Raw genomic sequence first — 452860 nt, 5'->3', positions numbered from 1 at the left:
GCGCCGACGGTGACGGTGACCCCGAACGCTCCGCTCGACCCCCGCGTCGAGAACGTGCTGACGGTGACGGGCACGAACTTCACCGGCCCCGGTGCCGCCGACGGCGCATACGTGCTCTTCGGCGAGACCTCGGTGTGGTCGGGCGGCTCGGCCCTGCCGAGCGACGGCTGGATCGCACAGGGCTGGGTGCAGCCGAGGAACATCAGCGGCGGCTCGTTCACGACGACGCTGACGATCCCGGCCGGGGTGCTCGATCCGGCGAAGACCTACCAGGTCGTCACGTCGGCCGCGCACGGGCTGTCGGCGACCGACCGCTCGCTGGACACCTTCACGCCGGTGCCGGTGGCGAACGTCGTCACGCCGACGCCGACGCCGACGGTGACCCCGACGCCGACGGTCACCCCCACCCCGACGGTGACCCCGACCCCGACGGTGACGCCCACCCCGACGCCGCAGCCCCAGGGCCCGCGGGTCACGGTCACCCCGAACAGCGGGCTCGACCCCGCGATCGAGAACGTCCTGACGATCCGCGGCACGGGCTTCTCCGGTCCCAGCGCTCAGCACGGCGTGTACGTGCTGTTCGGTGAGACCTCCGTGTGGTCGGGCGGCTCCGCGCTGCCGAACGACGGCTGGATCGCCATGGGCTGGGTGCAGCCGAGCCAGCTCTCGAACGGGGCGTTCACCACGACGCTGACGATCCCCGCCGGCACGCTCGACATGGCGAAGTCGTACCATGTCGCGACCTCCGCCGCGCACGGGCTGTCGGCCACGGACCGGTCGCTCGACACCTTCACGCCCGTGCGGGTCGGCGCCGACGCGCCCGAGACGCCGGACGACGGCGGGCCGTCGATCGCGCTGAGCACGGTGACCGTCGCGCAGGGCGGAACGCTCACGGTGCGCGGCACGGGCTTCCCGGCCGGCCTGGAGGCCATCGTCACGGTCAACTCGGAGCCGTTCGTGCTGGGCAAGGCCGCGGTCGACGCCGCGGGCGCGTTCAGCGTGACGGGCACGATCCCGGCCGGGTTCGCGGTCGGCGCGCACACCGTCGTCGCCGTGGCCGGTGACGCCTCGGTCTCGCGGCCCATCACGGTGACGGCCGCCGCGACGGTCACGCCGACCCCGCCGGGCAGCCAGGGCGGCACGGGCGGTGCCGGAGGCACCGGAAGCACCGGCCAGGGCGGCTCCAGCGGCTCGGGCAGCGCCGGCGAGAAGCAGTGCGTCGCCGGCGGCGTCGCGGGTGCGACTCTCGAGTGGGGCGTGAAGCAGAGCTTCCGCAGCTACGTCGAGGGTCCGATCGCGAAGGGCTCGTACTCGATCGGCTGGGGCGCCGGCTCGGGCTCCTACAAGTCCGACGTCCAGCGCGGCTCGGTCGCCTTCGGCGGCTCGGCATCGTTCACCGGTCACAGCGGCCAGCTCGACCTGACGATCTCGAACCCCCGCATCGAGATCTACGGCGCGGGCTCGGCGGCGCTGTTCGCCGACGTCTCGTCCAAGGGATACGGCGGCAGCGCCGGCCTGAACGCGAGCGGCGTGCTGCTGGCCGACCTGTCGCTGCCGGCGGCGTCCACCTCGGGCGGCGTCGTCAGCTGGTCGGGCGCCTCGGCGACGCTCTCCGACGCGGGAGCCGCCGCGTTCGCGGGCTTCTACAGCGCGGGCACCGACCTCGACGCGGTGTCGTTCACGCTGCCGATCGGCGCAGACGTGCCGTGCACCGCGATCACGTCGGGCGGCCTCGCGTCGACCGGCGGTGAGAGCCCGTACAGCACGCTCTGGATCGGACTCGCCCTGCTCGCGATCGGCGGCGCCCTCGTCGTCGCCCGTCGTCGCGCTCAGCGCGTCTGACATCCGTCCGGAGGGCTCCCGGCACCGCGATCGCGGCGCCGGGAGCCCTCCGGCGTGCCGTCACGGCGGCCGCCATCACGGCCGCCGTGAGCGGGATGAGAGAATGGATGCCATGTCCGACACGCCCCCGCAGCACACCATCGAGACGGCGCGCGTGCGCCGGGCACCCCGGTTCTCGGTGTTCTTCCTGCTCGGCGCGGCCCTCGGCGTCCTCACGGCGCTCATCCTCACGTTCGCCTTCGACGGCTCGGACGAGCGCAGCCCGTTCACGACCGTCGCGTACAGCACGGGTCAGGTCTTCGGCTTCCTGCTGCTGTTCTGCGTGCCGATCGGCCTGATCCTCGGCGGGGTCGTCGCGGTCGTGCTCGACCGCACCGTCGGACGCCGCACCCGCGAGGTCACCATCTCCCGCGACCGCATCATCGAGCCCGACTGACCCTCACACCCCCTCTCCCGGGGGTGCCAGTTGTTCTCGCGAGGGTGCTAGTTGTTCTCGCGGGGGTGCTAGTTGTTCTCGCGGGGGTGCTAGTTGTTCTCGCGGGGGTGCCAGTTGTTCTCGCGAGGGTGCTCCGGGATCCGTCCTGAAAGCACCCTCGTGGCCGGAACCGGCACCCTCGCGGAAACAACCGGCACCCTCGCGGGGCAAGACGCGGGCGGGGCGCGACGGAGACAGGGGCGGGGGCCGCGGGCGCGGCTACGCCAGCTCGGCGATGACCGGGGCGATCGCGGCGTCGAACTCGACGACGTCGCTGCGCAGGCGATCGGTCACCGCGACGGTCTGCGTGCCGATCCACCACACGCCGCGCTGCGCGAGCGGCAGCACGTGCACGTTGAGCGTGAACGAGTGGGCCGGCCGGCCGGTCTGCCGCTCGTGCTGGGCGATCGCGCTCGCGTAGGCGCGGTACGACGGGCCCGAGCCGAGCGTCGCCCGGTACCGGTCGTGCGCGCCCTGCGCGAACGCGAGGGCCGCCGGGCCGTGCGGCGCGAACGCGCGGCGCAGCTCCTGGAACCCCTCGACGGGCAGCACGGCGAGCGTGCCGAACCCGTCGACGAGGTCGAGCGGCACGGGCGAGGGATGGGCCTGCGGCTCCACGGTGAGGTCCCAGAAGCGGTTCCATTGCGCCTCGAGCCCCGGATCGTCGCACGGCGGGCCCGCCTCGACGCCGCGCACGTGCGGCAGCGCGGCGGGAAGGCGGATGCCGAGCACCTGGCGCAGGTACAGCGCGGCGAGCACCGGAAGGCCGGCGTCCTCTCGCACGACCCACTCGGGTCGATCGGCTGCGCTCATGCCGCCCATCCTACGGATCCGCCGCGCGACCGCGGGCGCCGATGCCGGATGCCGGAGTGCGCGCCGGTCGCCCCGCAACGGGCATGTCGGCGGCGCGGGTAGGCTAGTCGGGTGGTATCCAGCCCCAGCGACGACGCGTCCGCCCGAACGGACGCGTCAGCATCGAACCCCTATGCCGCCGCCGGCGTCGACACCGCGGCGGGCGATCTGGCCGTCGACCTCATGAAGGCGGCGGTGCGGCGCACCCACGGCGCCGAGGTGCTCGGCGGCGTGGGCGGCTTCGCCGGCCTCTTCGACGCGAGCGCGCTGAAGGCCTACGACGCCCCGCTGCTCGCGACCAGCACCGACGGCGTCGGCACGAAGGTGGCGATCGCGCAGGCGATCGACAAGCACGACACGATCGGCCTCGACCTCGTCGGCATGGTCGTCGACGACATCGTCGTGGTGGGTGCCAAGCCCCTGTTCATGACCGACTACATCGCGTGCGGCAAGGTCGTGCCCGAGCGCATCGCCGACATCGTGCGCGGCATCGCGCTCGGCTGCGAGCAGACCGGCACGGCGCTCGTCGGCGGCGAGACCGCCGAGCACCCCGGCCTGCTCGGACCCGACGACTACGACGTCGCGGGCGCCGCGACGGGCGTCGTCGAGGCGAGCCGCGTGCGCGGCGCCGAGCACGTGCGGGACGACGACGTCGTGCTCGCGCTCGCGAGCAGCGGCCTGCACTCCAACGGCTTCTCGCTCGTGCGGCACATCCTCGCCGAGCGCGGCATCGGCTACGCCGACCGCTCCGCCGACCTCGGCACGACGTGGGGCGAGGCCCTGCTCGAGCCGACGCGGCTCTACACGACGCCGCTGCTCGACCTGCTGGATGCCGAGGGAGACGGCATCCGCTCGCTCAGCCACGTCACGGGCGGCGGCATCGCCGCGAACCTCGCGCGCGTGCTGCCGCAGGGCACGTGGGTCGAGCTCGACCGCTCCACGTGGTCGCCCGCGCCCGTGTTCCGCGTGCTCGCCGACCTCGGCGGGCTCGGCTTGGAGAGCACGGAGGGCACCTGGAACCTCGGCATCGGCTTCCTCGCCGTCGTCGCCCCCGCCTCCGCCGACGCCGCGATCGCGCGCCTCGCGGCCCGCGGCATCGACACGTGGCAGGCCGGGGTCGTGCGCACGGGCGCCCGCCCCGAGGGCCACTTCGAGGAAGGCGCCAAGGGCGTCGACGGCGGCGCGGTGCGCCTCATCGGAACATACGGAGCGAAATAACACCCCATGTGCGGCATCGTCGGCATCGTCGGTCAGGGTCCCGTCAACCAGGAGATCTACGACTCGCTGCTCCTTCTGCAGCACCGCGGACAGGACTCCACCGGCATCGCGACGAGCGAGCCCAACGGCGTCTTCCACCTCGTCAAGGCCAAGGGCCAGGTCGCGCAGGCCTTCCGCACGCGCGACATGCGCTCGCTGCTGGGCAACGTCGGCCTCGGGCACGTGCGCTACGCGACGAAGGGCACGGCCTCGTCGGAGGAGGAGGCGCAGCCGTTCTACGTCAACGCCCCCTACGGCATCGTGCTCGTGCACAACGGCAACCTCACCAACACGCGCGAGCTCACCGAGGAGCTCTTCCGCACCGACCGCCGGCACCTCAACACGAGCTCCGACACCGAGCTGCTCGTGAACGTGCTCGCCAACGAGCTGCAGGCCGTCATCTCGGGCCTCGAGCTCGACCCCGCGCAGATCTTCGAGGCCGTCGCGCGGGTGCACCGCCGCGTCGAGGGCTCGTACGCCGCGATCGCCCTCATCGCCGGCTACGGTCTGCTCGCCTTCCGCGACCCGTTCGGCATCCGTCCGCTCATCCTCGGCACGCGCCGCGCCGAGAACCAGGGCCCGGGCGCGGAAGGCGCGCCGCGCTACGAGTGGACCGTGGCATCCGAGTCGCTCGTCCTCGAGAACGGCGGCTTCGAGGTCGTGCGCGACGTCGAGCCGGGCGAGGCGGTGTTCATCGACAACGAGGGACGCCTGCACACGCGGCAGTGCGCCGAGTCGCCGCAGCTCGCGCCGTGCGCGTTCGAGTACGTGTACCTCGCGCGCCCCGACAGCATCATGAACGGCATCTCGGTGTACGAGGCGCGCCTGCGCATGGGCGAGCGGCTCGCCGACACGATCGCCAAGTACACCCCTCCGGGGACGATCGACGTCGTCATGCCGATCCCCGACTCGGCCCGGCCCGCGGCGATGCAGGTCGCCCGGCGGCTCGGCATCGAATACCGCGAGGGCTTCTACAAGAACCGCTACGTCGGCCGCACGTTCATCATGCCCGGCCAGGCGGTGCGCAAGAAGAGCGTGCGCCAGAAGCTCAACGCGATGTCCAGCGAGTTCAAGGGCAAGAACGTGCTGCTCATCGACGACTCGATCGTGCGCGGCACGACGTCGAAGGAGATCATCCAGATGGCCCGGGATGCCGGGGCCTCCTCCGTCACGTTCGCCTCGGCCGCGCCGCCCGTGCGCTTTCCGCACGTGTACGGCATCAACATGCCGTCGCGGCACGAGCTCGTCGCGCACGGCCGCACGATCCCCGAGATCGCCGCGGAGCTCGGCGCCGACTACCTCGTGTACCAGGAGGTCGCCGACCTGAAGGCCGCGATCCTCGACGGCACCCCCGACGTCGACGACCTCGACCTCAGCTGCTTCGACGGCCGGTACATCACCGGCACCGTCTCCGACGAATACCTCGGCTGGGTCGAGGAGACCCAGTCGAGCTGACCACCCCGGACGGCACCCCGCTGGTCGAGTGCTCGCGGCGGAGCCGCGAGTGTATCGAGACCCTCCTAACGGACCGTTAGATGGGCTTCGATACGCCGCCTGCGGCGACTACTCAACCAGCGGGGGTGTGTGCGGGTGTGGGTTGCGGGTGCGTCTGGTCCCGCTGGTCGAGTGCTCGCGGCGAAGCCGCGAGTGTATCGAGACCCTCCTCGCGGACCGTTAGACGGGTTTCGATACGCCGCCTGCGGCGGCTACTCAACCAGCGGGGGTGTGTGGTGCGGGTGCGGGTTGCGGTGGCGGGTTGCGGGGGCGTCCCGTCCCGCTGGTCGAGTGCTCGCGGCGGAGCCGCGAGTGTATCGAGACCCTCCTAACGGACCGTTAGACGGGTTTCGATACGCCGCCTCCGGCGGCTACTCAACCAGCGGGGGTGTGTGCGCGGGCGCAGGTGCGGGTTGCGGGTGCGTCTGGTCCCGTTGGTCGAGTGCTCGCGGCGGAGCCGCGAGTGTATCGAGACCCTTCCCACGGACCGTTACATGGGTTTCGATACGCCGCCTGCGGCGGCTACTCAACCAGCGGGGGTCAACGCGGGGGTGGGCGGTCTCGGTCCGCGGGGCGGGTGCGCGATCGGGCCTAGGCTGTACCGGTGAGAACCGTCGCGTCCCGTCCGGTGTGGCGGGGGCGCGTGCTGGCCCTCGTCGGCATCGTGCTCGTGGCGTTCTCGCTGCGCTCCGCGGTCGCCGCGCTCTCGCCCGTCGTGGCGTACGTGCAGCAGGACTTCGCCGTGCCGGCGTGGATGATGGGGCTCATCGGCACCGTCCCACCCGTGTGCTTCGCGGTCGTCGGCATCCTGACCCCCGCGCTGGTGCGCCGGTTCGGGCTCGAGCAGCTCGCGACCGTCGTCATGCTCGTGATCGCGGGCGCCATCGCGCTGCGGGCGTTCGCGCCGAACGGCGCCGTGCTGCTGATCGGCACCGTGCTCATCTTCGTCGCCGCGGGCGCCGGCAACGTCGTGACCCCGCCGCTCGTGAAGGCCTACTTCCCCGACCGCATCGGCGCGATGACGAGCGTGTACTCGGCGATGCTCGCCGTGGCCGCGTTCGTGCCCCCGCTCGTGGCGGTGCCGGTCGCGGACGCCGCGGGCTGGCGCGTCTCGCTCGGGATGTGGTGCGTGTTCGCGCTCATGGCGGCCGTGCCGTGGCTCGCGCTCGCAAGGCGCCGGCACAGCGAGGTCGTCGAGGCCGGCTCCCCGCCGCCGGCCGTGCTCCGCCGGCTCCTGCGCCTGCCGCTCGCCTGGGCGCTCACGGTGATCTTCGCCGCCTCGGCCGCGACGGCGTATGCGGCGTTCGCGTGGCTGCCGCAGATCCTCGTCGACACGGCGGGCATCCCGGCCGCCGAGGCCGGGGCGCTGCTCGCGCTGTTCGGCGCGATCGCCTTTCCGCTCGCCCTGATGGTGCCCGTCGTGGTCGTCCGCTGGCGACGCCCCGCGATCGTGTACGTCGTGTCGGCGCTGACCGGGTTCGCAGGCGTCGCGGGGCTCGTCTTCGCCCCTGCGGCGGCGCCGTGGCTGTGGGTGACGCTCTTCGCGATCCCGCAGGCGCTGTTCTCGCTCGTGCTCGTGCTGATGCAGCTGCGCGCGCGGACGCCCGAGGGCATCGTGGGCCTCAGCGGCTTCGCGCAGAGCGTCGGCTACGGCATCGCGGCGTTCGTCCCGCTGCTTTTCGGCCTGCTGCACGAGGCGACGGGCGACTGGGCGCCCCCGCTCTTCCTCTACGCCGCCCTGCTCGCGTGCGCCGTGCCGGCCGGCATCCTCGTGTCGCGTCGGGACACGGTCGAGGACGCGTGGGAGCGCCGCCACGGCGCGTGGTAGCGCGGCGGGCAGCACAAACGAAGAAGCCGTCGCCTCGGCGACGGCTTCTGGGGAACGAGGTCAGGCCCGGGCGGGCTCGTCCTCGTCCTCGTCTTCGTCGGCATACAGATCGGCCCACTTGTCGACGTACTCGTCGTCGTCGTGGTGACCGAGCTCCTTCTCGAGCGCCGCGTAGTTCACGTTGTACGTGTCGTACTTCAGCTCTCGGGCGATCTTGGTGTGTTTCGCCTTCTGACGGCCACGCCCCATGCGAGACCCCCTCATTTCTGAGTCGCGGGCGTTGCGCTGTGCCCGCCGCAATGACGATCCGGTCGAAACCGGGAAGAATGGCCATCAGGATATCACGGTGCCCTCGGCGGGGTGCCGGACGCCGCCCAGGAGGAGGTTCGCGATGACCGATCAGGGTGTTCCCGACGTGAGCGTGCTGCCGCGGCGCGCCGTGATCGTGGGCGTCGTCGTGGGGCAGCCGCCGCGCGTGCTGAAGGTGGCCGGGCGCTTCGCCGCGATGATCGGCTGCGAGCTCATCGCCGCGAGCGTCGATCCCATGCACGGTCTCGCGTTCGACGACCCCGAGGGCTACGTGCACACGGCCCCGATCCAGCTCGAGGAGGAGGCGAGCCAGGCGGCGCTCCTGGCCGTGCAGGTCGCGGCGGCCGAGGTGCTCGACCCCGCGGGCGTCGCGTGGACGGCGGTGCGGCTCGTCGGAGATCCCGCGCACGCGCTCATCCAGCTCGCCGACGCCACCGACGCGCGCATGTTCGTGGTCGGCACGCGGCGCCGGGGCATCGGGGAGACGATCCGCGAGGCCATCACGGGCTCGGTCGCCGCGCGCCTCGCGCACCGTCAGACGCGTCCCGTGCTCGTCGTGCCCGTGCAGCAGCCGATCGCCGAGGACGACCCGTTCTGGGTCGGGTGACGCGCCCCAGGGTCGGGTGACGCGCCCCTGGGGCGGGTGACGTGTTCTCGGTCAGGTGACCCGCCCGGGGCGTCGCGCAGGGCCGACCCCTCCCGACCCGGTGCCTTTCGCGCCGAGCTGGTGCCTTCTTCGCCGACATGGTGCCTTTCTCGCCGAGCACGTGGGGGCATGCTCGGCGAGAAACCCACATTCTCGGTGAGGAAGGGGCGTGCTCGGCGAACTCGGCGAACAAGGCACCGGCGCGGGCGGAGCGACGCGTCAGCCGCGCAGGGCGCGTGTGACCTCGCTCGCGGCGGCGTCGAGGGCCGTCGCGAGATCGTCGACGACGGAGGATGCCAGGGTGCCGCCGCGCGCCACGTGCGTGCGCAGGTCGGCCCGCACCGTGGCGCGGAACTGCGCGACGACCGTCTCGGCGCGCTGCAGCTGCTCCCGCGCGAGCACGCGCGGGTCGTCGCCCGCGGCCGTCCGCGTCGTGGCATCCGCCGGCGCTCCGAAGCTCCGCGCCGTCGCGCGATCGGACTGGGCCGCCGCCGCGAGGTCGGCGCGCAGGCTGCGCATCGCCTCGCGCACGCTGCCGCGCACCTCGTCGGCGATGAGGCGCACGCTGTCGGCGAGGCCGGCCTCGATGCCCACGAGCTCGTGCGCCCGTGCCGCGACCTCGGCGCGGCCGGCATCCGTGATCTCGTAGATCGTCTTGCGTCCCTCGACCGTCTTGGACACGAGGCCCTCCTCCTCGAGCTTCGCGAGGCGCGGATAGATCGTGCCGGCGCTCGGCGTGTAGGTGCCGCCCGTGCGATCGGTGAGGGCCTGGATGAGGTCGTAGCCGTGGCGCGGCGCCTCGTCGAGCAGGTTCAGCAGGTAGAGGCGCAGGTCGCCGTGCGAGAAGACGGGGCTCATGACCACTCCTCCGCGGCGCGGCGCAGCACCGTGATGTCGCCCGACACCGAGTTCGCGCGCACGTCGACGAACGAGCCGCTGAGCTCTCCGACCGATCCCGTGAAGCTGCTGCCGATGCCGCCCGATCCCTGCTGGACCGACCCGTCGACGAGCAGCTTGCCGCTCACGGTGCGCAGGACGTAGTTGGCGGGCAGCCCCTCGTCGAGGCGCACCGTGGTGGTGCCGCCGACCGTGTTGAGCGCGATCGACTGCACGGCGCCGGACGAGTCGACGAGGATGTCGCCCGACACGGTGTCGGCGAACGCCTTGCGGATCGTGCCGACGGCGGCGACGTCGCCCGACACCGAGTTGGCGTTGAGCGTGCCCTCCAGTCCGCGGATCTGCACGTCGCCCGAGACCGCGTTGACGGAGATGTCGCCGGTGAGGCCGTCGACGATGATGTCGCCCGACACGGTGTTGAGCTTGGCGTCGTTGCTGAGGCCCGACACGAGCGCGCTCGCGCTCACGACGCCGAGCGTGAGGGCCAGGTCGCGCGGCACCGCGACGCTGATCTCGGCCTTGGGGCCGCCGCTGCCGAAGTTGCGGAACACCTCCAGGAAGTTGTCCCAGCGCAGTTGCGCGTGGTCGATCTCGACCGTGCTGCCGTCGGCCTCGATGCGCAGGTCCTTGGTCGCGACCGCGTGCACCTCGATGCGCACGCCCGGCTCGTCGTGCGCGACGATGTCGATCTGTCCGCCGACGAGGCCGGCCTTGATCTTGCGGATGCCTTCGAGGTCGATCACACGGGTCTCGCCCGGGTGCACGATCCACTTCTCGAGCGTCATGGTGTTCTCCTGGGGTAGGGGATGCCGGTGTTCCCGGCATCCGTTCTGTCTGACGCGATATATCGCGTTGAGACGAGAGTATCACGATATATCGCGAGTGAGCCTGAGCGTGTGCTGAGTCCGGCCGGCCGCGCCGCCGGCGCGCCTGTGCCTCGGCATCCACGTGTCCACCCCTCCCTCCGCCGCCTCCTTGCGTTCACAACTCAGGAAGATCGGTCAGCTGAGGGCCGGATCGCACGCTGGGCGCGCGATCTTCCTGAGTTGTGCGCAGCACCCGCGCCGATCCGGCCGGGCCGCCCGGCCCGGCGACGCGGGCGGCCGCTTGACCTTGACGCTGCGTCAAGCTCTACCGTCGAAGGCATGACAGGTGAATGGTCCATCCAGCAGATCGCGAAGATCGCGGGCACGACGAGCCGCACGCTGCGCCACTACGGCGCGGTCGGCCTGCTCGAGCCCTCGAGCGTCGGTGCGAACGGCTACCGGTACTACGACGAGAGCGCGCTCGTGCGGCTGCAGCGCATCCTGCTGCTCCGCGAGCTGGGGCTCGGGCTGCCGCAGATCGGCGAGGTCCTCGCGCGCGACGTCTCCGAGCGAGACGCGCTCGCGGCGCATCTCGCGTGGCTGCGCGACGAGCAACGACGGCTGGCGCGGCAGATCGCGTCGGTCGAGGCGACCATCGCCGCACGAGAGAGAGGAGAACCGCTCATGGCGGAGGACATGTTCGACGGCTTCGACCACACCCGGTACCGGGACGAGGTCGAGCAGCGCTGGGGCAAGGACGCGTACGCGAAGAGCGACGCGTGGTGGAACGGGATGGATGCCGCGGAGAAGGCCGCCTGGCACGAGCGCGTGGAGCGTCTCGGCCGGGACTGGATCGCCGCCGCGGAATCGGGCATCGCGCCCGACAGCGACGAGGCGCAGGCGATCGCGCAGCGGCACGTCGACTGGCTCACCGGCATCCCCGGCACGCCCGCGGCGGCGCCCGGCGGCGACGTGAAGGGCTACGTCGTCGGCCTCGGCGAGATGTACGTCGCCGACCCGCGCTTCGCGGCGAACTACGGCGGCCAGACCGGCGCGGAGTTCGTGCGCGACGCCCTCCGGCACTGGGCGCGAGCCCGCTGACCCGGGCGCGGGGGAGTAGCGTGGGCGCGTGGTGACGTCGCGCTGGTTCTCGCCCGTCGTGCTGCTGCTGGTGATGGCGGGCGGTGCGATCGGCGTCGCCGCGCGCGCCGCGCTCACGCTGCCGTTCGCGCCAGCCCTCGCGCCCGCGATCACGATGGGCATCAACATCGCCGGATCGCTGCTGCTCGGCGTCATCGTCGGATGGCTGGACGACCGGCATCCGCGCCTGCGCATGTTCCTCGGCACGGGGATCATGGGCGGGTTCACGACCTACAGCGCGTTCGCGGTGTACTCCGCCTCGGGCGGCGACGTCGTCTCCGCGCTCGCGCTCACCCTCGTCTCGGTGCTCGGCGGCGTGCTCGCCGCGCTCGTCGGGCTCATGATCGGGCGCCGCATCGCCGACGTGCCCGGCGAGATCGAGCGCGCGGAGGATGCCGAATGAGCGGCCTCGAGCTCGCGCTGCTCGTCGTCGCGGGCGGTCTCGGGGCGGGGCTGCGCTACGTGCTCGACGGCCTGATCATGCGCGGGCGGAAGGGGGCCTTCCCCCTCGGCATCCTCGTCGTCAACGTGTCGGGGTCGTTCGTGCTGGGGGTGCTCACGGGCCTCGGCGCCCTCGTCGCGCCCGCGTGGGCGACGATCCTCGGCGTAGGCCTGCTCGGCGGGTACACGACCTTCAGCACGGTCTCGGTCGAGACGGTGCTGCTCGCGCAGCGCGGCCGTCGCGACTGGGCGCTGCTCAACGTCGTCGGCACGCTCGTCGTCGCGGTCGCGGCGGCCGCGCTCGGCGTGCTCCTGGGCGGACTCGTCGCGGGCTGACCCGCCGAGGCGTTCCGCCGGGGCCCGCGCAGACTCTGCCCGGACTCCCGCGTCGCCTCCTGATGCGCGCGGTCTTCGACCCGCCCCCCTGCACCCCCGCGTGACGTCGTCGTGACATCCGTGTGACGTCGGGCGCGGGCTCAGCAAACGCGTGGAATACTGTGCGAAGCTGGCATCCTGAATGGTGCAGGTCTGCAAGAATATGACTCGCGCCGCGTCTGTTCACACCGCTTCGCCCGCACCCGCTCACCTGCACCCACAAAGGCATCCCGTGTCGAAACTCGCCGTTCTGAGCCTGCGCAACCGCGCGCTCATCGCGCTCATCACGATCGTCGCCGCCATCTTCGGCGGCCTCGCCCTCACCAACCTCAAGCAAGAGCTGATCCCCTCGATCCAGCTGCCCGCGCTGTCGGTCATCACGACCTACCCGGGCGCCTCGCCCGACGTCGTGAACAACGACGTGTCGACGCCCATCGAGACCGCCATCCAGAGCGTGCCGGGGCTCGAGTCGACGAGCGCGACGAGCACGACCAACGCGTCGATCATCCAGGCGTCGTTCACGTACGGCACCGACCTGGCGACCGCCGAGCAGAAGATCCTGCAGGCGATCAACCGCATCAAGAGCCAGCTGCCCGAGAGCGTCGAGCCGAACGTCGTGTCGTTCTCGATCGACGACCTGCCCGTCATGGCCCTCGCGGTCACCGGCTACGCCGACGCCGAGACCGTCGAGGCGCAGCTCACGGCATCCGTGATCCCCGACATCGAGGACATCGACGGCGTCTCGGCGGCGCAGATCCTCGGCGCGCAGGGCCAGCGCGTCACGATCACGCCCGACGCCGGCCGCCTCGCCGAGCGCGGCTTCGCGCAGACCGCGATCACCGACGCCCTCTCGCAGAACGGCATGCTGTTCCCCGGCGGCACCGTCGCGGAGGGCGACCAGACGCTCACGGTGCAGACCGGTGCCAAGGTCACCTCGGTCGACCAGATCGGCGCGCTGCCGCTCGTGACGACGAACCCCGAGCAGCTCGCGCAGGGCATCACCCGCATCTCCGACGTCGCCTCGGTCGAGCTCACGCGCGACCCCGTGACATCCATCTCGCGCGTCAACGGGGAGCCCGCGCTCACCATCTCGGTCACGAAGCTGCCGTCGGCCAACACGGTCGACGTGTCGCGCGCGCTCACCGCCGCGCTGCCCGACCTGCAGGACGCGCTCGGCGACGGAGCCGAGTTCACGGTCGTGTTCGACCAGGCCCCCTACATCCAGCAGTCGATCGAGGCGCTCGCGCAGGAGGGCCTGCTCGGCCTCGTCTTCGCCGTGCTCGTGATCCTCGTGTTCCTGCTGTCGGTGCGCTCGACGCTCGTGACCGCGATCTCGATCCCGACGAGCGTGCTGGTGACCTTCGTCGGCATCCAGGCGTTCGGCTACTCGCTCAACATCCTCACCCTCGGCGCGCTCACGATCGCGATCGGGCGCGTCGTCGACGACTCGATCGTCGTGATCGAGAACATCAAGCGGCACTTCGTCGGCGACGCCGACCGGCTCGGCTCGATCGTGCTCGCCGTGCGCGAGGTCGCCGCCGCGATCACGGCCTCGACCATCACGACCGTCGCGGTGTTCCTGCCGATCGCGTTCGTCGGCGACATGACGGGGGAGCTGTTCCGTCCGTTCGCGCTGACCGTGACGCTCGCGATGAGCGCCTCGCTGCTCGTCTCGCTCACGATCGTGCCCGTGCTCGCCTACTGGTTCCTGCGGCCCGGCAAGCCCGTGCTCGACGAGCAGGGCCGCCACATCGACCCCGAGGACCCGGCCGCCCCGCCGTCGCGCCTGCAGAAGGCGTACCTGCCGGTGCTGCGGTGGACGCTGCGGCACTCGTGGGCCACGCTCGGTCTCGCCGTGCTCGTGCTCGTCGGGACCGGCGCCCTCGCCCCGTTGATGAAGACCAACTTCCTGGGCGACTCGGGCCAGAACACGTTCACCGTGACGCAGAGCCTGGGCCAGGCTCCGAGCCTCACCGCGCAGGACGAGGCCGCCGCGCGCGTCGAGGAGGCGATCCTCGGCGTCGACGGCATCGAGACCGTGCAGACCTCTATCGGCTCGAGCGGCTCCGCGATGCGCGACGCGTTCATGGGCAGCGGCGCGGGCATCACCTACTCGATCACGACCGACGACCACGCCGACCAGGCGCAGGTGCAGGCCGACGTGAAGGATGCCGTGGACGCGCTCGACGGCGTCGGCACCGTGACGGTGTCGGCCGCCCAGGGCGGCTTCGGCAGCAGCGACATCGAGATCGACGTGACGGCGCCCGACGCGACGGCGCTGGGCGAGGCGACGGATGCCGTGGTTGCGGCGCTCGACGGCACCGATGGCATCGGCCAGGTGACCTCCAACCTCGCGGCGTCGCTGCCGTACGTCGCCGTGACGGTCGATCGCGAGAAGGCCGCGTCGATGGGGCTGTCGGAGACCGCGGTCGGCGCGATCGTCGCGGGCGCGATGCAGCCGCGGCAGGTCGGCTCGGTCGAGGTCGACGGACGCTCCCTGCGCGTGTACCTGCAGGCGGCGTCGATCCCGCAGACGATCGGCGAGCTGCAGGGCCTGCAGATCGGGCCCGTGCCGCTCTCGGAGATCGCGACCGTCGCCGAGAGCGAGGGCCCCGTGTCGATCACGTCGCAGCGCGGCCAGCGCACCGCGACGGTGACGGTGACGCCCGCCACCGACGACCTCACGGCGGCGTCGGCGACCGTCACGCAGGCGCTCGACGAGGTCGACCTGCCCACGGGCGCGAACGCCTCCATCGGCGGCGTGCTCTCGCAGCAGCAGGACGCGTTCGGCCAGCTGGGCCTCGCGATGCTCGCGGCGATCCTCATCGTGTACATCGTCATGGTCGCGACGTTCAAGTCGCTGCGCCAGCCGCTGCTGCTGCTCGTCTCGGTGCCGTTCGCGGCGACGGGCGCGATCCTGCTGCAGATCGTGACGGGCGTGCCGCTGGGCGTGGCATCCCTCATCGGCGTGCTCATGCTGATCGGCATCGTGGTGACGAACGCGATCGTGCTCGTCGACCTCGTGAACCAGTACCGCGAGAAGGGGCTGTCGGCGCACGACGCGACGGTTGCCGGCAGCGCCCGCCGTCTGCGCCCGATCCTCATGACGGCGCTCGCGACGATCTTCGCCCTCACGCCGATGGCGATGGGCATCACCGGCCACGGCGGGTTCATCTCGCAGCCGCTCGCGATCGTCGTGATCGGCGGCCTCGTGTCGTCGACCGTGCTGACGCTGCTCGTGCTGCCGACCCTGTACAACCTCGTCGAGGGCGCGCGCGAGCGCCGCGCCGCCCGCCGCGCGGGGGCGGGGGATGCGGAGGGCCCCGGGGCGGTCGCCGCGGAGGGCTCAGGGGTGGTCGCCGCGGAGGGCTCAGGGGTCGTCACCGCGGAGGGCCCTGACGCTGTCGCCCCGGCCGACGCGGAGGCCCCCGTCTCCCGCCGCGCGCTGCGCGACCAGCACTGACGACCTCTCTCCTCTCTCCTCGGTTCAACCGCGGCATTGTGCGGATGCCGCGTGCGTGCACCCGCACAATGCCGCGGTCGAACCCCGGGGGTGCCGGGGGAGGAGTCAAGGGGGAGAGGTCAGGGGGTGTGGTAGGCGACGCCCCAGCGGAGGGTCCACTCCTCGCCGGGGGCGAGCCAGCGCAGGTCGCGGCCCGAGTTGAGGGCGTCGGTCGGCGCGGTCATGGGCTCGATCGCGAGGGCGAGCTCGTGCCCCGGGTAGCGATCGGTCGAGAAGGCGAGCAGGTAGCCGAAACCCTCGTCCGCCCAGACGTGCACCGCGCGCCCGTCGGGCGCGGCGAGCCGCGCACCGATGCGGCCCTCGTCGTCGCGGGAGATGCCGCTGTAGGCGGTGTCGAGGTCGACGTCGGCGAGCCGGCGCGGCGTGCGCAGATCGGTATCGGCATCCACGGGGACCTCGTCGATCGGCAGCATCCGGTCGTCGACGACGAACCGCGTCGCCGCGTCGATCTGCAGCGTGAGCTCGCGCGTGGGCACGTCGCCGATGCAGAAGTACGGGTGCGTGCCGAGCGCGACGGGGGCGTCGGCAGCCCCGACGTTGCGCAGGGTGTGCGTCACGGTCAGCGCCGGGCCGTCGAGCGCGTACGTGACCGTCGTCGCGAGGTGGAACGGATACCCGGTCTGCGGAAAGACGTCGGCGGCGAGCGTCACGGCATCCGCCTCCTGCGTCACGAGGCGGTACGGCGTGACCCGCAGCAGCCCGTGCGACGCGTTGCCCCGCGCGGGCTCGGTGAGCGCGAGCTGGTGCTCCTGGCCCCGCTGGGTCCAGCGCCCGTCGCGCACGCGGTTGGGCCAGGGAACGAGCACGACGCCGGATGCCGCGGGCGTCGGCTGGTCGTCGCCGTACCGCGGCACGAGGTCGACGCCGCCGACCTCGAACGCCCGCAGCGCGGCGCCCACCTCGGTGATCTCGACGACCGCGTCGCCCGACGCGATCGTGAATCGACGGCCGGTGGGGTCGTGCGGCAGCGCAGCGTTCATGGGCCCATCGTAGGACGCGCCTCCCCCTCGCGAGGGTGCTGGTTGTTCTCGCGAGGGTGCTTTCGCCGACGGGGTGATGGCGTGCTCGAGGCGACAACCAGCACCCTCGGCGAGATAAGTGGCACCCTCGACGAGACAACTGGCACCCTCGCGGCGGTGCGGGCGGTCAGGCGGTGGCGGCGTGCAGTCGCTCGCGGAGCTGCCGGGCGGCGGGCTCGGGGCCGAGCCCGAGGAACACCTCGGAGCTCTCGGGGCCGCCGGCCTGCGCGAGCACGCTGACGCCCGTGTCGGGCTGCAGCTTCGCGAGCGACGACGTCTCGTAGTCGCGCACGCGCACGTCGCGCAGTCGCGCGGTCGTCACGTCGTGCGGGGTCACCGCGCGACTCGTGTCGTGCGCGACCCACACGAGCCACTCGGGTCCGAGAAGCACCCACTGCGACACGGTCTGCGCCTTCTTCAGCAGCCCGCCCTTCTTCGCCGAGACGGTGTGCCACACGCCCGTGACCGCGTCCAGCACGCCCGTGACCCCCGCGACCTCGTCGAGGTGCCGGTCGATCGCCGCGCGCGTCTCCGTCGGGAGCTGCGCGACGGACTGCTCGGTGGTGCTGCGCGTCCACGCGCCGGAGGAAGCCGCCATGCCGTCACCCTACCGGCCCCGCTCCTGCCCCATCCGGATGTCGTGGGCAGTCGTGGTCGCCTCGGCCCATGGCATCCGCCGACTACTGCCCGTGATTCAGGTGAGGCCGGATGTCGTGGGCGGTTGTGGTCGCGTCGGCCGCTGGCATCCGGCGACTATTGCCCACGGCTTCGGTGCGCAGGGAAGTGGGCGGTTGTGGTCGTCTGAGGCCGTGGCATCCGGCAACAGCGGTCCAGGATTCGGGTGAGGCCGGATGTCGTGGGCGGTTGTGGTCGCGTCGGCTGTTGGCATGCGGCGACTACTGTCCATGATTTCGGTGCGCAGAGAAGTGGGCGGTTGTGGGCGTCTGAGGTCGTGGCATCCGGCAACAACGGTCCAGGATCGGGCGGGCAGTCGACGGGCGGCGGGTCAGCCGGCGAGCGCGGGGGTGACGTTCTCGTTCCAGACGTCGACGCCGATCTTGGCGACGAGCAGCAGCACGACGACGAGGAACACGACGCGGATGAACGCGGTGCCGCGCGCGATCGCCATGCGCGACCCGAGATAGCTGCCGCCCATGTTCGCGATCGCGAGCAGGCCGCCGAGCAGCCACAGCACGGCGCCGTGCGGGATGAACAGCAGCAGCGCGCCGAGGTTGGTCGCGAAGTTCACGATCTTGGCCTTGGCGCTGGCCTGCAGGAAGTCGTAGCCGAGCACCGTCACGAGGCTGAGCACCAGGAACGTGCCGGTGCCCGGGCCGATGAGGCCGTCGTAGAACCCGATCGCCGTGCCCGTCGCCCCGGCCGCGAGGAGGTGATGGCGTCCGCGGTAGCGCAGCTGCTCGCGCTGCCCGAGCTGGGGGCGCAGCGCCGTGAACACCGCGACCGCCAGCAGCGCGACGAGGATGATCGGCTTGAGCAGGGCGGCGGGCAGCACCGTCGCGACCGCGGCACCGCCGAAGGATGCCGCGAGCGCGACGAACGCCATCGGCAGCGCCGTGCGCAGATCGGGCCGCGCCCGCCGGTAGAACGTCACCGACGACGTCGCGGTGCCGAAGATCGACCCGAGCTTGTTCGTCGCGAGCGCCTGCAGCGGCGTGATGCCGGGGATGAGCAGCAGCGCCGGCAGCTGGATCGCGCCGCCGCCGCCCACGACGGCATCCACCCACCCGGCCGCGAACGCGGCGAACAGGATGAGCACGAGCGTGACCCACGTGAGCTGCTCGAGCCCGAGCAGGGCGCCGATCTCCATCGCGTCAGATCACGGAGAGGTCGGGGAGCACCCTGACAGCCTAGACCCGCGGCCGGCGGGATCCCGGGCCGTGACGTCCGGCGATGCGCATCGTTCCCAGCGTGATTCGCGCGCGAGGGGATGCCGCGTTCCCGAGGGACGACACGCCGGCATCCCCTCCTCGGGAACGACCAGCCCCTCGGGGACGATCGGCCGCTCCAGAGCGGCCGGTCCCGCGTGAGCGACCGGCTTCCGCGTCACCCGCGCCCGCTAGTCTGTGCCTCACATCACCGAGGAGACCCGATGACCGTGCTGCGCCCCGACGTCACCGTGCTCGCGCGGGTGCGCGCCGCGATGCCGGCGCTGGGGCCGAGCGAGACGCGCGTCGCGGGCATCGTGCTGTCGCGGCCCGACGACGTCGTGGAGTGGTCGACGGCCGAGCTCGCGCAGGCGGCGGCGACGTCGACGGCGACGGTCATCCGGGCGTGCCAGAACCTCGGATTCCGCGGATTCCAGCACCTGCGGCTCGAGCTCGCGCGGTCGGCCCCGCTCGTGCCGCGCGGCGAGGAGGGCCCGGCGGCGGGCGACGCGTTCGACGAGGCGGTCGACGCGCTGCGGCTCGCGCAGGAGAGCGTGCGGCCCGAGCTGCTGGCCCGCGCGGCGGAGCTGCTGCGCGCGGCGCGGCGCATCGTGCTCGTCGGCAACGGCTTCTCGGGTCCGCCGCTGCAGGACCTCGCGATGCGGCTGAGCACCCGCGGCCGCGCGGTCGAGGCGCCCGTCGACCCGCTCGCGCAGCAGTTCGCGGTCAACACCCTCGGCCCCGACGACCTGTGCCTGGCCCTCAGCTACTCGGGCGCGAACGTGCAGTCGCTGCGGGCGTGCACGGCCGCATCCGAGCGCGGCACGCCCGTCGTGCTCGTCACGAGCTACGCCCGTTCGCCGATGGGCCGCATCGCCGACCTCGTGATCGCGACGGGACCCGTCTCGTCGGCGCACGACATCGACCCGTTCCTCGCGCGCCTCGCGCACACCGTCGTGCTGCACGCACTGCACGCCGCGCTCGCCGCCGAGAGCGCTCCGACCGACGTCGCGAGCATGCGGCACGTCGTCGCCGATGCGCTGAGCGAGGACTGACGCGACCGGGCCCTCCGGCTCCGGCCCGGGGCCCGCGGGCCGCGCCCGCCTCGGCGTCGCGCCGAGAACCCACCGCACATCCGTCGTTCGTCGTGATGCCCGGCGCCGTTCACCCTGCCGTCACCTTCGGGGACGACAGTCCCTGTGTAACAACGTTCCGGAGCCTGTGTAACGGATGTAACGAACGTGACGGATGCCGGCATCGCCGGCCGACGAGAGGGATGCATGCGCACGATCGGCATCGACGGGCTCTTCAACGCCCGCGCGACGGAGGGCGCCGCGCCCTGGCTCGTGCGCACGGGAGCGCCCGGCGACGTGGGGCCCGACGGCGCCGCGGCGCTGCGCGCGCTCGGCGTCACGGTCGTCGTCGATCTGCGCGAGCCCTCCGAGTCGGGGGCCGCGTCCGGAACCGCGTCGGGGACCGCCGATCACGGCATCCCCGTGCGCTCCGTGCACCTCTACGGCACGGAGCCGCCCCGCATCGGCCGCCTCGAGGACATCTACGAGGGCCTGCTGCGCGAGCGCTGCGCGGCGCTCGCCGAGGCCGTCGTCGCCGTGGCGGATGCCGAGGGCGCGGCGCTCGTGCACTGCACGGCGGGCAAGGACCGCACGGGTCTCGTCGTCGCGCTCGCCCGGCTCGCCGCGGGCGCGGCGCGCGAGGAGGTCGTCGCCGACTACGAGCGCTCGGGCGACGACGTGCGCCCGGTGCGCGCGCCGCACGCGCTCGCCGCGTCGGCGGGCCTCGACGGCGCGGAGCGCGCCGAGACGCTGCGCCTGCATCTGGAGAGCCCGCGCGAGGCGATCGTGCACGCGCTCGCGGTCGTCGACGAGCTGGGCGGCGTCGTCGCGTATCTGCGCCGCCACGGCCTCGACGACGCGCGGCTCGCCCGGCTGCGGCAGAAGGAGCGGCGTGCGCTGGACGAGCAGCGGGCGCAGAAGAGGCAGCGGGCGCAGAGCGGGTCGCGGTCATGAGCCGTGCCACGGGACGCCTCACGATCCTGCACGTGAGCGACGTGCACGCCACCGACGGCGAGCTGCTGTACGGCGCCGTCGACGGCTTCGCGCGACTGCGCGCCGTGTCGGAGTACGTCGCGCACGCCGGCATCACGCCCGAGGCGATCGTCGTCACGGGAGACCTCGCCCAGCGCGGCCACCCCGGCGTCTACCCGCGGCTCGCGGCCGCGCTCGCGGCCCTCGAGCGCGAGACCGGCGTGCCCGTGCTGACCGTCATCGGCAACCACGACGACCCCGCCGCGGCGTGCACGCTGCCGGGTCATGCGCCCGACGCCCCCGCGCCGCCCGCGGACACGCACGCCGCCCCCGCGCGAGCCGGGCACGCCCCCGCGCCGCCCGTCCCGTCCCCCGGCATCCCCGTCGACCGGATGCCGGGCAACCCGCACGCGCGCATCGTGCGCGTCGACGGCCTGCGCATCGCGCTGCTCGACTCGTCGTCGGGCGAGCTCGGCGGGGCACAGCGCGCGTGGCTCGCCGACCGGCTGCGCGAGCCGCACGGCGACGGCACGATCGTCGCCCTGCACCATCCGCCGCTCGGATCGCCGCTGCCCACGCTCGCCAAGGCGGGGCTGCGCGACGCCGACGCCCTGCTCGACATCGCGCGGAACGCCGACGTGCGCGCGATCCTCGCGGGGCACTTCCACCACCCGCTGTCGGCCGTGCTGCACGGCGTGCCGGTCTTCGTCGGCCCCTCGCTCGCCTATCACCAGGTGATGGATGCCGGACCCGACCGCGTCAGCGGCCACGACCACGCCATGTTCTCGCTCGTGCACCTCGTGCCGCACGGCGTGACCGCCACGAGCGTGGGGCTCGAGCATCCCGCCCCGCTGTTCACCTCGCCCGCCCCCTCCCTCTCCGCAACATCCCCTTCCGCAACACCCGAGCACACGCACAGTTAGGAACCCCCATGTCCCCCCTGCGCCTGCGGGCCGGAGCCGTCGCTCTCGGCCTCACCGCCCTCGTCCTCGCCGGCTGCTCCTCCTCGGCCGCCCCCGACGACACCGCCGCCCCCGAGACCCCCGAGGAGACCACCGCGGCATCCGAGGGCGCGGCCCTCGAGCCCGCGACCATCACCCTCTACACCTCCGAGCCGCAAGAGAAGGCCGACGAGCTCGTCGCCGCCTTCAACGAGGAGCACCCCGAGATCACCGTCGAGGTGTTCCGAGCGGGCACCGGCGACCTCACGACGCGCGTCGCTGCCGAGCAGGAGGCGGGCGGCATCCAGGCCGACGTCTTCCTCGCCGCCGACGCGGGCACGTTCGAGAACTACGCCGCCGACGGCCTGCTGCTCGAGTACACGCCCGCCGACGTCGACGCCGTCAACCCCGACGTCGTCGATCCCGAGGGCTTCTACGTGGGCACGCGCATCATCCCCACCGTCATCGCCTACAACACGGGCATCGTCACCGACCCGCCCGCGTCGTGGGCCGACCTGACCGACCCGGCGTACGCCGAGCAGATCGTCATGCCGAACCCGGACGTCTCGGGCGCCGCCGCCTACAACGCCGCCGTGTGGCTCGCCGAGCCCGCGCTCGGCGAGGCGTGGCTGACGGGCCTCGCGGCCAACAAGCCGGTCATCGCCGACAGCAACGGTCCCGTGTCGCAGGCCGTCGCCACGGGCGCGCAGCCGATCGGCATCGTCGTCGACTACCTCGTGCGCGAGCTGGCCGCGCAGGGCTCGCCGATCGCCGTGTCGTACCCGAGCGAGGGCGTGCCCTACGTGTCGCAGCCCGCGGGCATCTTCGCCGACTCCGACCAGCCCGAGGCCGCGAAGGCGTTCGTCGACTTCCTCGTGAGCGAGGCGGGTCAGAGGCTCGCCGTCCATCAGTCGTACCTGCCCGTGCGCAGCGACGTCGGCACCCCCGAGGGCGCTCCGTCGATGGACGAGATCGCGATCCTCTCGCCCGACCTGGAGAAGATCCGCGCGTCGCAGAAGGCCGCGGTCGAGACGTTCCGCACGCTGTTCCAGTAGTGAGCGCGTCCTCCCTCCCCGTCGTGGGCCCGGTCCGGCACCGGGCCCGCGACGGGGTGCGCGCACGTGGGGCCGGCGGCGTCGGCATCCTGACCGTCGTGCTCTGGATCGTCGTCGCCGCGCTCGTGATCGCGCCGCTCGGCGCCATCCTGTTCCTCGCGGGGAGCAGTCCGCAGCTCGACGTGCTGGTGCGGCCCGAGGTGCGCGAGGCGGCCGTGAACAGCCTCGTCTCGGCGGGGGCGTCCGCCGTGCTCGCCGTCGCGATCGGCGCCGGGTTCGCGCTGCTGCTCGACCGCACCGACCTGCCCGGCCGGCGCGCGCTGCGGCTGCTCGCCCTCACGCCACTGCTCGTGCCGCCGTTCGTCGGCGCCATCGCGTGGCTGGGCGTGCTCGGGCCGACGAGCCCCGTGAACCTGTGGTGGCGGGGCCTGTTCGGCGCACCGCTGTGGTCGATCTACGGGGCCGACGGCGTCATCGCGCTGCTCACGATCCACAGCTACCCGCTCGCGATGCTCATCGTGTCGGCCGCGCTGCGCCGCATCCCCGCCGACCTCGAGCAGGCGGCGCGCATGTCGGGCGCCGGTCCCGCCCGGGCGATCGGCGCCGTCACGCTGCCGCTGCTGCGGCCCGCGCTGCTGTCGTCGTTCCTGCTCATCGCGGTCGGCAACCTCGCCGACTTCGGCATCCCGTCGATCATCGGCCTGCCCGAACGGTTCGTGACCCTCGCGACGCTCGTCTACCGCTATCTGCAGTCGGGCACGGTCGACGAGCCGCTCGCGGTCGTCGCGACGATCGGTGCCCTGCTGCTCGTGCTCGCCATGGTCGCGCTGCTGATCGACGCGCTCGTCACGCGGCGGGGGAGCGAGGTCGACGCATCGGCGTCGCGCCCCGAGCCCCTGCCCCTCGGCCGCGCGCGCATCCCCGTCGCCGCCCTGGCCTGGACCCTCGTGCTCGCGATCACCGTGCTGCCGCTGCTCGCGCTGCTGCAGCAGGCGCTGCTGCGCGCGCCCGGGCTGCCGCTCACGCCCGAGAACCTCACCCTCGACAACCTCGCCAAGGCGCTCACGTCGGCCACCGCGCTCGACGGTGCGCGCAACTCCGTCATGCTCGCGGTGATGGCGGCGCTCGTGTGCGGCGTGCTCGGGCTCGGCATCGGCGTGCTCGCGACCCGCACGCGCGTGCCCGGTGCGCGGGCGCTGCAGGGTGCGACGATGCTGCCGCAGGCGATCCCGGGCATCGTGATCGCTGTCGCGTGGCTCATCCTCGCACCGCGCGTCGGCCTGTTCAACACGCCCTGGCTCATCCTCGTGGCCTATGTCACGTCGTTCACGGCGCTCGTCGTGCAGGCCGTCGCGGCGCCGCTGTCGAGCACGCCGTCGAGCGCCGAGGAGGCCGCGCGCGTCTCGGGCGCCGGCCGGCTGCGCGCCCTGTTCGACGTGTCGTGCCGCATGGCGCTGCCCGCCGCGCTGTCGGGCGCCGTGATCGTCGCCGTCACGGCCGTGCGCGAGCTGACGCTCTCGGTGCTGCTGCTGTCGCCCGGATCTCAGACGCTCGGCGTCGCGATCTTCAGCTTCCAGCAGGCGGGCGCGTTCAGCACGGCCGCGGCGTGGTCGCTCATCGTCGCGGTGCTCGGCATCGCGGTGATCGGGCTCGCGACGCGCACGCCCGCCGAGTCCCGAAACCTCTGACCCTGTGAAAGGAGGATGCCGTGGCATCCGTCATCCTCGACGCCGTCACGCTCCGCTACCCGTCCGGCGCCGTGGGGCTGCACGACATCGACCTGCGCGTCGGCGACGGCGAGTTCGTCGCCCTCGTCGGGCCCTCGGGCTCGGGCAAGACCACGCTGCTGCGCACGGTCGCGGGCTTCCTCACCCCCACCGAGGGGTCGGTCGCGATCGGCGACCGCATCGTGGCCGGCGGCGGCGCGATCGTGCCGCCGGAGCGGCGGGAGCTGGGCATGGTGTTCCAGCAGCACGCCGTGTGGCCGCACTGGAACGTCGGCCGCAACGTGGAGTACCCGCTGCGCCGTGCGGGCATGCCGCGCGCCGAGCGCCGCGCGCGCGTCGAGCAGGTGCTCGCGCTCGTCGGCCTGGAGGGATGCGCGCGGCGCGACCCCGCCACGCTCTCGGGCGGGCAGCGGCAGCGTGTGGCCCTCGCCCGTGCCCTCGCGGCCCGGCCGCGCGTGCTGCTGCTCGACGAGGCGCTCTCGGCGCTCGACGAGCCGCTGCGCGACCGGCTGCGGCTCGAGCTGCACACCCTCACGCGCGAGATGGGGCTCACGGTCGTGCACGTGACGCACGACCGCGCGGAGGCGCTCGCGCTGGCCGACCGCGTCGTGGTGCTCGACGGCGGCGGCATCCGGCAGGTCGGCACGCCCGACGAGCTCGTGCGCCGTCCCGCGAGCGCGTTCGTCGCACGGTTCCTCTCCGACGCGACGCTCATCGACGGCGCGGTCGGCCCCGACGGGTTCGCCGCATCGCGGCATCCGCTGCGGCTGGCCGCCTTCGAGGGCGGCCGCGACCCGGGCTCCGCGTGCGCCGCGATCCTGCCCGCCGACGCCGAGGTCGTGCCGGATGCCGCCGGCGACGCGGTCGTGCGCTCGTCGCTGTTCACCCTCGACGGCGGCGACGTCGTGCTCGACTGGGCGGGCGTGCCGCTGCGCGTGCGCACCCGCGGCGTGCGTCCCCGTGTCGGCGAGCGCATGCGCGTGGACGTGCGGCGTGCGGTCGTGTACGCGGGGCAGGGCGACGCGGCCGTGCTCCCGGCGGGGGTCGTGCTGGGGGCGGGGGCCGGCTCGGGAGCGGGGGTCGGGTCGGGTGCGGATGCCGGGGCGGGAGCGGATGCCGGGGCGGCCGCACCGCGGCATCCGGCGTCGCCCGGGCGCGTGCCGACCTCGGCGGTCGGCGCGTGACGCTCGCGCTGGTGCGCCATGGTCGCACCGCGTGGAACGCCGAGCGCCGCATGCAGGGCCGCACCGACGTGCCGCTCGACGCGTGCGGTCGCGAGCAGGCGGCGGCCGCGGGCCGGCTGCTCGCGCAGGCCCGGTGGGCGCGCGTCGTGTCGTCGCCGCTCGCGCGTGCCCGCGAGACCGCCGAGATCATCGCCGCCGCCCTCGTGCCCGACGCCGAGCGCGAGCCCGGGATCGCGCTCGACGCCGACCTGGTCGAGCGGCACTACGGGCGCGCCGAGGGACTGCTCGTCGCCGAGGCGCGCGAACGCTGGCCCGAGGGCGACTTCGAGGCGTCCGAACCCCTCGCCGAGGTCGCCGCCCGCGCGCGCCGCGCGCTCGGGACGCTCGCCGCGCAGCCGGGCGGCAGCGTCGTCGTCGCCCACGGCACGCTGCTGCGCGTCGGCATCGAGGAGCTCACGGGCAGCCCGTGCCCGCGCGTGCTCAACGGCCAGGTCGTGCTGCTCGACCCGTCGCCCGCCGGCTTCGTCGCCCGCTTCCTCGGCGGCTGACGCCCCGGTCGGCCCGCCCGTCCGTCGCCCGCCCGCCCCGCTCGGTCCGCCCGCCCCGCCTCGCGTCGCTTCGCCCGGTCCGCCTGCCGTGGTCGCCGGCCCCGGTCCCGCAGGTCCTGGGCGCCAGCCGCCGCCTCCGCACGCCCGAGCCGGCAACGACCGCCCCCCATCCCGAGCCCGCCGGCGCTCGTGGGCAGTCGTCGTCGGCATCCCCCACGAGAGGCGGCGACGACCGCCCACCGGTCGCGGCTGCTCCGTGACGACCGCTACTCCGTGACGACCTCGATGCCCGTCGCGGATGCCGCGCGCTCGAGCGAGCCCAGGTCGGTGACGTCGGTGAAGCCGGCCCGCTCCAGCAGTGCGACGGCCTGGCTCGACCGGTTGCCCGACCGGCAGTAGACGAGGTACTCGGCCTCAGGGTCGAGGCTCGGGACCGCGGCGGCGAGGTCGCCGCCGGTGAGGTCGAGCAGCTGCGCGCCGTCGAGGTGCCCCGCGGCGTACTCCTCGGGGGTGCGCACGTCGACGACGATCGTGTCGGCGCCGACCTCGACCGAGGCCGCGGTGCCGGCCGGTGCGCAGGCCGCGAGGCCGAGGGCGATCGCGATCGCGGCGACCGGGGCGAGAAGGGAGCGGCGCACGGGACGGTGCGCTCGGCTCGGCGGGCCGGCGAGACGCGGCATCACGACGCGCTCCGCGCCTCGTGTGCGGCGAGCTGTCGCCGCACCTCGTCCATGTCGAGATCGCGGGCGCTCTGCACGAGCAGCTCGAGCTGCGGCCCCGAGACGGCCCCCGGCTGCGCGTAGAGGCGGATGCCGTCGCGGAACACCATGAGCGTCGGGATCGACGTGATGCGGAAGGCCGCGGCGAGCTGCTGCTCGGCCTCGGTGTCGACCTTGGCGAACACGATGTCGGGGTGCGTCTCCGCGGCGCGCTCGAACGTCGGCGCGAACGCGCGGCACGGCCCGCACCACGCCGCCCAGAAGTCGACGAACACGATGCCGTCGCCGCTCGCGACCTCGGCGAAGTCGTCGTGGGTCAGGTCTCTCGTCGGCATGGGGTCACGGTCCTCTCGATCGATGCCATAATACCCCAGGGGGTATATTTCCTCGGGTGACAACTATACCCGCCTGGGTATCCTGGTGGTCCCCCCACGAGAAAGAGCGAACCATGAACGTCGAGGAGTCCACCGACACCGCCGGAACGCTGCACGATCCCGAGGCCAAGCGCAAGGTCGTGAACCGACTGCGTCGCGCGCACGGCCAGCTCGCCGCGGTGATCGCGGCGGTCGAGCAGGACGCGCACTGCCGCGACGTCGTGCAGCAGCTCGCCGCCGTCTCCAAGGCGCTCGATCGCGCGGGCTTCCTCGTGATCTCCAGCGCCCTGAAGGAATGCCTGAGCGACCCGGACGCCGAGGGCGCCGCGAACCCCGACGAGCTGGAGAAGCTCTTCCTCAGCCTCGCCTGACGCCGCGGCCACGCGCCGATGGTGGCCGGCGACCGGTCACGGACCTCGGAGGATGTCACCGACCTCGGATGATCGCCGGGGAACCATCCGAGGCTCGCGCGATTCTCCGAGGTCGATGAGCCCGCGGGCTGCGAGACGCCGCGTGGGCGGAGTAACCTCCAGAGCGTGGGGATCGTGCCGGACGACGGGAGCACGACGTCGCGTGCGGGACACCGGTGGCGCAGCGCCCTCGCGACGGCGCTGCTGATCGTGAGCGTGCTGCTCGCGCCGGTCGCGGTGCTGGGCGCGTGGGCGCGGATCCAGCTGGTCGACACCGACCGGTTCGTGGAGACCCTCGCCCCGCTCGCGGCGGACCCCGCCGTGCAGGGCTTCGTCGCCGATCAGGCCGCCGAGGCCATCGAGCAGAGCGTCGACATCGACGGGCTCGTCGGCGACCTGTTCGCGGGGATCGCGTCGCTCGGCCTGCCCCCGCGGTCGGCGGCGGCGCTCGCGCTGCTGGAGGGGCCGGCGGCGCAGGGCGTGCGATCGCTCATCGCGACGGGCGCCGACCGCCTCGTGACGTCCCCGCAGTTCGAGGCGTTGTGGGAGCGCGCTCTTCGCGAGGCGCACGGGCGCACGATCTCCGTGCTCCAGGACGACCCCGACGGCCTGGTGCGGCTCGACGACGACGGCGTGCTGTCGCTGCAGCTCGGGACCGTGATCGGCGGTGTGACGGCACGCCTGTCGGACCAGGGGATCCGGCTCGCCGAGCGGGTCCCCGACATCGAGTGGAGCGTCCCCCTCGTCGCCTCGGACGCCCTGCCGGCGGTGCGCACCGCCTATCAGGCGACGGTCGCCGTCGGACTCTGGCTGCCGTGGGCCGTGCTCGCGCTGGCGACGGCGGGCGTGCTCTGCGCGCGCAACAGGCTGCGCGCGCTCGCCTGGACCGGCGCGGGCCTCTCGGCGGCGTTCCTCGCCCTCGTGGCGGCACTCGGCCTGGGGCGGCGCCTGTTCCTGGATGCCGTGAGTCCCGCGACCCTGCCGGAGGAGACGGCATCCGCCTTCTTCGACCAGGCCACGGAGCTGCTCTCGTCGGCCCTGCTCGTCGCGATCGTGCTGAGCCTCGTCGTCGCGATCGGCGCGGGACTCGCGGGCCGATCGCGCGCGGTCAGGCGCGCGTGACGCCGCGGGGCCCGTACACGCGCGACCACCACACGACGGCGGACGACACCGCCAGGAACGCCACGGCGATGCCGACGACGGCCGCCGAGACCGCGGCGTACCCGCGTGCGGGGTCCAGGAAGGGGTAAGGGACCCATCCGTCGGTCATGCCGCGCACCAGCACGACGACGATCCAGACCGCCGGATACGCGAGCTGCAGGAGGGCCGCCCGCCACGGGAGCGCCGAGCGGTCGCGCACCAGCACCCAGTCGGCGAGCACCAGCAGCGGCCCGGCGACGTGCATCACGGCGTTGGCCCACGGCAGCGGCACGCCGCCCGCCGCGCCGAGCGGTGCGAGCAGGAGGGCGTAGACGAGGCCGACGATCACCATGCAGGTCGTGGCGAGGGCGCGCAGCATGACGATCCACCTCGGCTGCACGCCGGATGCCGCGAGGCCCGCCAGCCCGGCGATCACGGCGACGACACACGTCAGCGTGTTCGACTGGACGGTGAAGTATCCGAAGAAGTTCAGCGGGTTGACCGGTCCGCGGCTCGCCGTGTCGACGAGCGTCGCGACGATCGCGACGAGGGTCGCACAACCCCACGTGAGACGCAGAATCGCGATGCCGGTCCGCGACCGGGGCGAAGAATCCATGCTCCCATTCTGCGGCGGCTGTTCGACGGTTTGTGACGCCGTATGGCGGGCTGTTACGTCGCTGTTTAGCGTCGGCGCGGCGAATCCCCATAGTTCTATGCGTCCGGATGTACCGGGCCCTGCAATCGAACTCTGGGGGTGTCCCGCCATGACGACGACGCCCACGACGACGATCGCCGGCATCGAGGTGCCGCGCGTCGGCTTCGCCGGACTGCATCTGGCCGGTCCCGGCGGCTGGGGCCCCGCGCCGGACCGCGACGCGGCCCGTGCGCTGCTGCGCGCCGCGGTGGAGCGCGGCGTCCGCTACATCGACACCGCCGACACGCTGGGCCCCGGCGTCTCGGAGGAGGTCATCGCCGAGGAGCTCGCGCCGTACCGGGGCGACCTCGTCATCGCGACGAAGGCGGGCATGACGAGGGCGGGCGCCCGCGAGTGGGGGGTGCTCGGCCGGCCGGACTACCTGAAGCAGCAGGCGTACACGAGCCTGCACCGGCTGAGGCTCGACGCCATCCCGCTGTTCTTCCTGCACCGCATCGACCCCGCGTACCCGCTCGCCGACCAGGTCGGCGCCCTCGCCGAGCTGCGCGAGGCCGGGGCGATCCGCCACATCGGCGTCAGCGCGGTCGACCCGGCGCAGCTGGAGGCCGCCCGTGCCGTCACGCCGATCGACGCGGTGCAGAGCCACTTCAACGTCGTCAGCCGCGCACACGAGCCGGTCGTGCGCCGCACCGCCGAGCTCGGCATCCCGTTCATCGCCTACTGGAGCCTCGGCCACGGCCGCGAGCTGATCGCGTCGCCGGCGGTGCAGGCGATCGCCGACCGGCTCGGCGTCACGGGCGCCCAGGTCGTGCTGGCCTGGCTCTTCCAGCACAGCCCGCGCACGCTCGCCATCCCCGGCACGTCGAGCCCGGAACGGCTCGCGAGCAACCTCGCGGCCCTCGACCTCGAGCTCGACGAGCAGGCGCTCGCCGCGCTGGAGGCGCTGGCCGCCACCAGCCGGCCGATGCCCGACATCCCGCCGTCGCCGGTCACGCCGTAGCCGCACGGCGACCCGCTCCCCGCACCGCACCCGACCCACCGCACCCGACCCTTCGCACCCGGGCTCACCACCCGACAGCCCATCACCCGAGAGAGAGCACAGCACATGACCACGTTCACCCGGCGAGGACTCGCCCTCGCCGCCGCGGCGGCGTCCGTCGCACTGCTGGCCGGCTGCGCCGGCGGCACCGCCGAGACGGGCGACGACGACGCCCCCTTCGTCTTCCTGAGCGACCTCGAGCCGGTCTGCTTCGACACCGGCGGCTACAAGAACCTCGCCAACTACAACGTCGCCCGGCAGATCCTCGAGCCGCTCGTGCGGCAGAACCAGGACGGCTCCTACTCGCCGGCGCTCGCCGAGAGCTGGGAGGTCTCCGACGACGGGCTGACCTGGACCCTGCACCTGAAGGAGGGCGTGACCTTCCACGACGGCACGACCTTCGACGCACACGACGTGCAGGCCAGCGCCGACCGCTTCTTCGCCGAGGGCAACACGCTCTCCAGCCCGAACTGGCTCGTCGAGGGCGAGTACGAGGTCATCGACGACTACACCTGGTCGACGACCCTGGAGAGCCCGCAGGCGAACTTCCTGCAGTCGGCCTCCACGCCCGACTTCCCCGTGCTGTCGAGCGAGTCGATCGAAGAGCACAGCGACGGCGACCGCTGCGCCGACCCGACCACGATCGTCGGCGCCGGCCCGTTCGTGCCGGACGCCTACGTCAAGGGCGAGTCGCTGACCCTGACCCGCTTCGACGCCTACTCGACGGGCAGGAACGAGGGCCCGGCGAAGCTGAAGAACGTCGAGATCCGCTTCGTGCCCGAGGCGCAGGCCCGCATCGGCGCGCTGCAGTCGGGCCAGGCGGATGCCGCGAGCGCGGTGCCGCCGCTCAACGCCGACGCGCTCGAGTCGGCGGGCTTCACGCTCGTCGACGGCCCGGCGACCGGTGTGCCGTTCGTCGCGACGCTGAACACCTCCGGCGGACCGACCGCGGACGTCAAGGTGCGCGACGCGCTGTTCCGCGGCGCCGACCTCGATGCCATCATCGGCGACGTCTACGCCGGCCGCTACGACCGCGCCTGGACGGTCATCGCCCCGACGACGCCGCCCGCCGGCGCCTACAACGACGACGTCGAGGGCAGCTGGACCTACGACCAGGCGGCCGCGGCCGCGCTGCTCGCCGAGGCGGGCTACACCGGGAAGAACGCCGACGGCATCCTGACCGACGCCGCCGGCGAGCCGCTCGTGCTGCGCTGGATCTTCGACTCGGGCGACATCCGCGACCAGCGCGACGTGCTCGCCGAGGCGATCCAGGCCGACGTCCGCAAGATCGGCATCGACATCCAGATCGAGAAGCTCGACACGTCGGCGTACCTCGCCCGCATCGAGGAGGGCTCCTTCGAGATCGCGGCCGAGTCGTGGGGCCAGTCCGACGCCTTCGTCGTGCTGACGGTGGCCGGCCCCATCGTCAACTACCCGAAGTACGACGACGCCGAGGTGACCGGCTGGCTGTTCGAGGCCTGGGCGACGCTCGACGACGATGCGCACCGCGCGGAGCTGTACCGCAGCATCCAGCAGCGGCTCAGCGACAACCGCGTCGTCCTGCCGCTCTACGTGCAGAACTTCATCGTGGCCGTCGACGCCGAGTACACCGGGATCGAGTTCGACCCGGTCGGCTACCCGACCTGGTTCACGAACGTCGAGCGCGTCGCGGGCTGATGACGACGACAACGCTGCAGGACGGGACGGACCTCGCGGTCCGTCCCGTCCCTGCGGCGCGCCGTCGCCTGGGCGCGGTCGCGGGGACGGTGCTGCGACGCCTCGTCGACGTCGTGATCGTCGTCATCGTGTCGACGACCGCCGTGTGGCTCATGCTGCAGGCGATGCCGGGCAAGCCGGAGGACGTGCTGCTGAAGGGCATCTTCGAGATCACGCCCGCTGTGCGCGAGGAGGTCGTCAAGGACTACGGCCTCGACCGTCCGCTCATCGAGCAGTACGGGCGATACCTGTTCGGCGTGCTCACCGGCGACCTCGGCCAGAGCTACCAGATCCGCCAGCCGGTGACCGAGATCATCGCCGCCAACCTCGGCGCCACCGGCGCGCTCGCCGCCGCCGGTCTGGGCCTCGCCGTCGTGCTCGCGGTCGTCGTCGCGACGCTGTCGGCCGGCCGCGGCCAGCTCGCCTCGCTCATCACCCAGGCCCTCGAGCTGCTCGCCATCTCGGTGCCGTCGTTCTGGATCGGACTGCTGCTGCTCACCGCCTTCTCGTTCACCATCCCGATCTTCCCGTCGAGCGGCGCGCGCGGCATCGAGTCGCTCGTGCTGCCGGCGGTCACCCTCGCGATCCCCATCAGCGGGCTGCTCGCCCAGATCCTGCGCGAGCGGATGGAGGAGGCGCTGGAGCAGCCGTTCGTCGTCACCGCCCGCACCCGCGGGGCCGGCGACCTCCGCGTGCGGTTCGGCCACGTGCTGCGGCACGCGGTGCTGCCGGCGCTGACCTTCTCCGGCGCGATCTTCGGCTCGCTGCTCATCGGCACCGCCGTCATCGAGACGCTGTTCGCCCGCCCCGGCCTCGGCCGCGTGCTGCTGAACGCGGTCATCTCCAACGACATGCCGCTGATCATGGGCATCATCGTCTTCGGCTCGGTGCTGTTCGTGGTCATCAACTCCCTCGTCGACATCGTCGCCACCGCGGTCGACCCGCGGCTCAAGATCGAGGCGGGGGTGCGCTGATGGTGCTGTCGAGCGCCGCCCTCGGCACGGGGATCGCCCGCCGTCCGGCGCCCGCCGGAGGCAGTGTCGTCGCGGGCATCGCCGGTGCCGTGCTGCTGGTCATCGTCGTGCTCGCCCTGTTCCCCTCGCTGATCGTGCAGGTCGACCCGCTCGCGGCGAACCCCGCGAACTCGCTGCAGCCGCCGAGCGCGGCGCATCCCTTCGGCACCGACCAGCTCGGCCGCGACCTGTTCGCCCGCCTCGTCCACGGCGCCCGCACCAGCCTCATCCTCGGCGTCGGCGCCGTGCTCGTCAGCCTGCTCGGCGGGATCGTGATCGGCGTGCTGGCGGGCCTCTCCCGCGGCGTCGCCGACCGGTTCCTGTCGCGCACCCTCGACATCCTCTTCGCCTTCCCCGACCTGCTCATCGCCATCGTGCTCGTCGCCCTGCTGGGGGTGAGCCTGCCGACGCTGCTGATCGCGATCGGCATCGGCGCGATCCCCGGCTACGCCCGCATCCTGCGCAGTCAGGTGCAGCTCGTCCGCAACGCGGGCTACGTCGAGGCGGCCAAGGGCCTCGGGGTGCCCGGGTTCGTCGTCGCCGTGCGGCACGTGCTGCCGAACTCGATCGGGCCGCTGCTGGTGCTCGCCACGATCGGCGTCGGCACCGCGATCATCTCCGGCTCGGCCCTCAGCTTCGTGGGGCTCGGGGCCCAGCCGCCGACACCGGAGTGGGGCCTCATGCTCTCGGAGAGCCGCAACTACCTGGCCTTCGCGCCGTGGCTCGGGATCTGGCCCGGGGCCTTCCTGGCCGTCACCGTCATCGCGATCAACATCGTCGGCCGTCGGCTGCAGCGCCGGTTCGTGTCGGGGGTGGGCCGATGAGCGCGCCGCACCCCGGCATCCTGCCGTCGAGCGCCCCGCCGCCGTCGGCGTCGCGCGCCGAGGCGATCCGTGCCGACGCGATCCTCACGGTGCGCGGCCTGAGCGTCAGCTTCGACGGCGGCCGCAGCACGGTCGTCCGCGGCCTCGACGTCGAGATCGGGGCCGGCGAGTGCGTCGCCCTGGTCGGCGAGTCGGGCTCCGGCAAGTCGGTCTCGGCCCGCGCGCTGCTCGGCGTCGCCGGCCGGGGCGCCCTCGTGACCGCCGACCGGCTCGCCTACCGGGATCGCGATCTGACCCGGCTCACCGAGGCCGGGTTCCGGCAGGTGCGGGGCGTCGGCATCGGCCTCGTGCTGCAGGACGCCCTCGGATCGCTCGACCCGCTGCGGCGCGTCGGCGCCGAGGTCGGCGAGGCCCTCGCCGTGCACCGGATCGGCAGCCGACAGCAGCGGCCCGGCCATGTGCGGCGCCTGCTCGCCGACGTCGGCGTGCCCGAGCCCGGCGTGCGGGCCGCGCAGTACCCGCACGAGCTGAGCGGCGGGCTCCGCCAGCGCGCGCTCATCGCCTCGGCGCTCGCCGGCGCCCCCGAGATCATCATCGCCGACGAGCCCACGACGGCCCTCGACGTCACCGTGCAGGCGCGCATCCTCGACCTGCTCGGCGAGCTGAAGGCGCAGGGCACGGGGCTGCTGCTCATCTCCCACGACCTCGCGGTCGTCGGCCGCCTCGCCGACCGGGTCGTCGTGCTGCGGCGCGGAGAGGTCGTCGAGAGCGGCCCGGCGCTCGACGTGCTCACCGCGCCGACGCAGCCGTACGTGCGCGAGCTGATCCGCTCGGTGCCGAGCGCGGAGTCCAAGGGGCGCTCGCTCGTGACCGGCGAGCCGTTGCCGGAGCCCGCCCCGATCGACGAGGACCGCCCGCCGGTCGTCGCCGTGACCGGCGTGACGAAACGGTACCGGGCCGGGCGCCGCGGCGAGATCACCGCGGTCGCGGACGTGTCCTTCCGGCTGGCCGCCGGCGAGGTGCTCGGCATCGTGGGCGAGTCGGGATCGGGCAAGTCGACGCTCGGCCGCATCGTGCTCGGCCACGTCGTGCCGGATGCCGGCCGCGTGCTCGTGCACGGCACGACCTGGCGCGAGGCGAGAGGGAGCGCACTGCGCTCGCTGCGCCGCCGGATCCAGACGGTGTCCCAGGATCCGCTCGGCTCCTTCGACCCCCGCTACTCGGTCGCGCGCATCGTCGGCGAGGCGCTGCCGGGCCTGTCCCGGCCGCAGCGCCGTGCCCGGGTGCAGGAGCTGCTGGAGTCGGTGGGCCTCGGCGCCGAGCACCTCGATCGCAAGCCCGTGACGCTCTCGGGCGGCCAGCGTCAGCGCGTCGCGATCGCGCGGGCCCTGGCGACGCGCCCCGACGTGCTCGTGTGCGACGAGGCGGTCTCGGCGCTCGACGTCACCGTGCAGGCGCAGGTCCTCGACCTGCTCGAGCACCTGCGCGCCACCACGGGCGTCGCCATCGTCTTCATCTCGCACGACCTCGGCGTCGTCCATCACATCGCCGACCGCGTGCTCGTCATGAAAGACGGGCACGTCGTCGAGTCCGGCGACGTGCGCGAGGTCTTCGCCCACCCCCGACACGACTACACGACGTCGCTGCTGGCAGCCATCCCGACGCTGCCGGCACCCATCGAAAGGACCTGAGGATGCCACGCATCGACCTCTTCTACTACGGCGACACCTCGCCGGGGCAGAGCCCGCACGAGCTCTACCGCGACATCGAGGAGCAGGTCGTCCTCGGCGACCGGCTCGGCTACAACGGCGTGTGGGTGACCGAGCACCACCTGCAGTGGCGCGGCGAGATCCCCGACCCGCTGCTCTTCCTCGCCCGGATCAGCGGCCGCACCGAGCGGATCCGGCTCGGCACGTCGATCGTCTGCGCCCCCTACTACAACCCGATCCGGCTGGCCGAGTCGGCGCTGCTGCTCGACTCCGTCTCCGGCGGCCGCCTCGACCTCGGCGTGGGCAGCGGCATCGGCGACGCCGCGCTCAGCTTCGCGATGGGCGTCGACGACGATCCGTCGACGCTGTCGCCGCGCGCGAGGGAGATCTTCGAGATCCTGCACCAGGCCTTCGACACCGGGATCGTGGACTTCCAGGGGGAGTACTACCGCTACGAGGACGTCCGGCTGTCGCCCACGACGACCCGTGCGGCGAACGACCTCATCTGGGTCGCGGCCGGCCGCAACTCCACCGAGCTCGCCGCGAGGCACGGCTACCGGCTGATGATCCCCCGGCCGCTGCCGCTGGAGGAGCGTCTCCGTTTCAACCGCGAGTACCGCGAGGTCACCGGCGGCGACGGCGAGGTCATCCACCTGCGCAGCGGTCTCGTCGGCCGCACGCGCGACGAGGCGCGGCGCGACGCCGTCGAGTTCCTCCGCGAGTACGCCAGGATCTACCTCCGGCTCGACTGGGACGGCGGCCCCGACAGTGCGCAGTTCGACGAGATCGCGGAGCGGCTCAGCTTCGCCGTCGGCACCGCCGCCGACGTCGCCGACCAGATCTGGGCGTGGACGGAGCAGTTCGACGGCACCGAGCAGACCGCCATCCAGTTCCAGGGCCCGGGCGTGAGCAACGAGACCGTGCTGCGCGCCATCGAGCTCTTCAGCGCGGAGCTGCCCGCGCTGCAGGCCGACGTCAAGAAGGAGGTCGCCGCGTGAGCGCCACCCCGAACCCCGTCCCCCGCACGACCGCGCCGCTCGCCGCCTCGGGCGCCGGGCAGGAGCTGCGCGTGGGATTCATCACCCACCTCGACCAGCACGACGACCTGCACCGGATCTACGGCGAGAACATCCGGCTCATCCAGGCGCTGGAGGAGATCGGCTTCGACAGTGCCTGGATCGCGACCCGGCACTTCTACTCCGGCTTCGCGGCGCTGCCGAGCCCGTTCGCGTTCTACGGCGCCGCCGCGCAGGCCACGAGCCGCATCCACCTCGGCACCGCCGTGCTGCCCCTCGTCCCCGACGACCCGGTGAGGGATGCCGAGGAGGCGGCCGCGCTCGACTACCTCAGCGGCGGCCGGCTGCAGCTGGGTCTCGGCAAGGGCGTGCCGTCGGACGCGTACAGCGTCTTCGCCAAGTGGGGCGGCGACCGCGAGCTCGAGTACGACGACAAGACCGACCGGCTCAAGTGGGCGGTGGCCGGCGGAGAGGTCGAGGGCACGAAGACGAGGATCTGGCCGCCGAACGAGGACCTCCTCGGCCGGATCTACCACGGCACCTCGAACTGGGAGACGATCCGCCGCGCCGCTCGGCACGGCGACGGGCTCATCCTGGAGCGCTTCGGCACGGGCGACGAGCGCCACCCCGATCGACGCGAGGGCTTCCTGCGCCGCCAGGCGGACTCCATCGTCGAGTACCGTCGCACCTTCCGCGACGCCTGGGGCGGCGCGCGCACGCCCTACGTCGTGCTGTCCCGCTCGGCGTGGCCCGGATCGCTCGACGACCTCGCCCGCACGACCGCGAAGTGGAACGACTTCGCCCGTGAGCTCGGGCGGGTGCCCCTCGATCTCGACGCGGCGGGCGAGGCGCTCGCCGACAACGTCGTCTGGGGCGATCCGGAGGAGCTGGCCGGCCGGCTGCTCGACGACCCGAGCGTCCTGCTCTCCGACGAGCTCGTGCTCGGCATCCATCCGTCCCATCAGACGATCGACGAGACCATCGAGCGCGCCCGCGTGCTGTACGAGCGCACCGTCCCGATCGTCCGCGCCGCGTGGGCGGCGCACCGGCCGACGCTCGACGCGACGCTCGACACGTGGCAGATCCAGCAGGAATGGGCGCGCGCATGAGCGGGGCGACGCAGGCGACGGCGCCCGAGGAGGCGCGCGCCGCGTGGGAGACGTGGCGCGCCGCCCGGCTGCGGAACGCGACGCTGCCGCACGGCCTCGCGGCGCTCGACCGCACGGAGTGGCCCGGCGACGAGCCGGCCGAGCTCGCCGGACTGCCGGGGCTGTGGCGTCTCGCGGACGGCGTCATCGTCGGCACCGGGCTGCCGGGCGGCGAGGTGCGCCTCGCGCCGGGCGAGTCGGCCGAGGTGGGCGACCTGCTGCTGAGGAACTTCGACCGCCGCGGCAACGCGCTGCGCGTCTTCGACCCCGCCTCGCCGAACCGCACCACCATCGTCGGGATCGACGCCTACGCCTATGACCCCGCCTGGCGGGTGGCCGGCACGTTCGTGCGGGACGAGTCGGGCGAGAGCGTCGACGTCGTCGCCGTCGACGGCGTGGTCACGCCGGCGAGGCTCGCGGGGGAGATCCGGCTGGACACGCCGGCCGGCCCGGCGGTGCTCACGGTGACGTCCACGGCGGCCGGTGGCTTCTCCGCCGTGCTCGGCGACGCGACGAACAACGTCGAGACCTACCGCTTCCGCTTCGTCGAGCTGGGGACGCCGGAGGGCGACGTGTTCGTCGTCGACTTCAACCGGCTCACGGTGCCGCCGTGCGGCTTCTCGCCCGAGTACGTCTGCCCCACGCCGCTGCCCGGCAACCGGTGGGAGCTCCCCGTGCGCGCCGGCGAGAAGCTGGTGCTGCGGGGGTAGGGGGTGGTCGCCCCGGAGCCGGGAGGCTCCGGGGCGTGGAACCCGGGCACGGCGTGGCGCGCGTCAGCGCGGGCGGTTCTCGTACTCGCGGATGGTCTCGAGCCGGGCGGGGTCGACCCGCGGCTCGCCGATCGAGAGCATGAGCCGGTTCGCCCAGTTGAAGAACGCCGCCGAGCCGATCAGGTCGACGAGCGCCTGATCCTCCAGGCCCGCCGCACGGAGCCGGTGCACGTGGGCGGCGTCGAAGGCGATCGGGGTGCGGCTCAGGTCGGCGGCCGCGTCGATGATCGCGTCCCAGCGCTCGTCGATCCGCGCGTCCACGCCGTCGTCGAGCAGCCGCTGCACGTCGTCGCGCCGACCCGAGAACCGCGACGCGCTGCGCGCGTGCACGGACGCGCAGAACAGGCATCCGTTCAGGCGGGACACGGCGGCGGCCGCGAGCTCGCGCTCGGCCCGCGGCAGACCGCCGTCCTCGTTCGTGAAGATGTCGAGGTCGGCGAGGGTCCGGGCGCGCAGCACCTTCGGATCCCGGGCGAGCAGCCGGAAGTACGGCAGCGCCGCCCGCGCCCGCTCGACCAGGCCGTCGTAGTGCGCGGCGGTGAGCGCGTCCTTCTCGATGGGCGGCAGCCAGGGCTCCCACCACAGCTGCTCCTGCGTGAACGCGGGCGGCACGCCGTCGTCCCTCGTCGGCTGCGCCGCGGCATCCGGTCGCGGGTCGATCATGGCGAACCCGTCGCCGGGCGTCGCGCCCGCATGCCCGGCGACGACGCGGAGCCCGTGGATGACGCGCAGCTGATACGTGAGGAACGAGACGAGCTGCGACAGCGAGACGATGCCGTCGACGCTCCAGCCCGCGTCCTGCAGGGTCGCGAGCGCCGCGGGCGCGGCCTCGCGGGGCCGGAGCGTCAGCAGGTGGGCGTGGGTCAGGGCGGCGGCCACGCGCGGGGAGATCCCGCTCACGGCGTCGGCCGTCCAGCGCAGGCCGTCGGTGTCCTCGGCCGACACGCCGCTCGGCGGGTAGTGGCCGAAGGGGCCGCGCGCCCGCGCCGAGAGGGCCGCGTCGGCGACCGCGCCGGCGAGGCCGGTGTCGAGGGCCGCCAGCTCCCGCGGATACGTCTCGATCGCCGACCCGGTGAGCGAGGTGACGAACGCGGCGACGGCGAAGCGCTCCGTCAGAGAGAACGCGGACAGGGCGGCCGGTGCGATGCCCGGCTCCGTGAACAGCGCCTCGAACGCCGCCTGCGAGTGCTCGCGCGCGTTCGGCCGCGCGCGGCGGGCCGCGTCGATGCCGCTCCCGGCGGCGACGCCGGCCTCCAGGTCGATGATGTCGGTCACGGTGCTCCTTCTCGGGGTCTGGTGCGGGGCGGTCGGGTGAGGTGGCGGGTGCGGGATGCGGGTTCGCGGTGCTTCCGGGGGCGGGTGGGGAGCCGTGCTGGCCGGGAGGACGGTTCAGGCGAGCGGGAGCCCGAGCGCCGGCGCCACGCGCGCGGCGAACAGCTCCAGCGAGGCGCGCACGTCGTCGGACGGCGGGTCGATCGAATGCACCTGGATGGCGAGCTCCGTCGATGCCGCGATCGAGGCATCCTTCGCCAGCGATGCGGCGACGTCGTCCGGCGTGCCGACGTGCGCGTCGGTCGTGCGGATGAGCGACGCCGCGTCGTCGCCGTCGAAGACCTGCCCGAGCCGCTCGAACGACCCCTTCACGCGGGCGATGCCCGTCGCGGCCTGCGCGAGGGCGCGTTCGCGGTCGTCGGCGACGTAGACCGTGCGCGAGGCCATGATCCGCGGGGCGACGCCGGCCGGCAGGGCGTCGAGATAGGCCTCGATGATCGGCAGCTGCACGTCGGCCAGCGGCAGCGACGGCCTTCCCTCCGGCCGCGGCTGGGTGCGCGACAGCAGCAGCCCGTCGCCCGCGAGCCCGGCGCGACGCCCGCCCTGCACCGAGAACGTCGCCTGCCAGATCCGGCCGCTCAGCCCGGGCGCCGGCGGCCACAGCCGTCCGCCGCCGAGCTCCGCCCCGTCGAGCGCCGCCCGGAACGCCGCGACCTTGTCCTCGTACAGCCGCGTGCGGTCGGCGCCCTCCAGGCCCAGGGCCGTCAGCAGCGCGGCCGAGCCGCCCGAGCCGAGGCCGATGTCGAGGCGGCCGCCCGAGAGCACGTCGAGCACCGCGGCGTCCTCCGCCGCGCGGATCGGCTCCTCCAGCCCCACCGTGATCACGCCGGTCGCGAGCCGGATGCGGGACGTCCTCGCCGCCGCGTGCGCGAGGAACACGAGCGGTGACGGCAGTCCGCCCTCGTCGCCGGACAGATGGTGCTGCGCCACCCACGCGCGATGGAAGCCCAGCCGCTCGGCGACGCCGATCTCGGCGAGGGCGTCGTCGTAGCGCTGCGGCGCGGGCGTGCCGCCGAGCAGACGGGAGAAGAAGCTGACCGCGGAGACCGTCACCGCGCCATCCTGGCAGCGCCCTCCGCCCCCGGCCATCCGCCGCGTCTCATTGCGACTCATACGGGGCGGGCGTGCCGCTCGGCGCGCCCGCCCCGTTCACAATCGAGGAGATCTCGCGTTCCCGAGGAGGGATGCGTGGCGCGTCGCCCCTCGGGAACGATCAGCCCCTCGGCGGTGAACGGTCGGGACCAGCTCGCTCGCCCGTGTCACCGCCCACGCTCCCGCCGACCGGCTCGCGCCGCGAAGCGATCCACGGCCGCGAGCACCTCGTCGGTGCTTCGGGCCGAGCCACATAGCCAGCCTGAAGACATAGCCAGCCCGAAGACGAGATCACGCTATGTAGAAGCACCGCAAGGGTTTCTGCGGCTCCCATCGGAATCTGTCCAGCAATCTTTCGGTCTTCGGTCATGTTCGGCAGAGTGACGCATATTCGCCGGTGGCTGGTTCGCGGAATTTGTGCTGTTTTTGTGATCGGTCTTCGGGATTTTCAGCTCAGGCCTTGATCCGCGGCCGGAGTGGCTTCGAAGATTTCGTCCCTGATGCCGCGGCTCTGCCACTCGCCAAAGTTAATCCCGGAGACGGGGTCGACCCACGAAGTACGACCGTTCGCAGAACGGCCTGCGACGACCGCGGCAGCTGCCGAGGACGACGAAAAGACGACGTCCTGCGTGAATCTTGCGAGCCCACGATCTTCTGTTCGAAGAGTTCCATCAGCTATGAGCGTCGTGTGCTGTTGCTGATAACCACGGTGGCGACTAGTGCTGATCCAGTTGGCACGCGCGATGGAACCTTCAAGGACGGTGAACTCTCCGTCGATCTCTTGTGCTGTGGCCGAGATTCCGTATCGTGGCACTTCGAAGTGAAACGTCGGCGAAGTGCGCCCTGCCGCGGAGTTCGCCGACCCGAGAGACGCCTCAGCGGTGCTCGCTGCACGAGTCGGTCGGAACTCTGTGATACCCAGAACCGGGAGCACGATGTGTACCTGGCTGAGATAATATTCCATGTCCGAGATGTCTGCCTCGGGCAGGTGTATTGGAACGGGCGCTGTGCCGTTCACGACTGTGGCGCGTCTGGCTGCAGTCGCCGCACCGATGAGGCGTGCCTCGAGGTAACGTGCATGAGCCTTCGTGACATTCGCATCCTTCGAGGTCAGGATCACCACACGATCCCAGAAGTCCTTTCCGCCTGCCTTTTCCGGGCGAGCATGCTGGCGTAGACGTACAGCGATGTCGTCCCCTTCTCCGACGTAGACCGCCTTGCCGGAAGGGGATAGCGATTCGGCATCGTCGCCGAGTAGCACATATACGCCCGTACGGCGGACTTCGTCACGGGCAAGGAGATCAGCGATGTCGGATCGCGGCGCGGCGACCACATGGCCCGTCCAGTTCATGATCTCTGCCGTGAGAAGGCCACCCGGCGTGCCATCGACGAGATAGACCCTGATCTGCTTGCCGTTCACCACGTCGCCTCCGTCGCGCCACATATATGAAGACCGTAGCTCTCATCTTCCACCATGGAGAGGTCCTTAGCGCAGCCGCGTGCCTACCGAGCTGGATGGCTCCCGCCCCAGGTCAGTCGTTGGCTCCGTGGTCTCGGCTGTGTACCGTCCGCGCATCGGCGGTCAGGCGGGTGCTGCTCGCACGGGGCCACATGGCGTGGTTCTCGCGATCCAGAAGCTGAGTTGCTCATAAGAAGTCGGCCCGTCTTTATGAGTAGCGAGAGTGTTCGTAGATTTGGGCCGGTGACCTGTGGGGCCGCTGCGGGATTCAGTCTGCACCGACTTCACCGTCACCAAGGGATTGCGCACGATGATGTCGACGAGCTGAGGGAGGCTCGACCGTTCCTTGATCGCTTCCGAGTGGTAGCTCTCACGGATGGAGATGAGCCGTCGAGAGCGCGCCACACTCGCCGGGCGATTTCTCTTCACCGCGTCGGCCTGGAAGACATCGGAGAGCGATACCTGCGTGCCCTCGATGCGGTAACTGGCGAGTGCCTCGTGCCGCAGGTAGGGGCCGATGAGGAGGCTGGGGTCGGTGACGAGCATGCCCAGTCCCTGCAAATGGCCGAGTGCGGCGTCCGCCTCTCACGGTGACGCCACGACCGTGCTGGGCAGCTCGAGCTGGCGGGGGAGCGGCTTCGAGAGGTGGTAGACGAACGCGTCCTTCTTGCCCGGCTCACGTGTTGCGCTGCCGGACGCGGATTCTACGAAACGAGCGGCATCCGCGACCTCAAGCCACAACAGATATCGGCTTTGAGTCGGGGCGTGGGAGGGGGAGGAGCGGCAGTTGGAGCGTGGGGCGCCGTCAGGCGATCAGAGGGTGCGGACGTAGCCTCCGTCGGCACGGATGTCCTCCCCGGTGAGGTAGCAGGAGACGGGTGAGAGGAGGAACGCCACGACGCGCGCGATCTCCTCCGGCGTTCCGATGCGACCCAGCGGCACGCCACGCACGACGGCCATCTCATGCGCGATCGCCTCCTCACGATCCCGGCCGTGCCGAGTCGCGAGCACGTCGCCCACGCCGCCGGGCGCATCCCAGGCGTCGGTGCGCACGGCGCCGGGACTGACCGAGTTCACACGCACCCCGGCATGGGCGAACTCGTCCGCGGTCATGCGTGCGAGCGATCGAACGGCCGCCTTGGTCACCGAGTAGTCGGGTTGGCGGAAGTCGGGCATGACGGCGCGCACCGATGACATCAGGACGACCGCTCCGCCGCCTGCGGCGATCATCGGCGGAACGGTGGCGCGCAGTGCGCGGACGGTGCCCAGTACGTTCACCTCCCACGTGGCGCGCCAGTCGTGGTCAGCAGCGTCGAGAACGCCGCCGTCCGTCATCCGCATGACTCCCGCGACGGCGGCGAGTCCGTCGCATCGACCGCCCCAGGCGGCGTCGACTGCCGCGCCGAGGCGGCGGTCGGCATCAGTCGCCGAGAGATCTATGTCGACGATGGTCTCGCCGGGCATGGGGTCGATGACGGCGGCCCGGCCGACGGAGAGCACGGAAGCGCCCTCGGCGACCAGCAGCTTGGCGGTGGCGCGGCCGATACCGGATGTGCCCCCGGTGACCACGATCCGTTTTCCGCTGAGCGATAGCTCCATCTGGTCCTCCTTGGCTGAGCCGACACGGACATGTTATTCATTGGTTCCACACAATGGATCAGCTTTCCACTGAATGGAACAATACAAATGGTTACCGAGATCCAGAACGTCCGTGCGGCCGTGATCGGTTTGGGGACGATGGGCCGGGGCATCGCGCGTGCCCTCTTGGCGGCCGGTGGCACGGTGTCCGCCTATGACCCCACACCGCTCACTGCCGCGTACATGCGTGATCACGGGCTGGCCGAGCTCCAGATGCACCCGAGCGCGGAGGAGAGCGTGTCGGATGCCCACATCGTGTTCGAGGCCGTGTTCGAGGATCTGGAGGTGAAGGAGCGTGTGCTCCGAGTGGTGTCGGAAGCCTCCGCGGACGCCGTGATCGCCTCGAACACATCCACGTTCCGACCGAGTGTGCTCGCCCCTTTCGTGCGGCGGCCCGAACGGCTGCTGATCGCGCACTTCTTCAACCCGCCGGACGTCGTGCCTCTCGTGGAGGTCGTGCCCCATGCGGGTACCGATCCGGCTGCTGTGGACATCGTCGTCGGCCTGATGCGACGCCTGGGCAAGCGGCCGGTGCTCCTGAGGACGGAGACCACCGGATTCGTGGCGAATCGACTGCAGGCCGCGATGCTTCGCGAGTCCCTTGCCCTCATCGAGGCGGGAGTGGCGGATGCCGAGGCCGTCGACGAGGTCGTGATGAGCGCGCTGGCACCACGCTGGGCCATCGCCGGGCCGATAGGCGTCGCAGATCTCGGTGGGCTCGATGTCTTCGCAGCTCTGTGCGCCGAGATCTTCCCCACCCTTGACAACTCCGAAGTGCCTTCCGACGTGCTGCTCGATCTCGTCGCCGCGGGGCGGCTCGGCGCGAAGAGCGGGCGCGGGTTCTACGCGCACTCCTCGCGCAGCGTCCGTGTCGCGGCGCAGCGGATGGCGTGGGTGTTCGCGATGGAGAAAAACGGAAAAGACTTGCCCATTGATTCCGCTGGGATTTGAATAGCCATCGTTCTGATCATCGGAAGCATATTCCACTCAACGGAGAGTCATTCATGGAGAAGACGGCTGCAGAGGTCCTCGCACAGGTGGAGAAGGACCGGGGCATCGTCCCCGGCGCCTTTCGGCAGGCAGCGGAGCTCGACCCGGGCGCGCTCGCGGCGTTCCACGGGGCGTACATGCATGCGATGGGCGAGAGCTCGGCGCTGACAGAGCGGGAGAAGCAGCTGATCCTGATCGCTGTCGATGCCGCGGTGTACTTCCACTACGGCTGCAAGTTCCACATGGAGGAGGCGATGCGCGCCGGCGCCAGCGTCGACGAGATCACGTCGGCCCTGCGGCTCGCCGGTCTCGTCGTCGGCTACCACGCGCCGCTGTCGGCCTACCCGTTGCTCCGCGACGTGCTCGACGCGGAGGACTGAGTCCGATGCCCTCCTCGCCTACACGTGTCGCCGTCGATGTCGGCGGCACGTTCACGGACGTCGTGCTACGCCTCGGGGGCGAGCTGATCGCGGCGAAGGTGCCGTCCACCTCCCCCGACCCCAGCGCGGGAGTGATCGACGGCATCCGCCACGCGCTCGCTCGCGCCGGCGCTGCGGCGACCGAGCTCAACGAGGTCGTGCACGCCACGACGGCCGCGACCAACGCGCTGCTGGAGCGTACCGGTGCCCGCGTCGCCCTCCTGGTGACCGAGGGATTCGGCGATCTGCTGACGATCGCACGTCTGCGCCGCATCGATCCGTTCTCGCTGGTCGACGAGCGGCTCGCGCCGCTCGTCGACCGCGCAGACGTGTTGGAGGTGGATGAGCGCCTGACCGCCCGCGGCGATGTGCGTATCGCCCTCGACCCGCTCGAGGCCGCGGCGTTGGCCGATCGCATCCGCGAGCTCGCTCCGGACGCCGTCGCGATCTGCCTCCTGCATGCCCATGTCAACCCGGTGCACGAGCGGCGACTCGCGGCGGCGTTGAGGAACGCGGGAGTGAGCTGCCCGGTGTTCTCCTCACACGAAGTGCTTCCGCAGCCGCGTGAGTTTGAGAGGGCGAGCACGACGGCGATCGCGGCCTACCTCGGCCCGCTCGTGTCGAGATATCTTGCGAACCTGTCGAGACGCCTGCGCGAGATCGGCTACGACGACAGCTATGTCGTCATGAAGTCCAGCGGAGGCCTGATTCCTGCCGAGCAAGCGGCCGATCATCCCGAAGAGCTCGTGGAGTCCGGGCCTGCCGCGGGCGTCATCGGAGCGAAGGCGTTCGGCGCGCTCGTCGGCGAGCACGACGTCATCGCGTTCGACATGGGAGGGACGACTGCGAAGGCGGCGCTCATCCACGGCGGTGAGTACGCGATCAACTTCGACTACGAGGTGGGCGGTGCCGCCCACGGCGGAAGCATGCTGAGCAAAGGCACTGGCTATCCCCTGCGCACACCGGTCATCGACATCGCCGAGGTGGGCACGGGAGGCGGGAGCATCGCGTGGGTCGACGAGGCCGGTGCGTTGCGGGTGGGCCCGCGCAGCGCCGGCGCTGATCCCGGACCGGCGTGCTATCTGCGGGGCGGCGTACAGCCCACCGTGACGGATGCGTACGTGCAACTGGGGCTGTTGCGCCCCAGTCGCGGCAGCTATCTCGCGGGCGTCGGCCGAGCGCAGGCGTCCGATGCGCTCGCCCAGCTGGGTCGCATGCTCGGCACGACGGCCGATGGTGCAGCCGTCGCGATTCTGCGCATCGCCACGGCGCAGATGTCGGACGCCGTTCGCATGGTGACCGTCTCACGCGGGCTCGACCCCCGCGACTTCGCTCTGCTCGCCTCAGGTGGTGCGGGGCCGCTGCATGCGTGGGCGATCGCCGAGGACCTCGGCATCACCCGTGTCCTCGTCCCGCCGCTCGCGGGCGTGCACTCCGCGCGGGGGCTTCTCGATGCGGTCGTGCAGATAGACGAGAGCGCGGGCCTGATGGTGCGCACCGACGATCCTGCCGCCGGACAGGCCACGAGCCAGGCGATCTGCGAGCTGGTCGCCCGCATCGACGCCCAGTCGGCCGGCACGGTCGGCGAGCTCGGGTTCAGCGCCGACCTCCGCTATCCCGGTCAGTCGTACGAGTTGAACGTCCCGGTCGTGGTCACGGAGGGCTCGCTCGATCTGAACGGCGCGAAGGCCGCGTTCGACAGACGACATGCCCGCATCTACGGCCACATGCGAGAAGACTCGCCGTGCGAACTGGTCACCCTGCGTGCGACCAAGAGACAGCACATCGATCCGGTTCCCGTCTCCAAGACCGGGGAGGCGTTCGCCGTAGACCACGACCGACGTGACATCGATTTCGGCGACGGCGCTGTGCCCGTCACCGTCGTGGCGCGCAGCGCGGTTGCGGACACCGCCCGCGGTCCGATCGTGATCGAGGATGCCGCCACCTCGGCGATCGTGCCCGCTGGATGGACCGTTGAGCCGATCGGCGGCGGAGGGCTCCGTATGCTTCGCATCTCTGATGCCGCGGGAGGGGATGCGTGATGTGCATCGAGGACGTCGACCTGTTCAGTGCGCAGATCCTGGGCAACAACATGCGCACCATCTCAAACGAGATCGAACTGACGCTCATCCGAGCGGCCTACTCGTCGGTGATCAAGGAATCGTTCGACTGCTCGGCCGCGGTGCTGGGCGCCGATTTCCGATTCTGGGGACAAGCGGACGCGATTCCGTTGCAGATGGGCGTGCTCTCGCAGGCTGCACAATCGATGGTTCGCGAGTACCGCGAATCGCTCGGCGAGGGTGACGTGCTGCTGACCAACGACCCCGCCATGGGGGCGCCGCACTTGAACGACTTCCTCTGCGTCGCACCCGTGCGCATCGATGGCGCGACCCTGGCCTACGTCGCGACCATCGCCCACTTCACCGACGTGGGTGGAAAGGTGCCCGGCAGCATGCCAGCCGATTCCACCGATCTGTTCCAGGAGGGCTTCCGCCTGCCGCCCACCCTCATCGTGCGCGGCGGCCAGGTCGATGAACGGATACTCGCCATCCTTTGCGCCAACACCCGCACCCCGGTCAATCTGGAAGCCGACCTGCGTGCCGAGCTCGCCGCGTGCGCGCTCGGGGTGACCCGGTTGCGGGAGACGATCGAGCGCCACGGTGCCGGGCGCACCCTGTCGGCCATGGAGAGGTACCTCGCTCACTCCGAACGTCTCGGCGCCGGACGGCTGCGTGCCCTCGTTCCCGGCGTGTACCGCGCGTCGCGACGCATCGACAATCAGCGACCCGACGATGACAGCCCGCCCGCCGTCGTAGCCGCTGCGGTGACGGTCACCGACCAGCAGGTGATCGTGGACTTCTCGGACTCATCACCCCAAGTGGAACGACCGATCAACGTGGTTCCCTCGAACGGCTACTCCGCTGCGCTGTGCGCGTTGCGGGGCATCCTCGGCTCCGATGTGCCCTTCAACGGTGGGATCCAGCGGCTCCTCACCACCACCTGCGTGGAAGGGTCGCTCATGAACCCCGTGACTCCGGCCCCCGTCGCTGCGCGGGCTCTTGTTGCGGCACTGGCCTTCGAGTGCGTGCTGGATGCTCTGAGTCAGGCCGCCGGCGACGAGGGCGCGGCATCCTCGTCGGGAGGCACGACCATGCCCTACGTGTGGGCTCCTGATCCGTTGCCGGGCGAGGCCGCCAGCATCATGGTCGACAACTCCCTCACCGGCGGATCGGGCGCGAGAGCCGGCCGGTGCGGAGTCGACGCGGTCGAGAACGCTGTCACCAACGCGGTCAATGTGCCCGCCGAGATGCTAGAGGCGGAGTTCCCCATGCTCGTCGAACGTTACGAGATCCGACACGGCTCCGGCGGTCCAGGGCGATGGGCAGGCGGGTCGGGCATGCGTCGCGTGGTGCGATTCCTGCGTCCCGGCACTCTGTCGATCCGCGGGCACGGCATGCAGAACCCGCCCGTCGGCAAGGCCGGCGGGGGCGACGGCGCCGCCAGTCGCTTCACGATCATCCGCGAGGGGGAGGAGTTGAACCTGCCCGGTCTTCTCTCCGGTTTCAGAGTGCAGGCGGGGGATCTGTTCATCGCGGAGACTCCCGGGGGCGGCGGCTACGGCGCCCCGCAGAACGAGAAGAGAAGAGAGGACTAGGAATGTCGGCTATCCCCGTATCGTCCGACGCGGACTCGCCCCGCGGGACCGTTGCCCGTGCCTCGCGCATACTCAAGCTGATCGCGGAGTCGGGCGAACCCGTGCGCATCACCGACCTCGCATCCGATCTCGGCCTGGCCGTGAGCACGGTGCACAGGTTGTTGCAACTGCTGCGCGCCGAAGGCCTGGTGTCGTTCCACCCCGACACTCAACGCTATGACGCCGGGCCCGGCCTGCATCGCCTCGCGTCCTTGCTGGCCGCCCGATACGGCCTGGCCGACTTCGCCCAGCCGATCCTGGACAAGCTCGCTGCAGCCACAGGAGAGACCGCCCAACTGGGCGTGTATCTTCCGTCGTTGCGAAAGATGAGCATCGAGGCGGTCACGCCGAGCATCCACCCTCTGCGCTTCGTTCTTCCGGTGCGCACGCCTCAGTCGCTGCTGTGGGGATGCTCAGGCCGATCGATCCTGGCGTTCCTGCCCGACGAGACGGTGCGCGCGATCTACGACGAAGAGGGCGACTCGCCGGCGAAGAACGCGGCCAAGCCGCCGTTCGAGGTCGTGCTGGCGAGGCTGGAGAGAATCAAGGAACACGGATGGGATCGTTCCAACGGAGAGAAGCTCGCCGAGTCGGTCGGGTTCGCCGCACCCGTGTTCGATGCGTCCGGTGTCGTCGGATGCATCGCGATGCCCGTGCCGGTATCGCGTTTCGACGAGAGGCACGCCCTGTCCTACATCCGCGCCGTGGTCGACGCCGCCGGGACGTTGTCGAAGGCGGTGGGACGATGAGCGACCAGCGTGATGAGGAAGCGTTCGCTCCCAGCACGAACCTCGTGCCCCTGCCCGGCGAAGAGCGAACCGAGGTCGTGTCGCTGCTCACGGACACCGCCGCCGACGCGGAGGCGATTCCTGAGCCGGCACCGCAGCTGCGGCGGGCGGTGGCAGCGTTCGAGACCCTGACGATCCTCGCGATCCTGGGGATCTTCCTCATCCAGATGGTTCAGGTGGGAGGACGGGCCATCAGCGTGCATGTCCCGCCGTGGTCGTACGAGCTCACCCGATTGCTGCTCGTGTGGATGGTGTGCGTCGGCGCGTTCGTGAGCTACTACCAGGGCACGAGCCTGTCGGTGCCCGGGCGCTGGCGTCCGCGCACCGTCTCCTACGAGGCTGCGGCGCTGCTGACTTCGGGGGCGTTGCTGTGGGCGGCACTGAGGTTCCTCGGCGTGCAGGGATGGGCGGTCGCCGCGTCGTCGCTGCTGGGCCTTCCCGCGGCCGTCGGCTACCTGTCCGTCGTCGTCTTCGCCGGGGGCGTCGCGGTCGTCGCCGTCGTGCGCATCGCCGGAATCATCCTGCGAAAGGTGCGCCGGTGATCATTCTTCTCGTCAGCGTCGCGTTGATGATCGTCCTCATCGTCATCGGGTTCGATGTCGCCCTGTCGATGATCGGCAGCACTCTGGTCTACTTCGCCCTGAAGATGCTTCTGCAAGGCGCCGATCAGTTCACCGTCGTTCCGCAGCTGATGGCCGATCAGTTGCGCTCCGATGCTCTCGTGTCCGTGCCGCTGTTCATCCTCATGGGCGCGCTCATGACCGTGAGCGGCATCACCACCACCCTCGTGCGGCTGCTCCTGTACCCGTTCGCCCGCCTCCGCGGACCGCTGGGCTACGTCAATGTCGCCGCAAACCTAGGGATGTCGGGAATGTCGGGCTCGTCGGTCGCCGACGCGGCCGCGACGAGCATGGTGCTGATCCGTCCCATGGTCAAGACCGGATGGCGTCCCGCTGAAGCGGGGGCGCTGACGGCCGCTGCGGCGACCATCGGCCCCATCACCCCGCCGAGCATCCCGCTCGTGCTCATCGGTGGTCTCGCATCCTTGTCGATCGGTCAGCTGTTCCTCGCGGGAATCGTGCCCGGCATCGCGGTGGCCGTCGGTCTGATGATCTGGGTCTACATCAGATCGCGGAGTCGGCCGAGGGTCGACGCGCACAAGGTGTTCGCGACCGCGCGCGTCGGTGCCGGCCGTGCGCTGCTGCAGGCCCTCGTGGCCGTGGCGACACCGCTCGTCGTCGTCGGCGGCCTCGTCAGCGGCGCGACGACCACGACCGAGGCGGCTGCTCTCGGGTGCGCCGTGTCCTTCCTGGCGCTGTTCACGGTCTTTCGGCCGCCGACGGGTCGTGCTCTGTGGGAGTCGTTCCGCGAAGCGGCGCTGAGCACATCGGCGATCCTCATCACCCTCGCCGGGAGCGCCGGTATCAGCTGGATGCTGGCACTGGAGGGCGTCGGCGACCACCTCGCCGTCGGGCTCGAGGCGCTCTCGTTCTCGCCGGTGCTGCTCTGGCTGACGATCATCGCCGGGCTGCTCGTGCTCGGCCTGGTGTTGGAGGCCGTCCCGCTCATATTCATCCTCGTGCCCGTCGTCTATCCGCTGCTGCCGGCCCTCGGGATCGACCCGATCCACTTCAGCATCGTGATGACCGTGGCGCTCATGATCGGCGCGATATCACCGCCGGTGGGCCTGAACCTGTTCGCTGTCTCGCGCACCGGAGACGTGCCGCTGGACGACCTGCTGCGCGCATCCTGGCCCTACGTCGGAGTGCTGGGCATCGTCACCGTGATCCTGGCCCTCGTGCCGCAGATATCGCTGTGGCTGCCCGGCGTCTTCTTCCCCCCTTCCTGACCCGCCTCATACCGATTCCGAAGCCGCGCTCGCTCCTCTCCGGCGCGAGCCTGTCCGAAAGGAAAACAATGCGCACAACAATGAAGTTGGCAGCCGCCGTGGGAACCGCTGCGGCCCTGACCGCAGCCCTGACAGGCTGCACGGATGAAGGCTCCACCACCGCCTCCGCCGATGGCGACGCCGTCGCCGACTGCATGCCGATCGCTCTCGAGGTGGCTGACACACTCACGGGCTCAGCCTGGGAGCAGGCGCTGAAGAGCTACATCGAGCGCGTGCAGGAGGGCACCGACGGACGTGTCATGATCCGGCTCCTTCCCGGAGGCCAGCTCGGCGGCGAGATCGAGATGGTCGCCCAGGTCAAGCAGGGCAATCTCGGTCTGGTCCAGGCCGGCTCGACGGGTCTCAAGGAGTTCTCGCCCATCTTCGTGCCCTATCTGTTCGACGACGCGAAAGCGATGGACTTCGCCACGAGCGAGATCATGCAGGGCTGGAAGGACGCGATCCGCGAGCGCGAAGGCATCCGGGTGCTCGCGGTCGAGTACTTCCCGCCCCGATGGATCACGTCCAACACCCCGATCCACAAGCCCGCCGATCTCAACGGCCTGAAGATCCGGGTGCCGGAGATCCCTGCTCTTGTCGAGGCGTTCGAGGCGTTCGGTGCGACGCCTGTGGCGTTGCCGTTTCCGGACACCTACTACGCCCTCCAGACGGGCGCGGTCGACGGACAGGAGAATCCGCCCAGCGTGATCGAGAGTGGAAAGCTGCAGGAGGTCCAGGACTACGTCGCGATCACCAACCATGCCCAGGGATTCAGATACCTGCTCATCAACGAGGACAGGTTCCAGAGCATCTGCGAAAGCGACCGCGCCGTGATGGAGGCCGAGGTCTCGCAGCTGGTCTCCGACCAGGAGGAGCAGCTGCGCGCGGAGAGCGACGCGCTGCTGGACGGATGGGTGTCCTCGGGTGCGGTGCAGATCACGGATCTCGACATCGCGGAGTTCGCCGGGGCCGTCGGCGATGCCGGATCGACGGAGGCCGAAGAGGCATGGGGCCCTGGAGTGCTCGAGCAGATCCGCGAGCTGTACGGCCCCAACAGCTGACGGGACCGGTGGCCGGCGACACCGGCCGTCGGCTCTTGCCCATCTCCGCCCAGAAAGGTCACTCGCAGTGAGAACAAGAGACTGGATCTCCACACAACAGCCGCGACGAGCCATCGGCGCGTTCGACGCGCTCAGCGCTCGAACCGTCGAGGCGGCAGGCGCCGACTGCGTCTACCTCGGTAGCTACGCGCTGACGGCCTCCTCGCTCGCGGCGCCCGACGTTGGGCTGCTCAGCTTCGGCGAGGTGCTCGCCATCGCGGCCCGCGCGAGCTCGGCGGTCACGGTCCCCGTGATTGTTGACATCGACGCGGGCTACGGGGGCCCCGCGAACGTCGCCCGCGCCGTGCGCGAGTTCGCGCGAGCCGGGGTGGCGGCCGTGCAGATCGAAGACCAGGTCAATCCGAAGAGGTGCGGTCATTTCGCGGGCAAGGAGGTGGTCCCGCGCTCGGACGCGGTGGCGCGGATCGCCGCTGCGGTCGACGCCGCCGGCGACGACATCGCCGTCATCGCCCGCACCGATTCGCTTGCGACGCATGGCCTCGACGAGGCGATCTGGCGGGTGCACGCGTTCGAGGCCGTCGGAGCGTCTGCGACATTCGTGGACGCCGTCACCGACCTCAGCCAGGTGCGCCGACATCGCGACGCAGTGAGAGGGCCCATCGTCTTCAACGCTGCGGATACCGGAGTGAGTCCCGCCATCTCGCTGCGCGACGCGCGGGAGCTCGGCGTGGGGTTGGTGCTGTACCCGGTGCAGGTGCTCTTCGCGGTCTGGCGCGCCGCCGAAGGCGAGGCCCGCCGCCTGCTCACCGACGCCGACGATGCGGTCGAGGTCGGCAATCGCGGTCGTGACTTCAGTGCCCTCAACACGGCGCTGGGCCTTCCGGCGTTGCAGAGCTGGGAGATGCGTCTGACCGCTGACGCGGAGGACGTGGCATGAGTCGTCCGGTTGCGGTCGTCACGGGCGCATCGTCGGGGATCGGACGCGCGACCGCGCTGACCCTCGCGGCACGCGGGTACGATCTCGCTCTCGTCGCGCGCAGCGGCGGGTCCCTTGCCGCCGTGGCGGCTGCGGCGGCATCGAATGGTGCCGGCTGCGCGGTGATCGTGGCCGACCTGTCCGTGCGAGGAGCGAGCGAGGCGCTCTTGAGACAGCTGGGGAACGTGGCACCGCGGGCCTTGGTGCTGGCGGCCGGTGCGAGTGTGGCGGCTCCGCTGGGCACGGACCGAGAGAGCTGGGACGCAGCTCTGGAACTGATGTTCCATTCCCCGCGTGAGCTGGTCGAGGGCATTCTGCCCTCGATGCCCGAGGGCGGCCGCATCGTCTACATCGGAGGGGTCGTCGAGCCCGGCCCGCAGCCGAATGCGTCGGCCGCGGCGAAGACGGCGTTCACCGTGTGGCTGAAGGGCGTGGCCAACGCCGTCGGCGAGCGCGGCATCACCGCCAACACGATAAACCCCGGCCGTGTCAGCACCGCCCAGATCCTGGAACGTCTGCATCCCGATCCCGTCGCGCGCGAGGAATGGGCGCGCGAGCGCATCCCCTTGCAGCGATTCGGGGAGGCGGAGGAGGTCGCCGCGCTCGTGGCGTTCCTCCTCTCGCCAGAGGCGTCCTACCTGACCGGCGCGATGATCCCGTTCGACGGAGGCATGAGACGATGGCCGTTCTGACCGGAACCGATGCTCGAACGATGCTCGACAAGATCTGGGACGACCATCTCGTCGCCGCGGGTGCGACGCCCGCCGAGCCCGATCTCGTATACGTCGACATGCACTATCTGCACGAGATCACGAGCCCGCAGGCGTTCGGCGGCCTGGCCGCCGCAGGGCGGGCGGTGCGTCGCCCGGACCTCACTTTCGCCACGGAGGACCATAATGTGCCCACGGACGGCCTGGGCCTGCGCAACGCATCCGTCGCTGCACGCGAACAGATCATCGCGTTGCGTCGGAACGCGGGGAGGAGCGGGGTTCATCTGGCGCAGTTGGGCGCGCCCGACCAGGGCATCGTGCACGTCATCGGTCCCGAACAGGGCCTGTCGCAGCCGGGGTCGATCATCGTGTGCGGTGACAGCCATACGTCGACCCACGGCGCGCTCGGTGCGCTCGCGTTCGGCATCGGCACGAGCGATGTCGAGCACGTGCTGGCGACCCAGACGATACGGTTGCGGCGGCCCCGGAGCATGCTGGTCGAACTGTGCGGACGGCCACGGGCGCGATTGACGTCGAAGGATCTGGCGCTCAACCTGCTGGCGACGCTGGGAACCTCGGCGGGCCAGGGCTTCGCGATCGAATACCGCGGCGAGGTCGTGACCACGCTGTCGACCGAGGCGCGGATGACGCTCTGCAACATGACCATAGAACTGGGGGCGAGGGCAGGGATGATCGCTCCGGACACCGTCACCCTGGACTATCTGCGGGCCAGGCCGTTCACCGCCCAAGTGGACTGGGACGAGGCGGCCGCCCTCTGGCTGTCGTACTGCTCGGATGAGGGCGCAGCGTACGACCGGCACGTCCAGGTCGACGTCTCCGGCTTCGCGCCGTTCGTCACCTGGGGCACGAATCCCGCGCAGGGCGTGCCGATATCGGGCTTCGTGCCGGACCCGGCCTCGATGGAGGACGGGCCTTCGCGCGCTGCGGCCGAACGGGCACTGGACTACATGGGCCTGGCTCCCGGCACGGCCATGCGCGATATCCGCATCGACTCCGTCTTCCTGGGATCGTGCACCAACAGTCGCATCGAAGACCTCCTCGAAGCCGCCGAGGTGCTCGTCGGCCGCCGGGTCGCGGAAGGGGTGCGGATGCTGGTCGTTCCCGGTTCCGAGGCGGTGAAGCGCCGGGCGGAGGAGCTGGGCCTGGATGCGGTGTTCCGTGCGTCCGGGGCGCAATGGCGTTCATCGGGGTGCTCGCTCTGCGTGGGTCTGAACAACGACGTCGCCGCACGCGGGGAGCGCATCGCCTCCACGTCGAACCGCAACTTCGAGGGCCGGCAGGGTGCCGGCGCACGCACGCATCTGGTGGCTCCCCGCGTGGCGGCCGCCACCGCGGTGGCGGGACGTCTGGCTTCGCCAGAGGATCTGGAGCGACTCTGATGCGCCCGTTCACCCAGCACTCCGGCATCGCCGCACCGCTGCGGCGGAGCAATGTGGACACCGACCAGATCCTCCCGGCCCGCCATCTCCAGCGCGTCCAGCGCGATGGGTTCGGTGAGTTCCTCTTCGCGCGTTGGAGAGAGGATCCGGATTTCGTGCTCAATCAGGAGCGGTTCCGCACGGCGTCCATCCTCGTCGCCGAGCCCGACTTCGGGACGGGCTCCTCGCGCGAGCACGCGGTGTGGGCGATCCAGCAGGCGGGATTCCGGGTCGTGGTGTCAGAACGCTTCGGCGACATCTTCCGCGCCAACTCGGCGAACGCGGGTCTTCTGACCGCCGCGCCGGCGGAGAGCGATGTCGAGCGGCTCCTGACGTGGCTGGAGGGCGGCGGCGGCGTCGAGGTGCATGTCGATCTACGCGCCTGCGTCATCGATTGGGGTGCGGGAGCGGTTCCGTTCGACATACCCCGCGATCACCGTCGACAGCTCCTGGAGGGACGCGATGCCATCGAGCAGTCGCTCGCGCATCTGGACGAGATCGAGGCATACGAGGCCAGGCGTAGCCCGGTGCGCCCGTTCGTCTCTCGCGTTCGGTCGGTCGTTCCCGACCGGACCGACGACGCACGCACACCTCGTCGGTCCTCGAGCGACGGTTCTCCGGACGGCCCGGTGGAGGGATGACGTCCACCGCCTCGCTCATCCGGGGAACGGCCTGTCGACGGCCCCCGGCCCGGACGAGCCGCTGATCGGGGGGATCTGCTCGAGCTTCCACAGCAGGAGGCCGAGATGGTTCTCCGTTCGGGCGGAGCCGGTGGCCCATCCGTCGCCCAGAAACCGCTCGATGCGCGACAGGCGGTAGTAGAGGGTGCTCCGGTGGATGTGCAACCGGGCGGCCAGGTCTGCGGCGGACGCCGTCGTCTCCATATATGCGAGGGCGGAGTCGACGAGCTCGGGCGCGGCCGACCCGAGGTCTGCGATCGCCGGCGCGACCGAGTGCCGCATCTCGGAGAGAAGCCGCGCCATCTGCCAGATGCCGCCGGGCTGCCCGACGACGTTCCTCGGTGCGGGGGAGGCCACCGCCATCCGGGAGGCGAAGTCGGCGTGCCCGAGCAGCGCAGCGCCGTCGGTGCCCAGCATCCCGGCAGGGCTGACGCCGGCGACGCGGGGTGATGTGAGCGCACGCTCCAGATGCTCCTCGCGCACGAACGCGACGTGCGCCCTCGGGACCCGGTGCCATGCGATGCGGTGCTCGTTCAGCCAGCGCTCGAACGAGTCGTCGTCGGAAGCCTGTTCCCGGCCAGGGCGTGGGCGGAAGACCACCACGTTGCCTCGCTGCCGCGCGGCGGGCGCGTCGTCCGGCCCGCTCGATCCGAGGAGGATCGCGTGGACGAGCGGCTCCATGGTGGGCTTGGGCCGCCGACCCAGCAGGCTCATGAGCTCGGCGTCGCGCTGCATCCGTTCGCCGATGCGGTGGAGCACATCCGATCGGTCGGCATCGGTCGGGATCGGCTGAAGCGCCCATACATATCCCAGGGCGCGGCCGTTGCCGCGAATGGGCACGCACCATCGCCGGTGCTGCATGCCGAACGCCGCACGCGGAAGGAGGATGAACGGCTTCTCACGGTGCGCGAAGCGCAGATCGTCCGCGAGCATCTTGCCCCCCGGCTGCACGCGACGCTCCATCACGGTCACGCGGCGATTGGCGTCCACGCCGCCGGAGTGGGCGCTCGCGGCGAGGAAGACCATGTCGGCATCGGTGAGGACGGTGGGCATCCCGGAGGCGTCGTACGCCAGATCCGCGGTGCGCTGCAGCACTTCCCTGTCCACGGGCTCCTCCCCTCGTCGCGAGTCGCGTGGCCGATCAATGGTGAGCGAGGACGGGCCGGCACCCCCGCCAGATCAGCTTCTCCCCCTGGTGCGACCATGGCAAGCCTTCTCGGACAGATGTCTGATCGCGGCGAGGGAGATCGCACGCCTGTTCGATGCGCCCGGCACGCCCGTCGTCCTACGGTCGTCTCCGTCACCCGACCGACGACCCAGGAGAAGATTCCATGCATCGACGCCCGAAGGCCCTCACCCGCGTCATCGACGAGGGGCGGCACCCCGTCGGCACGTGGGTCCAGATGGACAGTCCCGAGACGTGCGAGCTTGCCGCGGCCGCCGGCTTCGACTTCGTGCTGATCGACATGGAGCACGGCACCTTCGACGTGACATCGATGGCGGGCATGATCCGCGCGGTGCAGGCGGGCGGGTCGACGCCCGCCGTGCGCGTCCCCGTGAACGAGACCTCGATCATCAAGCGGACGCTCGACGCCGGGGCGGCGATCGTCGTGGTGCCGGGCATCACCTCGGTCGACGACGCCCGCCGCGCGATCGCCGCAACCCGCTACGAGCCGCTCGGCACCCGCGGCTCGTGCCCTGTGTCGCGGTCCACCGACCACGGCCTGCGGCCCTGGGACGAGGTCGTCCGTGAAGCCCACGAGGAGGTCGCCGTCTGGCTGCTCGTCGAGCATCCGGGCGCCGTCGATGCCATCGACGAGATCCTCGCGCTCGCCCCCGACGGCATCATGCTGGGGCCGTTCGACCTGTCCATGTCGATGGGTCTGCGGGGGGAGTCGGCGCACCCCGACGTGCGCGCTGCGCTCGGTGCCGTGGTGCGCGCGGCGTCGGCTGCGGGCGTCGACTCCGTCGCCGTGACGGTCGACGACAACCCGCTCGGCGGCGCCGCAGCGGCCGGGTCGTGGTACGAGGAGGGGTGCACGATGTCCACCGTCCTCATCGATCGGCTCACCCTCGCCGCCGCGTACCGCGCCGCGCTCACGGCGATCCGGAACACCCACTGAGAAATCCGCAGAAAGAGACCACGGTTCAATGACGAATCACACCGACGTCGGCATCCCGGCGCCTACCCTCGCACGCACTCCCATCCGCCACGTCGTCGCCGCAAGCCTCACGGGCACCGCTCTCGAGACGTATGACCTCTACCTGTACGGCACCGCTTCCGCGCTGATCTTCGCCCCGCTGTTCTTTCCCGCCGCCGACCCCACGGCGAGCCTGCTGCTGTCGCTGTCGAGCTTCGCGGTGTCGTTCGTCGCGCGACCGGTCGGGGCGATCGTGTTCGGGCACTACGGCGACCGGATCGGGCGGCGGACCATCCTCATGATCTCCCTGGTCATCATGGGGCTCGCCACGTTCGCGATCGGGCTGCTTCCCACCTACAGTGCGATCGGGGCGCTCGCCCCCGCCCTGCTCGTGCTGTTGCGCTTTCTGCAGGGCTTCGGGTTCGGCGGAGAGTACAGTGCCGCGGTGCTGATCATCGCCGAGCACGCTCCCCCCGCCAAACGCGGCTTCTACGCGGGTATCAACAACATCGGTCCATCCATCGGGTTCGTGCTGTCGACGTCGGTGTTCCTGCTGTGTCTCCTGGTCTTCTCGCCGGAGGACTTCCTCGCCTGGGGATGGCGGATCCCGTTCCTGCTGAGCATTGTGCTCGTCGGCGTGGGCCTCTACCTGCGGCTCCGCATCGAGGAGTCTCCCGTGTTCGCCGACACGGTCCGCGCCGGCGAGCGCCGCCGTGTGCCGTTCTTCGCCCTGTTCCGCCACTACCCGAGGCAGGTGCTCCTCGGCACCGGCGCCCTGATCTCGATGAGCGCGCTGTTCTACTTCTTCTCGGTGTACTCGTTGTCATACGGGACGACCGTCATCGGCCACGACCGCGGCACGATGCTCATCATCCTGATGGCGGTGATCGCCGTCAGTGGTGCGCTCATCCCGGTCTTCGCCCGCCTGTCCGACCGATTCGGACGTCGTGTGCTGAGCATCGGCGGCGTCGGGCTCGCCACCCTGTGGATGTATCCGATGATGTGGCTCATCGATACCGGCTCGCTCGGGGGACTGACGGTCGCGCTGCTCGTGCTCATGATCTTCTTCTCCATGTTCTACGGTCCGATGGCGGCGTTCCTCGGCGAGCTGTTCGGAACGAGCGTGCGTTCGACCGGCGTCGGCATCGTGTTCAACTTCAGCGCGATCCTCGGCGCAGCGATCACACCCCTCGTGCTCACCGCCCTCGTCGCCGCCGCCGGCGCATCGTGGCCGGTGCCCCTCTACCTCACGGCCATCGGGGTGCTGTCGCTCTGCTGCATCCTCGCGCTGCGCGAGACGAAGGACGTCGATCTGAGGATGGACCACACGGCGCCGCCGCAGCTCTCGTGACCGTCGGCGGAGGCGGCATCCGCTGACCCCGCGGCGCGCACTCGTCATCCCGCCCGAAGGGCTCCTGTGGTGACGAGTGCGCGCCGCTGTATGTCGTCACCGCGGCGCACGGCGCTGGAGATGCGCGGCCGAATCAGCATCTCACCAGGAAAAAAAGACGAAACCCCCGCGATGTAGAAGCTACGCGAGGGTTCCTGGGGTGAGTGTAATGACCACCCGTGTGGCTCCGACCGGCATCGATCCGGTGACCTTTCGATTTTCAGTATAAGATCGAGGGTAGGGATTGCGCGTAAAAACCCATGTGAACAGGATAAACTGGGGCGCACAAGGTCGTGCAAGGTCGTGACTATGGGTGTACTTCGGGTGTACTTCTGGGGACATCGAAGGAAGAAGGGCGTGATGGCGGAGAAGCAGCAGCGAGGCAAGGGCGAGGGTGCGATCTTTCAGAGGTCGAGCGGACTTTGGGTGGCGCGTATCGAGCTGCCTGCTGGGCCTGGAGGCAGGCGCCGCAAGGAGATCACGGCGACGACAAAGGACCGCCTCATGGAGAAGCTGAAGGAGCCGCGCAAGCAGTTCTACATCCATGGCGACCTGCCGTCCGCCTCCAAGCCCGTCGCCGCGTGGATGTCGTACTGGCTTGACAACATCGCGGCGAAGCGGGTGCGGCCGAACACTCTCGCCGGATACCGCTCCGTGACGAAGCAGATCACCGCCGCGATCGGCAACATCAGGCTTGACAAGTTGCAGCCCGCGCACATTCGCCGCGTCCACGACCACATCACTTCCGCCGGCGCGACGTCCACCTACGCTCTCAATGCGCACCGAGTGCTCGCACGTGCCCTGAAGGACGCAGAAGCAGAAGGGCTGATCGCGAAGAATCCCGCTAACGTCGTTGACGCGCCCAAGAAGTCGCGTACCAACCTCAGCGCCCTCACCCTCGACCAGGCCATCACTGTGATCCAGCGCGCCGTCCCCGAGCTCGACGGAACCACCGAAGAGTATGACCAGGAACACACCCTCTGGGCGTCCTATCTCCTCACTGCTGTGCGCCGAGGAGAGCTGCTCGGCCTTGAGTGGGACCGCGTCGGCGACGTCCTTGATCTGTCGTGGCAGCTGCAACGCATCACCGACATCTCGACCGCAGCACCAGACTATGAGTACCGAGAGCTCCGCGGCACTCTTTACTGGACCAGGCCGAAGACCTCCGCAGGGTGGCGGATCATCCCGCTCGTTGAACCGTTGAGGTCCATCCTTGCCGCCCACCGCGCTCGCACTGCTCCCAACGCGCACGGTCTCGTGTTCACCATTGGCGGTCAGCCGATCGACCCTGATACGGCGACCGGGATGTGGACGGCCTACGCGGCGAGCGTCACCACGCGCAAGGTCCGTCTGCATGACCTGCGCCACACCACCGTTGACCTCCTCCTCGAGGCCGGCGTGCCCGAAGACGTCGTCATGGAGATCGTCGGGCACTCGCAGGTTGCGGTGACGAGGCAGTACAAGTCGCGTGAGAAGTTGGTGCGCCGAACGGCAGCGATGAACCAGCTGTCCGCACTTCTCGGCTACGAACAGCCCGCCCTCGAAAGCTAGCTGCCCCCGCCGGAGGCGAAGAATGCGAACCACACCACGCTCGAGAAAGCGATGATCGCGAGTGTGAGGTATCCGAGCACGAGGCCCGTGATCGCCTGCGCCTTGCCGGTGTTGTTCAGACGCTTCGAGCCGGCAAGGCCGATGTGGCCGAAGGTGATCGCGAGAAGCGTTGGGATGAACGCAACGGTCCCCGCCACCAGTCCGAAGAAGGGTATGGGTGCCCAGATCCCGATGGCGAGCGCGACGATTCCGAGGATCATGCCTGCGATCGCGGAACCGTTGACCGGCGGCTTCTGGATTTGCACGTAGGTCACGGGCGGCTGGTAGCTCATGGCGAGATCGTATCCGTTTCTACTCATCACATCACTTGTTCCTTGTGGTCCCACATGCCCTACTCGATCTTCGCCCACGTGCCGCAGCTCGCCGTGTGGAAGTCCTGTCCATCGCTGATCGTGACGGTGAGGATGCCCACAGACCCGAGGTCGTTCTGCACGATGTCGTCGTAGTTCGTGCCGGCGACGGTGATCTTCCAGTAGCAGCGCGAGCTCGTTGACTCGGTTCGGTACGTTCCCGGTTCCATGCTGACGCCGACGGTGTAGACGCCGTCCTTGAGGCTCGTCTGAGCGATCTGCGTCTCGACTGCGGTGACTGCATCTTCGCGCGCTTTCACGGCGTTCTCACGTTCCGTGAGCCCCTCCTCGCGTTTGTTCACCGCTTCCTTCTGCTCTTGAATGCGGGCGCGCTCGTCGTTGAGCATGTCGAGCGCGGCGTCGCGCTGCTCTTCAAGTTCGGTGATGCGATGGGTCGCGGTCGCCGCCTCGGCGCGGGCCTCGTTGATCTGTCCCTGTGTGCTCGCTGCGCCCACAACGAATGCGATGATGAGCGCGCCGAGGCCGGCGACGGCGAAGACGGGCCAGAAGCGTCGCACGGTGGATCTGGGCGGGGCGGCTGGCGCTGTGTCGGTCATGGTGTCTCCTGTGTTCATGCGACGAGCAGAAGCTTGCCGCGGGTACTGGTCGGGCTATACGGCTATCTCGTGGCGGTGGAGCCACCGGCCTACGCCCATCTTGGCCTTGGCGTAGGTGACGCCGCGGAGTCGGGTGAGACACGACTTCATCCAGAGGTTCAGGACGTCGACCGTGACACCCAGCTCCTCGGCGATGTCGTACTGGTGGAGGCCCTGCTGTTCAAGGGCCGCGTACCGGCGGGGGTCGATGAGAAGCTCCGCCGCGAACAGGTCCGCGCGTTCCTCGACCGCTTGCTCCCCTTCGCACCGGTCGCCGTGGTGAGCGTGGCCGAGCTCGTGCCCGATGGTGAAGACGATCTCGTCGGGCGACAGCGACATGTCGAAGTAGATCTCGCGTTCTTCCTCGTACCATTCGCCGAGCACCCCGGGCTCGAGGTGTGCGCCGTGCACGCTGATGCCGTGGCCAGCGGCGTAGCGAAGCACCTTCCTCAACATGACCACTCCTACTCGGCGTATGGGGCCTCGTCGGCCTTCCGCGTACCCTTCCGCGCAGCGGTCCGCATCTTGCTCGGCGGCTGCTTGATCCCGGGCTCATCATCCACCGAATCACCGACACCACGGAAGTGAGCGTGCGTCACGTTGCTAGTTGGACTCTCGGGGTCGGGAGCGGGATGGCGTCGGATCTCGTCGGCGAGCAGGACTGCCGCGTGCGTCACAGCTGACGCACGATGGTTCTCCTCGATTCGGACGATGAGCGATCCCAGAAGGCGCAGATGCCGTTGAGTGTCGGCAGAGTACAGGTCGCCGTCGATGTCCACACCCATCGCGATGAAGATCTTGATGAGCTTGTCGGCCTGGCCTGCAACTGCGCCCGTCTCGATATTCCGGATCGTGCGCGAACTCACGCCAGACCGGGATGCCACTTCATCCTGGGTCAGTCGGGATTCCTCGCGAATCTCCTTGACGAGCACCCCGTAGAGCAAGCGCGTTTGCTGCGACGCCTGGTTGATCGCGTCCCGCGTCAGAACCAAGTTCTTCCGGTCGGCATCAGTGTTCATGCGGACAGAGTACCCATATCTTGCCGGTCAGCGCAAGTCATCAGGAAACTATGGCCATGAAAGTTCCGGCTCCTGCTTGCGCTAACCGGAAAGAGCACGTATTGTCTTGCCTATGACCACAGGGCAAGCAGTAAGGACACTGCGAGAAGTTGCCGGTCTGACCGCACGGGATGTCGCCAGGGCCGCTGGTGTCTCCGAGTCGTACCTGTCCCGCGTGGAGACGGGTGCAGCAGACGCATCGCCGGAGTGGATCGGAACCGTGACGGCGGCCATCGCAGAGAGCATCCGCCGCCGATCTCTCCGCATCGACCGAGTAGAAGAGATGCCCGCCGCGTAGGCGCGCAGCGGGCATCGAGTACACGAAAGGAACTAGCTTTCATGACCAGCAACACGATACCTGACCGGTTCGATACTGAGGTCGCGATCGAGGCGGCGGAGGATATGACCCGCGCCAAGCCGGACGCCCTCGGCCTGTTTGACCAGATGGAGCATGTGCGCCGGATGGTCACCCTCAACGTCCTCAAAGGAGAGACCGCACGGGCGAGAGCGCGGGCGATCACGTTCGCGTTGATCCGAGACGCACTCCCCACGAGTGCTGAGCGGAAGGCGGTGGCAGCATGACCGCCATCGACAGGAGCGCGCAGCTCGACGACCTCAAGATCGTCACCCTCACCGATGGGGAGGTGTGGTCCGCCCGTGACCTCATGACCTTCGCCGGCTACACGAACTGGCGGAAGTGGTCCGGTGCTATCGACCGGGCGATCGAGTCGGTCAACGCGTCCGGTTTGAACGCCGCCGACCATTTTGCCGGAGGGGTCAAGATGGTCGAACTGGGCTCCGGAGCGCGCCGCGAGGTCGAGGACGTCAACCTCACCCGCTACGCGTGCTACATCCTGTTCCAGAACGCGGACTCGCGGAAGCCGGAGATCGCGGCGTTGCAGCAGTACTTCGCCGTGCAGACACGGAAGCAGGAACTCGCGCCCACTACGGCACCGACTGGTGCCGAGTTGATCGCTCTCGCCGTGGTCGAGGCGCAGCGGATGCTCGCGGAGAAGGATAGGCAGATCGCTGAGCTCGAGCCGCGTGCGGCGCACGCTGACACGTTCCGTCAGGCCGATGGGCTCCGCACTATCGGGGATGTCGCGAACGACCTCAAGGTGCATGCCCTGTCGAACTACCCGGGCGTGAAGGTGCTGCAGAAGGACGTGTACGACCTCGCCGGGCAGATCGGGCTCATCATCCGGGGCGACACGATCCGCCACAACCAGCCGACCGCGCGTGCGATCGAGGCCGGATGGGTGAAGCCGAAGGAGAGCGTCATCGACACGAACCACGGTGACGAGTTGAAGATCACTGCCCGGTTGACGCCGAAGGGTCAGGGGAGGCTCTGGGATGCCGCGGTCACGAACCTCGCGCAGAACGGTGTCGTCTACGTCCGTAAGGAGACCGCAGCATGAGCACCTACCTGTACCGGGCCGTGAACACTGAGGACGTCTTTGTGGTCACCGACTGGGAGGACGGAGAAGAGCACGGTTACACGGCCGAGCCGGGCGAGCACATCTTTGGTCGCATGTCGGGGTACCTGTCTCGGTCTGGTGCGCGTGACGCGGGTCTCCGCTCCGGACACCCGTTCGAGGTGATCCGGTCGGAACCGGTTGTGTTCCTCACCGCCGAGGGCCGGAAGGCGAAGCGCATCGCGCAGCTCGAAGCGGAACTCGCGGAACTGCGAGGCGCGTCATGAACGCCCCGAAGATCTCCTACTCCATCCCGGAGGCCGCCGAAGCGACCGGGTACGGGGAGACGACGATCAAGGAAGCCGTGCGGTGCGGTGATCTCACGCCGCGGTACGCGAACCGCAAGCCCGTCATCCTCGCCGACGACTTGCAGCAGTGGGTCGCTTCACTCCCGATCGTCAGCCCGACCGAACGGAAGCGAGGCGAGCGTTCATGGACGGTCTGACGTTGCTTGGTTGGATCGCCGGCCTGACCGCCGTGTACACCGCCTGGTTGTGGGCGGTCAGGGACACGGAACGACACCGGTAACCACCGGGTCACCGGCCTATTGAGGGGTCAAACCCTCTATAGGCACTATTCGTCGCGCCTTGCGTGGCGAGCGAACATTGACAATTCCATATGAGAGACACGCTGATATGTCGTCTCGATGTTCATGGCCCGGTATGTCCCGGCACCGAACATCGGCACACCAATGGGGACGACAGGAAACGCACGCTACGGGCCACTAGGTGGTGGAGATGCCGGGGTGCTGGAACGGGCGAGTGGCTGCTATCGGATGCGGCCCGGGAATCGAAGGGATTCCAAACAGTTTTTTCGTGTTGAGGGACGTGCTGAACGAATCGCCGGATGAAGAACCGCGGATACGCGGGATGGATCATTGGACGAGCGATCGGGCACGTGAAAACACCTTGTGTTCATGGACTGCTGTACGAGCCGGAGTCGTCGGCCGGGCAGAGAAGACACTGGTCGCGCACGAGTTGGTCGACAACCCTGTGGGTTGTTTCGTGGTTCGAGTCCACGGGTGCGTACGAGGGGCGGGCAGAAGGACGTCAAGGGGTTGATTTCTGTTACCTAGCCCGCCCCCTTTTTCATCAATGCAGGAACGGAGAGTGGTGTGGACATCAGATGGGAAGACCCCGCCCCACGTGGAGGCAGAACAGACTGGAAGGGCATCGTTGAGGTGCTGCGTTCCCGGCCAGGTGTCTGGGCGTTGATCAGCGAGAACCTTCCAGCGCACGCGGCAACAACCCTCCGCCGCTACCCGGGCGTCAAGGTCACGACGCGCGACATCACCCCGCAGGGCACGGTGAAGATCTACGCCCGATGGGAGGGCACGGATGCAAGCACGAGTCCGTGAGCTCGTCGCCTACGCCGAAGCCTGCGGATTCACGCTGACCGGGAAAGACGGGGGAGGCCACTACACCCTCACCCACCCGAACGGGGCGACCATGCGCATCCCCTCCACGCCCGGTGACTTCCGAGGCGACAAGAATGCACGCGCCAAAATGCGACGCCTGTCCGGAGTGACACCGAAACGCCCGAACTCGGGGAGACATCGGAAAGGCATCCGTCTTCCCGGTTTCGATCCCGCTACGGAACGGGTTGAGTCGATATCCGCGAGATGGGAGCGGCTCGCGAAACAACACCGTGAACTATGCGAACGAATCACATGGCTTCAAGAAGTCGATGATCAAGACGGTTGCCGTGAAGCGATCAGTGACCTCCTTGCCGTTGAGGAGAACATCGAGAGCATGGGAAAACGGATACCGCTCCGAACGTTCCGGACCTGGCCATGAGGAGCGATATCCCACCCAGTGAACGGTGCGAGGAATGCGACGGGTGGGGGTGGGTGATGATCTCATTCGACCCCGACCGCGATATCAACTGTCCCTGTTGCCAGGGAACAGGAAAGCGAGACAACTATGAACACTCCTGAAATGCTCACGGAGCTCGGCCCGGGCGAACGATTCGTATTCGGATCGAACGCCGAGGGAATCCATGCAGGCGGAGCTGCCCGCACCGCATACGAACGGTGGGGTGCCGAATGGGGCGTCGGAGAAGGCCTCACGGGCCTCTGCTACGCACTACCCACCATGACGGGAATCGCCGATCTGCATGCCGCGGTCGCTCGATTCCTCACCACGGCGCGGGCTCACCCGCACTTGCGCTTCCTCGTCACCCCTATCGGGTGCGGGATCGCAGGCCACGCGCCCGCCGAGGTAGCACCCGCGTTCGCGGGACACCCATCCAACGTCATCATCCCGGCCTCGTTCCAGGCCATCATCGGAGGAGAACAGCAATGACCGAAGAAACCCTGGAAGTGTTCAAGGGATTCGACAAAGACCTCAAGTGCCGCGGGTTCCAGTACGAGGTCGGGAAGACGTACACCCACAATGGGCCGGTGTCGCTCTGCAGCTCGGGGTTCCATGCCGTCGAACTTCCCCTCGACGCGATGTCCTACTATCCGCCCATCGGATCTGTCTACCATCGGGCGGCCCTGGGGGGTGTCACCGACGAGCGCGAGAAGGACTCGAAGCGCGTTGGCGCGCAGATCACGGTTGGCGCGCAGATCAACGTCTTCGGGCTCATCGAGGCGCACGTCGAAGCGATCTGGGATCGTGCGGCGAAGAAGCCTTCGGAGAAGAAGAACGCGACCACCGGGGACTCCGCGCACGCCGCGACCACCGGGTACTCCGCGCACGCCGCGACCACCGGGTACTCCGCGCACGCCGCGACCACCGGGGACTACGCGAACGCCGCGACCACCGGGCGCTACGCGCACGCCGCGACCACCGGGGACTCCGCGCACGCCGCGACCACCGGGTACTCCGCGCACGCCGCGACCACCGGGTACTCCGCGCACGCCGCGACCACCGGGGACTCCGCGCACGCCGCGACCACCGGGTACTCCGCGCACGCCGCGACCACCGGGTACTCCGCGCACGCCGCGACCACCGGGTACTCCGCGCACGCCGCGACCACCGGGGACTCCGCGCACGCCGCGACCACCGGGCGCTACGCGCACGCCGCGACCACCGGGTACTCCGCGCACGCCGCGACCACCGGGTACTCCGCGCACGCCGCGACCACCGGGTACTCCGCGCACGCCGCGACCACCGGGGACTACGCGAACGCCGCGACCACCGGGCGCTACGCGAACGCCGCGACCACCGGGTACTCCGCGACGAATGAGGCGTCGACTGCCGATGAGGGGTCGATCGCCGCCGTTCTCGGCCGAGGGAAGGCGAAGGGCGCGCTCGGGTGCTGGCTTGTGCTCACCGAGCGCGACAACAAACGGAACATTCTCGGCGTGCAGGCCGTGCAGGTCGACGGCGAGACGGTCCACCCGAACGTGTTCTACACGTTGCTGGACGGGAAGGTCACGGAAGCGTGATCGACCGAGACGAACCAATCGAATGGGCCGGGGAATCCCCGGCCCTTCCTGTCGCGGCCAGCGCTATCGGGGCAGTGTGCCTCCTCGTCGCTGTAGTGACCGTGGGTGTCTACGTAGGGATGGGGATGCCATGACCGGGATCGTGCTGGGCATGCCAGAAGACACGTACCATGCGCATTCGGCGTTGTCTTCGACTCAGGCGAAACTGCTGCTGGATTCGCCGGCCATGTACGACTGGGTTGTAACTCAGGGGCATCGGACGGAGAAAGCGGCGTTCGATCTGGGTTCCGCGATTCATGCTGAAGTTCTCGGCAGTGGGTACGACGTTGTCGAGTTGGATTTTGATGACTTTCGTTCCGCGGCGGCGCGAACCGCACGGGACGAGGTACGTGCTGCGGGGAAGATTCCGATGCTGCGGAAAGACATGACGGAAGTGCATGCGACCGCGCAGGCTGTGCTCGCGCACCCGAGGGGACGTGCGTTGCTGGAACGGGAAGGTGACGCGGAAGCATCCGTGTTCGCTACCGACCCCGCTACGGGTGTGCAGATGCGGTGCCGGTTCGATTTCTTGCCTGCGGATCGTCGCGTGGCTGTTGACCTGAAGACCGCCCGTAAGGGGCATGCGAAGGTCCACAAGTTCGCATCATCGATCGTCGAGTACGGGTATGACGTGTCGTGGGCTTGGTACACGCGCACCGCGGAGCTCGCTCGTGAAGCGGTCACAGACTTGGTCTTCCTTGTCGTGGAGACCGAGCCCCCGTATCACCTGGCCGTGTATCGGCTCAATGACGAGTTCAAAGAGATCGGTGAGGCGAAAGCGCTCAGGGCGCGTGAGATCTTCGCGCGTTGCACCGAAACGGGGGAGTGGCCAGGACTTCCCACGGACATTCAAGTGATCCGTCCCCCTCAGTACGCGATCTATCAGCACATCGATGACATGGAGACATCATCATGACCGACATCACCCTCCCCGAAAGTTCTGAGCGTTCCCGTTTGCACCGTGAGGCGAAGCCCGAGCGCGTGGTCGACGACCTCGTGACAGCTGATGACCGCATCAAGGTCTTCTGGCGCCGCTACCCGGAGGGGCGTCTCGACACTCACGTCATCCTCATCAATGGGCAGGACGTCGAAACACTTGACACCTTCACCGGCAACCTCCATCTGGCGGGCGGGGAAGTGCGATACACGGTGCGGGCGTCGGTGTACCGGTCTGCCTACGACGTGCGACCGATCGCGACCGCGGAAGCCACCCGAGGAACCAAAGACGCCGACGAGGTCACCGCAGCGTTCCCGCAGGAGACCGCACGCACCGCGGCACTGTCGGCCGCGCTCCGCTTCGCAGGCATCAACCCGCCCCGACGGAAGGCGAAGCCGTGAGGCCATTCGTGTTCAAGACCGCCGGCATGTGGTTCATCACCATCGCCGGACAGCATGTTGGTTCCCTCGCCGGGTATCACCGGTTGCCGTCAGCGATCGCCGCAGCTGAGTTCTACGCCGCCCACGGGTTGGAACCGTCGTCATGACGACCAAGACCGGCTTCGACGCGACAACATCGGCCCTCATCCTCGAACGGGATGGGGGCCGCTGTTTCTGGTGCAGGAATTGGGTCGCATCCGGCCTTCGCGGGGTTGACTACAGCCTTCACCATCGGTGCCCACGCGGTTCCGGCGGGGTCGGGAAGCGGGACACGTGGACGAACAAGGCTTCGAATGGCCTCACCCTCTGCGGCAGTGGCGTGACGGGCTGTCACGGGTGGGTCGAGTCCAAGCGTGGCCTTGCGCTCGATCTCGGGCTGCTGGTGTCGCGCGTCGCCGCAACGGTCAATCCGGCTCGCCGACCCGCACTTATCCCCGTCACCGACCGTGACGGGGCCCGATGGTGGCTCACCGACGACGGACGTAAAGAGCCGGTCGGTCCTGATGTGCAGTTCTAGGAGGAACAGTTGGGATACGAACATGGGTTCGACGCGGAAGATGCAGAGGAACTGATGTACCTCGTGCACGATGGCGACAGCAACCGCATCGCCGGCTGGATGGAACAGCACATCCGCAGCTACCGCGACATGCACGCGCTGTTCAAACTCCTCACCCGGATGATCGCCAAGTCTTTCCCACTCGCTCTCACCAAGGGAGTCAACTTTCGGGAAGGCGACTTGTGGGTCATGGAGGACCGTGGTGCGACCCCAGCCGCACGCGACGCGGCACGCATGATGACCGTCGCGATGAACGGCGACGACGACACGCTCACCGCGCTCATCCTCGCTGCACTCACCCAACCCGAGGAACACCACGCGGCCATCGCAGCGTATCTCCTCGCGGCGTGGGGCGACGGTCTTCGCGCGATCACCGAAATGGCAGGTCACACACGGTGACCCTCACGGCGCGTTTCGAGGGCGGCATGTGCCCCGCCGGGTGCGGATCTCGTATCCATATCGGAGACGCGATCAGGAAAGACGAAGACCTCGACGCGTTCGTCCATGACGAGTGCGCACCGAAACCCGATCCGTACACGCTCGGGCCCAACGAGATCGTCTGCGGGTCGTGCTGGCTCGTGAAGCCATGTCGGTGCGACGAATGAGTCTATAGGAGGCAGGAAAGCCGTGCTTGATACGGAACGCCGCATGGCGGGGGTCGGTGCGGATGGCGCGTGAGCGAGCGACCATCAACGTTGACATTTGGTCAGACGACGACTTCCGAGACCTCACGGGGGGAGCTCAATCGCTCTACTTCAAGCTCACGTCGCATCCGAAGTTGGACTACTGCGGGTGTGTCGAGTTTCACCCAGGCCGGCTAGCGGCGATGTCGCGTGAGATGTCCCCGGGGGACGTGATGGTCGCAGCACAGGAGCTTTCCGACAAGTACTTCATCGTCGTCGATCAAATGACCGATGAGGCGCTCGTGCGGTCGTTCCTCCGTCACGACGGTCTGATGAAGCAGCCGCGCCTCGCGGTGTCGGCGGCGAAAGCGTTCGGATCGATCGCGTCATCGAAGATCCGAGCTGTCGTCGTCCATGAACTACAGCGACTCCGAAAGTCGGAGCCCGACCTTGCGGCGTGGGACAAGCCACAAGTGTTGACGGTGTTGAAGCAGAACGCGGTGCCGGTGCGCGAGACGAAGACGGATCTCGACTGGGACTTCCCGGAGTTCCTTCCGTTCCCGACGGGCAACGCTACGCCCGACGTTTAGCCCAAACGTCGCCCAGAGCTACGGGCGCGCCTACTACATCTACATCTACATCTACTACTACAGCTACGAATCTTTCAGATTCTCGCGCCCTGCGCGGCACAGTTATCCACAGGGTCACTGTCCCTCGGTCTACCGAGGCAGTGACCCTTTCCCGTGGCTGTGGAACTCGTGAGAAAGAAGGTCTTCAGAATGAATGGTTGGGAACTCCTCGGATGGTTCGCCGCCGTCGCGGCATGCATCATCGTGGCCGCGTTGACGTTCTTCGTCGTCTACGCGGTCGTCTCAGCGGTCCGTGGTGTGCGTGGTCGACGTGCTGTCCGGTCGGAAACCTTGTACCGGGGGCGTTCCGATGAGCGGTGAGCCCACGCCTGCGGCGCTCACGGCCCCGCTGGCGGACGAAACCCCACCGGCTGGTGTGCTGGGTAGGGATGCGTCCTGTTCGCCCCTCACAGAGGCGCACAGCGGTGACAAGTTGGACACGTTCATCCAGTACTGCGTCACCCGATGGGAACGTGAGAAGCCGTTCCGGAAGCGGCTCCTCAGCGAGATCACCATGCGGATCGGGGAAACCCTCCACGAGCACAGGAAGGCCACCGGCCGTGCCTCGTGAAGGCGCCCGCCGGGACACGCGGTGTGAGAACCCGAACCACAAGCACGGCATCTACTGCTACAAGAAGTGCTGCTGCTCATGTGACGTTTGCGGGGCCGCGAACAGTGCTCACGCGGCGAGACAACGCCGAAACGCAGCGTACGGTCGCCACCCGGTACGCCACCCTGTCGAGCCCGTGATCGAACGACTGGTGCTTCTCCGCAAGGACGGGTGGACGATGCGTGAGATCGCAGACGCGACCGGGATGAACAAGTCCAGCCTGCAGCGGATGCTCCGCCAACCCGGTAGGTGGGTCACGGCGGAGACAACGCAACGCATCCTCGGTGTCCACTCGCTCCAGAAACGGACGACCGCGTTCGTTGACGCGACCGGCACACGCCGGCGCATCCAAGGACTCGCCGCACAAGGCTGGACCCTCACCGCCCTCGGACAACGGATCGGGAAAGACGCCCAGCAGATGTGGTCATGGACGCACGCGAACCTCGTGACCGTCGCCATCCACGAACTCATCAAAGAGCTGTACGACGAGCTCGAAGTCGCGCCTCCACCGGAGGGGCCGTACGCGGTCCGTGCACGCCGCATGGCCGTCAAACACGGGTGGGTACCCGGGCTCTGCTGGGACGACATCGACGATCCCAGAGAACGCCCCAAGGGACTCCCGAAAGCCGCCTGAAACATTCCGTGGCCCACCCATGGTGGTGGGCCACACGCATACCCGGAGCACACCATGAAGCCCTACTACGAAGACGACCTCGTGACCCTCTACCACGGTCGCTACGAAGACGCGGAAATCCCGGCCGCGGATGCGATCGTCACGGATCCGCCCTATGGCGAGACGTCGCTCGAGTGGGACACATGGCCGACAGGTTGGCCCGATGCTATGGCGACCGTCGCACCATCGTTGTGGGTCTACGGATCAATGCGGATGCACCTCGCACATTCACGAGAGTTCATCGCGGCAGGGTGGCAGTTCTCGCAGGACTTCATCTGGGAGAAGCACAACGGATCCGGCCTCGCGGCCGACCGATTCCGGCGCGTGCATGAGATCGCCAACCTTTGGTATCGAGGGGAATGGCGGGATCTCTACCATGTGACACCGACGACCCCGGATGCAACGCCCCGAGCACTGCGTCGGCGGGCCACGAAGGGGGAGCATCAGGGGTCACGGGGAGCGTCGGACTACGTTTCGGAGGACGGCGGTCCGCGTCTCATGCGGTCAGTCCAGTACGTCCGTTCCACGCACGGCCACGCTGTCCATCCGACTCAGAAGCCGGTGGGCGCTGTCGCACCCCTCATCGAGTACAGCACCCCACCGGGTGGTCTTGTGATCGACCCATTCGCCGGGTCCGGGACAACGGCCATCGCCGCTCGACATCTCGGCCGGCGATGTGTCGCCTATGAGGCGCGCGAGGACTACGCCGAAGCTGCGGCCCACCGCCTAGCTCAGCAAGCGTTCGACTTCTCTTCCCTCGGGGACGGTGATGCAGCGTGACACCCATCACGCTCCGCGCCGGCAGCCTCTTCTCTGGATACGGCGGACTCGATCTCGGTGTCGTGGCGGCGCTTGCCCGGTTCGGTTTCAGGGTGGAGCCTGCGTGGTTCTGTGAGTTCGATGAGGCGCCGTCGCGGATCCTCGCGCATCACTGGCCGGATGTTCCGAATCTCGGCGACGTCACGAAGGTCGACTTCACGAAGGCCCCGCGAGTCGATGTGATGTCGGGCGGGTTCCCATGCCAGGACGTGTCGGTAGCGGGCCGTCAGCAGGGACTCAAGGACGGCACGCGTTCCGGATTGTGGGCGGAGTTCCGTCGGGCTATCTCGGAGCAGCGGCCCCGGCTGGTCGTGATCGAGAACGTTCGCGGTCTGCTGTCAGCCGATGGTGAGCCGTGGCATGACGAGATGACCGCCGCCGATGCGGAAGTGCGGCGGTGGGATCGGGTGGCCGCGTTGATTGAGCACAGGATCAGGAGGTGGGCGGGTGACCGCGACTACGTCAGACGGAAACGTGCCGAACTCGTTCGCGTTGCTCGACACCGCAAGCGGGCGTTGGCTCGACGCGAACGGGAGCATCGACTTGTTCAGCGAGCTATCGCCACAGTTCTGCGGGATCTGGCCGACCTCGGGTTCGATGCGGAATGGACGGGTCTGGAAGCGTCCACAGTCGGTGCCCCCCACGCCCGGTTCCGTGTCTTCATCATCGCCTGGCCCCGAGAAGGGGGGGCGGTTGCTCCCGACCCCGAACGCTGCGGTGAGTAACGACGGTGAAGGGGTCGACACTTTCATGGCACGCCGCGCGAAGGTGAATGCCGCGTCGGGGGCGAGTAACGGGATCCCGTTGACGATCGCCGTGCAGATGCTCAACGGGGGAGGATGATGTCTCTTCGGATCGTGCCGGTTGACCTCGCGTCCGCTCGTGAGTTCGTCGCCCTGCACCACAGGCACAACGACCCGCCGATCGGTCACAAGTTCAGCATCGGCGTCGCAGACGGACACGAGCTCGTCGGTGTTGCCATCGTTGGGCGCCCCGTGTCCCGAGTCATCCAGTCCGAAGGCGCGACGCTCGAAGTGATCCGCACGGCGACGGACGGCACGAGGAACGCGAACAGCATGCTCTACGGCGCGTGCCGGCGCGCCGCGTTCGCGCTCGGCTACGACCGGCTTATCACGTACACGCAGGCGGATGAGTCGGGCGCGAGCCTCCGTGCAGCTGGGTTCCGTGTGGTCGCGCAGCGTCCGCCGCGCCCGGGTTGGGATACGCCGTCGCGGCGGCGGACGAACAAGGCCGACAATGTGTCCCGAACCCTCTGGGACACATTGACCAGCGTGGAGGTTCGAGATGCGTCTACTGCCGACTCCGACGACGAGTGAGATGAACGGGCCGGGGAGGCATGGTGAGGGTGGGCAGGATCTCAGGACGGTTGTTGCCGACGCCGGACGCGTACAGCGCGGACCGGGGCGGCAGTCAGCATCCGGACAAACGCCGCAGGGGGGGGGCACTCGGTCACGATCCAAGACGTGGTCGAGCACCTGCTACCCACGCCGACGACGCAACCGGAAACGGGCAACGGTCATGCACGGGACCTTGGCCGTGAGGCGCGGCAGATGCCCACTCCTCGCGCGACCAGGGGCGGCTCATCCACTGAGCTCGCATACGGCCTTGGGGGTGCCCGCTCGGACGACGACCGGCCACAAGGGACGGTAGTGCCGCGCGACGACTGGGGGATCTACGCCGAGGCTGTGGCCCGGTGGGAGCGGATCACTCGCCCCGCCCCGTCGCCTGTGCGGCACGACGGGAAGGGCGGGAAACCGCGCCTGAACTCGGAGCTCCCGGAATGGATGATGGGTCTCCCCGAGGGGCATATCACGGGCGTCGGGTTGACCCGGGCCGAGGAGCTGAAAGCCGCTGGCAACGGCGTCGTCCCACAGCAGGCCGAGGCCGCGACGGTCGGCCTTCTCCAGCGTGCGCCTGAAGCGCTCGCCTCACTTCTGGAAGGTCGAATATGAGCAGAGTTATCGAGATCGAAAGCGGTGCCCAGGTTGTCCCGAACGTGCGGGATGCCCGGGCTGTCTATCCGGAATGGGTGGCGCATCTCGCATGCGATGCCGACCTGCGAAAGAAGTCGGCCCACTATTCGATGGTCGCATCGGAGTTGGTGATCGAGTCGTGAGCGTGTGGACGATCGTCCTCCCGTACCCCCGTCCACCCGACGGGTTATCTGCGAACAGTCGCACGCATTGGCGTGTGAAAGCAAGGGCGACAGCCGAGGTCAGGAACCTGGTTGTCGCCCTTACTCGTTCCCACCGGGTACCGAAAATGCAACGTTGCGAGGTGCAGATCGTATGGGTTGTCACGGACAGGCGGAAACGGGACACGGACGGCCCTGACCCGTTCTGTAAAGCGATCTACGACGCGATCGGTTCAGACCGTGGCATCTCAGCACACATCGTGCCTGACGATTCCCCGGAATGGATGTCGAAACCACGCCTCCGTATCGAGTACAGGCCGGGGGAGAAGGCCAGGTTCGAGGTCACGATCCGTGACATCAGCCACCGACCAGACGACATAGACGCGATAGCGAGAACCATCCAATGAACAAGAGAGCACAGGATCAACTCGACCGTGAGATGCAGCGCATGAAGGACATGGGTATCACGATCAGCGTGACGCCCGCCGCCGCCGGTGCCCGTGAAGGGTTCGAGGAGCGACCCGCCGGGCTCATCGCCGACGCCGCGAAACGCCACGGCATCTACCACGGAGAGGACACCTGATGACGAGCATCACCATTCGCGGGAACATGGTCGCGCCCGTCGAACTGAGGTTCACGAAGAACGGCCTTCCCGTGGGGAACGTGACCGTGGCCGTGAACCGGGGTCGAGATGACAAGAAGGAAACCGACTTCCACCGCATCACACTGTGGGGTTCCCTCGCAGAGAACGCAGCGCACCTCGAGAAGGGCACGTCGGTGATCGTCGTCGGACGTCTCGAATCCCGCACCTACGAGGACCGCGACAACGTGAAACGTACAGCGTGGGAGATCAACGCCGACGCGTTCGGACCCGACCTGCGATTCGCAACCGCACAGGTCACCCGCGCTGTGCAGGGTTCGGGAAACTTCCCGCAAAACTATCCCGCCCAGCAGGAGCCCTGGACGCCCCCGGCCTCGGGCGCGGATGGCTGGGTAAACCCCAACTACGGCGAGAACGCCCCGTTCTGACCGATGAGTACCGGAAAGCAACCACCAGAAGGGTCAGGTATGCATAAGAATCGTGCGTCACGCCGCACCATCCTGAAGGGTGCCGCGTGGGCGATGCCCGTGATTGCAGCAGCGGTCACGGCACCCGTCGCCGCTGCGACGAGCGTCCCCGCCACGGAGCCCGCGGTGTGCGGCGGCACGGGCGGCAACAACGGCCGCTACTACGTCGAGGACGACCGGATCACGGTCGCTTTCGACGCTGCACCCGACATCTACGAGATCAACGTCCGTTACGTGGACGGCTCGGCGCAGAGCTTCGGGACGAACTACGGGAGCGCGCCCGCACGCGGCGAGACCGCCTGGGCGGTGCCGCTCCGCGCCCGCCCCGCGTGGATTCAGGTCCACGGCTTCAATGACCACTACGGGATCGAGTGCTGATATGAGCGACCGCAAGAGCAACGCGAAGAAGAAGAGCATCATCACGACAGTCGCCCTCGCGGGCGCTCTGGCGCTGGCGGGCTGTACGAGCGACGCCGACACTGCGTCGTACAACCTGTCGCGGGAGGCCGAGCAGTTCAACATCGAACGCCGCATCACCTTCATCAACGGGATCACGAACGAGATCATGCTCACCGTGGAGGGATACTGCTCCGTTGAGACGGCGGACTCCGGGCTCGCGGGGGCGCTGGAGGTGACCTGCAAACAGGGGCCGGACCAGTACACGAAGGACTTCCTCGGCCTCAGCGACAACGTGACGTACATCACCGAGCAGCTGGAGTCGAAAGACGTCAGCCTGTACCACCGAAAGATCATCATTAAGCCGGAGAGCATCTTCCCCGAGTTTGACCTGGAGGCGGGGGAGCAGTGACCGACCAGGAGATCCGGGTCGGTCAGGTCTGGAGAAGGAAGCGGAACGGCCGGTTGATCCGCATCACCCGGCAGAACACGCACGCCGGGAAGCCGGTGGACGACTGGCGGTGGAACGGCGTCGACTACACGGGCGACGGCTGGTGCTGGGGCTCAAACATCCGGCGGGACTGCGAACTGGTGGAGGACGTGAAGTGAGCGACCGTATCGACCATGCGCAGGAGGCGCGGGGATTCCTGGACCTGGCGAGGCAGATCCCGTCCAACGAAGACGAGACGAACCCCGCCGCCGCACTCGCAATCCAGGAAGCGCAGGCGCACGCGCTACTCGCACTCGTGGAACAGCAGCGCATCGCGAATCTCATCGCGCTGACTCGCGTAGGGCAGAGTGACTTCATCGACAGCGAGGAAGCTGGGTATCTGCTTGTCGGCGATGCCCTTTACGGGGCTCTCGTGACCACCGTCCAGACGAGCCCCGATGACGAGCACTATGAAATCCGCCCTGAGATCCGGGAAGCGCTGGGGCTGTCATGAGCGACACGATCACGAACCTCATCCACATCCCCGGCGTGCAAGCCCGCGTCGTCGTGGATGCGGAGTACGACTGGGCGACGCTCGGAGCTCTGCTCGCGGAAGGGCTCGACAGCGAGCAGGCGGAGCTACTGGATGCCCTCGCGCAGGGGCTCTGGACGGGGGATGCAAACGGCCTTATGCAGCTCCAGTACATCGCTGACCACATCACCGTCGATCCCGGCGCGTACGACAAGGGGGCGGTCATCTGGTTCCTGCGGGAGCTGCTGGTGCGCCTGGAAGGGGAGAGTTGATGGCAGAGCACTACGCGGCGGATCACTTCTCCTGTAAGCCCGAGGCACCGGATCACGACTGCTCATGCCACATCGCGCCGCCGTGCAGTGCGTGCGTGGAGTGCCCTGCGTGGGATGAGGAAGGAGAGGACTGATGGACGAGAACGCATGGAAGCGCCCGAAGGGCTTCGAGGACGCCGCGACCGACAGGGCTGCGGAGATCGCGGCGGAGGGCGAGATCGAGGACGTGGAAGAGGCGTTTCTCTCCGGCGCGCTCTGGGCCGCGCTGGTGGCGGAGGGGCGGATTGATGCCTGAGTTTGAGGGTAAGCGCGTCGAAGAGACCATCATGCAGTACACCGAGTACGTCTACTGGGATGGCGATGAGGTGGTGGCGACCGAGCGCATGGAGGACGACAGCGCTTACGACGTGCGGAGTACGCGCGAGCCGACCTCTGACGAGATCACGGACTACTACGGAGAACAGGTAGGAGAGGGCTGATGCCTGACCTCAAGCCCTACCACTACCCCGACGTGTACAGGGTGCTGCTGGCAGAGACGGAAGAGCACGAAATGCAGATCCTCCATGAGGACGGTCTCTACCGGCACCTGCGGTTCCAGAAGCCCGGCACGGGCATCTACCACTGGGACATCATCACGTGGCCAGGATCGCTCGCGATCCGCGGCGACATCGGCGAGGGGTTCATCTTCACCCGTGAGCGGGACATGCTCACGTGGTTCGACCAAAACCAGGCGCCGGGATGGATCAAGCCCGACTACTGGGCGGAGAAGCTGGACCGCGGCGCGCGGAACGTGAGGGTGTTCTCGCGGGAGAAGTGGGCGGCCTGGCTTCGCGGAGACCCCCAGCGATATCTGCCGCAGTCGGCCGAGTCGGAGGTCGACAGCGTGGAAGAGGCCGTCACGGTTCTGGACGACTTCAACATCCAATGGGACTACGAGGACGTGGAGTCGTGGAAGGACTTCGACTTTCACTTCCTGCTCGCGTGCCACGCGATCCTGTGGGGCGCGAAACGCTACCACGCGGCGAAGAAGGGAGCGGGCAATGCCGACTGAGCGGGAACTGGCCGAAGACCTCGCGGGAGCACTCGCTCTGCTGCTTTATGACGCGCACCCGACATACGGGAGCACCGCGGGCTGGCGGGGCGGCTACGGCGGGCAGGTCATGACACGGGGCTGTTCCATCATCGACCCGCCGCCGGGTGCCGAGTGGACGCAGTACGACCTGCTGTCCCGCCCGCTGCGCGCCTACATGGACGCGCGACCGCTGTTCGATCTGGACGCCGCTCGGAAGCGGGTCCGCGAGAGCGCGCAGGGCGCGGCCGATGACCTGAGGAGGAGCCGATGAGTGCCCGTGCCAAGGCCAGCGAGTTCGCGGAGCGCCGGGTGAGGACAGCGGCGCAGAAGGTCGCTTCAGACCTCCGCCGCGCGGCCGACGAGATCGACCAGGCTGCGAAGACAGTCGGTGTCGATGACATCCCCGCCGCGGTCGTCAAGCTGGTCGTGGGCGCGCTATGGCGCCTTGACCTGCCGTCGGTGGGGCTGCGGGATCTCGTAGAACTGCGACGCGACTACGAGGCCGGGTACGAAGAGGGGTTTCATCACGGGCGCTCTACCCCGCAGGCACTCCACCCCACAGGCGCCATCTGCGACCACGGGTGCACGGCGGTGTCCGGCGTATGCCTCCTGGACCACAAGCAGATCAAGGGAGGCGATCGATGACGCGCGCGATGGGGTCGCACCAATCGGCGCGCGCGAAGTCCGTGACCTGGCTGACACCACGCCACATCATCGACGCACTGGGGCCGTTCGACCTGGACCCCTGTGCCGCGCCGTCGCCGCGTCCGTGGGATACGGCGAAGCGACACATTGAGCTGCCGGAGGATGGGCTCACGGCGGAATGGTCGGGAAGCGTCTGGCTGAATCCGCCATATTCGTTCGCCGCGTGGAAGTGGCTGGGCAAGCTTGCGAATCATGGCGACGGTATCGCGCTGATCTTCGCGCGCACCGAGACGCGCGGGTTCGTGGAGACGGTGTGGCGGCGAGCGACAGCGGTGCTTTTCCTGCATGGTCGCTTGCACTTCCACTACCCGGACGGGCGTCGGGCTGCCGCGAATGCAGGTGCCCCATCTTCGAGTGGACTGCGGAAGGGATCTGGAACACCGACATCACCGGCTCCTGGGAGGAGCTGGACGTCGCGCTCATACTCCCTGACGATCTGGTGCGTCTCGACATCGTGGAAGACGAGCCCGCGGACGTCGCGGAGGCCAAGGTGCCGGTCATTGACGACGCGATGGTCGAGCGAGCTTCCCGTCGCGACTACGAGTACTATCCGGGCCACGCCGCGGGCGAGTGGGACCGCATTCTCGCGGAGGACGTCGTGACAGCGCGCCGATGCCGCGCGAGGGTCCGTGCTGTTCTCGAAGCAGCCCTCGGAGGTGAGAGCAATGTGTGAGCGTGGAGAACCCGACGTGTCCGATGTGCGCGAGTGGTACATCATCGGCCGGCGGATGTATCAGCCGTTCTTCTCCGAGAAGGAGTTGGCGGCACCGTTCGACAAGTGGCTCGCCGAGCGCGACGCCCAGCTGACAGCTGCGCCGGACGAAGGAACGATCGTCCGCGCAGTGAGCCCGGAGACCCCGACGACGGAGGATGTGCGGAGCGATTACGCCTGGGGTTCGGTCTACCTTGCTTCACCGGCGGAAGCCGAACAGCGTGAGGCCGAGTTCGACCGATGGCTCGCCCAGCACGACCGCGACCTACTACGCGCTTTCGCCGAAAGACACAAGGCCGAGGGATACGAGCACCTCGCAGGTGTCCTATCGACGCCGACCAGCCGATGGCTCCGAGCAAGGGCCGAAGATGGCTGAGTACCCGCCCCGCATGCTCGTCCCCGGCGGGCACGTCTTCGAGACCGACAAGAACGGTCACGTCGACACCTGGGCATGGGAGGAGGGCTACCACAACGGCCCGTTCTGTGTGAACTGCGGCGAAGGCATCTGCGAGCACTGCAACCGGGATGTCTACACCGAGCAGTGCGACATCGTACACGGCGACGTGATCACCGTGTACGAGAGCACGGGCGGTTCCGCTGATCCGTTCCGGGGTGCGTCGTGTCCGCGCTGCGGTCGCGAGATGTCCCTCACCGACGAGGCTTGTGATGAGCACCCGACCCCCGGAGGTTCGGTTCGTGACCGCCCGGCGCTCGGGGCGTCGACCACCCCGGACCCACCTGATGAACGGAGGCCCCACCAGTGAGCGAACTTCTTGACGCCGTCGATACCTCCACGGATCCTCCCGTGGACAGATAAGGGGCCAGCCATGACGGATCATTCACACGAAGGCATCGGCTACTACACGGTCGAGCAGTTCGATCGTCTCCGCAACGCGGTGAACAACGCCCGTGCCCTCGTCCCGTGGCTCCGCGTCGCCGGCTACATCCGTTCCGGCGAGGTGGACGTGAAAGTCACCTCCTCCCAGGATGGGCACATCGGTCTCCCGCCGACGTGGCTCGCCGCGGAGGAGATCACCCGCCTCCTCCAAGAACTGAACCAGTGGCCCGAGCTCGAAGACGCCGTGAACGACGAGTACGGAGCTTGGGTCGCGTGGGAATTCACGAGAGAAACGGAGATAGCGCGAGCGAAGTGGCCCCACGCCGACCGACCGCACCGTGTGCGCCACATGCGTTGCCAAGCGTGCAACGCGCTCACCCTCCGCTACCACCCGCCGCGTTTCGACGGCGATCGCGTTATCGTCCGCTGTTCCGACAAAGCCTGCAGAGCGATCATGGACGAGGACATGTTCACCTTCGCCGCGCACCTCATCGAAAGCGAGAACCGTGACCGAGAAACCAACAAGAAGCGATTGGGTGCAACTCAACGAAGCGATATCGGCGGTCGGCCGGTCGAGGGAGACAATCTACCGATGGGTGCGTGACGGTCGCGTGCGGACGATCCGCCCGTACCGTATCCGGTATTTCCACCTGGGCGACTTGATCGAGACCGAGAAGACACACGGCGGTCAAGGACTCCGATGAAGTGAAACATGTGGCATACTGCTTGTAGAGCATCGAGAATCTATGCCCGAGCATTCCGAACCTCCGCAACTCGCGGGGGTTCTTCTCATTCTCCCCGGTAGTCGCCTGACAAGCGGCATATCCGGGTCGTAGAAGGCCCACCGATCGGGCCGCACATCAACGGCAATGGGTTGTTACTGCCGTACAAACACCTCGCACGTTCTCCTGCGGGGTCATACATCGCCGTGTCCAGCGTGCATGGACACCGCCCAGCCCACGTCACGGGCCCTTTGGTGTGTAGCTCAGTGGCAGAGCGGCGGACTGTTGATCCGATGCGCGAGGGTTCGAATCCTTCCACGCCAGCAAGAATCCCTTCGAGAGCCCGGGGTGCCTATGCGTGTCGCAATCGGCCTCACGATCGGCCTGAGCGTCGCCGTGCTCTGGCACTGGTACGGGCGCAACATCCTCGTCTGGGTGTTCGCCCGCGGTGACACCCCACGGGAGAGGCGCTGATGGCTGCTGAGAACGCGAATCCGCTGCAGGCGCTTGACGACGCAATCCACGACTACCTCCGTGCAACCAGTGATGTGAAGGACGGCACGTGGATCACCGGGTGGGTTCTCGGGATCTCAACCTCACGTATCGACTCCACCGACGACACCATGCGTCCCCGGGTGACCGGGGCGCAGTACGCGTTGGGTCCGCAAACGTCAACGACCGATGCAACTGGTCTCGCCGCGTTCCTCAACGTCGTCATGGAACGCGCAACATGGGCGATGCTCAACAACGACGAGGACGACGACGATGACGACTGAGATTGTCCAGATCGGTACCGTGCACGTGCAATGCCCGGCGTGCGACACGGTCGTCCCGGTCAACGTGACAGGCCGTCTCCTCCCCGAGAGCCACACGAAGTCGGGTCGGTGTGAACTGGCCTGCGATCCCGACATGACCGACCTGTACGCGCACGTCTGGACCCACCAGGATGCCTGACGTTCGCGACGACGGCCTGTACGAATGCGAAACTTGCGGGCGCACCTACGACTCCGAGCTCGCGCTCCTGTTCTGCTGCGACCGCCGCTACGAGGGCCGGGACTGCGACTGATGGCATGGTCAACATCGCGACGAAAGTCGCAACTCCCACCCGACTGGGACACCGTGATCCGCCCCGCGATCCTGAAACGCGACCGCCACCGATGCCAACACATCCGATACGACACGGGCCAGAAGTGCGGGGCGTACGCGAACCAGGTCGACCATGTTAACCAGCAACGCAACCACGACCATTCCCCGTCAAACCTGCAATCGTTGTGCGAGTACCACCACCGGGTGAAGTCCTCAGCGGAGGGCGGCAGGGCCGCTCAGAAACGCCGCCGGACTGCAACTAAACGCCGGCACCCGGGCCTACTCCCGTAGGGCCTTCCACGTCCCGTCAGGCCGCATCATGACGACCTTCGGGCGCTTCTCCCGCCCCACTCCCAACGCTGCAACTTCCCGTGCACGCTCCACACGCGACCGGGTATCGTCGGCATCCCGCCAGTTCCCGACCGCCCAACGAGGGCATGCAACTCTCCGCCCGCCCGCGAGAGCCCTGACTCTCACGGTGCATCCTCGGGGTGCTGCAACTTCCTCGGTCCCCACCGGCCCTGGCCCGGGCGTGACGCCGCCCACTCGTCGATCGTTTCCGGCAACCATCCCTTGATGAAACCAATCGTCGCGTCAGGTTCAGGCATGCGCCCTCGCGCCGCGTAGGTCCGCACCGTTTCCGGCTCGACGCCGATGCGTTCTGCAACTTCCTTCGGGCTCAGGTAGTGCTGGGTCATGGGTGCAATTTTCGCACCCGGTACAGTGGTCATGTGGTGTTCCCTTCAGGTCGCCGCAACGCCCCGGCTCGTGTCTTACCCGCTCTGCGGTTCGAGCCGGGGCATCTCTCTTCCAGCACCGCGGCAGCTGCAACATCGATGAGTCGCTGCGCCGCCCGCGCGTACACGCCGGCGAGAACGTGCAACTCACGGACCTCACACTCCCGCGCCCGCGCCGTGTACTCATCGAACCGGGGGAGCATCCCCGTTTCCTGCAACTCGAGGTGCACCGCACCCATCGCGCTCATGCTTCCCCCTCCCCGATGGCGGCGAGCAGGGCGCGGGCGGCGGTGTCCATGCGCTGCGCGGCGACATGGCGCTGTTCGGGAGTGGTGGGGGTGCTTGCGATCGCCTCCCACTCCGCGGCGGCCTTTCGCAGGTCGAACGCCGCTCCCTGGACGTGCAGCGCGTGGTTCGCGGCTATGGTCTGCGGCCCCATGATGTCGCGGCGGGCCTCGGCCCAGTCGGACATCGGGAGCTTGGCAGCTCCGAGCGTGGCAACGTCAGGCGCTGCGCCGGAGCGGGTGCTCTGCTCAGCGAGTGCGAATCGGCGGGCGGTTTCGGGGTAGGTCACAGCGCACGCTCCGCAACCGCGGCGACGGCCTCAGCACGCGAGCCGCAACCTCGAGCCCAAGCGCGTTCGACACGGTCGGACTCGTGCCCGTACGTGGATGCGACGAGGCTTAGCGCCGCCCACCCGTCGCGGGTGAGCTCGACGTACCCGATCGTCGTGTCGCCGTTGCAGACGGCCGCGTACCCGCGCCGAATCGAGACGGTCGAGATGTCGGGCCGGATGGTGTGCGCGACGGTGCTGAGACCACGGTCTGCGAGGTGCTGCAACGCGGCGAGCCGCGTCGGGTAGATGCCGGGAAGCTTGCGGCCGCCAGCGGTGTGGATGCGGTAGTACATGAGGTTCCCTTCGGTGGGCCCGGGTGTCTTACCTCCCGGGCGGGTTGTGGTGGGCGGCGAGCCCCGTGCGACTTGCTTCGGGGCCCGCCGTTGCAACTGCGAGCGGACGTCAGCGCCAGACTTCGATGCACGCACCCCAATACCGGGTGCCGTACCAGCTGGACTCGTCGTCAGACCAGACGATCTCGGTTGCCGGGTCGTCGGACAGCGGGCACTCCATACCCGCGAATGCCTCGAGGTCGTTCGTCCCGTAGACGACCGTCCCGTCGTCGTAGGTGTCGACCACCCAGTACGCGGGCGCCGGCTCGGACTCGACCGGCGCCGACTCGACGACCGGTGCGGGCTCGACCCACTCGACGGCGGGCGCTTCCTCGTCCACCGGCGCAACCGGCTCCGGCTCCGGCTCCGGCTCCGGTGCGGGTGTCGGCGTCGGCTCAACGACCGGCGTCGGCTCCGGCGTCGGGACGGGCTCGGCCCAGTAGGTCACGCCTCCCAGCCGCACCCAGCTGCGCCCGTCAGTGGTGCCGCGCTCGGGAGCTTCCCCGGCCGCCGCGGGCGGTGCCTTGAAGGCCGGGGCGGTGACGACGACCGGTGCGGGCTCGACGGGGCCAGTGTCGGCTGTCGGCGGTGCCTTGACGGTCGCCCCGAGGATGACCGCGACGGCGACGATGAGCATGACGCCCACGGCTGCAACGGCGCCCGCGACGAGCCCGACGATGTTCGATGCACGCATGATGTGTTCCCTTCGGTTGACCCGGCCGCCTTACTGGCCGGGGTTGTCCCCGTGTCCGGTCATGAGCCGGCGGCGCCTACGCGCACACGGGGGCCGATCTCACGCCCGCATAGCGGCGATCCGCTCGGCGTACGGCTCGAGCTCGGCGAGCGCGTCACGGAGCTCGACGAGCGCGTGGGCTTCGGTCGAGGCGGTGCCGCACCGCATGCGGACGACCTCCGTGTGGCCGGGGCGCGGCTCGGCCACGAATGCGACATGCCACGCGACGCGGCCCGTGACGCCGTGCCCGGCGCGTGTCTCGGCGTAGGTCTCGGCGATCATCCCGAGCGCCGCGGCGCGAGCGTGGATGTCGGCGGGGATACGCCCGATGACGGGCGCCAGCCGGGCGGTGATGACATTGGGCATGGGGTGCTCCTCTCGACGGGCCCCGGGCGGGGCTGTGGTTTCAGGTCTGCGGGTGTCTTACTTCCCGACACCCATGACATTACCCATGACCGTGGGCATTGTCAAGCCCGTGCCCTCATCCATTTCCCCAGCACCCCGCCCAGCCCTTACGCCCCACACATGTCACGTCACATGACACACACCCGCCGGCCACACACCCCGCCCCAGCGAGCTCGACCCCACCCGGGGCAGGACCCCCACCCCCGGCCTCCCTCCCGCCCGCACACGTTCTGCGTTCCGCTGTGCGCGCGGGTTCCAGGGGGTACCTAGCCCCGAATCGTTCACCTCCGCGAGCCGTTCTGGTCGCGGCATCCGTTCTGGATGGAGATGAGGCACCATGCAGTACCAGTTCGCTGATCCGCGGCTCCCCCATGCCTTCTGGTCGAAGGTTGAGCAGGCGGAATCCGGTTGTTGGGAGTGGCGCGCGTACCGGGACCGAGACGGCTACGGGCGATACGCGCTGCGTCAGCCCGACGGAACCTACCCACGACGCGAGTACACGCACAGGATCTCTGTTCGCGTGTTGCAGGGGTCGATCCCTGGCGGCATGCAGGTGGATCACCTTTGCCGGAACCGCTCGTGCTGTAACCCGGCGCACCTTGAGGTGGTCACGGCCCGAGAGAACACCGACCGGAGCGAGAACTACATCGCCAAGAACCGCCGAAAGACCGCTTGCGTTCGTGGCCACGATCTCACTGGATCGAATCTGATCATCAAGGCCGTACGGGGGAAGGCCCCGTACAGGCAGTGTCGAGAGTGCCGGAACTCTGAAGCGCTCGCCCGCTACCACGCGAGGAAGGCCGTCTAGTGTCTCCCGGTCCTCCCCCGAAGGAGAAGCGCAGCCGCGCTCGTGACACGCCCGTGCGTGAGTCGATCCGCTCCGACGGCAAGATCGGTGGCTTCCCGCTTCCCGACGATGTGTTGCCGTTCCTGCCGAAGTCGCAGTGGGAGGACGAGGACACGCCTGTGCGTGAGCAGTGGCACAAGCAGACCGTGCGCTGGTGGGAGAACTGGCGTCGGTCGCCGCAGGGCACTCGGATGGTCACGGACGTCGACTGGGACTACATGCTCGATACGGCGCTGATGCATCACCAGATGTGGATGAGCGGTGGCCGCAACTCGGAGCGTGCCGCGGAGATCCGTGTGCGGGTGGCCGCGTTCGGCGCGACGTACGCGGACCGGCTGCGGCTACGGCTTGAGATCGAGGTGCCCGAGGAGTACCCGGTTGGGAACGCGGATGGTGGTTCGGACAACATCACGTCGCTGAACGATCGGCGTAGTCGGCTCGCGGGGGCGTAGGTCGTGGCTCATCGCCTGATCCGGCTGCCCCGGCATGACCGGGCCAGGTCGCTCGGTTGGATTGGCGTCTGGTGGATCGAGACGTTCGTTGTTCACGGGCGTGGTGGTGCGCAGGGCAAGCCCATCCGGTACGGCGACGAGTACACCGGGTTCGTTGTTGACTGCTACGGGCTGGAGAAGGACGGCAGCCGCCTCTACAACTCTGCGTTCCTTTCCCGCCCGAAAGGCACCGACAAGTCCGGCATCGCTGCGGCACTGGTGCTCTTCGAAGCCTTCGGGCCCTGCCGATTCGCAGGGTACGCGAAGGGCGGAGAGACCTACACGTTCCTCGGGCAGACGTACACCTACTCACCCGGCGAGCCCATGGGAAAGCCGGTTCACAACCCCTACATCCGCATCATGGCGACGGAGGAAGGGCAGACCGGCAACGTCTACGACTCGGTCTACTACAACCTCACCGACGAGGACGCCCCGCTGTTCGCCTTGAAGGCGGCGTACGGCGTCGATGTCGGCAAGACGCGAGTGATCATCGGCAACGGCGGCATGATCATCCCCGCAACCGCTGGGTCCGCGTCGAAGGACGGCGGACTCGAAACGTTCGCCGTGTTCGATGAGACGCACCTGTACACCACCGACACGTTGCGCAGCATGTACAGCACCGTCACCCGCAACCTCGTCAAGCGGCGCAGCGAAGGCACCTGGTACATCGAGACAACAACGATGTACGCGCCTGGTGAAGACTCAATCGCCGAGGACACGTACTTCCTCGCCGACATGATCCAAGAGGGCAAAGCCCGACGCCCTCGCTTGCTGTTCGATCACAGGTGGGCGGATGTCGAGTCGGTCGAGAAGATCAAAGTCAAGGACCCTGAGGCGAAGGGTGGCGAGCGGCTCGAAACCGAGGAAGAGTACCTCGACCGGCTACGGAGCGGGTTCATCGAAGCGTTCGGCGACGCGATCGCATGGAACGACCCCGAAGACCTTCTTGACTCCCTGTTCGATACGCGCCAGTCGGAAGCCGACACGCGCCGGTACTTCTTCAACAGTCTCGTCGCCGCGTCGAATGCGTGGTTGAAGCTCCACGAATGGGTGAAGATCGGACTCCGAGCTCGGCGAGCTGCTGCGAGGACCGGTGGGCGGCGTCTCGGGATTCTGCCGCCGCGTCGAGGTGATGAGATCGCGCTCGGGTTCGACGGCTCGCTGAACAGGGACGCGACTGTCCTCATCGGGTGCCGCATTTCGGACGGGTACGTGTTCCCCATTGGGATCTGGGAAGCGCCGGACTCGAAAGAAGCCGCCCACTGGTCTGTTGATCACCAAGCCGTTGATGCGGTCGTCAAGGAGACGTTCAAGAAGTACAAGGTGGTCGCGTTTCTCGCGGACCCGCCGCATTGGCGTGACTACGTCGACCGGTGGGAGAACCTGTACGGCGCTGGTCTCGTCGTGCACGTCACCGAGAAGAAACAGATCACGTTCGAAACGAGCCGTCACGCGGAAATGGCGAAGGTCGTGGAGCGTGCGGAAACCGCGATCAAGACCGGCGACATCATCCACGGCGACCACCTCGTCCTCACACGGCATGTGATGAACGCCCGCCGTTGGAAACGACCTGCAGGTGACGTGATCGGCAAGGACGTCCGCGGGTCGGGGAAAAAGATGGACGCCGCCGTCGGCATGGCGCTCGCGATCGAAGGTCGGGCCAGGTTCCGCAAGGAGTTCAAGGACACCACAACCGGTGTGCCGCGACGCGTCAGATAGGGGGCAACGTGCTCGAACAAGCGGGTATCCCCGGATCGGACGACTGGTGGCTCATGCGACTGGGGGAGAAGCTCGGCGCCGGACTCCCCAGGATGCGGAAACTCACCGCCTACCGTGACGGTGACGCGCTCCTGCCCGACAACGCGTGGGACACCGGCACACGTGAGTCGTACATGCGGTTCATGCGCCGGTCACGCCTCCACACGGTGGAGACAATTCGTGACGCTCGCACCGACCGGCAGCGTGTCCTCGGGTTCCGCACCGCGGCGCCCGCCGACGAGACCGGTGACCTCGAGGCGTTCAAGCACTGGCGCGGCAACCGGATGGGTGTCCAGTCACGGCAGTTCTTCAACGACACCGGTGACTACGGGCGTGCGTACATCCTCACCATCCCAGGACCAGACGGGCCGATCTGGAACGTCCGGAACGAGTGGAACACGATCACCGAGCAGAACGCTCTGCGTCCGTGGCTCACCGAAGCCGGCATCACCTACGGGTACGACCAGATCAACAAAGCCGAATCGTTGACGTTGTGGCGGCCCGGGTACTACCGGCGCGCGTACCGGCTCACCGAGTTCCCCACCCTGCCGCAGGACGGCACCCCCTGGTACACGGGGCCCGGGTGGACGTGGCGAGAAGACCGGCAGATCACCCCATGGACCCTGGACGCGCTGCTGCAGCAGAACCGCACCGTCGATGGGTTCGGGGTGTACGAGAAGCACCTCGACACCGTCGACCGGATCAACGAGATCACCCTCAACGCGCTGACCCTCATCGTCATGCAGTCGTTCCGGCAGCGGGGCGTCAAGGGCAACCTGCCCACTCACTTCCCCGAAGGGCATCCGCAGGCCGGTCACGAGATCGACTACGACGAGATGTTCAAAGCGGGCCCCGCGGCGCTGTGGATGCTCCCGCTCGGTGCGGAGATCTGGGAATCCGCGTCCACCGACGTGACCCCCGTGTACAGCGCACGGAAAGAAGAACTCAAGACGCTCATGTCGAACACCCGCACCCCGCAGGACTTGTTCGACGGGGAGTCGAACAACCAGTCCGCGAAGGGTGCCGACATCTCTCGCGAACCTCTCATCCATGCCGTGCAGGGCATGAATGAGCAGGCGGAAGTCGCCCTCACGCAGGCGATGTCGCAGTCGTTCCTCATGACCGGCGACACCACTCGGGCGAGTATCACCGACCTTGAAGTGATCTGGGGGAAGATCCAGCCGTCGTCGCTCGCGGAGAAGGCCGAAGCGGCAGCGAAGTTCAAGACCGGTGGGGCGACGCAGGCTTTCATCGACGAGGAAGTGTTCGAGATGACGCCGGCGCAGATGCGTCAGGCCGCGCAGGACCGTCTCGCGGAAGCGTTCGTGACGTCCCTCGGACAGGCAGGACAGGCCGGTGGCGGCGACTGACCAGCAGGTGCGGCGCGTCGTCGAGACCTACGCGGAACAGCACGCATCGCTCGTCACCAGCCTGATTCGCATCCTCGTTGGCTTGTGGGTGCCGTTCCGATGGTTCGGGCGACCCGACATGATCAACGCACGTGCCGCGCAGTCCGCCGTGTACGTGGACGTCGCGACCGAGCAAGCTCGCCTCCTCGCCCGCGCGTACATGGTCCAGATGCTCAACGCGATCGATGTCGAACCCTCGCCTTCCGCGTTCGAGAACATGTACGCGAGGTCCGGGACACCCATCGTCGAGGTGTACAAGCGGCCCGCACGGCAGGTTGAGCATGAACTCCGAAAAGCGCTCGAAAGCACCGACGCAACGAAGACGATCACCGAACGTATCGAGCAGATCGTTGAAGCGGACCTCGCCGCCGCGGCACGCGACGAACAACAGCGAGTGATCGACGCGACACCGGCGGAGAAAGTCATCGGATACCGGCGGGTCATTCATCCCGAGCTGTCGAAGACCGGCACATGCGGGCTCTGCATCGTCGCGTCCAGCCGGTTCTACACCCGTGATGACCTGTTGGACCTTCACGATCGTTGCAAGTGCACGGTCGCGCCGCTGACCGCATCGAACGATCCGGGTCTCCGGCTCAATAGGGAAGACCTCGACAAGCTCTACGAAGCCGCCGGGTCGAACTACGCGGAAGACCTCAAGCGCATCAGCATCCGCACCGTCGAACACGGCGAGCTCGGCCCGATCCTTGTGCAGAAGGGCCACCACTACAAGGACGTCGCCGAGGTGAACCGGCAGTCCTCCCGCCGGGTGTTCACGGGATACAGCAAGCCCACGAAGGCCAGCAACGCCATCAACTGGGCGCAGATGCGTGACACGTCCGAACGGTCCATCGAGATTCTCGAGGACGCCCGGCGACGCGGAACGAACCTCATCGACCTCACCGGCAGCGGCCGTGAAACCCCGGTGCGTGACATCGACGAGGCCATCCAGTTCCACCGGAACCTCATCGCCCGCGCCTCACGCTACTGAACTTCCCGCGACATGCGGGTTGCCTCCACCCGATCAGGGGGAGGGCACGCATTCCGATATGGAGGCAACAACGCATGCGCAAGCGCATCCCCCCGTTCATCGTGCTCAACGGAACGGGAACCGAAGGCGGCGGAATCGTCGCCAACCCCGACGAGTACCTGCCCGGAGACGCGGACCTCAACGACACCGACTTCAAAGCCAAGCGTGGGTTCCCCCGCGGAACGAAGAAGGACGACATGGAACCCGCCGAACGCGAAGCGTACTGGCGGTACGAGGCGAAGAAGCAGCAGCACCGTGCCGACACCGTCGCCCGTGAGAACGGGGAGTGGGCGAAGCTCGGCTCCCGTGACGACGTCGCGGCGACCCTCGCGCAGCAGGAGCAGGCACGTCGCAGCAACCTCGACGACGCGCAGAAGGCGATCGAGGACGCACGCACCGAAGGCAAGCAGGCCGGTCAGGCCGAAGCCCGCACCAAGTATCTGACCCCCGCGATCGAGGGCCAGATCGTCGGACTCACCCGAGCATCCGGCGAAACCCCCAACGACGCGGTCGAACGTGTCCGTGGGGCACTCAAGTTCGTCGACGTGACCAAGTTCCTCGACGACAAGGGCGATCTGGACGCCGAAGCCATCCAGACGTTCGCGCAGTCCATCGCTCCGGTGGGCGGGAACGACAGCGACCAGGGCGGCGATCCGCTGTACCAGTCGCTCGGGCGTGAGCAGATGCCTGCACCAGGGTCGGCCGGTTCGGTCGGCCAGTACCGCAAGCAGGCCTACGAACGCCGAACCGCCAACAAGTAACCACTCGCAGAAAGGCGAACCCATGACTGACCTCAAGGTCAAGACGAGCGTCGTCGGTGAGAAGGTCGACACCCGGTGGCGTGCTGGAAAGCACGGACAGGATGCCGCCCGACCCGGCCAGCTCGACTCCTCGGCATTCACCGCCGGAACCCACTACAACATCGGCGGCGCCACCGACAACATCATCCCCTCGGGTGTCGCTGTCGCGATCCTCGCGAACGGCATGTACGGCCCGTACGACGCCGCTGCAGGCACGACCGGCGACCCCCGCCGGAAGCTCGCCGGCTTCATCAACGATGACGCCGGCGTGCCCCTCGGAGACGCACCGGCGACCGCCGACCCGTTCTTCGCCCTCCTCGTCCACGGCATCGTCAAGCCGTCCCTCCTGCCCATCGCAGGGCAGCGGACCACGCTCGGCAACGCTGAGGCCGTCACGGGCTCGTTCATCTACGTGGAGGACTGACCCATGCCGTTCACGAAGAACTTCCGCACCCCGGTGCAGCTCACCGGAGTCGCCCGCGGCGCGTTCGACGCGACCCTGGAGGGGTTCCGCACCAACACGCTCCTTCCGACGAAGGAGAACTTCACCCTCGACTACGACTTCCAGGCCGGATCGGCGCCCCTGCCGCCCGCCGCGAAGTTCCGGTCGTTCAACACCGAGTCGATGGTCAACACCCTCGGCGTCGGCTCCCGCAAGTCCGGCAAGCTCCCGCCGATGTCGATCCGACTGCACGTGGACGAGTACACGCAGCTCAAGCTCTACGGGCAGAACGACGCGATCGGCGCGAAGTTCGACGACTACGCCGAGGCGAACGCGGTCTCGGTCGCGCAGCGCCTCGTCCTCGCCCAGGCGGAAGCGATCGTCACCGGCAAGGTGAACATCAATGAGCGGAAGCTCGCCGTCGAGATCGACTTCGGACGCAAGCCTGGCCTCACCGCCAACGCCGCGACCGTCTGGTCGAACACGGCGACGTCCACCCCGCTCACCGACCTCGAGGCGCTCCGTCTCGTGCTCGGCAAGAGCGTGTCGTCGACGATCCTGTCGCGCGTCACGCTCGGCTACCTGCAGCGCAACGCCGACCTGATGAAGATGATCATCGGACGCGGCAGCGACCTGCCTTCGCGGGTCTCCGCTGAGGATGTGATGTCGTTCCTGACCTCGGAGGGCTTCGGCCGCATCGAGGTCAACGAGGAGACGGTCGTCAACACGGCTGGCGTTGAGGTGCCACTGTTCCCCGCGGACAAGGTCATCCTCGTCTCCGGTCCGTCCGTCGGCACCACCGAAGTTGGGGTCACCGCGGAGGCGATCGCTTCGGAGAACGGCATCTCCGCATCCGAAGCGCCCGGCCTGTTCGCTGGCGCGATCCCGTCGGACGACCCCACCGGGTACGACGTGCTCGTCTCCGGCATCCTCCTGCCCGTCGCGTCCGCTCCGGACAACACGGCCGTCCTCGACGCGTACTGACACGCACGCCCCGGGCACCCACAACAGGGTGCCCGGGGCCCCGAACCGGAAGGTCACCACCATGAGCAAGCGCATCCTGAAGAAGTACGTGCACGTCCTCCGCGACGTCGAGCTCGTCACCTTCGCCCCCGGCGACGAACTCCCCGACTGGGCCGCGGACATCGTCACCAACCCCGACGTGTTCGCCACCATCCTCCCCACGGCACCAGCCGAGCCCACCCCAGCGCCTCCCGCGCCGGCCGAGACTCCCGCGGATGACCTCGACGCGCTGAAGGCCGACGAACTCAAGGCCATCGCCGTGGACCTCGGTATCGCACCGAAGGGCAACAAGGACACCCTCAAGGCCGCGATCCGCGCCGCCCGCACCACCGTTGAGGAACCGGACGCCGACCACAGCCACCTCATCGAGAAGGCCAAGGAACTCGGATACGAGGACGCCGAAACCCTCACCGAGGAAGAACTCGAAGCGATCGTCGAGGAGTAACCATGCTGCCCGACGTGCCCGTCGAGATGATCCCCCACTACTACTACGGCGACCTCGAGGACTTCACCAACGAGTACCTCGAAGGGAAGCTCGGTGAAGTCGTCGACAAGATCACCACACGGTTCGGGTCGCTCGTCAAGGCACGTCTGGACAACGGTTCCCTCCCCGATCGGCTCTACGAAGCGACCGTTGTGCGCATCGCCGCGCGCGTGTTCGCGAACCCCGAGGGGTACCGGAAGGAGAACGAGGGCGGGTACGGGTACGAACTGAACCCCGCGGTCGCGTCGGGAACCATCTGGTTCACCGATGAAGACATCCACGACCTCACCGGCATCGACCCGAAAGGCGGGGGAGGGATCGTCGGGACCGCCACCATCGGACGCCACAGGCCCGGGTGGCGCCCATGAGCCTCCTCACCCGCAAAGCACCCCACACCGCATACGTCCAACAGCGGACGATGACCCGCAACCCCGAGGGCATCCGCGTGCCCGTCAACATCGGCGACCCCATCCCCGTCCGCGGGATGGCAGAACCCGTGCGGGACTGGGCGCAAGCCGAAGAACACACCACCTACGGGCTGCAGATCATCGAACTCGTCATCTGGCGCTCCAAGGAATGGCCCGGCGACGTGCACTCCCTCGTCCGCATCGAAGACAACTGGTACGAGCCGAACGGGCCCGTGCAGCACCACTTCGTGTCCCGCCGCACCTCCCACTACCGCATCACCCTCAAGTGGTTGAAAGGGGCGTGACATGGCCGACGTGCACGTCAACCAGAACGCGTACCTGATCGCCGCGCGCATCGCCGGCCGTAGCGCCGACATGGACCGCGGCGCTACCCGGGTCATGATGAACGCGAAACAGGTCGCTGCCCGCTACATCGACACCAGCGCGTACGTCAACAACTTCGACGTCGTCACCGTTCCCGGCCAGTTCGGCACCGGCCGCAGCGTCGACGACCGTCTCGTCGTGAACAACGACCCCGGCGCCGCGGCGCAGGAGTTCGGCTACATCCGCCGGTTCAAGAACTCCCGGCGCGTGCAGTACGTCCCCGGTCGGCACATCCTCCGCACCGCGATCTGGATGTCGAGCACCTGATGCTGAACCACACCCGCCTGTTCCAAACGCTCCTCACCGCGGTCGGGAACACGCACGGCGCAGGGGGCGTCGCCGCGGACCTCGACGTCGACACGATCGACCACATCCCGTTCATCACCCACTCGTCACAAGCCGCGCAGAACCGCAACGGTCCCGGCCTATACACCGTGTCCCTCGACGTGAACATCTTCCTCGACCACCGTGAAACGCCCTTCTCGTTCGTGCAGGACATCTACGACAGCATCCACGCATGGGTGGAGCACCCGTTCGACACGGGCACAGCTCCCGGCGTCGGCGCGGTCACGTCGATCGACAACGAAAACTCCGCCTTCACCCGTGTCACCGCGGGCGTCCACATGACCAACAAGCTCGTCACCCAGTGGCGGGCGTCGTGGGAACTCACCGCCCGCGAACTCTGATCCTTCTGCACCCCAGCCCCGGGGTGGGTCTGCGAAACCCAACCAGGAGGAACCGTGTCTGTTGACTCGACCAAGCTCATCATTCCGGGGAACGGGACCGTGTTCTTCGCCCCCGTCAACACGCCCCCGCCGGCGAACCCCCTCGGCCCCGCAGGTTTCAACCTCATGGCCGATGGCCCCGGCGCGTGGCGCAACCTCGGCCACACGTCCAAGCAGAACACCATCGCGTTCACCAAGGAAGGTGGCGAGCGGGAATCGCTCGACACGTTCATCGCCGACGCGGTCCGCACCGTCGCATCGTCCGTCGCCTGGGGCGTCACGATCGCCGCCCTGCAGTTCGACCTCGACAACCTGCGGCTCGCGTTCAACGGCCAGGTCGACCCCACCACCGGCGGCTACACGGTCGCATCCCCGGCACCCGTGCAGACCGCACTGTTCCTGTACTTCCAGGACGCCACAGGGAAGCTCGGCTTCTGGCTCCCCAACAACGACGTCGGCCTCGGCGACGCACCCTCGGTCGACACGGCGAACTTCTTCGAACTCCCGCTGTCGGGCAGCATCCTCGCCGCCCCTCCCGGTGTGATCCCCCCGGTCAACGGGCGACCCGGCCTGTTCCAGATCTTCAAGAGCGGCCTCGTGTCCACCAGCCACACACTCACCCTCCTCGGCACCCCGACGGGCGGCAACTACCGCCTCCTCGTCAACGGTGTCTCCACCGCAGACATCGCCCACAACGCGAACAACACCGCTATCCAGTCGGCCATCAACGCGGTGCCCAGCGTCCCGACCGCGACCGTCACGGCCGCTGGCGGCGGATTCACGGTCACGTTCGCTTCGCCCGGTGCCGCACTCGCGCCCGGTACCACCGCCCTCACCGGCGGCACGAACCCCACCGTGACCGTCACCTCCAGCTAACCCGACCGGTGCCCCTGGGTGCAGAACCGCAGACCCGCCCAGGGGCACCACAACACCCACAGGTCTGCACGGAAGAGGTCTGCCATGCCCAAGCCCACCGAAGACATCGACGCGCGTCTCGAAGCCGAAGAAGTCGCCGCGACACTTCTCGCCGACCTCCCGGCGTTGCGGCCCGCGCACAAGTTCCGCATCGGTCAGCGCGTCGCGTTCGAGAACCTCATGCTCAACGCCGTCAAGGACGGCATCATCTCCGATGACGACGACGGGCCGATGGAGTTCGACATCGCGAACCCGGCCGACATCGAACGCCTGCAGAAGCTGCGCGACTTCGTCGTCACCATCGACGAATGGGCCGAAGGGATCGCCGTCGACAAGGACGCCTATGCGGAATGGGCTGAGGGGAAGACCGAGGAGCACTTCATGGCCCTGTTCCAGAAGTACCAGGCCGAACTGGGGGAATCGGGCAGCTCCGTGAGCTGATCGACGAACTCGACGCTCACGGGGCGCTGCGCTCCGACCTCGCCCAGTTCTACGGGCTCAACCTCGACGACGTGTGGGCGGGAACACTATCTGCCCGCCACGTCATCTACCTCACCGGGAATCTTCAAACGAACCCGCATTCCCAGGTGTTCGCGATTCGTGGGGGAACACCCGAACTCCAAGGGTGGGACACACAAGCGGGACTCATCGCGCGACTCATCAACACTCTCCTCGCAGTAGTGGGGGTGAAAGACCCGTCTGCGTTCGTGCACTACCCGACCGCTCAGGCCGAAGAAATGCCGTTCAAGACCATCGCTGAATTCAGCGAAGCGTCGTTCTCGAAATTCATGGGGGTGTGATGGCATTCAGCCCTGGACACAACGTCGGACGCGTATCGATCCGAGTCGTCCCCAACACGAAGAACTTCAGCAGGGAGCTTCGCCGCGACCTGGAGCGTATTGCCCGCACGACAAGCATGAAAGTGCGTGTCGATGGGGTGAACGTCGACCAGCGGGCCGTGAAAGCGAGTATTGAACGGCAACTCGCGGCGCTCCGCGACGTGACCCTTGACGCGAACATCAAGGTCACCGTCGACAAGGCGAAGCTGAAGAAGACCGCGTTGCGGAAGTCCATTCAGGCTGAGTTCGACAAGTTCGAGAACATCGCCGTGAACATCGAAGCGGCGATCAAGAACAAGGAGCACTTCCAGCATGAAGTGAAGCGGATGGTTGACCAGGCGTCCCGCAACAAGGTCAACATCGCCGCCGGGGTCACCACAGCTATCGCGTCCGCGCGGCTGCGGAACCTCACCCGCCCCCGGTGGGTGGAGATCTTCGTCCGCATCAACCAGGCATCCCTCACGAAGGCCGCGGCGACCCTCGCGGCGCTGTCGGGTGCACGGCTGGCGTGGAAGTGGATCGACAACCTCGCCGACCTTGCCCGCGACCTTGACAAGAACCTCCCGTCGATCCTCGGGTGGACGACCGGGCTGACGACCCTGTTCGCGGCGCTGTCCGCATCCGTGTCGGGGATCGTGGGTATCGGCAACGGGCTGTTCCAGATCCTGCCCGCCGCGCTCGTCCTCCCCGGCCTGCTCCTCAACGCGGTCGGGTCCGCGATCGCGTTGTTCGTCGCGCTCCGCAAGGCGAACGAACAGCTCGAACCTCTCGGCGATCACATGCGCGAACTTGGCGACATCATCAACGCCGAGTTCTGGGGGCGGGCCCGGCAGCCCATCCTCGACCTCGTCAACGGGCTCATGCCGCAACTGCGGAACTCGTTCCGCGACCTCGCCGCCGGAGTGGGGGACTTCACCGGCGCGCTGTCCGACTCGTTCCTCCGGGAACTGTCGAACGGGCGCCTCGAGTCCATCTTCAAGGGCATCGCGGACGGGTGGCGTGTCCTCGCGACCGGTGCGGACGCGTTCGCTGGCGCGATCGTGTCGCTGTCGCAGATCGCCGCGACCTACACGCCCCGCCTCGCGGCATGGTTCGTCCGACAGGCCGACACGTTCGACAACTGGTTGAAAGCGATCGCCACCGACGGGCGCCTGTCAAGGTGGATGGAAGACGCGATCGACTCCATGTACGACCTGTGGGACGCGACGAAGGGCGTCGCCGGGGTCTTCGAAGGCCTGTGGAGGGCCGCGGATGCTGCCGGGTCTGGTGGGTTGCGGGGCTTCGCCGACCTCATGCTCACATGGGAGAAGACCGTCAAGTCCGCGTCGTTCCAGCGTGCACTCGTTGCGATCTTCAAGGGCTCCGGGGACGCGATGAAAGCCCTCGGTGACGGTGTGCAGGCCGTTGGGCAGCTCATCGCAGACCAGTATGCCGCCGTCGAACGGTTCATCGCCTCGTCCGGCCGGTTCCTCGGCGGGCTGCTTGAAGCATCCGCGAACGCCCTGAACTCGCCCGTCGTCGCCCAAGGTCTCAACGACTTCTCCCGTGGGCTGACCAACGCGCTCGAACGGATCAAGCCGTCTCTACAGCCCATCGCGGACACGTTCGGGAACTTCCTGAGCCTGCTGGGTCGGCTCGTGGAGACCGCCCTGCCCGCCGCCGCCGAGGTACTCGCGGACCTCATGCCCGCCATCGACATCGTCATTGACGGGGTCGAGGACATCCTCGGGGACATGTCAGACGCGCTCTCAGAAGTGTCAGACATCCTCGCTCCAGCGATCGAAGATTTCGCGCGCGCAGTGACGCCCGCCTTGCGGGACGCATTTCAGAATCTCGCAGACGCGCTCGTCGCCGTCACGCCGTTCCTCGGCGACCTCATCAGCGCGGTGGGTGCGCTCGTCAACTTCACCGCCGGGTCCGGGAACATATCGCAGGATTTCATGACCGGGAAGATTCCTCTCTACTACGAAGGCATGCGCGACTACTTCGAGGAACTATCCGAGAAAGGAAACCTGGCTGCAACGATGCTCGTTGACATTGGAGAGCAAGCCAGATTGTCCGGCGAGGTTGTGCAGATCTTCTTCGGAGAAACATTTAAGAACATCCGCAAGTTCTTTGAGGAGCTACCGGACAACATCCGTGGGTTCTTCGTCGATGCCGCGACATGGCTTGTTAACGAAGGCCCGAAGATCATGGAAGGTTTGGGGAATGGCATCACAACGGCGTTCCTGACAATCCAAGACTGGTTCCTCGAGCGTCCTGGTGTGATTGCGAACTACTTCGCGGACGCAGCCATCTGGCTCATCGACGGCGGTCAAAGGGTCATCGATGGCATGAAGAACGGCATCATCACGAAGTTCATCGAGATCACGACGTGGTTCATCAACCTACCCAACGAGATCCGCAACTACTTCGTCACGGCCGTCTCATGGCTTGTCAACGAGGGCCCGAAGATCATCGAGGGGCTGAAGACCGGCATCGTCACGAAGTTCGTGGAAGTCACGACTTGGTTCACGAACCTTCCGGGCCAGATTCAGGGATTCTTCTCGGGCGCCGGAGATTGGCTCGTCAGTTCCGGCAAGGCGATTATTCGCGGGTTCATCGACGGCATCGACAGCATGATCGGTGAGGTCGGCGCGGCCGTAGTCCGCGTGGTCCAGCGCGCTCTGGGCGCATTCCCGAACTCTCCCGCGAAGTGGGGCCCCCTGTCGGGGTCTGGGTGGCGGCGTCTCCGCATGTCGGGTCAGGCCGTCGGCGACCAGTGGTCCGCTGGTATCGAGGATTCCCGGCGTGCCGTGCAAGCGGCGATGACGAAGCTCGTGTCACTGTCTCCGGCAGAACGGTCCCGTCTCGCGACCGTTCTCCCCACGAGCACCAGCGATAGCGGTTGGTCGCCAGCCGACAAGGAGGAGTTCGCCCGCATCATCGGCGAGTACGTCGCGAAGGGCGTCATCCCTGGTGTTGTTCTCGGTTCCCGGTCCGCGGTCGCTCGTTCCTCTGCTCCAAGCGTCTACGGGGGTGCTGCACGATGACCGCAGGCGCTTGGGGAACCAGTTCCGCACCGCTCCCGGCTGGGTGGACGGTCGGGCAGCTCGCGGCCCTCGTTGAGGTCGTGCCCGCGTTCGTTCTCCAACTGCCTCCTGTGCCGGACGGGTGGAAGCCGTACGCGGCGATGCCGATCACGCAGGTCGCCGGTATGGGGTGGACGTGGTTGCGCGTGTCGACACGCACGCTCACCGCCGGAGACACCGCACCCGCCGCACCTACGGGGGCGGACGGATGGTGGGGGCGTGTGCTCGTCGATACCGGTGGGGCGCCGTCCATTCGTGTGACCACGGGTAGCGCCCGTGTGACCGTCAGAGACGGTGCGTCGGGCGTCGTCGTCGGCGTGACCACGCAGAACGTGAACCCCGCAGGCAGTGCCGTGTCGTGGCTCTCCGGGCGTGCAACGGTCACCCCGACCGCATGGTGGGGGCCGAGCATGTGGGTCACCGTCGGAGAAGCGACGTCCAGCACCGCGGGTTCCGCGACCGTCCCTGGACTTGGGATCGAGTTCCTTCCGCCGGTGGGTCCGCGCCCGCCGGTGCTGACCGCGCCCGGTGCGGGGGAGGAGATCAACGCGTCCGCGCCGAACGACTTCTCGTGGATGCACCAGTCGTCCCGCGCCGGTGGGAAACAGGGCGGTTGGTCGTGGCGTATCTCCTCTTCGTCCGGATGGTTGTACTGGTCGCAAGCGGCCGGTGCCCTCACGTCCTCGGAGACGCAGAACGCGGGCGCCGCAGGCACGTTCCCGCTTCCCGGTGGGAGTCTCGACAACCTCGGTGTGGGGCGGGTGTGGCAGGTCCGCACGCAGGAGTCCATCGACGGGCTGTGGTCGCCGTGGTCTGTGGAACGAGCGGTCACCCCTGTGACGCCGCCGATCCTGTCGCTCACCGTCGCGTCCCCGCACGGTGACCTGTCGCCCACGATCACCGGAACCCCCACGATCTCCCGGCCCGCGTCGGTCGTCGTCGCATCTCACTGGCAGATTCGCGACACGTCGGGCGCGATCATCTGGGACTCCGGTGTTCTCGCCGGCCAGGGCGTCGTGCATGACGTGCCCGCGTCAACACCGTGGGTCAACGGTGCGAGCGTCACCGCGTGGGGTCGTGTGCAGCAGACCGGTGGTGCGTGGTCGGCGTGGTCGTCGTCGGCGCCATTCGTGGTGTCGTGGACGCCCCCGCCGACTCCCGCTGTGTCTGCGGGCACGAGGTACACGTCCTGGGTGGAGGAGGCGCGGAATTTCGCGGTGAATCCGAGCTTTGGGACGGCTGGCGCCCCGGTGGGGGTGGTGACGAATCTGTGGTCCGATCCACTTCCGAACGGCGTCGGTCTGGCGAATGGTCAGGCGAGATGGTCGCAGAACACTGCGGGTGTGCCGGTGAGCATCGATTCGGGGTGGGCTCGTGCGCAGGCCGACACGTCCGGGATCTCGGATGCGATAATCTTCCGTGCATCGAACTGGGCCGTGAACGGCCTGCCGATCGCCACGAACACGTTGTATCGTTTGTCGTTCGAGTTGGAGCGGGCGTCGGGTCTGCCGGACGCGGTCGCGTCACGGTGGGAGTATGACGCGGGCGGCGGGATCGTCGTCAACGACGCGACCATGACCTTGCAGACGGATCCGGGCTCGGGGCGCAGGTTCGTGGAGTTCACGTCGCACGCGTCGGCCGCGACAGTCGCCTTCGTGCTGAGAAGGGCGGCGACACCGTGGCAGGCGGGGGACTGGTATCGCATCCGTCGCACGATGCTGGCCGTGCCGATCCTCTCCCCGGGCACATTCGTCGGTGGTGGGGTGTCGACCGACCCTGACCTGACGGGTGTCTGGGCGGGGACCGCGCATCAGTCGTCGACGCTTGTGCAGGGTGTGAGCGTGCCGGGGGTGATCTCGGGCGGGAACGCGGTCGCTGTCCGGTCCACGAGGTGGGCGAAGAACGGCACGCATTCGGTGCGGATCATCCCCAACAACCCATCCGACGGCGACAGCTATATCGAGGCGTCCGTGCCTGCTGTGGGCACGCTGCGGTCTGCTGCGCGGGCGGTCGGCGCCCTGCATCTGGAGGGCGCGCAGGGTGCGCCCGGTCAGCATGCCAGGGCGCGGCGGATTCTCGCGGGCTGGCCGGAGGTCCGTGGCACGCAAGCGGCGAACACGGCGGGCGACACGGACCACGATTTCACCTGGTCTGGTGCCGGCGGGCACAACATCGTCCGCTTCTACAACGGTGCCGCGCGCGGTCAGGGCGAGGTCTGGTGGGACGCGCTCGGGATATTCGACCCCGCCTACACCGGCGGATGGTTCGACGGGTCGAACCTCCCCGCGGGCCTGGACCCCGCCTTGTGGCGGGTGCGGTGGCTCGGCACCCCGCACAACTCCATGTCGGTGCTGGAGTCGCGTGAGGTCGCGCCCCCGGTGTCGAACGTCGGCACTGACGTTATGATCGACAACCTCACCCCGGGCAACGCGGTCGTCGTGTGGTCCTCCACCGATGACGGTCTGACGTGGAACCTCGTCGAGTCGTTCACCGCCACCACCGGTTCCGCTCTCCTCACCGACCCGTTGGTCGCGTCGGGGAAACCGATGCGATGGTCCGCGATCCAGTATCAGATCATCGACGGGATGCGGCTGCCGTCCGAGCGAGGCGTTTCCGACGCGTACGTCCCAACGACGTACTCAGGGATCGTCACCTCCGCGTACTCCCCGGCAACCCGGTGGATCGAAGCGGTCATCCGCAACGCTGACCCGAACGTGTGGCCCCGGCTCACCGCAGCCCACCACCTCCTGAACAACAAGTACGCGTTGGTGCTCCGCGGGCAGGAGAAGGCACGGCAGGGACGGTTCATCCTGGTTGCCCGTGACGACGCCGAACGCGAAGCGCTGCACGAGCTCTTGCAGGGAACCGACCCGTTGATCCTGCAGATGCCGCCCGAGTTCACATGGTCGTACACGGCCTTGAAGCCGGGGGAGCGGGTCACGGTGCGTGTCGTGTCGGAGCACTCCGAGCCGCGGATCAAGCAGGAGGCGTGGGAACCGCGGGAGATCCCGGTCGAGTGGGTCGAGGCCCGCACACCCGCCGTGGGCGAAGCGCCTCCAGGCACGCCGATCACGCACCCGATCATCCACCTGTAGGAGGAACCATGCTGAACACCGATCATCCCCGCGTTGCGGGACATGTGGCGTGGGTGCTGACCCGCGCCGACGGCACCACCGAGTTCGGCGAGGCCGACAACCTCGTCACCCTCATCGGCCTGAGAAGGTACGCGGAGGCCGGCGCCGACATCGGCGGCGTGCCGCCGGCCGCGACGGGCATGAAGCTCGGCACCGGCAGCACGGCGCCCGCGACGACCGGCGCCGGGGCAGCGCTCGCCACGTACCTGTCCAACTCGCATCAGGCGCTCGCCGGGACGCCCAGCGCCTCGACGGTGAGCGGGAAGCGGCGCATCACCTACGTCGCGACGTGGGGGGCGGGGAAGGCGACCACGGGCTCGGCGATCACCGAGGTCGTCATCGTGAACAACAGCCTGTCGGATGCGACGAGCCCGGAGGCGTCCACGCTCGCCCGGGTGCTGCTGTCGCCCAGCGTGCCGTCCAAGGGCGCGCTGGACACGCTGCAGGTCACCTGGACGCACGATCTCGGCTGACCCGGTGATCTCCTGCCCGCAGCCCCCGCGTCGGGGGTTCGTCGCCTCTGGGGGTGAGTGATGCCGACATGGAACGGGGGAGCTCCCGGGGCGACAGGCCGGTGGGACAACACGACCTGGTCGTCCACGTTCTCGTTCGGTGGCCTGTCGACGCGGTCGGCGGGCGCCCGGTGGGCGTCGGTCACGATCCCGCAGGGCGCGGTGATCGACGCGGCCACGCTGGCGTTCACCCTCTCGGGTGAGGCGAACAGCGGCCGCGCGGTCGGCGTGCACCAGGTCGACAACGCGCCGGCGCTGGGCAACGGTCAGCGCGGCACGGACAACACCCCGACCGTGGAGTGGGCGTCCGGCGGCGGCGCGAAGACCGTCAGCGTGGTCGCCGCGATCCAGGCCCTCGTCGACCGGCCCGGCTGGGCGTCCGGGAACGCCCTCACCGTCCGGTGGGATGGTCTCTCGTTCGAGTTATCCGACCGCACCCTCAGCGCCGTCAGCTTGAGCGTCGACTGGCACGACCCGTTCACCAACTACGAGCGCACCGCCGAAGACGCCGTCGGGGTGGTCGACGCTGCGGGAGCGGGCGCCGGGTGGGCGCGCGACGGTGCCGACACGGTCGGGATCGCGGATGCCGCCGAGCACCTCATGCCGACCGTCCGCGACGGCTTCGACACGGCGGCGGTGTCGGACGCGGCGGTCGCGACCCTCATCCCCGGCATCAGCCGCGGCGCCGCGGACAGCGTGCCGGTGCTCGATCAGGTCGCGGCGTCGATCGTGCGGTTCGACCCGCCCCCGCCGCCCTGGCAGGACGTCATCAGCGACCCCGAGTACATCGAGGCGATCACCGCCCTGCATCGCGACGTCGACTGGCGGGCAGAGATCATCAACCCGAGCGGTGTCGTGCTCAGCGACCCTCTCCCGTTCATCGACGGGCAACTCGTCGTCGACGCGGAACGTGACCACCGCTGGTCGGTGTCGTTCATCGTCCCCGACCAAGCGTGGTACCCGTGGCTGGAAACGGACCCCCTCCATCCGCACTCCCGGCACCGAATCCAATTGTGGTTCCAGCTGTTCCTCCCACGCTCACAGCGGTGGGTGGAGATCCCGTGCGGACGATTCCACCCCCGTGTCGGAGACGCCGCGGACGACGCCGACGCACCGCCGCTGGAGTTCGATGTCACCGGAGTCAGTGCGCTCGGCACCATCCGCCACTACCTCGTACCCATCGACGTGTCGGGCATGCGCGCGCACACTGCGATCGACACGATCCTCGCCGCTGTCGCCCCCACGCTCCCACGTGACCTGACGCCGTCGATGCACTCACTCCCGGCGGAGTACATCGTCGGTGAACCACACGACGGAGACCCCGTCGCCGACATGCACGAGATCGCCGCCGCCGCCGGAATGGTGCTCTACGAAGACCGGGTCGGCGTGATCCGGCTCGACCCGATCCCCGACGCGACGCCCATGTACGACTGGACACAGAACGTGGTGCAGCGAATCAGCGTCCGCGGGGCCGACATCACGCAAACCGTCAACACCGTCATGGTGTCGTCAACTTCCTCCGAGGTCGACCCGCCCGTCCACGCGATCGCGCAGATCATCGATCCGGAAGACCCGATCAGCGTTACCCACGGCGTCTACTACCCGCTCCCGGTCCCGTCCGACAAGGTCCGCACGGAAGCGCAAGCAGGAGAGTACGCCGTCAACCAGCTGATCCTCCGCCGAGAAGGATCACAGCAACTCGACCTTGTGACGTCCGTCCAAGCACACGTCGACGCGTTGGAGGTCGCGGTGCTCGACCATCCCCGCGCCGTCGGGCCCCGCAGGGTCACCGGGTGGTCCGTGAACCTCAACCCGGAATCGATGATGGCCGTCACGATGCGAGGTGCTGTCGATGGGTGATCTGAACACCGCGCTACGAGAAGCGCTCGTGCAAGGTCAGGAGATGCGTGACGCCCGCGTCCGTGCCATGCAGGAACGGCTCGCGAACACGAGCAGTGCGCCCACTCGGCCCGCCCGAGTTGTTGAGATCGGTGACGGAAACCGGGTGCGTGTCGAGATCAACGGCACCGTCGTTCCCGCCACGATCGACCGTTCCCTCGGCGCCGTGCACACGTCCGACACAGTCGAGACGGTTCACATGGGCGGCACCTACCGTGTCGTCCGGATCGTGACGTGGCGGGAACCCGAGCCCGTCTCCACAGAAGCTGAGCTGCCGTTGAAGCCCGACAACCCGATCAGCACGATCGCGACGACGTCGTACAGCCCGGTCGGGCTGAACGGCGCTGGCGTCGGACCTGGCAACAGCACGCAGCAGATCTACGACTACCTCTGGGACTGGCTCATCCCCGCCGTCAACTCACATGCGAGCGCGATCGGCGCACTGCAGGCGTTCGCGTCCACCTCGGCGGGACGGCTCAACAGTGTCCGCACGAGCCTCATCGAAGCCGACGCCGCGAATGTCGCAGGCAACAACTACACCGAGAACACGGGAAGCGCCGCCGCGGGAGCAGCATCGTCCACAGCCGACGCGGCAGTTGAATCAGGGACGGCACGCCGAGTGCAGGGCTTCGGCATGTCCGAAGCGCCGGAGAACATCGACCGGACCGGGTACGAGCAGTGGGACCAGACCACCCAACGGCAAGCGACGCGCATGCTCGCATGGCGCACCAGCACCCTCTACCAGATCCGTGAAGCCGTCAACCGTGGCCTCGCATACCGGAAACTCACCCAGGTTCCTGCGTTCCCCACAGTCCCGTCGGTCACGTTGGACGACCTGTCGTGGACGAGTGCAGCGAGCCAGATCGGTCTTGTCGACGACTGGTGTACGAACCGCATCGGCACGCTCATGACAGCGATCAACACCCTCCGCGCCGACCAAACGTTCGGCGCGTACGCGTACAGCGGCGGGACCACGTCATGGGTTGGTGGAACGTACCAGGCGGCACGACCGCAACTGATCGTCTCCTTCCGCAACTACCGCATCCGATGCTCCGAGCTCGGGTCCGCGTTGAAGGATCCGATCAACCGCATCAACGGCCGCTGACCCACAAGCTCCCGGGGTGCGCGTCAACGCGACCCATTGCGCGCGAAGGGCGCCCACCCGATCGCATGCCGGGTTACTCCTGGCCTCTGCGGGGCCCTGCGCGCACCCCGGGCTCTATCGAGAGGAGCCGCTGATGACGGCGACGTATCCGGGCGCCGCGTTCTTCGTGCAGTCGCCGAACTGTGCGCCGCGGCGGGCCGGGGCGCGGATCACGCATGTGATCTTGCACCTGACGGGCAACCTCGCCGACCATACGGCGTACTTCTCGCGTCGCAACGAGCGCAGCGTCGCCCCGCACCTGTACCCGCGGCCGGACGGGATGCTGACGCAGTTCGTTCGGTTCGGGTGGCGTGCGTGGACGACCGCGGTGCCGCTGGATGAGAGCGCGGTCACGTTCGAGATCGAAGCGGTCGGTGACGCGACACCCGAACAGTACGAGGCGGTCGCACGGTTCATCGCGTGGCTCGCCGACCAGACCGAGGTCGACGGCATCCCGGTCGATTTCGAGATATCCCGTGCCCGGGTGATCGGGCATCGGGAAGCGCCCGGGGTGACGAGCGGCACCGTGTGCCCGGTCGATCTGAACATCGACCGGATCGTCGCCCGCGCCCGCGACCTGAGAGGGGCACGCATGCTCTGGCCCAACGGCACCACCACCGAACCCAAGCGGTCCGACGGGTACGGGCCGCGCACGTCGATCCTGACCAGCGCCGGGTGGACGCGCCCGTTCCATGTCGGCACGGACCATCACAGCATCGGCACGATCCGGGCGATCGCCGCAGGCACGGTCATCGAGTCCGGCTGGATCGACTGGGCCGGCAATCAGGTGCTCGTCTACCTGGGCGAGCTCGACGGCATCCGCACATGGGTGCGGTACTGCCACCTCGCGTGGCCGTCGCTGCTGTCCCGCGGCGACCAGGTGGCCGCCGGCGCGGTGATCGGCACCGAGGGCGCGACCGGGCAGGCCGCCGGCGTGCACCTGCACTGGGAGATCTACCGCGGCCGCGTGGACCGCGGCACCGGCAGCAACCCGGGCGCGACCACTGACCCGCGCGCTTTCATCCTCGCCCACATGAACCAGACCGCCGGCAGCCCGGCAGGAGGAGAGGACGACATGTCCGCAGAAGCTGAACGGAAGATCGCCGCGATCTACGACGCGATCTTCACCGGCGGCACATCCATGCCCGACAATCAGCGTTCCCTGGCCGCGTCGGTCGCGGAGACCGTGCAGCTCGGCCGCATCACCGCGGGCCGTACGGGGGTGATCCAGGGGTTCTACCGGCGCAGCGAGTTGGGCCCGGAGTGGATGCTCATCGACCCGTCGTTCCCGCCGCACCCGGAGCATCCGGAGCAGGACGGGTACCGGGTCACGACCGACGCGGAGATCGCCCGCCTGATGGGCACCAACCCGGTGCTGATCTCACGCAAGGACTACATCGCCCGTCAGGCCGCCGCTCGTGAGCGCGCCGCCACGTGGCGGGCGGCGGTGGCTCCGTCGTTCGAGGCGTGAGCGTGGACTGGCAGAGCCTCGTGGAGGCGCTGGCCACCCCGGTGCTGATGGCCGGGTCGGGGATCGTGGGTGGTCTTCTGACGTCCGCGGCGCAGAAACGTGCCGCGAGGGTGCAAGCCGAAGCGCAGGCCACGTCCCGTGAGAACCATCTGATCGACCAGCTCCAGGAAGAGCTGTCGTCGTCGCGCACGGAGCAGGCGGCGCGGATGCTCGCCCAGGAAGAGCGGATGACCGGGCTCGAGGAGCGCAACGGCATCCTCGTGGACCGCACGGACCGGTACCGCGACCTGCTCCACAAGCACCGGTCCCACATCTGGGACGGCAAGCCCCCGCCCCCACCCGAATGGCCCGACGACCTGCCGCGGTAGACGCGAGCAGCAGCCCCCTGTGATGAAAGGAATCAGCATGACCAGTCCCGTGAACACCCCCAACGTCGTGATCGAGAGCCCCAAGGCTCGCAGGATCGCCCGCACCACCCTGGATGTGGTCGGTGTCCTCCTCGGCACCCTGCTCGTCATCGACGCGGCAGCACCCGAGTTCGATGTCGCCGCGTTCACCACGCCCGTCCTGGCCGGCTGGACGTACCTGCGTCTCGCGTTCGGTCTGGGCGTCGACAACCCCAACACGCCGAAGGCCTGACCCTCGCGTCACTGCATGTCACTGAGGCCTCACTGAGCCTCAGTGACATGCAGTGACGCATCACTCCGGCGTTGGAATCGAGAGGAGCCCGCCCGTGCCGTTTCCTGATGGTGTTCGTGAGCGTGTCGTGACGTGCGGGTCCGCGTACCTGCCCGTCGAGGGGGAAGACGTGATCAGCCGAGTCGATATCACCTCGACACGCATGCTGATCTGGGAGGGTCAGCCGATCGTGACGGTCGACGGGCTCCGCCACACCTCCGAACCCGGCGGGCAGATCGCGTTCACGGCGGTCGTGTCGGACATGGTCGGGATGGTCGACGCGACCACCCAGCAGGTCATCGACATCTCCGGTGGGGAGGCGACGCACCTCCTCACGGCCACGATCACCTACCTCCTCGCCCGTCGTGTGATCGGCGTCCGCAAGGTCACGTTCCCCGTCCCGACCGGGGCGGGCGCGCTGGATCTGGACCGGGCGATCGCCGCAGGCACCGTGGAGGGTGTTCCGATCGTGGTCGCCGATCAGTGGTCCGAGGTCGTGGACCAGGCGATCACCGACGCCCGCGTCGACGGCGACTGGCTTGTGCTGACCCGCCATGACGGGACCGAGATCACCGCCGGGCATGTCCGGGGCCCCGAGGGCGACTTCGTGCCCGTCATCACCGACGACACCGCCGAATGGTGGGTGCACCCGCAGGCGACGGTGTTGCAGCGGCCGGTGCCGCGGATCGTGAAGGGCGGGTTGCGTGCGGATGGGACGGTGATCGTCAGCGAGGTCACCGACGCGAGGGTGCGGACTGTTGAGGTCGGCACCGCGACGCAGGATGACCACAACGTGCCGGCGGTGTGGGCGCGTGATGGGCACCGCACGGTGGTCGCGTGGACCAACCACGGGCAGACGTCCCCGGGTGGTGACCCGCCCCGGTACATGCACCTGCGGGTCTCCGACCGTGACGGCACGCTCTCCAGCCTCCGCACGGATGCCGCGGTCCCTGTGGTGATCAACTTCACTGGCGGGGCGACCGTCGGCGTCAGCTACGCGCAGCTGCATCACATCGCGCACCTGTCCACCGTCGACGCGGCCGGCAACCCGCTCGTGGATCACTTCTGGGTCCTCACCCGCTACGGCAACACGGGGATCGGGTTCTCGTGGCGTGTCGCGCGCTTCACCGTCGACCAGGTCACCGGAGAAGTCACCGTCCTCGGCATCCAGGTTCTGTTCACGTCCGAGTTCTTGCAGTTGTACGTGACGTCCGCGGACGCGCACGGGACGGGCGATCAGGTCATCCGCCTCGCGTGCGCATACAATCCGAATACGCTGTCGAACATGACGTTGCTCTACTTCGAGCTCAACTGCGTCACCGGTGCGATCACGTCTCCGCACGCCCCGACGACCGGCAACGTCCTCACCGGTGCCGGGCTGCCGATCGACACCCGCACCGTGCCCCGCCTGATCCCGAACCTGCCGGACATCACGACCCACTCCAGGCGCCTGTCGTACGTCTCCCCGGGGCCGTTCCCGCCGCGGATCGCGATCGCCGAATGGGACAACACCACCCCGAACCAGGCGATGCAGAAGATCGTGACGGTCTCCGCCGGCGTCGCGTTCACCCGTGACCGGCTCGACCTGTCCAGCACCGGCACCTCCTACGCCGCCGCCGCGTTCCATCCCGATTTCCAGACCACCACACCGTCGGTGCGGGTGTGGCTGGCCGCCCCGATCGGCACCCCCGGCGCGACACGCACCCTCGTGCGCCGCACCTCCACCGACGGCAACAACAGGTCCTGGCAGTTGCAGTTGCTGACCGACCGGCGCCTGCAGGTGCAGTGCTCCGCCACCGGCGTGAACTTCACCGGCGGCGGTGTGCAATCCACCCTCGTCCTCCCCGCTGACGCGGTCGGGTACGGGCTCGACATCCATGCTCCCGACGACATCCGTCTCTACTACACGCTCGACGGCGACACGTGGGTGCAGTTGGGTGCGACGCTCACCGGCATCGCACCGCTCGCAAGCTCGATCGCACCCTTGGAGATCGGATCATCCACCACCGGGGCGTCCGCGACCCAGTCGATCAGCCGGTACGAGTACCGGTCCGTGCCCGACGGGACGCTGATCGCCTCGCAGATGACCGCCGGCCGCTGGCAGGACCCCGACCCGCAGGGCCGGACGTGGACCAACACGGCGACCCTCATCCCCGGCACGGACGCCGACACCGCACCCCGTGTCACCGACATCGGCATCGCCGGGCCCCGCATCGGCTACGTCGCCACGTCGAACTACGTCCCGATGCCCGCGTTCTGCGACCCTGCCGTCGACGACACGGTCATCACCGCACAGTCCACCGGCACCACCGAGACCGTCAAGATCCTCCGCCGCACCGACCTCGGCCCCTACCGTGAGCAGACCATGATGACCCAGCCCACCACCGCGGGGCGACTGTTCCGGCCGATCGTCCCGACCGGCGGGAACGTCGACCAAGCCCTCGTCGTCAACGTCACCCACTACTCGCCCTCCAACTACGAGCAGTGGGCCGCGTCCGTGAGACCCATCACGTAGCCGCGACCAGCCCCGCCCCCGCCCCGACGCCACCACGGCTCGGGGCGGGGGCGGTTTCGTCGTGTCGTGGGCCACAGAACCGTGGACAGCCACACTCTCCGGGCATAGACTGCCCGACCAAGGGGGGCCTTGGTGGTCGTCTCTGTTCGGGCTGGGAGACGAAGAACCGCCCCCAGCGGGGGGATGCTGGGGGCGGTTGCCCATTGGGGGGATCTGGGCTTTCGCCACTGTACCGGAAGTCACGGGCTCACAGGCGCTGCACGGAAAGCAGCTCCCACCCCTCGGGCACCCTCGCTTCGAGGGCGGGCATGGTGTCCGCTTCGATGTCCTTCACCCCGTCGCGCCGCGCGAACACAACCGCGGCGGACATGCGGGGGCTGCCCTTGACGGGCACGACCGGCATCGCCACCAGCTCCCACCCCGCTGGCGTCGCGGCTTCCGCCTGTGCTCGGATGTCTGCCGCATCGACCCCTTCGAGGGTGAGGGCGTGGATCTCGACGGGGCGGATTCGACCGATCAGCATGCCCCACAGCCTACGGTGAGCAGCGTATCGTGACCGTCATGTGCGCCAGCTACGGACTCGATCCCCGCTTCGCCGACGAGGAGTGGCGGGACGCCGTCGACCGGGCGGTGCTCGACGACCTCCGCACCTGGGCCGAGGAGAACAACCGCTCGACGCTCCGCCCGACGGGCATCCGGGCCCGCAACCTCAACCCCATCATCCAGCACCCCGGCTCTCTCACGCTCGCATGGTGGGGGTACCTCGTCGACGGCAAGGTCGCCCCGTTCCCATCGATCAACTCCCGCGCCGAACGCCTATCCCGTAGCCGCCGCCCTCTCGGCGGGCGGGCGATCGTCCCCGCATCGCACTGGTTGGAGATGCAGAAGCCCTCCCGGGTCTGGCACGAGCTCGCAGCCCCCGGTGACCGACTGCTCGGCATGGCGGCCGTCACGCGCCCCGGCCACACCGCCGACGGGCGCGAGTACGTCTGCTACTCGCTGGTCATGCATCCCGCGGCGGAGCACATCGCCGATGTCCACGACCGGATGCCGCTGCTCGTGGCCCCCGGTTTCGCGGACGAGTGGCTCACCAGCGACGCACCCGCCGCAGAACTTCTCGCCACGGCCGCCGGCGCCGCGCAGGACCTGGACGCGTCGATCATCGCCCGCCCCCAGGCCTCCGACACCGCGCCCGCCGCGCTGTTCTAGTCGCGCGTCACCGTCCGCAGCCGCACGGCGCTTCGCCACACGGTGGCGTACCGTTCACCGCCCTCATCCTCGAAGTAGAGGCTCACGACGCGGTCGTTCCACCCCTTGGCGAAGCCTGGGCGCAACTCCATTGGCTTGTGGCACCACGGAATCCACGCCCAGACGGGTATGACCGTATCGGCCCATGTCATCCGCTGCGGTCCGTATGCTCCCGCCGGTACGTTGCAGATCCCTGGATGCACCTCGACGGTCGCCAGGCGCCGTTCGATGATGACCTCAGCGGGCTCGAATCGTTCAACCACGGCCGGTCTCCCTTCTCCGGCCGAGGATGCCACGCTACACCGACACCGCCCCGCCCTCCAGACGAAGGAGCGGGACGGTTCGGCGCGTATCCCCGCAGAAGCGGGGCCTGCCGGTCGAGTCGACGTCGGAAGGGGTCATCCCCGCGGGGGCGGGGCATGCGGTCACGCTATCAGGGGCCGGGCTCGAATCTCACGGTCGCCGGTCGCCGTGGCCAGGACCGGCGCACGGGGGCGGGGTGCTCTCGTCGCTCTTCGGTGACGCGCGGCCGGCGGGCTTTGCGCTCCTCGCGCTGCGCCGCCTCGATGATGCGTCCGACCGCGGTGACGGTCAGGCCGTGCCTGCGCGCGAGCTTCCAGTGCGGGATGCCCTCGGCGGCGCCCTTCACGACCGCCGCGTCACGCGCGGCCTCGATCGACGCGCGGGAGGGCTTCGTCGGTGCACCCGCGGCCTGGTGCCGTGCGATCGCGGTCGGCACGTCGCCTGCCGCGTAGACCTTCTCCGTCCATTCCCGGTCCTCGGTCTGGTAGGTGATCTGCCACGTGTCGCGTGCCCCGATCGCGTGGGCTTTTGCGGGCCGGTAGCGGACCGTGTACCCGTCAGGCAGGTCGCTCACCACGCCACCCCGACGTCGATCCCCTGGGCGCGGAGCGTGGCGATGTACCCGTCGATCCACTCCCGCGCACCCTGCTGCGGGTCGTCGGCTTCGTAGATCGCCCAGGTGAACGGCCCGTAGAAGACGGTGTCGTCCACGGCGCCCGCGTGCCACGCCTTGACGAGCTTGACTGCAGGCTCGTGGATGTCAGCGAGCCGGCGGAGGATGCCGGCGATCTCGCGATGCGCGCCTTGCCGGCTCAGCCCGCCCGGGCCGATCAGCGGGCGCACCAGCGCGTCGCCAGGGATGACCTCCAGCTGGAGGTAGTTCCAGCTCATGTGCCCTGCTCCAGCAGCTCCATCGGATCGTGCACGGGTGAGGGCTCGTCGATGTAGACGATGCGAGTGCCGTGCTCTTGGTGGCACTCCGCGGCGATCATCCGGTGCCACCGTGCGGGCCTGCCCGTCGCGTCCCACGAGGCGTCGTTGTCGGCCTGCCCGCCCCGCCACACCTCGATCCTGGCGGGCGCAGCAGTCAGCGCAGCGTCACGGGCGTCAGCGTACGCGTCTTGCAGCGCCCGCACCTTGTCCGCCGTGGCGGGACTGACCGGCGCGGCCCCGGCCTTCATCTTCTGGATCATCGCCCGCGACAGCGACAGCGCACGCGCCGCATCAGTATCGTCGCCATGCGCACACGCCTCCAGAATCGACCGGAACTCCGCGCCGCTCATGCGGCACCCGCGAGGAGCTTGCGGGTCAGGGGGTGATCCCCGACGTAGATCGCGCAAGGCTGATACCCGTCGGGTACCTGCGAGGCGTAGTACCGCACCCACTGGTGCATGGTCGGGAACCCCGAATCCGACCCCGACAGCCACGAGGTCAGGGTGATCTGGACCGTGTCGGGCTCAGCCAGCTCGGCAGGACTGTGGAAGGCCTCGGCCGCGCTCAGCGCGCCCGCCTGGGAGGCGATCTCGCGCTTGCTGAGGCCGGAACGGCACAGCAGCCGCCACTGCACATTCTTGCTGCCAGGGTGGAGGCGACCCCACCGGATCCGGTCCTCGGTGATCCCCGCCTCATCAACAAGGGCCTGAATGGCGTCATGCATGGTCGTCATGATGTGATCCTCTCTGCGCTCACAGGTACCGGCCGGCGTCGCTGGCGCGGACATAGGCGCCGCAGGCGTAGCAGGTGCCGTGCGTGTCGGTCTCGTAGTGGTCGCAGCGGCGCCCGTTGTCGAGGGAGACAGCGACCTTGACGACATCGTGGCCATCAATCTCGGTGCGCCCGATGATGTCGGTCGGCCGAGCGTCCACGCCCGTGCCGTCCTTCTTGAACGCGCGGACCACCGAGCGCGGGCGCCCGGTCAGCGAGTTCAAGATGCTGCTAGCGAAGCCCGTCGCGGCGAACCCGGTCGCGTCCTTGGTGAGGACGATCTCTCCGGCGAGGATGCGGCTGGTGATGCTGTCCATGGTGACCTCCTGGTCTCGTGAGGCTTGCCCTCTGGCTTCCTCCGATACCCCCATAGTACACACATTGTGTAATCGATGCAAGCAGGAATCCGAAGATTCTCGCCACTCTCCCACCCTCCCCGCGGCACCGGGCGCAACCACCGCCAGCCCGGCGGGCACCTTGCGCCGAACCCGAGTTTGCCGCATATTAGGTCTGTGTCCCGCCGCGCACCGGCCCCGAGGCGACACGCGTTCCCCAACACGACGAAGGGGCGCCGGCTTTCACCGACGCCCCTCCAGGATCTCCATCCGATCAGCCCGTTGCCGCGGACTGTCCGACCAGATGACGGAACGCGCATTCGGCCTTGCGGTCGATGCACGGCGGGAACGTCGCACCGGTCTCGTGGTGCGAGACGGTGCCGAACTGGTCAGCGTAGAAGCCCGTGAACGGGACCCGCTGGCCGGTCTTCCAGGCCCCGTCGGGGCCCAGGGGGAAGTGGTTCTTGGCCATCGTGAGTTTCACCTCCTCTCGCGGTATCGTTCCAACATGACCCTGATCGCTTTCCCGATGGACCGGGCGTCGCGTCAAGGCGACGAGCGCACATGTTCGTGCGGCTCGACGTGGTTCAGGCTCGAACGAACGAACCTCGAAGGCATCCGGACCGGCGGCGTCGTGACCATCACCCACGACGGGCGGATCGTCGGCTACTCGGGCGAACTGATCTGCAACGACTGCGGTGAACACCAGTAGCCCCGACCCGCAGGGGCCAGGGCTGAGCATCGTCGACGGCTCACCGGAGCATGGAGCGCTCACCGGGGCTCATCTCGTACACGATCATCACGCTCTAGGTGCAGGCCTTTCTCAGACGCAGGCGGAAGGTGTGTGGCATCTCACAGCGTACGCATAGCTCCCGACGAACCGACTCCGCGACACGCCGGGGCAAGAGGAAAGCCCCCCGGGTGGACGAGGGGCTTTCCGATGATCATGTAGGTGAGCTTGCTGCCACACACGCCAACCTAGAACAACACTCAATGTACGCGTATGGGGCTTCATGTCCGCGATTGGGTGCGCGTGTCGTGAGATGCCCTGACAACCTCTGATAGCCCCGGACGACACCCGATCACGCCAGTGTGGCCCCGCCGACGAAGATCAGCTCGCACCATCTGCACTGCAGTGCTCTCTGGAACTCGACGAGCACGGTCCCGCACTCCGGGCACCGCGGCTGCTGCGCGTCGTCTAGGCCATCGTCCATGCTCGTGACGCTACCCGCATGTCCGACCCCCCGTGCACAGTAGACCCCATGGACCCTCTCACCCTGCTCGCTTTCGAGGACCGGTGGGGCGCCCAATCGGCCGCGAAAGAGGAAGCGATACGCGCCGAACTCCACCTCACCCCAGCCCGCTACTACCAACTCTTGAGCAGGATCATCGACACCCGGGAAGCCCTCGAAGCACACCCGGTGCTCGTGAACAGACTCAGGCGGATGAGAGACGCGAAGCGACGTTGATCATGTTGGGTGCAGTAACGGGTGTACCTGCCTCGACGGGGACCGGCCCGAAGCACCGACGCGGAGCTGTTCGGCTCGTCGGGGGGCGGCGGTGTATTGGTCGATCCATCTGGGAAAAGATGAAACCCCCGCGATGTAGAAGCTACGCGAGGGTTCCTGTGGCTCCGACCGGCATCGATCCGGTGACCTTTCGATTTTCAGTCGAACGCTCTACCAACTGAGCTACAGAGCCGCATGGCATCCGAAGATCGCCATGTCCGAGACGAAAGGCCCTCTTCGAGAAAAGGGCCCGTCGCTTGGAGCGACCCTGACGGGACTTGAACCCGCGACCTCCGCCGTGACAGGGCGGCACGCTAACCAACTGCGCTACAGGGCCATGCATATTCAGTTGTACGGGGTGACCCCAACGGGATTCGAACCCGTGCTACCGCCGTGAAAGGGCGGCGTCCTAGGCCGCTAAACGATGGGGCCGAGCGAACCCGGAGGCTCACGCTTACCGACGATCAAGCATAAGCGCAAACGTCGGCAAAAGTGAAATCGGGGCGGCCGTGCGCCTCGAGGCCGCCCGCGAGCCGACCGCGAGCCGACCGCGAGCCGACCGCGAGCCGACCCGCAGCGACCCCGCCGTCCGAGCCCCGACCCGCCGCCCTTGCGTCGCACGCCCTGCCCGCCTGCTTAGTGGGTTCCGCTGAAACAGGGCTGGAGGCTCGCCGTGAGTGTTGCTAATGTGACTGATGTTGTTTCGCGAAGGGAGCCCGACCGTGCGCGCGAACGATGCCGAATGCGGGTGCGCCCCCACTCACGACGAGTGGCGTGCGTTCGCGACGCCTGTCTCGCGGCGTACCGCCCTGGGCCTCACCATCGTCGGAGCGCTCGGCATCGGTGCCGCGGCATCCCTGGTCGCCTCCCCCGCCTTCGCCGACGAGTACCCCACGTGGGAAGACGTCGAGAAGGCGATGGCGAACGAGCAGGCCAAGGCCGCCGAGATCTCCCGCATCGAGAAGCTCATCGCCGATCTGACCGCCGACGTCGCGTACAAGCAGGCTGAGGCCGAGCGCCTGATGAGCGAGTTCATCGTCGCGCAGGAGGCCTTCGAAGACGCCGTCGCGCGGGCCGAGTCGCTGCAGGCGCAGGCGGACGCCGAGGCGATCCTGGCCCGCGAGGCCGCGCAGAAGCTCGGCAAGCTCGCCGCGCAGGAGTACCGCACGGGCGGCGACGACACCTCGCTCGAGCTCTTCTTCTCGGGATCGGCCGCCTCGGCCGACGACCTGCTCGCCCGCCTCGGCACGATGGACAAGATCGTCGAGGCCAACCGCGCCGTGCACACCGAGGCCGTGCGGGCCCGCGACAACGCGCAGAACCTCAGCAACCAGGCCGCCGTCGCCCGCGACGAGCGCGACCGGCTGCAGGTCGAGGCGCAGCGCAAGATGGAGTCGGCGCAGGCCGCCGCGATCGCCGCGCAGGCCGCCCTCGACACCCAGACCGCGAACCTCGACGTGCTGCAGGCGCAGCTCGCCGCCCTGCGCGACTCGACCGCGACGACCGTCGCGGGCTACGAGGCCGGCGTCGAGGCCCGCCGCAAGGCCGAGGAGGAGCGTCAGCGCCGCCTGCGCGAAGAAGAGGAGGCGCGCCGGGTCGCCCGCGAGGCCGAGGCGCAGCGTCAGCGCGACGCCGCCGCGGCGGCCGCCGCAGCCGGTGGCGGTGGCGGCGGGGGAGGCGGCGGAAGCTCATCGGGCGGCGGCGGTGGCGGAGGCGGCGGTGTCGTCAACGGCACCGGCTGGGCCCGTCCGCACGGCGGCTGGATCAACGACGGATACGGCCCGCGCCCCGTGATCTGCAGCGGCGGCGGATGCTCCAGCGGCTTCCACCGCGGCGTCGACTTCTCGGCGGGATGCTGGGATGCCATCTACGCGGCGTCCTCGGGCACCGTGAGCTTCGCGGCCTACAGCGGCACGTGGGGCAACTACGTCATGATCGACCACGGCGGCGGCATCCAGAGCGCTTACGCGCACATCGCCAACGGCGGGTACAACGTCGGCAACGGCCAGTACGTCAACGCGGGCGACGTCATCGCCTACGTCGGCACCACCGGCGCCTCCACGGGCTGCCACCTGCACTTCGAGATCTACCGCGACGGCGCGCGCATCGACCCCGTGCCGTTCATGGCCGACCGCGGGGTCTATCTCTGAGCGGGCCCTCGACCTGACGTCCGACGGCGGCGGAGACACGTGGGGCCGGATGCCACGGCATCCGGCCCCACGTCGTCACCACGTCAGATGGTCTTGGGGGCTTCGCCCTCGCCCTGCGTCTTGGTCTGGCCCTCGTGCTCGTCGAAGCGCTCGAACGCCTCGGTCACCAGGCGCTCGGCCTCCGCGGCGTTCGCCCACTCGTCGACCTTGACCCACTTGCCGGGCTCGAGGTCCTTGTAGTGCTCGAAGAAGTGGCCGATCTCGTTCCTGGTCCACTCGTCGATGTCGTCGACGTCCTGGATGTGCGCCCAGCGCGGGTCCTTCGCGAGCACGGCCACGACCTTGTCGTCGCCGCCCGCCTCGTCGCTCATCTTGAGCACGGCGACGGGACGCACCTTGGCGAGCACGCCGGGGTGGATGTCGCGGTCGAGCAGCAGGAGCACGTCGAGCGGGTCGCCGTCCTCGCCGAGCGTGTTCTCGAAGAAGCCGTAGTTGGCGGGGTAGCCCATGGGCGTGAACAGCACGCGGTCGAGGAACACGCGCCCGGTGCCGTGGTCGACCTCGTACTTCACGCGGCTGCCGCGCGGGATCTCGATGACGGCGTCGTACGCGCCCATGTGGAACTCCTTCGTGTCTGTGTCGGTCGTGCTCGGGGCCTGCCGCGCACAAGCCTAGTGGCCGGTGCGCCGCGCCACCCCGTCCGGAAGGAGGCGGGCGGCGCATCCCCGGGGCGGTACCGTGGCGAGCGTGAATCACCGACCCGGTCTCGACCCGTCCGTCGCCGAGGTGCGCCGCGCTGTGCGCGCGGCGCTCACCGGCCCGTCCGGCGGCGACGCCGTGATCGTCGCGCTCTCCGGCGGCCCCGACTCGCTCGCGCTCGCCGCCGCGGTCGCCTTCGAGGCGCCGAAGGCCGGCATCGCGGCGACGGCGGTCGTCGTCGACCACGGGCTGCAGGAGGGGTCGGACGCCGTGGCCGCCGGCGCCGCCGACGCGGCACGCTCCCTCGGGCTCGATGCCCGGGTGGCTCGCGTGCAGGTGGGCGCGGGCGCGGGGCCCGAGGCCGCCGCGCGCGAGGCGCGGTACGCGGCGCTCGCCGCCGCCGCCCGCGAGGCCGGCGCGGGCACCGTGCTGCTGGGGCACACGCTCGACGACCAGGCCGAGACCGTGCTGCTCGGCCTCGCGCGCGGCGCGGGCACCGCGAGCCTGGCGGGCATGGCGCCGGTGCGCGAGAGCGACGGCATCCGCTGGGCGCGCCCGCTGCTCGCGGTGCGGCGCGCGACGACGCACGCGGCGTGCGAGGCGCAGGGGCTGCGGCCGTGGAGCGATCCGCACAACGACGAGCGCCGCTACGCGCGCGTGCGCGTGCGCCACGAGGTGCTGCCCGTGCTGGAGCGCGAGCTGGGTCCGGGCGTCGCCGACGCCCTCGCGCGCACCGCGGAGCAGCTGAGGGAGGATGCCGAGGCCTTCGCCGACATGATCGACGAGACGATCGAGGACATCGTCGCCCACGCCGAGGCGGGCATCGCGGTGTCGGTCGCGGCGCTCGCCGCGAACCCGGCGGCGCTGCGGCACCGCATCATCCGGCACGTCGTGGCGAGCGAGTTCGGTGTGAGTCTCACCCGCGCCCAGACGCTCGACGTCGCCCGCCTCGTGACCGACTGGCACGGCCAGGGCCCGATCGACCTGCCCGCCTGCCGCGCCACCCGCACCGCCGCCTGGATCACCTTCACCGCCGCCTGACCCCGCCGGCATCCTGAAACGCCGCGAGACTGCATCTGGCGGACGAGGATGCCGGAGATTCCTGCACTCTCGGCCCGCAGACGCAGTCTCGCGGGGATAGGGGTGTGGGGCGTTGTTACTTCTTGCCGCCGAACAGGCCGCCGAGGAGGCCGCCGAGGTCGAGGCCGCCGCCCTGGCCGCCACCGCCGAGCAGGCCGCCGATGACGTCGAAGATGCCGCCGCCCTGGGCCTGTGCGCTCTGGCTCTGCGCGGCCTGGCCGCCGCCCTGGTTCTTGGCCAGCAGGCCGAGGATGATGGGCGCGAGCACGGGCAGCAGCTTGCCGAAGTCGATGCCCGCGGTCTGGGGCTCGTTCGTGAGCTTCTGCGCGACCTGGCCCGCGTCGTCGCCGAACACGTGCGTGAGGATCTTGGAGCCGTCGTTCGTGTCGACCGCGTCGAGGTCGACCTTGTCGCCGAGACCCTGGTGCTTGCCCAGCGCCTTCTCGATCGCCGACGCGCCCTCGGGGGTCTCGGCGTTCTTCTGCAGACCGCCGAGAATCGCGCCGCCGCCCTCGAGCACCGCCTTGGATGCCACGGCGGGGTCGACGCCGAGGCGCTCCGCGATCTGATCGATGGGCAGGACCTTGAGGATGTCTTCCAAGCCGGCCATGTGCGTTCCTCCCTTTCGCGGCAACCGTGCCGCGCCGTGCTCAGCCTATTGCCCCGTCTCGTCGCGCGGCACAAGGTTTCTCTAGACTTCTTCCATGCGCGCGGCCGACATCGCAGACCAGCTCACCGAAGTGCTCGTGACCGAGGAGCAGATCGAGGAGAAGCTCGAAGAGCTCGCGGCCCGCGTCGAGGCCGACTACGCGGGCAAGGACCTCGTGCTCGTGGGCGTGCTGAAGGGCGCCGTCATGGTCATGGCCGACTTCTCGCGGCGGCTGAACCGCCAGGTGACGATGGACTGGATGGCGGTCTCGTCGTACGGCGCCGGCACCAAGTCGAGCGGCGTCGTGCAGATCCGCAAGGACCTCGACACCGACCTGCACGGCAAGCACGTGCTCATCGTCGAGGACATCATCGACTCGGGCCTCACCTTGAGCTGGCTGCTGGAGAACTTCGCCTCGCGCGGCGCCGACTCGCTCGAGGTGCTCGCGCTGCTGCGCAAGCCCGAGGCCGCGAAGGTCGAGATCGACTGCCGCTACCTCGGCTTCGACATCCCCAACGACTTCGTCGTGGGCTACGGCCTCGACTACGCCGAGCGCTACCGCAACCTCCGCGACGTCGCCGTCCTCGCGCCCCACGTCTACCGGTAGTGCGGTACGCCGTGGGCGAATGCACAGACCCGGCAAAGGTGGCGCGCGATAGCCTGAAACGGATATGAAAGCGAAAAAGATCGCGCGCAGCCCGTTCCTCTACGTGGCGCTCGTCGGCATCCTCCTCCTGATCGGCATGTCTCTCATCTCGAGCCTGACCGGTCCGCAGCGTGTCACGACGCAGGAGGGACTCGAGCTGCTGCAGGGCGAGACGGTCTCCAAGGCCGTCATCACCGACGGCGACCAGCGCGTCGATCTGACGCTCTCGAAGCCCTACGAGGGCTCGTCGCAGGTGCAGTTCTACTACGTGGAGCAGCGCGCGGATGCCGTGGTCGCCGCGATCGACACCGCGGCGCCCGACGACGGGTTCGACGACGTCGTGCCGCGCCCCACGTGGCTCGACGGCCTGCTCTCGCTGCTCATCCCGCTCGCGCTGCTCGTGCTGCTGTTCTGGTTCCTGATGTCGATGGCGCAGGGCGGCAACAGCAAGGTCATGCAGTTCGGCAAGTCGCGCGCGAAGCTCGTGACCAAGGAGACCCCCACGGTCACCTTCGCCGACGTGGCCGGCGCCGACGAGGCCATCGAGGAGATGCAGGAGATCAAGGACTTCCTCAAGGACTCCGCGCGCTTCCAGGCCGTCGGCGCCCGCGTGCCCAAGGGCGTGCTGCTCTACGGCCCTCCCGGAACCGGAAAGACGCTGCTCGCGCGTGCCGTCGCGGGCGAGGCGGGCGTGCCGTTCTACTCGATCTCGGGCTCCGACTTCGTGGAGATGTTCGTCGGCGTCGGCGCGAGCCGCGTGCGCGACCTGTTCAACCAGGCCAAGGAGAACTCTCCCGCCATCATCTTCATCGACGAGATCGACGCCGTCGGCCGCCACCGCGGCGCCGGCATGGGCGGCGGCCACGACGAGCGCGAGCAGACGCTCAACCAGATGCTCGTCGAGATGGACGGTTTCGACCCCAAGGTGAACGTCATCGTCATCGCGGCGACCAACCGTCCCGACATCCTCGACCCCGCCCTGCTGCGCCCGGGTCGTTTCGACCGTCAGATCGGCGTCGACGCCCCCGACCTCAAGGGCCGCCAGAAGATCCTCGAGGTGCACGGCCGCGGCAAGCCGCTGTCGCCCTCGGTCGACCTGTCGGTCATCGCCCGCAAGACGCCGGGCTTCACCGGCGCCGATCTCGCGAACGTGCTCAACGAGGCCGCGCTGCTCACGGCGCGCTCCAACGCGCAGCTGATCGACATGCGCGCCCTCGACGAGGCGATCGACCGCGTCATCGCGGGTCCGCAGCGCCGCACCCGCGTCATGAAGGACAAGGAGAAGCTCATCACCGCGTACCACGAGGGCGGCCACGCCCTCGCCGCGGCGGCGATGAACCACACCGACCCCGTCACGAAGGTCACCATCCTGCCGCGCGGCAAGGCGCTGGGCTACACGATGGTGCTGCCGCTCGACGACAAGTACTCCGTCACCCGCAACGAGCTGCAGGACCAGCTCACTTACGCGATGGGCGGCCGCGTCGCCGAGGAGATCGTGTTCCACGACCCCACCACGGGCGCCAGCAACGACATCGAGAAGGCCACGGGCATCGCCCGCAAGATGGTCACCGAGTACGGCATGACCACCGAGGTCGGCCCCGTCAAGCTCGGCTCGTCGTCGGGCGAGGTGTTCATGGGCCGCGACATGGGCCACGGCCGCGACTTCAGCGAGCGCGTCGCCGAGCGCGTCGACCAGCAGGTGCGCGGGCTCATCGAGCAGGCGCACAACGAGGCCTATCAGGTCATCAACGACAACCGCCACGTGCTCGACCGGCTCGCCCTCGCGCTGCTGGAGAAGGAGACGCTCGACCACCTCGAGCTCGCCGAGATCTTCCGCGACGTCAAGAAGCTGCCGCCGCGCCCGCAGTGGCTGTCGAGCCAGGAGCGTCCGGTGTCGCCGCTGCCGCCCGTCGACGTGCCGCGTCGCCCGGATCTCGTCGCCGCGTCGGAGGAGGCGGGCGAGGCCGTGCAGACGTCGCCGGCGCCGCGGGCGACGGGCCAGGCCCGTCCCGCCACGGCGTGATGCGTCGTGGCCGTCGACCGTGAGCGCGTCGCCGCGCTCGTGCGCGAGCTGCTCGTCGCGATCGGCGAGGACCCCGACCGCCCGGGCCTGAGGCAGACGCCGCAGCGGGTCGCCGACGCCTACGGCGAGTTCTTCGCGGGCGTGGGGGAGGATGCCGCGGCGCCGCTCGCGCACACGATCTCGGTGTCGCGCGGTCCGGCGCCCGACACGCTGCCGTCGGGTGCCGTGATGCTGCGCGACGTGCGCTTCCGGTCGGTGTGCGAGCACCATCTGCTGCCGTTCGCGGGTCGCGCGCACATCGCCTACCTGCCGGGCGAGCAGGTCGTGGGGCTCGGCGCGCTCGCGCGCGTCGTCGACGTGCTCGCGGCGCGCCCGCAGGTGCAGGAGCGCCTGGGCGAGCAGATCGCCGACACGATCGCGGGCGCCCTCGACGCGCGCGGGGTGCTCGTCGTGCTCGACGCCGTGCACGAGTGCGTGACGATGCGCGGGGGCCGGCAGCCCTCGGCATCCACCGTCACGATCGCCGCGCGCGGCGAGCTGTCGGAGCCGGCCGCCCGCGCCGAGCTCGTCGCCCTCATCGGAGGCGCGGCGTGACGACGCTCATCATGGGCGTGGTCAACGTCACCCCCGACTCGTTCAGCGACGGCGGGCGCTATCTGGGCGTCGCGGATGCCGTGGCGCACGGCCGCGCGCTGAGGGCCGCCGGCGCCGACATCCTCGACGTCGGCGGGGAGTCCACGCGGCCCGGCGCCGAGCGGGTGGATGCCGCGGTCGAGCGCGCCCGCGTGCTGCCGGTGATCTCGGCGCTCGCCGCCGAGGGTGCCATGATCAGCGTCGACACGCTCAACGCGTCGACCGCCGCCGCCGCGATCGCGGCGGGCGCGCTGATCGTCAACGACGTGTCGGGCGGGCTCGCCGACCGCGAGATGCTCGACGTCGTCGCCGACACCGAGGCGCACATCGCGCTGGGACACTGGCGCGGCCCGTCGGCGGACATGTACGCCCGCGCGCAGTACGACGACGTGCTCGAGGAGGTGCTCGCCGAGCTGGGCGAGCGGCATCACGAGGCGATGGCCGCCGGCATCCCGCCCGATCGCATCGTCGTGGACCCCGGCTTCGGCTTCGGCAAGCGCGGCGAGCAGAACTGGGCGCTGTTGCGGGGGCTGGAGCGCGTGACGGCGTGGGGGCCGCGCGTGCTCGTCGGCACGAGCCGCAAGCGCTTCCTCGCCGAGCTGCTGGAGGATGCCGGGGAGGACGCCGGTGGTGCTGTCACCGAGGCGCGCCGCGACCTCGCGACCGCGGTCACGAGCGTGCTCGCCGCGCAGGCCGGCGCGTGGGCGGTGCGCGTGCACGACGTCGCCGCGACCCGCGACGCCCTCGCCGTGTGGCGCGCGGGCCGCTGACCGCCGCATCCGTGCGGCGCGCCTCGTGCGCGGTTCTCCGAACTTCGCGGAGCGCGCGGCTCAGGCGGCGGGCGGCTCGATGACGCGCACGAGGCTGTCGAGGCCGCGCAGGCCGGCCGCGTCGAGGGTCACGAGCGTCAGGTCGTGCGCGGCGGCGACGGCCGCGATCATCCGGTCGGTGCGGTGGGCCTTCGGATCGCCGCCGCGGTCGGCGACGCGCGCCGCGATGAGCCCGAACGCGCGGGCCGCGCCGTCGTCGAAGGGGATGCCGTCGCCGAACACCTCCCGTGCCGTCTCGAACGCCGTCATGCGCTGCCGCGCCACGGTCGCCGTCGTCGCCATCGCGACGCCCAGGCGCAGCTCGGCATAGGTGAGGCTGCTGAGCGCGACCCGTTCGAAGCCCTCCAGGGTGAAGCGGCGCTGCTCCTGGAAGAGCGCGATGACGGTCGAGGTGTCGAGCAGGGCGGCCGTCATGCCCACGGGTCGCGTTCGGGCGCTTCGCGGGCCGCGCGCAGCTCGTCGAGCCATCCCTCGTCGATCGCAATCGCCCGCACGCGCGCCATCGCCTCGGCGCCGCTCACACCCGACGCCGGCCGGTGCGGAACGAGGTCGGCGATGGGCCGGTTGTGCCGCATGACGACGACCGTCGCCCCGTCGCTCACCTCGTCGAGCGCGCGCGTGGGATTCTGCCGCAGCTCGCCCACGGAGATCGTCATGCTCATGGGGAGACGATACCGACAAAGTAGACAAGTGTCTAGATATTCGTCCCGACGCCGCCCACGAGGTTCGGAGAATCGCGCGAAGCGCGGATGATCTCCGCGGATCGCTCCGAGGTCCGTGGGATCCTCCGAGGTTCGTGGAGGGCGCGGGCGCGTGTCGGCGCGTCCACGTAGGCTGGGGACGTGACCGACGAGATCAGGCTCACCGGCATCCGCGCGACGGGGTTCCACGGTGTGTACGCGCACGAGCGCCGCGAGGGACAGGAGTTCATCGCCGACGTCGCGCTCGGCCTGTCGCTCGTGCGTGCGGCCGAGACCGACGACGTCGCCGACACCGTGCACTACGGCGAGCTCGCCGAGCAGGTCGCGGCACTGCTGGCGGGCGAGCCCGTGAACCTGCTCGAGACCCTTGCGCAGCGCATCGCGGAGGCCGTGCTCGCGCACCCGCTCGTCGAGACCGCGACGGTCACGATCCACAAGCCCTCCGCCCCGATCGCGGTGCCCTTCGGCGACGTGAGCGTCACGGTGACGCGGGGCGCCGACGCCCGGAGCGGCCGGTGAACCGGCGGCTCGCGCACGGGTACCACGGCCCCACGCCGCGCGCCGAGAACGGCGCCGTGCGGGCCGTCGTCGCCCTCGGCGCGAACCTCGGCGACCGCGCCGCGACGATGGATGCCGCACTCGACGCCCTCGCACGGCTGCCGCTGACGGAGCTCGTCGCGGCCGCCGAGCCGATCGAGTCGGTCGCCCTCACCCTCGACGGACCCGACGAGTCGGCGCCCGCGTACCTGAACACCGTCGCGATCGTCGCGACGCGCCTCGCCCCGAGCGTGCTGCTCGACTTCCTGCACGGCATCGAGGAGCGGCACGGCCGCGAGCGCCGCGAGCGCTGGGGCGACCGCACGCTCGACCTCGATCTCATCGCCTACGGCGACGTGCGCTCGGCCGACCCGCGTCTCACCCTGCCGCATCCGCGCGCCCACGAGCGCGACTTCGTGCTCGCCCCCTGGGCGGCGATCGACCCCGATGCCGTGCTGCCCGGCCACGGCCCCGTCGCCACCCTCCTCGCCGCCCTGCGCACCCCCGTGCCCCGCGAGGGTGCTAGTTCTCCCCGCGAGGGTGCCAGTTCTCCTCGCGAGGGTGCCAGTTCTCCTCGCGAGGGTGCTCCCGCCACCGAGGACGCGCCATGAAGCGCACGAGCATCGGCCTGCTGGTCGCGGTCGCCGTGGTCGGCGGCATCGTCGGCTTCGTCGCCGACCAGCTGCTGACCTCGTCGGGCCGCCCGACCTTCACGCCGTCGCTGCTGCTGCCGGTGCTGCTGGTGCTGCTCGCCGTGAGCGTCGTGCTGCTCGCCCTGCCGGTGCGCCGCGCCGCGCGGGGCGTTCCGGGCGCCCGCGTGGATCCGTTCCAGGCCGTGCGGGTCGCCGTGCTCGCCAAGGCGTCGAGCATCGTGGGCGCGGCGGTCGCGGGCCTCGGCACGGGCCTGATCGTCTTTCTGCTGACCCGCCCCGTGCCCCCGTCGGTAGGCTCGATGGGGGCAGTGATCGCCGCCATCGCGGGCGGCGTCCTCCTCACGGCGGCCGCGCTGGTCGCCGAACAGCTGTGCACGATTCGGAAGGACGACGATGACGACCAGCCCGGACCCCCAGAACCCGGACTCGGCCTCTCCCACCAGGACTGATCGCGTTCTCCCCTTCGAGCAGGTGCCGCCCGCGCCGCCGGCCGCCCCGCCGGTGACGCCGCCGCCCGCCGCATCGGCCCCCGCAGCGTCGTCCGAGCCCGCCGCCCCGGCGACGGAGACGTCGGACGCCCCGCCCGCCGCCGCCCCGGAGGCTCCGCGCGCCGCGCCCGTGCTCGACGACGGCACGTTCACGCAGCTCCGCCAGCCGAAGGCGGCCGGCGCGCTCGCGCTCGACGGCACGTGGCATCAGATCTCGCGGCGCTACGTGACCTCGCAGTTCGTGCAGAACGCCATCTTCCTGGCGATCATCATCGTCGCGGCGGTCGTGCTCGCGGTGCTCTTCCACCAGACGTGGGCGTGGATCCCCGCGGGCGTCATCGTGCTGATCACGGTCGTGACCCTCGTGATCCTGCCGCGGCAGGCGCGCGCGATCGGCTACATGCTGCGTGCCGACGACATCGTGTTCCGCCGCGGCATCCTCTGGCAGCGCATGATCGCCGTGCCCTACGGGCGCCTGCAGCTCGTTGACATCACGCACGGCCCGCTCGACCGCGCCTTCGGCGTCGCGCAGCTCAAGATGGTGACGGCCGCGGCGACGACCGGCGTGCAGATCCCGGGGCTGACCCAGGATGCCGCGGAGGCGCTGCGCGACACCCTCATCGCCGTGGCCGAGACGCGCCGGACCGGGCTGTGAGCGCGCCCGACCAGGCCGCGTCGCCGGACGCGTCGCCGGCCGGCCAGGCGCTGCCGGGCGGCGGCTCGTCGTCGCTCGCCGACGGGCAGTGGCATCGGCTGCATCCGCTGACCCCGCTGTTCAAGGGCGGGCTGGTGCTGATCATCGTCGCGGGCATCGTGATCTCGAACATGCGCGACCGGCTGATCGCGTGGGTCGTCGACGCGTTCGCGCCCGGCACGCGCTACGGCGACTACGACAGCGACGACCCGCTCGACTGGGTCGTCGAGAACAACCTCATCCTGTGGGCGCTGCTCGCCGTGCTGGGCGTGCTCATCGTGCTCATCGTGGCGTTCTGGGTCGTGTGGCGGTTCCAGCAGTTCCGCATCACGGACGAGCACGTGGAGGTGCGCAAGGGCATCGTCTTCCGATCGCAGCGCCGTGCGCCGCTCGACCGCGTGCAGGGCGTGAACCTCACGCGGCCCTTCCCGGCACGCCTCATCGGCATGGCCAAGCTCGAGGTCGTCGGTGCCGGCACCGACGCGAACGTGCCGCTCGAATACCTCGCCACCGCCCGTGCCGAGAGCGTGCGCGCCGACATCCTGCGCCTCGCGTCGGGCGCCCGTGCGGCGCGCGACGCCCGCCTCGGCCGCGCCCCGGCGACGCGGGCGCACCTCGTCGAGGAGGTGGGCGCGGGGCTCTCGGGCCTCATCGACGGCGTCGATCTCGCCGATGTCGCGCCGGAGAGCGTCGTGAAGATCCCGACGGGCCGGCTCATCGGGTCGCAGCTCATCGCGGGCGTCGTGTGGTTCGCGTTCTTCCTCGCGATCCTCGCGGTCGTGATGATCACGATGATCCCCGTCGCGGCGCGCAACGCCGACGGGGGCGGCTGGATGATCCTGCTCGGCACGGGCCTGGGCGTCGGCATCCCCCTCGTCATCACGGCCGTCGCGGTCACGTGGGCGCAGATCTCGCGCTCGCTGCGCTACTCGATCGCGCCGACGCCCGACGGCGTGCGCATCACCTACGGCCTGCTCACGACCGTGACCGAGACCATCCCGCCCGGTCGCATCTTCGCCGTCGAGGTGTCGCAGGGCGTGCTGTGGCGTCCGTTCGGGTGGTGGATCGTGCGCATCAACAGGATGACGGGGCGCAGCGCGACGCAGCAGGCGTCGAGCAGCACGCAGCAGTTCAACGTCGTGCTGCCGGTCGGCACGCGCGAGGACGTCGAGCGCGTGCTCGAGCTGATCCTGCCCGACTTCCCGGCGCACGACAGGTCGCTGCTGTGGGAGCACGGCATCCTCGGCCCGCACGGTGCCGGCGCCGATCCCTACACGACGATGGCGCGGCGCGCGCGGTGGCGCCGGCCGATGTCGTGGCGGCGGCACGGCTTCGCGCTCACCGACTTCGCGCTGCTGCTGCGGCGCGGCCGGGTGTGGCGCAAGCTCGCGGTGTTCCCGCTCGCCCGCCTGCAGGGGCTCTCGGTCGCGCAGGGGCCGATCGACCGGCTGCAGAAGGTCGCGTGGGCGCAGGCGCACTCGATCACGGGACCGATCTCGGGTGCCGTCGTCGGCCTCGAGCGCGACGAGGTCGTCGACCTGCTCCTCAGCGGCAGCCGCGCGGCGGTCGCCGCTGCGACGCACGATCGGTCGCACCGCTGGCGCGACGGGGACGCGGATGCCGGGGAGACGGCGGATGCCGGTGCGCCCGAGCGGCAGGTCGCCGAGCCCGCCCCGGATGCCGGTGTGGCCGCGCCGTACGCCGTTGCGCCTGCGCCGCACGCCGTTGCGCCCGCGCCGCACGCTGTTGCGCCTGCGCCGTACACCGCCCCGCCTCCGCCGTACACCGCCCCGCCCGCCCCGCAGGCGCCAGCCCCACAGGCCCCCGAGCCGTCCCCGCGGACCGATGAGGCGTGACGGCCGGCTCGGCGTCGGCATCGTCGGCGCCGGACGCGTCGGGCCGGTCGTCGGCGCCGCGCTCGCCGGCGCGGGACACGCCATCACGGGCATCACGCCCGGCTCCGACGACGAGCGCGTCTCCGCGGTGCTGTCCGACGTGCCGGTGTGCGATGCGCCCGAGGTGCTGCGCCGCAGCGAGCTCGTCGTCTTCGCGGTGCCGCACGACGAGCTGCCGGGCCTCGTCGCCGGGCTCGCCGACGTGGGCGCCTGGCAGCCCGGACAGCTCGTGATGCACACGGATCCCGCCTACGGCATCGGCGTGCTGGAGCCCGCGCAGCGCGCCGGCGCGATCCCGCTCGCGGTGCATCCCGCGATGACCTTCACGGGCACGTCGATCGACCTGCGGCAGCTGCACGAGGCCTACGCCGCCGTCACGGCGCCGCCCGCGGTGCTGCCCATCGCGCAGGCGCTCGCCGTCGAGCTCGGCTGCGAGCCCGTCGTCGTCGCCGAGGCCGACCGCGCCGCCTACGCGGAGGGCATCGCGACGGCGACGGAGTTCTCGGCATCCATCGTCCGCCAGGCCGCCGCTCTCCTGCAGCAGGCCGGCGTCGACGACCCCGGCCGCTACCTCTCCGCCCTCGTGCACTCCACGGTCGAGCAGGCCCTGGGCGTGGTCCCCGAGGGATAGGGGCGCCTGCCCCCTTCCCCCCGCCCGCGCCCGCCGCCCGCGCCCGCCCATCGTGCGTTCAACCGCGGCGTTCTGCGGGTCCCCGCGTTCCGCACCCGCAGAACGCCGCGGTTGAACGGGAGGCGCGCGGCGTGGCCGCGCGGGCCACAGCCCGCCACGCGCCGCGGATAGACTGGGTGGTCGATTCCCGAGGAGCCCGTCACCATGACCGACACCACCCTGCCCGGCGCGACTCCGTCCGACGAGGACATCCTCGAAGACGTGCACGAGCAGAAGGCCGTGCGCCTCGCCAAGCGCGAGCGCCTGCTCGCCGAGCGGGCGGATGCCGCGGGCGGCGCGTATCCGGTGGCCGTGCCCGTCACCGACACGATCGCCGGGCTGCGCGCCCGCTACGCCGACCTCGAGGCCGGCGCCGAGACGGGCGTCGTCGCCTCGGTGGCGGGCCGCGTCGTGTTCAGTCGCAACACGGGCAAGCTGTGCTTCGCCGCGCTGCAGGCCGGCGACGGCAGCCGCATCCAGGCGATGGTGTCGCTCGCCGAGGTGGGCGAGGAGTCGCTGCAGGCGTGGAAGGAGCTCGTCGACCTGGGCGACCACGTGTCGGTCACGGGCCAGGTGATCTCCAGCCGCCGCGGCGAGCTGTCGATCATGGTCTCGTCGTGGCGGATCGCCGCCAAGGCGCTGCTGCCGCTGCCCAACCTGCACTCCGAGCTGTCGGAGGAGACGCGCGTGCGCAGCCGCTTCCTCGACCTCATCGTGCGCCCGCAGGCGCGCGAGACGGTGCTCACGCGCGCCGCGGTCAACGCGAGCCTCCGCGCGACGTTCGCCGAGCGCGGGTTCGTCGAGGTCGAGACGCCGATGCTGCAGGTGCAGCACGGCGGCGCCGCCGCCCGCCCGTTCGTGACGCACTCCAACGCGTTCGACACCGAGCTCTACCTGCGCATCGCGCCCGAGCTGTTCCTCAAGCGCGCCGTCGTGGGCGGCATCGACCGCGTCTTCGAGATCAACCGCAACTTCCGCAACGAGGGCGCCGACTCGACGCACAGCCCCGAGTTCGCGATGCTCGAGTCCTACCAGGCCTACACCGACTACCACGGCATCGCCGACCTCACCCAGACGCTCGTGCAGAACGCCGCGATCGCCGTCGCGGGCTCGACGACCGTGACCTGGGCCGACGGCACCGTGTACGACCTCGGCGGCCAGTGGGAGCGTCTCTCGATGTACGAGAGCCTGTCGCAGGCCGCGGGCCGCGAGATCACCCCGCAGACGGGTCTCGCCGAGCTGCAGGCGCTCGCCGCCGAGGTGGGCGTCGAGGTGCCCGAGAAGGTCGCGACGCATGGCAAGCTCGTCGAGGAGCTGTGGGAGCACTTCGTGAAGGGCTCGCTCGAGCGTCCGACGTTCGTCATGGACTTCCCCGTCGACACGAGCCCGCTCGTGCGCGAGCACCGCTCGATCCCCGGCGTCGTGGAGAAGTGGGACCTCTACGTGCGCGGCTTCGAGCTCGCGACCGGCTACTCCGAGCTCGTCGACCCCGTCATCCAGCGCGAGCGCTTCGTCGAGCAGGCGAAGCTCGCCGCGCGCGGCGACGACGAGGCGATGCGCGTCGACGAGGAGTTCCTCCGTGCCCTCGAGCACGGCATGCCCCCGACGGGCGGCATGGGGATGGGCATCGACCGCCTCATCATGGCGATCACGGGCCTCGGCATCCGCGAGACCATCCTGTTCCCCCTCGTGAAGTAGGCGTCAAGGACGCCTCAAGGACGCCGCGTCGTCCGGCATCCCGCACGAGGATGCCGGACGCTCGACGCGCCGCCGCTACGAGAACCGTCGGAATCCCCAGTCGGGCAGATGCGCGGCGGCGATGAACGAGCCGACGATCTGCGCGAGTCCGTGCTCGGCGTCGATCTCGCACGCGCGGCGCACATAGCCGTCGGCGTGCGTCGAGCGGCACTGCGCCCACGACAGCCACGCGCACACGGCGAGCGCGCCGGCGCTGTCGGGCACGAGCGCGGCCACCTGGCGGACGAGCGCGAGCGCACGCGCCAGGCGCTCGGGATCGGGCTGCGGGCCCTCTCCCCACAGGCGCTCGGCGAGGCTCACGGGGTACTCCCCGCCCTCCTCCCACGCCGACTGCGCCGCGGCGGCCTCCTCGCCCAGCCGCCGGTCGCCCGACCACTGCATGAGCGCGACATCGCGCAGCGCGGGACGATCGAGGCACCACGAGAGGAGCCCGGCATGCAGAGGGCTCAGGGCGCCGGCATCCCACCGCAGCGCGTCCTCGTAGAGCGCCGGCAGGTCGGCCAGTGCGCACACGGCCGTGAGCGCGGCGGCCGTGATCGGCCCCGAGCCGTCGGACGCCGGGGCCTCGACGTCGCGCACGACCTCGATCGCCCGTTCCAGCTCGGCCCGCACGCCGGCGACCTCGCGACGCCGCTCGGGGGTCGTGGCGGGAAGCTCGGCGCCCGTCGTCTGGTCGCCGCGCACCTCGGCGGGATCCTCGGCATCCCCGTTCTGCAGCGCACTCTGCCGCACGGCGTCGAGCGGCTCGATCGCGCCCGCGGGGTCGAGGTGCGAGCCCCAGCCGTTCGCGGCGACGGTGAGCGCGTCGACCATGCGCAGCCCGCACGCGTCGGCCCGCAGTGCGAGCGCGTCGGCGAGGCCGCGGTGGGGCAGCTCGGGGCCGGCCGCGTCGTCGGTGTACGCGACGGCGACGAAGGCGTCGGCGTGCGGGATGCGGCACACCATGCCGATCACGGTCGAGGCCACGCGCTCGACCGTCTCGTCGCGCGGTCCCGCGTCGGGCGGCAGGTCGAGGCGCATCGCGCCCACGCTGCGGCCCCGCTCCAGCGGGATCAGCACGAGGCTCCGCCGGGGCGTGTACTCCAGCAGCCGGGGGACGAGGGACAGGAGGTGGGCGGCGTCGGCGGCCCGGGTGATCGTTGTCATGCGTCGAGCCTCGTGCCCCGGCATCCGCCGATTCCGCCGAAACCGGCGATCTGAGGACAGATTCCGAGAACGGCCGCCTGGGGACGAGTCTGCGCGACCGCCTACGATAGAGACATGGACAACTTCTGGGTCGCCGCCGCGTGGTCGCTGCTTCCGACCATCGTCGTGCTCGGCCTGTTCGTGTTCATCCTGCGGTCCATCCTGCGCCTGGATCGCACCGAGCGGCGTCTGTACGCCAAGATCGAAGCCGAAGAACGTGCCAAGCGCGGGCTGGCGCCCGCGAAGAGCGACACGTCCGCCGGCTAGCGGCGCCGAGAGGCGCCGGCTGCGGGCTCAGCGCGTGCGAGTCTAGGAGGTCCCGCAGTGAACATCACCATCGACGTGACATGGTCGTGGTGGGTCATCCTCGCGCTGCTCGTCGATCTGGCGGTGCGCGTGCTGGCGATCATCATCGTGCCGCGCAACCGGCGTCCCACGGCGGCCATGGCGTGGCTGCTGGCGATCTTCTTCATGCCGTACATCGGCGTGCTGCTGTTCCTGCTGATCGGAAACCCCCGCCTGCCGCGCAAGCGCCGCAAGAAGCAGGACCTGATCAACCGCAACATCCGCGAGACCAGCGAGGGCCTCGACTTCGGCGAGCTGCGGCCGAACGCGCCGCAGTGGTTCACCTCGCTCGTGTACCTCAACCGCAACCTCGGCGCGATGCCGCTGTCGGGCGACAACACCGCCGACCTCTACCCCGACTACGAGGAGTCGCTCGCGGCGATGGCCGCGGCCATCCGCACGGCCAGGCAGTACGTGCACGTCGAGTTCTACATCCTGCAGTCCGACCGCACGACCGACGACTTCTTCCGTGCGCTCGAAGAGGTCGCCGCCCGCGGCGTGACGGTGCGCGTGCTGCTCGACCACTGGGCCAACCGGGGCAAGCCCTTCTACAAGCAGACGCTCGCGCGGCTCGACGCCATGGGCGCGCAGTGGCACCTCATGCTGCCCGTGCAGCCGCTGAAGGGCAAGTACCAGCGTCCCGACCTGCGCAACCACCGCAAGCTGCTCGTCGTCGACGACCGCGTCGGGTTCACCGGCTCGCAGAACATCACCGACTCCACCTACAATCTCAAGAAGAACATCAAGCGGGGTCTGCACTGGGTCGACCTCATGGTGCGCGTCGAGGGGCCGGTCGTGGCATCCATCAACGCCGTCTTCGCGTCGGACTGGTTCAGCGAGACCGACGAGATCATCGAGGACCTGCGGCTCGTCGAGTCGGCGGGCACGGGCGACCTCGACTGCCAGATCGTGCCGTCGGGCCCCGGGTTCGAGTTCCAGAACAACCTCAAGCTGTTCATGGGCCTCGTCTTCGCGGCGCAGGAGCGCGTCAACATCGTGAGCCCCTACTTCGTGCCCGAGGAGGGGCTGCTGCTCGCGATCCAGACGGCGTGCCAGCGCGGCGTCGAGGTCGAGCTGTTCGTCTCGGAGGAGGGCGACCAGGCGATGGTCTACCACGCGCAGCGCAGCTACTACGAGGCGCTGCTGCGGGCCGGCGTGAAGATCTGGATGTACGAGCGTCCGCTCATCCTGCACTCCAAGTCGATGACGGTCGACGACGAGGTCGCGATCATCGGGTCCAGCAACATGGACATGCGCTCCTTCGGCCTCAACATGGAGATCTCGATGATGGTCCGCGGCGAGGAGTTCGTCTCGCAGCTGCGCGAGGTCGAGGACGACTACCGCGCCTCGTCGCGTCAGCTCACGCTCGAGGAGTGGGAGCAGCAGCCGCTGCGCTCGACCGTGCTCGACAACCTCGCCCGCCTCACCTCGGCGCTGCAGTGAGACGGCGGCGGCGTTGAGACGATCGGCCGTCCGCCGACACTCAGAGAGTGGATGCCACGAGCGTCCGCCCGCTCGAAAGGAAGCCACCATGTCTCGTCGTGCCCTCGCCCTCGTCCCGCTCGCCCTCGGAGCCCTGCTGCTCGCCGCGTGCGCCCCGGGAACCGCCGGTGCCGGCGGCGACACGGCCACGGGCGTGCCCGCTCCGCCGCTGGAGGCCGGGATCGACGTCGAGGCCGCGTGGCTCGACGGCGGGCGCTCCGTCGCGGTCGTGACCTGGGGCTCGTCGTCGTGCGTCCCCGTCGCCGAGGACGTGAAGCTGGAGGCCGACGGCGGCGTCGCGGTCTCGCTGCGTCCCGCCGACGCCGAGGTGTGCACGGCCGACTACGCGCCGCGCGCCACCCTCGTCGGCCTCCCGGCCGGCGCGAGCGCCGGCGATGCGCTGAACCTCGTCGTGACCCTCGAAGACGCGCGCGGCGAGACCTCGCTCGGCGCGTACGCGGGCGGCGACGTCGCCGAGTACACGCCGTCGGCGGGGTGGGCGGGCGACGACCTGATCGCGATCCTGACCTGGGGCTCGTCGTCGTGCGCGCCGGTCGTCGAGAGCGTGGAGGAGACCTCGGCGTCCGCGGTCTCGGTCGTCTTCGCCGACCCCGGCACGAAGCCCTGCACGATGGACATGGCCCCGCGCGTCGCGCTCGTCGGCGTCGCCGACGTCGCGCACGACGCCGCGACCCTCACGCTCTCGGGCGGCGGCGCCGAGTTCGCCGACCCCGTGACGCTGCCCGTGTCCTGAGCCTCGTCCCGTCTCCTCTCCTCTCTGCTCGTCCTTGCTCGTCTCCTCTCTGCTCGTTCCCTCTCTGCCCGTTCAACCGCGGCGAAGTGCGGGTGTCGACGGCTCGCACCCGCACTTCGCCGCGGTTGAACCGGGGGAGAGGCGAGGGGAGGAGGCTGAGGAGGGGTGAAGGGGAGGAGGCATCGCCTCGTCCACAGGCGGGAGTTTCTCGCGTGCGCGCAGAAAAGCTGTGGACAACCGCGGATGCCGGGATGCGGTGCCCGACGGTGGGGACATGCGTCGAACATCCCTGCCGGCCTCGCTCGGCGACCTCTTCACGACCGCCGAGGCGCGGGCGGCGGGTGTTCCCGCATCCCGCCTTCGCGCGATGGATCTTGAGCGTCCGCATCACGGCGTGCGTCTGAGAAGCCTGCCGGCCGCTCCTCACGACCGCGAGGAACCGGGACCCGAGACCCTCCTGCGCGAACGGGCTCGGCGATACGCGCCGCGAATGGGCGGCGACGAGTTCTTCAGTCACGTGACCGCGGCGGTGATCTGGGGCCTGCCCCTGCCGTTCGCCGTCGTGCGGGGCCGGCCGATTGTCGACGGCGCTTGAGAACTGATCGATAGCGGCGCTCGAAAAGTGGACACTCAACGATTGGAGAGTGATCACTTTGGAAGACTGGGCGCTGATCAGGAGGCTGGCTTCGGACGGGGTTCCGAAAGCGCAGATCGCGGCGCGGTTGGGGATCTCGCGGACGACCGTGATCAAGGCGGTGAACTCCGACGGGCCGCCGAAGTATGAGCGGTCGCCGCGGCCGACGTCGTTCACGCCGTTCGAGGTGCGGGTGCGGGCGTTGCTCGCCGAGCATCCGCGGATGCCGGCGACGGTGCTCGCGGAGCGGGTTGGTTGGGAGGGCTCGATCCGCTGGTTCCGGGACAATGTCGTGAGACTGCGACCTGAGCATCACCCGGTCGACCCGGCGGATCGGCTCTCGTGGGCGGCGGGCGATGCGGCTCAATGTGATCTCTGGTTCCCGCCGCGGAAGATCCCGCTCGAGGACGGCACGACGGCGCTGTTGCCGGTGTTGGTGATCGTCGCGGCGCATTCGCGGTTCGTGACTGCGCGGATGATCCCGACCAGGAAGACGGAGGATCTGCTGCTCGGGCACTGGGATCTCATCCAACGGCTCGGCGCGGTCCCGCGGCGGCTGATCTGGGACAACGAGTCCGGCATCGGGCAGCGCGGCCGCCTCGCGCAAGGTGTTGCGGCGTTCGCGGGGACCCTCGCGACGAAGGTCGTGCAGCTGAGGCCCTACGACCCGGAATCGAAAGGGATCGTGGAGCGCCGCAACGGCTGGCTCGAGACCTCGTTCATGCCCGGCCGCACGTTCACTTCCCCGGCGGACTTCAACGCCCAGCTGGAGGGCTGGCTGGAGAGAGCGAACGCGAGGGTGGTGCGGACGATCAAGGCACGCCCGGTCGATCTGATCGGCCACGACCGTTCACGGATGCTCCCGTTGCCGCCGATCCCGCTGCAACTGGGCTGGCGAGAACGAGTCCGCCTCGGGCGGGACTACTACGTCCGCCTCGACGCGAGCGACTACTCCGTCGATCCCGCCGCGATAGGCCGGTTTGTCGACGTAATCGCCGATCTCGACCGTGTTCGGGTGCGCCTGGAGGACAGGCTGGTCGCTGACCACGCGCGGGTCTGGGCGCGCGGCTCCACGATCACCGATCCCGCACATCTGGAGGCCGCGAAACGGCTGCGGCAACAGTTCCAGACCCCACGTCCTGATCCCGTTGATGACCTGGCGCGTGATCTCGCGGACTACGACCGGGCGTTCGGGATCGAAGGAGTCGCCTGATGGCTACCTCGAAGACCAGCGAGTCGGTGAAGCAGATCACCTACCTCGCCGGCGCACTCAAGGCACCCCGGATCACGGAGGCCGCAGCCCGGATGGCGGACCAAGCACGCGACGCCGGGTGGTCGTTCGAGGACTACCTCGCCGCCGTCCTCGAACGCGAAGTGAGCGCTCGCAACGCTTCCGGCGCGGAGCTGCGGATCAAAGCGGCCGGGTTCCCGAGCCGGAAGACGCTCGAGGACTTCGACTGGGACGCGCAACCAGCCACTCGGCAGCAGATCGCGGCGCTCGCTTCGGGAGGGTTCCTCCTCGAAGCGCAGAACGTGGTCCTGCTCGGCCCTCCCGGAACCGGGAAGACCCACCTCGCGACCGCGCTCGGAATCGTCGCCGCCCGCCACGGGCACCGAGTGCTGTTCGCGACCGCGACCGACTGGGTCACCCGCCTCACCGACGCCCACCGGCAAGGCAACCTCCCGAAAGAGCTCGCCCGGCTGCGGCGTTACGGGCTGATCATCGTCGACGAAGTCGGCTACCTCCCGTTCGAACAAGACGCAGCGAACCTGTTCTTCCAACTCGTCTCCAGCCGCTACGAGCACGCGTCACTGATCCTGACCTCGAACCTGCCGTTCTCCAGCTGGGGAGGGGTCTTCGGCGACCAGGCCGTTGCCGCCGCGATGATCGACCGCATCGTTCACCACGCCGACGTCCTCACCCTCAAAGGCGCCAGCTACCGACTCCGCGGCCGCGGCATCGACAGCCTCCCCAGCATCCGCACCACCACCGACGAAACACCTAGCTAGACTGCCCGCAACCGTTCACTTTTCGAGCGCCGAAAGCGTCCAGAGTTCGAGCGCCGCCGACACCGATCGACGCCTGCGTGCTCAGTCCTCGCCGCAATCCCGAAGGGCGGGGCATCGTCACGCACTGCGTGAAGCCCGGCATGGCGCACGTCGTCGAGCATCCTGAGCTCGGCTACCGGCTGACATGCCCGGCGACGACGTGGGCGATGCTCGGCGCCGTGCTGACCGATCCGTACGATCTGGTCGCTGCCGCGGATGCCGTCGTGCGCGAGCCCCTGCACCATACCGATCCGCCTCCGCTGGCGAGCGTCGAGGACCTGCGCAGCGCGCTCCTCGCGGGTCGTCGCCGGGGTGCCGCGCGGCTCCGCGACGCGCTGCCGCGCGTGAGCACACGCTCGCGATCGAGGCAGGAGACGCGATTGCGCCTCGCCCTCGTGGACGCGGGGCTTCCGCTGCCGCTCGTCAACCTCGATGTCGTCGAGCACGGGGGCATGGATCGCGCAGGTCGATCTCGCCTACCTCGCGCAGAAGCTGGCGATCGAGTACGAGGGCGACCACCATCGCACCGATGCCGGGCAGTGGGCCAAGGACGTCGATCGCATCGAGCGCCTGCAGGCCGCGGGATGGCGCGTCATCCGCGTCACCCGTGCCGACCTCGACGACCGCCCCCACCAGACCATCGCGCGCGTGCGCAACGCCCTCGCCGCCCGCTGAGCCGGGCGGACCGTGCTGGTCCCCTCCTCTTCTTTGCCCTCTCTTGCTCTTTGGCCCCTCTGCCCTCTCTGCCCCAACCGCGGCAAAGTGCGGGTCGAGGGTCGCCGCATCCGCACTTTGCCGCGGTTGAGAATCAAGGTCGTTCCTTCGACCGCGGCCTCAGTCGGTGCGCACGAGCAGGTCGCCGACCTCGCAGTCGAGGGCGCGGCAGATGGCCGAGAGCGTCGAGTAGCGGATGGCGCGGGCGCGGTCGTTCTTCAGCACCGAGAGGTTCACGACCGAGACGCCGACCAGCTCCGACAGCCGCGTGAGCGTCATCCCGCGCTCGGCGAGCAGCTCGTCGAGCCGGCAGTGGATGCCGGTGACCTCTTCCTCCGCGGGGCTCACACGAGCCCCTCGGTGTCGCGCTGCAGGCCGGCGCCGTAGCGGAAGACCGCCGAGAGCGCGGCGAGGCCGAGGCCCGCGCCGATCGGCCACACGGGCACGTCCACGCGCCAGGCCGGTCGCGGCCAGAGCGACGTGAGGAGCTCGGCGTCGCCCGGGCGGTCGCCCGCCACGGAGGCCGAGGTCCAGGCGAGGGCCTCCTGCGCGGCGAGGCTGCTGCCGACGTCGTTCAGGACGCCCGCGGCGATGCCGCCGACCAGCACGACGACGGCCGTGATGATCGTCACGCGCGCCACGACGGGCGCGAACGCGCGTCCCGCGAGCAGCTGGAAGCACGCCACCCCGATGAGCGCGGCGATCGCGCCCGGGACGAGCCAGCCGAGCGCGCCGCCGATCGCGAGGCAGACGCGAGCACCCGTGCTGAGCCCGTCGAGGAAGAGGGCGGCCTCGCGGAAGCCGCCGCCGACGCGCTCCGCCGTCATCCCCTCGAGCTCGATGCCCTCGGGGAGCGCGGGCCAGAAGTCCCACGTCGGCACGCTGACCGAGGCCATCGGCAGGAAGGGGGCGATCGCCGCCGACACGGCGGCCATCACGCTGACGCCCGCGACCACGGCGGAGACCGACAGCGTCACCGACACGACGGGGGAGGGGTCGCCCGTGCGCCGCGCCTTCCGCGCCGCCCGCACGAAGAAGAACACGGCGACGGCGAGGGCGACGACGATCGGGAGGAGGACCGTGAACAGCCAGCCGGGGAACACGGTCATCACACGAGCCCCTCGGTGTCGCGCTGCAGGCGCTCGCCGACCGCGAAGGTCGCGATCAGCAGGGCCGCAGCGAACGCGACCGCGAACAGCTGCGTGAGGTCGACCGACATGAGCACGTTGTCGAAGGTGCGGTCGGAGATCCACGCGAACGCGCCGTTGGCGCCCATGTTGGCGAAGAACGGCGCGAGCACGAAGCCCGCGAGGGCCGTCGCGCCGGCCGTGTTCACGAGGCGCGTGTTGGTACGCGAGAACATGCGGCCGCGCAGCACGCTGCGCACGACGAACAGCAGGCACGCGATCGTGGTCACGACCGACACGGCGATCACGACCTGCTCGATGACGAGCGCGCCGACGGATGCCACGGGCAGCTCCGGTGCGCGCAGGTAGGCGGTCTGGAGCTCGACGGCGACGGGCGCGCCGTCCGGGCCGATCGGCGCCTCGGCGAGCGTCTCGCGGAACTGCGCGAACACGCGCACGTCGCTGTTCGGCACGATCTCCGCGATGCGGATCACGGCCCGCACGACGGTCCACACGGCGAACGCCGCCCCGATCACGATGAAGAACCACCAAGCGCTCGCGTCGGCGCGCGACATCGTGGCATCCGTTCCCGTTCCCGTTCCCGTTCCGTTCTCGTTCGTCGACATCGCTCCCACTCCTTATCGATATTCGTTGTTATCGAAAAACGATATGCCTGACCCCAACTCCTGTCAACCCCCCTCCCCTTCAACCGCGGCAAAGTGCGGGTACGACCCCGCCAGCACCAACGTATTGCCGCGGTTGAAATCCAGGGCGCCGAACTCAACCGCGGCAAAGTGTGGATGCCACCCCGTCTGTACCCACAACATGCCGCGGTTGGACGAAGAAGCGGGAGAAGCGAGGGCAAGGGGGAGAGCCGAGGCGAAGGGCGAAGGGGTGCTCGTGTCAGGACAATCGGGCCCCCGCGAAGCGGCGGGGTCCCCGCTCTCGTCCTGACACGAGCATCCCGCAGCCCGCCCACCCCAGCCCCCACTGCATCGGCGGTGCGCCGACGGCGAACACGGGCATACCGGCATCCCACGGTCGTTATCGTCTTTCGTAAGCACCAGAACCCGGTGCGCAGAGGAGTGTCGACGAATGTTCGAGAGATTCACGGACCGTGCCCGTCGCGTGGTTGTGCTCGCCCAGGAAGAGGCGAAGATGCTCAACCACAACTACATCGGCACCGAGCACATCCTGCTCGGTCTCATCCACGAGGGCGAGGGCGTCGCCGCCAAGGCGCTGGAGAGCCTCGGCATCTCGCTGGATGCCGTGCGCGAGCAGGTCCAGGACATCATCGGCCAGGGCCAGCAGCAGCCGACGGGTCACATCCCGTTCACGCCGCGCGCCAAGAAGGTGCTCGAGCTGAGCCTGCGCGAGGCGCTGCAGCTCGGCCACAACTACATCGGCACCGAGCACATCCTCCTCGGTCTCATCCGCGAGGGCGAGGGCGTCGCCGCCCAGGTGCTCGTCAAGCTCGGCGCCGACCTGAACAAGGTGCGCCAGCAGGTCATCCAGCTGCTCAGCGGATACCAGGGCAAGGAGCCCGCGGCCGTCGCGACCGGCGCCGGCGAGCAGACCCCGTCGGCCCAGGGCGGCTCGGCCGTGCTCGACCAGTTCGGCCGCAACCTCACGCAGGCCGCCCGCGAGAACAAGCTCGACCCCGTGATCGGCCGCGAGAAGGAGATCGAGCGGGTCATGCAGATCCTCTCGCGCCGCTCCAAGAACAACCCCGTGCTGATCGGCGAGCCCGGCGTCGGCAAGACCGCCGTCGTCGAGGGCCTCGCGCAGGCGATCGTCAAGGGCGAGGTGCCCGAGACGCTTAAGGACAAGCAGGTCTACTCGCTCGACCTCGGCTCGCTCATCGCCGGCTCCCGCTACCGCGGAGACTTCGAGGAGCGCCTCAAGAAGGTCACCAAGGAGATCCGCACGCGCGGCGACATCATCGTCTTCATCGACGAGATCCACACCCTCGTGGGTGCGGGCGCCGCCGAGGGCGCGATCGACGCGGCATCCATCCTCAAGCCGCTGCTCGCGCGCGGCGAGCTGCAGACGATCGGCGCCACGACGCTCGACGAGTACCGCAAGCACTTCGAGAAGGATGCCGCCCTGGAGCGCCGCTTCCAGCCGATCCAGGTCGCGGAGCCGAGCCTGCCGCACGCGATCAACATCCTCAAGGGCCTGCGCGACCGCTACGAGGCGCACCACAAGGTGCAGATCACCGACGGCGCGATCGTCGCCGCGGCCAACCTCGCCGATCGCTACATCAGCGACCGGTTCCTGCCCGACAAGGCGATCGACCTGATCGACGAGGCGGGCGCCCGCCTGCGCCTGAGCATCCTCTCGAGCCCGCCCGAGCTGCGCGAGTTCGACGAGAAGATCGCCAAGGTGCGCGAGGAGAAAGAGCACGCGAGCGAGGAGCAGGACTTCGAGAAGGCCGCCGCGTTGCGCGACGAGGAGAAGTCGCTGCTCGCCGAGCGCCTGCGCCTCGAGAAGCAGTGGCGCTCGGGCGACGTCGCGTCGCACGCGGTCGTCGACGAGGGGCTCATCGCCGAGGTGCTGGCGCAGGCCACCGGCATCCCCGTCTTCAAGCTCACCGAGGAAGAGACCAGCCGTCTCATGTTCATGGAGAAGGCGCTGCACCAGCGCGTCATCGGGCAGGAGGAGGCCATCGCGGCCCTCTCGCGCACGATCCGCCGCCAGCGTGCGGGGCTCAAGGACCCGAACCGCCCCTCGGGCTCGTTCATCTTCGCGGGGCCTACGGGCGTCGGCAAGACCGAGCTCGCCAAGGCGCTCGCCGAGTTCCTGTTCGACGACGAGGGCGCGCTGATCTCGCTCGACATGAGCGAGTTCGGCGAGAAGCACACCGTCTCGCGGCTGTTCGGCGCCCCTCCCGGGTTCGTCGGCTTCGAGGAGGGCGGCCAGCTCACCGAGAAGGTGCGGCGCAAGCCGTTCTCGGTCGTGCTGTTCGACGAGATCGAGAAGGCGCACCCCGACATCTTCAACTCGCTGCTGCAGATCCTCGAGGAGGGGCGTCTGACCGACGGTCAGGGCCGCGTCGTCGACTTCAAGAACACCGTCATCATCATGACGACCAACCTCGGCTCGTCGGCGATCGCCGGCGGCCCGGTCGGGTTCCAGGTCGAGGGCAACGCGCAGACGACGTACGAGCGCATGAAGGGCAAGGTCGACGAGGAGCTCAAGCGGCACTTCAAGCCCGAGTTCCTCAACCGCGTGGACGACATCATCGTCTTCCCGCAGCTGAACAAGGACGAGCTGCGCCAGATCGTGGGCCTGTTCACCAAGCGCCTGTCGGAGCGCCTGCTCGACCGCGACATGACGGTCGAGCTGACGGATGCCGCCAAGGACCGCCTCATCGAGATCGGCTTCGACCCGACGCTCGGCGCCCGGCCGCTGCGCCGCGCCATGCAGCGCGAGGTCGAGGACCGGCTGAGCGAGAAGATCCTGCACGGCGACCTCGTCGCGGGCGACCACGTGAAGGTCGACGTCGAGGGCGTGACCTTCACGTTCGAGAACGGCCCGCGCGGTGAGCGCGTCGCCGTCGGCGTCGGCACCGCGGGCGAGATCGCCGCGACCCCCGACATCGCCGCCGCGGGCTGAGCCCGCGGGGTTCCCGTCGCCCGGAGGGGCGGATGCCACCGGCATCCGCCCCTCCGTCGTTTCTGTGCGAGACGGGTGGCCTGGACATCCCTTCAACCGCGGCAAACGGCGGGTGCGCGGGCGCCTGACCCACACTTCGCCGCGGTTGAGTGAAAGGTCGTCCTGTTCGACCGCGGCAAAGTGCGCGTTGGCGCGGCGCGCACCCGCCGTTTGCCGCGGTTGAAATGGAGGGGTGGGGACCGGGGCGCTCGGCTCGCGGGGCGGGGCGTCAGCGAGGGTGGGGCTCAGGCGGCGGGGCGGAGCGAGGCGACGAAGTCGAGCTTGTCGAGCACGGGGTCGGCGATGACGAAGGGGTAGAGGTCGTCGTTGCCCATCGAGCGGTTCACGAGGTTGAGGGCGGTGGACAGCGGCATCCACACGCCCGTGACGAGGTCGCGGAAGCGCTCGCGGCCGAGCAGGTCGGCGGCGCGCACGAGACCGTACTCGACGGCGGTCTCGACGGTGTCGCAGATGTGCAGGTAGTGCGCCCACGTCTCGGCGAAGTCCTCGTAGGGATGCATCGTCGCGTACGACGAGATGTACGACGACGGCCAGTCGGCGGGCGGGCCCTCGTCGTAGTGGCGCTGCACGGTCTGCTGGTAGTCGACGGTCTCGTCGCCGAACAGCTCGCGGGCCCGCGCCAGCACGTCGGCGTCGCCGCCCTCGACCAGCTGCCATTCGAAGTAGTGGCCGACCTCGTGGCGGAAGTGCCCGAGCATCGTGCGGTAGGCCTCGTCGAGCTGCGCGCGCACGTGCTCGCGATGCGCGTCGTCGGCCTCGGCGAGGTCGATCGTGATGACGCCGTCGGCGTGCGCGATCATCACCTGCTGCTGCGTCGACGAGAGCAGGTCGAAGCACAGGCCGTTCACCGGGTCGTCGACCTTGCCCACGACCGGGAAGCCGAGCGCGTCGAGCTCGGCCACGAGGTGCCGCTTCGCGCGCTCCGCGAGCGGATAGTTCGCGATGCCGGCCGCGTCGGCGTCGTTGGGACGCGTTCGGGTGAGGTCGCACGCCGCGCACTGCCCGCCCTCCAGCGGCGCGAGCCACGTGCAGCCCGACAGGTTGAGGTTGCGGCAGACGTGCCAGATCCAGCCCGCGGCATCCACGTACACGCCGCGCTCGTCGACCGGCACGATGTCGCGCTCGCCGCGCGAGTAGCCGAGGCCGGTGCCGCATCCGACGCAGACGGAGTTCTCGAAGTACAGGGGGTTGCCGCACGCGCGGCAGGCGTAGGCCTTCACGCTGCGATCCTTTCACACGCGCGCGCCGCGGGGCAGGGGGCCGTCGCGCCGGCGGGGGCGCGCGAGGCTCGGAGAATCACGCGAGGCTCGGACGATCCCGGCGAGAGGCGCCGGGGCTCGCGAGATTCTCCGGGATTCGTGCGAGGCTCTGCGAGGGCCGACGAAGGGAACGCGCATGTCAGATGGTCACCGTGCGGATCGCCGATGCGCGACTGGATGCCGTGGCCGAGCGCTTCGCCGCGTTCGTCGCCGCGGGGGAGGAGCCCGGGGCGTCCCTCAGCGTGTGGCGCGGCGGGCGCCCTCTGCTCGAGGCGTGGGGCGGGCATCGGGATGCCGCGCGCACGGCGCCGTGGACCGCGGACACGCTCGCCATGACGTACTCCGTGGGCAAGCCGCTCGCCGCGCTCGGCGCCCTGCTCGCGGTGCGCGCCGGCCAGGTGACGCTCGACGACCCGGTGACGACGTGGTGGCCCGCCTACGGCGCGCACGGCAAACGGGCGACGACGCTGCGTCACGTCCTGAGCCACACGGCCGCGGTGCCGGCGTTCCCGGCATCCGTCGCGGGAGCCGATCCGCTCGACAAGGAGGCGCTCACGTCGGCGCTCGCCGCCGCCGAGCCGATCGGCGTGCCGGGGACCGTCATCGCCGAGCACGCGCTCACCTACGGGCACCTGATCGACGGCGTGCTCGCCGCCGCGGGGGCCCCGTCGGTCCGCGAGGCGGTCGCCGGGCTCGGCTCGCGCCTCGGTGCCGACCTGTGGTTCGGCGTGCCGGACGAGCGGCTCGCCGACGTCGCCGACCTGGAGATCACGACCACCGCCTGGGTCGAGCCGTATCTGGAGCGCGACCTCCCGCGTCGCGCGCTCACCGTGCCGCGCGGCCGGCTCGATCCCGCGCACACGAACTCGGCAGACGCGCGGCGGGCGTCGTTCCCCGCCGACGGGCTGTTCACGTCGGCATCCGCCCTCGCTCGGTTCTACGACGACGCGTCGCGCTCGACCGGCGTCGTCGCGGGGATGCTGGGGGAGGAGCTGTGGCGCGAGTACCTGCGCGCGCAGGCGACGGGCGAGGACGCGTTCGTGGGCGGCGAGGCGTCGTGGTCGCTCGGATTCCGCGTCGATCCGGGCGAGTTCGGCATGGGCGGCCTCGGCGGCAGCTGCGCGTGGCACTCGTTCACGGACGACTACTCGTTCGCCTACGTCACGCGCGGCCTCGGCACCTTCGACCGCGTCGACGCCCTGGAGCCCCTCGTGAACGCGGCCCTCGGCGCGGGGTGAGGGGCGCGGCACCGCGGCGTCGCGGATCCGGCATCCGCACATGGTGGGCGCTTGTGGTCGCATCGCCGCCCCGCATCCAGCGACAAGTGCCCACTTCGCGCGGGATGCCGCAGATCGTGGGCGCTCGTCGCCGCATCCCGCGCGGGGAAGCGGCGACAAGCGCCCAGGATCTCATGCGTCGGTGCGCGGGAGGGGTTTCGATACGCCGCCTGCGGCGGCTACTCAACCAGCGGTGATTGCGGGCCGGGCCTCTCGGGCAGCGGGGCTGTAGAACCGGCGGGGGTCGGCGGGTCGGACGTCTCCGCCCGCGGGCCGGTCGGGCGGGTCGGGCGTCCCAACCCCCGCTGGTCGGGTTCCGACTCCCGTTGGTCGGGTTCTGACTCCCGCTGGTCGTGTCCCAACTCCCGCTGGTTGGGTTCCGACTCCCGCTGGTCGGGTTCCGACCCCCGCTGGTCGCGTCCCGACTTCCGCTGGTCGAGTGCTCGCGGCGGAGCCGCGAGTGTATCGAGACCCGTGTAACGGTCGTGGGAGGCGATCCTCGTGGTCGCACGTGCGCTGGGAGGCGGCCACGTCTGCCCACGATTCCGGCGGGGTGGAGAACGGTGGGCGCTTGTGGTCGCATCCCGCGTCGGAAAGCGGCACCGACCGCCCACGATCCACGCCCGCCCGCGCCCGACGGCGTACACCCGTTCCACCCACACCCGATCACGCCCGATCACACCCGCTCCGCCCGCACCCCGCCCCGCCCCGCGGTCAGCGGCGCGGCTCGGCGAGGGCGCGGGCGACGGACTCCTCGACGACGAGCTCGGTGACGAGGCCGGCGTTGAGCGCGCCGCGCAGCGCGTCGAGCTTCGACATGCTCGACACGACGCAGAGCCGGTGCGGGATCTGGCGCACCATCGTGAACTCGGGGCCGCTCGACCGCTCGTTGAGCGCGATGCCGTCGCTCGAGCCGTCGGCGCGGAAGAACCGGGTCGCGCAGTCGCCGACGACGCCGTCGCGCACGACGCTGCGCAGGTCGGCCGCGGTGACGTACTCCCCGGCGTAGACGTGCGAGGGGACGTCGGCCGCCGGCGAGCCGACCCCGAAGACGAACAGGTTCACGTTCCGCTGGATGTCGAGGATGCTGCGCACGGAGCGCTCGCGCCACATCGCCTGCTTCGTGAGCGGGTCGTCGAAGAGCGCGGGCACGGAGAAGTGGTGGATCTCGGCGCCGAACGCCTGGCCGAACCGCTCGAGCTGGGCGCCCGCGTAGGCGACGCCCGACGAGTGCGTGTTCGCGGCGCCGTTCATCTGCACGACGTGCACGTTGTGCAGGGTCTTCGTGGGCAGCTGCCGCCCGACGGCCGACACCGTCGCGCCCCAGGCGATGCCGATCACGGTGTTGGAGTCGGCCATCACCGCCAGGATCCGCGCGGCCGACAGCGCGGTGCGCTCGAGCCGCTCCGCCTCGGTGGCGCGGGGCGGCGTCGGCACGATGTGGGCGACGAGCCCGTACGCGTCGGCGATGCGGTGCGCGACGTCGCCCATCGCCTCCTGCGGCGAGGTGACCGTGATCTGCACGAGCCCCGACTCGCGCGCGTAGGAGATGAGGCGCGAGACCGACGAGCGCGACAGGTTCATCTCCCGCGCGACGGCGTCCATGTTGAGGTCCTGCAGGTAGTACAGCTGCGCCGCGCGCAGCGCATCCTCTGAACGCGTGTGCGAAACGCTCACGGTGACGCCTTCCTTCTGCTGCACGTTCGTGTCATGGCGCGGCACGCGCTGCAACTCCTCCCGAATATGTTGCACCGACGTGCACGCACCGACAGTCTAGGGCGCAGACACCGGGACGAGAGGCGAAGAGGTCATGCCAGCCACGACGAAGCGAGATCGGGATGCCGTGAGCGGCCTGCGGGAGCGGCCGGAGGCCGACGTGCTCATCATCGGCGGAGGCATCAACGGGATCGCGACGTTCCGCGACCTGGCGCTGCAGGGCGTGGACGTCGCGCTCGTCGAGCGCGGCGACTTCGTGTCGGGGGCCTCGTCGGCGTCGAGCCACATGATCCACGGCGGCGTGCGCTACCTCGAGAACGGCGAGCTGCGGCTCGTGAAGGAGTCGGTCGCCGAGCGCAACGGGCTCGTCAGGACGGCGCCGCACTACGTCAAGCCGCTGCCGACCACGATCCCCATCGCTCGGACGTTCTCGGGCGTGCTCACCGCGCCGCTGCGCCTGCTCGTCACGCACGGCAAGGGCGCCCCGCGCGAGCGCGGCGCGCTGCTCATCAAGATCGGCCTGATGATCTACGACACGTTCTCCCGCGACGGCGGCGCGGTGCCGCGTCACCGCGTGCGCGGACGTCGCGCGTCGCAGCGCGCCTTCCCGCAGCTCGACACCCGCTTCCGCTACACCGCCACCTATCACGACGCCTCGATGCACGACCCCGAGCGGCTCGCCCTCGACGTGCTGCGCGACGGGCTCGAGGCCGGCGACCACGCGCGCGCCGCGAACTACCTCGCCGCCGTGGGCGCGTCGGACGGCGCGGTCGAGCTGCGCGACGAGACGACGGGCGAGCGGTTCGCGTTCCATGCCAAGGTCGTCGTGAACACGAGCGGTCCGTGGACCGACCTGACCAACGCCGCCCTCGGCGTGCCGACCGCCTACATGGGCGGCACGAAGGGCTCGCACATCGTGCTCGACAACCCCGCGCTCGCCGAGGCGACGAGGGGCAACGAGATCTTCTTCGAGGCCGCCGACGGCCGCATCGTGCTGATCTACCCGCTGAAGGGGCGCGTCATGGTCGGCACGACCGACATCGACGCCGACCCGTCCCAGCCGGCGCGCTGCACCGAGGCCGAGGTCGACTACTTCTTCGAGCTCGTCGCCCAGGTCTTTCCGCACATCACGGTGGACAGGTCGCAGATCGTGTACTCGTTCGCGGGCATCCGTCCGCTCCCGCGGCACGACGACGTGTCGCCGGGCTTCGTCTCGCGCGACTACCGCATCGAGCGCGGCACCATCGGCTCGACCCCGGCGTTCAGCCTCGTCGGCGGCAAGTGGACGACGTTCCGCGCGCTCGGCGAGTCGGTCACCGACGCGGTGCTCGCGCAGCTGGGCCGCACCCGGCGCGTCTCGACCGTCGGCCTCGCGATCGGCGGCGGCGCCGGCTTCCCGCGGGGGATCGCGGCCCGGCGCGCGTGGGTCGAGGCCCACCGCGGCGTCCACGACGTCGCGTTCGCCGAGCGGATGCTGGAGCGCTACGGCACGCGCGCGGCGGGCGTCCTCGCGGCCCTGCCCGCGGATCCGGCACCCCTCCCGCACGCCCGCGGCCACTACCGCGAGGAGCTCGCGCATCTCGCCGCGACCGAGCACGTCGTCTCGCTCGCCGACGTGCTCCTGCGCCGCACCTCGCTCGCGTTCGTCGGCGGGATGACCCCCGAGACCCTGACGGAGGTCGCCGAGGCGATCGCCGGGCCGCTCGGCTGGGACGCCGACGAGGTCGCCGCGCAGTGCGCGGCGGCGACCCGCCTGCTGGCCGACGAGCACGGGGTCCGCCTCGCCGACGCGGGGCGCGAGAACGTCCGCAGCTAGCCGCGCGGGCCGCGCCCGGCCGGAGACCGGCACCGTCTGGAACCAAGCCCCGGGACCGGCTCGCCCGGAGACAAGGAAGTCGCCCGTATGTCCGACCACATCATCGCGATCGACCAGGGAACGACGTCGACGCGCGCCATCGTCTTCGACCGTCGCGGCCGCATCGTCGCGTCGGAGCAGAGGGAGCATCGGCAGATCCTGCCCCGCGCGGGGTGGGTCGAGCACGACCCCGAGGAGATCTGGCGCAACGTGCAGCTCGTCGTGGGCATCGTGCTCGCGACGGCCGACCTCACGCGCCACGACATCGCCGCGATCGGCATCACGAACCAGCGCGAGACGGCCGTCGTGTGGGACCGGAGGACGGGCAGGCCCGTCTGCAACGCCATCGTGTGGCAGGACACCCGCACGCAGGACCTCGTCGACGCGCTCGCGGGCGACGAGGGCGTCGGGCGGTTCGCGCCGATCGTCGGCCTGCCGCTCGCCACGTACTTCTCGGGCACCAAGATCCGCTGGATCCTCGACAACGTCGACGGGGCGCGCGAGCGGGCCGAGGCGGGCGAGCTGCTGTTCGGCACGATGGACTCCTGGGTGCTGTGGAACCTCACGGGCGGTCCCGACGGCGGCGTGCACGCGACGGACGTGACGAACGCGTCGCGCACGCTGTTCATGGACCTGCGCACCCTGCAGTGGCGCGACGACATCCTCGCCGCGTTCGGCGTGCCGCGGGCGATGATGCCCGAGATCCGGTCGTCGTCGGAGGTCTACGGGCACGCCGAGGACTCGTCGCTGCTGCGCGAGACGCCGGTCTGCGGCATCCTCGGCGATCAGCAGGCCGCCACCTTCGGCCAGGCCGCGTTCGAGGCGGGCGAGAGCAAGAACACCTACGGCACCGGCAACTTCCTGCTCTTCCAGACCGGCACCGAGATCGTCCACTCGCAGGGCGGGCTCCTGACGACCGTCGGATACCAGCTGCAGGGCCGGCCGGCGCGCTACGCGCTGGAGGGCTCGATCGCCGTCACGGGCTCGCTCGTGCAGTGGCTGCGCGACCAGCTGGGCATCATCTCGTCGGCGGCGGAGGTCGAGGACCTGGCGCGGAGCGTCGACGACAACGGCGGGGTCTACTTCGTGCCCGCGTTCTCCGGGCTCTTCGCACCGCACTGGCGCCCCGACGCCCGGGGCACGATCGTCGGCATGACCCGGTTCGCGAACCGGGGCCACATCGCCCGCGCCGCGCTGGAGGCCACGGCGTTCCAGACGCGCGAGGTGCTCGACGCCGTGAACGCCGACTCGGGCATGCGGCTCGCCGAGCTGAAGGTCGACGGCGGCATGACCGCCAACGACACCCTCATGCAGTTCCAGGCCGACGTGCTCGGCGTGCCCGTCGTGCGGCCCGTCGTCGCCGAGACGACGGCGCTCGGCGCCGCCTACGCGGCGGGGCTCGCGGTGGGCTTCTGGGCGGGGCTCGACGACCTGCGCGCCAACTGGCAGGAGGGGCGCCGCTGGCTGCCGCGGGTCGACGAGGCCCAGCGCGCCCGGCAGCTGCGCCTGTGGCGGAAGGCCGTCGAGCGGTCGCTCGGCTGGGTCGACGCCGCGCACTGACGCGCCCCTTCGATCCCGAAAAACCCCTTGACCGGAGCGCCCTGACGAGCTAGTGTTGATATATCAACATTAGATGTTGAGTATCAAACGTTTGGCAGTGTGCAAGCGCTGCAAGGGAGCAGTGGAGGAACAGCGTGTCTACCGAGGCGCAGACGGAGCCGGCCAGCATTCGCTACGGACTGATCGGCACGGGAACGATGGGTCGCGAGCACATCCGCAACGTCGGCCTGATCGACGGCAGCGAGATCGTCGCGATCGCCGACCCGCACGCCCCCTCGCGGGAGGCCGCCCAGCAGCTGCTGGGCGGTACGGCCGCGGAGTACGAGGACCACGCGACCATGCTCGCCGAGGCCGACCTCGACGCGCTGATCGTCGCGACCCCCAACGACACCCACGCCGACATCCTCATCGACGTCATGAGCGGCGGGCGCCGCCTGCCGATCCTCGTCGAGAAGCCGCTGTGCACGACGCCCGACGACGTCGAGCGGCTCCGCGCCGCGGCGCGCGACTACGACGCGCCGATCTGGGTCGCGATGGAGTACCGGTACATGCCGCCGATGCAGGCGCTGCTCGACGAGACGCACGGCGGCGGCCTCGGCACCCCGCGGATGCTCGCGATCACCGAGCACCGCTTCCCCTTCCTCGACAAGGTCGACAACTGGAACCGCTACGCCGCGCGCACCGGCGGCACGCTCGTGGAGAAGGCCTGCCACTTCTTCGACCTCATGCGGCTCATCCTCCGCGACGAGCCCGTGCGCGTCTACGCCTCGGGCGCCGCCGACGTCAACCACCGCGACGAGTCGTACGACGGGCACGTCCCCGACATCCTCGACAACGCCTTCGTCGTCGTCGACTTCGCGGGCGGCAGCCGCGCGCTGCTGAACCTGTGCATGTTCGCGGAGGGCACCCGGTTCCAGGAGCACGTCTCGGTCGTGGGCGACACGGCGAAGGTCGAGTGCTTCGTCCCCGTGTCGGGCGCCCACTGGGAGGGCGCCCGGGCCGACGCCTACGTCGAGCTCAGCCCGCGCGACCCGCAGGGACCCGTGCAGCGCCCCGTGCCCGTCGATCCCGCGATCCTCGAGGCGGGCGGCCACCACGGCTCCACGTACTACGAGCACCTGCGGTTCCAGCAGGTCGTGCGCGGCGAGGCCGAGGTCGAGGTGACGCTCGAAGACGGCCTGCGCGCCGTTCTCATGGGCATGGCCGCGGAGCGGTCGGCCGCCGAGCACGTGCCGGTCGAGCTCGACTTCTCGGCGCGGTGACGCCGAACCGCTCGCATCGATGACGTCAAAGAAGACAGAAGGAGTTCCGATGACCTGGCTCAACACCCCCGCGCACGCGCGCTGGCTGGAGGCCGAGGCCGACCGCACGTTCGAGTTCGGGCGCAACGCCCGCGTGGCGAACGGGTTCGGCTGGCTCAGCAACCAGGGCACCGTGCGTGCCGAGGTGCCGACGCAGCTGTGGATCACGAGCCGGATGGTGCACGTCTACTCCCTCGCCGCCCTGATGGGGCGCCCGGGGGCGGGGGCGCTCGTCGACCACGGCATCGCCGCGCTGAACGGCCCGTTCCGCGACCGCGAGAACGGCGGCTGGTACGCGGCCATCGACGAGAACGGCCCGGCGGATGCCAGCAAGCAGGGCTACCAGCACTTCTTCGTCGTGCTCGGCGCGGCGAGCGCCACGGCGGCCGGCCGCCCTGGGGCGCGGGAGCTGCTCGACGACGCCCTCGCCCTGATCGAGGAGCGGTTCTGGAGCGAGGAGCAGCAGATCTGCCTCGAGTCGTGGGACGAGGCGTTCACCGAGACCGAGGCGTACCGCGGCGGCAACGTCAACATGCACGCGGTCGAGGCGTTCCTCGTCGTCGCCGACGTCACGGGCGACGACCTCTGGCTGCGCCGCGCGCTCGCGATCGCCGCGAAGGTCATCCACGACGTCGCCCGGGGCAACAGCTACCGCGTGGTGGAGCACTTCGACGAGCACATGCAGCCGCTGTTCGACTACAACAGCGACAACCGCGCGCACCGGTTCCGCGCCTTCGGCGGCACGCCCGGGCACTGGACCGAGTGGTCGCGCCTGCTGCTCTCGCTGCGCGACGCGCTGCGCGCGCGGGGCATGGACGCGCCCGACTGGCTGCAGGAGGACGCGGCCGGCCTGTTCGAGGCCGCCGTGCGCGACGCGTGGGAGCCCGACGGCCACCCCGGCTTCGTGTACTCCGTCGACTGGGACGGGCAGCCGGTCGTGCGCGCGCGCATCCGCTGGGTCGTGGTCGAGGCGATGGGCGGCGCGGCCGCCCTGCACGCCGCGACCGGCGACGCCCGCTACGACGAGTGGTACCAGCGGTTCTGGGACTACGCGAAGCAATACCTGATCGACACCGAGAACGGGTCGTGGTGGCAGGAGCTCTCGCCCGAGAACGAGGTGTCGCACGAGGTGTGGGACGGCAAGCCCGACATCTACCACCTCATGCACTGCCTGCTCGTGCCGCGGCTGCCGCTGGCCCCCGCGATGGCCCCGGCGCTCGCCGCCGGCCTGCTCGATGCGGCCGTGTCATGAGCGCGACGCCACGGGCCGTGTTCGCGGGCGTCGCGACCGAGGACGCCATCGCCGTCGTCGACCGCTACCCCGGAGCCGATGAGCGCACCGTCGCCCGGCACCTGATCTTCGGCGGGGGCGGCCCGGCCGCGACGGCGGCCGTGGCCGCCGCGCGCCTCGGCATCCCCTCCGCCGTCGTCGCGGCGGTCGGCGACGACGAGGCGGGCGACCTCGTGCGACGCCGCCTCGCCGACGAGGGCGTCGACGTCTCCGGCATCCGCACCGTGCCCGGCGCGGCGACCTCGCGCAGCGTCGTCGTCATCAGCGGCCCCGAGCGCTCGCGCGCGATCGTCAACCAGGTCGGCCCGGCGCTCGAGCTCGACGACGCGCTGCTCGCGCAGCTGGACGGTGCCGAGTGGCTGCACGTCGACCAGCACGGCTGGCCCGCGGTGCAGGCGCGACGCGGCCTGCTGCCCGCGGGACTGCGGCTGTCGGTCGACGCGGGCAACGCGATCCCGGGCCTGACGCTCGAGGACACCGACCTCTACGTGCCGACGATGGCCGCCATCCAGCAGCGCTACGCGGGATTCAGCGCCCGCGCGCTCATGCAGGCGGCCCTCGACGAGGGCGCCCGCACGGTGGTCGTCACCGACGGCGGGGCCGGGTCGTACGGGCTCCGCGCCGACGGCGAGTACGCCGCCGTCATGCCGCCGCGCGCCGAGATCGTCAGCACGCTCGGCGCGGGCGACGTCTTCCACGGCGCGCTCGTCGCCGGCCTCATCCACGCCTCCGAGGGCGCGATCGCCCCCGGGCTCGAGTCCGTCGTCGCCTACGCGACCACGGCAGCCACCCTCTCGTGTCGCGGGATCGACGGCCGCAGCGCCATCCCGACCCACGACGAGAACCTCCACCATCTCGCCGAGAAGCACCTGACGACAGGACGATGACATGACCACGACAACTCCGGGAAACTCCGTGCTCGACCCGCTGCGCCGCCCCTCGGGAGCCTTCGCGATGCTCGCCGTCGACCAGCGCGAGGCCCTGCGGAACATGCTCGCCGAGCACACCGACGCCCCCGTCACCGACGACGACGTGCGCGACTTCAAGCTGACGGCGGCGCGCGTGCTCACGCCCCTCGCGTCGGCCGTGCTGATCGACCGCCAGTTCGCCCTCGACGCCGCGATCGAGCAGGGGGTCGTCGCCGGCACGTGCGGCCTCATCGGCAGCGCCGACCACTTCGAGCCGGCGCACGGCGAGCTCGTCGGCGAGGTCACGATCGACCGGCTGATCGACGCGCACGACCTCAAGCGGCGCGGCGCGGTCGCGCTCAAGCTGCTCGTGCTCCACCGGCCCGACGAGAGCCCCGACGGGCGCATCGCGATGACGCGCGAGTTCATCGACCTCTGCGCCGACGCCGGTCTCGCCAGCATCATCGAGCCCGTCTCCCGCAAGCCTCTCGGTGGCGGCGACGACTGGGACTGGAACGAGGGCGTGCACCGCGCCGCCGCCGAGCTCGGCGGCCTGGGCGCCGACCTCTACAAGGCCGAGGTGCCGCGTCGCGCCGCCGTGGGCGACGACGAGCTGCGCGCGGAGTGCGCCCGCCTCACCGACGCGATCGACGGCCCGTGGGTCGTGCTCTCGTCGGGCGTCGACCCCGAGGTCTTCCCGAACGCCGTGCGCATCGCGTGCGAGGCGGGCGCGTCGGGCTTCCTCGCCGGTCGCGCGGTCTGGGCGCCCTCGCTGGCCGCCGCCGACGTCGAGGCCGACCTGCGCACGAACGCCACTCAGCGGCTGCAGCGACTCGTCGACGTCGTCGACGACGTCGTCGGCACGCGAGCCCGCTGACCCCTCCACCGACCACCACGCAACAAGAACAAGGGAACAAAGGAGTTCTACGACATGTCCTCTGCATTCCACCTCACCCCCGCCTCCGGCCGTGCGAACGGCGGCATGACGCGCCGGCAGCTGTTCAGCGCCTCGGGCGTCGTCGGGCTCACCGCCCTGCTCTCGGCCTGCGCGGGCCCGGGCACCGCGCGTCCGGCATCCACCGGCATCGCGACCGGCGGCGCGATCGAAGGCCACGTCTCGTTCGCGCACTGGCGCGGCGAGGACCGCGACGTGTTCGCGGAGCTGATCGCGCGCTTCGTCGAGAAGTACCCCGACGTCGAGATCACGCAGGACATCTCGACGTCGACCGACTACAACGCCCAGGCGCTGCGGCGCATGCGCGACGGCGCCGTGGGCGACATCGCGCCGGCCGGCCGCGGCGACCAGTTCGAGAGCTTCATCAAGGTCGGCCAGTTCGTCGACCTGACCGACACGGGCCTCGTCGAGAAGTACGAGGCGAGCCGCATCGAGGTCGGCGCCAAGGACGGCAAGCAGTACGGCCTGCCGTACCAGATCGTGTTCAACGTGCCGATCGCCAACATGGACGTCCTCGAGTCGGTCGGCTACGCCGAGCAGCCGACCGACTGGAACGCGTACATGGACATGCTCGACAAGATCAAGTCCAAGGGCATCACCCCCTTCGTCTTCCCCGGGGCGGATGCCGGCAACGCCGGCCAGCTCATCAACTCGATGTCGATGAACATCGCGCCGTCGCCCGACATGTTCGCCAAGATCCAGTCGGGCGAGTACAAGTGCACCGACGACTGGTTCATCGAGATGCTGTACAAGTACCAGGAGCTCGGGGCGTACGCGCAGGACAACGCGGCCGGCACGGCCGTGGAGCCCGCGCAGCAGCTCTTCGCGACGGGCAAGGGCGCCATCCTCTCGACGGGCAGCTACCACATCGCGTCGGTGCGCTCGCTCGGGGCGGAGTTCCCGATCGACCTCGTGCCGGCGATGACCAACGACCCGGGCGCGGCGACGTACGTCGGCATCTACAACGCGACGTTCATCCTCGGCATCAACTCCGCCTCGAAGGTGCAGCCCGCCGCGCTCGCGTGGTTCGAGTTCCTCAGCGACCCCGAGATCGCGAGCTTCTACGGCGACGGCACGTCGCAGCACACGCCCGTCAAGGGCGCGACCTACAAGGACCCCGACCTCATGCGCCTCACGCCGTGGCTCGACAAGGACCTCATGCTCGCGCCGCGCTTCCAGTTCACCGATCTCGACATGCGCACCGCGGTCGAGGCCGCGGGCCTGTACGCGCTGACCGGCACGCAGCCCGAGAAGGCCGCCGAGGACGCGCAGCTCATCGTCGACCAGCGGATCGCCGCGGCGGGGTGATCGCATGTCCGAGACCACTGCGATCGTGACGCGGGACGCGCCGCGGCGACGGGCCAAGCGGTCGTCGCGGCACGTGTCGCCACTGCTCTACCTCTTCCCCATCCCGGCCCTCGTGCTGTACACGGTCTTCTTCGTCATCCCGACGCTGCAGACGTTCCAGTACTCGGTGACCAACTGGGACGGCTACAGCCCCGAGTTCGACTACGTCGGCATCGACAACTTCGTGCGCGCGATCGCGGGCGACGCGCTGTTCACCAACGCCCTCGGCAACAACATGAGGTTCATGGTCGTCGTCGTCATCGGGCAGACGGCCGTCGCGCTCATCATGGCGATCCTGCTCGTCAAGAACACGAAGACGACGATCTTCCTGCGGGCGCTGTACTTCTTCCCCACGATCCTCTCGTCGGTGTCGGTGGGCTTCATCTGGAAGTTCGTCTACGACCCCAACTTCGGCGTCATCAACAGCTCGCTCGACGCGCTCGGGATGCCGGGGCTGAAGTCGTCGTTCCTCGGCGACCCGGCGCAGGCGATCTACTGGCTCGCGGTCACCCAGATCTGGTTCCACGCGGGCATGATGATCGTGATCTTCGTCGCCGGCCTGCAGGCGATCCCCGCCGAGTTCTACGAGGCGGCCGAGGTCGACGGGGCGGGCCCCTGGCGGCGCTTCACGTCGATCACGTGGCCGCTCATCGCGCCCGCGATGTCGATCGTCGTGGCCTACACGACCATCCAGTCGTTCAAGGCGTTCGACGTCGTGCTGAGCATCTCGGGCAACCCGCCGAGCGCCTCGCTCGACATCCTCTCCACACGGATCTACTCGACGTTCGCGAACTCCCAGTTCGGGTACGCCGCCACGCAGTCCGTGCTCTTCATCATCTTCATCCTCGTGATCACCTTCGTGATCCGGCGGTTCCTCCGCCTGGTGCAAAGGGGCGAATAATGGCCGGCAGACTCTCCCGCGGGGTCGTCCTCGCGATCTACGCGGCGATCATCGCCATCCCGCTGTTCGTCGTCTTCTTCGGCAGCTTCAAGACCACGGCCGAGATCTTCGAGAACTCGTTCGCGCCGCCGACGTCGCTCAACCTCTCCAACTACAGCGAGGTGCTCACGGGCGGCAACCTGGGCGTCGCCTTCCTCAACAGCGCGATCATCACCGTGTCGTCGGTCACGATCACGCTGTTCATCGGGTCGCTCGCCGCCTACGGCGTCTCGCGCATCCCCGGCTGGAAGGGATGGCTGATCTTCGGCTTCATCGTGCTGGGCATGTCGGTGCCGGCGCAGGCGAACATGATCCCGCAGTTCGTGCAGTTCAACCAGCTCGGCCTGCTGAACAGCCAGCTCGGGCTCATCCTCATCAACATCGTCGTGACGCTGCCGGTGTCGGTGTTCATCATGGGCGGATTCATGAGGACGCTCCCGCACGAGCTCTACGAGGCGGCCGACATCGACGGCTCAGGGCCGTGGCGCACCTACTGGTCGATCGCGATGCCGCTGTCGGCGCCCTCGATCGCGGCGACGGCGACGTTCCTCTTCGTCATGCACTGGAACGAGCTGCTCTACCCGCTGCTCTTCATCTCGACCGAGGACAAGCTCACCCTGCCGCTCGCGCTGCTGCGCTTCCAGGGCGAGTACCTGACGAACTACCCGCTGCTGTTCGCCGGGGTCGTGCTGTCGTCCATCCCGATCGTCATCGCCTACGTCTTCCTGCAGCGCTACTTCGTGGCCGGCATGACGAGCGGCGCGGTCAAGGGATGACGGGAACACGGGCCGACATGCCGACCGACGGCATCCGCAGCAGAACGAGACGGCACGAGGAGAACACGGAATGAACGAGGCGACGACACTCATCGACGGCGAATGGACGGCGCTTCCCGGTCGCCGGGAGGTGACCGCTCCGGCCACGGGGCGGGTCATCGGAACGGTCTGCTGGGGCGACGCGGGCCACGCCCGCGCGGCGGCCGACGCGGCGCAGCGCGCCTTCGCGGCGTGGTCGGCGCGGTCGGGCCGCGAGCGGGCCGACATCCTCCTGCGCGCCGCCGCGCTGATCCTCGAGCGGCAGCAGGAGCTCGCGCGCCTGCTCGCGGAGGAGGCGGGCAAGCGCCTGCCGGAGGCCCTCGGCGAGATCTCGTTCTCGGCGGAGTACATCCGCTGGTTCGCCGAGGAGGCCCGGCGGCCGGAGGGCTTCGTGCACGCGCAGGAGGACCCGGCGCGCCGCCACCTCAGCACGCGCAGCGCCGCGGGCGTCGTCGTGAGCCTGTCGTCGTGGAACTTCCCGTGCTCGCTGCAGGCGCGCAAGCTCGCCCCCGCGCTCGCCGCGGGCTGCACGGTCGTGATCCGCGTGTCGGAGCGCGCTCCGCTCGCGGTGACCGAGATGATCCGCGCGTTCACCGACGCGGGCATGCCGCCCGGGGTCATCGGGCTCGTGCACGGGCCCTCCCGCGAGATCACGGGGGAGCTGCTCGCCCACCCGGCCGTGCGCGTCGTCACCTTCACGGGATCGACGCCGGTCGGCAGCGCGATCATGCGGCAGGCCGCCGACCGCATCGTGCGCCCCCTGCTCGAGCTCGGCGGCGACGCCCCGTTCCTCGTGTTCGAGGATGCCGACCTCGACCGGGCCGTCGACGCGGCGCTGCTCGCGAAGACCCGCAACACGGGTCAGTCGTGCGTCGCGGCGAACCGCTTCCTCGTGCACGAGTCGGTGCACGACGAGTTCGTGGCGCGCCTGGCCGCGAGGCTCGACGCGCTCACGCTGGGCGACGGGCTCGCCGAGCCGACGCCCGACCTGGGGCCGATGATCGACCAGGGGTCCGTCGACGCCGTGCGCGCGCTCGCCGACGACGCGATCGCGCGCGGCGCGAGGGAGGCGACGACGCCGCGCGACGTGCCGGAGGGCGGCACCTTCCTGCGCCCCATGCTGTTCACCGACGTCGACGACGACGCCCGCCTCGCGAACGAGGAGGTCTTCGGTCCCGTGGCCGGCGTGTTCCGGTTCCGCACCGAGGACGAGGCGATCGCGCGCGCCAACCGCACCGAGATGGGCCTCGCCGCGTACGTGTTCTCGTCGGACGCGGCCCGCTGCTGGCGCGTCGCCGACCGCCTCGCGGCCGGCATCGTCGGGGTGAACGACCCCGTGCCGTCGGTCGCGTTCGCGCCCATGGGCGGCGCCAAGCAGTCGGGCCTCGGGCGCGAGGGCGCCGCGATCGGCCTGGAGGAGTTCACGGAGACGAAGTATGTGGCCTGGAGGCTCTGAGCGGGAGAGCGCGGCGTGAGCGAATGGCCCCTGCTCGCGGGGCTCGGGGTGGCCGTCTTCCTCGGGACGGCCACCCAGCGCATCACCGGGATGGGGTTCGCCCTCGTCGCCTCGCCCTTCCTCGTCGCCCTGCTCGGGCCCTTCGAGGGCGTGCTGGTCGTCAACGTGTTCGGCCTGATCACCGCCGCCGTGGTGTTCCTGCGGGTGTTCCGCGAGGTGGAGTACCGCCGCGCGCTGCTGCTGCTCGTGCCCGCGACGATCGCCGCGATCCCGGGGGCGATCGTCGCGCGCACGGTCTCGCCGCCGCTGCTGATGATCATCGTCGGAGGGCTGCTGATCGTCGCCCTCGTCGGCAGCCTCGTCGTGCGGAACCGCCGTCTGTTCGGGGGAAAGCGGGGGGCGGTCGCGGCGGGCTTCGTCTCGGGGTTCATGAACGTGACGGCCGGCGTGGGCGGGCCCGCGATCTCGGCGTACGCGATCGCCAGCCGCTGGCCGCAGCGCGCGTTCGCGGCGACGGCGCAGCTTTACTTCTGCGTCTTGGGCGGGGTATCGTTGCTCGCCAAATGGTCGCTTCCCCGTCTGGATCCCCCTCAGTGGGCGGCGTGCGCGGCGGCCGTGATCTGCGGCGTCATCGTCGGCGAGCTGCTGTCGAGATGGGTGTCGCCGCGGGCGGCGCGGGCGTTCGTCGTCGTCATCGCGTTCGCCGGCGCCCTGCTCATCCTGGTGAAGGGCATCGTCGAGATCGTGCCGGCGCCGTGACCGACGGTGCGAGGGCGGGATGACACGCGATGGCGGCCTGTCGGTGCGTCAGCGCTCGATCCTGCAGGACCTGAAGGAGCACGGCTTCGTCTCGACGACGGAGCTCGCCGCCAAGTACGACGTCTCCGACATGACGATCCGCCGCGACGCGCGGCGTCTGGAGCAGAGCGACCTGGCGAGATCGGTGCACGGCGGGCTGATGCTGCCGCACGGCACGGTGCACGTCGCCGGGTTCGCCGGGCGAGCCCTCGTCGACCGCGACGCCAAGCAGCGCATCGCGGAGGCCTGCCGCGACCTGCTCGCCCCCCGCGAGCGCATCTTCATCGACGCCGGCACGACGGCCCACGGCATCGCCCGGGTGCTGCCGCAGGACTTCGCCGGCACGATCATCACGCACTCGGCGCCGGTGATCCAGACGGCGCTGCACCTCACCGAGGCGACGACGATCGGCCTCGGCGGCGAGCTGCTGCACGACAGCCAGGCGTTCGTCGGCAACATCGCGATCTCGAACCTGGCCGGGCTGCGCGCGGAGACGGCGTTCATCGGCGCGGCGGGCGTCAACGAGCGCGGCTTCTACATCGAGCGGAACCTGGAGCTGCTGACGAAGCGGGCGATCATCGCGGCGGCCGACCGCGTGGTGCTCGTGGCGACGGCGTCCAAGATGGGCCGGTCGGAGCTCGTGCACCTCGGCGACTTCCACGACATCCACGTGCTGGTGACCGACCAGCAGCCCCCCGACCCCATCGCCGCCCGGCTCCGCGCCGCCGCCGTCGACATCGTCGTCGCCTGACGCGCCTTCCATCCCGCTGGTCGAGTGCTCGCGGCGGAGCCGCGAGTGTATCGAGACCCTTCCCACGGTGCGTTACACGGGTTTCGATACGCCGCCTCCGGCGGCTACTCAACCAGCGGGGGTGTGTGGTGCGGGTGCGGGGGCGGGGGCGACGGGGGCGACGTCGACGGAGACCTTGAGGGTGGACTTCTTCGCCTTCGTGAAGATGATGCCGCGCACGGGGGAGACGTCGGCGTAGTCGCGGCCCCACGCGACCGTGACGTAGCGGTCGTTCGCCCACTGGTCGTTGGTGGGGTCGATCGCGAGCCATTCGCCGTTGCCCGCGCCGCCCGACCCCGCGCCCGCCGCCCCGCCGCCGTCCGGCATCCACACGGCGAGCCAGGCGTGCGAGGCGTCGGCGCCGAAGACGCGCTCCTTGCCGGGCGGGGGCTGGGTCGCGAGATAGCCGCTCACGTACCGGGCGGCGAGGCCGTGCGAGCGCAGGCACGCGAGCGCGAGGTGCGCGAAGTCCTGGCACACGCCCGCGCGCTTGTCGAGCACGTCGGCGACGGTGCTCGTGACGGTCGTCGCGGTCGAGTCGTACGTGAAGTCGGCGAAGATGCGGTGCATGAGGTCGGTGACGGCCTCGCCGACCGGACGGCCGGGCGTCAGCGACGTGGCGGCGTACGCGGCGGCATCCGGCACGTGCCGCGCACGCACCGACTCGAGCGCGAACTCGGCGGCCGCCCACGCCCCCGGCGTCGCGGTGTGCACGAGCGGACGGGCCAGCTCCCACGGCGTCGCGAGCGCGGCATCCGAATAGGACGGCTGCACGACCTCGACCTCGGTGCTCGCCTCGATGACGAGCTCGCCGTGCGGATCGGTGAGGTGGTAGTACGTCACGGCGTTGCCGAAGTAGTCGACGTCGCGCTCGATGTCGCCCGGCGCGGGCGTGACCGCGATGGCGTGATCGCCCACGCGCTGCCACGGCAGCTCGCGCGGCGCGAGGTGGAACACGCCCACGGAGTCCTGCACCTTCGCGCTGTAGCCGTAGGTCGTGCGGTGCCACACCCGGTACCTCATACGCGCACCTCGAGCTCCTCGATGAGGGTGAGGTCGGCGAGGTCGAGCGGCGGCGGGCCGATCTCGAAGTACTGGTCGTCGATCGCGTCGCCGAGCTTGTGCAGCTGCGCGACCATCTCCTCCAGGAACGCCTCCAGCTGCGGCCGCTGGCCCTCGTGCGAGCGGCTGAGCGCGTCGACGTCGACCTGCTCGATCGCGGTCTCCAGGTCGCCGAGCAGGCGCTCGGGCCGCGTCGACCCGGTCGAGGCGGGCATGACCGCGAGGTGCGCGCGCAGGCTCGCGAGCGCGAACGCGATCGAGCGCGGGTTCTCGCGGTCGAGCAGCAGCAGGTCGAGCGCGTCCGAGATGCGCAGCGAGCCGCGGTAGCGGCGGCGGTGCGTGACGATGCTCTCCGCCGACGTGAGCATGGCCTCCAGCACCTCGCGGTCCACCCGCAGGGTGCGGCGCACGGTGACGGTCGACGACAGCAGGTGGCACACCTGCAGCGCCCGCTCCAGGAACCGGCCGGCCTCGATCATGTGCCAGCCCGCGTCGCGCATCATGGATGCCGTGATGCCGTGCAGCGACAGCATCGCCGTGAGCATGCGGCCGCCCGACTCGCCCGTGCGGCGGTCGCGGATCGACAGGCGCAGCGCGCGCTGGGCGCGGTCGACGTTCGAGAACACGCGCCACGTGTCGCCCGACAGCTGGTCGCGCACGCCCTCCAGCGCGCCGCGCAGCCGGCGCAGCGAGTGCGCCGCCGAGCCGGAGCGGTGCGCGTCGAGCAGCATCGAGCGGAAGTCCTCGTCGGGGTCGGTCCACACGGTGCCGGCGAGCCGGTGCAGCGCCGCGAGCAGCACCTGCGTGCTCTCCGACGCCTGCGCCGTGGGGTGGCCGCCGAGCTGGTCGATCTGCTCGTGCGCCGTGATGAGCAGGCGCAGCAGGTCTTCGGCGCGCTCCGCGTAGCGGCCCGCCCAGAACATGTCCTCCAGGGCGCGCGGCGACAGCTCGGGGACGCTGCGGCCCGCGGGGATCGGCGTGATGTCGACGAGGCCCTGGTCGGGGTCGCCCGGCGTCGCCTTGAGCACCCAGACGTCCTTCGTCACGGGCGCGGCGTCGGGCGACTCGCGCACGGTCGCGAGGCCGCCCACGAGCGGCCGGTAGGCCGAGTGGTAGCGCAGCGTGAACGCGCGGAACACGACGCCGCGCGCCGTCGTCGCGCTCTCGCCGCCGACCCAGACGGGCGCCTGCGAGAGCGGCAGCAGGTCCTGCCCGACGTAGCGGTGCGGGGCCGCGGCGATGCGGGCGAGCACCTCGTCGGGCGGGAGGCCCGCGAGCGCCTTGCGCGGCTGGTCGATGGGGCGCACGATGAGGCCCGGGTCGCCCGCCGCGATGCGGCTCTCGACGAGCGCGCGGTCGTCGGGCGTGCCGCACCACCACGTGGGCACCGACGGCAGGCGCAGCTGCTCGCCGAGCAGGTGCTCGCTCGCGGCGGGCAGGAACGGCAGCAGCGCGGGGTTCTCCAGCACGCCCGCGCCGAGCCCGTTGAGCACGCGCACGCGCCCGCGGCGCACGCTCTCGCTCAGTCCCGCGACGCCCAGGCGCGAGTCGCCGCGCATCTCCAGGGGGTCGCACCACTCGGCATCCACGCGGCGCACGATCACGTCGATGCGCTCGCGCGGCGCGCGGCGCGGCCAGCCCGCGGGCTTCATCCACACCCAGCCGTCGCGCACGACGAGGTCGCTGCCCTGCACGAGCGGGAAGCCGAGCGCGGTGGCGAGGAACGCCTGGTCGAAGGACGTCTCGGAGTGCGGGCCGGGGGAGAGCAGCACGACGCGCGGCGTCTCGACGCCCTCGGGCGCCGAGGCGAGCAGCGTGGCCCGCAGCGCCGCGAAGTACGGGTCCATGCGGTGCAGGTCGCCCTCGTGGTAGAGGTCGGAGAGCACCTGCGACATGACGCGGCGGTTCTCGGCCGCGAAGCCGAGCCCCGAGGGCGCCTGCACGCGATCGGCGAGCACGCACCACTCGCCGGCCTGGTCGCGGCCCAGGTCGGTCGCGCTGAGCAGCAGCGGGTGCGGGTCGGCGGCGCTGCGCCGCGCGACCGGGCGGATGAAGCCGGAGTGCGCGAAGACGGATGCCGACGGCACGACGCTCGAGCTCAGCAGCGTGCGCGGCCCGTACAGGTCGGTGAGCACGGCGTTGAGCAGCTCGGCGCGCTGTGCGAGCCCCACCTCGAGGCGTGACCACGTGGCGGCGTCGATGATGAGCGGCACGACGTCGAGCTGCCACGGCTCGGCGCCCGAGTCGGCGCGCACGTACGTGACGCCGTCGTCGGCGAGGAAGCGCGCGATCTCGCCCTCGACGCGCGTGAGCTCCTCGGGCGTGAGGGCGAGCGCGACGGACGCCATCGCCTTCCACGCGGGGCGCAGACCGCCGTCGGGGTCGACGACCTCGTCGTAGCGCGGCATCCCGGCGGACGCGTCGAGGAGCCTGCCCGACGCGTCGAAGAGCCCGGTGGTCGCCGAGAACGGCAGTGTCGGGGTCGACACGGCCGTCGCGTAGTCACGCAGCACACTCACGCCGGCGGGACCCTCCTCAGGTCGAGAGTGCGCGGGTAGTCGGACGTGGCGGCCCGGCGTCCGGCGGTGCGAGCCGCCGACACATCGAACGCGCCGGGGGTGTGCCCGCGCGGTTCGAACCTACCGGACCGGCGGGCTTCCGCCTCATTCGCGTTGACGGGCGGGTGCTCGTAGGCCCGTCCGCCGGGGTGCACGACGTGGTAGGTCGCGCCGCCCAGGCTCGCCTGCGCCTCGATGTCGACGACCTCGAACGTGAGCGGCGCGTGCACCGAGATCGAGGGGTGCAGCGCCGACCACGGCTGCCACGCGCGGTACCGCACGCCCGCGTAGTACTCCCCGAGCCGGCCCGTCGAGGTGAGCGGCACCTCCACGCCGTTGCACGCGACGAGGTGCCGCTGCGGGTCGATGCCATTGACCTTCACCTGCACGCGCTCGACCGACGAGTCGACGTAGCGGGCCGTGCCGCCCGCCGTGGCCTCCTCGCCCAGCACGTGCCACGGCTCGATCGCCTGGCGCAGCTCCAGCTCGATGATCGCGGCCGCCGCGCCGGAGCCGAACCCGGTCCAGTCGCCGCCGTCGTGCACGTCGGCGGGCTGCTCGGGCGTGGGCTGCGTGGTCGCGGCATCCGCGTCGGCGGCATCCGGGGCGGCATCCGTCACGGCATCCACGCCCGCCGGCCGTGCCGGGGGCTTCGCGGCGATGCGCACGAGCCCGATGCGCGGGAACCGGAACTCTGTGAACGAGTCGAGCCACGTCTCCTCGAACGCGATGCCGTGCGCGCGCAGGTCGGCGACGACCTCGTGCGCGTCGCGCACCGCGCCCTGCGGCAGCAGCATGTCGTCGTGCAGCGCCGTGCCCCAGCGCACGAGCGGCGCCCGCAGCGGCTTCTCCCAGAACATCGCGACGAGGCTGCGCACGAGCAGCGCCTGCACGAGCGCGAGCTCGGGATGCGGCGGCATCTCGAAGCCGCGCAGCTCGAGCAGCCCGAGCCGGCCGCGCCCCGAGTCGGGGCTGTAGAGCTTGTCGATGCAGAACTCGGCGCGGTGCGTGTTGCCCGTGAGGTCGGTGAGCAGGTGCCGCAGCGCGCGGTCGACGATCCACGGGCGCGGCTCCGTCGTCTCGGCCGTGAGCCGGCGGATCTCCTGCAGCGCGATCTCCATCTCGTACACCGCCTCGGGACGGCCCTCGTCGAAGCGCGGCGCCTGGCTGGTCGGGCCGATGAAGCGCCCCGAGAACAGGTAGGAGAGCGACGGATGCCGCTGCCAGTACGTGACGAGGCTCGCGAGCAGGTCGGGGCGTCGCAGCAGCGGCGAGTCGATCGGCTGCCGTCCGCCGAGGGTGAGGTGGTTGCCGCCGCCCGTGCCGGTGTGCGTGCCGTCGACGTCGAACTTCTCGGTCGACAGCCGGGCGAGCCGCGCCTGCTCGTACAGCTCGAAGGTCAGCGCGCGCTGCTCGGCCCACGAGGTCGTGGGCTGCACGTTGACCTCGATGACGCCGGGGTCGGGCGTCACGATGAGCTGCGTCAGCCGCGGGTCGGGCGTCGGCCCGTAGCCCTCGAGCACGACGCGCACGGCCGTGTCGGACGCGGCGCGCTCGATGACGTGCAGCAGGTTCGCGTAGGCCTCGAGCGTGGTCGTGGGCGGCAGGAAGACGTGCACGTGGCCGTCGCGGGCCTCGAACGCGAGCGCCGTCGTCGCCGCGCCCTCGGGGTCGACGATCTCGACGGCGGGGATGCCGCGCTGCAGCGGCGGCCCGGCCTCCAGCGTCGACGGCTCGCCGGGCCACTCGGGGTCCTTCCACGCGATCGCGTCGAGCGGCAGCCGCAGGCCCACGGGGCTCGTGCCGGGCGTCAGCACGAGCCGTCCGCGCCGGAACCGCCACGCGGGGCTCGTCCATTCGTCGTCCGTCGTGAGGGGCAGCACCCAGCCGCTCGGGGTCGTCACGTCGTGGTCGAGCGCGGCGACGGTGTCCTCGGTGGCATCCTCGTCGGTCTCGGGTCTCTCGCCGTGCGGCTGGCGCAGCTCGGCGGCGAGCGCGGCGAGCGGGTCTTCGAACGCGGGCAGCAGCTGCTCGGCCGGCAGGCCCAGCAGCTCGGTCACGCGGCGCGCGAGGGCCTCGGCGTGGGCGCCCGCGTTCGCGTAGGCCCGCCCGCCCCAGGGGTCGGCGAACAGCCCGGGGTCGTGCCACAGCGGCAGGCCGTCGGTGCGCCACTGCAGCGCGATGTTCCAGCGCGGCAGCGGCTCGCCCGGGTACCACTTGCCCTGGCCGCGGTGCACGACGCCGCCGTGCGCGTACGTGCGGCGCAGGCGCTCGGCGAGGTCGTTCGCACGCTCGCGCTTGTGCGGGCCGTCGGCGTCGGTGTTCCATTCGGCGCTGCGCGCGTCGTCGAGGGCGACGAACGTCGGCTCGCCGCCCATCGTGAGGCGCACGTCGCCCTTGTGCAGGCGCTCGTCGACGGCCTTGCCGAGCGCGTCGATGCGCGCCCACTGCGGGGCCGTGTAGGGCTTGGTCGTGCGCGGGTCCTCGTGGATGCGGCGCACCTCGTTGTGGAACGAGAAGGTCACCTCCACGGGCTCCGTCGCCCCCTCGATGGGGGCCGCGCTCGACGGATGCGGCGTCGCCGACAGGGGGATGTGGCCCTCGCCCGCGAACAGCGCGCTCGTGGCATCCAGCCCGATCCATCCCGCGCCGGGGACGAACACCTCCGCCCACGCGTGCAGGTCGGTGAAGTCGGCCTCGGGGCCGCTCGGCCCGTCGAGCGACTTCTGGTCGCTCGTGAGCTGCACGAGGTAGCCCGACACGAAGCGCGCGGCAAGGCCGTACTGGCGCAGCAGCGCGACGAGCAGCCACGCGCTGTCGCGGCACGAGCCGATCGCGCGCTCGAGCGTCTCGTCGGGCGTCTGCACGCCGGGCTCCATGCGCACCGTGTACTCGACGACGTCGTGCACGGCGCGGTTGAGCTGGGCGAGGAACGTGACGGTCGGCACGCCGTCGTCGGGAAGGGCGGGGAGCGCTGTGCGCCACCGCTCGGCGCGCTCGGCGTTCTCGACGGGGCGCAGGTAGGGGGCGAGGTCGGCCGCGAGGCTCCGCTCGTACGTGAACGGGAAGCGCTCCGCATAGTCCTCGATGAAGAAGTCGAGCGGGTTGATCACCATCATGTCGGCGACGAGGCCGACCGTGATCTCCAGGCGGCTCACCTTCTCGGGGAAGACGATGCGCGCGAGCCAGTTGCCGAACGGGTCCTGCTGCCAGTTGATGAAGTGGTTCTTCGGCGACACGTCGAGCGAATAGGCCTCGATCGGGGTGCGCGCGTGCGGCGCGGGCCTGAGCCGCACGATGTGCGGGGCGACCGACACCGGCCGCGCGAACTCGTACCCCGTGTAGTGCTCGAGCGCCACTTTGATCGACATGAGACGATCTTGGTCCACGACTGTTGCCGAATGGTTACGCCTGCGCCCGAATTTCCTCTCGTGAGGGCGGGTCTCTTCGAAAGAGGGCGCGCGGGCCTCTCGCGAGGGGGAGCGGGCGAGGGGAATACAGTGGTGCGGTGAGCTCGTTCCGTGTGCGACCGGCGACGACCGCCGATGTGCGGGCGATCGCCGCGCTGCTCGACCCGTGGGTGCAGCGGCGCATCCTGCTCGGCAAGGAGATCGTCACCCTCTACGAGTCGGTGCAGGAGTTCGCGGTCGCCGAGGCCGACGGCCGGATCGTCGGCTGCGGCGCCCTGCACGTCATGTGGGAGGACCTCGGCGAGATCCGCACCCTCATCGTCGACGAGCGGTGGCTCGGCCGCGGCGTGGGACGCGAGCTCGTCGAGTACCTGGAGCGCAACGCGCGCCAGCTCGGTCTCACGCGCCTGTTCTGCCTGACCTTCGAGGTCGAGTTCTTCACGCGCCGCGGCTTCGCGCCGATCGGGGAGCAGATCGTGGATGCCGACGTGTACTCCCAGCTGCTGCGCAGCCCCGACGAGGGCGTCGCGGAGTTCCTCGACCTCGCGCACGTCAAGCCGAACACGCTGGGCAACACGAGGATGCTGAAGAACCTGTAGGCGCGGACGTAGCCTAGGAGGGTGAGCACCCCGTCCTCGCGCAAGCACTCGCCCGCGGTGTACCGCCGCCGGAGGCTCGTCGTGCTGCTCGGACTGCTCGCCGTGGTCGCCGCGATCGTGCTGCTCGTCTGGCAGCCGTGGCGCGGCGGCGACGCGCCCGACCCCGCGGCGACGGGGCAGACCCCGCCGGCCGCCACGGGCGAGACGCCCGCGCCGACGGGGGAGACGCCGGAGCCTACGGGCGATCCGAGCGAGGAGCCGACGGCATCCGTCACCCCCACGCCCGAGCCGGAGCCCGCCGAGCCGGTCGCCTGCACCGAGCAGCACGTCTCGGTCACCGCGGTCGCCGACAAGACCGAGTACGCGCCGGGCGAGAACCCGCAGCTGTCGATCATGCTCGCGAACGTGAGCGCCGTGCCGTGCTCGCTCAACGTCGGCACGGCCGCGCAGTCGTTCGTGGTCACGAGCGGCAGCGACGTGTGGTGGCGCTCGACCGACTGCCAGCTGGAGCCGAGCGACAACGTCGTGCAGCTCGAGCCCGGCCAGGAGGTCGCGAGCGCGGCGCCGGTCGTGTGGGATCGCACGCGATCCGCGCCCGAGACGTGCACGGATGCCCGGCCCGACGCGCTGCCCGGCACCTATCACCTGACGGTGACGGTGGGCGGCATCCCTTCGAGCGAGACGGCGTCTTTCGTCCTGTTGTGAGCTCTGTTGCGAACTCCGTTGCGAACTCCGTTGTGGGCGGAGTATGAGAGCTTTCTCACCAAGCTCTTACCAGAAGGAGGCGACGCGGGGGGCGTGCGCCTTTACACTCTCATATAAGCCCCCCGAAAAGCGGCGTTGTCCCCAGCAGCGAACGTCATATATCTCCCGTCTTTAGACCCGACGTCAACCGCTTTTCGGCGAGCCCTGGCCCGCCCGCTCGCTCTGTCTCCGCTGCTGAGTCGGGCGGGCCTGTTCGTTCTCCGACGGTCCTCTGCGTGACCGTCTTCTAGGCTGGATGCATGGCCAAGGGCAAGCGCGGCAAGAAGCCGCCGTTGGAGTTCCGCAACACCCAGCTGGCCGACGCCCTGCAGACGCAGGACATGGCCGCCCTCGCGTTCGCGCTGCGGCACGGACCCACCGTCGTGCCGCTCCTGCGGCCCGGCCGGCGCGACGACCCGCTCGACGCGGGCGAGGTGTGGACCTACCGCGACCCGAAGACGGGCGACGTCGCCCTGCTGCTCTTCAGCGACGCCGCGCACAAGCCCGCGGCGCTGCCGCCCGCCGTGGGCCTGCAGTCGCCCGCCTGGCTGCGCGCGTTCCTCGGTACCCACGGTGACGAGATCACGACCGTGTTCTTCGACATCGCCGGCCCCCACCCCATGCAGGCCACCCCCGCCGACCTCATCGCCGCCCTCGACGTCTAGCTAGCGCCGCGGCGCGCGCCCGCGCGTATCGTGCCCGTGCCGCGCTCGTGCTCGTGCCGCGCCCGCGGAAGCGCGAGAGTGCATCTGGCGGCCGAGAATGCAGCGCACACCCGCATCCTCGGCCGCCAGATGCGCTCTCGGCGGCCGGATGCATTCTCGGCGGCCGGATGCATTCTCGGCGGCCGGATGCACTCTCGGCGGCCGGATGCGCTCTCGGCTGCCGGGTGTACTCTGGGCGGCCGGATGCGTTCTGGGCCGTGGGATGTGCTCTCGGCCGTGGGGTGCGCTCTCGCGGGGAGGGTGGCAGGGAGCGGGGTCGAGGGATGCGGGGCGCCCCTCGGGTCAGAACGCGGGGCGGGCGTCGTCGGGGGCCGGGCGGTGGTGCTGGGCGAGGTCGCGCAGGGCGCCGCGCAGCGTCGACGACGACTGGTCGACGACGCGCGTGTAGCCGAGGCGGGCGGCCTCGGCGCGCCGCTGCTCGCGCTGCGTGACGGCGCGGATCTCTCCCGACAGGCTGAGCTCGCCGATCGCGGCGACCTGGGCCGGGTTCGCACGGCCGAGCACGGCGCTGGAGACCGCGAGGGCGATCGCGAGGTCGGCGGCCGGCTCGACGAGGCGCACGCCGCCGACCGTCGAGACGTAGACGTCCTGGTTCGACACCCGGATGTTCGCGCGCTTCTCGAGCACCGCGAGGATCATCGCGACACGGGCGCCATCGACGCCGCTCACGATACGCCGCGGGTTCGGCGCGCCCGTCTCGATCGTGAGCGCCTGCACCTCGACGGGCAGCGCGCGCCGGCCCTCCAGCGCGATCGTGACGCACGAGCCGGGCTCGCGCGACCCGTGACCCAGGAACAGGGCGCTCGGGTCGGGCACCTCGGCGATGCCCGACCCGGTCATGTCGAAGCATCCGACCTCGTCGGTCGCGCCGAAGCGGTTCTTCAGCGACCGCACGAAGCGCAGCGACGTCTGCCGGTCGCCCTCGAAGTGGCACACGACGTCGACGAGGTGCTCGAGCATGCGGGGCCCGGCCACCTGACCGTCCTTCGTGACGTGGCCGACGAGGATGACGGGGAGGTCGCGTTCCTTCGCGACGCGGATGAGGGTGGATGCCACCTCCCGCACCTGACTCGGCTGCCCGGGCGCGCCGTCGACGAGGCCCGACGACACGGTCTGCACGGAGTCGACGACGAGCAGCTGCGGGCGCGCCTGGTCGATGTGCCCGAGGATCGTGGCGAGATCGGTCTCGCTCGCGAGCAGCAGCTCGTCGTGCAGGGCGCCCGTGCGCTCGGCCCGCAGCCGCACCTGGCTCAGCGACTCCTCGGCGCTGATGTAGAGCACGCGCTGGCCCGCGTGCGCGCTGCGCACCGCGACCTCGAGCAGCAGCGTCGACTTGCCGACGCCGGGCTCGCCCGACAGCAGGATCGCGGCGCCGGGGACGATGCCGCCGCCGAGCACGCGGTCGAACTCGCCCACGCCGCTCGTGCGGCGGGGCGTCTCGGCCGTGTCGATCGCGGTGATCGGCACGGCGCTGCGCGCGGGGCTCGCCGGAACGACCGCCTGCACGATGCCCGTCGCCGTGGCGGCCTCGACGACCGTGCCCCACTGCTGGCACTCACCGCATCGCCCGACCCACCGCGCCGCCGTCCACCCGCACTCCGTGCACCGATACGCAGCCGTCACCGCACGCTTGCCCGCCATCCCCCCAGGCTAACCACCCCCGCCGACACCGGTCCCCGGCATCCCCCGAACATGCATCCACCCGCCGAAAGTGCATCTGGCGGCCGAGAGTGCTGCTGTGCGATGCATGCTCGGCCGCCAGATGCATTCTCGCGGGAAGGAAGAGGGATGCCGGATGGTGGATGTCCGGGGTGCAGAACCCGGGGCGGTGAGCCCCAGCGGGCGGTGAACCCCTGGGGCCGTGAACCCCGGAGCCGCGGTCAGCGGAGGGAGGCGGCGACGTCGCGGAGGGCGTCGGCGGAGCGGCGGAAGAGGCCGAGCTCGCTCGGCGAGAAGGCGGTCTCGTGGATGGGCTGGGCGCCCGACGCGCTCACGACCGACGGCACCGAGAGCGCGACGCCGTCGACGCCGCGGTAGTCCGACAGCACCGTGGAGACGGGCATGACCGCGTGCTGGTCGCCGAGGATCGCCTCGACGATTCGCGCGCTCGACAGGCCGATCGCGTAGTTGGTCGCGCCCTTGCCCTGGATCACCTTGTAGGCGGCGTCGCGCACGTCGACGGCGATGCGGTCGAGCTCGTCGACCGTGAACGGCGGCTGCCCGTCCTTCGGCACCCAGTCGAGGATCGGCACGGCGCCGATGCGCGCCTGCGACCACAGCGGGAACTCGGTGTCGCCGTGCTCGCCCACGATGTAGGCGTGCACGCTCGAGATCGACACGCCCGCGCGCCGGGCCAGCAGCCACCGCAGCCGCGAGGTGTCGAGCACGGTGCCCGACGAGAACACGCGCTCCGTGGGCAGGTCGGTGGCCTCGTGCGCGAGCACCGTGAGCACGTCGCACGGGTTGGTGACGATGACGTACACGGCCTCCGGGGCGACGTCGAGGAGCTGCGGCATGAGCGTCTTGAGGATGCCGGCGTTCGTCGCCGCCAGCTCGATGCGGGTCTGCCCGGGCTTCTGCTTCGCGCCCGCGGTGATGACGACCACGTGCGATCCGGCGGCGACCGAGATGTCGCTGCCGCCGATGATGTCGCTCGATCCGGTGAACTGCGCGCCGTGCGCGAGGTCGAGCACCTCGGCCTCGGTCTTCTCGGGGGCGATGTCGTAGAGGGCCACGTGGCGGGCCGAGCCGCGGATGAGGGCCGCGTACGCGACGCTCGACCCCACGGCTCCGGCACCCACGACGGTCAGTTTCGAGTTCTCGATGAGGCTCATGCTGCCAGTCTGACAGCGCGCGGATGCCAGGGCCAGCGCTTCTCCCCCCGCTTCTCGACCCCGGTTTCTCCTGCCGCCCGCCCCCTCCGTTCGGCCCCGGGTTTCTCCCGTCGTTCGGCCTCGCTTCCTTCCGCCGTTGGACCGCGGCGAAGTGTGGGTCTGCGACGCCGCGACCCGCACTTCGCCGCGGTCGAACCCAGGGGGCGGACCCGCAGGGGCGCCAGGGGCGGGCACGCGGGTACACGCCCGGAGCGGGCCCCGCGAGGGGTACCAGGGGCGGGCGCGAGTGCGCCAGGGGCGTCCCAACGGGGCACCAGGGACGCTCCCGCAGGGATGCCAGGGACGCTCCCGCAGGGATATCAGGGGCGCTCCCGCAGGGCACCCCGGCGCCCGGTCAGGGGCGGATGCCGGTGCGCGCCCCGCGCGCGGGCGGCTGGGCCAGCGCGACGGCGGCCTCGGCGAGCGGCACGACGTCGCCCACGAGCGACGCGAACGTGCGGTGGTCGGCGTCCCGGAGGAACGCGACGGCGCGCAGCAGGTGCTCACCGCGGTAGTTGTAGACGCCGCGGATCGTGAGCATGCGCCGCACGATCCGCTCCGCGTCGATGCCGACGGGCGGCGCGGGGAAGACGTGCCCGACGAGCACGATCGTCGCGCCGACGTCGGCCGTCGCGAGCAGGGCGCCGACGGCGTCGTTGGAGCCCGACATCTCGAACGCGACCGCGAATCCCGACAGGGCCGTGAGGCGCCGCTGCGGTCCCGCGAGGTGCGCGATCTCGCCGCGCAGCGCGGCGGCGCCCGTCCCGCAGGCCACGGCGGCGCCGAACGCGCGCGCCTGGCGGCGCCGTTGCGGGTCGGGGTCGACCGCGATGACCGTCGCGCCCGCCGCGTGCGCCATCGCGACCGCGGTGAGACCCAGCATCCCGCATCCCGAGACGACCACGATCTCGCCGTCGAGGGGCCGCGCGGCCGCCTCCACCGCGGCGACGACGGTCGCGGTCGCGCACGACGCGGGCGCGAGCACCTCGGCCGGCACGTCGTCGGGAACGTGCACGACGTCGGAGCCCGCGATGACGTGCACGTGCGTCGCGAAGCCCCCGCTCAGCTCCCAGCCGCGGTCGACGCGCGTGTGCCCGTACTTGCGCAGGTGCAGGCACTTGTCGGGCATGCCGCCGAGGCACCGCCGGCACGCCTTGCACGAGACGACGACGCCCCAGACGACGCGGTCGCCCACGTGCAGCGGCCGGCCGTCGACGCTGTGCGGGACCGTTCCCGCGCCGATCTCGACGATGCGCCCCACCTGCTCGTGGCCGAGCACGAGCGGGGTCGGCTCGTCGCGATGCCCCGCGGCGGTGTGCCGGTCGGAGCCGCACACGGTCGCGAGCTCGACCCGCACCAGCAGGTCGCCGGGGCCCAGCCGCACGACGGGCACGGCGATGCGGTCGAAGCCCTCGGCCTTCCCGCGGAAGACGAGGGCCTCGGGGGTGTGCTCGCGGCGCGGCAGCACGGGCGGCCGCGCGTACTCGGCGCGCGGCGACGGACGGATGCCGGTGCCCGTGCCGCCGTCGCCGTGCGCGTCGCTCTCGGCCCGGGCCCGCCAGGGCGTCATCGGCCCAGCTGGGCGAGCAGCCCCGGCAGCTCGGCGACCGAGCTGAGCACGTGCTGCGCCCCCGCGGCGCGCAGCGCCTGCTCGCTCGCGTGCTGTCCCGTGAGCACGGCGGCGACGAGACCCGCGCCCGCGTTGACGCCGCCCCGCGCGTCGGACTCCGTGTCGCCGACGACCGCGAGGGCCGACACCGACGAGGCGCCCGTGCGCAGCACGGCGACGAGGTTGAGATCGGGCGCGGGCCGGCCGCGTCCCGCGTCGGCGGGGGTGAGCACGGCGTCGGCCAGGTCCTCCCAGCCGAGCACGCGCAGCACGGCGTCGGCGGTGGGGCGCGCGAAGCCCGTGGTGAGCACGACGGCGCGGCCCTCCGCCCGCAGGGCGCGGACGGCGTCCTCGGCGCCCGGGATCGCGGCGACGGCGCCGTCGCCGACGAGCGCCGCGGCGGCCTCCTCGAACGCCGTGTTGAGCGCCTGCGCCGAGTCCTCGTCGCCGAGCCCGCGGAACACCTCGATCTTCGACTGGCCCATCGTCGCGATCACGTGCTCGATCGCCTCCTCGCGCCGCTGCGCCCCCTCGTCGGCGCGCAGCCGGTCCCACGCCCGTTCGAAGGCGTTCAGCACGACGCCGTCGTCGGTGACGGTGGTGCCGGCCATGTCGAGCACGACGGTCTCGATGCGGGTCATTCTCACTCCTCGGTGTGTCGATCGGGGACGATCGGGGTCTCGTTCAGGTGGTCTTCGCGTCCCAGAGCTCGGCGACGACCGACTCGGCCAGGCCGAGGCCGCAGGTCATGCCGCTGCCGGTCGCGACCGACACCACGCGCACGCCGTCGGCCGGCGCGGCGCGCAGGAACTCGTGCGGCGCCTTCGCGTACACGCCCTGCCAGCGCTGGCGCATCCGCAGCGGCACGCCGAACAGGCCGGCGCCGAGGCGGTCGAGCAGCTCGAACGCCGCCTCGCTCTGGAACGGCGCGATCGTCGTGCCGAGCGTGTGCGTGTCGCCGATGAGCAGCGTGCCGTCGGGTCGCTCGGTGTACATCTGGTTCACGTCGTGCGCGAACAGCCCCGGCTCGTCGCGCGCGTAGCGCTCGCGCACGGCCGCGGTCGACGGCGCCGACGCGAACGCGGAGTAGCGCAGCATCGACGTGCCCGTGAGCAGCGGCAGGTCGAGCCCGACGCCGTCGGCCAGCATCATGTCGAGGCCGCAGCGCTCCACCCCGTGCTCCTCCGCGAGCGCGGGGAAGACCTGGTCGACGTCGTGGCCGAGGGCGAAGACGACGGCATCCGCCCGGATCTCGCCGCGCGACGTGTGCAGGATGCCGGGCTCCGCGCCGAGCGCCGACGTGCGCCAGCGGAACGTCACGCCCCGCTCGGCGAGGTGCGCCGCGATCGCGGACGCGGCCTCGCGCGGGTCGACCTGCAGGTCGCGGGGGAGCAGGGCGCCGCCGACGGCGCCCGCGACGGGCGCGAGCGCGGCGACCTCGTCGGCGCCGAGCAGCGGTTCGACGCCCGACTCGTGCAGCACGGCGAGCTCGTCCTCGTGCCGCGCGACGATGAGCGCCCCCGCCTCGCGCACCCAGAACCCGGCGCGTTCGGCGAGCCGCAGCCACAGCTCGCGGCTGCGCTGCGCGTGCTCGCCGGCCTCGCCGCCGTGCGCGCCGACGCCCACGTGCCCGAAGTTGCGCACCGTCGCGCCCGTGATCGCCGTCGCCCGCTCGACCACGACGACCCGCAGCCCGCGCTCGACCGCCGCCGCCGCGTGCCCGAGCCCCACGATGCCCGCCCCCACCACCGCCAGATCGAAGCTCACCCTCGCTTGCCCCCTTCTGCGCCGCGCCGGGCTTCTGCCCCGCACCGGTCTCCCCCGCACTGGGCTTCGACCGCGGCAGAATGCGGGTCGGCGACGCCGACACCCGCACTCTGCCGCGGTCGAAGCGGTGACGGGGCGGCCAGAGGGGCGGGGGAGGTCATTTGAGCGCTCGTCGGATGAGGATGGATGCGGTCTCGACGACGACCACCATGGCGATGATGACGAGCACGTAGGCGAACACCTGGTCGAAGTGCCGGCCCTGCAGGGCGTTGAGCAGCAGGAAGCCGATGCCGCCCGCGCCGACGATGCCGAGCAGCGTCGCCGCACGCACGTTCTGCTCGAGCAGGTACATGAGGTGGCTCACGAGCGCCGGCACCGACATCGGCAGCGTCGACGAGAAGAACACCTGCGGGCGCGTCGCGCCGGCGGCCGACAGGGCGCGCTCGGGACCGTTCGGCACCTCCTCCATCGAGTCGCCGATGAGCTTGGCGAGCAGGCCCACGCCGCCGATGCCGAGGGCGAGCGCACCGGCCTGAGGGCCGAAGCCGGTCGCGATGATGAAGAGGATCGCGACGACGAGGTCGGGGATCGCGCGCAGCACGAGCGTGATGCCGCGGAAGAAGTTGCGCACCGCGCCGTTCGGGGCGACGTTGCGCGCCGACAGGGGTCCGACGACCGCCGAGATCACGGCGCCCATGAGCGTCGCGGCGAACGCCACCTGCAGCGTCGTCATGACCGCGGCCAGCACCGTCGCGAGCTCGCGGCCGCCGAACGTGGGCGGCCACACGGCGCGGTCGAGGTCGGGGTTCGACACCTGGTCGATGCGCCACTCGGCGAACAGGCGCGACAGGTCGGGGTCGGCGTACACGAACGACGCGGCGATGACGCCGACGGCGACCCACAGCCACAGCGTCGTCACGACGCGCGAGCGGTCCCACGGGCGATGCAGCGACGCCTCGACGCGTTCGCGCTGCGTCGACGTGGCATCCGTCCGCTCGATCGTGCGCGCGACGCGCGGCGACCGGCTCGCGATGGCGCGCACGATGGAGTCGCCCGCGCCCTTGCCCGTCGGGCGCACGCCGAGCAGGCGGGCGCGGATGACCGACGAGACGATCTCGAACAGGATGCACAGCGCGATGATGATGAGCACGATCGGGATGACGCGGCGCATGCCCGCGGGGCCCGCGTGCAGCGCCTCGTCGAGGTCGTAGCCGAGGCCCGCGACGCCGACGACGCCGAGGATCACCGTGCTGCGCAGGTTGATGTCGGCGCGGTGCAGGGCGACGGCGATCCAGGCGGGGAGCGCCTGCGGCACGACGCCCGACCAGAACTCCTGCGCCTTCGAGCCGCCCGCCGCGCGGATCGCGAGGCGCGGGCCCTCGTCGATCTGCTCGATCGCGTCGGCGAACATCTTGGAGATCATGCCCACCGAGTGCAGGCCGATCGCGACGATTGCGGGGAGAGTGCCCGAGTTGAACCAGAGGAACGCGAGGAACACGACGAACACGACGTCGGGGATCGCGCGCAGCGTCACGCCGATGCCGCGGCAGAGCGAGAGCACGAGGCGGCCGGGCGTCGTGTTGCGCGCCGCGCCGTACGCGACGGGCACCGAGAGCGCGGCGGCGAGGGTCGTGCCCGCGATCACGAGCGCGAGGGTGATGGCGATGCTGCCGAGGGTGTCGAGGATGGGCTCGATGCCGACCCATTCGGTGACGTAGGTCGTCGTGCCGTCGGGCTGGCGCGTGCCGATGACGTTCCAGCCCGGCCACTGCAGGGGCGTGGCCATGCCGAGGAACCGGTTGAGGTTGCCGATCGTCGCCTCGATGCTCTTGAAGCTGTAGTCGAGGGCGACGAACGACCACACGCCGAGCACGGCGATCGCGATGATGACGCCGTACGAGACGATCGTCGAGGTGCGCGGGCGGGGCCGCGCGATGTGCGCGTACCGCTCCTCGGCGGCGGGCGAGGGCGCGGGGGCGAGCGCGGTCATCGCTGCTCCCCGAGCGGCGCCTCGTGGTGCGGGTCGTCGCCGGACGACACCGGCACGCCGCGCAGCCGCAGCTGCTCGCGCGCCTCGGCGAGCTCGGTCTCGACGGCGGCGATCTCGGCCGTCGTCGTCGCGACGCGGCCGTAGATCTCCATGACCTGCTCGCGTGAGAGGCTCTCGGTGCTCGTGTCGAGCACGACCTGGCCGCCGCGCAGGCCCACGATGCGGTCGCCCCAGCTGAGCGCGAGGTCGACCTGGTGCAGGCTGCAGACGACCGTGAGGTCGCGCTCGGCGGCGATCTCGCGGATGAGCGACATCACCTGGCTGCTCGACTCGGGGTCGAGCGAGGCGACGGGCTCGTCGGCGAGCAGGATGTCGGGCTCCTGCATGAGCGCGCGGGCGATCGCCACGCGCTGCTGCTGACCGCCCGAGAGGGTGTCGGCGCGCTGATAGGCGCGCTCGAGGAGGCCCACGCGGTCGAGGTGCCCGAGGGCGCGGCGGCGCAGGTCCTTCGGGTAGCTCCACGTGCCCACGCGCGGGGAGCGCAGGGTGGAGAGCGAGCCCGTGAGCACGTTCTCGAGCACCGTGAGCGGTCCGACGAGCTCGAACTGCTGGAAGATGAAGCCGATGCGGCCGCGCAGGGTGCGCAGGGGCCGGCCCGTGAGCGCGGCCACGCTCTGGCCGAGGGAGACCACGGTGCCCGCGCTGGGCGTCTCGAGGCCGTTGATGTGGCGCAGGAGCGTCGACTTGCCCGAGCCCGACAGGCCGAGCAGCACGACGATCTCGCCGGGGGCGACCGACAGCGACACCCCCGAGAGGGCCGGAGCGGCCGCGCCCGGATAGGTCTTGGACAGGCCGGTGATCTCGACCGCGGGGGTGTCGCTGCTGGTCATCGTCGTGATTCTTTCCGTGGATGCCGGATGTCGGGGACGCCGGGGATGCCGGGCGTCAGGCCTGGCAGGCCTCGACCTGGTCGGCGATCTGCTCGCACACCGTGCGGATCGTGTCGTAGTACGCGTCGTCGACGGCGCCGAAGCCGAACCAGCTCTCCTCGAGGAACGTGTTGAGCTCGATGCCGGCATCCGTCAGCGAAGCCTGCGTGCTGTCCGCGATCGCGGCGACGAGCTGGTCCTGCACGTCCTGGGGGAGCGCGGCCTGCATCACGATGGGCGCCGCGGGCACCAGGAAGCGGTCGACCTCGACGAGCTTGCCGCTCGCGATGAGCGGGTTGGCGTCGACGTCCTGCACGAAGCCGACCTGGCAGTCGGTGCCCTCCGAGATCTTGATGGCGTTGAGGTCGTGGGCCTCGCCGTAGACCGTGTTCTCGGTCGAGACCGTGACGCCCGCCTCCAGCAGCTGGCTCACGGGGATCGCGCGGCCCGAGGTGGACGTCGCGTTCACGAAGCACACGGGCTGGTCGGCGAAGTCGGTGAGCGCCGTGGCCGACGAGGCGGGGTTCTTCACCGCGACCGAGTAGTAGCCGGGCTCCGCGCCCTCCTCGGTGATCTGCGCGCCGATCGGCACGATGTCGGCGCCCGCGGCCTGCGACTGGTAGTACGTGAAGGCCGAGATCTGCGCGATGTCGATCTGGCCCGCGGCGAGGCCCTGCACGACCGCGGTGTAGTCGGTGGCGGGGAAGAACTGCACGTTCTTGCCGGTGATCTCGGCGATCCAGTCGGCGATGGGCTCGGCATCCTGCTCCGCGCCCTCGTGGTCGGGGAGCGTCGCGAAGACGAGGGTGTCGGCGTTGCCCGAGGCGAAGGTGCCCTCGGCGCCCGCCTCGCTCGTGGCCGCGTCGCTCGTGCTGCCCGAGCCGGCGTCGGTCGTGGAGTCGGGGGTGTCGCTCGACGAGCAGCCGACGAGGGCCGCGAGGAGCGCGATGGTGCCGCCGAGGGCGGCGATCCGGCGAGTGTTCAGACGCATGTTCATGCAGCCTTTCTCCGGGCGTGCCTGGGTGGCTGCCTCGCCCGGTGAGGATGGTGGGGACGCGAGCGAAGCTACGTCGGCAAGGTGCACGGGGCCGTGGCGGGCCGGGAGCGCACCGGTGGCGAGTCGATGAACAGTCGGTGACGCCGCCCGGGGCGCGGGACGGGCGGCTGCTAGCGTCGAGATCGACAGCGCCTAGGGTTCCGGAGCACGGCTCGACTGGTCCGAGCGGCGCCACGCCTCCGTCGTCATCGGCGGGGCGTCATCTGACAGGACAAAAGCCCGGAGGACCTGGCTTCGTCGCGCCCGCGACGAGCGGAAGGTTCTCGTGTCCGGTCTCGCCCTGCTCCTCGTCCTCGCCGCCGCCGTCGCGCACGCGGCCTGGAACGTCCTCGCCCACGGCACGAGCGGCAGCGGTCCCGCCTTCCTGTGGTGGGGCTCGCTGGTCGGCGGGCTGGTGTGGGCGGTCGCGATCCCGTTCACGGGCGGCTGGGGCGCCGACGATCTCGCCGGGCTGCTGATCGGCGTCGCCGTGTCGGCCGTGCTGCACGTCGCCTACATGTTCGTGCTGCAGCGCGGGTATGCGGCCGGTGACCTGTCGACCGTGTACGCGACCGCCCGCGGCTCGGGGCCGCTGATCACGGTCGTGCTCGCCGTGACGCTGCTGGGCGAGCGCCTCGAGCCGATCGCCGTCGTCGGCGTGGTCGCGGTCGTCGCCGGCATCGTGGCGATCGGCCTCGTCGACCGCGGCACGCGGCACGCGCGGCGCGGCGTCGACCTGGCGCTCGTGTACGGGCTGCTGACGGGCGTCGGGATCGCGGCGTACACGGTGTGGGACACGTTCGCGCTGCGCGCGTGGGGCATCTCGCCCGTCGCGTACATGGTCGGGTGCGTGCTGTGCGAGGTGCCGATCATCTCGCTCGTGCTGCTGCGCGGCCGGCATCGCGAGCTGCTGCCCGTGTGGCGGCTGCACCGCGGGCGGATCCTCGCGTTCGGCGTGCTCGCGCCCCTGTCGTACATCCTCGTGCTCACGGCGATCACGATCGCCCCCGTCGCGCTCGTGGCGCCGGTGCGCGAGGTGAGCGTGCTGCTGGTGAGCCTGTTCGGCGCGCTCGTGCTGCGCGAGGCGCACCCGGGCCGGCGCCTCGCCGCGTCGGCCGTCGTCGTCGCGGGCGTCGTGCTGCTGGCGCTGTGAGGGCGGGGGATGCCGGGTCGTGTGGCTGGTGCGGGGTTGGGTCGCGCTGTTGCGCGCCGCGCGGTCGGGCGGCCCGCGGTCGGGCGGCCTGCGCCCCGCGCCGCGCGCCGCGCGCCCCGCGGTTCGACCGCGGTTCGACCGCGGCAGAGTGCGGGTGCTGGCACGTGGCATCCACGTTTTGCCGCGGTTGAGTGGGGGTGGGTGGGGCTGAGCCGGGGCGCTCCGCGCTCGACCGCGGCAGAGTGCGGGTGCTGGCCATCGTGACCCGCACTCTGCCGCGGTTGAAGGGCGCGGTTGAAGGGGTGGTGCGGGCGGCGGAGGGATGCCGGGGGGCCTGGTTCGCGGCATCCGTCAATCTGTCGTAAACTAGACGACGGTGACGTGTCCGAGCGGCCGAAGGTGCAACTCTCGAAAAGTTGTGTAGGGTAACCCCCTACCGTGGGTTCAAATCCCACCGTCACCGCCATCGAGAACCCCCTGCATGCGCAGGGGGTTCTTCCGTTCCCGCGCACGGTGGATTCGTCGCCGAGCAGGTGCCTTCTTCGTCGAGAAACCCACCATCTCGGCGGGCTGTGCGGGCGAGGAGCAGGCGCAGTAGGCTCCGGTCATGGCGGGTTTCCTGTTCCTGACGTGGAACGGCGGGGGAACGACGGTGCCCGTGCGCGCGATCGCGGGCGAGCTGCGGGGGCGCGGCCACGACGTGCGCGTGCTCGGCCACGCGGTGCAGGCGGCGCAGTTCGGCGATGCCGGCATCCCGTTCTCCCCCTATCCGCGCGCCGGGGGGTTCGAGGTGGGGTCGTCGCCCCGGAGGCTGCTCGCGCTGATGCGCGATCGCGACGCCGCCCGTGACGTCGACGACGAGCTGGATGCGCGCCCGGTCAACCTCGTCGTGGGCGATGCGCTGCTGGTCTCGACGCTGAGCGCCCTGCGGCGCCGTGGTCAGCGGTACGCGCTGCTCGAGCCGACGGTCGACACGCTCCTGCGGGTCAGGATGCGGCAGTCGGGGCCGATGCTGCGGCCCGTCGGGCTCGACGTGCGGAGCGCGCTCGACGGAGCGGATGCCGTCGTCGTCGCCTCGGTGCGCGAGCTCGACCCGCGCGCCGGCGCCGACGCGCAGCACGTCGGCCCGATGGTGCGGGCGGTGGCGGCGCGGGCGGAGCGGCCGACGGTGCTGCTGAGCCTGAGCACCTTCGGGTTCCCGCACCTCGCCGACACGTGGCGGCGCCTGATGGGCGCGGTGTCCGGCATGCCCGCGCGCGTCATCGCGACGACGGGGCCTGCCCTCGACCCCGCGGAGCTGGACGCCCCGCCGAACGTCGAGACGCATCGCTGGGGCGATCACTCCGAGATCATGCCCGGGGTCTCCGCGGTCGTCACGCACGGGGGACACGGCACGACGATCGCCGCGCTCGCCCACGGGGTCCCCGTGCTCGTGCTGCCGCTCGACGCGACCTCCGACCAGCCGGGCATCGGCCGGATCGTCGAGCGGGCCGGCGTCGGCATCCGGCTCCCGCGCCGTGCGCCGGCGGCGACCACGCGCGCCGCGATCGAGCGCCTGCTGCACGACGACGACCTGCGCCGCCGCGCGAGCGAGCTGGGCGCACGCATCCGCGCCTACGGCGGCGCGCCCGCGGGCGCCGACGCCCTGCTCCGCGCCGCGCACGGCACCTGACCCACGCCCCGCGCGACACCCGTGCCCGCACGCGACACCCTGCCGAGATGGTGGGTTTCTCGGTGAGAAACCCACCATCTCGGCAGGGAAAGGAAGCGAGGGTCAGGGGGTGTGCGGGGGGCCGAGGGGGGTGAGGGCCGCGACGATCAGCTGGGTGCCGTCCTGGGCGGTGGTGGGGGTGAAGTCTCCGCCGAACAGGGCGTTGCGGGCGTCGACGGCCGAGCCCGACACCTCGTACACGGTCGCGTAGCGGAACGGCGCCACGGGGCTGGGCGCGTCGGCCACCTCGTAGCGCTGAGCGCCCGCGAACTGGGGCAGCCGGAGGATCTCGGGGATGTGGGTGCCGGAGTACCAGTCGTTGAACTCGTCCTCCTTGCCCTCGACGGCGTTGACGAAGGCGATCAGCACCTCGCGCGGTGCGTCCTGCGGTGAAGTCATCGGACGGTGCCCTTCGTGTCAGGCCCCCGCGACGCGCGCGTCGCCGGGGATCGTGTCGGTCGTGAAGCCCCACGGGATGCCGAGGCTCGTGGCGGGGTCGGTGACGAGCCCCGTCGCCGTGCGCCGCGCGATGCCGACGTTCTGCGCCTCGAGGTGCCGCTGCACCCGGTCGAGGTCGACGACCGTGAAGGTGATCGCGTGGTAGGTGTCGAACGGCTCGTCCGCGGCGTCGGCCGCGGCGGCCGACCCCTCGTCGGCCGTCGCGTACTGGATGACGGCGTCGGCGAGCTGCACGTAGGGGCCGCTGGTGTCGCGCAGCTCGTCGCGGCCGGTGTGGATGACGGTGCCGCCGAGCACGTCGACGGTCAGCCGGAGCGCGCGGTCGGGGTCGCTCGTCACGATGGTGTGGTGCGACGTGCGCACGATCCCGAGCGGGTCGTCGTCCTGCACGGGCGGGATCGTCCAGCCCGGCGTGCAGCGCGGGTCGGCGGGGAAGGGGAACGTCTCGAAGAAGTGGTAGCGGATGCCGGCGTCGTCGCGCAGGCTGTGGAACGGCGCGAGGCCGCCCGGCCACTCGGGCGCGGTCAGCTCGACGTCCTTCGAGGTGACGACGCGGATGCCGCGGCGGCGGAGCTCCGCGTACAGCTCGCCCACCCCGTCGACGTACCAGCCCGTGGTCTTGAGGTGGCCCTGCGCGACGTCGGGGTAGCGCTGCTCGCCGTCGGTGACGTAGCGCCGGGGGTCGAGGGTGTCGAGCAGCACGTCGGCGACCGCCGTGAAGGTCGAGTAGTCGGTGGCGTGGTTGGGGCTCGCCGCCCCCGCCATGATGGTCGAGATGTTGGTGCTCGGGCGGCCGAAGACCCGCTCGTAGAACTCCTCGGCCTCGTCGAGGCTCGGAACGTGGAGGGTCGGATGGAACATCATCCTCACGGCGTACGGACGGTCGGTCGAGTCGACGGGACCGGTCATGGTTTTCACCTTCTTCTTTGAAAATTCTCGCGCGGGGTGCGGACCGAGCACATCGGTCCGCACCCCGCCTGGAGCACTACGCGGTAGCCAGCACCTTATCAGGAGTTGTAAGCACTCCTTCGTAATCACTGGCGACGAGCTCGTCGATGAACTCGAGCAGCTTCGCGCGGCCGCCGGGGTTCATCAGGTACTTCGCGGGCTTGCCGGCCACGTTGGCGCCGTAGTAGTGGCTGTGCTTCTTCGAGAACGTCACGGTGGGCGCGAGGGTCTCGACCATCTCCATCCACGCGTCCTGGTGCGCCTGGGTGGGCTCGAACACGGTGGCGCCGCGCTCGCGCATCTCCACGAGCAGCCGGTTGATGAAGTCGGCCTGGTGCTGCCCGTAGCGCGGGTAGTTGCCGCCGCCGGCGCCGTGCGGGCCGCCCGGGAGGAAGAAGTTCGGCAGGCCGTGCGCCGACAGGCCGAGGTAGGTCGACGGTCCGTCGGCCCAGTCGGTGGAGAGGTCGAGGCCGCGGCCCTTCACGCCCATGCGGGTGAGCTGGCCCGTGCCGAAGTCGAACCCGGTCGCGTAGACGATGATGTCGTACTCGCGGTGCCCGGCGGTCGTCTCGATGCCGGTCTCGGTGACGCGCACGATCGGCGTCTCCTGCAGGTCGACGAGCGACGCGGCGGGGTTGTTGAACGCCTCGAGGTACCCCGTCACGAACGGCGGGCGCTTGGCGCCGTAGAGGTGGTCCTTCGGGATGAGGTGCTCCGCGGTCCACGGGTCCGCGACGATCGAGCGGACCTTGTCGGCGAGGAAGCGGCAGAAGTCGGCGTTCGCCTCCGTGTTCGTCGTGAGGTCGAGGTAGTTCATCGTCAGCTTGCCGAAGCCGGGTCTCGTCCAGACCTCCTCGAAGAACTGCTGCCGCTGCTCCGGCGTCTCGTCGGCCCAGTAGCGGCCGGAGAACTCGTGCAGGAAGCCCGACACCGTGCTCATCAGCGTCTCGGCGATCCGGTCGAAGTTCTCGCGCAGCTCGACCTGCTCCTCCTCGGTGATCGGGCGGTTGTTCAGCGGCGTGACCCACGTGGGCGTGCGCTGGTACAGGTCGACGTACTCGACCTGGTCGACGATCGCGGGCAGCGTCTGGGCGCCGCTCGGGCCGTTGCCGATGATCGCCACGCGCTTGCCGGTGAAGTCGAGTTCGACGTCGGGCCAGGCGCCCGTGTGGTACGCGATGCCGCGGAAGTCGTCGATGCCCTCCAGCTCGGGGTAGTGCGGGTACGACAGGCCGCCGGTCGCGGCGATCACGAACCGCGCCGTGAGCTCGAGGCCCTTCTCGGTCGTGACGGTCCACGTGCCCGTGGCCTCGTCGTACACGGCCGAGTCGACGCGCTGGCCGAGGCGGATGTCCTTGCGCATGTCGTAGCGGTCGACGACGTGGTTGAAGTACTTCTCGATCTCGACGCGCGTGACGAAGTGCTCGCTCCACCGCCAGTCGTGGAACAGCTCGCGATCGAAGATGTAGCCGTACGTGTAGCTCTCGGAGTCGAAACGGCATGACGGGTAGCGGTTCCAGTACCAGACGCCGCCCACGCCGTCGCCCGCCTCGAGGAGCGTGACGGAGAAGCCCCGCTCGCGCAGCTGGTGGAGCTCGTAGAGGCCGATGACACCGGCGCCGATCACGATGACGTCGACGTCGATCTCGCGCACCGCGGATTCGCTCATTTCTTGCCCTCTTTCCTGCCGGCGTCGGTGCCGGATGAGAGATAGTTAAGCACAAGTGCTCAAAACTGGCAAGGATCTTTTCGGATGCCGGGGTGCGCGCGGCGAGGTCGCGAGCGGCCAGGCGCGCGTGTCCGTCGCCGCGGCGACCCTTGCGCTATTTCCACATTCGTGCTGAAATTGCGCCACGTGCCTTCGATGCCGAAGCGCGACGATGAGTGAGTCAGGAGTCATCCGTGTCTACGAGCGCCCCCGAGTACATCAGCCTCAGCCTGGAAGGGAGGACCGCCCTCGTCACCGCGGCCGGGTCCGGGATGGGCAAGGCGATCGCCCTGCTGTTCGCAGCGCAGGGCGCCCACGTGATCGCCGCCGACCTCAACCCCGAGGCCGTCGCCGCGACCGTGGACGAGATCGCCGCGGCGGGGGGATCGGCCGAGGCGCACACGGCCGACCTCAGCAGCCCGCCCGCCGTGGAGGCGTTCGCCGAGGCGATCCTCGCGACGCACACCGTGATCGACGTGCTGCACAACCACGCCGGCATCCGCGGCCCGGGCGGGTTCGACTACGACCAGGCGAGCTGGGACGCCGCGATGACGCTCAACCTCTGGGCGCCGATGCTGCTGACGCAGCGCTTCCTGCCGCTGCTGCGCGCGTCGTCCTCCGCGTCGATCATCTTCACCGCCTCGACTGCGGGCCTCAAGGCGGTGCCGAACCTGCCGGTCTACTCCGCGACGAAGGCGGGCGTCATCCAGTACATGAAGTCGATCGCGGTGCTCCTCGGGCCCGAGGGGATCCGGGCGAACGCCATCTGCCCCGGCGCGACCGACACGGCGGGCATGCGCCGCAACAACGACGACGCCGTCATCCAGGCGGTGATCAACCACGTGCCGCTGCGGCGGATGGGCCAGGCCGAGGACGACGCCGCGCTCGCGCTCTTCCTGGCATCCGACGCATCGCGCTACATCACCGGGGTCGCCATCCCGGTGGACGGCGGAGCGATCGTCTGAGCGGGGGGACGGAGATGGAAGCGAAGCAGGAGTTCCGGTTCGCGGGCCGCGCCGTCGTCGTCACCGGCGCCGGCCGCGGGCTCGGCCGCGCGCACGCGCTCGAGTTCGGCCGGCGCGGCGCGATGGTCGTCGTCAACGACCTCGGCGGCAGCAAGGAGGGCGACGGCAGCGACGCCGGGCCGGCCAACGAGGTGGTCGCAGAGATCATCGCCGCCGGCGGCATCGCCGTCGCCGACACCAACGACATCGGGAGCGAGGACGGATGCCACGCGCTCGTCGGCACCGCGATCCGCGAGTTCGGCCGGGTCGACGTCGTCGTCAACAACGCGGGCATCTCCCGGTGGGCGAGCTTTCCCGAGGCGGATGCCGAGAACCTCGAGCGCACGCTCGACGTGCACGTGCGCGGCTCCTGGCACACGACCCGCGCCGCGTGGCCGCACATGGTGAAGCAGGGCTACGGCCGGGTCGTCATGACGACCTCGACGGGCATGTTCGGCCTCCCCGACAACCTCGCCTACGCGACGGCGAAGGGAGCGCTCATCGGCCTCACCCGCAGCCTCAGCATCGCCGGCCGGCCGGCCGGGATCGCCGTCAACTGCATCGCGCCCAACGCGGTCACGCGCCGGGGCACGTCGCAGACGCCGAACAGCCTGAGCGAGGCGCCGCCCGCGTCGCCGCACCTCGACGCCCTGCAGACCTCGCTCGTCGCGCCGATGGTCGCCTACCTCTCGCACGAGAGGTGCGACGTGTCGGGGGAGATCTACGTCGCCGGCGCCCGGCGCTTCTCGCGGATGTTCCTGGGCGTCACGCGGGGATACCTGCACGAGGGCGAGGGCGACCCCGGCATCGAGGACATCGCCGCCCACTGGGACGAGGTGAACGACCGCGCCGACTACTACGTGCCGACGAGCCTCGACGACTGGGCGGCGCGCTTCCTGGCGCACGTCGGGTCGTAGCCCGCTCCGTCGAGACGGGGGCGTGCGCCGGCGGCGCGCGCCCCCGTCTCGCGTTCGGCGGCTATCGCCCCCGGGGGTCCGTGTCGACGAGCGGCGCGACGAGCCCGGCGCTCAGGAACGTGACGAGGTCGTCGAGCAGCACCTCGACCGGCGCCGGCAGGTGCGCGCGCTTGCGCTGCGTCGACTGGTAGCGCGCGAGGGTGTGCACGGCGCTCGTCAGGGTCACCCACCAGCGCTCGTCGAGCACGGGCTCCGGGATGCCGGGGGCGAGGCGTCCCACGAGCGTGCGCAGGGTGCCGACCGAGACGCCGGCGTGGATCACCCCGGTGTCGGAGAGGCCCTCGTACCCGCCCTCCTCGGTGATGAACCGGGAGAGGAAGGCCAGGTAGTGGTTGTCCTCTTCGAGGTGGATCGCGAGCGGCCATACGAAGGCGCCGACGATGTCGCGCACCTCGGGGCGGGTCTTCGAGAGGGCGAGGTCGGCGACCATCGCGGCGCGGCGCACCTCGCTGGCGGCACCGCGCAGCTCCAGGATCTCGTGGATCAGCTGGGTGCGCTCGCCGAAGTGGTACTGCACGACCGCGTGATTGCGCTGGCCCGCGGCGATGCCGATGTCGCGCAGCGGCACAGCGGCGATGCCGCGCTCGGCGAAGAGCCGTTCGGCGGCCATCAGGATGGCGGCGCGGGTCGCCTCGCCGCGGGAGTTGGATCGCTCGCCGGCCGTGCGCGCCGTGCTGCGGCGCGCGGGAGGCACGACGGATTGAGACATGCGTCTTAGACTATCCGCTCGCCGCGCGGCGAGCGGACTACGCGCGCCGGGTGACCGCGGCGCCGACGCGCACGGTGAGCGGGGCGAGCTCGGTGCCGGGCGCGTAGGTCGTGCCGAACAGCTCCGACCCCTCGGGCGTGAGCCTCGGCGCGGGGAAGCGCCAGACCAGGTCGCCGTCCGCCTCGTCCGGCTCGGCGGCGTCGAGCGTCGCCAGCGGCATCCGCCGCGCCCCCGAGTCGGTCTCCAGCGAGAGCAGCCCGCCGTGCGGCGACACCTCGAGCTCGGGGTTCGGGAGCAGCACCGAGAGGAACCCGTTGTGGGCCTCGAAGGCGACCGTGCCGGCGAACCGCAGCCGCCACGTGTCGTCGTGACGGTCTGCGGCTCGCAGCGGGAAGACGAACGCGAAGTCGTCCTCGACGCGCGCCTCGCCGGCGGTGGACAGCGTTCCCCGCGCCACCACCAGCACGTAGCGGACGAACGACTCCTTCACTCCCCAGCGCAGGGAGCCGGCGTCGTCGCGCGCGTCGTCCGCGGACATGTCAGCGCGCGCCGCCGCGCGGACGGTCGGCGGGGAAGCCCTTCAGGCCCGGGTCGAGCTGGAGTCCGAGAGTGTTGAAGGCGAGGCAGTGCATCTCGTAGGTGCCGACGAGGAAGACGAAGTCGATCAGCTGGGGCACGGAGTAGTGGGCTGCGAGCGCGTTCCAGGTCGCGTCCGAGACCTGCCGGTCGCCGATCATCTCGTCGATCGCGCGGATGGCGATGCCCTCGGCCTCGGCCCATTCGATCCCCGGGCCGTCCGACAGCGCGTCGATCTCGGCCTCGGTCAGCCCCGCGACCCGCCCGATGCGGCGATGCTGCGCCCACTCGTACTCGCCGCCGCCGAGCCACGTCGTGCGGATGATGGCGATCTCGCGGAGCCGGTCGGAGATGCTCGGGTGCTTGAGGTGGTTCGAGAACGGCATCCATCCCTTGACGAGGGGCGGGTTGTTCGCGTAGATGCCGAGGATGTTCGACGAGGGCCCGGGAGGGGCTCCCGGCTCGGGGCGCTTCGCGCCGATGATGGCGATCGCGTCCCACATCTCGTCGCTCCACTGCTCGGAGGGCAGCGGCTGGATTCGTGCTTCGGGCATCGGTTCTCTCCTGGTCTCGTCCCTGGTGTCGTCGCTGGTCTCGTCGGTGCCCGGCCTCAGCCGATGAACGATCCGCCGTTGACGCTGATCGCCTGTCCCGTCACGAACGACGCGTCGTCGGAGACGAGGTAGGAGACGGCGGCCGCGATGTCCTCGCCGCGGCCCATGCGGCCGACCGGGATGTGCTTGGCCATCGCCTCGGGCGGCGGCATCGTGCCGGCCTCCTGCTTGCGCTGCGTGCTGCGCGACTGGATCGACGACGGCACGACCGTGTTCACGGTGATGCCCGACGAGGCGAACTCCACGGCGAGCGCCTTCGTGAGCGCGAGCTGGCCGCCCTTCGAGGCGGCGTAGTGGGCCATGCGCGGGGCGCCGCGCTGCGCGCTCGACGACGACACGAGCACGACCCGGCCCGCCTGGGCGGCCACGAGGTCGGGGAGCGCGGACTGCACGGTGTGGAACGTGCCCGTGAGGTTGATCGCGATCGTGCGATCCCACTGCTCCTGCGTCATCTCGAGGAAGGGCTGCTGCTCGGCGATCGCCGCGTTCGCGACGACGACCGAGAGGGGGCCGAGCTCGCTCCGTGCGGCGTCGATGGCGGCGTCGACCTGGGCGCGGTCGCTGACGTCGGCACGGTAGCCGCGCGCGGTGCCGCCCTGCTCGGCGATGCTCGCGGCCGCGGCTGCGGCGCCGCCCTCGCCGCTGCTGAGGATCGCCACCCGGAACCCGTCGTGCGCGAGCCTCTCGGCGATCGCGAGTCCGATGCCGGCCGATCCGCCTGTCACGACCGCGACGCGGCCGTTCCCGGTCATCGGTTCTCCTCGCGGGGCGTGCGGGCGATGTTCACCGTCGTCATGTGTGCGTCCTTGGTCTCATGCGGTAGTGTTTTTTATAACAGAACAGCTGTTCGGTTGTGTCGCGAGATCAAGGATGACGGGTGAAGTTGACGTCTGTCAAGCGGTACGCCGAATCGCGCAGCGGTGAGCGAGGATGTAGCACATGAGAACCCAGGCCGGACGGGACGAGACCGCCGACGCTCCGGACTCGCCGGAGGCGAGCCGTCGGCGGCAGCCGCTCGCGCGCGGGATCGAGCTGCTGACGCTCATGGTCGACAGCGACCAGGACACGCACGGCGTGCGGGAGCTCGCGGGCCGCCTGGGCGTCGTGAGCCCGAGCACCGTGCACCGGCTCATCACCGACCTGGAGCGTCTGGGCCTGGTCTCGCGCACGCCGTCGGGCGCCTATCGGCTCGGGCTCGAGTTCCTCCGCCTCGCGTGGACGACGACGAATCGCTTCCCGATCCAGGAGGTCTCCAGCGACACGCTGCAGGAGCTCACGGACCAGAGCGGCGAGTCGTCGTTCTTCGGCGTCTACAACGAGCAGCGGCGTCAGATGATGTTCACCCTCACCGTCGACTCGCCGCATCCGCTGCGCTACACGCTGCCCCGCAACGACTGGCTGCCGCTGCACGCCGGCGCGAGCGGCCTGGCGATCCTCGCCTTCCTGCCCGAGGCGATCCAGCGCGAGATCGCGCTGGGCCCCCTGCCCGCCCTGACCGACCGCACGCTCGTCGACGCCGACGAGCTGTCCGCCCGGCTCGACATGGTGCGGCAGCAGGGCTACGCCATCACCCACGGCGAGCGCATCGAGGGCGCGATCGCGATCGCCGCGCCGGTGTTCGGCGCGTCGGGCGTCGTGGGCGTCGTGGGCATCTCGCTGCCCGAGTCGCGCTTCAACGCGGCGCACTCGACGTCGCTCGCGGGGCTCGTGCGGCAGGCGGCCGACCGCATCACCGGGTACATGACCGGCGCCCGCGACCCGCACACGGGAGTGCCGCGCTCCTAGGTGCGCGGGTCAGAATCGGGTGGCGTGGCGCGCGGCGTTGACTCTGGCATCGCGCGCTGACGGTCGCGAACGGGAACGGGCGGGCCGTTGCGGTGTGAGAGCGTGCGGGATCGCACGGCGAGGGGCTCGTGGCGACTGTCGGTGCGTGCTGTGACGCCCCGGGACCCCTGGGGAGGCCTATGCGGGCGCCAGCCCGGCGGCTGTAGCGACGCGGAGCTTGCGGAGGTTGTGGCAGATCGTGTGGAGTAGCCATTCGCCTTGGGCGCCGGCGAGTCCGCGTAGCCGGAGCTGTCCGGCGTTTTGCCGGGTCTTCATCTGCCCGAACGCGGGTTCAACGATGGCTTTGCGGCGCGCGTAGTCGGTGCGGCCCTGCTCGGTGCGCAGCGCGTGCGCCATCCGCTCCCGCCGGCTCGCGTCCTCTGGGGCCGGGTCCGGGGCGCCGGCGGTAGGGAAGCTCTCGCCGTGACGTTGCCGTCCCGTCGCGATCAACACCTGTGCGTCCAGATCGTCGGCGGCTTCGAGGTTGGCTTCCGAGCAGTAGCCCGCGTCAGCGAGGACGACCTCTGGGGAACGCTCGATTCCTGCCGCGTCGAGGTTCCGTAGGGTCTGCTCGGCCATCGGGACGAACTGCTGGATATCGGTGGCCTGCTGGGTGACCTCGGCGCTCAGCACGATCTGGTGGCCCTCATCGACAACGGCCTGCGCGTTGAACGCGTAATCGAAGCCGCGGACCGTCTTCATCATCCGCGCCTCAGGATCGGTGAAATTGCGTTGCGCTTTCGGCTTCGGCGCCGCCGTGTCCACTGCAGTCGCGACGGCCGCGTCGGCCTGTTCAGGGGGCTGACCGGCGGCGTCGGCCTTCTTCCGCGCTACGGCTGCCGCCTTCTCGGCGGCGTCGGCCTCGATCGCGTCCTTCGCGGCACGTAGTTTTGCCAGGCGCCCCTCACGGCGGGCCAGCTCCGGGGCGACCTCGTCCCCGCGCCGGTCCTGGCCGAACTGCTGATCCTCGGCCTCATCGACCGCCTCCGCCTCGGCGAGCAGCGCAGCGACCTCGGCTTGGAGCTGATCGATCTTCGGCACGATCCGGTCGTAGCTCATCGCCTTATGCCGCGACGCGTTCGCGGCCAGCTTCGTGCCATCCAGCGCGACACGCCCCAACCGCACCAGCCCCGCCTCCGCGCAGACCCGCAGCACCTGCAGGAACAACCCCGGCAGGGCATCCAGGTGACGCCGACGAAACCGGGCCAGCGACCGGTAGTCGGGCGCCTGGTTGCCCGACAGCCACCGGAAGGCGATATCGCGCTTGCAGCGCCGCTCCAACTCACGAGACGAGGTCACGCCCGTCGCGTACGCGAACAGCAGCAGCTTCAACATCATCCGCGGGTCATACGGAGGCGCACCCGAGGCGGACGCGTACGACGCGTAGACCGGCGTCAGATCCAAGAGCTCTTCGACGACCTCGGAGATGAACCGGGCCTCATCATCCTCGTCCAGCCAGTCATCCAGACTCGGCGGGAGCAGGAAACACTGCCCCTGGTCATACCCACGGAACGTCTTGCCCGCACCCGCCGGTGCAGCCGAGCCCGGCGCCCGCGCCTCACCCGGCTCGACCTCGAACAGACCCTCCAGGCTGGCAGTCACCGTCATGAATCGATTCTCCCAGCACCCCGCGCTATCCACCGGATTCACCCCGGCGCGTTAACGGAAGGATCTGACCCACGCACCTAGGCGAGGGTCCGCCGGGCCCTCCGTCGCGGCCGTCCTCGCCTCTTGCGGGCGCCCGCTCTTCGTACCTGCCTCGCGCCCGCCTGCGCGACTCGAGCTCGTCGCGGGGCTCGTCACACGATGACGCTCGCGCATCCGATTGTTGACATCGGCGCGCCCGCGGAACATACTGGTGTTGCGTAATATCGGTCGACTGTTCCGTAATACAAAACAGTCACCGACCGACACGCTCTCCCACGAACGCCGACGATCGGCGCTTCGCGGATCCGGACAAGGAAGTGAGGACGGCGAAGGAATGAACACCGTCGATACCGAGCGTCGCGTCGTGGTCGTCGGCGCCTCCCTCGCGGGGACCCGCCTGGTGCAGGGCCTCCGCGCGCTCGGCCACACGGGGCCCGTCACGCTCATCGGCGCCGAGGCGGAGCTTCCCTACGATCGCCCGCCCCTGTCGAAGGACCTCCTGACGCGCGAATGGTCCGACGAGGCCGTCGCCGCCGTGCGCCTCGCCTCGGCGGAGGAGCTGCGAGACCTGCACGTCGATGTGCGCCTCGGCACCGCGGCCGTCTCGCTCGACACCGGCGCGAAGACGGTCGCGCTCGACGACGGCGCCGTCGTCGGCTACGACGTGCTCGTGATCGCGACCGGTGCCGTCGCGCGTCCGTCGCCGTGGCGCCCGGCGTCGGGCGTCCATCAGCTCCGCACCCTCGGCGACGCCCGTGCGATCGCCGAGCGGCTCGCCCGCGGCGGCCACCTCGTCGTGGTCGGCGGCGGCTTCATCGGCACCGAGATCGCGGCCGCCGCCCGCTCCCGCGGCTGCGACGTCACGATCGTCGACCCCCTGCCGGAGCCGATGGCCCGCCTGGTCGGCTCCGAGATCGCGGGCACCCTCGTGCAGCTGCACGCGCGCCACGGCGTGCGCACCCTCTTCGGGCGCGGCGTCGTCGGCATCGACGGCGAGGAGGGCGCGCTCACGGTCGCCCTCGACGACGGCGAGCTCCTCGCCGCCGACGCGGTCGTCGTGGGGATCGGCTCCGTGCCGTCGACCGGCTGGCTGGAGGGCTCGGGCATCCTCGTCGACAACGGCGTCGTGTGCGACGACCGGCTGCGCGCCGCCGGCGCGCCCGACGTCTACGCCATCGGCGACGTCGCGCGCTGGCCGCACCCGGGTCACGGCGTCGCGGTGCGCGCCGAGCACTGGACGAACGCGAGCGACCAGGCGCGGTATCTCGCGGCGGCGCTCGTGCAGGGCGACGCCGGGCCGTACGAGCCCAGCGACTACGTGTGGTCCGATCAGTACGACTGGAAGGTGCACACGGTGGGCCGGCGCGATCCCGAGGGCCGCTCGACCGTCGTCGGCGACCTGGCCGGGAACGGGCAGGTCGCCGTGATCCACGCGGACGCCGCCGGCGTCGCGTGCGGCGCGGTGACCGTCAACTGGATCCGCGCGCTCAACCAGGTGCGGCGGATGCTCGCCGCGGGCGCGACGGCCGAGACGGTCGTCGACGAGCTTTCGGCGGCGCCCGCGCGAGCGCGCGCCGGTGCATGAGAGGAAGGCGACCGATGTCTGTTGTGGAAGTCGATGAGGCCCGCGCCGCCGAAGGCGCCGCCCCTCCCGCCGGCGCCGGGATCGCGCTGCCCGCGACCCTGCGCATCCTCTTCGGCACCGAGATGGGCAACGCCGAGCTCGTCGCCGACAACCTCGGCGACGCCCTGGGCGCCCGCGGCGTCGAGACCGAGTGCGTCGCCCTCAACGACCAGCCGGTCGACGAGCTGGCCGGCCTCGGCGTCGTGCTGATCGTCACCTCGACGAGCGGCGAGGGGGACATGCCCTACACCGCCGACAAGTTCTGGCGGAGCCTGACGGCCGCCGACGCGCCCTCGCTGGCCGGGCTGCACTACGCCGTGCTCGCCCTCGGCGACAGCGGCTACACGTACTTCTGCGAGGCCGGCGTGCGCGTCGACGCCCGGTTCGCGGAGCTCGGTGCGACCCGCATCGCCGACCGCGTGGACTGCGACGTGAGCTACGTCGAGCCCTCCGACGCCTGGATCGCCGCCCGCGTCGCACAGCTCGTCCCCGCCCCGGGCGGCGCGGACGTCGCCCCCGATCCCGCGCCGCGGCCGGCGGCGGCCTCGACCTCGCCGGTGCCCTCGCCGTGGACCCGCGACACCCCCTTCGAGGCGACGCTCACGGCCGCGCGGCTGCTGTCGGCCCCCGGCAGCGCGAAGGAGATCCGGCACTACGAGCTCGACCTGTCCGGCAGCGGCATCGACTACCAGCCCGGCGACTCCCTGGCCGTCGTCCCCGTCAACGACCCCGTCGCCGTCGACCGCTTCCTCGCCGCCGCCGGGCTCTCCGGCTCGGAGAGCTACGACGGCGAGCCGGTGCGCTCCCTCGCCGAGCAGCGCTGGGAGCTGCGCTTCCCGTCGGGCCGCCTCCTCGACGTCGTCGCGAGCCGCGCGCCCGAGACCGCGCTCGGCCGCGGCATGACCGCCGACGGGCACGCGGCCGGCGAGGAGTGGGTGCGTACCCGCAGCGTCAGCGAGACGCTGCGCGAGCTGCCCGTCCCGCTGCCCCTCGACGAGCTCGGCCCGCTCATGACGCCGATCCGGTACCGGGCCTACTCGATCGCCTCCAGCCCCCGCACCCACCCCGACCAGGTGCACCTCATGGTCGCCACCCAGCGCAACGCCGGCGACGCCGCGCTGCCCTCGGGCGTCGGCAGCGGCTTCCTCGCCGATCGCGTGCGGCCCGGCGACACGGTGCGCGTGTTCCCGTTCCCCAACCGCACCTTCCGGCTGCCGGCCGACCCGGCGACCCCGATCGTCATGATCGGCCCCGGCGTCGGCGTCGCACCGTTCCGTGGCTTCCTCGCCGACCGCGCGCAGCACGAGGACCGCGGGCCGGCGTGGCTGTTCTACGGCGACCAGCACGAGGCGACCGACTTCAGCTATCGCGACGAGTGGGAGGCCCTCCTGGCCGACGGCGTGCTCACCCGCCTCGACACCGCGTTCTCCCGCGACGGCGCCCGGAAGCTGTACGTGCAGGACCGCATGCGGGAGCACGGTGCCGAGCTCGTCCGATGGCTGCGCGACGGCGCTCACCTGTACGTCTGCGGCGACGGCAAGCGCATGGCCGCCGACGTGGACGCCGCCCTGCTCGAGCTCGCCGTCGCCGAGCTCGGCGAGACCGCCGGCGCCGAGCTCGTCGAGCGGCTGAACCATGAGAAGCGCTACCTGCGCGACGTCTACTGACACCGACCCCTTGGAGGCTTCGATGACGAAGACCACGTTCTCCGACCAGCGCACCGACCCGTACGACCCGCCCGAGCAGCACCTGCGGCTCCAGACGGAGCAGCCCGTCGCCGAGCTCGACTGGCCGTCGCGCGGCGGCGCCGTGTGGGCCGTCACGAAGCTCGAGGACGTGCGCGCGATGCTCGCCAACACGAGGTTCAGCTCCGATCGCGCCAACCCCGCGCATCCGGCGCACCTCGCGTACTCCCCCGACACGCACGCGGGGCAGATCATCGCCATGGACCCGCCCGAGCACTCCGTGCAGCGCGGCCGCATCATGGGCGAGTTCACGGTCAAGAAGGTCGCCGCGATGCGTCCGCGGGTCGAGGAGATCGTCGCCGACACGATCGACGCCATGCTCGCGAGCGGCAGCGGCGGCGACCTCGTCACCCTCCTCTCGCTCCCCGTCCCCTCGATGGTGATCGCCGACATGCTCGGCGTCCCGTACGAGGACCACGAGTTCTTCCAGAACAGCACCGCGACGTTCACCGAGCCGACCGCCGACCTCGAGGAGCGGGCCGCGGCGTCCACCGCGATCCGCGACTACATCGCGACCCTCGTCGACGACCGCATCGAGAACCCGGGCGACGACATCCTGAGCAGGCAGCTCGCCGCCGGAGCGCCCCGCGACGAGGCGATCGGGCTCGGCTTCCTCCTGCTCATCGCGGGTCACGAGACGACGAGCAACATGATCTCGCTCGCGGTCATGACGCTGCTCGACCGGCCCGAGCTGCTGCAGCAGCTCCGCGACGACCCGAAGCTCGTCCCCGGGGCCGTGGAGGAGCTGCTGCGCTACTTCACGATCGCCGAGGTCGGCGGCATGCGCCTCGCCCTGGACGACCTCGAGGTGCACGGCGTCACGATCCCGTCGGGCTCCGTCGTGTACGCGCTCGCCAACACGGCCAACCGCGACCCCGACGTCTTCCCCGACCCGCACCGCATCGACTTCACGCGCGGCGCCCGCAACCACGTCGCCTTCGGGTTCGGCCCGCACCAGTGCCTCGGCCAGAACGTGGCCCGCCTGGAGCTGGAGATCGTGCTCGACGCGCTGATCCGCCGCGTGCCGACGCTGCGGCTCGCCGTGCCGGTGTCGGAGCTGCGGTTCAAGACGCTCGGCAACTACGGGCTGTACGAGCTCCCCGTGGAGTGGTGACCGTGCGGATCACGGCCGACCGGGCGACGTGCATGGGGTCGGGGCAGTGCGTCTTCACCGACCCCGACGCCTTCGACCAGGACGACGACGGCAAGGTGATCGTCGTGCGCGATGAGCCCGGCACCGACGAGGAGCGCGATCGCGCGCGCCTCGCCGTGCAGATCTGCCCGAGCCGGGCGCTCGCGCTCGCCGAGGGCTGACCAGCGCGGAGACCGGCAGGGCTCGGCAGGGATGCGCAGAGAACGGAGGAGGGGGCCAGATCATCTGGCCCCCTCCTCCGTTCTCTGCGTGCGTCGTCGTGCGGTGCGCTGTCCTCAGGCGACCGAGGCCGAGACGCCGGATGCCACGACGACGCCGTCCGCGACGAGCTCGTCGATCTCGCGGTCGTCGAGCCCGAGCTCGTCGCGCAGGATGCTCACGGTGTGCTCTCCGAGCAGGGGAGGGTACGAGGGCTCCACCTGCTCCGCGCCCACGAAGGTGATCGGCGTGGCGACGTTCTCGAACTCCGCGACGCCGTTGCCGACCGTCACGAGCGTGCCGTCGCCGGCCGCGCGCGCGTCGGCCAGCGCCTCGAGCACGTTCTTCACGGGCGCGACGGGCACCTGCGCCTCGGTGAGCAGCGCGACCCACTCGGCCGCCGGGCGCTCGGCGAAGCGCGCCTCCAGCACGGCCCAGAGCGACTCGCGATTGCGCAGGCGGCTCGCCGCGTCGAGGTAGCGCTCGTCGGCGACGAGCTCCTCGACGCCGAGCGTGCGGCAGAGCCCCTCCCACATGCGCGGGGTGTTGGCGGTCACGACGAACTCGCGCCCGTCGCCGCCGCGGAACGAGCGGTAGGTGGCGATCGAGTCGTGGCCGGCGCCCTGCGGGCCGGGCGCCACGTTCGTGATGTTCGTGTACACGGCCTGGTAGGAGAGCATCGCGAGCTGGCCGCGCAGCATCGACACGTCGATGATGCGGCCGCGGCCGGTCTCGGCGCGCGCGTAGAGCGCCGAGACGACGCCGATCACGGCGTACATCCCCGCGACGACGTCGCCGGCCGGGATGCCGAGCCGGGCCGCCGGCGCGCCCGGATGCCCGGTGAGGCTCATCACGCCGCTGAGGGCCTGCACGACCATGTCGTACGCCGGCCGGTCGCGCAGCGGCCCCTCCTGGCCGAAGCCGCTGATCGCGACCCACACGAGCGAGGGGTGCGCCGCCGTGAGCTCGTCCGGGTCGAGCCCGAGCCGCGCGCACACGCCGGGGCGGAAGTTCTCGACGACCACGTCCGCGTCGGCGATCAGGCGCCTCATGACCTCGACGCCGCGCGGCGACTTCAGGTCGATCGCGATGCTGCGCTTGTTGCGGTTGTTCGCGAGGAAGTAGGCGCTCTCGCCGTCCAGCTCGGGGCCGACGATCGCCCGGCTCGAGTCGCCGTCGAGCGACTCGACCTTGATGATCTCGGCTCCCAGGTCGCCGAGCAGCTGCGTCGCAGACGGCCCGGAGAGGAAGGTCGTGAGGTCGACGACGCGGATGCCTTTCAGAGGGGGCTGGTCCATCGTCCTCACACGGCCTCGAAGACGTGGATCGTGCAGGCGCCGTGGTCGAGGCCCGCGGTGCCGCCGCCCGTGACGTGCGTGAGGGCCCAGCGCGCGTCGTCGATCTGGCGGTCGCCGGCGGTGCCGGTGAGCTGCCAGAAGGCCTCGGCGATCTGCGCCGTGCCGCTCGCGCCGACGGGGTGCCCGCGGGAGAGCAGGCCGCCGCTCGGGTTCACGACGACGTCGCCGCCGAACGTCGTCCTGCCGTCGCGCAGCAGGCCGACGCCCGTGCCGTGCTCGGTGAGGCCCAGGGCCTCGTAGTAGACGATCTCGGCGATCGAGAAGGCGTCGTGGCACTCGATCATGTCGAGGTCCTTCGCCTCGATGCCGGCCATCGCGTAGGCGTCGCGCGCGGACTCGTAGGTGATCTCGGGCTTGGTCATGTCGCGGAAGCCCTCGGCGACGAAGCCCGAGTGCAGCACCGACGCCGCGATGCGCATCGACCTCGTCGCCCCCAGGCGCGCGCGGGCGCGCTCCGAGGCGAGCACCACGACCGCCGCGCCGTCGCCGGTCGGGCAGCACATCGGCAGGGTCAGCGGATCGGCGATCGGCCGGGCGGCGAGCACCTCCTCGACCGTGACCTCCGTGCGGTACTGGGCGAACGGGTTGAGGGCGGCGTGCTTGCGCGCCTTCACGCTCACGAGCGCGAGGTCCTCCGCCGTCGCCCCGAAGTCGTGCATGTACCGGTTCGCCCGCATCGCGTAGACGGCGGGCATCACGATGCCCTGCTTCACCTCGCGGTCCTCGGGGGAGAGCGGCAGCATGCCGCCGCCGAACTGCGTGAGCTTCTCGACGCCGATGACGACGGCGACGTCGACGACGCCCTCCGCGATCGCCCGCCAGGCCTCGTGCACCGCCGTCGCGCCGCTCGAGCAGGCGTTGTCGACGTTGACGGTGGGGATCGTCCCGAGCCCGATCTCCTTGCAGATCCGCTGCCCGGTCATCATGCCGCCGTAGGAGTGGCCGACGTAGACCGCGCCGACGTCCGACTTGTCGATGCCCGCGCCCTTGAGCGCGTCGACGAGGGGCGGCAGCGCGAGCCCGACGTACGACGAGCTGCGGTACTTGCCGAACGGGATCATCGCCGCGGAGATGACGTAGACGTTCTCAGACATGGGTGTCCTCCTTCTGCTCCGCGTCCTGCGCGCCGTCGCCCTGCTCCTCGCCGGCCACGGCCGCGAAGAACCACGCGGCGCCGTCGGGATCGACGTCGAGCCGCACGCGGATGCCGGCGCCCAGCTCGGGGGAGTCGCGGAGGTCGGTCAGCGTGCGCACGCCGTTGTCGAGATCGACGTACCCGAGCGCGCGGATGCCGCCGTCGCCGCGGCTCAGCCGGGTGAACGAGTACAGCACGCCGGTCGCGGGCAGCGCCGTGCGCGAGATGCTGCCCCCGACGCACGAGCTGCACACGACGCGGCTGCCCAGCATCGCCTGGCCGCAATCGTCGCAGACAGACCCGACGAGCCGGTGGCCCTCGGGGAACTCCGCGAGCAGGCCGTCGCTCTCCAGGTCGGGGATGGGGAGCGATATCCGCCCCGCCGTCGTCGTGCTCATCTCAGTCGCTCTCATTCTGGGTGTGGGCGGCGCGCGCGAGCGCCCGGGTGGGGCACACGTCGATCGCCATCTGGATCTTGTCGTCGGCGTCGCCGTGGTCGTCGATGACGATCGCGATGCTCATGTCGTCGAGATCGAACGTCTTGGGGGCGTAGAACGTGCACTGCCCCGACCCCATGCACCGGTCCCGGTCGACGGTCAGGTCACCGGTCATCACTCCGTCTCGCTCTGCGCGTAGTCGAGGTAGAGGTGCGTGTGGCCGTGGAACTTGTAGCTCTCGATGAGGTCCCACGAGCGCTCGCCCGCCGGGCCGTGGTGCGCCGCGTCGATCGTGATGCTCGACGTGCGGCTGAGGAAGCGCTCGATCGAGAACACGGCCTCGGCGCGGGCGAGCGGGGCGCCCGGGCAGGTGTGGATGCCGCGGCCGAAGGCGAGGTGCTGCCGCGCGTTGGCGCGGTCGACGTCGAACGTCGCGGGGTCCTCGAAGACGCGCGGGTCGCGGCCGGCCGCGCCGTGCAGCAGCATCACGACCGTGCCCACGGGCAGGTCGAGGCCGCCGAGCGTCGTCGGACGCTTGGTGAGGCGGAACGAGCCCTTGATCGGGGCCTCGATGCGCAGCGTCTCCTCGATGAACTTCGGGATGAGCGAGAAGTCCTCGCGCAGCCGCTGCTGCAGCTCGGCGTCCTCGGCGATCCGCTGCATGCAGATGCCCATGATCTGCACGGTCGTCTCCTGGCCGGCGGCGAACAGGTTCGACGCGATGCGGGCGACCTCGATCGGCTCGGGCAGCGAGCCGTCGGGGAAGGTCGCGAGCGCCATGCCCGTGAGCACGTCGTCCTTCGGTGCGACGCGGCGCTCCTCGATCTTCTCGACGAAGTAGTCGTACATCAGCTCGAGGGCGTTGTAGTGGTTGACCTGCAGCTCGAGGTTCCCGAGCACCGGCGTCGCGCCGCCCGAGGCGAAGCGCTCGAGCAGCAGCGGGAAGTCCTCCTCGGGCACGCCGAGGAGGTCGCCGACGGCGAGGATGGTGTACTTCTTCGCATAGTCCCAGATGAACTCGCAGTGGCCCTGGGGCAGCAGCTCGTCGAGGTACTGGTCGGCCGTCCGCTTGAGGAAGCTCTCGTTCTCCTTGAGCCGCTTGGGCGTGATCAGGCCCATCAGGATCGCGCGGTGGTCCGTGTGCATCGGCGGGTCGAACGTCACGATCTGGTCGTTCGACGAGAACAGCTCGCGGTGCTGCTCGAGGATCTCGGAGATGTCGTCGCCGACGAGCTCCACGGGGAGGTCGACGACGGGCCCGCCGGTGCGGTTGATCGAGGAGTACACGTCGGGCTGGTGGTAGACCTGCAGCGCCTCCTCGTAGCCGGTGACGATGACCACGCCGTACTTGGGCTCCCGGAACACCGGGTGGTGGGCCAGCATGTGGTCGAAGTACGGCTCAGCCCGTGCCGCCACTTCGCGGTCGGTGAAGAAGTCGACCTCGTTGGGGTTGATCTCGACAGTGGACATCGACGTCTCTTCTCTCTTGCGTGTTGGTTATGACGTGTGGGTGGGACGGCGCCGGGTCACTGGAACCGCCGGGGAGCGCCGTCCAGGAGCACGGTCTTCGTCTCGATGTAGGGGTGGACGCCCTGGACGCCGCCCTCGCGCCCGAAGCCTGACTGCTTGACGCCGCCGAAGCCGAGCAGCAGCGACTCGACCTTGAACCCGTTGTGGCCGACGGTGCCCGCGCGGAGGCGGCGCGCCACGTGCCAGGCGCGCTCGACGTCGTCGGTGAAGACCGCCGAGTTGAGGCCGAAGGGCGTGCCGTTGGCGAGCTCGATCGCGTGCGCCTCGTCGTCGGCGGGGATGATCGACACGACGGGGCCGAAGATCTCCTCCTGCGCGATGGTCGACCGGTTGTCGACGTTCGCGAAGACCGTGGGCTCGACGAAGTAGCCGCGCTCCAGGTGCGCGGGCCGGCGCCCGCCCGTGACGAGCGTCGCGCCCTCGGCGACGCCCTTCTCGACGTACTCGAGCACGCGCGCCTGCTGACGTCCCATCGCGAGGGGGCCCATCTGCGACGCGGGGTCGAACGGGTCGCCCACGCGCACGGCGCCGAACGCGGCGCCGAGGGCCTCGGCGAGCTCGTCGTGACGGCGCCGCGAGACGATGACGCGCGTGAGCGACGAGCAGTTCTGGCCGGTGAGGCTGATCTCCTGCCCGGTGATCGCCGCGGCCGCCTTCTGCAGGTCGTAGTCGTCGAGGACGACGGCGGCCGACTTGCCGCCGAGCTCGAGCGTGTAGCGAGCGAGGCGCTCGCCGCAGATGGTCGCGATGCGCTTGCCGACGGCGCTCGATCCCGTGAAGGCGATCTTGTCGACGCGGGGGTCGCGCACGAGCTGCTCGGAGACCTCGCGGTCGGCGGTGACGACGTTGAGCACGCCCGGCGGCAGCCCGATCTCCTGGGCGACCTCGGCGAGCACGAGCAGCTCGCCCGGCGCCTCGGGCGGGAGCTTGAGCACGACGGTGCAGCCGGTGAGCAGGGCCGGGGCGACCTTGTAGCCCGCCAGCGACAGCGGCGTGTTCCAGGGGACGATCGCGCCGACGACGCCGATCGGCTCGCTGACGACCGCCGCGAACTCCGACATCATCGACGTGCCGGGGGTGATCCAGGGGTAGGAGTCGGCGAGGTCGGCGTAGAACTCGAACACCATCGGCACGCGCTGGATCGACCCCTTCGACATGGCGAAGAGCGGGCCGGCCTGCCGCGTCCAGTAGGTCGCCATCTCCTCGGAGCGGGCGCGCAGGCCCTCGGCGAGCCTGCGCAGGTAGACGGCGCGCTCGGCCGGCTCGAGGAACGACCAGTCGGTGTGATCGAACGCGTGGCGCGCCGCGGCGATCGCGGCGTCCATGTCGGCGGCGCTCGCCTCGGCGACGCGCAGGAAGGGCTGCTCGGTCGCCGAGTCGATCACGTCGAAGCCGCCGGAGCCGGTGGGGGCGACCCACTCTCCGTCGATGAAGAGGCGGTCGGCGTGCGCGAGGGCGAGGGGTGTGTCGCGGGCGGAGATCGTGTCGGTGGTCATGTGCGGATCCTTCGTGGGAGGAGGAGGAAAGAGGGGCGGTGCCGGCTACGCGGGCTGTGCGCTGAGGGACTCGTGCATCGTCCACTTCGTGCGCATCGGGGCGATCCCGGCCAGCTCGAGCGCGTTCATGCCGAAGTCGACGTCGAAGAACGACCCCGAGACGAAGCCGGCGAGGTCGCTGCCCAGGAAGACCAGGGTGCGCGCCATGTCGGCGGGCTCGGCGAGCCGGCCCGCGGGGCCCGTGCTGCCGGCCTTGAGGTTGTCCATGCCGCCGCGCTGCTCGGCGAAGTCGCCGATCATGCCGGTCGCGGTCATCGCCGGCAGGATCGCGTTGATCCGCACCCTCTTCTCGGCGAACGTCTGCACGCGCTCGGCGACGAGGAGGTTGAGCGCGCGCTTGGAGAGGATGTAGCCGCGGAAGCCGGGGAGGTCGCCGCCGTAGGAGGCGTCGAAGTCGGCGACGCGCTGGACGAGCGCGTCCCAGTCGGCGTCGGGGTCGGTGAACGGCGTGAGCTCGGCGCGGATGTCGGGGAACTCCCAGCGCAGGCCGCCCGCGGAGGTCACGAACGCGATCGAGCCGCCCTCCGCGACCCGGTCGACGAGGTAGGCGTCGGTGACGTACTTGTTCGACACGTAGTTCACGGTCATCGTCTCGAGGAACGAGTTGTGCACGCCCGCGACGCCCGCGACGCCGAAGAAGACGTCGATCCGCTCGGGGAGCTCGGCGAAGGCGGCGTCGATGGACGCCTTCGCCCCGAGGTCGGCGATGATCTCTCGCGTGACGCCCGGCACGCCCGCGGCCACGCGGTCGATCGCGAAGACCGATGCGCCGAGATCGACGAGCATCTCCGTCAGGGCCCGGCCCATTCCCGACGCGGCGCCGGTGACGACGCAGACCTTGTCCTTGTACCCGAGGTAATCCGACATCGAAACTTCCTTGTCCTTCGGTCGTTCTGTTTAACGGAACGATATAACCGTAATAAGAAACGCACCTACAGAATCCCATGAGGATGCCCGCGTCGTCAACCTCGGTCGCATCCCTCTCTCCTGTGCGCGATACATATAGCGAGATAAGGGCAGGCTGACTTTCGAGAACTCGGCGGAGAACTGTTGACAGGTCGTGTGCGGATCATGCACACTGCTCGAGTAGTCATAACACGCAACACCTGTTCTGCCTAAGAGAACACCTTAGGGATCGGGCAATGACGAAGGAGTCGATGTGCGCGAAGCACACGTGAGCTACCCCAGCGGTCGTGACAGACACGCGTGGCCGCGCAGCGGCGCGGAGGGGATCGCCCGATGCTGATGAACCTCTTCCGGCGCGTTGCCTACGCGCTGCTGGTCATCCTGCTCGTCACCTTCACGACGAGCCTGCTGATGCACCTCGCACCGGGGTCGATCGCCGAGGTGATCCTCGGCGAGGCCGCGACGCAGGAGAACATCGACGCGATGAACGCGTCGCTGGGCCTCGACCGCCCGTTCTTCGTGCAGTACCTCGACTGGCTGGCGCATGCCGTGCAGGGCGACCTGGGCACGTCGCCGATCACGCACCGCTCGGTCATGGGGTCGATCGCCGAACGGCTCCCCGTGACGATGGAGCTGGCCGTGCTGGCGCTCGTGATCTCGCTCGTCATCTCGATCCCGCTCGCGGTGCTCTCGGCGTCGGCGCCCAACAGCGCGCTCGACCGCGGCATCAACGCGCTGACGTCGGTGTTCCTCTCGGTGCCCGCCTTCGTCGCCGGCCCCGTGCTCATCTACTTCTTCGCGGTGAACTCGCGCATCTTCCCCGCGCTCGGCTGGGTGCCGATGGGAGAGGGGCTGGGCGCCAACCTGCGCACCGCGTTCCTGCCCGCGCTCGCCGTCGCCCTCGTCGAGATCGCGGCGTTCCACCGCGTGCTGCGCGCCGACCTGATCGGGACGCTGCGCGAGGACTTCGTCTCGGCGGCGCGCGCGAAGGGCATGACGCGCTTCTACGTCATGTTCCGGCACGCCTTCCGCCCCTCCTCGTTCTCGCTGCTCACGATCTCGGGGCTCAGCTTCGCCCGCCTGATCGGCGGCATGATCATCGTCGAGGTGCTGTTCGTGCTCCCCGGCATCGGCCAGCTGCTCGCGACCGCGATCGTTCAGCGCGACATCATCATGGTGCAGGGCGTCGTGACCTTCATCGCCGTCACCTTCGTGATCATCAACATGCTCGTCGACATCGGGTACGGGATCATCGACCCGCGCGTGCGCAAGGCGCCCAAGGCGAAGAAGGCGGCCAAGCCGCAGCAGGCCCAGCAGCAGCGAGCACGGAAGGCGGCGGCAGCGTGACCCTCGTGACCAGGACCATCTCCCTCCGGCCGGGCAAGTCCCAGGCCGGACCCCGCCTCGGAGCCCCCCGCGTCGCGCCGGCGAAGCGGCAGTGGTCGGTGCTCGTCTGGTTCTCCTACTTCTGGATCGGGCTCATCGTGCTGCTGGCCGTCCTGGCCCCCGTGCTGCCGATCGCCCCCTACGACGCCGTCGTCGCGGCGCCGCGGCAGGCGCCGCAGGCCGGCACGCTCGACGCGCTGCTCGGCACCGACCAGGTCGGCAGGTCGATCCTCTCCCGGCTCATCTACGGCGGGCAGGTGTCGCTCGTCGTCGGCACCGTCTCGGCCCTGGCCGGAGTGGTCATCGGCACGACGCTCGGCCTCGTCGCCGGGTTCTTCCGCAAGGGCGCCGACTGGGTCATCACCCTCGTCGCCGACGTGCTGCTCTCCTTCCCGGCGCTCGTGCTCCTGCTCGCGCTCACGGCGATCTTCTCGCCGAGCGTGCCGACGCTGCTCATCGGCCTCGCGGTCGCGAGCACCCCCACGTTCATCCGGCTGGCCCGCGCCAACACGATGTCGTGGTCGAGCCGCGAGTTCGTGCGCGCCGCGCGCAACATGGGGGCGCCCGACAGCCGCATCCTCTTCCGCGAGATCCTGCCGAACGTCGTGCCGACGATCGCGGCCTACATGCCGCTCGTCATCGCCGCGCTGATCGTCGCCGAGGGCTCGTTGAGCTTCCTCGGACTCGGCATCCCGCCGCCCACGCCCAGCTGGGGCGGAATGATCAACTCGGGTGCCGCGGAGCTGCGCTCCCACCCGTACATGGTCTTCGTCCCCGCCACCGTTCTCTTCCTCACCGTGTTCGCGCTCAACCAAGCGGGCGAGCATCTGCGGTTGCGATTCGACCGCACCATGCAGGACTAGCCGGCCCATCCGGCCGCGTGTCCGCATCCCACCGAAAAACGCCAGAGTTCCCACCACCCCGGCTCACCCGGGGCACCCCAGAGAGGCCATCATGATTTCAAAGAAGAGGTCGGCGCTGATCGCACTGCTCGCCGCAGCTGCCCTCACGCTGGGCGCGTGCGCGTCCGGCGACGCGCCCGATCCCGGCGGCAGCGAGGGCGGCGGCAGCGCGTCGGCCGGCGAGCCCGTATCGGGCGGCACGCTGCGCGCGATCGAGCTGTCGCCCATCGTCGGGCTCGACCCCGTGCAGGCCTTCAGCTCCACGTCGACGCCGATGAGCTATTCGGCCATCTACGGGCAGTTCCTCGTGCCGAACACCGAGACCGCGCAGTACGAGTGCGGCCTCTGCGAGTCGTTCTCGTCCGAGGACGGCGGCCTCACCTACGAGATCGTCACCCGCGAGGGCATGACCTTCAGCGACGGCACGCCGTTCGACGCGGCGGCGCTCCAGTACAACTGGGAGCGCATCCAGGACCCCGCGAACGGCTCGGCGAGCCTCGGCTTCGCCAACCAGATCGCGAGCATGGAGATCGTCGACGAGCGCACCCTGAAGCTCACGATGACCTCGGCGAACCCCGGCTTCATCGGCAACTTCTCGACCTACGCCCTGCAGTGGATCGCCTCGCCGGCGGCCCTGGAGGCGGGCACCGAGGCGTTCAACAAGAACCCCGTCGGCGCCGGTCCGTTCCTCTTCGAGAGCTGGGTGCCCAACGGCACGCTCAAGGTCACGCGCAACCCCGACTACTACGACGCGCCGCGGCCGTACCTCGACGCGATCGAGATCCAGGGCGTGTCCGACTCCAACCAGCGCCTCAACGCGCTCCTCGCGGGCAGCGCCGACCTCATCCTCGCGACCGACGCCTTCCTCTTCCCCGAGGCCGAGGCGGCGGGCTTCGTGGAGCACCTGTACACGTTCAACGGCGGCGTCGGCATCATGTTCAACACCTCGAAGCCGCCGTTCGACGACCCGCGCGCCCGCCAGGCGATCGCCTACGCGCTCGACCGCGACGCCATCTCCGACGCCGCGACCGGCGGCTACCCCTCGGCGCCGCGGACGCTGTTCACCGAGGACTCGCCGCTCTTCTCCGACATCCCGCTCGCGACGCACGACCCCGAGCGCGCGCAGGAGCTGTTCGACGAGCTGGCCGCCGAGGGCAAGCCCCTCGAGTTCGGCTTCGCGATGACCCCCGGGCCGTCGGTGCAGGGCGTGTTCGACGCCATGCAGCCGCAGCTGGCGCAGTACGACAACGTGACCATCACGGCCGACCAGCGCGACGCCTCCGAGGCGGGCGTGCTCGCCACGAAGGGCGACTACGAGATGACGTTCTCGTCGCTCGCCTTCGCCGACCCGGTGGGACGCCTGTGGGGCGCGCTGCACAGCGAGGCGGGACCGTCGAACTACACCCGGTTCAACGACCCGGCCACCGACGCGGCCCTCGACGCCGCGGGCGCGACGACCGACGTCGACGAGCAGCGCGAGCAGTTCGCGATCGTGCAGGAGCGGCTCGCCGAGCTGGTGCCCTACATCCTCGTGCAGCAGTTCCTCAACGGGGCGATCTCGACCGACAAGGTGCAGGGCGTGGAGATGTTCGGGTTCACGACGCCGCACGTGGCAGGCATCTGGCTGCAGCCGTGATGCGTGCGGGGTGCGCCTCGGCCTCGGTCCGGGCGCACCCCGTCCGCACGCCGCTCAAGAGCGCGGAAGGAAGAATGCGATGAGCTCAGAAATGCTCCTGGAGGTTCGTGACCTCCATGCCTACATCGGCTCTCCGCGAGGCGTCGTGAAGGCGGTGGACGGCGCCTCCTTCGAGCTCGGCCTCGGCGAGGCGCTGGGCATCGTCGGCGAGTCGGGCTCGGGCAAGTCGGTGATGGCGCGAGCCATCATGGGACTGATGCCCGCGCGGTCCGACCGCACCGGAGAGGTGCTGTTCCACGGGCGCGACCTGCTCGGCCGCTCCCGCAAGGAGCTGCAGGAGATCTGGGGCAAGCAGATCGCGATGGTGTTCCAGGATCCGGGGCGGTCGCTCAACCCGGTGGTGCGGGTGGATCGTCAGCTGACGGAGGGCATGCGCAAGCATCTCGGCGTCTCGCGGTCGGAGGCGAACTCCCGCGCGCTCGACCTGCTGAAGGAGGTCGGCGTGCCCGATCCCGAGCGGCGCCTGCGCGCGTATCCCCACGAGCTGTCGGGCGGCATGCGGCAGCGCGTGATGATCGCGGTCGCGCTGGCGTGCGAGCCCGAGCTGCTGATCGCGGACGAGCCGACCACCGCGCTCGACGTCACGATCCAGCGGCAGGTGCTCGACCTCCTGCGGCGCGTGCAGCGCGAGCGCAACATGTCGCTCATGCTGATCTCGCACGACCTGCACGTCGTCGCGGGACGCACGGACCGCACGGCCGTGATGTACGCGGGACGACTCGCCGAGGTGGGCGAGAGCCACGAGGTCTTCAACGACCCGCGCCACCAGTACACGGCGGCGCTGCTGGGCGCCACCCCCTCGCTGGAGCACCCGCGCCACGCGCGGCTCACCGTCATCCCGGGCTCGCTGCCCTCGCCGACGGACCCGCCGCCCGGATGCCGGTTCGCCCCCCGCTGCTCCGCCGCCTCCGACGCGTGCGCGGCGGGCCAGCCGACGATGGACAAGATCAAGCGCGACCATGCCGTCGCGTGCCTGCACCCCGTGGGCGCGGCGTCGAACAACGTGAAGGAAGGTGAGGTCGTTGGCCGGTAGCGGAAGCGCGCACTTGCGCGGCGACGAGGCGATCCTCTCGGTCGAGGACCTCGAGGTCGAATACCACACGAAGAACGGCGCGTTCAAAGCCGTCGCCGGCGTCAGCTTCGACCTGCTGAAGGGCGAGACGCTCGGGATCGTCGGCGAGTCGGGATGCGGCAAGTCCACGACGGGCCGCGCCGTGCTGCGCCTCGACCCGATCGCGGGCGGACACGTGCGGTTCCGGGGCGAGTCGATCAAGGACGCCTCGGGCAAGCGCATGCGCGACCTGCGCCGCGAGATGCAGATGATCTTCCAGGACCCCGTGAGCTCGCTCAACCCGCGACGCTCGGTCAAGGAGGTCGTCATGGAGGGGCAGGCGATCGACGGCGTCACGCGCAAGGAGCGCGACGCCCAGGTGCCGGAGCTGCTCAGCCAGGTCGGCCTGCCGAGCGAGCGGTTCGCCGAGATGCTGCCGCGGCAGCTGTCGGGCGGGCAGGCGCAGCGCGTCGCGATCGGGCGCGCGCTCGCGGTCAGGCCCGACCTGCTCATCTGCGACGAGCCGGTGTCGGCGCTCGACGTGTCGGTGCAGGCGCAGATCATCAACCTGCTCGAGGACCTCAAGGAGGCCTACGACCTCACGATCGTGTTCATCGCGCACGACCTCGGCGTCGTGCGGAGCATCAGCGACAACGTGCTCGTGATGTACCTGGGCAAGACGTGCGAGTTCGGCGACGCGGAGCAGGTGTACGAGCGCCCCGCGCACCCCTACACGCGCGGGCTCCTCGACTCCGTGCCGATGCCGGAGGCCGAGGACGGGTTCGCCGGCCCCGCGCTGCAGGGCGACCTCCCGTCGCCCCTGAACCCGCCCTCGGGATGCCGGTTCCGCGCGCGCTGCCCCATCGCGCGCGACGTGTGCGCCCGCGAGGAGCCCGTCATGCGCGAGGTGCGCCCCGGCCAGTTCGCCGCCTGCCACTTCCCGCTCGACTGATCCCCGCCCGGCCGATTCGCCGTTCGGCCGAGCACACTCGACAGACAAGACCGCGCCGGACCACCCGGACGACGAGACCCGGACAACGAAGGAGACAGCGATGTCAGAGACGCTGGAGAAGGACCCGATGGCACCCTGGGTGCGCGAGCTCGCGGCCGCGCACGACGCGGCACGGCACGTCGACGGCGAGAAGTGCCGCGGATCGGTCGCGCTCATCGACGAGGCGGCGCGCCTGCGCGGCACCGCGGCGGTCCGGCTCGGCAAGGCCGTGTCGCTCGAGCGCGTGCTGGAGACCCGGCCGGGCCACGGCGAGTCGCCGATCGAGTTCGAGGTCGAGATCGGCATCTACGGGCGCTCCGTGCACGGCGGCGACGTCGTCAGGTACAACGCGCACGGCACCGGCAAGACGCACCTCGACGGCCTCGGCCACATCGGCGCCGACGCGTCCTGGCACGGCGGCGTGCCGGCATCCTCGTCCGAGACCGACGAGGACACCCTCGTGAACTGGGCCCTGCACGGCATCGCGACGCGGGCCGTGCTGCTCGACGTCGCCGCGGCGCGCGGCGTCGACTGGGTCGCGGCGGGGGAGCCGGTCACCGCCGACGAGCTCGACCGGGCGCTCGCCGCCACGGGCGTCGAGCTCGAGCCCGGCGACGCCCTGCTGATCTACCAGGGACGCGATCGCTTCGAGGCCGCCGGCCACAGCTACCCCAGCGGCGCCACCGCGTTCCCCCGGCCCGGCATCGGCGAGGAGGGCGCGAAGTGGATCGCCTCGAAGGATCCCGGCATCGTGCTGTGGGACTTCCACGACGCCCGCAGCAACCCGCAGGGCTCGCTCGAGGTGCACAGCCTGATCTTCGCCATCGGGCTCTGCCTCGTCGACAACAGCGACCTGTCGCGCGCCGCCATCGCCCTCAAGGAGGCGGGCGCCTCCACGGGGCTGCTCGTCGCGGCGCCGCTCGCGATCTACCGGTCGACCGGCGTGCTGATCAACCCCCTGGTCCTGTACTGAGGCGCCGGGCGGGAGTCGAGGGAGCGGTGATGTCGGAAGATCTGGGACCGGATCCGGTCCTCCCCTGGCTGCGGGACATCGAGGCCGAGCACGTGCGGGCGCGTCACGAGCCCGGCGTGCAGTGCCGCGGCTCGGTCGCGCTGATCGACGAGGCGGCGCGCCTGCGCGGGGCCGCGTCGGTGCGGCTCGGGCGCGCGATCTCGCTCGAGCGCGAGATCGAGACGCGGCCCGACCGGCTCGCGCTGATGGCCGCGGCCGCCGAGCGCGAGAAGCGCCAGTGGCAGGCGCTCGCCGTCGCCGAGCTGCCCGACGGGCACGGCAGCGTCGAGCTCGAGGTGCGCGCGGGCGTGTACGGACGGTCGGCGAGCGCGGGCGACGTGATCACGTACGACGCGCACGGCGTGCACAACACGCACATGGACGGGCTCGCCCACATCGGCGCCGACGCGACCTGGCACGGCCCCATCCCCGTCGAGGCCTCGCAGACCGACGAGGACACGATGGTGAACTGGGCCCAGCACGGCATCGCGACGCGCGGCGTGCTGCTCGACATCCCCGCGGTGCGCGGGGTCGAGTGGGTGACGACGGACGCGCCCGTGACGGCCGACGACCTCGACGCCGCGCTCGCGGCCACGGGCGTCGCGCTCGAGCCCGGCGACGCGCTGATCGTCTACCAGGGCAGGGACCGGTTCGAGGCCGCCGGTCACACCTACCAGCCGGGCGCCGTGCCCGCGCCCCGCCCGGGCATCGGCGAGTCGGGCGCCCGGTGGATCGCGGCGCGGCAGCCGGGTCTGCTGCTGTGGGACTTCCACGACGCCCGCAGCAACCCCCGGCACGCGCTGGAGGTGCACGGCCTGATCCACGCGATCGGGCTCTGCATCATCGACAACTGCCTCCTCGGACCCGCCGCGACGGCGCTCGCCGCCGCCGGCACGGCCACGGGTCAGCTCGTCGCGGCGCCCACCGCGATCCATCGCTCCACCGGCGTCATCATCAACCCCCTGCTCGTCTACTGAGCCGGCCGACACGCGAGCAGCGAGCAGAACGGGCATGGAGAGCGGCGCGCCGGACAGCGCGTCGCCGGCGGTGCGCGACGTCGTCGTGCTGTTCTGCTCGCTCGCGGCGGTGATGCTCCTCGCGTCGCTCAACCAGACGGTCTTCGCGCCGGCGCTGCCCTCGATCGTCGCCGATCTCGACGGCCTCGACGCGATGCCGTGGGTGATCGCCGCCTTCCTGCTCGGCTCGGTCGTGACGATGCCGCTGTACGGCAAGGTGAGCGACGTCTTCGGCCGGCGCCCGCTGCTGCTCGTCGCCATCGGCCTGTTCACCGCCGGGTCCGCGGTCGGCGCGCTGGCGCCGGGCATGGCGTGGCTGATCGCGGGGCGGGCCCTGCAGGGGCTCGGCGCGGGCGGCCTCGTCATCCTCTCCCAGGCCGCGATCGCCGACGTGGTGCCGGCCCGCGAGCGCGGCCGCTACCAGGGCATCATGAGCTCGGTGTTCGCGGTGGCCTCCATCGCGGGCCCGCTCGTCGGCGGCTGGCTCGTCGAGGGCCCCGGGTGGCGCTGGACGTTCTGGATGAACGTGCCGCTCGGAGTGCTCGCGGCCGCCGCCGTCGTGCTCCTGCTGCGCCTGCCGCGGCCCGCCCGGCCGCCGGACGCGCGGGTGGACGTCGCGGGCACGCTGCTGCTCGCCGTCGCGACGACGGCCGTCGCGCTGTTCACGGTGTGGGGCGGCAGCGCCTACGCGTGGGGCTCGCCGCAGATCCTCGCGCTCATCGCGACGGCCGTCGCGGCGGCCGCGGCCCTGGTGCTCGTCGAGCGCCGCGTGCGCGACCCGCTGCTGCCGCCGTGGCTGTTCCGCGAGCGGAACTTCGTGCTGCCGACGTTCGCGGCGCTGTGCCTCGGCGTGGCGATGTTCGGCGTCGTCGGCTATCTGCCGACGTTCCTGCAGCTGTCGCTCGGCTACGGCGCCGCCGAGGCGGGCGCCCTGATGATCCCGATGGCGGCGTGCATGCTCGTCGGCTCGATCGTGTCGGGTCAGATCGTCGCGCGCACCGGCGCGTACCGGTGGTTCCCGATCTGCGGCGGCCTGCTGGTGGCGCTCGGCCTGCTGCTGCTGTCGACGCTGCGGCCGGGCGTCCCGGCCGCGCTCATCTGCGTCTACGAGGGGCTGATCGGCGTCGGGATCGGGTTCAGCCTGGGGCTGCTCGTGCTCATCGTGCAGAACGCCTTCCCGCACGCCGTCGTGGGCACGGCGACCGGCGCGACGAGCCTGTTCCGACAGATCGGGGGGATGCTGGGGATCGCGGTCGTGGGAAGCGTCTTCACGACGCGGGTCGCGATGCTGCTCGCCGAGCGCGGGGAGCGCGACGCGGTCGCCGACGTCTACGGCGACGCGCTCGCGCCGGTGTACGCCGTTCTCGCGCTGCTGGGCGTGGCGGCGAGCGTGGCGTCGTGGTTCGTGCGCCGCGCGCCGCTGGCCGAGACGGTCGGCGGGCGGTGAGCCGGCGTGCCGCCGGGGAGCGCGGCGCCGCGGCCCGGCATCCCGCCCCGGCGTCAGCGCGCGGCCGCGAGCCGGGCGAAGGCGGCGTCGACGTGCGTGCGCGGGGAGATCTCGGGGTTGCCCGCCCACTCGCTCCAGGCGACGTCGTAGGCGGCCATGCCGGCCGCGGCGTACACGTGCGCGCCGAACGGGTCGTGGATGCGCTCGTCGAGGGCGTCCGCCAGCCGCGCGACCATGCCCATGCGCGAGCTCGACAGGCGCACGCGCAGGTTCGGCTCGGAGTGGATGACGGCGATGCGCGCCAGCTGCCGCTGCGGCTCGGCCTCCGCCGCGACGATGGCCGGCTCGAACGCGCAGCGCACGAGGTGCCAGGGGGAGCGCACGTCGGCGGGAAGCTCGCGCAGGGCCGCGGCGTAGTCGGGGCGGCTCGACTCGATCGCGAGCACGACCGCGTCCTCCTTGCTGCCGAGGTGGCGGAAGAACGAGGCGCGGGAGATGCCGACGGCGCGCGCGGCCTCGTCGACGGTCACGGCGTGGAACCCGCGTTCCGCGAAGACCGTGAAGACGGCCTCCGCGAGCTGGATGCGCGACGTCTCGCGGGCCTGTTCGCGGAAGTCGGTGAGCATGTCTCCATCCTAGGACTTGCTGAGACTGCATCTCAAGTGTGAGACTGAGTCTCAAGCGGTGCGCGTGCGCCCGCCCTTCCCGATCTCAACCCTGTTCTTCCCGGTCTCCACAGGAGGTGGACGTGTCTGGTGTGCGGCGTCGTGGGGGAGCGCGTCCGGCGCGTCCCGGTCTGCTCATCGGCGTACTCGCGACGGCGGGGATGTGCGCCTCGTTCATGACGATGATGCTCATCCCCATCCAGGGCGAGCTGCCCGAACTGCTCGGCGCGGCGCGCGAGGACACGGCCTGGGTCATCACGGTGACGCTGCTCGTCTCCGCCATCACCAACCCGATCGCGGGAAAGCTCGGCGACATGTACGGCAAGCGCCGCATCGCGCTGGTGCTGCTCCTGCTGCTCGTGGCGGGCTCGGTCGTCTCGGCGCTCGCCACGAGCGTGTGGCCCCTCGTCGTGGGGCGCGCCCTGCAGGGGAGCGGGATGGGCGTCATCCCGCTCGGCATCTCGATCCTGCGCGACACGCTGCACAAGGACCGGCTCGGCTCGGCGATCGCGCTCGTCAGCGCGACGCTCGGCGTCGGCGGGGCGCTCGGGCTGCCGATCAGCGCCTACGTCGCCGAGCACTTCGACTGGCGCGTGCTGTTCTGGTTCGCGGCCGGGCTCGGCGTCGTGTGCTTCGCGCTCTACGTCTGGATCGTGCCGCCGAGCACGCTGCGCACGGCGGGCCGGTTCGACTTCGTGGGCGCCGTCGGCCTGTCGCTCGGGCTCGTCGGCGTGCTGCTGGCGGTCTCGCGGGGCAGCGACTGGGGCTGGCTCTCGCCGACGACGCTGATCTGCTTCGGCGGCGGCGTCGTGGTGCTGCTCGCATGGGGCTGGTACGAGCTGCGGCGCGACAACCCGCTCGTCGACCTGCGGGTCAGCGCCCGCGGCCCCGTGCTGATGACGAACCTCGCGTCGATCGCGATGGGCTTCGCGCTCTTCTCGTCGAACATCGTGTTCCCCCAGCTGCTCGAGCTGCCGACCGAGCACGGCGGCATGGGGCTGAGCCTGCTCGCCGCGAGCCTCGTGCTCATGCCCGCCGGCCTCGGGATGCTCGTCATGGCTCCCGTGGTCGGCCGCGTCGAGCGCCGCGTGGGGCCCAAGCCGCTCCTCGTCGCGGGGGCCGTCGTGATCGCGCTGACGTACGGCGCGGCGACGCTGCTCGACCTCGGCGTGTGGTCGGTGCTGATCGTCAACACCTCCATCGGCATCGGCATCGGGCTCGGCTACGCGGCGATGCCCGCGCTCGTCATGCGCGCGGTGCCGTCGACCGAGACGGCCGCGAGCAACGGCCTGAACACCCTGATGCGCGGCCTCGGCACGAGCTTCGCGGCGGCCGTCGTCGCCGCCGTGCTCGCCGGGTCGGCGACCGACGTCGGCGGACGCTCGGTGCCGAGCATGGAGGGCTTCCACGTCGCGCTCGTGCTGGGGCTCGTCGCCGCCGTGCTCTGCGCGGTGCTCGCGCTGTTCATCCCGCGGCCCCGCGACGTCGAGGGCGAGCACCCGTCGCTGCCGGAGGGCTCGATCTGAGGTGTGTGGGCCGCGGATTCGATATCTGCGCTCAGAAATCTCGATGGGCGTGGCTTCTCGCGGAGGATTCGGTGAGAAGGGGTGTTGCCTTATTTGAGCGAGAGTGCTTAGATAACCTCACGATCGTGTTCCGATCACATCAATGAGGAGTGAGCCACCATGCCCGAACAGTCAGACGACCTCGACGTGCTCGTGATCGGTGCCGGCGTGAGCGGCATCTACGCGCTCGCGCGCGCCCTGCGCGCGGGCTTCGCCGCGCAGGCGTGGGAGGCCGGCGACGGCGTGGGCGGCGTCTGGTACTGGAACCGCTATCCCGCCGCCCGGTTCGACTCGGAGAGCTACGCGTACGGCTACATCCACTCGAAGGAGCTCTTCGACGAGTGGGAGTGGACCGAGGAGTTCGCGACGCAGCCCGAGATCGAGAGGTACCTCAACTTCGCCGCCGACCGCCTCGGCGTGCGCGAGCACATCCGCACGGGGCGCAAGGTCGTGTCGGCCGTGTACGACGAGGACGCCAACCAGTGGGACGTGCGGGCCGAGAACGGCGACACCGTGCGCGCCCGGTTCGTCATCGCGGCGACCGGCGGCCTGTCGGTCCCGCACTACCCCGAGATCGAGGGCCTCGACGACTTCCGCGGCGAGGCGCACCACACGGGCGCCTGGCCGTCCACCCCGCTCGACTTCACGGGGAAGCGCGTCGCCATCATCGGCAACGGCCCGAGCGGCGCCCAGATCCTGCCGGCGATCGTCGACGTCGTCGCCGCCGTCGACCTGTACCAGCGGACCCCCACCTGGACGACGCCGCTCAACAACAAGCCGCTCACCGAGGAGCGCCGCCGGTGGCTGAGTGACAACTTCGACGCCGTCGCCGAGACGCTGGGCACCTCGCCGTCGGGCTTCCTGCACGACAACCCCGGCAAGCGCTGGGCCGACGACGCGCCCAGCGAGCGGCAGGAGTTCTTCGAGCGGATCTGGCACGCGCCCGGCTTCGGCAAGCTCACGATGAACTACATCGACCTGACGACCGATCGCGAGGCGAACCTCGACTTCTGCGCGTTCGTCGCGAACAAGATCCGCAGCATCGTCAAGGACCCCGACACGGCCGAGCGCCTCATCCCGAAGGACCACCTCTTCGGGGCCAAGCGGCCGCCCTTCGTCGCCGACTACTACGAGTCGTTCAACAAGCCCGCGGCGAGCCTGATCTCCCTCAAGGAGACGCCGATCGTGCGCGTGGACGCCACCGGCATCCAGACGACGGAACGGCACCGCGACTACGACATCATCGTCTACGCGACCGGCTTCGACTTCGGCACCGGCGCCCTGACGCGCATGGGCGTGCGGGGCCGGGAGGGGCTCGACCTCAGCACCGACTGGGAGGACGGACCCTCCGACTTCGGCGGGTTCAGCGCCCACCGGCTGCCGAACTTCTTCTTCCCGGGCGGCCCGCACGGGGCCGGCGGCGGCAACTACCCGCGCTACTCCCAGCGCCAGGTCGACTGGATCGTCGACACCCTGATCCACGCGCGCGACCACGGCTACGACGTCGTCGAGCCGACCCGTGAGCAGGAGGACGCCTGGATGACGATGGTCGAGCTGCTCGCGCCGCGCTCCATCTTCTCGGTCGAGCACAGCCACTACTACGGCGCGAACGTGCAGGGCAAGCCGCGCAAGTTCCTGCTCAACCCCGGCGGCCGGGCGATGCTCGAGGAGATGCTCGCCGAGATGGCGTCCACGGAGGACTACGGCGGCGCCCTGGCGACCGCCGCGACCCGCGTGCAGGCGGCCTGAGCATGGGCGTGGAGGTCGTGGCGCCGGTGCTGGTCGTGATCGGCGTCGGAGGGATGGGCGAGACGATCGCGCGGCGGCTGGCGCCGGGTCATCGGACGGTGCTGGCGGACTTCAACGAAGAGCTGCTGGAGCGGGTCACGGCGGGGATGACCGTCGACGGCTTCGACGTGGAGCCGGTGCGCGTGGACGTGTCCTCGTACGCGTCGGTGCAGGAGGTCGCGGCGCTCGCCGACGGCCTGGGCCCGGTGACGCGGGTCGTGCACACCGCGGGGCTCTCGCCGACGCAGGCGCCGGCCGAGGCCGTGCTGCGGGTGGACCTGGGCGGGGTCGCGTACATGCTCGACGCGTTCGCGCAGGTCGTCGCGCCGGGCGGGGCGGGCGTGGTGATCTCCAGCTCGTCGGGGTATCTGTTCCCGCCGTTCACCGGCGCGCAGGCGCAGCAGATCCGGGAGGCGACGGTGGACACGGTCCTGGACATCCCCTTCCTGACCGCGGAGGCCGTCCCCGATGCCGGCGCGGCGTATGCGATGGCCAAGCAGGCCAACCGGATCCAGGTGCAGCACGCGAGCGGGGCCTGGGGTGCGCGGGGCGCGCGGATCAACAGCGTGAGCCCGGGGATCATCTCCACCGCGATGGGCCGGCAGGAGATGGCCAGCCCCTCGGGGGAGCTGATGCGGGCGATGGTGGAGCGCTCGGGGCTGGGCCGCATCGGCACGCCGAGCGACATCGCCGACGCGGTCACGTTCCTGATGAGCCCGCAGGCCGGGTACGTCACCGGCATCGACCTGCTCGTCGACGGCGGGAGCGTCGCCGCCGTCGCCTCCGGCCGCATCCCCTTCCGCCCGAGCGCCGAGGGGCACTGACCCGGGGCGTTGCCGACGCGCGCTGCGCGATCGTGGGCGGCGGCGCGCGCTGCGCGATCGTGGGCGCTCATGCGCGCCGGCTCGATCGTGGGCGCTCCTGCGCGGCGCGCGCGGGTGCGAGAGGTGGGCGCTCGTCGCCGCCACCGCGCCGCCGAAGCGACCACAAGCGCCCACCAACCGGCCCGCCGCCGAACTGGTGGGCGCTTGTCGTCGGATGGATGCCGCGGATGCGGCGCCAAGCGCCCACGATCGCGCCGGCGCGCGCAGGGCGCCCGGCGGCGTCGGGGGTCAGGAGAGCCAGGAGACGAGGGCGCCGACGGTGATGGCGCCGACCGCGAGGAGCAGCAGGGCCTTCCAGGTCGTCGGCATGACGTTCTGCCCGTCCGGGCTCCAGAACGCGGGGAGCCTGCGCGCGGGCCTCTCCTCGTCGCCGTGCTCGCCGCCCGGCTCCTCGTCCTCGGTCACAGCCCCAGCCTAGATCGCCCCCTCCCCGGCATCCCGCCCCCGCGCACACGCTCCTTCCGCGCCCCGGGCTTCTGTCCATCCCGAGATGGTGGGTTTCTCGCCGACATGGTGCCCACCGTCTCGGCGAGAAACCCACCATCTCGCGAAGATTCTCACCGTCTCGTTGGGAAACCCGCCATCTCGCGGAGGTTCTCACCGTCTCGTTGGGAAACCCGCCGTCTCGCGGAAACACCCACCGTCTCGGCGAGAAGCCCACCGTCTCGGCGGGAGGTGAGGGCCGGGGCACGCCACGTAGAGTGGGACGGATGCCGTGGCGGGAGGTGACGGATGCTGCTCACTCTGACGTACGAGCCCGGCCTGACGGACGAGCCCGGCGGGACCCCTGAGCCCGGCGCGACCTCCCCGCCCGGAGTCGATGCGACGGTGCTGGGGTTTCTCGTGCACAAGCATCCGGCGCGGGTGCAGACGTTCTCGGCGCCGGTCGGCGACATCCACGTGTTCTACCCCGAGGCGACGCCGGAGCGCACCACGGTCGCGGTGCTGCTGGAGGTCGACCCCGTCGGGCTCGTGCGCAACAAGCGGTTCCGCGGCGACGCGGGAGCCCTCGAGCACTACGTCAACGACCGGCCGTATGCCGCATCGAGCATGTTCGCCGTCGCGATCGGCGCGGTGTTCCGCACGGCGATGACGGGCCGCAGCGACAGCCATCCCGAGCTGGCGGCGTCGCCGCTGCCGCTGCGCATCGAGATCCCCGCGGTCTCGACGCGCGGGCCCGACCCCGACCTCGTGCGCCGCCTGTTCGAGCCGTGCGGCTGGCAGGTCGACGAGCGGCGCATCCCGCTCGATCCCGAGCACCCCGAGTGGGGCGACTCGCAGTACAGCTCGGTCACGCTGACGGGTCGCGTGCGGCTCGCGCACGCGCTGCGCCAGCTCTACGTGCTGCTGCCCGTGCTCGACGACGCCAAGCACTACTGGGTCGGCGACGACGAGATCGCCAAGCTCGAGCGCTCGGGCGAGGGCTGGCTCGCCGGGCATCCGGAGCGCGATCTCATCACGCGCCGCTACCTCGTGCACCAGCGGTCGCTGATCGGTCGGCCCGAGGACGAGCCTGCGCGCGAGACGCCCCTGCGCGTGCTGCGCGCCGACGCGGTCGTGGCGGCGCTGAAGGATGCCGGTGCCCGCCGCGTCGTCGACATGGGCTGCGGCCAGGGCGCCCTGCTCTCGCGCCTCGCGAAGGACCGGTCGTTCACCCGGATCGTCGGCGTCGACGTCTCCGTCCGCTCCCTGGAGCAGGCGGCCCGCGTGCTGCGGCTCGACGAGGCGTCCGACGCCGAGCGCGAGCGCATCGCACTGCTGCACGGCTCCGTCGTCTACCGCGACGAGCGCCTCGCCGGCCACGACGCGATGGTGCTCATGGAGGTGATCGAGCACGTCGACCCGTCGCGCCTGGCCGCGCTCGAAGACGCCGTGTTCGCCGGTGTGCACCCGGCATCGGTCGTCGTCACGACGCCCAACGCGGAGTACAACGCGCTCTACCCGCGCCTCGCGAACGGCGCCCTCCGGCACGACGACCACCGCTTCGAGTGGACGCGCGCGCAGTTCCGGGCGTGGGCCGAGGGCGTGGGCGCCCGCCGGGGCTACACGGTCGAGCTCCGCCCGGTCGGTCCCGAGGACGCGACGCTCGGGCCCGCGACGCAGCTCGCCCTGTTCCGTCGGGAGGCCGCCGCATGACCGTGCTCGACGTCCCCGCCCTCTCGCTCGTCGTGCTCGTCGGCACGTCGGGCTCCGGCAAGTCGACCTTCGCGCGAGAGCACTTCGGGCCGTACGAGACGCTGTCGAGCGACGTGTTCCGCGGGCTCGTCGGCGGCGACGAGTCCGATCAGTCGGTGACGGCGGCGGCGTTCGACGCCCTGCTCTACGTCGCCGGCAAGCGACTGGATGCCGGGCTCCTCACCGTCGTCGACGCGACGAGCGTGCAGCCCGCCGCTCGCCGGGCGCTCGTCGACCTCGCGAAGGCGCACGACGTGCTGCCCGTCGCGATCGTCTTCGACCTGCCCGAGGCGCTGTCCATCGCCCGCAACGCGGAGCGCACCGACCGCACCATCCCCGCGAGCGTCGTGAAGCGGCAGGGCGACCAGCTGCGCCGCGGCCTGCGGCACCTCGGCCGGGAGGGCTTCCGCAGGGTGCACGTGCTGCGCACGCCCGACGACGTGGCGTCCGCGACGATCGAGCGCACGAGGCTGCTGAACGATCGCCGCGACGAGCGCGGGCCGTTCGACGTCGTCGGCGACGTGCACGGATGCCGCAGCGAGCTCGAGACGCTGCTGGAACGCCTCGGCTACACGCTCGCCCGCGACGCGCACGGGCGCCCGGTCGACGCCGCGCACCCCGAGGGGCGGCGCGTCGTCTTCGTCGGCGACCTCGTCGACCGCGGGCCCGACGTCGTGGGCGTGCTGCGGCTCGCGATGGGGATGGTCGCCGCGGGCCACGCCCTGGCCGTGCCGGGGAACCACGAGGCCAAGCTGGTGCGCGCGCTGCGCGGCGGCCGGGGCGGCGGCACGGGCGGCAAGGTCACGATCTCGCACGGGCTCGGCGAGACCCTCGCGCAGCTCGCGGGCGAGTCCGAGGAGTTCCGCGAGGAGGTCGCCGCGTTCTGCTACGACCTCGTCTCGCACCTCGTGCTCGACGACGGCCGGCTCGTCGTCGCGCACGCGGGGCTCAAGGAGCAGTACCACGGGCGGGCGTCGGGCCGCGTGCGCGCCTTCGCGCTGTACGGCGAGACGACGGGCGAGACCGACGAGTTCGGGCTGCCCGTGCGCTACCCGTGGGCGCAGGACTACCGCGGCGAGGCCGTCGTGCTCTACGGGCACACGCCCGTGCCGACGGTCGAGTGGGTCAACAACACCGCGTGCCTCGACACCGGCTGCGTGTTCGGCGGGGCGCTGTCGGCCATGCGCTACCCCGAGCGCGAGGTCGTGTCGGTGCCCGCCGAGCGGGTCTGGTACGAGCCGATCAGGCCGCTGGCGGTGGCGGAGGGAGCGCCGCAGCGCGAGCCGGGCGTGCTGAACCTCTCCGACGTGCAGGGCCGGCTGCTCGTCGAGACCGGCATCCACGGCCGGATCGGCGTGCGCGAGGAGCAGTCGGCGGGCGGCCTGGAGACGATGAGCCGCTGGGCGACCGATCCCCGCTGGCTCGTCTACCTGCCGCCGACGATGTCGCCGCCGAACGCGTCGGCGCGGGACGGATACCTCGAGCATCCCGACGAGGCGTTCCGCTCCTTCCGCGAGCAGGGCGTGACCGACGTGATCTGCGAGGAGAAGCACATGGGCTCGCGCGCCGTCGTGCTCGTCTCGCGGAACCCGGGGCGGTTCGGCGCGCCGGAGGGGTGGCGCGGCGTCGTGCACACCCGCACGGGACGGCCGTTCTTCGCGCCCGACGTCGAGGCCGCGTTCCTCGAGCGGATGGATGCCGCGCTCGAGGGCTCCGGCATCTGGGCCGAGCTGGACGCCGACTGGGCCGTGCTCGACGGCGAGATCCTGCCCTGGTCGCTCAAGGCCGGCGACCTCGTGCGCGACCTCTACGCGTCGGTCGCCGCGGCGGGCATCGCGGCGACGACGGCCGCGCGGGATGCGCTCGCGCGCGCCGCGGCATCCGGCATCGACGTGTCGGCGCTGCGGGACCGCACCGACGCGCGGGCCGACAACGTGACGCGGTTCCGCGACGCGTATCGCCGCTACGTCGGACCCGAGGGCGAGGTGCGGTTCGCGCCGTTCCAGGTGCTCGCGGCGGGCGACGCGACGTTCGAGGAGCGCGACCACGGCTGGCACCTCGCACTCGCCGACCGGCTCGTCGCGGCCGCGCCCGACCTGATCGCGCCCACCGCGCGGCTGCGGGTGTCACTGGCGGGCGCCGCGGCCGGGGTGCCCGGCGATGCGGCGGGCGCGGCGGTGGTTGAGGGTGCGGGGACGCGTGCGTCGGGTGCGTCGGGTGCGTCGGTGGTTGAGGGCGCGGCGGTGGGCGCGTCGTCGACCGAGGATGCGGCGGTGGGCGCGTCGTCGACCGAGTGCGTCGGCGAGGCCGCGGCCGTGGAGTGGTGGGAGCGGCTGACCGCGCGCGGCGGCGAGGGCATGGTCGTGAAGCCGTTCGCGGGCCTCGTGCGCACCGAGAAGGGGCTCGCGCAGCCGGGCATCAAGGTGCGCGGGCGCGAGTACCTGCGCATCGTCTACGGGCCCGACTACACGGATGCCGCGAACCTCGTGCGCCTGCGCGACCGCGACACGGGCCGCAAGCGCGCGCTCGCCGCCCGCGAGTACGCCCTGGGCCTGGAGGCGCTGCGCCGGTTCGTCGCGCGCGAGCCCCTGTGGCGCGTGCACGAGGCGGTCTTCGGCGTGCTCGCCCTGGAGTCCGACGCGATCGACCCGCGGCTGTAGTCGGGGCCGCGCCTCATCCGGCCGGAGGCGTCAGGAGCGGCCGGTTGGGTGGCATCCTCGGCCGGATGAGCCGGTGGTGGGGTGAGTGGGGTGATTCATCCGGCCGGACGTGTCGGCATCCGCCGGTCGAGCGGCATCCCGGGACGGATGGATCGCGTCGCGCGAGCCCGCCTCAGCCCGCGCGGTGCTCGTGGATGGCGGATGCCAGGGTCGTGCCGCCCAGCTCCAGGTAGAGCTGACCCTCGGTGACCGAGACCGACAGCGTGTTGCGGCGCGCGAGCGCGGCGGCGACGGCATCCACGAAGCCCGGGTCGAACGAGCGCACGACGATGTCGGCCGCGCGGTGGATCGGCTTGCCCTCCCACGAGGCGATGAGCTTCGCGGGGTCGCGATGCGTGTAGACGGCCGTGCGGTCGGCGAGCTTGCTGCCGAAGTGCAGGCGCTGCGCGTCGGGGGCGCCGACCTCGATCCACGCCGTGACGCGGCCCGTGAGGTCGCGCACGAGCACGGCGGGCTCCTCGGTCGAGGCGATGCCGCCGGCGCCGAACGCGATGCCCTCCTCGTGCTCGAGGCAGTACGCGAGCACGCGGGTCACCATGAAGGCATCCGTCTCGGAGGGATGCCGGGCCGCGCGCAGCGAGAAGTCCTCGTACACGCCGCGATCCACGTCGGCCAGCTGCACATCGAACGTGTGGATCGTCGCGCCTATCGCCATGACTCGCGAGCCTACCGCGCCGGTGCTGCCCTCAGCCTCAGCCCCAGCCCGAGCCCCAGCCCCAGCCCCAGCCCCCTCGCCCTCTCAGCCCCTCAGTCCCTCATTTTCAACCGCGGCAAAGTGCGGGTGCGAGCCAGCGCTACCCGCACTTCGCCGCGGTCGAGCGCCGGCGTCTCCCGACACCCTTGATCCAACCGCGGCAAAGTGTGGATGCCGTGGGCGCGCACCCGCACTTCGCCGCGGTCGGATCACGCCACGGGGTGCCCGCGGGTCGGATCATGCCACGGGGCGTCCGCGCGGGGCTATCGTGGGCGGGTGGGATTCCTGGATGTGCCCGTGCTGCAGAACGACCCTGCGCTCCAGACCACCCCCGTGCGGCTGGAGCCGCTGAGCCGTGGTCATCACGACGACCTGGTCGCGGCCGTGAGCGACGGCGAGCTGTGGCGCGCGTGGTTCACGCACGTGCCGTCGCCCGACGCGATGGCCGCGGCGATCGAGGCGAAGCTCGCGCAGCACCGCGCGGGCACGACCGCGCCGTGGGCGATCGTCGACCCGCGCACCGACCGTGCCGTCGGCATGACGACGTACCTCAACATCGACGCGGCGCACCGGCGCCTCGAGATCGGCTCGACCTGGATCGCCCGTTCGGCGCAGGGCACTGGCATCAACCCCGCCGCGAAGCTGCTCCTGCTGCGGCGCGCGTTCGACGACCTCGGCTGCATCGCGGTCGAGTTCCGCACGCACTGGCACAACCGGCAGTCGCGCGCGGCGATCGCGAAGCTCGGCGCCAAGCAGGACGGCGTGCTGCGCAACCACCGCATCCTCGACAACGGCACGGTGCGCGACACCGTCGTCTTCTCGATCATCGACCGCGAGTGGCCGACCGTGCGGCTCGCGCTCACCGAGCGCCTGCGCGCGTAGTGCGGTGGATGCCGCGGTGCGCGGCATCCGGCGTCGGGCTGCACTGCGGCATCCGCCCGGTCGTGGCATCCGCCCGGTCGTGGCATCCGCCCGGTCGTCGCATCCCGCCCGTCGAGTCGTGGGCGCTTGTCGCCGCCTCGTCCGAGAGGATGCGGCAACAAGCGCCCACTGCTTCCCGAGGGCCGCGGATGCCGGGCAGTGGTGGCCGCCTCGCCCGAGAGGATGCGGCAACGAGCGCCCACTGCTTCTCGGCTCCGCCTGCCGCCTCTCGCCGCGCAGCCCCGCGCCCCCTACGGCAGCGCGATGGCCGGGTCGAGGAACTCGTTCGTCGCGAGGTCGTCGGCGCCGAGTCCGTCGGCGACGGTCACCCCGGCATCCGTCATGAGCGGGGTCACGATCGACAGCACCTCGTCGATGCGGCCGGGGTCGAAGGATCCGAACACGCCGTCGGGTCCGTTCGCGGCGAGGCCGAGGGCGCGCTGCTGCGTCGCGGAGCTGTCGGCGAGCTCGCGCGGGTAGACCCAGCCGTTGTCGTACGCGTCGACGGCCGCGACGATGAGGGCGTTCGTCGCCGCGGGGTCGGCGAAGTAGTCGACCGTCGACTGCTGGACGACGGGGATCAGGGCGCTCAGGCAGTCGGCCTGCGCGGTGACGTCGTCGCTGCGCACCGACAGCGCGACGGCGTAGATCGGGTAGCCGGTGTCGGCGACGAGCTGGTAGCCGACGGGCTTCATCCAGGGCTCGATCGCGTGCTCGTAGACCCACGGCTCGACGGTCGCGAAGCCCTGCTGCGCGTCGGCGCCCTGCGCGGCGACGAAGTTCGCGGGCGTGCCGTCGTACGAGCTGTCGAGCTGGTCGGCGCGCAGGATCCCCGAGCCCACCAGGTAGTCCATGTACGTCGTGCCGCCGAAGTAGCGCACGGTCGCGTCGGTCGCCGCGAGGTCGGCGATCGTCTGCACCTCGGGGTAGGTCCCGGGGTCCCACATGATGATCCACGGCGCCTTCTCGAAGGATGCCAGCACCGCCGTCGTCGGAACCTCGGCGGAGCCCGCGATCGCCTCGTCGGTGTTCACCCAGCCGAGCAGGATGTCGGGATCGAGGTGCATCTGGGCCGGCACGCTGCCGAAGCCGATCGCCGGCCCGCCGGCGCGGATCTCGACGTCGACGCCGGTCCATTCGCCCCGGGCGTAGAGCGGACCGTGCACCGTCTTGGCGGAGGCGTCGATCGTCGCGTCGTCGCCGAGCAGGTGGAACAGGCCGCCCTGCTCGGCCTGCGGGTTCCAGTCGGTCTGGATGACGACGGTGTCGGGGCACACGCCCGACAGGTCGACGGAGCCGATCGTGAGCTCGGGCGGAGCGCCGGTCGCCGCGGGCGTCCCGCCGGCGGGGGAGCAGGCGGCGAGAGCGGATGCCGTGAGGGCGAGCGCGCTCGCCGCGGCGGCGGCGCGGAGGGGTCGTGCGGACATGGGGATCTCCTGTCGGTGTGGGATCGCGGTCGAGGGGGAGGCGCGGGCGGCGTCAGGCGTGGCTGCCGACCCACCAGCTGAGGACGAGGTCGCGCAGGGCCGCGTCGTCGTCGGCGCCGTAGAGGTCGGTGCGCGCGAGCCGCGCGAAGAGGGCCGTGTCGTGCGGGTCGAGGTCGATCTCGAGGCGGTGCAGGCCGACGGGCGTGCGCGGGAACCGCGGCACGTAGCCGGGGTCGCGCGAGAGCGTGCGCTCGGTGCGGATGCGGGGCTGCAGGAAGTCGCGCGGCGTGCGCTGGGTCGCATACTCGCGCAGCGGCGGAACCCGTTCGAGGTCGCTCGCGGCCGCGTCGAAGAGGAGCAGGTCGAGGGGGCGCAGCGCGTAGTTGCTGGTGCTGAAGATGTCGTTGCCGCACACGTTCGGCACGACGAGCAGGTCCATCAGGGCGAGCAGCTCGACGTGGTCGTCGGGCGACGTCTGCTGCCGCACGACCTCGCACGTGCCGTCGGGGTTCACGCGCGTGCCCATGAACAGGTTGAACGAGTCGTGCACGTCGTCGGGCGTGAGCCCGTACTCGCGCTGCGCCTCGGCCTGGATGTCGGCGCAGTTGGTGTGCTCGGCGAAGCCGAACATCGACTCGTACATGTTCGCGCTGCAGCGCGGGAAGAGCGTGTCGTTGAGCCGCGCGGTGTCGGTGAGGACGAGCATCATGGCGCGCTCGCGCGGCGGCGCCGACCACAGCAGGTCGCCCTGGGAGGGATGGATGCCGTGCAGCGTGCGCGTGCGGCCGACGTGCAGCACCTCGCGGTAGTCGTCGAGGCTGAAGGCGTTGAGGTCGGCGCACTGGTTGCCCTCGACCTGGGCGATGCGCAGGATCTGGCCCGCACGCACCTCGACGGCCTTGCCGGTGCCGGGCTCGAGCCGGTGCCGCCAGCGTTCGACGCGGCGGTCGCCTGCGTCGAACGCGACCCGCCGCCGCCAGTCGCGTGCGCGGCCGCGCTCGACGGGCAGCGGACGCCGGACGACGCCGGCGGTGCTCTCGGCGAGCGCGAGCCGGACGAGCGCGGCGACGTCGGCCGCCTCTCCCGCGGCGACCGAGGCGTCGAGCAGCTCTCGCTGCTGGTCGGTCAGGGTGAGCGTGGGCATACGGACGTCCTCTCGTTGGTATACGAAAGAAAGCTATTCGGTATACAGAACGCGGAGATTGCTCGGCGGTAACGCGTGTGTTTCGAGGCGCGGAAGCGGCCTTTCCGCGGCGAAGGGAGGTTTCGGTATACGGTGACTGCGTGGCATCCGATACCGACTCCGTCCCGGATCGTCCTGCCGAGCGCGCCGAGCGCGCGCACCGCGCGCTGCGCGCGGCCATCATCGAGGGCGCGCTCGAGCCCGACACGCGCCTCGGCGAGGAGGCGCTGGCGACGCACTTCGGCGTGAGCCGCACGCTCATCCGCACGGTGCTCGCGCGACTGGTCGACGACGGCCTCGTCGACACCGGCAAGGGCAAGTCGGCGCGCGTCGCGCATCCCACGCTCGACGAGGCGCGCGAGGCGTTCGCCGTGCGGGCGGCGCTGGAGCTCGGCGCGATCCGCGCGCTCGCGGCCGCGTGGACGCCGGACGCCGACGACGCGCTGCGCGCGCACGTGCGCGCCGAGCGTCAGGCGCTCGAGGCGCGCAACGCCAAGGCCTCGGCGCGGCTGGGCGGCGAGTTCCACATCGCGCTCGCCCGCGCCACCGGCAACGCGCTGCTGCTGCGCTACGTCACGGCGGTCGTCTCACGCACGGCGCTCATCCTCACCGTCTACGGCCGCGACATCGACCAGGCCGCATCGATCGACGAGCACGAGCAGCTGATCGGGCTGCTCGCCGAGGGCCGCGTCGACGACGCCCTCGCCCTCGCCGAGCGGCACCTCCTCACCGTCGAGGACGACACGCTCCGCCGCTCCTCGCGGCGCACGAACCGCGACCTCGCCAGCATCCTCACCGACTTCGCCGACCTCCCGGACCTGTAGCGGATCGGGCCGTCTGCCCCGGCCGCCGGACCGACCCGCGGTCCGCCGGCGGCGCACCGCGGCATCCGCCCGTCGGTGGCATCCGATCCGCCCGTCGGTGGCATCCGATCCGCCCGTCGGTGGCACCCGCCCGTCGAATCGTGGGCGCTTGCGGTCGTCTCGGCGGGGCGGATGCCGCAACAACCGCCCACTGTCTCGCGGGGTGTCGGGTTGGTGGGCGCTTGTCGCCGCATCCGGCGCGCGGAACCGGCAACGACTGCCCGCGATCTTGCGGGCCGCGGTCGTGGGCGCTTGCGGTCGTCTCGGCGGGGCGGATGCGGCAACAGCTGCCCGCTGTCTCGCGGCGCGCGGGGATCGTGGGCGCTTGTCGCCGCATCCGCCGGTCGGAGGCGACCACAAGCGCCCACGATCGCTCCCGCACGTGACCCCCGCTACATCGCCGCGTCGGCGACGGCGAGGGCGCGGTCGATGATGTCGAGGCCGCGGCGGAGGTCGTCCTCGGAGATGACGAGCGGCGGGGCGACGTGCACGCGGTTGAAGTGCGTGAACGGCCACAGCCCCTCGCGCTTGCAGGCGGCCGCGAGGTCGAGCATGGGCTGCGCGGCGGGTCCCGACGCGTTGAACGGGACGAGCGGCTCGCGGGTCTCGGCATCCCTGACCAGCTCGATCGCCCAGAACAGGCCGCGTCCGCGCACCTCGCCGACCGACGGATGCGCCGCCGCGATCTCGCGCAGCCGTGGCTCGACGACGCGCGCGCCGAGGTCGCGCACGCGCTCCAGGATGCCGTCGCGACGGAACACCTCGAACGTCGCGACGCCCGGGGCGCACGCGAGCGGGTGCCCCGAGTAGGTGAGCCCGCCGGGGAACGGCGTCTCGTCGAAGTGCGCGGCGATGCGATCGCTGATGACCACCCCGCCGAGGGGCACGTACCCCGAGTTGACGCCCTTCGCGAAGGTGATGAGGTCGGGCACGACGTCGAACGCCTGGAACGCGAACCACTCGCCGATGCGTCCGAAGCCGACCATCACCTCGTCGGCGATGTAGACGATGTCGTACTTGTCGCACAGCGCGCGCACGCCGGGCAGGTAGCCGGGCGGCGGCACGAGCACGCCGTTCGTGCCGACGACGGACTCGAGGATGATCGCGCCGATCGTCGACGCGCCCTCCAGGACGATCGTCTGCTCGAGGTGCTCGAGCGCGCGGGCGGTCTCCTCCTCGGGGGATGTCGCGTGGAACGCCGACCGGTACGCGTAGGGGCCGAAGAAGTGCGCGACCGAGCCGTCGGCGGGCTCGTTCGCCCAGCGCCGGGGCTCGCCCGTGAGCGCGATCGCGGTGGACGTGTTGCCGTGGTAGCTGCGGTAGGCCGACAGCACCTTGCGCTTTCCCGTGACGACGCGGGCCATGCGCACGGCGTTCTCCACGGCATCCGCGCCGCCGTTCGTGAAGAACACCTTCGAGAAGCCGTCGGGCGCGACCTCGGTGACGAGCCGCGCGAGCTCGCCGCGCACGTCGTTCGCGAACGCGGGCTGGATCGTCGCGAGGCGTGCGGCCTGCCGCTGGATCGCCGCGACGAGGTCGGGATGCTGGTGTCCGAGGTTGAGGTTGACGAGCTGCGACGAGAAGTCGAGGTAGCTGTTGCCCGCGTAGTCCCAGAAGGTCGCCCCCTCGCCGCCCGCGACGGGCAGCGGGTCGATCTTCGCCTGCGCGCTCCACGAGTGGAACACGTGGCCGCGGTCGTCGGCGCGCACGCGCGCCTCGGCGGCCGGATCGGGCGTGGGAGCGGGCATGGCGTACCTCCGTCGGTGCAGCGTGTGGCATCCCGAGTGTACGTCGGCGGCTCATCAGCGGCGCTGAAGCATTCGTTGTTGGTCTCGGTCCATTCGTTCGCATATCCTTCTGAAGGCAAGGCTTACCTAATGAAAGGCAGATCATGACTGGACACGTACAGACCGCTGTCTCGGATGCGGCGGTCGACGAGCCGCGAGCCGCGTCGCCGGCCGCGATCACCCCCGCGACCGGCGTCGTCGTGGGACTTCTGCGGATCCTTCTGGGGTGGACGCTGTTCTGGGCCGGGATCGACAAGGTCTTCGGCCTCGGGTTCTCGACGGCGGCCGACGGCGCCGTGACGGGCGGCGCGTCGGCGACGAAGGGATTCCTCACCTACGGCCTCGACACGAGCGCGTGGATCGCCCCGGTGCTGCAGCCCCTGGCGGGCAACATCGTGATCGACGCGCTCTACCTGCTCGTCACGGTCGGCGCGGGGCTGTGCCTCATGCTCGGCGTCGCGGTGCGGCCCGCGGCGGCCGGCGGCGCGCTCTTCTTCGTGCTGCTGTGGCTCGCGGCGTTCCCGCTCGAGTACAACCCCGTCTCCGACCAGCACCTGTTCTGGGCGCTGTCCTGCGTGCTCATGATCGTGATCGATGCGGGCGCGCACCTCGGCCTGGGCAAGGTCTGGGCCCGCACGCCGCTCGTCGAGCGCGTGCCCGCGCTGCGGTAGGCGGCGCACCGGGCATCCTGCGCCCGCGGCTTGTGGGCACTCGTCGCCGTCTCGGGACCCGGGAGGCGGCCGCGAGTGTCCACTGCTTCTCACCGTGCGCGGGTCGTGGGCAGAAGTGGCCGCCTCGCATGTGCCGAGGCGGCCACGACCGCCCACGACTTCTCGCCGGGCCTGCCCTCGCGCGTGCGGTGGGAGGATGGGCTCATGGCTCTCACGCACGTCATCACCGGGGCGGGGTCGGGCATCGGCGCCGCCGTCGCCCGCCGGCTGCACGATCGCGGCGACCGGCTCGTGCTCGTGGCGCGCAGCGCCGAGCGGGCCGCCGACCTCGCGCGCGACCACCCCGGCAGCGTCACGGTCGTCGCCGACCTGGCCGATCCGGCATCCCTCGACGGCGCGCTGGCAGACGTGCCCGAGCGCGTCGACACCGTCATCCACAGCGCCGGGCTCGCCCGGCTCGGCCCCGTCGCCGACCTCGCGCTCGACGACTGGACGAGCCAGCTTGCGATCAACCTCGTCGCGCCCGCCGAGCTCACCCGGCTGCTGCTGCCGCGGGTGCGCGCCGCGCGCGGGCAGATCGTGTTCGTCAACTCCGGCGCCGGCAACTTCGCGCATCCGCACTGGTCGGCCTACGCGGCGACCAAGCACGGCCTGCGGGCGCTCGCCGACGCGTTGCGCGCCGAGGAGTCCGCCCACGGCGTGCGCGTGACGAGCATCTACCCGGGCCGCACGGCGACGCCCATGCAGGCGGCCGTGCACGCGCAGGAGGGCGCCGCCTACGACCCCTCGCGGTTCATCGACCCCGCGTCGGTCGCGACCGCGATCGTCACCGCGATCGACCTTCCCCGGGATGCCGCGATGACCGACGTCTCGGTCAAGCCGGGGCCCCGCTGATGCGGGCGTCCGATCTCGTCGCACAGGCACGCGAGCGGCTGCGCGGCACCCCGCGCGTGGCGCTCGGCGACTGGGCGTCGGCGCGGCGGCTGCTCGGCTTCGGCCGTGCGCCGCGCATCGTGCCGGTCGGCGAGGCGTGGGCGGTCGGCGTGCTGCTGGTCGCCGACGAGCAGCTCTTCGCCGAGGGCGAGGTCGTGCGGGCGCGCGAGGACGCGATCCGCGGATACACCGCCGAGTCGCAGCGCGCCCGCGCCGACCGCGCCGCCGCGGCCTTCCGCGGCGGGTTCCCCGAGGGCGCGTTCGTGCACATCGGCTGGCAGGAGATCGACCTCGACGTCGTCGACGCCGGCGGCCCCTCGGGCCCGCTCTCGGTCGTGGGCGGCGTGCCGCACGTGCGCTGGAGCGCGGCGGGCGGCACGCGTCCCCTCGCCGACTACCTCGACGAGCAGATCGCCCTGCGCAGCGGCGGCGCGCCGGGCGCGTAGCCGCCGCCCGCGGCCAGGGATCGCGCAGGGTCGGCCCGGTACCCTTGAACACCATGACCGAGTCCACGCCCGTGCGCACGACGAGACAGGTGCGCCCCCGTGCAGAGGGGTGGACCCAGCAGAAGGATGCCGAGGGCCGTCCGCTGCTGCAGTTCGCGAGCCCCAAGCGCGGCAAGCCGCCCGTGCACCTCGCCGACCTCACGCCCGAGCAGCGCGTCGAGAAGGTGAAGGAGCTGGGCCTGCCCGGCTTCCGCGCCACGCAGCTGGAGAAGCACTATCTGCAGCACTACACGAGCGACCCCGCGCGGATGACCGACCTGCCGGCATCCGGTCGCGAGGAGCTGGTCGCGGGGATGCTGCCGTCGCTGCTCACGGAGGTGCGCCGCCTCGAGACCGACCGCGGCGACACGATCAAGTTCCTCTGGAAGCTGCACGACGGCGCGCTCGTCGAGTCGGTGCTCATGCGCTACACGGGCCGCATCACGCTGTGCGTGTCGAGCCAGGCCGGATGCGGCATGAACTGCCCGTTCTGCGCGACCGGCCAGGCGGGGCTCACCCGCAACATGTCGGCCGCCGAGATCGTCGAGCAGGTCGTGCGCGCCAACGCCGTCATCGCGGCCGGCGGCCTCGGCGACCCCCGTCGCGTGGGGCACGAGGACGAGCGCGTCTCGAACATCGTCTTCATGGGCATGGGCGAGCCGCTCGCCAACTACGCCCGCGTCATGCAGGCGGTGCGGGTCATGACCGACAAGGCGCACGGCATGGGCATGAGCGCGCGCGGCATCACGGTGTCGACCGTCGGCCTCGTGCCGGCGATCCGCAAGCTCGCCGACGAGGAGATCCCGGTGACGTTCGCGCTCTCGCTGCACGCGCCCGACGACCTGCTGCGCGACGAGCTGATCCCCGTGAACTCGCGCTGGAAGGTGGACGAGGCGCTCGACGCCGCCCGCGCCTACTTCGACAAGACGGGCCGCCGCGTGTCGATCGAGTACGCGCTCATCAAGGACATGAACGACCACGCGTGGCGCGCCGACCTGCTCGCCGAGAAGCTCAACGCGCGCGGACGCGGCTGGGTGCACGTCAACCCGATCCCGCTCAACCCGACGCCCGGCTCGATCTGGACCGCGTCGGAGCGCGACGTGCAGAACGAGTTCGTCCGGCGGCTGTCGGACGCCGGCATCCCCACCACGCTGCGCGACACCCGCGGCAAGGAGATCGACGGCGCCTGCGGCCAGCTGGCCGCGGCCGAGTAGCCCTGGCGGCGGTGGTTGCGCAGCCGCCGCAGGCGGCGTATCGAAACCGAAGCAGCGGACCGTTACAAGGGTTTCGATACGCGCGCTTCGCGCGCTACTCAACCAGCGGGCTGGTCGCGGGGTCTCACACCAGCTCGTGGACGCCGGCGCGGATGCCGAGCACCTCCGCGAGCCGCATCTGCCCGAGGGCGGGGTCCGCGGCGAGGCGCGCGACGAGGGCGCGCAGCAGCATGACCGGGGCGGGATCGCCGGATGCCGCCGTGCCCGACCCTGCCGGCGAGAGCGCCCGGTCGAGCGCGGCGAGCACGGGGCGGCATCCCTCGTCGTGGCACCGTGCGTCGTCGACGGCGAACCATTCCACGATCTCGGTGATGGTCCACTGGTCGTCGAATGGTCCAAGATACGGCTGTTCGGTGTGCTGAGTGTGGTCCATTGCTCCAGAATGAGTGTCCATGAGCAGGGATGACAGGGCCACTTCGCGGCTGGTGGATCACCGAACGGCCACGGTCGCCGCCGAGCGCCTCGGCGAGCGGCTCGGGGCCTGGGCGCGCGGCGACGGCGCGCTCGCCGGCCGGCTCGCGGAGGCGATCGCCCGGCTCGTCGCGACGGGGGAGCTGCGCGCGGGCGACCGGCTGCCCAGCGAGCGCGCGCTCGCGACGGTGGTCGCGGTCTCGCGCGGCACGGTCGTCGCCGCCTACTCGCTGCTCGCGGAGCGCGAGCTCGTCGAGCGCCGGCAGGGCAGCGGCACGCGCGTGGCCGGCGTGCCCGCGCCCGTCGTCGACGGCCGGCGGCGCGCGCAGGGCGAGCGCCTGTTCACGGCCGCGCCCAGCGCGATCGACCTGCTGCGCGCCGTGCCGCGCATCCCCGACGGGGCGGTGCGGATCGTGCGCGGGCACGTGCCGCAGGTCGATCCCGTCGCGCTCGCCGAGACCGATCCCGCGGGCCTGTCGATGCTGCGCGAGCGGATCGCGGCGCTCATGACCGCCGAGGGCACGCCGACGACCCGCGAGCAGGTGCTCGTGACCCACGGCGGCCAGCAGGCGCTCTCCCTGCTCGTCGACGAGCTCGTCTCGCCCGGCGACGTCGTGCTCACCGAGGCCGTCACCTGGCCCGGCATCGCCGACCCCGTGCGGCGCCGCGGCGCGCGCGTGCAGGGCATCGGCATGAACGGCGACGGCATCGACGTCGACGAGCTCGAGGCCGCGATGGCGACGCTGCGCCCCGCGCTCGTCGCGCTCAACCCGCACAACCACAACCCCACGGGCGGCAGCGCGAGCGCCCCCGTGCGGCTGCGCGTCGCCGAGCTCGCGGCGCAGTACGGCATCCCCGTGGTCGAGGACCGCGTGCTCGCGCACGCCTCGTTCGACGGGCCCGCGCCGCCGAGCCTCGCCGGCCTGCGGCCCGACGCGCCGATCCTCGTCGTCGAGTCGGTGTCGAAGTGGTCATGGTCGGGGCTGCGGGTCGGCTGGCTGCGCGCCGACCCCGTGCTCGTGCGCCGCCTGCGCACGCTGCGGCAGTCGGTCGACCAGACCACGAGCATCCCGGCGCAGCTGCTCGCCCTCGACCTGATCGAGCGCGCGCCCGCGCTGCGGCGCGAGGTCGTCGACACGCATCGCGCCGCGTGCCGCACGGCGACGGCCGCGATCGGAGAGCACCTGCCGGGCTGGTCGTTCGTGCCGCCGCGCGGCGGCTTCTCGGTCTGGGCGCGGATGCCGGCCGGCTCCGCCGACGCGTTCATCCGCACGGCCGCGCGGCACGGCGTCGCGGTCGCGGGCGGGCGCGAGTTCATGGCGTCGGAGGCCGCCGACGACCACGTCCGCGTGCCCTACACGGCGCCCGAGGAGACGCTGCGCGAGGGCATCGCGCGCCTCGGCGCGGCCTGGCGCGACTACGCCGCACACCTCGTGCGCTGACGCGCGGCCGCGCGGGTTGACGCGGCGGGAGACTACGCCCACAGCGGACAGCGTGTCGCGTGTCGGAGGTGCGTGGCACCCTTGGTCTCGGTCAATCACACAGGCAGGAGATCCCGTGCTCGGAAAGCTTCTGGTGCGGTATCTGGGAACGTACCGCTGGCTCGTCGTCGGCGTGCTCGTCTTCCAGTTCGCGTCGGCGATGGCATCCCTCTATCTGCCGCGCCTGAACGCCGACATCATCGACAAGGGCGTGGCCCGCGGCGACACCGGGTACATCTGGTCGAACGGCGCGCTCATGCTCGTGATCGCGCTCGGCCAGATCGTCGCGTCGATCATCGCGACCTACTTCGCCGCGCGCGCCGCGATGGGGGCGGGGCGCGACATCCGCCGCGACGTGTACGCGAAGGTCAGCGGCTTCTCCGAGCGCGAGGTGTCGCAGTTCGGCGCCGGCTCGCTGATCACGCGCAACACCAACGACGTGCAGCAGGTGCAGATGCTCGCGATGATGGCCGCGACCATGCTGGTCACGGCCCCGCTGCTCGCGATCGGCGGCGTCATCATGGCGGTGCAGCAGGACGTGGGGCTGAGCTGGCTCATCGCCGTCTCGGTGCCGGTGCTGCTCGTGATCGTCGGCCTCATCATCAGCCGCATGGTGCCGCTGTTCCGCAGCTTCCAGTACAAGCTCGACGCCATCAACCGCATCATGCGCGAGCAGCTCACGGGCGTGCGTGTCGTGCGCGCCTTCGTGCGCGAGCGCATCGAGGAGGAGCGCTTCGCCGTCGCCAACACCGACATCATGGTCGTCGGACGCAAGGTCGGGTCGCTGTTCGTGCTGATGTTCCCGCTCGCGATGCTCGTGCTCAACGTGACCGTGGTGGGCGTCATCTGGTTCGGCGGCATCCAGGTGGATGCCGGGAACGTCGAGATCGGCACCCTGTTCGCCTTCATGCAGTACGTCGGCCAGATCCTCATGGGCGTGCTCATGGCGACGTTCATGACGATCATGATCCCGCGCGCCGCCGTGTCGGCCGACCGCATCGGCGAGGTGCTCGAGACGTCGTCGTCGCTCGTGCGGCCCGCGCAGCCCGTGGCGCGGTTCCCGGAGCGCGGCGCCGTGGCGTTCGAGAACGTCAGCTTCACGTACCCGGGCGCCGAGTCGCCCGTGCTCGACGGCATCGACTTCCGCGCCGAGCCGGGGGAGACCGTCGCGATCGTGGGCTCGACGGGCTCGGGCAAGACGACCCTCGTCTCGCTCATCCCGCGCCTGTTCGACGTCACCGGCGGCGCGGTGCGCGTCGCGGGCGTCGACGTGCGCGAGGCCGACCTCGACCTGCTGTGGAAGGGCATCGGCCTCGTGCCGCAGCGTCCCTTCCTGTTCACGGGCACCGTCGCGTCGAACCTGCGGTTCGGGCGCGAGGAGGCGACGGATGCCGACCTCTGGCACGCCCTCGAGATCGCGCAGGCCAAGGATTTCGTCGCCGAGATGGAGGGCGGTCTCGACGCGCGCATCTCGCAGGGCGGCACGAACGTCTCGGGCGGCCAGCGGCAGCGGCTCGCGATCGCCCGCGCGATCGTGCACCAGCCCGACGTGCTCGTCTTCGACGACTCGTTCTCGGCGCTCGACCTCTCGACCGACGCGAGGCTGAGACAGGCGCTGTGGCGAGAGCTGCCGCACGTGACGAAGATCGTCGTCGCCCAGCGCGTGTCGACGATCGTCGACGCCGACCGCATCGTCGTGCTCGACGACGGCCGCATGGCGGGCGTCGGCACGCACGACGAGCTCGTCGCGTCGAACCAGACCTACCGCGAGATCGTGGAGTCCCAGCTCGGAGTCGACGCATGAGCGCGCCGCAGAAGGAGGAGCGTGGAGCCGTGAGCACGCCGGAGCCCCTGACCGAAGAGGAGCGCGCCGAGCTCGAGCTCGCCGAGCAGGCCCGCCTCGCCTCGGGCGACTGGGACAGCGTCGCGCCCGGCAAGGCCGCCGACTTCAAGGCCAGCTTCTTCCGGATGATCGGCCTGCTGCGCCCGCACGCGTGGGCGTTCGCCTTCGTGTCGCTGCTCGGCGCGATCGGCGTCGTGCTCGCCGTCATCGCGCCCAAGGTGCTCGGCGAGGCCACCAACGTCATCTTCGAGGGCGTCGTCTCGAAGAGTCTCGCGGGCCAGTTCCCGCCCGGCACGACCCAGGCCGAGATCGTCGACGCGCTGCGCGCCGCCGGCCAGGACGAGTTCGCCAACATGATCGCGGCGATGCCGGGCCTCACCCCCGGCGCCGGCGTCGACTTCGAGCGGCTGCGCTGGGTCGTGATCGGCGTGCTGGCGATCTACGTGGCATCCGCTCTGCTCACCTGGATCCAGGGCTACGTCATCAACGTCATCATGGTGCGCACGATGTGGCGCCTGCGCGAGGCCGTCGAGCAGAAGATCAACCGCCTGCCGCTGTCGTACTTCGACAAGGTGCAGCGCGGCGAGCTCATCTCGCGTGTCACCAACGACATCGACAACATCACCCAGACGATGCAGCAGTCCCTCTCGGGCGCCCTCACGGCCGTGCTCACGGTCGTCGGCGTGCTGTTCATGATGTTCTCGATCTCGTGGCAGCTCGCCCTCGTGGCGCTCGTGGCGCTGCCGCTCATGGGCGTGATCTTCGGCGTGATCGGTCCGCGGTCGCAGAAGGCCTTCGGCATCCAGTGGCGCAAGGTCGGCCGGCTGAACGCGCGGGTCGAGGAGTCGTTCTCGGGCCACGCGCTCATGCGCGTGTACGGCCGCGAGCAGGACGCGCACGAGAAGTTCGCAGTCGAGAACGAGGAGCTGTTCCAGGCCTCGTTCAAGGCGCAGTTCCTGTCGGGCATCATCATGCCGGGCATGATGTTCGTCGGCTCGCTCACCTACGTCGGCATCGCCGTGCTCGGCGGGCTCATGGTCGCGAGCGGCAACCTGCGCCTCGGCGACGTGCAGGCCTTCATCCAGTACTCGCAGCAGTTCACGCAGCCGCTGTCGGAGCTGGGCGGCATGGCGGCGGTCGTGCAGTCGGGCACCGCGTCGGCCGAGCGCGTGTTCGAGCTGCTCGACGCCGACGAGCAGGATCCCGACGAAGAGGGGGCGCCCGCGCTCGTCGACGGCCCCGGCGTGATCGAGTTCGAGCACGTCGCGTTCTCGTACGCGCCCGAGCATCCGCTCATCCGGGATCTCTCGTTCCGGGTCGAGCCGGGGCAGACCGTCGCGATCGTCGGCCCGACCGGCGCCGGCAAGACGACGCTCGTCAACCTGCTCATGCGCTTCTACGAGCTCGACGGCGGCCGCATCCTGCTCGACGGGCAGGACACGGCGCGCCTCACGCGCGACGAGGTGCGCTCGCGCACCGGCATGGTGCTGCAGGACCCGTGGCTGTTCGCCGGCACGATCCGCGAGAACATCCGCTACGGCCGCGCCGACGCGACCGACGAGGAGATCCTCGAGGCCGCCATCGCGACCCGCGTCGACCGGTTCGTGCACTCGCTGCCCGACGGCTACGACACGGTGCTCGACGAGGACGCGTCGAACGTCTCGGCGGGCGAGAAGCAGCTCATCACGATCGCCCGCGCGTTCGTCGCGCAGCCTTCGGTGCTGATCCTCGACGAGGCGACGAGCTCGGTCGACACCCGCACCGAGCTGCTGCTGCAGCACGCCATGGCCGCGCTGCGCGAGGGACGCACGTCGTTCGTCATCGCGCACCGCCTCTCCACGATCCGCGACGCCGACCTCATCCTCGTGATGGAGCACGGCGACATCGTCGAGAAGGGCACGCACGACGAGCTCATCGCCGCGCAGGGCGCCTACTGGCGCCTCTACCGCTCGCAGTTCGAGCAGGCCGCGACCGACCTCGACCAGGAGCCCGAGGAGGCCGCCGCCCCGCCGGTGGCCCCGGCGCCCTGACACCGTGCATGCCGCGGCCTGATGTTGCGCGGAACGACGGCGATCCGGGCCGGGGGCGTCCATCCGCGGCTAGCGTGGAGACATGGTCAACTATCGCTATCTCGGCAACAGCGGATTCAAGGTCTCGGAGATCACCTACGGCAACTGGCTCACGCATGCCTCCCAGGTGGAGAACGACGCGGCGATCGCGACGGTGCACAAGGCCCTCGACCTCGGCATCACCTCGTTCGACACCGCCGACGTCTACGCCAACACGGCCGCGGAGGTCGTGCTCGGCGAGGCGCTGAAGGGCCAGCCGCGCGAGCAGCTCGAGATCTTCACCAAGGTCTACTGGCCCATCGGGCGCAAGGGACCCAACGACCAGGGGCTCAGCCGCAAGCACATCTTCGACGGCATCCACGGATCGCTGCGTCGTCTCGGCGTCGACTACGTCGACCTCTACCAGGCGCACCGCTACGACTACGAGACGCCGCTGGAAGAGACCATCCAGGCGTTCGCCGACATCGTGCGGCAGGGCAAAGCGCTCTACATCGGCGTGAGCGAGTGGACTGCCGAGCAGCTGCGGGCCGGGCACGCGCTCGCGAAGGACCTCGGCATCCAGCTCGTGTCGAACCAGCCGCAGTACTCCGCGCTGTGGCGCGTGATCGAGGACAAGGTCGTGCCGACGAGCAAGGAGCTCGGCATCTCGCAGATCGTGTGGTCGCCGCTCGCCCAGGGCGTGCTCACCGGCAAGTACCTGCCCGGCCAGCCCGTGCCCGCGGGATCGCGCGCGACCGACGAGGCCGGCGGTGCCCGCACGATCGCGCGCTTCCTCACCGATGACGTGCTCGCCGCGGTGCAGAAGCTGAAGCCGATCGCCGACGAGGCGGGCCTCACGGTCGCGCAGCTCTCGCTCGCGTGGGTGCTGCACAACCCGAACGTCGCGGCCGCGCTCGTGGGAGCGTCGCGTCCCGAGCAGCTGGACGACACGGTCAAGGCGTCGGGCGTCGTGCTGGATGCCGACGTCAAGGCCGCGATCGACGAGGCCCTCGCTCCCGTCGCGATCACCGACCCCGAGCACACCTACACCACCTCCCCCCAGACCCGCCCCGCCTGAACCCGCCCCGCCTGACCCCGCCCCGCCCCCGCGCGGCTCCCTCCTCCGCCGAGACGGTGCCTTTCTCGCCGAGATGGTGCCTTTCCCGCCGACGTGGTGCCCACCGTCTCGGTGACGAACCCACCGTCTCGCCGAGAATCCCACCATCTCTGCAGCAAGGGAGGGTGCGGTAGTCAGCGGCGGGGTGGGGCGGAGACGTCGAGGCGGTCGTGGGCGCCGCTGAGGGAGGACCAGGCGCTGGCCTTGCCGGCGGCGGCGTGCTGTGAGGCGCGCACGGCGCGCTCGTCGGCCCACTCGTTGAGGGTGTGGCCGCGGTGCCCGCGCACGTGCTCGAGCACGACGTCGGGCAGCCCCGCCGCCCGCCGCGCGTCGCGCGCGGCGATGAGCTGCTCCAGCAGGTCGCGGTTCTTCGTGGGGGAGCCCGTCGAGGTCTTCCAGCCGCGGCGGCGGTGCGCGTCCATCCACGAGGCGTACGTGTCGATCGCGTACTTCGAGTCGGCCTGCACGATGAGGTGCTCGACGTCCGCGTGGTCCTCGATCGCGCGCAGCAGCCCCAGCAGCTCGCCGATGTTGTTGGTGCCCTCCCGCAGCGAGCCCGCGGCCCAGTGGCCGTCCTCGCCCACCCACGCCCAGCCCGTCGGTCCGGGATTGCCCTTGCAGGCGCCGTCGGTGGCCACGGTGTAGGAGGATGCCGTCATTCCTCCCACGCTATCGCGACCAAGCACCCTCGCGAACAGAACCGGCACCCTCGCGAGGACAACTGGCACCCTCGCGAACAGAACCGGCACCCTCGCGAGAACAACTGGCACCCTCGCGGCTGGGGCCGTCGGGCGGCGGCGTATGTATACGCAGAGCGATGAAATCGGCATCCGGCTTGCCTTCATCGCGGTTTATGTATACAGTGGCGAGCAACGAGGTCACGAGGAGGTAACGGATGCGGGCAAGCGACCGTGCCTACCGTGCACTTCTCGACCAGATCCAGTCGGGGGAGCTGCCGCCCGGCACGGTGCTCGGCGAGGTCGAGCAGGCCGCCCGCCTCGGCGTCAGCCGCACGCCCCTGCGCGAGGCCCTCGGCCGTCTCGCCGCCGAGCGGCTCGTCGAGCAGGCCTCGCCCCGCGTCACCGTCGTCGCCGACATCGACGCCGACGACATCCGCGAGCTGTTCGCGGTGCGCCGCGCCCTCGAGGAGACCGCCGCGCGCCTGGCCGCCGCGCACGCCGACCGTGCCGCGTTCGCCGAGGTCGCCGAGCAGTTCGCCGCGGCATCCGTCGAGGGCGACGACGCCCGTGACGCCTACTACGCCCTGATCGAGCGGTTCGACGAGCTCGTCGACGCCGCGGCGTCCAACGACCACCTCGCCGCGGCGCTGCGCACGGTGCGCACGCACCTGGTCCGCGTGCGCCGCCTGGCGCGGTACCATCCCGGCAGACTCGCGACGTCGGTGTCGGAGCACAGGCTGATCGCCTCGGCGATCGCCGCCGGCGACGCCGAGCTGGCCGCACATGCCACCCATGTCCACCTTCACAACGCACTGACCAGCATTCTCGAATCCCTGGAGGCCCGTCCATGACCGTCAACCACCACGTGCGCGTCTACCGCAGCGAAGAGAACCTCGCTCGCGAAGACCAGCTCGCCTACAAGATCGCCGCGGTCGCGGCCGACCCGGTCGAGGTCGAGGCCGACGTCGTCGACATGATCGTCAACCGCGTCATCGACAACGCGTCGGTCGCCGCCGCGTCGCTCACCCGCGCCCCCGTCAGCGCCGCCCGCCAGCAGGCGCTCGACCACCCCGTCTCGATCTCGGGCCACGGCGCGACGATCTTCGGCGTCGCCAACGACCGCCTGACGAGCCCCGAGTGGGCCGCGTGGGCCAACGGCGTGGCCGTGCGCGAGCTCGACTACCACGACACGTTCCTCGCCGCCGAGTACTCGCACCCCGGCGACAACATCCCGGCGATCCTCGCCGTCGCGCAGCACGTCGGCAAGGACGGCGCGGCCCTCGTGCGCGGCCTCGCGACCGGCTACGAGATCCAGATCGACCTCGTGCGCTCGATCTGCCTGCACAAGCACAAGATCGACCACGTCGCCCACCTCGGCCCCTCGGCCGCCGCGGGCATCGGCACGCTGCTCGGCCTCGACGTCGACACGATCTACCAGGCCGTCGGCCAGGCGCTGCACACGACGACCGCCACGCGCCAGTCGCGCAAGGGCGAGATCTCGACCTGGAAGGCGCACGCCCCCGCGTTCGCCGGCAAGATGGCCGTGGAGGCCGTCGACCGCGCCATGCGCGGCGAGACCAGCCCCTCGCCCATCTACGAGGGCGAGGACGGCTTCATCGCCTGGCTGCTCGACGGCAAGGACGCCTCGTACGAGGTTCCGCTGCCCGCACCGGGCGAGGCCAAGCGCGGCATCCTCGACTCCTACACCAAGGAGCACTCGGCCGAGTACCAGGCGCAGGCCTGGATCGACCTGGCCCGCAAGCTGCACAACGAGCGTCCCGACCTCGCCGACCCGGCGAACATCGAGAGCATCGTGCTGCACACGAGCCACCACACGCACTACGTGATCGGCTCGGGCGCGAACGACCCGCAGAAGTACGACCCGACCGCCTCGCGCGAGACGCTCGACCACTCGATCCCCTACATCTTCGCGGTCGCGCTGCAGGACGGCGGCTGGCACCACGTCGACTCGTACACCCCCGAGCGTGCGGGTCGCGAGGACACTGTGGCCCTGTGGCACAAGATCACGACGGCCGAGGATGCCGAGTGGACGCGTCGCTACCACTCGGAGGACCCCAACGAGAAGGCCTTCGGCGGTCGCGTCGAGATCACCCTGGCGAACGGCGAGAAGCTCGTCGACGAGATCGCCGTGGCCGACGCGCACCCGCTGGGCGCCCGCCCGTTCGCTCGCGAGGACTACGTGCGCAAGTTCCGCCTGCTCGCCGAGCCGGTGCTCACGGCCGAGGAGATCGAGCGCTTCCTCGACCTCGCGCAGCGCCTGCCCGAGCTGACCGCCGACGAGGTGCGCGAGCTCAACATCGTCGCGGCCGCCGGCGTGATCGTCAACGCCCCGGCGCCGAAGGGCCTCTTCTGATGCTCTACTCCCAGACCCCTGCCGCTGAGAAGCGGCGGCTGCTGCGGGAGCGTCTCGCGTCGGGGGAGCTCGTGCGCTTCCCCGGCGCGTTCAACCCCCTGTCGGCGCGGCTCATCGAGCGCAAGGGCTTCGAGGGCGTCTACATCTCGGGCGCCGTGCTCGCTGCCGACCTGGGCCTGCCCGACATCGGCCTGACGACGCTCACCGAGGTCGCCGGCCGCGGTCAGCAGATCGCCCGCATGACGGAGCTGCCCGCGATCATCGACGCCGACACGGGCTTCGGCGAGCCGATGAACGTGGCGCGCACGATCCAGACCCTCGAGGACGCCGGCATCGCCGGATGCCACATCGAGGACCAGGTCAACCCGAAGCGCTGCGGTCACCTCGACGGCAAGGCCGTCGTCGACACCGACACGGCGATCAAGCGCATCCGCGCCGCCGTCGACGCGCGTCGCGACCCGAACTTCCTCATCATGGCGCGCACCGACATCCGTGCCGCCGAGGGGCTCGACGCGGCGATCGACCGCGCGAAGGCGCTCGTGGATGCCGGGGCCGACGCCGTCTTCCCCGAGGCGATGCGCGACCTGAGCGAGTTCGAGGCGGTCGCGAAGGCGCTCGACGTGCCGATCCTGGCCAACATGACCGAGTTCGGCAAGAGCGAGCTGTTCACGGTCGACCAGCTGCAGGGCGTGGGCGTGCAGATCGTCATCTGGCCGGTGTCGCTGCTGCGCATCGCGATGGGCGCGGCCGGTCGCGGTCTGGATACGCTGATCGACGAGGGTCACCTCACGAGCAAGCTCGGCGAGATGCAGCACCGCGCCGACCTGTACGACCTCATCGACTACGAGGACTACAACCACTTCGACACGAACGTGTTCAACTTCCAGATCGAGCGATAGGAAGATCATGACCGACACCGAGATCAAGAAGGGCCTCGCCGGCGTCGTCGCCGACTACACGGCCGTCAGCAAGGTCAACCCCGAGACCAACTCGCTGCTCTACCGCGGCTACCCCGTGCAGGAGCTCGCCGCGACGCAGCCGTTCGAGGCGGTCGCCTACCTGCTGTGGAACGGCGAGCTGCCGACCGACGAGCAGCTCGCCGCGCTGCGCGCGGAGGAGCGTGCGCACCGCGCGCTCGCCGACAACGTGAAGGCCGCGATCGACCTGCTGCCGCTCGACGCGCACCCGATGGACGAGGTGCGCACGGCCGTCAGCGTCATCGGCGCGAGCGACACGACGGGCGCGGGCTCCGTGCTCGACGCGGCCGGCAGCCCCGAGGAGAACCTGGCCCGCAGCGTCCGCCTCTACGCGGCGCTGCCGGCGATCGTCGCCTACGGGCAGCGTCGCCGTCGCGGTGAGGAGCTCGTCGCGCCCCGCGACGACCTCGACTACGCGGCGAACTTCCTGTGGATGACGTTCGGCGAGGAGTCCCACGAGGTCGTCGTCGACGCGTTCAACCGCTCGATGATCCTGTACGCCGAGCACTCGTTCAACGCGTCGACGTTCACGGCCCGCGTGATCACCTCGACCCTGAGCGACCTGTACTCGGCGGTCGTGGGCGCCATCGGCGCGCTCAAGGGCCCGCTGCACGGCGGCGCCAACGAGGCCGTGCTGCACATCTTCAACGAGATCGGCTCGGCGGAGAACGTCACGGCGTGGCTCGACGAGGCGCTCGGCGCCAAGCGCAAGATCATGGGCTTCGGTCACCGCGTGTACAAGCGCGGCGACTCGCGCGTGCCCACGATGCACCAGGCGCTGCTGACGCTCATCGAGCACTACGACCGTCCCGACGTGCTCGCCCTGTACGAGGCGCTGGAGGGCGAGTTCGTGGCCCGCAAGGGGATCTACCCGAACCTCGACTACCCGTCGGGCCCGGCGTACGACCTGATCGGCTTCGACATCCTCACGTTCACGCCGCTGTTCATCGCGTCGCGCGTGACGGGCTGGACGGCGCACATCATGGAGCAGACCGCGTCGAACGCGCTCATCCGCCCGCTGTCGGCCTACAACGGCCCCGACGAGCGCCACGTCGAGGGCTACGTGCCCGACGAGGCGGCGCTGGCCGCGGCGCAGCGCGCGGAGGAAGCCGCCGACTGATCGCGAGATCGTCACGAGGGGGTCGGATGCCTGGCATCCGGCCCCCTCGTCCGTCGTCGCGCCCCGCTCCCGGCGGGCTCGGTACGCCGGACCCCGCGCCGCGTCACGCGTGCGCCGGGACCCACGGTCCGCGCGCCGCGGCGACGTGGCTCTGCCGCCGCAGCGCGCTCTGCAGCCGCCGCACCGAGGTGAACCCCGATCGGCGGGCGACGTCGGCCAGGTCGGGCCGCTCGCCGTCGGGCGCGGCGTCGAGCTCCGCGAGCGCGGTCGCGACCCGGCGGCTCTCGAGCGCCTGACGCGGCGTCGTGCCCGCGGCCTGGAAGACCAGGTGCAGGGTCGACTCCGAGACCGACATGCGGTGCCGGAGCGTCTCGACCGAGAACGTCCGGTCGCGGTGGTGCTCGTCGATGAGGCGCAGCGCGTCCACGTACTGGACGGTGCGCGTCGGCGAGAGCCCGTGCGGGATGCCGAGGGCGTCGCTCAGCGCGGCCGCGAGCGTCGCGCTCAGCGCCTCGAGGAACATGTCGGCGCCGAACGGATGGCTCGTGGCGGTCACGTTCGTGATGGCGGTGAGGAGCCGGAAGTAGTGCTCGCTCAGGGTCACCGGCATCGCGAGGCAGCCGGCGAGCAGCGGGCGCAGCGGGACGGGTGGGCGGAGCCGCCATTCCAGCCGGGCCCACAGGTCGCGGTTCTCCGTGCGCACGAGGTCGGGGCCGTCGAGCAGGATGACCTGCCGCGGCCCGAGCGCGTGCTGCCGGCCGCGCGACTGGAGCGTGGCGTCGCCCTCGACCGTGACGATCGCGCGGTACGTGCCGGCCGGCAGCGGCCGGCCGATGAGGTCGCCGCGGGTGGACCAGAGCCGTGCGACCGTCCAGCGCTGCGCCTGGACGAGCTCGACCGACTCCCGCGCCGGGCCGCCGACGCCGGGCCGCCATCCCAGCGTCGCGAGCGAGGGCGTCGCAAGCGCCGCCGTCGCGCGGCGGGGAGCGGATACGGGCATCGTGACATCCAGGCGTGACAGAGCCGTCGGGGGCCGGCGTCCGGATCGGTGCTGAGCACTTCACTGTGCACCCCGGGCGCGCGCGGCGGGGGCCGCCGCGACGGGCGGTGCGGAAAGCTCCATGCATCCGGGGGCAGCTCTTCGAGGTTCCGGTGATCGCGCGGCACCGCCCGGCGCCCTCGGGGCTCAATGATCGGGTGCAGTCCGCACGTCGACAGCTCCGCCGCGGCCGCACGGCCCCGGCGGGCAGAGAGAGATGAGGATCGATGAGCAACGTGGAAGACGCCCAGGAGACCGGCGCCGGCGTCCCGAGACGGACCATCGTGAAGGGCGCTGCCTGGTCGATGCCCGTGATCGCGGCCGCCGTCGCGCTCCCGACCGCCAGCGCCTCCGTCGGCGGGGTCATCGCCTTCGCCGAGCCCGAGTACGTCGCGAGGCCGAACGGCACGTACGTCGTCACGGGCACCGTGAACGTGCAGCCGGGCGCGCCGCTGCCCGCAGACGTCGCCCTGACCTACCCGCCGGGATTCGCCGGCCCGGCCAGCGCGCCGGTGGACGCGCTCGGCGGGTTCACCGTCTCCGGCATCGTCGCCCCGGGCACGGCGACCACCGGCGTCCTGACCGCCTCCGCGCCCGGACTGACCAGCGGCACGACGAGCCTCGTCGTCGAGGTCAACGTCGCCCCGGACCCGGTCGACGGCATCGTGTGGGGCGAGAACCTGGGCAACACGCTCTTCGTCACCGGGGGCGGCGTGCTCAAGTTCGCGACCGTCCCGACGCACCTGAACGGCCCCGGCACCCTGGGCGCCGGCGAGATCGTCGCGATGGCCGGCGGCTACCGCGACCACAACAGCTACCTCATCCGCAGCGACAACACGCTGTGGAGCCACGGCGCCGGCTCGAACGCGACGGCGCCCGGCACGAACGCGACCAACGCCGCGGCCTTCAACTTCAGCGGACTGCTGCATCCCGACGAGAAGCTCGTCGACGTCGCCGGGTTCACCGGCGGCGGGTACGTGCTGACGTCGGCGGGACGCGTCTTCTCGTGGGGCTTCAACTCCGGCACGGGAAGCCTCGGCAACGGCACGTTCGGCCCCGACACCAACGCGCCGAAGCTCGTCTCGTTCCCGAGCGGGGTCTTCGTCACGCAGATCTCCGCGAGCTACACGGGCGGCATCGCGCTCGACTCGACGGGCCAGGTCTGGGCGTGGGGCATCAACGACCAGCAGGACACCGGCACGCAGAGCACCGGCAACGTCAACGTCCCGAAGCCCGTCGTCCACCAGAACGGCACGCCCGTCACGGGGGCGTCGCAGATCCGCGGCCGGTTCAAGGGCGGGATGGCCCTCGTCGGCGACAGGGTGCTCTCGTGGGGGACGAACTCCGGCGGCCAGCTCGGCAACGGCACGACGAGCGGCACCCGCGGCTACGCCGACCACGTGCTGACCAGCGCCGGAACGCCGCTGTCGGGCATCGTGAAGCTGCCGGTGTTCTATCACGAGGCCTACCACGCGGCCGCGCTCGCCGGCGACGGCACGCTCTACACGTGGGGCTACGGCTCGTACAACGTGCACACGCCGGCGAACACCAGCAGCCGGCCGTTCGCGCAGCCGTACGGCGGCACCCTGCCGGCGGGCAGGATCGTCGACGTGTCGCTCTCGTACTACGCCATCCACATCCTCCTCGAGGACGGCACGATCTGGAGCTGGGGCGACAACGACTACAGCGCCGGCGCCGACGGCACCTCGGGCGGCATCAAGAAGGACCCGGTGCGGGCGCTGGTGAACCCGACCACGCCGGTGCAGGCGTCCGGGTTCTTCCCGGCCAGCCACGGCGGCGTGTTCGCGTACGCCTGAGCACTGAGCACTGAGCACACGCGCGAGTGCCCCCGCCGATCGGCGGGGGCACTCGTCTCTTTGCCGGGGGCTCAGAGCTGCATGTAGACGGCCTTCTCGTGCGTGAAGTCGAGGTACCAGTTCATGCCGTTCTCGCGGCCGACACCCGACTGCTTGTAGCCGCCGAAGGGCATGTTCGACGCCAGCGAGAAGTAGGTGTTCACCCACACCGTGCCGGCCCGCAGACCCCGCACGACGCGGCCGGCGCGCTGCACGTCGCTCGTCCACACCGCCGACGCGAGGCCGTACTCGATGTCGTTGGCGATCGCGAGCGCCTCCTCCTCGGTGTCGAAGGGGACGACGGTCGCCACGGGGCCGAAGATCTCCTCCTGCGCGATGCGGAGCTTGTTCGAGGACGCCTCGAAGACCGTCGCCGGCACGAAGTAGCCCTCGCCGGTCGGCGCGCCGCCGGTCGCGGCGATCGCGCCCTCCTCCTTGCCGATCTCCAGGTAGCCCACGACGCGCTCGAACTGCTCCTGCGACGAGAGCGGCCCGAGGGTCGTCTCGGGGTCGAGGGGGTCGCCGAGCTTGAGCTGCTCGGCGGCCTCGGCGAGGCGGCGCACGAACTCGTCCTTGATGCCGCGCTGCACGAGGATGCGCGTGCCGCACACGCAGCCCTGGCCGTTCACGGTCGTGAACGCGGCCAGCGCGTACGGCACGGCGAGGTCGAGGTTGGCGTCGTCGAAGATGATGTTGGGCGACTTGCCGCCCAGCTCAAGCGAGATGCTCTTGACGTTGACGGCGGCGCGCGACATGATCCGCTTGCCGACGGTCGTCGAGCCCGTGAAGGTGATCTTGTCGACGAGCGGGTGGTCGACGAGCGGCTCGCCGGCGGTGGGGCCGTCGCCGGTCACGACGTTCAGCACGCCCGCGGGGATGCCGGCCTCGACGGCCAGCTCGGCGAGACGCACGACCGAGAGGCAGGCCTGCTCGGCGGGCTTGATCACGACGGTGTTGCCGGCGGCGATCGCGGCTCCGGCCTTCCACATGAAGCCGGTCGTCGGCACGTTCCACGGGATGATGACGCCCACGACGCCGAGGGGCTCGCGCAGCGTGAAGTTCAGCACGTTGCTCGCCGACGAGGTGGTCTCGCCCGAGATGTTCGCGAGCGTGCCCGCGAAGTGGCGCAGTGCGCCGATGCCGACGCCCACGAAGGCCTTGGCCGTGGGCAGGATCATGCCCATCTCCGTGCTCTCCAGCTCGGCGAGCTCGTCGGCGTGCGCCTCGGCGATGTCGGCGAAGCGCGTCAGCAGGCGCGAGCGCTCGAACGGGTCCATGCCCGACCAGGCGCCGGCGTCGAACGCGGCACGGGCGGCGCGCACGGCGGCGTCGATGTCGTCGGCGTTGCCCTGGGCGAGGTCGGCGATGCGCTCGATGGTCGACGGATTGATCGCCTCGAAGGTCTCGCCGCTCGCGGGCGGCACGAACTCGCCGTTGATGAAGTGCTTCGGCGTGAACCCCGCGATCCAGTCCTGAGCGGCGGTGGTGGTCAATAGGGTCATTGCGTCCTCCCTTGGACACGTGCGGACAGTCGAGCTGTCGGCGTTGACAGAGGTCTTCCGTTATCTAGTATAAGATATTCCTGACTCTGTGACCACCCCTAAAAACCGGCTCGATCCCGGGAGGTGCGGTGGTAGCGTCTACCTTCAATGCCGACCAGGGGTGAGTGCCGGCGAAGAGGAGAGTGACGTGGCCGAGAGCGAGCCGACGGTGCCGCGGGGGGCGCTTCCGACGAACACGGCGCGACGGATCATGCGTGACTTCGCCGAGCGCGGGCTCCAGCCGGGCGACACGCTCTCGGACGAGGCCACGCTGCTGAAGCGGTACGGCGTGTCGCGGGGGACCTTCCGCGAGGCCCTGCGCCTGCTGAGCTTCCTCGGCGCGATCACCGTCAAGAACGGGCGGCAGGGCGGCGCGCGCCTCGCCGTTCCCGACCCGAAGGTGGTGGGCAGCGCGCTGGGGCTCGTGATCCAGTTCGACGGCGCGACGCTCGACACCGTGCTCGAGGCGAGGCTCGCGCTCGATCCCGCGGTCGCCTCGCTCGCGGCGATCAACCGCGACGACGACGACGTCGCGGCGCTCTGGGGCACCGTCGAGGGCCTGCGCGCGACGAGGGACGCCCGTGGCCCCGCCTTCGCGCGGCACGCCATCGACTACTCGCTCGCGATGGCGCGCGCGACGCACAACTCGGTGTTCTCGACCATCATGCCGTCGCTCGTCGCGATGACCTCGACGGTGCGCTGGCGGTATCCCAGGGGGCTCAAGGGACCGCTCGCCGAACAGGTGGCAGCGGTCGTCGAGGCGGTCGACCGCGGCGAGCCCGCGGCGGCGTCGACCGCGGCCGAGAGGATGCAGCGCGGCCTCATGGAGGCCATGCGCGAGAGCCATCCCGAAGACCTGGAGAAGCCCATCCTCTGGTACGTGCTCGACGAGCAGCTCTCGCAGGGCATCGACGCGCTGGCCCCGTCGATGGAGCAGGGGCCGGCGGAGCAGGACCGGGGCGACACCGCCGTCGCGTGATCCGCGTCCCGGTCGCGCGCCCCGCTGCGGCGCCGCTTGACCGCTCGCGCGGAAAATAGGATACTTGTTCCCGCGCGGCTCGCGGAGGAGCTGGAGCCACCCGCTCTGCCGACCCGCGTACCGGATGAGCGGAGAGAGCGCATGGCACCGAGACTGGGCGGCAAGGTCGCGATCGTCACGGGCGCGGCGCGGGGCATCGGCCTCGCGATCGCGCGGAGGCTGCACGACGACGGCGCGCGCGTCGCGATCGCCGACCTCGACCTCGACGCGGCGCAGCGGGCGGCGCGCGAGCTGGGGGAGCCGGCCCGCGGATACGAGGCCGACGTCACGTCGCAGGAGGCCGTCGATCGCCTCGTCGCCGACGTCGTCGCCGACCTCGGCGGCGTCGACGTCCTCGTCAACAACGCGGGCTGGGACCGCGTGACGCCCTTCCTCGACAGCGATCCCGCCGATTGGGACCGCATCGTCGCGATCAACCTCTACGGGGTGTTCCACACGACGCGCGCGGTGCTGCCGCGCTTCATCGACCAGGGCGGCGGCGCGATCGTGAACATCGCCTCCGACGCGGGGCGCGTGGGCTCCTCGGGCGAGGCGGTCTACTCGGCGACCAAGGGCGGCATCATCGCGTTCACCAAGACGATCGCGCGCGAGCACGCGCGCCACGGCATCCGGGTCAACTCCGTCTGCCCGGGGCCGACCGACACGGCGCTGTTCGCCTCGATCGGCGGCGACGGCCTGCGCGACGCGCTGGCGCGCGCCGTGCCGATGAAGCGCATCGGCGTGCCGGAGGACATCGCCGGCGGCGTGGCGTACCTCGCCTCCGACGACGCGGGCTACGTCACGGGGCAGACGCTGAGCATCAGCGGCGGCCTGACCATGAGCTGATCGCCGCGGCGCGCGGCACGGCATCCGTTCTCAACGACGAGGAGACGACAGTATGGGCGATTTCACGCCACCCGCGACGACGTCGCGGCTGCAGACGACGGTGACGAGCGCGTTCGCCGCGGCCTACGCGCGCTTCGCCGCGCACGTCGCGATCGAGAGCGAGACCGGGGAGACCCTCACGTACGCGGAGCTCGGCGACCGGGCGCGGCGCATCGCGGGCGGCCTCGCCGCGCTCGGCGTGCAGAAGGGCGACCGCGTCGTGATCGTCACGAAGAACCGGCCCGAGGCGATCGTGCTCGACCACGCGTCGGCGGCCGGCGGCTTCGGCCGGGTCGCGCTGAGCTTCCGGCTGCACCCGCGCGAGATCGCCGACGCCGCGCTCGACTGCACGGCCGCCGTCGCGTTCGTCGAGGGCGACTACGAGGAGGCCGTCGCCGAGGCGTTCGCCGCCGCGGGCGTCGCGACGCGGATCATCGCGATCGACGAGTCGCGCACGGCCGCGATCGGCTATGCCGACCTGCTGCGCTCCGAGCCGATCGTCTCGCCCGAGGTCGACCCCGAGGACATCGCCCAGCTCTCGTACACGTCGGGAACGACGGGCAGGCCGAAGGGCGTCATCCTCTCGCACCGCAGCCTCATGGCGTGCGCGCGCAACCTCATGGTCGAGCTCGACCGGCTCGAGACGAGCGACGTGGTCCTGCACGTCGCGCCGCTCACCCACCTGTCGGGGTACCTCTCCGTGCCGCTCATGATGCGGGGCACGCGGCAGATCCCCGTGGCCGCCTTCGACCCGGTCGAGACCCTGCGGCTCATCGAGGAGCGCGGCGTCACGATCCTGCCCGCGGTCCCCACGATGCTGAACCTGCTGCTGCCCGCGCTCGACGCCGGCGACCACGACACGTCGAGCCTGCACACCGTGGTCTACGGCGGCTCGGCGATCGCGCCCGCGCGGCTGCAGAAGCTCGGGCAGCATCTCGGCGACGTCTTCCTGCAGGTCTACGGCCTCACCGAGGTGCCGTTCCCGCTCGTCTCGCTGTCGAAGGAGGAGCACCGCTTCGATCCCGACCAGCCGCCGCCCGCGCGGCTCGCCGCGGCGGGCCGCGTCACGCCGTTCGTGCAGATCAGGCTCGTGGACGACGACGGAGACGACGTCGCCGAGGGCGAGTCGGGCGAGATCTGGGTGCGCGCCGACACCATGATGAGCGGGTACTGGGGCAATCCCGAGGGCACGAGCGAGCTCCTCCGGCCCGGCGGCTGGGCGGCGACCGGCGACGTCGCCCGCATCGAGGACGGCTACCTGTACATCGTCGACCGCAAGAAGGACATGATCGTCTCGGGCGGCTTCAACATCTATCCCGCGGAGATCGAGTCGGTGCTCTACGGCATCGAGGGCGTGCGCGAGGTCGCCGTCGTCGGATCGCCGAGCGTCCAGTGGGGCGAGACCGTGAAGGCGTTCCTGTCGCTGCACCCGGGCGCCGAGGTGACCGTGGCGCAGGTCGAGGACGTCTGCGCGCGTCTCATCGCGCCGTACAAGCGCCCGCGCCTCGTCGAGATCATCGACGAGATCCCGAAGGCGTCGACCGGGAAGATCCAGCGCCGGGTGCTGCGAGACCGAGAGTGGGCGAACGCCCCCCGAAAGATTGGCGAGTAGATGCCGCAGGCAGAGACGCACTGGACCGACACGTCCCCGCGATCGGAGGTCGACGACTTCGCGGGCCGGCTGCGCGAGGCGCTCGCATCGGGGCACGTCCCCGTGCTCGTGGCGCTGCTGAGCCAGCTGACGGGCGACCCCCGCTGGCGCGAGGAGCGGTTCCGTCCGACGCGCACGCGCGGCATGGACGACCACCGCGACGGCGGCCTGCCCGAGGACGTGCAGCGCGAGATCCGGGATGCCGCGTACGAGCTCACGCTGGGCTGGGGGCCCGATAGCGTCGTGCGCCCGCTCGGCGACGACGAGCTGACGGAGCTGGCGACCTTCGCGTTCGGCGAGGAGGTGTTCCCCGAGTACGGCGGGTTCATCCAGGAGATCCTCGACGCGCGGGTGGGCCGCGACGCGCGCCCCTACTTCGCGCGGCGCGGGCCGCGCGTGACGACCGACAAGCGCGTGCTCATCATCGGCGGCGGCCCCTCGGGCCTGCTCTCGTCGATCCGCCTGCAGGCCATGGGCATCGACCACGTCCTGCTGGAGAAGGAGCCCGAGTTCGGCGGCGCGTGGGAGAACAACTCGTATCCGGGATGCGGCGTCGACACCCCGAGCTTCCTCTACTCGTACAGCTTCTTCGACTACGCGTGGCGCACGCACTACGGCAAGCGCGACGAGGTGCGGCGGTACTTCATCGACGTGGCCCGCGCGAACGGCGTGCAGGAGCACACCCGGTTCGGCACCGAGGTCACCGACATGGTGTGGGTCGAGGATGCCGGGACCTGGCGCGTCACGGCGCGCTGCGCCGGCGAGGTCGTGACCTATGAGGCCGAGATCGTGCTCGTGGGCGCGGGCCAGCTGGCGCGCCCGAGGCTCCCCGACCTGCCGGGCATGGACACGTTCGAGGGCGTGCTGACCCACTCCGCCGAGTGGCCGGACGACCTGGACGTCACGGGCAAGCGCGTCGCGCTGATCGGCGCGGGGGCGAGCGCGATGCAGATCGGCCCGGCGATCGTCGACCGGGTGGCGGAGCTGATCCTCGTGCAGCGGTCGAAGCAGTGGGTCGCGCCCTGCCCGAACTACTTCGACGCGTTCGACGAGGCCGAGCACTTCCTGATGGCGCACGTCCCGCTCTACCTGCAGTGGTACCGGGCGCGGCTGAACTGGGTGTACAACGACCGGGTGCACGAGAGCCTGCAGATCGATCCCGACTGGACCGAGCCGGCCGAGTCGATCAACGCGATCAACGCGGGACACCGCCGGCACTACATCCGGTACATCCGCGAGAAGCTCGCGGGGCACCCCGACGTCATCGAGCGCTCGATCCCCGAGTACCCGCCGTTCGGCAAGCGGATGCTGCTCGACAACGGCTGGTACGACATGCTCATCGCCCCGCACACGACGTTCCTGTCGACGGGCGTCGCCGAGGTCACGCCGCGCGGGTTCATCGACACGGACGGCGTCGAGCACGAGTGCGAGGTGCTCGTCTTCGCGACGGGGTTCCACGTCGCGCGGTTCCTGCACCCGATGACCGTCGTCGGCCGCGACGGCAGGGACACGGTGCAGACCTGGGGCGAGGACGACTCACGCGTCTACCTGGGCCTGACCGCGCCGAACTTCCCGAACATGTTCTTCCTCGGCGGGCCGGCGACGCTGCTCGGCCACGGCGGCAGCTTCATCGGCATCGCCGAGATGCAGGTCGACTACGTGATGAGGCTGATCGCCGAGATGGCCGAGCGCGATCTGAAGAGCATCGCGTGCCGCGAGGACGTGTGCGAGGACTACAACCGGGCCCTCGACGAGGCGCACGGCCGCATGGTGTGGACGCACAGGGGGATGCAGAACTGGTACCGCAATCCCCAGGGCCGCGTGCTCGCGGTGATCCCGTGGCGCATCGCCGACTACCGCAACATGCTGCGCGCCTCCGACCTCGGCGACTACGTCGTCGTCCCCGCCACCGCCCCCGCCACGGCCATCGAAGGAGATGCGGCATGACCACCGAGAGCACGACCGACGAGCTGCGCCGACGCCTGCAGCGGCTGGAGGACAAGGACGCGATCCGCGACGCGATGTCGCTGTATGCGCGGGCCGTCGACCGGCTCGACTCCGAGGCGCTGCGCGAGGTCTACCATCCCGACGCGATCGACGACCACGCCGACTATCGCGGCGATCTCGAGGGGCTCATCGACTTCATCCGCGAGCGCACCGCGAGCCCGCCGCAGATCATGCACTTCCTCGGCCAGAGCTGCATCGAGTTCGCGGACGACGTCACGGCGCTCGTCGAGACCTACTTCATGACCGCGCACACGCTCGGCGACGAGGCCGCGCGCGCGTTCGGCGCCGAGGTCGAGGACGGGCAGTCGCTGCAGCTGAACGCGTGGGGCCGCTACGTCGATCGCTTCGAGAAGCGCGACGGCATGTGGAAGATCGCGCAGCGCACCGTCATCTACGAGGCGCGGCGCGTGACGACGGCGGGCCTGCTCGGTCTCAAGGACGAGTGGGAGCACCTGCGGCGCGACAGCGACGACCTCGTCTACCGGCGCCGCCGGGAGCTGGGCATCGCCTGACCGGAAGCGAGGTCGTCACGTGGACGGGGAGGGCTTCGGCGTCGTCGGCGACACCCTGACGAGCCACCTGCCGTGGGCGATCGAGGCCGACGGCCTCGCCGGCCTTGGCGAGGGGACGTCGCGCACGCGATGCCTCGGCGACCTGCGGCTCGTGACCGCGCGCTTCGGGCCGGGACGCTTCCACCGGCGCTCGCGGGAGCTCGCGATGACCGACGGCGAGTACGTCGGCGTGGTGCTCGTGCGCGACGGGACGGAGCTCGTCGGGCAGGGCGATCGCCAGGTCAGCGTGTCGGGCGGCGCCGCGCTCGCGTGGGACAGCGTGCGCGGGGCCGAGTGCCGCATCCCCGCGCCGGTCGCCAAGCACGTCGTGCTCGTGCCGCGCAGCCGGTTCCTCGGCGTCGCCCCGCGTCCCGAGGCGATCACGATGCGGCCGATCGCCGCGTCGTCCGCCACGCGTCTGCTCGGCTCCCTGCTCGACGGCGCCGCGGAGGGGCCGGGCCTCGACGCGCACACGGCGGCCGCGACCGGGGGCGCGGTCGTCGAGCTCCTGCGCGCGGTCTGCGCGCAGGAGCTGCCGGTGCCGGCGTCGTGGGAGGACTCGGCGCTGCTGCTGTTCGCGCGGCGCCACATCCAGGAGAACCTCTCCGACACGCAGCTCGACCCCGCGCGCATCGCGCGCGTGCTCGGGGTCTCGAGGCGGCGGCTCTACGAGGTGTTCTCGAGCACGGGCGAGCCCGTCGCCGCCTGCATCCGGCGCCTGCGGCTGAGCCGGGCGCACCAGGAGGTGTCGCGCTGTCCTCCCGTCAAGCAGATCGCCGAGATCGCGCGCGAGGTGGGGTTCACCGATCCCGCGCACTTCGCGCGCAGCTTCCGCGTCGCGTACGGGGAGAGCCCGCGCGACCTGCGGCAGCGCCTCGGCTCCGCGGCCTGAGCGGAGGCGGCCGTCCGTGCCGAGCGGGCCGGCGCCGGCGGAACGGAGTGCACAGGACCGCGCACGGATCGGCAAGTGCGACGCTCCAAAAATATGGTGTACTACTTAAAACCCGGACCGCACGGCGATGTGCGACGCGGGCGCCCAGAGTTCAAGGAGGAATTCACGTCATGGCTGTACACACGATCGTCGTCGGGGCAGGAAGCGCGGGCGGCGCGCTCGCCGCCCGGCTCACGGAAGACCCGAACCAGCGCGTCACCCTCATCGAGGCCGGCCCCGACTACGCGACGCTCGACGAGACGCCCGATGACATCCGCAACGCGGACGCCGTCAGCACGAGCGTGCACGACTGGGGCATCCGGTCGTTCTTCGTCGAGCCCCCCGAGTCGCGCGAGCCGCAGATCTACGCCCGCGGCCGGGTCGTCGGCGGATGCTCGTCGGTGAACGCCGCGATCGCGCACCGCGGCACGCCCGCCGACGCGCAGCGCTGGGTCGACGCCGGGCTCGACGAGTGGAACTGGGACAAGGTGCTCCACTACTACAAGAAGCTCGAGACCGACCTCGACTACGGGGCGGGCGACTACCACGGCGGCGACGGCCCCGTTCCGATCAAGCGCGTGTCGAAGGACGAGTGGCCGCCCGCGACGCACGCGATGCAGGCCGCGGCGATCGCGGCGGGCTTCCCCGAGCTCGAGGACTTCAACGTGCCGGGCGCGAACGGCTTCGCGGCGTCGGCGCGCAACGTGCGCGACGGCAACGTGCGCGCGGGCACGCTCGTCTCCTACCTGCAGCCGGCGCGAGGCCGCGAGAACCTCACGATCCTCGCCGACACCTTCGTGCAGCGCGTCGTCTTCGAGGACGGCCGCGCCGTCGGCGTCGAGGTGCTGCGCGGCGACGGCGTCGAGCGCATCGACGCCGACCGCGTCGTGCTCTCGGCCGGCTTCGTGCAGAGCCCGCAGATCCTCACCCTCTCGGGCATCGGGCCCGCCGAGACGCTGAGCGCCCTGGGCATCGAGCCCGTGGTCGTCAACGAGAACGTCGGGCGGAACATGAAGGACCACCCGATCGTGCCGGTCGTCGGCCTCATCGGCCAGACCGAGCACCACGGCCTGCGCGCGGAGCTGAAGTGGACGACGCCGCGGGGCGCGGAGATCGGCATCGTCAACGACGCCTACCTGTTCTCGGTGACGATGGAGCCCGAGTCGCTGGGCTTCTCGGTGGGCGCCGAGGCCGAGCCGTTCACGCTGCTCAGCATCCTCGCGCAGCCGACGTCGGTCGGCTGGCTCACGGTCGTCTCGGACGACGTGCGCGTGCAGCCCGAGATCCACTCGAACTTCCTGGGCACCGAGGACGACATGGTCCGCATGATGCAGCAGGTGCGGTTCGCGTACCGGGTCGCGACGACCGAGCCGATGGCGAGCGAGCTGCAGTCGGTCATCATGCCCACAGAGGAGGTCGTGAACGACGACGACGCCCTGCGCGAATGGCTGCGCCAGACCCTCGCGACGGGGTTCCACGGCACCTCGACGTGCCGCATGGGCCACGACGCGAGCACGTCGGTCGTGTCGCAGCGGCTCGCCGTGCACGGCGTCGAGAACCTGTACGTCGCGGACTGCTCGGCCCTGCGCGACATCACGAGCGCCGCGACCAACCTCACCGGCATCCTGATCGGCGAGCGCATGGCCGACTGGCTGCTCGACCGGGCCTGAGCCGCGCACCCCGTCATCCACCCCCCCTCAAGGAAGAGAACCATGGTCTACCAGCTCACCGCGCTCTACCATCACCCCGACGACGTCGCAGCGTTCGAGAAGCACTACACCGAGACGCACGTGCCGCTCACGCTCGCGCTCCCCGGCATCCGCTCCCTCGACGTGCAGCGTCTCGGCCCGGGCCTCGACGGCTCCGAGCCCGCCTACCACCAGGTGGTGACCCTCACCTTCGACTCCGCGGAGGCGGTCGCCCAGGCCCTGGCCACCCCCGCCGGCGAGACCGTGCTCGCCGACATCCCGAACGCGGCTCCGAACGGCGTGGAGATCCTCGCCGGCGAGGTGCGAAGCCACCTCTAGGAGACGTCATCCGCCTCTTCGGTGGGCTGTGCCGGTCGTGGTGCCCGGCGCAGCCCACCGCTGTCCTGTCCCCGCGCGGGTCAGAGCACGGCGACGGCCTTGCCCTGGATCCTCGCCTCGCCGAGGAGGTCGAGCGCGCGGGGGATCTCGTCGAAGGCGAACGTCTGCCGGATGTGCGGACGCAGCCATCCCTCCTCGGCGAGACGGTCGAGGGTCACCGCGAGCCGGGGGAGCAGGGCGGGGTCGACGTCGAGGAAGGCGCCGAACGCCACGCCGACGACGCTGACGTTGCGCAGCAGGAGGCGGTTGACCTTGATGCTGGGGATGTCGCCGGCCGCGAAGCCGATGACGAGAAGACGTCCCTCGGGCGCCAGCGTGCGCACGGCCTCGCCGAAGATCCAGTCGCCCAGCGGGTCGACGACCACGTCGACGCCGCGCGACCCCGTGAGCTCGGCGACCCTGGACGAGAAGCCCTCCTCCAGCACGATGGCGTGCTCGGCCCCCGCCTCGAGGGCCGTCTCGCGCTGCGCGTCGTTCTGCACGCCCGCGATGACGCCGGCGCCGAGGCCGCGCGCGATCTGGATCGCCGCGGTGCCGATGCCGCCGCCGGCGCCCAGCACGAGCACGCGCTCGCCCGCCTCGAGCCTCCCGCGGTTCTGCAAGGCGAAGAGGGCCGTCGCGTAGTTGACGCCGACGGCGGCCGCCTGCTCCTGGGTCAGCGCCGCCGGCGTGGGCGCGACCGCCTTGAGCGGTGCGACCGCGTACTCGGCGAAGCCGCCGTTCCAGACGAAGGCGAACGCGCGGTCGCCCGCCTTCCAGCCCGATGCGACGGGGGCCGACTCGATGCGCCCGGCGATCTCGCACCCGGGGATCATCGGCAGCTCGGGCTTGAGCTGGTACTGGCCGCGCGTGAGGAGGAGGTCGGGGTAGTTGATGCCGATCGCGTCGACCTTGAGCAGCACCTCGTCGTCCGCGGGCACGGGAACCGGCGCCTCGGCGAGTCGCAGCCCGCTGGGGCCTTCGTACGCGTGCAGCTCCAGGGCTCTCATCTCGACTCCGTTCCGGGGTGTGTCGCTCGGACGCGAGGCGCCCAGAGTTCAGATGACCGAACAAGCGATCGGTCTGGAGGAGAATGTAGCGCGGGCGAGGGTGCACCGCAAGCGGTCGCGGCCGGCGCCTCGCCGCAAGCGTTACAAAAAAGTGTCTTGACCGAATGCTCGCTCGGTACGTGCAATCCTTACCGCCTTTGCAAGCGCGGAGGGGCGGATGCCTCCGGAATCACCGTGATTTACGGAATATAGAGTGCACTTGACACCGACCCATTTCAATGTCATCGTGGTTCAAGCCGAACGATCGGTCGGCAAAGTTCAAGAGCAGCGTGGCCATGAACGTCCGAGAACGGTCACGCGCTCACAGTCGCTGATGGGAGCTGCGTGTGGAGACTGAGGCACGGCATCTCGCCCGCGGGGGAGAACGCGCGGGCGACGCGCCGTCGGGTCCGGCCGCGACCCGCGGCCCGCTTCTCGAGGTCGCCGACCTTCACATCACCTACACGGGCAAGGACGGCCGGCAGGTGCACGCCGTGCGCGGCGTCGACCTGACGATCCGGCCCGGCGAGGTCGTGGGACTGCTCGGCGAGTCGGGTTCGGGCAAGTCGAGCATGGGGCGCGCGATCGCCGGATTCGAGAAGCCCTCCGCGGGGACGATCGCGATCAACGGCGTGCCGTCGGCCGGAAGCCGGCGTCAGGTCGGCCGCGCCGGCGTGCAGATGATCTTCCAGGACTCCAGCCTCGCGCTCAACCCGCGGCTGCCGATCTGGAAGAGCGTCGCCGAGGCGATCCACCCCGGCATGCGCCGCTCCGACCGTGCCGCCGCCGTCGCACAGCTCGAGCGCGTGGGCCTCACCGAGGAGCAGGCGCGCAAGAGGCCCGCGGAGATCTCGGGCGGCCAGCGGCAGCGGGTCGCGATCGCGCGCGCCCTCGCGTCGGGGGCGAAGCTCATCGTGTGCGATGAGGCCGTGTCGGCCCTCGACGTCTCGGTGCGCGCGACCGTGCTCAACCTGCTCGCCCGCCTGCGCGTGGAGGAGGACATCGCCCTCCTGTTCATCTCGCACGACATCGCCGTGACGGCGCACCTCTCGGACCGCATCGTCGTGCTCCACCACGGCATGGTCGAGGAGGAGGCTCCCACGAGCGAGCTCATCGTCGCCCCGAAGAACGAGTACACCCGGCGGCTCCTCGACGCGATCCCCGCCCTGGAACGAGGTGTCTCCGCATGATCGCCCTGCTGCTGCGCCGGCTGCTCTTCATCGTCCCGACCCTGATCGCGACGAGCCTCATCGTCTTCGGCCTGCAGACCCTCATCCCCGGCGGACCCGCACAGGCGATCGCGGGCGAGGGCGCCACGCCCGAGATGGTCGCGGCCATCGAGAAGCGTCTCGGCCTCGACCAGCCCCTCATCGTGCAGTACGGGAGCTGGATCTGGGGGCTGCTGCAGGGCGACCTCGGCACGTCGTACACGTCGTCGGTCTCGGTCAACGACATCGTCGCGGTGCGGCTGCCCGTGAGCTTCCAGCTCATCCTCATGTCGATCCCCCTCGCGCTCGTCGTCGGCGGCGCCCTGGGCATCTGGGCCGCGATCCGCGCGCAGCGCTGGGACGGCAAGGCGGTCATGAGCCTGTCGGCCCTGGGCCTGTCGATCCCCGAGTTCTACCTGGCGGCGCTCGCCGCGGGCATCGTGGGACTGCAGTGGAGGCTCCTTCCGCCCGTGGGCTACGTGCCGATCACGACCAGCTTCTGGGGCAACATCGAGACGATGATCCTGCCGACGCTCGTGCTGGCGATGCCGACGGCCGCGTTGATCTGCCGCCACATGCGCTCCTCGATGGTGCGTGAGCTCGACAGCGTGCACATCCGCACGGCGTGGGCGATGGGCCTGCGTCCGCGGGAGATCTACTTCAACTACGCCTTGCGCATCGCCGTCGCGCCGCTCATCACCTACGTGCCGCTCGCGATCGCCTCGCTCATCGGCGCCTCCGTGCTCGTGGAGGGCGTGTTCGCGCTTCCCGGCTTGGGCTCGGCGATCATGACCGCGGTCTCGACGCGTGACTACGGCACGCTGCAGGGGATCACGATCCTCGTCGCGGCGATCGTCATCGCCCTGAACCTCGTCGCCGACATCGTGCTGATCCTCATCGATCCGCGGCTGCGTGTGGCGGGTCGCCGCCGAGGACGGCGCGGCGGCGTGGCACCCGAGCCGGTCGCGGCGGCGCTGCCCGTCGTCGTGCGGGAGCCGTCTCAGGAATCCCTGCTCACGGTGAGGAGCGAAGCATGAGCACCACGAGGACAACGGGAATCGTCCTTCCCGATGCATCGGGGCGCGCCGGCGCCCTCCGGGTGCGTCGTCGCCGTCGCCCCTTGACGTTCGCGGGGCCGATCCTCGTCGCCGTGGTCGTCCTCTTCGTGATCGCGCCGCTCGTCGCGCCGATGGATCCGCTCGCGCAGGACGTCGCGGCGCGACTGCAGGGCCCGTCGGTCGAGCATTGGCTCGGAACCGATGCGCTCGGTCGTGACGTGTTCAGCCGCCTGCTGCTGGGCGGCACGTCGGCGTTGATCGGCGTCGCCATCGCGATGGCGACCATGATGATCATCGGCATCCCGTGGGGCCTCGCCGCAGGCTATCTGGGCGGCACGGCCGACGAGATCCTCATGCGGATCGCGGATGCCTTCATCTCGCTTCCCGGCATCGTGCTGGCCATCGCCATCACCGGGGTCGTCGGACCGAGCCTGGAGAACTCCATGATCGCCGTCGGCGTCGTGATCGCGCCGACGATCGCCCGCATCCTGCGCTCGACGGTGCTGCCGCTGCGACGATCCGACTTCGTGCTCGTCGCCAGATCCCTCGGGGTGAGCGCGCCGCGGGTGGCTCTGCGGCACGTGCTGCCGAACTCGATGGGCCCCGTCGTCGTGCAGATCTGCTCGCTGGCGGCCCTCTGCCTGGTCGTGCAGGCCGGTCTCGCGTTCATCGGTCTCGGTGTGCAGCCGCCCGACCCCAGCTGGGGCGGCGACCTCGCCAACGCCTACCGCCGGTTCACCTCGTCGCCGCTCGCGACGATCGCCCCGGGTCTCACGATCACGCTCTGCGCCCTGCTCCTCAACGTCGTCGGTGACGGGCTGCGCCAGCGGCTCCGGATCGAGTGACGTCCTCCCCACCCCTTGCACGATCGCGTCGACGATGACGCGACACCCGAAAGGAAGAATCCGAATGGTCACATTCAGCATGACCGGCAACGGCCGCCGCCGCGCACGGCGCCGTCGCGGCGGAATCATCGCCGCCGTCGCCGTCGCGACGATCGTCCTGGCCTCGTGCAGCGGCGGCGGCGACGGCGGCACCGGGCCCACATCGAACGGCGACGCCGGCGCCTCGAGCAGCGACGCCGCCATCGACACGTCGGCCGTGCTCCGCGTCGGACTCGGCGGCACGGTCCCCGTCCTGAACCCCGGCGCAGGAACCGGCGGCGGCGACCAGCAGATCCTCTACCTGCTCTACGATCGGCTGACCACGTTCGACCCCGAGACCGGCGAGGTGCTGCCGAATCTGGCGAAGTCGTGGGAGTTCAGCGACGACGGCACCGAGTTCCGCATGGAGCTGGAGACCGGCGTGATGTTCCACGACGGCACGGAGCTCGATGCGGAGGCGGTCGCCTTCAGCCTCGACTACTACAAGGAGCTCGGGGTGCAGCTCGACCTCGCGCCCGTGGAGTCGGTCGAGGTGGTGAGCCCCACCGAGGTGCTGCTGCATCTGAGCCGGCCGTACTCGTCGCTTCCGGCGGTGCTCGGCGACCGTGCCGGCATGATCGTCTCGCCGACCGCGGTCGAGACGCTCGGCGAGGGCTTCGCGGCCGCTCCCGTCGGCACCGGACCGTACAGGTTCGCGTCGCAGGTCGCCGGCTCGAGCGTCTCGCTCGAGCGCTTCGACGACTACTGGAAGGGCGAGCCGCGGCTCGCGGGCATGACGATCACGACCTACTCGGACGAGACGGCCCGGCTCGCGGCCGCTCAGTCGGGACAGCTCGACGTCGCGATCACCCTCGGACTGCCGGATGTCGAGACGGCTCGCGCCATTCCGGGCATGGAAGTGATCGAGACGCCGTCGCTGCGGTTCGGTCAGCTGTTCCTCAATTCGGCGATCCCGCCGTTCAACGACCCGAACGTGCGGCTCGCGCTCAACCACGCGGTCGATCGCCAGGCGTACGTCGACGCCGTGACCGAGGGTCTCGGGGCCATCGCCTTCGGGCCCTTCCCGGAGTCGAGCGTCTACTTCAACTCCGCGGACGCCTTCCCGTACGATCTCGACGAGGCCAAGGCGCTCATGGCGAAGTCGGGCAGCCCGGCCGTCGACGTGTCGTGCCTGAGCTTCAACGCCGTGGGCAACGAGGTGACCGGTCCGCTCATGGTGGCGCAGGCCAAAGAGATCGGCATCAACATGCGTCTTGACGTGCGCGAGCCCGCGGCGGCCATCGCCGCCATGGCGACCGGCGACGAGTCGTGCCTGTTCTCGGCCTGGACGGGTCGACCCGATCCGGCGATCTCGCTCAACTCGCTGTACTCGTCGACGGGCACCTACAACTACGGTCAGGCCACGCACGGCCGCATCGACGAGCTGCTGGCCATCGTGGACTCCACGTTCGACCAGGACGAGCGCGCCGCCGCGATCCGCGACGTCGTCGGCGAGCTCACGGTGGAAGCGCCGCACGTGCCGCTCTACGTGAACCCGCTCTTCGATCTCGTGGGCGAGAACGTCGTCGACTGGGAGCCCAATTTCCAGGGCAAGGTCGACTTCAGCGGCGTCGCCCTGTCGCAGGGATGAGGTGAGACCGTGACCGTTCTCGCACCGGCGGAGCGCGACGTGCTCCTCTCCGTGGACGACCTGTCCGTCGCCTATGTGACCGACGACGGCAAGGTCAAGCACGCCGTGACCGACGTGAGCTTCGAGCTGCGCCCCGGGGAGATCCTGGGCCTCGCGGGCGAGTCGGGCTGCGGCAAGAGCACGGCGGCCCTCGCGATGATGCGGCTGCTGCCCCGCTCGGCCGAGGTGACGGGGACGGTCCGGTTCGACGGGCGCGACGTGCTGGCCGCCAGCCGTGCGCAGCTGCGCGAGATCCGCGGGCGCGGCATCGCCATGGTCTTCCAGGAGACCGTGACGGCGCTCAACCCCGTCGTGAAGGTCGGCGACCAGCTCGTCCGCGCCCTCCGATCGCACTTCGACCTCAGCCGCAAGGAGGCGCAGGCGCGCGCGATCGAATGGCTCGAGCGGGTGCGGCTGCGAGACCCCGAGCGCGTCATGCGCAGCTATCCCTCCGAGCTGTCGGGCGGGATGAGCCAGCGCGTCGTGATCGCGATGGCGCTGAGCTGCGGGTCGCGCGTGCTGCTGGCCGACGAGCCGACGACCGCGCTGGACGTCTCGGTGCAGGCCGATCTGCTGGCGCTGCTGCGTCGCCTGGTCGACGAGGAGCAGCTGTCGATCGTGCTCGTCAGCCACGACCTGGGCGTGCTCAACGAGGTCTGCGACCGCGTGATGATCTTCTACGCGGGCGAGATCGTCGAAGAGGGGGCCGCCGACCAGACCCTCGCCGCGCCCAGCCATCCCTACACGCTCGCGCTCATGAAGAGCCGGCCGCGGCTCGACTCGAAGGGCGGCCCGCTCGCGGAGATCCCCGACACGGTGGGATCGGCCGAGGGCGAGGCGGGATGCCGGTTCCGCAAGCGCTGCGCGTGGGCGCAGGACGTCTGCGCCCGGCATCCCGCCCTCGAGCGCCGCGCCGAGACGGGCCGCAGCGTGCGGTGCTGGCGCGCCGACGAGGTCCACCGGGTGTCGCACGAGCAACTGGTCGAGAGCGCGCGCTGACGCCGCGCGGCCGAGACAGACGAGAGAGAAGAGGAACCCATGTCACAGGGCGAAGACGACGTCTTGTTCGAGACCGTCGGCGCGGTCGGCGTGATCACGCTGAACCGGCCCGAGAAGCTCAACGCGCTCACCCTCCGCATGTTCGCGATGATGCAGGACATGCTGGAGGAGTGCCGTTCGAGCCGCATCCGCGCGGTGGTCTTCCAGGGCGCGGGACGCGCGTTCACCGCGGGCGACGACGTCTCGGCCGAGGGCTTCCGGGCGGGCGCCGAGGAGCGGCGGCACGGCGACTACGGGCAGAACGCGCCGTCGTCGTTCTTCACCCACCCCGGCCCCTACGGGCTGTGGCGCGACATCCGCTTCTTCCCCAAGCCGGTGATCGCCGCGGTCCAGGGACACTGCGCGGGAGCGGGCGCCGACATCGCCCTCGCGTGCGACCTTCGCGTGGCCGCCGACGACGTCAAGCTCAGCTTCCCGTACGCGAAGCTCGGCCTGGTCGGCGGAACGTGGCTGCTGGAGAAGTACGTGGGCCTCGGCCTGGCCACGGAACTGCTGCTCACCGGCCGGCTCGTCGAGGCCGAGGAGGCGAAGCGGCTGAACCTGGTGACCTCGGTGACCACGCCCGAGGAGCTGCACGCCGAGGCCCTGCGGCTCGCGCAGTCGCTCGCCGAGGGACCGACCAAGGCCTACGGCTACACGAAGGAGGCGCTCAACCGCGGCATGAACGCCGACATCCAGCAGGGCCTCGAGTACATGCTCTGGGCGAACGGCTTCGCCGTCAACGCGCGGGACTACGCGGAAGGGCGCGCGGCCTTCGTCGAGAAGCGCCCCGCGCGCTACACGGGAGAGTGACATGACCGACTCGACAGGGCGGGTGTCCCAGGTCTACGCCCCGGACAGCCGCTGGGCGGCGCTCGACGACGTCGAGACCACCGAGTGGGAGGAGCTGGGCTGGCTGGAGGTCGCCCCGGACCACCACGCCGACCTGCTCGCGACGTTCGGCAGCAGCGCCGGATCGCGCGCGGGCGACCCCGTGCACCTCGGCGTGCTCGCCGGCTACACGCTCGGGGCGCTGCGCAACACGTTCCCCCTGCCCGACGCCCCGGAGGCCGAGCTGCCGACCGCGCTCGTGCACGCCGACGAGATCGTGCGGGTGGAGGGCGCCGTGGCGATCGGCGAGCGGGTCGCGCTGCTCGGCCGGCTGCGCGCCGATCGCGCGCGCCGCAGCTATCGGTACGAGGGCTGGCTGCGCGGGACGCAGGGCGACCCGCGCGTGTTCGCGTCGTTCGAGATCCGCGTGCTCCCGTTGGAGAGGATGGCAGACCAATGAGCTATGAGAAGGGGCGGCGCTGGGTCGCGGACCCCGTCGAGATCCGTGCCGAGCAGCTGACGCCGTTCAGCCGCGCGATGGGGCGTGCCACCGGCTACGGCGTGGCCGAGGGCGACTCCAGCTATCACGACGATCCCGGGCACGCGAAGGAGCTCGGGTACCGCACGGCGGTCGCGTGGGGCCTGCACACGTACGGCCTCATCGCGCAGGCCGTCGAAGACCTGCTCGGCGCCGGGCTCGCGCCCGAGCGCGAGATCGCGGTGCGCTTCACGCGGCCCGTCTTCGAGGGCGAGCGCATCACGACCACCCTGACCCTCGAATCCGCGGCCCGGCGTCCCGACCGGATGCAGCGGCTGACGCTCGCCGCACGGTGCGCGATCGACGACGGATCGACGGTGGCCGAGGGCCAGGTCGTCGTGCTGGCGCGCGCCTCGGCGCCCTGAGCGCGCGTCCGGCCACGGCGACGACGACAGACAGACAGCGGGACGCGACGACGCGGCCCGGAGAAAGGAATGACCCATGTCCGTGTTCCCCTTGCGCAGTGACGCGCGGCGTCCCCGTCGTCGTCGCGGTGCCTTCCTCGCGGCGCTCGCCGTCTCGACCGTCGTCCTCGCGGCCTGCACCGGCGGCGGTGGCGGCGACGGCGACGCCGGCGAGAGCACCGGGCCGGCCGGGTCGGCCGACGCCGTCATCGACACCGAGGCGGTGCTGCGCGTCGGCTCCGCGTACATCATCTCCTCCCTCGACCCGGGGGCCGGAACGAGCGGCAGCGATCAGCAGCTCCTCTACTTCCTGTACGACCGGTTGACGACGTTCGATCCGGAGACGGGTGAGGTGCTGCCGAATCTGGCGACGTCGTGGGAGTTCAGCGACGACGGCACGGAGTTCCGGATGCAGATCGCGGAGGGCGTGACGTTCCACGACGGCACGCCGCTCGACGCGCAGGCCGTCGTGGACAGCCTCACGCACTACAAGGAGCTGGGCGTGCAGCTCGACCTGGCCCCCGTGCAGTCGATGGAGGCGGTGAGCCCGACCGAGGTCGTGCTGCGCCTCGACCGGCCGTACTCGTCGTTGCCGTCGCTGCTGGGCGACCGCGCCGGCATGATCGTCTCGCCGACCGCCGTCGAGACGCTGGGCGACGGGTTCGCGTCGGCCCCCGTGGGCGCCGGTCCGTACCGGTTCGTCTCTCAGGTGCCCGGCTCGAGCCTCACGCTGGAGCGCAACCCCGACTACTGGAAGGGCGAGCCGCAGCTGGCCGGCGTCACGGTCACGTTCTACTCCGACGAGACGGCACGGCTGGCGGCCGCGCGCTCGGGCCAGCTCGACGTCACGACCGTGCTCGCGCTGCCCGACGTCGAGGCCGCCCGTGACATCGCGGGGATGTCCGTGGTCGAGACCCCGTCGGTGCGCTTCGGCCAGCTGTTCCTGAACTCGGCCATCCCGCCGTTCGACGACCGCAACGTGCGGCTCGCGCTGAACCACGCGATGGACCGGCAGGCGTATGTGGATGCCGTGACCGAGGGGCTGGGGTCGATCGCGTTCGGGCCGTTCCCGCCGTCGAGCGTCTTCTTCAACTCGGAGGACGCGTTCCCGTACGATCCGGAGAAGGCGAAGGAGCTGCTCGCCGAGTCGGGAACCCCGAGCATCCAGGTCACGTGCCAGACGTTCAACGCCGCGGGCAATGACGTGACGGCGCCGCTGCTGGTCGCGCAGGCGAAGGCGGTCGGCATCGACATGTCCCTCGACGTGCGCGACACCGCGACGTCGATCGCGAACATGGCGTCGGGCCAGGAGCCGTGCCTCTTCTCGCAGTGGGGCGGTCGTCCCGACCCGGCGATGTCGCTGACTCAGCTGTACTCGACGTCGGGGACGTACAACTACGGTCAGGCGAAGCACGGTCGCATCGACGAGCTGATCGCGATCGTCGACTCGACGTTCGACCAGGACGAGCGCGCCGCCGCGATCCGCGACGTCGTCGGCGAGCTCACGGTCGAGGCGCCGCACGTGCCGCTGTACTTCAACCCGCTGTTCGATCTCGTGGGCGACCGCGTCGTCGGCTGGGAGCCGAACTTCCAGGGGAAGGTCGACTTCAGCGGTGTGGCACTCGCGAAGTGACCGTCCGTCCGGGACGGATGCGAGCAGGACAGGCGTGAGCAGGGAGGCAGACGTGAGCGAGGAGATCGGCTGATGGTTTCGCGGAGTGAGCTGTTCCCGCAGGTCGTCGCGCGTCATGCGCGGGAGGTGCCGGAGCGGGTGTTCCTCCGGCACGCGGACACGGGGGAGTCGTGGACGTACGCGCGGACGCACGAGGAGGGCCTGTCGTGGGCCGATGCGTTCGACGGCGGCGGGCCGGACTCGGTGGTGGTGACGTTCCTGCCGAACAGTCTGGATTACGTGGCGGTGGCTTTGGGGTTGGCGTGGGTGCCGACGATCGAGGTGCCGGCGAACACGAATCTGAAGGGTGATCTGCTGGCGCATGTGATCCGTGACTCGGGGGCGACGGAGATGGTCGTGGGTGAGGAGCTGCTGGAGCGGGCCTCGTCTGCCGGTGAGGTGTTCGCGGCGTTGGAGCGGGTGATCGTGGTGCCGCGTGCGGGGGCGCGGGAGGTGCTGGCGGATCCTTCGGTGCTGCCGGCGAACGGGGTGGGGTCGCGGGAGGTGCTGGCGTCGGCGGTGGCGCGGGAGCGGTCGGACGAGGAGGGGCCGGGGCCGTACGATCTGGCGTTCATCCTGTACACGTCGGGCACGACCGGACCCTCCAAGGGTGTGATGTGCTCGTGGACGCAGACGTACACGGGTGCGGGGCTGGTGAGCGACTACCTCGGATTCACCGCCGAGGACGTCTACTACGTGCCCCTGCCGCTCTTCCACATCGGCGGACGGATGGTGCCCTACGCCGTCGCGCTGGCCGGCGGGCGCTGCGTCGTGAAGTCGTACTTCCGCACGCCGGACTTCTGGCCCGACATCCGGAGGCACGGCTGCACCGTGACCCAGCTCATGCCCGTCATGGCACGGTGGCTGCTCGCGCAGGAGCCGCAGGACGACGATGCCGACAACCCCCTCGACCGGGTGACGCTCATCCCGCTCATCGACGAGCTGCCGGAGTTCCGCGAGCGCTTCGGCGTGCGCATCCGGTGTGCCTACAACATGACGGAGACGTCGTGCCCGATCGTGGCCGAGGGCGACGTGCTCGCCAACGAGGGCCATTCGGGCGTGCGTCGTGAGGGCTTCGAGCTGCGGATCGCGGACGACGACGATCGTCCCGTGCCGGTCGGCGAGGTCGGCGAGCTGCTCATCCGCGCCGACGAGCCGGGCGCTCTGATGTCGGGATACTGGCGTCAGCCGGAGAAGACCGTCGAGGCGTGGCGCAATCTGTGGTTCCACACGGGCGATCTGTTCCGCGTGGACGAGCAGGGGCGCTACTACTACGTCGACCGGAAGAAGGACTCGATCCGCCGCCGCGGCGAGAACATCTCGTCGGTGGAGGTGGAGCAGGAGATCCTGAAGCATCCCGATGTCGCGGAGGCGGGCGTCGTGGCGACGCCGTCGCCCGAGGGCGAGGACGAGGTGCTGGCCTTCGTGCTTCCCCGCGCGGGATCCGGCCTGACGGCCGGGGCGCTGCACGCAGACCTGGCGGAGCGGATGCCGCGGTTCATGGTGCCGCGGTTCATCGAGCTCGTGGACGACTTCCCGCGTACCGAGGCGACGCTGCGCATCCAGAAGGCCGAGCTGCGCAAGAAGGGCCGCGGCGACGCCACGTGGGACGCCCTCGCCGCGCGATGAACAGAAGGCGCAGTGATGAGCGGATGACGGACGCCGATGCGACCGTCGCCGGGGACGGAGCAGGAGGACGGGATGGTTGATCGGGACCAGTTGTTTCCGCAGGTGGTGGCGCGCTGGGCGCGGGAGGCGCCCGAGCGGGTGTTCCTCCAGCATGCGGACACGGGGGAGTCGTGGACGTACGCGCGGACGAACCAGGAGGGCCTCGTCTGGGCGGACGTGTTCGACGGACGGGCGCCTGATTCCGTGGTGGTGACCTTTCTGCCGAACAGTCTGGATTACGTGGCGGTGGCTTTGGGGTTGGCGTGGGTGCCGACGATCGAGGTGCCGGCGAACACGAATCTGAAGGGTGATCTGCTGGCGCATGTGATCCGTGACTCGGGGGCGACGGAGATGGTCGTGGGTGAGGAGCTGCTGGAGCGGGCCTCGTCTGCCGGTGAGGTGTTCGCGGCGTTGGAGCGGGTGATCGTGGTGCCGCGTGCGGGGGCGCGGGAGGTGCTGGCGGATCCTTCGGTGCTGCCGGCGAACGGGGTGGGGTCGCGGGAGGTGCTGGCGTCGGCGGTGGCGCGGGAGCGGTCGGACGAGGAGGGGCCGGGGCCGTACGATCTGGCGTTCATCCTGTACACGTCGGGCACGACCGGACCCTCCAAAGGCGTCATGTGCACCTGGACCCAGACCATGGGACCCGTCGTCGCAGGCCGCGCGCACGTCGGTCCCGATGACGCGGACTACGTTCCGCTGCCGCTGTTCCACATCGGCGGGCGCGCGAAGCCCTACCGGATGGCCTTCGTGGGCGGGCGCTGCGTCGTGAAGCACTCGTTCAAGACGCGGGACTTCTGGTCGGACGTCCGCGCCTACGCCTGCACCGTCACGCAGCTGATGCCGCAGATGGCGCGATGGCTGCTCGCGCAGGAGCCGCGCGACGACGACGCCGACAACCCTCTCGACATCGTGATGATGGTGCCGCTCATCGACGAGCTGCCGGAGTTCCGCGAGCGCTTCGGCGTGCGCATCCGCACCGGCTACAACATGACCGAGACCTCCGGGCCCATCGGCCGCAGCGACGACGTGCTGACCAACGAGGGACACTCCGGCTCGTGCCGACCGGGGTTCCAGCTGCGGATCGCGGACGACGACGATCGTCCCGTGCCGGTCGGCGAGGTCGGTGAGCTGCTGATCCGCGCCGACGAGCCGGGCGCGCTCATGGCCGGCTACTGGCGCAACCCCGAGAAGACGGTGGAGGCGTGGCGGAACCTCTGGTTCCACACGGGCGATCTGTTCCGCGTGGACGAGCAGGGGCGCTACTACTACGTCGACCGGAAGAAGGACTCGATCCGCCGCCGGGGCGAGAACATCTCCTCCGCCGAGGTGGAGCAGCAGATCCTGACGCACCCGGATGTGCTCGAGGCGGGTGTCGTGGCGACGCCGTCGCCCGAGGGCGAGGACGAGGTGCTGGCCTTCGTGCTTCCGCACGCGGGGTCGGATCTGACGGCCGGGGCGCTGCACGCGCATCTGATGGAGGTCATGCCGCGGTTCATGGTGCCGCGGTTCATCGAGCTCGTGGACGACTTCCCGCGCACCGAGGCGACGCTGCGCATCCAGAAGGCCGAGCTGCGCAAGAAGGGCCGCGGCGACGCCACGTGGGACGCGCTCGCAGATGAGACGTCGCGGCGGTAGTGTGTGGCGCGCGGGCACAGGCAGGACGGGCTGCCCGCTGGGGGAGAGGGAGCGAAAGTGGCACTGACGAATCAGCTGGGCGAGGTCATCCGCGCGGCGCGGCGGGAGCAGAGCATCTCGGCGCGTGCGCTGGCCGATCGCCTCGGCATCAGCGCGGGCACGATGAGCGCGATCGAGAACGGGCACGCGTCGCTGTCGGTCGACCGGCTGCTGCGCATCAGCGAGCTGCTCTCCATCGACCTCTCCCAGCTGCTCGCCACGGCGAGCGCCGGTCGCGCCGGCGACGCCGCGCAGGAGAACGGCGCGGATCCCTCCTCAGCGGATCGTTCGCGCGATTGGCGCACCTTCGACGCACTGGCCGCCGACCCGGTGATCACCGCCGCCGTGAAGTGCTTCGTCGAACGCGGGTACCACGGGTCGAGCATGCGGGCGATCGCGGATGCCGCCGGCATCAGCGTGCCCGGCGTCTACCACCACTATGCGAGCAAGCAGGAGCTGCTCGTGCGGATCCTCGACCTGACGATGGACGATCTGGAGTGGCGGCTCGTCGCGGCGCGTGCGGGAGCCTCGGGCCCGAGGGGGCGTCTCGCGGCGCTGGTCGAGGCGCTCGCCCTCTACCATGCCCGTCGTCCCCAGCTCGCCTTCATCGGGGCGAGCGAGATGCGCAGCATCGAGGAGCCGGAGCGCACGCGCATCGCGCGTCGCCGCACCGAGGTGCAGCACATGATCGATCGCGAGATCGCCGACGCGATCAGCGCCGGCGAGGCGTCGAGCACGCTGCCGCTGGCACCGGGGCGCGCGATCGTCACGGCGTGCACGTCGCTCCCGCAGTGGTTCGACGGCGCGGGCCGGACGAGCGCCGAGGAGATCGCCGCGGAGTACGCGCGCCTCGCGCTCGCGATGGTGCACGCGGACTGAGCGCCTCTCCGGTCGTGGTCGTCCGCGGCTGTGATCCTCAGCGGCCCCGCCCTGTCGGAGGGGCCGCTTCTCGTGGTGTCGTCGTCGTGAGATACTGAAGTGACCGACTGAGTGTTCGCTCAATGACGAGAATGGAGTTCGATGATGAACCTCGACCAGCCGTTTCCGCAGATCGTCGCCGATCGTGCCGCCGAGACCCCCGATCGGGTCTTCCTGGAGCACGTCGAGGGCGGCGCGCTGACCTTCGCGGAGGCGCACGAGCAGGGCTTGCGCTGGGCCGACGCGTTCGACGGGCTCGAGCCCGGCTCGGTGGTCGTCACCTTCATGCCCAACACCCTCGACTACGTCGCGATCGGGCTCGGCATCGGCTGGCTGCCGTCGATCGAGGTGCCGGTCAACACCAATCTCAAGGGCAGCCTGCTCGCGCACGTGATCCGCGACTCCGGCGCCACCGTCATGGTGGTGTGCGAGCGGCTGCTCGATCAGGCGCGCACGGCCGGCGAGGTGTTCGACGGGCTCGACCGCGTCATCGTCGTGCCGCGCAGCGGGGCGACGGAGCGCCTCGCCGATCCCGGGGCCCTGCCGTCGAACGGCATCGCATCGCGCGACGTGCTGGCCGTGGCGGAGCCGCGCCCGCGTGCGGCGGGTCAGGGCATGCTGGACCTCGCGTTCATCCTGTACACCTCGGGCACGACGGGGCCTTCGAAGGGCGTCATGTGCACGTGGGCGCAGACGCGGAAGGGCAGCGACTTCCTGCTGGACGTCGTCGGGCTGGAGCCCGACGACGCCTACTACGTCCCGCTGCCCCTCTTCCACATCGGCGGCCGCATCGTCCCCTATGCGATGGCGCGGGCGGGCGGGCGCTGCGTCGTGCGCGACGGCTTCAAGACGGCGGAGTTCTGGTCGGACATCAGGGCGCACCGGTGCACGGTGACGCAGCTGATGCCCGCGATGGCGCGCTGGCTGCTGGCCGCCGAGCCCCGCGACGACGATGCGGACAACCCGCTCGACCGGATCAGTCTCGTCCCGCTGATCGCGGAGCTGCCGGAGTTCCGCCGGCGGTTCGGCGTGCAGTTCCGCACGGGCTACAACATGACGGAGACCTCGACGCCGATCGCGACGGCCGGCGACGTGCTCGCCGACGAGGGCTTCTCGGGCACGTGCCGGGAGGGCTTCGACCTGCGCATCGCCGATGACGACGATCGTCCCGTGCCGGTCGGCGAGGTCGGCGAGCTGCTCGTGCGCGCCGACGAGCCGGGCACGCTCATGGCCGGGTACTGGCGACAGCCGGAGAAGACCGTCGAGGCGTGGCGCAACCTGTGGCTGCACACGGGCGATCTGTTCAGAATGGACGAGCAGGGGCGCTACTATTACGTCGACCGCAAGAAGGACTCGATCCGTCGCCGCGGCGAGAACATCTCCTCGATCGAGGTCGAGCAGGTGATGCGCGAGCACCCCGACGTCGACGAGGTGGGCGTCGTCTCGACCCCCTCGCCCGAGGGCGAGGACGAGGTGCTCGCCTTCGTGCAGCTGCGCGCGGGAGCGCCGGCGGACCATCGCGCGCTGCACAGCGCGCTGCTCGAGACGATGCCGCGATTCATGGTGCCCAGGTACATCGAGCTCGTCGACGAGTTCCCCCGTACCGAGGCGACGCTGCGCATCCAGAAGGCGGAGCTGCGTGCGCGCGGCCGCGGTCCGCGCACGTGGGACGCCCTCGCGACCGGATGACGGGAGCCGAGGACAGAAGCCCTGGGCGGCCGGCCGCCCAGGGCTTCTGCGTTCATCGCATCACGCGGGCGGGGGCGCACGGTGACACGACGGGACCGTCGCGGCGGGCAGGGGTGACCCGGCGCGACGGACGTCAGGGGCGCAGCTCCGGCTCCCGCCGCAGCTCGGCGCGGGCGATGGAGCGCAGGTGCACCTCGTCGGGGCCGTCGAACAGGCGCATCGCACGGTGCCACGCCCACATCCCGGCGAGCGGGGTGTCATCGCTCACGCCCGCGCCGCCGTGCACCTGGATCGCCCGGTCGATGATGGCGGTGACCGCGCGGGGCACGGCGACCTTCGCGGTGGACACGAGGCGCGCGGCGGCCTTGTTGCCCTCCTCGTCGATCGTCTTCGCGGCGAGGTGGCAGATGAGCCTCGCCTGGTCGAGCTCGATGCGGCTCTCCGCGATCTGCTGCTGCACGACGCCCTGATCGGCGAGCGGCCCGCCGAAGGCGACGCGGCTCTTCGCGCGCTCCACGAGCATGCTCAGCGCGCGTTCGCCCGCGCCGAGCGCGCGCATGCAGTGGTGGATGCGGCCGGGCCCGAGGCGCGCCTGCGCCGCCGCGAAGCCGCCGCCCTCCTCGCCCAGCAGGCTGGTGCGCGGCACGCGCACGCCGTCGAAGGAGATCTCGCAGTGACCGTGCTGGTCGTGGCGTCCGAAGATGGGCACGTCGCGCACCACCGTGACGCCGGGCGTGTCCATCGGCACGAGCACCATCGACTGCTGGCGGTGCGTCTCGGCGTCGGGATCGGTGCGGCCCATGACGATGAGCACCGTGCAGCGGGGGTCGGCGGCGCCGCTCGTCCACCACTTGCGTCCCGTGATGACATAGTCGTCGCCGTCGCGCTCGATGCGCGTCTGGATGTTGGTGGCGTCGCTGCTCGCGACCGCGGGCTCGGTCATCGCGAAGCCCGATCGGATGGTCCCGTCGAGCAGGGGCTCCAGCCACTGCGTGCGCTGCTCGGGCGTGCCGAACAGGTGCAGCAGCTCCATGTTGCCGGTGTCGGGCGCCTGCCCGTTGATCGCCTCGGGCGCCAGATGCAGGCTCCACCCGGAGATCTCGGCGATGTGGGCGTAGTCGAGCTGCCCGATCTCCGACTCGGGATGGAACAGGTTCCACAGTCCTCGGCGGCGCGCCTCGCGCTTGAGCTCCTCGACGACCGGCGGCACGGTGTGGTCGAGGGGGCCCGCCTCCCGGCGGTACTGCTCGTAGGAGTGCTCGGCGGGGAACACGTGCTCGTGCATGAAGTCGATCATGCGATCGCGAAGCTCGGCGCCTCGTGCCGAAGGGCGTAGGTCTCTGCTCATCGTCGTCTGTGCTCCTCGTCGTCTCTCTGGTCCTCGTCGACCCTCGTGCGTGCTGGTCCTCGGCCGCCGGCGCGCTCAGGAAGCGAGCGCGGCGTTGAGCGCGGCGACGCCCTCTTCGGCGAGCCGCTCCACCTCGGGGATCAGGTCGCCGAACGACTGACCCGCCATCTGCCCGGCGGCGACGCGGGCCGCGATGCCCTGCGTGATGACGGCCATCTTGAAGTGCGCGAAGGCGACGTAGGCGTCGAGGTCGTCGAGCGCCGTCCCCGACGCGTCGGCGTAGCGGGCGATGAGGTGCGCCCGCGAGGGGAAGCCGGTCTCGCGCGTGAGCGCCGGCGTCAGCGCCGGCTCGGGCTCGCCGGCCTCGACCCAGAACAGCAGCAGCGACGCGAGGTCGGCGAGCGGGTCGCCCAGCGTCGACAGCTCCCAGTCGAGCACGGCGCGCAGGCGCCGCGGGTCCTCGGCGTCGAAGACGCAGTTGTCGAGCCGGTAGTCGCCGTGCACGATGCTCGCGCGGAAGTCCTCGCGCCACTCGTGCGCGGTCAGGCGTGCTGCCAGGTCGTCCACGGCGGGCACGTCGCGCATCTTCGAGGCGTGCCACTGGCGGGTCCAGGTGCGCACCTGTCGTGCGAGGAAGCCGGCCGGGCGCCCGTAGTCGGACAACCCGATCGCGGCCGGGTCGACGGTGTGCAGCGCGACGAGCCCGTCGATCAGGGCGTCGGCGAGCGCCGTGCGCTCTTCGGCGGTGACGGCGTACCCGGCCGGCAGGCTGTCGGCGATGATGATTCCGGGCACCTTCTCCATGACGTAGAAGGCCACGTCGAGCAGGTGCGGCTCGGTCTCGGCGTACACGATGCACGGCACCGGCACGGCGGTCGGATGCAGGGCGCGCTGCACCCGCACCTCCCTGCCCATGTCGTGCGCGCGGGGGAGGAGCTCGCCCGTGGGCGGACGGCGGAGGATGAGCGACCCGGCGGCGCTGGAGAGCTCGAACGTCAGATTGGACTTGCCGCCTGCGATGAGACGGGCGTCATGGGTGAGCCAGCGGTCGTCGCCCGTGGCCCGCGCCAGCGCGGGCCCCAAACGTTCGGGACGCGTCAGGTCTTCCTCCATGTTCACCTCCTACGGAACACTCGTTCGGTCAGCATAGCATAGCGAGATGCGTCGCAGGAGCCGCGGAAAACCCGCGTTTTCTCGTGTGTCTTGCGGCGTGATTCCGGTCGGACTGGCGTCTCGTTGCAACCGACCAAGCGATCGTTCAGAGCGTGCGGGAGCGTAGTCCGGCGGCTCTTCCCCGCTCCGCCGCACGCCGCACCGTGACGGCACCGGGCAACGTGGCCAGCCGGCCGAGCGAGGTCGACATGCTCCCCGCGATGGAGGCCGCACAGCGGCGTATGCGTGAGTGGGTGTCGGCGGGGGTGGTTCCTCCGGCGCATCCGCGGATCGAGATGGATGCCGATGGCAAGGTGGTTCGGGATGAGGACGGCATCGCCCGGGGTGGTGTGCGGCTGCCGGATGTCGAGGCGCCGGTGGCGGCGTATTACGGCGGCGGCCGGGGTCCGGGCACGGTGGGCATCGCGGGCAAGACCGAGCCGTTCTCGGACGAGAGGATCCATGAGCGGTATCGGACGCATGAGGGCTATGTCGCCGCGGTGAATGCTGCGGCGCGGAAGGCGCTCGAGCAGGGTGTGATCCTGGAGGAGCACCTCGCCGAGTACGATCGGCGCGCGAAGGACCACCCCTTCCCCGCGTAGTCGGTCGGGATGACGCCGCGGGTGCGGCACGTCTCCACGGGGCGTGTCGCACCCGCGGCGGTCCGCGATCAGGCGCGCGTCTTCCGCACGCAGTCGCGACGAGCCGTCGCCAGGATCATCCCGTCGTGCGTTGCAGGCTGAGCACGGTGCGGAGTGCGGTGACCAGCACCAGCGGTCGGTCGAGCATGGGCGCGTGACCGCAGTCGGGCAGCTCGAGATAGCTGCCGCCGCGCTGCTCGATCGCCGCCTGAGTGGTGCGCAGCATGATGCCGCGTTCGGCGCGCAGATACGTATAGCCGGCGTGCAGCAGCTGCGGCACCGGCTCCAGCTGCGCGGCCCCGATGGCCGCGCGATCGAACTTCCAGTCCCAGCCGCCGTCACGCGGACGCAGCGAGGCGCGCGCGATGTGATCCCCGATGCGAGGGTCGAATCGCTGCGCGGGCGCCGGGCGGAAACGCGCGATCGCCTCTTCGACGGTGGCGTAGGGCTGCCGCTGCGTCCTCCCGAAGGGCGAGCGTGCGTCGTCGGACCGCGGGGGCGCCGCATCGCCGACCGGCGAGTCCACCGCGACGACGGCGCGCACCCGGGGGATGCCGGGCATGCCCGCGATGCGGGTCGACACGGCGCCGCCCAGGCTGTGGCCGACGAGCGTGACGGGCCCGGTGGCGGCCTCCTCGGTGACCATGAGCACTTCCCGGGCCCAGGCGTCGAAGGAGTACGCCTCGCGCCAGTCGCTGTCGCCATGCCCGGAGAGGTCGAGGGCGACGACGCGGTGGGTCGGCGTCAGGTGCGGCGCGATCGGGTCCCACCAGTGAGAGTGCGCCGCGCCGCCGTGCACGAGGACGACCGTGGCATCCGCCGCCGGCCCTTCCCAGACCCGGTAGGCGATGCGCGCATCATCGACGTGCACCGTCGCCTCGGTCGTGGGATGGGCGAGGGCGTCGTCGAGCCAGTCGGTCATCGTCATCATCCTGTCACCTCTCGCCCGCGAACCGGTGGATGCGGGCGCGGGCGTCGGGGTGCTCGGAGGCCCGGGCGATCGCGTGCGCCTCGCGCGCGAGCAGGCGCTCGTGCTCGTCGAGGGGCGGGAACAGGAGGTCGCGCGTCGGTGCGATCGCCGACGGCGCCGTCCGGGCGAGGGCGGCCAGGGCTCGTTCTACGGCGGCGCCGACCGGATCGGCGTCGACCACGGCATCCACGAGCCCCCATGCGAGCGCATCGTGCGCGGAGAGCCGGGTGCCGGTGAGCAGCAGCGCGGCGGCGCGCGCGCGGCCGATCGCGGCCGGCAGCAGGAAGCTCACGCCGCAGTCGGGAGTGAGGCCCACGGTGCCGTAGGCGCCCACGAACGTCGCGCTCGCGCTCGCGATCCGCACGTCGGCGTGCAGCCCGAGCCCGAGTCCCGCGCCGGCCGTGACGCCGCCGATGGCCGCGACCGTCAGCAGGCGCGTGCGGCGCATCCCCAGCACGGCGCGGTTCGCGGCGGTCACGAGCTCCGTCACGTACGCCGTCGTGTCGTCGTGCGCGGCCATCTCGGCGACGTCGCCTCCCGCGCAGAAGAACCGGCCCTCGCCCGTGAGCACGAGCGCGGCGACGTCGTCCGCGGCCTCGGCGGCCGCGAGCGCGGCGTGCAGGTCGGCCGCCAGCTGCAGCCCCAGGCTGTTCGCGGGCGGGCGGCGCAGCGTGAGGACGGCGAGGGGGCCGTCGACGCGGAGCGCCGCCGTCTCGAGGTCGAGGTGCGTCATGATCGGGCCTTTCGGTGAGCGGATGCGGGGGAGAGGGTGGGCGGAGGCCGCGGGATATCATGGGGTCTTCGCCGAACCGGCGGGTCGATCGGAGGGGGTCTCGACGTGCCAGACAGTCCCCTGCCGATGGATCCGATCGCCGAGGCGCGCCGGCAGTGGTCGGCGCACGGCTGGGACCCGGCGGCCGACGGCATGGCGGCCGTGACGTCGATCGTGCGGGCACAGCAGATCCTCGTGCGCCGCATCGACCGGGTGCTCAAGCCCTTGGGCCTGTCGTTCGCGCGCTTCGAGATGCTCGTGCTGCTCAGCTTCACCCGCGGCCGGCGCATGCCGATGTCGAGCGCGAGCGCGCGGCTGCAGGTGCACCCGGCCAGCGTGACGAGCATCGTCGACCGGCTGGAGCGCGACGGCCACGTGCGCCGCGAGCCGCACCCGACCGACGGGCGCGCGACGCTCATCGTGCTCACCGAGGCGGGCGAGCGGCTGGTCGGCCGTGCCGTGCCGGCCGTCAACGAGCGGGTCTTCGAAGACCTCGGGATCAGCGAAGAGGATGTCAGGTCGCTCACCGGCGCGCTCGCGCGCTTCCGCCGCGCGGCCGGCGACTTCGACGACCCGCATCCTCTTCCCGAGCCGCTCGGCTGACGCTCAGCGGGGTGCGAGCCGGATCGCGCCGTCGAGGCGGATGGTCTCGCCGTTGAGCATGGGGTTGTCGACGATGTGCGCGACGAGCGACGCATACTCCTCCGGCGTGCCGAGGCGCGACGGATGCGGCGTCTGCGCGCCCAGCGACGCGATCGCGTCCGGCGGCAGCGAGTCGAACATCGGCGTGTGGAAGAGCCCCGGCGCGATCGTGACGACGCGGATCCTGGCCTGGGCGAGGTCGCGCGCGATCGGCAGCGTCATGCCCACGACGCCGCCCTTCGACGCCGCGTAGGCGGCCTGGCCGATCTGGCCGTCATAGGCCGCGACCGACGCCGTGTTGACGATGACGCCGCGCTCCGTGCCGTCCTCGGTCGGCTCGCCCGCGCTCATCTCGGCCGCCGCGAGACGGATGACGTTGAACGTCCCGATCAGGTTGACCGCGACGACGCGGGAGAACTGGTCGAGAGGATGGGGCCCCTGCCTGCTCACCGTGCGCTGCGCCGCGGCGATGCCGGCGCAGTTCACCACGACGCGCAGCCGGCCGAGCCCGTGCGCGCGGTCGACGGCCGCCTGCACGTCGTCCTCGCTCGTCACGTCGCCCGGCGCGAATGCGGCCCTCGGGCCGAGCTCGGCCACGGCGGCCTCGTTGCGCTCGGAGGGGAGGTCGACGACCACCACGTGCGCCCCCTCGTCGATGAGCCGGCGGGCCGTCGCGCGGCCCAGTCCCGATGCGCCGCCCGTCACCAGCGCGACCGCGTCGTCCTCGATCCTCATGCTGTCTCCGTCCCTTCGTCGGCGCGCCCGGATCGGGCGCGAATGTCGGTGATGATCGCGGAGAAGTCGCGCCCCGCGCCCTCTGCGGCGGCGAACCGCGCGTAGATCTCGTTCGCCGTCGCGCCGAGCACGCCGTGCGTGCCGGTGAGGTCGAGGGCCTGCCGCGCGAGCCCGAGGTCCTTCGCCATGAGCTCGCTCGCGAACCCCGGCGTGTAGTCGCGGCCCGCGGGGCTCGTCGGCACGGGACCCGGGACGGGGCAGTTGACCGTGAGGGCCCAGCACTGGCCCGACGCGTTCGCGGCCACGTCGAAGAGCGCCTGATGCGACAGGCCCAGGCGCTCGCCGAGCACGAAGGCCTCGCTCACGCCGATCATGCTGATCGCGAGGATCATGTTGTTGCAGACCTTGGCGGCCTGGCCGAGGCCCGCGTCGCCGCAGTGCACGATGCGACGGCCCATCGCCTCGAGCACGGGGCGTGCGGCCTCGAAGTCGTCGGCGTCGCCGCCCACCATGAAGGCGAGCGTGCCGGCCTCGGCGCCCACGACGCCGCCCGAGACGGGGGCGTCGAGGCTGCGATGGCCGGCGGTCCGCGCGAGCGCGTGCGCCGCGCGCGCCTCGTCGACCGCGATCGTCGAGCTGTCGATGAAGAGCGTGCCGGGGGCGGCGGCCGACAGCAGCTCCCGTTCGTAGACGTCGAGCACGTGGCGGCCGGCCGGGAGCATGGTGATGACGACGTCGGCGTCCGCCGCCGCCGCGGCCGCGGAGGGCGCGACCGCGATGCCGGCCGCGCGCGCGGTGTCGAGGGCCGCCGGCACGAGGTCGAACCCGCTGACCTCGAAGCCTGCTCTCACGAGGTTGGCCGCCATGGGGCCGCCCATGTGGCCGAGGCCGATGAACGCGATTCTCGTCGTCATGATGACGTGTGCCTTTCGTCGGGAGCGGGCAGCTCCAGTTCTCCGGAGGGACCGGCGGCGAAGAACGCCTCCACGGCGTCGTCCGTGACGTCGTCGAGACGGGCGGGCGCCCACCGCGGGTCCTTGTCCTTGTCGATGATCAGGGCGCGCACGCCCTCGATGAAGTCCGGGCGCCGGAACGCGTGCGTGGCCGCACGGTACTCCATCCGCAGCGCCGCGCGCAGATCGGGGAGCGAGCGCGCGGTGCGCAGCGCGCGCAGCGTGGCGGCGAGGGCCAGGGGGGAGCGCGAGGCGACCAGCGCGTGCGCCGCCTCCGCGTCGGGGCCGGGCTCGTCGGCGAGGCGCTGCACGATGCCGTGCAGGTCGTCGCCCGCGAACACCCGGTCGATCCATTCCCGCTGCGCGGCGAGCGGCGCCTCGGGCGGCGCGGTGCCGTGCGCGAGCGCGGCATCCACCCCGTCGTCGGCGAGCGCGTCGATCATGGCGCCCAGCGACGACGAGGGCGCGAACCGGTCGGCCAGGCCGAGCAGGATCGCGTCCGCGCCGGTCGCGAACCCCGAGGTGAGGGCGAGCATCGTGCCCAGCTCGCCCGGCGCCCGGGAGAGCAGCCACGTGCCGCCGACGTCGGGCACGGCGCCGATGCCCGTCTCGGGCATGCCGGCACGCGTGCGCTCGGTCACCACGCGGTGCGATCCGTGCGCCGAGATGCCGATGCCGCCGCCCAGGACCAGGCCGTCCATGAAGGCCACGTACGGCTTCGGATACTCCGAGACGAGGGCGTTCATCGCGTACTCGTCGCGCAGGAACGCCTCGGTCCTCTCGTGGTGCCCGCTCGTGGCGGCCGCGTGCAGGGCGGCGATGTCGCCGCCCGCGCACAGCCCCCGGTCGCCGGCGCCGACCACCGCGACGGTCTCGATCGCGTCGTCGTCGCGCCACTCCCGGAGCGCCCGCGTCGTGAGCCGCACCATCTCGTGCGTGAGGGCGTTGATGCTGCGCGGGCGGTTCAGCGTGAGCAGCCCGAGCCGGCCCCGCCGTTCGGCCCGCACCGCGGGCTCGGGGATCGCGGAGGGCTCGTCGACGCTCATGCCGCCACCAGCGAGCGGCCGACGATGAGGCGCATGATCTCGTTCGTGCCCTCCAGGATCTGGTGCGCGCGCAGGTCGCGCACGACGCGCTCGATGCCGTACTCGGAGAGGTAGCCGTAGCCGCCGTGCAGCTGCAGGGCGTCGTTGGCGACGGTGAACGCGACATCCGTCACGAACTGCTTGGCCATGGCGCACAACGGGACCACGCCGGGGTCGTCGCTGTCGAGCGCCTCGGCCGCCTCGCGCAGCAGGCCGCGCGCCGCCCGCAGCTGCGTCGCCATGTCGGAGAGGCGGAACAGCAGCGCCTCGTGCTCCGAGAGCCGCTTGCCGAACGTCGTGCGCTCGCCCATGTAGGCGATCGTGCGGTCGAGGGCCCACTGCGCGCCGCCGAGGGAGCACGCGGCGACGTTGAGCCGGCCGCCGTTGAGGCCCTTCATGGCGATGCCGAAGCCTGCGCCCTCCTCGCCGAGCCGATGCGTCACGGGAACGCGCACGCCGTCGAGGATCACCTGCCGCGTGGGCTGGAGGCTCCACCCCATCTTGTGCTCGAGCGGGCCGAAAGAGAGCCCGGGCGTGCCGTCGGGCACGACGATCGCGCTCACGCCCCGCGGTCCCGGCTCACCCGTGCGCGCCATCACGATGTACACCGACGACGTGCCCGCTCCGGAGATGAACTGCTTCACGCCGTCGATCACGTACTCGTCGCCGTCGCGCGCCGCGCGCGTCGTGAGCGCCGCGGCGTCGGAGCCGGCCCCGGGCTCGGTCAGGCAGTAGCTGCCGAGCCGCGTCATCGAGGTGAGCCCGGGCAGCCACCGCTCGCGCTGCGCGTCGTCGCCGAACGCGTCGATCATCCACGTGACCATGTTGTGGATCGAGATGTACGCGGCGAGGGCCGTGTCGGCGCGCGCGAGCGTCTCGAACACGAGGGCGGTGTCGGTGCGGCTCAGGCCCGCGCCGCCCCACTGCTCCCGCGTGTAGATGCCGCCGAGCCCGAGCTCGCCGGCCTGCGCGAGCACGTCGACGGGGAAGTGCCTGGTCCGGTCCCATTCGTTGGCGAACGGGGCGATCGCGGCGTCCGCGAAGCCGCGGACGGCGTCGATGAGCGCGGTCTGGTCGTCGGAGAGTGCGTACATGCCGGTCAGTCCATGGTGGGGATGACGAAGCTCGCGCCCTCCTTGGTCCCGGAGGGCCAGCGGCTCGTGACGGTCTTGGTCTTGGTGTAGAAGCGGAACGCGTCGGCGCCGTGCTGGTTCAGGTCGCCGAAGCCGCTGCGTTTCCAGCCGCCGAACGTGTAGTACGCGATCGGCACGGGGATCGGCACGTTGACGCCGACCATCCCGACGTTGACGCGCGCCGTGAAGTCGCGGGCCGTGTCGCCGTCGCGCGTGTAGATCGCGACGCCGTTGCCGTACTCGTGATCGGATGCCAGGCCCAGCGCCTGCTCGTAGCTCTGCGCCCGCGTGATCACGAGCACGGGCCCGAAGATCTCCTCGCGGTAGACGGCCATGTCGGGCGTCACGTGGTCGAGCAGCGTGGGGCCGAGGTAGAAGCCCTCCTCGTGGCCCTCGACGACGAGGCCGCGGCCGTCGGCCAGCACGACGGCGCCCTCGTCGATGCCGCGCTGGATCGCCGCCGACACGCGATCGACGGCGTCGCGCGTGATGAGCGGACCGTAGTCCACGCCTTCCCGCAGCGACGGCCCGACGGCGAGCGCGGCGACGCGCTCGGTGAGCTTCGCGGCAAGGGCGTCGGCGGTCGCCGCGCCGACCGGCACGGCGACGGAGATGGCCATGCAGCGCTCGCCGGCCGAGCCGTATCCGGCCCCGATGAGGGCGTCGGCGACCTGGTCGAGATCGGCGTCGGGCATGACGACCAGGTGGTTCTTCGCGCCGCCGAAGCACTGCGCGCGCTTGCCGTGCGCGGCGGCGGTCGCGTAGATGTACTCGGCGATCGGCGTGGAGCCGACGAAGCCGATCGCCGCGACGCGGTCGTCGGCGAGCAGCGCGTCGACGGCCTCCTTGTCGCCGTTCACGACGCTGAAGACGCCCGCCGGAAGGCCCGCCTCGAGGAACAGCTCGGCCAGGCGCAGCGGCACGGAGGGGTCGCGCTCGCTCGGCTTGAGGATGAACGCGTTGCCCGCGGCCAGGGCGGGCCCGGCCTTCCACAGCGGGATCATCGCGGGGAAGTTGAAGGGCGTGATGCCGGCGACCACGCCGAGCGGCTGGCGCAGGGAGTACACGTCGATGCCCGTGCCGGCTCCCGTGCTGAACTCCCCCTTGAGCAGGTGCGGGGCGCCGATGCAGAACTCGATGACCTCGACGCCGCGCTGGATGTCGCCCTTGGCGTCGTCGAGCGTCTTGCCGTGCTCGCGCGACAGCAGCTCGGCGAGCTCGTCGCGATCGCGCGCCACGAGCTCGAGGAAGCGCATGAGCACGCGGGCGCGGCGCTGCGGGTTCCACGACCCCCACTCGCGCTGCGCGGTCTCGGCGGTCGCGATCGCCTCGCCGACCTCCGCGGCGGATGCCAGCGGCACCCGTGCCTGGACCTGCCCCGTGCTGGGGTCGAAGACGTCGGCGAATCGTCCCGAGGCGCCGTCTCGGTGCGCGCCGCCGATGAAGTGGGTGAGTGTCTTTGCCATGCCGTCGATATCCTTTGAAGACCAAGAAGATAGTTGGAAGTACAACTAATGTGATAGGTGTAAATATAGAGGCATCCCGAGCGAACACACAAGTGTGCTCTGAAGCGGCGCGACGAGTGGAGGACACCATGACCGAGTACGAGACGATCGTCACCGAGACGCGGGGGCGGGTGGGCTGGATCACCCTGAACCGTCCCGACGCGCTCAACGCGCTGAACTCCGTGCTGATGCGCGAGCTCCTCGCCGCCGCGCTGGCGTTCGACGCCGACGAGGGCATCGGCGCGATCGTGCTCACGGGGTCGGAGCGCGCCTTCGCCGCCGGCGCCGACATCAAGGAGATGGAGTCGAAGTCGGGCCTCGAGATGATCATGAGCGACCACTTCGGCCCGCTCGCCCGCTTCGCGGACGTGCGCACGCCCGTCGTCGCCGCCGTCGCCGGCTACGCCCTCGGCGGCGGGTGCGAGCTCGCGATGCTGTGCGACATCATCATCGCCGCCGACACCGCGACCTTCGGCCAGCCCGAGGTCAACCTCGCCGTCATCCCCGGGATCGGCGGCACGCAGCGACTGCTGCGCGCGGTGGGCTACTACAAGGCCGCCGACCTCGTGCTGACGGGCCGCTCCCTGTCGGCCGACGAGGCGGAGCGGGCGGGACTCGTCTCGCGCGTCGTGCCGGCCGCCGAGCTGCTCGCCGAGGCCGGCAGGGCGGCGGACGCGATCGCCGCGAAGTCGCTGCCGTCGGTGTTCGCGGCGAAGGCGGCTCTCGACGCCGGCATGGAGACGACGCTCGCCGAGGGCCTCCGGTTCGAGAAGCATGTGTTCGCGGCATTGTTCGACACCGCCGACCAGAAGGAGGGCATGACCGCCTTCCGCGAGAAGCGCGCGCCGGAGTTCCGTCACCGCTGACGCGGGCCCGGCCGCGCGCACGAGAGGAGAACGACGACATGACGACCTGGTTCATCACCGGCTGTTCCACAGGACTCGGCCGCGCGCTCGCGGAGGCCGTGCTGGCCGCGGGGCACCGTGCGGTCGTCACGGCGCGCGACCGCGCGAGCGTGGAGGATCTCGTGCGCCGGCATCCCGAGAGGGCGCTGGCACTGACGCTCGACGTGACCGACCTCGATCGCATCCCCGTCGCCGTGCGCGAGGCGGAGAGCCGGTTCGGCGGCATCGACGTGCTCGTGAACAACGCCGGCTACGGGTTCCGCTCGGCCGTCGAGGAGGCCGACCTCGACGACGTCGACCGGCTGTTCTCGACGCACGTGCGCGGGCCCGTGCGGCTCATCCAGGCCGTGCTGCCGCAGATGCGGGCGCGGGGATCGGGCACGATCGTGAACGTCTCCTCGTGCGGCGTGCACCTGGCGGGGGCGGGCTCGGGCTTCTACGCCGGCGCGAAGGCGGCGCTGGAGGGCGTCTCGAACTCGCTGCGCAAGGAGGTCGCGCCCCTCGGCGTCGACGTCATCGTCATCGAGCCCGGCGGGTTCCGCACCGACTTCTCGGGGCGGTCGCTGACGCAGTCGGCCGAGCCGATCGACGCCTATGCCGGCACTGCGGGCCTGCGGCGCAAGGAGAACGACACGGCGCACGGCACGCAGCCCGGCGACCCGGCCCGGGCCGCCCAGGCGATCATCGCCGCGGTCGAGGCGCCCGAGTCGCCGACCTTCCTGCTGCTCGGCTCCGACGCCGTGGACATCGTCGTGCCCGTGCTGGAGACGCAGCTGCGCGAGATCGAGAGATGGAAGCACCTCACGGTGAGCACCGACTACGCGTCGTAGACCGCGCGTCGCCGGCCGTGCGGCGCGGACAATGAAAGAGGAATCGTCGCCCGGCGGGCTGCCGGGCGGAAAGGAGAGGACGATGGCGTCACGGGAGCGGGTGGTGATCGTCGGCGGTGCGCGCACGCCGATCGGGAGCTTCGCAGGATCGCTGAAGGACGTGCCCGCGCACGAGCTGGGCGCCGCGGCGGTGCGCGAGGCGCTCGCGCGCTCCGGCGTCGACGGCGCCGAGGTCGGCGAGGTCATCATGGGCTGCATCGCCCAGAACGGGCCCGACGCCTACAACGCACGCCGCGTCGCCCTGTCGGCGGGACTGCATCACCGCACGCCCGCGCTCACCGTCAACCGGCTGTGCGGCTCGGGACTGCAGGCGATCTGGTCGGGCGCGCAGGAGCTGCTGTGGGGCGGCGTCGACGTCGTCGTCGCGGGCGGCGACGAGAGCATGTCGCGCACGCCGTTCCTCGACTTCCAGGCGCGCGGCAACGCGCGCCTGGGCGATCGCACGCTGCTCGACGGCACCCTCGCGATCCTCACCGACCCGTTCAGCGAGCGGCACATGGGCGTGACCGCCGAGAACGTCGCCGAGAAGTACGGCGTCTCGCGCGCCGCGCAGGACGAGTTCGCCGTCGAGAGCCAGCGCCGGGCCGCGACGGATGCCGCGCGCGCCGCGTTCGCGGAGGAGATCGTGCCCGTGTCGACCGGCGGCCGTCGCCCCGTGGAGGTCGCGGTCGACGAGCATCCGCGCCCCGACACGACGCTGGAGACCCTCGCGGGGCTCCGCCCCGTGTTCCGCGCCGACGGCACGGTCACGGCCGGCAACGCGTCGGGCATCAACGACGGCGCCGCCGCGACCGTGCTCATGCGCGAGTCCGACGTGCGCGAGCGCGGCCTGCGCGGCCTCGTCACGCTCGAGGCGGTCGCGACCGCCGGCAACGAGCCCGAGCTCATGGGATACGCGCCGGTCTACGCCCTGCAGCGGCTCTGGGAGCAGACGGGCATGACGCCCGCCGACGTCGACGTCATCGAGCTCAACGAGGCGTTCGCCTCGCAGGCCGTCGCCGTCATCCGCGACGCGGGTCTCGACCCCGCAAGGACCAATCCGTACGGCGGCGCGATCGCGCTGGGCCACCCGGTGGGCGCGACGGGCGCGATCCTCACCGTGCGCGCGGCTCTCGACCTGCAACGGCGCGACCTGGAGCACGCCGTCGTCACGATGTGCATCGGCGGCGGGCAGGCCCTCGCCGCGCTGCTGAGACGGTGGGAGGCGTGACGCGCCGCTGACCGGTGGTCACCGGCGCGGTCAGGAGGCGCGTTCCAGGGCGCGCGAGATCACGACGCGCTGCACCTGGTTCGTGCCCTCGAAGATCTGCATGACCTTGGCGTCGCGCATGTACCGCTCCGCCGGAAAGTCCTGCGTGTAGCCGGCGCCGCCGAGCACCTGCACGGCGTCGGTCGCGACCTTCATCGCGTTGTCGGTCGCGGTGATCTTCGCGATGGCCGCGTCGACGCCGAAGGGGAGGCCCGCGTCCCGCCGGCGCGCGGCGGCCAGGTACGTGGCGCGGGACGCGGCCACGGCGGCAGCCATGTCGGCGAGCAGGAAGGCGAGCCCCTCGTGCCGGATGATCGGCACGCCGAACGCCTCGCGCTGCTTGGCGTAGCCGACGGCGAGGTCGAGCGCGGCCTGCGAGAGGCCGGTGGCCACGGCGGAGATCCCCAGGCGTCCCGAATCGAGCGCCGAGAGGGCGATCGAGAGCCCCTGTCCCTCCTCGCCGATGAGGTTCTCGACGGGCACGGGCGTGTCGTCGAAGCTCACCGTGCTCGTGCGCGAGCTCGTCAGGCCCATCTTGCGCTCGCCCGGCGCGGCGGAGATCCCGGGCAGGTCGGCGGGCACGTGGAAGCACGAGATGCCCTTGGGCCCGGCGGCCGTGCGCGCCATGACGGTGTAGAAGTCCGCCTCGCCGCCGTGCGTCGTCCACGCCTTGGCGCCCGTGAGCCGGTAGACGTCGCCGTCGCGCGTCGCCGTCGTCCTCATCGCGGCAGGATCGGAGCCGGCGTGGGTCTCGGAGAGGCAGTAGGCCCCGAGCAGGTCGCCGCCGATCATCGTGGGCAGCCAGCGCTCCCGCTGTGCCGCGGACCCGAAGGTGGCGAGCGGATAGCACGACAGCACGTGCACGCTGACGCCGACGGCGACGCTCGCCCAGGCGCCGCCGATGACCTCCAGCGCCTGGAGGTACACCTCGTACGGCTGGTCCCCGCCGTCGTACTCCACGGGATAGGGCAGCCCGAACATGCCGAGGCCCCCGATCTGGCGGAAGACGTCGCGCGGGAACGTTCCCGCGCGATCCGATCCGGGGGCGCGCGGGACGAGCTCGGACTCCGACCACTCCTCGATGAGCTGAAGGAAGTCCGCCGCTTCCGCGGTCGGGAGGAGGCGATCCACCATGACACACATCTCCTGATGTCGAACGAACACCTCAGGTGTACCACAATGGGTACTGAAGGTGCAATTACAGTACCAATCGTAGACTGTTCTGCATGTCGTCCATGCCGGTGCTGCGCTCCCGCACGGGGCCGGCGCAGCAGGCGGCCCGGCGCGACGCGCTGCTCGACAGCCTGATCGAGCTCTTCCTCGACGACGGGTTCCGGCGCCTGAGCGTCGACGACATGGCGCGATGGGCGCGATGCTCCAAGCGCACGATCTATGCGCTCGGCGAGAGCAAGGAGCAGGTCGTCCTCGCGGTCGTGCGCGGGTTCTTCCGCCGTGCGACCGGATGGATCGCCCAGCGGCTCGACGCGGAGGCCGATCCGACGAGCCAGATCGGCGACTATCTCCGCCTGATCTCGCAGGCCCTCGCGCCCGCCTCGCCGCAGTTCTTCGCGGACCTCGACGCGTTCGCCCCCGCCCGGGAGATCTATCAGGAGAACACTCGCATTGCGGCCGAGCGCGTGCAGGAGCTCGCCCGGCAGGCGGTCGGCGAGCGGTCGCGCATGGATGCCGAGTTCATCGGCGTCGTGGCGGGCATCGTGATGAACGCGATCCATCGCAAGGAGGTCGAGGCCCTGGCCGGTCTCGACGACGCGGCGGCCTATCGGGCGCTCGCCGACCTCATCGTGGCCGGGGTGCGCGGCGCGGAGTGAGCCCCGCCCTCGCGCCGGGATGTCCCGCCGAGGTGGCCCGCGCGAGGCGCGCGTGGCCTAGCCTGGGTTCATGGTCGGGGTTCCGGTGGTGCTGGGGGTGCGGCGTTCCGCGCCCGTTCCCGTGCCGGGCGCGCCGGACGCGGGGGCCGCGTTGGTGGACGGGTACGGGCGGGTGCATCGGGATCTGCGGATCTCGCTGACCGACCGGTGCTCGCTGCGGTGCACGTACTGCATGCCCGAGCAGGGCAACGAGTGGCTCGCGCGTTCGAGCATCCTGACCACCGACGAGATCGTGCGGGTCGCCGAGGTCGCCGCCGCGGCGGGGATCACCACCTTCCGCCTCACCGGGGGAGAGCCGCTGCTGCGGGCCGACATCGCCGACGTCGTGTCCCGCCTCGCCCGCATCACGGGGCCCGGCGGGCCGGTACAGGTCGCGATGACGACCAACGGCATCCGCCTGCCCGACCTCCTTCCCGGGCTGATCGCGGCCGGCCTGGCGCGGCTGAACATCTCGATCGACACCCTCGACCGCGACCGTTTCCACCGCCTCACCCGCCGCGACCGGCTCGACGAGGTGCGCGCCGGGATCGCCGCCGCAGCCGCATCGGGGCTCCGGCCCCTGAAGCTGAACGCGGTCGCGATGCGCGGGATCAACGACGACGAGCTGTGCGACCTGGTCGACTACGCCGTCACGCACGACGCGGAGCTGCGGTTCATCGAGCAGATGCCCCTGGACGCGGGCCACACCTGGGACCGCGACGCGATGGTCACCCGCGAGGAGATCCTCGCCACCCTGGCCGGCCGGTGGGACCTCACTCCCGTGCCGGGACGCCACGGCGCCCCCGCCGAGCGCTTCCTCCTGGACGGCGGGCCCGCCACCGTCGGGGTGATCGCCTCGGTCACCGCGCCCTTCTGCGGCGACTGCGACCGCCTCCGCCTCACCGCCGACGGGCAGCTGCGCAACTGCCTGTTCTCCACCTCCGAGTACGACCTCCTCCCGACCCTCCGCGGGACGGACTCCCGCACCGTCGACGCCGTCCTCCGTGCCTGCGTCCGCGGCAAGCTCCCCGGCCACGCCATCAACGACCCGTCCTTCCTCCAGCCCGCCCGCGGCATGAACGCCATCGGCGGGTAGCCCCGGCATCCCCGTCGGCCACGGGTCTCGTTGTTGCGGCATGAGCCTAGTCGTGGTTCACTTCTCGGGACGAGCGAGGAGCGTGGGCACATGGTCGCAGTGGATCCGTCCATCGTCGGGACGCAGCATGAGGACCCCCCTGTGCGCTGGGGGCGAGATGATGCGATCCTCTACGCGCTCGGTGTCGGCGCCGGCTCCGCCGACCCGTGCGCGGAGCTCGAGTACACGACCGAGAACACGCCCGATCGCCCTCAGGTCGCCCTGCCGTCGTTCCCGCTCGCCCTGGGCGGGAACCCGATCGAGCTGCTGGGCGACGTCGCGCTGGCCCAGGTGCTCCACGCCGCCCAGTCCGTCCGCCTGCCGGGCCCGTTCCCCGTGGCGGGCGCGGCGACGTGCCGCACCCGCGTGGACGCCGTCCACGACAAGGGGCGCGACGCCCTCGTGCGGATGTCGAGCGCGCTGGTCGACCTCGCGAGCGGGGCGACCCTCGCCGAGACGTCGACGGTCATGTACATCCTGGGCGGGGGCGGCTTCGGCGGCGAGCGCGGCCCGTCGCCGCGCGTCGCGGAGCCCGACCGGGCTCCCGATCGCGTCGTCGAGGTGGCGACGCGGCCCGAGCAGGCGCTGCTCTACCGGCTCAGCGGCGACCGCAACCCCCTGCACTCCGATCCTCGCGCGGCCGCTGCCGCGGGCTTTCCGCGCCCGGTCCTGCACGGGCTGTGCACCTTCGGCATCGTGTGCCGCACGCTGCTGGCCGGCGCGGACGCCGCCGCGTTCGAGCGGATGACCGCCCGCTTCGCCGCTCCCGTGGTGCCGGGCGAGACGATCACGGTCCGCGCCTGGGACGAGGGCGACGGCACGGTCTTCGACGCGTGGGTGGGATCGCGGCGGGTGCTCGCCGACGGAGGCTTCGGCCTGCATCGAGACGGTGAATGACTGGTAGACGATGGAATGCTCGCAAAGCCGTGATCATCTCTGATCTCAAGCCATGAAAATCGGTGCTTCCGGCAGGATTGTGGAAAATCAAGTGAATAGACGCTAGGCTGTGCGCAATGCGTCCGGACGCGACAGCGCGGTCAGAGGGGACGCCGGCCCAATGGGAGTCAGGAACGTGAAGACATCTGAGGCATACATCTACGACGCCGTGCGCACGCCTCGCGGACGGGGGCGGGCGAACGGCTCGCTGCACACGATCAAGCCGATCTCGCTCGTCACGGGGCTCATCCGCGCCGTGCTGGATCGCAATCCGCAGCTGGACCCGCACGCGGTCGACGACATCGTGCTCGGCACCGTGTCGCCCGTCGGCGATCAGGGCTCGGTCCTCGCGCGTGCCGCGGCCCTGGCGACGGGACTGCCCGACACCGTGGCCGGACTGCAGGTCAACCGGTTCTGCGGCTCGGGCCTCGAGGCGGTGAACATCGCGGCGCAGAAGGTGCGCTCGGGATGGGACACCGTCGTGCTGGCCGGCGGCGTCGAGTCGATGTCGCGCCTGCCCCTCGGGTCCGACGGCGGCGCGCTGATGAACGATCCGGAGACGAACTACCGCACCGCGTACGTGCCGCAGGGCGTCAGCGCCGACCTCATCGCCACGATCGAGGGGTTCGACCGCGAGCGCGTCGACGCCTACGCCGTGCAGTCGCAGGACCGGGCCGAGGCGGCCTGGGCCGCCGGGCGCTTCGCCGGCTCGGTCGTGCCGGTGCGCGACATCGGCGACGTCGTCGTGCTCGACCACGACGAGCACCGTCGCCCGGGCTCCACCGTCGCGTCGCTGGGCGCCCTGTCGCCGTCGTTCGAGAAGATGGGCGTGCTCGGCGGGTTCGACGCCGTCGCCCTGCAGCGCTATCACTGGGTCGAGCGGATCGACCACGTCCACCACGCCGGCAACTCGTCGGGGATCGTCGACGGCGCCTCGCTCGTCGTCATCGGCGGCGAGCGTGCGGCGGCCGAGCTCGGCCTGACGCCGCGCGGTCGCGTCGTGGCGACCGCGACGTCGGGCGCCGACTCGACGATCATGCTCACCGGTCCCGTGCCGGCGACGCAGAAGGTCCTGGCCACGGCGGGCCTCACGGTCGACGACATCGACCTGTTCGAGGTGAACGAGGCCTTCGCCGCGGTGCCGCTGTTCTTCTCCGCGAAGCTCGGCGTGCCCGAGGAGAAGATCAACGTCAACGGCGGCGCGATCGCCATGGGCCACCCCCTGGGGGCCACCGGCGCCATGCTGCTCGGCACGGCGCTCGACGAGCTGGAGCGCACGGGCGGCCGATACGCCGTGATCACGCTCTGCATCGGCGGCGGCATGGGCGTGGCCACCCTCATCGAGCGACTGTGACCCGGCACAGCGGAACTTCCAAGGAGAACGACGATGCGATTTGAGAATTCGATGTTCGACATCGAGCGCGACGACGACGGGATCGTCGTCGTCACGATGGACGACGAGACCCAGTCGGCCAACACCATGAACGAGCGGTTCCAGCGCGAGCTGCCCGAGCTCGTCGCGCACCTGGAATCGGTGCGGGAGACGACCACGGGCATCGTGATCGCCTCGGCGAAGAAGACCTTCTTCGCCGGCGGCGACCTGGGATGGATGATGGCGATGACCCGCGACGACGCGGGGCTCGTCGAACGGCAGCTCGACCTGATGAAGGCCGCGCTCCGCCGCCTGGAGACGATCGGCCGCCCCGTCGTCAGCGTGATCGACGGCGCCGCGCTCGGCGGCGGGTTCGAGATCGCGCTCGCCTCGCACCGCCGCATCGCGACCCGCGGCCGCGGCGTGGTCGTCGGCCTGCCCGAGGTCACGCTCGGCCTGCTCCCCGGGGCCGGCGGGACGACGCGCACGGTGCGGATGTTCGGCCTGCTGCCGGCCCTGCAGGACATCCTCCTGCCGGGACGCAAGTTCTCCGCGCAGGAGGGACTCGACGCCGGCCTGCTCGACGAGCTCGTCGACGACGCGTCGCAGCTCGTCCCCGCCGCGCGGGCCTGGATCCTCGCCGGCCCCGACCCGACGCAGCCCTGGGACCGGCCCGGCTACGAGATCCCGGGCGGACGTCCGGACGCGCCCGGCGTCGCGCGCGAGCTGCCGATGCTCCCGGCGCAGCTGCGCAAGAAGAGCAACGGCTCGCCGATCCCCGCGCAGATCAACGTCCTCGCCGCGGCGGTCGAGGGGGCGCAGGTCGACTTCGACGGCGCCTCCCGCATCGAGTCGCGCTACTGCGCCGACCTGATGACCGGGCCCATCTCGAAGAACATCATCACGTCGACGTTCTTCGACATGCAGTCGATCAAGCGCGGCGGCAGCCGGCCCGAGGGCTACCCGCAGACCACGTTCTCCAAGCTCGTGGTGCTCGGCGCCGGCATGATGGGCGCCGGCATCGCCTACGTCGCGGCGCGCGCGGGGATCGACGTCGTGCTCAAGGACGTCGCGATCGAGGCCGCCGAGCGCGGCAAGTCGTACAGCGCGCGGGTGCTCGAGAAGGAGATCTCCCGGGGACGGCTGACGGAGGCCGAGCGCGACGCCGTGCTCGCACGCATCCACCCGACCGTCGACGCGGCCGACGCGCAGGGCGCCGACATCCTCATCGAGGCCGTCTTCGAGAACCCCGAGCTGAAGAAGTCGGTCATCGCCGAGGTCGTGCCCTACCTGGCCGAGGGGGCGCTGATCTCCTCGAACACCTCCAGCCTGCCGATCACCGACCTGGCGAGCGCGGTCGACGATCCCGGCCGGTTCATCGGCCTGCACTTCTTCTCACCGGTCGACCGGATGGCGCTGCTGGAGATCGTCGTGGGCGCCGGCACGAGCGACGCGACGACCGCCAAGGCGGTCGACTTCGCCGCGCAGATCAAGAAGACCCCGATCGTCGTCAGCGACGGTCGCGGCTTCTACACGACCCGGGTCATCCTGCGCTACGTCGACGAGGCGATCGCGCTGGTCGGCGAAGGCGTGCCCGCCGCATCTGTCGAGCAGGCGGCGCTGCAGGCCGGGTACCCGGTGGGCCCGCTGGCGCTCGTCGACGAGCTCACCCTCACGCTGCTGCGGCACATCCGCGAGGAGACGATCCGCGGCGAGGTCGCCGAGGGGCTGACTCCCGTCATCCATCCGGCGAACGCGGTCGTCGACCGCATGATCGACGAGTTCGACCGCAAGGGCCGCTCCGGCGGCGCCGGCTTCTACGAGTACGCCGACGGCGCGAAGAGGTCGCTCTGGCCCGGCCTCGCGGAGGCGTTCGGGGCGGACGACCCGGGGGTGCCGTTCGAGGACATGCAGGAGCGCATGCTGTTCATCGAGGCGCTCGACTCCATCGCCTGTCTCGACTCGGGCGTGCTGCGCACCGTCGCGGATGCCAACATCGGCTCGCTGCTCGGCATCGGGTACCCCGGGTGGACCGGAGGCACGCTGCAGTACGCGAGCCAGTACGAGGGCGGCCTGGCCGGCTTCGTCGCCCGCAGCCGCGAGCTCGCCGCGCGGTACGGCGAGCGGTTCGAGCCGCCCGCCTCGCTCGTCGCGCTCGCCGAGGCGGGCGGGACCTACCGGTGAGCACCGCCGGCGACGCGGAGGAGATCGCTCTCTTCCGGGAGACGGTGCGGCACTTCATCGACACCGAGGTGGCGCCCCACGACCAGGAATGGGAGCGCGCGCACATCGTCGACCGGTCCCTGTTCCGCGCCGCCGGCGCCGCCGGACTGCTCGTGCCCAACGCGCCCGAGCGGTTCGGCGGCGGAGGCGCCCCCGACTGGCGGTTCAATGCCGTGCTCGACGACGAGTTCGGGCGCTCCGGGTATGCCGGAGAGGCGATCGGGCTCGCCCTGGTCAACGACGTCGTCTCGCCCTACCTGCTGGAGTGCACGACCGAGGAGCAGCGGGAGCGATGGCTGCCGGGGCTGATCACGGGCGAGACGATCGGCGCGATCGCGATGACCGAGCCGGGCACCGGGAGCGATCTGGCCGGGATCGCCACGCGGGCGACGCTCGAGGGCGACCACTACGTGCTCAACGGATCGAAGACGTTCATCTCGAACGGTCAGAACGCCGATCTCGTGATCGTGGCGGCGCGCACGTCGCCCGACCGGCACCGCGGCCTGACGCTGCTGGTCGTCGACGCGAACGCCGAGGGGTTCTCGCGCGGGCGCAACCTCGACAAGCTCGGCCTGCTGTCGCAGGACACCAGCGAGCTGCACTTCGCCGACGTGCGGGTCCCCGTCGCCGATCGCCTCGGCGACGAGGGGGACGGCTTCCTGCAGCTCGTGCGCAACCTGCCGCAGGAGCGCCTCTCGCTGGCGGTGATGGCCGTCGCCGCCGGCGAGGCGATCCTCGCGCACACCCTCGAGTACGTCACGGAGCGAAAGGCCTTCGGCACGCCGATCGGCAGCTTCCAGAGCTCCCGCTTCACGCTCGCCGAGCTCGCCACCGAGATCTCCGTCGCGCGGGTCTTCGTCGACGACTGCGTGGCCCGCCACCTGCGCGGCGAGCTGACGGCCGTGACGGCCGCGAAGGCGAAGTGGTGGACGACCGAGCTGCAGGTCAGGGTCGCCCACCGCTGCCTGCAGCTCTTCGGCGGCTACGGCTACATGCGGGAGTACCCCATCAGCCGCTTCTACGTGGATGCGCGCATCCAGACGATCTTCGGCGGCACGACCGAGATCATGAAGGAGATCATCGGCCGCGATCTCGGCGTCTGACGCGCGGCGTCGCCGGAGGCGTCACCGGGCCAGGAAGCGTTCGATGAGCGCTCCCGCCTCGGGGCCTCCGGCGGCGCGCGAGATCGACCGCGCCTCGCGGTCGAGGTGCGCGTCGAGGTCGGAGTCGAGGCCCTCGCGCAGAAGGCGGCGCGTGGCGCCGAGCGCCCCCGCGGCGCCGGCCGCGATGCGGGCCGCGATGTCCCGTCCGCGCTGAGCCGCCTCGGCGTCGGCGCAGACGACCGAGGCGAGCCCGAGCTGCACGGCGCGCTCGGCGTCGGCCGACTCGCCCGTGAGCGACATCGTCAGGGCTGCGCGCAGGCCGACGACGCGCGGCAGCAGCCACGAGGTGCCGCAGTCCGGCGTCAGGCCGACCGCGGGGTAGGCGACCACGAAGCGGGCCGATCCGCCGGCGACGACGACGTCGGCGGCGAGCGTGAGCGCGAGCCCGGCGCCGGCCGCAGCCCCGCGGACGACGGCGACCACGGGCTGGGGCGCCGTGTGCAGCGCCCGGATCGCGCGGTGCGCCTCGCCGGCGAGCTCGAGCAGGTAGGCGGAGCGATCGGGGGCGTCGGCCATCGTCCTCAGGTCGCCGCCCACGCAGAACGACCGGGCGCCGCCCTCCAGCAGGATCGCGCCGACGCGGGGGTCGTCGCGGGCGCTCTCGACGGCGTCGGCCAGCAGGCCCGCCGTGGACAGGTCGATCGCGTTGCCGGCCTCGGGGCGGTCGAGGGTGATCGTCGCCACGCCGTCGTCGACCACGAGGCGCACGGTGGGGGAGGAGGTCATGGGGTCCTTCCTGACGGGACGACCGGCGGCGGTGCTGAGCGAACGTGCCGCCGGAGCAATCTAGCGAACATTCACTAGAATAGCGCAGAGGTCCGTGCTCCCCAAGGGCACGGCGAAAGGAGTGAGCGGTGAACTCGAAAGAGAGGCGGGAGTGCTCGGTGCTCACCGACGCGTCGGTCGAGCGGGTGTTCGGCGTGGGCCCCTGCGACGTCACCGCGCACCGGTGGGCGTGCGCGGCGACGGTGCGGCCGTGGATGGACGGCGCGCTGCCCCGCGTGGCCGTGCTGCTGGACCACGTGCTCGGTGAGGCCGTGTTCGCGCGACGTCCTCGGGGCACCTGGTCGATCACCGCCGAGCTGTCCGTCGAGCTCGCGGCGCCCGTGCCCGACGGGGCGAGGATCGAGGCCGTCGTGGGCGACGTCGTCGTCGACGCCGACGGCGGCTTCGCCTGGGCGACGGTCACGGGCGAGGACGGCCGGCTCGTGGCGCTCGGGTCGACGTGGGTGAACGTGGTCCCGGTCGGCGTGGAGGCGGAGGCGGCCCTGCGCGCGGCGGGCCGGGACGATGCGACGCCGCCGTCGTCGGACCGTGCGCGACCCGAGCGCGCCGGCGGCGCGGCCGAGGTGCTCGGGCTCGTCGTCGCGCAGGGGGACGGCGACGCGGTCGTCGCCCGCCTCGACGACACCGGGCCGTGGGCCAACCTGTTCGGCACCCTGCACGGCGGCGTGGCGGCCACCGCGGCCGGCATCGTCGCGCAGCGCCTGCGTCCCGGCATGCGCGTCTCGGGCCTGCGCGTCTCGTACCCGCGTGGCGTGACCGCGCCGTCGGCGGTCGAGCTGGTCGCCGAGACGGTGCACCCCGGTCGCCGTCTCGTCACCGCGCGCGTGCGCGGGCGGGACGCGCAGGGGCGGCTGTGCTTCGAGGCCGCGGTGGGCCTGCGCGCGTGAGCGGTGCGCGGGTCAGCCCGCGGTGACGCCCGACCCCCAGCGGTCGGGATGGAAGGCCTGCATCCGGTCGGGCGTCAGGCGCTCGGCGAAGTCGGCGGCCGTCCATGCGTCGGCGGTCCAGGTGTGCGCCGCCTCGGGATGCGTCCACACCGACAGCACGCTGCCGTCGAAGGAGAGCACCTGGCCGGAGACGTCGCGCGACTCGGCGCCCGCGAGGTAGGACACGATCGGGGCGACGGCGTCGGGCGACGGGAAGGCGACGGCATGGCCCACGTCGCTGCTCGCGAACACCTTCGTCATGTCGGTCGCCGCGGCGGGGGCCAGGGTGTTGGTGCGGATGCCGAAGCGCGCGAAGAGCTCGAGGTGCATGACGCGGCCGAGCCCGACGATGCCGGCCTTCGCGGCGGCGTAGTTGGCCTGGCCGTACATGCCGAACAGCCCGGAGCCCGACGACACGTTGACGATCGAGCCGCCCCGGTCGGTCATCCGGCGTGCGGCGGCGCGCGCACACGCCCACGTTCCGCGCAGGTGCGTCGCGACGACCTCGTCGAACTCCTCGACGGACATCTTCAGGAAGGAGCGGTCGCGGGTGATCCCGGCGTTGTTGACGAGCACGTCGATGCGCCCGAACGCCGACACCGCCGTCTCGACCAGGTGCTCGCAGAACGCCGCGTCGGCGACCGAGCCGACCGCGGACACCGCCTCCGCGCCCGACGAGGCGAGCTCCGCGACCGCGCGCGCCGCGCCCTCCTCCGTCGTGGCGTTGACGACGACGCGGTGGCCGGTGCGCGCCAGCTCCGCGGCGAACGCGCGTCCGAGGCCGCGCGACGATCCCGTGACGACCGCCACCGGCGCGTCGTGAGTGCTCTGTGTCATTGCCGTTCCACTTCTCGTTCGAGGGGACGATCCCCGCCGTGGGGCGACGGACGCGCCGTCGTCGTGCCGCTCCCATGATAGGGGACAAAAGATTCGTGATGCGACAAGACATTGACGAATGTGCCCGTCTGGTGTTACCGTCACTGCACCCGTGAACGCCGCCGTCTCCGCGAGCCGAGGAGGCCGGACGGCCCCGGGATGCGCATCTCGCGGTGCGCACGTCGACGATGAGGTGAGGAAGCCTTGATGAACGAAGATGTGACAACGTCGGACTGGGCCAGGAAGATCCCGCGCGAGCAGCGCGAGGACTTCCTCGCGCGGGGCTGGTGGCGGGACCGGACGCCGGTCGACGACCTGCTGGAGGCGATCGAGCGGAACCCGCACAAGGCGGCCGTCGTGTCGTATGCGAAGGGCTCGGCCATGCCGCGCACCGTCACCTACGGACAGCTCGGATCGCTCATCACGCGCTTCGCCGGGGCGCTCGACGCGCTCGGCGTCGGCAAGGGCGACATCGTCTCGATCCAGCTGCCCAACACGTGGGAGTTCCCGGCGCTGGCCATCGCCGCGATGCGCATCGGCGCCATCCCGAACCCCATCCCGCACATCTATCGCGAGAACGAGCTGTCGTTCATGCTCCGCCACGCCGGGAGCAAGGTGTACATCGTGAAGGCGCAGCACGGCGGCTTCTCGTACGCCGACATGGCGCGCAGGCTGCGCCCCGGCCTCCCCGAGCTCGCGCACGTCGTCGTGCTGGGCGAGGACGACGGCGACTTCACCTCCTTCGACGACTTCTTCGTCGACACGCGGTGGGACCTCGTCGACGGCGTCGGCGAGCTGCTCGCGCAGCGGCATCCGCAGCCCGACGACCCCGCGCTGCTGCTGTTCACGTCGGGGACCACCGGGCGGCCGAAGGCGGCCGTGCACTCGCACAACACGCTGTGGGCGCAGGGCCGGCCGATCGCCGACGCCGTGCAGATGGTCGAGGACGACGTGAGCTTCATGGCCTCGACGGTCGGCCATCTCACCGGCTTCTACTGGGGCACCTATCTGCCGCTGTCGCTCGGCCAGAAGGTCGTCTACCAGGACGCGTGGGACCCGCGCGCCCTCGTCGACATGATCGAGTACGAGGGCATCACGTGGATGCTGTCGGCGACGCCGTTCGCCCTCGACATGATCGACGCGCTCAAGCAGCAGCCGCGCCCGCTCGGCAGCCTGCGCGCGTTCGCGTGCGGCGGCGCGCCGATCCCGCCGCACGTGGCGATCCAGATGCAGGAGCACCTCGGCGTCGAGCTGCTCTCGCTGTGGGGCATGAGCGAGGTGGGCGTGTGCACGATCCACCAGCTCGGCACCCCCGTCGAGGTCCTCGCCGAGAGCGACGGGATGCAGGTCGAGTACGTCGACCTGCGCATCGTCGACGACAACGACGAGCCCGTCGCCGACGGCGAGGAGGGGCGGCTGCAGATGCGCGGGCCCGGGATCATCCTCGGCTACTACAAGCAGCCCGAGGCGATCGCCGCGGCGATGGACGACGAGGGCTGGTTCGACACGGGCGACAACGGCCGCCGCACGCCGCACGGCGGCATCCGGATCACCGGCCGCAGCAAGGACATCATCGTCCGCGGCGGCCAGAACGTGCCCGTCGTCGAGATCGAGAACCTCCTCCTCACGCACCCCGGCGTCAAGGAGGTCGCGGTGGTCGCCTATCCCGACGACCGCATGGGGGAGCGCGGCTGCGCCTGCGTGGTCGCGGCGGGCGACGCGACGCCCACGCTCGCCGATCTCACTGCCCATCTCGCGGAGGCGGGCTTCACGAAGCAGTTCTGGCCGGAGAGGCTCCTGCTGCTCGACCAGTTCCCCAAGACGCCCGCGGGCAAGGTGCAGAAGTACCGCCTGCGGGAGCTGGTGCAGGAGGACATCGCCCTCGCCGGCTGACGGGACGCGGCCTCCGCGCGGCGCCGGCGGGTCAGACGCTCTCGAGGTGCGAGAGCACCTGCCAGTGCCGCTCGGAGGCCTCCTTCCACGCCGCGCGGCACTCGCCGAGCACGGTCGTCGCGCGGAAGCCGGGCCACCGCGGCGGGAGGAACTCGCGCGGCAGGTCGGGGTCGAGGTAGGGGAACCGGCGCCACGCCTGCACCAGCTCGATGCGGGCGAGCAGCGCCTCGCGGTCGTCGCGCGGCGTGAGCTTCGCGAACCGCTCGATGAACTGCTCGTACTGCGCGCTCAGCAGGTCGAGGTTCCACGCCGACTCCACGAGGGCGCGCTCGTCGCCGATCCCGCCGTGGCGTCCGACGAACGAGTGCGTCTGCTCGAGCAGGCCGAGGCGTTCGATGACCTCGCGGGCCTCGGGCTCGCGGTCGACGTGCGGCGTGATCCAGTGGCCGGAGCCCGGCGATCCCAGGCCCGCCCAGATGAGGCCCGACTGCAGGTGATGGCGCAGCTGCCGCTGGGACTCGGGCACCGTGACGAGGATCGACAGCCATCGCCGGTCCCAGGTCATGTCGCGCGTCTGCCAGCCGAAGACGCGCTCGCCGCCCTCGGCCAGCGCCCGGCCGCCGGCGGCGGTGAACTCCCAGCGCACGCGCCGGCCCTCGCGCACGGGCTCGATGTGTCCCGACTTCGCGGTGCGCTGGATGGCCTTGCGCGCGGCGTTCGGCTCGAAGCCCAGTTCGCCCAGCACGTTGACGAGGGTCGATGACCACACCGTCCGTCCGGCCGGCCAGACGAACTCGCCCAGGCAGACCAGCAGTGCGGCGCGCGCACTCGTCTGGTGCACCCCGCTGATCAGGCTGAGCGGTTCGACGAGCGTTGCGTGTTCGCGAGCCATGTGTGCCTTCTCCGTCTCTTTCTCCGGACGCCCTCACGAGGCCAATGTTGGCCATCATGGTTGCGTACCGCTGTAATTATGGCAATAATGAAGGGCATCTCGCCGCCGAGTCGCGACGATCGCCCGGCGATCGCACACCGATCGCAGGGCGATGTTCCCTACGAACGGCGAGGATGCCCTGGACAACGACGCGCGGAGGCGACCCGGATGCCACATGTGATCACTCAGTCGTGCTGCAACGATACTGCGTGCACTGTCGTCTGCCCCGTCGACTGCATCCACCCCACCCCGGCCGAGCGGCGCGCCGGCTCGACCGAGATGCTCTACATCGACCCGAACACGTGCATCGACTGCGGGAGCTGCGTCGTGGAGTGCCCCGTCGGGGCGATCTACGCCGATCACAACCTGCCCGACGACCTGGCCGACTACGCGAAGGTCAACGCCGACTTCTTCGAGACCGCCTGGCCGGCGCTCGGCGAGGTGCCCCGCCGCGAGGTGGGCAAGCCCGCCGTCGCGCGGACCGAGGAGCTCCGCGTCGCGGTCATCGGCTCGGGGCCCTCCGGCTGCTACGCCGCGCTGGAGCTGCTCGAGCGCGGCGGCTCCGCCCTCCGCGTCGACTTCTTCGATCGGCTCCCCACGCCGTGGGGCCTCGCGCGGGCCGGCATCGCCCCCGACCACCTGCACACCAAGGCCGTCGCGGAGCGGTTCGCCGAGCACGCCCGCGATCCGCGGCTGAGGTTCTTCTTCAATGTCGAGGTGGGCACGCACGTCTCCGTCGCCGAGCTGGCCGAGAGCTATCACGCCGTGATCTTCGCGACCGGCGCCTCCAGCTCGCGCGCCCTCGGCATCCCCGGCGAGGACCTGCCGGGCAGCCACCCCGCGACCGCCTTCGTGGCCTGGTACAACGCGCACCCCGACGCCGCCGACGCGCGGTTCGACCTGACGACGCCGCGGGCCGTCATCGTCGGCAACGGCAACGTCGCGATGGACGTCGCGCGCATGCTCACCGCCTCGCCCGCGCAGCTGCAGCACTCCGACGCGGCCGAGCACGCCGTGCGGGCGCTGACCGCCGGATCGGTGCGCGAGGTCGTGCTCCTCGCGCGTCGCGGTCCCCTGCACGCCGCGTTCACGTCGCCCGAGCTCCGGGCCCTGGGGTCGATCCCCGGCCTGCGCGTCGCCGTCGACCCCGCCGATCTGGAGCTGACCCCCAACGAGCGACGGCTCCTCGGCGAGTCGTTCGCGCCGCGGCTCAAGTACGAGCTGCTCAGCGAGTACGCCGCGCGGGACTGGGGCGACGCCGACCGCACCATCCGCCTCCGCTTCTTCTCCGCGCCGGTGCGGGTGCTGGGCGACGACCGCGTCGAGGCCATCGAGATCGAGCGCACGCGATCGGCGGATGCCGGCGAGCAGACGCAGACCGAGTCCACCGGCGTCCTGGAGCGGATCCCGACGGGCCTCGTGCTCCGGGCGGTCGGCTACCGCGGCATCCCCATCGAAGGGCTGCCGTTCGACGAGGCGCGCGGCATCCTGCCCAACGACGGTGCGAGGATCGTCGAGCCGCCGAGCGGCGCGCCCGTGCGCGGGATGTACACCGTGGGCTGGATCAAGCGCGGTCCCTCGGGCGTGCTCGGCACGAACAAGCAGTGCGCGAGCGACACGGTCGCCGCGCTGCTCGACGACCACCGCGCCGATCGGCTCGCCGACCCGACGCGATCGGCCGACGACGTCGACACGCTCCTGCGCCGACGCCAGCCGGCGCTGTACGACTGGGACGGATGGCGCCGGATCGACGAGTACGAGCTGCTCAGCGGCCGGCGCCTCGGCCGCCCGCGCGCCAAGGTGGCCGACCGCTCGCGGCTCGTCGAGATCGGACTGGGCGGCGACGGGTCATGACCGCCGGCCTGCGCACCGTCACCCGCACGTGCCCGATCTGCGAGTCGACCTGCGGGCTGTCGATCACGATGGAGGGCGATCGCGTGCTCCGCACGCGCGGCGACGTCGACGACGTCATGTCCCGGGGCTTCATGTGCCCCAAGGGCGCCACGCTCGGCGAGATGCTCGACGACCCCGACTGGCTCCGCGTGCCGCTCGTGCGCGAGGGCTCCGACTTCCGCGAGGCCTCCTGGGACGAGGCGTTCGATAGCGTCTCCGAGCTCTTCCGCCCCATCCTCGACGAGGACGGGCCGCACGCGACCGCGATCTACATGGGCAACCCGATCGGGCACAACCTCGCGGGACTGCTGTTCACGCGCGCCGTCGTGAAGGCCCTCAACACCCCCAACCTCTACAGCGCGTCCACGCTCGACCAGCGGCCGAAGGACCTGTCCAACGGCCTCCTGTTCGGAGACCGCTACACGCTCGCCGTGCCGGACATCGATCGCACGATGTTCATGATCATGCTCGGGGCCAACCCCATGGAGTCCAACGGCAGCCTCGCCACCGCCCCCGGCTGGCCGCGCCGCCTGCGCGCCCTCAAGGAGCGGGGCGGCACCCTCGTCGTCGTCGACCCCGTGCGCACCCGGACGGCCGAGGTGGCCACGCAGCACCTGCGCCCGCGCGTCGGCACCGACGCCGCGCTCCTGCTGTCGATGGCGTGCGTGCTGTTCGACGAGTCGCTCGTCGACACAGGGGCCGCGGGCGCCTACCTGCGCGGGATGGACGTCCTCGAGCGCGTCGTCGCGCCGTTCCGGCCCGAGCGGCTCGAGGCGTACACGGGGATCGCGGCGTCCACGGTGCGCGAGCTGACGCGCGCGTTCGCCGCGTCGCCCTCCGGCGTCGTCTACGGCCGCATCGGCACGTGCACGACGCGCTTCGGCACCATCTCGTCGTGGGCGATCGACGTGCTCAACGTCCTCACCGGCAACCTCGACCGTCCGGGCGGGGCGATGTTCCCCCAGCCGGCGTCGGGGATGGCGAACACGAGGGGGGAGCCCCGCTTCGGCGGACCCACGCGGATCGGGCGGTTCCGCACCCGCGTGCGCCAGGCCCCCGAGCTGTTCGGCGAGTTCCCCACGTCGTGCCTGGCCGAGGAGATCGACACGCCGGGACCCGGCCGCTACCGCGGGCTGCTGCTCATCAGCGGCAACCCCGTCGTCTCCACCCCGAACTCCCGCCGCATGGAGGCGGCGCTGCCCACGCTGGACGCGCTCGTGGCCATCGACCCGTACATCAACAACAGCACGCGCTTCGCCCACGTCATCCTTCCGGCGCTGTCGCCGCTGGAGAGGTCGCACTACGACACGCACTTCACGATGTGGTCGGTCCGCAACTTCGCCAACTACAGCCCCGCCGCCGTGGAGAAGGGCCCGAACGCGCTCGACGAGTGGGAGATCATGTGCCGCCTCGCGGCGGTGTTCGACGGCTCCGGGGCGCCCGTCCACGAGATCGACGAGGGCTTCATCCGCGGCATGATCCGCTCCGAGCTGCGCTCGCCGTTCTCCCGCATCGCCGGTCGCGATCCCGAGGAGATCGTCGCGATGCTCAGCCCCCGCGTCGGCCCCGAGCGCGTGCTCGACTTCCTGCTGCGCGTCGGCCCGTTCGGAGACCGCTTCGGCGAGGTGCCCGACGGGCTGACGCTCGCACAGCTGGAGGCGAATCCCCACGGGATCGACCTCGGGCCGCTGCAGCCGCGCCTGCCCGAGGTGCTGCGCACCGAGGACGGGCTCATCGACATCGCCCCGGCGCTCATCGTCGACGACATCCCGCGCCTGCAGCGCGAGATCGACGAGGGGCCGCCGTCGGGGCTCCTGCTGATGGGCCGGCGGGCGCTGCGATCGAACAACTCGTGGATCCACAACATGCCCTCGCTCATGACCGGCCGCACGCGGTCGACGCTGCGGATCAGCCCGCAGGACGCCGCCGAGCGCGGCCTGGAGACGGGCGACACGACGCGCGTGTCGAGCGCGGCCGGCGAGCTGGAGGTGCTCGTCGAGGTGACCGACCGGATGCCGCGGGGCGCCGTCAGCCTTCCGCACGGATGGCTCCACTCGACCGAGGGCGTGCACATGGAGACGGCGACGGCGCGCCCGGGATCCAACTCGAACGTGCTGGCCGACGAGCAGCAGGTCGACGTGCCGTCGTGGAACGCGATCCTCAGCGGCATCCCCGTCGTGGTGCAGCCCGTGCGGAGTCCGCACCCGGCGGCGCTCGCGCTCGCGGCCGACGACCGCACGGCCTAGCCGTTCTCAGGCGCGTCGCATCGATGCCGATGGCGGCGCCGACACGCACCCACACAAGGAGAGTCCATGTCCCATCGGGGAACCGCCCGCGGCGAGGCGATCGCCGACCCCTTCGCCGGCATCCGTCTTCCCGCGCCCGACCGCGCCGCGCACTACCGCGCGCGCGGCGACTGGCGCGATCGGACGATCGTCGACGACATCTTCGCCTTCGTCGACGCGACGCCCGACCGCACCGCGCTCGTCTGCTACCGGCAGGGCGCGGAGCAGCCGGACTCGTTCACCTACCGACAGCTCGGCGAGGCGGCGGACCGCCTGGCCCAGGCGCTGGCGGATCTCGGCGTCGGGCGGGGCGACGTCGTCTCGCTGCAGCTCGCCAGCGGCTGGGAGTGCGCCGTCGCCGTGCTCGCCGCGATGCGCGCGGGCGCCGTGGTGAATCCGCTCGTGACGATCCTGCGTCGCCGCGAGCTGGAGTTCATGCTCGGCCGTGCGGCGTCCAAGGTGCTCTTCGTGCCGGCCTCGTTCCGCGGGTTCGACCATCTCGGGCTGGCCCGGGAGCTGCGCCCCGCGCTGCCCGCGCTCGAGCACGTCGTCGTGGTCGGCGGCGAGGGGCGCCTCGGCGACGAGCTGGCGTTCGAGGGCCTGCTGCGCACCGGCCTGCCGGGGGCGGGGTCGCCCGTGCCGCGGGCGCGGCGGGGCGACGAGGTCGCGTCGCTCATGTACACCTCGGGGACGACCGGCGAGCCGAAGGGCACGCTGCACACGTACGACACGCTCTGGTCGGCCGGGCGCGCGATGTTCGACAGCCTCGGTCTCGACGACCGCGACGTGTCGTTCATGGCATCGCCGATGGGCCACCTCACCGGCTTCCTCTGGGGGCTGCTGCAACCGCTCTCGCGCGGGATGACCGCCGTGTTCCAGGACGTCTGGGATCCGGCGCGGTTCCTGGAGGCCGTGGAGGAGCAGTCGATCACGTGGACGATCGGTGCGACGCCGTTCGTCGTCGACGCGATCGCCGAGCAGGAGCGCTCGCCGCGCTCGCTGACGACCTTCCGGCACTTCGTGTGCGCCGGCGCGCCGATCCCCCGCACGCTCTCGGCACGGGCGCAGAACGTGCTCGGCGCCAAGCTCATGGCGCAGTGGGGCACGTCGGAGTGCGGCGGCGTGACCGTGCACGGCCCGGCCGACGACGTCGAGACGGTCGCGGCCAGCGACGGGCGCCGCACGCCGTACATGGAGCTGAAGATCGTCGACGAGTGGGGACGTGCCGTCGGCCTCGGCGTCGAAGGGCGCCTGATCGCGCGAGGGCCGAGCGTGTTCGTCGGCTACCTGGGGCGCCAGGACCTGTACGACGACGTCGTCGACGAGGACGGGTGGTTCGACACGGGCGACCTGGGGACCTGGGTGGAGGAGGACCTGGTCCGCATCACGGGCCGTTCGAAGGACATCATCATCCGCGGGGGAGAGAACATCCCCGTCGTCGAGGTCGAGAACCTGCTGCTGGAGTACCCGGGCGTGCAGGAGGCCGCGGTCGTCGGCGTCCCCGATCCGCGGATGGGGGAGCGCGGCTGCGCCGTGCTCGTCGTCGCGGGCCCGCCGCCGAGCCTGGCCGATCTCGTCGCCCACCTCGCGGATGCCGGCATGGCGACGCAGTACTGGCCCGAGTTCCTCTGGGTCGTGGACGAGATGCCGCGCACGCCGTCGGGCAAGATCCAGAAGTTCCTGCTGCGTGCGGCGGTCGGCGACGGAGGCGCGCCCCCGGAGGGCGCACGCGCGTTCGAGGCCGCCCGCACCGTGCCGCGCGCGGAGGCGCCGGCGTGACGAGCCGGCCGCGCGCGGCGATGCGGCCGGGCCGGTGACCGCCGCGGGAGCGTCGCCGTGGGACGACGCCCTGGGGGGCTGGCGGCCGAACCCCGCCGAGGTCTCCCTGGGCGTGCGGATCACCGCGGCGGGCCCGACGGGGGCCTCCGGCATCGCCGTGGTGCCGGACGACGCGCGGGGCCTGGGGTGGTCCACGACCCTGTCGGATCTGCTCCTCGGCCGCGCCCTTCTCGCGGCGCTGGGGCCGGGCTGGTCGTGTGTGACGCTCTCGCTCCGTTCCGAGTGGACGGCGACCGTGCTCGCGGGCGTCGGAGCGCTGGCGGGGAGCGCGCAGCTGGTCGATGTCACGGGCGACGTTGCGCTGGTGCACGGGCGCGTGCATGACGCGGCGGGCCGTTCGGTCGCCCTCGTGTCGGGCCGGTTCAAGATCTTCCGGGGCGAGCGTCAGCCTCCCGCGGGGCTCGCATCCTCGGGATCCGCGCCGTCGGACGGGTGCCTGACCCGCGTGCTGGGCATGGCCCCGCGGGGCCATGCCCAGGCGGAGCGCGTCGTCTGGGCGCTGCCCCGCTCGCGACGATTCGCCAATCCCTCCGACGTCGTGCACGGCGGCGTGCAGGCGGCGGCGCTGGTGTGCGTCGCGGAGGACCTCGCCGCCGCCGTCGGCGCCGGGGCGCGCTGGCGCGTCCTCGACCTGGACGTTCACTACCGGCGCGCCCTGGCCGTGGCGGACGAGAGCGCAGAAGTGGTCGGTTTTATAAAGTCACGCAGTCGATCTGTCCTCTCTGTGGACCTCGAGGTGGTGGACGCGGAAGGTGTGCTGCTCACGGCCGGCAGCTGCATGCTGGCGAGAGTCGAGGTCGACGAGGCGTCGTGAGGATTCGTTCCACGGAGCGGATTCCGATAACGATTGTGGACAAACAATTGCAGTAGCGCTACTTCTATGGCTAAGCTTTTCCATCAGAGTCCTCACGGCGAGACCGCCCGGAGGAGCACGACGAAGTGCGAATGGAGAAGGAATCACCGTGCAAGTGATCATCACGGCGCTCTCGACGGCCGCCGTCCTCAGCCCCATGGCGATCGGGATCGCCCTCGTGTTCCGGATCGGCGGAGTCATCAACTTCGCGGCGGGCGCCCTCTGCGTCGCGGGAGGCATGATCTACGCCTCGCTCGGCGGCGGATGGGTCGGCGCCGCCGTGGCGCTCGTGGCCGGCGTCGTGCTGGGCCTGCTGACCTTCGTCATCGCCGTCCTCCCGGGCAAGTCGCGCGGGCTGCCCGCCGTCGCGATGACGCTCGCGACGCTCGGCATCGCGCTGATCGTTCAGGCGACGGGCGACCGCGTCTTCGGCACCGCGCCCCGCACGGCGCCGCCGTGGATCAGCGGGACGATCTCGATCCTGGGCGCCGAGCTGAGCTATCAGCGGCTGCTCACGATCGTCGTGGCCGCCGTCGCGACCATGGTCGTCATCCTGATGCTCGACCACACCCTGATCGGCCGCGGCATGGAGGCCTGCTCCGCCAACGAGCCGCTGACCCAGCTGTACGGCACGAGGACGCAGCTCTACCACCTGCTGGCCTGGGGCGTCGCGGGCCTGTGCGCCGCCCTGACCGGTGTGCTGCAGGCCGGCATCGCGAGCATCGCCGACACCGTGTCGATGCCCTTCCTGGTCACGGCGCTCGTGGGGGCGGTGCTGGGCGGGATCGGATCCCTGCGGGCCACGGCTCTGGGCATCGTGCTCGTCTCGGTCGTCACCGCCGTCGTCCAGCAGGTGTTCAACGTGCAGATGCCGCTGGCGCCGGTCTTCGTGCTGCTGCTCATCGGCCTGGCCGTGCGGCCCGCAGGCCTCTTCACCCTGGAGAAGACGGGAGAGCGAGTATGAACGCGGCACGCGTGCGCACCCGCATCTGGCGGATCGTGCCCCACCTGGCCATCCCGGCCGTGATCGTGGCCGTGGTCCTGCTGTCGTCCGGCGACGGATACGTGCGGCACCTGGCGACCGCCGGAGCCATCGCCTACATCCTCACCGCGAGCTTCAACCTCGTGTTCGGCTACGCCGGCATCTTCTCGCTCGCCCAGGTCGCGCTGTACGGCGTCGGCGCGTACGCGAGCGTGTACGCGGAGAACCAGTGGGGATGGTCGTTCTGGCTCGCGACGCCGTTCGCGATCCTCGTCGCCGCCTTCCTCGGCGCGGCCATCGCCTGGCCCACGGCGCGGCTGCGCAGCATCTTCATCGCGATGGTGACGCTCGCCTTCGCGGTCACGCTCATCGAGGTCTTCATGAAGTGGACCGACGTGACCGGAGGCGCCGCGGGCATCTTCGCGATCCAGCCGCCGCAGCTGGGCGACATCCGCCTCGTCGGCGGGACGATGGGCTATCTCTGGCTGTGCGCGGTCGCCGCCTGGCTGGTCGCCGAGCTGATGCTCCAGCTGAACCGGTCGCCCATCGGCCGCAAGCTCGCCGCGCTCCGCGAGACCCCGGTGGTCCTTCCCTCCGTGGGCGTCGGCGTGGCCAAGCTCCGGCTGCTCACCTTCGCCGTGTCGGCCGGCCTGGCCGGGCTGGCGGGGTCGCTCTACGCGCACTTCCAGCTGACCATCTCGCCCGAGGCCTTCGGCCTGCCGCGTCTCATCGAGCTGCTGCTGGCGACCGTCGTCGGCGGTGCCGGGACGTTCATCGGTCCCGTGGTCGGCGTCGTCGTGCTGCTCGGGCTGGACGAGATCGGGATCATCCTCGGCGGCGTGCAGCCGTACGTGTACGGCGTCGCCGTGATCGTGCTGATGACCTTCGGCCGCACCGGCGTGGGCGGCTGGATCCTCGCCCTGTGGAAGCAGCTCAAGAGGAGCCTGCGGCTCGAAGGGACGCGATCGGCGCGGACCGCGGCCGTGGACCCGTTCTCCGAGCGGTTCGACGAGTCGCCCGCGAGGCCGCTGGAGGCCGGAGCGGTCGCTCTCGCGGTCGACGGCGTGTCGGTGAGCTTCGGCGGCGTGCATGCCGTGCGCGACGTCACGATGCACGTGAGGCTGGGCGAGATCGTCGGCCTGATCGGTCCCAACGGCGCGGGGAAGACGACGCTGATGAACTCGATCACGGGCGAGGTCGCCCTCACCCAGGGGAGGGTCTCCCTCAACGGGGAGCCGGTCACGGGGCGTTCCCGGCAGGCGATCCGGCGCGCCGGCATCGCGCGCACCTTCCAGGTGCCGGCGCTCGTGCCCGACCTCAGCCTCGTCGACAACGTCGTGCTCGGCGGTGAGGGGCACAACCGCATCGGCTACTTCCGTCAGCTCGTCAACACCCCGGCGTCGCGTCGCGAGGACGCGTTGCACCGCGTGCGGGCGCGGGCGCTGCTCGAGGAGGTCGGCATCGGGGAGTTCGCGGACGGACGCGCCGACGCCCAGTCCTACGGCGTCCTGCGGCTCGCCGAGATCGCCCGTGCGCTCATGCTCGACCCCGAGGTGATCCTCCTCGACGAGCCGGGCGCAGGACTGACCGAGAGCGACATGGAGGAGCTGGCGGGAGTGCTGCGCGCCATCCGCGAGCGGGGACGCTCGGTCGTCGTGATCGATCACCACGTCTCGTTCGTGGCGGGCGTCAGCGACCGGCTCGTGGTCATGAATCAGGGATCGGTGCTCAGCGAGGGCGCGCCCGACGAGGTCGTCGCCGATCCGCGGGTCGTCGAGGCATATCTGGGAAGGGTGGGAGCAGCATGAGCGAGTCGATCCTGCGACTGGACGGCGTCACCGGCGGCTACACGCGCCGCTCGATGGTGCTGCACGGCGTCGACCTGTCCATCGGCCGGGGCGAGGCGCTCGGCGTGACCGGCATGAACGGCGCGGGCAAGTCCACCCTGCTGCGCGCCGTCGCGGGGCACCTGCGCGTCGCGTCGGGCAGCGTCGAGTTCCTGGGGCGCGACATCACGCGCACGGCGGCGTCCGCGCGCACGCGCGCGGGCCTGGTCTCGCTGCCCGAGGGGCACCAGGTGCTGCGTTCGCTGACCGTGCGCGAGAACCTGCGACTGGCGACCGGACGGATGACGGGCCGGGGCGCGGACGCCGCCCTCCGAGCGCACCTCGAGGGCATCTACGAGCTGTTCCCGATCCTTCGCGAGCGGGACGGGCAGCTCGCCGGCCTGCTCTCGGGCGGCGAGCAGCAGATGCTGTCGATCGGGCGCGCCATCGTGCGCACGCCCACGCTGCTCGTGCTCGACGAGCCGTCGCTGGGACTCGCCCCCATCGTCGTCGACCGCATCTACGACGCGATCGGGGCATTGCGGGCGGGCGGCGTGTCGCTGCTCGTCGTCGAACAGGGATCGCAGCTGCTGCGCAGCGTCTGCGATCGGATCATCGTGCTCAACAAGGGCACGGTCACCGCGTCGGGGGCCGTCTCCGAGCTCACCGACGAGCAGGTCCATGAGGCGTACTTCAGATAGAGACTCCACCGCGAGTGCTCGCGGGGCATCCAGGAAAGGGAAACACATGCGATTCAGCAACACGAAGAGGTCGACGGCGACCTCTTGGCGGCGGCTCTCGGTCACGGCAGCGGTGATCGCGGGCGTGGTCGTGGCCGGCAGCGGCTGCGCCGCGGGCGACGACGGCGGTGACGACGGCGGCGGCTCGGGCGGCTCGGCCGGATCGGTGACCATCGGGTTCATCGCGCCGCTGAAGGGCTCCAACGCCGCCACGGCCGAGGCGATGGTCAACGCGGCGACGATCGCGGTCGACGAGGCCAACGAGAACGGCGGCGTCGACGGCCGCACCGTCGAGCTCAAGGTCTACGACGACGAGCTCTCGGCCGACATCGCGGCGCGCGTCGCGACGCGCGCCATCACCGTCGACAACGTGTCGGTGCTCGTCGGCGGCCTCTCCAGCGCCGAGGGACTGGCCATCCGCGAGGTGGCCGAGCGCTCCGAGGTGCCCTACCTCGCGGCCGCCTCGTCGGCGATGGGCATCACGCAGGACGCCGAGTTCACCTTCCGCGTCGCGGCGACGGCCGTCGACCAGGCCAACTCGGTCGTCGACATCGCCAACGCGCTCGGGGCGAAGAAGGCCGCCATCCTCTACGACAACGGCGCCGTCGGCCCCGCTCTCGCCGAGATGTTCACGGCGCGCGCCGCGGAGACCGGTCTCGCCCTCTCGGGGCCGGGCGTCGAGTTCACCCTGGCCGGCACCGACATCTCCGGCCCGGTGCAGACCGTCGCCGCGCAGAGCCCCGACATCGTCCTCGTGGGCGGCTCGACGGGCGCCGATCACGGACTGCTCGCCAAGACGATGGTCGAGCAGGGCGTGCAGCTGCCGATCGTCGGTCTCGTCGGCATCGGCTTCCCGGACGCCCACGACGTGGCGGCGGGCGCGTACGACCAGATCCCCGGAGCCTACTTCACCTCGTCGGTCGACCTCGACAAGCCGCGGTTCAAGGAGTTCCAGGACGTCTACTTCGAGCGCTTCGGCGAGGCCGTGCTGCCCGACGCGGCCGTGCAGAGCTACGACGCCACGCGCGTCGCGATCCAGGCGCTGCAGGCGACGAGCGGCGAGGGCGGCACCGCCCTGCGCGACGCGATCACCGCGCTCGACCCGCTCGAGGGCGCGGCGGGCCGCGAGGGCTCGATGATCTCGTTCCAGGAGGGCCATGACGGCTTCGCGGGCGGCTTCCTCGTCGTCTACCGCGCCACGGGCGGCGCGAACGTGATCGCGAGGGACGTCGTGCTCGACTGACGATCCCCTCTCCACCCGCAGAGCCCCGGCCGACGCCGGGGCTCTGCGGCGTTCGGATCCCGCGATCGGCGGCCGACCCGGGGCGGTCCCTCGGAGAGCGACAGGCTTCCGGCATCGGCTCATGGGCGCGGAGTCGTGCGGGGCGGCGTCTCCGTGTGCAGCGAGAACCCGGGAGAGCCGGGGGCCGACGAGAGAAGCTCGTGCGTATAGGCGTGTCGCGGGTTCGCGAAGACCGATCCGACCGGGCCCTGCTCCACGATCTCTCCGCGACAGAGCACCACGACGTCGTCGCAGAGCTTGCGGACGATCGCCAGATCGTGCGAGATGAACAGCAGCGAGAGGTGCAGCGTGTTGCGCAGCTCCGTGACCAGGCTGATGATCTCGGCCTGGATGGAGACATCCAGCGCCGACGTGATCTCGTCGGCGATGATCATCTCGGGCTCCACGATCAATGCGCGCGCGATTGCGACACGCTGCCGCTGGCCGCCCGAGAGCTCGTGCGGCCGTCGGCTGACGACCTCGGGCGGGAGGTGCACCCGCTCGAGCCAGCCGACGATCCGATCGAGGTCGCGTGCCACCCGGGGGCGGCGGGGAGCGTATGCCTCAGCGAGAGTCTCCCCGACGGTGTACAGAGGGTCCAGCGAGGCGAACGAGTCCTGCGGGATCAGCTGGACCTTCCGTCGACGGGCGAACAGGTCACGCCCGCGCGAGGCTGCCAGGTCGGCGCCGTGGATTCGAACACGCCCCCTGTGCGGAGGGACGAGCCCGACGATCGTCTGCGCGAGCGTCGACTTGCCCGATCCCGACTCGCCCACGACGCCGACCGAGCGGCCTTTCGCGACGGTGAGATCGATGTCGAGAAGAACGGTCTTCGTGGCCGCGCCATGTCCGCGCACGACGGAGAGCCCGTCGACGAGCAGGGCGGGCGTGTCTGTTTCAGTCATCCTGGTCTTCCTCCTGACGCCAGCGGGGAGTGGCTGCGAGCAGCGTCCTGGTGTAGGGGTGACGCGCCTCCCCGGCTCTCATCCGATCGCCGGAGAGCTCTTCGACGATCTCTCCCGAGCGCACGACCAGAACACGATCGCAGAGCGCCTGGACCACGCCCATGTCGTGGGAGACGAAGAGCACCGCGAGGTCGCGCTCGCGGTTGAGACGGACGAGCTCGCGCAGGACGCTCGCCTGCACCGTGACGTCGAGTGCTGTCGTGGGCTCGTCGGCGATGAGCAGGCGCGGGCCCGAGGCGATCGCCGCCGCGAGCATGGCACGCTGCCGCATGCCGCCGGACAGCTCGTAGGGGAACTGCCGCAGGCATCGCTCCGGATCGCGCAGCCGTACGGCGCGCAGAGCCGACAGCACGATCGCACGTGCGTGCCGGCGGCTCGCGCCGCGATGGCGTCGCAGCACCTCGGTGAGCTGGCTCGCCATGCGAAGCGCCGGGTTGAACGTGCTTCCGGGATCTTGATACACGAGGGCGAGGTCGGTGGCGATCTGCCGGTCGTCGACCTCGTCGAGCAGGTCGAGGTCGCCGATCCGCAGCGTCGTGGCCTCCGCCCGAAGGCTCGGAGGAAGCAGGCGGGCCAGGCTCATCGCGATCGTGGACTTGCCCGAACCGGACTCTCCGACGACGCCGAGGATCTCGCCTTGGCGCATCGTGAAGGAGACCTCGCGAACGAGCGTCGTACCGTCGGCGGCAGTCACGGTGAGGTCGGCGACCTCGACCAGAGAGCCGGGTGACGAGGTCGTGGGCGCACGGTGCGCTCGACGCTGCGTCGTGTGTCCCGCTCGGCCGGCGTAGGGGTTGGCGGCTCCCGCGAACCCGTCGCCGATGAGCATGACGGCCAGGATCGTGAGCACGATCATCAACGTGGGCCCGACCACCTCGTACGGTCGCGTGTAGATCGAGGGAAGGGCATCGTTGAGGAGCTTTCCGAAGTCGTAGTCCGGCGCCTGGACGCCCAGGCCCACGAAGGACAGTCCCGACATCTCCATCATCCCGACGGCGAAGCAGGATGCCGTCACGATCGCGAGCGGTGCGATCATGTGGGGGAGCAGGTGGAACGCCAGCATCCGGTGCAGGGGGACCCCGAGCAGCCGTGCCGTGGAGACGAACTCGCGCTGCGACAACGATGCCGACAGGTTCGCCGCCAGGCGCCCGAAGGCAGGGAGGTTCGCGAGGCCGATCGCGACGACGACGGCGAACGCGCCGGCGCCGAGGATCGCGGAGATCACGAGTGCGACGAGGAGGCCGGGGTAGCTGACCGCCGTCTCGAGGACACGCAGCGAGATCTCGCGCACGCGTCGCGGCGCCAGCCAGATGCCGATGCCGAGGAGGACTCCGCCGCACACGGCGATCGCCGTGGCTGCGAGCGTCATGAGCAGTGTCAGTCGCGTCGCGACCAGCGCTCTGGCGAGCAGGTCTCGCCCGAATGCGTCCGTGCCGAGCCAGTGTTCAGCGCTGGGGGGCGCGTTGCGCGTCGTCGTCAGCTGGTTGGCGGCGTCGGAGAGAAGGAGCGGCGCCACGATGCCGGCCACCACGATGACGGCGAGCAGCCCCGTTCCGGCGGCGAGCGTCGCATTCCATCGCAGGCGTCCCGGCGGGCGCGGGGCGGTCCGCCGGGACGTCGCAAGCGCGGTGTCAACGGTCACCGGAGGCTCCGATGATGCGAGGATCGACGACGGCGAGCACGACGTCGACGGCGAGCGTGATCACGGCCGCGAACACCCCGAGTACGAGCACAGTGCCCTGGATGAGCGGATAGTCCTTGTGCGCGATGGCGTTGACGACGCCCAGGCCGAGGCCCGGCCACCCGAACACCGTCTCGACGATGATCGCCCCGCCGAGCATGCCGGTCAGGACGAGCCCCGCGAGCGTGAGCGTCGAGGTCAGCAGATTGGGGAGGGCGTACTTGGCGTAGCGCACGAGTGGTGGGACGCGCCAGCCTCTCGCTGTGCGCATGTAGTCGGCTTCCAGCACGAGCGCGGTCTCGCGTCGCACGACGCGTGCGATCGTGCTGACAGGCCCCAGGCTCAGCGCGGCCACGGGCAGCACGAACGACAGACCCGGGCTGCTGCGGGAGTACGCGGGCGGGAGCAGCCCGAGGCCGACGGCGAACACGACGACGAGGACCGTCGCCAGAACGTAGGCCGGCACCGCCGAGGCGAGCCCCGTGAGCACGGAGAAAGCACGATCGACGCCCGGCCGCCGGCTTCCGCGCGTGGCCACGGCCACCCAGACGCCGATCGGGATCGACACGAGCAGCACGATGACGACGGCGATCCCGGCGAGCGCTGCGGTGTAGGGCATCCGGGCGAAGACGATCTCGCTCACGGCGCTGCGCGAACTGAAGGAGTACCCCATCGTGCCGTCGGCCAGGCTTTGCAGGTAGTTCAGGAACTGCTGCCAGAGCGGCAGATCGAGGCCCATCTCCCTTCGCAGAGACTCGATCTTGGCGGCGTTCGCATCCGGTCCTGCAGCGGCCACGGCGGGATCGCCGGGGATGAGCGGGACGATGAGGAAGGTGATGACGATCAGTGCGGCCACGGTCGCGATGAGGCCGAGCGCACGCCGTCCGGCGAACCGCAGCCACGGGTGGTGCTGCGGCGGTCGTGGTGCCGGCGCGGGCGTCTCGGGCCGAGACGCCCGCGCGTCGTGCAGGCGAGTCTCCGTCACCGGATGATCCGCATGGTCGACGGGTCGAGATAGTCGCCGAAGGTGCGTACGCTCACGCCTGCGCGGGAGACGGTGGCGGCCTCGAGCCCCGTCAGCGGGACGACGTCGTCGCGCTCCAGCATCGTGCGCTGCGCCTCGAGGAAGTGGATGCACTGCTCGTCCTGGTCGATCGTGGCCAATCCGGCGAACAGCGCCGCGGCTCCCTCGTCGTTGTCTGCGGCGCCGATGTTCCGGCCGCCGCTCGCGAGCGAGGGGCCCATCACGCGATCGAGAGATGCGCTGATCAGCTGGAGCGAGTTCTGGTCGCCCATGATGGTCATGTCCCATCCGGTCTCGGGGGTGAAGATGGTCGTCGCCCACGTGGAGTTGTCCGTCGAAGTGAGCTCGACGCGCGCACCGGCCTCGGTCAGCACCTGCTCCAGATACTCGCCGCCGGCCCCGGAGTCTCCGAGCGCGTTGGTCTGGACGATGCGGATCGGCACGTCTCCGAGCGCGGCGGCGGCCGCCGCCGGATCGTGCTTCTCCAGGAGGGACGCGTCTTCGTTCACGCACTGATAGTCGGGCGAGACGACCGAGAGGTACGGTGCCGTGCGTCCCTTTGAGAAGACGCTGATGTATGCGTCCTGATCGATCGCCTGGGCAACCGCCTTGCGCAGCTCGGGCGGCCCGGAGAACACGCTTCCCGGCGCCTGGTTGAAGATGACGTAGATGTGGCCGCGCGTCCACCGGGTGAGCAGGAAGTCCTGCTCGTCGAACCGGTCGACGGTCTCGCCGGAGAGGTTCGCCAGGTCGATGTCCCCGCTGAGCAGCTGGTTCGCGGTCGAAGAGATGTCGGTGGCCAGCGTGTACCGCAGGGTCTTCGCCGGGCTCCCCCCGAGCGGCTTCGCGAACTGCGGCCATGCCTCATAGTCGTCGCGCAGCACGAGCGTGTACTCGAGGCCGCGGGTGGCCTCGTCGACGATGTAGGGTCCGGAGAAGGCCCCGGCGGCCTCGCCCGCGCTGAGAGCATCGAGGTCGGCGAGTCCGGCAGGGCAGACGATGCCGGTCTGCGCCAGGGTGAGACCACGCTCGACGTTGGCGTAGGGCTCGGACAGCACGATGGTCACGGTCTGTGAAGCGTCGTCGCCGGTGATCCGTACGTCGCCCTTGCCGAACACCGCCGATCGGAACGTGGAGGGAGCGGCGGGGTCGGCGAAGTGGTTCAGCGAGTCTGCGACGATGCTCGCCGTGATCGCAGTGCCGTCCGCGCACGTCGCATCGTCACGGATCGTGAACGCATACTGCGTCGCCGACTGCGCGTCCCACTGCGTCGCGAGCCCGCCGACGATGCCGTCGTCGTCGAGTCGCAGCAGCGTGTCGTACAGCATCCTGTTCATGACGAACGCGTCACCGCTGGTGGCGCGCGCCGGGTCGAAGCTGTTCGGGTCGGCGTCGAGGACGAGCGAGAGCTCCGTCGCGTCGCCCGAGGCAGGTGCCGTTCCGTCAGGGCTGGCGGCACAGCCCGTCAGCGCGAGGGCTCCGACGAGGACAAGGGTAAGGGACCGGTTCTCAGACATGGGACCTCCGAAGCATTGATCGCTCGCGACATCGTCGTCGCGAGTTCCGGCTCGGTAGCGAGCCTGCTCACACATCGTCCCGCTCGACGCGGAATCAAGGTAACTTTGGACTATCGGATGCAGATATTTCTCATCCAGGATGGTCTCTTTGTCATACTTGCTAAATGGATGAGGTTGATCGGCTGCTCGTCAGCGCCTTGCAGATACATCCGCGGATCGCGTGGTCCCGCCTCGAGTCGATCATCTCGGTGGAGGCGACGACGTTGTCGCGCCGCTGGGCTCGTCTGGTGGACGCCGGACTGGCCTGGACGTCGTGTCGGCTGACGAACAGCAATGAGGCGCGCGGTCCGATCCCCGCCTCCGTCCTGGCGTTCGTCGAGATCGACTGCGAGGCCGGCCGGCGTGAGCAGGTGATCGACGTGCTGAGCCGCAACAGGTTCGTGATGAGCTTGGACTGCACGACGGGATCGCGCGAGCTGTTCGCCGGGATCGTCATGGAGAACGTCGGTCGCATCGACGAGTATCTCTCGTCGGAGATCTCCCCGGTGCCGGGGGTGCGCGCGACACGGATGCATGTCGTCCGGCGGCTGTACAAGGACGGCACCGACTGGCGCATGGACGCTCTGCGTCCGCGGCAGGTGCACGCAGTGGAGGCCGCTCGCGGGCGCGTGCATGACGCGCCGGAGCAGCCCGGCAAGCTGCACATGGAGATCGTGCGGGCCATGGGCGGCGACGTGCGACGATCGTGCAGCGACCTGGCCGCGGAGGTCGGGCGCAGCGTCTCGACGGTGAATCGCGCCATGAACCAGATCGTGCATGCGGATTGGGCGCGTCTGCGCGTCGATATCGCGCACGCTCACTTCGGCTACGGCGCGACCGCGATGATCCTCTACAGCGTTCCGCAGACTCAGATCGACCAGATGGGCGCCGCTCTGCGGCGGCTGCCTGAGGTACGTCTGTGCTGTGCGCTGGTGGGCCGGGCCAACCTCGGCGTGCTCCTGTGGATGCGCTCGATCGAAGATCTCCACGACATCGAGGTCGCGGCGTCGCACAGCTTCCCGGATGCGACCGCCATCGATCGATGGATGGTGCCGCGTGTCGCGAAGCGGCTCGGCCACCTCATCGGGCCGGATGGGCGCCGTGTCCGCTACCTCGCCGAGCAGCCGTGAGGGTTCGCGGACTGCCGGTCACGGCCGCTCGGCGGCCTCGCGAAGCGGTGGCGGCACGGTGCCCTCGGGGATCGGGCTGACATAGGGGGCTTCGCTGGTGCGCTCGCTCAGCTCCGCGCGTGCGGCATCGACGAGATCAGAGCTTTCCAGCAGGTCCACGGCGCTCGCCGCGACGATGCGGGCGGCGTGCAGGAGCGACGCGTGCGCGGCCGGGAGCTTGCCCTGCGCGACCGCTTGCCAGGAGTGCATCGGGGTGCCCGATGCCCAGGCCTGCACCATGACCTGCGCAGTCGGGGTGACCCAGCTCACGTCGCCCACGTCGGTCGAGCCGAAGACGAGCTCGCGCGGCCGGGCCGTGTCGAGGAAGGGAACGTTCGTCTGCAGGCTCTCGGCGATCGCGTGCGTCGCCGTACCGGACGACCGGTGCGCGGCGATCAGCTCCTCGGGCAGGGACGTGGTGTACCGATCCGCGAGCTCCTGGTCTTGCTGCGTGAAGCCGATCGGTCCGAAGAGCTCGACGTTCGATTGCAGGAGGCGTTCGAGCGCGTCATTGGGCAACAGCTCCGCGCTGGCGCCGTCGGGGATCACGTCGACGGTCGTGCCGGTCATGAGCGCCGCGCCCTCGGCGATGTCGGTGACGCGCCGGTAGAGGTCGCGCACCTCGGCGGTCGTCTCGGCGCGGACGATGTAGTACACCGTGCTCTTGGCCTGGACCACGTTGGGCGAGGTGCCGCCGGAGTCCGTGATCGCGTAGTGGATGCGCGCGCTGGCGGGCATGTGCTCCCGGAGGAAGTTCACGCCGACGTTCATGAGCTCGACCGCGTCGAGGGCGCTGCGTCCCAGATGCGGGCTCACGCCGGCGTGGGCGGCGGTGCCCGAGAACGCGAAGCGGGCTTGCACATACGCGAGCGAGTGCCACTGCCTCGCCGTGAAGTACCCCGTCGGATGCCAGGTCAGCGCTGCGGCGACGTCGTCGAACGCGCCGGCCCGGACCATGAAGCTCTTTCCGGCGGCGGCCTCTTCGGCGGGGCAGCCGTAGTAGCGGACCCGCCCTTCCTGACCGGTCGCGTCGAGGTATCGCGCGACGGTCACGGCTGCGAGAAGCGATCCTGCGCCGAGCAGATGATGCCCGCATCCGTGTCCGAAGGTCGTGAGGTTGTGCGGGTCGGGCATCGGCGTGGTCGCCCCCGGTGCCTGACTCAAGCCCTCCAGGGCGTCGTACTCGCCGAGGATCGCGATGACGGGGCCTCCGTGACCGTACTCCGCCGAGAAGGCGGTAGGCAGTCCGCCGACGCGATCCTGGACGCGAAAGCCGTATTCGACCGCAAGGGCACGCTGCCGCTCGACCGCGAAGTGCTCGGCCCAGCGCATCTCCGGTCGATCCCAGATCTCGTCGCTGAGCCCGATGAATCGGGCGCCCAGGTCGGCGACGATCGCAGCGATTCGGGTCTTCTTGTCCATGTGCACGGCACCTCGGCAGTCTCGGGGTTTGCCCTCTTGTGATGAGGGGGTACCGCTGCAGAGTAGAAAGCGGGCGAGATATCGTGCGAGCTTGTCGAGTGCAATGAGGTTTTTTCTCGAATGAAGACATCATTTTGCAGGAAATGAGAATCAGTGGAAGGCACTCGTCGTCGCTATCCCAACCGCCCCGCCGGCGTCGCACGGCGGACGACGACGAGCGCCGCGAGGATCGCAAGCGTTCCCGCCGCCGTGAGGGTGACCGCATAGGCGGCCTCCGGTGCGGGGCCGCTCGCGGGCAGCGCCGCGAAGACGAGGCTGAGCAGGCCGACGCTGAGCCCGCCGCCGATCTGGCACGCCGCGGTGAACAGCCCGCCCGCCAGGCCCTCCTGGCCCGCAGGCGCGAGCGCGAGCGCGGTGACGTTCTGCGCGACGAAGGCGCTCGTCTCGCCCGCGACGATCACGAGCAGCAGCGCGACCACGGCCAGGGCGCCGCCGGCCGGGCCGAACAGGGCCAGGGCGATCGTGCCGATGCCGCACACGAGCGAGCCGCCGACGATCGCGCTCTCCGCCCGCCGCAGGCGGGGAAGGACGTGCGCCGAGAAGAGCGAGCCGAACATCGCGCCGGCGGCGGTCGGCAGCATCGCCAGCGACGCGGCGGTCGCCGACATGCCCAGCACGTCGCGCAGCATCAGGGCGCCGAAGAAGTAGGCGCCGACCCAGGCGCCGTAGATGAGCGCGGTCGACACGATGACGCGCCAGAAGCCCGGAGCCCTCCAGATCTCGAGCGGCATGAGCGGAGCCGCCGATCGCGACTGGCGCCAGACGAAGAGGGCGACCAGGGCGAGCCCGAGGGCGATGCCGCCGAGCGTCGGCACGGTGAGCCAGCCGGCGCGCGAGGAGATCGTCACGCCGTGGACGAAGACGAGCAGCCCGGCGCAGCACGTCAGGGAGTCCCACAGTCCGAGCGGGCCGGAGACGGCCCGCTCGCGGCGGGGCACCCAGCGCAGCGTCATCGCGAGCGAGGCCAGCGCCGTGACCGCCAGGAGCAGGAACACGTGACGCCAGCCGAGGGCGTCCGCTCCCCAGCCGCCCAGCACGAGCCCGGAGCCGAAGCCGAGGGCGCCCGCGGCCGCGAACCAGCCGAGGGCGTGCGAGCGGGCCGGGCCGCGGTCGGTCGTGCGCGCGATGATCTCCATCGCGGCCGGTGCGGTGAGGGCCGCCGCCGCTCCGGCCAGCACCCGCCCCGCGATCAGCACGAGGCCGCTGGGGGCGGCTGCGGCGACCAGCGCCGCCGCGGTCGCCCCCAGCATCCCGAGGACGAGCATCGTCCGCCCGCCGTGGATGTCGGCGAGGCGTCCGCCCAGCAGCACGAGCGCGCCGAACGCGAGCGTGTAGCCCGCGACGATCCACGCCGTCTGCGTCTCATGCAGCGCGAGCTCGTGCTGCACCGAGGGCACCAGCAGGGGAGCGACGCCGAGATGGAGGGCGTTCAGGAACTGTGCCGTCGTGGCGGTCAGCAGCGGCTTCCGGGATGCCGTCGCCGACCGCGGGTCGCGGGTCACGACTCGCGGCTCCGCGTCAGACGGTCGCCGCGCTCAGCGCCGCCACGCGAGCGATGGCCGCCTCGGCCTCGGCCACGATCCGCGGCACCAGCTCGGCCGCCGTCGGGATGTCGTGGATCAGGCCCTGTGCCATCCCGACCGTCCAGATGCCGGCATCCAGGTCGCCGTTCTCGTACACCTTCCGTCCGCGGGCGCCCGCGACCAGCTCGCGCACGTCCTCGAACGCGCCGCCGTCGGCGAGGATCTGCACGACCTCGTCGCTGACGGCGTTCTTCGAGACGCGCGCGGTGTTGCGCAGCGTGCGGAAGATGAGGTTGGTGTCGCGCTCGGTCGCCGCGACGATGGCCTCCTTGACGTTCTGGTGGATCGGCGACTCGGCGGTGCACAGGAAGCGCGTTCCCATGTTGATGCCGTCGGCGCCCAGGGCGAGCGCGGCGGCCAGTCCCGAGCCGTCGGCGAACCCGCCCGAGGCGATCATCGGGATGTCGATCACCTTCGCGGCGGCGGGGATGAGCACGAGACCGGGCACGTCGTCCTCTCCGGGGTGGCCGGCGCACTCGAAGCCGTCGATGCTGATCGCGTGGACGCCGACCTCCTGGGCCTTGACGGCGTGCCGCACGCTCGTGCACTTGTGGATCACCTTCACGCCGTTCGCGTTGAAGAAGTCCATGTGCGGGGCGGGGTTGGAGCCGGCCGTCTCGACGATGCGCACGCCCGCCTCGACGATGGCGTGACGGTACTCGTCGTAGGGCGGGGGCGTGATCGTGGGGAGGATCGTGAGGTTGACGCCGAACGGCTTGTCGGTGAGGTCGCGCGCCCGGCGGATCTCCTCGGTCAGGGCCTCGGGGGTGGGCTGCGTGAGCGCGGTGATGATGCCCAGGCCTCCGGCCTCCGAGACGGCCGCAGCGAGTTCGGCCCTGCCGACCCACTGCATCCCGCCCTGGACGATCGGGTGCTCGATGCCGAACTCGGTGGTGAAGCGCGTGGTGATCACGGTGATCTTCCCTTCTTCGTGATCCTGAGGCTTTTGCCTAGTAACAGTTCACTATGGCATCCATAGTGGCTGAAAATCAAGTGACATCACGCTAATATGTGGTTCACTAGTAGCCTAGTGCACGTTTACACAACGCGTGAGTGCGGAGCGCCCACGCAGCGAGACAGAGGATGCCGTCATGACATACACCGAGATCAAGGCCAGCGTCGACCAGGGTGTCGGCACGATCGCCTTCGACCGCTACGACCGCCGCAACGCGCTGAGCATGGAGCTGTTCCAGGACCTCGGCGACTGCCTGACGGCGTGGAAGAAGGACGACGACGTCGCCGTCGTCGTCATCACCGGCGGCGAGGACATCTTCTGCGCCGGCCTCGACCTGCAGCTGCAGTCGGCGTTCACGCAGGAGACGATGGACGCCTACGCCGAGATCTGCCTCTGGGTGTACGGGCTGATCCTCGACTACCCGAAGCCCACGATCGCCGCCGTCGGCGGCCCCGCGTTCGGCGGCGGCTGCGACATCGCGGTGTTCTGCGACATCCGCATCGGCGGCGACAACGTGCGGATGGGCTACCCGCAGGTGAAGATGGGCCTCACGCCGTACTTCACGCCGCTGTGGAAGATCATCGGGCTCAGCCAGGCGAAGCTGCTGACCCTGTCGGGCGAGCTCATCGACGCCCGGGAGATCGAGCGCATCGGCATGGTCGACCGGCTGGTGCCCGCGGGGACCGTCGTCGCCGAGGCGACGAGGCTCGCGCGCGCGATCGCCGAGACGACGACGCGCTCCGCCGCCAACAACAAGGAGATGATGCTGCGGGCGCCGGCGATGGACCCGATCAGCGCGCTGACCTATGAGACGCTCGCGTACCGCGAGGTGATCCGTCAGCCCGACGTCATCCGCCGCGTCAACGAGGGCTACGCGAAGCTCCGCAAGTAGGCGTCAGCGGTCGCCGGGGGCCGTCCGCAGGGCGTGCGACGCGAGTGCAGCGATGCGCGTCGCCGCCTGCGGATGCGTCCGCACCGCCTCGGGCCGCGACATGTCGTTGATGATGCACAGCGCGCTCGAGACGTAGACGCGGGCGACCGCGTCGTTCAGGTCGGGACGCACCGTCTCGAGCAGTGCGACCCAGTGGTCGATCGACTCGCGATGCACCCGGGCGAGCGAGCGCCGCTCGTCCTCGGGCAGATGCACGCGCTCCTGGGTGAAGATGCGGAACAGCTCCGAGTGGGTGAGCGCCAGCGCGGTGTAGGACTGCACCAGCAACTGCAGGATCTCCGCAGGCTCCGTGGCCTCGCGCATGGCGCGCAGGCGGTCGACCTCGATCCAGTCCGCCGCCCGGCGCAGGATGGCGGAGAGGATCTCGCCCTTGCTGGCGAAGTGGTGATAGAGGCTGGGGCCCGCGATGTCGGCGGCGGCGCCGATGTCGTCGATCGTGACCTGCTGATAGCCCCTCTCGGCGATGAGCGCGGCCGCGTGCTGCAGCAGCGACTCCCGACGCGGGGCGTCGATCTGGAAAGGGGTGTTGCGCGCGACCTCGGTCAGGTCGACGACCGGCGCGTCGTCGAAGCCCGTGAGCGTGCAGATCTGCTCGCTCACGGCGAGCAGGGCCCGCTGCAGCGGACGCCCCGACAGCGGGAGCTGGTACTGCGCCGGCGCGGCGAGGGTCGCGAGCACGGCGCGGGCGAGCCATTCGCCGTCGTCGGCGGAGAGGTCGGCGCGTCGTGCGCCGATGACGGCGGAGAGGTCGCCCACGACGGCGGCGAGGCGAGAGCGATAGTCGGCGCGCGCGTCGGGGTCGAGGTTGCGGCCGTCGCGCTGCACCAGGATCCAGAGGTCGCTGCGGTCCACGGCCGACGCGGCGAGCAGGTCGAGGGTAGCCCCCAGCTCGCCGCCGCCCTGCGCGATCGCGGCCTCGACGACGTCGAGCCCCGATCCGATGCAGGCCATCAGCAGTGCCTGCTTGCCGTCGAAATGGCGGTAGAGCGCGGGCGCGGTGATGCCGACCGCGCCCGCGATCTCCGTCATCCGCACGCCGGCGAAGCCCTTGCTGCGGAACAGCGGCGTCGCCGCTCGGACGATCTCGTCGCGCCGGACGAGCCGGCGCTGGTCGCGGCGCGTCTTCGAGCCCGGCTCAGGCGGCGGGCTCACGGTTGACGACACGGCATTCCTCTCGTCAGGACGATGGATCGCTCCGATGCTCTCGAGCAGTCAACCCTACAACGACGGCGGATCAGGAGCCGCCGATCACGCGCTCGGTGGCCCGCGAGGCGCCCGCGCCGAGCCGCCGCAGGCCCTCGGGGGTGCGCTCGTGGAAGACGGGGCGCTGGGTGAGGTCGTGCGTCACGCGCAGCTCGTAGGCGATGCCGCCGACGTGGTCCATGTTCGTCGCCCGCAGCGCGACCTCCTTGAGCACGACGGCCATCTCCGAGCCCATCTCGGCGATCTGCTTCGCCACCTCGAGCGCGGTGGGGATGACCGAGCCGACGGGGGCGAGCTGGTCGACGAGCCCGATGCGGTAGGCCTCGCGGGCGTCGACGGGGTCGCCGGTGAAGAACAGGCGCCGAGCGCGCATCGGGCCGACCTTGCGCATCAGGCCGCCGTAGAAGCCGTTCATGCCGTACTTGACCTGCGTCGAGCCGAAGAACGCGTTCTCGGAGGCGATCGTGGTGTCGCACATGTTCGCGAGGTCCATGCCGTAGCCGGGGGCGACGCCCGCGACGCCGGCGATCGTGGGCTTGCGATAGTCGGCGAGGTCGGTCATCAGCCGCGTCGCCAGCTCGGTGAACCGGCGCTGGTTCTCGCCCGTGATGCCGTTCAGCACGTCGAGGCGCCAGCCCGCGCAGAAGTACTCCTCGGTGCCGATGAGCAGCACCGCGGCGACCTCGTCGTCGTAGGCCCAGCTCGCCAGCGCCGCGATCAGCTCCTCGTGCAGCTCCCAGCCGAGGGCGTTGCGCTTCTCGGGGTGGTTCAGCTGGATGACGCCGACGCCGTCCTCGATCCAGGTGCGCAGGTGGGGGAATGTCGCCATGCGACCGCTCCTCTCATCGTCGTGGCCCGCGCGGGTCGCGTGGGCCATCGCTCCCACCACAATCTAGTGAACAGTCACTAGATTGTCAATGGACGAGATCACCCGCCCGGTCGCGCGCCAGCGACGCGATCAGGCGCGGGCGCAGCGCGCGGGCCGAGAGGATGTCGTCGATGGACCCGACCTCGCGTGCGCGCTCGACCGAGTGGATGCCGTCGAACTCCTGCGCGAGCCGGGCCCGCACCTCGAACCGCACCTGCTGCTCGGCCTCGATGAGCTCGTTCTGCAGGAGCACCGACGGCTCCGGGCTCTCGGCCAGCCGCCGCTTGAGCGACTGCACCCGTTCATCCGCCGCCACCTGCGCGGCGACCTCGCGCGAGAACACCACGGCCGCGGCCGGCGCCCCGCCGATGACGGACGCCCGGGCGCCCTCGATCGCGAGGGACTCCAGGGAGTCGTTGAGCGCCTTGGAGAACACGACGAACGCGCCGCCGTGGTACCGGGAGAGCACGACGAAGACGATGAGCCCGTCGAAGTTCACGACCGCGCGGCCGATCTCGGCGCCGTACTCGAGCTGCAGCTGGCGCATCGACTCGGGCGAGCCGTCGAAGCCGGAGAGATTGGCCAGGACGACCACGGGGTGCACGCCGCTGGCCGCGTTGATCGCGCGCGCGACCTTCTTGGACGACCGGGGGAACAGCGTGCCCGCGCTCCATCGCCGCGGGCCGTCGCTGGCCGCGAGCGTCCTGCGGGCGACGTCCTGCGACTCGATGCCCAGCAGCGTGACCGGGTATCCGCCGATGTGGGTCTCCCACACCACCGCGCTCTCGGCGTCGGCCATGTGCGCCCAGCGCTCCAGGGGCGTGTCGTCGCTGTCCCGCACGGCGTCCAGCACGTGCCGGATCGAGAACGCGCGCTTGCGCTCGGGGTTCTTCACCGGGTCGAAGACGTCGCCGACCGTCGCGAACCCGGGATCGGCGCCCGCGTGCGGCGCGAGGGTGATGTCGCGGTCGACGGGGTCGGCGGTGATCCGCGTGCGCGGGCGGCTCTCCCGCGGCGCGGTGTACGCGTAGTCGTAGTGGCGGAAGAGGATCGACACGGCCTCGGCGACGTCGCCCGCCCAGTACTGCGCGTTGCCGTTGGGCCCCATGATCGTGTCGTAGCCGCCGATCCCGGCGTTGTCGCGCGCCGAGACGGCTCCCGAGAAGTCCAGCGCCTGCTTGCCCGTGAGCACCATCGCATGCTCGCCCACGACCACCAGGATGCCGCGCGTGTGCATGAGCATCGTGGCCTCCGCGTCCCAGTACGACTGCGCGCCGACGTTGACGCCCGTGACCAGCACGTTGACCTCCATGCCGTCCTGGGTGGCCTGGACGATGCGCCGCAGCACGCGGCCCGTCGCGTCGAGGTTCTCGGTGCCGCTGTCCATCGCGACCTTCGCGCCCGACGACGCCGTGAACCACTCCACGGGCACGCCGAGCCCCTCGGCCAGGTCGATGGCCGCGACGATCCGGTCGCACTCGGCCGAGGTCAGCGCCGCCATCCCGCGGCTCGGGTCGTTGATGATCACGACGCGGCGCATCCCCTCGGGGTGCTTCGGCGTCGTGTTCGAGACCACGCCGAAGACCACGGCGCTCGTGTGCTCGCCCCACGGGCGGTCCACGGGAACGGCGCGGCCGTCGCGCAGGTCGTGCTCCTGGAAGCGGCCGGGCGGCAGCTCGGAGTGCAGGGCGCCGGGCGAGGTCAGCAGGGTCAGCACGTCCCACGGCGCGATCATCCCCCGACGGCGCAGCTGCGCGCTGACCTTCCGCAGGCCCACGGTCGGGGTGATCGCCGCGTCGGAGGGCGCCTTCACCCCGATCTGCACGCCGGCGTTCTTGCGCAGCGCCATGTGCACGACGAGGTCGTCGGGCTCGCCGTCGACCTGCACCTGCCGGAGCCGGAGCACGACGTCGTCGAGGCCGAGGCCCGTCGTCGCGCTGCGGGTGCGCTCCGCGACCGTGACGAGCGAGGCGATGGGATGCCGCCAGGGGGCGTCGACGAGGAGGCTCACCCGGTTGAGCACGGGCGTCGCGCCGCCGTCGGCGACCAGCAGCGCATCGCGGATGGCGTCGAGCGCGAAGGTCAGCGCGAACTCGAGCGCCGGGACGCTCTCGATCTCGCCGTGCGCGTCGAGCTGGGCGTCGGCCTCGTGCACCTCCGCGAACGCGAACAGCCGCCGGTCGGCGGGATCGGCCTTCGCGCGGGCCGAGAACAGCCAGACGCCCGAGCGGGCGGGGACGCGCTCGACGTCGAACTCGCGCATCCGCCAGAGCTCCAGCCGCTCCGCCGTGATCGGATGCAGGTCGGCCGACGTCTCGTCGAGCCGGAGCGCGCCGTCGCCGTCGGCCGCGAACACCTCGGTGCGCACGCGCGTCGACGGGGCGTCGGGGAGGGTGTGCAGGACGACGAACGCGGCCGAGGGCAGCGCCGCGAGCACGGCGCGCCTCCGGTCGCCGTCGTCGGGCAGGAAGGCGTCGACGAGCACCCGCGTGCCCTTCGGCCGGGCGGCGATGAGCGCCGACACCGCCTCCAGGCCGCGCGCGAGCGTGTCGCCGCCGAGATCGGCGACCACCGCGACGACGTCGCACACGTCGCTGCCGTCGATGGATGCCGCGAACGCCGCGACGTCGTCGCGACCTGGGAGCGGCTCCAGCCGCCGGCCGCGGTACAGGCTCGCGGCGATCAGCGGCAGGTGCGCCGCCGATCGGTCGTCGCCGAGCCGCGCCCACGCGGCGACCCAGCGCTGCCACGGCAGCGCGCTCGTCCGCGCCCGTGCCTCGTCGTCGGGCGCGGAGAGTGCCCGGATCGCCAGGGCGATCTGCTCGCGGCGCGTCTCCTCGATGGTCGGCAGGACCACCTCGCGGAACCGCAGCGCGCGGGCGGCGCCGGCGACCGTGGGACGCCCGTGCTCGGTGGCGGCGACGATGCCGGTGAGGATCTCGTCGAGCTGCACCGGATCGGCGCCCGCCGTGGCCGCGGGCAGGCGCAGCCAGCGCGAGAGGATCGCCGCGACGATGCGCGCGCTCTCGTCGCCGCGCTCGAAGGCCGCCCACATCGCCCGGAGCGCGTGGTCGACCCGGTCGGGTGCGGAGCTCGCGCGCACGTCGTAGTGCGCGAGGGCCGAGCGCAGCGGCTCGCACGCGAGGTCGGCGTCGCCGAGATTGCGGCGCCGCAGCACGGTGACGAGGTCGTCGCCGGCCCGTCCGTCGTCGTCCGAGACGTGTCGCGGCGCGATCCGGCGCAGGTCGACGAACGTCCGCAGCAGGTCGATCTCGTCCGACAGCGTGATCGAGGACTCCGCGGCCGGATCGTCCCACAGCGTGAGGGCGTGCGGCACCTCGTCCGCGTCGATGTCGAACCCGAGCATGAGCGTGCGGGCGACCGCGAGCCGGTCGCGCGCGCCGCCGGAGAGGCGGCCGAGCTCGGTCAGGACGCGGTGATCGGTGCCGGTCGCCGGCCCGTCCGCCGTCGACTCCACGCGCACCAGCTCCTGGCCGGCCGAGATCTGGCTGCCGAGCCCCGCGGAGATCGACGTGACCGTTCCGGCCTCCGTCGCCACGACGGCCGCCTCCAGCTTCATGCTCTCGATCGTCATCAGGCGCGCGCCGGCCTCGACCTCGTCGCCCTCCGCGACGTGCACGGCCACGACGATGCCGGGGATGGTCGCGCGGACCGACGTGCGGTCGCCCGTCGAGATGCGCACCAGGCGCCCGTCGACCGCCACGGCGAGACCGTCGTGCTCCGTCACCACGAGCGCCCGATGCGAGGCGCCGGCCACGGTCAGCAGCAGTTCGCCGCCGTCGCGGGCCTGCGCGGTCACGTCGACCGAGACCGGAGGGGCCTCGCCGGCATCGGCCGTGCCGCCGGGGCGGAAGCGCACGCGATAGGCGTCGGCGCCGAGGTCGTCGACACGGGCCTCGATCTGCTCGCCGTCGATGACGAGCTCGACCGGCTCGCGTTCCGCCCGCAGCTGCGGCGCGCCCCAGAGCACCGACCGCACGAAGTCCGCGCACGCGGCCCGCGATCGGGTGCGGTGCACGGCGACCGCGGCGGCCACCGCGGCGATCGGATGGGTGCCGTCGAGCGGGATGGTGCCCGCGCCCAGCCGGCGGTCGAGCCAGGACGTGTCGATGCGGCCGGCGCGCACGTCGTCGTCGCGCAGCAGCGCCTCCAGGAGGCGCCGGTTGGTCGCGCCGCCGCGGATGTGCACGTCGGTCCGCTCGACGGCGCGCGCCAGTCGTTCCAGCGCCGTGCCGCGATCGGGCGCCCACGCGATGATCTTGGCGACCATCGAGTCGAATCCGGCGGGGATGTCGTCGCCCTCGCGGATGCCGGTGTCGACGCGGATGCCGGGGCCGAGGGCGGGGCGGAAGCGCAGCACGTGTCCCGGGGCGGCCACGAAGCCGCGCTCCGGATCCTCCGCGTTGAGGCGCACCTCGACGGCGTGGCCGCGGCGTGCGGGCGGCTCGGCGGCGAGCCGGTCGCCGAGCGCGACGCGCAGCTGCTCGGCGACCAGGTCGAGGCCCGTGATCTCCTCGGTCACGGTGTGCTCGACCTGGAGCCGCGTGTTGACCTCCATGAAGTAGAAGGCGCCGGCGGCGGCGTCGACGAGGAACTCGACGGTCCCCGCGTTGGTGTACCCCGAGGTGCGGGCGATGTCGCGGGCGGCCCGTTCGATGCGCTCCTGCAGCCCGGGGTCGGCGATGGACAGCCCGCTCTCCTCCACGACCTTCTGCCGACGGCGCTGGATGCTGCACTCGCGCACGCCCGCCGACCAGACGGTGCCGTGGCGGTCGGCGAGGATCTGCACCTCGACGTGGCGTCCGGAGTCGACACGCTTCTCGAGGAACACCGTCGGATTGGCGAATGCGCGCTCCGACTCGCGGCGGGCCTCGTCGAACGCGGTCGCGAGATCGGCGGGCGACGAGACCTCGCGGATGCCCATGCCCCCGCCACCGGCGGAGCTCTTCACGAACAGCGGGAACCCGATGCGCTCGGCGTGCCGGTGCGCCTCCTCCGCCGACTCCACCGGGCCTCCGCTCCACGCGGTCACGGGAACCCCCGCCGTCTCCGCGAGGGCCTTCGCCTCGATCTTGTCGGCCAGCCGCCGCATCGTCGTCGAGCTCGGCCCGATGAAGAGCAGTCCGGCATCCTCGCAGGCTCCGGCGAAGGCGGGGTCCTCCGCCAGGAAGCCCCACCCGACCCACACGGCCTCGGCGCCGCACTCGCGCAGCACGGCGAGGAGCAGGTCGCGGTCGAGATACGGCGTGGACGCCGTGAGCCCGAGCCTGCTCGTCGCCTCGTCGAGGTCGACGGTCTCGTCGGCGAGCTCGGCGAAGAGCGACCCGCGGTCGGCGGCGGTGACCAGGGCGATGCTCGTGATCCGCCGGCCGTCGGAGGCGACGAAGCCCGCGGCGGTCTGCAGGAAGCGGACGGCCGCCTCACCGCGGTTGACGATGGCGACTCTGAGCGGCGATGACATGGGGATTCCTTCCGGTGCGCGCCCGCGCACCGAGCGGTGCGGATCGCCTCGACGAGCTGCGTCGTGCGACGAGGGCGTGCGAGAATAGTAGCCATAATTCTTGCTGTGCATCAATTATTAGTGCTACGTTGACCGCAGTGAGGTTGTCATCTGCGCGATCGGACGCGGTGAGTCCTCGACGCGGGCCACGGCTGGCGCCGCGTGTGACGGAAGGAACGCACAGTGGGAATGAACGTCGCCATCACCGGCATGGGTGTCGCGTCCGCGTTGGGCCACGATCCGGCGGAGCTCTACGACCGGCTCTGCGCGAAAGAGGTCGCGATCAGGGAGACGCCGTGGACCCGTGACGATCCGGAGCGTTTCGAGTGGTGGGCCCCGGTGGAGACCCGGCCGCCGGCATGGATGGACGCGCGCAAGCTCGACGGCATCGACCCGTTCGCCCAGAACGCGGGATTCGCCGTCACCGAGGCGCTCGCCCACGCGGGCATCGGGGAGCTCGACCCGCTCCGCACCGGCATCTTCGTCGGCACGGCCAAGAACGGCACGCAGTCGATGGAGCGGGCGCAGTTCGACGTCGACCGGGCGGGCCGCGAAACCGCGAGCGGCAAGTATCAGATCCGGGTGTGGCCCAACCTCGCCGCCTCCCAGATCGCGATGAACTGGGGACTGCACGGGCCGACGCTGACCATCAGCACGGCATGCGCCTCGTCGCTCGACGCCATCGGCCTCGGCGCGCGCTTCATCGCGTCGGGCCAGATCGACGTGGCCCTCGTCGGCGGCGCGGAGGGCGGTCTCTCCTGGCGCATCGGCGAGGACGGCTACGTGCCCGCGAGCGCGTACTCCCGCAGCAACTACGGCATGGGGGCGAACGTCGACGACCCGACCAAGGCCTGCCGTCCGTTCGACGTCGACCGCGGTGGCATGGTCTTCGGCGAGGGCGCCGGCATGTTCGTGCTCGAGAGCGAGGAGCACGCGCGACGCCGCGGCGCCCGTCCGCTCGGGTGGGTGCAGGGATGGGGATCGGCGGCCGACGCCTACCACCCCTCGACGCCTGATCCCACGGGGCAGTGGGAACGCCTCGCGATGGAGCACGCGCTGGCCGACGCCGGAGTGTCGCCCGAGGTGATCGACGCCGTCGCCGCGCACGGCACGGGCACCGCCAAGGGCGACGTCGCGGAGATCAACGCGATCAACGACCTGTACGGAGCGCGCGTGGGAGAGGTCTCGGTCATGTCGGTGAAGGGCACGCTCGGGCATCCGACGGGTGCCGCCGGGGCGATCGCCCTCGTGACGGCCCTGGAGGGCATGAAGCGCGACGAGGTCATCTTCACGGGCGGCACGAGCACGCCCGACCCGCTGATCCGCTTCGACCTCGTTCTCGACGAGCCGCGACGCCGCACCGTGGACTGGCTGCAGGTGAACGCCTTCGGCTTCGGCGGCCAGAACGCGTCCCTCGTCGTGAGCCGCGAGGCGCAGGAGGCCTGAGCCACTCGCGCACGGGAGCGCGATACGACGAGATGGCTGCGGTTTCCCGCCCAGACGCCTGGGTGGGGAACCGCAGCCATCTCTGCGTGCGGAGCGATCGAGCTAGACGACGTCGAGAAGGTCGAAGGCGATGTCGGTCAGCACGGTGCCGGTCATCCTCGGGTCGGGACCCTGTGTCGGCTCCTGCGGCGTGATCGCGAGATCGTTGATGACGCTCACGACGCATGCCAGGAGCCCTCGTGCTTCGCGGGCGGAGAGATCGGGGCGGGCTTCGCGCAGGAGCACGAGGCCGTTGTTGAAGTAGTCCCGGTACGACCGCACGATCGAGCCCTCCTCGATCCGCACGAGCGCGGCGCGCTCGCGCACGAAGAGGACGAAGACGTCGTGCCACGTCAGTGCGAGCCGCGTGTAGGACTCGAGGAACGCGCGCATCCGTGCGGTGATCGACGCGTCGTCGGGCGGATGGTGCGCTCGATCGATCGCGAGCCACTCCAGTCCTCTCCGGAAGATGCTCGTGAAGATCTCCGCCTTGCCCGAGTAGTAGTGGTAGAGGCTCGCGGCGGACATTCCCACGGCCTGGCCGAGGTCCTCCATGCTCACGCTCTCGTAGCCGTGCTCGCCGAAGAGTCGCGTCGCCTCGTGCAGGACACGCTCGCGTTTGCTGAGAGCCGCCGAGCCGACGCTCGTCGGCACCTCGATGAGCACCCTCGGCTCGAGCCTGCTCGCCGGCGTGTCGACGATCCGTCGAGCGATCCGTGCGAGCATGGCCGGGAGATCGTCGGGCTGCGCTCGCGATCCATATGCCGAGGGCATCGTGAAGACGGCGAGCACCGCCCTGGTCAGCACCGCCGACTGGTCGGGGGACAACTCCGGGCGGAGCGCGCCGAGCTCGGTGCGAACGGCACGGCTGACGACGTGCATGCGCCGGGAGATCTCGTCGCGATCCTCTCGTCGCAGGTGTCGTGCGTCGCGTTCACGGACTTCCCAGAACTGCGACAGTGTGACAGAGGCCTCCGCGAGCCGGTGAAGGATGCTGTCGAGGTCGTGCGTCTGTCCTGCCTCGCTCGCGACGGCATCCGCGAAACGCTGAGAGCTCGACAGGAGCACCGCGCGCAGCAGATCCTGTTTGCCGGAGAAGTGACGGTAGATCGCCGGCGCACTCATCCCCAGGGCGCCGGCGACGTCCTTGAGCGTCGCGTTGACGTATCCGCGCTCGTAGAACAGCCGCGCGCCGACGGCGAGTATCTCGTCCTTCCGCGATGAGCGCTTGCGCACGACGTCTGACTGCCCCGTGCCCGGGAGCGGGGTTCGAGCGGTCTGCGGCATGATCGTCTTTCGGTCGACGAATGACGTACGAGATCCGCCCACTGGATCCCCGCATTCGCGGAGGTGGCCCTGACCCACGGAGGCCGAGGCCAGGCGCCGCCGGGATGAATCAGTATCCGCTCGGCGGGCGCATGCTCACTTTACACGCGGACGCTCCATGGGGAGCGCGTGATCGACGTCGGCAGCATCAAGTGAATGCACATTCATCTTGCGTGCTTGCAAGAAGTCGTATTTCGGCCCTTCTGCAATGAATGCTCCAGCGTTGAGTTAACTAACATTCGTTATACTATGCAAGGGGCGGCGATGACGACGAAGGGATCGATGCGCATGGACGCGTTCGATGCGAAGACCATGTACGAAGCGTTCGCCGCGTCGGTCGCCGCTCATCCCGATCGGGTCGCGCTGCGCGAACGCGATCGGCGCTCCCTGACCTGGTCGCAGTGGTCTGAGCTCGTCGACAGGCACCGTGGCGCGCTCGCGAAGGCTGGTATCCGGCCGGGCGACACCGTGGCTCTTCTCCTGGACGGCGGCTACGACACCTACATCCTCGACATGGCCGTGATCTCCGTCGGCGGCACCGCCTTCTCCATCTACGTGACATCGTCGCCGACGCAGATCGCGCACCAGCTGCGTACCTCCGGGGCCGCGCTGCTCATCGCGCAGCAGACGCGCGCCGACGCCGCCCGGGTCGCCATCGGGCTCGTCGAGCGCCCCGTCCTTCTGTGGGTCGTGGAGTCGGCCGATCAGCCCGTGCTCGATCCCGGCACTGTTCCCGCGCCGGCCGTTCGCACGCCCGACGACGTGGCCACGCTCATCTTCACCTCTGGCACGACGGGAGATCCGAAGGCGGCAGAGCTCACGCACGGCAACGTCATGGAGGCACTGCGCAGCTCGCAGGCCATGATGCCGCTCGATGACGGCAGCCGGCTGATCTCCTACCTTCCCGCGGCCCATATCGCCGACAGGGTGCTCGCCTACTACTACAGTCTCGTCACTGCGGCGACCGTCACGATCCTCCCCGGCGGCCCGAGGGATCTCGTCGCCGAGCTGCCCGATGCGAGGCCTCAGATCCTGCTGTGCGTCCCTCGCACGTGGGAGGTGCTGCAGAACGCCGCGATGGCGAAGGCCGCCGCGCTCGGCATCGACGGCTTCTCCGATGCGATCCGCCGCGGCATCGATCGGGTGCGCCGCGGCGTGCGCGACGTGCCCTTCAGCGATGACAGGGACCTGTTCGCTCCTGTGCGCCGGGCGCTGGGCATCGACGATGTCCGGCTGTCGATGTCGGGATCCGCGCCGATTCCCGTCGAGACGCTCGAGTTCTTCGCGGCGATGGGCATCTGGATCTGCGAGGGCTATGGCCTGAGCGAGACGACCGGGATCAGCGTGATCAATCGTGCCGACGGGCAGCGCATCGGCACGATCGGCGTGCCGGCGCCGGGTATGGAGGTGATGCTCGCCGATGACGGCGAGCTGCTGATCCGCGGCCCTCTTGTCATGCGCGGATACCGCGGGGATCCGCAGGCGACCGCCGCCGCGCTCGAGCCGGATGGATGGATCCACTCCGGCGATCTCGCGACGATCGATGAAGAGGGATACGTGCGCATCGTGGGTCGCAAGAAGGAAGTGCTCATCACGAGCTCGGGCAAGAACATCTCTCCTGCGCAGCTGGAGCAGGCGATGATCCCGCACAGCGATCTCATCGCGGCTGTCGTCGTGGTCGGTGATGGCAGGCCGTATCCCAAGGCACTCGTCACCCTCGACAGCGAGGCAGTCGGCCGCCGGCGCCCCGATCTCGCCGACGCGCCCTCCGAGACGATCGTCGCCGAGGGGTGGATCCGCGAAGAGATCGCGCGCGCGATCGAGCTCGGCAACAGTCGCTTCAGCCCAGCCGAACGGGTTCGGGGGTTCACGATCCTGCCGGACGCGTGGCTTCCGGGCACCGAAGAGATGACGGCGACTCTCAAGCTCAGGCGTGCACCGATCATCGCGCGCTACGCGGACGTGATCGACGGCATGTATGCGGCAGATCTGCGGCAGACGCGAAACGATCCGCCGAGCGCATCGTGACGCCGAGGATCCGATGACCTCTCCTCATCGTGGCACCGACTCGTCCGCCCCGGTCGTCGGCGATTCGCCGAGCAGGCGATCGGTCCGTTCGAGTCGCTGAGGTCCGTGCACGACGACCGGTATGCCATTGAACACCGCGTTCCAGGAGGGCGCGTCGACCACGGTCTCATCGGCGAGGATGTTGGCGTTCACGCCGGGCCGAAGCCTCGCCGTCGTCATCCCGATCTCCTCGGGCTCGTGCAGCCACCCGTGTGGAAGGCTCACGACTCCCGGCGGAACACGGTCGCTGACCTCGACGAGGGCGATGAGCTCGCCGGCCGCGCTCTCCACCTTGGCCGTATCTCCTGTCTCCAGCCCTCGCTCGACCGCGTCCTCCGGACTCATCCGCAGCGTGGACCGGGTTCTCCCGGTCATCAGCGATGGAGTGTTGTGGAGCCACGAGTTGTTCGATCGCAGCTGTCGGCGCCCGATGAGCACGAGGCCTGGCTGTGGTCCCGCGTCGATCGCGCGCTCGAGCGGGCCGAGATCCTGGAGGATCGGATCAGGCGCGAGGTCGATCATCCCGTCCGGAGTCCGGAGGACCTCGGGGAGCCGCGGCCGGAGCGGCCCAAGGTCGATGCCGTGCGGATTCGCCTCCAGCAGGCTGAGTGACAGGCCTCCCTCGACCCTGCCGAAGCCGTCGCCGTACGGGCCCACGCGAAGCAGGAAGTCGAGCACGCGGTCGGGCCCCACCCGCGGGACGAGCAGGGAGAGGATCTCGTCCGCTTTGCGGCCGTGGATGAGTGAATGCTCGTCGCGCGACTCGGAACGGATCATGGACGTGATCATCGCCTCATCGATCTCGCCGGTCGAACGCATCGAGCCGTCGAAGATGCCGCCGAGTCGACACATGATCTCCCACTCGTCGAGCTGGTCGTGTCGTTTCTGGATGGAGGGCGGGCTGTAGTTCGCGACGTTGCGGACCGACCACATCGTGAAGTGGACGTCGTAGTGGGAGCGTTGAAGCGGCGACAGCGCCGGAAAGATCACGTGCGCGAAGCGCGTGCTATCGGTCACATAGGGGTCGATGGCAACGAACGCGTCGAGCTGCTGAAGAGCGTTCGCCATGCGCCGCGAGTTCGGCGCCGAGACGACAGGATTCCCGCTGATGAGGACGAGTCCTCGATAGCGGCCTTCTCCCGGGGTGTCGATCTCCTCGGCGAGGCATGACATCGGCAGTTCGCCGAAGAGCTCCGGTGCCTTCCGGACGCGGGTGTGATATCGGCCCATCGGAATGCCCGGCCCGAAACGAGGAGCGCCGCGCGTGTTCAGCATTCCGGAGGCCGGCTTCGGGAACATCGCCCCGCCTCGACGATCCAGGTTGCCCGTGAGGATGTTGAGGATGTCGATCATCCACGACGCGACGGTGCCGAAGCGCGTCGTGGAGGTTCCCATCCGGCCGTACACGACGGCGCTCGCCGCCCGGGCGAAGGCGCGCGTCAGTGCACGCACGTCCGTCGCCGGGATGCCGGTGAAGCCCTCGAGCCGCTCCGGCGTGAAGGGGCGCACGACTTCTCGGAGTCTCGGAAGATTGCGCGCGAACGGCTCCGCAGCGCCGATCCGCACCATGTCCTCCTCGAACAGCACCGAGGCCATGGAGAGCAGCAGCGCCGCATCGGATCCGACCCGCGGACGCAGATGCTCGTCGGCGATCTCCGCCGTGCGGGTGCGGACGGGGTCGATGACGACGAGGGTGCCGCCGCGGCGCCTGAGATCACGCAGCCTGCGCGGCCAGTCGGGAGCGGTCGCAAGACTGCCGTTCGACTCGAGCGGGTTGGCTCCGATGACGACGAGGAACTCCGTGTGATCGAGGTCCGGGACCGGGAGGGTGAACCGGTCGCCGAACATCAGGCCGTTCGTGAGGTCCTTCGACCGCTGGTCGAGCGTCGATGCGCTGTAGAGGTTCGGTGTCCGAAGCGTGGTGATGATGGCCCGGGCGGACAGCAGACCCGCCATGCTGTGCGCGATCGGATTGCCCATGTAGACGGCGGTGGTCGTGGAGCCGTCCTGCTCCAGGATCGGCCGGAACAGCTCGGCCGTTCGCGCGAAGGCCTCCTCCCAATCCGCTTCACGCAGCCGACCGCCGTCGCGGATCAGCGGCCCTCGGAGCCAGTCCGGATCGTCGTACAGCTCGCCCAGCGACGCCCCTTTCGGGCACATGAAGCCCTTCGAGAGCACGTCGAGTCCGTCGCCGCGCGTGCGCAGCACGCGATCGCCGCGCAGCGTGATCTCCAACCCGCAGGTCGACTCGCAGATCGGGCACGTCCGGATGACCGTCCGTTCGGGAGCGTCGTTCATGGCGGCCTCCGTCATGGCCGACAGCGCTGTCGGCCGGGGTGATCGCGAGCGTGTCGCGATTTCGTGGGTGGACAAGAAGATTAACGTTCATTAGGCTCCGTGTCCACAGATGAAGTCTGGGAAAACAGGCGTTCAACGAAGGCTTGTGAATGTTTATTCGCCTGCGTACCATCGGCTCTCACTGACGCGTGCTCGCTCGCACGATCGCGTGCACGCGGCAACCCACGCACGAGAGGAACCATCGATGAGGATGAACCGGTTGATCGCGTCGGCCGCAGCGCTGACGTTGGGAATCGCGGCCCTGACGTCATGCGGCAGCGATGACGCGGGCGGCAACGGCAGCGAGGACGGCGGGGGTGATACCGAGGTCTTCACGCTGACGACGATCATGCCCATGTCCGGGCCGGGCGCCGTGTACGGAGAGGGCGTCGTGCGCATGCTCGACATCGTCGTCGACGAGACGAATGCCGCCGGAGGCATCACGATCGGCGACACGACCTATGAGATCGTCCTGGACGTGCTCGATGACGAGCTCAAGCCGGAGACCGCTCAGGCGGTGGCGCGCCAGGCGATCGACGACGGTGCCCAGCTCATCTTCGGTCCGTTCGGCTCGGGGAATGCGAACGCGGTGCAGCCGGTCATGGCACGTGGCGGTGCCGCGTGGCTTCTGCCGATCGCGACGGTCGTGGGACCGACGGCGAACCCGAACGTCTTCCGCACGGCGGCCTTGGTCAGCGCGTTCGTGGACCCGGAGCTGGAGTACATCGAGGCCGATCCCACCTTGCAGAAGGTCGCGCTGCTGACCGATCAGACCCATACCGCGCATTCGGAGACGACGTCCGAGCTGATCGGCCAGATCGAAGGAATCGGAAGATCCGTCGTGTTCTCGCAGGACTTCTCCACGGGGGACACGGACTTCCGTGCGCCTCTCACCCAGATGCTGAGCGACGCTCCCGACGTCGTGATCCTGCGCGGCTACATGGCGGAGTGTCTTCTCGCCCTTCAGCAACTGCGTGAGCTCGGAAGCGACGCCATCGTGATCCTGAACTCGGGAAGCACGACCGCGGAGACGCTCTCGATGCTGGACGACCTGTCGATCCTCGAGGACGTCTACCAGTCGATGCCGATGACCAGCCTCGATCCGTTCGTCGCCGCGGGCAACCCGCTGGCGATCGAGCTGCTGGAGAAGCTGAACGGCGAGTCGGCGGCCGCCGATGCGTATGTGTACGACGCGATGCAGGTTCTGCTGGCGGCGATGTCACAGGCGACCGACACCTCCGCCGATGCGCTCATCGCTGCGCTCACCGACCTCGCGGCGGAGGACGTGGCGGGCCGGACGCTGAACGAGTACCGCCCGCAGGCCGGAGGGCTTCTCTTCGAGAACCGCGAGGTCGATCTCCCGGGTGTGATGGTGGAGTGGATTCCCGATCAGGGCTGGACGCCGATCCCGTAGCCGACCGTTTCCACCTGCGTCCTGGCCGCCGGCCGCGCCGGCGGCCAGGACGCACAACGACGGAGCCCAGAACATGGACATCTTCTTCCAGCAGTTCGCGAACGCCATCGTGCTCGGGAGCTCGTACAGCCTGGTCGCGCTCGGCCTCTACTTGATCTACAACGCGCTGCACGTCCCGAACTTCGCCCACGGCGAGCTCTACGCCCTCGGCGCGTATCTGCAGTACACCTTCGTATCGGTGCTCGGCGTTCCCTTCTTCGTCGGTCTCGCGCTGTCGGTCGTGGGGGCGGGAGCGATCGGGGGGATCCTCGAGATCACTGTGTTCCGGCGGCTGGGACGTGGCCCCGGCTTCACGGTCCTCGTCGCCTCACTGGCCCTGGCCGTCGTCATGCAGGAGGCGATCGCGCTCGCGTGGGGGCGCGACAACGTCGGCGTGCAGGCGCCGTTCACCGAGGTCGTCGCGTTCGCCGGGGTGCGCATCGCACTGTACAGACTGATCGTGGTGGCCGTCGTGCTCGCGGTCGCCGTCGGCGTCGCGATCCTCGTCTATCGCACGGACTACGGTCGCTCGCTCCGCGGCATCGCCCAGAACCGGGAGATCGCCGAGCTGTCGGGCATCAACGTGCGCCGCGTCTCGGTCATGACCTTCGTGCTCAGCGGCGCGCTCGCCGGACTGGCCGGCGGCATGCTTGCGCCCACGGTGACGGTCGACCCGTACATGGGCTTCCACCCCACTCTCGTCGCGTTCGCGGTTCTCGTCGTGATCGGATCCGGTGCGCGGCTCACCGGCGTGATCGTCGGCGCGATGCTCGTCGCGCTCGCCGAGACGTTCGCAGCGGCGTACATCGCGAACTCGGCCCGCAGCGGCGTCGTCTTCGTCGTCCTCGTCCTGTTCCTCGCGATCAGGCCGGATGGCGCGCGCCGCCTCTCCACCGCAGTGAAAGTGAGGCTGTGATGTCTACGAGACCCAGATTCCGGTCCGCGCTCGTGCGCTGGAGGATCACCGACTCGCACGGGGCGGGCATCGTCGGCCGGACGCTGCTGGCGGTCCTCTTCGTCGTCGCGATGCTGGCGCTCAGCGGTGCGCTCACCGAACGGTGGGTCTATACGCTCACGACGCTCACCATGGCGGCGCTGTGGGCGTCGTGCCTGAACATCGTCGTGGGCTACACCGGAGAGCTCAATCTCTCGTTCGGCGCCTTCCTCGCCGTCGGCGCATACATCGGTGCGCTCGGCACCGGGCGATGGGAGATCCCGGGGGCGCTGCTGGTGCTGATCGTCCTCGTCGTCGCGCTGACGGCATCCTTCCTCCTGAGTCTGGTGGTCTTCCGAGCGAAAGGCCTGCACTTCGCGCTGATAACGGCGGGCCTCTCCCTGGTCTGCTACAACGTCCTCACGACATGGACCGACGTCACGGGCGGCTACGCGGGCATCTCGACCGGCGGCCCCATCACATCGGGAGCGTTGCCCAGGCCTTTGGAGCTCGGTCCCATCGTGCTTCAGTCGTCCCGCGACTATCTGATGGCCACCGCCGTCTTCCTGGCCGTCGTGGTGTGGCTCGTCTCCGCGCTGTTGCGCACGCGTGAGGGCGCTGGATGGATCGCCGTGCGTGAGGACGACATGCTCGCCGCGTCCGTCGGCATCAAGGTCAAGAACCGGAAGCGCGTGGCCTTCGTCCTCTGCTCGACCCTTGCGGCATTGTCGGGCGTGCTGTACGCGCACTGGGTCGGATACCTGACGCCCGGGATGTTCAGCTTCGCTCACGCGTCGTTCGACCCGGTCGCGATGGTGATCATCGGCGGTTCCGGCACCGTCGCAGGGCCGATCGTCGGTGCCGTCGTCGTCTCCGGGTTGCCCGAGCTGTTTCGAGGCGTCCAGAGTTTCTCCGTTCTCATCTACGGGCTGATTCTGCTGCTCGTCCTCATGACCTCGAGCGGAGGCGTCATGGGAATCGTCAGGACGGCGAGCCGACGCGCTCGTGCGGTCTTCGCGTCGCGGAAGGAAGGTGTCGAATGACCGGGGAAGTCGCTCTCTCGGCGGAGCATGTCACGATGCGCTATCGAGGCCTGCTGGCGTTGGACGACGTGAGCGTCGCGTTCGAGCGTGGAACCACGACAGGCCTCATCGGCCCCAACGGCGCGGGAAAGACGACGTTCGTCAACGTGCTGTCGGGCTTGGTGCAGCCCACGAGCGGTCGCATCAGATTCGATGGACAGGACAAGCGGAGATGGTCGTTGAGCAGCGCGGCGCGCGACGGGGTCGGGCGGACGTTCCAGGCCTCGAAGGTGTTCCGCAACCGGATGGTGATCGACAACATCGACGTCGCACCGGTTCGTCTGCGCGCGCTGGAATACGATCCGCTCGAGATCGTCGACCTGGCCGACCGGCGTCACGACCTGGCAGGCAGTCTCTCCTATGGTGAGCTGCGGAGACTGGGCGTCGCGATCGCGATCTCCACGGCGCCCCGCGTGCTCCTGCTCGATGAGCCCGGAGCGGGCCTGACAGGCGGTGATCTGGACCGGCTCAGTGCGGTCATCCGGCGCGTCGGAGCCACCGGCTGCACCATCGTGCTCGTGGATCACAACATGCGGTTCCTCATGGGCAGCGTCGAACGCGTGGTCGTCCTCGAAGGCGGGCGCCTCGTCGCCGATGGAACTCCTGAGCAGGTTCAGAACGACCCTCAGGTCCGTGCCGCCTACCTCGGAGGTGCGGCATGAGCCTCGACGTGCGCTCCCTCACGGCCGGATACGGTGACCATACCGTTCTGAGGGACATCGACATCTCGGTCCGTACGGGCGAGGTCGTCGCCGTGCTCGGCACGAACGGCGCGGGAAAGTCGACGCTGCTGCGCACGATCGCGGGCCTGCAGCCGCTGATCGCGGGAAGAGTCGAACTGGACGGCACGGTTCTGGACCGTATGCCTGCCTTCCTGAGGGTCAGGCACGGGCTGGCGCTGGCCCCCGAAGGTCAGCAATCGTTCGCGAACATGACCGTCAAGGAGAATCTCGTTCTCGCAGCCCGGGCCGTGCGGAGACGTGCCTCGCGTCACGACATCGACGAGGCGCTGGGAGAGGTCATCGGCACGTTCCCCAGACTGGGCCAGCGCATGAGTCAGTCGGCGGGCACGCTCTCGGGAGGCGAGCGGCAGATGCTGTCGATATCACGCGCGCTTCTCGCGAAGCCGAAAGTGCTCCTCCTGGACGAGCCGTCGCACGGACTGGCGCCGATCGTCGTCGAGCAGGTGGCAGAGTCGATCGCCGCCATCTCCGGGACGGCTCTTCTCCTCGTGGAGCAGAACCTGGCCGTCCCTCGGCGTTGCGCGACGAGAGTCGTCGTGCTCCAGGACTCGCGCATCGTCGCCAGCGGGGGCCGGGAGCTGGTGGAGAGCGATGAGGTCGTCGAGGCGTACCTCGGCATCGACTGAGGCGCGAGGCGAACGACCTGTCGCGGGGTCGAAGCACGTGATCGTGTCCGAGCGCTTCGGTCGGTGCGGACCGCCCGAGGCCTGCGAGTTCCCCAAAGTGTTAACAACCATTAGAGTGATCTGACCCCGCTGGCGCGGCTTGCGCCAGCGGCGCGATGAAGCGTGAGGAGACATTCATGACAACGATCGGCAGTTCGCTGGAGATCACCGCCGGGCGTGTGCCGGGACGCACGGCGATCGTCGACCGAGGCGTGAGGCTGACGTATAGAGAGCTTGATGATCAGGTGAATCGGGTTGCCCATGAGCTCGTCGCGCGCGGCATCGCGAAGGGTGATCGCATCGCCTTCGTCGGCAAGAACTGCGCCGCTTTCGTCTACGTGCTGTACGCGGCGGCCAAGATCGGTGCACTGTTCGTCCCTGTTAATCCTCGTTCGGCTCCCCCGGAAGTCGCGCATCTGCTCGATGACAGCGGTGCCGTGCTCGCCATCGCCGAAGCCGACTCGGTGTCCCTGCTTTCGAAGGCGGCCGACGCCGCGCGTGCGAGACCGGCGCTGCTGAGCGCTGGTCAGGCCTTGGGGCTGGAGGACCTGCTGTCGGCAGCGGCGTCGCGCCCGACGACACGGCCTGAGGCGGAGGTCTTCGAGTCCGACGACGCCATGATCCTCTACACGTCGGGGACGACCGGGTTCGCCAAGGGCGTCGTGATGGATCATCACAGGCTCATCTGGACCGCTCTGACGGTGTCGATCATGACGGCCGGGATGCGCGACGGGGCGAGCGTCGTTCACGTCGCGCCCCTCTACCATTCCGGCCAGACGACGATGATGCTCCTGCCGGGCACGCTCGTGGGCGCCAAGCACGTGATGGTGCAGGCCTTCGATCCTGATGCCGTTCTGGACATCATGGAGAAGGAGCGCACGACCGCGTTCTTCGGGCCGCCGACGATGTATCAGTTCCTGATGCAGGCGTATCTCGCCAGGCCGCGCGATCTCTCGGCATGGGAGATGGGGGTGTACGGGGCGGCCCCCATGTCGGAGACGCTCGCGGCCGCGCTCCAGCGCGAGTTCGCCTCGGTTCGGATCTACTCGTGCTACGGCCAGACCGAGGCCGGGCCGGGAGGCCTTTACTCGAGCCCGGAAGAGGTGCGGGCGCGGCCGGATGTGACCGGATACCGCGCCTTTCCGAACACGCTCGTGCGGATCGTGGACGAGGCCGGTCACGACATCTCCGCAGGCGAGATCGGTGAGATCCTGCTCAAGGGCGAGACGATCATGAAGGGGTACTGGAACGATCCGGATGCCACCGCGAAGACGCTGGTGGACGGCTGGGTGCACACGGGCGACCTCGCCCGCCTCGATGCCGACGGGGGCATCACGATCGTGGACCGGCTCAAGGACATGATCATCAGCGGCGGGCGGAACATCTATTCGGTCGAGGTCGAGAACGCGATCGCTGCGCACCCCGGCATCGCCGACAACGCCGTCCTCGCCCGTGCGCACGACGAGTACGGCGAGACCGTCGTCGCCGTGGTCAGTCTCAAAGACGGTGCGGAGGTGACTCTGGATGAGCTGCGCGCGCACTGCGCGCCTCTCATCGCCGACTACAAGCTGCCCCGCGAGCTGATCGTCGCCCCGATCGCGCGCAATCCGTCGGGCAAGATCCTCAAGCACATCATGCGGCGGGAGCTCGGTCTGACCGATCACGTCTAGCCGGCTCTGAGAGGAGCTCACTCGACCGGGACGGTGCAGCGGGCGGCGATCAGCTCGATCGCCGCCCGCTGCACCGTCCCGGCTCGTGCGCGTGACCGCCGACGGTGCGGCGTCGGCGGTCGGCACGCCGCTCCTCAGAGCCCCAGGTCTTTGCCGATGATCTCGCGCATGATCTCGTTCGTCCCCCCGTAGATCGACTGGATCCGCGCGTCCGCGTAGGCCCTGCTGATCCCGTACTCGCGCATGTAGCCGTACCCGCCGAACATCTGCAGGCAACGATGCGCGACCCGTTGCTGCAGCTCCGTCGCCCAGTACTTCGCCTTCGCTGCGCGGGCGGGGCTCAAGGATCCGTCGATCAGCAGGCGCACGCAGTCGTCGACGAAGGTGCGGCCGATCTCGACCTCGGCGGCGAGCTCGGCGAACCGGAACCGAGTGTTCTGGAACGAGCCGATCGGCTGGCCGAAGGCCTCGCGGGTGGTCACATGGTCCAACGTCTCCTCGAGCATGCCGACAGAGGCTCCGATCGCGGTCACCGCGAGAGACATGCGTTCCTGCGGCAGATTCCGCATGAGCGCGAAGAACCCCTGTCCCTCCTCTCCGAGCAGGTTCTCCTGCGGGACGCGGACGGCGTCGAAGTGCAGCTCGCTGGTGTCCTGAGGATGCATGCCGAGCTTCTGGAGGTTGCGTCCGCGTTCGAATCCCGGCATCCCGGACTCCACGACGAACAGCGAGAGACCACGATGCCTGTCCTCCGACGTTCGTGCCACGACGATGACGAGATCGGCGTTCTGGCCGCTCGAGATGAAGGTCTTCGATCCCGAGATCAGCCAGTCGCCGCCGTCTCTGCGAGCGGCCGTCCGGATGCCGGCGAGATCGCTTCCCGTACCGGGCTCGGTCATTCCGATCGCCGCGATCGTCTCGCCCGCCACCATCCCGGGCAGCCACCGCTCCTTCTGCGCCTCATCTGTGAGCTCGACGAAGTACGGGGCGAGCACGTCGTTCTGCAGGGCGATCGTCAGTCCGGCCGCGCCGAGGTTGGCGCGAGCGAACTCCTCGTCGACGACAGCGTTGAACCGGAAGTCGTCGATCCCCTGCCCACCGTGGCGTTCCTCGACGGGAAACATGAGCAGGCCGAGCGCGCCGGCCTCGACGAAGAACGAGCGGTCGATCCTGTGCTGCTCCTCCCAGCGCTCGTACTCCGGCCGCACACGATCGATGAAGTCGCGCACGAGGGCGCGGAAGGCCTCATGCTCCTCCTCGAAGATCGTGCGTCCGGCGAATCGCAAGTCTGACGTCATCTCGTGCTCCTCTGGGGTCTCGATCACTCTTATGTTAATGAGTAATAGGGTCTTATCTGGCTTAAGCGGTCTCTTTTTTCAAGTCTTTGAGGCTACTGTAGTGAACAGCTATACGGACAAGAGTGACGATCACGAGATGAGGTGGAGTGGAAGAGACGGTGCGACTGGGCTTCTGCGGCTTCGACCCGGGGGCGTTCCTGAGCGAGTTGCGTCCGCCGGCGCCGAACGACCTGATCGATGCAGAGCTGCGGCTCGGCACTCGCCCGCTCGGATCCGCTCCGGGGCGCGCGGCGGGCCGGACGGAGGGCGTTCCCCGCCCGCACCTGGGCTGGCTGAGCATGCTCGCCGACCTCGTCATGGGCACCGCGTATGCGGCTGCGCTCGGGGAGGGGCGGACGAGTCTCACGCTGTCGATGAGGATCGACAGCGTGAGAGGCGCGCTCCGGCCGGACGTGCCCATCGAGGGGTACGCGCTCGCCGAGGACCCGGATGACCCGGGCGGTGTGCTCCACTGCCTGATGCTGCAGGGGCGACAGCCGGTCGCAACCGGAGTCGGTCGGTTCCTCCCGCTGGGGACGCGCGCGCGGTCGGCGCCTGCCGAGGTCGTGTCCTTTCAGCGCCGTGGCGTGGACCTCGCGACCGGATTCGGGCTGTCGGGCGATTGGGCGCCTGACATCGATGTGGATCTGCGGGCGGAGGGCGTCCTCGCCAACCCGAGCGGCGTCGTGCACGGTGGTGTGCAGGCGGCGATCGCCGCCGAGGCGATCATCCGCAGCGTGGCGGGCGTGGACGCCTCGATGTGTCTGCTGACGGATTTGTCGACGAGGTTCCTCGCCCCGGCGCCGACCGGCCCGGAGGAACGGCTCGTCGTTCGTGTGCGACGGATTCATACGGGGCGCAGCCTTCGCACCGTGCGGGTGGAGCTGGTCCGCGGCGACGGCGTGGTGGTGAGCGTCTCCGAAGGCACCGTCGGCCGAAATCCCGTGATGGACAGTCTAGTGAATAGTCACTAGACTGTCCATCACGGGAAGACGCCAGGAAGGCATGTTCCGTCCCGCTGACCGGAGGTATGTGATGATGCGCGACCACCCGCTGACCGAGGAGTTCCTGCACGGGTTCGCGCAGCGCTGGGAGAGCGCCTGGAACTCGCGCGACCCGGAGCAGGTGCTCGCGCTGCTGCATCCGGAGATCGAGTGGGACGACACCGTCTTCTGGCCGGAGGTGATCCGGGGCATCCCGGCGATGAGGCCGTATCTCGACGCGATCTTCCGCGCGATGCCCGACGTGGTGTTCCACGACGTGCAGCTGTTCACCGCGCCCGACGCGGGCCGCGGGATCTGGCTGTTCCGGCAGGAGGGCAGCGGCCCCGCGCGCTACGGCCCGGGCGGCCGGTTCTCGAACCACGGCTGCGACATCTGGCTCGCGTTCCGCGACGGCCTGCTGTCGAGCTACCTGTCGCGGTACGACATGGCCGAGATCATGCGGCAGTTCCACGCGCTGCCGCCGCGCGGCGATCTGCTGGGCGGCACGTACCTGCGCCGTCTCGCCGAGGGGCCGCCGACGGTCGGGGCCCGCGCCTCCTTCTGAGCCTCTGAGCCGCCGGGCCCCGTCGGCGAGTTGGATAGGGTGGATCCGGGCGGCGGGCGGATCCGGCCCGAAGGAGGACGACGATGGTGCTCACCCTCGGATACAAGGCGTCGGCCGAGCAGTTCGGTCCCCGCGAGCTCGTCGAGATCGCCGTGTCGGCCGAACGCCACGGCTTCGAGTCGGTCGCCGTCAGCGACCACTTCCAGCCCTGGCGACACACGGGCGGGCACGCGCCGTTCTCCCTCGCGTGGATGGCCGCGGTCGCCGAGCGCACCGAGCGCGTGCGCATCGGCACGTCGGTGATGACGCCGACCTTCCGCTACAACCCCGCCGTGATCGCCCAGGCGTTCGCCACGATCGGCTGCCTCGCGCCGGGCCGCGTGTTCATCGGCGTCGGCACGGGCGAGGCGCTCAATGAGATCGCGACGGGCTTCCGCGGCGCCGGCGCCCAGGACTGGCCCGAGTTCCGCGAGCGCTTCGCGCGGCTGCGCGAGGCCGTGCGGCTCATGCGCGCGCTGTGGACGGGGGAGCGCACGAGCTTCGAGGGCGAGTACTACTCGACGCACGACGCGTCGATCTACGATGTCCCCGAGGACGGCATCCCCGTCTACATCGCGGCGGGCGGCCCGCTCGTCGCGAAGTACGCCGGCCGCGCGGGCGACGGCTTCATCTGCACCTCGGGCAAGGGGCGCGAGCTCTACGTCGACCAGCTCATCCCCGCCGTGCAGGCGGGGGCGGATGCCGCGGGCCGCGACCCCTCGTCGATCGACCGCATGATCGAGATCAAGCTCTCCTACGAGGAGACCGAGGAGGCCGCGCTGGACAACACCCGGTTCTGGTCGCCCCTGTCGCTGTCGAAGGAGCAGAAGCACGACATCACCGACCCCGTGGAGATGGAGCGCGCGGCCGACGCACTGCCGATCGAGCAGATCGCGAAGCGCTGGATCGTCGGCACCGACCCCGACCGCGTCGTCGCGCAGATCGGGGAGTACATCGACTGGGGCTTCACCCACCTGGTCTTCCACGCCCCCGGACACGACCAGGAGCGCTTCCTCACGCTCTTCGAGCGCGACCTCGCGCCACGGCTGCGCGCCCGCGCGACGCAGGCCTGAGCGGCGGCGCGAAGCGGAGTCCGTGACCATGCGCATCGGGTACGCCGCGATGCTGGAGCAGTTCGCGCCCGCGGAGGTCATCGACCTGTGCGTCGCCGCCGAGCGGCACGGCTTCGACGGGGTCATCGCGACCGACCACTTCCAGCCCTGGCTGCCGCGGCACGGCACGGCCGCGCACGTGTGGACCATGCTCGGCGCGATCGGCGCGCACATCCGCGGCGACCTCGGCCCCGCCGCGACGACGCCGACGTTCCGCACGCACCCGGCCGTCGTCGCGCAGGCCGCGGCGACGCTCGCATCGCTGTACCCGGGGCGCGTGTGGCTCGGCGTGGGATCGGGCGAGGCGCTCAACGAGCACGTCGTCGGCGAGTACTGGCCCGAGCCGGGCGAGCGCATCGAGCACATGTTCGAGGCCGTGGAGATCATCCGCAAGCTGTTCGCGTCGGCGGCATCCGGTCGCCTCGTCAAGCACCGCGGGGCGCGGTTCCGGGTCGAGTCGACGCGGCTGTGGACGGTGCCGACGCCCGCCCCGCCGATCTACGTCGCGACCGCGGGACCCGTGACGGCGCGGCGCGCCGGGCGCAGCGCCGACGGCCTCGTGACCACGGGGGAGGACTTCGACCGCGCGGCCCAGCTGCTCGCCCGCTTCGCCGACGGCGCGCGCGAGGCGGGGCGCGACCTCGCGACGATGGAGCGGGTGCTGCACCTGCACGTGTCGTGGGCGCCGACCGACGAGGAGGCGCTCGCCGCCGCGATGACCGAGTGGCCGATGGCGGGACTGCGCATCCGGCGCGGCGACATCCGCTCGCCCTACGACTTCGAACAGCTCGTGCGCGGCGTGCGCACGGAGGAGGTGACGAGCGCGATGCTCGTGTCGAGCGACCCCGATGCGCACCGCGCGCACATCCAGCGCTACGCCGATCTCGGCTTCACCCGCATCTTCCTGCACAACGTGGGGCGGGATCAGCGGGAGTGGCTCGAGGTGTTCGGGCGCGACGTGCTGCCGAAGGTGCGCGGATGACGGCGCTCACGGTGTTCGCGCCGACCGGCATCGGCGAGGTGCGTCCGGGCGACGACCTCGCCGCCCTCATCCTCGCGACGGGCGTCGCGCTCGAAGACGGCGACATCCTCGTCGTGACCTCGAAGATCGTCTCCAAGGCCGAGGGCCGCTACGTGCAGGCCGCCGACCGCGAGGAGGCCATCACGGCCGAGACCGTGCGGCTCGTGGCATCCCGCACGATCGACGGGCACACGATGCGCATCGTCGAGAACCGCCTCGGCATGGTCGCCGCCGCGGCGGGCGTGGATGCCAGCAACACGCCCGACGGCTGGATCCTGCTGCTGCCCGAGGACCCCGACGCCTCGGCGCGTGCGCTCGCGCACCGGCTGCGCGAGGAGACCGGCGCGACGGTGGGCGTGATCGTCAGCGACACCCTGGGCCGGCCGTGGCGGGCCGGGCAGACCGACGTCGCGATCGGCGCGGGCGGCGTGCACGTCGTCGAGGACCTGCGCGGCACCGTGGACGCCGGCGGCAAGCCCCTGAACGTCACGACGCCGTGCGTGGGCGACGAGCTCGCCGCCGCCGCCGACCTCGTCAAGGGCAAGGCGAGCGGGAACCCCGTCGCGGTCGTGCGCGGCCGGGGCGATCTGGTCGGCCCGCTCACGCTGCCGGGCGCGCGGAGCATCGTGCGCTCCTCCGATCGCGACCTGTTCCGTCTCGGCACCGACGAGGCCCTCGCCCAGGGCTACCGCGACGGCTACGCCGCCGCCCGCGCCGAGCAGGCGCGGGGGCGGCGGTAGAGCGGTCAGCCCTTCAGCGCGTCGGACAGCTTGACGCGGGCGCCCATGCGCAGCAGCGAGTTCTCGTAGATCTTCGCGCCGACGAGGATCGCGCCGATGCACGTGACGATCAGGATCGCGAGCGACACGAGCGGCTCCCACCAGTCCACCTGGCCGAGGAACATCCGCGTCGGCATTCCCACGGGCGCCGAGAACGGCACGTACGACATGACCGCGAGCACCGTCGGGTTGTTCCAGAAGAAGATCACGAGGAAGTACGGCGCCATGATGAGCAGCATGATCGGGGTCGTGGTCGAGCCGATGTCCTCCTGGCGCGAAACCATCGCCGCCGCGGCGGCGAACAGCGCCGCGAGCAGGATGAAGCCGAACAGGAAGAACACCGCGAACCACGCGATCGGCGCCCCGACCCCCTGCAGGAACTCGGTCTGACCCGTCACGGTGAGACCCACGACCGCGATCGCGGCGAGGATGAGGATCTGCGCCATCGCGAGCACCGTGTTGCCGATGACCTTGCCGGCCAGCAGTGCGCGGGTCGGCACGGCCGAGATCAGCAGCTCGACGACGCGCGTCTGCTTCTCCTCCACGACGCTCTGCGCCATCGTCGCGCCGAACGTCTGCGCGGCGAACAGGAAGATGATGCCGAAGCCGATCGCGGCGATGTAGCCCGCCCAGTTCGTCGCATTCTCCACGTCGAGCAGCTCGACGGCGGGGGTCTCCGACAGGGCCATGAGCAGCGAGGTCGACGCGTCGCGGTCGAAGACGACGGTGTACCCCAGGGGCGGCGCCCCGTCGGCGATGATCGCGGCATCCGCGTCGCCGCTGCGCACGAGCTCGCGGGCGGCGTCGGCGCTGTCGACCGTCGTCGCCTCGAAGCCCGGCACGCCCTGGATGTACTGCTGCGAGTCGGCGGTCACCGCGACGGGCGTCGTCGCGGCGTCCTTGGCCGTGAAGCCCGCCCAGATGACGCCCGCGAGGGCGAGCACGAACAGGATGCCGAACGAGATGAGGAACGACTTGCTGCGCAGCTTCGAGCCGATCTCGCGCTCGGCGACGAGCCAGACGCTCTGACCGAAGCCCGGGGCCGCGCCGGCGGCGGAACGCGTGGTGGTGGTGCTCACTGGATGACCTCCTTGTAGATCTGCGCGAGCGAGGGATGCTGCGGTGCGAAGCTCGCGACGGCGCCCTGCGCCACCGCGCGGGCGAGCACGCGCTGCACCGTCTCGTCGCTGTCGGCGTCGAAGAGGGCGTAGCCGCCGTCGAAGTCGAGCACCTGGATGCCCGTCTCGTCGCGCAGCCAGCCGGCGTCGCCGGCCGAGACGAGCTCGTAGCGGCGCACCGTGTGCTGCGCCCGCAGCGCGTCGCGCGAGCCGTTCGCGCGCACGCGGCCGCTCGCGATGATGACGAGGTCGTCGCACAGCCGCTCGACGACGTCGAGCTGGTGCGACGAGAACAGCACGGCCACGCCCTGCGCGGCGCGCGTCTGCAGCACGCCGGCGACGACGTCGACCGCGAGCGGGTCGAGGCCCGAGAACGGCTCGTCGAGGATGAGCACCCTCGGCTCGTGCACGAGCGCCGCCGCGATCTGCGCGCGCTGCTGGTTGCCGAGCGACAGGGTCTCGACGTTGTCGTTCAGACGCTCGCCGAGCCCGAGCTCCTCGAGCAGGGCGGTCGCGCGGGTCGTCGCGTCGGCCTTCGAGAATCCGTGCAGTCGCGCGAGGTAGACGATGTGGTCGCGCACGCGCATCTTCGGGTAGAGCCCGCGCTCCTCGGGCATGTAGCCGAAGACGCGCCGGTCGGCCGCCGTGACCGCGTGGCCGTCGAGGGTGACCTCGCCGCCGTCGCGGGCGAGCAGGCCGAGCGCGATGCGCATCGTGGTGGTCTTGCCGGCGCCGTTGCCGCCGACGAAGCCGGTCAGCCGGCCCGGGGGCACGGCGAAGCTCACATCGTCGAGCACGCGGCGGTCGCCGTAGCTCTTGGTCACGCCCTTCAGTTCGAGCATGCGCTCCTCCTCGGTCGGGATTGTGCCTCCGACGCTACGGCCGCCGCCTCCCCGCGACATCCCCCGCCCGGCGGATTCCGCCCGCCTCCCCCGCCCGGCGGACCCGCGGGTCCGCCACCCCCCCCAGCATCCGCCGCCGCCCCCTGCTGACCGCTACTGACCGCGAGACTGCACGTGCGCGACGAGACCGCACGCCAGAGGTGCCGTCTCGTCGCACCGGTGCAGTCTCGCGGGAGATGGGAGTCAGGCGAGGCCGTGGCGGTGGGCGTAGACGACGGCGCCGACGCGGTCGCGCACGCCGAGCTTGAGCAGCACGTTCGAGACGTGGGTCTTGACGGTGGCCTCGCCGATGAACAGCTGCGCGGCGATCTCGGCGTTGCTCATCGCCTGCGCGAGCAGCCGCAGCACCTCGACCTCGCGCTCGGTGAGGCCGGCGACGGCCCCGGCATCCGCCGTCCTCGGAGGATCGTGCGAAGCTCGGACGTTGCCGGCGGGATCGTCCGAGGCTCGCGAGATCCCCCGGACCTCGTGCGGGGGAGCGGATGCCGCGAAGCGCTCGATCACGCGGCGCGTCACCTCGGGGGCGAGCAGCGCGTCGCCCGCGGCGGCGATGCGCACGGCGTCGACGAGCTGCTCGGGGCCCGCGTTCTTCAGCAGGAACCCGCTCGCGCCCGCCGCGAGCGCCTGGAACAGGTAGTCGTCGCGATCGAAGGTCGTGACGATGATGACGGATGCCGCGACGCCGGCGTCGGCGACGATGCGGCGCGTCGCCTCGAGGCCGTCCATGCCGGGCATCTGCACGTCCATGCAGATGACGTCGGGCAGGAGCCCGGTCGCGGCCGCGACGGCCTCGGCGCCGTCGGCCGCCTCGCCGACGACCTGGATGTCGCCCGCCGCCTGCAGGATCATGCGGAAGCCCGCGCGCATGACGGCGTGGTCGTCGACGAGCAGCACGCGGATAACGCCGGCACCCCCACGGGCGTGCCGGCCGCCGCGCGCAGCGGCACGCGCACGCGCACGAGATAGCCGCCGCGCGGCCGCGGGCCCAGCTCGATCGTCCCGCCCGTCGCGAGCGCGCGCTCGCGCATGCCGACGAGGCCGAGACCGGGCCGGGGCGCGGTGAGCACGCGCCCCTCGTTGCTGACCTCCAGCTCGATCGCGTCGTCGCCGTAGCGCAGGCGCACGTCGGCGGTCGCGTGCGGTCCCGCGTGCCGGCGGGCGTTCGTGAGCGCCTCCTGCGCGATGCGGTAGAGGTTGACCTGCACGAGCTCCGACGCCGGCACGGGGTCGCCGACGACCTGCAGTGTCACGGGCAGGCCGTTGTCGCGCGCATGCGCGACGAGGTCGCCGAGCGCGTCGAGCCGGATGGTGGAGTCGCCCGGCGCGGCGGCGTCGGGCGTGCGCAGGGTCTCCAGCAGCTGGCGCAGCTCGGCGAGCGCCTCGCGGGCCTCGTGCTCGACGCCGCGCAGCGCCTCGCGCGCGGCCTCGGGGTCGCGGTCGAGCACGGCCCGCGCGGCGCCCGACTGCACGCCCATCGCCGACACGTGGTGTGCGACGACGTCGTGCAGCTCGCGCGCGATGCGCACGCGGTCGAGGGCGACGGCCTGCGCCGCGGTCAGCTCGCGCTCGTGCTCGAGCTCGGCGGTGCGCTCCTCGAGCACGAGGCGAGAGAGCGCCCCGGCGTAGGCGCGGTCGCCGAAGTACCAGGCCCCGCCGAAGAACGCCGCGTTGACGAGCATCGTCATGAGCGTGTACGCCGCGAACGGCGAGAACAGCCCCGCCTTGGAGAGCTCGGAGTCGCCGACCGCCGACTGGAAGGCGACGACGAGCAGCCACACGAACACGCCCGCGATGACGCCCGCGCGCAGCAGGAGGGCGCGCCGCCGGTCGTCGATCCAGGCGCCGACCGTGTACATCGCGATGAACATCGAGACGTTGCCGACGTAGAGCTCGGGCAGGCGCGTGGTCTGCGCGGCGAAGAACGCGAGCATGACGACGATCAGCACGATCCCGGGGAAGCGCCGCCGCACGGCGATCGCGCCGCCCAGCACGAGCGCGTAGACGACGGCCCAGATGAGGTCGGGGGTCTCGTCGCCGAAGAACCCCACGATCTGCCCGAGCCAGCCGCTCAGGACGCCGAGCACCGTGAGCCCGCCGCCGAGCCACGCGTCGCCGCGCAGATCGTCGGGCGTGGGCGGCCGCCGCGTCATGACACTCATGCCCTCCACCGTACGGGCGACCGCGCACCCCGGCATCCCTCCCGCGGGGGAGATGGGCCGGGGGAGGGATGCCGGAGGAGACGGCGCCCCGCTCCGCCGGACCCTGCCGCTCTCGCCCCGCCCGGTATAGTAAGGCGACCCTAACCAGGGTCGATCACACTCGGGAGGCATCATGTCGGCATCCGCGCCCTCCTTCCAGCGCAAGGGCCTCATGCGGCTGAGCTGGCCGCTGCTCGTCGTGACGCTGTTCGCGCTGCTCGGCGCGCTCGGCAACCAGATCATGCTCATGGCGGTCTCCGCCGACCTGAACGCGGCGATCGGCATCGCCAACCGCGTGTTCGGCGTCGCGAACGACATCGCGGTGCTGTTCGGCTTCGGCGCGCTCGTCGTCGTCGCGCAGTCGCTCGGCGCCGGCGCGATGCGTGCGGCGCAGCGCGCGAGCATCATCGCGCTGCGGGCGAGCACGCTGCTCGGGATCGTCCTCGCGCTCGTCGCCGCGCTCGGGGCGCCGCTGTTCCTGGAGTGGCTGCGCGCCGCCGACCACCTGCGCGCCGACGCCTCCGCGTACATCTGGATCGCGGCCGCGGGCGTCGCGTTCTACGCCTACCAGATGGCGGCCTTCTCGGTGCTGCGCGCCTTCGGCCGCACCGTCGAGCTGCTGCTGCCGGCGATCGTGATCAACGTCGTCGACCTCGCGCTGCTGTTCCTCTTCCTCTTCGTGCTCGACCTCGGCATCGTCGCGACCGCGCTGCCGACGCTCATCGTGCGCGGCGTCGTGGTCGTGATCCTCGCCTGGCTCGTGCGCCGTGTCGCCGGCGTGGGGCTGTTCACGCCGCTGCCGCCGCGGCAGGCGGGCGGGCAGGCGTGGACGATGGCGCGGCTGTCGATCCCGTCGGTCGTGGAGAACTCGGCGTTCAACATCGCCGTGCTCGTGGGCGCCTCCGCCGTCAACGCCCTGGGTCGTGACGCGACGAACGCGCACGGCTTCGCCCTCACGCTCACCGCCCTCGTCACGGGCGTCGTGCTCGCGATGGCGCAGGGCAACGAGACGATCGTCGGCTGGGACGTGGGCGATCGCGATCCCGCCCACGCGCGCCGCCAGACGCTGCGCACCATCGCCGGCACCGCGATCGCCGCGGCCGTGCTCACGGCGCTGCTGTGGCTCGCCGGGCCCGCCGTGCTGCCGCTCGTCGGCCTCGACGCCGACGCCGTCGCGATGGCCACGACGGGCCTCGCGATCAGCATCCTGCTGCTGCCGCTGTCGGCGGTCACGACGATCGCCTACGGAGCGCTGCGCTCGGCGGGCGACGTCGCGGTGCCGATGGCCTACTCGATCGCGACGAGCGCGCTCGTGCTCGCCCCGGCGTCCTTCCTCTTCGCCGACACGCTCGGCCTCGGCGTCGCGGGAGCGTTCTGGGCGCTCGTGCTCAACGAGGCGGTCAAGGCCGCGCTGCTGCTCGGGCGGTGGCTGCGCGGACGCTGGCGCGATCGGCCGCGCGTCGTCGAGGGGCAGCTCGAGCCCGCCGGCGCCGAGCCGCTCGGCACGGCGCCATGACGACGCGGAACGAGAGCGCGACGACGTGGGCGCGGGCGCTGACGTCGTGGGGAGAGGATGCCGTGCGCTGGGCGCTCGTGCGCGATCCGCGTCCCCGGCGCACCGTGCGCGACGCCGCCTTCGCCGCCTACCTGCGCGACGTGCGCGGCACCGTGCGACGCCCGCCGCACCGGTTCGAGACGATCGAGGTGCGCTCGCTCGCGCGCGGCGGGCACAGCGAGATCGTCGAGATCGCCCTCGATGCGACCGGCAGCGGCGCCTTGCCGGGCGACATGCTGCAGGTGTGGTGGGAGAACCCGGCCGACGGCCACGCGCCCGGCGACGACGCGTCCGTGCCCCACTGGTCGACGCCGCTGCCGCATCGCCCCTCGCGGCGCGTGCGCGCGACGGGCGGCGAGCTGCGCCGCCGCGTGCTCGACCTCAGCGCCGGGACGCCGGCCGACCCCTCGCGGGCGCCGCGCATCACGCCGCGGTTCTACACCGTGTCGGATGTGACGGGCGACGAGCTGCGCCTGCAGGTGACGCGGTCGGCCGCGTGGCCCGAGCGCGCGGCCGCCTACCTGCACCGCCTGCAGCCCGGCGCCGTCGTGCGCGGCTGGGTGCTGCGGCATCCGCACCGCCTCGACCGCGCCCGTCCCGCGCTCGCCGTCGTCACGGGCTCGGGCGCCGCGGGGGTGTTCGCGGCGCTGCGGGCGGGGGCCCGCGGCATCCATCTCGTGTGGGGACTGGGCGACAAGGGCCTCGCGCCGTGGATCGAGCGGGAGCTCGACGGCCATCTCGCGTCGGGGGCGCTCGACCGCGTCGAGCTGGCACACGCGCCGCGGCGGGTCACCGACCTGCTCGCGCCGCAGCTGGCCGAGGCGCGTGACCTGGTCGCGGCGGGCGGCTCCGTGTACGTGAGCGGCAACTCCGCGATGGCGGATGCCGTCGACGCGCTGCTCACCGGTGCGCTCGGCGCCGAGCGCGCGCGGGCCCACGCCGAGCTGCGCTACATCGTGTCGGCGTAGGGCCGCGTCGGCGATCGTCGCCCGGCGGCGTCAGCGGGCGGCGCCCTTGAGCGTTCCCGTCACCTGCTTGTTCGGCTCGAACACGGCGCACTGCACGAGGCGGTCGTCGCGCTCGTTCCAGCTCAGCTCCGTGGGCTGGACGCCGAAGTAGAAGAAGTCCGACTCGCTGTCGACGATGCCGACGAACTCCTGGAACTCGCGCGCGCAGTTCTCGTTCATGGCGGCCTCGATCGCCGAGACGCCGGGGTAGTCGCCCTCGGGCAGCTCGAACTCGTAGTACACCTCGTTGTCGTGCGGCTCGTCGCAGGAGACGATCGGCACGCTGTCGGCGGCGCCGGCGTCGTCGCCCTCGACGGCGACGTCGTTGAAGCAGTCGCCGACGCTCAACGTGACGACGTCGGCGGGGTCGGGCTCGTCGGCGTCGGTCGAGGCGGAGCAGCTGGTGAGGGCGACGGCGGCGAGCAGTGCCGCTGAGGCGACCAGGAGCTTCTTCATGAGGGGGTTCTCCGTCTGTCGTGAGGCGTTCTCGGTGCATCCCGAGGCTACCCCGGCCGCCTATGAGCGCGCCGACCGGGGGAAGGATCCCTCCCTCCCACCGCACCGACCCGCTCGAATATGTTGGTGCCGGACGGTGCCGCGAGCCCGCGGCCGCCGCCACGACACGAGAACAGGAGCCGCCAATGGATGCCGTCTTCACCGCCGAGGCCCTCTCCACGGGCGAGGGCCGCAACGGGCACGTCGCCACGGGCGACGGGTTCCTCGACGCCGAGCTCCGGATGCCGCCCGAGCTGGGCGGGCCCGGGGGAGCGCTCAACCCGGAGGCCCTCTTCGCCGCCGGCTACGCGGCCTGCTACCACAACGCGCTGCTCAGCGTCGGGCGCACGGCGAAGAAGCATCTCGCCGACAGCAGCGTCGGCGCGCGGGTCTCGCTCGTGCGCAAGGAGGAGGGCGGCTACACCCTCGCGGTCGTGCTCGAGGTCGTGATCCCCCACCTGACGCACGCCGAGGGCGTCGAGCTCGCCGAGGCGGCCGACCGCATCTGCCCCTACTCGAACGCGATCCGCGGCAACGTCGAGGTCACGATCACCGTCTCCGACGACTGACCGGCCGCGCCGGGGGCTCGGAGGCCCCGGCGCTCAGAAGATCATCGGGCGGTCGTCGTCGTCCGGGCCGTCGAGGTCGAGGTCGACGACGACCGGCACGTGGTCGCTCGGGCCGTCGCCCTTGCGCTCGTCACGGTGGATCGCGGCGCCCACCACGGCATCCGCGAAGGCGTGCGAGCCGAGGATGAAGTCGATGCGCAGGCCCTCGTTGCGGGGGAAGCGCAGCTGCTTGTAGTCCCAGTACGTGTATCCGGTCGGCACGATCGGGCGCACGGCGTCGACGAGGCCCGCGTCGAGCAGCGCCGCGAACGCCGCGCGCTCGGGCGGCGACACGTGCGTCGTGACGCCGGGCACGATCGTGGGGTCGCCGTTGTCGTCGTCGGTGGGGGCGATGTTGAAGTCGCCGGTGAGGGCGAGCGCGAGGTCGGGGTCGCCCGCGAGCGCGTCGCTCGCGTAGCCCCGCAGCGCCTCGAGCCACTGCAGCTTGTACGCGTAGTGCGGGTCGTCGAGACCGCGGCCGTTGGGCACGTACAGGCTCCACACGCGCACGCCGTCGATCGTCGCGCCCAGCGCGCGGGCCTCCTGCGGGGCGTCGGGCCCGTCGTATCCCTTCTTGAACCCGGGCATGCCGGGGAAGGCGATCTCGACGTCGTCGATGGGCAGGCGCGAGGCGATCGCCACGCCGTTCCACTGGTCGTGCCCGTGCGCCTCGACGGTGTACCCCGCGGCCTCGAAGGCCGCGTACGGGAACTGCTCGGGCTTGCACTTGATCTCCTGCATCGCGAGCACGTCGACGTCCTCGCGCGCGGCGAAGCCGACGATGCGGTCGACGCGGGCACGGATCGAGTTCACATTCCAGGTGGCCAAGCGCATGGCATCCAGCCTACGGGGCGTCGATCCTCGCCAGCCGATGATCCAGGTCCTCCAGCTCTGCCCGGACTCGTGCGCGGGCGTGAGGTGTGAACATCTTGATCTGCATGTTCAGGACGATCTGGCTCTCGCTTTCGCTGATGCTCAGAAGCTCACTCAGCGCGGGGCCGGCCGACGCCGTATCGGCGGGAAGCGTGTTGCAGATGCGAAGAACCTCAGGGGCGTTCTCGACGGCACGGAGTATGACGCTGACGATGTGTCTGCGTTGCAGGAGCAGGTCGCGGTCATTCATCTCGGAACGAGTCTAGGCAGAGCTCAGGAGCGGATGAAGCGTCGCGGCGCGCTCGCAAGCGAGAATGACCGTTTCGGGTGCGCTCGGCCGAGACCGCCGGCAGGCGAGCGGGATCGGTGCTCAGACTGATCGCCGGCGGTAGCAGGATGGATGCTACCCTGGTAGCATCATGACATGGGATTCACGAAGGTGAGTGTGAGCTTGAGCGAGCAGGACGTCGCCTTCCTCGATCTGGAGGCGTCATCGGGGCGCGCCGAGAGCCGGTCGGCGGCGGTGCAGCAGGCCGTGCGACTGCTGCGCGAGAGCCGGCTCGCCGACGCGTACGCCGAGGCCTTCGCCGAATGGCACGAAGACGAGGCGACGTGGGATGCCGCCGTCGCGGACGGCGTCGCGTGACGATCCCCTTTCTGCGCCGGGGTCAGATCGTGCTCGTGAGCCTCGACCCTGCGGTCGGCAGCGAGGCGGCGCGCACGCGCCCGGCCGTCGTGGTGAGCAACAACACCGCGAACGTCGCCGCGCTGCGCGCCGAGGGCACGATCACCGTCGTTCCGGTCACGAGCAGCACCGCGCGGGTCCATGACTTTCAGGTGCTGCTGCCGAGCGCCGTCACGGGCCTGCCGCGCGACGGCAAGGCGCAGGCCGAGCAGGTGCGCACCGTGTCGGTGCGCCGTGTCTCCGCGATCGCCGGGTGGGTGCCCGACGAGACCATGGGCGCGATCGACGACGCCCTGCGGCTGCACCTCGCCCTGTAGCCGCCCCGGCCCGGCCTCGGATGCCGGGATGCCAGGATCCGGGTGCTCCGGCCGCGCCGGGCTGAAACGGCGCGAGCCGCCGAGAACTCGATCGTTCTCGGCGGCTCGCGTGCGGGGGATGCCGGGGTCAGTGCGCCGCGGGCACCGCCGCGAGGTGGTGCAGGATGTCGTCGACGCGGTCCTTCGCGTCGCCGAACAGCATCTGCGCGTTCTCGCGGAAGAACAGCGGGTTCTGCACGCCCGCGTAGCCCGAGGCCATCGACCGCTTGAAGACGATGACGTTGCGGGCCTCCCACACGCGCAGCACGGGCATGCCGGCGATGGGCGAGCCCGGGTCCTCGGCGGCGGCCGGGTTGACGGTGTCGTTCGCGCCGATGACGAGCACGACGTCGGTCTCGGCCAGCTCGTCGTTGATCTCGTCCATCTCCAGCACGATGTCGTAGGGCACCTTCGCCTCGGCCAGCAGCACGTTCATGTGGCCCGGCAGGCGTCCCGCGACGGGGTGGATGCCGAATCGCACGTCGATGCCGCGGTCGCGCAGCTTGTGCACGAGGTCGGCGACACCGTGCTGGGCCTGCGCGACGGCCATGCCGTAGCCGGGCGTGATGACGACGCTCGACGCGCCCGCGAGCAGGTCGGCGGCCGACTCGGCGTCGATCTCGCGGTGCTCGCCCGTGACCTCCTCGCCGCCCTTGGCCGGCGCCTCGATGCCGAAGCCGCCCGCGATGACCGAGATGAACGACCGGTTCATCGCCTTGCACATGATGTACGACAGGTAGGCACCCGACGATCCCACGAGCGCGCCCGTGACGATGAGCAGGTCGTTGTTGAGCAGGAAGCCCGCCGCGGCGGCCGCCCAGCCCGAGTAGCTGTTGAGCATCGACACGACGACGGGCATGTCGCCGCCGCCGATGGATGCCACGAGGTGCCAGCCCAGCAGGAACGAGAGGATCGTCACGGCGATGAGCAGCCACAGCCGCTGGTCGATCACGAACCACACCGTGAGGGCGAGGAACAGCACGAGCGCCAGGATGTTGAGGAAGTTCTTGCCCGGCAGCATGAGCGGCTTCGACGAGATCTTCGCCGACAGCTTGAGGTAGGCGACGATCGAGCCGGTGAACGTCACGCCGCCGATGAAGATGCCGATGAACACCTCGGCGTTGTGGATGCCGGCGAGCTCCTCGGAGATGTGCGGGTGGCCGAGGTAGCCGTTCCAGCCGACGATCACCGCGGCGAGGCCGACGAAGGAGTGCAGCAGGGCGATGAGCTCGGGCATCCCGGTCATCTCCACCACGCGCGCGCGCCAGAGGCCGATCGCGGCGCCGATCACGAGGGCGACGACCAGGATCACGAGACCCGTGGTGGCCTGTGAGCCGCCCCAGGCGCCGACGAGCGTGAGCCACACGGTGGCGCCGAGGGCGAGCGCCATGCCGATGATGCCGTACACGATGCCCCCGCGGGAGGTCTCGTGCTTGCTGAGGCCCGCGAGACTCAGGATGAACAGCAGGGCCGCGACGATGTAGGCGGCTGTCGCGACGCTCGACGCGATCTCGGCGGCGGTCATCGGTTCTCTCCCTTCGAGAACATGGCGAGCATTCGGCGGGTCACCGCGAACCCTCCGAAGATGTTGATGCTCGCGACCAGCACCGCGACCCCGGCGAGGATCTGCACGGTGAGGCTGTCGAGCGCCAGCTGGCTGATCGCGCCGACGACGATGATGCCCGAGATGGCGTTGGTCACGCTCATCAGCGGCGTGTGCAGCGCGTGCGCGACGTTGCCGATGACGTAGAAGCCGATGACCACCGACAGCATCAGCACGAAGAAGTGCTGCGGGAGGGGGGCGGGGGCGAAGGCGCTGACGAGGAAGAGCGCCGCGAAGCCGGCGATCAGCAGGCCCGTGCGGGCCCCCTTCGACATCTTCTTCTTCTCGGCCTTGGCGGGCACCGCGGCCGCGGGCTTCGCGGCGGGTGCGGCCGACACCTGCACGGGCGGCGGCGGCCAGGTGACCTCGCCCTCGCGCACGACCGTGACCGCGCGCTGCACGACGTCGTCGAAGTCGAGCGCGATCGCGCCGTCCTTGCCCGGCGTGACGAGCTTCAGCAGGTTCAGCAGGTTGGTGCCGTACAGCTGCGAGGCCTGGGCGGGCAGGCGCCCGGCCAGGTCGGTGTAGCCGAGGATGATGACGCCGTTCTCGGTGACGACGCGCTCGCCCGCGACGGAGCCCTCGACGTTGCCGCCGGTGCCGGCGGCCATGTCGACGACGACGCTGCCGGGCTTCATGCTCGCGACGTCGGCGGCCGTGAGCAGGCGCGGCGCGGCGCGGCCGGGGATCTGCGCGGTGGTGATGACGATGTCGACGTCGGCGGCCTGCTCCGAGTAGATCTCGGCGGCGCGGCGGTCGTACGCCTCGCTCGTCGCCTTCGCGTAGCCGTCGGAGGAGACCTCCTTCTGCTCGTCGGGCACGACGACCTCGAGGTACTCGCCGCCGATCGACTTCACCTGGTCGGCGACCTCGGGGCGCGGGTCGGTCGCGCGCACGATCGCGCCGAGGCTCGACGCCGCGCCGATCGCGGCGAGGCCCGCGACGCCGGCGCCCGCGACGAGCACCTTCGCCGGCGGCACCTTGCCCGCGGCCGTGACCTGGCCGGTGAAGAACCGGCCGAACTCGTGCGCGGCCTCGACGACGGCGCGGTAGCCGGCGATGTTGGCCATCGAGCTGAGCACGTCCATCGACTGCGCGCGCGAGATGCGGGGGACCGCGTCCATCGCGAGGGCCGTGACACCGCGCGCCGACAGCGCCTGCAGCAGCTCGGGGCGCAGCGCCGGGCTCAGCAGGCCGACCAGCGTGGTGCCGGGCGACAGCAGCGCGATCTCCTCGTCGACGGGCGCGTTGATCTTCAGCACGACGTCGGCGCCCCACGCCGTGGCGCGGTCGACGACGGTCGCCCCGGCGTCGGCATAGGCGCTGTCGGGGAACGACGAGCCCGCGCCCGCGCCCGACTCGACGATCACGTCGTAGCCGAGCGCGATGATCTTCGACACGGTCAGGGGGGACGCCGCGACGCGCTGCTCGTTCGGTTGCTCGGTGACGATACCGATGCGGGCCATAGATGCTCCTTGGATGTCCTGCGTGCCTGCTTCCGCGCAGACAAGCTTCGACTCTAGGGCCGACGGCGGTTGATTATCGGCAATCTGACGACATCGAAAAGGAAAGCCGGGGAATCTTGTATGCGAACGTGAAAATCCTTGATTCTTTCGCGCGTGGCGGCGGTCTGCAGCATCCGGCGGCGAAAGATACGCGCGCGAGCGCCGTACACTCGGAGGCGTGACCGCAGCCTCCACGCCCGCCCTCGAAGCCGACCGCCAGGCGCTCATCGCCCTCATCAAGGAGGAGGCGGTGTTCCACGGCGACTTCACGCTCTCCAGCGGAAAGAAGGCGACGTACTACGTCGACATGCGCAAGCTCACGCTCGACCACCGCGCCGCCCCCGCGATCGGGCGCATCATGCTCGACCTCGTCCGCGACGTCGACGGCGTCGTCGCGGTCGGCGGTCTCACCCTCGGCGCCGACCCCATCGCGAACGCGGTGATGCACGAGTCGGTGCACGCGGGCCGGCCGCTCGACGCGTTCGTCGTGCGCAAGGAGCCGAAGGACCACGGCCGCGGCCGCCAGATCGAGGGCGCCGACGTCGCCGGCAAGCGCGTCGTCGTCGTGGAGGACACCTCGACGACCGGACAGTCGGCGCTCAAGGCCGTCGAGGCGCTCCGCCGCGAGGGCGCCGAGCCCGTCGCGGTCGCCGTGATCGTCGACCGGCGCACGGGCGCCCAGGCCGCCGTCGAGGCCGCGGGCCTGCAGTGGCTCGCCGCGATCGACCTCGACGACCTCGGGCTCGCCCCGCAGTAGCCCGTGCCCGCGGGAGCCCGTGCCGCGGGATGATGGGGGCATGACGAGCGTCGCGATCGCGGTGGATCTGGGCGGGACCAAGCTGGAGACGGCGCTGGTCACGCACGAGGGCGCGGTGCTGCCCGGCTCGCGCGAGCGCCGGCCGACGGGTCCCGGCATCACGCCCGACGGGCTGCGCGCGGCGCTGACCGATGCGATCGGCGGCACGCTCCGCGCCCTCCCCGCCGGAACGCACGTGCGGGGCGTCGGCGTCGGCAGCCCCGGGCCGTTCGACGGCGCAGCGGGCACGATCCGGCCGGTCAACATGCCCGGGCTGCACGGGCTCGACCTGCATCGTGCGGTCGGCGAGGCCGTGACCGGTCTGCATCGTGCCGTCGGCGAGACCGTGGCCGGCCGGGGGGCCGCGGGCGCCGCCCCGGCCGTGGCGGTCGGGCACGACGCCGGATGCCTCGCGCTCGCCGAGTCGTGGCTCGGCGCCGCGCGCACCGCGCGGGCCTCGCTGTCGATCGTCGTCTCGACCGGCATCGGCGGCGGATACGTCGTCGACGGGCGGCTCGTCGAGGGCGCCTCGGGCAACGCGGGACACATCGGGCAGCTGCGCGCCGGCGGGATGCCGCCCGGCGAGGCGCACGCGGCCGACCCGGCGCCGACGCTCGAGGAGGTCGCCTCCGGCCCCGCGAGCGTCGCGTGGGCGCGGGCGCAGGGATGGAGCGGCGCCGACGGCGTGGCGCTGGGCCGGGCCGCCGCGGTCGGCGACGCCGTCGCGCGCGCCGCGATCGAGCGCTCCGCCGTCGCGGTCGGCGCCGCCCTCGCCGACGCCTGCGTGCTGCTGGACGTCGAGGTCGTCGCGATCGGCGGCGGGTTCTCGCGCGTCACGCCCGACTACGTCGACCGCGTGGGCGCATCGCTGCGCGCGCACGCCGCCCTCGACTTCGTGCGTCGGGTGCGCGTCGTGCCCACCGCCCTCGGCGACGACGGCCCGCTCATCGGCGCCGGACGCCTCGTCGCGCCCTGACCCGTCACGCCCTGACCCGTCGCGCCCTGGGCGCACCGGCATCCGTCGCGCGCGGATCCGGCATCCGCCGGCGACCGCTACGCGAACATGGGGAGCTGGGAGGCCAGCGCGAGCAGCAGCCCCACGAACGTCAGGATGACGAGCGAGCGGCCGTTCGGCAGGGGCGTGCCCTGCGGCGCGTCGCGGCGGCCGCGCACGAACAGCACGAGCACGAGCAGCAGGATCGCGAGCGCCGAGAGCACGAGCACGAGCGACATCAGTCGTCGTCCCCGCGGCCTCGGCCCCGCACGTACTGCACGACGAACACGACGAGCGTCGTGACGAGCATGAGCGTGACCGCGGCGAACAGCAGGTTCTGTTCGAACTCGTTCATACGCACCCCCTCACAGCAGCTCGGGAAACTCCGACATCTCCGGCTCGTCGCTCAGCAGGTCGGCGACCGAGTCGAGGATCTCGTCGGGACGGAACGGATAGCGGGCCACCTCGGCGTCGTCCGAGATGCCGGTGCGCACCAGCACCGTGTGCAGACCGGCCTCGATGCCGGCGATGATGTCGGTGTCCATGCGGTCGCCGATCATGCCGGTGTTCTCGGAGTGCGCGCCGATGCGGTTCATCGCCGAGCGGAACATCATCGGGTTCGGCTTGCCGACCACGTAGGGCTGCTTGCCCGTGGCGTGCGTGATGAGCGCCGCGAACGAGCCCGTCGCGGGCACGACGCCCGCGGGGGTGGGCCCCGTGGCATCCGGGTTCGTGATGATGAACCGCGCGCCCGCGTCGATGAAGCGGATGGCCTGCGTGATCGCCTCGAACGAGTACTGCCGCGTCTCGCCCACGACGACGTAGTCGGGCTGCGTCTCGGTCATGATGTACCCGGCCTCGTGCAGCGCGGTCGTGAGGCCCGCCTCGCCGATCACGAAGGCGGTGCCGCCCGGCTGCTGCGACCGCAGGAACTCGGCGGTCGCGAGCGCCGACGTCCAGATGCGCTCCTCGGGCACGTCGAGCCCCGACCGCGCGAGCCGGGCGCTGAGGTCGCGCGGCGTGAAGATCGGGTTGTTCGTTAGCACGAGAAAGGGGATGCCGGCATCCCTCCACTGCGCGAGCAGGGCGGCCGCCCCGGGCACGGGGCGGTTGTCGTGGACGAGGACCCCGTCCATGTCGGTGAGCCAGCACTCGATGTCGGCGCGTGTCCGCATGGCCCCAGCCTAGCCTCCGGGCATAGTCTCGATACGTGGGCGACACTGACGGGAATCCACAGGCGCTCCCCGACCTGAGCGGCCGGAGATACCTGGTGACCGGATCGAACGCCGGTCTGGGCTTCTTCGCCTGCCTGCAGCTCGCCGAGGCGGGCGCCCACGTCATCATGACCGCCCGCAACCCGCATCGCCTGTCGGCGGCGCGCGCCGCGATCGCCCGGCAGGTCCCGGATGCCAGCACCGAGCCGCTCATCCTCGACACGAGCAATCTCGGGTCGGTGCGCGCCGCGGCCGCGACCGCGCGCGGACGGCGCAGCCTGCACGGCGTGCTGCTCAACGCGGGGCTCGTGCACCCGCCGCGGCAGCGCGAGGTGACGCCGCAGGGGCACGAGCTCGTCTTCGCGACGAGCGCGCTCGGACACTACGCGCTCGCGGGCGAGCTGCTGCTGTCGCTGGCCGCCGCCCGCGGACGCATGGTGTGGCTCGGGTCGCTCTCGATGACGCTCACGCCGATGCAGGTGACCGACCCCGAGCTGACCGAGGGCTACACGCCGTGGCGGGCCTACGTGCAGTCGAAGATCGCGACCGCGGCGCTCGGCTTCGAGGCCGACCGGCGGCTGCGCGAGGCGAGCGTGCCGGTCGCGAGCGTCGTCGCGCATCCGGGGTACTCGATCGGCGGGCGCACGCGCGGCATCGCGGGCGTCAACACGCCGAGCCGCGCGAAGCGCTTCGTCGACAATCTGCTCACGCCCGTGTCGCAGTCGAAGGAGCGCGGCGCGTGGCCGCTCGTGCGGGCGCTCGTCGACCCCGACGTCGAGGGCGGCGAGTACTGGGGACCGTCGTACGTCGTGCGGGGCGCGCCGCGACGGGCGCGGGTGCCGCGCGCGGCGCTCGATCTCGAGCAGGCCGCCCGGCTGTGGGAGTACTGCGAGCGCGCGACGGGCACGGAGTGGCCGTACCTCAAGGCGCGCAAGGGCCGGCGGCGGTGATCCGCCCGGCGGCGGCGTGGCAGCGGCTGCGCGGCGCTCTGGGCGATGCCGGGCGCCTGCGCAGCTGGAGCATCGACGCGAACGACGGCATCATCGCCACGGCGGGCCTGCTGCAGGGCTTCGGCGGCGCGGGCGCGGGCGACCGGCTGCTGCTGCTCGCGGCATCCGCGGCGACGCTCGCGGGCGGGCTGTCGATCGGCGGGGCGAAGTGGGCCGAGGCGGCGGCCGAGCGCGAGGCGCAGCTGCTGCTGGTCGAGCAGGAGCGGGCGGAGCTGGAGGCCGACCTGGTCGGCGAGATCGACGAGCTCGCGGCGCACTGGGAGGCCCGCGGCCTGCGGCCCGAGACCGCGCGGCAGGTCGCCGAGGAGCTCACGGCGCACGACGCGCTCGCCGCGCAGCTGGAGGCCGAGCACGGCATCGACGAGATCATGGATGCCGCGGCGCCCGCGTGGGAGGGCGTCTCGGCGGCGATCGCGTTCATGCTCGGCGCGATGATCCCGCTGCTGATCACGTGGTTCGTCCCCGTGCAGATCGAGACGCCCGTGATCGTCGTCGCCGTCGTGGTCTCGCTGGCCGTGACCTCGCTCGTCGCCGCCCGCGCGGGACACCTCAACCTGCGCCGCGCCCTGCTGCGCACCCTCACCGTCGGCATCGGCACCATGGCCGTCAGCTACATCGCCGGCCTCGTCCTGTTCTGATGTCCTGACCCACCGCGCGCCTTCACCCCGAGACGGTGGGTTTCTCGCCGAGACGGTGGGTTGTACGCCGAGATGGTGCGTTCTGCGCCGAGATGGTGCGTTGTGCGCCGAGATGGTGGGTTCTGCGTCGAGACGGTGGGCACCATGTCGCCGAGAAACCCACCATCTCGGCGAGAAGGGCACCATCTCGGCATCCGGGGGAAACCCGGGGCGAGGGGGCGGGCTAGGCGGTGAGCCAGATGGCGGTGGCGGCGCCGGGGGGGAGGGGGACGGGGCGGTCGTGGACGTGGACCTCGGCGGGGGAGACCACCGTGAGCGGATGCCCGACGTCGATGCCGCTCTCCTCCAGGGCGCGCAGCAGCGCGGGGTCGCGGTCGGAGACGCGCAGCACGCGGCCGCGGTGCCCCGGGGCGGCGTCCGCGAGCAGCACGAACGGCTCGCGGCGCACGGCGCCGTCGGCATCCGGGATCGCGTCGCCGTGCGGGTCGAACGGCGGATGCCCCAGCCGCTCGTCGATGCCCGCGAGCAGACGGTCGCTGATGGCGTGCTCGAGCACCTCGGCCTCGTCGTGCACCTCGTCCCACTGGTAGCCGAACTCCTGCACGAGCCACGTCTCGATGAGCCGGTGCCGGCGGATGATCGCCGCCGCCCGCTGCTCGCCGGCCGCCGTGAGCACGACGGGACCATAGGGGCGGTGCGACACGAGCCCCTGCGCCGCGAGCTTCTGCACCATCTCGGTCACCGTCGACGGGGCGAGCCCCAGCTCCCCGGCCAGCTGCGACGGCGTGATCGGCGCGGTCTGCCACTCGGTGTGGTGGTAGATCGTCTTGAGGTAGTCGTCGATCGCGGGGGAGGGCACGCTTCAGGCTAACCCGCGGGCCGCCTCTCGCACACGGCGGGCTCGAGAGCGACGGAAGAGCAGGCCCCGGTGCGGCGACACGAGCGCGACGACCGCGAACACGATGCCGAGCACGAGCACGACCGTCGCGCCCGACGCGGTGTCGGCCCAGTAGCTCACGTAGATGCCCACGGTCGCCGACGCCGCGGAGAGCAGCGGCGCGATCAGCAGCATCCGCCCGAAGCGATCGGTCAGCAGCTGCGCCGTCGCACCCGGGATGATCAGCATCGCGACGACGAGGATCACGCCGACCACCTGCAGCGTCACGACCGCCGTGAGGGCGAGCAGCCCGAGCAGCAGCGCGCCGAGGAGCCGCGGCGACAGGCCGATCGCGAACGCGTGCGTCGGGTCGAAGGCGTAGAGGGTGAGGTCGCGGCGCTTGACGACGAGGATCGCGAACGCGACGGCCGCCAGGATGCCGATCTGCACGAGATCTGCCGCCTGCACGCCCAGCACGTTGCCGAACACGATGTGGCTCAGGTCGGTCTGGCTCGGCGTCACCGAGATGAGCACGAGCCCGAGGGCGAAGAGCGTCGTGAAGACGATGCCGATCGCGGCATCCTCCTTCACGCGCGTCGTGTCGCGGATGAGCCCGATGAGCACGACCGCGGCGATGCCGAACACCACGGCGCCGAGCGCGAACGGGGCGCCCACGATGTAGGCGAGCACGACGCCGGGCAGCACGGCGTGCGAGACGGCGTCGCCCATGAGCGACCAGCCGATGAGCACGAGCCAGCACGACAGCAGGGCGCAGACGACGGCGGCGATCACCGTCGTGACGAGCGCGCGCACCATGAAGTCGTACTGCAGCGGGCCGAGCAGCACGTCGAGCAGCACGTCGACCGGGCTCATGCGGCATCCCCCTCGAGGTCGTCCATGCCGAACGCGCGCGCGAGGTTCTCGGGCCGCAGCGCCTCGTCGACCGCCCCCTGGAACAGCGTGCGGCGCAGCAGCAGCACGGCGCCGTCGGCGAGCGCGGGCAGCGCGTGCAGGTCGTGCGTCGAGACGAGCAGCGTGCGCCCCGCGGCGGCCAGCTCGCGCAGCACGCGCACGATCATCGCCTCCGACCGCTTGTCGACGCCCGCGAACGGCTCGTCGAGCAGCAGCACGTCGGCCTCCTGCGCGATGCCGCGCGCGACGAACGCGCGCTTGCGCTGTCCGCCCGAGAGGCGCCCGATCTGGCGGTCGGCGAGGTCGGTGAGGTCCACGCGCGCGAGGGCCGCGTCGACGGCGGCCCGGTCGGCCGCCGACGCGCGCCGCAGCGGGCCCTGCCGGCCGTAGCGGCCCATCGCGACCACGTCGCGCACCGAGACGGGGAAGGTCACGTCGATGTCCTCGCTCTGCGGCACGTAGCCGATCGTGCCGCGGCGCCGTGCCGCGGCGGGCCGGTGCCCGTCGACGAGCACCTCGCCGCGCTGCGGCTGCACGAGGCCGATGATCGTCTTGAACAGCGTCGACTTGCCCGAGCCGTTCATGCCGATCAGGCCGGTGACCTGGCCCGCGGGCACCGTGAGCGTCACGTCGTCGAGGGCGCGCACCTCGCCGTAGTCGACCGTGACCCCGCGCACCTCGATCATCGCGCCCTGCTCCCGGTGAGCCCGTCGATGATCGTCTGCGCGTTGTGCTGCACGAGGTCGAGGTAGGTCGGCACGGGCCCGCCGGCCTCCGACAGCGAGTCGACGTACAGGATGCCGCCGAACGCGGCATCCGTCGCGGCGACGACCTGCTGCATCGGGCGGTCGGAGACGGTCGACTCGCAGAACACGGCCGGCACGTCGTGGGTCGTCACGAATTCGATGGTCGCGGCGATCTGCTGCGGCGTGGCCTGCTGCTCGGCGTTGACGGGCCAGATGAACGCCTCGGTCAGGCCCGCGTCCCGCGCGAGGTACGAGAACGCGCCCTCGCAGGTCACGAGCGCGCGCTCGTTCTCGGGGAGCGTGCCGAGCTCGGCGACCAGGGCGTCGTGCGCCTCCTGCAGCCGGGCCTTGTACTCCGCGCCGTTGGCCGCGAAGTCGGCGGCGTGCGCGGGGTCGAGGTCGCTGAAGGCCGTGACGATGTTGTCCACGTAGCGCTGCACGTTGATCGGGCTCATCCACGCATGCGGATTGGGCTTTCCGGCGTAGGCGTCGCCCGTGATGTCGATCGTCGCGACGCCCTCGCTGACGACGGCGTGCGGGGCGTCGGTCGATGCGACGAACTGCGCGAACCACGCCTCGAGCCCCAGGCCGTTGTCGAGGATGAGGTCGGCATCCGTCGCCCGGCGGATGTCGCTGGGCGTGGGCTCGTAGCCGTGGATCTCGGCGCCGGGCTTGGTGATCGACTCGACCGTCAGGTGGTCGCCCGCGACGTTCTGTGCGATGTCCTGCAGCACCGTGAACGTGGTGAGCACGAGCGGCCGCTCGTCGCCGGTCGCGGCGGACGTCGGGGCGCCGGGGGCGCCGCCGGTGTCGGCGCATGCCGGGGCGAGGGCCAGCAGGGAGATCAGGGCGGCGACGGCCGCTGCACGGCGGAATTTCGGCATGCCGAAATCATAGCGATTTTTCGGTGAGCCGAAAAGTTGTGGGACGGGCGTGTTCTGTCGGTCGTTCGGCCGGCTGTGCTGTGCCCCGTTCGGCCGGCTGTGCTGTGCACGATTCAGGAAGAACGGGCGCCGAGGGGCCGTTCCGGGCAGGATGGCGCGGGATCTCCTGAATTGTGAACGGTATGCCCGGGTAGCCTGGCCGGGTGGAGACGCACGCCGAGGCCGAGCCGCCGGCCGATCCCGAGCTGGAGGTCGGCGTCGGTCCGTGGCCCGGCGGCCCGGGCGCGTGGCCCGACGATGCGCGGTACGACCCCGACCTGCTCGCGCACGGCGACCGCCGCAACGTCGTGGACCGCTACCGGTACTGGACGATGGATGCCATCGTCGCCGACCTCGACACGCGGCGCCACGGCTTCCACGTCGCGATCGAGAACTGGCAGCACGACCTCAACATCGGCGCGATCGTGCGCAGCGCCAACGCGTTCCTCGCCGCCGAGGTGCACATCGTCGGGAAGCGCCGCTGGAACCGCCGCGGCGCGATGGTGACCGACCGCTACCAGCACGTGCGCCACCACGACACCGTCGCGTCCCTCGTCGCGTGGGCGCGGACGGCGGGCATCCCGATCCTGGCGATCGACAACGTCGAGGGCTCGGTGCCGGTGGAGCGCGCCGAGCTGCCGGAGCGCTGCGTCATGCTCTTCGGCCAGGAGGGCCCCGGCCTCTCCTCCGAGGCGCTCGAGGCGGCGGATGCCGTGATCGAGATCACCCAGTACGGCTCGACGCGTTCCATCAATGCGAGCGCGGCGGCCGCGATCGTCATGCACGAGTGGTGCCGCCGCTGGGCGTAGCGGCCCCGGCGCAGGAATGGTGCGGGGTCAGCCGCGGTCGATGCCGAAGGTGTGCCTGACGAGGGCCTGCACATCGCGATCGAGGTTGTCGAGGCGGGTGTCGACCTTCTCGGAGAGCGCATCGATCTTCGTGTCGAGCCGTCCGATCTCGGCGCGCACCACGCGCACGAACATCGTGGACACGACGGTGAGCATGCCGAACACGAGCGTCGTGAACACGGCGATGAGCGTCCACACCTGGGGTTCCGTCATGGTCAGCACTCCCTCATTGTCACAGGCATGTGGCGATCGTGCCAGGGGAGGGGGCGGCAGGGGCGGCGGAACGAGCGATCGGTGGAGAGAATCGCGAGGTGCTGCGTTGGGGACGAGGACTCACGCCCCCGCGATCAGCGCGGCGAGCCGGGCGCGGCGCGCGGCGGCGCGGGTGTCGAGGGCATCGGCCAGCGCGGAGACCGACGCGGCGACGGGCCCTGCGGCATCCGCCTCGGCGATCGGCGCCCCGGCGCGCACCGCGAGCGGCAGCACGCCCGTCCAGCCGTCGGCGGCCGTCCCGCCGGTGCCCGCGAACCGCACCTTCACGCTCGCCCGGTCGAGCGGCAGCGCGAGCACCTGCGTCGCCCGCACCTCCCTGCGGGTCATCTCGCGCACCTCGGCGCGCCGGCCCGGCATGAGGTGGTCGGAGATCTGCCACAGCGCCTCGTCGCGTCGCTCGTCGGGCACCGGGACGGCGCGTCCGAACACCATCGCGCTGCGGTAGTTCGCCGACGAGTCGAAGGTCGAGTCGGCGAACACGATGCCGTCGAGGTGGGTCACCGTCGCCGACACGACGAGCCCGTCGGCGGCATCCCGCATCGCGCCGGCGCCCGTGGAGCCGTGCAGCAGCATCGTGGGGCCGTCGCCCAGGTCGCCGATGCCGTAGAGGAACGGCAGCACGATCGGCAGCCCGTCGCGCACGAAGCCGACGTGCGCGACGCAGCCCTCCGCGAGGATCTCGCGCAGCACGGCGGGATCGTGCGACTGGCGGTCGCGCTTGCGGGTGAGGGTCAGGCGGGGTGCGGATGCGGTCATGCCACGACGATAGGCTCGCAACTGGGCCAGTGCATGGTCCAGAAGGGACGGTATGCAATGGGCCAGTCGACGGACGCCGTGCCGACGCCGTCCCCGCCGGCATCCCCGCCTGCGCCGCGCTCGAAGACGGCCGAGGTGGTGCAGCGCATCCGCAGGCTCATCCACGACGGCACGCTGCGCCTCGGCGACCCGCTGCCGTCCACGCGTGCGCTCGCCGCCGAGTGGGGCGTCGCGCGCGGCACGGTCACCGCCGCCTACGAGCAGCTCGACGGCGAGGGGTATCTGCGCACGCGCCAGGGCGCCGTGACGCGCGTGGCGGCGGTCGTGCACGTCGGGCCGGACGCCGCAGACGCGCGCGGCGGGGCCGGTGCGCCGGCATCCGCGCAGGGCGCCCGTCCGACCCCGGCGGATGCCGTCGCCGCCCGCCTCGCGATCGACGCGACGCCGGGGCATCCGGCGATCGCCGCGATCTCCGCCGCCGACATGCGCGCCGCGTGGCGGGCCGCGCTCGGCGCGCCCGTGCGGGCCGCGACGACGCCCCCGGAGGGCACGGCGGAGCTGCGCGAGCAGGTCGCCGCGCAGCTCGCGCTCAGCCGCGGGTTCGCGCCGGGCGCGGAGCGCGTCATCGTGTGCGCCGGCACGGGCGACGCGCTCTCGCTCGTCGTCGACGCGCTGCGGAGCCGGGCGGGGCGCGCGCCGCGCATCGTCGTCGAGGACCCCGGCTACATCGGCGGGCGCCGGGCGTTGACCGGATCGGGCGCCGAGCTCGTCCCCGTCGCCGTGGACGAGGAGGGGCTCGACCTCGGTGCGCTGTCGCGCGTGCGGGGCGCGGATGCCGTGATGGTCACGCCCACGCACCAGTATCCGCTCGGGTCGGTCATGCCGGTCGCGCGCCGGCGTGCGCTGCTGGAGGGGGCGGCGCGCGCGGGCGTCGTCGTGATCGAGGACGACTACGACAGCGAGCTCCGCCACCGCGGGTCGCCCGTGCCGGCGCTCGCGGCCCTCGACGCCGAGGGCGTCGTCGTGCACGCCGGCGGGTTCTCGAAGATCCTCGACCCGCGGCTGCGCTGCGCGTATCTCGCGATCCCGCCCGGGCCCGTGGGCGAGGCCCTGCGGGCGGCCCGCGAGGCCCGCGGCCCCGTCGTCGCCGAGCCCGTGCAGCTCGCGCTCGCGCACCTGCTGCGCACCGGCGCCCTGCGGCGGCACGTGGGCCGGGCGCGACGCGACTACGCGCACAAGCGCGACCGCATCGCCGCGCGCGCCGAGCGGCTCGCGGCCGCGGGCGTGCGCGCCGCCGCGCTCCAGGGCGGGCTGCACGTCGTGCTCACGTGGCCGCCGGCGCTCGTCGTGGCCGCCGACGTCGTCGCACGGCTCGCCGGCCGCGGCATCCGGGTCGCCGACCTGTCGCGCTACGCGGCGACGCCGCGCACGGCCGCCGCGCTCAACGGGGTCGTCGTCGGCTACGGCGACATCACGCCGACGCAGGTCGACGCCGTGTTCGACGCCCTGGAAGAGCTGCTGGGCGTGCCGTCAGGACCGCTGCCGGGATGACGCCGCTCACGCCACCTGGCGCAGCCAGTCGGGGCGGCGCACGCGCCACAGCAGCGTCGCGGCGCGGGCGAGCATGAACAGGCCGAAGAAGCACGCCGAGAGCCAGACGAGGCCCGTCGCGCCGGTCGGATGCAGCACCGCGACGAGCACGAGCGCCGGGACGTAGGGCACGAGCGTGAGACCGCCCGCGACCGCGAGGTATCTGGCATCCCCCGCGCCCATCAGCACGCCGTCGAGCACGAAGACGACGCCGCACAGCGGCTGCGCCACGGCGAGCACGAGGAGCGCCGGCCGGAGGAGCGCGGCGATCGCGGGATCGCCCGTGAAGAGGATGCCGATGACGCCCGACGCGGCCGCGATGAGGCCGCCGACGAGCACGCCGAACCAGAACCCCCACGCGACGGTGCGCCCGAGCACGCGGCGCACGTAGGGCTCGTCCTCGGCGCCGAGCCCCTTGCCGATGAGCGCCTGCGCGGCGATCGCGAGGGCGTCGAGGGCGAACGCCGCGATCGAGAAGATCGTGAACGCGATCTGCCAGCCCGCCGCCTCCTCGGTGCCGAGGCCCACGGCGACGCCGACCGTCGCGAGCAGGCCGGCGCGCAGCGAGAGCGTGCGCAGGAACATCCAGCCGCCCATGCGCGCCGAGCCGCGCATGCCGCCCGCCTGCGGGCGCAGGGATGCCGCGTAGCGGCGCGCGAGGCGGCCGATGACGAGCGCGTAGGCGCCGACCATCGCCCATTGCGCCACGACCGTGCCGGCGGCCGAGCCGGCGATGCCCCAGCCGAACCCGTAGATGAACAGCCAGTTCAGCAGGGCGTTGGCGGCGAAGCCCGCGCCGGCGATCCAGAGCGGCGTCACGGTGTCCTGCATGCCGCGCAGCAGGCCCGTCGCGGCGAAGACGATGAGCATGGCGGGCAGGCCCCACATCGACAGGCTCAGGTAGATCTCCGCCTCGCGGGCGACCTCGGGGGCCGCGCCGAACGCCGCGACGATCGCGGGCGTGAAGAAGGCGCCGAGGGTGGCGAGGATCGCGCCGAGCGCGAGGGCCAGCCACAGCCCGTCGATGCCCGCGCTCACCGCGCTCGTGCGGTCGCCCGCGCCGAAGCGCCGGGCGACGGCGGGCGTCGTGGAGTAGGCGAGGAACACCATGAGGCCGACGATCGTCTGCAGCACGGCGCTCGCGATGCCGAGCCCCGCGAGCGGCGCGACGCCGAGGTGCCCGACCAGTGCGGCGTCCACCGCGAGGAACAGGGGCTCCGCGACGAGCGCGCCCAGCGCCGGCACCGCCAGCCGCAGGATGTCGCGGTTGAGGCTGCTCGGCATGCCTACGACCCTACGCGCCCCCGCCGACACGCCCCGCGCCGGCGGGTCCTGCCCCGCGCGATGGGACACGCGAAGGATGCCGGGCCGGGGGCGATGGCGTGAACGTAGGGTGGAGAGCCCCGGAGGAGGTGCAGCATGGTGATGCCGTGGCAGCGCGTGCTCATGCGCCTGTACCGCGGCATGCCCACGTGGCTGCGCGTCGTGCTCGCCGTCGCCTCGGTCGCGCTCGGCGCCGTGATCGTCATACGCCCCACGACGGCGCTCGACGTGCTGGCGCTGCTGATGGGCGGCGCGATGGTGCTCACCGGCATCCTCGAGCCCGCCGAGCGGGTGTCGAGCTCGCGGCGCGAGCCGTTGCGCCTGCTGCTGAGCGCCCTGTGGATCGCGGGCGGCCTGTTCGTGCTCATCTCGCCCGCCCTGACGGTGCGGCTCGTCGCGGCGCTCGTCGGCGGCCTGCTGCTGCTCAACGGCTTTCTCGGGCTGCTCGGCGTCTTCCGCGAGGACAGCCCGTGGGACCGCCGCATCGCCGACGCCGCGTTCAGCCTGTCGGGCCTGCTCTTCGGCGCGCTCGCGCTCACGTGGCCCGACATCACGCTGCTCGTCGTGGCGGTCGTCTTCGGGGCGTGGCTCATCATGCGCGGCGTGGCCGACCTGTGGACGATCGTGCGCGCGCGAAGGGATGCCGCCTCCTCCGCGCGCTTTGCGCCGGTGCGCCGCTGGGGGCGCACGGTCGTCGCCCTCGGCGCGGTCGCGCTCGCCGTGGCGACGGTCGGGCTCACGGCGCCGCTGCGCGAGGGCTCGCCCGTCGTCGACGAGTTCTACGCGGCGCCGCGCGACGTGCCCGATGAGCCGGGGCGCCTGGTGCGCGCCGAGGAGTTCACCCGCGACGTGCCCGCCGATGCGCGCGGCTGGCGCATCCTCTACACGACGACGGGGATGGATGGCGGGGTGCGCGTCGCGAGCGGCCTCGTGGTCGTTCCCGCGGAGGGCGACGGCGACTGGCCCGTCGTCGACTGGAACCACGGCACGACGGGCTTCGCCGAGCACTGCGCGCCGTCGCTGCAGGTGAAGCCGTTCTGGTCGGGCGCGATGTTCGTGCTGCGCGAGGTCATCGCCAACGGCTGGGCGCTCGTGGCCACCGACTACATCGGCCTCGGCACGGAGGGCCCGCATCCGTACCTCATCGGCCCGCCGAGCGCCTACGCGTCGCTGGATGCCGTGCGCGCGGCGCGCGAGCTCGACGACGCCGACCTGAGCACGAAGACCGTCGTCTGGGGCCATTCTCAGGGCGGTGGCGCCGCGCTGTGGACGGGCGCGCTCGCCCGCGAGTATGCGCCCGACGTGTTCGTGCGCGGGGTCGCCGCGCTCGCACCGGCCGCCGATCCCGCGGCGCTCGTGGGCCGCATGCGCGAGATCACGGGCGGGAGCATCTTCGCGGCGTTCGCTTTCGCCTCGTACGAGGCGGTCTACTCCGACGTGCGCTACCGCGACTACATCCGTCCCGGCGTCGAGACGATCGTGCGCGCGATGGCCGACCGCTGCCTGTCCGATCCGGGAACGGTGCTGTCGGTCGTCGCCGACCTCGGCTCGCAGAGCGACCCGCAGATCTTCGCGCGGCCGCCGACGTCGGGCCCGCTCGGCCAGCACTTGAGCGACAACCGTCCGCCCGAGCGCGGCCTCTCCCCGGTGCTCGTCATGCAGGGCGGCCGCGACTCGGTCATCACCCCGGCGACGCAGCAGCGGCTCGTCGGCCGGATGTGCGAGGCCGGGATGCGTGTCGACTACCGCCTGTACGAGGGCTACGAGCACGTGGAGCTGGTCGAGCTGCGCCGCGAGCGCCCCGTCGCCGACCTGCTGGAGTGGACCGCCGCGCGCTTCGAGGGCCGGCTCGTGCCGCGCGGCTGCGCCGAGCAGGTGCTCGAGCGCGAGGGGTGAGCCGCCAGGTCTGCGCCGGCCTGCGCGATGACCGGCATCGTCCTGCGGCATCACGCGCACGTCGGCGATGGAGGGTTGACAGGCATTCGCGCGGGATGCAACATGGATATGGCACCGAGCGAAACGTGCCGACAAGAGAAGTACTGATGCCGGGGGGCATGATGGGCATGGTGTTCGGGAAGTTCCAGCGCGGCATCTCTGCGTCGCCGGCGACATCGGTTGTGCCGGCAGGGCTCGTCATCGGAGTGGCGGCGCCTTACTGCGCGGCAGCGAGCAGTTGCAAGCCGAACCGGTTCTGCACCTTCTGGTGAACCGTACGCGCCGTCGGCACTCGGTCGGGTGGGTGACAGCAGCGGCAGTCGTCCTTCTGGCGGGTTGCAGCGATGCCCCGGCGAGTCCGCCGCCGAGTCTCCCCTCCGTCGACATCTCGGGGTACTCCGACGTCTCGGCGGAGTTGAGATGGGACGAGTCCCGCTTCGTCTTCCCGCTGGACCGCTACATGATGACCGATGCCGATCTCGATCGGATCGACCGCGCGTTCAACGCTCAGGTGGAACAGTGCGTGGAGGAGAAGGGCTACGACTTCTGGCATAGCGACGTTCCGCCATCCGAGTATCTCATCCCCGTTGATCGCCGCTACGGGATCTGGGACCTCGCCGCTGCCTCAGCGGATGGCTACGAATTGCCCGCGCGCTTCCTGTCCCTGCGAGAGAAGATGGATGATGAGGCCGAGAAGGCCTATGCGAACCGCAGTGAAGCGCAGGATCGGGCCGAGATCGAATGTCTTCGCTCAGTCGAGCAGCTTCCCGTGATCCAGCGGGGGGTTCTCCCCGATGTCGGCGACGACCGCTCTCTCTATTTGCCCGCGGAGCTCGACGGACAGGCCTATTTCCTCGCATTGGAGGACCCGAGGGCGAAAGACGCGTTCGCTGCCTGGGCGGCTTGTCTTGAGGACAACGGTCTGACGCGCGGGGAGGGTCCTGAACAACTCGGCCCTGCCGACATCCCCGACGAACTGGAGGCGCAGATCCGAGTGGCGGTGATCGACGTGACGTGCAAGCGGGAGACGAGGTTCATCGAGAGGCTGAGCTCGCTGGAGGCGCAGTACCAGGCCGCGTTGATCGACCAGAACCAGGCGGCGCTGGACGCCTCGGTGCAGAAGCAGGCGGAGATATTGAGGCGGGCAGACGAGATCATCGCGACGCATGGCTGAAGGACGCATGGACCGAAGAGGGGTCGTGCGGCTGCCGTGGGTGGTCCGCCCGTGGATGCTTGCAGCGTTCGCCGCGATCGTCGTCCTGATCGGGGCGATCGGCTTCGTCGTGGGCGCTGCGCTTCCGCGGTCGGCGGCCGTCGAGGGGCTCGGCGACGACGAGCCCGCGCTCGTGACCGCAGCAGTCGAGTCACGCGCCATCGTGGATCGCACCGTGGTGCAGGGGAAGGTCACTGCCGGTGACACGCTCGAGATCGGACATGCGGCACGTGAGGGCGCCGACGTCGTGCCGTATGTCACGTCGGTGGGGGTGACGGCGGGCCAGCCGTTGCAGAACGGGTCCTTCGTGCTGGCCGTGGCGGGACGGCCGATGATCGCCCTCCGCGTGGACGCACCGCTGTATCGCTCGCTCCGGGTGGGCGACGAGGGCGCCGACGTGCGCGCGTTCGAGGCGGCACTGGCTGCGGCGGGCGGCACGGACTTCGACGTCGACGAGCGTCTCACCTGGTACACGATGGGGGCCGCCGAGCAGTTGTGGGAGAGCCACGGCTACACGCTCCCCACCGAGACGGTGACACCGGCATCCGATCCCGAGACGGGCGCCGCCGGCGCCGTCGAGACGCCGCCGGCGGGTTCCGTCGAGCAGCGCTACATCAATGTGCACGAGATCGTCCAGCTGTTCACCGACACGACCACCGTCATGAACGTCGCGGCGGTGGGGTCGCTCGCATCCTCGGAGCCGCCGCTCGTCGTGCTGCGCACGGCGCCGTCCACCGTCACCGTCCGCATCACGGTGCTCGAAGAGCAGGCGTTCCCGGTCGGGGCCGAGGTGACGCTGTCCACCTCGGGAGAGGGCGACGAGGTCGCCGTCGTCTCGGCCGTGGGAGAGTTCACCGCCGGAGGAGGCGAGGTGCCGCCCGGGCGCGATGTGACGATACCGTTGCCCGGAAGCTGGGCGGATCTGCCGGACGGCACCGTGGTGCGCGTCTCCGTGGGCGAGGAGAGCGAGCCGGTGCTCGCGATCCCGCTGACCGCCATCCGATCCGCCGACTCCGACCCGTACGTCGTCGTCGAGGACGTGTCGGGTCATGCGCCAGGTGATCGACTGGCCGTCGTCGTGGTCGAGACGGCCGGCGGCTGGGCGCAGATCGACGAGTCCTCCGGCTTGGCCCCTGGGGACACGATCCGGCTGAGCCCGTGAGCGGCGCGCTCATCGAGCTTCGCGGCGTCACCCGCCGGTACTCCCAGGGTCAGGACACCGCGCTCGACGGCATCGACCTCACGATCGATCGCGGCGAGTTCGTCGCGATCGTCGGACAGTCCGGCGCGGGAAAGTCGACGCTCCTCAACGTCCTCGGCCTGCTCGACCTCGCCGACGGCGGCGAGTACGTCATCGACGGCATCGACACCCGTGAACTGGGGGAGGAGCAACGTGACCGGCTGCGCGCGCAGGTGTTCGGCTTCGTCTTCCAGGACTCGTTCGTGCTCCCCGGCGAATCCGTCTCACGCAACGTCGCGCTGCCGCTCAGGATGCGCGGGGCGAGCCCTCCCGTCCAGGTCGAGTCGGTGACCCGCGCCCTCGACCGGTTCGACATGCTTCACACCGCCGACCAGACGGCCGGAACCCTCTCCGGCGGCGAGCGCCAGCGGGTCGCCTTCGCGCGAGCGGTCGCGGGCGACCCGCTCGTGGTCCTCGCGGACGAGCCCACCGGAAACCTCGACTCCCGCAACACCGCCCGGGTGATGGACCATCTCGCGCACCTCAACGCCGACGGCACCACGGTCGTGATCGTGACGCACTCCGCTGAGGTCGCTCGGGCCGCCCGTCGTACCGTGACGATCAGCGACGGCCGCATCGAGAGCGACGTCGTCACCGGCCCTCGGCGGCGACCTCCCGCACGCCGGGACGGCGGACTCGCCGCGCCGTCGCGACCGCGGCGATCCGGATGGCGGATCGGCGACGCGCTCAGCGCACTGCTGCTCTCGCCGCTGCGCACCCTCACGATGCTCGCCGCGTTCGTCATCGCCATCGCGGGTCTCGTGACCGCCGTCAACATGAGCGCCACGGCCGCGGACCAGATCTCAGAGAAGCTCAGCGCCGCCGCGCTCGACGAGGTGACCATCCTGCTGAACGATCCCGACGGTCGTGCGGAGGAGCTCGAGTCGGTGCGCGGCATCGACGGCGTCGTGTCCGCCGGCACCAAGGTCCTCGTTGCGGGGACGGACTCCCAACCGCACCGGACCGTAGGAACCCGTACGGTCTCCGCCGATTCCCCCGTGGTCGCGATCGACCGGGGCTTCCTCGCCGTCGGCGGCGTCACGACATCACCTACCCATGCGGCGGAGCTCATCGACGCCGAAGACGGCACGCCCGTCGCGATCCTCGGCCACGGCGCCGCCGAGAAGCTGGGCATCGCGAACGACCGCGTGGGTGACACGATCGTCCTCGCCGGCCAAGAGGTGCTCGTCGCCGGCTTCATCCGATCCGCCGAGCGCGACGCAGCGCTCCCGCACACGATCCTCGTCTCCCTCGCCGACTTCACCGTTCCCCGCGGGAGCGACAGCAGGATCGTCATCCGGACCGCACCAGGACTGCCCGCGAAGGTCGCCGAAGCCCTCCCCCTCGCCCTCGATCCCGTCCAGCCCGGCAACGTCATCGTGCAGACGGTCGCCGACCTCCGCCGGCTCACCACGGGCGTGAACGCCGACCTCGCCGTGAACGTCCTCGTCATCTCCTCCGTGCTCCTGGTGCTGGTCTGCCTGACCAGCTCGGTCTCGATGTTCCTGACCGTGCTGTCCCGCACCCGCGAGATCGCCCTCAGACGCGCCGTCGGGGCCACCCGGTCAGACATCCGCTTCCTCTTCCTCCTCGAAGGATCGCTCCTCGGCCTCGCGGGAGGGATCGCCGGACTCGCCGTCGGGATCGCCGCGACCACCACGCTCAGCATGACGCTGGGATGGGTGCCCACCTTCGACCTCGGCGGGGCTCTGGTCGCCGTGGCCGCCGGCACGCTCGCAGGAGCGCTCTCCGCCGTGCTCCCCGCGATTCGCGCCGCGCGACTCGAACCGGCCCTTGCGCTGCGCGGCACGTAGCGGGGCGCGGCGTGTTCGATGCATGCCGGGAGCACGGAGTGCGTGACGGCGGACGTAGGGTGGATGCCATGACCGACGCCCCCCGTTCCGGCATCGCGCTCGACGAGCTCAGCGCAGACATCCGGCCCCAAGACGACCTGTTCCGCCACGTCAACGGCGCGTGGCTCGACCGCACCGAGATCCCCGACGACAAGGCGCGCTGGGGATCGTTCCACCTGCTCGCCGAGCAGGCGGAGAAGGACGTGCGGGCGATCGTCGAGCAGTCGCAGGCCGCGGAGCCGGGCACCGAGGCGCGCAAGATCGGCGACCTGTTCACGAGCTTCATGGACACCGAGCGCATCGCCGCGCTCGGCAGCGCACCGCTGGAGCCGCTGCTCGAGCGGGTCGCCGCGATCGACGGCATCCCGTCGTTCCTGCGCACCGTCGGCGAGCTGGAGCGCATCGGCGTGGGCAGCCCGATCGGCGTGTACATCGAGCCCGATCCGGGCGACCCGCAGCGCTACGTCGCGTTCTTCGTGCAGAGCGGCCTGTCGCTGCCCGACGAGAGCTACTACCGGCTGGAGAACTTCGAGGGCACGCGTGCCGCGTTCCGCGGCTACGTGCAGACGATGCTCGAGCTCGCGGGCATCGACGACGCGGCGGCGCGCGCCGATCGCGTCGTCGCGCTGGAGCACGACCTCGCCGCGCACCACTGGGACAACGTGCGCTGCCGCGACGCGGTCGCCACCTACAACCTGATGACGTGGGACGAGCTGCGCGGCCTCGCGGGCGTCGACCTCGACCCCTGGCGCGAGGCCGTCGCGCCGGGCCGCGACGACGGCTTCGCGGAGGTCAACGTGAACCAGCCGAGCTTCTTCGAGGGGCTCGGCGCGCTGCTCGGCGAGGAACGGCTCGACGACTGGCGGGCATGGCTGCAGCTGCGGGTCGTGCGGGCGCACGCCGCCTACCTGCCCGACGCGTTCGTCGACGCGAACTTCGCGTTCTACGGCACCGAGCTGACCGGCGTCCCCGTCAACCGCGAGCGCTGGAAGCGCGGCGTGAGCCTCGTCGAGGGCGCCCTGGGCGAGGCCGTCGGCCGCGTCTACGTCGAGCGGCACTTCCCGCCGCAGGCGAAGGTCGAGATGGACACGCTCGTCGCGAACCTCATCGAGGCCTACCGTCAGTCGATCTCGCAGCTCGACTGGATGACGGAGGCCACCCGCGAGCGCGCGCTGGAGAAGCTCGCGGCGTTCACCCCGAAGGTCGGCTATCCGGCCGTCTGGAAGGACTACGCGACGCTCGAGATCGTCGCCGACGACCTCATCGGCAACGTGCACCGCGTGAACGCGTGGGAGCACGACCGGCAGATCGCCAAGCTCGGCGGGCCGATCGACCGCGACGAGTGGTACATGACGCCGCAGACGGTCAACGCCTACTACAACCCCCTGATGAACGAGATCGTGTTCCCCGCGGCGATCCTGCAGCCCCCGTTCTTCGACCTCGAGCGCGACGCGGCGGCCGACTACGGCGGCATCGGCGCGGTCATCGGGCACGAGATCGGCCACGGCTTCGACGACCAGGGCAGCGCGTTCGACGGCACGGGCGCCCTGCGCGACTGGTGGACCGACGACGACCGCGCGGCGTTCACGCAGCGCACGGTCGCGCTCATCGAGCAGTACAACGCGCTCGTGCCGCAGGGCCTCGGCGAGGAGCACACCGTCAACGGGGCGCTCACGATCGGCGAGAACATCGGCGACCTGGGCGGACTCGGCATCGCGATCAAGGCGTACCGTCTCTCGCTGGGCCCCGACGGTGGAGACGGCCCCGTGATCGACGGGCTCACCGGCATCCAGCGCCTGCTGCTCAGCTGGGCGCAGGTGTGGCAGCAGAAGAGCCGGGATGCCGAGACGATCCGCCTGCTCACGATCGACCCGCACTCGCCGAACGAGTTCCGCTGCAACCAGGTCGTGCGCAACCTCGACGAGTTCTACGCGTCGTTCGGCGTCACGTCGGACGACGCGCTGTGGCTCGCACCCGAGGACCGTGTCACCATTTGGTGATGACCTCGCGATCGACGCGCCGCTCGCGGTCGGGGCGCGCCGCGCCGCCGAGCGTGGGCGCGACCCGGCGCGCCGCGCCGCCGGGCGGCCGCGCCGAGCGACGTCGCGCCGCTGAGCGCAGCACGTTCGACGACACGATGCGGGCGCTCGACGGGCTCGCCTGCGCGGGCGCCCTCGTGTCGCTGCGCGTCATCGACCTCGACCGCGGCACGGAGGTCGTGGCGGGCGACGATCACGTCGTGATGCCCATCGGCGGCCTCGGCACCGTCGCGGTGCTGATCGAGACCGCCGCGGCGCTCGACGAGGGCCGTCTGGATGCGGAGGAGCTGATCGACCGGTCGACGATCGAGCCCGTGTCGGTCGGCGGCGTCTGGCATCGTCTCGCGGCGCCGTCGCTGTCGATCGCCGACCTCGCGGTGCTCGCGGCGGCGATGGGCGACGCCACCGCGTCGAACGCGCTGCTCGACCGCGTGGGCCAGGGCGCCGTGCGCGAGCGGCTGACGTCGCTCGGGATGCGGGACCTCGCCGTGCTCGACCGGTTCCGCGACGCGCGCGGCCCCGACGACGCGCCGCACGAGGCGCTGGGGACGACGCGCGAGCTCGCCGACCTGTTCCGGTCGCTGCTGAACGCGCGGGTCGTGTCGCCCGCGGTGAGCGCGCAGGTCGCGGAGTGGCTGAGCCTCGGGCAGGACCTCTCGCTCGTCGCCGCCGCGACGGGCCTCGACCCCGCGGCGCACGACGACGACCGCTATCAGCTGCTGTTCGTCAACAAGACCGGCCGCGCCGACGGCGTGCGCGCCGAGGCGGGAGCGCTCGGCGGACCGCGCGCGAGCGTCGCCTACGCCCTCGCCGTGTGCTTCGACGACCTGTCGATCGTGCACCGCGTGCGCGTGCACGACGCCTTCCACACCCTCGGCGTCGACCTCATGGAGTTCGTGCACTGAGGGGGATACATCCCCGCTGGTTGAGTAGCGCGCGCAGCGCGCGTATCGAAACCCGTCTCGCGGTCCGATACGCGGGTCTCCGTTGGTCGGTGCGGCGGTCCGTGGGAGGGGTCTCGATACGCTCGCGGCTTCGCCGCGAGCACTCGACCAGCGGTATGGGCGGCGCGCCGCGAGCGACCCCACCCAGGGCGTGTAGCCCCGCCGGGGGATACATCCCTGCTGGTTGAGTAGCGCGCGCAGCGCGCGTATCGAAACCCGTCTCGCGGTCCGATACGCGGGTCTCCGTTGGTCGGTGCGGTGGTCCGTGGGAGGGGTCTCGATACGCTCGCGGCTTCGCCGCGAGCACTCGACCAGCGGGGTGGGTGGCTTCGCCGGGGGTGTTGTGCCCGGTGGGGTGGGGGCGTGTCTTCCCGCTGGTTGAGTAGCGCGCGCAGCGCGCGTATCGAAACCCGTCTCACGGCCCGCCGCGCTGGTCTCCCCGTCTCACGGCCCGATACGCGGGTCAGAACACGATCGTGTGGTTGCCGTGGCGGATGACGCGGTCCTGGGCGTGCCAGAGCACGGCGCGCGAGAGCACCTGGCGCTCGACGTCGGCGCCGCGGCGGGCGAGCTCGGCGGAAGAGTCGGCGTGCGTGACGCGCACGGTGTCCTGCTCGATGATGGGGCCCTCGTCGAGGTCGGTCGTGACGTAGTGGCTCGTCGCGCCGATGAGCTTGACGCCGCGCTCCTTGGCCTTCTTGTACGGCTCGGCGCCGATGAACGCGGGCAGGAACGAGTGGTGGATGTTGATGACGGGCACGCCCAGCTTCTGCAGGAAGTCGCCCGAGAGGATCTGCATGTAGCGGGCGAGCACGACGAAGTCGACGTTGCCGACGAGCAGCTTGAGGATCTCGGCCTCCGAGGTCGACTTGTCGGGCCCGGGCACCGAGGGCACGTGGAAGAAGGGCACGCCGAGCGCCCGCACGTCCTCGGCGGCGGCGGTGTGGTTGGAGACGACCATCGGGATCGTCACAGGCAGATCGCCGCGGCGGTGGCGCCAGAGCAGGTCGAGCAGGCAATGGTCCTGCTTCGACGCGAGGATCGCCATGCGCTTGGGCACCGACTGGTCGGTGAGCGACCACTCCAGCTCGAACGGCGCGAGCGCGCGCACGATCTCCTCCTCGATCTGCGGCCGGTCGGCGGCGAAGTCGGGGCGGTGGAACACGACGCGCTGGAAGTACGCGCCCCCCGTCGGGTCGTCGGAGTACTGGTCGAACGCGACGATGTTGCCGCCGATGCGCGTGATCGTCGCGGAGACGGCGGCGATGATGCCCGGCGTGTCCTTGCCGTGCACGATGAGGCAGGCATGGGCGGGCAGGAGGTGCGGGTTGTGCACGGTCATGCGTCAATTCTGCCGTGCCGGCGCGGATGCCACAGTATCGGTGGGTAGACGTCTACCCGTGTCGGAGGTGGAAAGGTAGAATGCCGGTATGAGCCTCAACATCAAGAACGAGCGGACCCACGCGCTCGTGCGCGAGCTCGCGGCGCTCACGGGGATGAGCCAGACGAGCGCCGTGGAGGATGCCGTCCGCCGGCGGCTGGAAGAGCTGCGGGGTGCGAAGCCCGCTGTGCCGCGATACTCCGATGAAGAGATCGCACGCCGGCGTGCGGCGGTCACCCGCATCATCGACGAGTTCCATGCGGAGACGACGCAGGAACAGCGAGACGCGATGCGCGACCACGGTGACTGGCTGTACGACGAGATGGGTCTGCCGAAGTGATCGTCGACACTTCCGCGCTCGTCGCAATGATCCAACGCGAAGACGGTGCCGATGTGATCGAGGAATGCATGCTCGCGCATCCTTCGAGGATGTCGGCGGCAACGCTCGTGGAGACGCGAGTCGTCGTCAACGGCCGAACCGGTGCCGCGGGGCTTCTGCGGCTTGCGGCGCTTCTGCGCAGACTGGGCACCGAGGTGGTGCCCTTCGACGAGGCCCAGGCGGATGTGGCCGGGGAGGCCTACAGGGACTACGGCCGCGGCTCCGGCCACCCCGCCCGCCTGAACCTGGGCGACACCTACAGCTACGCCCTCGCATACGTCAACGACGAGCCGCTGCTCTACGTCGGCGACGACTTCGCGCGCACCGACATCCGTTCGGCGCTGGAGGAGTACGCGCCGTAGCGGCGGCACGCTCATCGCGGCTCGCACCCGGACGAGGCCCGGAACGACGGAGGGGGCGAGGATGCCGGCATCCCGCCCCCTCCGTCGTCGTCATTCCGTGAAGCCCGCGGCCAGCTCCGACTCGAACAGGTCCTGCTCGATCTTCAGGCCGCCCGGCACGTCGGGGGCGACGCGCAGGATGTAGCTCTCGCGCGAGGACGTGAGCCCCGCGTCGGCGAAGCTCAGGGCGGGGAAGATGCCCGTCTCGATCTCGGGCAGGCCGCGCAGCGCCTCGATCGTGCCCGCGCGGGTGAGGTCGCCCGCCGCGCAGGCGGCGTCCAGCGCCTGGCCGAACACGCTCGCCACGGCGTACCCGTAGTTGACGAAGATCGTCGGGTTGCCGTCGGGGAACGTCTCGCCGTAGGCCGTCTCGATGGCCTGCGCCTCGGCGCTCTCCGCGGCGAACGGCGAGTACGACACCGTCACGTAGAGCCGGTCGACGAGGGCCTGGGCGGCCGGCGTGTCCAGCAGTGCGGGGTCGAAGCCGGGGCCGTTCGACAGGATCGGCACGTCGAGCCCGAGAGAGGTGCCCACCGACGCGACCGACGCCGTCTGGCGCGGACCGGCGCTCACGACGATGGCCGTGACGTCCTCGGCCGCGAGCTGCGTGATCTGCGCGGTCAGGTCGGTCGCGCTCGGCTCGACCTGCACGGCGACGACGTCGATGCCGGTCTGCTCCCCGAAGTAGCGGGAGCCGACGAGCGCGTTCTCTCCGAAGTCGCCCGGGAAGTGCACGTGGCCGATGGTGTCGCCGGCCGCGATGAGGCCTTCGTCGAGCAGGTACTGGAGCCCGTTGATGACGTCCAGCGGGTAGATCGTGCCGGCGACGACGATCGGGTCGGAGCCGAGGAAGTCGCTCGACCACGAGGCGATGAACGCGGGGATGTCGTCGGCCTCGAGCTCTCCCTTGAGCCCGTTGACGATCGGCGAGCCGAGCAGCTGCACCAGGCCGAGCACGTCGGGCTCGATCTCGCTGAACTGCGAGACCGCCGTCTGCACGTCATGGCCGTGGTCGCGCACGACGAGCTCGACGTCGCGGCCGCAGATGCCGCCGTCGGCGTTGCGCTGCTCGAAGTAGAGCTGGTTGCCCTGGGCCAGGGTGTTGCCCAGCGCCGCATACACGCCGGACTGGTCGGTGAGAACCCCGAGCGTGATCGTGTCGGCGGTGACGCCGACATCGGTCAGCAGGGCGTCGTCCGGGTCCGCGGGCTGGTCTCCGCCGCCGGCGCGCGGGCTGCACGCCGTGAGCGCGAGAGCGATGCCGAGGGCTCCGGCGCCCGCGGCGAGCATCGTCCTAGTGAGTCGCACTGTGTTTCCTTTCCTGGTGCTCCGGCGGGGTGGCCGCCGGCTGCTGTGTGTGTGCCGGGCCGTCTCCGGGCTTCTTCCCGCTTCTGCGCCGCCTGATCGCGGCCGCAGTGCGACGGCTGAGCTGTGCGAGCCCGCCGGGCTCGAGGATGATGATCGCCACGACGAGCACGCCGAAGACGATCGATGCGACGGTCGTCGCGTCGTAGCCCCCCGAGCCGCCGGCGGCGAGGATGCCGAGTCCCGAGGCGAGGCGGTCGAGCACCAGCGGGAGCGCCGTGACGATGAAGGCTCCGCCCACGGCCCCGCCGATCGAGCCGAGCCCGCCGATGAGCGCCATCACGAGGTAGTTGATCGACAGGATGAGGCCGAAGTACTGCGGCACGACATAGCCGAACGCGAGAGCCGTGAGCACGCCGGCGGCGCCCGCGAAGGCGGAGGAGAGCACGAAGGCGGAGGCCTTGTAGTGCTGCACCGGGATGCCGAGTGCCGATGCCGCGGCCTGATTGTCGCGCACCATCGTGAGAGCCCGACCGGGTCGCCCGCGGGTGATGCCGTACGCGAAGTGCATCGCAACGACGAGCGCGATGATGGCGACGAACCAGAGCCGTTCGCGCGCCCCGAACGGCACGCCGAGGACGTCGAACGCGGGAGACCGGCCGGTCAGCTCGAAGCCGAGGAGCTCGAGCGGGGTGACGCTGCGGCCGTTCGATCCGCCCGTGACGGGTACGAGGTTGCGCAGCAGGTGCTGGCCGATGAACACGAGCCCGAGCGACGCGACGCCCAGGTACAGGCCGCGCAGACGCGCGGCGACGGGACTGAACGCGAGGCCCGCCAGCGCCGAGATCGCGATGGCGACCGGGGCCGCGAGCAGCGTCGGCCAGCCGAGGCCCGAGACGCCGCTCTCGCTCGGCGGCCCGGCCAGGTAGGCGTAGGCGTAGGCGCCGATCGCGATGAAGAACGCGTGGGCGAGCGAGAGCTGGCCGGCCGTGCCGACGAGGATCGTGAGACCGATCGCGCCGACCGCGGCGGCCATCGACAGGACGCCGATGATGAGCCAGGAGCCGTCGAGGTAGAACGGCACGGCGGCGAGGGCGAGCGCGAGCGTGAGCAGGCCGACGGCGCGCGCGACACGGCTGCGGGTGGAGGTGGTGGGGTCAGACACGGAGTCGCTCCTTCGTGCCGAAGAGGCCGCTGGGTCGGACGAGCAGGAAGACGATCATGACGATGTACGGGGTGACGTCGCCGATGCCCTCGCCGAGGAACCCGAGCGACGAGGCGTAGCCGGTCACGAGGGTCTGGGAGACGCCGACGATGAGGCCGCCGAGGATGGCGCCCTCGCTCGAGTCGAGGCCGCCGATGATGACGGCGGGGATGGCGTTGAACGCGAGCAGATGCGCGGAGTGCTCCAGCCCCGGGTTGGGGAACATCGCGAGGAACAGGCCCGCGACGGCGGCCAGTGCTCCGCCGATCAGCCACGACACCATCGCGACCTGTCGCTGGCTGATGCCCATGAGCGCGGCGGTCTCGGGGTCGGCCGCCGATGCGCGCATGCGGATGCCGAAGCGCGTCCTGCGGAACACCAGGAAGAACAGGGCGATGAGCACGACGCACACGATGAGGGCGGCCACCCGCGCGACGGGCACGGTCGCCCCGAAGACGCTGATCGTGCGGTCTCCCCACGGGTCGCCGACCGTGAGGATGCGGGTGCCGATCAGCCGCGCGAGCTCGGCGGCGAGGATGACCTCGAGGCCGACCGTGAGGATCGTGAGCACGAGGTGGTCGCCCCGGGGGGCGAGGGCCACGATGCGCTGCAGGATCACCGCGAGCAGCCCGGCCGATGCGATGCCGACGGTGGCGGCGGCCCAGAACCCGAGCGGACCCGACAGCTGCGCCGTGACGTAGACGCCCAGGAGCATCACGCCGCCCTGGGCGAGGTTGAACACGCGGGTGCCCTTGAAGATCGTCACGAAGCTGAGGGCGATGAGGCCGTAGATCGCGCCGAGCGAGAGGCCGAGGATGAGGAGCTGGACGAGTCTCACGGTGCGAGGCCTTCCTTGAGTGCGGCGTCGGGGTCGCCGAGGTAGGCGGCGACGACGGCCGGGTCCGCGCGGACCTCGGCGGGAGTGCCGTCGGCGATGCGCCGGCCGAAGTCGAGGACCGTGATCCTGTCGGCGATGCCCATGATCAGCGGCATGTCGTGCTCCACGATGATCACGGTGATGCCGAGCGAGTCGCGGATGGAGCGGACGATGCCGGCGATCTCGCGCTTCTCGTTCGCGGGCATGCCCGCGACGGGCTCGTCGAGCAGCAGCAGCCGCGGCTCGGAGGCGAGCGCCCGCGCGAGCTCGACCTTCTTGCGCCCGCCGTAGGAGAGCGTCCCGGCCGGTGCGTCGAGCACGTCGTCGAGGCCCACGAACGAGGCGATCTCGCGCACGCGGGCACGGTGACGGGTCTCTTCGCGGCGGGCCGGCGGGAGGCCGATCGCAGCGCCGGCGAAGCCCGTGCGCATGAGCCGGTGCCTGCCGACCATGACGTTGTCGATCACGCTCGCGTGGCCGACGAGCGCGATGTTCTGGAACGCGCGGCCGACGCCCTTCTCCGCGATCTGGTACGGGTGGAGACCCGTCGTCTCCTCGCCCCCGATCAGCACCCGGCCGGAGGCGACCCGGTACAGGCCGGAGACGACGTTGAACATCGACGACTTGCCGGCTCCGTTGGGGCCGATGACGGCGTGGATGCTTCCCGGGCTCACCGAGAACGACACGCCGTCGAGCGCGGTCGTGCCGCCGAAGCGCAGCGTGACGTCGTGGACGGCGAGATCGAGGCTCACTCCTCCCACCTCCCCAGGGTCGCGGTCGATCGGATCGGCGCCTCGTCCTCGTCGTCGGAGGAGCCGCCGAGGTACATGCGCGTGATGTCCTCGCTGTCGCGCAGCTCCTGCGCGGGGCCGTGCAGGGAGACGACGCCGCGCTCGAGCACGACGCCCTCGTCGGCGATGCCGAGCGCCATCGCGGCGTTCTGCTCGACGAGGACGATCGTCGTGCCGTCGGCGTTGATCCGCGTGAGCGCCGAGGCGATGCGGCTCACCGCCTGCGGCGCGAGGCCCAGCGAGGGCTCGTCGAGGAGCAGGATGCGCGGGCCGCTCATGAGCCCTCGTGCGATCGCGAGCATCTGCTGCTCGCCGCCGGAGAGGAGCCCCGCGTGCTGGGCGCGTCGGCGGCCCAGCACCTCGAACATGGCGTAGGACCGATCGAGGCGTTCGGCCCGGACGGATGCCTTGCGCACCGTCGCGGCGCCCGCCAGCAGGTTCTCCTCGATGCTCAGCTCGCCGAACACGTGGCGGCCCTCGGGCACGAGGGCGAGGCCCTCGGCGACGATGCGGTGCGGGTGCAGCCGCTCGATGCGGGTGCCGGCGAGCTCGATCGTGCCGCTCGTGCGGGTGCCGCCGTGGTAGGCGAGGGTCCCCGAGGCGGCGCGCATGAGCGTGGTCTTGCCGGCGCCGTTGCCGCCGATGACGGCGACGACGGCGCCGTCGGGGACGACGAGGGAGACGTCGTCCACGGCGCGCACGCCCGCGCCGTAGCGGACGCTCACGTCGGTGAATCGGAGCATGCCACTCCCTTTCTGGTGAGCGCCGCCGTCGAGTCCGGCGGCGCTGTCGGGCTTCGGAAGGACTCTCGCGAGCGTCGCTGCGAGCCGCAACGCGATGTCTCGCCAGACGGAACGTGTGGCGGCGGTCGGGGGCGGGGGCGGCCGGGAGGGCCGCGTCAGCCCCGGGCGGCGACGAGGTCGAGGGCGACGTCGGTGATCATGTCCTCCTGGCCGCCGATGAGCTTGCGGCTGCCGACCTCGACGAGGATGTCGCGGGCGTCGAGCCCGTAGCGGCGCGCGGCGCGTTCGGCATGCCGCAGGAAGCTCGAGTACGCCCCTGCGTAGCCGACCGACAGCGTCTCGCGGTCGACCTGCACGGGACGGTCGTGGAGCGGCCGGATGAGGTCGTCCGCGGCATCCTGCAGCGCGAACAGGTCGGCGCCGACGTCCCACCCCTGAAGCCTGGCGACGGCGACGAACGGCTCGATGGGGGTGTTCCCCGCACCCGCGCCGTGGCCCGCGAGCGATGCGTCGACCCGGTGGGCGCCCTCCTCCACGGCCACGACGGAGTTCGCGACCGCGAGCGACAGGTTCTGGTGCGCGTGGATGCCGATCTGGGTGCGGGGGTCGAGCACGTCGCGGTAGGCGCGCACGCGCTCGCGGACGCCGTCGAGGGTGAGCCTGCCGGCCGAGTCGGTCACGTACACGCAGTGCGCGCCATAGGACTCCATGAGCTTCGCCTGCTGCGCGAGGGCGGCGGCATCGGTCAGATGGCTCATCATGAGGAAGCCCGACACGTCCATGCCCCACTCGCGGGCCGCCGCGATGTGCTGGGCGGCCACATCGGCCTCGGTCGAGTGCGTGGCGACCCGTACCGAGCGCACGCCCAGATCGAACGCCCGCCTCAGCTCGTGCAGCGTGCCGATCCCGGGCAGGATCAGGGTCGTCAGCACCGCGTGCTCGATCGCTCCCGCGGCCGCCTCGATCCACTCCTCGTCGGTGTGCGATCCGGGGCCGTAGGTGAGCGACGAGCCGGCGAGGCCGTCTCCGTGCGCGACCTCGATGGCGTCGACGCCGGCCCGGTCCAGGGCGCCGGCGATCTCCGCGACCTTCTCGGGGGTGATCCGGTGCCGGATCGCATGCATGCCGTCGCGCAGCGTCACATCCTGCAGGTACACCGTCGTCATGCCGCCGTCTCCTTCTCGCGCGCCGCCAGCACGAGCCGTTCCGCGGCCCTCAGCGCGGCGCTGGTCATGATGTCGAGGTTGCCCGCGTACGCGGGCAGGTACATCGCCGCGCCCTCCACCTCGAGGAACACGCTCACGCGCGTGTAGCCCCCTGGGAGGACCCGGTCCGCCGGCACGAGGGCGTCGAGCTCCGCGTCCTCGTCGCTGAACTGCACGGCCTGCTTGAGCCGGTAGCCGGGCACGTACTCCGCGACCTGCTCCACCCGCGCCTGCACGGCGTCGGCGATCGCGGTGCGCGCCTGCTCGTCGAGCCTCGCGGTCAGCACCTGCACGGTGTCGCGCATGATCATGGGCGGCTCCGCCGGGTTCAGCACGATGATCGCCTTGCCCCGCGCGGCACCCCCCACGGCCTCGATCGCGGCCGACGTCGTCTCGGTGAACTCGTCGATGTTCGCCCGCGTCCCCGGGCCCGCCGACTTCGAGGCGATCGACGCAACGATCTCGCCGTAGAGCACAGGCGTCACCTCCGAGATCGCCGCCACGATCGGGATCGTCGCCTGTCCGCCGCAGGTCACCATGTTGACGTCCTGCGCGTCGAGGTGCTCTCCGAGGTTCACGGCGGGCACGACGTAGGGGCCGATCGCCGCGGGCGTCAGGTCGACGAGCCGCTTTCCGAGGGGCAGCAGTCTTTCGGCGTTCTTCTTGTGGGCCGACGCGCTCGTCGCGTCGAACACGACCCCGATCTCGTCGAACTGCGGGCTCGCGACGAGACCCTCGACGCCCTCGTGCGTCGTCTCGAAGCCGAGACGCGACGCCCGGGCGAGCCCGTCCGAGGTGGGGTCGATGCCCACCATGACGCCCATCTCGAGCACGTCCGAGAGCCGGATGATCTTGAGCATCAGATCGGTGCCGATGTTGCCCGGCCCGATGATGGCGACCTTCGTCTTGGCCATTCCTACTCCTTCAGGGGGATCTCGTCGAGGATGTGCGGCTGCGCGAGCACCCAGTCGGGCTCGGTCACGAGCAGCGAGAACCCGCCGCTGCGCGTCTCGACGTCGACGACGAAGCGGAAGCCGCCGTCTTCGGCCCAGCCGATCGCGCCGAGGTCGCCCTCGGCGACCGCGATCACGACGCGACGGCACCGCTCGTCGGCCGCCAGCACGTCGGCCGCGACACGTGCGAGCTCGGCGGGGGCGGGCCGCCCCTCGACCAGCAGCTCGCGGTCGTGGGTCCCCGCCGGGTAGGCGTCGACGAGCTCGCCGGCGCGGGCGTGCCGTACGCCGATCCGCGTGGCCGCGCCCGCGGCATCCCTCGTCTCGAAGACCGCGTCCAGGCCGCTGGGCAGCGTCGCGGCGATGTCGTGTGCGCTCACAGGTCGTCTCCTCCCGCCGCCGTCGCGAAGCCGCGCACGCCGATCCCGCCGTCGGCGTTGAGGACGGCGCCCGTGATGACGCCCGCCTCGCGCCGCGAGGCCAGGAGCACGTACGGTCCGGTCGAGTCGTCGGGATCCGTGCTCGCGTCGTGCAGCGGCAGCCACATGTTGGGGCCGGTCCCCTCGCGCCTCGCGAAGGACTGCTCGATGGAACGGCCGGCCAGCCCCGCCGACGCCGGCCCGCGCAGGTCGGTGCGCAGGCCGCCGATCGCGACGCCGTTGACGCGCACCTTGGGGGCCAGCTCGTAGGCGAGCTGCGTCACGAGCCCGCGCGCGGCGTGCTTGGCGGCCGTGTACACGGGCCCGCCGCCCGCCGGGTAGAACGCGGCGTTGGAGAGCGTCATGACGATGCTCCCCCTCGTCTTGACGAGCTCGGGCCACGCGACCGACACCGTGAGCAGATAGCCCTTGACGTTGATGTCGAACAGCTCGTCGTAGATCGCCGAGATCTCCTGCGGCGTCGTCCCGCTGATCGACCGGTTGAAGTCCCAGATGCCGGCGTTGGGCACCAGCACGTCGAGTCTGCCGAAGCGTGCGACGGTCGTCGCCACGGCCTCCTGCAGGTCGTCGACCGAGCGCACGTCGCCCGGGACCGGCAGCAGACGCGAGGCGTCGTGGCCCGCCGCCTCGGCGACCGTGCGCAGCCGGTCGAGGTCGCGTCCGAACACCGCGACGCCGGCCGCGCCCTCCCGGAGGAAGCGCAGCGCGACGGCGCGTCCGATGCCCGAGCCGCCCCCCGTCACGAGGGCGACGTCGCCCTCCAGCCAGCCGGTCACGCCGGACCGCTCAGGAAATCGCTCACGAGCCGCTCGAAGTCGCGCTTCTTCTCGACCTGCACCCAGTGGCCGCATCCGCCGAACACGTGCAGCTGCACGCGGCGGATGTTCCTCAGCATGATCCAGGCGCCGTCGAGCGTGATCGTGCGGTCGTCGCGTCCCCACAGCAGCAGGGTCGGGGCCGTGATCCGGTCGAGGTCCTTCCACAGAGGGTCCATGCCGCCGCGCGTGGCGAAGGCCGCGTTGTAGAGGTGGTAGAACGCGATGTGGCTCTCGTCGAGCGACGCCTCGTAGCGGGCCCGGATGCTCGCGTCGTCGAACAGCCGGGGGTTCGCGACCATCGTGCGCACGAAGCTCTTCATCTTCGCGACCGTGGGGCCCTCGCCGTTGTAGTAGCGGAACATCTCCTTCTGGCCCTCGGTGGGCGTGGGGCCCGAGGGGAGCCAGCCGCCGCCGGGCGCCATGAGCACGAGCCGGGTCACCCGGTCGGGCTGAGCGATCGCCATGCCCAGCGCCGCCGCGCCGCCCAGCGAGTTGCCGAGCAGGTGGAAGCGTTCGATGCCGAGGGCGTCGAGCGCCTGGTAGAGGGCGTCGACGGTGATCTCGGTGATGGAGCGCTCGGCGAGATCGGCCTCGGTCGGCCGGTAGCTGCCGCCGAAGCCCGGCTGGTCGGGGAGGATCACCTGGAATCCGGCGAACGCCTCGAGGTTGTCGCGGTAGTTCGCGAGCGCGCTTGCGCCGGGGCCGCCCCCGTGCAGGAGCACGAGGGGCTCGCCCTCGCCGACGATCGTCACGGCGATGTCGCCGAGCGTCGTCGCGACGGTGCGGGTGTGGAGTGCTGTGGCAGCCATGGTCTTCCGTTCGTGTCGGGGAGGGCTCAGAAGAACGTGCTGATGTTCTTCATCTGCAGCACGTTCTGCTCGAACAGGAGCGTGCGCTTGACCACCTCGAAGCCGTGCGCGCCGGTGCGGCGGAGCACGTCGGTGCGGCCTCCGGCGTAGATGTCGGTCTCGGTGTGCAGTCGGTTGCGGTAGACGAGGAAGGCGCTGCGCGCCTGGAGCAGGCCGTCGCTGCGCTCGCGCACGGAGACGTTGGAGACGAGGTGGCGCGTGCGGCTGGGCGGGTCCTCCGCCCAGGCCATCCCCGAGTCGTACCGGCGGATGCGCCACGCCAGCGACTCCTTCGTCTCGTCGTAGAAGGCCGCCTCGCCCGGTGCCGATATCGCGAGCGCCTGCTGGCGGCGCAGCCGGTTGGTGCGCGTGGGCGCCCAGTAGTGCAGATCGTCGGCGAGCATCTCGAGCCAGTCGGCGAAGCGGCCGTCGTCGAGGAACTCCGCCTCGAGGCAGTAGAACTGGCCCACCTCGAAGTGCGTCGTGATGTCGGCGAGACGCATCCCGTCGATCTCGTCGTCGAGGATGCCGGGCGACACCGATGTCGCCCCGTTGAGCGTCGCCGGGTTCAGGAAGCTGTCGGACATGGCTTCATCCCACTTCGTGTCTCGGGCGCCTTCAACCGGTCGTTCCGGCCGTCGGCACGGTCGGCGGTCATCGTGCGGCGCGCAGGAGCGTGCGCAGCGACACGCCGGGGTCGGCGAGCTCCCGGGGCGTCACGGGCACGCGACGGTCGATGAGGCGCCGGGCCGCGCGCACCGTGTTGTTGTCGTCGACGGCGGCGGCCCCCGCCAGCATCCCGTCCTCGACGAGGAACACGGCGGGGTGCTCGCCGCCCTCCCGGACGACGATCTCGCCGGGGCCGGTGAGCCGGCCGGTGGCCTCCAGGTGCACCCCGTGGCGGTCGGACCAGAACCACGAGGCGCCGCGCTCCGGCGGCTCCAGGCCCAGGATGGCGCAGGCGGCGTGCTGGCCGCCCAGCTGGGCGGCCTCCCAATGCTCCTCGCGGCGGTGCAGCGTGCCGTCGTCGTCGCGGAGGCGGGCGACGTCGCCCGCCGCGTAGACGCCGGGAGCGGAGGTCTCGTGGCGCGGCGTGACGACGATGCCGCCGTCCACCTCGATGCCGGCGCTCTCGGCCAGCCCGGTCTCGGGGACGATGCCGATGCCGACGACGACGAGGTCGGCCGGATGCCGGCCTCCGTCGTCGAGGACGACGGAGAGGCCGTCGACGTCGGCCTCGATCGCGGCCGTGACGCCGACGACGACCTCGATGCCGCGCGCGGCGTGCATGTCGTGCAGGCGGCGGGCGAGGATCTCGCCGACGGCGGGCGCGAGCGGCACCTCCACCGGGTCGACGAGGGTGACCGTGGCGCCCGTGGCATGCAGCGCCGAGGCGAGCTCGGCGCCGATGAGCCCCGCGCCGACCACGACGACGCGGGAGCCCGCGCGCACGCCCGCGCGCAGTGCCGCGGCGTCGTCATAGGTGCGCAGCAGCTGCACGCCCGGCAGGTCGGCGCCCGGGACGCGCAGGGCACGGCCGCGTCCTCCCGTGGCGATCAGGACGGTGTCGGCGGGGAGGACCGTGCCGTCGTCGAGGGTCACCGCCAGGGTCTCGGGGTCGAGCGCCGTCGCGGCACGGCCGAACAGCGCGTCGATCCGCAGCTCGGCGAGCTCGTCCTCGTTCGCGAACGAGAGGCGCGTCAGCGAGAACGTCTCCGAGAAGAGGTCTTTGCTCAGCGGAGGCCGGTCATAGGCCGCGGGCTCTGGATCGACGATCGTGAGGGGACCGTCGTGGCCGAGGGCGCGCAGCCTCTCCGCGGCGCTGTAGCCGGCCAGCCCTCCGCCGACGATCACGACGCGCCCGGCCTCGCGAGGCGCGCTCATGGCGCGAGCCGTTCGGGGTTGGGGACGACGAGGATCCTGTCGCCGTCCAGGATGACGCGGTGGCAGGCGACGTCGACCGTCGCCGGCATCGACTGCACCGACCCGTCCCTCAGGCAGAACTTGCCCGCGTGCAGAGGGCACTCGACGACGCCGTCCTCGATCCAGCCCTCGGCGAGGGAGGCGGTCTCGTGGGTGCAGGTGTCGTCGAGGGCGAAGAACTCGCCGCCGTCGTTGAAGACGGCGATGTCGTCGACCGTGCCGGTGACGGCCGCGTCGATCCTGATCGCCTCCCCCTCGGGGATGTCCGCCGCCTCCGCCACGAAGATCCCGTCGCTCATCGCTGCTCCTCGTGCCAGGCGGGGGTGTTCATGAGCTCGGCCCAGCGCGCGTAGAACCGGCGGCCGGCGGCGTCGCTGTAGAGCTCGCTCGTCGACCCGGGGTACACGCCGTCCTCGCGCTCGCCGCCCAGTCCCATCTGGTAGTTCAGCGGCACCGTGTTGGTGCGCCAGCCGTGCGAGATGGCCTGCACCTCGCTCCAGTTCTCCCCGTCGTCCTGCTCGAAGATGCCGGAGGGGCCGAACGTGCGCAGGTTGTACAGCCGCTGCGCGGTGCGCACCTCTTCGGGCATCGACGCGTCGAGCACCGTCCAGGCCCACACCTCCATCTCGTCGGGACCCTTGGGGTGCCAGACCCGGATCGAGCCGTTGACGGGCAGGTACGAGAAGTTCGGGAAGACCGTCGCGTGCCCCGTCGTGAGGGGGCCTTCGACGCGGGCCTGGCCGAGCCGTTCGCGCAGCGCCTCGTAGTCGTAGAACTCGTGCACCGGCTGCGCGTCGAAGCGGCTCTTGGGGTGGGTGGGGAACCCCGTGCCGTTGCCCCGCTCGTCGGAGTACTGGCGGCCGGGGGTGTTCGCGATCTCGGCCTTGGGCCCCTTGCCCGTGGGGGAGAGCACCATGAGCGCCGACGCGTGCGACATGTTGACGTGGTACCAGTCGGTGCCGAACTGCTCGGCGGCGAGCTTCCAGTTGCCCTTGAGCACCCACTTGGTGATGCCGCCGACGATCGTCGTGCCCTCGGAGTCGCGGTCGAGGAAGGCCTCCATGTAGTACTTCATGTCGCCCAGCTGCTCGAGCAGGGGCGGCGCCTCGGGGTTCCACGTCGCGAAGACGAGGCCCAGCACGGTGTCGAGCTGTGCGACCTCGACGAGGCCCCACTGCGAGCGGTCCCAGGTGCTGCCGGGGTAGCCGTCCTCGTTCGGCACGCTGATGAGCTTGCCCTCGAGGTCGAAGGACCAGCCGTGGTAGGTGCAGGTGAAGGCGCGCGTCGCGCCGTAGTCGGCGCGCAGCACGCGGGCGCCGCGGTGACGGCAGGAGTTGAGGAACGCGCGGATGCGGCCGGACTTGTCCTTCGTGACGATGACGGGGTCCTCGCCCATGTACGTCGTGAAGAAGTCGCCGGGCCTCTTCAGCTGCTCGACGTGTCCGAGGAAGAGCCAGCTCGGCGCGAAGACGCGTGCCAGCTCCTGCCGGTAGAGGCGCTGGTCGGTGAACACCGAACGGTCGATGAGGCCGTTGGCCGCGTCGACGAGACCGGAGACGTCGATCGCGGGCGCGAGCTCGGCGGGTCGGCAGAGGTCGCCGGTCGGGAACGCCGGACGCTCGCCTTCGTGCGTGCTCGGCAGTCGGGTGATGGTCATCGGGATGCCTCGCTTCCTTGTGATGTCGAGGTGAGGGAGACCGGGGGGAGGCCGTCGGCGTGCGCGGTCCACCGCGCGCCCGGGACGAGCGGGACGGATGCCGCGACCGCGCCGGCGAGGACGACGTCGCCGGCCAGGAAGCGGTCGCCGTACGCGCCGATGGCCTTCGCGAGCCAGTGCAGCGCGTGGAGGGGGTCGCCGAGCACGGCCGATCCGGGGCCCGAGCACGCTTCCTCGCCGTCGCGGACGAGGGTGATGACGGTGCCGGGCAGCTCCCGCCGCAGCCGCGACGTGGCCGGCACGACGTCGCCGTGCACGATGCGGGCGCTCGACGCGTTGTCGGCGACCGTGTCGACGAGCGTGATCCGCCAGTCGGCGACGCGGGAGTCGATGATCTCCAGGGCGAGGGCGACGCCGTCGATCGCGTCCTCCAGCGCGGTCGGGGAGGGCGAGACCGGCAGGTCTCTCCCGATGCGGAAGGCGAACTCCGCCTCCACGCGCGGCGCGATGAGGGCTGAGACGTCGAGGGCGCCGCCGTTCGCGAGCACCATGCGGTCGGTGACGGCCCCGAAGTCGGGCTGGTCGACGCCGAGCTGCTGCTGCATGGGGAGGGAGGTGAGCCCGATCTTGCGGCCCACGATGCGCTCTCCCGCCTCGACGCGGCGCCGGACGCCGATGCGCTGGACGGCGTAGGCGTCCTCCACGGTCAGTCCCGGCCAGGTCTGCGAGGGCGGTGCGATCGGCGTGCGCGCGATCTCTGCGGCGCGGAGGGCGTCGGCGATCGCGGCGAGCGCCGTGTGGTCGCGGGCGATGTCGGTGGTCACCCCGTCATGGTCGGCCATGCGCCGCCGGCGCGCGACGCGTCGTGCCGGACGGCGGCACGACGCGTCGGACGCGGCGTCGACGGGCGCAGGATCGTAGGCGGAGGAACACATGCGAGCTGCTGTCGCCATCGCCCAGGACGCCGAGGACCCGATCCGGGGGCTCCGTCTCACCGAGGTGCCCGATCCCGAGCCCCGCGCGGGGTGGACGCGGGTCCGCGTGCACGCGGCCTCGCTCAACCCGCACGACACGTGGACGCTGCGCGGGGTGGGCCATCCCGCCGAGCGCCTGCCCGTCGTGCTCGGCTGCGATGCCGCGGGCGTGACCGACGACGGGCGGGAGGTCGTCATCCATCCCGTCATGGGCGACGCCGCACGCGGCGGCGGCGACGTCACGCTCGATCCGCGGCGGGCGCTGCTGTCGGAGACCATCGACGGCACGCTCGCCGATCTGCTGCTCGTCCCCGATGCGCTCGTGGTGCCCAAGCCGGCGTCGCTGAGCTTCGCGGAGGCCGCGTGCCTCGGGGTCGCGTGGGGCACGGCGTATCGCATGCTGTTCACGCGCGCGGGTCTCACGGCCGGCGATCGCGTGCTCGTGCAGGGCGGGAGCGGCGGCGTGGGGAGCGCCGCGATCGCGCTCGCGGCGGCGGCCGGCGCGCGCGTCTATGCGACGGCCCGCACCGACGACAAGCGCCGCTTCGCACGGGAGCGCGGCGCGGTCGAGGTGCTCGAGCCCGGCGCTCGCCTGCCCGAACGGGTCGACGTCGTCGTCGAGACGGTGGGCGCGGCGACGTGGGGGCACTCCCTGCGGGCGCTGCGGCCCGGCGGCACGGTCGTCATCGCGGGCGCGACGAGCGGAGGCATGCCTCCCGCCGAGCTGCAGCGCGTCTTCTACCAGCAGCTGCGCATCGTCGGCTCGACGGGCTGCACGCGCGCCGAGTTCGAGTCGCTCCTGCGGATGCTCGACACCACCGGCATCCGCCCCGTGGCCGAGACGATCCGTTTCGATGAGATCCCCGACGGCTTCCGCCGGCTGCTCGCCGGAGACGTGCTCGGCAAGATCGTCGTCGACCTGACCGACGGGCGTGCCTAGATCGCTCGGTCGGCGCCCGTCATCGACAGCTGGGGCGCCGTCGTGCAGACGAAGACGAGCGCGACGGGGCTGATCGCCTCGAACGTGCCGGCGGCGTCGGCGGGGAAGCGCACGAAGTCGCCGGTCTGCGCCGCCACGGGGCTCTGCTCGGGCCCGAGGAGGACGGCGCCGTCGAGCACGTAGCAGTGCCGCAGCGAGCCGCGGCCGCGGACGCGCGGCCGGAAGGGCCCGCGGGCCGCCTCCAGCCGCAGCACGGCGTTGATGACGTAGCCGGAGCCGAAGGCCTGATCGAGCGGCCGCAGGTCGATGCCGCCCTGCTGCTGCCAGCGGGCCGCGCCGCCGCGGTTGACGAGGATCTCGGTGCCCAGCTCGGTCATGAGGGCGCGTGCGCTCACCTCGAGCGCGTCCGCGAGCCGGTCCAGCGTCTCCACGGTGGGGTTGCTGTCCCCCGACTCGAGGGCGGCGATCGTCTGTTTCGCTAGACCGGACCGCCGTGCGAGGGCACCCATCGAGAGCTCCCGTTCCTCTCGGAAACGCTTGACATTGCGGGAGATGATGTCGCGAGAGGCCATCAGGCGGAACGCTCCTTCCGAGCGGAGATCGTCTGTTTCAGCATACCTGCCGCGTTGTCGATCGAGGATGCGCGCCTCACACTGTCAGCAACGACGCATCGCCGAGGACCCGCTCGGCGATGCACGCCGACATCAACGCGGATGGGAGCACGGCGATGGAGGGAACGGAACGGCGCGGCCGCGACGAGCGCACCGCGGTCGACAAGGCGGTCAGCGTCCTCAGGGCGTTCGGCGGCGACGCGCATCTCGGCCTGGGGGTCAGCGAGCTGGCGCGCCGAGCCGGCCTGAGCAAGTCGACGACCTTTCGCCTGCTCGGCATGCTCGAGCGCAACGGCGTCGTCGAACGGGCCGGCACGGCGTACCGTCTCGGCCGGGTCGTGCAGGAGCTGGGCGCCCAGGCGAGCACGCCCGGGCAGGACCGCGTGCGAGACCTGCTGACCCCCTTTCTCGCCGACCTGTACGAGGCGACCCACATGACCGTGCAGCTGGCCGTGCTGAGCGGCTCGCACGTCATCTACCTCAACAAGCTCGAGGGCCATCAGCGTCTGCGCACCCCGAGCCGCATCGGCGGGCACATGCCGGCGTACTGCACCGCCGTCGGCAAGATCCTGCTCTCCCACGACGCCGAGGCGATCGAGGCGACGCTGCGCAGCCCGCGGCACGCCTGGACCGCGAACACGATCGTCGAGGAGGAGGCGCTCTCCCGCGAGCTGTGGCGGGCCCGTCGCGACGGCGTCGCCGTCGACCGCGGCGAGTCGCTCGACACGCTGGCGTGCGTCGCGGCCCCCGTCCTGGGCCGCGGCGGCGCGCCGGTCGCGGCGATCTCGATCTCGGGCGACGCGGCGAGCTTCCACGTCGCGAACTACGAGCCGATGCTGCGCCGCGTCTGCCTGGCCGCCTCGCGTCTCGTCACGAACGTGCGATCGGCCGGGGCCGCGTGAGGCGGAGCCGGCCGATCGCGGTCGGGGCGGGCTATCTCAGGCCCGCCGACGGGGTCGTCTCGAGGCTGCGGGCGGTGCCCTCGAACAGGAACGGGTCGCCGTACCACGTGAGCCCGTCGGGGAAGCTCTCCCGCTCCCACTTGATCGGCTCCCAGTCGGGATCGAAGATCAGGTAGCCGCCCGCGTAGATCTCGACGCGGTGGCCCGAGCCCGGGTCGTTCACGTAGAGGTACATGGCCTGCCCGATGCCGTGCTTGCCGGGGCCCAGGTCGAACGTGACGTCGTAGTCGCGCAGGACGTCGGCGGCGGTGAGCACGTCCGAGAAGTCCTGCAGGTTGAAGGCGACGTGGTGCAGCTGGCTCTTCTTGCCGAACGCGTTCGCGACCATCGCGAGGTCGTGCACCTGCGGCGTGACCGACATCCACGACGCGAGCACGGTCGTGTCGTCGCGGTGCAGCGCGTACTCGCGGCGCTGGAAGCCGAGGTTGTCGCGGACCCACTGCTCGGCCTGGTTGATGGTCTCGCGCGTGGTCTGCACGTTGAAGTGATCGATGCGGCGCACGCCCAGGCCGCGACGCTTGGAGCTGTTGCTGGGCAGCTTCGAGCGGATCTCCTCGGGGGCCTGCGGCTTGTCGATGTCGTAGTACAGCTCGAAGGGGTGCTCGCTGCCGGGCACGAGGAAGCGCACCGCGGTGCCGCGGCCCGCCTCGGCGCCCGCGGCGACCTCGACGGTCTCGATCTCCTGGCGCGCGAACTCCTCGGCGAACAGCTCGACGTCCTGCGGGCGCTTCACGCGGAAGCTGAAGGAGTTGACGATGTCCTCGTCCTGCTGACGCAGCACGAGCGAGTGGTGGGTGAGCTCCTGGAAGCCGCGCAGGTAGGCGGTGTCCCCGTCGCGGAGGACCACCTCCATGCCCAGCAGATCGCCGAAGAAGTGCAATGACTTCTCCAGGTCCCTGGTGCCCAGGTTGATCGCGCCGCACTGGGCGACCTGCGGGCCCGGATCGTATCGGTCGGAGAGCTTGGCCATGTGCCTGCGGTTCCTTTCAGGATTTCTCGGAGGGGACGCGGACCGTCTCGGTGAACGGCGGTGTCGCGACGGTGGATATCCGCGCCGACTCCAGCTCGTGCACGAGCGCCCGGATGAGGGGCTTGTCGAGCTTGCCGGCGCCGTTGCGCGGGATGTCGGCCTGCACGACGAGACGGGTGGGGAGCTTGTAGCGGGCGAGGTGGGCGCCCAGGTAGGCGCGCACCTCGTCGAGCGTCAGCTCGGCGCCGTCGAACGTCACGACGGCGCACACCGCCTCGCCCCACTTCTCGTCGGGCACGCCGACGACGGCGACGTCGGCGACGAGCGGGTGCGCGTTGAGCACGTTCTCGATCTCGGCCGGGTACACGTTCTCGCCGCCGGAGATGATCATGTCCTTGAGGCGGTCGACGATGTAGAGGTACCCGTCCTCGTCGGCGTAGCCGAGGTCGCCCGTGCGGAACCAGCCGTCCGGCGTGAAGACCGCCGCGGTCGCCTCGGGGTTGTTCCAGTAGCCGCGCGACACGTTCGGCCCGTGCACCCAGAACTCGCCCGTGTGCCCCTTCTCGGCATCCTGCAGCGTCACAGGGTCGACCACGCGCACGCGCGTGTAGGGCATGGGGATGCCGCACGAGCCGAGCTTCTCGGTGGTCTTCGCGGCCTCCAGGTACGTCGAGAACGGCGCCGTCTCGGTGAGTCCCCACGCCTGCTGCAGGGAGACGCCCTTCTGCGCGTAGGTGGCGATGAGCGCGGGCGGCACGGGCGCCCCGGCCACGATCGTGGAGCGCAGCGCCGACAGGTCGGCGTCGCCGAACCCGGGCTGGCGCTGGATGCCGGCGAGCATGGCGGGCACGAGGAACATGCTGTTGACCCGGCGGGAGACGAGATCGTCGAGAGCCTGGGCGGGATCGAACGTGCGACGCACGACGAGGGTCCCGCCGCGCGTGATCGTGCGCAGGGAGAGGGCGTTGAACCCCCCGATGTGGAACAGCGGCGCGACGGCGAGGCTGACGTCGCCTGCGCGCGTGTCGACGACGGAGTCGACGTTGACCCAGTTCCACCAGAGGTTGCCGTGCGTGAGCATGACCCCCTTCGCGCGGCCGGTCGTCCCCGAGGTGTACAGCAGGGCCGCGAGGTCGTGGGCGGTCTGCGGCAGGTGGGGCGGGATCGATCCGTGGCGGTCGCGGAAGGCGGAGAACGGCTCCCACGGGCCCTCGGGCTCGGCGTGCTGCACGAGCGGGTCGTCGTCGACCAGCAGCGCGTGACGGATGGAGAGCTCGTCGAGCGCCGCGCCGACGGTCGCCGCCTGCATCGGCTCGGCGACGAGCACGTCGGGCCGCGCGTCCTCGAGGACCGCCCTCACCTCGGGGCCGGCCAGCCGGAAGTTCAGGGGAAGGAACGCGGCGCCGACCCAGATCGAGGCGAAGCAGGTGACGAGGAAGGTGAGGCTGTTCAGCCCGGCGTAGGCGACGCGGTCGCCCGGCCCGACGCCGTCGGCGCGCAGTCCGGCGGCGAACCGGCCGCTGAGGGTCAGCAGCTCGCGATAGGTGACCTCGCGGTCCTCGTACACGACCGCCACGCTCTCGCCGTGGACGCGCGCGTGCCGTGCGATCTGGGTGACGGCGCTGATGTCGACATCGTTCAACGCAGGGCTCCTCTCCGGGAACGGCATCGTTCTCGGTAAGAGCATGACCGCTCGCGTCCGGCGCGACGGCCTCGCGTGCCGGAGCGCGGAACGGGCGACGTGCGGCGCGTCGTCGCCGTCGGTCCCCGGTCGTCCCGGAACGGCGCCGTCCGGCGCCGCCCCTCACTCCGGCAGCGAGGGGTGCGCCTCCCCGACGGGGCGGGCGGGGATGAAGGCGGCGATGATCAGCGCGATCAGGGCGGCCGCGCCGCCGAACACGAAGGTGAGCTGGAACGCGGCGTGCGTCGGCACCTGCACGCCGCCCTGGGTCGTCGAGAGGGTGGCGAGCGTCGCGCCGACGGCGGCGGCCGCCGCGCTCGTGCCGAGCGAGCGGCAGAGCGCGTTGAGGCCGTTCGAGGCGCCCGTCTCGCTCTGCGGCACGGAGCGCATGATGAGCATCGGCATGGCCGCGTAGCCGAAGCCGATGCCGATGCCGATCAGGATGTTGGCGACGAGCATGTGCCACACCTCGGTCGACAGCACGAGGCTGAACGAGTAGGCGGCGATGAGGGCGACGGCGCCGAAGATGAGCAGGCGGCGCGGGCCGACCGTGCGGGAGAGGTGGCCCGAGTACGGCGACAGCAGCATCATCACGAGGCCCGACGGCATGATGACGAAGCTCGTCGCGATGAGCGAGAGCCCCAGACCCATCGGCGGCGGCAGCTCGAGCAGCTGCGGGTAGGACACGTTCGACGCGAACAGCGCGAAGCCCATCGCGATGGACGCCAGGTTGGTCAGCAGCACGGGCCGGCGCACCGCGACGCGCAGGTTGAGCAGGGGCGCGTCGATGCGCAGCTCGTACCAGCCCCAGACGAGCAGCACCGCGATGCCGCCCAGTCCGCACGCGAGCACGATGGGCGAGGTCCATCCCCACTCGTTGCCGCGCGAGATCGCGAGCAGCACGCCGGTGAGGCCGATCGCGAGGCCGATGGCGCCGACCCCGTCGAAGCGCCCGCCGGTGCGCAGCACGCTGACGGGAACGATCCACAGCACGAGCACGAACACGACGACGCCGATGCCGGCCGACAGCCAGAACAGCGCGTGCCAGTCGGTGTACTCCGTGACGAAGGCGCTGATCGGCAGCCCGATCGCGCCGCCGACGCCGAGCGTCGCGCTGATGAGGGCGATCGCCGACTCGACGCGGTCGTGGTGCAGCACGTCGCGCAGGATCGAGATGCCGAGGGGGATGACGCCCGTCACGGCGCCCTGCAGCGTGCGGCCGACGATGAGGCCGATCATCTCCCCGGACAGCGCCGCGATGACCGAGCCGAGGACGAGCGTCGCGACGAGCGCCAGCACGACGCGACGCTTGCCGTACATGTCGCCGAGCCGGCCCGAGATGGGCGTCATGACCGCGGCCGCGAGCAGCGTCGCGGTGACGACCCACGCGGTGTCCTCCCGGCTCGCGTGCAGGAGCTCGGGGAGCCGAGCCTGGATCGGCACGACGAGCGTGAACATGAACGACGACGAGAGGCCGGCGATCGCGAGCACCGCGACGATGGCCCCCTGCGGCGGCATCCGGGTCAGCCGTCTGCGCGCTCGTTGCTCGTCAGGGGGATCGTCCGCCATCACATGCCCAGGTTATCGTTTCCGACAGTGGCGGGCGCGGCGCACGATACCGTGGTGCTCATGACGGCGCACGGCGAGGCCCCCGCGGGTATCGAGGCGAGGCCGCTGGAGACCATGGACCAGCTGGTCGAGGCCGGCCGGGTGCTCGCCGCGTACTGGGGCGGGGACGACGGAGGGATGCCGCCGAACCTGCTGCGCGCGCTCGCGCACACCGGCAACTACGTCGTCGGCCTGTACGACGGCGACCGGATGGTCGGCGCCTCGGCCGCGTTCTTCGCCGAGCCCGCGGCGCGGTCGATGCACTCGCACGTCACGGCCGTGCTGCCCGAGCACCGTGCCCGGGGCCTCGGGCGCGTGCTCAAGGAGCACCAGCGGCAGTGGGCCCTCGCCCGGTCGGTGGGACGGATCACCTGGACCTTCGATCCGCTCGTGGCCCGCAACGCGCACTTCAACCTCGCGGTGCTGGGCGCGACCGTGACCGAGTACCTCGTCGACCACTACGGGCAGATGGCCGACGCCGCCAACAGCGGCGACGAGACCGACCGCCTGTTCGTCACGTGGGCCGTGGCCGCCGCGCGGCCGCGCGATCCCGAGCCGGCCGAGGTCGTGGCATCCGTCGCCGTGCCGGGCGACATCGAGGCCATCCGCCGGACGGCGCCGTCGGATGCCGTGCGCTGGCGGCGCGAGGTGCGCGAGCGGTTCCTGGAGCTCGGCGCGCGGGGCCTCGTCGTGCGCGGCTTCGACCGTGAGCGCGGCTACCTGTTCACAGCGCCCCCGAGCCGGCCCCCGCACGGGAGGGCATGACGCCATGACCGCATCCGCGCTTCCGCCCGTCGCACTGCAGGCCGTCGAGCTGCGCGTGCTGCACCTGCCGCTCGTCGCCCCGTTCACCACGTCGTTCGGCACCGAGACGGTGCGCGAGGTCATCGTCGTGCGGGCGCGCACCGCCGACGGCGACGGCTGGGGCGAGATCGTGACGCAGCACGCGCCGCTGTACTCCAGCGAGTACACGCACGGCGCATGGGACGTCGCGCAGCGCTTCCTGGTCCCCGCGCTGCTCGAGCGCGGCACGCCCGCGTCCGGCCTGCTCCGGCCCGAGGCGGTCGCGGGCGTGCTGGAGCCGTTCGTGGGCCACCGCATGGTCAAGGCGGGGCTCGAGCTCGCCGTGCTCGACGCGTCGCTGCGCGCCGCGGGGCGCTCGCTCGCCGCCCACCTGGGGGCGGTGCACGAGACGATCCCGAGCGGGGTGAGCGTCGGCATCCAGCGCGATCCGGCGGCGCTCGTCGACGTCGTGCGCGGCTACCTCGACGAGGGCTACGTGCGCATCAAGATCAAGATCAAGCCCGGCCGCGACGTCGCCGACACCGCCGCCGTGCGCGCGGCGTTCGGCGACATCCCGCTGCAGGTCGACGCGAACTCCGCGTACACGCTCGCCGACGCCGACACGCTCGCCGAGCTCGACCGCTTCGGCCTGCTGCTCATCGAGCAGCCGCTGCAGGAGGACGACATCGTCGACCACGCGACGCTCGCGCGGCGGCTGCGCACGCCCGTGTGCCTCGACGAGTCGATCACGTCGCTCAAGGCGGCCCGCGACGCGCTCGCGCTGAACGCGGCATCCGTCGTCAACATCAAGGCGGGCCGGGTCGGCGGATACCTCGAGGCCGTGCGCATCCACGACCTGTGCCGCGAGGCGGGCGTGCCGGTGTGGTGCGGGGGCATGCTGGAGACCGGCATCGGGCGCGCGGCGAACGCCGCGCTCGCCGCGCTGCCGGGTTTCACGCTGCCCGGCGACGTGTCGGCGTCGAACAGGTTCTACGCACGCGATATCGTGACGGAGCCGATCGTTCTCGAAGACGGCCGGGTGCGCGTGCCCACGGGGGTGGGGATCGGCGTCGAGATCGACGCGGCCGCGCTCGACGAGGCGACGATCGAGCGCGTGGAGCTGCGGCGCTGACCGCCGGCGCCGACGGCGGGCCCGCGGCGGTCGCCGCGGGCGTCAAAACGGGGGGAAGATAGCAGAGTGACATTTTCGAGCAGGGCGTTACAGGCACTCGAACTGGTCCGACAGCAGCGTCCGGAGTTCCTCCGTGACGTCTCGTTCGATCGTGACGCGCACGACGGCTTCGTCGTCGTGGGCTCCGTGGATGCCGGCGGCGCCGTCTCGGTGCACGCCGAGTACGCGGACGCCGACCGCGAGGACCTGCCCGCGGAGCAGATGTCGCACAAGCGCTACGTCGCCGTGATGCTCGGCGGCGGCGCGGCGCACGTGATCGGGCAGGAGCTGCGCGAGCCGGGATCGGTCGTCAACGCGGTGCTGCGGCGCGTGTTCCAGGGGCTGCCCACGAAGGCGCGCGAGGACGTCGCCCGCCGCTACGACGACCCGGACGCCGACTGGGGCGACGGCAGCCGCGCCGCGCTGCCGGGCGTGCTCGCGTCGCTGTGGCGGCTGTTCCGCTGGGCGCAGGACCCCGACAACGTCCGCGGCCGGTTCGAGGTCGATCCCGCGTACGCGCAGTGGCTGCAGGAGTTCGACCACGACAGCCTCGTGATCGTCGCGAAGAGCTTCACGCGCCGTCCCGTCGACGCCGACGACGACGCGCCGCAGGGCGGCAGCGCGCTCTCGCGCGAGGTCGAGCGGCTGCTCGAGCGCCACAAGAACGTCGTCGTCGAGGGCGTCGCGGGCTCCGGCAAGTCGCACCTGCTCGAGGCGCTCGTCGGCACGTCGCGCCGCGCCGCGGCGGTCGCCCCCTACGCGGGGCACGACGAGGTCGTGGTGTTCCACCCGTCGACCTCGTACGAGGACTTCGTGTGCGGGCTGCGCCCGCGCCGCGACGGCGGCTTCGAGGGCGTCGCGGGCGTGTTCGTCGAGCTGTGCCAGCGCGCCGCGGAGGACCCCGACAACGGCTATCTGCTGTTCATCGACGAGATCAACCGCGCGAACACGGCGCGCGTGCTCGGCGACCTGCTGCTGCCGCTGGAGGCGAGCAAGCGTGCCCGTGCGCCGCGCGCCGCGGCATCCAGCGAGCTCTCCGACGCGGCCGAGGGCGGCGCCGTGCTGCGGTCTGCGCTGTTCGCGAGCAAGGCCGACATGGCCGAGCCCTATCCCACGGTGCGGCTGCAGACGCCGATCGTCGCGCCGACGGGCTCGCGGCTGGCCGCGCTCGCGGGCGACCGCGCGTTCTCGTACCTCGTCGTGCCCGACAACCTGCACGTGCTCGGCACGATGAACACGACCGACCGCTCGACGGGCACGATCGACCTCGCCCTGCGCCGTCGCTTCCAGTGGCTCACGGTCGAGCCGCTCGGCGCCGACGAGCTGCGCGCCGCGATCGAGGGCGAGTTCGACGCCGACTACGCGGCGACCCTGCGCACGCTCGTCGACGCGTACTCGGCCGCGAACGCGCGGCTGGAGCACCGCATCGGCCCCGACGCGCGGCTGGGGCACTCGTACTTCTTCCAGAAGGACGACTCGGGCGCCGGCATCGGCGCGCAGGAGATCGAGGCCGCGCTCACGGGCCAGCTCGCCGAGGTGCTCTACTCGTTCGGGCAGCGCGGCGACACCGACGCGGCGCCGTGGTGGCGCGGTCCGCACTATCGCGTCGTGCACGTGGGGCACGGCATCGGCGCACGCTGGCAGCGGGTCGCCGTCGGCGCGCCGGGCGCGCCCGGACAGCACGGGCCGCACGGACAGCACGTTGCCGTGGGATAGCGGCGCTGTGGCCGCGCGACGCACCGAGACCTGGCTGCAGGCCAGCGCGACGGGCAACGGCGTCGGCGTGAGCATCGTCGAGCACGACGACCGTCATCTCGTGATCACGGTGCTGCCCAAGCTGTGGCGGCGGGGCCGGTCGGTGTCGTGGCGGGTCGACGTGCGCGACGAGCCCGTGACGCACGTCGCCGTGTTCGAGCGCGACCGCGTCGTGCTGCCGCCCGAGTGGGCCGACGCGCTCCTCGACGCGGAGCAGGTGCTGGGACTGCCGCCCGGCGGACTGGACGGGCTCGGCGGGCTGAGCGGGCCGGGCGGGCTCGGCGGGCCGGATGCCGACGAGGGCGAGCACGAGCCGCTGTGGACGCCCGTCTTCCCCGGTCGCTCGTCGTCGCTGCGCCCCGCGGGCGACCTCGCCGACGTCTACGTGGGGCAGGGCGCCGTCGCCGCGTCGCGGGCGCCGGAGCACCTGTGGGAGCTGATCGAGGTCGCCGGCATCGAGCCGCCGCTGCCGGAGAGCTTCCCGTTCGGCGCGCTGCGGCACGCGTACCCGCGGCTGCGCGCCGTGTACATGCGCACGTTCCTGGAGCGGGTCGGCGCGGCGCTGCCGCACCGGCGCCCCCAGTACCTCGCGCGCGTCGAGCCGCTGGGCGTCGTGCGCGGGCGCATGGTCCCGCGCGACCTCATCGTGCGCGAGGCGACCGCGCGGCTGCCGGTCGTGTGCGAGTACGAGGAGCTGACGACCGACACGCCCCTGTGGCAGCGGGTGCGCGCGGCGCTGCTCGTGTGCGCGGGGCACTCGCACACCGGCATCCGCGACACGGCGGCGCTGCACGACGCGCGGCTCACCGACGTCTCGGTCGTGCCGATCCCGGTGGCCCGTGCGCTGGATGCGGGCGTGCTGCGCCGCGAGGAGCTGCGCGCGATCGACACGATGGCGCGCGCGATCCTCGACGACGCGATCGGGTTCGGCTCCGAGTCGGCGGCCGACCGGGGCATCGCGGTGTCGGTCAAGGTGCCCACGAGCCGCGTGTGGACGAGGCTCATCGTGCAGGCCGTCGACGGCTACGGCTTCACGGTGCCCGCGGAGCCGCTGCCGCTGGAGGTCTTCGAGGGGCAGGGGCACGCGCACCCCGACGTGCAGCTCGACCTGCCGGGGCGTCCCGCGGCGCTGCTCGTCGACGGCATCTACTCGCGCATCTCGGGGGAGTGGGCCAGCGTGAGCGGCAGCGCCCAGTATCAGATGCACGCGCTCGCGACGGCGGCGGGCTGCCCCGCGGTGATCGTCTACCCGGTCGCGCCCGTGCGGTCGCCCGTCGCGCCGCGCGCCGCGTCGATCGTGCGCGGCCGCCTCGGCACCGAGCGGCGCGTGCTCACGGGAACCGTGCCGCTGCCGTTCCCGATGCCCGGCCACCCCGCCATCCCCGTCGACCGCGCCGCGCTCGCCCGCATGCTGCGCCGCGAGTTCGCGGACGCCGCGTCGTCCCCCTGACCGCCCCGCGGACGCCGCGTCGTCCCCCTGACCGCCCGCGGGCGCGCCCGGTCGCGGGCGCAGCCGCCGTCGACCGGCCCGGATCGTGGGCGCTTCTTGCCGCTTCCCGGTGCGCCAAGCGACCACGGTCGCCCCCGATCCCGGGATGCCGGGAAATGGTGGGCGCCTGTTGTCGGGCCGGCGGATAGGTGGCGGCGATAAGCGTCCACGACTTCGGATGCCGGCATCCGCGCCGCTCGCGCAGTCGCGCCAGGGGAATGCGGCGAGGATGACGAAATGAAGCAGCGGAAGTCATGTGCGTGCGCGAGCGTCTGTCATCCGGCGGCAGCGGGATCCGAGGCAGCCTGGAAAGCGTCTCACTGGTGCGGAAGAAGAACTCCTTGTGCGGATTTTGAGCGTCGACTAGTCTCAGTCCCAGGATGATTCGGGGGGATCTGATGCGCGCACGTGCACGTTCGATGGCAATCATTTTCGGAGTCGTGCTTGGGTTGATCTTTTCGGCCGCTCCGGCGAATGCGGCGATAACGGCGCCCGGTTGGTTCGGGTGTGATTGGTACTCACGGCTCGCAAACACGGGAAACGTGAGGGTTGGGTACGTCAACCCGCAGCCCACTGGGTGGGGTGACGGCGTGGCCAACAGTTTCTACGATCGCGCATACGACGCCACTGTTCGCTGGGGTAATTTCCTCAGCATATACTCCCCGACGAGCAATAGTCTTCAATGGGTTGGGGTCACAAGTTCCACCAACACGGCTCACATCGCATTTCGGAATGAGGATTTGAGCGGCATGGGGTCGGGCGTCCTGGGCTATGCGCATCTTCCGTCCCGGTGTTCGGGGATCAATCCCCCCATACAATCGCCCATACCTGGAACCGTGTATGTCGGGATCAACAACCGCCCCGACTGGTTCGTGCAGGACAACAGTCGGCGGACCCTGTGGGAGGGGTGTAGCCCTAGGTATACGCCTCAGAGCGTGAACTACACGTGCAGTAAGGTCTACGACGCCGGTTCGCTGTGGGTTCATGAGATGGGTCATGCGCTCGGTATTCCTCACCCGAGCAATGTGAGCGCGAAGGCGCAAAGCGAAGCAAAATGCCAGAGCGTGCCTCTTGATCAGGCGTCGATGTGCTCGACGATGGCCGTCTATCGCACCCACTTTCGGACGCTCGATGCGTGGGATACGGCGAGTCTCGATGCCCAGTACTGAGAGCGTTGCTCAACCCTCGTCGAGAGGAACACGACGGTGATGGAGAACCGAAGAAGGTGGCAGGCCATCGCGCCGCTTCTCGTGGGTGTGGTTCTGGTGGGCTGCGCCACGCCGGCCGTATCGTCGCACGCGGCGGAGGACGCCGTCGACGCCTCTGCGTTCGTAGCCCCGGAGCCGGGAACGCTCGCCCCCGGTTGCGGATCGATGACGCAGTTCGACTATGCGGAGGGCAGCGGTGGGCGATCTGTGGATGATGCGGTCGCGGCACTGAGCGAGTCCCTGTCGCGTTCTCTGGAAGAGGGCACGTCCAAGGAGTGGCCCTGGTCTGCCGAGGACATGACCACGACCGTGCAGGGGGCATCGGCGCAGTACACCGACCCTCGCCTGTCGGATGAGAAGGCCGGCGTCATCGCGCTGGATTCCTTCTCGTCCGACGGTGAGTTCCTGGGCCATCTGCAGGTCACCCGGGATGCGGCCGGGACATGGAACGTCAGCGGCATCCTCGTCGCACACGAGAACGGCGAGCCGTGCCCCGTGATCCCCGCCGGCTGACCGGCCGACGGCCTCCGCGAGGGTGCCGGTTCTCCGCGAGGCCGGTCGTGTCCCGGACTGCCCTGCGTCACGCGCCGACGGTGCGGAGGGTGCGGGCGGCGATGGCGACGCGCAGGCGCTGGCCCCAGCCGAGGGTGAGCCGGTCGGCCTCGACGCCGTCGCCGAAGGCGACGAGCGCGTCGGACTCCACGCGCAGGGTGAGGGACTCGGGGCCGTCGAGGCGGCCCGCGACGAGGTCGGCGCCCGTGCTCGGCGACGGCCACGGCTCGCGCACGAACCAGGCGAGACCCGCGGCATCCGGTTCGGGGAGCGCGAGCGCCGGCGCCTGGATGCGGGCGATCGACCGGCACCAGCCGCTTGCACCCGTGCCGGTGCCGACGATGACGCCCGACGACGACTGCCGCTCGGCGGCCCCGCCGACCTCGAGCGTGTAGCGCGCCGACTGGTGGCCCGGCTGGCCGATCATGATCTCGTTGAGCGCGACGAGCGACTGGCCGTCGTCGGCGCGCACCTCGACCATCGTGCGCTCCCGCAGGGGCGCGGTGCCCGCGTGCGTCGCCTCGAGCAGGCCGGCGGCCGCGTCGGGCGGATGCGGCACGAGCACGCCCGCGTTCTCGCCGGGCAGCGGGTCGATGCCGATCACGGGCTGCGCGCGCAGGTATTTCGCGGCGTTCGCGACGAGCCCGTCCTGCCCGACGACCACGACGACGTCGCCCGGCTCGAACACGAACCGGGGCAGCTCGTCGCGCTCGACCGTCGCCCGCCGCCAGTCGGCGGGGATGCCCGCCGCGACGTCGGCGAGGGCGGCCCGGATGCGATCGTCGCGCTCGGTGACCGCCTGCAGGGTCTGCCCGCGCCCCTCCAGGAAGAACGCGACCTGGCCGCGCGTGCCGTGCCGCGCGAGCAGCGCGGTCAGCTCGGTGTCGCGGCGCACGATCACGGCACGCGGGGCGCTCATGTCAGTCGCCTCCCTTCGGGCCGGCGCCCGCGGCCGCGCGCCCGTCGGGCCGTCCGCCGCCCAGCCGCCCGATCAGGTCGGTGAGCAGGTCGGGCGTGACCGTGAGGTGGTCGATCGCGGGCAGGCTGCCGGCGAGCTCGCGCAGCGCCAGGGCCGTCAGGATGCCGGCGGGCAGGTCGCGCACGGCATCCATCCGCGCCCGCTCGGCCGCGGCTGCCGCCGCGCCCAGGGCACGCTCGGCGTCGGCGCGGGCCTGCGCGTTCAGGCGGATGCGCTCGGCTTCGGCCTCGGCGGCGATCGCGGACGTCGCGGCGGCCTGCTCGGCCTCGGTGCGGCTGTGGCGTCCGCGCGTCACGACGAGCTCCTCCTGGCGCTTGGCGAGCTCGATCTGGTTGGCCAGCTCGTTCTCGCCGATCGCCGCCTCGCGTTCGACGGCGAGGGCGCGGCGGGCGAACGTCGCGCGGTCGGCATCCTGCTGGATCGCCTCCCGTGCCGGCGTCTGCAGTGCCCGTTCGACGTCGGGCTCGGCGCGCAGCAGCGCGAAGCGCACGCCGACGATCTGCACGCCGAGGTCGGCGAGGCGCTCGTCGGCGGCGAGCAGCTCCGTCGCGCGGGCGCCGAGGCGGGCGAGGTCGGTGCGCAGTGCCTCGTCGAGGCGCAGCGGCTGCAGCAGGTGCACGACGACCGCGGTCGCGGCGCCGTGCAGGGGCGCGGCGATCGCCTCGAGCGGCCGCTCGACCCAGGTGCCGTCGGTCAGGTCGATGGAGAAGTCGATGCGCCGGGCGGCGAGATCGGGGTCGGCGATGCGGAACGTGACCGTCGCGGGGGCCGAGAGCTGCTGCAGGTCGGCGGTGCGCAGGCCGACCACGACGGGGAGCTCGCGGTCGTCGAGCGGCACCTCGCTGATCGTCGCGTCGAGCGCGCGGAACCAGAAGGCCTGGCCCGGTCCGGCGTGGCGCACGGCGCCGCGGCGCTGGTGCCGCACGTGCATCGTGGGGGCGGCGCTCAGGTGCCGCAGGAACGGGCGCGGGGTGATGGTGGCCATGGCATCCTCCTTCGGTGATGTCGTCATAATGACGATAACGCGGATGCTGATTATCGTCAAGATGACGATTTATGGTCGAGGGGACGTAGGGTGGACTCATGACGCCCTTCTCGTTCGCGGTGACCGCCGACCTCATCGTGCTGACCATCCGCGACCGCGTGCTGCAGGTGCTGCTGGTCGAGCGCGGCATCGCGCCGTTCGCCGGATCGTGGGCGCTGCCGGGCGGCTTCGTGCGCGACGGCGAGGAGCTCGAGCAGGCCGCGTACCGCGAGCTCGCCGAGGAGACCGGGGTGTCGGACGGCGTGCACCTCGAGCAGGTGCGCACGTACGGTGCGCCGGGGCGTGACCCGCGCGGGCGCGTGGTCACGATCGCGTGGCTCGCGATGGCGCCCGACCTCGCCGACCCCGCCGCCGGCGCCGACGCGAGCGCCGCGCGCTGGTGGCCCGTGTCGGCCGTCGAGCGGGGGGACCTGGCGCTGGCGTTCGATCACGGCGCGATCTTCGCCGACGCGCTCGAGCGCGCCAGGGCGAAGCTCGAGTACTCCGCTCTCGCGACGGCGTTCTGCCCGCCCGAGTTCACGATCGCGCAGCTGCGCGCCGTGTACGAGGCCGTGTGGGGCGTGCCGCTCGACCCCCGCAACTTCCACCGCAAGATCACGGGCGCCGAGGGCTTCGTCGAGCCCACGGGCGGCCTCGCCCGCGACGGCGGACGCCCGGCCCAGCTGTTCCGCCGCGGTCCGGTGGGCCAGCTGCAGCCCCCGCTCACGCGCCTCGGGCCCGCCGGCCTCTGACCCGCGCCGGCCTCGAGAAGTCCTGCACGGTGCACGCCAGGGTCGGGGCTCAGCGGCGCCGGGTGATCTCCGCGACGGCGGACCAGTCGAGCGTCGACAGTTCCTCGTCGGCGAGCGCCTCCTCGAAGATCTCCTGGATGACGGGGGCCGTCGGCAGCGCCGCGCCGGTCTCGGCGGCCGCCGCCCGGGCGAGGGAGAGGTCCTTGAGCCCCAGCGCGACGCTGAAGGCGGGCGGCGTGTAGGAGCGGCCCGCGATGAGCGCCCCGTAGCCGACGTACGCCGCCCCCGTGTACGCGGCGTCCGTGAGGATCTCGACGAACGTGCTCCCGTCGACGCCGCCGCGCTCGATGAGGTTCAGCGACTCCGCGAGGGTCTGGAGGGTGTGGATGAGGTTGTAGTTCACGCCGATCTTGACGAGGTTCGCCTTCTCCGGGGCGGCGCCCACGCGCCAGACGCGCTTGCCCAGCGCGGGGAAGAACTCGTCGGCGCGGTCGAGCGCGTCCGATGGGCCCGCGGAGACGATGTTGAGCTGCCCGGTCGCGGCGAGGTTCGGCCGCCCGAGCACGGGCGCGGCCACGTACCGCACGCCGTGCGCCTCGTGACGGGCGGACAGCTCGCGGGCCTTCTCGAGGCTGACGGTCGCCATGTTGACGTGCACGCTCCCGGGCGCCGCCGCGAGGACGGCATCCGTGAAGACCGCGTCGGTCGCCGCGTCGTTGGAGAGCATCGAGAACGCCACGCCGGCGTTCAGCGCATCGGACGGGGAGTCGACGGCGACGGCTCCCGCGGCGACGAGGGGCTCGAGCGGGGCGGCCGACCTGTTCCAGACGCGCACGGTGTGGCCGGCGTCGACGAGGCGCAGGGCCATGCCGGCGCCCATGGTGCCGAGTCCGATGAATCCGACGGTGGACATGGTGTTCTCCTTGGGGCTTCGCGGGGCGCTCCGGGTCGTGGAGCGGGCTAGGGGTTCAGGGGTCTCGTCGACTTGCGTTCGACGAACTCCGGGGCGAGCATGATCCGCGCCGCGTCGGGGCTGTCGCCGGCGATGGCGCTGAAGGCGAGCTGGGCGCTGTGCCTGCCGAGCTCGAAGCTGGGCAGGCGCACCGTCGTGAGGGGCGGGTCGAGGTGGTCGCTCAGCGGCGCGTCGTTGTAGCCGACGATCGACACGTCGTCCGGGCAGCGCAGGCCGACGTCGCGGAGGGCGTCGAGCGCGCCGACGGCCATCAGGTCGTTGTGCGCGAAGATGGCGGTCGGCTGCCGGCCGGCGGGCTGGCGGAAGAGATCGGCGGTGAGGCGCCGGCCCTCGGCGACCGAGGCCTCGAGCGCCACCGCCCCCGTCGACACGTCGATCACGTCGGGCGAGGCCGCGATCGCGGCGCGATAGCCGTCGCTGCGGCCGAGGAACGACGAGATGCGCTGGGTGCCGGGCAGCTGCGCGATGCGCCGGTGTCCCAGCCGGATGAGGTGGTTCACGGCGATGCGGGCGCCCTGGACGTCGTCGTGCAGCACCTCGCGGTGCCGGTCGGGGCGCCCCAGGTCGATCTGCGGGCCGAAGCCGCGCACCGCGAGCACGACGGGCACGCGCGACTCGACCTCGGCGACGAACTCTTCGTCGGTCGTGTGCACGGCGCTGAGGATGAGCCCGTCGACCCGGTTCCGCAGCAGTCGCGTGACGACGCTGCGCAGCAGCGCCGGGTCGTCGTGCGTCTCGGCGACCAGCGGCATCGCGTCGCGCGCGCGCGCCTCGAACTCGATGCCGCGCAGGACCGAGACGACGAAGGGGTTCGCGAGGTCGGCCACGACGACGCCGAGCGCCCCGGTCGTGCCCTTGCGCAGCGACTGGGCGACCGCGTTCGTGCGGTACCCGAGACTGTCGGCGGCCGCCTGGACCCGCGCCCTCGTGGCCTCGCTCACGAGGTGCGCCTGCTCGTCGCTCAGCGCGCGCGACGCGGTCGCGACGTGCACCCCGGCCTTCTTCGCGACGTCCTTGAGCGTGGGTACGCGGGAGTCGGCCACTGTCATCACCTCGGGCTCTCATGCTCGAACCGCGGGAATCCGCGACTCAGGCAATTATCGTCACGGATGGATGAGCGTCTTGATCGCGGGCGGCCGACCCTCCGACATCGGCCGCAGCGCGCCGTCGACGAGATCGTCGAGCGGGAGGGGCGCCGGCGCGATCTCGCCCCACTGCCCCCGGCGCGCCGCGACCAGCCGTGCCGCCTCGGGGAAGTCCGTCTCGCGCACCATCGCGTTGGTGCCGATGAGGCTGAGCTCGCGGACGGTGACCCGCGCGAGGTCGATCGTGCGGGGCGCCTTGTGGATGCCGACCATCACGATCTCCGTGCCCATCGGCACGATGTCCAGCGCGAGCTGCAGGCCCGGGTCGGAGCCGGTCACCTCGAAGAACACGGGGATGCGGTCGGTGAACTCGTCCGCGATCCGCTGCCGGGCCTCGTCGGTCCCGGCGAGGATCGTCACGTCCGCGCCGAGCGAGCGGGCGATGCCGAGCCGCTCCTCGGACAGATCCACGGCGACGACGCGCGCGCCGGCGTCGACGAGCGCGCTGATGAGGAACGCGCCGATGCCGCCGACGCCCTGCACGACGGCGACGTCGCCCGGCCGGAGGCGCGCGCGGCGCATCGAGTGCACGGCGATGGCCATCGGCTGCGCGAGGGCGGCCTCGTCCGGGCCGAGGCCCAGGACGCCGACGTCGACGCAGCTGCCGAGCGGCGCCGACACGTAGGCGGCGAGCGCGCCGTCGCGGTGCAGGCCGACCGCCGCGTACCGGCGGCAGAGGTTCGAGCGGCCGCCCGTGCATTCGTCGCACTCGCCGCACGGCATCGAGCCGCACGACGCGACGAGCCTGCCGATCCACGACGGGTCGACGCCCTCGCCCACGTCGACGACCGTCCCGGCGAACTCGTGCCCCACGATCATCGGGCCGACGTGTCCCGTCACGGGATGCGGCACCTCGATGGGGAAGAGCTTCGGGCCGTTCGCCCACTCCGCCGCATCGGTGCCGCACACGCCGACCGCCGAGACCTGGAGCAGCAGCTCGCCGGGCAGCGCGGAGGGGACGGGGACCGACTCGATGCGGATGTCGCCCTTGCCATGCATGACGGCGGCGCGCATGGTGTCGGAATCGGGCGTGAATGTCGTTGTCGCGGGCATCGGCGACGCTCCTTCGATCGGGAAGAGGGGCTCAGTAGGGGTTGGCGACGACGAGCTCGTCGGCGGGGTACTTCGTGATGACGACCGGGCCGTCGTCGGTGATGACGACCTCCTCCTCGATGCGGGCCGCCGAGTATCCGTCGGACGCGGGGCAGTAGGTCTCCACGGCGAAGACCATGCCGGTCTTGATCTCGACGGGCTCCCGGTAGCTGTTGAGGCGCGAGATGATGGGGCGCTCGTGCAGGCCCAGGCCGAGTCCGTGGCAGAACTGCAGGCCGAAGGCGGAGAGCTCGTCGTCGAAGCCGAGCGACTCGGCGGTCGGGAACAGCGACGCGATCTCGTCCGATCCGACGCCGGGCTTGATCGCGGCGATGGCGTTGTCCATCCACTCGCGGGCCCGGGAGTAGGCGGAGCGCTGCGGGCCGGTCGCCCTTCCGACGCTGAAGGTGCGGTAGTAGCAGGTGCGGTAGCCGTTGAACGAATGGATGATGTCGAAGAACGCCTGATCGCCGGGGCGGATGATGCGGTCGGTGAAGTTGTGCGGGTGCGGGTTGCAGCGCTCGCCCGAGATCGCGTTGATCGCCTCGACCTGGTCGGATCCGTACTCGTAGAGCTTCTTCGCGGCGAGGGCGACGATCTCGTTCTCGCGCACGCCGGGCTTGAGCGCCTCGACGATGTCGGTGTAGACGCCGTCGACCATGGCCGCCGCCTGGTTCAGGAGCATGATCTCGTCGACGCTCTTGATCTCGCGGGCGTCGAGCATGTGCTGCTGCGCGTCGACGACCGTGAAGCCCTGCCGCTGCATCTCGAAGAGGAACGGCGGCTCGACGATGTCGATGCCCACCGGGGCGTTCTGCAGGCCGAGGTCGGTGAGAATGCCCTTGATCTGCGTGACGGCGTCCCGCATCAGCCCCGCGGTCGGCGCGACGGCGCCGCGGAAGCCGAGGAAGCCGGGGTGGTTGTGGTCGTGCCGCAGCCAGGGGGAGTAGAGCTGGTGGTGCTTGACGGCCGACCCGAAGTCCCACAGGTGCGGCTCGCCGCCGCGCGTGAGCAGCGCGTACCGGATCATCTTGTCGCCCAGGGCGCCGCCGACCCACGACTGCGTCGTGTAGCGGATGTTGTAGAAGTCGAAGAGCAGGAACGCCCCGCACTCGCTCACCTCGAGGGCGCGCTGTGCGCGCTCGAGCCGGTAGCCCCGGAGCCTGTCGAAGTCGACACGGGTCTCGTAGTCGACGCCGAGGAGGCCCGGAGTCAGAAGCGGCCGTGCCGCCGATGCCTCTCCCATGAGGAACCGTCACTTCCGTCGTAGTCGGTTGTCGTCATCGGAAACGTAGCAGTGACAACAATCGTTTGCAAGATGCCGGCGGATGCCGGTTGTCTGTCAGTATCCCGCGATACACATGGACACTGCGCCGGTTGACCTGACGGTCGAGATCTGTCATCATGACACCTGACTGCAATCGTTCGCAGTGATCAAGCACCATCGTCGGGCCCGAATCTGGCGTTGAGACTTCGAAGGAGAAGCGCATGCGCACACGGACAGCACTGACATCGACCGCACTTCTGGCCGCGGGGATGCTCCTCATTGCGGGGTGCTCCTCGGGCGGTGACAATGGGTCGAACGGCGAGGGCGGCGGCGAGGCCGCGGCCGGCGAGCAGAAAGTGTTCTTCCTGCTGCCGAACACGACCACGACCCGGTTCGAGAACCGCGACGCGCCCGCGTTCATCGAGGCGATGAAGGAGTACGCGCCGAATGCGACGGTCACGGTCGACAACGCGGAGGGCGACCCGACGAAGCAGCAGCAGCAGGTCGAGGACGCCGTGACCCGCGGGGCCGACGTCATCGTGTTCGTGTCGGCCGACGCGAACCTCGCCGCCGGCTCGCTCGCCGTCGCGGCACAGGCCGAGGTCCCCGTCGTGCTGTACGAGCACGATGCGGTGGGCGGCCCGGCGGAGGCGCACGTGCTGTTCGACGCGCTGGCGGTCGGCCAGGCGCAGGGCGAGCGCGCCGCCGAGCTCATCGAGGGCATGGCCGGTGACGGCCTCAAGGTCGCGCGCATCAAGGGAAGCCCCGGCGAATACGGGACCAACCAGTATCAGAAGGGTCAGGACGAGTTCCTGGAGCCGCTGATCGCGTCGGGCAAGATCGAGGTGGTCTGTGAGCAGAACATCACCAACTGGGACCCGGTCGCGGGTCAGGCGTTCATCGAGGACTGCCTCGCGCAGAACGACAACGCCCTCGACCTGATCATCAGCATGAACGACGGCCTCGCGGGCGGGGCGATCGCGGCGCTGACGACGCAGGGCCTCGACGGCCAGGTCGTCGTGACCGGCGGCCAGGACGCGAACCTCAACGCCGTGCAGTACATCGTGCAGGGCAAGCAGGACAACACCGTCTACAAGAACCTCACCGACCAGGCCCGCGCGGCGGCGCAGGTGGTGGCGTCGATCCTGTCGGGTGGGGGTGTGCCGTCGGAGATGGTCAATGGGGTGGTGGACAACGATTTCGCGGAGATCCCTGCGGTGTTCCTGCCGGTGGAGAACGTGACGATCGACAACGTGGGCGATGTGGTCGAGGACGGGGTGTGGACGTGGGAGGAGATCTGCCAGGGGGCGGAGACCGTTCCCGTCTGCGCCGACAACCTCGGCTGAACGCCCGGACCGAAACTCAATCAACCAAGGAGGGCGAGGGCATGGGCGACACCGTCAAGCCGCTTCTCGAGCTGCGGAGCGTGTACAAGTCGTACGGCGCGATCCGCGTGCTGCGGGGCATCGACATCCACATCAACCCCGGCGAGGTCGTCGGCCTGGTCGGCGACAACGGCGCCGGCAAGTCGACGCTCATCAAGACGCTCAGCGGGATCGTGCGCCCGGAGGAGGGGGAATACCTCTTCGACGGCCGGCCGCAGGACATCAAGGGGCCGCACGATGTCACGGCGCTCGGCGTGCAGACCGTCTACCAAGACCTCGCCCTCTGCGACAACCTCGACGCCGTGCAGAACCTGTTCCTCGGCCGCGAGCTCGTGGGCGGCCCGCTCGGACTGCGCCGCGTGCGCCGCGCCGAGGAGGAGCAGCGCGCGCGCAAGGTGCTGCGGCAGCTGCGGCTCGACAGCATCTCGCTCACCCGCCCGGTGAGCGCGATGTCGGGCGGCCAGCGGCAGAACATCGCCATCGCGCGGTCGATCCTGTGGCAGCCGAAGGTCGTGCTGCTCGACGAGCCCACGGCGGCCCTGAGCCATTCGGCGGCCGAGCAGGTCGGCAAGCTGATCCGCACGCTCGCCGACGAGGGCCTCGGCGTGCTCGTCGTCTCGCACGACATCCATCACTTCGTGCTCGACGTGACGGACCGCATCGTCGTGCTGCGGCTCGGCGCCGTCGTGGCCGAGTTCGACTCCAAGAAGGTGACCGGAGAGACCGTGGTGAACGCCATGGTGGGAGGAAATGAAGGGGTGAACTCCGCCCGATGAGCGAGACGACCAAAGACGAGACCCTGACGGGCACGATCCTGCCCGTCGAGACGCCCCCCAAGCGAAGGCTCACGGCGCTGCTCGCCGGAGACCTGCGCGCGCTTCCCGTGCTGCTCGCGCTCGCGCTCCTCGTGATCTTCTTCGCGACGCAGAGCGACGTCTTCCTCTCCAGCCGCAACCTGTCGAACCTGCTCGTGCAGACCGTCGTGACCGGCGTGCTCGCGCTCGGGATCGTCTTCGTGCTGCTGCTCGGCGAGATCGACCTGTCGGTCGCGAGCATCAGCGGGCTCTGCGCCGTGCTGATGGCCAAGCTCGCCGTCGAGTCGGGGCTGTCGCCCTGGATCGCCGTGCCGCTCCCGATCCTGCTCGGCGCCGCCATCGGCGCGCTGACCGGCTTCTGGTCCACGCGCTTCCTCGTGCCCACCTTCGTGATCACGCTCGGCCTCGGGCTCGTGCTCAACGGCATCCAGCTCGCCGTCCTCCCCACGTCGGGCAACATCGCGCTGCTCGGGACCGGCATCGAGGCCATCGCGGGCACCTACGTCTCGGGCGTGTGGTCGTACCTCGTGCTGCTCGTCGCGATCGTCGCGTTCGTCGGCCTCAAGTGGAGCGACCACGCGCGGCGGGCGGCCCACGACCTGCCGTCGTCGCTCAGCAAGACGGTGATCACGCCCGGCGCGATCTTCGTCGTCGTCTGCACGCTGCTCGTCGTGATCCTCAACTTCAACCAGGGGATCCCGGTGCCCGTGATCATCTTCGCGGCCCTCCTCGGGCTCGGCACGTACGTGCTGTCATCCACGCGGTTCGGCGTGCACGTCTACGCCACCGGAGGCAACAAGGAGGCCGCGCGCCGGGCCGGCATCAACACGCGCAACGTGACCATGCTGTGCTTCGCCCTCGCAGGAGGCCTCGCCGCGCTCGCCGGCGTCATCGCGGCGTCGCGCATCCTCGGCGTCTCGGTCTCGTCCGGCGGCGGCATCGGCGGCGGCGCCCTGCTGCTGAACTCGATCGCGGCCGCGGTCATCGGCGGCGTCAGCCTCTTCGGCGGTCGCGGCCGCGCATCGGCCGCCCTCCTCGGGGCGCTCATCATCGGCGTCGTCAGCAACGGGCTGAACCTGATGGGCGTGTCCTCCGACGTGCAGCTGATCGTGACCGGCCTCCTGCTGGTCGGCGCCGTCACCATCGACCGCACGGTCGAGCGCCTGAGCGGACCCGGTCAATGAGCGCCCAGGCGGTCCGCGAGCGCGTCGCGGTCGACGAGGGCGTCGCGGGCGGCACGATCGTCCGCGTCGACGCCGGCGGCGCGGGCGCCGCGGGCTGGGCCGACGACGTGCAGGGGCCCTCGGCGCAGGTCATCGACGCGGTCAACGCGCACGTCGCCGCGACCCCCGCGGCGCCGCTCGTCGTCACGGTCACCGTGGCGGGGGCCGGACGGCTGGAGGAAGCGCTCGTGCAGGCCGTGCGCGGCATCGTCGGCACCGCGGCGCTCGAGATCAGCGGCGCCGGCGGCCGGGCGAGCACGGTCGTGGCATCCGCCTCGACCCTTTCCGACGACGTCCGCGCCGTCGAGGAGTACCTGCTCGACGAGGCCCGGGGCGGCTACACGACCGGCGCGACGATCGACCTGCGCGGCGGGCCGGTCGAGGGCCGCGCCGACGACGGCGCCGTGCTCGTCACCGGCGCCGCGGGCGGCCTCGGGTTCGCCGCGGCGGAGGCGATCGCGGGCTCCGGCCGCCGCGTGGTGCTCACGGACCGCGCCGGTGACGCGCTGACCTCCGCCGGGGAGCGCCTCGGGATGCCGACCGTGGCCTGCGACCTCACCCGGCCGGAGCAGCTCGCCGCGCTCGCCGCCTCGCCGGAGCTGGAGGGCCTCGACGCGGTCGTCGTGCACCACGGCGTGGGCGCGTCGACGCGGTTCGGCGCCGACTACGACCGTGCCGCGTCCGACCGCTCCCTCGTGCTCAACGGCACGACCGTGTTCGACGTCGTCGAGCTGCTGCTCCCGCGGCTGAGGCCGCGCGGCGGCACGGTCGTGATCCTCTCGTCGCAGGCGGGACTCACGGCCGAGGCGGGGAACGGCCCCTACTGCGCCGCGAAGTTCGCGGTCATGGGATACGTGACGTCGCTCGCGCAGGCGCTCGCGGGAGACCGGATCGCGGTGCACGGACTGTGCCCGGGACCCGTCGACACCCCGCTCATGCGTGCCGCGTTCGCGGGCTTCGCCATCGACCTCGGCGAGGATCCGGAGGAGTTCACGGCGCGGCGTCTCGCCGCGATCCCGCTGGGCCGCGCCGGCGACCCGCAGCAGATCGGCGCGTCCACCGCCCTGCTGCTCCGGCTGCACGCGACCGGGGTCGTGCTCGCGCCCACGGGCGGCGAGACCCTGTCCTGACGAGACCGTCCGATGCGAAGGAGAAAGAGATGAAGGTGCTTCTGAACGCCGATGTCCCCGCCGTCGTGCAGCACGGCGGCACGGTGCGCAGCTATTTCATGTACGAGCAGCAGGAGCTGCGCGACGAGACGATGGGCTCGTTCCTCGAGTTCGTCAACGAGTTCACCGTGGCGCCCGGCGCGTTCGTCGAGCCGCACTTCCACAACTCGCACGAGTTCTACTACGTGCTGACGGGCCGCGGCGTCATGCGCGTGGGCGACGAGGTCTTCCCGGTCGCGCCGGGCGACCTCGTGCACACGCCGCCCAACGTCCCCCACTCGCTGTTCGGCGGATACACGGGCGTGCGCTCGCTCGCCTTCGCCGTGGGCTTCCAGGAGCCGGGCGAGGACCACACCGCGGTGGAGTTCGACAACTGGCCCCCGGAGCTTCCGGACGCCGACATCAAGGAAAGGAAATGACGCGACATGCGCGCACTCGTCTACTCGGCCCCCGATGAGGCGGCGGTGGTCGACACGCTCGACCCCGCCTTCGGCGAGACCGACTGCCTCGTGAGGATGCGGCGGGTCGGCATCTGTCATTCCGACTTCGACCTGCTGGCGGGCAAGTACATCCTGCCGATCGAGTACCCCATCATCCCGGGGCACGAATGGACCGGCGAGATCGTCGCGGTCGGCGCGGCGGTCACCGGGTTCGCCGTCGGCGACCGCGTCGTGGGGGAGTGCTCGGTCGCCGACGACCAGCACTTCGGGTTCACGATCGACGGCGCCATCGCCGACCTCGTGCGCGTGCCCCAGGCATGGCTGCACAAGCTGCCCGACAGCATCGATGACACGATGGGCGCCCTCGTCGAGCCGTTCACCGTCGCGTACGGTGCGACGGACGAGATCGACGGCAGCGACGACGTCGTCGTCTTCGGCGGCGGCCCGATCGGCCTCTGCGCGGTCGCGTCCGCACACGCGAAGGGCGGTCGCGTCATCCTCGTGGAGCCCGACGCCGCACGGCGCGAGATCGGGCTCTCGCTCGGCGCCGATGTGGTCGTCGATCCGATCGGCATCGACGTCGTCGCCCGGATCCTCGAGCTCACCGACGGTCGCGGCGCCTCCCGCATCGTGGAGGCGACGGGCCGGCCCGCCGTGATGGCCCAGACGCTCGAGGCCGCGGCCTACGGCGCCTACATCACCAACATCGGGATCAACGTCGGCGACGAGCACCCCGCCAGGCTGGGGCTGATCGTCGAGAAGATGCTCCGCATCCGCGGCCAGGTCGGCTCGGTCGGCGTCTGGCCGCAGGCGATCAAGTTCCTGGGTCACACGGGCATCGACCTGACGCCGCTCGTCTCACAGGTGTTCCCGCTCGACGAGGCGCTGACGGCGCTCGCGGAGTCGTCCAAGCGCGACGTGAACATCAAGATCCACATCCGCCCGAACGACGGAGCGGACGCGACATGGACCTGAGCCTGACGGGAAAGACCGTCCTGCTGACCGGCGGCGCGACCGGCATCGGCCGCGCCGCCGCGGAACAGCTCATCGCCGAGGGCGCTCACGTGCTCGTCGCGGACATCGCGGCGGAGCCGCTGGCCGAGCTCGTGGCGTCGTCGCCGCAGGGCTCGGTCGCCACGATCGTGGCGGACCTCGCGACGGCGGAGGGCTGCGCGCGGGTCGCCGAGGCCGCCCTCGCGTTCGAGGGGCACGCGCCCGACATCCTGATCAACAACGCCGGCATCGGCAAGATCCGCCGCCTCGCGGACGTCTCGGACGAGGAGTGGCATCGCACGTTCGAGCTGAACTTCTTCGCGACCCAGCGGCTGTGCAGCGCTCTGCTCCCGCACATGCGGGCGCGACCGGATGCCGCCGTCGTCACGGTCATCTCCGACCTGGCGCAGCAGCCGGAGCCGACCTTCCCCGACTACTCGCCGTCGAAGGCGGCGCTGGCGAACCTCACCCGTCTTCTCGCGAAGGAGTTCGCGCCCGACATCCGTGTCAACGCGGTGCACCCCGGGCCGATCTGGACGCCGCTGTGGTCGCGGCCCGGCGGATACCTCGAGACGATCGAGGGCATCTACGGCAAGAAGGGCGACGAGGCGGTCGCCGCCCTGGTCGCCGACCGCGGCATCCCCCTCGAGCGGATGGGCACGGCCGAGGAAGTGGCGTCGTGCGTCGTCTTCCTCGCCTCCCCGCGGGCGTCGTTCGTGACGGGCTCCGCGCTCGGCGTGAACGGCGGCACCGTCGGGACCGTCTTCTAGCCCCCATCAGAAGTGTCACAAGGAGTCAAGAGATGAAGAAGTCCACGCTCGCGGCCGCGGCCGCGCTCACGCTGACGGGCGTGCTCCTCCTGGGCGGCTGCTCGGGCGGGAACGGCGGGTCCGGCGACGACGGCGACGGCGGCGAGCCGGCGGCGGGCGCGCAGAAGGTGTTCTTCCTGCTGCCGAACACGACCACGACCCGGTTCGAGAACCGCGACGCGCCCCTGTTCGTCGAGGCGATGAAGGAGTACGCCCCGGACGCGGCCGTGACCGTCGAGAACGCGGAGGGCGACCCGACGAAGCAGCAGCAGCAGGTCGAGGACGCGATCACGCAGGGCGCCGACGTCATCGTGTTCGTCGCCGCAGACGCCAATCTCGCCGCCGGCTCGCTCGCCGTGGCCGACCAGGCCGGTGTGCCGGTGGTGCTGTACGAGCACGATGCGGTGGGCGGCCCGGCGGAGGCGCACGTGCTGTTCGACGCGCTGGCGGTGGGCCAGGCGCAGGGCGAGCGCGCCGCCGAGCTCATCGAGGGCATGGCGGGTGATGGCCTCAAGGTCGCCCGGCTGAAGGGCCACCCGGGCGAGTACGGCACGAACCAGTATCAGAAGGGTCAGGACGAGTTCCTGGAGCCGCTGATCGCGTCGGGCAAGATCGAGGTGGTCTGCGAGCAGAACATCACCAACTGGGACCCGGTCGCGGGTCAGGCGTTCATCGAGGACTGCCTCGCGCAGAACGACAACGCCCTCGACCTCATCGTCACGATGAACGACGGGCTCGCGGGCGGCGCCGTCGCCGCCCTCACGACCCAGGGCCTGCAGGGCGAGGTCGTCGTCACGGGCGGCCAGAACGGCGATCTCAACGCGATGCAGTACATCGTGCAGGGATCCCTCGACAACACGATCTACAAGAACCTGTCGGTGATGGCGGATGCCGCCGCGCAGGTGGTGGCGTCGATCCTGTCGGGCGGGGGTGTGCCGTCGGAGATGGTCAATGGGGTGGTGGACAACGATTTCGCGGAGATCCCTGCGGTGTTCCTGCCGGTGGAGAACGTGACGATCGACAACGTGGGCGATGTGGTCGAGGACGGGGTGTGGACGTGGGAGGAGATCTGCCAGGGGGCGGAGACCGTTCCCGTCTGCGCCGACAACCTCGGCTGAACGCCCGGACCCGGAAAGGAGCACGCACACATGCATGAGCTCATCGCCACCTGCTGGACCCACGCGGGAGACGCCGCGCCGATGCGCGACGGCGAACGCAGCCCGCTCGACATCCTCGATCGCGTGCGCGTCGCCGCCGACACCGGCTTCGCGGGCTTCGGCATCGTCTACGCCGACCTGCTCGTGGCGCGCGAGACGATCGGCTGGGAGCGGCTGGCGCGGGAGATCCGCGCGGCGGGCTTCCGCCACACCGAGGTCGAGTTCCTCGACGACTGGTGGGCGACGGGCGAGCGCCGGGCGGCGTCCGACGTGAAGCGCGGCGATCTGCTCGCGGCGGCCGAGCTGCTCGAGGCGCGCTTCGTCAAGGTCTCGGGGTCGATGACCGAGGAGCCCGCGCGCGACCTTCTGATCGACGCGTTCCGGGGGCTGTGCGACGACGCGGAGCGGGCGGGCACGCGCATCGCCCTGGAGCCGCTTCCGTTCACGAACTTCCGCACGGTGCCGGAGGGGGCGCGGTTCGTCCAGGATGCCGGCCATCCCGCCGGCGGCGTCATCATCGACGTCTGGCACGTCTTCCGCGCCGGGCAGACGCCCGCCGACCTGCTCGGCGCGGTCGCGCGCGAGCATCTCTTCGGCGCGGAGCTGAACGACGCGCTCGAGCCGGCGCCGCCCGCGGATCGGCTGTTCGCCGACACGATCAACGCGCGCCTCCCTCCGGGAGAGGGCGACTGGGACATCCCCGGGTTCGTCAACGCGCTGCGCGAGATCGGCTACGACGGCCCGTGGGGAGTGGAGATCATCTCGGAGGCGCACCGCGCGCTGCCGCTCGAGGAGGCGCTGCGCGTGGCGTTCGCCTCGGGCAGCGCCGTGCTCGACGAGGCGCATCGACGCCGTCCCTGACCGGCCGGCAGGAGGAGGGGCGCAGCGGGCATCCGCTGCGCCCCTCCTTGCTTTGCGTGAGTCTCATGCGAAAGCAATCGTTTGCAAATTTGCATAACAGGCTCGTCACGATCTGTTGACCGATCCTTGGCAAGGCCCCTACTCTGTGAATGCAATCGTTCGCATTCTCGGCCGAACATGGGGTCGGATCGGCGGACGGAAGAGTCTCGGAAGACCCGAGCGGGTGTGCGCACCCCGGGTCGTGAAAGGTGATCGACGATGATTTCCAGCAAGACCAGAGCGGCGTCCCGCCTCATCGCGGCCGTCGGCGTGAGCGGCCTCGCGGCCGTCGCGCTGCTCGGCTGCACCAGCGCCGGCGGCGGCGACGGGGGCCAGGGCGGCGGAGACCAGGGCGGCGGCGACGTCGTGCGGGTCGCGTACTTCATCCCGACGAACGTCGTCGAGCGGTACGAGGCGCTCGACCGGCCCTTCTTCGAGGAGGCGATGGCGGAGCTCGCCCCCGATGCGCAGGTCTCGTTCTACAACGCGCAGGACGACCCCGCCGCGCAGCTGCGGCAGGCGGAGCAGGCGATCACCGAGGGCGCGGACATCCTCGTGCTCAACCCGGTCGACCTCGAGGCGGCGAAGTCGATCGTCGAGCAGGCCAAGCAGGCCGGCGCCACCGTCATCGGCTACGACCGCGCCATCCCGGGCGCCGCGGTCGACTTCTACGTGCAGGTCGACGGCGTCGAGGTGGGTGAGCTGCAGGGCCAGTGGATCGCCGACAACACGGCCGACGGTGACGTGCTCGCCGTGATCAACGGCTCGGAGTCCGACGACAACGCGCACGCCTTCCGGGACGGCTACATGTCGGTGCTGCAGCCGCTGTTCGACTCCGGCGCCCGCGTCCTCGGCTACGAGTCGTGGACGCCCGACTGGGATCCCGCGAACGCGCAGCGGCAGATGGAGCAGGCGCTCACTCAGCTCGACAACGGCGTGCAGGGCGTGATGGCGGCCAACGACGGCACGGCCGGCGGGGCGATCGCCGCCCTCGCGTCGCAGGGCCTCGCGGGCACGGTGCCCGTGACCGGGCTCGACGCGACGATCCCGGCGCTGCAGCGCATCGTCGAGGGGACGCAGGGGATGTCGGTGTGGCGTTCGCTCAAGGAGCAGTCGCGCCTGACCGCCGAGCTCATCGTCTCGATCATCAACGACGAGGACCCGGGCGACATCGTCACGTCGACGCGCGAGGACGGCGGCGTCGAGATCCCGTGGGTCACGGTGACCCCCATGATCATCGACGCGACCAACATCGACCTGGTCGTCGAGGACGGCGCAGCCACGAAGGAAGAGATCTGCGCCGGCGTCTCGAACGACGCGATCGGATTCTGCGACTGACGTCGCACGGACAGGTCTGAGGCCTCGGAAAGGAACAACGGTGTCGAGACAGGAAGCGGCCGGTCCGCCGCTCATCGAGCTGCGGAACATCACCAAGACCTTCGGCGCGGTCCGCGCCCTCGTGGGCGTGAACCTGCACGTCGACGCGGGCGAGGTCGTCGCGCTCGTCGGCGACAACGGCGCGGGGAAGTCCACGCTGGTCAAGGTCATCTCGGGAGTCATCACGCCCGACTCGGGCGAGATCCTCTTCGAGGGCGAGCCCGCGCACATCGCGTCCCCCGCGGACGCCTCCGGATACGGCATCGAGACGGTGTACCAGGACCTCTCGCTCTGCGACCCGCTCGACGTGTCGCAGAACCTCTTCCTGGGCAAGGAGAAGAAGATCATCCCCTGGCTGGGATGGCTCTCCCCGCTCGACTCGAACGGCATGGAGTCGCGTGCGAACGACCTGCTCGACTCCCTGGGCGCCGTCACGATCCACGACTCGCGCATCGCCGTCGAGAACCTCTCGGGCGGCCAGCGGCAGTCGATCGCGGTGGCGCGCGCCGTGCTGTGGAACTCGAAGGTCGTCCTGCTCGACGAGCCGACCGCCGCGCTCGGCGTCTCCCAGACGCGGCAGGTGCTCGACCTCATCCTGCGCCTCCGGGAGCAGGGGCTGGGCGTCATCCTCATCACCCACAACATGAACGACGTCTTCGAGGTCGCCGACCGCGTCGCGGTGCTGCGGCTCGGGCAGAACGCGGCGACGTTCGACATCCATGACACGAACGCGGAGTCGGTGATCGGGGCGATCACCGGCGCGGAGTTCGGAACCGAGCGGGGGCAGGCGAGATGAGCGGTGCGAACAACGGCCCCGTGCCGCAGGGCATGACCGAGACGCCCACGGGACGCATCACGGCGGCGATCGGCACGGCGGCCGACCGGAGCGGCCCCACGACCCTCACGGGCCTCCTGCGCTCGCGCGCCGGGCTCCTGCGCGAGATGGCGCCCGTGCTCCTGGCGCTCGTCGCCATCTGGATCATCTTCGCGGCGCTGAACCCCGTGTTCCTCAGCCCGCGGAACATCTCGTTCCTGCTCGTGCAGACGGCGGTGCTCGGCATCATCGCGATCGGCGTCGGCTTCGTGCTGCTGATCGGCGAGATCGACCTGTCGTGCGCCACGACGGCGGGGATCTCCGCGGCCGTGCTGGCGGTGCTCCTGCAGAACGCGGGATTCGACCCGTGGGTCGCCGTCCTGGTCGCGCTGTGCGCGGCCGTCGTCATCGGCCTGTTCCTCGGCGTCTTCGTCGCGATCGTCGGCGTCCCCTCGTTCATCGCGACGCTCGCGGCCCTGCTCGGGTTCAACGGCGTCATGCTCTGGGTGCTCGGCGGCGCAGGCACGGTCAACATGGGCAACGCGGCCATCCGGGCGCTCGCGACCACCTACCTCCCGCCGGCCCTCACCTGGGCGCTCGCCGCCGTCGTCGCGGTCGCGGCGGGGGCGGCGCTGATGGCGGGGCGCGCGGCGCGCACGAGGGCGGGGCTCTCCGTGACGCCGATGTGGTGGACGCTGTCGCAGTTCGTCCTGATCGTCGTCGTCATCGTCGTCGTCGCAGCGCTCCTGAACGCCTATCTGGGGCTGCCGCTGCCGGGCCTGATCCTGCTCGTGCTCGCCGCGATCGCGGTGTACATCACGCGCAGCACGCGGCTCGGGCGGGCGCTGTACGCCGTCGGGTCGAACGCCGAGGGTGCGCGACGGTTCGGCATCCCGGTCGTCGGCGTCCGCATCGCGGCCTTCGCGATGGGCGGCCTGCTCTTCGGCATCGCCGGCGTGCTGGGCGCGGCCCGGTACTCGGCGGCCTCGTACGCCGCGTTCGCCGGCGGCACCCTGCTGCTGGAGGCGGTCGCCGCGGCGGTGCTGGGCGGCATCTCGCTGTTCGGCGGACGGGGCCGCATCGCCGGAGCCGTGCTCGGTGCGCTCGTGATCGGCAGCCTCGGCAACGGTCTCGACCTGATGAACGCGACCACCGCCGACAAGCTCATGATCGAGGGCGCGATCCTGCTCGTCGCCGTGGCGATCGACGCGATCTACCGCCGGCGGGGTGCTCGACGTGGCTAGCGGCGAGGCGAGGAGGACGGCGCGGCTGGGCGTCGTCGGATGCGGCGCGATCGGCCGGGACCACATCCGGCGCCTCTCGACGCTCGTCGCGGGCGCCGAGGTCACCGGGGTGTTCGACGTCGTCGCGGAGGCGGCGCAGGCCGCGGTCGACGACCTCGGGCTCGGCGCGCGGCGCTTCGGCGGCGTCGCGGAGCTCGTCTCCGCCGACGAGGTGGACGCGATCGTGATCGCCTCCCGCAACGACGCGCACCTGGAGCCGCTGCTCGCGGCGATCGCCGCGGGCAAGCCCGCCTTCGTCGAGAAGCCGATGGCGATCGACGCGGAGCAGTCCCGTCAGGTGGTCGAGGCGGAGGTCGCGCACGGCGCGCGGCTCGTGCAGGTGGGCTTCAACCGCCGGTTCGACGCCGGGTATCTGCAGATGAAGCGGATCCTCGACGCGGGGGACCTCGGGGCGCCGCTGCTGGGCGCGGGGCGGCACTACAACGTCGCCCCGGCCACGGCGTACTACGGCACCGAGAACGTCGTCAACGACAGCTTCGTGCACGACATCGACGCGTTCCGCTTTCTGCTCGACGACGACATCGCCCGCGTCGAGGTGCGCATCGGCCGTCGGAACAGCCTGAACCCCGCCCCGGCCCTCGATGAGCCGCAGCTGCTCCTCATGGAGACCGTCGGCGGAGTGATCGTCCCGGTGGAGGGCAACGTGAACTGCCAGTACGGGTACGACATCCAGGCCCGGGTCGTGTGCGAGCGGGGCCTCGTGTCGCTCCCCGACGTCGCGACGCCGGAGGTGCGGTTCGCGGGGCGGATCGCGCACCCGATCTCGTCGGACTGGGCCGATCGCTTCGCCGACGCGTACACCGCGGAGTTCCGGGCGTTCGTCGACGCCGTGAACGGCCGGCGTGCGCTCGCGGGGCCCGACGCGTGGGACGGGCTGATGGCGTCGCTGACGGCGGACGCCGCCCTCGTGAGCCTCCGCGAACGCGTGCCCGTGGACGTGCCGCGGCCGGCGCGGCCGGCGCTGTATGCGTGAGGGCGCTGCATGCGTGAGATGAGGGGGTTCCGCCGTCCCCGCGGCGGAACCCCCTCGTCACTCCTCCTCGAACACCTCGGGATGCCGGGCGAGCTCGATCCGGCTGCGCCGGATGTGCCGCGCGAGCACCTGCTCCGCCTCCTCCGCGTCGCGCAGGCGGAGGGCGTTCACGATCAGGTGGTGGTCGTGGTGCACGCTGCGGTCGTCCTCGAGGTAGAACAGCCGCGTCGCACGCCGGCGATAGTGCTGCGTGCGGTTCCAGAGGTTGAGGACCGTGTCGCGGAGCACCGTCGTGGCCGCGGCCTCGAGGCAGGACAGGTGGAACTCCCGGTCGAGCCGGAGGAACCGCTCGATCTCGTTCGAGCCCTCCATCGTGTCGGCGAGCAGCTCCAGGCCGTCGATGTCGCTGTCGGTGAGCAGCGGCACGTTCATGCGCAGCAGGAGCGGTTCCAGCCGCTCGCGCATCTGGTACATCTCCTGGCACTCGGCCATGCTGATGCGCGACACCCACGCGCCCGTGTTCGCGACGATGCTGACGAGCCCCTCCGCTTCGAGCATGCGCAGCGCCTCGCGCACGGGCAGGCGGCTGGCGCCGTGACGCTCGGCGAGCTCGTCCTGGCGGATCCGCTCGCCCGGCACGTACGCGCCCGCGAGGATGTCGTCGCGCAGGCTCGCCGCGATGGTCGCTCCGGTGGCGCCGTGGGCGCCCCGCTCGATGCCGGTCGTCGCGCTCATCGCTCGGGGTGCGCCGGGTGCCAGAGGTGACGGTCCGCGGTCTTCTCGTAGGCCTTCCCGCCGGGGAAGCTGACGAGCTCGAACTGCAGGCCCCACGGGGCGCGGAAGTAGATCCATCGCTGGCCCTCGGCGGACTGCCTGCTCGCCGTCGGGGCGTCGCCCATGACCTCGACGCCCTGGCCGCGCAGGTGGTCGACGGCGGCGTCGAGATCGTCGACGTAGAACGCGATGTGATAGCCCCCGATGTCGCTGTTGCGCGGCTGGGGGCTCTGGCCGTCGGCCGACTCGTAGAGGAACACCTCGAAGTTGGCCCCGTTGCCGAGCCGGTAGAACCGGATCTCCGAGATGACCGTGCGCGGGTGCACGCCGAGGTGGGTGCGCATCCAGTCGTCGTCGGACCGCTTCGCGCCGAGCCGGTAGATCTCGTCGCAGCCGAGGACGTCGACGAGGAACGCGTGCGCCTCCTCGAGGTCGGGGACGGTGAACCCGATGTGGTCGGTTCCGCGGATCCCCGGGATCCCTCTCCGAGCGTTCATGTGACCTCCCTGTCAGGCGGCGCCGTGCCGCCGTCAGAATTGTATCCAATGATGAAGAAATGACGATCAGTTCTTCGAGACTTCTTCATGCGAACGTTTGCATTGGATCAAATCATGTCTTACCATGACAGGACGAGGCCTGGGGTTGAGCGGGCCGCCGACGGATGAGATCGAGGCGAGGATGCCGAAGAAGAAGCGACTGCACACCGGGGTCGACTGGTACGAGCTGTCGACCACGAAGGCCGACTGGGATGCCGCCGACCCGGCGCTCCTGGGCACGATGCTGGCCCAGCTGCACCTCATCCGCGCGTTCGAGGAGTCGGTGCTCGAGGTGGCGGGGGAGGGACTCGTCCACGGCCCCGCGCACTCGAGCGTCGGACAGGAGGGCGGCGCGGTCGGCTCGATCGTCGGCCTGCGCTCGACCGACGGCGTCAACGGCTCGCACCGCGGACACCACCAGTTCCTCGCGAAGGCCCTCACGCACGTCAGCGGCGGCGTCATCGACCCCGCCGACCCGGTGACCCCCGGGATCCAGACGGTGCTGCAGCGCACGCTCGCCGAGATCCTCGGGCTCGCGCAGGGATACTGCCGGGGCCGCGGCGGATCGATGCACCTGCAGTGGTTCGAGGCGGGCGCGCTGGGGACCAACGCGATCGTCGGCGGCGGCGCCCCGATGGCCGCGGGCAACGCCTGGGCGCAGAAGCACAGCGGCACGACCGACCTGACGATCAACTACTTCGGCGACGGCGCGGCCCAGATCGGCTCCGTGCTCGAGTCGATGAACCTCGCCGCCGCGTGGCGGCTCCCCGTGTGCTTCTTCGTCGAGAACAACCTCTACGCCGTGTCGACGCGCGCCGACGAGATCACCGCCGACCCGCGGTTCTCGGTGCGCGGGCAGGGCTTCGGCATCCCCTCGTGGCGGGTGGACGGCATGGACCCGCTCGCGGTCCACCTCGCGATGGAGGAGGCGGCCGAGCGGATGCGCGCCGGCGAGGGCCCCACGGTCATCGAGGCGGAGGTCTACCGCTTCTTCCACCAGAACGGCGCCTACCCCGGCAGCGCCTTCGGCTACCGCTCGAAGGAGGAGGAGGCCGCGTGGCGCGCCCGCGACCCCCTCGACCTCGTCGCGACGCGGATGATCGAGCGCGGCCTCCTGGAGCGGGCGACGGTGGACGCGCTCCGCGCCCGCGCGCAGGCGGCGATGGGCGAGGCCGTCGGCCGGCTGCTCGAGGCGGACCCGGACAACCCGGGCAAGCGCCGGATCCGGCCCGAGCTCTGGCCCGAGACGAGCTTCGTGAACGTCGGCGTGCGCGGAGACGGCAGCGAGCTCGACGGTCTCCCCGGGCTCGGCGAGGTGACGCAGACCCGTCGCGTCAAGTTCGTCGACGCCGTGGCGCAGGTGATGGACCGCCGCATGGGCGAGGACCCGCGCATCGTCGTGATGGGCGAGGACGTGCATCGGCTCAACGGCGGCACGAACGGCGCCACGAAGGGGCTCGTCAAGAAGCACGGCGAGGAGCGCATCCTCGGAACGCCGATCAGCGAGAACGCCTTCACCGGCCTCGCCGGCGGGCTCGCGCTCGACGGGCGCTTCCGCCCCGTCGTCGAGTTCATGTACCCCGACTTCATGTGGGTCGCCGCCGACCAGGTCTTCAACCAGATCGGCAAGGCGCGCCACATGTTCGGCGGCGACAATCCCGTGCCCCTGGTGCTGCGCACCAAGGTCGCGATGGGCTCCGGCTACGGGTCGCAGCACCTCATGGACCCCGCCGGCATCTTCGCGACGAGCCCGGGATGGCGCATCGTCGCCCCCTCGAACGCGACCGACTACGTCGGCCTCATGAACGCGGCGCTCGCGCTGGAGGACCCCGTCCTCGTGATCGAGCACGTCGACCTCTACGGCATCGCCGACGAGGTGCCCGAGGGCGACCTCGACTACGTCATCCCGCCCGGCAGCGCCGCCGTCGTCCGCGAGGGCGGCGACGTGACCGTCCTCAGCTACCTGTCGATGGTGGGGCACGCGCGGGAGGCGATCGAGCAGACCGGCATCGACGCCGAGCTCATCGACCTGCGCTGGCTCGATCGCGCCTCGCTCGACTGGGACACGATCGGCGCGAGCATCCGCAAGACGAACGCGGTGCTCATCGTAGAGCAAGGCGCGCAGGGCACCTCGTACGGCGGCTGGCTCGCCGACGAGATCCAGCGCCGCTACTTCGACTGGCTCGATCAGCCGGTCCTGCGGGTGACGGGCGAAGAGGCGTCGCCGAGCATCTCCCGCGTGCTGGAGCGCGCGGCGATCGCCCGCACCGAAGAGGTCGTCGCCGGCCTCGAGGCCGTGCGCGCGGGATTCGGAGCCTGATCGTGGCCGAGATCATCCGGATGCCGGAGGTGCTCGCGGGAGCCGCGGAGGCGGCGGTGCAGACGTGGCTCGTCTCCGTCGGATCCGTCGTCGCCGTCGACCAGCCCCTCGCGGAGATCGAGACCGACAAGGCGATCGTCGAGTTCACCGCCGAGAAGGCGGGCACGATCGGCCGGCTGCTCATCGCCGAGGGCGACACGGTCGCCGTGGGCGACCCGATCGTCGTCCTGCTCGGCGACGGTGAGGGCGACGACGCGATCGGCCCCGCGCTGGCCGCCGCGGGCGTGGCGGATGCGGGTGTGGCGGATACGCGTGGCGGTGGGACCGGTGACGTGAGCGTCGCCGCGGAGCCCGTCGTCGGCGTGCCCGCCCCCGCCCCGTCCGTCGACGAGGAGCCTGCCGGGGCCGTGTCCGGCGGCGAGGAGCCCGCCGAGGCGGCGCCGGACTCCGGCCGGATCTTCGCGACCCCCATCGTGCGCCGGCTCGCGGCGCAGGCGGGCGTGCCGCTCGCCGACGTGGCGGGCACGGGGCCCCGCGCGCGCATCGTGCGCCGCGACCTGGAGCGGCACCTCGCCGCGCTGGAGCGATCCGGGGCCGCGTCGCGTGCGTCGGCGGAGGCATCGTCGGCGGAGGCAGGGGAGCCGGCATCCGCTGCGGCATCCATGCCGACGCCGGCGGCGGTGCCGGCATCCGCGAGTGCGGCGGGCGCCGGGTTCGAAGACGTGCCGCTCGACCGCATGCGCAAGGCGATCGCCCGCCGCCTCACGGAGAGCAAGGCGACGGTTCCGCACTTCTACCTGGTCGCGGACTGCCGGGTCGAGAGGCTTCTCGAGCTGCGGCGCACGGTCAACGAGACGGCGGCGCGCAAGATCTCCGTCAACGACTTCGTCCTGAAGGCCGTCGCGGCCGCGCTCGTCGAGGTGCCCGCCGCCAACGCGATCTGGAACGTCGACAGCATCCGCCGGTTCTCGTCGGTGGACGTCTCGGTCGCCGTGGCGACCGAGGGCGGGCTGACGACGCCCGTCCTGCGCGGCGTCGAGCGGATGCCGCTCGGCGAGGTGAGCGCGACGGTCGCCGACCTGGCCGAGCGCGCGCGTGCGGGCCGGCTGAGGCAGCACGAGCTCGAGGGCGGCAGCTTCTCGGTGTCGAACCTCGGCATGTACGGCACCGCGCAGTTCACGGCGATCCTGAACCCGCCGCAGTCTGGCATCCTGGCGGTTGGCGCGGCGCGGGCCGTGCCCGTCGTCGGCGTCGACGGCGCGCTCGAGGCGGGCCAGGTGATGACCGTGACGCTCTCCGCCGACCATCGCGTGCTCGACGGCGCCGTCGCGGCCGAATGGCTCGCGGCGTTCCAGCGGCGCATCGAGAACCCGCTGTCCATCCTGATCTGACCCCACCCGTCCCACCCGTCCCTGTCCGAAGGAGCCGTCATGGCCGCCATCCGAAGCATCAATCCGTCCACCGGCCTGGAGCGCGCCGTCTACGAGGAGGACTCCGACGCCGTCGTCGAGCAGCGGCTGGCCGCCGCCGCGGCCGCCGTGCCCGCGCTCGCCGCACTCGGCTGGGACCGGCGCGCAGAGCTCATGCGGGCCGCCGCCGACCTGCTGGAGTCGGAGATCGACGACGTCGCCGACCTGATCACGGCGGAGATGGGCAAGCCGATCGCGCAGTCGCGCGCCGAGGTCGCCAAGTCGGCCTCGTCGATGCGCTACTACGCCGACAACGCGCGGGAGTTCCTCACGGGGCGCGAGCTCGACGACCCGTCGGTCGTGGGCGCCTCGGCGGCGCGGACGCGCTTCGACCCGCTGGGCGTCGTGCTCGCCGTGATGCCCTGGAACTACCCGATCTGGCAGGTCGTCCGCTTCGCGGCGCCCGCCCTCATGGCCGGCAACGCCGGCATCCTCAAGCACGCGTCGAACGTGCCGCAGTCGGCCGTGTACATCGGCGAGCTGTTCACGCGCGCCGGGTTCCCCGAGGGGGCCTTCGCGACGCTGCTCATCGGGTCCCGCCGCGTCGAGGCCGTCATCCGCGATCCGCGCGTCGCCGCCGTGACCCTGACGGGCTCGGAGGGCGCGGGCCGCTCGATCGGCGCGACGGCCGGCGACGTGCTGAAGAAGGCGGTGCTCGAGCTGGGCGGCTCCGACCCGTTCATCGTGATGCCGTCGGCGGACCTGGAGGCGGCCGTGGAGACGGCGGTCAAGGCGCGCACGACCAACAACGGACAGGCGTGCATCAACGCGAAGCGGTTCATCGTCCACGACGACGTCTACGACGAGTTCGCGCGCCGGTTCGCGCAGGCGATGGACGCGCTCGTCGTGGGCGACCCCGCCGATCCGACCGTGGACGTCGGCCCGCTGGCCACCGAGTCGGGCCGGAGCGACATCGAGGAGCTCGTGGAGGACGCGCGCGCGAAGGGCGCCGCGATCCTCGTCGGCGGCCGTCGTTCCGACATCCCGGTCGGCTGGTTCTACGAGCCGACGGTCATCGCGGACCTCACACGCGACATGCGGCTCTACTCCGAGGAGGCCTTCGGGCCGGTCGCGAGCCTGTATCGGGCGGCGTCGTTCGACGAGGCCGTCGCGATCGCCAACGAGAGCGAGTTCGGGCTCGGCTCCGCGTTCTGGAGCAACGATCCCGAGGAGATCGCGCGCGCCGAACGGGAGATCGAGGCGGGCGCCGTGTTCGTCAACGGGATGACGATCTCGTACGCGCAGCTGCCGTTCGGCGGCATCAAGCGGTCGGGGTATGGGCGAGAGCTCTCGAAGGAGGGCATCCGCGAGTTCTGCAACCTCAAGACCGTCTGGGTGGCGTGACGGGAGGGCGCGATGACGAGGGGGTGATGTCGGTGGGCGTGCCGTCAGACGGTGCGTGGTCGGAGGGCGTGTCATCGGAGCGTGCGCGGTTGGCGGGTGCGTCGTCGGACGATGTGCCGTCGGACGGTGCGTGGTCGGAGGGCGTGTCATCGGAGCGTGCGCGGTTGGCGGGTGCGTCGTCGGACGATGTGCCGTCGGCGAGTGCGCGGCCGGTCGGCGCGTCGTCGGGGCGTGTGCCGCGGATCGCGGTCGTCGGCGCCGGTGCGAACGGTGCGGCGATCGCGGCCGATCTCGTGCGCGGCGGGCACGACGTCGAGATCATCGACCCGTGGGCGGCGAACGTCGACGCGATCCGTCGCCGCGGCGTGGAGGTCGAGCGCGCGGGCGGCGTCGTGTCGACCACCGTGACGGCGCATCACGTATCCGACGTCGCGACGCTCCGAGCGCCGTATGACATCGTGCTCGTGGGCGTGAAGGCCTACGACACGCGGTGGGCGGTCGAGCTGGTGCGGCCGCTCGTGGCCGCGGACGGCGTCGTCGTCGGCGTGCAGAACGGGATGACCGTGCCGCAGATCGAGGCCGTCGTCGGCCCGGATCGGACGCTGGGGTGCGTCATCGAGGTCGCGGCGGAGATGTTCGTGCCCGGACGCGTGCGCCAGCAGACGCCGATGTGGTTCGCGGTCGGTGCGGTTGGCGCTGCGAGCGTTGTCGGTGCGGCGAGCGTTGCCGGTGCGGTTGGCGTTGTCGACGCGGCGCGCGCTGTCGGTGCGGCGGCGGCCCGGCGGCTCGAGCGCGTCGTGCCGGTGCTCGCGTCGGCGGGCACGGTGACGGTCTCGGACGACATCGTGTCGTCGAAGTGGATGAAGCTCGTCGCGAACGCGGCCGAGCTGGTGACGTCGGCGGTGCTGGACCTGCCGCTCGCCGACGCGGTGAGGGTCGACGGGATGCACGACGTCATGCGAGAGGCCGGTGCGGAGGCCGCGCGCGTCGCGATCGCCGGCGGGCGCCGGCTCGTGCCCGTGTTCGACGTGGACGTGCCGCAGGGACGGACGCCGGAGGGGTACGCGGCCGATCTGCTCGACGGCGTGCTCGGGTCGTACACGCTTCCCGACACCCTCACGACGGTGCTGCAGGACTGGCGCAAGGGGCGGCGCGCCGAGATCGAGGAGCTGAACGGCCACGTCGTGAGGGAGGGTGCGCGGCTCGGCATCCCGACGCCCGTGAACGAGCGCGTGCTCGCCGTCGCCCGGCGCGTGGAGGCGGGCGTGCTCGCCGCATCGCCCGAGAACGCCTCGCTGCTGTGCGGGGATCGCGGGGACGACGGTGCTCGCGGGCACCGTGGAGGGGGCGTGTAGGGGCGGGGCGAGTGCCGCCGTGAGCACTCGCACATGGCGGGCGAGCGCACCCGGGATGAGCATCCGGAGCGAGGGCTCTGGCGTGAGCGGGCCCCCACCGTCGCGGGGTGGGGGCGCGCTGGCGGCAGAGCCGTCGACCGCCCGCGACGCAGGGCGCGTGCGACGGTGTCGGGGTTCGTCTGTTCGCGCTCGAACGCGGGCTCGCGCAGGAACGTGCACTCGTGCCCGAACACAGGCCCGGGCCCGGATGTGCGCTGGGCCTGAAGGCGCGCCTCCGCTCGACTCTCGCCCGCGTCGACCGTTCGCGTCCGTCGCCCGCATCGACCGTCCGCATCAGAACGGCGCATCGGTGACGGGCGGCGCATCCGGGCGCCACGCCCATCTCTGCCGGCCCGGCGCGGGTGGTGCCTCGTGCTCGGGCACGAACCTCACGACCGGCTCGGGCCTGTCGGTGTGCGCATGGCCGGAAGGGCTGGTCCACACCAGCTCGCCCGGGGACTTCTGCCGCACGGTCCATGCCGAGTGGTGCTTGAGCGTGTGGTGCCGGCGGCAGAGATGAGCGGTGTTGCCGGGGCTGGTGGGGCCGCCGAGGGCGGCGTCGACCGTGTGGTCGACATCGCACCGGACGGCGTTCCTCCGGCATCCGGGAAAGCGGCAGTGTTCGTCCCGCGCACGGAGGAACCTTCGGAGCGCTTCCGGAGGCCGGTACCGGTCGGTGGCGAGCACCGCCCCGTCGATCGGGGAGGTCATGACCCTGTCCCATCCGGAGGCGGCGCCGGCGAGGCGGGCGGCCGTGGCCGGGTCGATGGGTCCGTATCCGGCGAGCGTGCAGGGCTCGGTCGAGTTGCCCGTGACGGTGAGGACCGGGACGGTGACCGACACGTGTCCGCGGATCTCCCCGAGCCCGTCGCCGAGGCAGGTGTCGGGCGTTCCGGTCAGCAGAAGGTCGGTGAGCACGTCGGCACGGATCTGGTCCAGCGTCCGGGAATCCCGCGCGGCACCGGCGACCGCGTCGACCGCGATCGCGGAGACGCCCTCGAACGCGTCCGGCGATTCGGCGGGGTCGGTCTCCTCGATGGGGTTGGTGCCCTTGACGGTGTCAGGCGCCCCGAGAGGGTCGACTCTCTCGATGGCGTCAGACTCCTCGACAGTGTCGGAACCTTTCACGGTCTCGCACGTTTCAGCCGCGCCACATCCCTCGACGG

441 protein-coding genes, 5 tRNA genes and 2 pseudogenes (2 of these 448 only partly in view) are annotated in these 452860 nt (G+C 71.0%); 289 read left to right on the top strand and 159 right to left on the bottom strand.

All coding sequences use genetic code 11. From position 1 onward, the window contains the following. Both AOA12_RS23745 and AOA12_RS20240 read left to right on the top strand, forming a co-directional pair. Window positions 1-1842, top strand: the 3' end of a protein-coding gene (locus tag AOA12_RS23745) for an HtaA domain-containing protein (RefSeq protein WP_054686554.1). 2328 nt of this gene lie to the left of the window's left edge; 1842 of the gene's 4170 nt are visible here — the last part of the coding sequence; the start codon falls outside the window, past its left edge; it ends in the stop codon at window positions 1840-1842. A gap of 112 nt (window positions 1843-1954) precedes the next feature. Beyond that, window positions 1955-2278 carry a hypothetical protein gene (locus AOA12_RS20240; RefSeq protein ID WP_054687277.1) on the top strand — a complete coding sequence of 108 codons (324 nt, stop codon included), beginning with the start codon at window positions 1955-1957 and terminating at the stop codon, window positions 2276-2278. 258 nt (window positions 2279-2536) lie between these two features. On the opposite strand, the gene AOA12_RS20235 is transcribed toward AOA12_RS20240, so the two are convergent. Further along, window positions 2537-3130 (bottom strand): hypothetical protein, encoded by a 594-nt coding sequence (locus AOA12_RS20235; protein ID WP_054686553.1) that lies wholly within the window; start codon window positions 3128-3130, stop codon window positions 2537-2539. Window positions 3131-3241: 111 nt separating this feature from the next. Here AOA12_RS20235 and purM point away from each other — a divergent pair, with 111 nt between their 5' ends. The 3 genes from purM to AOA12_RS20220 all read left to right on the top strand — a co-directional run bounded on the left by purM (window position 3242) and on the right by AOA12_RS20220 (window position 7748). Further along, complete coding sequence (gene purM / locus AOA12_RS20230) at window positions 3242-4387, top strand: phosphoribosylformylglycinamidine cyclo-ligase (protein WP_054686552.1); 1146 nt, start codon at window positions 3242-3244, stop codon at window positions 4385-4387. A 6-nt stretch (window positions 4388-4393) separates the two neighbouring features. Next, a complete protein-coding gene (gene purF / locus AOA12_RS20225) occupies window positions 4394-5881 on the top strand; it encodes an amidophosphoribosyltransferase (protein WP_054686551.1) in 1488 nt (495 codons plus the stop codon). A 643-nt stretch (window positions 5882-6524) separates the two neighbouring features. After that, entirely contained in the window at window positions 6525-7748 is a 1224-nt protein-coding gene (locus AOA12_RS20220; RefSeq protein ID WP_054686550.1) for an MFS transporter, read from the top strand. 60 nt (window positions 7749-7808) lie between these two features. Here the strand turns inward: AOA12_RS20220 and AOA12_RS20215 are convergent, their stop codons facing one another. Continuing rightward, window positions 7809-7997: a DUF3073 family protein gene (locus AOA12_RS20215; RefSeq protein ID WP_054686549.1), complete on the bottom strand. Its 189-nt coding sequence runs from the start codon at window positions 7995-7997 to the stop codon at window positions 7809-7811. Window positions 7998-8139: 142 nt separating this feature from the next. On the opposite strand from AOA12_RS20215, the gene AOA12_RS20210 reads away from it, so the two are divergent. Next, on the top strand, window positions 8140-8664 hold the full coding sequence (locus AOA12_RS20210; RefSeq protein WP_054686548.1) for a universal stress protein: 525 nt from the start codon (window positions 8140-8142) through the stop codon (window positions 8662-8664). Window positions 8665-8922: 258 nt separating this feature from the next. Here the strand turns inward: AOA12_RS20210 and AOA12_RS20205 are convergent, their stop codons facing one another. Both AOA12_RS20205 and AOA12_RS20200 read right to left on the bottom strand, forming a co-directional pair. Beyond that, a complete protein-coding gene (locus AOA12_RS20205) occupies window positions 8923-9561 on the bottom strand; it encodes a PadR family transcriptional regulator (RefSeq protein ID WP_054686547.1) in 639 nt (212 codons plus the stop codon). Beyond that, window positions 9558-10385, bottom strand: a complete 828-nt coding sequence (locus AOA12_RS20200) for a DUF4097 family beta strand repeat-containing protein (protein WP_054686546.1) — start codon at window positions 10383-10385, stop codon at window positions 9558-9560. The genes AOA12_RS20205 and AOA12_RS20200 overlap by 4 nt, the downstream gene beginning before the upstream one ends. A 360-nt stretch (window positions 10386-10745) precedes the next feature. Here AOA12_RS20200 and AOA12_RS20195 point away from each other — a divergent pair, with 360 nt between their 5' ends. The 4 genes from AOA12_RS20195 to AOA12_RS20180 all read left to right on the top strand — a co-directional run bounded on the left by AOA12_RS20195 (window position 10746) and on the right by AOA12_RS20180 (window position 15825). Next, a complete protein-coding gene (locus tag AOA12_RS20195) occupies window positions 10746-11507 on the top strand; it encodes a MerR family transcriptional regulator (protein WP_054686545.1) in 762 nt (253 codons plus the stop codon). Between the two features lie 28 nt (window positions 11508-11535). Beyond that, entirely contained in the window at window positions 11536-11949 is a 414-nt protein-coding gene (locus AOA12_RS20190; protein WP_231637143.1) for a fluoride efflux transporter FluC, read from the top strand. After that, a complete protein-coding gene (gene crcB / locus AOA12_RS20185) occupies window positions 11946-12323 on the top strand; it encodes a fluoride efflux transporter CrcB (protein ID WP_054686544.1) in 378 nt (125 codons plus the stop codon). The genes AOA12_RS20190 and crcB overlap by 4 nt, the downstream gene beginning before the upstream one ends. A 271-nt stretch (window positions 12324-12594) precedes the next feature. After that, complete coding sequence (locus AOA12_RS20180; RefSeq protein ID WP_054686543.1) at window positions 12595-15825, top strand: efflux RND transporter permease subunit; 3231 nt, start codon at window positions 12595-12597, stop codon at window positions 15823-15825. Between the two features lie 119 nt (window positions 15826-15944). On the opposite strand, the gene AOA12_RS20175 is transcribed toward AOA12_RS20180, so the two are convergent. The 3 genes from AOA12_RS20175 to AOA12_RS20165 form a co-directional block, all read right to left on the bottom strand. Next, complete coding sequence (locus AOA12_RS20175; protein WP_054686542.1) at window positions 15945-16865, bottom strand: aldose 1-epimerase family protein; 921 nt, start codon at window positions 16863-16865, stop codon at window positions 15945-15947. A 166-nt stretch (window positions 16866-17031) separates the two neighbouring features. Then, window positions 17032-17502: a hypothetical protein gene (locus tag AOA12_RS20170; RefSeq protein ID WP_054686541.1), complete on the bottom strand. Its 471-nt coding sequence runs from the start codon at window positions 17500-17502 to the stop codon at window positions 17032-17034. Window positions 17503-17910: 408 nt separating this feature from the next. Next, window positions 17911-18732 (bottom strand): TSUP family transporter, encoded by an 822-nt coding sequence (locus AOA12_RS20165; protein WP_054686540.1) that lies wholly within the window; start codon window positions 18730-18732, stop codon window positions 17911-17913. A 282-nt stretch (window positions 18733-19014) separates the two neighbouring features. On the opposite strand from AOA12_RS20165, the gene AOA12_RS20160 reads away from it, so the two are divergent. From AOA12_RS20160 to AOA12_RS23740, 7 genes are all read left to right on the top strand, one after another. Next, entirely contained in the window at window positions 19015-19845 is an 831-nt protein-coding gene (locus AOA12_RS20160) for a MurR/RpiR family transcriptional regulator (RefSeq protein ID WP_054686539.1), read from the top strand. 225 nt (window positions 19846-20070) lie between these two features. Then, a complete protein-coding gene (locus tag AOA12_RS20155) occupies window positions 20071-20817 on the top strand; it encodes a tyrosine-protein phosphatase (protein WP_082406554.1) in 747 nt (248 codons plus the stop codon). Further along, window positions 20814-21758, top strand: coding sequence for a metallophosphoesterase family protein (locus AOA12_RS20150; RefSeq protein WP_054686538.1), 945 nt, complete (start codon window positions 20814-20816; stop codon window positions 21756-21758). Before AOA12_RS20155 ends, AOA12_RS20150 begins: the two co-directional genes overlap by 4 nt. Window positions 21759-21766: 8 nt before the next feature. Further along, complete coding sequence (locus tag AOA12_RS20145; RefSeq protein ID WP_054686537.1) at window positions 21767-22831, top strand: extracellular solute-binding protein; 1065 nt, start codon at window positions 21767-21769, stop codon at window positions 22829-22831. Then, entirely contained in the window at window positions 22831-24519 is a 1689-nt protein-coding gene (locus AOA12_RS20140) for an ABC transporter permease (RefSeq protein WP_231637142.1), read from the top strand. The genes AOA12_RS20145 and AOA12_RS20140 overlap by 1 nt, the downstream gene beginning before the upstream one ends. A gap of 20 nt (window positions 24520-24539) precedes the next feature. Then, window positions 24540-25742, top strand: a complete 1203-nt coding sequence (locus AOA12_RS24200) for an ABC transporter ATP-binding protein (protein ID WP_082406420.1) — start codon at window positions 24540-24542, stop codon at window positions 25740-25742. Further along, window positions 25739-26290 carry a histidine phosphatase family protein gene (locus AOA12_RS23740; RefSeq protein WP_054686536.1) on the top strand — a complete coding sequence of 184 codons (552 nt, stop codon included), beginning with the start codon at window positions 25739-25741 and terminating at the stop codon, window positions 26288-26290. Before AOA12_RS24200 ends, AOA12_RS23740 begins: the two co-directional genes overlap by 4 nt. A 266-nt stretch (window positions 26291-26556) precedes the next feature. On the opposite strand, the gene AOA12_RS20125 is transcribed toward AOA12_RS23740, so the two are convergent. Continuing rightward, complete coding sequence (locus tag AOA12_RS20125; protein WP_156366686.1) at window positions 26557-26970, bottom strand: rhodanese-like domain-containing protein; 414 nt, start codon at window positions 26968-26970, stop codon at window positions 26557-26559. After that, window positions 26970-27344, bottom strand: a complete 375-nt coding sequence (locus AOA12_RS20120; RefSeq protein WP_054686535.1) for a thioredoxin family protein — start codon at window positions 27342-27344, stop codon at window positions 26970-26972. The genes AOA12_RS20125 and AOA12_RS20120 overlap by 1 nt, the downstream gene beginning before the upstream one ends. 113 nt (window positions 27345-27457) lie before the next feature. On the opposite strand from AOA12_RS20120, the gene AOA12_RS20115 reads away from it, so the two are divergent. Continuing rightward, window positions 27458-27754, top strand: a complete 297-nt coding sequence (locus AOA12_RS20115; protein ID WP_054686534.1) for a metal-sensitive transcriptional regulator — start codon at window positions 27458-27460, stop codon at window positions 27752-27754. A gap of 165 nt (window positions 27755-27919) precedes the next feature. Further along, window positions 27920-28915: a hypothetical protein gene (locus AOA12_RS20110; protein WP_054686533.1), complete on the top strand. Its 996-nt coding sequence runs from the start codon at window positions 27920-27922 to the stop codon at window positions 28913-28915. Here the strand turns inward: AOA12_RS20110 and AOA12_RS20105 are convergent. Further along, a complete protein-coding gene (locus AOA12_RS20105) occupies window positions 28902-29549 on the bottom strand; it encodes a Pr6Pr family membrane protein (RefSeq protein WP_054686532.1) in 648 nt (215 codons plus the stop codon). The two genes, AOA12_RS20110 and AOA12_RS20105, sit on opposite strands and share 14 nt — an antisense overlap. A gap of 148 nt (window positions 29550-29697) precedes the next feature. Between AOA12_RS20105 and AOA12_RS20100 the strand changes: the two genes are divergently transcribed. The 8 genes from AOA12_RS20100 (at window position 29698) to AOA12_RS20065 (ending at window position 38763) form a co-directional block, all read left to right on the top strand. After that, window positions 29698-30588 (top strand): aldo/keto reductase, encoded by an 891-nt coding sequence (locus AOA12_RS20100; protein WP_054686531.1) that lies wholly within the window; start codon window positions 29698-29700, stop codon window positions 30586-30588. A 105-nt stretch (window positions 30589-30693) separates the two neighbouring features. Beyond that, window positions 30694-32304 carry an ABC transporter substrate-binding protein gene (locus tag AOA12_RS20095; RefSeq protein ID WP_054686530.1) on the top strand — a complete coding sequence of 537 codons (1611 nt, stop codon included), beginning with the start codon at window positions 30694-30696 and terminating at the stop codon, window positions 32302-32304. Beyond that, window positions 32304-33317 carry an ABC transporter permease gene (locus AOA12_RS20090; protein WP_054686529.1) on the top strand — a complete coding sequence of 338 codons (1014 nt, stop codon included), beginning with the start codon at window positions 32304-32306 and terminating at the stop codon, window positions 33315-33317. Before AOA12_RS20095 ends, AOA12_RS20090 begins: the two co-directional genes overlap by 1 nt. Beyond that, window positions 33317-34180: an ABC transporter permease gene (locus tag AOA12_RS20085; protein WP_082406419.1), complete on the top strand. Its 864-nt coding sequence runs from the start codon at window positions 33317-33319 to the stop codon at window positions 34178-34180. The genes AOA12_RS20090 and AOA12_RS20085 overlap by 1 nt, the downstream gene beginning before the upstream one ends. Next, window positions 34177-35871: a dipeptide ABC transporter ATP-binding protein gene (locus AOA12_RS20080; protein WP_082406418.1), complete on the top strand. Its 1695-nt coding sequence runs from the start codon at window positions 34177-34179 to the stop codon at window positions 35869-35871. Before AOA12_RS20085 ends, AOA12_RS20080 begins: the two co-directional genes overlap by 4 nt. A 2-nt stretch (window positions 35872-35873) precedes the next feature. Next, window positions 35874-36887, top strand: coding sequence for an LLM class flavin-dependent oxidoreductase (locus AOA12_RS23735; protein WP_054686528.1), 1014 nt, complete (start codon window positions 35874-35876; stop codon window positions 36885-36887). Further along, window positions 36884-38014 carry an LLM class flavin-dependent oxidoreductase gene (locus AOA12_RS23730; RefSeq protein WP_054686527.1) on the top strand — a complete coding sequence of 377 codons (1131 nt, stop codon included), beginning with the start codon at window positions 36884-36886 and terminating at the stop codon, window positions 38012-38014. The genes AOA12_RS23735 and AOA12_RS23730 overlap by 4 nt, the downstream gene beginning before the upstream one ends. Further along, window positions 38011-38763 carry a DUF1684 domain-containing protein gene (locus tag AOA12_RS20065; protein WP_197281005.1) on the top strand — a complete coding sequence of 251 codons (753 nt, stop codon included), beginning with the start codon at window positions 38011-38013 and terminating at the stop codon, window positions 38761-38763. The genes AOA12_RS23730 and AOA12_RS20065 overlap by 4 nt, the downstream gene beginning before the upstream one ends. 63 nt (window positions 38764-38826) lie before the next feature. Here AOA12_RS20065 and AOA12_RS20060 read toward each other — a convergent pair whose 3' ends face one another. The 5 genes and pseudogenes from AOA12_RS20060 to AOA12_RS20050 form a co-directional block, all read right to left on the bottom strand. After that, window positions 38827-40098: an alkylhydroperoxidase domain protein gene (locus AOA12_RS20060; protein WP_054686525.1), complete on the bottom strand. Its 1272-nt coding sequence runs from the start codon at window positions 40096-40098 to the stop codon at window positions 38827-38829. A 114-nt stretch (window positions 40099-40212) separates the two neighbouring features. Beyond that, the gene (locus tag AOA12_RS20055; RefSeq protein WP_231637141.1) at window positions 40213-41208 is read right to left on the bottom strand and encodes a putative FMN-dependent luciferase-like monooxygenase; all 996 of its coding nucleotides are present in this window, start codon (window positions 41206-41208) and stop codon (window positions 40213-40215) included. A gap of 487 nt (window positions 41209-41695) precedes the next feature. Beyond that, complete coding sequence (locus tag AOA12_RS22810) at window positions 41696-42670, bottom strand: GIY-YIG nuclease family protein (protein WP_156366614.1); 975 nt, start codon at window positions 42668-42670, stop codon at window positions 41696-41698. A gap of 159 nt (window positions 42671-42829) precedes the next feature. After that, window positions 42830-43279 (bottom strand): annotated as a pseudogene (locus tag AOA12_RS22805) (Fic/DOC family N-terminal domain-containing protein); the annotation flags it as partial. 240 nt (window positions 43280-43519) lie between these two features. Further along, a complete protein-coding gene (locus AOA12_RS20050; RefSeq protein ID WP_054686523.1) occupies window positions 43520-44305 on the bottom strand; it encodes an SDR family NAD(P)-dependent oxidoreductase in 786 nt (261 codons plus the stop codon). A gap of 87 nt (window positions 44306-44392) precedes the next feature. Here AOA12_RS20050 and AOA12_RS20045 point away from each other — a divergent pair, with 87 nt between their 5' ends. The 12 genes from AOA12_RS20045 to leuD all read left to right on the top strand — a co-directional run bounded on the left by AOA12_RS20045 (window position 44393) and on the right by leuD (window position 56950). Then, on the top strand, window positions 44393-45295 hold the full coding sequence (locus tag AOA12_RS20045; protein ID WP_054686522.1) for a 3-hydroxyacyl-CoA dehydrogenase family protein: 903 nt from the start codon (window positions 44393-44395) through the stop codon (window positions 45293-45295). Between the two features lie 53 nt (window positions 45296-45348). Further along, a complete protein-coding gene (locus AOA12_RS20040) occupies window positions 45349-45714 on the top strand; it encodes a carboxymuconolactone decarboxylase family protein (protein WP_054686521.1) in 366 nt (121 codons plus the stop codon). Window positions 45715-45719: 5 nt separating this feature from the next. After that, a complete protein-coding gene (locus AOA12_RS20035) occupies window positions 45720-47795 on the top strand; it encodes a hydantoinase/oxoprolinase family protein (RefSeq protein ID WP_054686520.1) in 2076 nt (691 codons plus the stop codon). Continuing rightward, window positions 47795-49408, top strand: a complete 1614-nt coding sequence (locus AOA12_RS20030; protein ID WP_054686519.1) for a hydantoinase B/oxoprolinase family protein — start codon at window positions 47795-47797, stop codon at window positions 49406-49408. The genes AOA12_RS20035 and AOA12_RS20030 overlap by 1 nt, the downstream gene beginning before the upstream one ends. Window positions 49409-49410: 2 nt before the next feature. Beyond that, window positions 49411-50196 (top strand): IclR family transcriptional regulator, encoded by a 786-nt coding sequence (locus AOA12_RS20025; RefSeq protein ID WP_054686518.1) that lies wholly within the window; start codon window positions 49411-49413, stop codon window positions 50194-50196. After that, window positions 50193-50777: a TRAP transporter small permease gene (locus AOA12_RS23725; RefSeq protein WP_054686517.1), complete on the top strand. Its 585-nt coding sequence runs from the start codon at window positions 50193-50195 to the stop codon at window positions 50775-50777. The genes AOA12_RS20025 and AOA12_RS23725 overlap by 4 nt, the downstream gene beginning before the upstream one ends. Continuing rightward, window positions 50774-52084: a TRAP transporter large permease gene (locus tag AOA12_RS20015; RefSeq protein WP_054686516.1), complete on the top strand. Its 1311-nt coding sequence runs from the start codon at window positions 50774-50776 to the stop codon at window positions 52082-52084. Before AOA12_RS23725 ends, AOA12_RS20015 begins: the two co-directional genes overlap by 4 nt. Next, window positions 52051-53184: a TRAP transporter substrate-binding protein gene (locus AOA12_RS20010; protein ID WP_156366613.1), complete on the top strand. Its 1134-nt coding sequence runs from the start codon at window positions 52051-52053 to the stop codon at window positions 53182-53184. Before AOA12_RS20015 ends, AOA12_RS20010 begins: the two co-directional genes overlap by 34 nt. A gap of 67 nt (window positions 53185-53251) precedes the next feature. Then, complete coding sequence (locus tag AOA12_RS20005; RefSeq protein WP_054686514.1) at window positions 53252-54121, top strand: isocitrate lyase/PEP mutase family protein; 870 nt, start codon at window positions 53252-53254, stop codon at window positions 54119-54121. Continuing rightward, entirely contained in the window at window positions 54118-54852 is a 735-nt protein-coding gene (locus tag AOA12_RS20000; RefSeq protein ID WP_054686513.1) for an SDR family oxidoreductase, read from the top strand. The genes AOA12_RS20005 and AOA12_RS20000 overlap by 4 nt, the downstream gene beginning before the upstream one ends. Window positions 54853-54872: 20 nt before the next feature. Continuing rightward, entirely contained in the window at window positions 54873-56270 is a 1398-nt protein-coding gene (gene leuC, locus AOA12_RS19995; RefSeq protein ID WP_231637140.1) for a 3-isopropylmalate dehydratase large subunit, read from the top strand. Beyond that, window positions 56270-56950 (top strand): 3-isopropylmalate dehydratase small subunit, encoded by a 681-nt coding sequence (gene leuD / locus AOA12_RS19990; protein WP_082406411.1) that lies wholly within the window; start codon window positions 56270-56272, stop codon window positions 56948-56950. Before leuC ends, leuD begins: the two co-directional genes overlap by 1 nt. Window positions 56951-56965: 15 nt before the next feature. On the opposite strand, the gene AOA12_RS19985 is transcribed toward leuD, so the two are convergent. Continuing rightward, the gene (locus AOA12_RS19985) at window positions 56966-58096 is read right to left on the bottom strand and encodes a helix-turn-helix domain-containing protein (protein ID WP_156366612.1); all 1131 of its coding nucleotides are present in this window, start codon (window positions 58094-58096) and stop codon (window positions 56966-56968) included. Between the two features lie 224 nt (window positions 58097-58320). Between AOA12_RS19985 and AOA12_RS19980 the strand changes: the two genes are divergently transcribed. The 3 genes from AOA12_RS19980 to AOA12_RS19970 all read left to right on the top strand — a co-directional run bounded on the left by AOA12_RS19980 (window position 58321) and on the right by AOA12_RS19970 (window position 62071). Next, window positions 58321-59112 (top strand): HpcH/HpaI aldolase family protein, encoded by a 792-nt coding sequence (locus AOA12_RS19980; protein ID WP_054686510.1) that lies wholly within the window; start codon window positions 58321-58323, stop codon window positions 59110-59112. Window positions 59113-59140: 28 nt separating this feature from the next. Beyond that, window positions 59141-60481, top strand: coding sequence for an MFS transporter (locus AOA12_RS19975; protein ID WP_082406409.1), 1341 nt, complete (start codon window positions 59141-59143; stop codon window positions 60479-60481). 399 nt (window positions 60482-60880) lie between these two features. Further along, window positions 60881-62071 carry a tyrosine-type recombinase/integrase gene (locus tag AOA12_RS19970; protein ID WP_197281004.1) on the top strand — a complete coding sequence of 397 codons (1191 nt, stop codon included), beginning with the start codon at window positions 60881-60883 and terminating at the stop codon, window positions 62069-62071. Here the strand turns inward: AOA12_RS19970 and AOA12_RS19965 are convergent. Genes AOA12_RS19965 through AOA12_RS23720 form a run of 4 tightly spaced genes read right to left on the bottom strand, consistent with a single transcriptional unit; the run spans window position 62068 to window position 64096 of the window. Further along, complete coding sequence (locus AOA12_RS19965) at window positions 62068-62403, bottom strand: DUF4190 domain-containing protein (RefSeq protein ID WP_054686508.1); 336 nt, start codon at window positions 62401-62403, stop codon at window positions 62068-62070. The two genes, AOA12_RS19970 and AOA12_RS19965, sit on opposite strands and share 4 nt — an antisense overlap. Window positions 62404-62462: 59 nt before the next feature. Then, the gene (locus AOA12_RS19960; RefSeq protein ID WP_054686507.1) at window positions 62463-63038 is read right to left on the bottom strand and encodes a hypothetical protein; all 576 of its coding nucleotides are present in this window, start codon (window positions 63036-63038) and stop codon (window positions 62463-62465) included. Between the two features lie 54 nt (window positions 63039-63092). Further along, window positions 63093-63533, bottom strand: a complete 441-nt coding sequence (locus AOA12_RS19955) for an ImmA/IrrE family metallo-endopeptidase (RefSeq protein ID WP_054686506.1) — start codon at window positions 63531-63533, stop codon at window positions 63093-63095. Between the two features lie 8 nt (window positions 63534-63541). After that, window positions 63542-64096: a helix-turn-helix domain-containing protein gene (locus tag AOA12_RS23720; protein ID WP_054686505.1), complete on the bottom strand. Its 555-nt coding sequence runs from the start codon at window positions 64094-64096 to the stop codon at window positions 63542-63544. Window positions 64097-64208: 112 nt separating this feature from the next. Here AOA12_RS23720 and AOA12_RS24195 point away from each other — a divergent pair, with 112 nt between their 5' ends. From AOA12_RS24195 to AOA12_RS19790, 42 genes and pseudogenes are all read left to right on the top strand, one after another. Then, window positions 64209-64433 carry a helix-turn-helix domain-containing protein gene (locus tag AOA12_RS24195; protein ID WP_082406407.1) on the top strand — a complete coding sequence of 75 codons (225 nt, stop codon included), beginning with the start codon at window positions 64209-64211 and terminating at the stop codon, window positions 64431-64433. Window positions 64434-64474: 41 nt separating this feature from the next. Beyond that, on the top strand, window positions 64475-64717 hold the full coding sequence (locus AOA12_RS19945) for a hypothetical protein (protein WP_054686504.1): 243 nt from the start codon (window positions 64475-64477) through the stop codon (window positions 64715-64717). Further along, entirely contained in the window at window positions 64714-65553 is an 840-nt protein-coding gene (locus AOA12_RS19940; RefSeq protein ID WP_054686503.1) for a phage antirepressor KilAC domain-containing protein, read from the top strand. Before AOA12_RS19945 ends, AOA12_RS19940 begins: the two co-directional genes overlap by 4 nt. Then, window positions 65550-65837, top strand: a complete 288-nt coding sequence (locus tag AOA12_RS19935; protein WP_054686502.1) for a hypothetical protein — start codon at window positions 65550-65552, stop codon at window positions 65835-65837. Before AOA12_RS19940 ends, AOA12_RS19935 begins: the two co-directional genes overlap by 4 nt. Then, a complete protein-coding gene (locus tag AOA12_RS19930; RefSeq protein WP_054686501.1) occupies window positions 65834-66055 on the top strand; it encodes a hypothetical protein in 222 nt (73 codons plus the stop codon). The genes AOA12_RS19935 and AOA12_RS19930 overlap by 4 nt, the downstream gene beginning before the upstream one ends. 765 nt (window positions 66056-66820) lie before the next feature. Then, window positions 66821-66967, top strand: a complete 147-nt coding sequence (locus AOA12_RS23370) for a hypothetical protein (protein ID WP_156366610.1) — start codon at window positions 66821-66823, stop codon at window positions 66965-66967. 580 nt (window positions 66968-67547) lie between these two features. After that, window positions 67548-67913 carry an A1S_2505 family phage non-structural protein gene (locus tag AOA12_RS22795; RefSeq protein ID WP_231637139.1) on the top strand — a complete coding sequence of 122 codons (366 nt, stop codon included), beginning with the start codon at window positions 67548-67550 and terminating at the stop codon, window positions 67911-67913. Then, complete coding sequence (locus AOA12_RS23715) at window positions 67910-69004, top strand: DUF7666 domain-containing protein (RefSeq protein WP_054686500.1); 1095 nt, start codon at window positions 67910-67912, stop codon at window positions 69002-69004. The genes AOA12_RS22795 and AOA12_RS23715 overlap by 4 nt, the downstream gene beginning before the upstream one ends. Window positions 69005-69134: 130 nt before the next feature. Next, a complete protein-coding gene (locus AOA12_RS19920; protein WP_054686499.1) occupies window positions 69135-69959 on the top strand; it encodes a PD-(D/E)XK nuclease-like domain-containing protein in 825 nt (274 codons plus the stop codon). Next, a complete protein-coding gene (locus AOA12_RS19915; RefSeq protein ID WP_156366609.1) occupies window positions 69956-70381 on the top strand; it encodes a hypothetical protein in 426 nt (141 codons plus the stop codon). The genes AOA12_RS19920 and AOA12_RS19915 overlap by 4 nt, the downstream gene beginning before the upstream one ends. A gap of 8 nt (window positions 70382-70389) precedes the next feature. Further along, window positions 70390-70527 (top strand): hypothetical protein, encoded by a 138-nt coding sequence (locus tag AOA12_RS23365; RefSeq protein ID WP_156366608.1) that lies wholly within the window; start codon window positions 70390-70392, stop codon window positions 70525-70527. Next, window positions 70524-70937, top strand: a complete 414-nt coding sequence (locus AOA12_RS23360; protein WP_156366607.1) for an HNH endonuclease — start codon at window positions 70524-70526, stop codon at window positions 70935-70937. The genes AOA12_RS23365 and AOA12_RS23360 overlap by 4 nt, the downstream gene beginning before the upstream one ends. Before the next feature lie 9 nt (window positions 70938-70946). After that, window positions 70947-71375: a hypothetical protein gene (locus AOA12_RS19910; RefSeq protein WP_156366606.1), complete on the top strand. Its 429-nt coding sequence runs from the start codon at window positions 70947-70949 to the stop codon at window positions 71373-71375. A 268-nt stretch (window positions 71376-71643) separates the two neighbouring features. Further along, window positions 71644-72189, top strand: coding sequence for a hypothetical protein (locus AOA12_RS19905; RefSeq protein WP_054686496.1), 546 nt, complete (start codon window positions 71644-71646; stop codon window positions 72187-72189). Window positions 72190-72342: 153 nt separating this feature from the next. Continuing rightward, complete coding sequence (locus AOA12_RS23355; protein WP_156366605.1) at window positions 72343-72549, top strand: hypothetical protein; 207 nt, start codon at window positions 72343-72345, stop codon at window positions 72547-72549. Beyond that, a complete protein-coding gene (locus tag AOA12_RS23710) occupies window positions 72539-72799 on the top strand; it encodes a hypothetical protein (RefSeq protein WP_197281003.1) in 261 nt (86 codons plus the stop codon). Before AOA12_RS23355 ends, AOA12_RS23710 begins: the two co-directional genes overlap by 11 nt. A 175-nt stretch (window positions 72800-72974) precedes the next feature. Next, window positions 72975-73472, top strand: coding sequence for a hypothetical protein (locus tag AOA12_RS19895; protein ID WP_156366604.1), 498 nt, complete (start codon window positions 72975-72977; stop codon window positions 73470-73472). A 54-nt stretch (window positions 73473-73526) separates the two neighbouring features. Further along, complete coding sequence (locus tag AOA12_RS19890) at window positions 73527-74291, top strand: DNA-methyltransferase (protein ID WP_082406404.1); 765 nt, start codon at window positions 73527-73529, stop codon at window positions 74289-74291. Beyond that, entirely contained in the window at window positions 74288-75055 is a 768-nt protein-coding gene (locus AOA12_RS23940) for a DNA cytosine methyltransferase (protein ID WP_054686493.1), read from the top strand. The genes AOA12_RS19890 and AOA12_RS23940 overlap by 4 nt, the downstream gene beginning before the upstream one ends. 117 nt (window positions 75056-75172) lie before the next feature. Next, a complete protein-coding gene (locus AOA12_RS19880; RefSeq protein WP_054687262.1) occupies window positions 75173-75667 on the top strand; it encodes an XF1762 family protein in 495 nt (164 codons plus the stop codon). A gap of 147 nt (window positions 75668-75814) precedes the next feature. Further along, window positions 75815-76303, top strand: a complete 489-nt coding sequence (locus tag AOA12_RS23340) for a hypothetical protein (protein ID WP_156366603.1) — start codon at window positions 75815-75817, stop codon at window positions 76301-76303. After that, entirely contained in the window at window positions 76300-76467 is a 168-nt protein-coding gene (locus AOA12_RS23335; protein WP_156366602.1) for a hypothetical protein, read from the top strand. Before AOA12_RS23340 ends, AOA12_RS23335 begins: the two co-directional genes overlap by 4 nt. A 421-nt stretch (window positions 76468-76888) precedes the next feature. Continuing rightward, window positions 76889-77068, top strand: a complete 180-nt coding sequence (locus tag AOA12_RS23330; RefSeq protein ID WP_156366601.1) for a hypothetical protein — start codon at window positions 76889-76891, stop codon at window positions 77066-77068. Further along, entirely contained in the window at window positions 77068-77514 is a 447-nt protein-coding gene (locus AOA12_RS19870) for a single-stranded DNA-binding protein (RefSeq protein WP_054686492.1), read from the top strand. The genes AOA12_RS23330 and AOA12_RS19870 overlap by 1 nt, the downstream gene beginning before the upstream one ends. Before the next feature lie 39 nt (window positions 77515-77553). Continuing rightward, entirely contained in the window at window positions 77554-77931 is a 378-nt protein-coding gene (locus AOA12_RS19865) for a hypothetical protein (RefSeq protein WP_054686491.1), read from the top strand. A gap of 1 nt (window position 77932) precedes the next feature. Further along, window positions 77933-78361, top strand: coding sequence for a beta-sandwich lipoprotein (locus AOA12_RS19860; RefSeq protein WP_054686490.1), 429 nt, complete (start codon window positions 77933-77935; stop codon window positions 78359-78361). After that, window positions 78358-78558, top strand: coding sequence for a hypothetical protein (locus AOA12_RS19855; protein ID WP_054686489.1), 201 nt, complete (start codon window positions 78358-78360; stop codon window positions 78556-78558). Before AOA12_RS19860 ends, AOA12_RS19855 begins: the two co-directional genes overlap by 4 nt. After that, window positions 78555-78893, top strand: a complete 339-nt coding sequence (locus AOA12_RS19850) for a hypothetical protein (RefSeq protein ID WP_054686488.1) — start codon at window positions 78555-78557, stop codon at window positions 78891-78893. Before AOA12_RS19855 ends, AOA12_RS19850 begins: the two co-directional genes overlap by 4 nt. Further along, a complete protein-coding gene (locus tag AOA12_RS19845) occupies window positions 78890-79183 on the top strand; it encodes a hypothetical protein (RefSeq protein ID WP_054686487.1) in 294 nt (97 codons plus the stop codon). Before AOA12_RS19850 ends, AOA12_RS19845 begins: the two co-directional genes overlap by 4 nt. Window positions 79184-79316: 133 nt before the next feature. Beyond that, the gene (locus AOA12_RS23325; protein ID WP_156366600.1) at window positions 79317-79478 is read left to right on the top strand and encodes a hypothetical protein; all 162 of its coding nucleotides are present in this window, start codon (window positions 79317-79319) and stop codon (window positions 79476-79478) included. After that, complete coding sequence (locus AOA12_RS19840) at window positions 79471-79662, top strand: hypothetical protein (RefSeq protein ID WP_054686486.1); 192 nt, start codon at window positions 79471-79473, stop codon at window positions 79660-79662. Before AOA12_RS23325 ends, AOA12_RS19840 begins: the two co-directional genes overlap by 8 nt. Then, window positions 79662-80234, top strand: coding sequence for a hypothetical protein (locus AOA12_RS19835; protein ID WP_054686485.1), 573 nt, complete (start codon window positions 79662-79664; stop codon window positions 80232-80234). The genes AOA12_RS19840 and AOA12_RS19835 overlap by 1 nt, the downstream gene beginning before the upstream one ends. Continuing rightward, a complete protein-coding gene (locus tag AOA12_RS19830) occupies window positions 80224-80526 on the top strand; it encodes a hypothetical protein (RefSeq protein WP_054686484.1) in 303 nt (100 codons plus the stop codon). Before AOA12_RS19835 ends, AOA12_RS19830 begins: the two co-directional genes overlap by 11 nt. Further along, on the top strand, window positions 80523-80900 hold the full coding sequence (locus AOA12_RS19825) for a hypothetical protein (protein WP_054686483.1): 378 nt from the start codon (window positions 80523-80525) through the stop codon (window positions 80898-80900). The genes AOA12_RS19830 and AOA12_RS19825 overlap by 4 nt, the downstream gene beginning before the upstream one ends. Beyond that, a pseudogene (locus AOA12_RS24115) lies at window positions 80858-81214 on the top strand (DNA N-6-adenine-methyltransferase); the annotation flags it as partial. The gene AOA12_RS19825 and the pseudogene AOA12_RS24115, both read left to right, overlap by 43 nt. After that, on the top strand, window positions 81214-81633 hold the full coding sequence (locus AOA12_RS24110; protein ID WP_054686482.1) for a hypothetical protein: 420 nt from the start codon (window positions 81214-81216) through the stop codon (window positions 81631-81633). The pseudogene AOA12_RS24115 and the gene AOA12_RS24110, both read left to right, overlap by 1 nt. A gap of 16 nt (window positions 81634-81649) precedes the next feature. Further along, the gene (locus tag AOA12_RS19815; protein ID WP_054686481.1) at window positions 81650-82048 is read left to right on the top strand and encodes a hypothetical protein; all 399 of its coding nucleotides are present in this window, start codon (window positions 81650-81652) and stop codon (window positions 82046-82048) included. A gap of 13 nt (window positions 82049-82061) precedes the next feature. Continuing rightward, a complete protein-coding gene (locus AOA12_RS19810) occupies window positions 82062-82436 on the top strand; it encodes a hypothetical protein (protein WP_156366599.1) in 375 nt (124 codons plus the stop codon). Between the two features lie 63 nt (window positions 82437-82499). Continuing rightward, window positions 82500-83114, top strand: a complete 615-nt coding sequence (locus AOA12_RS19805; protein WP_054686479.1) for a hypothetical protein — start codon at window positions 82500-82502, stop codon at window positions 83112-83114. A gap of 370 nt (window positions 83115-83484) precedes the next feature. Beyond that, window positions 83485-83556, top strand: a tRNA-Asn gene (locus AOA12_RS19800). 149 nt (window positions 83557-83705) lie between these two features. Next, complete coding sequence (locus AOA12_RS19795; RefSeq protein WP_054686478.1) at window positions 83706-84008, top strand: hypothetical protein; 303 nt, start codon at window positions 83706-83708, stop codon at window positions 84006-84008. Further along, a complete protein-coding gene (locus AOA12_RS19790; RefSeq protein ID WP_054686477.1) occupies window positions 83998-84186 on the top strand; it encodes a hypothetical protein in 189 nt (62 codons plus the stop codon). Before AOA12_RS19795 ends, AOA12_RS19790 begins: the two co-directional genes overlap by 11 nt. A 605-nt stretch (window positions 84187-84791) precedes the next feature. Here the strand turns inward: AOA12_RS19790 and AOA12_RS22785 are convergent. The 6 genes from AOA12_RS22785 to AOA12_RS19765 form a co-directional block, all read right to left on the bottom strand. Beyond that, window positions 84792-85016 (bottom strand): helix-turn-helix transcriptional regulator, encoded by a 225-nt coding sequence (locus AOA12_RS22785; RefSeq protein WP_197281001.1) that lies wholly within the window; start codon window positions 85014-85016, stop codon window positions 84792-84794. A gap of 29 nt (window positions 85017-85045) precedes the next feature. Further along, window positions 85046-85303, bottom strand: coding sequence for a hypothetical protein (locus AOA12_RS23315; RefSeq protein ID WP_054686476.1), 258 nt, complete (start codon window positions 85301-85303; stop codon window positions 85046-85048). Then, window positions 85300-85629 (bottom strand): hypothetical protein, encoded by a 330-nt coding sequence (locus tag AOA12_RS19780; RefSeq protein WP_054686475.1) that lies wholly within the window; start codon window positions 85627-85629, stop codon window positions 85300-85302. Before AOA12_RS19780 ends, AOA12_RS23315 begins: the two co-directional genes overlap by 4 nt. Beyond that, on the bottom strand, window positions 85626-85964 hold the full coding sequence (locus AOA12_RS19775) for a hypothetical protein (RefSeq protein ID WP_054686474.1): 339 nt from the start codon (window positions 85962-85964) through the stop codon (window positions 85626-85628). The genes AOA12_RS19780 and AOA12_RS19775 overlap by 4 nt, the downstream gene beginning before the upstream one ends. A gap of 109 nt (window positions 85965-86073) precedes the next feature. Continuing rightward, entirely contained in the window at window positions 86074-86697 is a 624-nt protein-coding gene (locus AOA12_RS23705; RefSeq protein ID WP_054686473.1) for a hypothetical protein, read from the bottom strand. Between the two features lie 99 nt (window positions 86698-86796). Beyond that, the gene (locus AOA12_RS19765) at window positions 86797-87102 is read right to left on the bottom strand and encodes a hypothetical protein (protein WP_054686472.1); all 306 of its coding nucleotides are present in this window, start codon (window positions 87100-87102) and stop codon (window positions 86797-86799) included. Between the two features lie 376 nt (window positions 87103-87478). Between AOA12_RS19765 and AOA12_RS22780 the strand changes: the two genes are divergently transcribed. The 25 genes from AOA12_RS22780 to AOA12_RS19650 all read left to right on the top strand — a co-directional run bounded on the left by AOA12_RS22780 (window position 87479) and on the right by AOA12_RS19650 (window position 113116). Next, window positions 87479-87949, top strand: a complete 471-nt coding sequence (locus tag AOA12_RS22780) for an HNH endonuclease signature motif containing protein (protein ID WP_082406401.1) — start codon at window positions 87479-87481, stop codon at window positions 87947-87949. Beyond that, window positions 87949-88440, top strand: a complete 492-nt coding sequence (locus tag AOA12_RS19760; protein WP_442922256.1) for a phage terminase small subunit — start codon at window positions 87949-87951, stop codon at window positions 88438-88440. Before AOA12_RS22780 ends, AOA12_RS19760 begins: the two co-directional genes overlap by 1 nt. Window positions 88441-88443: 3 nt before the next feature. Beyond that, a complete protein-coding gene (locus AOA12_RS19755) occupies window positions 88444-90198 on the top strand; it encodes a terminase large subunit domain-containing protein (RefSeq protein WP_054686470.1) in 1755 nt (584 codons plus the stop codon). An 8-nt stretch (window positions 90199-90206) separates the two neighbouring features. Then, window positions 90207-91607, top strand: coding sequence for a hypothetical protein (locus tag AOA12_RS23305; protein ID WP_156366598.1), 1401 nt, complete (start codon window positions 90207-90209; stop codon window positions 91605-91607). Continuing rightward, window positions 91594-92634, top strand: a complete 1041-nt coding sequence (locus tag AOA12_RS19745; RefSeq protein ID WP_054686468.1) for a hypothetical protein — start codon at window positions 91594-91596, stop codon at window positions 92632-92634. Before AOA12_RS23305 ends, AOA12_RS19745 begins: the two co-directional genes overlap by 14 nt. 74 nt (window positions 92635-92708) lie before the next feature. Continuing rightward, window positions 92709-93434 carry a hypothetical protein gene (locus tag AOA12_RS19740; RefSeq protein ID WP_054686467.1) on the top strand — a complete coding sequence of 242 codons (726 nt, stop codon included), beginning with the start codon at window positions 92709-92711 and terminating at the stop codon, window positions 93432-93434. 22 nt (window positions 93435-93456) lie between these two features. Beyond that, the gene (locus tag AOA12_RS19735; protein ID WP_054686466.1) at window positions 93457-93897 is read left to right on the top strand and encodes a hypothetical protein; all 441 of its coding nucleotides are present in this window, start codon (window positions 93457-93459) and stop codon (window positions 93895-93897) included. Between the two features lie 3 nt (window positions 93898-93900). Then, window positions 93901-94899 carry a major capsid protein gene (locus AOA12_RS19730; protein WP_054686465.1) on the top strand — a complete coding sequence of 333 codons (999 nt, stop codon included), beginning with the start codon at window positions 93901-93903 and terminating at the stop codon, window positions 94897-94899. A 61-nt stretch (window positions 94900-94960) separates the two neighbouring features. After that, complete coding sequence (locus AOA12_RS19725; RefSeq protein WP_054686464.1) at window positions 94961-95383, top strand: hypothetical protein; 423 nt, start codon at window positions 94961-94963, stop codon at window positions 95381-95383. A 2-nt stretch (window positions 95384-95385) separates the two neighbouring features. Next, a complete protein-coding gene (locus tag AOA12_RS19720; RefSeq protein WP_054686463.1) occupies window positions 95386-95790 on the top strand; it encodes a hypothetical protein in 405 nt (134 codons plus the stop codon). After that, the gene (locus tag AOA12_RS19715) at window positions 95787-96134 is read left to right on the top strand and encodes a hypothetical protein (RefSeq protein ID WP_197280999.1); all 348 of its coding nucleotides are present in this window, start codon (window positions 95787-95789) and stop codon (window positions 96132-96134) included. The genes AOA12_RS19720 and AOA12_RS19715 overlap by 4 nt, the downstream gene beginning before the upstream one ends. Before the next feature lies 1 nt (window position 96135). Further along, a complete protein-coding gene (locus AOA12_RS19710; RefSeq protein WP_054686461.1) occupies window positions 96136-96480 on the top strand; it encodes a DUF5403 family protein in 345 nt (114 codons plus the stop codon). Continuing rightward, on the top strand, window positions 96480-96899 hold the full coding sequence (locus AOA12_RS19705) for a hypothetical protein (RefSeq protein WP_054686460.1): 420 nt from the start codon (window positions 96480-96482) through the stop codon (window positions 96897-96899). The genes AOA12_RS19710 and AOA12_RS19705 overlap by 1 nt, the downstream gene beginning before the upstream one ends. Window positions 96900-96953: 54 nt before the next feature. Further along, a complete protein-coding gene (locus AOA12_RS19700) occupies window positions 96954-97814 on the top strand; it encodes a phage tail tube protein (RefSeq protein ID WP_054686459.1) in 861 nt (286 codons plus the stop codon). A gap of 84 nt (window positions 97815-97898) precedes the next feature. Then, a complete protein-coding gene (locus tag AOA12_RS19695) occupies window positions 97899-98294 on the top strand; it encodes a hypothetical protein (protein WP_054686458.1) in 396 nt (131 codons plus the stop codon). Window positions 98295-98365: 71 nt separating this feature from the next. Then, window positions 98366-98653, top strand: a complete 288-nt coding sequence (locus AOA12_RS23300) for a hypothetical protein (protein WP_156366597.1) — start codon at window positions 98366-98368, stop codon at window positions 98651-98653. Next, on the top strand, window positions 98653-101724 hold the full coding sequence (locus AOA12_RS19690) for a phage tail protein (protein WP_156366596.1): 3072 nt from the start codon (window positions 98653-98655) through the stop codon (window positions 101722-101724). The genes AOA12_RS23300 and AOA12_RS19690 overlap by 1 nt, the downstream gene beginning before the upstream one ends. A 260-nt stretch (window positions 101725-101984) precedes the next feature. Further along, window positions 101985-104858, top strand: a complete 2874-nt coding sequence (locus AOA12_RS19685) for a hypothetical protein (protein ID WP_156366595.1) — start codon at window positions 101985-101987, stop codon at window positions 104856-104858. Between the two features lie 8 nt (window positions 104859-104866). Beyond that, a complete protein-coding gene (locus tag AOA12_RS19680) occupies window positions 104867-105370 on the top strand; it encodes a hypothetical protein (protein ID WP_054686455.1) in 504 nt (167 codons plus the stop codon). Between the two features lie 60 nt (window positions 105371-105430). Beyond that, entirely contained in the window at window positions 105431-107269 is a 1839-nt protein-coding gene (locus AOA12_RS19675) for a hypothetical protein (protein WP_054686454.1), read from the top strand. Next, the gene (locus tag AOA12_RS19670; protein WP_156366594.1) at window positions 107262-108413 is read left to right on the top strand and encodes a hypothetical protein; all 1152 of its coding nucleotides are present in this window, start codon (window positions 107262-107264) and stop codon (window positions 108411-108413) included. The genes AOA12_RS19675 and AOA12_RS19670 overlap by 8 nt, the downstream gene beginning before the upstream one ends. Window positions 108414-108546: 133 nt before the next feature. Beyond that, window positions 108547-109923 carry a peptidoglycan DD-metalloendopeptidase family protein gene (locus tag AOA12_RS19665; protein WP_054686452.1) on the top strand — a complete coding sequence of 459 codons (1377 nt, stop codon included), beginning with the start codon at window positions 108547-108549 and terminating at the stop codon, window positions 109921-109923. 2 nt (window positions 109924-109925) lie between these two features. Continuing rightward, on the top strand, window positions 109926-110291 hold the full coding sequence (locus tag AOA12_RS19660) for a hypothetical protein (RefSeq protein ID WP_054686451.1): 366 nt from the start codon (window positions 109926-109928) through the stop codon (window positions 110289-110291). Window positions 110292-110328: 37 nt separating this feature from the next. After that, window positions 110329-110562, top strand: coding sequence for a hypothetical protein (locus AOA12_RS19655; protein WP_054686450.1), 234 nt, complete (start codon window positions 110329-110331; stop codon window positions 110560-110562). 202 nt (window positions 110563-110764) lie between these two features. Continuing rightward, entirely contained in the window at window positions 110765-113116 is a 2352-nt protein-coding gene (locus AOA12_RS19650) for a hypothetical protein (protein ID WP_197280997.1), read from the top strand. Window positions 113117-113363: 247 nt separating this feature from the next. On the opposite strand, the gene AOA12_RS19645 is transcribed toward AOA12_RS19650, so the two are convergent. Then, window positions 113364-113639: a hypothetical protein gene (locus AOA12_RS19645; protein WP_054686448.1), complete on the bottom strand. Its 276-nt coding sequence runs from the start codon at window positions 113637-113639 to the stop codon at window positions 113364-113366. 38 nt (window positions 113640-113677) lie between these two features. On the opposite strand from AOA12_RS19645, the gene AOA12_RS19640 reads away from it, so the two are divergent. After that, complete coding sequence (locus AOA12_RS19640; RefSeq protein ID WP_054687260.1) at window positions 113678-114325, top strand: SOS response-associated peptidase family protein; 648 nt, start codon at window positions 113678-113680, stop codon at window positions 114323-114325. On the opposite strand, the gene AOA12_RS23295 is transcribed toward AOA12_RS19640, so the two are convergent. From AOA12_RS23295 to AOA12_RS19610, 7 genes are all read right to left on the bottom strand, one after another. Then, the gene (locus tag AOA12_RS23295; protein ID WP_156366592.1) at window positions 114322-114627 is read right to left on the bottom strand and encodes a hypothetical protein; all 306 of its coding nucleotides are present in this window, start codon (window positions 114625-114627) and stop codon (window positions 114322-114324) included. The genes AOA12_RS19640 and AOA12_RS23295 overlap by 4 nt on opposite strands. A 170-nt stretch (window positions 114628-114797) precedes the next feature. After that, on the bottom strand, window positions 114798-115241 hold the full coding sequence (locus tag AOA12_RS19635; protein WP_156366591.1) for a hypothetical protein: 444 nt from the start codon (window positions 115239-115241) through the stop codon (window positions 114798-114800). Then, window positions 115238-115558 (bottom strand): hypothetical protein, encoded by a 321-nt coding sequence (locus AOA12_RS19630; RefSeq protein ID WP_054686446.1) that lies wholly within the window; start codon window positions 115556-115558, stop codon window positions 115238-115240. The genes AOA12_RS19635 and AOA12_RS19630 overlap by 4 nt, the downstream gene beginning before the upstream one ends. After that, window positions 115555-115950 carry a hypothetical protein gene (locus AOA12_RS19625; protein ID WP_054686445.1) on the bottom strand — a complete coding sequence of 132 codons (396 nt, stop codon included), beginning with the start codon at window positions 115948-115950 and terminating at the stop codon, window positions 115555-115557. The genes AOA12_RS19630 and AOA12_RS19625 overlap by 4 nt, the downstream gene beginning before the upstream one ends. Beyond that, a complete protein-coding gene (locus AOA12_RS19620; protein WP_054686444.1) occupies window positions 115947-116333 on the bottom strand; it encodes a hypothetical protein in 387 nt (128 codons plus the stop codon). The genes AOA12_RS19625 and AOA12_RS19620 overlap by 4 nt, the downstream gene beginning before the upstream one ends. A gap of 19 nt (window positions 116334-116352) precedes the next feature. Further along, window positions 116353-116688, bottom strand: coding sequence for a hypothetical protein (locus AOA12_RS19615; RefSeq protein WP_054686443.1), 336 nt, complete (start codon window positions 116686-116688; stop codon window positions 116353-116355). 292 nt (window positions 116689-116980) lie between these two features. Then, window positions 116981-117178 (bottom strand): hypothetical protein, encoded by a 198-nt coding sequence (locus AOA12_RS19610; protein WP_054686442.1) that lies wholly within the window; start codon window positions 117176-117178, stop codon window positions 116981-116983. A 36-nt stretch (window positions 117179-117214) separates the two neighbouring features. Between AOA12_RS19610 and AOA12_RS19605 the strand changes: the two genes are divergently transcribed. Beyond that, window positions 117215-117418, top strand: a complete 204-nt coding sequence (locus AOA12_RS19605) for a hypothetical protein (RefSeq protein ID WP_054686441.1) — start codon at window positions 117215-117217, stop codon at window positions 117416-117418. Window positions 117419-117788: 370 nt separating this feature from the next. Here AOA12_RS19605 and AOA12_RS24055 read toward each other — a convergent pair whose 3' ends face one another. Then, on the bottom strand, window positions 117789-117920 hold the full coding sequence (locus tag AOA12_RS24055) for a hypothetical protein (protein WP_257720148.1): 132 nt from the start codon (window positions 117918-117920) through the stop codon (window positions 117789-117791). Window positions 117921-117968: 48 nt separating this feature from the next. Between AOA12_RS24055 and AOA12_RS22775 the strand changes: the two genes are divergently transcribed. After that, window positions 117969-118175, top strand: coding sequence for a DUF3263 domain-containing protein (locus AOA12_RS22775; protein WP_082406550.1), 207 nt, complete (start codon window positions 117969-117971; stop codon window positions 118173-118175). Between the two features lie 159 nt (window positions 118176-118334). Here the strand turns inward: AOA12_RS22775 and AOA12_RS19595 are convergent. The 3 genes from AOA12_RS19595 to AOA12_RS19585 form a co-directional block, all read right to left on the bottom strand. Then, window positions 118335-118407 (bottom strand) — tRNA-Phe (locus AOA12_RS19595). A 70-nt stretch (window positions 118408-118477) separates the two neighbouring features. Next, a tRNA-Asp gene (locus AOA12_RS19590) sits at window positions 118478-118551 on the bottom strand. 22 nt (window positions 118552-118573) lie between these two features. Then, window positions 118574-118646: transfer RNA gene (locus AOA12_RS19585), tRNA-Glu, on the bottom strand. Window positions 118647-118936: 290 nt separating this feature from the next. Here AOA12_RS19585 and AOA12_RS19580 point away from each other — a divergent pair. Next, window positions 118937-120364 carry a M23 family metallopeptidase gene (locus tag AOA12_RS19580; RefSeq protein ID WP_335337364.1) on the top strand — a complete coding sequence of 476 codons (1428 nt, stop codon included), beginning with the start codon at window positions 118937-118939 and terminating at the stop codon, window positions 120362-120364. Window positions 120365-120447: 83 nt separating this feature from the next. Here AOA12_RS19580 and AOA12_RS19575 read toward each other — a convergent pair whose 3' ends face one another. Beyond that, a complete protein-coding gene (locus AOA12_RS19575) occupies window positions 120448-120981 on the bottom strand; it encodes an inorganic diphosphatase (RefSeq protein ID WP_054686438.1) in 534 nt (177 codons plus the stop codon). 121 nt (window positions 120982-121102) lie between these two features. On the opposite strand from AOA12_RS19575, the gene tilS reads away from it, so the two are divergent. Next, window positions 121103-122104: a tRNA lysidine(34) synthetase TilS gene (gene tilS, locus AOA12_RS19570; protein WP_054686437.1), complete on the top strand. Its 1002-nt coding sequence runs from the start codon at window positions 121103-121105 to the stop codon at window positions 122102-122104. Between the two features lie 115 nt (window positions 122105-122219). Here the strand turns inward: tilS and AOA12_RS19565 are convergent, their stop codons facing one another. Continuing rightward, the gene (locus AOA12_RS19565) at window positions 122220-122753 is read right to left on the bottom strand and encodes a DUF937 domain-containing protein (protein WP_054686436.1); all 534 of its coding nucleotides are present in this window, start codon (window positions 122751-122753) and stop codon (window positions 122220-122222) included. 94 nt (window positions 122754-122847) lie between these two features. On the opposite strand from AOA12_RS19565, the gene hpt reads away from it, so the two are divergent. From hpt to folP, 4 genes are all read left to right on the top strand, one after another. Beyond that, the gene (hpt, locus tag AOA12_RS19560) at window positions 122848-123399 is read left to right on the top strand and encodes a hypoxanthine phosphoribosyltransferase (RefSeq protein WP_054686435.1); all 552 of its coding nucleotides are present in this window, start codon (window positions 122848-122850) and stop codon (window positions 123397-123399) included. 64 nt (window positions 123400-123463) lie between these two features. Continuing rightward, complete coding sequence (gene ftsH / locus AOA12_RS19555; protein ID WP_054686434.1) at window positions 123464-125461, top strand: ATP-dependent zinc metalloprotease FtsH; 1998 nt, start codon at window positions 123464-123466, stop codon at window positions 125459-125461. Between the two features lie 6 nt (window positions 125462-125467). After that, window positions 125468-126055 carry a GTP cyclohydrolase I gene (gene folE / locus AOA12_RS19550; RefSeq protein WP_054686433.1) on the top strand — a complete coding sequence of 196 codons (588 nt, stop codon included), beginning with the start codon at window positions 125468-125470 and terminating at the stop codon, window positions 126053-126055. Between the two features lie 11 nt (window positions 126056-126066). Next, window positions 126067-126864, top strand: a complete 798-nt coding sequence (gene folP, locus AOA12_RS19545) for a dihydropteroate synthase (protein WP_054687259.1) — start codon at window positions 126067-126069, stop codon at window positions 126862-126864. A gap of 60 nt (window positions 126865-126924) precedes the next feature. On the opposite strand, the gene AOA12_RS19540 is transcribed toward folP, so the two are convergent. Next, window positions 126925-127338, bottom strand: coding sequence for a PIN domain-containing protein (locus AOA12_RS19540; RefSeq protein WP_197280995.1), 414 nt, complete (start codon window positions 127336-127338; stop codon window positions 126925-126927). Next, the gene (locus AOA12_RS19535) at window positions 127335-127586 is read right to left on the bottom strand and encodes a type II toxin-antitoxin system Phd/YefM family antitoxin (protein ID WP_197280992.1); all 252 of its coding nucleotides are present in this window, start codon (window positions 127584-127586) and stop codon (window positions 127335-127337) included. Before AOA12_RS19535 ends, AOA12_RS19540 begins: the two co-directional genes overlap by 4 nt. A 180-nt stretch (window positions 127587-127766) precedes the next feature. On the opposite strand from AOA12_RS19535, the gene folB reads away from it, so the two are divergent. From folB to lysS, 7 genes are all read left to right on the top strand, one after another. Then, on the top strand, window positions 127767-128144 hold the full coding sequence (folB, locus tag AOA12_RS19530) for a dihydroneopterin aldolase (protein WP_054686430.1): 378 nt from the start codon (window positions 127767-127769) through the stop codon (window positions 128142-128144). Beyond that, the gene (gene folK, locus AOA12_RS19525) at window positions 128141-128773 is read left to right on the top strand and encodes a 2-amino-4-hydroxy-6-hydroxymethyldihydropteridine diphosphokinase (RefSeq protein WP_082406398.1); all 633 of its coding nucleotides are present in this window, start codon (window positions 128141-128143) and stop codon (window positions 128771-128773) included. Before folB ends, folK begins: the two co-directional genes overlap by 4 nt. Continuing rightward, complete coding sequence (locus AOA12_RS19520; protein ID WP_054686429.1) at window positions 128770-129264, top strand: DUF3180 domain-containing protein; 495 nt, start codon at window positions 128770-128772, stop codon at window positions 129262-129264. Before folK ends, AOA12_RS19520 begins: the two co-directional genes overlap by 4 nt. Before the next feature lie 169 nt (window positions 129265-129433). Continuing rightward, complete coding sequence (locus AOA12_RS19515) at window positions 129434-129958, top strand: PH domain-containing protein (protein ID WP_054687257.1); 525 nt, start codon at window positions 129434-129436, stop codon at window positions 129956-129958. Next, window positions 129955-131853, top strand: a complete 1899-nt coding sequence (locus tag AOA12_RS19510; protein ID WP_082406396.1) for a PH domain-containing protein — start codon at window positions 129955-129957, stop codon at window positions 131851-131853. The genes AOA12_RS19515 and AOA12_RS19510 overlap by 4 nt, the downstream gene beginning before the upstream one ends. Beyond that, window positions 131843-132523: a Rossmann-like and DUF2520 domain-containing protein gene (locus AOA12_RS19505; RefSeq protein WP_054686428.1), complete on the top strand. Its 681-nt coding sequence runs from the start codon at window positions 131843-131845 to the stop codon at window positions 132521-132523. Before AOA12_RS19510 ends, AOA12_RS19505 begins: the two co-directional genes overlap by 11 nt. Window positions 132524-132727: 204 nt before the next feature. Beyond that, window positions 132728-134260 (top strand): lysine--tRNA ligase, encoded by a 1533-nt coding sequence (lysS, locus tag AOA12_RS19500; protein WP_054686427.1) that lies wholly within the window; start codon window positions 132728-132730, stop codon window positions 134258-134260. A 75-nt stretch (window positions 134261-134335) separates the two neighbouring features. Here the strand turns inward: lysS and AOA12_RS19495 are convergent, their stop codons facing one another. Next, window positions 134336-135466 (bottom strand): DUF4192 family protein, encoded by a 1131-nt coding sequence (locus AOA12_RS19495; protein WP_054686426.1) that lies wholly within the window; start codon window positions 135464-135466, stop codon window positions 134336-134338. A 114-nt stretch (window positions 135467-135580) separates the two neighbouring features. Between AOA12_RS19495 and AOA12_RS19490 the strand changes: the two genes are divergently transcribed. The 6 genes from AOA12_RS19490 to istB all read left to right on the top strand — a co-directional run bounded on the left by AOA12_RS19490 (window position 135581) and on the right by istB (window position 140730). Beyond that, window positions 135581-135772 (top strand): hypothetical protein, encoded by a 192-nt coding sequence (locus AOA12_RS19490; protein WP_054686425.1) that lies wholly within the window; start codon window positions 135581-135583, stop codon window positions 135770-135772. A gap of 57 nt (window positions 135773-135829) precedes the next feature. Then, on the top strand, window positions 135830-137293 hold the full coding sequence (gene cls / locus AOA12_RS19485; protein ID WP_442922255.1) for a cardiolipin synthase: 1464 nt from the start codon (window positions 135830-135832) through the stop codon (window positions 137291-137293). Between the two features lie 88 nt (window positions 137294-137381). Further along, window positions 137382-138086: a hypothetical protein gene (locus AOA12_RS19480; protein ID WP_054686424.1), complete on the top strand. Its 705-nt coding sequence runs from the start codon at window positions 137382-137384 to the stop codon at window positions 138084-138086. Window positions 138087-138360: 274 nt separating this feature from the next. Continuing rightward, a complete protein-coding gene (locus tag AOA12_RS23290) occupies window positions 138361-138681 on the top strand; it encodes a type IV toxin-antitoxin system AbiEi family antitoxin domain-containing protein (RefSeq protein WP_156366590.1) in 321 nt (106 codons plus the stop codon). Between the two features lie 49 nt (window positions 138682-138730). Then, entirely contained in the window at window positions 138731-139933 is a 1203-nt protein-coding gene (gene istA, locus AOA12_RS19475; protein WP_082405821.1) for an IS21 family transposase, read from the top strand. Then, the gene (gene istB / locus AOA12_RS19470; protein ID WP_054678490.1) at window positions 139933-140730 is read left to right on the top strand and encodes an IS21-like element helper ATPase IstB; all 798 of its coding nucleotides are present in this window, start codon (window positions 139933-139935) and stop codon (window positions 140728-140730) included. Before istA ends, istB begins: the two co-directional genes overlap by 1 nt. On the opposite strand, the gene AOA12_RS23285 is transcribed toward istB, so the two are convergent. Then, window positions 140727-141215 carry a hypothetical protein gene (locus AOA12_RS23285; protein ID WP_156366589.1) on the bottom strand — a complete coding sequence of 163 codons (489 nt, stop codon included), beginning with the start codon at window positions 141213-141215 and terminating at the stop codon, window positions 140727-140729. The genes istB and AOA12_RS23285 overlap by 4 nt on opposite strands. Between AOA12_RS23285 and AOA12_RS19465 the strand changes: the two genes are divergently transcribed. Next, the gene (locus tag AOA12_RS19465) at window positions 141202-141444 is read left to right on the top strand and encodes an endonuclease domain-containing protein (RefSeq protein ID WP_054686423.1); all 243 of its coding nucleotides are present in this window, start codon (window positions 141202-141204) and stop codon (window positions 141442-141444) included. The genes AOA12_RS23285 and AOA12_RS19465 overlap by 14 nt on opposite strands. Before the next feature lie 159 nt (window positions 141445-141603). Here AOA12_RS19465 and AOA12_RS19460 read toward each other — a convergent pair whose 3' ends face one another. Genes AOA12_RS19460 through AOA12_RS19450 form a run of 3 tightly spaced genes read right to left on the bottom strand, consistent with a single transcriptional unit; the run spans window position 141604 to window position 143236 of the window. Further along, window positions 141604-141831, bottom strand: a complete 228-nt coding sequence (locus tag AOA12_RS19460; RefSeq protein WP_054686422.1) for a helix-turn-helix domain-containing protein — start codon at window positions 141829-141831, stop codon at window positions 141604-141606. Next, window positions 141828-142592, bottom strand: coding sequence for a hypothetical protein (locus AOA12_RS19455; RefSeq protein ID WP_054686421.1), 765 nt, complete (start codon window positions 142590-142592; stop codon window positions 141828-141830). Before AOA12_RS19455 ends, AOA12_RS19460 begins: the two co-directional genes overlap by 4 nt. Beyond that, window positions 142592-143236 (bottom strand): hypothetical protein, encoded by a 645-nt coding sequence (locus AOA12_RS19450; protein WP_054686420.1) that lies wholly within the window; start codon window positions 143234-143236, stop codon window positions 142592-142594. Before AOA12_RS19450 ends, AOA12_RS19455 begins: the two co-directional genes overlap by 1 nt. A gap of 469 nt (window positions 143237-143705) precedes the next feature. Between AOA12_RS19450 and AOA12_RS19445 the strand changes: the two genes are divergently transcribed. Then, the gene (locus tag AOA12_RS19445) at window positions 143706-146228 is read left to right on the top strand and encodes an ATP-dependent Clp protease ATP-binding subunit (protein WP_054686419.1); all 2523 of its coding nucleotides are present in this window, start codon (window positions 143706-143708) and stop codon (window positions 146226-146228) included. Window positions 146229-146512: 284 nt separating this feature from the next. Here AOA12_RS19445 and AOA12_RS19440 read toward each other — a convergent pair whose 3' ends face one another. Continuing rightward, on the bottom strand, window positions 146513-147508 hold the full coding sequence (locus tag AOA12_RS19440) for a zinc-binding metallopeptidase family protein (RefSeq protein ID WP_054686418.1): 996 nt from the start codon (window positions 147506-147508) through the stop codon (window positions 146513-146515). 182 nt (window positions 147509-147690) lie between these two features. Between AOA12_RS19440 and AOA12_RS19435 the strand changes: the two genes are divergently transcribed. Further along, on the top strand, window positions 147691-148785 hold the full coding sequence (locus AOA12_RS19435; RefSeq protein WP_054686417.1) for a serine hydrolase domain-containing protein: 1095 nt from the start codon (window positions 147691-147693) through the stop codon (window positions 148783-148785). A 753-nt stretch (window positions 148786-149538) separates the two neighbouring features. Here AOA12_RS19435 and AOA12_RS19430 read toward each other — a convergent pair. Continuing rightward, the gene (locus AOA12_RS19430) at window positions 149539-150501 is read right to left on the bottom strand and encodes a sugar-binding transcriptional regulator (protein ID WP_054687250.1); all 963 of its coding nucleotides are present in this window, start codon (window positions 150499-150501) and stop codon (window positions 149539-149541) included. Window positions 150502-150634: 133 nt separating this feature from the next. Between AOA12_RS19430 and AOA12_RS19425 the strand changes: the two genes are divergently transcribed. The 12 genes from AOA12_RS19425 (at window position 150635) to AOA12_RS19370 (ending at window position 164517) form a co-directional block, all read left to right on the top strand. Further along, window positions 150635-152356, top strand: a complete 1722-nt coding sequence (locus tag AOA12_RS19425) for a glycerol-3-phosphate dehydrogenase/oxidase (RefSeq protein ID WP_054686416.1) — start codon at window positions 150635-150637, stop codon at window positions 152354-152356. A gap of 87 nt (window positions 152357-152443) precedes the next feature. Continuing rightward, window positions 152444-153955: a glycerol kinase GlpK gene (gene glpK / locus AOA12_RS19420; RefSeq protein ID WP_054686415.1), complete on the top strand. Its 1512-nt coding sequence runs from the start codon at window positions 152444-152446 to the stop codon at window positions 153953-153955. A gap of 134 nt (window positions 153956-154089) precedes the next feature. Then, the gene (locus AOA12_RS19415) at window positions 154090-155217 is read left to right on the top strand and encodes a Gfo/Idh/MocA family protein (protein ID WP_231637138.1); all 1128 of its coding nucleotides are present in this window, start codon (window positions 154090-154092) and stop codon (window positions 155215-155217) included. 49 nt (window positions 155218-155266) lie between these two features. Then, the gene (locus tag AOA12_RS19410; RefSeq protein ID WP_054686414.1) at window positions 155267-156508 is read left to right on the top strand and encodes an AGE family epimerase/isomerase; all 1242 of its coding nucleotides are present in this window, start codon (window positions 155267-155269) and stop codon (window positions 156506-156508) included. Beyond that, window positions 156505-157434 carry a PfkB family carbohydrate kinase gene (locus tag AOA12_RS19405; RefSeq protein WP_054686413.1) on the top strand — a complete coding sequence of 310 codons (930 nt, stop codon included), beginning with the start codon at window positions 156505-156507 and terminating at the stop codon, window positions 157432-157434. Before AOA12_RS19410 ends, AOA12_RS19405 begins: the two co-directional genes overlap by 4 nt. Before the next feature lies 1 nt (window position 157435). Further along, the gene (locus AOA12_RS19400; protein ID WP_054686412.1) at window positions 157436-158332 is read left to right on the top strand and encodes an aldolase; all 897 of its coding nucleotides are present in this window, start codon (window positions 157436-157438) and stop codon (window positions 158330-158332) included. 54 nt (window positions 158333-158386) lie between these two features. After that, window positions 158387-159718 carry an ABC transporter substrate-binding protein gene (locus tag AOA12_RS19395; RefSeq protein WP_231637137.1) on the top strand — a complete coding sequence of 444 codons (1332 nt, stop codon included), beginning with the start codon at window positions 158387-158389 and terminating at the stop codon, window positions 159716-159718. A 4-nt stretch (window positions 159719-159722) separates the two neighbouring features. Beyond that, a complete protein-coding gene (locus tag AOA12_RS19390) occupies window positions 159723-160658 on the top strand; it encodes a carbohydrate ABC transporter permease (RefSeq protein ID WP_054686411.1) in 936 nt (311 codons plus the stop codon). Then, entirely contained in the window at window positions 160658-161473 is an 816-nt protein-coding gene (locus AOA12_RS19385; RefSeq protein WP_054686410.1) for a carbohydrate ABC transporter permease, read from the top strand. Before AOA12_RS19390 ends, AOA12_RS19385 begins: the two co-directional genes overlap by 1 nt. Before the next feature lie 70 nt (window positions 161474-161543). Beyond that, the gene (locus AOA12_RS19380) at window positions 161544-162968 is read left to right on the top strand and encodes an NAD-dependent succinate-semialdehyde dehydrogenase (RefSeq protein WP_054686409.1); all 1425 of its coding nucleotides are present in this window, start codon (window positions 161544-161546) and stop codon (window positions 162966-162968) included. A 15-nt stretch (window positions 162969-162983) separates the two neighbouring features. After that, window positions 162984-163727 carry a sulfite exporter TauE/SafE family protein gene (locus AOA12_RS19375; protein WP_054686408.1) on the top strand — a complete coding sequence of 248 codons (744 nt, stop codon included), beginning with the start codon at window positions 162984-162986 and terminating at the stop codon, window positions 163725-163727. Window positions 163728-163746: 19 nt separating this feature from the next. Continuing rightward, on the top strand, window positions 163747-164517 hold the full coding sequence (locus AOA12_RS19370; protein WP_054686407.1) for a DeoR/GlpR family DNA-binding transcription regulator: 771 nt from the start codon (window positions 163747-163749) through the stop codon (window positions 164515-164517). 108 nt (window positions 164518-164625) lie between these two features. Here AOA12_RS19370 and AOA12_RS19365 read toward each other — a convergent pair whose 3' ends face one another. From AOA12_RS19365 to AOA12_RS19355, 3 genes are read right to left on the bottom strand one after another with little or no spacing between them, the layout of a single operon-like run. Beyond that, the gene (locus AOA12_RS19365; protein WP_054686406.1) at window positions 164626-165579 is read right to left on the bottom strand and encodes a transglutaminase family protein; all 954 of its coding nucleotides are present in this window, start codon (window positions 165577-165579) and stop codon (window positions 164626-164628) included. Then, window positions 165576-168137, bottom strand: coding sequence for a circularly permuted type 2 ATP-grasp protein (locus tag AOA12_RS19360; protein WP_054686405.1), 2562 nt, complete (start codon window positions 168135-168137; stop codon window positions 165576-165578). Before AOA12_RS19360 ends, AOA12_RS19365 begins: the two co-directional genes overlap by 4 nt. Then, complete coding sequence (locus AOA12_RS19355) at window positions 168134-171547, bottom strand: transglutaminase family protein (protein ID WP_054686404.1); 3414 nt, start codon at window positions 171545-171547, stop codon at window positions 168134-168136. Before AOA12_RS19355 ends, AOA12_RS19360 begins: the two co-directional genes overlap by 4 nt. Window positions 171548-171684: 137 nt before the next feature. Here AOA12_RS19355 and AOA12_RS19350 point away from each other — a divergent pair, with 137 nt between their 5' ends. The 3 genes from AOA12_RS19350 (at window position 171685) to AOA12_RS19340 (ending at window position 173594) form a co-directional block, all read left to right on the top strand. After that, on the top strand, window positions 171685-172185 hold the full coding sequence (locus AOA12_RS19350; RefSeq protein WP_054686403.1) for an amino-acid N-acetyltransferase: 501 nt from the start codon (window positions 171685-171687) through the stop codon (window positions 172183-172185). 21 nt (window positions 172186-172206) lie between these two features. After that, window positions 172207-172890, top strand: coding sequence for a hypothetical protein (locus AOA12_RS19345; protein WP_054686402.1), 684 nt, complete (start codon window positions 172207-172209; stop codon window positions 172888-172890). A 299-nt stretch (window positions 172891-173189) separates the two neighbouring features. Continuing rightward, window positions 173190-173594: a hypothetical protein gene (locus tag AOA12_RS19340; RefSeq protein ID WP_054686401.1), complete on the top strand. Its 405-nt coding sequence runs from the start codon at window positions 173190-173192 to the stop codon at window positions 173592-173594. A gap of 342 nt (window positions 173595-173936) precedes the next feature. Here the strand turns inward: AOA12_RS19340 and radA are convergent, their stop codons facing one another. From radA to AOA12_RS19300, 8 genes are all read right to left on the bottom strand, one after another. Next, a complete protein-coding gene (gene radA, locus AOA12_RS19335; protein ID WP_054686400.1) occupies window positions 173937-175295 on the bottom strand; it encodes a DNA repair protein RadA in 1359 nt (452 codons plus the stop codon). A 239-nt stretch (window positions 175296-175534) separates the two neighbouring features. Then, window positions 175535-176488, bottom strand: coding sequence for an L-lactate dehydrogenase (locus AOA12_RS19330; RefSeq protein ID WP_054686399.1), 954 nt, complete (start codon window positions 176486-176488; stop codon window positions 175535-175537). A gap of 394 nt (window positions 176489-176882) precedes the next feature. After that, a complete protein-coding gene (locus AOA12_RS19325; protein WP_082406394.1) occupies window positions 176883-178097 on the bottom strand; it encodes a zinc-binding dehydrogenase in 1215 nt (404 codons plus the stop codon). Further along, window positions 178094-178777, bottom strand: a complete 684-nt coding sequence (locus tag AOA12_RS19320) for an HAD family hydrolase (RefSeq protein WP_054686398.1) — start codon at window positions 178775-178777, stop codon at window positions 178094-178096. Before AOA12_RS19320 ends, AOA12_RS19325 begins: the two co-directional genes overlap by 4 nt. A 43-nt stretch (window positions 178778-178820) precedes the next feature. Further along, window positions 178821-179903, bottom strand: a complete 1083-nt coding sequence (locus tag AOA12_RS19315) for a TIGR03364 family FAD-dependent oxidoreductase (protein WP_054686397.1) — start codon at window positions 179901-179903, stop codon at window positions 178821-178823. A 157-nt stretch (window positions 179904-180060) separates the two neighbouring features. Beyond that, on the bottom strand, window positions 180061-181893 hold the full coding sequence (locus AOA12_RS19310; protein ID WP_054686396.1) for a PhnE/PtxC family ABC transporter permease: 1833 nt from the start codon (window positions 181891-181893) through the stop codon (window positions 180061-180063). Further along, the gene (gene phnC, locus AOA12_RS19305; protein ID WP_082406393.1) at window positions 181890-182783 is read right to left on the bottom strand and encodes a phosphonate ABC transporter ATP-binding protein; all 894 of its coding nucleotides are present in this window, start codon (window positions 182781-182783) and stop codon (window positions 181890-181892) included. Before phnC ends, AOA12_RS19310 begins: the two co-directional genes overlap by 4 nt. Window positions 182784-182838: 55 nt before the next feature. Beyond that, on the bottom strand, window positions 182839-183813 hold the full coding sequence (locus AOA12_RS19300) for a PhnD/SsuA/transferrin family substrate-binding protein (RefSeq protein ID WP_231637136.1): 975 nt from the start codon (window positions 183811-183813) through the stop codon (window positions 182839-182841). Window positions 183814-184144: 331 nt separating this feature from the next. On the opposite strand from AOA12_RS19300, the gene AOA12_RS19295 reads away from it, so the two are divergent. The 3 genes from AOA12_RS19295 (at window position 184145) to AOA12_RS23280 (ending at window position 186683) form a co-directional block, all read left to right on the top strand. Further along, window positions 184145-185011: an EamA family transporter gene (locus AOA12_RS19295; RefSeq protein ID WP_054686394.1), complete on the top strand. Its 867-nt coding sequence runs from the start codon at window positions 184145-184147 to the stop codon at window positions 185009-185011. 375 nt (window positions 185012-185386) lie between these two features. Continuing rightward, a tRNA-Ser gene (locus tag AOA12_RS19290) sits at window positions 185387-185477 on the top strand. Window positions 185478-185618: 141 nt separating this feature from the next. Further along, a complete protein-coding gene (locus AOA12_RS23280) occupies window positions 185619-186683 on the top strand; it encodes a glycosyltransferase (protein WP_054686393.1) in 1065 nt (354 codons plus the stop codon). Window positions 186684-186785: 102 nt separating this feature from the next. Here the strand turns inward: AOA12_RS23280 and AOA12_RS19280 are convergent, their stop codons facing one another. From AOA12_RS19280 to AOA12_RS19270, 3 genes are all read right to left on the bottom strand, one after another. Beyond that, a complete protein-coding gene (locus tag AOA12_RS19280) occupies window positions 186786-187121 on the bottom strand; it encodes a DUF4286 family protein (protein ID WP_054686392.1) in 336 nt (111 codons plus the stop codon). Window positions 187122-187139: 18 nt separating this feature from the next. Further along, window positions 187140-188090 carry a VOC family protein gene (locus tag AOA12_RS19275; RefSeq protein ID WP_054686391.1) on the bottom strand — a complete coding sequence of 317 codons (951 nt, stop codon included), beginning with the start codon at window positions 188088-188090 and terminating at the stop codon, window positions 187140-187142. 76 nt (window positions 188091-188166) lie between these two features. Next, window positions 188167-189798, bottom strand: a complete 1632-nt coding sequence (locus AOA12_RS19270) for a flavin-containing monooxygenase (RefSeq protein ID WP_054686390.1) — start codon at window positions 189796-189798, stop codon at window positions 188167-188169. A gap of 233 nt (window positions 189799-190031) precedes the next feature. Between AOA12_RS19270 and AOA12_RS19265 the strand changes: the two genes are divergently transcribed. Further along, a complete protein-coding gene (locus AOA12_RS19265; RefSeq protein ID WP_156366588.1) occupies window positions 190032-190802 on the top strand; it encodes an SDR family NAD(P)-dependent oxidoreductase in 771 nt (256 codons plus the stop codon). Window positions 190803-190816: 14 nt separating this feature from the next. Beyond that, window positions 190817-191758, top strand: coding sequence for an SDR family NAD(P)-dependent oxidoreductase (locus AOA12_RS19260; RefSeq protein ID WP_054686389.1), 942 nt, complete (start codon window positions 190817-190819; stop codon window positions 191756-191758). 61 nt (window positions 191759-191819) lie between these two features. On the opposite strand, the gene AOA12_RS19255 is transcribed toward AOA12_RS19260, so the two are convergent. The 4 genes from AOA12_RS19255 to AOA12_RS19240 are packed head-to-tail and all read right to left on the bottom strand — an operon-like array spanning window position 191820 to window position 194469. After that, window positions 191820-192527: a TetR family transcriptional regulator gene (locus AOA12_RS19255; RefSeq protein ID WP_054686388.1), complete on the bottom strand. Its 708-nt coding sequence runs from the start codon at window positions 192525-192527 to the stop codon at window positions 191820-191822. Between the two features lie 37 nt (window positions 192528-192564). Continuing rightward, entirely contained in the window at window positions 192565-193065 is a 501-nt protein-coding gene (locus AOA12_RS19250; RefSeq protein WP_054686387.1) for an HtaA domain-containing protein, read from the bottom strand. 1 nt (window position 193066) lies between these two features. Next, window positions 193067-193657 carry a carboxymuconolactone decarboxylase family protein gene (locus AOA12_RS19245; RefSeq protein WP_054686386.1) on the bottom strand — a complete coding sequence of 197 codons (591 nt, stop codon included), beginning with the start codon at window positions 193655-193657 and terminating at the stop codon, window positions 193067-193069. 56 nt (window positions 193658-193713) lie between these two features. Continuing rightward, window positions 193714-194469: an SDR family oxidoreductase gene (locus tag AOA12_RS19240; protein WP_054686385.1), complete on the bottom strand. Its 756-nt coding sequence runs from the start codon at window positions 194467-194469 to the stop codon at window positions 193714-193716. Window positions 194470-194656: 187 nt separating this feature from the next. On the opposite strand from AOA12_RS19240, the gene AOA12_RS19235 reads away from it, so the two are divergent. Next, window positions 194657-195502, top strand: coding sequence for an IclR family transcriptional regulator (locus AOA12_RS19235; protein WP_054686384.1), 846 nt, complete (start codon window positions 194657-194659; stop codon window positions 195500-195502). Between the two features lie 177 nt (window positions 195503-195679). On the opposite strand, the gene AOA12_RS19230 is transcribed toward AOA12_RS19235, so the two are convergent. Beyond that, window positions 195680-197191 (bottom strand): IS1182 family transposase, encoded by a 1512-nt coding sequence (locus tag AOA12_RS19230; RefSeq protein WP_442922247.1) that lies wholly within the window; start codon window positions 197189-197191, stop codon window positions 195680-195682. 331 nt (window positions 197192-197522) lie between these two features. On the opposite strand from AOA12_RS19230, the gene AOA12_RS19225 reads away from it, so the two are divergent. Genes AOA12_RS19225 through AOA12_RS19210 form a run of 4 tightly spaced genes read left to right on the top strand, consistent with a single transcriptional unit; the run spans window position 197523 to window position 201871 of the window. Beyond that, on the top strand, window positions 197523-198773 hold the full coding sequence (locus AOA12_RS19225) for an NAD(P)/FAD-dependent oxidoreductase (RefSeq protein ID WP_054686383.1): 1251 nt from the start codon (window positions 197523-197525) through the stop codon (window positions 198771-198773). Between the two features lie 14 nt (window positions 198774-198787). Continuing rightward, complete coding sequence (locus AOA12_RS19220) at window positions 198788-200479, top strand: diflavin oxidoreductase (protein ID WP_197280990.1); 1692 nt, start codon at window positions 198788-198790, stop codon at window positions 200477-200479. A gap of 22 nt (window positions 200480-200501) precedes the next feature. Then, on the top strand, window positions 200502-201671 hold the full coding sequence (locus AOA12_RS19215; RefSeq protein ID WP_054686381.1) for a cytochrome P450: 1170 nt from the start codon (window positions 200502-200504) through the stop codon (window positions 201669-201671). Next, window positions 201668-201871 carry a ferredoxin gene (locus tag AOA12_RS19210; protein WP_231637135.1) on the top strand — a complete coding sequence of 68 codons (204 nt, stop codon included), beginning with the start codon at window positions 201668-201670 and terminating at the stop codon, window positions 201869-201871. Before AOA12_RS19215 ends, AOA12_RS19210 begins: the two co-directional genes overlap by 4 nt. 114 nt (window positions 201872-201985) lie before the next feature. Here AOA12_RS19210 and AOA12_RS19205 read toward each other — a convergent pair whose 3' ends face one another. From AOA12_RS19205 to AOA12_RS19175, 7 genes are read right to left on the bottom strand one after another with little or no spacing between them, the layout of a single operon-like run. Beyond that, a complete protein-coding gene (locus tag AOA12_RS19205) occupies window positions 201986-203206 on the bottom strand; it encodes a CaiB/BaiF CoA transferase family protein (protein ID WP_054686380.1) in 1221 nt (406 codons plus the stop codon). Between the two features lie 5 nt (window positions 203207-203211). Then, window positions 203212-204360 (bottom strand): thiolase family protein, encoded by a 1149-nt coding sequence (locus tag AOA12_RS19200; protein WP_054686379.1) that lies wholly within the window; start codon window positions 204358-204360, stop codon window positions 203212-203214. Then, entirely contained in the window at window positions 204353-204799 is a 447-nt protein-coding gene (locus AOA12_RS19195) for a Zn-ribbon domain-containing OB-fold protein (RefSeq protein WP_054686378.1), read from the bottom strand. Before AOA12_RS19195 ends, AOA12_RS19200 begins: the two co-directional genes overlap by 8 nt. A 1-nt stretch (window position 204800) precedes the next feature. Then, entirely contained in the window at window positions 204801-205013 is a 213-nt protein-coding gene (locus tag AOA12_RS19190; RefSeq protein WP_054686377.1) for a ferredoxin, read from the bottom strand. Then, the gene (locus AOA12_RS19185) at window positions 205013-206308 is read right to left on the bottom strand and encodes a cytochrome P450 (protein ID WP_054686376.1); all 1296 of its coding nucleotides are present in this window, start codon (window positions 206306-206308) and stop codon (window positions 205013-205015) included. The genes AOA12_RS19190 and AOA12_RS19185 overlap by 1 nt, the downstream gene beginning before the upstream one ends. Window positions 206309-206364: 56 nt before the next feature. Next, on the bottom strand, window positions 206365-207864 hold the full coding sequence (locus AOA12_RS19180; protein ID WP_054686375.1) for an aldehyde dehydrogenase: 1500 nt from the start codon (window positions 207862-207864) through the stop codon (window positions 206365-206367). Window positions 207865-207909: 45 nt separating this feature from the next. Further along, window positions 207910-208791 carry an SDR family oxidoreductase gene (locus AOA12_RS19175; RefSeq protein WP_054686374.1) on the bottom strand — a complete coding sequence of 294 codons (882 nt, stop codon included), beginning with the start codon at window positions 208789-208791 and terminating at the stop codon, window positions 207910-207912. A 372-nt stretch (window positions 208792-209163) separates the two neighbouring features. Here AOA12_RS19175 and AOA12_RS19170 point away from each other — a divergent pair, with 372 nt between their 5' ends. From AOA12_RS19170 to AOA12_RS19135, 8 genes are all read left to right on the top strand, one after another. Next, a complete protein-coding gene (locus tag AOA12_RS19170) occupies window positions 209164-210177 on the top strand; it encodes an ABC transporter permease (protein ID WP_082406390.1) in 1014 nt (337 codons plus the stop codon). A gap of 5 nt (window positions 210178-210182) precedes the next feature. Further along, the gene (locus tag AOA12_RS19165) at window positions 210183-211079 is read left to right on the top strand and encodes an ABC transporter permease (protein ID WP_082406547.1); all 897 of its coding nucleotides are present in this window, start codon (window positions 210183-210185) and stop codon (window positions 211077-211079) included. Between the two features lie 91 nt (window positions 211080-211170). After that, on the top strand, window positions 211171-212754 hold the full coding sequence (locus tag AOA12_RS19160; protein WP_054686372.1) for an ABC transporter substrate-binding protein: 1584 nt from the start codon (window positions 211171-211173) through the stop codon (window positions 212752-212754). Window positions 212755-212833: 79 nt separating this feature from the next. Further along, window positions 212834-213847 carry an ABC transporter ATP-binding protein gene (locus AOA12_RS19155; RefSeq protein WP_054686371.1) on the top strand — a complete coding sequence of 338 codons (1014 nt, stop codon included), beginning with the start codon at window positions 212834-212836 and terminating at the stop codon, window positions 213845-213847. Beyond that, the gene (locus AOA12_RS19150; RefSeq protein WP_054686370.1) at window positions 213837-214817 is read left to right on the top strand and encodes an ABC transporter ATP-binding protein; all 981 of its coding nucleotides are present in this window, start codon (window positions 213837-213839) and stop codon (window positions 214815-214817) included. The genes AOA12_RS19155 and AOA12_RS19150 overlap by 11 nt, the downstream gene beginning before the upstream one ends. Before the next feature lie 100 nt (window positions 214818-214917). After that, window positions 214918-215829: a cyclase family protein gene (locus tag AOA12_RS19145; protein WP_054686369.1), complete on the top strand. Its 912-nt coding sequence runs from the start codon at window positions 214918-214920 to the stop codon at window positions 215827-215829. Window positions 215830-215858: 29 nt separating this feature from the next. Beyond that, the gene (locus AOA12_RS19140; protein ID WP_054686368.1) at window positions 215859-216845 is read left to right on the top strand and encodes a cyclase family protein; all 987 of its coding nucleotides are present in this window, start codon (window positions 215859-215861) and stop codon (window positions 216843-216845) included. Between the two features lie 34 nt (window positions 216846-216879). Beyond that, the gene (locus AOA12_RS19135) at window positions 216880-218331 is read left to right on the top strand and encodes an MDR family MFS transporter (protein ID WP_054686367.1); all 1452 of its coding nucleotides are present in this window, start codon (window positions 216880-216882) and stop codon (window positions 218329-218331) included. A 53-nt stretch (window positions 218332-218384) separates the two neighbouring features. Here AOA12_RS19135 and AOA12_RS19130 read toward each other — a convergent pair whose 3' ends face one another. Then, window positions 218385-218957, bottom strand: a complete 573-nt coding sequence (locus AOA12_RS19130) for a TetR/AcrR family transcriptional regulator (protein WP_054686366.1) — start codon at window positions 218955-218957, stop codon at window positions 218385-218387. 122 nt (window positions 218958-219079) lie between these two features. Between AOA12_RS19130 and AOA12_RS19125 the strand changes: the two genes are divergently transcribed. The 3 genes from AOA12_RS19125 to AOA12_RS19115 all read left to right on the top strand — a co-directional run bounded on the left by AOA12_RS19125 (window position 219080) and on the right by AOA12_RS19115 (window position 223173). Continuing rightward, entirely contained in the window at window positions 219080-220522 is a 1443-nt protein-coding gene (locus AOA12_RS19125; protein WP_335337363.1) for an MFS transporter, read from the top strand. A gap of 159 nt (window positions 220523-220681) precedes the next feature. Continuing rightward, complete coding sequence (locus AOA12_RS19120; protein ID WP_054686364.1) at window positions 220682-222310, top strand: flavin-containing monooxygenase; 1629 nt, start codon at window positions 220682-220684, stop codon at window positions 222308-222310. Window positions 222311-222312: 2 nt separating this feature from the next. Further along, window positions 222313-223173: an SDR family oxidoreductase gene (locus tag AOA12_RS19115; RefSeq protein WP_054686363.1), complete on the top strand. Its 861-nt coding sequence runs from the start codon at window positions 222313-222315 to the stop codon at window positions 223171-223173. Window positions 223174-223461: 288 nt separating this feature from the next. On the opposite strand, the gene AOA12_RS23275 is transcribed toward AOA12_RS19115, so the two are convergent. Continuing rightward, window positions 223462-223638, bottom strand: coding sequence for a hypothetical protein (locus tag AOA12_RS23275; protein ID WP_156366587.1), 177 nt, complete (start codon window positions 223636-223638; stop codon window positions 223462-223464). A 327-nt stretch (window positions 223639-223965) separates the two neighbouring features. Between AOA12_RS23275 and AOA12_RS19110 the strand changes: the two genes are divergently transcribed. Beyond that, the gene (locus AOA12_RS19110) at window positions 223966-225369 is read left to right on the top strand and encodes a 3' terminal RNA ribose 2'-O-methyltransferase Hen1 (RefSeq protein ID WP_082406389.1); all 1404 of its coding nucleotides are present in this window, start codon (window positions 223966-223968) and stop codon (window positions 225367-225369) included. Then, on the top strand, window positions 225366-228068 hold the full coding sequence (locus tag AOA12_RS19105) for a polynucleotide kinase-phosphatase (protein WP_082406388.1): 2703 nt from the start codon (window positions 225366-225368) through the stop codon (window positions 228066-228068). Before AOA12_RS19110 ends, AOA12_RS19105 begins: the two co-directional genes overlap by 4 nt. 172 nt (window positions 228069-228240) lie before the next feature. Here AOA12_RS19105 and AOA12_RS19100 read toward each other — a convergent pair whose 3' ends face one another. Beyond that, window positions 228241-228783 carry a YaeQ family protein gene (locus AOA12_RS19100; protein WP_054686362.1) on the bottom strand — a complete coding sequence of 181 codons (543 nt, stop codon included), beginning with the start codon at window positions 228781-228783 and terminating at the stop codon, window positions 228241-228243. A gap of 315 nt (window positions 228784-229098) precedes the next feature. Between AOA12_RS19100 and AOA12_RS19095 the strand changes: the two genes are divergently transcribed. Continuing rightward, window positions 229099-229704 (top strand): GNAT family N-acetyltransferase, encoded by a 606-nt coding sequence (locus AOA12_RS19095; RefSeq protein WP_442922254.1) that lies wholly within the window; start codon window positions 229099-229101, stop codon window positions 229702-229704. A 290-nt stretch (window positions 229705-229994) separates the two neighbouring features. On the opposite strand, the gene AOA12_RS19090 is transcribed toward AOA12_RS19095, so the two are convergent. Next, entirely contained in the window at window positions 229995-231170 is a 1176-nt protein-coding gene (locus AOA12_RS19090; protein ID WP_054686360.1) for a hypothetical protein, read from the bottom strand. Window positions 231171-231222: 52 nt separating this feature from the next. Further along, window positions 231223-232314: a DUF1989 domain-containing protein gene (locus AOA12_RS19085; protein ID WP_054686359.1), complete on the bottom strand. Its 1092-nt coding sequence runs from the start codon at window positions 232312-232314 to the stop codon at window positions 231223-231225. Window positions 232315-232454: 140 nt separating this feature from the next. On the opposite strand from AOA12_RS19085, the gene AOA12_RS19080 reads away from it, so the two are divergent. Further along, the gene (locus AOA12_RS19080; protein WP_054686358.1) at window positions 232455-233177 is read left to right on the top strand and encodes a GntR family transcriptional regulator; all 723 of its coding nucleotides are present in this window, start codon (window positions 232455-232457) and stop codon (window positions 233175-233177) included. 431 nt (window positions 233178-233608) lie between these two features. Here the strand turns inward: AOA12_RS19080 and AOA12_RS19075 are convergent, their stop codons facing one another. After that, a complete protein-coding gene (locus AOA12_RS19075) occupies window positions 233609-234964 on the bottom strand; it encodes an aspartate aminotransferase family protein (RefSeq protein ID WP_054686357.1) in 1356 nt (451 codons plus the stop codon). Between the two features lie 143 nt (window positions 234965-235107). Here AOA12_RS19075 and AOA12_RS19070 point away from each other — a divergent pair, with 143 nt between their 5' ends. The 4 genes from AOA12_RS19070 to rlmN all read left to right on the top strand — a co-directional run bounded on the left by AOA12_RS19070 (window position 235108) and on the right by rlmN (window position 238306). Then, complete coding sequence (locus tag AOA12_RS19070; RefSeq protein WP_054686356.1) at window positions 235108-235674, top strand: DoxX family membrane protein; 567 nt, start codon at window positions 235108-235110, stop codon at window positions 235672-235674. Between the two features lie 204 nt (window positions 235675-235878). Beyond that, on the top strand, window positions 235879-236568 hold the full coding sequence (locus AOA12_RS19065) for an SDR family oxidoreductase (RefSeq protein WP_054686355.1): 690 nt from the start codon (window positions 235879-235881) through the stop codon (window positions 236566-236568). Next, on the top strand, window positions 236568-237053 hold the full coding sequence (locus tag AOA12_RS19060; protein ID WP_054686354.1) for a hypothetical protein: 486 nt from the start codon (window positions 236568-236570) through the stop codon (window positions 237051-237053). Before AOA12_RS19065 ends, AOA12_RS19060 begins: the two co-directional genes overlap by 1 nt. A 53-nt stretch (window positions 237054-237106) precedes the next feature. After that, window positions 237107-238306 carry a 23S rRNA (adenine(2503)-C(2))-methyltransferase RlmN gene (gene rlmN / locus AOA12_RS19055; RefSeq protein WP_054686353.1) on the top strand — a complete coding sequence of 400 codons (1200 nt, stop codon included), beginning with the start codon at window positions 237107-237109 and terminating at the stop codon, window positions 238304-238306. A gap of 124 nt (window positions 238307-238430) precedes the next feature. Here the strand turns inward: rlmN and AOA12_RS19050 are convergent, their stop codons facing one another. After that, window positions 238431-238739 carry a hypothetical protein gene (locus tag AOA12_RS19050; RefSeq protein WP_054686352.1) on the bottom strand — a complete coding sequence of 103 codons (309 nt, stop codon included), beginning with the start codon at window positions 238737-238739 and terminating at the stop codon, window positions 238431-238433. 19 nt (window positions 238740-238758) lie between these two features. Here AOA12_RS19050 and yczR point away from each other — a divergent pair, with 19 nt between their 5' ends. The 4 genes from yczR (at window position 238759) to AOA12_RS19030 (ending at window position 245227) form a co-directional block, all read left to right on the top strand. Further along, window positions 238759-240219 (top strand): aminotransferase-like domain-containing protein, encoded by a 1461-nt coding sequence (gene yczR, locus AOA12_RS19045; protein WP_054686351.1) that lies wholly within the window; start codon window positions 238759-238761, stop codon window positions 240217-240219. A 115-nt stretch (window positions 240220-240334) separates the two neighbouring features. Beyond that, window positions 240335-242062: an ABC transporter ATP-binding protein gene (locus AOA12_RS19040; protein ID WP_054686350.1), complete on the top strand. Its 1728-nt coding sequence runs from the start codon at window positions 240335-240337 to the stop codon at window positions 242060-242062. Then, window positions 242059-244131, top strand: coding sequence for an ABC transporter ATP-binding protein (locus tag AOA12_RS19035; RefSeq protein WP_054686349.1), 2073 nt, complete (start codon window positions 242059-242061; stop codon window positions 244129-244131). Before AOA12_RS19040 ends, AOA12_RS19035 begins: the two co-directional genes overlap by 4 nt. Before the next feature lie 82 nt (window positions 244132-244213). Further along, the gene (locus AOA12_RS19030) at window positions 244214-245227 is read left to right on the top strand and encodes an aldo/keto reductase family protein (protein ID WP_054686348.1); all 1014 of its coding nucleotides are present in this window, start codon (window positions 244214-244216) and stop codon (window positions 245225-245227) included. A gap of 173 nt (window positions 245228-245400) precedes the next feature. Here AOA12_RS19030 and AOA12_RS19025 read toward each other — a convergent pair whose 3' ends face one another. Further along, a complete protein-coding gene (locus tag AOA12_RS19025) occupies window positions 245401-245925 on the bottom strand; it encodes a ribonuclease H family protein (RefSeq protein WP_054686347.1) in 525 nt (174 codons plus the stop codon). A 236-nt stretch (window positions 245926-246161) separates the two neighbouring features. On the opposite strand from AOA12_RS19025, the gene AOA12_RS19020 reads away from it, so the two are divergent. The 4 genes from AOA12_RS19020 to AOA12_RS19005 are packed head-to-tail and all read left to right on the top strand — an operon-like array spanning window position 246162 to window position 250417. Continuing rightward, the gene (locus tag AOA12_RS19020; protein WP_054686346.1) at window positions 246162-246797 is read left to right on the top strand and encodes a GntR family transcriptional regulator; all 636 of its coding nucleotides are present in this window, start codon (window positions 246162-246164) and stop codon (window positions 246795-246797) included. Further along, the gene (locus AOA12_RS19015) at window positions 246794-248320 is read left to right on the top strand and encodes an MmgE/PrpD family protein (protein ID WP_054686345.1); all 1527 of its coding nucleotides are present in this window, start codon (window positions 246794-246796) and stop codon (window positions 248318-248320) included. Before AOA12_RS19020 ends, AOA12_RS19015 begins: the two co-directional genes overlap by 4 nt. Next, window positions 248320-249219 carry a methylisocitrate lyase gene (gene prpB / locus AOA12_RS19010; RefSeq protein WP_054686344.1) on the top strand — a complete coding sequence of 300 codons (900 nt, stop codon included), beginning with the start codon at window positions 248320-248322 and terminating at the stop codon, window positions 249217-249219. Before AOA12_RS19015 ends, prpB begins: the two co-directional genes overlap by 1 nt. A 7-nt stretch (window positions 249220-249226) precedes the next feature. Continuing rightward, the gene (locus tag AOA12_RS19005) at window positions 249227-250417 is read left to right on the top strand and encodes a bifunctional 2-methylcitrate synthase/citrate synthase (protein ID WP_054686343.1); all 1191 of its coding nucleotides are present in this window, start codon (window positions 249227-249229) and stop codon (window positions 250415-250417) included. A 103-nt stretch (window positions 250418-250520) separates the two neighbouring features. Here the strand turns inward: AOA12_RS19005 and AOA12_RS19000 are convergent, their stop codons facing one another. Then, a complete protein-coding gene (locus AOA12_RS19000; RefSeq protein WP_054686342.1) occupies window positions 250521-251417 on the bottom strand; it encodes a helix-turn-helix domain-containing protein in 897 nt (298 codons plus the stop codon). 266 nt (window positions 251418-251683) lie between these two features. Between AOA12_RS19000 and AOA12_RS18995 the strand changes: the two genes are divergently transcribed. Further along, a complete protein-coding gene (locus AOA12_RS18995) occupies window positions 251684-253273 on the top strand; it encodes an RCC1 domain-containing protein (RefSeq protein ID WP_054686341.1) in 1590 nt (529 codons plus the stop codon). Between the two features lie 71 nt (window positions 253274-253344). On the opposite strand, the gene AOA12_RS18990 is transcribed toward AOA12_RS18995, so the two are convergent. Then, window positions 253345-254814, bottom strand: a complete 1470-nt coding sequence (locus AOA12_RS18990) for an aldehyde dehydrogenase family protein (protein WP_054686340.1) — start codon at window positions 254812-254814, stop codon at window positions 253345-253347. Between the two features lie 187 nt (window positions 254815-255001). Here AOA12_RS18990 and AOA12_RS18985 point away from each other — a divergent pair, with 187 nt between their 5' ends. The 8 genes from AOA12_RS18985 (at window position 255002) to AOA12_RS18950 (ending at window position 263923) form a co-directional block, all read left to right on the top strand. Then, the gene (locus tag AOA12_RS18985) at window positions 255002-255832 is read left to right on the top strand and encodes a FadR/GntR family transcriptional regulator (protein WP_054686339.1); all 831 of its coding nucleotides are present in this window, start codon (window positions 255002-255004) and stop codon (window positions 255830-255832) included. A 141-nt stretch (window positions 255833-255973) separates the two neighbouring features. Continuing rightward, on the top strand, window positions 255974-256717 hold the full coding sequence (locus tag AOA12_RS18980) for an SDR family NAD(P)-dependent oxidoreductase (protein ID WP_054686338.1): 744 nt from the start codon (window positions 255974-255976) through the stop codon (window positions 256715-256717). A gap of 52 nt (window positions 256718-256769) precedes the next feature. Further along, window positions 256770-258368 carry a class I adenylate-forming enzyme family protein gene (locus tag AOA12_RS18975; RefSeq protein ID WP_054686337.1) on the top strand — a complete coding sequence of 533 codons (1599 nt, stop codon included), beginning with the start codon at window positions 256770-256772 and terminating at the stop codon, window positions 258366-258368. Then, window positions 258369-260354, top strand: a complete 1986-nt coding sequence (locus AOA12_RS18970) for a flavin-containing monooxygenase (RefSeq protein ID WP_082406385.1) — start codon at window positions 258369-258371, stop codon at window positions 260352-260354. It abuts the gene before it with no gap. Then, window positions 260351-260926: a nuclear transport factor 2 family protein gene (locus AOA12_RS18965; RefSeq protein WP_054686336.1), complete on the top strand. Its 576-nt coding sequence runs from the start codon at window positions 260351-260353 to the stop codon at window positions 260924-260926. The genes AOA12_RS18970 and AOA12_RS18965 overlap by 4 nt, the downstream gene beginning before the upstream one ends. Before the next feature lie 19 nt (window positions 260927-260945). Beyond that, complete coding sequence (locus tag AOA12_RS18960) at window positions 260946-261857, top strand: helix-turn-helix domain-containing protein (RefSeq protein WP_054686335.1); 912 nt, start codon at window positions 260946-260948, stop codon at window positions 261855-261857. A gap of 170 nt (window positions 261858-262027) precedes the next feature. Continuing rightward, window positions 262028-263566, top strand: coding sequence for a GMC family oxidoreductase (locus tag AOA12_RS18955; RefSeq protein ID WP_054686334.1), 1539 nt, complete (start codon window positions 262028-262030; stop codon window positions 263564-263566). 42 nt (window positions 263567-263608) lie between these two features. After that, window positions 263609-263923, top strand: coding sequence for an EthD family reductase (locus AOA12_RS18950; RefSeq protein WP_054686333.1), 315 nt, complete (start codon window positions 263609-263611; stop codon window positions 263921-263923). An 80-nt stretch (window positions 263924-264003) separates the two neighbouring features. Here AOA12_RS18950 and AOA12_RS18945 read toward each other — a convergent pair whose 3' ends face one another. Further along, entirely contained in the window at window positions 264004-264972 is a 969-nt protein-coding gene (locus AOA12_RS18945; RefSeq protein ID WP_054686332.1) for an NADPH:quinone oxidoreductase family protein, read from the bottom strand. A 386-nt stretch (window positions 264973-265358) separates the two neighbouring features. Between AOA12_RS18945 and AOA12_RS18940 the strand changes: the two genes are divergently transcribed. The 13 genes from AOA12_RS18940 (at window position 265359) to AOA12_RS18880 (ending at window position 280262) form a co-directional block, all read left to right on the top strand. Then, entirely contained in the window at window positions 265359-266201 is an 843-nt protein-coding gene (locus tag AOA12_RS18940; RefSeq protein ID WP_054686331.1) for an ABC transporter ATP-binding protein, read from the top strand. Further along, window positions 266198-267256: an ABC transporter permease gene (locus AOA12_RS18935; RefSeq protein WP_054686330.1), complete on the top strand. Its 1059-nt coding sequence runs from the start codon at window positions 266198-266200 to the stop codon at window positions 267254-267256. Before AOA12_RS18940 ends, AOA12_RS18935 begins: the two co-directional genes overlap by 4 nt. Further along, complete coding sequence (locus AOA12_RS18930) at window positions 267253-268122, top strand: ABC transporter permease (RefSeq protein ID WP_054686329.1); 870 nt, start codon at window positions 267253-267255, stop codon at window positions 268120-268122. The genes AOA12_RS18935 and AOA12_RS18930 overlap by 4 nt, the downstream gene beginning before the upstream one ends. Before the next feature lie 64 nt (window positions 268123-268186). Continuing rightward, the gene (locus AOA12_RS18925; protein WP_054686328.1) at window positions 268187-269791 is read left to right on the top strand and encodes an ABC transporter substrate-binding protein; all 1605 of its coding nucleotides are present in this window, start codon (window positions 268187-268189) and stop codon (window positions 269789-269791) included. A 9-nt stretch (window positions 269792-269800) separates the two neighbouring features. After that, complete coding sequence (locus tag AOA12_RS18920; RefSeq protein WP_054686327.1) at window positions 269801-270829, top strand: ABC transporter ATP-binding protein; 1029 nt, start codon at window positions 269801-269803, stop codon at window positions 270827-270829. 39 nt (window positions 270830-270868) lie between these two features. Continuing rightward, window positions 270869-271681, top strand: a complete 813-nt coding sequence (locus AOA12_RS18915) for an enoyl-CoA hydratase/isomerase family protein (RefSeq protein ID WP_054686326.1) — start codon at window positions 270869-270871, stop codon at window positions 271679-271681. A gap of 1 nt (window position 271682) precedes the next feature. Next, window positions 271683-272159: a hypothetical protein gene (locus AOA12_RS18910; RefSeq protein WP_054686325.1), complete on the top strand. Its 477-nt coding sequence runs from the start codon at window positions 271683-271685 to the stop codon at window positions 272157-272159. Continuing rightward, a complete protein-coding gene (locus AOA12_RS18905; RefSeq protein WP_054686324.1) occupies window positions 272156-272602 on the top strand; it encodes a MaoC family dehydratase in 447 nt (148 codons plus the stop codon). The genes AOA12_RS18910 and AOA12_RS18905 overlap by 4 nt, the downstream gene beginning before the upstream one ends. Before the next feature lie 76 nt (window positions 272603-272678). Continuing rightward, the gene (locus AOA12_RS18900; protein ID WP_054686323.1) at window positions 272679-274274 is read left to right on the top strand and encodes an ABC transporter substrate-binding protein; all 1596 of its coding nucleotides are present in this window, start codon (window positions 272679-272681) and stop codon (window positions 274272-274274) included. Between the two features lie 72 nt (window positions 274275-274346). Then, window positions 274347-275942, top strand: a complete 1596-nt coding sequence (locus AOA12_RS18895) for an AMP-binding protein (protein WP_054686322.1) — start codon at window positions 274347-274349, stop codon at window positions 275940-275942. 72 nt (window positions 275943-276014) lie between these two features. Beyond that, window positions 276015-277616: an AMP-binding protein gene (locus AOA12_RS18890; protein WP_054686321.1), complete on the top strand. Its 1602-nt coding sequence runs from the start codon at window positions 276015-276017 to the stop codon at window positions 277614-277616. Between the two features lie 57 nt (window positions 277617-277673). Next, entirely contained in the window at window positions 277674-278534 is an 861-nt protein-coding gene (locus AOA12_RS18885; RefSeq protein ID WP_054686320.1) for a TetR family transcriptional regulator, read from the top strand. A gap of 141 nt (window positions 278535-278675) precedes the next feature. Next, entirely contained in the window at window positions 278676-280262 is a 1587-nt protein-coding gene (locus AOA12_RS18880; protein WP_082406382.1) for an AMP-binding protein, read from the top strand. A 133-nt stretch (window positions 280263-280395) separates the two neighbouring features. Here the strand turns inward: AOA12_RS18880 and AOA12_RS18875 are convergent, their stop codons facing one another. Then, entirely contained in the window at window positions 280396-281610 is a 1215-nt protein-coding gene (locus AOA12_RS18875; RefSeq protein ID WP_054686318.1) for an acyl-CoA dehydrogenase family protein, read from the bottom strand. Between the two features lie 75 nt (window positions 281611-281685). Continuing rightward, window positions 281686-282723, bottom strand: a complete 1038-nt coding sequence (locus AOA12_RS18870) for a phosphotransferase family protein (protein WP_054686317.1) — start codon at window positions 282721-282723, stop codon at window positions 281686-281688. Between the two features lie 152 nt (window positions 282724-282875). On the opposite strand from AOA12_RS18870, the gene AOA12_RS18865 reads away from it, so the two are divergent. Next, window positions 282876-283364, top strand: coding sequence for an alpha/beta hydrolase domain-containing protein (locus AOA12_RS18865; RefSeq protein ID WP_231637134.1), 489 nt, complete (start codon window positions 282876-282878; stop codon window positions 283362-283364). A 115-nt stretch (window positions 283365-283479) separates the two neighbouring features. Here the strand turns inward: AOA12_RS18865 and AOA12_RS18860 are convergent, their stop codons facing one another. Both AOA12_RS18860 and AOA12_RS18855 read right to left on the bottom strand, forming a co-directional pair. Further along, entirely contained in the window at window positions 283480-284325 is an 846-nt protein-coding gene (locus AOA12_RS18860; RefSeq protein WP_197280988.1) for an alpha/beta fold hydrolase, read from the bottom strand. Between the two features lie 13 nt (window positions 284326-284338). Beyond that, window positions 284339-285106 carry an enoyl-CoA hydratase/isomerase family protein gene (locus AOA12_RS18855; RefSeq protein ID WP_054686314.1) on the bottom strand — a complete coding sequence of 256 codons (768 nt, stop codon included), beginning with the start codon at window positions 285104-285106 and terminating at the stop codon, window positions 284339-284341. A gap of 126 nt (window positions 285107-285232) precedes the next feature. On the opposite strand from AOA12_RS18855, the gene AOA12_RS18850 reads away from it, so the two are divergent. Next, a complete protein-coding gene (locus AOA12_RS18850; protein WP_054686313.1) occupies window positions 285233-285748 on the top strand; it encodes a MarR family winged helix-turn-helix transcriptional regulator in 516 nt (171 codons plus the stop codon). 3 nt (window positions 285749-285751) lie between these two features. Here AOA12_RS18850 and AOA12_RS18845 read toward each other — a convergent pair whose 3' ends face one another. The 5 genes from AOA12_RS18845 to AOA12_RS18825 are packed head-to-tail and all read right to left on the bottom strand — an operon-like array spanning window position 285752 to window position 291159. After that, entirely contained in the window at window positions 285752-286522 is a 771-nt protein-coding gene (locus AOA12_RS18845; RefSeq protein WP_054686312.1) for a 3-hydroxyacyl-CoA dehydrogenase, read from the bottom strand. Further along, window positions 286519-287436, bottom strand: coding sequence for a 3-hydroxyisobutyrate dehydrogenase (mmsB, locus tag AOA12_RS18840; protein ID WP_054686311.1), 918 nt, complete (start codon window positions 287434-287436; stop codon window positions 286519-286521). Before mmsB ends, AOA12_RS18845 begins: the two co-directional genes overlap by 4 nt. After that, window positions 287433-288521, bottom strand: a complete 1089-nt coding sequence (locus AOA12_RS23935; RefSeq protein ID WP_054686310.1) for an enoyl-CoA hydratase/isomerase family protein — start codon at window positions 288519-288521, stop codon at window positions 287433-287435. Before AOA12_RS23935 ends, mmsB begins: the two co-directional genes overlap by 4 nt. Further along, entirely contained in the window at window positions 288518-289654 is a 1137-nt protein-coding gene (locus AOA12_RS18830) for an acyl-CoA dehydrogenase family protein (protein WP_054686309.1), read from the bottom strand. Before AOA12_RS18830 ends, AOA12_RS23935 begins: the two co-directional genes overlap by 4 nt. Window positions 289655-289659: 5 nt before the next feature. Further along, complete coding sequence (locus AOA12_RS18825) at window positions 289660-291159, bottom strand: CoA-acylating methylmalonate-semialdehyde dehydrogenase (protein ID WP_054686308.1); 1500 nt, start codon at window positions 291157-291159, stop codon at window positions 289660-289662. A gap of 128 nt (window positions 291160-291287) precedes the next feature. On the opposite strand from AOA12_RS18825, the gene AOA12_RS18820 reads away from it, so the two are divergent. The 3 genes from AOA12_RS18820 to AOA12_RS18810 all read left to right on the top strand — a co-directional run bounded on the left by AOA12_RS18820 (window position 291288) and on the right by AOA12_RS18810 (window position 294203). Next, window positions 291288-292064, top strand: a complete 777-nt coding sequence (locus AOA12_RS18820; protein ID WP_054686307.1) for an enoyl-CoA hydratase-related protein — start codon at window positions 291288-291290, stop codon at window positions 292062-292064. 38 nt (window positions 292065-292102) lie between these two features. Next, a complete protein-coding gene (locus AOA12_RS18815; RefSeq protein WP_054686306.1) occupies window positions 292103-292933 on the top strand; it encodes an oxidoreductase in 831 nt (276 codons plus the stop codon). A gap of 82 nt (window positions 292934-293015) precedes the next feature. Further along, window positions 293016-294203: a thiolase family protein gene (locus AOA12_RS18810; protein ID WP_054686305.1), complete on the top strand. Its 1188-nt coding sequence runs from the start codon at window positions 293016-293018 to the stop codon at window positions 294201-294203. A gap of 30 nt (window positions 294204-294233) precedes the next feature. Here the strand turns inward: AOA12_RS18810 and AOA12_RS18805 are convergent, their stop codons facing one another. Further along, entirely contained in the window at window positions 294234-295376 is a 1143-nt protein-coding gene (locus AOA12_RS18805) for an acyl-CoA dehydrogenase family protein (RefSeq protein WP_054686304.1), read from the bottom strand. Between the two features lie 92 nt (window positions 295377-295468). On the opposite strand from AOA12_RS18805, the gene AOA12_RS18800 reads away from it, so the two are divergent. The 6 genes from AOA12_RS18800 (at window position 295469) to AOA12_RS18775 (ending at window position 302879) form a co-directional block, all read left to right on the top strand. After that, the gene (locus tag AOA12_RS18800; protein WP_082406380.1) at window positions 295469-296071 is read left to right on the top strand and encodes a TetR/AcrR family transcriptional regulator; all 603 of its coding nucleotides are present in this window, start codon (window positions 295469-295471) and stop codon (window positions 296069-296071) included. Window positions 296072-296141: 70 nt separating this feature from the next. Further along, entirely contained in the window at window positions 296142-297206 is a 1065-nt protein-coding gene (gene moaA, locus AOA12_RS18795) for a GTP 3',8-cyclase MoaA (RefSeq protein WP_054686303.1), read from the top strand. A 90-nt stretch (window positions 297207-297296) separates the two neighbouring features. Then, window positions 297297-298142 (top strand): MaoC family dehydratase, encoded by an 846-nt coding sequence (locus AOA12_RS18790; protein ID WP_054686302.1) that lies wholly within the window; start codon window positions 297297-297299, stop codon window positions 298140-298142. Window positions 298143-298317: 175 nt separating this feature from the next. After that, on the top strand, window positions 298318-299535 hold the full coding sequence (locus AOA12_RS18785) for an acetyl-CoA C-acetyltransferase (protein ID WP_231637133.1): 1218 nt from the start codon (window positions 298318-298320) through the stop codon (window positions 299533-299535). A 33-nt stretch (window positions 299536-299568) separates the two neighbouring features. Next, entirely contained in the window at window positions 299569-301737 is a 2169-nt protein-coding gene (locus AOA12_RS18780) for a 3-hydroxyacyl-CoA dehydrogenase NAD-binding domain-containing protein (RefSeq protein WP_054686300.1), read from the top strand. Next, window positions 301734-302879 (top strand): acyl-CoA dehydrogenase family protein, encoded by a 1146-nt coding sequence (locus tag AOA12_RS18775; RefSeq protein ID WP_054686299.1) that lies wholly within the window; start codon window positions 301734-301736, stop codon window positions 302877-302879. Before AOA12_RS18780 ends, AOA12_RS18775 begins: the two co-directional genes overlap by 4 nt. 21 nt (window positions 302880-302900) lie before the next feature. Here the strand turns inward: AOA12_RS18775 and AOA12_RS18770 are convergent, their stop codons facing one another. Then, window positions 302901-303665 carry an enoyl-CoA hydratase/isomerase family protein gene (locus AOA12_RS18770; protein WP_054686298.1) on the bottom strand — a complete coding sequence of 255 codons (765 nt, stop codon included), beginning with the start codon at window positions 303663-303665 and terminating at the stop codon, window positions 302901-302903. A 128-nt stretch (window positions 303666-303793) separates the two neighbouring features. Between AOA12_RS18770 and AOA12_RS18765 the strand changes: the two genes are divergently transcribed. Further along, window positions 303794-304612, top strand: a complete 819-nt coding sequence (locus tag AOA12_RS18765) for a PaaI family thioesterase (RefSeq protein ID WP_054686297.1) — start codon at window positions 303794-303796, stop codon at window positions 304610-304612. A gap of 12 nt (window positions 304613-304624) precedes the next feature. Here AOA12_RS18765 and AOA12_RS18760 read toward each other — a convergent pair whose 3' ends face one another. After that, the gene (locus tag AOA12_RS18760) at window positions 304625-305488 is read right to left on the bottom strand and encodes an SDR family NAD(P)-dependent oxidoreductase (RefSeq protein ID WP_054686296.1); all 864 of its coding nucleotides are present in this window, start codon (window positions 305486-305488) and stop codon (window positions 304625-304627) included. 246 nt (window positions 305489-305734) lie between these two features. Between AOA12_RS18760 and AOA12_RS18755 the strand changes: the two genes are divergently transcribed. Next, window positions 305735-307420, top strand: a complete 1686-nt coding sequence (locus AOA12_RS18755; RefSeq protein ID WP_054686295.1) for an AMP-binding protein — start codon at window positions 305735-305737, stop codon at window positions 307418-307420. Window positions 307421-307451: 31 nt separating this feature from the next. Here AOA12_RS18755 and AOA12_RS18750 read toward each other — a convergent pair whose 3' ends face one another. Further along, window positions 307452-308312: a PaaX family transcriptional regulator gene (locus AOA12_RS18750; protein ID WP_054686294.1), complete on the bottom strand. Its 861-nt coding sequence runs from the start codon at window positions 308310-308312 to the stop codon at window positions 307452-307454. Between the two features lie 207 nt (window positions 308313-308519). On the opposite strand from AOA12_RS18750, the gene AOA12_RS18745 reads away from it, so the two are divergent. The 8 genes from AOA12_RS18745 (at window position 308520) to AOA12_RS18710 (ending at window position 320012) form a co-directional block, all read left to right on the top strand. Beyond that, a complete protein-coding gene (locus tag AOA12_RS18745) occupies window positions 308520-310205 on the top strand; it encodes an FAD-dependent oxidoreductase (protein WP_054686293.1) in 1686 nt (561 codons plus the stop codon). Next, complete coding sequence (locus AOA12_RS18740) at window positions 310202-312490, top strand: molybdopterin-dependent oxidoreductase (RefSeq protein WP_054686292.1); 2289 nt, start codon at window positions 310202-310204, stop codon at window positions 312488-312490. The genes AOA12_RS18745 and AOA12_RS18740 overlap by 4 nt, the downstream gene beginning before the upstream one ends. Before the next feature lie 66 nt (window positions 312491-312556). Further along, entirely contained in the window at window positions 312557-314308 is a 1752-nt protein-coding gene (locus tag AOA12_RS18735) for an AMP-binding protein (protein ID WP_054686291.1), read from the top strand. 34 nt (window positions 314309-314342) lie between these two features. Continuing rightward, window positions 314343-315182 carry a hypothetical protein gene (locus AOA12_RS18730; protein ID WP_156366583.1) on the top strand — a complete coding sequence of 280 codons (840 nt, stop codon included), beginning with the start codon at window positions 314343-314345 and terminating at the stop codon, window positions 315180-315182. A gap of 148 nt (window positions 315183-315330) precedes the next feature. Further along, window positions 315331-316185, top strand: coding sequence for a branched-chain amino acid ABC transporter permease (locus AOA12_RS18725; RefSeq protein ID WP_156366582.1), 855 nt, complete (start codon window positions 315331-315333; stop codon window positions 316183-316185). Then, window positions 316182-318011 (top strand): branched-chain amino acid ABC transporter ATP-binding protein/permease, encoded by a 1830-nt coding sequence (locus AOA12_RS18720; protein WP_054686288.1) that lies wholly within the window; start codon window positions 316182-316184, stop codon window positions 318009-318011. The genes AOA12_RS18725 and AOA12_RS18720 overlap by 4 nt, the downstream gene beginning before the upstream one ends. Then, complete coding sequence (locus AOA12_RS18715) at window positions 318008-318730, top strand: ABC transporter ATP-binding protein (RefSeq protein ID WP_054686287.1); 723 nt, start codon at window positions 318008-318010, stop codon at window positions 318728-318730. Before AOA12_RS18720 ends, AOA12_RS18715 begins: the two co-directional genes overlap by 4 nt. 46 nt (window positions 318731-318776) lie before the next feature. After that, a complete protein-coding gene (locus AOA12_RS18710) occupies window positions 318777-320012 on the top strand; it encodes an ABC transporter substrate-binding protein (protein ID WP_054686286.1) in 1236 nt (411 codons plus the stop codon). A gap of 119 nt (window positions 320013-320131) precedes the next feature. Here AOA12_RS18710 and AOA12_RS18705 read toward each other — a convergent pair whose 3' ends face one another. The 4 genes from AOA12_RS18705 to AOA12_RS23930 are packed head-to-tail and all read right to left on the bottom strand — an operon-like array spanning window position 320132 to window position 325238. Continuing rightward, complete coding sequence (locus AOA12_RS18705; RefSeq protein ID WP_054686285.1) at window positions 320132-320956, bottom strand: ABC transporter ATP-binding protein; 825 nt, start codon at window positions 320954-320956, stop codon at window positions 320132-320134. After that, on the bottom strand, window positions 320949-322658 hold the full coding sequence (locus AOA12_RS18700; RefSeq protein ID WP_054686284.1) for a dipeptide/oligopeptide/nickel ABC transporter permease/ATP-binding protein: 1710 nt from the start codon (window positions 322656-322658) through the stop codon (window positions 320949-320951). The genes AOA12_RS18705 and AOA12_RS18700 overlap by 8 nt, the downstream gene beginning before the upstream one ends. After that, entirely contained in the window at window positions 322648-323682 is a 1035-nt protein-coding gene (locus AOA12_RS18695) for an ABC transporter permease (protein WP_231637132.1), read from the bottom strand. Before AOA12_RS18695 ends, AOA12_RS18700 begins: the two co-directional genes overlap by 11 nt. Continuing rightward, window positions 323679-325238, bottom strand: a complete 1560-nt coding sequence (locus AOA12_RS23930; RefSeq protein WP_054686283.1) for an ABC transporter substrate-binding protein — start codon at window positions 325236-325238, stop codon at window positions 323679-323681. The genes AOA12_RS18695 and AOA12_RS23930 overlap by 4 nt, the downstream gene beginning before the upstream one ends. Before the next feature lie 164 nt (window positions 325239-325402). Between AOA12_RS23930 and AOA12_RS18685 the strand changes: the two genes are divergently transcribed. After that, entirely contained in the window at window positions 325403-326407 is a 1005-nt protein-coding gene (locus AOA12_RS18685; protein WP_054686282.1) for an Lrp/AsnC family transcriptional regulator, read from the top strand. Between the two features lie 18 nt (window positions 326408-326425). Here the strand turns inward: AOA12_RS18685 and AOA12_RS18680 are convergent, their stop codons facing one another. From AOA12_RS18680 to AOA12_RS18670, 3 genes are all read right to left on the bottom strand, one after another. Next, the gene (locus AOA12_RS18680; protein WP_054686281.1) at window positions 326426-327868 is read right to left on the bottom strand and encodes an amidohydrolase; all 1443 of its coding nucleotides are present in this window, start codon (window positions 327866-327868) and stop codon (window positions 326426-326428) included. Between the two features lie 173 nt (window positions 327869-328041). After that, entirely contained in the window at window positions 328042-329430 is a 1389-nt protein-coding gene (locus tag AOA12_RS18675) for an MFS transporter (RefSeq protein WP_054686280.1), read from the bottom strand. A gap of 16 nt (window positions 329431-329446) precedes the next feature. Beyond that, window positions 329447-330424, bottom strand: coding sequence for an NAD(P)H-dependent flavin oxidoreductase (locus AOA12_RS18670; protein ID WP_054686279.1), 978 nt, complete (start codon window positions 330422-330424; stop codon window positions 329447-329449). A 178-nt stretch (window positions 330425-330602) separates the two neighbouring features. Between AOA12_RS18670 and AOA12_RS18665 the strand changes: the two genes are divergently transcribed. Beyond that, entirely contained in the window at window positions 330603-331358 is a 756-nt protein-coding gene (locus AOA12_RS18665) for an enoyl-CoA hydratase/isomerase family protein (protein WP_054686278.1), read from the top strand. 3 nt (window positions 331359-331361) lie between these two features. On the opposite strand, the gene AOA12_RS18660 is transcribed toward AOA12_RS18665, so the two are convergent. The 3 genes from AOA12_RS18660 to AOA12_RS18650 all read right to left on the bottom strand — a co-directional run bounded on the left by AOA12_RS18660 (window position 331362) and on the right by AOA12_RS18650 (window position 338971). After that, window positions 331362-332582 carry a TetR/AcrR family transcriptional regulator gene (locus AOA12_RS18660; protein WP_054686277.1) on the bottom strand — a complete coding sequence of 407 codons (1221 nt, stop codon included), beginning with the start codon at window positions 332580-332582 and terminating at the stop codon, window positions 331362-331364. Window positions 332583-332652: 70 nt separating this feature from the next. Continuing rightward, window positions 332653-333450 (bottom strand): enoyl-CoA hydratase/isomerase family protein, encoded by a 798-nt coding sequence (locus tag AOA12_RS18655; RefSeq protein ID WP_054686276.1) that lies wholly within the window; start codon window positions 333448-333450, stop codon window positions 332653-332655. Window positions 333451-333535: 85 nt separating this feature from the next. After that, a complete protein-coding gene (locus AOA12_RS18650) occupies window positions 333536-338971 on the bottom strand; it encodes an ATP-binding protein (RefSeq protein ID WP_054686275.1) in 5436 nt (1811 codons plus the stop codon). A 228-nt stretch (window positions 338972-339199) separates the two neighbouring features. On the opposite strand from AOA12_RS18650, the gene AOA12_RS18645 reads away from it, so the two are divergent. Then, the gene (locus tag AOA12_RS18645) at window positions 339200-340456 is read left to right on the top strand and encodes a beta-ketoacyl-[acyl-carrier-protein] synthase family protein (protein ID WP_054686273.1); all 1257 of its coding nucleotides are present in this window, start codon (window positions 339200-339202) and stop codon (window positions 340454-340456) included. Window positions 340457-340558: 102 nt separating this feature from the next. Here the strand turns inward: AOA12_RS18645 and AOA12_RS18640 are convergent, their stop codons facing one another. Then, entirely contained in the window at window positions 340559-341782 is a 1224-nt protein-coding gene (locus tag AOA12_RS18640) for a TetR/AcrR family transcriptional regulator (protein WP_054686271.1), read from the bottom strand. Window positions 341783-341977: 195 nt separating this feature from the next. On the opposite strand from AOA12_RS18640, the gene AOA12_RS18635 reads away from it, so the two are divergent. Next, the gene (locus AOA12_RS18635; protein ID WP_082406375.1) at window positions 341978-343849 is read left to right on the top strand and encodes an AMP-dependent synthetase/ligase; all 1872 of its coding nucleotides are present in this window, start codon (window positions 341978-341980) and stop codon (window positions 343847-343849) included. Between the two features lie 24 nt (window positions 343850-343873). On the opposite strand, the gene AOA12_RS18630 is transcribed toward AOA12_RS18635, so the two are convergent. Beyond that, window positions 343874-346186, bottom strand: coding sequence for a molybdopterin-dependent oxidoreductase (locus tag AOA12_RS18630; RefSeq protein ID WP_156366581.1), 2313 nt, complete (start codon window positions 346184-346186; stop codon window positions 343874-343876). Window positions 346187-346430: 244 nt separating this feature from the next. Here AOA12_RS18630 and AOA12_RS18625 point away from each other — a divergent pair, with 244 nt between their 5' ends. The 6 genes from AOA12_RS18625 to AOA12_RS18600 all read left to right on the top strand — a co-directional run bounded on the left by AOA12_RS18625 (window position 346431) and on the right by AOA12_RS18600 (window position 352772). Then, the gene (locus AOA12_RS18625; protein ID WP_197280986.1) at window positions 346431-347639 is read left to right on the top strand and encodes an ABC transporter substrate-binding protein; all 1209 of its coding nucleotides are present in this window, start codon (window positions 346431-346433) and stop codon (window positions 347637-347639) included. Window positions 347640-347712: 73 nt separating this feature from the next. Beyond that, window positions 347713-348594 (top strand): branched-chain amino acid ABC transporter permease, encoded by an 882-nt coding sequence (locus tag AOA12_RS18620; RefSeq protein WP_054686266.1) that lies wholly within the window; start codon window positions 347713-347715, stop codon window positions 348592-348594. Further along, window positions 348594-349655, top strand: coding sequence for a branched-chain amino acid ABC transporter permease (locus AOA12_RS18615; RefSeq protein ID WP_082406372.1), 1062 nt, complete (start codon window positions 348594-348596; stop codon window positions 349653-349655). Before AOA12_RS18620 ends, AOA12_RS18615 begins: the two co-directional genes overlap by 1 nt. Further along, a complete protein-coding gene (locus AOA12_RS18610) occupies window positions 349652-350356 on the top strand; it encodes an ABC transporter ATP-binding protein (protein WP_054686262.1) in 705 nt (234 codons plus the stop codon). The genes AOA12_RS18615 and AOA12_RS18610 overlap by 4 nt, the downstream gene beginning before the upstream one ends. Next, the gene (locus AOA12_RS18605; RefSeq protein ID WP_054686260.1) at window positions 350353-351063 is read left to right on the top strand and encodes an ABC transporter ATP-binding protein; all 711 of its coding nucleotides are present in this window, start codon (window positions 350353-350355) and stop codon (window positions 351061-351063) included. Before AOA12_RS18610 ends, AOA12_RS18605 begins: the two co-directional genes overlap by 4 nt. Before the next feature lie 176 nt (window positions 351064-351239). Continuing rightward, on the top strand, window positions 351240-352772 hold the full coding sequence (locus AOA12_RS18600) for an AMP-binding protein (protein ID WP_054686258.1): 1533 nt from the start codon (window positions 351240-351242) through the stop codon (window positions 352770-352772). 134 nt (window positions 352773-352906) lie between these two features. Here AOA12_RS18600 and AOA12_RS18595 read toward each other — a convergent pair whose 3' ends face one another. Beyond that, complete coding sequence (locus tag AOA12_RS18595) at window positions 352907-354070, bottom strand: acyl-CoA dehydrogenase family protein (RefSeq protein WP_054686256.1); 1164 nt, start codon at window positions 354068-354070, stop codon at window positions 352907-352909. A gap of 146 nt (window positions 354071-354216) precedes the next feature. Here AOA12_RS18595 and AOA12_RS18590 point away from each other — a divergent pair, with 146 nt between their 5' ends. From AOA12_RS18590 to cofE, 5 genes are all read left to right on the top strand, one after another. Then, a complete protein-coding gene (locus AOA12_RS18590; protein WP_054686254.1) occupies window positions 354217-355083 on the top strand; it encodes a PaaI family thioesterase in 867 nt (288 codons plus the stop codon). A 61-nt stretch (window positions 355084-355144) separates the two neighbouring features. Further along, window positions 355145-355657: an ester cyclase gene (locus tag AOA12_RS18585; RefSeq protein ID WP_231637130.1), complete on the top strand. Its 513-nt coding sequence runs from the start codon at window positions 355145-355147 to the stop codon at window positions 355655-355657. A gap of 83 nt (window positions 355658-355740) precedes the next feature. Then, window positions 355741-356769 (top strand): glucose-6-phosphate dehydrogenase (coenzyme-F420), encoded by a 1029-nt coding sequence (gene fgd / locus AOA12_RS18580; protein WP_054686253.1) that lies wholly within the window; start codon window positions 355741-355743, stop codon window positions 356767-356769. A gap of 28 nt (window positions 356770-356797) precedes the next feature. Further along, window positions 356798-357790: a TIGR03557 family F420-dependent LLM class oxidoreductase gene (locus AOA12_RS18575; RefSeq protein WP_054686251.1), complete on the top strand. Its 993-nt coding sequence runs from the start codon at window positions 356798-356800 to the stop codon at window positions 357788-357790. Next, window positions 357787-358569 (top strand): coenzyme F420-0:L-glutamate ligase, encoded by a 783-nt coding sequence (gene cofE / locus AOA12_RS18570; protein ID WP_054686249.1) that lies wholly within the window; start codon window positions 357787-357789, stop codon window positions 358567-358569. The genes AOA12_RS18575 and cofE overlap by 4 nt, the downstream gene beginning before the upstream one ends. A gap of 5 nt (window positions 358570-358574) precedes the next feature. Here cofE and AOA12_RS18565 read toward each other — a convergent pair whose 3' ends face one another. The 4 genes from AOA12_RS18565 to AOA12_RS18550 form a co-directional block, all read right to left on the bottom strand. Then, window positions 358575-359687 (bottom strand): ABC transporter permease, encoded by a 1113-nt coding sequence (locus tag AOA12_RS18565; RefSeq protein ID WP_054686247.1) that lies wholly within the window; start codon window positions 359685-359687, stop codon window positions 358575-358577. Further along, complete coding sequence (locus AOA12_RS18560) at window positions 359684-360568, bottom strand: ABC transporter ATP-binding protein (protein WP_054686246.1); 885 nt, start codon at window positions 360566-360568, stop codon at window positions 359684-359686. Before AOA12_RS18560 ends, AOA12_RS18565 begins: the two co-directional genes overlap by 4 nt. A gap of 243 nt (window positions 360569-360811) precedes the next feature. Then, window positions 360812-361495: a response regulator gene (locus tag AOA12_RS18555; protein ID WP_054687229.1), complete on the bottom strand. Its 684-nt coding sequence runs from the start codon at window positions 361493-361495 to the stop codon at window positions 360812-360814. Beyond that, window positions 361474-362787, bottom strand: coding sequence for a sensor histidine kinase (locus tag AOA12_RS18550; RefSeq protein WP_082406371.1), 1314 nt, complete (start codon window positions 362785-362787; stop codon window positions 361474-361476). The genes AOA12_RS18555 and AOA12_RS18550 overlap by 22 nt, the downstream gene beginning before the upstream one ends. Window positions 362788-362959: 172 nt before the next feature. On the opposite strand from AOA12_RS18550, the gene AOA12_RS18545 reads away from it, so the two are divergent. Together AOA12_RS18545 and AOA12_RS18540 are read left to right on the top strand one after the other, a co-directional pair. Then, entirely contained in the window at window positions 362960-364342 is a 1383-nt protein-coding gene (locus AOA12_RS18545) for an MATE family efflux transporter (protein ID WP_054686244.1), read from the top strand. Continuing rightward, a complete protein-coding gene (locus tag AOA12_RS18540; RefSeq protein ID WP_054686243.1) occupies window positions 364339-365349 on the top strand; it encodes a hypothetical protein in 1011 nt (336 codons plus the stop codon). Before AOA12_RS18545 ends, AOA12_RS18540 begins: the two co-directional genes overlap by 4 nt. A gap of 30 nt (window positions 365350-365379) precedes the next feature. Here AOA12_RS18540 and AOA12_RS18535 read toward each other — a convergent pair whose 3' ends face one another. Continuing rightward, on the bottom strand, window positions 365380-365844 hold the full coding sequence (locus AOA12_RS18535; protein ID WP_054686240.1) for a septum formation family protein: 465 nt from the start codon (window positions 365842-365844) through the stop codon (window positions 365380-365382). Between the two features lie 185 nt (window positions 365845-366029). Between AOA12_RS18535 and AOA12_RS18530 the strand changes: the two genes are divergently transcribed. Next, on the top strand, window positions 366030-366452 hold the full coding sequence (locus tag AOA12_RS18530) for an organic hydroperoxide resistance protein (RefSeq protein WP_054686238.1): 423 nt from the start codon (window positions 366030-366032) through the stop codon (window positions 366450-366452). A gap of 33 nt (window positions 366453-366485) precedes the next feature. Here the strand turns inward: AOA12_RS18530 and AOA12_RS18525 are convergent, their stop codons facing one another. Then, the gene (locus AOA12_RS18525) at window positions 366486-367325 is read right to left on the bottom strand and encodes an exodeoxyribonuclease III (protein WP_054686236.1); all 840 of its coding nucleotides are present in this window, start codon (window positions 367323-367325) and stop codon (window positions 366486-366488) included. A 10-nt stretch (window positions 367326-367335) separates the two neighbouring features. Beyond that, entirely contained in the window at window positions 367336-367614 is a 279-nt protein-coding gene (locus tag AOA12_RS18520; RefSeq protein ID WP_054686234.1) for a hypothetical protein, read from the bottom strand. A 174-nt stretch (window positions 367615-367788) separates the two neighbouring features. Here AOA12_RS18520 and AOA12_RS18515 point away from each other — a divergent pair, with 174 nt between their 5' ends. Together AOA12_RS18515 and AOA12_RS18510 are read left to right on the top strand one after the other, a co-directional pair. Continuing rightward, a complete protein-coding gene (locus AOA12_RS18515) occupies window positions 367789-368010 on the top strand; it encodes a ribbon-helix-helix domain-containing protein (protein ID WP_054686232.1) in 222 nt (73 codons plus the stop codon). Then, entirely contained in the window at window positions 368007-368366 is a 360-nt protein-coding gene (locus tag AOA12_RS18510; protein WP_269465076.1) for a type II toxin-antitoxin system PemK/MazF family toxin, read from the top strand. The genes AOA12_RS18515 and AOA12_RS18510 overlap by 4 nt, the downstream gene beginning before the upstream one ends. A gap of 127 nt (window positions 368367-368493) precedes the next feature. Here the strand turns inward: AOA12_RS18510 and pntB are convergent, their stop codons facing one another. Together pntB and AOA12_RS18500 are read right to left on the bottom strand one after the other, a co-directional pair. Next, window positions 368494-369930 (bottom strand): Re/Si-specific NAD(P)(+) transhydrogenase subunit beta, encoded by a 1437-nt coding sequence (gene pntB / locus AOA12_RS18505; RefSeq protein WP_054686230.1) that lies wholly within the window; start codon window positions 369928-369930, stop codon window positions 368494-368496. After that, window positions 369927-371474: a Re/Si-specific NAD(P)(+) transhydrogenase subunit alpha gene (locus AOA12_RS18500; protein WP_054686228.1), complete on the bottom strand. Its 1548-nt coding sequence runs from the start codon at window positions 371472-371474 to the stop codon at window positions 369927-369929. Before AOA12_RS18500 ends, pntB begins: the two co-directional genes overlap by 4 nt. 217 nt (window positions 371475-371691) lie before the next feature. Between AOA12_RS18500 and pyrE the strand changes: the two genes are divergently transcribed. Next, window positions 371692-372270 (top strand): orotate phosphoribosyltransferase, encoded by a 579-nt coding sequence (gene pyrE / locus AOA12_RS18495; protein ID WP_054686225.1) that lies wholly within the window; start codon window positions 371692-371694, stop codon window positions 372268-372270. 40 nt (window positions 372271-372310) lie between these two features. Then, window positions 372311-373285, top strand: coding sequence for an ROK family protein (locus tag AOA12_RS18490; protein ID WP_054686223.1), 975 nt, complete (start codon window positions 372311-372313; stop codon window positions 373283-373285). Window positions 373286-373362: 77 nt separating this feature from the next. Here the strand turns inward: AOA12_RS18490 and AOA12_RS18485 are convergent, their stop codons facing one another. Continuing rightward, window positions 373363-373542: a hypothetical protein gene (locus AOA12_RS18485; protein ID WP_231637129.1), complete on the bottom strand. Its 180-nt coding sequence runs from the start codon at window positions 373540-373542 to the stop codon at window positions 373363-373365. Window positions 373543-373668: 126 nt separating this feature from the next. Further along, window positions 373669-374478 carry an HAD-IIA family hydrolase gene (locus AOA12_RS18480; protein WP_054686219.1) on the bottom strand — a complete coding sequence of 270 codons (810 nt, stop codon included), beginning with the start codon at window positions 374476-374478 and terminating at the stop codon, window positions 373669-373671. Window positions 374479-374513: 35 nt separating this feature from the next. On the opposite strand from AOA12_RS18480, the gene AOA12_RS18475 reads away from it, so the two are divergent. Together AOA12_RS18475 and AOA12_RS18470 are read left to right on the top strand one after the other, a co-directional pair. Next, window positions 374514-375467, top strand: coding sequence for an SDR family NAD(P)-dependent oxidoreductase (locus tag AOA12_RS18475; RefSeq protein WP_054686216.1), 954 nt, complete (start codon window positions 374514-374516; stop codon window positions 375465-375467). Continuing rightward, entirely contained in the window at window positions 375464-376165 is a 702-nt protein-coding gene (locus AOA12_RS18470; protein ID WP_231637128.1) for a VIT1/CCC1 transporter family protein, read from the top strand. The genes AOA12_RS18475 and AOA12_RS18470 overlap by 4 nt, the downstream gene beginning before the upstream one ends. Window positions 376166-376388: 223 nt before the next feature. On the opposite strand, the gene AOA12_RS18465 is transcribed toward AOA12_RS18470, so the two are convergent. Genes AOA12_RS18465 through AOA12_RS18450 form a run of 4 tightly spaced genes read right to left on the bottom strand, consistent with a single transcriptional unit; the run spans window position 376389 to window position 379584 of the window. Continuing rightward, on the bottom strand, window positions 376389-377024 hold the full coding sequence (locus AOA12_RS18465; RefSeq protein ID WP_054686214.1) for a metal-dependent transcriptional regulator: 636 nt from the start codon (window positions 377022-377024) through the stop codon (window positions 376389-376391). Between the two features lie 3 nt (window positions 377025-377027). After that, window positions 377028-377915, bottom strand: a complete 888-nt coding sequence (locus AOA12_RS18460; protein ID WP_054686212.1) for a metal ABC transporter permease — start codon at window positions 377913-377915, stop codon at window positions 377028-377030. Beyond that, the gene (locus AOA12_RS18455) at window positions 377912-378640 is read right to left on the bottom strand and encodes a metal ABC transporter ATP-binding protein (protein WP_054686209.1); all 729 of its coding nucleotides are present in this window, start codon (window positions 378638-378640) and stop codon (window positions 377912-377914) included. Before AOA12_RS18455 ends, AOA12_RS18460 begins: the two co-directional genes overlap by 4 nt. Then, entirely contained in the window at window positions 378637-379584 is a 948-nt protein-coding gene (locus tag AOA12_RS18450; protein ID WP_054686207.1) for a metal ABC transporter substrate-binding protein, read from the bottom strand. The genes AOA12_RS18455 and AOA12_RS18450 overlap by 4 nt, the downstream gene beginning before the upstream one ends. A gap of 203 nt (window positions 379585-379787) precedes the next feature. On the opposite strand from AOA12_RS18450, the gene AOA12_RS18445 reads away from it, so the two are divergent. Beyond that, window positions 379788-380432 carry a TrmH family RNA methyltransferase gene (locus AOA12_RS18445; protein ID WP_054686205.1) on the top strand — a complete coding sequence of 215 codons (645 nt, stop codon included), beginning with the start codon at window positions 379788-379790 and terminating at the stop codon, window positions 380430-380432. A 27-nt stretch (window positions 380433-380459) separates the two neighbouring features. Here AOA12_RS18445 and AOA12_RS18440 read toward each other — a convergent pair whose 3' ends face one another. Together AOA12_RS18440 and AOA12_RS18435 are read right to left on the bottom strand one after the other, a co-directional pair. Further along, complete coding sequence (locus AOA12_RS18440; protein WP_082406543.1) at window positions 380460-380684, bottom strand: hypothetical protein; 225 nt, start codon at window positions 380682-380684, stop codon at window positions 380460-380462. Between the two features lie 120 nt (window positions 380685-380804). Further along, the gene (locus AOA12_RS18435) at window positions 380805-381500 is read right to left on the bottom strand and encodes a pyridoxamine 5'-phosphate oxidase family protein (RefSeq protein WP_054686201.1); all 696 of its coding nucleotides are present in this window, start codon (window positions 381498-381500) and stop codon (window positions 380805-380807) included. 57 nt (window positions 381501-381557) lie between these two features. Here AOA12_RS18435 and pdxR point away from each other — a divergent pair, with 57 nt between their 5' ends. Further along, window positions 381558-383051, top strand: a complete 1494-nt coding sequence (gene pdxR / locus AOA12_RS18430) for a MocR-like pyridoxine biosynthesis transcription factor PdxR (RefSeq protein ID WP_054686199.1) — start codon at window positions 381558-381560, stop codon at window positions 383049-383051. Between the two features lie 6 nt (window positions 383052-383057). On the opposite strand, the gene AOA12_RS18425 is transcribed toward pdxR, so the two are convergent. Next, window positions 383058-384374: an MATE family efflux transporter gene (locus tag AOA12_RS18425; RefSeq protein WP_054686197.1), complete on the bottom strand. Its 1317-nt coding sequence runs from the start codon at window positions 384372-384374 to the stop codon at window positions 383058-383060. Window positions 384375-384509: 135 nt separating this feature from the next. Between AOA12_RS18425 and AOA12_RS18420 the strand changes: the two genes are divergently transcribed. From AOA12_RS18420 to AOA12_RS18395, 6 genes are all read left to right on the top strand, one after another. Next, a complete protein-coding gene (locus tag AOA12_RS18420; protein WP_054686195.1) occupies window positions 384510-386309 on the top strand; it encodes a lipase family protein in 1800 nt (599 codons plus the stop codon). A 499-nt stretch (window positions 386310-386808) separates the two neighbouring features. Further along, complete coding sequence (locus AOA12_RS18415) at window positions 386809-387522, top strand: hypothetical protein (protein ID WP_156366580.1); 714 nt, start codon at window positions 386809-386811, stop codon at window positions 387520-387522. Next, window positions 387515-388723, top strand: a complete 1209-nt coding sequence (locus AOA12_RS18410; RefSeq protein WP_156366579.1) for a hypothetical protein — start codon at window positions 387515-387517, stop codon at window positions 388721-388723. Before AOA12_RS18415 ends, AOA12_RS18410 begins: the two co-directional genes overlap by 8 nt. Continuing rightward, entirely contained in the window at window positions 388720-390615 is a 1896-nt protein-coding gene (locus AOA12_RS18405) for an ABC transporter ATP-binding protein/permease (RefSeq protein ID WP_054686187.1), read from the top strand. The genes AOA12_RS18410 and AOA12_RS18405 overlap by 4 nt, the downstream gene beginning before the upstream one ends. A gap of 68 nt (window positions 390616-390683) precedes the next feature. After that, window positions 390684-392654, top strand: a complete 1971-nt coding sequence (locus tag AOA12_RS18400; RefSeq protein ID WP_054686184.1) for a M13 family metallopeptidase — start codon at window positions 390684-390686, stop codon at window positions 392652-392654. Further along, window positions 392654-393598, top strand: coding sequence for a serine hydrolase (locus tag AOA12_RS18395; RefSeq protein WP_054686181.1), 945 nt, complete (start codon window positions 392654-392656; stop codon window positions 393596-393598). The genes AOA12_RS18400 and AOA12_RS18395 overlap by 1 nt, the downstream gene beginning before the upstream one ends. 502 nt (window positions 393599-394100) lie before the next feature. On the opposite strand, the gene purU is transcribed toward AOA12_RS18395, so the two are convergent. Next, window positions 394101-394979, bottom strand: a complete 879-nt coding sequence (purU, locus tag AOA12_RS18390) for a formyltetrahydrofolate deformylase (RefSeq protein WP_054686178.1) — start codon at window positions 394977-394979, stop codon at window positions 394101-394103. 88 nt (window positions 394980-395067) lie between these two features. Here purU and AOA12_RS18385 point away from each other — a divergent pair, with 88 nt between their 5' ends. Together AOA12_RS18385 and AOA12_RS18380 are read left to right on the top strand one after the other, a co-directional pair. Beyond that, the gene (locus AOA12_RS18385; protein ID WP_054686172.1) at window positions 395068-395358 is read left to right on the top strand and encodes a type II toxin-antitoxin system VapB family antitoxin; all 291 of its coding nucleotides are present in this window, start codon (window positions 395068-395070) and stop codon (window positions 395356-395358) included. After that, complete coding sequence (locus AOA12_RS18380; protein ID WP_054686168.1) at window positions 395355-395759, top strand: type II toxin-antitoxin system VapC family toxin; 405 nt, start codon at window positions 395355-395357, stop codon at window positions 395757-395759. The genes AOA12_RS18385 and AOA12_RS18380 overlap by 4 nt, the downstream gene beginning before the upstream one ends. A 90-nt stretch (window positions 395760-395849) precedes the next feature. On the opposite strand, the gene AOA12_RS18375 is transcribed toward AOA12_RS18380, so the two are convergent. The 15 genes from AOA12_RS18375 to AOA12_RS18305 form a co-directional block, all read right to left on the bottom strand. Then, on the bottom strand, window positions 395850-397106 hold the full coding sequence (locus tag AOA12_RS18375) for an ABC transporter substrate-binding protein (RefSeq protein WP_156366578.1): 1257 nt from the start codon (window positions 397104-397106) through the stop codon (window positions 395850-395852). Beyond that, window positions 397093-398268, bottom strand: a complete 1176-nt coding sequence (locus AOA12_RS18370; protein ID WP_054686162.1) for a branched-chain amino acid ABC transporter permease — start codon at window positions 398266-398268, stop codon at window positions 397093-397095. The genes AOA12_RS18375 and AOA12_RS18370 overlap by 14 nt, the downstream gene beginning before the upstream one ends. Further along, complete coding sequence (locus AOA12_RS18365; protein WP_054686159.1) at window positions 398261-399145, bottom strand: branched-chain amino acid ABC transporter permease; 885 nt, start codon at window positions 399143-399145, stop codon at window positions 398261-398263. The genes AOA12_RS18370 and AOA12_RS18365 overlap by 8 nt, the downstream gene beginning before the upstream one ends. Continuing rightward, window positions 399142-399936 carry an ABC transporter ATP-binding protein gene (locus AOA12_RS18360; RefSeq protein WP_231637127.1) on the bottom strand — a complete coding sequence of 265 codons (795 nt, stop codon included), beginning with the start codon at window positions 399934-399936 and terminating at the stop codon, window positions 399142-399144. Before AOA12_RS18360 ends, AOA12_RS18365 begins: the two co-directional genes overlap by 4 nt. Then, a complete protein-coding gene (locus AOA12_RS18355) occupies window positions 399933-400718 on the bottom strand; it encodes an ABC transporter ATP-binding protein (RefSeq protein ID WP_054686154.1) in 786 nt (261 codons plus the stop codon). Before AOA12_RS18355 ends, AOA12_RS18360 begins: the two co-directional genes overlap by 4 nt. A 155-nt stretch (window positions 400719-400873) precedes the next feature. Then, the gene (dmpG, locus tag AOA12_RS18350) at window positions 400874-401884 is read right to left on the bottom strand and encodes a 4-hydroxy-2-oxovalerate aldolase (RefSeq protein ID WP_054686151.1); all 1011 of its coding nucleotides are present in this window, start codon (window positions 401882-401884) and stop codon (window positions 400874-400876) included. Beyond that, a complete protein-coding gene (locus AOA12_RS18345) occupies window positions 401881-402837 on the bottom strand; it encodes an acetaldehyde dehydrogenase (acetylating) (protein WP_054686148.1) in 957 nt (318 codons plus the stop codon). Before AOA12_RS18345 ends, dmpG begins: the two co-directional genes overlap by 4 nt. Before the next feature lie 2 nt (window positions 402838-402839). Then, window positions 402840-403256 (bottom strand): hypothetical protein, encoded by a 417-nt coding sequence (locus AOA12_RS18340; RefSeq protein ID WP_054686145.1) that lies wholly within the window; start codon window positions 403254-403256, stop codon window positions 402840-402842. Then, the gene (locus AOA12_RS18335; protein ID WP_054686142.1) at window positions 403253-404092 is read right to left on the bottom strand and encodes an SDR family NAD(P)-dependent oxidoreductase; all 840 of its coding nucleotides are present in this window, start codon (window positions 404090-404092) and stop codon (window positions 403253-403255) included. The genes AOA12_RS18340 and AOA12_RS18335 overlap by 4 nt, the downstream gene beginning before the upstream one ends. After that, a complete protein-coding gene (locus AOA12_RS18330) occupies window positions 404089-404943 on the bottom strand; it encodes an alpha/beta fold hydrolase (protein ID WP_054686139.1) in 855 nt (284 codons plus the stop codon). The genes AOA12_RS18335 and AOA12_RS18330 overlap by 4 nt, the downstream gene beginning before the upstream one ends. A 26-nt stretch (window positions 404944-404969) precedes the next feature. Then, window positions 404970-405569 (bottom strand): aromatic-ring-hydroxylating dioxygenase subunit beta, encoded by a 600-nt coding sequence (locus AOA12_RS18325; RefSeq protein ID WP_231637126.1) that lies wholly within the window; start codon window positions 405567-405569, stop codon window positions 404970-404972. 67 nt (window positions 405570-405636) lie between these two features. Beyond that, entirely contained in the window at window positions 405637-406866 is a 1230-nt protein-coding gene (locus tag AOA12_RS18320; protein WP_054686136.1) for an NAD(P)/FAD-dependent oxidoreductase, read from the bottom strand. Continuing rightward, the gene (locus tag AOA12_RS18315) at window positions 406863-407204 is read right to left on the bottom strand and encodes a bifunctional 3-phenylpropionate/cinnamic acid dioxygenase ferredoxin subunit (protein ID WP_054686133.1); all 342 of its coding nucleotides are present in this window, start codon (window positions 407202-407204) and stop codon (window positions 406863-406865) included. Before AOA12_RS18315 ends, AOA12_RS18320 begins: the two co-directional genes overlap by 4 nt. Beyond that, window positions 407201-408562, bottom strand: coding sequence for an SRPBCC family protein (locus tag AOA12_RS18310; RefSeq protein WP_054686130.1), 1362 nt, complete (start codon window positions 408560-408562; stop codon window positions 407201-407203). The genes AOA12_RS18315 and AOA12_RS18310 overlap by 4 nt, the downstream gene beginning before the upstream one ends. After that, window positions 408559-409497, bottom strand: coding sequence for a 2-keto-4-pentenoate hydratase (locus AOA12_RS18305; RefSeq protein WP_231637125.1), 939 nt, complete (start codon window positions 409495-409497; stop codon window positions 408559-408561). The genes AOA12_RS18310 and AOA12_RS18305 overlap by 4 nt, the downstream gene beginning before the upstream one ends. On the opposite strand from AOA12_RS18305, the gene AOA12_RS18300 reads away from it, so the two are divergent. Next, entirely contained in the window at window positions 409496-410476 is a 981-nt protein-coding gene (locus tag AOA12_RS18300) for a zinc-binding dehydrogenase (protein WP_054686123.1), read from the top strand. The two genes, AOA12_RS18305 and AOA12_RS18300, sit on opposite strands and share 2 nt — an antisense overlap. On the opposite strand, the gene AOA12_RS18295 is transcribed toward AOA12_RS18300, so the two are convergent. Continuing rightward, window positions 410473-411048: an XRE family transcriptional regulator gene (locus AOA12_RS18295; RefSeq protein WP_054686121.1), complete on the bottom strand. Its 576-nt coding sequence runs from the start codon at window positions 411046-411048 to the stop codon at window positions 410473-410475. The genes AOA12_RS18300 and AOA12_RS18295 overlap by 4 nt on opposite strands. 119 nt (window positions 411049-411167) lie before the next feature. Here AOA12_RS18295 and AOA12_RS18290 point away from each other — a divergent pair, with 119 nt between their 5' ends. Next, window positions 411168-411989, top strand: a complete 822-nt coding sequence (locus tag AOA12_RS18290; RefSeq protein WP_231637124.1) for an IclR family transcriptional regulator — start codon at window positions 411168-411170, stop codon at window positions 411987-411989. 31 nt (window positions 411990-412020) lie between these two features. On the opposite strand, the gene AOA12_RS18285 is transcribed toward AOA12_RS18290, so the two are convergent. The 3 genes from AOA12_RS18285 to AOA12_RS18275 all read right to left on the bottom strand — a co-directional run bounded on the left by AOA12_RS18285 (window position 412021) and on the right by AOA12_RS18275 (window position 416218). Next, the gene (locus AOA12_RS18285; protein WP_054686117.1) at window positions 412021-413019 is read right to left on the bottom strand and encodes a VOC family protein; all 999 of its coding nucleotides are present in this window, start codon (window positions 413017-413019) and stop codon (window positions 412021-412023) included. Between the two features lie 16 nt (window positions 413020-413035). Next, window positions 413036-414661, bottom strand: coding sequence for an acyl-CoA synthetase (locus AOA12_RS18280; protein WP_197280982.1), 1626 nt, complete (start codon window positions 414659-414661; stop codon window positions 413036-413038). Window positions 414662-414823: 162 nt separating this feature from the next. Continuing rightward, window positions 414824-416218: an MFS transporter gene (locus AOA12_RS18275; protein WP_054686109.1), complete on the bottom strand. Its 1395-nt coding sequence runs from the start codon at window positions 416216-416218 to the stop codon at window positions 414824-414826. 111 nt (window positions 416219-416329) lie between these two features. Here AOA12_RS18275 and AOA12_RS18270 point away from each other — a divergent pair, with 111 nt between their 5' ends. From AOA12_RS18270 to AOA12_RS18250, 6 genes are all read left to right on the top strand, one after another. After that, the gene (locus tag AOA12_RS18270) at window positions 416330-417073 is read left to right on the top strand and encodes a GNAT family N-acetyltransferase (protein WP_054687219.1); all 744 of its coding nucleotides are present in this window, start codon (window positions 416330-416332) and stop codon (window positions 417071-417073) included. Between the two features lie 4 nt (window positions 417074-417077). Next, window positions 417078-418223: an o-succinylbenzoate synthase gene (gene menC, locus AOA12_RS18265; protein WP_054686105.1), complete on the top strand. Its 1146-nt coding sequence runs from the start codon at window positions 417078-417080 to the stop codon at window positions 418221-418223. Window positions 418224-418289: 66 nt separating this feature from the next. Beyond that, the gene (locus AOA12_RS18260) at window positions 418290-419978 is read left to right on the top strand and encodes an AAA family ATPase (RefSeq protein WP_156366576.1); all 1689 of its coding nucleotides are present in this window, start codon (window positions 418290-418292) and stop codon (window positions 419976-419978) included. 7 nt (window positions 419979-419985) lie between these two features. Then, window positions 419986-421467, top strand: a complete 1482-nt coding sequence (locus AOA12_RS18255) for a hypothetical protein (protein WP_054686099.1) — start codon at window positions 419986-419988, stop codon at window positions 421465-421467. A 974-nt stretch (window positions 421468-422441) separates the two neighbouring features. Further along, complete coding sequence (locus AOA12_RS23270; RefSeq protein WP_156366575.1) at window positions 422442-422675, top strand: hypothetical protein; 234 nt, start codon at window positions 422442-422444, stop codon at window positions 422673-422675. A gap of 36 nt (window positions 422676-422711) precedes the next feature. Next, window positions 422712-423227, top strand: a complete 516-nt coding sequence (locus AOA12_RS18250; protein ID WP_054686094.1) for a hypothetical protein — start codon at window positions 422712-422714, stop codon at window positions 423225-423227. A gap of 67 nt (window positions 423228-423294) precedes the next feature. Here the strand turns inward: AOA12_RS18250 and AOA12_RS18245 are convergent, their stop codons facing one another. Both AOA12_RS18245 and AOA12_RS18240 read right to left on the bottom strand, forming a co-directional pair. Beyond that, entirely contained in the window at window positions 423295-424185 is an 891-nt protein-coding gene (locus tag AOA12_RS18245) for an NAD(+)/NADH kinase (protein WP_054686091.1), read from the bottom strand. A 1-nt stretch (window position 424186) separates the two neighbouring features. Then, window positions 424187-425230 carry an SPFH domain-containing protein gene (locus tag AOA12_RS18240; RefSeq protein WP_054686088.1) on the bottom strand — a complete coding sequence of 348 codons (1044 nt, stop codon included), beginning with the start codon at window positions 425228-425230 and terminating at the stop codon, window positions 424187-424189. 98 nt (window positions 425231-425328) lie between these two features. Here AOA12_RS18240 and AOA12_RS18235 point away from each other — a divergent pair, with 98 nt between their 5' ends. Next, the gene (locus AOA12_RS18235; protein ID WP_054686085.1) at window positions 425329-426021 is read left to right on the top strand and encodes an NUDIX hydrolase; all 693 of its coding nucleotides are present in this window, start codon (window positions 425329-425331) and stop codon (window positions 426019-426021) included. A gap of 49 nt (window positions 426022-426070) precedes the next feature. Here AOA12_RS18235 and AOA12_RS18230 read toward each other — a convergent pair whose 3' ends face one another. Genes AOA12_RS18230 through AOA12_RS18215 form a run of 4 tightly spaced genes read right to left on the bottom strand, consistent with a single transcriptional unit; the run spans window position 426071 to window position 430477 of the window. After that, window positions 426071-426934 carry an NAD(P)-dependent oxidoreductase gene (locus AOA12_RS18230; protein ID WP_054686082.1) on the bottom strand — a complete coding sequence of 288 codons (864 nt, stop codon included), beginning with the start codon at window positions 426932-426934 and terminating at the stop codon, window positions 426071-426073. 47 nt (window positions 426935-426981) lie between these two features. Beyond that, window positions 426982-428037 (bottom strand): LacI family DNA-binding transcriptional regulator, encoded by a 1056-nt coding sequence (locus tag AOA12_RS18225; RefSeq protein WP_197280981.1) that lies wholly within the window; start codon window positions 428035-428037, stop codon window positions 426982-426984. 60 nt (window positions 428038-428097) lie between these two features. Beyond that, window positions 428098-429192 carry a zinc-dependent alcohol dehydrogenase gene (locus AOA12_RS18220; protein ID WP_054686076.1) on the bottom strand — a complete coding sequence of 365 codons (1095 nt, stop codon included), beginning with the start codon at window positions 429190-429192 and terminating at the stop codon, window positions 428098-428100. A 31-nt stretch (window positions 429193-429223) separates the two neighbouring features. Continuing rightward, window positions 429224-430477, bottom strand: coding sequence for a M24 family metallopeptidase (locus AOA12_RS18215; protein WP_054686073.1), 1254 nt, complete (start codon window positions 430475-430477; stop codon window positions 429224-429226). Window positions 430478-430719: 242 nt separating this feature from the next. On the opposite strand from AOA12_RS18215, the gene AOA12_RS18210 reads away from it, so the two are divergent. The 13 genes from AOA12_RS18210 to AOA12_RS18150 all read left to right on the top strand — a co-directional run bounded on the left by AOA12_RS18210 (window position 430720) and on the right by AOA12_RS18150 (window position 443857). Then, window positions 430720-431844 carry an ABC transporter substrate-binding protein gene (locus AOA12_RS18210; RefSeq protein ID WP_054686070.1) on the top strand — a complete coding sequence of 375 codons (1125 nt, stop codon included), beginning with the start codon at window positions 430720-430722 and terminating at the stop codon, window positions 431842-431844. A 41-nt stretch (window positions 431845-431885) separates the two neighbouring features. Continuing rightward, window positions 431886-432659, top strand: a complete 774-nt coding sequence (locus tag AOA12_RS18205) for an ATP-binding cassette domain-containing protein (protein ID WP_054686067.1) — start codon at window positions 431886-431888, stop codon at window positions 432657-432659. Beyond that, entirely contained in the window at window positions 432656-433882 is a 1227-nt protein-coding gene (locus AOA12_RS18200; protein ID WP_054686064.1) for a sugar ABC transporter permease, read from the top strand. Before AOA12_RS18205 ends, AOA12_RS18200 begins: the two co-directional genes overlap by 4 nt. Further along, entirely contained in the window at window positions 433879-435051 is a 1173-nt protein-coding gene (locus AOA12_RS18195) for an SDR family NAD(P)-dependent oxidoreductase (protein WP_054686061.1), read from the top strand. Before AOA12_RS18200 ends, AOA12_RS18195 begins: the two co-directional genes overlap by 4 nt. 29 nt (window positions 435052-435080) lie before the next feature. Beyond that, window positions 435081-435509, top strand: a complete 429-nt coding sequence (locus tag AOA12_RS18190; protein ID WP_054686058.1) for a cupin domain-containing protein — start codon at window positions 435081-435083, stop codon at window positions 435507-435509. Window positions 435510-435515: 6 nt separating this feature from the next. Beyond that, window positions 435516-436505, top strand: a complete 990-nt coding sequence (locus AOA12_RS18185; RefSeq protein ID WP_054686055.1) for a zinc-dependent alcohol dehydrogenase — start codon at window positions 435516-435518, stop codon at window positions 436503-436505. Further along, entirely contained in the window at window positions 436496-437293 is a 798-nt protein-coding gene (locus tag AOA12_RS18180; protein ID WP_054686052.1) for an SDR family NAD(P)-dependent oxidoreductase, read from the top strand. The genes AOA12_RS18185 and AOA12_RS18180 overlap by 10 nt, the downstream gene beginning before the upstream one ends. 32 nt (window positions 437294-437325) lie before the next feature. Continuing rightward, entirely contained in the window at window positions 437326-438450 is a 1125-nt protein-coding gene (locus tag AOA12_RS18175) for an ABC transporter substrate-binding protein (RefSeq protein ID WP_054686050.1), read from the top strand. Between the two features lie 30 nt (window positions 438451-438480). Further along, complete coding sequence (locus AOA12_RS18170) at window positions 438481-439350, top strand: sugar phosphate isomerase/epimerase family protein (RefSeq protein WP_054686047.1); 870 nt, start codon at window positions 438481-438483, stop codon at window positions 439348-439350. A gap of 258 nt (window positions 439351-439608) precedes the next feature. Continuing rightward, on the top strand, window positions 439609-440727 hold the full coding sequence (locus AOA12_RS18165; protein ID WP_054686043.1) for an ABC transporter substrate-binding protein: 1119 nt from the start codon (window positions 439609-439611) through the stop codon (window positions 440725-440727). A gap of 40 nt (window positions 440728-440767) precedes the next feature. Then, window positions 440768-441562, top strand: coding sequence for an ATP-binding cassette domain-containing protein (locus AOA12_RS18160; protein WP_054686041.1), 795 nt, complete (start codon window positions 440768-440770; stop codon window positions 441560-441562). Further along, complete coding sequence (locus AOA12_RS18155; RefSeq protein WP_156366574.1) at window positions 441559-442824, top strand: sugar ABC transporter permease; 1266 nt, start codon at window positions 441559-441561, stop codon at window positions 442822-442824. Before AOA12_RS18160 ends, AOA12_RS18155 begins: the two co-directional genes overlap by 4 nt. Then, on the top strand, window positions 442817-443857 hold the full coding sequence (locus AOA12_RS18150) for a Gfo/Idh/MocA family oxidoreductase (protein WP_197280980.1): 1041 nt from the start codon (window positions 442817-442819) through the stop codon (window positions 443855-443857). The genes AOA12_RS18155 and AOA12_RS18150 overlap by 8 nt, the downstream gene beginning before the upstream one ends. A 57-nt stretch (window positions 443858-443914) precedes the next feature. On the opposite strand, the gene AOA12_RS18145 is transcribed toward AOA12_RS18150, so the two are convergent. Together AOA12_RS18145 and AOA12_RS18140 are read right to left on the bottom strand one after the other, a co-directional pair. Next, a complete protein-coding gene (locus AOA12_RS18145) occupies window positions 443915-444592 on the bottom strand; it encodes a GntR family transcriptional regulator (protein ID WP_054686037.1) in 678 nt (225 codons plus the stop codon). Next, a complete protein-coding gene (locus tag AOA12_RS18140; protein WP_054686035.1) occupies window positions 444589-445128 on the bottom strand; it encodes a VOC family protein in 540 nt (179 codons plus the stop codon). The genes AOA12_RS18145 and AOA12_RS18140 overlap by 4 nt, the downstream gene beginning before the upstream one ends. 181 nt (window positions 445129-445309) lie before the next feature. Here AOA12_RS18140 and AOA12_RS18135 point away from each other — a divergent pair, with 181 nt between their 5' ends. From AOA12_RS18135 to AOA12_RS18120, 4 genes are all read left to right on the top strand, one after another. After that, window positions 445310-447487 (top strand): alpha-ketoacid dehydrogenase subunit alpha/beta, encoded by a 2178-nt coding sequence (locus AOA12_RS18135; protein ID WP_054686033.1) that lies wholly within the window; start codon window positions 445310-445312, stop codon window positions 447485-447487. Between the two features lie 2 nt (window positions 447488-447489). Further along, window positions 447490-448878: a dihydrolipoamide acetyltransferase family protein gene (locus AOA12_RS18130; protein ID WP_054686031.1), complete on the top strand. Its 1389-nt coding sequence runs from the start codon at window positions 447490-447492 to the stop codon at window positions 448876-448878. 39 nt (window positions 448879-448917) lie between these two features. After that, window positions 448918-450300, top strand: a complete 1383-nt coding sequence (locus AOA12_RS18125) for an aldehyde dehydrogenase family protein (protein ID WP_054686028.1) — start codon at window positions 448918-448920, stop codon at window positions 450298-450300. A 143-nt stretch (window positions 450301-450443) separates the two neighbouring features. Then, window positions 450444-451655, top strand: a complete 1212-nt coding sequence (locus tag AOA12_RS18120) for a ketopantoate reductase family protein (protein ID WP_231637123.1) — start codon at window positions 450444-450446, stop codon at window positions 451653-451655. A gap of 333 nt (window positions 451656-451988) precedes the next feature. Here AOA12_RS18120 and AOA12_RS18115 read toward each other — a convergent pair whose 3' ends face one another. After that, window positions 451989-452860, bottom strand: partial view of an HNH endonuclease signature motif containing protein gene (locus AOA12_RS18115; protein WP_054686025.1) — the 3' portion only. 796 nt of this gene lie beyond the right edge of the window; the window shows 872 of its 1668 coding nt (coding positions 797-1668); the start codon falls outside the window, past its right edge; its stop codon occupies window positions 451989-451991.

This window comes from Microbacterium sp. No. 7, from assembly GCF_001314225.1.
In the GTDB taxonomy this organism is placed as follows: domain Bacteria; phylum Actinomycetota; class Actinomycetes; order Actinomycetales; family Microbacteriaceae; genus Microbacterium.
This window is presented reverse-complemented; position numbering and strand designations above follow the sequence as displayed.

Bases quoted from the DNA above. Each gene is read 5' to 3' on its own strand.
- AOA12_RS20240 (WP_054687277.1), top strand. From the start codon at position 1,955: ATGTCCGACACGCCCCCGCAGCACACCATCGAGACGGCGCGCGTGCGC.
- AOA12_RS20235 (WP_054686553.1), bottom strand. From the start codon at position 3,130: ATGAGCGCAGCCGATCGACCCGAGTGGGTCGTGCGAGAGGACGCCGGC.
- purF (WP_054686551.1), top strand. From the start codon at position 4,394: ATGTGCGGCATCGTCGGCATCGTCGGTCAGGGTCCCGTCAACCAGGAG.
- AOA12_RS20215 (WP_054686549.1), bottom strand. From the start codon at position 7,997: ATGGGGCGTGGCCGTCAGAAGGCGAAACACACCAAGATCGCCCGAGAG.
- AOA12_RS20210 (WP_054686548.1), top strand. From the start codon at position 8,140: ATGACCGATCAGGGTGTTCCCGACGTGAGCGTGCTGCCGCGGCGCGCC.
- AOA12_RS20205 (WP_054686547.1), bottom strand. From the start codon at position 9,561: ATGAGCCCCGTCTTCTCGCACGGCGACCTGCGCCTCTACCTGCTGAAC.
- AOA12_RS20200 (WP_054686546.1), bottom strand. From the start codon at position 10,385: ATGACGCTCGAGAAGTGGATCGTGCACCCGGGCGAGACCCGTGTGATC.
- AOA12_RS20195 (WP_054686545.1), top strand. From the start codon at position 10,746: ATGACAGGTGAATGGTCCATCCAGCAGATCGCGAAGATCGCGGGCACG.
- crcB (WP_054686544.1), top strand. From the start codon at position 11,946: ATGAGCGGCCTCGAGCTCGCGCTGCTCGTCGTCGCGGGCGGTCTCGGG.
- AOA12_RS20175 (WP_054686542.1), bottom strand. From the start codon at position 16,865: ATGAACGCTGCGCTGCCGCACGACCCCACCGGCCGTCGATTCACGATC.
- AOA12_RS20170 (WP_054686541.1), bottom strand. From the start codon at position 17,502: ATGGCGGCTTCCTCCGGCGCGTGGACGCGCAGCACCACCGAGCAGTCC.
- AOA12_RS20165 (WP_054686540.1), bottom strand. From the start codon at position 18,732: ATGGAGATCGGCGCCCTGCTCGGGCTCGAGCAGCTCACGTGGGTCACG.
- AOA12_RS20160 (WP_054686539.1), top strand. From the start codon at position 19,015: ATGACCGTGCTGCGCCCCGACGTCACCGTGCTCGCGCGGGTGCGCGCC.
- AOA12_RS20155 (WP_082406554.1), top strand. From the start codon at position 20,071: ATGCGCACGATCGGCATCGACGGGCTCTTCAACGCCCGCGCGACGGAG.
- AOA12_RS20150 (WP_054686538.1), top strand. From the start codon at position 20,814: ATGAGCCGTGCCACGGGACGCCTCACGATCCTGCACGTGAGCGACGTG.
- AOA12_RS20145 (WP_054686537.1), top strand. From the start codon at position 21,767: ATGTCCCCCCTGCGCCTGCGGGCCGGAGCCGTCGCTCTCGGCCTCACC.
- AOA12_RS20125 (WP_156366686.1), bottom strand. From the start codon at position 26,970: ATGCCGCGTCTCGCCGGCCCGCCGAGCCGAGCGCACCGTCCCGTGCGC.
- AOA12_RS20120 (WP_054686535.1), bottom strand. From the start codon at position 27,344: ATGCCGACGAGAGACCTGACCCACGACGACTTCGCCGAGGTCGCGAGC.
- AOA12_RS20115 (WP_054686534.1), top strand. From the start codon at position 27,458: ATGAACGTCGAGGAGTCCACCGACACCGCCGGAACGCTGCACGATCCC.
- AOA12_RS20105 (WP_054686532.1), bottom strand. From the start codon at position 29,549: ATGGATTCTTCGCCCCGGTCGCGGACCGGCATCGCGATTCTGCGTCTC.
- AOA12_RS20100 (WP_054686531.1), top strand. From the start codon at position 29,698: ATGACGACGACGCCCACGACGACGATCGCCGGCATCGAGGTGCCGCGC.
- AOA12_RS20095 (WP_054686530.1), top strand. From the start codon at position 30,694: ATGACCACGTTCACCCGGCGAGGACTCGCCCTCGCCGCCGCGGCGGCG.
- AOA12_RS20090 (WP_054686529.1), top strand. From the start codon at position 32,304: ATGACGACGACAACGCTGCAGGACGGGACGGACCTCGCGGTCCGTCCC.
- AOA12_RS20085 (WP_082406419.1), top strand. From the start codon at position 33,317: ATGGTGCTGTCGAGCGCCGCCCTCGGCACGGGGATCGCCCGCCGTCCG.
- AOA12_RS20080 (WP_082406418.1), top strand. From the start codon at position 34,177: ATGAGCGCGCCGCACCCCGGCATCCTGCCGTCGAGCGCCCCGCCGCCG.
- AOA12_RS23735 (WP_054686528.1), top strand. From the start codon at position 35,874: ATGCCACGCATCGACCTCTTCTACTACGGCGACACCTCGCCGGGGCAG.
- AOA12_RS20065 (WP_197281005.1), top strand. From the start codon at position 38,011: ATGAGCGGGGCGACGCAGGCGACGGCGCCCGAGGAGGCGCGCGCCGCG.
- AOA12_RS20050 (WP_054686523.1), bottom strand. From the start codon at position 44,305: ATGGAGCTATCGCTCAGCGGAAAACGGATCGTGGTCACCGGGGGCACA.
- AOA12_RS20045 (WP_054686522.1), top strand. From the start codon at position 44,393: ATGGTTACCGAGATCCAGAACGTCCGTGCGGCCGTGATCGGTTTGGGG.
- AOA12_RS20040 (WP_054686521.1), top strand. From the start codon at position 45,349: ATGGAGAAGACGGCTGCAGAGGTCCTCGCACAGGTGGAGAAGGACCGG.
- AOA12_RS20035 (WP_054686520.1), top strand. From the start codon at position 45,720: ATGCCCTCCTCGCCTACACGTGTCGCCGTCGATGTCGGCGGCACGTTC.
- AOA12_RS20030 (WP_054686519.1), top strand. From the start codon at position 47,795: ATGTGCATCGAGGACGTCGACCTGTTCAGTGCGCAGATCCTGGGCAAC.
- AOA12_RS20025 (WP_054686518.1), top strand. From the start codon at position 49,411: ATGTCGGCTATCCCCGTATCGTCCGACGCGGACTCGCCCCGCGGGACC.
- AOA12_RS23725 (WP_054686517.1), top strand. From the start codon at position 50,193: ATGAGCGACCAGCGTGATGAGGAAGCGTTCGCTCCCAGCACGAACCTC.
- AOA12_RS20000 (WP_054686513.1), top strand. From the start codon at position 54,118: ATGAGTCGTCCGGTTGCGGTCGTCACGGGCGCATCGTCGGGGATCGGA.
- leuC (WP_231637140.1), top strand. From the start codon at position 54,873: ATGCTCGACAAGATCTGGGACGACCATCTCGTCGCCGCGGGTGCGACG.
- leuD (WP_082406411.1), top strand. From the start codon at position 56,270: ATGCGCCCGTTCACCCAGCACTCCGGCATCGCCGCACCGCTGCGGCGG.
- AOA12_RS19980 (WP_054686510.1), top strand. From the start codon at position 58,321: ATGCATCGACGCCCGAAGGCCCTCACCCGCGTCATCGACGAGGGGCGG.
- AOA12_RS19975 (WP_082406409.1), top strand. From the start codon at position 59,141: ATGACGAATCACACCGACGTCGGCATCCCGGCGCCTACCCTCGCACGC.
- AOA12_RS19970 (WP_197281004.1), top strand. From the start codon at position 60,881: ATGGCGGAGAAGCAGCAGCGAGGCAAGGGCGAGGGTGCGATCTTTCAG.
- AOA12_RS19965 (WP_054686508.1), bottom strand. From the start codon at position 62,403: ATGAGCTACCAGCCGCCCGTGACCTACGTGCAAATCCAGAAGCCGCCG.
- AOA12_RS19960 (WP_054686507.1), bottom strand. From the start codon at position 63,038: ATGACCGACACAGCGCCAGCCGCCCCGCCCAGATCCACCGTGCGACGC.
- AOA12_RS19955 (WP_054686506.1), bottom strand. From the start codon at position 63,533: ATGTTGAGGAAGGTGCTTCGCTACGCCGCTGGCCACGGCATCAGCGTG.
- AOA12_RS23720 (WP_054686505.1), bottom strand. From the start codon at position 64,096: ATGAACACTGATGCCGACCGGAAGAACTTGGTTCTGACGCGGGACGCG.
- AOA12_RS24195 (WP_082406407.1), top strand. From the start codon at position 64,209: ATGACCACAGGGCAAGCAGTAAGGACACTGCGAGAAGTTGCCGGTCTG.
- AOA12_RS19945 (WP_054686504.1), top strand. From the start codon at position 64,475: ATGACCAGCAACACGATACCTGACCGGTTCGATACTGAGGTCGCGATC.
- AOA12_RS19940 (WP_054686503.1), top strand. From the start codon at position 64,714: ATGACCGCCATCGACAGGAGCGCGCAGCTCGACGACCTCAAGATCGTC.
- AOA12_RS19935 (WP_054686502.1), top strand. From the start codon at position 65,550: ATGAGCACCTACCTGTACCGGGCCGTGAACACTGAGGACGTCTTTGTG.
- AOA12_RS19930 (WP_054686501.1), top strand. From the start codon at position 65,834: ATGAACGCCCCGAAGATCTCCTACTCCATCCCGGAGGCCGCCGAAGCG.
- AOA12_RS22795 (WP_231637139.1), top strand. From the start codon at position 67,548: ATGCTCACGGAGCTCGGCCCGGGCGAACGATTCGTATTCGGATCGAAC.
- AOA12_RS23715 (WP_054686500.1), top strand. From the start codon at position 67,910: ATGACCGAAGAAACCCTGGAAGTGTTCAAGGGATTCGACAAAGACCTC.
- AOA12_RS19920 (WP_054686499.1), top strand. From the start codon at position 69,135: ATGACCGGGATCGTGCTGGGCATGCCAGAAGACACGTACCATGCGCAT.
- AOA12_RS19915 (WP_156366609.1), top strand. From the start codon at position 69,956: ATGACCGACATCACCCTCCCCGAAAGTTCTGAGCGTTCCCGTTTGCAC.
- AOA12_RS23360 (WP_156366607.1), top strand. From the start codon at position 70,524: ATGACGACCAAGACCGGCTTCGACGCGACAACATCGGCCCTCATCCTC.
- AOA12_RS19905 (WP_054686496.1), top strand. From the start codon at position 71,644: ATGGCGCGTGAGCGAGCGACCATCAACGTTGACATTTGGTCAGACGAC.
- AOA12_RS23710 (WP_197281003.1), top strand. From the start codon at position 72,539: ATGAGCGGTGAGCCCACGCCTGCGGCGCTCACGGCCCCGCTGGCGGAC.
- AOA12_RS19890 (WP_082406404.1), top strand. From the start codon at position 73,527: ATGAAGCCCTACTACGAAGACGACCTCGTGACCCTCTACCACGGTCGC.
- AOA12_RS19880 (WP_054687262.1), top strand. From the start codon at position 75,173: ATGTCTCTTCGGATCGTGCCGGTTGACCTCGCGTCCGCTCGTGAGTTC.
- AOA12_RS23335 (WP_156366602.1), top strand. From the start codon at position 76,300: ATGAGCAGAGTTATCGAGATCGAAAGCGGTGCCCAGGTTGTCCCGAAC.
- AOA12_RS23330 (WP_156366601.1), top strand. From the start codon at position 76,889: ATGAACAAGAGAGCACAGGATCAACTCGACCGTGAGATGCAGCGCATG.
- AOA12_RS19870 (WP_054686492.1), top strand. From the start codon at position 77,068: ATGACGAGCATCACCATTCGCGGGAACATGGTCGCGCCCGTCGAACTG.
- AOA12_RS19865 (WP_054686491.1), top strand. From the start codon at position 77,554: ATGCATAAGAATCGTGCGTCACGCCGCACCATCCTGAAGGGTGCCGCG.
- AOA12_RS19860 (WP_054686490.1), top strand. From the start codon at position 77,933: ATGAGCGACCGCAAGAGCAACGCGAAGAAGAAGAGCATCATCACGACA.
- AOA12_RS19845 (WP_054686487.1), top strand. From the start codon at position 78,890: ATGAGCGACACGATCACGAACCTCATCCACATCCCCGGCGTGCAAGCC.
- AOA12_RS23325 (WP_156366600.1), top strand. From the start codon at position 79,317: ATGGACGAGAACGCATGGAAGCGCCCGAAGGGCTTCGAGGACGCCGCG.
- AOA12_RS19840 (WP_054686486.1), top strand. From the start codon at position 79,471: ATGCCTGAGTTTGAGGGTAAGCGCGTCGAAGAGACCATCATGCAGTAC.
- AOA12_RS19835 (WP_054686485.1), top strand. From the start codon at position 79,662: ATGCCTGACCTCAAGCCCTACCACTACCCCGACGTGTACAGGGTGCTG.
- AOA12_RS19830 (WP_054686484.1), top strand. From the start codon at position 80,224: ATGCCGACTGAGCGGGAACTGGCCGAAGACCTCGCGGGAGCACTCGCT.
- AOA12_RS19825 (WP_054686483.1), top strand. From the start codon at position 80,523: ATGAGTGCCCGTGCCAAGGCCAGCGAGTTCGCGGAGCGCCGGGTGAGG.
- AOA12_RS19810 (WP_156366599.1), top strand. From the start codon at position 82,062: ATGCTCGTCCCCGGCGGGCACGTCTTCGAGACCGACAAGAACGGTCAC.
- AOA12_RS19805 (WP_054686479.1), top strand. From the start codon at position 82,500: ATGACGGATCATTCACACGAAGGCATCGGCTACTACACGGTCGAGCAG.
- AOA12_RS19795 (WP_054686478.1), top strand. From the start codon at position 83,706: ATGGCTGCTGAGAACGCGAATCCGCTGCAGGCGCTTGACGACGCAATC.
- AOA12_RS19790 (WP_054686477.1), top strand. From the start codon at position 83,998: ATGACGACTGAGATTGTCCAGATCGGTACCGTGCACGTGCAATGCCCG.
- AOA12_RS22785 (WP_197281001.1), bottom strand. From the start codon at position 85,016: ATGACCCAGCACTACCTGAGCCCGAAGGAAGTTGCAGAACGCATCGGC.
- AOA12_RS23315 (WP_054686476.1), bottom strand. From the start codon at position 85,303: ATGAGCGCGATGGGTGCGGTGCACCTCGAGTTGCAGGAAACGGGGATG.
- AOA12_RS19775 (WP_054686474.1), bottom strand. From the start codon at position 85,964: ATGTACTACCGCATCCACACCGCTGGCGGCCGCAAGCTTCCCGGCATC.
- AOA12_RS23705 (WP_054686473.1), bottom strand. From the start codon at position 86,697: ATGCGTGCATCGAACATCGTCGGGCTCGTCGCGGGCGCCGTTGCAGCC.
- AOA12_RS19765 (WP_054686472.1), bottom strand. From the start codon at position 87,102: ATGCCCAATGTCATCACCGCCCGGCTGGCGCCCGTCATCGGGCGTATC.
- AOA12_RS22780 (WP_082406401.1), top strand. From the start codon at position 87,479: ATGCAGTACCAGTTCGCTGATCCGCGGCTCCCCCATGCCTTCTGGTCG.
- AOA12_RS19740 (WP_054686467.1), top strand. From the start codon at position 92,709: ATGCGCAAGCGCATCCCCCCGTTCATCGTGCTCAACGGAACGGGAACC.
- AOA12_RS19735 (WP_054686466.1), top strand. From the start codon at position 93,457: ATGACTGACCTCAAGGTCAAGACGAGCGTCGTCGGTGAGAAGGTCGAC.
- AOA12_RS19730 (WP_054686465.1), top strand. From the start codon at position 93,901: ATGCCGTTCACGAAGAACTTCCGCACCCCGGTGCAGCTCACCGGAGTC.
- AOA12_RS19725 (WP_054686464.1), top strand. From the start codon at position 94,961: ATGAGCAAGCGCATCCTGAAGAAGTACGTGCACGTCCTCCGCGACGTC.
- AOA12_RS19720 (WP_054686463.1), top strand. From the start codon at position 95,386: ATGCTGCCCGACGTGCCCGTCGAGATGATCCCCCACTACTACTACGGC.
- AOA12_RS19715 (WP_197280999.1), top strand. From the start codon at position 95,787: ATGAGCCTCCTCACCCGCAAAGCACCCCACACCGCATACGTCCAACAG.
- AOA12_RS19710 (WP_054686461.1), top strand. From the start codon at position 96,136: ATGGCCGACGTGCACGTCAACCAGAACGCGTACCTGATCGCCGCGCGC.
- AOA12_RS19705 (WP_054686460.1), top strand. From the start codon at position 96,480: ATGCTGAACCACACCCGCCTGTTCCAAACGCTCCTCACCGCGGTCGGG.
- AOA12_RS19695 (WP_054686458.1), top strand. From the start codon at position 97,899: ATGCCCAAGCCCACCGAAGACATCGACGCGCGTCTCGAAGCCGAAGAA.
- AOA12_RS19690 (WP_156366596.1), top strand. From the start codon at position 98,653: ATGGCATTCAGCCCTGGACACAACGTCGGACGCGTATCGATCCGAGTC.
- AOA12_RS19680 (WP_054686455.1), top strand. From the start codon at position 104,867: ATGCTGAACACCGATCATCCCCGCGTTGCGGGACATGTGGCGTGGGTG.
- AOA12_RS19675 (WP_054686454.1), top strand. From the start codon at position 105,431: ATGCCGACATGGAACGGGGGAGCTCCCGGGGCGACAGGCCGGTGGGAC.
- AOA12_RS19670 (WP_156366594.1), top strand. From the start codon at position 107,262: ATGGGTGATCTGAACACCGCGCTACGAGAAGCGCTCGTGCAAGGTCAG.
- AOA12_RS19665 (WP_054686452.1), top strand. From the start codon at position 108,547: ATGACGGCGACGTATCCGGGCGCCGCGTTCTTCGTGCAGTCGCCGAAC.
- AOA12_RS19655 (WP_054686450.1), top strand. From the start codon at position 110,329: ATGACCAGTCCCGTGAACACCCCCAACGTCGTGATCGAGAGCCCCAAG.
- AOA12_RS19650 (WP_197280997.1), top strand. From the start codon at position 110,765: ATGCTGATCTGGGAGGGTCAGCCGATCGTGACGGTCGACGGGCTCCGC.
- AOA12_RS19645 (WP_054686448.1), bottom strand. From the start codon at position 113,639: ATGCTGATCGGTCGAATCCGCCCCGTCGAGATCCACGCCCTCACCCTC.
- AOA12_RS19640 (WP_054687260.1), top strand. From the start codon at position 113,678: ATGTGCGCCAGCTACGGACTCGATCCCCGCTTCGCCGACGAGGAGTGG.
- AOA12_RS19630 (WP_054686446.1), bottom strand. From the start codon at position 115,558: ATGAGCTGGAACTACCTCCAGCTGGAGGTCATCCCTGGCGACGCGCTG.
- AOA12_RS19625 (WP_054686445.1), bottom strand. From the start codon at position 115,950: ATGAGCGGCGCGGAGTTCCGGTCGATTCTGGAGGCGTGTGCGCATGGC.
- AOA12_RS19620 (WP_054686444.1), bottom strand. From the start codon at position 116,333: ATGACGACCATGCATGACGCCATTCAGGCCCTTGTTGATGAGGCGGGG.
- AOA12_RS19615 (WP_054686443.1), bottom strand. From the start codon at position 116,688: ATGGACAGCATCACCAGCCGCATCCTCGCCGGAGAGATCGTCCTCACC.
- AOA12_RS19610 (WP_054686442.1), bottom strand. From the start codon at position 117,178: ATGGCCAAGAACCACTTCCCCCTGGGCCCCGACGGGGCCTGGAAGACC.
- AOA12_RS19605 (WP_054686441.1), top strand. From the start codon at position 117,215: ATGACCCTGATCGCTTTCCCGATGGACCGGGCGTCGCGTCAAGGCGAC.
- AOA12_RS24055 (WP_257720148.1), bottom strand. From the start codon at position 117,920: ATGGACGATGGCCTAGACGACGCGCAGCAGCCGCGGTGCCCGGAGTGC.
- AOA12_RS22775 (WP_082406550.1), top strand. From the start codon at position 117,969: ATGGACCCTCTCACCCTGCTCGCTTTCGAGGACCGGTGGGGCGCCCAA.
- AOA12_RS19575 (WP_054686438.1), bottom strand. From the start codon at position 120,981: ATGGGCGCGTACGACGCCGTCATCGAGATCCCGCGCGGCAGCCGCGTG.
- AOA12_RS19565 (WP_054686436.1), bottom strand. From the start codon at position 122,753: ATGGCCGGCTTGGAAGACATCCTCAAGGTCCTGCCCATCGATCAGATC.
- hpt (WP_054686435.1), top strand. From the start codon at position 122,848: ATGCGCGCGGCCGACATCGCAGACCAGCTCACCGAAGTGCTCGTGACC.
- ftsH (WP_054686434.1), top strand. From the start codon at position 123,464: ATGAAAGCGAAAAAGATCGCGCGCAGCCCGTTCCTCTACGTGGCGCTC.
- folP (WP_054687259.1), top strand. From the start codon at position 126,067: ATGGGCGTGGTCAACGTCACCCCCGACTCGTTCAGCGACGGCGGGCGC.
- AOA12_RS19540 (WP_197280995.1), bottom strand. From the start codon at position 127,338: ATGACGGCCGCCCTGCTCGACACCTCGACCGTCATCGCGCTCTTCCAG.
- AOA12_RS19535 (WP_197280992.1), bottom strand. From the start codon at position 127,586: ATGAGCATGACGATCTCCGTGGGCGAGCTGCGGCAGAATCCCACGCGC.
- AOA12_RS19520 (WP_054686429.1), top strand. From the start codon at position 128,770: ATGAAGCGCACGAGCATCGGCCTGCTGGTCGCGGTCGCCGTGGTCGGC.
- AOA12_RS19505 (WP_054686428.1), top strand. From the start codon at position 131,843: ATGAGGCGTGACGGCCGGCTCGGCGTCGGCATCGTCGGCGCCGGACGC.
- lysS (WP_054686427.1), top strand. From the start codon at position 132,728: ATGACCGACACCACCCTGCCCGGCGCGACTCCGTCCGACGAGGACATC.
- AOA12_RS19495 (WP_054686426.1), bottom strand. From the start codon at position 135,466: ATGACAACGATCACCCGGGCCGCCGACGCCGCCCACCTCCTGTCCCTC.
- AOA12_RS19490 (WP_054686425.1), top strand. From the start codon at position 135,581: ATGGACAACTTCTGGGTCGCCGCCGCGTGGTCGCTGCTTCCGACCATC.
- AOA12_RS19480 (WP_054686424.1), top strand. From the start codon at position 137,382: ATGTCTCGTCGTGCCCTCGCCCTCGTCCCGCTCGCCCTCGGAGCCCTG.
- AOA12_RS23290 (WP_156366590.1), top strand. From the start codon at position 138,361: ATGCGTCGAACATCCCTGCCGGCCTCGCTCGGCGACCTCTTCACGACC.
- istB (WP_054678490.1), top strand. From the start codon at position 139,933: ATGGCTACCTCGAAGACCAGCGAGTCGGTGAAGCAGATCACCTACCTC.
- AOA12_RS19465 (WP_054686423.1), top strand. From the start codon at position 141,202: ATGTCGTCGAGCACGGGGGCATGGATCGCGCAGGTCGATCTCGCCTAC.
- AOA12_RS19455 (WP_054686421.1), bottom strand. From the start codon at position 142,592: ATGACCGTGTTCCCCGGCTGGCTGTTCACGGTCCTCCTCCCGATCGTC.
- AOA12_RS19450 (WP_054686420.1), bottom strand. From the start codon at position 143,236: ATGTCGACGAACGAGAACGGAACGGGAACGGGAACGGGAACGGATGCC.
- AOA12_RS19445 (WP_054686419.1), top strand. From the start codon at position 143,706: ATGTTCGAGAGATTCACGGACCGTGCCCGTCGCGTGGTTGTGCTCGCC.
- AOA12_RS19435 (WP_054686417.1), top strand. From the start codon at position 147,691: ATGGTCACCGTGCGGATCGCCGATGCGCGACTGGATGCCGTGGCCGAG.
- AOA12_RS19425 (WP_054686416.1), top strand. From the start codon at position 150,635: ATGCCAGCCACGACGAAGCGAGATCGGGATGCCGTGAGCGGCCTGCGG.
- glpK (WP_054686415.1), top strand. From the start codon at position 152,444: ATGTCCGACCACATCATCGCGATCGACCAGGGAACGACGTCGACGCGC.
- AOA12_RS19410 (WP_054686414.1), top strand. From the start codon at position 155,267: ATGACCTGGCTCAACACCCCCGCGCACGCGCGCTGGCTGGAGGCCGAG.
- AOA12_RS19405 (WP_054686413.1), top strand. From the start codon at position 156,505: ATGAGCGCGACGCCACGGGCCGTGTTCGCGGGCGTCGCGACCGAGGAC.
- AOA12_RS19400 (WP_054686412.1), top strand. From the start codon at position 157,436: ATGACCACGACAACTCCGGGAAACTCCGTGCTCGACCCGCTGCGCCGC.
- AOA12_RS19395 (WP_231637137.1), top strand. From the start codon at position 158,387: ATGTCCTCTGCATTCCACCTCACCCCCGCCTCCGGCCGTGCGAACGGC.
- AOA12_RS19390 (WP_054686411.1), top strand. From the start codon at position 159,723: ATGTCCGAGACCACTGCGATCGTGACGCGGGACGCGCCGCGGCGACGG.
- AOA12_RS19385 (WP_054686410.1), top strand. From the start codon at position 160,658: ATGGCCGGCAGACTCTCCCGCGGGGTCGTCCTCGCGATCTACGCGGCG.
- AOA12_RS19380 (WP_054686409.1), top strand. From the start codon at position 161,544: ATGAACGAGGCGACGACACTCATCGACGGCGAATGGACGGCGCTTCCC.
- AOA12_RS19370 (WP_054686407.1), top strand. From the start codon at position 163,747: ATGACACGCGATGGCGGCCTGTCGGTGCGTCAGCGCTCGATCCTGCAG.
- AOA12_RS19365 (WP_054686406.1), bottom strand. From the start codon at position 165,579: ATGAGGTACCGGGTGTGGCACCGCACGACCTACGGCTACAGCGCGAAG.
- AOA12_RS19355 (WP_054686404.1), bottom strand. From the start codon at position 171,547: ATGTCGATCAAAGTGGCGCTCGAGCACTACACGGGGTACGAGTTCGCG.
- AOA12_RS19340 (WP_054686401.1), top strand. From the start codon at position 173,190: ATGGCCAAGGGCAAGCGCGGCAAGAAGCCGCCGTTGGAGTTCCGCAAC.
- radA (WP_054686400.1), bottom strand. From the start codon at position 175,295: ATGGCGGGCAAGCGTGCGGTGACGGCTGCGTATCGGTGCACGGAGTGC.
- AOA12_RS19330 (WP_054686399.1), bottom strand. From the start codon at position 176,488: ATGAGCCTCATCGAGAACTCGAAACTGACCGTCGTGGGTGCCGGAGCC.
- AOA12_RS19325 (WP_082406394.1), bottom strand. From the start codon at position 178,097: ATGACGCCCTGGCGGGCCCGGGCCGAGAGCGACGCGCACGGCGACGGC.
- AOA12_RS19320 (WP_054686398.1), bottom strand. From the start codon at position 178,777: ATGACCCGCATCGAGACCGTCGTGCTCGACATGGCCGGCACCACCGTC.
- AOA12_RS19310 (WP_054686396.1), bottom strand. From the start codon at position 181,893: ATGACCGCGCTCGCCCCCGCGCCCTCGCCCGCCGCCGAGGAGCGGTAC.
- phnC (WP_082406393.1), bottom strand. From the start codon at position 182,783: ATGACCAGCAGCGACACCCCCGCGGTCGAGATCACCGGCCTGTCCAAG.
- AOA12_RS19300 (WP_231637136.1), bottom strand. From the start codon at position 183,813: ATGCGTCTGAACACTCGCCGGATCGCCGCCCTCGGCGGCACCATCGCG.
- AOA12_RS23280 (WP_054686393.1), top strand. From the start codon at position 185,619: ATGGCGGGTTTCCTGTTCCTGACGTGGAACGGCGGGGGAACGACGGTG.
- AOA12_RS19280 (WP_054686392.1), bottom strand. From the start codon at position 187,121: ATGACTTCACCGCAGGACGCACCGCGCGAGGTGCTGATCGCCTTCGTC.
- AOA12_RS19275 (WP_054686391.1), bottom strand. From the start codon at position 188,090: ATGACCGGTCCCGTCGACTCGACCGACCGTCCGTACGCCGTGAGGATG.
- AOA12_RS19270 (WP_054686390.1), bottom strand. From the start codon at position 189,798: ATGAGCGAATCCGCGGTGCGCGAGATCGACGTCGACGTCATCGTGATC.
- AOA12_RS19260 (WP_054686389.1), top strand. From the start codon at position 190,817: ATGGAAGCGAAGCAGGAGTTCCGGTTCGCGGGCCGCGCCGTCGTCGTC.
- AOA12_RS19255 (WP_054686388.1), bottom strand. From the start codon at position 192,527: ATGTCTCAATCCGTCGTGCCTCCCGCGCGCCGCAGCACGGCGCGCACG.
- AOA12_RS19250 (WP_054686387.1), bottom strand. From the start codon at position 193,065: ATGTCCGCGGACGACGCGCGCGACGACGCCGGCTCCCTGCGCTGGGGA.
- AOA12_RS19245 (WP_054686386.1), bottom strand. From the start codon at position 193,657: ATGCCCGAAGCACGAATCCAGCCGCTGCCCTCCGAGCAGTGGAGCGAC.
- AOA12_RS19240 (WP_054686385.1), bottom strand. From the start codon at position 194,469: ATGACCGGGAACGGCCGCGTCGCGGTCGTGACAGGCGGATCGGCCGGC.
- AOA12_RS19235 (WP_054686384.1), top strand. From the start codon at position 194,657: ATGAGAACCCAGGCCGGACGGGACGAGACCGCCGACGCTCCGGACTCG.
- AOA12_RS19225 (WP_054686383.1), top strand. From the start codon at position 197,523: ATGAACACCGTCGATACCGAGCGTCGCGTCGTGGTCGTCGGCGCCTCC.
- AOA12_RS19220 (WP_197280990.1), top strand. From the start codon at position 198,788: ATGTCTGTTGTGGAAGTCGATGAGGCCCGCGCCGCCGAAGGCGCCGCC.
- AOA12_RS19215 (WP_054686381.1), top strand. From the start codon at position 200,502: ATGACGAAGACCACGTTCTCCGACCAGCGCACCGACCCGTACGACCCG.
- AOA12_RS19205 (WP_054686380.1), bottom strand. From the start codon at position 203,206: ATGGACCAGCCCCCTCTGAAAGGCATCCGCGTCGTCGACCTCACGACC.
- AOA12_RS19200 (WP_054686379.1), bottom strand. From the start codon at position 204,360: ATGTCTGAGAACGTCTACGTCATCTCCGCGGCGATGATCCCGTTCGGC.
- AOA12_RS19195 (WP_054686378.1), bottom strand. From the start codon at position 204,799: ATGAGCACGACGACGGCGGGGCGGATATCGCTCCCCATCCCCGACCTG.
- AOA12_RS19190 (WP_054686377.1), bottom strand. From the start codon at position 205,013: ATGACCGGTGACCTGACCGTCGACCGGGACCGGTGCATGGGGTCGGGG.
- AOA12_RS19185 (WP_054686376.1), bottom strand. From the start codon at position 206,308: ATGTCCACTGTCGAGATCAACCCCAACGAGGTCGACTTCTTCACCGAC.
- AOA12_RS19180 (WP_054686375.1), bottom strand. From the start codon at position 207,864: ATGACCACCGACACGATCTCCGCCCGCGACACACCCCTCGCCCTCGCG.
- AOA12_RS19175 (WP_054686374.1), bottom strand. From the start codon at position 208,791: ATGTCGGATTACCTCGGGTACAAGGACAAGGTCTGCGTCGTCACCGGC.
- AOA12_RS19170 (WP_082406390.1), top strand. From the start codon at position 209,164: ATGCTGATGAACCTCTTCCGGCGCGTTGCCTACGCGCTGCTGGTCATC.
- AOA12_RS19160 (WP_054686372.1), top strand. From the start codon at position 211,171: ATGATTTCAAAGAAGAGGTCGGCGCTGATCGCACTGCTCGCCGCAGCT.
- AOA12_RS19155 (WP_054686371.1), top strand. From the start codon at position 212,834: ATGAGCTCAGAAATGCTCCTGGAGGTTCGTGACCTCCATGCCTACATC.
- AOA12_RS19145 (WP_054686369.1), top strand. From the start codon at position 214,918: ATGTCAGAGACGCTGGAGAAGGACCCGATGGCACCCTGGGTGCGCGAG.
- AOA12_RS19140 (WP_054686368.1), top strand. From the start codon at position 215,859: ATGTCGGAAGATCTGGGACCGGATCCGGTCCTCCCCTGGCTGCGGGAC.
- AOA12_RS19135 (WP_054686367.1), top strand. From the start codon at position 216,880: ATGGAGAGCGGCGCGCCGGACAGCGCGTCGCCGGCGGTGCGCGACGTC.
- AOA12_RS19130 (WP_054686366.1), bottom strand. From the start codon at position 218,957: ATGCTCACCGACTTCCGCGAACAGGCCCGCGAGACGTCGCGCATCCAG.
- AOA12_RS19120 (WP_054686364.1), top strand. From the start codon at position 220,682: ATGCCCGAACAGTCAGACGACCTCGACGTGCTCGTGATCGGTGCCGGC.
- AOA12_RS19115 (WP_054686363.1), top strand. From the start codon at position 222,313: ATGGGCGTGGAGGTCGTGGCGCCGGTGCTGGTCGTGATCGGCGTCGGA.
- AOA12_RS19110 (WP_082406389.1), top strand. From the start codon at position 223,966: ATGCTGCTCACTCTGACGTACGAGCCCGGCCTGACGGACGAGCCCGGC.
- AOA12_RS19105 (WP_082406388.1), top strand. From the start codon at position 225,366: ATGACCGTGCTCGACGTCCCCGCCCTCTCGCTCGTCGTGCTCGTCGGC.
- AOA12_RS19100 (WP_054686362.1), bottom strand. From the start codon at position 228,783: ATGGCGATAGGCGCGACGATCCACACGTTCGATGTGCAGCTGGCCGAC.
- AOA12_RS19090 (WP_054686360.1), bottom strand. From the start codon at position 231,170: ATGTCCGCACGACCCCTCCGCGCCGCCGCCGCGGCGAGCGCGCTCGCC.
- AOA12_RS19085 (WP_054686359.1), bottom strand. From the start codon at position 232,314: ATGCCCACGCTCACCCTGACCGACCAGCAGCGAGAGCTGCTCGACGCC.
- AOA12_RS19075 (WP_054686357.1), bottom strand. From the start codon at position 234,964: ATGCCCGCTCCCACGCCCGATCCGGCCGCCGAGGCGCGCGTGCGCGCC.
- AOA12_RS19070 (WP_054686356.1), top strand. From the start codon at position 235,108: ATGACTGGACACGTACAGACCGCTGTCTCGGATGCGGCGGTCGACGAG.
- AOA12_RS19065 (WP_054686355.1), top strand. From the start codon at position 235,879: ATGGCTCTCACGCACGTCATCACCGGGGCGGGGTCGGGCATCGGCGCC.
- AOA12_RS19060 (WP_054686354.1), top strand. From the start codon at position 236,568: ATGCGGGCGTCCGATCTCGTCGCACAGGCACGCGAGCGGCTGCGCGGC.
- rlmN (WP_054686353.1), top strand. From the start codon at position 237,107: ATGACCGAGTCCACGCCCGTGCGCACGACGAGACAGGTGCGCCCCCGT.
- AOA12_RS19050 (WP_054686352.1), bottom strand. From the start codon at position 238,739: ATGGACCACACTCAGCACACCGAACAGCCGTATCTTGGACCATTCGAC.
- yczR (WP_054686351.1), top strand. From the start codon at position 238,759: ATGAGCAGGGATGACAGGGCCACTTCGCGGCTGGTGGATCACCGAACG.
- AOA12_RS19035 (WP_054686349.1), top strand. From the start codon at position 242,059: ATGAGCGCGCCGCAGAAGGAGGAGCGTGGAGCCGTGAGCACGCCGGAG.
- AOA12_RS19030 (WP_054686348.1), top strand. From the start codon at position 244,214: ATGGTCAACTATCGCTATCTCGGCAACAGCGGATTCAAGGTCTCGGAG.
- AOA12_RS19025 (WP_054686347.1), bottom strand. From the start codon at position 245,925: ATGACGGCATCCTCCTACACCGTGGCCACCGACGGCGCCTGCAAGGGC.
- AOA12_RS19020 (WP_054686346.1), top strand. From the start codon at position 246,162: ATGCGGGCAAGCGACCGTGCCTACCGTGCACTTCTCGACCAGATCCAG.
- AOA12_RS19015 (WP_054686345.1), top strand. From the start codon at position 246,794: ATGACCGTCAACCACCACGTGCGCGTCTACCGCAGCGAAGAGAACCTC.
- prpB (WP_054686344.1), top strand. From the start codon at position 248,320: ATGCTCTACTCCCAGACCCCTGCCGCTGAGAAGCGGCGGCTGCTGCGG.
- AOA12_RS19005 (WP_054686343.1), top strand. From the start codon at position 249,227: ATGACCGACACCGAGATCAAGAAGGGCCTCGCCGGCGTCGTCGCCGAC.
- AOA12_RS19000 (WP_054686342.1), bottom strand. From the start codon at position 251,417: ATGCCCGTATCCGCTCCCCGCCGCGCGACGGCGGCGCTTGCGACGCCC.
- AOA12_RS18995 (WP_054686341.1), top strand. From the start codon at position 251,684: ATGAGCAACGTGGAAGACGCCCAGGAGACCGGCGCCGGCGTCCCGAGA.
- AOA12_RS18990 (WP_054686340.1), bottom strand. From the start codon at position 254,814: ATGACCCTATTGACCACCACCGCCGCTCAGGACTGGATCGCGGGGTTC.
- AOA12_RS18980 (WP_054686338.1), top strand. From the start codon at position 255,974: ATGGCACCGAGACTGGGCGGCAAGGTCGCGATCGTCACGGGCGCGGCG.
- AOA12_RS18975 (WP_054686337.1), top strand. From the start codon at position 256,770: ATGGGCGATTTCACGCCACCCGCGACGACGTCGCGGCTGCAGACGACG.
- AOA12_RS18970 (WP_082406385.1), top strand. From the start codon at position 258,369: ATGCCGCAGGCAGAGACGCACTGGACCGACACGTCCCCGCGATCGGAG.
- AOA12_RS18965 (WP_054686336.1), top strand. From the start codon at position 260,351: ATGACCACCGAGAGCACGACCGACGAGCTGCGCCGACGCCTGCAGCGG.
- AOA12_RS18955 (WP_054686334.1), top strand. From the start codon at position 262,028: ATGGCTGTACACACGATCGTCGTCGGGGCAGGAAGCGCGGGCGGCGCG.
- AOA12_RS18950 (WP_054686333.1), top strand. From the start codon at position 263,609: ATGGTCTACCAGCTCACCGCGCTCTACCATCACCCCGACGACGTCGCA.
- AOA12_RS18945 (WP_054686332.1), bottom strand. From the start codon at position 264,972: ATGAGAGCCCTGGAGCTGCACGCGTACGAAGGCCCCAGCGGGCTGCGA.
- AOA12_RS18935 (WP_054686330.1), top strand. From the start codon at position 266,198: ATGATCGCCCTGCTGCTGCGCCGGCTGCTCTTCATCGTCCCGACCCTG.
- AOA12_RS18930 (WP_054686329.1), top strand. From the start codon at position 267,253: ATGAGCACCACGAGGACAACGGGAATCGTCCTTCCCGATGCATCGGGG.
- AOA12_RS18925 (WP_054686328.1), top strand. From the start codon at position 268,187: ATGGTCACATTCAGCATGACCGGCAACGGCCGCCGCCGCGCACGGCGC.
- AOA12_RS18915 (WP_054686326.1), top strand. From the start codon at position 270,869: ATGTCACAGGGCGAAGACGACGTCTTGTTCGAGACCGTCGGCGCGGTC.
- AOA12_RS18910 (WP_054686325.1), top strand. From the start codon at position 271,683: ATGACCGACTCGACAGGGCGGGTGTCCCAGGTCTACGCCCCGGACAGC.
- AOA12_RS18905 (WP_054686324.1), top strand. From the start codon at position 272,156: ATGAGCTATGAGAAGGGGCGGCGCTGGGTCGCGGACCCCGTCGAGATC.
- AOA12_RS18900 (WP_054686323.1), top strand. From the start codon at position 272,679: ATGTCCGTGTTCCCCTTGCGCAGTGACGCGCGGCGTCCCCGTCGTCGT.
- AOA12_RS18895 (WP_054686322.1), top strand. From the start codon at position 274,347: ATGGTTTCGCGGAGTGAGCTGTTCCCGCAGGTCGTCGCGCGTCATGCG.
- AOA12_RS18890 (WP_054686321.1), top strand. From the start codon at position 276,015: ATGGTTGATCGGGACCAGTTGTTTCCGCAGGTGGTGGCGCGCTGGGCG.
- AOA12_RS18880 (WP_082406382.1), top strand. From the start codon at position 278,676: ATGATGAACCTCGACCAGCCGTTTCCGCAGATCGTCGCCGATCGTGCC.
- AOA12_RS18875 (WP_054686318.1), bottom strand. From the start codon at position 281,610: ATGAGCAGAGACCTACGCCCTTCGGCACGAGGCGCCGAGCTTCGCGAT.
- AOA12_RS18870 (WP_054686317.1), bottom strand. From the start codon at position 282,723: ATGGAGGAAGACCTGACGCGTCCCGAACGTTTGGGGCCCGCGCTGGCG.
- AOA12_RS18860 (WP_197280988.1), bottom strand. From the start codon at position 284,325: ATGACCGACTGGCTCGACGACGCCCTCGCCCATCCCACGACCGAGGCG.
- AOA12_RS18855 (WP_054686314.1), bottom strand. From the start codon at position 285,106: ATGACGCACCTCGACCTCGAGACGGCGGCGCTCCGCGTCGACGGCCCC.
- AOA12_RS18850 (WP_054686313.1), top strand. From the start codon at position 285,233: ATGGATCCGATCGCCGAGGCGCGCCGGCAGTGGTCGGCGCACGGCTGG.
- AOA12_RS18845 (WP_054686312.1), bottom strand. From the start codon at position 286,522: ATGAGGATCGAGGACGACGCGGTCGCGCTGGTGACGGGCGGCGCATCG.
- mmsB (WP_054686311.1), bottom strand. From the start codon at position 287,436: ATGACGACGAGAATCGCGTTCATCGGCCTCGGCCACATGGGCGGCCCC.
- AOA12_RS23935 (WP_054686310.1), bottom strand. From the start codon at position 288,521: ATGAGCGTCGACGAGCCCTCCGCGATCCCCGAGCCCGCGGTGCGGGCC.
- AOA12_RS18830 (WP_054686309.1), bottom strand. From the start codon at position 289,654: ATGTACGCACTCTCCGACGACCAGACCGCGCTCATCGACGCCGTCCGC.
- AOA12_RS18825 (WP_054686308.1), bottom strand. From the start codon at position 291,159: ATGGCAAAGACACTCACCCACTTCATCGGCGGCGCGCACCGAGACGGC.
- AOA12_RS18820 (WP_054686307.1), top strand. From the start codon at position 291,288: ATGACCGAGTACGAGACGATCGTCACCGAGACGCGGGGGCGGGTGGGC.
- AOA12_RS18815 (WP_054686306.1), top strand. From the start codon at position 292,103: ATGACGACCTGGTTCATCACCGGCTGTTCCACAGGACTCGGCCGCGCG.
- AOA12_RS18810 (WP_054686305.1), top strand. From the start codon at position 293,016: ATGGCGTCACGGGAGCGGGTGGTGATCGTCGGCGGTGCGCGCACGCCG.
- AOA12_RS18805 (WP_054686304.1), bottom strand. From the start codon at position 295,376: ATGGTGGATCGCCTCCTCCCGACCGCGGAAGCGGCGGACTTCCTTCAG.
- AOA12_RS18800 (WP_082406380.1), top strand. From the start codon at position 295,469: ATGTCGTCCATGCCGGTGCTGCGCTCCCGCACGGGGCCGGCGCAGCAG.
- moaA (WP_054686303.1), top strand. From the start codon at position 296,142: ATGGTCGGGGTTCCGGTGGTGCTGGGGGTGCGGCGTTCCGCGCCCGTT.
- AOA12_RS18790 (WP_054686302.1), top strand. From the start codon at position 297,297: ATGGTCGCAGTGGATCCGTCCATCGTCGGGACGCAGCATGAGGACCCC.
- AOA12_RS18780 (WP_054686300.1), top strand. From the start codon at position 299,569: ATGCGATTTGAGAATTCGATGTTCGACATCGAGCGCGACGACGACGGG.
- AOA12_RS18770 (WP_054686298.1), bottom strand. From the start codon at position 303,665: ATGACCTCCTCCCCCACCGTGCGCCTCGTGGTCGACGACGGCGTGGCG.
- AOA12_RS18760 (WP_054686296.1), bottom strand. From the start codon at position 305,488: ATGACACAGAGCACTCACGACGCGCCGGTGGCGGTCGTCACGGGATCG.
- AOA12_RS18755 (WP_054686295.1), top strand. From the start codon at position 305,735: ATGAACGAAGATGTGACAACGTCGGACTGGGCCAGGAAGATCCCGCGC.
- AOA12_RS18750 (WP_054686294.1), bottom strand. From the start codon at position 308,312: ATGGCTCGCGAACACGCAACGCTCGTCGAACCGCTCAGCCTGATCAGC.
- AOA12_RS18745 (WP_054686293.1), top strand. From the start codon at position 308,520: ATGCCACATGTGATCACTCAGTCGTGCTGCAACGATACTGCGTGCACT.
- AOA12_RS18740 (WP_054686292.1), top strand. From the start codon at position 310,202: ATGACCGCCGGCCTGCGCACCGTCACCCGCACGTGCCCGATCTGCGAG.
- AOA12_RS18735 (WP_054686291.1), top strand. From the start codon at position 312,557: ATGTCCCATCGGGGAACCGCCCGCGGCGAGGCGATCGCCGACCCCTTC.
- AOA12_RS18720 (WP_054686288.1), top strand. From the start codon at position 316,182: ATGAACGCGGCACGCGTGCGCACCCGCATCTGGCGGATCGTGCCCCAC.
- AOA12_RS18715 (WP_054686287.1), top strand. From the start codon at position 318,008: ATGAGCGAGTCGATCCTGCGACTGGACGGCGTCACCGGCGGCTACACG.
- AOA12_RS18710 (WP_054686286.1), top strand. From the start codon at position 318,777: ATGCGATTCAGCAACACGAAGAGGTCGACGGCGACCTCTTGGCGGCGG.
- AOA12_RS18705 (WP_054686285.1), bottom strand. From the start codon at position 320,956: ATGACTGAAACAGACACGCCCGCCCTGCTCGTCGACGGGCTCTCCGTC.
- AOA12_RS23930 (WP_054686283.1), bottom strand. From the start codon at position 325,238: ATGTCTGAGAACCGGTCCCTTACCCTTGTCCTCGTCGGAGCCCTCGCG.
- AOA12_RS18685 (WP_054686282.1), top strand. From the start codon at position 325,403: ATGGATGAGGTTGATCGGCTGCTCGTCAGCGCCTTGCAGATACATCCG.
- AOA12_RS18680 (WP_054686281.1), bottom strand. From the start codon at position 327,868: ATGGACAAGAAGACCCGAATCGCTGCGATCGTCGCCGACCTGGGCGCC.
- AOA12_RS18665 (WP_054686278.1), top strand. From the start codon at position 330,603: ATGACATACACCGAGATCAAGGCCAGCGTCGACCAGGGTGTCGGCACG.
- AOA12_RS18655 (WP_054686276.1), bottom strand. From the start codon at position 333,450: ATGGCGACATTCCCCCACCTGCGCACCTGGATCGAGGACGGCGTCGGC.
- AOA12_RS18650 (WP_054686275.1), bottom strand. From the start codon at position 338,971: ATGTCATCGCCGCTCAGAGTCGCCATCGTCAACCGCGGTGAGGCGGCC.
- AOA12_RS18645 (WP_054686273.1), top strand. From the start codon at position 339,200: ATGAACGTCGCCATCACCGGCATGGGTGTCGCGTCCGCGTTGGGCCAC.
- AOA12_RS18640 (WP_054686271.1), bottom strand. From the start codon at position 341,782: ATGCCGCAGACCGCTCGAACCCCGCTCCCGGGCACGGGGCAGTCAGAC.
- AOA12_RS18635 (WP_082406375.1), top strand. From the start codon at position 341,978: ATGCACATTCATCTTGCGTGCTTGCAAGAAGTCGTATTTCGGCCCTTC.
- AOA12_RS18630 (WP_156366581.1), bottom strand. From the start codon at position 346,186: ATGAACGACGCTCCCGAACGGACGGTCATCCGGACGTGCCCGATCTGC.
- AOA12_RS18625 (WP_197280986.1), top strand. From the start codon at position 346,431: ATGAGGATGAACCGGTTGATCGCGTCGGCCGCAGCGCTGACGTTGGGA.
- AOA12_RS18620 (WP_054686266.1), top strand. From the start codon at position 347,713: ATGGACATCTTCTTCCAGCAGTTCGCGAACGCCATCGTGCTCGGGAGC.
- AOA12_RS18615 (WP_082406372.1), top strand. From the start codon at position 348,594: ATGTCTACGAGACCCAGATTCCGGTCCGCGCTCGTGCGCTGGAGGATC.
- AOA12_RS18610 (WP_054686262.1), top strand. From the start codon at position 349,652: ATGACCGGGGAAGTCGCTCTCTCGGCGGAGCATGTCACGATGCGCTAT.
- AOA12_RS18605 (WP_054686260.1), top strand. From the start codon at position 350,353: ATGAGCCTCGACGTGCGCTCCCTCACGGCCGGATACGGTGACCATACC.
- AOA12_RS18600 (WP_054686258.1), top strand. From the start codon at position 351,240: ATGACAACGATCGGCAGTTCGCTGGAGATCACCGCCGGGCGTGTGCCG.
- AOA12_RS18595 (WP_054686256.1), bottom strand. From the start codon at position 354,070: ATGACGTCAGACTTGCGATTCGCCGGACGCACGATCTTCGAGGAGGAG.
- AOA12_RS18585 (WP_231637130.1), top strand. From the start codon at position 355,145: ATGATGCGCGACCACCCGCTGACCGAGGAGTTCCTGCACGGGTTCGCG.
- fgd (WP_054686253.1), top strand. From the start codon at position 355,741: ATGGTGCTCACCCTCGGATACAAGGCGTCGGCCGAGCAGTTCGGTCCC.
- AOA12_RS18575 (WP_054686251.1), top strand. From the start codon at position 356,798: ATGCGCATCGGGTACGCCGCGATGCTGGAGCAGTTCGCGCCCGCGGAG.
- cofE (WP_054686249.1), top strand. From the start codon at position 357,787: ATGACGGCGCTCACGGTGTTCGCGCCGACCGGCATCGGCGAGGTGCGT.
- AOA12_RS18560 (WP_054686246.1), bottom strand. From the start codon at position 360,568: ATGCTCGAACTGAAGGGCGTGACCAAGAGCTACGGCGACCGCCGCGTG.
- AOA12_RS18555 (WP_054687229.1), bottom strand. From the start codon at position 361,495: ATGCGCGCGGGCTTCCGCATGATCCTGCAGGCGGCGGGCGACATCCAG.
- AOA12_RS18550 (WP_082406371.1), bottom strand. From the start codon at position 362,787: ATGAGTGTCATGACGCGGCGGCCGCCCACGCCCGACGATCTGCGCGGC.
- AOA12_RS18545 (WP_054686244.1), top strand. From the start codon at position 362,960: ATGTCGGCATCCGCGCCCTCCTTCCAGCGCAAGGGCCTCATGCGGCTG.
- AOA12_RS18540 (WP_054686243.1), top strand. From the start codon at position 364,339: ATGACGACGCGGAACGAGAGCGCGACGACGTGGGCGCGGGCGCTGACG.
- AOA12_RS18535 (WP_054686240.1), bottom strand. From the start codon at position 365,844: ATGAAGAAGCTCCTGGTCGCCTCAGCGGCACTGCTCGCCGCCGTCGCC.
- AOA12_RS18530 (WP_054686238.1), top strand. From the start codon at position 366,030: ATGGATGCCGTCTTCACCGCCGAGGCCCTCTCCACGGGCGAGGGCCGC.
- AOA12_RS18525 (WP_054686236.1), bottom strand. From the start codon at position 367,325: ATGCGCTTGGCCACCTGGAATGTGAACTCGATCCGTGCCCGCGTCGAC.
- AOA12_RS18520 (WP_054686234.1), bottom strand. From the start codon at position 367,614: ATGAATGACCGCGACCTGCTCCTGCAACGCAGACACATCGTCAGCGTC.
- AOA12_RS18515 (WP_054686232.1), top strand. From the start codon at position 367,789: ATGGGATTCACGAAGGTGAGTGTGAGCTTGAGCGAGCAGGACGTCGCC.
- pntB (WP_054686230.1), bottom strand. From the start codon at position 369,930: ATGACCGCCGCCGAGATCGCGTCGAGCGTCGCGACAGCCGCCTACATC.
- AOA12_RS18500 (WP_054686228.1), bottom strand. From the start codon at position 371,474: ATGGCCCGCATCGGTATCGTCACCGAGCAACCGAACGAGCAGCGCGTC.
- AOA12_RS18490 (WP_054686223.1), top strand. From the start codon at position 372,311: ATGACGAGCGTCGCGATCGCGGTGGATCTGGGCGGGACCAAGCTGGAG.
- AOA12_RS18485 (WP_231637129.1), bottom strand. From the start codon at position 373,542: ATGTCGCTCGTGCTCGTGCTCTCGGCGCTCGCGATCCTGCTGCTCGTG.
- AOA12_RS18480 (WP_054686219.1), bottom strand. From the start codon at position 374,478: ATGCGGACACGCGCCGACATCGAGTGCTGGCTCACCGACATGGACGGG.
- AOA12_RS18460 (WP_054686212.1), bottom strand. From the start codon at position 377,915: ATGAGCCCGGTCGACGTGCTGCTCGACGTGCTGCTCGGCCCGCTGCAG.
- AOA12_RS18455 (WP_054686209.1), bottom strand. From the start codon at position 378,640: ATGATCGAGGTGCGCGGGGTCACGGTCGACTACGGCGAGGTGCGCGCC.
- AOA12_RS18450 (WP_054686207.1), bottom strand. From the start codon at position 379,584: ATGCCGAAATTCCGCCGTGCAGCGGCCGTCGCCGCCCTGATCTCCCTG.
- AOA12_RS18440 (WP_082406543.1), bottom strand. From the start codon at position 380,684: ATGACGGAACCCCAGGTGTGGACGCTCATCGCCGTGTTCACGACGCTC.
- AOA12_RS18435 (WP_054686201.1), bottom strand. From the start codon at position 381,500: ATGACCGCATCCGCACCCCGCCTGACCCTCACCCGCAAGCGCGACCGC.
- pdxR (WP_054686199.1), top strand. From the start codon at position 381,558: ATGGGCCAGTCGACGGACGCCGTGCCGACGCCGTCCCCGCCGGCATCC.
- AOA12_RS18425 (WP_054686197.1), bottom strand. From the start codon at position 384,374: ATGCCGAGCAGCCTCAACCGCGACATCCTGCGGCTGGCGGTGCCGGCG.
- AOA12_RS18420 (WP_054686195.1), top strand. From the start codon at position 384,510: ATGGTGATGCCGTGGCAGCGCGTGCTCATGCGCCTGTACCGCGGCATG.
- AOA12_RS18415 (WP_156366580.1), top strand. From the start codon at position 386,809: ATGATGACCGATGCCGATCTCGATCGGATCGACCGCGCGTTCAACGCT.
- AOA12_RS18410 (WP_156366579.1), top strand. From the start codon at position 387,515: ATGGCTGAAGGACGCATGGACCGAAGAGGGGTCGTGCGGCTGCCGTGG.
- AOA12_RS18400 (WP_054686184.1), top strand. From the start codon at position 390,684: ATGACCGACGCCCCCCGTTCCGGCATCGCGCTCGACGAGCTCAGCGCA.
- AOA12_RS18395 (WP_054686181.1), top strand. From the start codon at position 392,654: ATGACCTCGCGATCGACGCGCCGCTCGCGGTCGGGGCGCGCCGCGCCG.
- purU (WP_054686178.1), bottom strand. From the start codon at position 394,979: ATGACCGTGCACAACCCGCACCTCCTGCCCGCCCATGCCTGCCTCATC.
- AOA12_RS18385 (WP_054686172.1), top strand. From the start codon at position 395,068: ATGAGCCTCAACATCAAGAACGAGCGGACCCACGCGCTCGTGCGCGAG.
- AOA12_RS18355 (WP_054686154.1), bottom strand. From the start codon at position 400,718: ATGCTCCGATTCACCGACGTGAGCGTCCGCTACGGCGCGGGCGTGCGC.
- dmpG (WP_054686151.1), bottom strand. From the start codon at position 401,884: ATGACGACGGTGTACCTGCAGGATGTGACGCTGCGCGACGGCATGCAT.
- AOA12_RS18345 (WP_054686148.1), bottom strand. From the start codon at position 402,837: ATGGCCAAGACGAAGGTCGCCATCATCGGGCCGGGCAACATCGGCACC.
- AOA12_RS18330 (WP_054686139.1), bottom strand. From the start codon at position 404,943: ATGGCTGCCACAGCACTCCACACCCGCACCGTCGCGACGACGCTCGGC.
- AOA12_RS18325 (WP_231637126.1), bottom strand. From the start codon at position 405,569: ATGTCCGACAGCTTCCTGAACCCGGCGACGCTCAACGGGGCGACATCG.
- AOA12_RS18320 (WP_054686136.1), bottom strand. From the start codon at position 406,866: ATGAGCGCGCCTCGCGAGGCCGGGCGCGTCGTGATCGTCGGCGGAGGG.
- AOA12_RS18315 (WP_054686133.1), bottom strand. From the start codon at position 407,204: ATGAGCGACGGGATCTTCGTGGCGGAGGCGGCGGACATCCCCGAGGGG.
- AOA12_RS18310 (WP_054686130.1), bottom strand. From the start codon at position 408,562: ATGACCATCACCCGACTGCCGAGCACGCACGAAGGCGAGCGTCCGGCG.
- AOA12_RS18300 (WP_054686123.1), top strand. From the start codon at position 409,496: ATGCGAGCTGCTGTCGCCATCGCCCAGGACGCCGAGGACCCGATCCGG.
- AOA12_RS18305 (WP_231637125.1), bottom strand. From the start codon at position 409,497: ATGTGTTCCTCCGCCTACGATCCTGCGCCCGTCGACGCCGCGTCCGAC.
- AOA12_RS18295 (WP_054686121.1), bottom strand. From the start codon at position 411,048: ATGGCCTCTCGCGACATCATCTCCCGCAATGTCAAGCGTTTCCGAGAG.
- AOA12_RS18290 (WP_231637124.1), top strand. From the start codon at position 411,168: ATGCACGCCGACATCAACGCGGATGGGAGCACGGCGATGGAGGGAACG.
- AOA12_RS18285 (WP_054686117.1), bottom strand. From the start codon at position 413,019: ATGGCCAAGCTCTCCGACCGATACGATCCGGGCCCGCAGGTCGCCCAG.
- AOA12_RS18275 (WP_054686109.1), bottom strand. From the start codon at position 416,218: ATGCCGCCGCAGGGGGCCATCGTCGCGGTGCTCGCGATCGCCGGCCTC.
- AOA12_RS18270 (WP_054687219.1), top strand. From the start codon at position 416,330: ATGACGGCGCACGGCGAGGCCCCCGCGGGTATCGAGGCGAGGCCGCTG.
- menC (WP_054686105.1), top strand. From the start codon at position 417,078: ATGACCGCATCCGCGCTTCCGCCCGTCGCACTGCAGGCCGTCGAGCTG.
- AOA12_RS18245 (WP_054686091.1), bottom strand. From the start codon at position 424,185: ATGAGCGCCCCGCGTGCCGTGATCGTGCGCCGCGACACCGAGCTGACC.
- AOA12_RS18240 (WP_054686088.1), bottom strand. From the start codon at position 425,230: ATGGCCACCATCACCCCGCGCCCGTTCCTGCGGCACCTGAGCGCCGCC.
- AOA12_RS18235 (WP_054686085.1), top strand. From the start codon at position 425,329: ATGACGCCCTTCTCGTTCGCGGTGACCGCCGACCTCATCGTGCTGACC.
- AOA12_RS18230 (WP_054686082.1), bottom strand. From the start codon at position 426,934: ATGTCCACCGTCGGATTCATCGGACTCGGCACCATGGGCGCCGGCATG.
- AOA12_RS18220 (WP_054686076.1), bottom strand. From the start codon at position 429,192: ATGCCCGCGACAACGACATTCACGCCCGATTCCGACACCATGCGCGCC.
- AOA12_RS18215 (WP_054686073.1), bottom strand. From the start codon at position 430,477: ATGGGAGAGGCATCGGCGGCACGGCCGCTTCTGACTCCGGGCCTCCTC.
- AOA12_RS18210 (WP_054686070.1), top strand. From the start codon at position 430,720: ATGCGCACACGGACAGCACTGACATCGACCGCACTTCTGGCCGCGGGG.
- AOA12_RS18205 (WP_054686067.1), top strand. From the start codon at position 431,886: ATGGGCGACACCGTCAAGCCGCTTCTCGAGCTGCGGAGCGTGTACAAG.
- AOA12_RS18200 (WP_054686064.1), top strand. From the start codon at position 432,656: ATGAGCGAGACGACCAAAGACGAGACCCTGACGGGCACGATCCTGCCC.
- AOA12_RS18195 (WP_054686061.1), top strand. From the start codon at position 433,879: ATGAGCGCCCAGGCGGTCCGCGAGCGCGTCGCGGTCGACGAGGGCGTC.
- AOA12_RS18190 (WP_054686058.1), top strand. From the start codon at position 435,081: ATGAAGGTGCTTCTGAACGCCGATGTCCCCGCCGTCGTGCAGCACGGC.
- AOA12_RS18185 (WP_054686055.1), top strand. From the start codon at position 435,516: ATGCGCGCACTCGTCTACTCGGCCCCCGATGAGGCGGCGGTGGTCGAC.
- AOA12_RS18180 (WP_054686052.1), top strand. From the start codon at position 436,496: ATGGACCTGAGCCTGACGGGAAAGACCGTCCTGCTGACCGGCGGCGCG.
- AOA12_RS18175 (WP_054686050.1), top strand. From the start codon at position 437,326: ATGAAGAAGTCCACGCTCGCGGCCGCGGCCGCGCTCACGCTGACGGGC.
- AOA12_RS18170 (WP_054686047.1), top strand. From the start codon at position 438,481: ATGCATGAGCTCATCGCCACCTGCTGGACCCACGCGGGAGACGCCGCG.
- AOA12_RS18165 (WP_054686043.1), top strand. From the start codon at position 439,609: ATGATTTCCAGCAAGACCAGAGCGGCGTCCCGCCTCATCGCGGCCGTC.
- AOA12_RS18155 (WP_156366574.1), top strand. From the start codon at position 441,559: ATGAGCGGTGCGAACAACGGCCCCGTGCCGCAGGGCATGACCGAGACG.
- AOA12_RS18145 (WP_054686037.1), bottom strand. From the start codon at position 444,592: ATGAGCGCGACGACCGGCATCGAGCGGGGCGCCCACGGCGCCACCGGA.
- AOA12_RS18140 (WP_054686035.1), bottom strand. From the start codon at position 445,128: ATGAACGCTCGGAGAGGGATCCCGGGGATCCGCGGAACCGACCACATC.
- AOA12_RS18135 (WP_054686033.1), top strand. From the start codon at position 445,310: ATGCCGAAGAAGAAGCGACTGCACACCGGGGTCGACTGGTACGAGCTG.
- AOA12_RS18125 (WP_054686028.1), top strand. From the start codon at position 448,918: ATGGCCGCCATCCGAAGCATCAATCCGTCCACCGGCCTGGAGCGCGCC.